Genomic DNA, 461,373 nt, shown 5'->3' with positions numbered 1-461,373 from the left:
CATTGGCTACAGGCCTACTCATCGTTTGTGCGGGGAAAATGACCAAGCAAATTGACTCCTTTATGGGTCAGGAAAAGGAATACACGGGGACTTTTGTCATAGGAGCAACCACAGATTCCTTTGATCTGGAGCAACCTGTTATTCACGTTGCAGATCCTTCTCATATTACTTTGCAACAAGTTCAAGCTGCTGTCGCTGAGCTGACTGGGGATATTCTACAGATCCCTCCTATGCACTCAGCCATCAAAGTAGATGGAAAACGAGTGTATGAATCTGCTAGAAAAGGTAAGGTAGTTAAAATGGATCCGCGTCCTGTGACGGTGGGTGAATTTGAAATTACCAAGTTTGAGAATCCAGTTCTAGAGTTTAGAATTGTGTGCTCCAAAGGAACATATATCCGCAGTCTGGCAAGAGATCTTGGCGAAAAACTACAAGTTGGAGCTTATATGAGTTCGCTTTGCAGAACCAGAATTGGTAACTTCAAACTCTCAGAAGCACATGATCTTTTATCCTTGGTAGAAGAAATCAAAGCAAGAACAAATGAAATCGAGCATAACGAAAAACGTCGTTCATAAAGATGATTATTAAGCATGCGAGATTCCATATGGCCATAAAAAAACAATTATAACCATATGAAAATATATGAAGGCCTAAGTGATTTCCCTAAGCTCTCCAACGCTGTAGTTACCAGTGGAACATTTGACGGAGTGCATCTCGGGCATCAGAAAATCCTTCATCGAATCCGGGAACTGGCTCGCTCCATCAATGGGGAGACGGTTCTGATAACTTTTTGGCCACATCCTCGGCTGGTTCTTTATCCTGAAGAACATAACCTTAGGTTGCTGAGTACTTTTGAGGAAAAGGCTAAACTTCTGCGGCAATTTGGCATTGATCACCTAGTCACAATTCCTTTTACCAAGGAATTTTCCCAGCTTACTTCCAAAGAGTTTATTGAGTCAGTTTTGGTGGATACGATCCAGACAAAAAAACTGGTCATTGGCTACGACCACCGATTTGGCAAAAACCGTGAAGGAAGCTTTGAATACTTAAAGGCTCATCATGAAGAATATGGTTTTGACCTAGAGGAAATTTCCCGTCAGGACGTAGAAGATATTGGCGTATCCAGTACCAAGATTCGTCATGCGCTCGAAACCAGCGATATTTCCACGGCAATTAATTACCTAGGAAGACCTTATGAATTGAATGGATTAGTAATCAAAGGTCAGCAGATAGGCAGATCAATTGGCTTCCCTACTGCAAACATCCACATTCCAAACGATTACAAACTTATCCCCAAGGATGGCGTTTACGCAGTAGAGGCTTTGGTAAACGGTTCACTATACAAGGCCATGCTTAATATTGGAAATCGACCAACGGTCAATGGCACTCAGAAGACAGTAGAAGCTAATTTATTTGATTTTCAGGGGGATTTGTATGATAAGCAGATTACGATTTATTTGAAAGCTTTTCTCCGGGAAGAGCAAAAATTTGATGGATTGGAAGCATTGAAACAACAGCTTTTTCAAGATCAAAAGAATGCCAAGAACTTACTATAAACCCAAATTATATGATCAACAAAACTGTAAAAAATGCCCGTGAAGCAGTAGCGGATATTCCCAGCAATTGCATGCTGATGATGGGAGGATTTGGCTTGACAGGCATTCCAGAAAATTGCATTTCAGCACTTTTAGAAAGAGATATAACAGGCTTGACCATCGTATCCAATAATGCCGGAGTAGATGATTTTGGTATTGGCCTTTTGCTAAAAAAGCGCATGGTCAAGAAAATGATTTCCAGCTACGTAGGCGAAAATGCGGAATTTGAGAGGCAACTCCTAAGCGGCGAACTCGAAGTTGATTTAATTCCTCAGGGTACACTTGCTGAGCGTGTTCGCGCTGGTGGAGCCGGAATCCCAGCATTCTATACTCCAGCTGGAGTTGGAACTGAAGTAGCTGAGGGCAAAGAATCCCGAGAATTTTATGGAAAGATGTATTTGCTGGAAAGCTGGCTGAAGGCTGATTTCTCCATTATTAAGGCTTGGAAAGGTGATACAGCAGGAAACTTGATTTTCAAGGGCACCGCCCGGAATTTTAATCCAATGATGGCTGCCGCTGGTAAGATTTGTATTGCTGAAGTTGAGGAATTGGTGGAAGCTGGAGAACTTAACCCAAATGAAATTCATACGCCTGGTATCTACGTGCAGCGGATTTTCCAAGGGAAAGATTATGAAAAGAGAATTGAGCAGAGAACGGTTTCAAAATAACCTTGAGCGAGCTTTTTTCATATTCATCTACTGACTTAAAACAAACCCAAAATGCTTACAAAAGATCAAATAGCTCAGAGAATCGCCAAAGAGGTGAAGAATGGGCAATACATAAATTTAGGAATAGGAATTCCCACGCTAGTTGCCAACTACATTCCCGATAATCTTGAAGTAGTACTTCAGTCTGAAAATGGATTGCTGGGTATTGGCCCCTTTCCCACTGAGGATCAAATTGACCCAGACCTCATCAATGCAGGCAAGCAAACCGTCACGATGGCAAAAGGCTCAGCGCTTTTCAATTCAGCAGAGTCCTTTGCAATGATCCGCGGTGGTCATGTTCACTTGACCATTCTAGGAGCCATGGAAGTTTCTGAAAATGGAGATATAGCTAATTGGAAAATCCCCGGAAAAATGGTGAAAGGAATGGGTGGCGCCATGGACTTAGTCGCTTCGGCAGATAATATTATTGTTGCTATGCAGCATTGCTCCCGCTCTGGTGAGTCCAAATTGCTCACTGAGTGCTCCCTTCCTATCACTGGAATCCGCTGCGTAAAGAAAATCGTGACAGACCTGGCCGTTTTAGAAATTTCGGATCAAGGAGGTTTTGTTCTGAAGGAAAGAGCGCCTGGAGTTTCTGTAGAAGAAATCCAGTCAAAAACCGCAGGGAAGTTGATCATCGAAGGGGATATTCCAGAAATGATTTTTGAATAAAGTCTGGAAAAAGGAACTCAGGCAATGCTCCTGAAGTTAAGCTGATTAATTTTGCAAAATCAACACATGACTCCTGAGGAGTTAAAATTCAAAAAATGAAAAAGTCAGAGATAAAATTCGAAGTAGATTTAGACGAAAACAGCTTTCCAAAAACAATCAAATGGGATGCTTCAGATAAAGAAGGTGCAGGTCTTGAGGATACGAAAAGCATCAGCTTAAACGTATGGGACAATCAAAATCACAGTACGCTACGAATTGATCTTTGGACAGAAGAAATGTCCGTGGTGGAAATGAAGCGTTTCTACATAGATATTCTTGGTGGAATGGCTCAGACAATTTTGAATAGCACAGCTGACGAATACATGTCTGAAGAGATTAAAGACTTGTGTGATCGATTGGTTAAGCATGTCAACGAAGAGAACAAAGCTCAGAAATAGTTACTCGTTTTTTCTTCATCCATAAGATGGACTTTCAAGTAATAGGACAATAAATAATATGGTTATCCGCAATGATGCCAGTGACCTCTTTTTCTTTGCTTATCAGGTTGGAAGACCGATGACGGGTGACCGAAGTACCAGCAATGCAAGTGTTTACCATACTTTAAGTCGCTTTTTACCTTTTACTGGTGCAATTGCGGATTTACATTATAAATAATTTGAGCAGTCATTTTCAAGCCTGCGCTGTTTCGGTGGCAGGCTTGAAAATTATTACAACTGCCTAAGACAACAAGATTTGACTTTCATTTCGAGTAAAATACCCGACCTAAGTCAGGTTTAGAAGGGATTTTTTACAACTTTTACTAATTCCTTATTTTTATATTCCCGCTTGATACTTCACCTGAAACAGTATAAGGAGATCCATTATCTATTCTAAGGGTTCCCGAAGAGGTACTTTCACCCACTCTTATATTTCCACTGGAAGTTTTCAAATCAAAGTTGAAATCGTTCAAATTGGATTCTGTCTGAATATTAAAATTTCCTGATGAGCCTTCAAGCCTAGTATCTGCACCAAAGTAGGATTCATTGACGTTAAAATTCCCTGAAGAAATCTTCAATTTTCCAATTTCCTGAATTCCGGTCAAAACCCCGTTTCCTGAATTTAACGAACAGTTTACCAATCCCTTGATCATTTTGAAAGTGAATTTACCGCTTGATCCTATTGCATTGATATTCCCTTCGAGATTTGATATGTTGGCATTTCCGGAAGAAATCTCTAAGTCAACATCGCCTACAAGGTTATAGGCATTTATCCTGCCAGAGCTCAATTGCAAATCTAAGATTGGAGCACTTATATCTGTCAATTCAAAATTTCCTGATCCCCCATCTAACTCGAATTCTTCTGCATTCACTTGACTGATTTGTACAGTACCAGATCCGGCATCAAGGTCTATATTCATCAATTCTGGACCAGTCAGGTTAATATAACCACGATGATTTCCTCCTCCATTACCATTTCTTTCTACTTCTATGATCAGCTTATGCTGCACCAACTTGTATTCTATAGAATAGTTGCCTGCGCGGCTGGATTCTAGGGCTCCTATAAGTTGAACAGATTCCATAGTTGGGCTTCCGATGTAGGAAACATCCAGAAAAGATGACTCTATTTCTATTGAATTCACTTCCTCGAATTGTTCATTGATAGACTGGACCAGCTCAAGGTTAGTCTCGCAGGATGTCAAGATGCTAAAAGCAGTCGCTACTAGCGCAAAAATTGCTATTCGGATTTTAATTGGTTTAGTTTTCATAAAAGGGTTGTGTTTCAGAATTAACTGTTGAATAGTTTAATAAATCAGTGTGCTTGATTAGCAATATTTCCACCGATTAGATAAGGGCTGTTTTGCCAGCTACACTATTGTAATCACTGAAAGAGCAATCGATAAGAATTGCATTTCATACCCACTTCGGTATTTTTACTATTGTTTGATGATTGGGATTGTTTGGTACGTCAAGCCCAGACTAATTTCTAACCATGCTTAGCAGATAGAGCTATGACATTCAAGTTTGTATTTACCCTTAGTCTATATTGAAAAAAATGATAGCCAATACACCAAAACCTCCTTACTACGCGGTGATTTTCTCAAATATTCGAACAGAAATCGAAGAAGGATATGCGGAAACTGCCCTAGAAATGGTGCGCTTAGCCGAGAAGCAAGAAGGCTATCTGGGACACGAAAGCGTTCGCGATGGCTTGGGAATCACTATTAGTTACTGGAAAAATTTAGATTCTATTCGCAGTTGGAAACAACAGACAGATCACATTATAGCCCAAAAAATGGGAAGGAAAAAATGGTATTCAGCCTATAAAACCAGGATTTGTTTGGTCGAGCGGGATTATGAGTTTATGATTTGAGGAATAGAATATATAATTATCCGCAATGATGTCAGTTACCATAGTTTCTTCGCTAATCTGGTCGGAAGACCGATGACCGAAGACCAAAGTAACCTCAATTCTTAAGTTTAATATATCCTATGCTGCTTTTGCCCACTTACTGGCAGAAAAGCGATAAACAAAATAGAATAAATCAAAATCTATTTATCCTGAAGATCTGTTTAACTTTCCCAGATTACATCACTTTATATTGTAAAAAGGCTCAGGATTCATTCTCCTGAGCCTTTTTTATAATTCTAAACTGATATAATCACCTCTCTTTAAAAGGCATATCCAAGCCCAATTCCTGCAAATAAAGGCCAGAAACCATTATTATTAAATATAGGGTTCAGGTTTACCTTCCACATAAATCCTCCATCTGTAGGCATTCTTCTATAACCAAAATTCATGACTCCCATGATTGAAGGTGAGCTGTCTATATCAAGAATAAAGCTGGTACCACTGTCTGAATAGGTGTTGCAGACATAATTCCCATTTCCGTCATAATAGCAACTTTGATAGTTGTAATAGCTAGTTTTGAATGCCAAAAAAGTTGCACCAAAGCCCATTTCAAAGAAATGGTTTCCTTTTCCGTATAACTTATTTACCATCACAGGCAAAGAGAAAAAGGAATCACCATCTACCGCATAACCACCGAACCCAACTCTCATTCCCCATGAGTCCATTCTTGTTTTGTCAAACCGGAAATCATAATTAAAACTATAAGGAAGTCCAGGTCCGCCTAGTTCCATGTAGATGGATTGAGTGGCCAGTTTAGCCTCAGTTTCCTGAGCTTGCACAAATTGAATGCTTACCATAAAAAGCAAACCAAAGATCAAACGTTTCATAAATATGAGTTTAAGGTATATTTAATACGAATTAACGCTATTCGGACTAAATAGATGGTTAGATTTGATTAAATTTTACTGTTTAATTAGTTTTTAAATTTTGAAAATTAGTAGAATCCATCTTATGAAGCATGTATTAAGTTCAAAAAGAGTAAAATTGACGATTGCGATTTCCTCGGCCTATTTGTCTATGATGATATTAGTTGCCTGCGTGGATGATTCGGAAATGAATCCTTTTGGAGAATGCGGGGGACCGCAAAAAGTAAATGCTACAGATGTAAGTCTGTTTTATGAGCCTTTCACAAACAATCAATATGCTACTGAGTCAGACACAGTAGATTTGGAGGATTTTATTATTTATCTAAGAATTGGTTCAGAAATCGTCTCTGATAGATCCATTGGCAGAAATAATTTTCCTGGAAGGGCATATGCGCTTTCATGTGCTCCAAATTTAGATTTTCAAAACATAGCAAGTATAACAATGACTCTGCTTGCCCCTTATGGAGGCAAGGATGCAGGGACAACTATTTCAAATCTAGTTACCACTCATGATGATATAAAACTCTCCGATCTGCGTGACTTCAATGGATCTACGGGTCTGTATAGACTTACATTAGACTTAGAACCCGAGGACAACTCCCAACTGAAAACGAAAACTGTTTTAAAATTTAAAAACGGCACTGAAAAGATCTTTGAATCCATTTCACCTGTACTTTTAACCAATTGATTTTATGCTAAGAAAAATTCTATTAGGTATTTTTGCAGCAGCAATGATACTTGCTATTGTTTACATGCTCGGTCCTAAGCTTAAGGACCAGGAAATCACAATAGAATTTCCTCAGGTTCCCACACGTCTTTCTGAATTACAAGACTATGTAAATCTAAGAGAAGACACAGTTGCTGGTCTTAAGCCGGGCAATGAGGCATATATAGTCTGGGCTGATAGCATGAATAAGCATAAGACCCCCTACTCTATTGTGTATATCCACGGGTTTGGCGCTAGTCCAATGGAGGGTGATCCAGTTCACAGATTTTTAGCAGCACATTTTGGGGCCAATCTTTTTGTTACCAGGCTTCCTGATCATGGAGTCAAAAGGGAAAATGGCTTAGAATACCTAAGCCCCCAAGCATTGGCAAATGCTGCAGGCGAGGCATATCAAATCGGAAAAAGTCTGGGCGATGAAGTAATCGTGGTGGGCACATCTATGGGAGGTGCGCTGACTTTGCTTTTGGCAAGCCAGCAACCTGATATCAAAGCTGTCACGGTGTATTCTCCTGCTATTAGGGATTACGGCGAGAAACTCTCGGCATTTTTTAATCCATGGATGCAGAAGCTAATGGAGATGACCATGATGAAAAATAAAATTATTCATCAGGACAGAGAAGGTGAAAAAGCCATGTACTGGTCTGAAGACTATCATATCAATGCCTACACCAGTTTGGCTACCATCTTGTATAGTAATATGAACGAAAATACCTTCAAGAAAATAAAACAACCTCTATTCTTAGCTTATTATTACAAGGACAATGAAGCTCAGGATGATGTAGTTTCAGTTCCAAAAATGCTGGAAATGTATGATCAAATAGCTACGCCAGCAGATTTGAAACGTAAGAAAGCTTTTCCAAATGCCGCAGACCATGTTATAGCAAGCTCCATAACATCAGGAGACTGGGAAGGCGTACTTTTTAGCACGATTGATTTCTTGGAAAATGTGGTGAAAATCCCCGCTAAGCCTGAATATCAGGAAAAAGTGGACGAACTGCTGATGATACAGGACTCTATGGGAAAAATAAAATAATACAAGTAAAAATTGATTGGACTTTTGGATAAAGCTATTCAGTTTCCTTGGTCACCCGACAGATTATGGCCTTTGAAAATCAATAGTAATCATATTGAAGATAATCTTAAAAAAAACACCAAAAAGAATCTATTTCAGACAAAATACGTTATCTTATAGGACATATTACCGATAACGTCATGGCAAAGAAATTATCAAAGGTAAATGAGCCAGTTGTAGCCATTTACCAAAAAGCACATTTGTCCCCTCAGGATATTCTTCGTGTTGATTCAGAATGGCTGGTTGAGCCACTCTCCCGAGTGGATACTTTTCGCAATGGTTTGGACAAAAATGCTTTAGAAAGCTTCAAAGAGCTTTCAGGGCTAGACTATAATACGCTTGCCGATGCATTGGGAGTATCTACCAAAACCCTACAACGCAAAGAAACTTTTGATACTGGTCAGTCCGAAAAGCTCTACGAATTAGCTGAGCTTTACGCAATCGGTGTGAATTATTTCGGTCGTGATGGATTTCGAAAGTGGATGGATCGCCCACTTTTTTCACTAGGCAATCGCAAGCCGCTTGGTTTGATTGATGTATCGGAAGGTATTGACTTATTAAAAGCCGAAATCATGCGCCTTCAACATGGCATTGCTATCTGACAGTCGTGATAGTCTATCGATTAGCCTTATCCCAATACTGTGATACCAGTGGTGAAGGAGCCAAACGCTATGGTGGCCGATGGAATCTACCAGGCAATCCAGCAATCTATGCAGGATCAAGTATTTCCGCTTCCCTGCTTGAAAGATTAACTATCGACCCCGAATTATTTTCCTCAGAACGCTATGTCTTGTATTCTGTAATGGAAATCAGCATTCCCAGTGACCTTATTTTTACACCTGAATTGGCTGATTTGCCTTTCGACTGGGATCAAATCCCAGCAGTCAGAGCCTCTCAGGAATATGGGACGAACTTACTAAGACCAGAAATTCTTTGCTTTGCTGTCCCTTCAGTAGTGGATCCCTCCTCTTTAAATTTTGTAATCAACCCTCTTTCTGAAAAATTCTCCTTGACCGAGACCAAAGTCTTTCCGCTTGAATTGGATAAGCGGATTTTGAGATGATACAATTCAAACCTTGTCACGATTGAAAATGGTTTTGAATTATATGTATATCCGCAATTGTAGCAGTAAAAGGTAAAAGCGACTTAAAGTATGGTGAACACTAGCATTGCTGGTACTTCGGTCACCGGTCATCCCCGCATGCTGTCGGGCAGGGGTCTCCCGAGCTATCGGGACAGCCTGATAAGCAAAGAATAAGAGGTCACTGGCATCAATGCGGATATTCAGATTAAATCCAATCCACCAGTCTTCTTAACTTTTATTGTCACTCAAACTTCGCTCTAAAGGCCTCAGCGGGTAAACCTAAGTTATTAACTAAGTTCACCTCTGGATTATCAGCCCAAGCATAGCGGACTTCCCCAAGCTCAACTCCCTCAGGAAGCGTAATTTTTACGGTAGATTTGTCAGAAATGACTGCGGTAACTTGCTGAAAATCCCCAGTATCCTCAGCTACAATGAATCCTTTCACTTCCTCGCCATCAGCATCAGTTAATTCCAAACCTTCTCCCACAGATTTAAACTTGACATACAATTCAGATCCTTGACTGTAAAGTGAATCAAACTGAGGTCCAGAAGCCAGGATATCCTCGCCGTAAGCCACTTTTCTTGCCTGTAGCCAAAGTCTCTCGCCTACATCTTTTTTATTTCTGGGATGGATATCATTTGCTTCTCCGATATTGATGATAGTAGCCATGCCTGTATTAGGAAGCGCTAGTGTCTGAGTTTGTGCTTCTCTCAAAAATGCCCAATCACTCTCAGGCTGTACTTCTTTTCTCTCCATGAAATTCGCCAGTTGTACAAACAGGAATGGAAAATCACCCAAACCCCAATCTTCTCTCCAGTTCGTAATCATCGTAGAGAAAAGCTCCTTGTATTCTGCATGACGACCTGCATTGCTTTCTCCTTGGTACCAAATCACTCCTTTGATCGAGTAATTGGTAATCGGAACTATCATCGCATTATACATCATTCCAGGCATCCAGTTAAACCATTCAACTTTTGGAAGCTGAGGCTCTACGGCTGAATTTGAATAAGACCAAGTACCTTCTAAGGACACCTTTTTTCCTGATTCCATCAGATACATTTCTCCTTCTTGTCCTATCCTAGGCTGATTATTCCAGGTATTAATCGCTCGAACGGAAAGTACGTTAGTGCCTTTAACTAGCATATCAGAAGGGATTTCGATATCTGGCATCATTACTCCCCAATCTTTATAATAGAGTAATTTCCCATTCAGATATACATATGCCATTTGATCCACATAGGGCAAATGCAGCACCACATCATTTGTAGTTGTGAGATTGAACTTCTTTCGCGCCCAGGCAATATGCTGCAGAGGATTAGCATTGGGCAAGCTTATTTTGCTCCAGCCAGAATCATCGAAGCTACTTGAAGAAGCTTGTGCAGCCGCAATAGAATCCGGTTTGCTAACCAAAGAATCTCTCAATTGACGATTTACCTCATTTTCGTTCAGCTTGGCAATCCAGCTTTCCTGATTCTCCGTCACATCTTTTGCCTGATCTAAAAAAGAGCCTTCCATCCCGGCCAGAATCTCTGCATCTGTCCAGCCTTCTACAGGAGTCCCTCCCCAGTTTGACTCTATGATTCCCACAGGTACGTTTTTCTCTGCATGATTTCGCTTCGCAAAAAACCAGGCAACAGCTGAAAAATCTTTCAAATTCACTGAATCAGCCACTTTCCACTCACCTCCTACCACATCATCCAACTTCTCTGCACTGTAGGAATTTGGAACCTTGAAAAAACGAATCTGGGGATTCCCCCCAGCTTCGAATTCCTTTTCTGCACCGATCACTTGTGATTTGAGTCTCCACTCCATATTGGATTGGCCGCCAGCTACCCACACATCTCCTATATAGACATCATTGATTTTTGATTGGTTTACTTCCAATACAAATGGTCCACCTGCTTTTAATTCCGGTAAATGCAAATCCCAAGTACTGTCAGCTTCCACCGTTCCGCTGGTTATTGCTCCAGCCAAACTTACCCGTACATTTTCTCCTGGAATACCTTTTCCCCAAACAGAAATAGCTTCATCACGCTGCAGGACCATACCATCAGCAAAAAGCTTAGGCAGGATCACTTCTGAGTCAAATTTTGAGGACTCGCAAGAAAATAAAATCAGCAGGACGAATAACTTCCAGGTATGCTTCATGGTAAATCGTATTTGATGTCAGAAGTTAAAGTTTAAAAGTTAAATCTTAAAGTCCTGCATCAAGGATTCATGGAATGCTAATGAAATAAACCGTTTTTGAAGATGATTTTCTGAAAGCCTCTTCTATTCCTGCGAATTTATGGCTTCCAACGCATTGGCTAAATACGCAAATGGCGCATTCCAGTTAATCGCTATCTCATTGGAAGCATAACTACAGCTCTCGTCTGTATAAGACTCATCAGGGAAGGAACTTGAATAGTCACAGCCGTCTTGCTGTCTAGGATTTGGACCACCTACGATAAACCCAGGCAATGGTGCTATGTCTGGTCTGGAAGTAGCTAATCTATGATGTGGGCGCATCGGAGTCTTACTACCAAAGCCAGTAACGTAGGAATATCCAGTAGCATTTTTTCCTAAAATATAATCCAAGTTGTCCAATGCTCTTTCCAAAAATATTGGCTCATTGCTCTGCTTATAGGCATATAAAAAGAGAATACCTTGGTTGGCTGCCACAGCATTAGAGCCCCAGATGAAATTCTTAGCATCGGTCTCGATAGGACTGTGGAAAGCTGTTGCCTCGGTATCTTCGCTATGCTCCCTGGCGGCAGAAAGCAGATTTATTTTCAGCATGGCCATCCATTCCTGCGGCAAAACGGAAATCTTATCCTGATGTCTCAAAAGCGAATAAAATCCCAGCCATGATACCTGGTTCCAAGATGGAAGCTTGAAACTCTGATCAGCATTGGCCAACTCATCCCAATAGGTCATATTATGGGTCGTAACGAACAGTTCTGAAGCTGCCCAGACCCATTCATCGGTAGCACTAAAATCTCCATAAGCGCCTGTCACCACATCAGGATCAAAACCCTCATTCATCTCATTTTGCTTATAAAGCATCTCAGGATTCTTTTTTGCCCAATTCCAAGCTTTCTCAGCAGCCTTCAAATAGATAACAGATTCCTCGGGAAAATAAGCTTTGTAAACACGCGCAGCCTGAGCCATAACCGCAGCAAAATCCAATGTGGCAGTGGTACTTTTAGCGACAAAATAGCGCTGGGAAACTGCCAAATGTGGCTCCACCATACCTTCAAATTGTGCAGTGGTGAGTTTATGGTAAACACCCCCATCAGCTGGATCCTGCATAGTCAGCATCCAATCCAAATTCCACCGAATCTCATCCAGCAGATCAGGAACTTGATTTCCTGATTCTGGAATATCCAATTCTAGCTTTTGAAAATAAGTTGAATAATCTTCAAAAAGAGATAAGAGCGTTCCTACAGTGATTCCTGAGTTGACTATATACTTATTATAATCTCCGGCATCATACCAGCCTTTTGGCGAAGGGAAGACATCACCGGCCTTTCTGGAATCAGAAACAGCCGAAGGATGAATCATGGCCTGATCGTCTGGATGCCCCATTTTTCTGGCCCAGATTCCCGCATGACTTTCGTTCAGTTCGGTACTTGCCCGCTGAAAATAGAAGGCTTTGATACTTGCTATGCCTAAGTCTTGATTGATTGTTGATTGGATTTCAAAAGGATAAGATTTCCCAACTCTATTGAGAATAAAAACATATCGGCCGGGCTCATTAAAACCAGAGAAATCAGCAACTCTAGCATTTGTACCTGAGAATGTTTTGTTAAAAGTAGTGGATAATTTCCCTTCGAATGCAATGTCTTTGGAATCTAAATCCCAAATCAGGAAGTCCTCTACGTCTTCATGATTTAAAATCACCGCTAGCTTCTTTTGATCTGGGTAAAAGCCCAATTGATTCAGTCTTATGGATTCATCCACAGGTAGATTTTCATCTACCATGGGAGCTTTGCAGGCCCACTGAAATAAAAGCAAACTAATAATTAGAACACTTTTCATTTTAAGTAACAAGTTGTATTTCAATTTTTTTAAACCAATTAATTCAATCAATGCCAATACTTATAAACACCTGCATTAGGCACACCTACCCATAGCTTGTTGTGAGTAGTTATCGCACTTGAGACATTCTGCCGGATGTTCAATCCACTGTCAAAAGGTTTCAAAGTCCAGATCCCATTTTCATTTCTTACTACCCAGCCAGGATTTGCATCTATTCTGCCTATTTTTAACCTAGCATTGACTTGATTTCCAAGTAGCAGCAAATCAATACCTCTTGATTTCTTAATCGCTGTAATTGCCTGAACAGGTGACGATTGCACAAGTGCCGGCAATTCCACTTCTTCGAACACATTATTCTTCAGAGAAAACATCTTTGTTTCTAGAGAATGCGCTTCTATTACCTTTGCTTTCTCAAGTTCCTCGGCCGTCAAAATGTCTTGAATCTTTGCTTTGGAAAATGCCTCGTGGCTAGAAAAAAGCGCCTTCTTTTTATACATCTGCGCAGCTAACTCATCTCTGGAAAAGAAGGGATACTCCTCTCCTATTATTGGAAATGTCATCAGGGGATCTACAGATCCATTGTTGTCAAAATCTTCGAAATAAATCCGAACGGGTTGGTTTTCGTCGGTTTGCAATCTGGAATTCAAGCCCCAGTTTCCCACCACCAACTCAGGATTGCCATCCGCATCTAGATCCTGAACCAACACGGCTGACCAAAGACCTGTTTTCCCCCCAGGCAAGAACTCTTCCGAGCGATCTATTACATTTCCATCTTTGAGATTAAGAATCCGGATTCGATCAAACTCAGAAGCAATGATCAATTCATCCAAACCATCTTGGTCAAGATCATAAGTTTCAGCAGCTTTCACACGGGAAATATGATCCAGAGAAATCGGCGAAAAAGTACCGTCACCTCCATTAATCCACACTTGGCTGGAAACCGATTCTGGCCATCTTCCTGGTACGTATCCTGACCCCACAAAAAGATCATCTAACCCATCACCATTGGCATCCCAAGTTGATACAAACTCAGTAGGCAAAGTCCCAAAATCAATCGTGGATTCTGTAAAAACACTATTTCCATCATTGATCAGTAAAACATCTTTCTGTCTTGCATCTCCTTTATCCAGATCAAAATATCCTCCTTTTCCTACATAGAGATCCAAATCAGAATCACCATCAGCATCCAATGCTGCAATAGCGGTAATCGAAGGGAAGTCCGATTTGTATATTTGAAAGTATTGCTCTCCTGTTGAAAAAGCATCTTTTGGCACAGAAGACACGGTCTTTCCATCTGAAATAATAACTTCTGTGCTGTCATCTGAATCAAAGTCACTTTCTATTAAGAATACTTTTCGTTCGGAAAGGCTGTAAAGCAACTGACTCTGACGCTTAAAGTCAGTTGGAAGTGCATCCAAGTTTTTTATAAGCAGATCCTCTTGATGAACAAAATATGGCTCGGTCTTATACTCAATGATATATTCTATCTCTGCATCGCTTTCAGAAACTGCCAAGACTTGGTTGGATTCAGGATTTTTGATTCTGCTGATTTTAGTGTTTTTCCAACGCACTTCAACTGAATCCACTTTCCCTATTCCCAATCCAAAGTGCATCAACGAACTTACATTTCCTTGGTAACCCTTGTAAATCTGCTGTTCCTGATAGTTGATTTGGCCATTTTGATAGACAGTTACATTAGCTCCTATCCCATCTGAGTTTCCTTCCAGTCCTTTCAATTTGATTTGGAGAAAATTGGACTGCGAGCGTTCGGAAGTCATATTCTTAAATAGCTGTGCAGATTCATTCAGATTATTCAGTACCAAATCCAGATCTCCATCCCCATCCAAATCTGCATAAACTGCCCCATTGGAATTGCCAGGAGTCCCTAGGCCCCAGCTTTCGGATTGATTTTCGAATTGAATACCATTGACGTTTTTGAAAGCATAATTCCCAACTTTGGTCGCAGGCATTTTGGCGATCAAATCATTGATCCCAGCTTTTGTCACTTTGGAATTTTGCAGGTATTCATTTCTATAATTGATAAAATCCAGGTTTGTAAAATCTTTCAAAAAGCCGTTGCTAACGAAAAGATCTGTGTAACCATCGTTATCAAAATCGGCAAATAATGGTGCCCAACTCCAATCGGTAGCGCTGATCCCTGCTAACTGGCCAATCTCGGAGAAAGTGCCGTCACCATTATTCAGCTGAAGCATATTACGCATCAATTGATGTCCCAAACCTGCCTTCAGAAACAGATTGTAATGCTCATAATTCTCAGGGGAGAAAAGCAATTTCTGTCTGGAATTATCCTCTGGAAACATGTCCAAACTTATCAAATCTAACTTTCCATCTCTGTTGATATCCGCAGCATCCACGCCCATGGTATAGAGACTCGTATGCCCGATTCTATCATCGATCTGGTTGACAAAAGTGCCATCTCCCTGATTGATATAGAGGTAATCCGGTGCTGAATAATCATTTCCCAGATAGATATCAGGCCATCCATCTCCATTGAAATCTGCGATGGATGCTCCCAAACCATAGCTCAAACCTGTTTCTGTCAGGCCTGATTCCTTGGTAGCATTTCTGAAAACACCATTTTCATTCTTGAAAACCTTCGTGCTGCTCATGGGATCTGCTGTGCTAAGCATGGCTTCGAAGGCATTGATATTCAGGTTATTGAAAAGTACAGGATTGTGATTGAGTAAAAGCATGTCTAAATCCCCATCTTGATCCAAATCGGAGAAATAAACTGCGGTACTAAAACCTGGATCATCCAATCCATACGCTGCTGCTTTTTCCTCGAAAAATGGAATTCCTTGCTTGTCCAATCCCTGATTGATAAACAATTGATTTTTTCGCTGCTCGTCCGGCAAGTCACCAGAATAGCAAACATAAATGTCTTTGAGGCCATCACCGTTGATATCGACAATAGCCGTTCCTGTAGTCCAGGAGTTTTCTCGACCTGCTGTTCCGGTCGCTAGGGTAATGTCCCGGAATTTCAGGTTTCCCTGATTCAGAAAAAGTTTGTTTTGACCTTGATTGGCTGTGAAATAAAGATCTTCCCAACCGTCATTATTCAAATCACCGACCGCTACTCCGCCTCCATTGTAGAAATATTGGTAAGTGAGGATATTGGCAACAGCCGATTCTTTGATTTGATTGGTAAAAGTAAGACCTGTCGAATCAGCATTGACTTCCTCAAAAAGTGTAGGTGTAATTTCCTCCTTTTTACCTTCGCATGCAGAAAACACCAATGCTGCTCCAAATGAGATGACTTGGAGTAATTTTAATATTTTAAAATTTCTAAATGTGAGTTTGGGGGTCAAGTTCAAGGATGAATTAGACTGTAAGGAAAGCTTCACTTAGTGAGAAGCTAAATTGTTAATGCGCTCTCTGCGCTTGCCTTTGTGCACTCTCCGGTAAATTATGAAAACAGGGTTTAGAAAAAATCTCCGAGGAAGAACCCTCTACCCCGGAGACTGAATTAATAAACCTCTTATGCTATACTATTTAATTTACTGCTCTTACCACTCTGATATTATCCACGCCTAAAACAGCTTGAATATCATTCGAAGTAGTGTTGATTACTACCAATCTGAGTTGTTTGGCAAATCCATCACCTTGTAAGAAATCACCATAGGTATTCAATCTGGTAGATCCATTTGTCAATCGCGTCATATTAGCGGACAAAGTGTACCAGCTACCGTCAGTTGTTCTGATAACTTCACTCATTGGGATATTGTAGCTTAACTCATTACCATTTGCATCTGGATACCAAATTTGCATTTCCAGACCTTCGATAGATTCAGTTGTATTGATTGCCACTTCAAAGCGAATATCAAAATTAGTAGCTGGAGTACTTGGCTCATATCCTTCTCCTTCAGGGAAGATTTGTACACCACCCCAGTTCACCAAATTGATTACCTTGTCATTATTCCAGCCATAACTAGCTGGAAATGCCTGATTCATACCTGCAAAACTACCTTCAAGGCTTGATATTCCTGGTTGTGAAGGTTGGATCATATCACCTGATAAACCCCATCCCCACTCCCATGGCCATACTAATGCACCATTGGTATCAAAGTCAGCAACCATACCTCTTTCAGCATAGATCTGAGTATTTCTACCCGTTGCTGATCCACCTGATCTAGTGACAACTCTAACAAACTGACCTTCTGAGAAGTCCACATTGTCAGGAACCTTCACAGTAAGTGAAGATCCAGCGGAATTCGTAGTAATACCTGTAGTCACAAAAGCATCTTCTCCAGGGAAGTAAACTGTGTCCACGAAGTAGAAATATCTACCAAATAGCGTCAAGTCATCACCAGCTTTTACATACTGATTTTTCACTTGGGTGACCTGCGGTGCAGGCGGAAGTGTCTGGAATTCCATGATGGCTTCACCAGCCTTATTTACCAATCTCAGGGTGTTAGGTACATCAGGATTAGTGGCTACAGTAGGCACAGAATCTCCCACTGTCACAATCACAGAGTTATTAGTCACATAAGCGGTATTCACACCAAGTGGATAATCATTTAGATATACTTGTTGAGTTCCTAGTAAGTTATTTCCTAGAATCGCCAATGTACTTCCTAGCGTAGCAGAAGTAAAAGCACTGTCTGCTGTGGTAGGATCTGTGCTTCGAACCCGCTCAATCGTAGGAGGCCCAACATTAATTTCATCCTCCTCTGTACAGGCACCAAGTGCCAGTACCACAAATAGCGCTGAAGCTACTAGCATTGAGTGTGAGGATCTTATATTTTTTATGATGTTCATATGTTTAGCATTTCAATGTAAGTCCACAAATTAATTTTCTGCTGAGAAATCATACGGTACAGCAGGTTTCCTCAAGTTTGGAGCTCTTGACAATTCTGCAGATGGAATAGGAATCTTGAAATTAGATTCATTTACCGTAAAGAACCTCGGTGACGTGTCTGTTTCTGGAATCTCTATTTCCCACAAAGTAGGATCAGGAATTACATCAGCATAGACTCTGAACGTTCCTCTATCTTGACTAGAAAGCATCTCAAAAGCTTTAGCTGGGTCGTAATAGTGCAGTTTGGTAAATTCATACCAGGCTTGGCCTTCCATTGCAAACTCCTTGATTCTCTCCTCGAATATATCTTGCCAAGTCACAGAAGTCAGTGCATTTACACCGGCTCTTTCCCTCACCAAGTTTACATAAGTCAATGCCTCCGCAGGATTTTTGTCCAACACAGCTTCCGCATAAGTCAAGTAAACATCCGCCAAACGAAGAATATATGTATTGATCTCTGTCCCTTGTTGTACGACTCTTCCGTCGTTGTCTTCAGGACGGCCTACCACATATTTCTTCACCCAAGCTCTATCATTGTATGATCTGCTACCGTCAGTACCTCTAGCAGGTACTTCCAATTCTTGAGCAGAACCTCCAGGAGGAACTTGCGTTATGTAATCGTAATGATCACCTGGGAACATGAAGCTTGCTTTTCTTCTTTTGTCGAAAACCAAATCATCGTATAGATCTAGCATCCATTTGGAAGCTCCAATATCTCCGCCCCATCCGTCACCAAAACCAGTGATTTCAGAACCAAAAGCCAAGAAAGCCTGTACAGAGTTTTGTGCTCCCCAAGCTCCTGCCTGACCTGCATTGTAGGTCCATTGTAGTGCGGCAAGAGTTTCTATGTTATTGTTGTTGGCAGTTTTGAAAAGATCCTCATATTCGGGCATCAACTCAGCACCACTGTTATCAATTACTCTTTTCGCAAAATAAGCTGCAGAATCAAGATCTGACTGATTTCTGTTTCCACCTACTCCTGCTTTAGTCAGGTACATTTTTGCAAGCATACCTTCCGCAGACCACTTGGTCAAGCGACCGTTTAAAACAGCACTCTCAGGTAGATTTTCTACTGCATAGCGGAAGTCCTTGATAATGAATTGCCATACGGATTCTTCTGTATTTCTCGCAATTGTCGTATCCTGCAATAGCGTGGTATTATTGGTGATGATAGGAACTGGCCCCCAGTTTTGTACCAAGTATGAATAAGCCAAACCTCTCATAAATCTACCTTCTGCGATCCCGTGATTTTTGATTCGCTCAGTCACATCTTCACCTGCAAAGGAATTGATGTTATTGATTAAGGAGTTGGATTGAGCCACTACATTGTAGAAAGCTCTCCATGAGGCACCATTTTCTGCAGTCTCACCTGTGGTATTGAATCTTACGTTTTCTAGTTGGTAAGATCCTGAGGTCAAAGTTCCACCTCTTGCATCACCTATACCATGGCTAGCTTTATCGTTATAAGCAAACCAAACTATGTTGTATAGTGGCGCTGAAGCCGCTAAGATTTGGTCGTCAGTTTTGTAGAAGTTTGCATCTACAATTGCATCCAATGGAGGTCTATCCAAGAAATCTTCTGAACAGCCCACCATTCCTCCAAGTAGCAAAGCAGCTCCAAGGACTAGTTTATGGAATTTCGTGTTTGTTGTCATGTGTTTATATTTTTGGATTAGAAGTCAACACCTAAGCTGAATGTGTACATTCTCGTTTGAGGATATCTACCGTAATCCACACCGATCAATTGATTTCCGGCTGACACGTTGTTACCTACAGATGCACCCACTTCAGGGTCATACCCTTTGTACTTAGTGAAAGTGAAGGCATTTTGAACACCGAAGCCAACCTTTAAACCTCTAATTACATTCTGCTTACTTAACAATTCGTTAGGCACTACATAAGAAAGGTTGATGTTTTTGATTCTTACATAAGAACCATCTTCAACAAACTTGTCAGAGATTCTAGTACCGTTACCGTTAAGATCAGTACCCGTGATTCTTGGGACATCTGTACCTGCATTGGCGATAAATGGATTACCTGATCCGTCCATTTCGATTCTTGCATAATCGAATGTTTCCAATAGCATGTTTCTACCCAAGTTTACATTGTTTGGATTGATATTCAGGAATCTGTTGTAGTTGTAGATATCTACCCCAAGGGCTCCTGTGAATAATACATCAAGGGATAATCCTTTGTATGTGAACTGCTGAGTCATACCAAAAGTGAATTTTGGCCAAGGATTTCCGATAAATGTCTGGTCACGCTCATCGATTACTCCATCATCATTGATATCCTTGTATTTGATATCACCCACGTAGATTCCGTTATCACGATCCACCTGAATAGGATTTCCAGAGTTATCTACCGGTCTAGGGCTTGATTCTACTTCTTCGATTGTTTGGAAAAGGCCATCAGCTTGATATCCGTAGAACAACCATGGAGCAAAACCAGGCTGTGCTCTAGCCGTAAAGTTATTCAACCACCAAGCCGTACGGTCAATGAAAGCTGTCTCAGAGAAGAATTTAGTAACTTCTGTTTGGAAGCCAGAGAAGTTGTAGTTAGAGCTCCAAGAGAAGCCACTAGCGCGGTTGTCTATATTGATCGTGTTGATCGTGATACCGTAGCCTCTGTTTTCCAATGCACCAATGTTAACTGTTGGTGTACCGATGCTTCCTTCAGCAGATGTACCCATGTACCAAGGTAGCGGGTTTGGCAAAAGCAAGTTATCCGTTTTCTTCAGGTAGAAATCACCTTCGATTTGGATTCTGTTGTTCAAGATATTCAAGTTGAAACCAAGGTTGACGGTAGAGGTCTCTTCCCATTTCAAATTAGGATTACCAAATCTGGAAACCAGGAATCCACCTCCCCAAGGCGTAGGAATACTCGGTGAGCTAAGTGGTGCGAAAATCGCCCCAGCATCGCCTTGGTTACCAGTAAGACCAGTTTCAAATCGGATTTTTAACTCATCCATCCAAGTAGCACCTTGCAAGAAATTTTCTTCTGACACTCTCCATGCCGCTGATACAGAAGGGAAATATCCCCAACGGTTTTCAGGACCAAAGTTTGCAGAACCATCTGCTCTGAAAGCACCCAAAAGGATATATTTCTCATTGAAGGTATAGTTTGCTCTCGCAAAGAAAGACTCCATCGCCCAATTATTTGCTCCACCACCATTGGTAGCACCTTGCGCAGATCCTAGACCTAGTTCCTGCAAATCATTAGAAGGGAAATTAAGTCTAGCACCATTGAGATACTCGTATTGGGATTCCTGTGCTTCATGTGATGCCATCACGTCCAAGGCATGCTTGCCCCAAACCGCATTATAGGTAAACATCTGATTCCAGTTCCAATAAAAGCTGTTGCTGGATTCCTGCGAAAGGGTATTCGTGTCATTGGTAACTACCCCCAGCGTATAAGTAGGTGTAAAGAAGTGACCATTGTTATAATTGATGCTGGTATTCACCATAGAGCGGAATTTCAATCCCTTGACAATGTCAATTTCTACATTAAAACCACCCTGCATACCTCTTCTCTTGTAGCTTCTGTCCAATAGGTTCGCCAAAGCGATCGGGTTAGCAGGAGTAAATTGTAAGCTAGATCCGTTCACAGGATCCGCACCACCCCAAGATCCATCAGGATTGGTCACCGGCACATTTGGAGCCATTTGGATCGCATTGTTGATTACGTCTGAGCTACCTGTTGCCAATTGCTCATCAGTATGGAAAAGCTGAAGATTCAAGCCAAGCTTCAACCATTTTCTTGTCTGGTTGTCAATGTTTGTTCTAACAGAATAGCGATCAAACGAAGATCCTATCGCTACACCTTCCTGATTGAAGTATTCTCCAGAAATGAAAAACTGAGTTTTTTCATCACCACCAGTAAGTGTGATGTTATGCTTGTTTAATGGCGCAGTTTTGAAAAGCGCATCTTGCCAGTTCGTTCCTTCACCCAAAAGTGATGGATCCAAGAAAGCAGCCGGAGGATCACCACCAGTAATTTCACGGATATCATTTGTCATCGTAGCGTATTGACTCAAGGACATTACATCTAGATTTTCAGGCTTATCCTGAAGGGTATAAAGGTAATTGTACGTGATTTTGGTTTCGCCAGATTTACCACGCTTGGTAGTAATCATAATCACACCATTTGTACCTCTAGAACCATAAATCGCTGTCGCAGAAGGCCCCTGTAGCACCTCCATTGATTCGATATCACTTGGATTGATACCTGCCAGAGGATTCGTGGAAGAGGTAGCTCCAAAGGATACTGCCTGTGGCTGAACCTGAACACCATCAATCACATATAAAGGCTGGTTAGTACCAGAGATAGAGTTGATACCTCGGATATTTACCGAGATTCCTCCTCCTGGAGCACCAGTGTTTTGGGTCACATATACACCTGCAGCACGACCCTGAAGAGCTTGCTCCACCGTGGTATTGACTGTACGCTCTATGTCTTCAGAGGTCACAGAGACCTGTGCACTGGACATATCGCGTTTTTTCATAGTACCGTAACCTACTACCACTACTTCATCCAGAGAAGCCATATCTTCTTCCATGGAAATGTCAATAGTGGATTGGTTACCAACCACGACTTCCTGAGCCTTGTAGCCAATAAAGCTATAGACCAGGATAGATTCCGAAGATGGAACCGTAATCGAATACGTACCATCTACTTCTGTTGCTACGCCGGTGGTGGTTCCTTTCACCAGCACTGTTACTCCGGGTAGAGCTAGTCCATCGCCTGCAGAGTTTACGGTACCTTTGACCGTGACCTGAGCCTGAACTACACCTACCAGAAGCATGAGCCAAATCGGTAATAGTTTTTTCATCATGAGGGGTTTAATTGTTAGAAATTGGGATATAGGTTTTGAGCAGGAAAAGGCTTTCCTGGGTAAAATTTAAGTAGTCAATTAGCTGGATGTGTTTCATTCAGTTTTTGTTTTGGTTAAAAATCGCTGAGACAAACACCAAAAACTGAGGAAAACTCCTAACACTGAACTTTCATATTCAGTGAGAATTGAATTTTACGAAATTCAATTGAAGAGAAATTAGATCAGGTTTTTGGGTTTATGCTTTTGATCCGAATAAATGTAGTTTTAGTATTTCCGCCGGAAGGTATCCAAATGTTTTTATTAGGGGTATCAAATGTTAACCCCTACGAAAACGATTGAAATTGAGTGTTTTAGCGTTTTTTTATTCATCTGATTTGATGAAAAAAACTTAAAATAGAGAGAAATATTTTTCAAATTTCCTGTTGGATACTATTCTAAATTTTTTTCCAGGGCTTTTTTCACAGCCGCTCCCCAAGGTTTAATCTGCGACTCGGTCCAGTTCCCATCAGAGGATGCCGCTGGCAAAAGCATAGAACAGGTCTCATCTTTGTCTGCGATCGACCAGGTAGCAAAAGAAATCTTTCGAGACTCCATCCAGCTTAGCCATGCATTCCAGGAAGCTGTGTCGATAGGTCCATCACCGGTAGCTTCCATCCCTGCACATTCGGTAACAAAAATCGGTAAGCCTTCCAATACTGCTTTCTCCGCCCTTTCTCTTAAATAATCTTTGTGAGTGGCTGCGTAGAAATGCAAGACATACATGATGTTCTCCTGATTCAAAATGGGATTTTGCGCTACCAAATGAATATCCTGACTCCAGGTAGGTGAACCCACCAAAATCAAATTGTCTGGATCATACTTCCTGATTTCTGCGATGATCTCCTCGCTGTAGGCTTTCACTTCTTCCCAGGTTTCGTAGTCTGGCTCATTGAACAGCTCATAAATAACATGCGGATTGTCACCGTAAGTTTGAGCCATCTCGATAAAAAAGGCTTTCGCATCCTCAGGATAAAGTTCATGACTGTGCCAATCAATAATCACATACATGTCCTCGGCAATGGCTGCCTCGACTACTGCTTTGATTTTTTGAAGTGCAAACTCGGGATTATCTAAATAGGCTCCTTCGGGACCCACTCCCATAGCTGCGCGAACCAAGTTGGCGTTCCAGTCACTCTTTAAAAATTTCACTGCTGAGGTGTTATAAAATCGAGGCCACCAATTATGCCACCCGAAGCTAACTCCTCGGAGAATTACAGGTTCTCCTTCACTATCAGTCAATTTGCCATCTGCTACTTTGAGCTGCCCAAAGTATTGGACTTCACCAGCTGGTTCTGGGGTAATTATTGGCGGGGCGGGATCAGGAATTGAAGCTTCTGAGCAGGAAGACAAAATCAATCCTACCAGGATTAGTATTTTTTTCATTAGTTGGGTTTGTTAATTGAGTCATCAATTATACACCAACATAATATCAAACTTGGGTATCGATTGTTTCGGATTAGGGTAATGATCGTTAACTGTGCTATGAAAGCAAGCTCATTCTTGATCTAGCTCAACAAAAAATAGATCTAAGTCATCTTTTTCACGAATTAGATCAACAAAAAGTAGCGATGGGTCAACTTTTTCTAGATATAGATCAACAAAAAGTAGCGATAGGTCAACTTTTTCTAGACATAAGTCATCAAAAAGTAGCGATTGGTCAACTTTTTCTAGACATAGGTCATCAAAAAGTAGCGATGGGTCAACTTTTTCTAGACATAGGTCATCAAAAAGTAGCGATAGGTCAACTTTTTTTAGACATAAGTCATCAAAAAGTAGCGATGGGTCAACTTTTTACACTACTCTGTGGCTACTTCTTGTTGCTTAGCAGCATACTCAGAAGGAAGTGTATTGAATTCTGCTTTGAAGTGCTTCGCAAAATATTTGGCGTTATTGTATCCGACCATGTAAGCGATTTCAGAAACATTGAGCTGGCTCTTTGCCAAAAGCTGAGATGCCCGCTTCAGACGGATCAATCTGATAAACTCAATTGGGCTTTTTCCAGTGATTGATTGCAGCTTTTTGTACAAGTGAACCCGACTCATTCCTAATTCTTTGCTCAAGAATTCCACAGACAACTGCGGATCCTCCATGTACTTTTCTACCAAAGCCACAGCCTTCTGGATCAATTGATCATCAAGGGAAGTCACGTTGACCTCTGAAGCATTGATCTGGATTTTGTTCCGGTTTTGCTCCTGCACTAAGTTGCGCTCGCGCAGCAGGTTCTTGATGCTAAGTTGCAAAATCTCCAGATTGAATGGCTTGGTCAGGTATAAATTACAGCCACTGTCCAACCCCTGAACCATGGTTTCCTCAGATTTTTTGGCGGTGAGCAAAATAACCGGGATGTGGGAAGTTTTGATGTCTGTTTTTACTTTTTGGCAAAATTCCGTGCCGTCCATCTGTGGCATCATGACATCAGAAATGATCAGATCAGGAATGTGCTGCTGAGCCAAATCCCATCCTTGTGCGCCATTGGTAGCCGTGAGAACCTGGTACGTTTCGGAGAGACAGTCTTTGAGGTAATTTCTAAACTCCACATGATCTTCAGCGATCAAGATCAACTCTTTTTGATTGGCTCCTTCCAAAACCGTTTCTTCGGCTTCATCCCAATTCTCCTGAATGATCAGGTTGACCGGAATAGTCAGCGTAAAGACAGAACCAAGTCCTGGCTCACTCTCCACAAAGATTTCCCCATTCATGGTCCTTGCAAAATCCTGCACCAAGGAAAGACCGATTCCACTTCCCTGATTAAGCTGTTGCTTGTGCCCTTCTGTGGTATAGAATCTTTCAAATATCTTAGGCTGATCTTCTTTAGGAATACCAATACCAGTGTCTGAGACAGAAAGATTCAAAATTGCCAATTCTTCATTTTCCTGCTGCAGCTCTAGCGTTACGGTAATCGCACCATCCTCAGGAGTGAATTTGAAGGCATTTGAGAGCAAATTAAAAATGATCTTCTCCAGCTTATCCGGATCAAAAATAGCCTGCTGCCCGTTAGTGTTTGTTTCAAAACTCAGATGGATGTGTTTATTTTCAGAGAGTTCATGAAAATCAGCCACACATTCTTTAATGAATTGCACCACATCCCCTTCGGAAGGATGGAATACCAACCCTCCTTTTTCTACATTTTTCACATCCAATAGCTGATTGATCAACTTCAGGAGGCGTCTGGCATTTCGCTGAATGATCTTATACTGACTAAGCAATCCAGCATTTTCTGTTCCTGATATAAGATGCTCTGTCGGTGTGAGAATGAGGGACAGAGGAGTTCTAAACTCATGGCTGAGATTGGTAAAAAATTTGGTTTTCAATCTATCCAACTCCTGAACGCGCTTGGATTCGCGCAAGGCTTGCTCTTTATCGAATTTCTCCTGCTGTCTGGTTAGCAGTTGATTTCTAAAGTAGAAAATGATCGCTACTACCAAGATAAGATACAGAAAATAGGCAATCGGAGTCTTCCAGAATGGAGCTAGAATTTTGATATCCAACTGGTATTCATATAAGCTCCAGCCATCCAAAACAGTACCTGGCTGCACGACCAAAGTGTAATTTCCAGGATCGAGGTTGGTGAAGGTCACTTTAGCTAAGTCATCGTTTAGGTATATCCAGTCGTCATTGAAACCCAGCAACTTGTAGCGGTACTTGTTTTTTTCCGGATAGAGAAAATTCAACGCACTAAATCCTATAGAAAATATATTCTCGTCATGCCTGAGCACCAACTTGTCCATATTCTCAAGGGATTTTGGTAAAAGAACTCGGTTGCTCAGTACCTCTCCTACTTTGACTTCTTCATTGAAGAGTTGGAAATCTGTAAAAACAACAGGAGGATTGTTTCTTTCGAAAGCAAAATTCTCAGATTTGAAAATATTGTAGCCATTTGGTCCCCCAAAAATAAACTCATTCTTACTCGTTTTTAGCGCAGCATTTTTATTGAACAAAGCTGCCTGGAGACCATCTTTCTGGTCAAAGTTCTGAAAGGTAATAGCATAGGGCTTTACGTTTCTATTGATCTCAGCAAAGACCAACCCCATCTGCGTGCTGATCCAGAGGTTATTGTTTTCGTCCTCCAGTAAATCTACAAGATAAGAAGTGGGTAAGCCATCCTCCTCCCCATAATGAACAAATGAGCTATCCACTGTATTAAAATAATAAAGGCCGCTCATGCTGGTAACCCATAAAACGCCTTCATTATCCGTAAATAAATCAGTGGTATTAGAATCAACTAAGCCATTGCCTTGCGTATCTGAGTAAAATGCATTTTTTCCTGTTTCGTAGTTTAGCATGTTAATGCCACTTCCACCAGACACCCAGATATTCCCATCTTTATCTTCTGCAAAACCTGTGATGTATTGATTATTGGTATAGAAGGGTTCACTGCCAGCTGGGTAGTTGTGAAAAACCTTACGCTCTTCATCCAGCATGGAAATCCCAGAGCGAAGCGTTCCTATCCAGATCTTGCCCGTACTGTCTTCAAAAAGTTTCCAAATACTCGGACCAGGGAGACCTTTTTCATTACCAGGTTGATATTCATAGTTTTTGAACTGCTTTCCATCATAGCTTCCTAAGCCATTCAAATAGGTACCTATCCAAAGAATACCTGATTTATCTATCATCAAGTCAACAATGACGTCACCTATCAGGCTATTTTTTGATTCTGGGTTGTGCTTAAAATGCGTATAGGTATTTGACTTCCTGTCATGATAGTAGAGTCCTCCGCCATTTGTTCCTATGTACAAATTGCCCAGGCTATCCTCGGCAAAAGCGTTTACATCATTAAATGGCAGGGAATTCTTATCTGTGAAATTTTTGCGTACATGCGAAAAGCGCAGGAGACCTTGGTGGTAGAAAGCCACGCCTTTTTTATGAGTTCCTACCCAAATGATATCCTCGTTATCCTTGTATAAAGAGTAGATCACATTGTGAGGCATCGCATTGTCTTGGGAATTCTCAGCGGTCAGATAGGTTATGGTTTCTCTGTTTTTATCAATCACATTGATACCTCCATGATCTGTACCTAGCCAAACCTGACCTGTTTTGGCTTCAACCACAGATTTCACCATGTTGTTGTTAAGGCGATACTGACCTCTTTCCTCCTGATTTGCCTTAGCCTCATGGGTAAAGCCATCCACTCTAAAAACGCCCAAATCCCGATCAGGGTCATAAATCCAAGCATCTCCATCTGAGTCTATCATCAGTTCATAATTGGCTTGCTCAGGAATCTCTCCCTTGGGAAGTCTAAGTGTCTTAGTGACGATGAGTCTGTTGGGATCCAGCAAATCTATCTCGCCAGAAGTATGTACTACCCACACAAGGCCATCAGGAGCCTCTCCTATTGCAGCTATTTGGTTTGAGGAAAGACTGCCTATTTCATTTGTGTGTTGTACATAAATAGTATTTCCTAAGTCCTCATTATAAATACTGATTCCTTTGGAAGGATGTGTAAACCAGTATCGGTTTTGGCGATCTTTCATCAGCATGCCTACCGAATCTGATGCTAGATGATAGGTAGATGAAAAAACCTTATCTCCCCGGGAAAACTGCTCAGTTTCTGGATTATAAATGTCAAAAATCCCATTTACATTCTTGATCCACAGCTTATTCTCAGGACCTACAAACATCCTTAAAATATTGTTATGGGAAATGGAGGTAGAATCTTTCGTATTCAAAAAAACCTTCGTGCGGGTACCTTCATATCGGTATAAACCATAAGCGGTTCCATACCACATCATACCATCTGCATCTCTGATGATGCTGAGGATATTGGAATTGGACAAACCCAGACTTTCATCCAGGTTTCGAAACACTAGCTTTTCCACCTCATCCTGAGCAGACGCAGGAGCTACGCAAAGGCTGAGTAAACAAACTATTCCAAAAACCACAAATCCTCTCATACACGATAATCTAGGAAGGGCAAATTATGAGATTTATAGGTAAAAACTTATTTTACAAACTAAAATTCGCAAAACAGGTTTACTTTTTTTCATCAAAAAAGTCCGATTGAAGTAAATCAACCGGACTTTCAAGAATTATTTATAAAAGATACTTAGATAAATCTATTCAATAGATTCTCGAAGTATTCTTGCTTACCACTTGTCTGAATAGGCTCTCCTACTTCAGCAGCGTAGTTTCTCAAGTCTTCAAGGGTGAAATTACCAGTTTCGAAAGACTTACCTTTTCCAGAATCAAAGCTGGCATAACGGTTCTTTCTTCTTTCCAGGTAGTCGGATTTGTCCAAGATATCCTGAGCGATCAACATGCCTCTGGCAAATGCATCCATACTTCCGATGTGAGCCAAGAAAAGGTCATCCATGTCAGTTGAGTTTCTTCTGATTTTAGCATCAAAGTTAACTCCTCCGCCTTGGATACCTGCTGATGTCAATATCACCAACATGGCTTCTGTCATTTCCTGCAAGTTCATTGCAAACTGATCCGTATCCCATCCGTTTTGGTAGTCACCTCTGTTGGCGTCGATGCTTCCTAGCATTCCTGCATCCGCACAAACCTGAAGCTCATGCTGGAAGGTGTGTCCTGCTAGCGTAGCGTGGTTTACTTCGATGTTCAATTTGAAATCCTTGTCCAGGCCATGCTGTCTCAAGAATCCAATTACTGTAGCAGCATCATAATCATACTGGTGCTTCGTAGGCTCCATTGGCTTAGGCTCGATGAAGAATGTTCCTTTGAAACCATTCTTTCTACCATAATCACGGGCCACCGTCAAGAATTGTGCAAGGTGCTCAGTCTCACGCTTCATGTCAGTATTTAACAAAGACATGTAGCCTTCACGACCACCCCAGAACACATAATTCTCACCGTCCAGAGCGATAGTTGCGTCGATTGCATTTTTCACCTGAGCTCCAGCGTAGGAAACTACATTGAAATCCGGGTTGGTAGAAGCACCGTTCATGTAGCGGGGATTGCTAAACACGTTTGCAGTTCCCCAAAGCAATTTCACACCTGTTTCTGCTTGCTTTTGCTTAGCATATTCAGTGATGATTTGCATTCTTTTTTCGTACTCAGCCAATGTTGGTCCCTCGTCGATCAAGTCGATGTCATGGAAGCAATAGTAAGGCGCACCGATTTTAGTGATGAATTCGAAAGCTGCGTCCATTTTGTCCTTTGCTCTCTGGATTGGGTCAGCTGCCGCATCCCAAGGATGAACTATAGTCCCTGGACCAAATGGATCTCCACCAGTTCCGCAGAAGGAATGCCAGTAAGCAATAGCAAATTTGAAGTGCTCCTTCATTGTTTTGCCTGCAATGATGCGATTCTCATCGTAAAATCTAAATGCTAATGGATTATCGCTTTCCTTACCCTCAAAAGGGATTTTATCGATTGAAGAGAAATAAGTTTTTGACATTTTTACTTTGGTTTATTAGGTATTTATAGGTTTGAAATTCAATTTGTTACTCATTTTTGGATTGACTCTAAATGGCCCTTCCAAGTGTTATACACCTCTTCGTATGGTTCGAAGAAATGCTCATTTGGTTCTATAGTTTCCAGCAATTCAAGTCCGGCAAATGCCTCAGCCTCATTTGCATAGACACCAGCGCCTATTCCTGCACCTCTGGCAGCTCCCTGAGCACCATCGGTGTCATAAAGCTCCAAAACTACCTTATTCATGTGAACAAAGGTTTTTCTGAATACAGGACTAAGGAACATATTTGCTTTTCCGGCTTTGACAGTTTTGAGATCAAGCCCCATTTCCTGCATAATTCGGAACCCAAAGGTAAGTGCTGAAACGATACCTTCCTGCGCAGCACGAATCATATGACGCTTGTCATGCTTTAAAAGATCCAAGCCCATCAGGTGTGCTCCTACATGCCTATTTTGCATGATTCGCTCAGCACCATTACCGAAAGGTATGAACGTAAGCCCATCAGAACCGATTGGGGCGGAACCTCCCAGGTTATTCATTTCGTCATACTCTATATGAGCAGCACCCATGACTTTTTTCAGCCAGCTATTCAAAATCCCGGTACCATTCACACAGAGTAATACTCCATAAGAAGGGTTTTCCTTGGAATGATTCACATGTACAAAGGTATTAACTCTAGACAAAGGATCATGAAGCGGCTTATCTGCTACTCCATACACAGTTCCAGAAGTTCCTGCAGTAGTCGCCAGTTCACCTGGTTTTAATACTTGAAGGGAAAAAGCATTATTTGGCTGATCACCAGCACGGTAAGAAATCGGAACTCCTTCTTCTAAACCGGTTATATCCGAAGCGGAAGCAGAAACTCTTCCCTGGATAGAATAAGAAGGGACTACTTCAGGAATCCAGGACTTGGAGATCTGGTAATTGTCAAGAACTTTATCGCTTAGGCCATTTTTCTGAAAATCCCAGAATATACCTTCAGATAAGCCCGTCTCAGAAGTACATATCTCGCCGCTTAACCTCATTGCGATAAAATCGCCAGGAAGCATCATTTTATGGATTTTGGCTGCAATTGCTGGTTCATTTTCTATAACCCATCGAAGCTTCGATGCCGTGAAATTCCCTGGAGAATTCAGAAGGTTTTTCTGACAGTATTCTTCACCTAGCTCTTTGTAGGCTTTTTCGCCGATTCCTACAGCTCTGCTATCACACCAGATGATCGAAGGTCTGAGGACATTTTGATCCTTATCCACCAATACAAGTCCGTGCATCTGGTAGGCAATACCAATACCTTTTAATTCACCCTTTTTTACGGCTGTTTTGTTTAGCAAATAGCGAATGGAATGCTGTACGTACTTCCACCAGGTATCCGGGTCTTGTTCAGCCCAGCCTTTCTCGGGAGATTCAATGATCATCTCCTCCTCAGGAAATGCTTTGGATAAAATCGACTTGCCCGTATCTGCGTCAAGTAGTGAGGTCTTGACAGAGGAGCTCCCAATGTCAATTCCTAATAATAATCTTCTCATTTTAATAGGTTTTACCAGAATACGATATACAAAGCTGCAGTAATTCCTGCAATCAAAACAGCACCAATTTTGAATTTGGTACTTGTCTTAAACAGTTCTTTGTTAATCTCAATACTGTTTGGATGATCTTTTCCTTTTCCTTCTACCAAACTTATGATAATCATAAGTGCCGCTAACACCAAGAAAACTACGCCCATTCTATCCAAGAATGGCAAAGCTGGAAAAATAACTTTCAATACTACCGATAGAGGAATACTTAAAGCAGCACCTGTCAAGGCAGCATTTGAAGTGGTTTTCTTCCAGAATACACCAAAGAAGAAAATGGCAAATACCCCAGGGCTAATGAATCCTGTGTATTCCTGAATAAATTGGAATGCCTGATCCAATGCTCCTAAAGCTGGAGCTACAATGGAGGCTACCCCAAAAGCTACTAGTGCTGTGATACGGCCTACTTTTACCTGGCTTGCTTCAGAAGCATCTTTCTTGATGTATTTATTGTAAATATCCATCGTGAAAATCGTAGAAGTACTGTTGGCCATTGAAGCTAACGATGACACGATAGCTGCTGTCAAAGCTGCGAAAGCAAGACCTTTCAATCCAACGGGTAGTAATTGAAGTAAGGTAGGATACGCTCTATCAGATTTCACCAATCCTGTAACCGGATCTTTCATGGACTCGATAAAACCTACATCGATTCCGTCTTTCACTATCACCCAAGCTGCGATTCCCGGAATCACCACGATCAATGGCATAAGCAACTTTAGGAAACCTGCGAAAATCATTCCTTTCTGGGCTTCATCCAGACTCTTAGCCGCCAGTGCTCGTTGCGTGATGTATTGGTTGAATCCCCAATAACTCAAGTTGGTGATCCACATACCACCTACCAACACTGAAATTCCCGGAAGGTCTAAGTAAGCATCACGCTCTCCTCCAGCACCATCAGGGATCATCATTTCTCCCTTACTCAATATCATAGAAAAATGACCAGGAACTTTTTGGCGAAGCAAACTCAGGCCTTCCCAGGCATCACCGCTTCCTACCATTTGTAGTGCGATGTAAGTAGTCGCAAGACCACCGGCAATCAGGAATACAACTTGGATAACATCTGTCCACGCGACCGCTTTAAGACCACCATAGATAGAATAGATCATAGCGAAAAGCGCCAATCCAAAAATTCCATAGCCCAGAGGCACATCTAGAATTGTATTCAAGCTTAATGCACCTAAATACAAGACTGAAGTAAGGTTGACAAAAACATACAGAAGCAGCCAAAAGATGGCCATGGTAGTCCTTACCCGCGTATCATAACGATCGAGCAAAAAACCCGGCATGGTATAAATCCCCTTTTTGATATAGACAGGCAAGAAGAAAATCGCAACTACCAGAAGGGTAACTGCCGCCATCCATTCATAAGTGGAAATAGCCAAACCCAAGGCAAAACCCGAGCCTGACATACCAATAAACTGTTCAGCTGAAATGTTAGAGGCTATTAAGGAAGCTCCCACTGCCCACCAAGGGAGGGCTTTTGATGCAAGGAAATAATCCGAAGAGTTTTTAACGTGGCCCTTCTTCTCACGTGATACAAAAATACCCATCCCGACGATGAGCAAACAATAGCCGATAAAGACGGCTAAATCTAAAGGTTCTAAGAGCATGTAATATTAGGTTAGGTTTGGGAAGTTAGGTTTTTTGGGTAAAAGACTAATCTTAGTAGAATAGGCCGATAAAGATAATATTTTCAAAATAATGGCAATCATAAAAAGTCTTTAAATCACAATCATTCGAATATATCGTTTAGGAATATCAGGGGTACTGTTGAATATTCTTTCTGGTTGATGCATTGTAAATAACTGATTCCTGTGCAGTTACTGACAAAAACCTGATCTGCATGAGCTAATTCTGAAGGCGCAAATTCCCCCAGAAAGTAAGGGATTTTTTTTTCATCCAAATGAGCTAAAATCACTTGGCGGCTGATACCATTGATACAACTACAACTTAAAGCTGGAGTATAGACTATTCCAGCTTTCACCCAGAAAATATTGGAAGCAGAAGCCTCGGAAATAAATCCTCTGGAATCAAGGAGTAGTATTTCATCTAAACCTCTTGCCTTTCTTTCTTGATTGGCGAGAATATATGGCAATGCATTCAAGGTCTTATAAGCAGACCATGAGGTGGGAAATAATTGAATTTTCTGCGTAAAAGCTGCTTTCTTTTTGATTTGTGAGGCAGGATTGAATTCAGAAAGTTGAAGCGTCTGAATCACTTCATTAGTCTCAGGAGTATATTTACCTTGACCTGATCGGTAAACATTCCATCTTACGCGCATTCTTTGGTTTGGAAAATTACTGGCCAGAAAATGAAGTATCCCATCAGGATGAATGTCTTCTTCCTGTAGGTTTAATAACTGCATCCCTCCTTTTAGTCTATTTAAATGCTTATCAAAAAACCGGATTTCTGCTAGATCCCAAACCATAGTTTCAAACAATCCATCTCCAAAGTTCATTGCCCGATTAGGAATATCTATAGTATCTTTCAAACTCCAGGTTGGACTTGAAGGTGATTTTTGAAAGACTGTTTCGTTTTCGATCATAAAACTGTTCATTATCGGTCAGATGGCGTTTTTGTTTAGGTTATGGTATGTTAAACTATGTCAACATAAGTCCACTTAAAGTACATTCTATACAATAAAAATTAATTTTTGTGTGAAATACTTCCAAGCATTTTACCTTAGCACCAAAATTGGAATAATACATCCAGATGGCAAATAAAAGTAGCGTTTTTGATATGATTGGACCAATAATGATCGGCCCATCCTCTTCACATACTGCGGGAGTAGTACGAATTGCCAGAGCTGCCATACGAGTTTTGGGGGGAATGCCGGATGATGCCATCATTACATTTTATAATTCCTTTGCCAGAACTTATGAAGGACACGGCAGTGACAGGGCTATCATAGGTGGCTTGATGGATTTCAAAACCGATGATGCGAACATCAAAACCTCTCTGGAAATAGCTGAAGAAAAAGGTTTAACTTATAAATTCAAATCAATTGGGAATTCCTCTATCCATCATCCTAATACGATCAAACTGAACCTGAAAAAAGGAGACAAATCAGTAGAAGTTGTTGGCGAAAGCTTAGGTGGTGGATTGATCAACATAGCGGAGGTGGATGGTTTTGTAGCAAATTTCTCAGCCGCAGATCACACGCTAATCATTAAAGCAGAAGATATCGCCGGAGCAATTGCTTTTATATCTTCCGTGATCGCACAGTCAAAGGCAAACATAGCTACCATGTCTGTCTCAAGAAAAGGAAAGAATGACCTAGCTTGCCATGTAATAGAAATGGACTCTGGTTTGAACAAAATAACTTTGGAATATTTGAAATCATTATCCTGGATTACTGAACTAATTTATATACCTGACATTGACCTTTAATTACACTATGAGAAAAATCCTACTGGGCATGGCCCTGGTATCAGGGATTTGTTTTTCCACTTTTGCTCAAGATCCCGTCGTTCCAAGCTATCCTATAGATTTGCAAACGGCAGTTACAGTAGCCTTGGAAAACAATTTGACCTTGAAAAGAAGCGAGCTAAACCAACAATCCAACGAAGCGACTCTCCTACAAAATCAAGGAGCAAGATATCCTAGCCTCACAGCCGGTGGATCTACTAATTTCAATTGGGGTAGATCGATTAACCCAGCTACCAACTTGTTTGAAACCCAACGAATCGGTAACATCAACTTGAATGCCTCTTCCAATGCGACTGTTTTTAATGCGGGAAGAATCAACAATACCGTCAAGCAAACTAAAACAATACTGGAGCAGGGCTATTACAACATAGAGGCGACTAAAAACACCATTACTTTGAATGTCATCAACTTCTATGTGAATGTGGTTTTCAATCAGGAGCAGGTGAAAATAGCTGAGAATCAACTTAAGACTACACAAGATCAGTTGGAGCGAACTACCAAGCTGGTGAATGCAGGGTCACTACCCTATTCCGACCAATTGGATCTACAGTCTCAACTTGCCACCAACAATGTGGATTTGATCAATGCCAAAGCGACTTTGAATGGCTCATTGCTCAATCTAGCCCAAGCCCTTCAGGTACCTTACACAGCGGATTTTGAAATCGAAAAGCCAGAACTCAGTGTTGACGACACCTTTATGGTATCAGAATCATCTGCTTCTATTTTTCAAACTGCATTAGCGACTATGCCTGAAATAAAAGCAGCTGCGCTTGGCGTAGAAAGTGCAGCGTATGGGGTTAACATTGCAAAAGCAGGATACTACCCTTCCATTACACTGTTTGGAAACTTAGGTACTAACTATGTGGATCTTTACGATGCGAAGTTTAGCGAGCAAGTTGATGTGAATTTCTCTCAGGCAGCTGGACTACAATTAAGCATTCCGATCTTTTCTAGAATGAACAATAAGGCCAACGTACAGCGGGCAAATGTTCAAAAAAGACTGGCCGAGGTCACTGAGCTAGAAGCTAAAAACCAACTACGCCAGGACATAGAAACTGCCTATACCAATGCCCTTGCCTCTGAGCAATCTTACCAGGCATCATTGACGAGAATTGAAAGTTTAGAAGAGTCTTTCCGTATAGCACAGCAGCGATTTGACTTGGGAGCTATCAATTCAGTGGATTTTCAGGTTGCCCAAAACAACTTGTTTTCTGCTCAATCCCAACTCGTTTACGACAAGTACACATATATTTTCAGAGTAAAAGTTCTTGATTTTTACCTGGGTAATCCTATTAATTTAAATTAAACCATGGCCAATAAGAAATCAAATAAGCTATTGTATTACCTTCTAGGAGGGATCGTAGTTCTAATAATTTTTGCAGTGATCGCCCGAAATGCCGGATGGGTAGGTGGAGAAAAAGAAACACAAGTGGAAGTAGCTACTGTGAAGAAAGTCCCTATCGTCGAAAAGGTGAGCGCCTCAGGTGAAATTCAACCGGAAGTAGAAGTCAATTTGAGTCCTGATGTAGCAGGTGAGATTATCTCCCTCAATGTAAAAGAAGGTGACTCTGTAGCATCTGGAATGCTCTTGGTCAAAATAAGACCGGATAATTTTATCTCCGCATTGGATAGAACGAAGGCTAATTTCAGCCAGCAGGAAGCGAATCTTTCTCAATCACGCGCTGCACTTCAACGATCTGAAGCTCAGTTTAAGCAGGCGGAATTAAATTTCAACAGACAAAAAACGCTTTATGAGACAAAGGCTATTTCCGATGCGGATTTTGAGCAAGCTCAGGCAGATTATACCACGGCACAAAAGGACTTGGAAGCTGCAAAGCAAAATGTGCGTGCAGCTGAGTTTGTTGTGAAAAGCTCACAGGCATCAGTGGATGAAGCAGCAGAGAATCTTCGATTGACCAATGTTTACTCTCCTGTAAACGGGATAGTTTCCAATCTACTGGTAGAGCAAGGAGAGCGAGTAGTGGGTACCGCACAGATGGCAGGTACCGAAATGCTTACCATCGCCGATCTATCCAAAATGGAAGTTCGTGTAGATGTGAACGAAAATGATATCGTAAGATTGAGCTTAGGCGATACTACTATTATTGATGTGGATTCTTACGCCTATACTGGGAAAACCTTCAAAGGTATCGTAACAAGTATCGCCAACACGGCAAATACTAAAGCATCCGCAGATGCTGTCACTGAGTTCAAAGTGAAAATCAGAATTCTGAACGATTCCTATCAGGAATTAGTAGATGAAGGAAAGAAATATCCTTTCAGACCTGGAATGACAGCTTCTGTAGAGATAATCACCAATTCAAAAAGTGACGCACTATCAGTTCCATTAGCAGCTGTAACGACTAGAGAAAATAAATTGGATACGTTAGGAGCAGGAACTACCAGACTTAAAGAGTTGGTATTTGTAAATGAAGGTGGCGTTGCCAAATTGAAAGAAATCAAAACCGGGATTTCTGACTTTCAGAATATAGAAGTTTTGGAAGGACTTGCTGAAGGTGATCAAATTATATCAGGTCCATATTTTATTGTGAGCAAAGACCTGAAAGAAGGTGAAAAAGTAGCACCTGTGGAAGGAAAAATCACTGCAATTAAGGTAGATTAATATTTGATCGTATTAAACTACAAGCAAAAAGCCCTGTGAATTTAACATTCGCAGGGCTTTTTGCTTTACTACTGATCACCTTACCATTTTTTCAATTGGGCATAAACCAAATGAAGCGGAAAGCCCATCACATTATAGTATGAGCCTTCGATTCTCTCCACTCCCATAAATCCTATCCACTCTTGTATCCCGTATGCACCGGCTTTGTCCATGGGGCTATATGTGTGAATGTAATGCCAGATTTCCTCCTCTTCTAGAAATCTAAACGTCACTAGAGTCTCATCTTCCAGGGTGATCTGCCTTGAACTATCCCGGAAAGTAACCGCGGTCATGACCGTATGGGTGGACCCCGAAAGGCTCTTCAGCATATCAAAAGCTTCTTCTTCAGTATTAGGCTTGCCTAGGACATGTCCATTCTCAATGACCACCGTATCTGAAGTAATTAGAATCTCGTTTGCAGCTAATTGTCCTTCGAAAGACTCTGACTTCAATTTTGAAAGATAAGCAGCAACATAGGCTGACTGCAGATCCTTTGGAATAGTCTCATCCACCGAGTTGACCCGTACTTCAAATTCAACTTCTAACCCTTTCAGCAATTCCTGACGCCTCGGGGAATTGGAGGCGAGTATTATTTTTTTGTCCTTCAGATTACTCAATAAAGGTCCCATAGTCGAATTCAAATTCATCTTGTTTTATACTGGCGAAAAGCAAACCGCCCAATGCTTTTGGATAGAAATAGGTGGATTTCTGTGGCATTACTTCACCACTTCTGCACACTTCTAACACTTGCTCCAACTCTAATTCTCTGGTAATGATGGCAAAACTTGCTTCGCTGGATCGAACTTGCTGTATGCATTTTGAGAAATTCCGCTCATAGACAATCTGATCGGAGTTTCTTTGATCCTTTGGCTGAATTCCTAATATCCTTGCAAAGACTACTTCATGAAGAACAGAAAGATCCAATTGTCTAATGCTTTCAGGTAAATCCAAATTGATTTGGTCGATCTTTCCAGCCTTCAGCTGAAGCGTATAGCTCTCCTCTCCCATTACAAGCCCAAAGGTATGAGGTTTATGAAAAGCATACCCACCTAATTCTTCTGGATCAGCAAATTTTTTCACATCAAACCACTTTTTGATCTCTACCAGAAATTCAGCTTGAGATAGTTCTAAACCATAAAATAGTCGGTGTGTTGGTAGAATTTTCAAATGATTTCCACTGGTATTTGTGAGATACATCAGGTGATAATCAAAGCCTTTCCATTTCTTATCAGGAAGCTCTCCTTGCATAGATTTCCTGTATTCTATGGCGCCTTCAATCCTATGATGTCCATCTGCCAAAATCACCTGTTTGTTTTTCAGAACTTTCAGAAAGATTTTGATAATCTCAGGATCTTGGATGACTGCCATAGCCTCCCGCACGCCTTGATAATCTTCCAACTCATACAAGGGATTGGAAATAGCAGCATCCATATAGTTCTCCAGTTGCTCTTCAGGATCTTCGTACAGGCCATGAGTTGGGCTGGCTTGGATTTGGGTTTTCTTCAACAAATCAATCCTGTCATTTACTGCCGAGACTATGGTGTTCTCATGTCTCAAAATGACTCCTTCACTCCAGTCATATGCTTTTATCTGAGCAATAAAGCCTTTTCTACAGCGCTCATTGGGTTCGCCAGGAAGCCGGAAATATTGGTAATACACATAGATTCCTGGTTTCTTATCCTGTTGAATTATTCCATCAGCTTTCCACTTCCTAAGTGTTTCTAAAGCATTTAGAGCAGGATCGTCTCCTTGAGGAACAGATAGATGGATGCTATTTAATGGGTTTTCGTAGAGTAATTGCCTTTGTTTGGGAGAGACTACATCAAAAAGTGGTGCCGTCAATTCTTCCATTTTCGGAGTTAAATACTCGGCATATCGCCAAGCTTTCAAGGGTAATATTTCTGCCATATTACTGCAGTCGGTTTTTCCAAGCAGAAGAATTTTGGGAAGTCACCTCCGTTTTCAGATTTCCAGCTGAATTATTTTTGGAGAAAAATTCAACTGCCAAAACAGATAACAACTCCATCTCACTTTCTGAAAAATCCTCATCGAGCACATCTGGAGTAAAGTAATTCTCCACAAATTTGGTGTCAAAGTTTCCACTTACAAAAGCTTCATGAGTGATGGCAAACTTGCAAAAATCAAGTGTAGTCTGAATACCAACAATCTTGTAATCCTCAATTGCCCGTACCATTTTTCCTATTGCAGCATCCCTATTTTCTGCATGGGTAATCAGCTTGGCGATCATGGGATCATAGTAAATCGGAATGTTCATTCCCTCTTCGAATCCATCGTCAACACGAATTCCAGCGCCTTGAGGTCGTTGATAAGTTTCTAGTTTTCCAATGTCAGGCAGGAAGTTATTTCTTGGATCTTCCGCGTAAACACGTACCTCCAATGCATGTCCATGAATCTTAAGGTCTTCCTGGGCAAATGAAAGTGGTTTTCCTTCTGCAATTAAGATTTGCTCACGCACCAAATCCTTTCCGGTAATCATTTCTGTCACCGGATGCTCAACTTGTAACCGCGTATTCATTTCCAGAAAGTAGAAATCCAATTTCTCATCCACGATAAACTCCACCGTACCTGCTCCATAGTAATCACAAGCCTTTGCTACTCCCACAGCAGCTTCCCCCATGGCTTTTCTCATATCTGGAGACACCACTGCAGAGGGAGCTTCTTCTATCACTTTCTGATGCCTACGCTGGATAGAGCATTCCCGCTCAAACAGATACACGATTTCACCCTGCTGGTCTCCGAGTACTTGGATTTCTATATGTCTTGGCGAGGTGATGTATTTCTCAATAAAGACCGCACTATCTCCAAACGAAGATTGGGCCTCACTCACTGCACGCTGCATTTGCTCTTCAAATTCTCCTTCATTCTCCACAATTCGCATTCCTTTGCCCCCACCACCTGCACTTGCTTTGATCAAAATCGGATAACCTATTTCTGCTGCCCGAGCTTTAGCTATAGGAATGTCCGATATGGCTTCTTCAGTACCCGGCACCAAAGGAATATTGTATTTGGCTACAGCCTGCTTTGCTGCAAGCTTAGATCCCATCACCTCTATTGCCTCTGGAGATGGTCCTATGAATATCAATCCAGCAGCTTTTACTTTTTTGGCGAACTCAGCATTTTCTGATAAAAATCCATAGCCTGGATGAATTGCATCTACGCCTAACTCTTTACAAACTTCAATTATTTTATCCCCCAGCAAATAGGACTGGGAAGATGCTGGCGGTCCCAAGCAGACTGCTTCGTCTGCAAATAGCACATGGGGAGAAAGTCTATCTGCCTCACTGTAAACAGCTACTGTGGCAATTCCCATTTCTCTGGCAGTACGCATGATTCGCAAGCTGATCTCCCCTCTGTTTGCTACAAGAATTTTTTTGATTTTTGACATTATCTCTGGTATTAAAAGCTAGAATTTTGGGTTTTGGCTAAATAAAGAAAATTATCTGAGCTTTGTTAAGAATCATTTGTTTCGCCACTGTTTTTTGCTTGGGAGGCTTTAAAGTTTTATTTTTGGCGGATTTTAATGAACAGATCATTAAATCCCTTATCACTTAAATTCGATACACTTTGGATCTATTTGCAAAATTAAAAATGAACATGGGCCCTTTGGGCAAACACTCCGAGTTTGCAGACGGCTATTTCTCCTTCCCAAAATTAGAAGGGGAAATTGCTCCAAGAATGAAATTTCAAGGGAAGGATGTTCTTACCTGGAGTTTGAATAATTACCTAGGCCTAGCAAATCATCCTGAAGTACGTAAAGCTGATGCTGATGCCGCTGCTGAATTTGGTGCCGCCTATCCTATGGGAGCACGTATGATGTCCGGCCAAACCAGCCTTCACGAACAATTAGAGGATGAATTGGCAGCTTTTGTCAATAAAAAGAAAGCCTATTTATTGAATTACGGTTACCAAGGAATCATGTCTGTTATTGATTCCCTTCTGGACAGAAAAGATGTGGTAGTTTATGATTCAGAATGTCATGCCTGTATCATCGATGCGTTGAGAATGCACCTGGGTAAGCGCTACGTGTTCCCTCATAATGACATCGAAAACTGCGAGAAGCAGCTAGAGAGAGCTACCAAACTTGCCAACGAAACCGGTGGTGGAATTCTTGTGATTACCGAAGGTGTATTTGGTATGACAGGTGATCAGGGCAAGCTAAAAGAAATCGTTGAGTTGAAGAAAAAGTTTGACTTCAGATTGCTTATAGACGATGCGCATGGCTTTGGTACCTTGGGTAAAACCGGTGCTGGAACAGACGAGGAGCAAGGTGTACAAGATCAGGTAGATCTTTACTTCTCTACTTTTGCTAAGTCTATGGCTAGCATTGGTGCCTTCATTGCGGGTGATCCTGAAGTAATTTTGTTCTTGAGATATAACATGCGTTCTCAGATTTTCGCAAAGTCTCTTCCAATGCTTTTGGTTAAAGGGGCTTTGAAACGTCTTGAGTTATTGAAAACTCAGCCGGAACTGAAAGATAATCTTTGGAGGATCGTCGAAGCACTCAGAAAAGGACTGCATGACAATGGTTTCAGCACAGGAAAATCAAACTCTCCAGTGACTCCAGTGGTACTTAACGGTACTGTAGGCGAGGCTGCTGCCTTGACCAAAGACCTAAGAGAAAATTATGGTATCTTCTGTTCTGTAGTGATTTACCCTGTGGTACCTAAAGGAATGATTATCTTAAGATTAATCCCTACAGCCGTACACACACTAAAAGATGTAGAGGAAACTATAACTGCCTTCGCAGCAATAAAAGAAAAGTTAACCAGCGGTGTTTATAAGAATTCAGAGCTGGCAATTTCCTTTGGTGAGTAAAAAATATTCAAAAAAAATGCCCTCTGGATTGATTTAGCAAGTATTTGGGCTATATTGAATGGTAAATAAACTTATCATCAACTCTAAAACAACACTTTTACTATGAGCAAATTTAGTGAAGTAAGCGAACTGGTTAATTCTCTTAAAGACGATTTTGAAAAGTTCTACGAAAAAGGTAATCAGGCAGCTGGTACTCGCGTTAGAAAAGGAATGCAAGACTTGAAAAACATGGCGCAAGACATCCGAAAAGAAGTTCAAGACATGAAGAACGCAGGTTAATCCAAACAATAAAAAAAGGTGACTAAACAGTCACCTTTTTTTATGCAAAATGAATGTAATGTGGCCCTTAATACTCCACTTTATTATTTTTCTGATCGATATCTGCTAATCGCTTGCTAGGGTCAATCTCGATTGATTTGATCGCATCCATATTTTTATTGATAGTGATCGTTTTTGTAAGGTTGGTCCAAGGCCAGTCCTGAGAAATCACTCGATTTGGGGCACCAGCTTCAGGAGTTTTTTCACCTCTCATGATTTCCAGGGGTAAATATACCATCTCGGAGGTTCCATCTTTATAAGTGATCACCAAGTCTATAGGCATTGGCATAAGTCCAATACGCTCTAAAGTAATCTCAGTAGCATCACCGTCAGCACTGACGTTCTTGATTGCATAATCGATTGTCTTAGTGGTATAAACGAAGTACTCCTTGTACCAATCCAATTCCAAACCACTCTCTTTTTCCATAATACGGATATAGTCATTTACATTCGGATGCTTAAAGCTCCAAGTATTCCAGTAGCTATGTATTCCTCTATCTCTAGCTTCTTCACCAATGATGTATCCCATTTGCGCCATAAATACAGCTCCTTTGGAATATGCTGCAGAGCTATAAGCTCCATTTGTATTGTAATGATCAGAATGTGTGCTCATTGGCTCCTCTTTGCCAGAACTTGCAAGTCTATAATAACCTGCATAAGATCCTCTTAAAGGTGATTCAGAAGGACGGAAAATAGCAGAGCTAGTAAGAGCAGCTGCATAGCTTGTAAAGCCTTCATCCATCCAAGGATACAGCGCTTCATTGGTAGCGATCACGCCTTGATACCAACTGTGTCCTAATTCGTGGATCATCACACCAACAAGTCCATTCAGATTACGACCACCTGTCACCAGAGTTGCCATTGGGTATTCCATACCACCGTCACCACCTTGGATCACAGAGTATTGTTTGTAAGGATACTGGCCGAAATGCTCAGACATAAATTCGATTGCCTTTGGAGTATAATCCATCAACTTCACCCAATTCTCCGTAGTTTCATCCGAAGGAATATATAAATGGTGAACCGTGATACCATTGTCCATTAAGAATTTATCGTGACGATACTTTGGATCTGCAGCCCACATGAAATCGTGCACTTTTGGGGCTTTGAAATGCCAAGTCAGCTTTTCGCCTTTCGCTTCAGGAACTTTCACTCCTTCATCCTCATAGCCATGACCGATCTCGTTTGGATTTTGTAAGTAACCTGTACCACCGAGAACATAAGTTTTATCAATGCTGATTTTCACATCAAAATCTCCCCAAATACCATAGAATTCACGGCCTATGTAAGGGTTTGCATGCCATCCTTGCTCATCGTATTCAGACATTTTTGGATACCACTGTGACATGGAATATCTCACACCTTCTTCGCTATCTCTACCTGATCTTCTTATCTGAATTGGCACTTGGCCATTAAAGCTCATTTCAAATTTCGCATCAGTGTTTGGCAAAATTGGCTCAGCAAGTTCTACTTCCAGAATGGTCCCTACTTCACTGTATTTTACTGGCTTGCCATTCATAGTCAAGCTACTTACTCTCAAGTAACCAATTTCATCTGGCTTCAACTTACTGATTCGGTCTCCTACTCTACGATCAGGATCTGCGATACTTCTTGACCTCTCATCCATCATGCTTCCTGGCTGGAAAGCATTGTAGTATAAGTGATAAAAAACCCGGGTCAAGGTATCAGGGGAATTATTAGTATAGATCAATACTTGGGTTCCGGTGTATTGATTGGTTTCGACGTTCATATCAACGTCCATCTGGTAGTTTGCAGCTTGCTGGAATCTCCCTGTTTGGGCAAAGACACCGCTGCTAAGTACCATTAAAAGAAAAAGCCCAAAAAAAGGCTTGGTCAGGTTTAAATACATAATTAAGATTTTTCCACAAAGAAAATCAAATTGCTATGCCAGCCCAAACCACCCGTAAAAAAACAATGGCGCTGAGTAAATCCTCAGCGCCATAGCTTTGAAGTCTGTAAGTCTTTCTACGCTTCGTAATGCTTGTCGTAATATTCTTGATAGGCTCCTGAGGTCACATGATCAAGCCATTCCTGATTATTCAAATACCAATCAATGGTAATTTCAATTCCTTCCTCAAATTGTAAACTTGGCTCCCATCCTAGCTCTTTCTGGATCTTGGTAGCATCGATCGCATAGCGCAAATCATGTCCTGCACGGTCCTTTACATAGGTGATCAGCTTTTCAGAAGTACCAACTTCTCTACCAAGTTTCTCATCCATTTTAGCACAAAGCAAATTAACGATATCGATATTCTTCCACTCATTGAATCCACCGATGTTGTAGGTTTCTCCGTCTTTTCCTTGGTGAAAAACTGTATCAATTGCTCTTGCATGATCTTTTACAAACAACCAATCACGAACATTCTCACCTTTTCCATAAACCGGCAGAGGCCTGTTATTCTTGATGTTGTGAATACAAAGAGGAATCAACTTCTCTGGAAAATGATTTGGTCCGTAATTGTTTGAACAATTAGATACCACTGTTTTCATTTTGTAAGTATTAGCATATGCTCGTACAAAATGATCTGAAGCGGCTTTGGAAGCCGAGTATGGTGATTGAGGATCATAAGATGTAGTTTCTAAAAAGAAACCACCATCGTGTAGTGAGCCATAAACCTCATCTGTAGAAACATGATAAAAGAGATGGTCAGCAAGATTCTCTTTCCAAAATTCCTTTGCTGCATTTAGTAAATTCACCGTGCCAAAGACATTTGTTTTCACAAAGGCTAAAGGATCAGTAATCGACCTATCAACGTGAGATTCTGCAGCTAAATGGATTACATCGGTAATGTTATGCTTCTCAAAAATAGCTTTAAGAATTTCTTCATCTTGAATGTCAGCTTTCTCAAAAACATAATTTGATGCTCCTTCTACGGCTTTCAAATTCTCCAGATTTCCGGCATAGGTCAGTGCATCTAAATTGACAATCTTATATTCTGGATACTTTACTACGAAAAGCTGCACCACATGGCTACCGATAAATCCGGCTCCGCCAGTAATTAAAATTGATTTGCTCATCTTATTTTTTATAATAATCTAAATACCAATCTGTAAAGGATTTTACTCCTTGATCAATTGGAGTATTTGGTTTATATCCTGTATCACGAACCAAATCAGATACTTCCGCATGAGAGGCAGGCACATCTCCAGGCTGCAGAGGAAGAAGATTCATTTTCGCCTCTTTACCTAACCCCTTTTCTACTGCATGAATATAATCCATCAATAAGACTGGAGCTGAATTTCCAATATTATACACCTTGTAGGGCGAAGTGGAACTGCCTGGATCAGGGTTTTGCCCATCAAAATCAGCATTTGGAATTGCCGGTCTATCTGCTACTTTGATCACTCCCATTACAATATCATCTATATAGGTGAAGTCTCGCTTCATATTACCATAGTTGAACACCTGAATCGGCTCACCTTTCAAGATGGCTTCGGTAAACAGAAAGAGTGCCATATCAGGTCTTCCCCATGGACCGTAAACCGTAAAGAATCTTAAACCAGTTGTCGGAATATTAAAGAGATGGCTATACGTATGAGCCATAAGCTCGTTGGACTTCTTGGAGGCCGCATATAAAGAGATCGGATGATCTACCGAATCTGAAGTAGAAAATGGCATTTTCTCATTCGATCCATACACTGAACTAGAAGAAGCATAAACCAGATGCCTAACCGGATGGAAACGGCAACACTCCAGAACGTTCAGGAAGGCCACGATATTGCTTTCTATATAAACTTCCGGATTGGTCAATGAATAGCGAACGCCTGCCTGAGCTGCCAAATGAATGACTACATCGAATTTTTCCTGCGCAAAAAGCTCGAGAAGAGGCTCTTTAACTGATAAATCCAATTGAATAAATCTGTAGGTCGGAATACTTCCAGATTGGACCACTTCACCTTTTTTTACTAACTCACGCTGAATCCCCATATGCGCTAAGCGGGCATATTTCAGATTAATGTCGTAATAATCGTTTATAATATCTAAACCAACTACCTCGTCTCCCCGCTCCAAAAGTTGCTTGGCAACGTGAAATCCAATAAAACCGGCCGTTCCGGTAACCAGGTACTTCATAAAAGAATTTAATTAGGTGATGAAGGCTTAAATATACGTCATTTGGACGGACTGACCGTCCCGAGCAAGGCTTGATATGTTTCAAAAATTTCCTGATGGATTTGTGGTCTATTATAATTTAAAACTACTTCATCATATAGATTCATAGCCATTTGAGCCATGTTGTCCCGCTTTACAAAGGCAAATTCCATCGCTTCTTTCAAAACAGATACATCCTTCACAGGAAATATTAATCCGGTTTTTTGTTGGGTAATGATATCTTTATTTCCAATGATATCCGAGCAAATAACTGGCAACTGCATCGCCCCTGCTTCCAAAAGCACATTTGGAAAACCTTCTCTATGAGATGGGTGAACGAGTACATCAGCCAAAGCAAGATAATGCGCAACATGATCTGACCAATCAATCTGAACAATCCTAGGATGATCGGTAATGATCTTGATAGTCTCTGGACTAAGTGGATTTAAATCTTGTTCAAAACTACCAAGCAAAACAAGCTTTGACTTATTGACGATCTTTGAACTCAAGAAAGCATCCACTAATTCTTGTATTCCTTTGTCCTTGACAAGTCTGCCAACAGACAAAATAATAAAATCATCTTCACCAGGTAGAATACGCATGGTAGCAGCTACAAGGTGGTTTTCTTTCAAAACACCACGATTAAACTTGCTCAAATCTACGCCATTGGAAGATCCTTTACCGATTACATGGAGCTTTTCCTCCGGACAAAGGTTGTTTTCTATCACAAAGTTTTTGAGACCATTAGAATTAGGCCAGACCTGAGTAGCATAGGAGTAGGTAATCTTCTCCATTTTCTCCAGCAGACTTTTCTTCCCGCCTTCAGCGGACATGTAAGGAATACCCGCTAAGGTGTGGATTCTAACCTGCACTCCAGCCAATTTAGCTGCAATCATCCCCAAAAGTCCAGCCTTAGGAGTATGCGTATGCACAATATCTGGCTGCTCTCTTTTTATAAGTTGATAAAGCTGCCAGAGGCATTTTAAGTCTTGGAAGGGGGTGATTTTTCTGGTAAATGGGATTACCTCATGTCTCACACCTTCTGCTTTAGTCACCTGAGAAATTTCTCTTCCATCAGCACTTACCATTACTACATCCCAGCCTTGCTCCTTCATGAACTTCATTTGCCCGGCAAGCAATAATTTAAGCGAAAGCGGAACTGTGGTGATTCGGATAAGTTTAGGCATCAAAAAGGATTTCTATTTAAAAGGACGAAGGTAAGACTTTTGCGTCTTTTAACCCTGAAAAAATGCAAATGGTGTTCCAAAGGAAGTTTAAAGTATTTCAATTGTGCGGATTTCCACTTTCATTTTCTGATTAGAGCCTGTGTTCCTTATTTCTTTTGAATAAATAGGCCATCCCCATCCATGAATCACAGATATATTTTCCACAGTATTTGAAAGCTCTCCGACTTCTGCCATTAATCTCCCAATTTCTTCCTCAGTAGCATTGGGCATCATAGTTTTCAATACCAACTCAGTTTCAGATACTAATTGCTCAGAATTAGCTTCTGAAAAGGAAATAATCCTGTAATCATTATCTTCTGGAAAAATCTCTTCCAATAAAACATAAACCTGAGTTTCTAGCCTATCTTTCCCCAGTATATTTGCTGATTGTATTACTCCCGACAACTCTTCGCCTAGCTTATACTCAGCACCGTGAAAATTCAAAAATTGCAAAACATCTTTGATGCTTTGGGTTTCAATTGAATTCTTATTCCGATAGTTTTTGAAAGTCTGATCCACCATCTCATTGATCTGAGGAATGTTGCCAAACGTTGTTTTCAGTATGTCAGCAGCTTTTTTATAAAACTCACTTATTTCTTCAACGTTGGTCACTTCCTGAAAAGCACCCAACTCATCTGTCCTGAATTTCACCAGGGAACCCTCCGTGATTGACAGCATTTTATATATAAAGTATTGGTAGGTGGAATCTCTTTCCCCCAAATCAAAACTGAAATCTCTGTAGGTCCACGAAACCTCATAATTTGCGGCAGTACTATCTAATATCTCCATATCAACCAGATAACTTATCTTATTCCAGTTACTGGTATCTTGACTGATCACATCAAAGGTTTCCAGGGAAATTTGATAGGTGTTTACCTCTTTGTAGTCCCAATAGGCAATCGTCCGTACCGTTGAATCTTCCATATTAATCTGTGCAAATCCAAATTGTGACAAAAGCATAAGGCTGGACATCACAAGAATTTTTCTTTTCATATATATTCAAATCAGCCTGCAAGAAAGCTATTTTTTCGAATCAAACTATTCTTTATTTATTCAAAAGTCAGGTGTAACATATTTTGTTAAAATTATACCTCAAATGATTATGTAGATATAGTATTGATAGGGAAAATCCCAGTGGGAAAATTTGCTTTGAAATTAATATCAACTGAAAAGAAATGATTTGAATTGTTAAAAAAAATCAAAATGTAGAATTGGATTTGCATAAAATAAAAACAATTCTACATTTGTAGAAATAGATTGACAACTGTAGAAATGAAATTATCAAAATCTGAAGAAAAGCTTATGGAATTGATTTGGTCCAACCAAACCATTTTCATGAAAGACATTCTCGAAAGTCATCCAGACCCAAAACCTGCAGCGAGTACAGTAGCCACGCTTCTGAAGCGGATGCAGGAGAAAGGATATGTAGCATATAATGTCTATGGCAACTCAAGACAGTACTACCCACTAGTGGAAAAGCCAGATTATTTTATCGGCAAATTCAAAACAATCATTAAAGACTTCTTCTCTGATTCGCCATTGAAGTTTGCCTCATTTTTCACTAAGCAAGCTGATCTATCTACTAAGGAACTAGAGGAAATCAAAGAGTTGGTTGAAAGGGAAATTAAACGACGAAAAGAATGATAGTCTACCTACTGAAATTCATTTTATGCTCTGCGGCTCTTTTCACCCTGTTTAAACTATTCCTGTCCAGGGAAAAAAGCTTTCAGTTTAATCGTATAGCACTATTGCTGATTATTCCGCTTGCTGCTATCGCCCCACTTTTATCTGTACCGATAGAGATTCAGTATCCTATTGAACCGGTAGAAACTTCATTTTTTCAGGAGCAAATGCTTGGACCAATCTCATCAAGTCAAATCTCTGAACCTTTTACTCCTACGAAAGAAACCACTAACATCAATTGGATATTTCTAACCTATCTGCTCATAGCATTATTACTTCTTGTATTTAAATCACATTCAATTGTTACTCTTATGAGATGGAAAAATCAAGGAGAGAAACTAACCATAGATGGCGCAACTATCATCATTTCAGAGAAGGCCAAAACTCCATTTAGTTTCTTGAACACGATTTTTATTAAGAAAATAGATTACGAAAAAGGAAATGAATTGGGAGTTATAGTCAGTCATGAAATGGCTCATATTTCTCAAAGACACTATCTGGACTTATTTATTCTGGAATTTTTAAATATCATCTTCTGGTTCAATCCAATCTGCTATTTGATCAAATATCAGGCACAAGTCAATCATGAGTATTTAGCAGATCAAATAATCCTGGAAAGGAATTATGACGTGAATCAATACAAGAAGACACTGTTTAAATTCTCGACATCAAACTTAATCCCACTGACCAGTCCAATAGTTTCTTCGACACTTAAACTACGCATAACCATGCTAAACAAAAGCCAAAACAAACACAGCAAAAACTGGAGCATACTAGCTTCCTGTATATTAGGAATTCTGACTTGGGGAGCATTTACGCTAGACCTGCAAGCACAAGAAGTGAAAGCCATTCCTGTCAAAACTCTAAACCAAGTAACCCAGTCCTCAGATCAACTATCAAAGGCCGCTCAGGAATTGGACAAGCTCATTGAAGATGCTACTGTTATAAAAACTAATTCAAAAGGTGAAGAAGTACGCCAATTCTGGAATAGAGAAGGTCTTCAACTTCAGATTTATAATCTGTACCAGCAGTTACCGGATGATGAAAAAACTGGCGACAGAAAGAGGCATGGTGAAATGGCTATCCTTTTAACCAAGACACCTGATAAGAAGACAGTAACCTCGGACCAACTTCAACTATGGGTGGATGACACTCAATATGGAGTTTGGATAGATGGAAAACGAATTGAAAACTCCGTTTTACTCAGAATGAAAGCAGAAGATTTTGCAAGTTTTCACAACAGTAGATTAATGAAAAATGCTATAAACTATGGTGATCATTATTTTCAGATTAACCTAATGACCCATGACTATTTTGATAAAACATATCCCTTGTTGAAAATCGACAAGTAGAGAGTCTATTTGCTCCTATGATTAGCAGTGAAAAGATTGTAATTCAAATTTTTTACTGCTAATCCCCTTCTTCCAACTGAAAAATCTCTTCAAGACTTACCGAAAAGACCTTAGAAATCTTAAGTGCTAACACTGTAGAGGGCACATACTTCCCAGCCTCAATGCTGTTGATTGTTTGTCTGGATACGCTGACTTTTTCCGCCAAATCCTGCTGTGTCAAATTATGCCGAGCGCGCTCTACTTTTATTGTATTTCTCATAGCTGGGAAATTGGGAAAGTACCTTTCGCATCTTTTAGAACAATAGCTGAATACTTTTGAAATTGTAAATTCATGTTAATCTTTAGTAGCCATGTATTTCTGATATTGGAACGCCGCATAGACATACGCATTCAATAGAAAAAGCACGAGATAAGCAGTGAAAATCTCTGAAGTAATTCGATCAAATCTCAGGTAGTTGATAAGCATCAAGGCTCCCAAACCCCAGATCAGCCAATAAGAGCCTGTTTGAAAAGCTTGAAGTCTAAATGATTTAATCATTTCATCTTCTTCTTTTTCTCTGGAAAGGTTTAACAATCCAAATCCTATGGCCCAGCATCCATAAATCACCTGAGAAGATTCATCTGGACTTATGTCCATTTGTGTGAGAGCCATACCGATCACCAAGACGACCGGTAACGGAAAGAATAAATATGCAACTTTCTTCCATCCTGGAGAAAGTAAAGGCACATGTAAAATTGATTTCTCTTTCATCTGTTTATTATTTGATTTTTAATGATCAGACCTGCCCCCCAGGCAAGTAGAATCTGGCATGGGAAATAATCATTTCTCCGTATGTCGTTTTAAGAAGACAAGTAATCTGTACTAAATGTAAAACAAACTTTACTTTATGTCAAGTAATTTTATCAAATATTTTTGCGATGGATTTTGTATAAAAAGATTAATTGTGCACAATATTTTATGAATTCACACAAAAACAGCCTATTTGTTTACCTTTAATTAATAAATCCATACAATAATTATATTTTCTATGATTTCGAAAATGAAAATAGCCATCATAGGCTGTGGTAATTTAGGTGCTTCCATTGCAAATGGACTTTTGAAACGAGATGATTTTGATCCAAAAAATCTCACTCTTACCAAAAGGCATGTAGATAACCTCAGTGGTTTTGCTGTGTTAGGCGTAAATGTTCAAAGTGACAATATCTCAGCTGCTGCAAATGCAGACATTATTATCCTTGGAGTGAAACCATATAATGTCGCTCCTATTCTAAGTGAAATAAAGCCATCACTCAATCCTGAAAAGCAAATTATAATATCTCTGGCCACGGGAATCACACTTGCAGAGATGTATCAGGTAATTGATTCAAACAGCATCACTTTTCGGGCTATGCCAAATATTGCGGCGGATATACAGGAGTCAATAACCTGTATCTGTGCCCAAAATGCTAATGAAGATCAAATCAAACTAGTTTCTGAATTATTCGATGGAATCGGATTTACCATCCCGATTGATGAAAACCTAATGGAAGCTGCTACAGTTTTGGGGGCTTGTGGTATTGCATATGTGCTACGATTTATGCGTGCAATGATCCAAGGGGGAATACAAATTGGTTTTGATTCGGTCACGGCAAGTAAGATTGTAAACCAAACTGTAAAAGGTGCCGCTGAATTAATGATTCAAAAAAATATGCACCCAGAAGCTGCGATCGATAAGGTGACCACCCCAAAAGGATGCACTATTGTGGGATTAAATGAAATGGAGCATCAAGGCTTCAGTTCTGCCATGGTAAGAGGTGTGATTGCCAGCTATGAAAAAATAGCCAAATAATTGATTTGGTAAAGAATTAGTAATATTCAAGGAATATTAATTCTAAATCAGGAAAAATTACTATTTATTTGATTAAGAATAACTTTAAGATTGTTTTTCTTTTGAATCTTTTCACTAGATTTGTCTCGGGTGATAAACAACTTTTGCTATTCCTTTTTCAATGACACGATTTTTAAAGGAAGGACTGTTTGGTAATTTTTCTTCCTTCCTTTCATATTTCATTTACCATCAAAAAAGCCTTCTGAAAATTTTCAGAAGGCTTTTTTGATGGTTTAGCATGGCGAATGACGCCTAATGCACATCCCCCATCATTCTTTTAATAAATGGAGAAGCGATCAATATCAATAGCCCAGCTCCTACCGAATACATGGCAATTAATAAAAACCCATCTGTGTAAACTCCCAGCGTATCAAAACCACCGATATTTTTATCTGTACTTTCAATCGCCAGTTGTTTGCCTATAAAACCTACCACCTGAAAGGCAAAAGCAGATGACAAAAACCAGACTCCCATCATAAATGCCACAATGCGCTTGGGAGACAAGTCGGTGATTTTAGAAAGTCCAACCGGAGACATAAATAACTCCCCAATTGAAATCAAAAAGTACATTAACAGCAAATAGGCAAAAGGCACAAGTCCAGCTTCATTTGCGCTATTCTTGCTGATATGCAGAATATAAAAGCTAAGTCCTGCAAACAACAGCCCCATTCCAAACTTAAATGGAGTTCTTGGATTCAGATTCTTTTTAGACAGAGAAGTCCAAAGCAGTGAAATAGGGATAGCCAGAATGATGATCCACATCGAGTTTAAAGAATTGGTTTGCGAAGCAGTCATAATCCCCCCTAAATCAATATTTCTCGCTGCAAATAAGGTGATTACACTCCCCGATAGTTCGTGAAATCCCCAGAAAATCGTCATGAAAACCGTAATAAGAACTGCTACGATCAGCTTGCCTCGCTCTTCTTTTGTTGATTGGAAGATGATGAAAGCCAAGTAGGCCAAAATACTTACTCCAATTATTTTGAAGATAATGTTTACGATATTCTGATCTCCAAAGAAATCACCATCGCTCCCCAGTGGCTTATATGTTGACAATAAATAAGCAACTACAGGTACCATCAAAAACGACAGTAAAGGGATCAAGTATCTGTTTTTAACTCCAAAAACTTTACGATCAATCTCTCCTGTCGCCGGAGGCATTCCTTTATCACCAAAAACGCCATTGCGAATGCCAGTCCAAAAGAAAATAAGGCCAGAAAGCATGCCAAATCCCGCTAAACCAAAACCATAATGCCAGCCATAGGCTACCGCCAGCCAGCCACACAATAAAGGCGCGATCCAGCCACCGATATTGATTCCCATGTAGAAAATAGTAAAACCGGAATCTTTCCGCGCATCTCCATCTGGATATAAGGTTCCTACAAAGGTTGAAATATTAGGCTTAAAGAAACCGTTGCCAACGATTATAAGCGAAAGGGCAAGAAAAAAGGCAATGTTATTTTCGACAGCCAAAACAAAATGTCCGAGAGACATTAATATTCCGCCTAGAAAGATGGAATTTCGCATTCCAAGAATTTTATCAGAAATCCGTCCTCCGATCACCGTAGAAGCATAAACTAATGATCCGTAGGAAGCATAAACAGCTGCAGTGGCATAATCTCGATCGCTTAAGGCTTCAAAAATAACCTCGACCATATATAAGGTGAGTAGTGCCCGCATGCCGTAGAAACTAAATCGTTCCCACATCTCTGCAAAAAATAAGTAAAATAAGCCTTTAGGATGGCCAAATAGTGTTGGCTCAGTCAATTCAGAAGTAAGGTCTTTTTCCAAGGATAGTTTTATTTGGGTGAAATCAATTTTACAATGATAAACCTTTTTAAGGTTTGTTTCCAAAGGTAAAGCTGTTGAATTAAAGCCTAATGCCTAATTTTTGTCCCCTATGAAAATAGCGTATTCATGAAATAATCTCTAACACAAACCCTCGACCAAATAAATATCTGTTTTTTCTACACAATCGATTGTAATTAAAAATAAAGGGTATTTCATTGCTTTTTGTCAAGGGGTTTTTGCTAGTTTTGTGCAGACAATTTTCAGATTGTAAACCCAAATACTTATGCAGGAACTAGATCTGGCTACCCAGACTTCCCCCCTGGCTTTTCTTCAATCAACTACTGATAGAAAAGTTCACCACAACCTTCCACCGGCAGAACTGGTGGAAATTGCTTTAGCACGAGAGGAAGGGAAACTCACTTCCACCGGCGCATTGATGGCCGATACCGGTAAATTCACCGGTCGATCTCCAAAGGACAGATACATTGTCTTGGATGATAAGACCAGAGACTCTGTCTGGTGGAGAGATATCAACATCCCCTTTGATTCACAGAAATTCAAGCTGGTGTTTGAGAAAATGCAAGCATTCCTTTCGGATAAGGAGCTTTTTGTGAGAGATGCATATGCAGGAGCTGATGAAAACCATAGATTGAAACTCAAAATAATCAATACTAAAGCATGGCATAACCTATTTTGCCACAACATGTTTTTGAGGCCTTTAGAAAGTGAATTGGTTGATTTCCAGCATGATTTTACCATCATCTGCGCTCCTGAATTCGAAGCCAATCCAGAAACGGATGGCACAAAAAGCCCAAACTTTGCTATCATCAACCTTACTGATCGGATTATTCTGATCGGTGGCACAGGCTATGCCGGAGAAATGAAAAAGGGAATATTCTCAGTTCTCAATTTCATCCTACCCCATGACAAACAGATACTTTCTATGCATTGCTCCGCAAATGTGGGGATTGAGGGCGATACGGCAATTTTCTTTGGGCTATCTGGTACAGGAAAAACGACTCTATCGGCTGACCCAAACAGAAAACTGATTGGCGATGATGAGCACGGCTGGACCGAAGAAGGTGTATTTAACTTTGAAGGAGGCTGCTACGCCAAAGTCATTGATCTGAGTAGGGAAAAAGAGCCTGAAATCTGGGATGCTATTAGATTCGGATCAATTGTAGAAAACACGAGATTCAAAGCAAATTCTAGAGAGGTAGATTTCGCCAACAAGTCTGTCACTGAAAACACAAGAACGGCTTATCCGATTGATTTCATTCCCAATGCATTGAACCCTTCAAAGGCTGGAATCCCTAAGAATATATTCTTTCTCACAGCAGATGCTTTTGGCGTGATCCCTCCTATCGCTAGATTGAATAAAAGTCAGGCCATGTATCATTTTATTTCTGGCTATACTGCTAAAGTAGCTGGAACAGAAATGGGTGTCACGGAGCCAAAACTTACATTTTCCGCCTGTTTCGGCGCAGCTTTCCTCCCTCTTCATCCAACCAAGTATGCTACACTGTTTGGAGAAAAAATGGAGAAATACGAGACGAAAGTTTGGCTGATCAACACCGGCTGGACTGGAGGACCTTATGGCGTGGGGTCTAGAATGAAATTGGCCTATACTCGTGCGATGATCACAGCTGCATTGGAGGGAAAACTAGACCGAGTGGACTATCGCCAACATCAAGTTTTTGGATTTGAAATCCCGCAAAACTGTCCAAATGTTCCATCACAAATTCTCAATCCAAGGGAAACTTGGTCTGATAAAGAGAGTTACGATAGGCAAGCTAAAACTTTAGCTGAAGCCTTTAGATCAAACTTTGAGAAATTCAAAGTATTTTCTTCTGAGGATATTTTAGCTGGGCAGCCACTTTATTGATAGGTTTAGATGATTTGCTGCCTCAAGCAAATTGATAATGCTAGTTGTTGATTATAAAGTGTTTAAGTCATGGATCTATTATACTAGGAAAACAAAAATGATGAATGTATTGCCAACTGGAATGCTAAAAAATCTGCTTTGAATAATTAATGTTACAAAACTTATAGTAATTATTATATTTTTGCGCAGCTTAAAATGTAAAAGCTCCCAATTGAAAATAACGAAAACCTGAAAATATGAAGACAGCAGAATTGATTACAGAGAAAGGAACTATGAAAGTGGAGTTTTATGAAAATGATGCTCCTATCGCGGTTCAAAATTTCATTGACCTAGCAAATAAGGGATTTTATGATGGTTTGACTTTCCACAGAGTTATTCCAAATTTCGTGATCCAAGGTGGCTGTCCTAAAGGAAATGGAACAGGTGGGCCTGGATACCACATCAAATGTGAGTTAGATGGGGAAAACCAATACCATGACCGAGGTGTGCTTTCCATGGCTCACGCTGGAAGAAACACTGGAGGTTCCCAATTCTTTATCTGCCATAGCAGAGACAATACGGCTCACTTGGACAGAAATCACACTTGCTTCGGCAAAGTTGTGGAAGGATTGGATGTAATCGATGAGATCAAAGCTGGAGACAAAATCGAAAAAATCGTAGTTTCAGAGTCTTAAAAAAAAGAAATCATTCTAACAATGTCCTCTTAGGCTAGATGCTTTTGAGGACATTTTTTTTTAAAAAGTATAGGAGTACCAATCGTAAGTAAACTTAGTTTCTATGCTATCCGGACGTTGCATAGGCCTTTTTTAGCTCTGCTTCAATTTCGCTCAAATAGATTTTATCTGCTATGTGTGTATATCCATCTAACATAATCCTACCTTGTTTGTATAGTTCAATAGCCTTTTCCAAATGAGCAATGTATTCACTTCGATTTTTTAATTCGCGATGAGCCACAGCGATATAGTACTGATTTTCTGCAAAGTCATTCTCTTTTTCTTGTTTAGAAAATAAATCTAAAGCTTTTTCACATTCCTCATTGGCCAAATACAGAACACCCAGATGGAGGTAGTCATATTTTCCCACAAAATGCGTTGTATCTGCTAATTGAGTTTCAATAATCTCTATAGCTTTAGACCTTTCACCTAGAGCTTTGTAAGATAATGCTCTAGCAATATTTAAATGATAATCCCCGTTTGCGGATGTTCCAATATCATAGCTGATCAAGGAGTCTAACAGTTCTATATCTTCAATCGCTCCTTTATAATCCCCGAAAAACTGATACCTGCACCACCCACGATACCCCAGATTCTCAATAGGATTGTATATCACTGCCTTGTCTATCAGTTTTTTCCAAGTTAAAAAATCACCACTTTTTAAGTACCCAACAGATTTTGCCCGATAGGCATAGTCATACGTTGAGTCGATGGAGAGGGCTACGTCTAATACTTCTTGGAACTCTTTGCTAAACTGATAGAGGCCTGCAAGGCGTTCAGAAACTAAGCAAGCCTTATATTTTAAACTATCTCCTTTGTAGAGATAGGAATTGCAGTTTTGCTGTCCATACATTTTTCCAAGGGTTGAGAAAAATAACAGCATAAAAATCAATCTAATCTTCATGGTAAAATCTCTAGAATGTTTCCCTCCTCAATTTTGAAAATAAGGTATTGATAATAATCTAGTGGTTCTTCTATAGTTGGTAAAATTTTCCAACCATCAAGTTGCTTGGTTATTTGTAGAAGCTGATTCGTAATTCGCTTATCGAAAACCATCTCATTGTAGTTATTGTCCATAGCAATCACCCGAAATCTACCCGATTCTCCTTTACAGTTTACGAGGAATCGAATTCTGATTAGACCACTGTCATCTACTCCAACAGGTTTATAGCTGTTTTTGAACTCTTGAACCATTGCTAGTTTTTCTCCCTCATACTGAAATCCCTGGCCAAAATTAAAATACTGTCTGGCATTTGAATCTCCATGACATAGTTTAAAATCAGCCTTATCAAAATCAGGATCATAGGGAATATCTCCTACCCAACGAAGGTAATCTGCTTGGCTTTCAGCTTCCTTTTCTGAACTGCAGGCACTTAAAAATAGAAGGGCTACTAATAAAACAGTCTTGACCATAATTTGAGGACTTACATAGATAAATATGAAATATGCGCAATTCCATACCTTAAAAATTATAGAACGAAAATAATAAAACTAGGCACCATTCCAATTTTCAAAGGTTGGAATAGTTATTGAATAAGGGTCATTCCTTTTGAAAATAACCTATGAAAGAACGTCTTACCCTACTCACCATCTTATTTTTTGTCTCACTATCCATTGCCCAAGCTCAGCGCTATGGTACCGCTGTAGGACTTAGATTTGGCAATAATAACCAATACAGAACAGTTGGATTAACTGCTCAGCAGCGAATTACCAAGCGACTTTCCATCGAGGGAATTATCCAATCCGATTTCAAATTAAACACCACCCTTTCGGTGTTAATGGAAAAACACCATCCGATCATCTCCAAAAGATTCAATTATTACTACGGAGCTGGCCCATCTATCGGAGTAGAAGAAAGTTTTGTCAAAGATCCTGAGTCCATGCAAGTGCTTCATACCTACGGAAATGGTACTGTGGGATTGGATTTGCTTGGAGGTCTGGAACTAACTGTGTTGAACACCGTGATTTCTGTTGATTACAAACCGAATATCAACTTGGTAGGGCGAGAAGAGTTTTATAGAGGTCAAATGGGAATCTCTGCCCGGATGGTACTAGTGAAAAGTAAAGAGCAAAAGAAGAAACAGCGTCAGCGCCAAAGAGCCAAAAACAAATCCCAAAAAGTGCCCTTGAAAGAACAAATCAATTCACTTTTCGAGAAAAAGAATTAAGGATTCTTCGATTTTAAATATGCTTTCTCGTGTAGATCATCTCTTTTGACCACAGATCTAAACCACTTCATTCTGAGAAGTTGCTTCTCTTCTTCAGTTAAATAGAAATCAGGATGGTCATATTTCCCGACTTTTTTCATCAGCTCATATAATGTAATAGAAGCTGCCACCGAAATATTAAAACTCTCTGTAAAGCCAAGCATAGGGATATGGACCAATCCATCCACATTTTCACGGACTTCGTCACTGATGCCCTCATGCTCGTTGCCAAACACAAGAGCAATCTTCTTATCGGGCTCTAAGTCATAAATAGATATTGACCCTGGCAAAGGGCTGGTTCCATAGATTTTGTAGCCTTTTCCTTTAAGATTGGAGAAGCAGTCCTGTACGGCAGACCCTTCTTTCGTATAGTATTTATGGAGATCAATCCACTGGGAAGCACCACGCGTTACAAAAGGGTTGACTTTGTACTGGTTCACTTTCTCAATCACATGAACATCCTGAATGCCAAAGCAATCGCAGGTTCTCAGAACTGCACTGGCATTGTGAGGCTTGAAGATATCCTCCAGTACCACCGTAATAAAGCGGGTTCTTTGCGCCAATACTTTCTCCATCACTGATTTCTTATTTTCAGTAATGTATTGACTCAAATAATCCAGCCAGCCTTGATCTATAGATTCTAATTGATTAGGTGTATTCATCTAAAAAATGAGGGAACTAAAATAGCCCCAATTGATCTTCATCATCTTTATCCTTCTTAACATTCAGATCTATTGTAGAACCTACTTCAAGATCGTCATCTGCATCGGTGTTTTCCTCATCCGATTCTGAATCAGATTCCTTTCCCTTCTCAGCCTTTTTGGATTCGATTAAGCTTAGGTCTTTGATTTCATAGGTACTCAGTTTATTACCTAAAGCTTTCCAACCTTTGACATCAATAAGCATATCCAAGTCATATTCCATCTCCTCTTCTACTTTCCCCTTGATCAACGTCACACGAGCTTGCGGCTGCTTTTCTGTGGAAATAAGCTTTAAATACGAATTTTTATGATCAGAAATGAAATTGAAATTCTTATTCAACGTGGTTGTTTCGATCTGGAACCTCTTTATATAATAGGTTTTACTACCACCATCAAAGTATATGGCTGACAGCACCTTATCTGGATCAAATTTCTCTATCAATAAAATATTTGGAGCATCGTATCTATTTGTCAATTCAAAGCTGGTCAGCTCATAATCGCCGTTTTTATAACAAACCAAAATCCGGTCATCACCAAGGAAATTACCGATCAAAGTTCCACGCTCGTCAGTATTCAATCTACCTACAATCGAATCGTAGTAAATATTCAATCCGCCTAAAGTAGAAACCCCTTCCATCTTTAGTTGAATCTTTCTGATTGGATATCTAGTCAGAATATTACCTCCAGCTCCTCTTCCTTTAATATCAATCGTAGCAAAGTCAAAGTCAAAAACCTTCACTCGGGCTTTTGCTCCTTGGGTCAAATAAACGGTAATGATTTCTGCTTCACCGTTTGGATTTGCAGTCAGGTAAAGGTGCTTCGTTCCTTTTGTCCCTTTGGTCAGCAAGTACTCCTTGTCACGAGTTACAGCTAAAACCTGGAACCGTTTAACCATTGCACGGCCAGTTGCACCGTCCAGATAGATGTAATTATAGACCATGCGCTCATCACCTTTTCGGAATACAGCGACATGCAGAATATCCTTGCCCATGAAGTTCTTCTCCTGAATCTTGGAAACCATACAGACACCATCTTTCCGAATCACAATGATATCATCAAGATCAGAGCAGTCACATACAAATTCATCCTTTTTGAGCCCATAGCCTACAAAACCATCGGCTCGGTTCACATACAACTTGGCATTGGTCGCTGCCACTGCATTAGCCTGGATCGCATCAAAAGTCCTGATTTCAGTCTTACGCTCACGTCCTTTGCCATATTTAGCTAAAAGGTTTTCGTAATAAGCAATCGCATAATCGGTCAAATGTCTTAGATGATGATTTACTTCCTTCAGTTCATCCTGAAGCCTTTTCATTAATTCATCTGCCTTGAACGTATCAAATTTGGAAATACGCTTGATCTTAATCTCCGTTAGGCGAACCAAATCTTCTGTCGTAATTTCTCTGTAGAAATCTGGCTTGTAAGGATCCAAACCTTCATCGATCGCCTTCAACACATCATCCCAAGTCGTACACTCTTCGATGTCACGGTAAATTCTATTTTCGATGAATATTTTTTCCAAAGAGGAGAAAAGTAACTTCTCCATCAATTCAGCTTTACGGATCTCTAACTCCCGCTTAAGAAGCGCTTTTGTCTGCTTGGTATTGTATTCTAGAATTTGATTTACGGTCAAGAAAACTGGAGTATCCTTGATAATCACACAGGCATTTGGAGAGATTGACACTTCACAATCAGTGAAAGCGTACAACGCATCTATCGTAACATCCGGTGAAACTCCTGGCGCCAACTGAATCGCGATCTCTACATCTTTGGCAGTGTTATCGACAACTTTCTTGATCTTAATCTTTCCTTTGTCATTTGCTTTCAGGATAGAATCTATCAAAGAATCTGTAGTAACTCCAAAGGGTATATCTTTTATTAATAAGGTTTTACTGTCTTCTTCTTCAATTCTTGCTCTAACCTTTACTTTACCTCCTCTGAGACCTTCATTGTATTCAGAAAAATCTGCAAATCCTCCTGTTATAAAATCGGGAAGAACGTTAGTCTTGTTTCCTTTTAAGATTTCAATAGAGGCGAGAATCAACTCACAAAAGTTGTGTGGAAGAATTTTGGTAGAGAGACCTACTGCGATACCTTCTACACCTTGAGCCAGAAGAAGCGGGAATTTGACAGGAAGTGTGACAGGTTCACGTTTTCTACCATCGTATGAAAGTTGCCACTCGGTAGTCTGGGCATTAAACAATACTTCCAGCGCAAATTTGGAAAGTCTCGCCTCAATATATCGGGCGGCTGCGGCACGGTCACCCGTCCTCACATCTCCCCAGTTACCCTGAGTTTCTATCAGAAGTTCCTTTTGCCCAATGTTTACAATTGCATCCCCAATAGAAGCATCTCCGTGAGGGTGAAATTGCATGGATTGACCGATGATATTGGCAACTTTGTTGAATCGACCATCGTCCATTTCCTTCATTGCGTGCAAAATCCTTCTTTGCACTGGTTTCAATCCATCCTCGATAGCCGGAACAGCCCGTTCTAGAATCACATAAGAAGCATAATCCAGGAACCATTCCTTGTACATTCCTGTCACTGGGACAGAAGTATGCAAGGACTCATCTCCGTTCGTAGGTAAATTGTTTTCTTCACTCATAGTATTGTCCAGTATTTATATAGCTGGAAGGTTAGCAAAACCAATCCAACAGAAATCATATTCCCAATCAGGAAATAGTCATTTGAAATTTTGTTTTCATCCGCTTTGATTCTTGTACCGATTTTCAAAGCTCCAAATAGGGTTAATCCGTGATAAACACCACTTATCAGGCAGAGATAGATAAATATTCGCTCTATAATTCCATTCCACATGGGACGTTTGGAACCATTGTTTTTTAGGTATTTCATCCGAACCAGCTCAAAAATGATATAAGCGATTACTTCTGAAGCCAGATAAAAACACACGAATCTAATCCCTATCTCCATATATCAGATTGACAAGTTTCCTTCTTTTTTGGTAGGAGGTGAAATCCAATGACTTGAATCTTCTCCACATCAACGAGACATCTTTGTCTAAGTCCTTAGCTACCTTTTTGTAGTCTTTAAATTCAAAATAACCTTTTATGATTTCTCTGTCTTTCCATTTCCACTGCTCCTGCAGCTCCAATAGAAGATTGAGTGATAAAGCCATCTGAAGTTTTTTGGGGAAATCTCCATTAAGCACCAGCCTGTCTTCTTCTGACTTCATCTCAATCAAAGCCTCTCTTGCCTCAGATAATCCCGATCCCAACATACCGTAAGCGATCACAGGGTTTATTTCTGTAGCTATTTCTCCCAAAGTCACACTATACCGAATCAAAATAGGTATCTCCAGCTGCCATCTATATTCTTCCAAAGCAAAGACAATCGTAGCAATTGCTTCTTTTGATTTCACAATACCCTGAAATTCATCTCCAAGCGTAATTGTAAGCGGAGAGGCTAATTCAGCTTTAAATGATTCGTTAACCATTTTTATTAGCTGCGTAAAATTTCTCTGCAAGGTTACTTGGTCTGCATCGCTGCTTTTGACCACATCCCCCATTATGATCCATTCACTCATAGCTTTATATCTACATTTTGTGCATTGTAAATATAAGTTAATTTCTAGTATTATTGTACTTTTTGTGCAATTTTAGCAATTATTGTATTTTTAATGCAAAAACTAAGCGGCTTCATTATCTTCTTCTGTCTCTCCCTCTTTCTTTGGATCCTCCAGTGCCAAATCCTTCTCTATCTTCAAGTTTTTGATTATAAAGTTCTGTCTATTAGGCGTGTTTTTACCCATATAGAAAGTCAGCAAATCAACTATCTTAGTTTCCTTGTTCAGAATAATTGGTTCCAAGCGAATATCCTCTCCGATAAACCCACCAAATTCCTCTGGAGAGATCTCTCCCAAACCTTTAAATCGAGTGATTTCAGGCTTGTTTCCAAGTTTATGAATTGCCCGCTGACGCTCCTCATCTGTGTAGCAGTAGATCGTTTCCTTCTTGTTTCTTACTCTGAAAAGAGGCGTTTCCAAAATGAATAAATGTCCATTTTTAACCAAATCAGGAAAAAACTGTAAGAAGTAGGTCATGATCAACAAGCGTATGTGCATGCCATCGACATCCGCATCGGTTGCAATTACAATCTTTCTATAGCGAAGGTTTTCTATTCCATCTTCAATGTTTAGCGCATGTTGAAGCAGGTTGAACTCTTCATTCTCATAGACCACTTTCTTAGTCATACCAAAGCAGTTCAGAGGCTTTCCTCGTAGCGAGAAAACCGCCTGAGTCTGTACATCACGTGATTTAGTAATAGATCCGGAGGCAGAGTCACCCTCTGTAAGGAAAAGCATGGTATTCGCTTTCACATCATCATTAGCTTTTGGATCATCGTAGTGTACACGACAATCTCTCAGCTTTTTATTATGAAGATTGGCTTTTTTGGCTCGCTCATTTGCCAGTTTCTTAATTCCGGAAATCTCCTTGCGCTCACGTTCAGATTGAAGAATTCTCTTCAGCAGCGCATCTGCAACCGCAGGGTTTTTATGCAAATAATTATCGAGTTCAGTTTTTAAGAAATCGTTGATAAACGTACGGACAGTAGGCCCATCTGGTCCTACAGATTGGGAACCTAGTTTTGTTTTCGTCTGAGATTCGAAAACTGGTTCTTGAACACGAATGGAAATAGCAGCAACAACACTTTGACGAATGTCTGAAGCATCGTAATCCTTTTTGAAGAATTCCCTAACTGTCTTTACTACAGCCTCACGGAAAGCCGCCAGATGCGTTCCTCCCTGCGTTGTGTACTGCCCGTTGACAAAAGAATAATACTCTTCCCCATATTGATTGGAGTGAGTAAGTGCCATTTCTATATCATTTCCCTTTAGGTGAATGATCGGGTATCGCTGGCTTTCTTCGTCTATTTTATTGGAAAGAAGGTCGAATAGACCTCTGTCAGAAAAGTACTTCTTACCATTATAATTGATCGTGAGACCAGCATTCAGGTAAGCGTAATTCCAGATTTGATTTTCTAAGTACTCGGGAATGAAATGATAGTTTTTGAAAATGCTTGCGTCTGGTGAAAAAACCACCTTAGTTCCATTGCGGTCTGAGGATTTATTTACTGGTGGATCATTTACCAAAATCCCCTTTTCAAACTCAGCAACTTTGGTTTCACCATCACGATAAGCCTGAACTTTGAAAAAATCAGAAAGTGCGTTAACTGCTTTGGTACCGACTCCATTTAGACCTACTGACTTTTGAAAAGCTCCTGAATCGTATTTACCCCCAGTATTTATTTTGGACACACAATCAATCACTTTTCCCAGTGGAATCCCACGACCATAATCCCGGACTTCCACTTTGTGTTCAGAGATTTTGACGTCTATCGTTCTTCCATATCCCATCATGTGTTCATCGATGGAATTATCCAATACTTCTTTTACCAATACATAGATCCCATCATCCTGGGCACTTCCGTCTCCTAATTTACCGATATACATACCCGGTCTTAGTCGGATATGCTCCCTCCAATCCAGGGATTTTATACTGTCTTCTGTATATTTTACTTCTCCAGCCATAGTTTAATTAAAGCTTATTCTGCTCAAGAATAGTTTTTTACCTGATTGAATTTCCCCACTAGTATTCCAAATAAACCTAGCACCCAAACCACGAAAAGCCCGGGTATGAGGTAGAAAAAGAAATTGAACTGACTTGCTGCAATTACTTCCTGGTTATTTATAGCATGCGTGTAAAACACCAGCATTCCTAAACTCATGTTTAGAATTCCACCGAAGGAATAAAACCAAGCCAAATAATAATCCCGGAATTTATCACCAATTGGGAAAATGCGGATCAATCCTTTGTGATTTTTGGTTTCAAGTAATTTTGGGGGCAATAGAACAATCACATTCATTATAATAAATATGGCTATCATTCCATAGAAAAATGTACTCTTACTGAGCCTTTCAGGCGATAATCCATTTTCATCATAATTGTAACTGATGTTCTCAGGCAACGCTGAATAGAAATAAAGCAGGAAGAAAATGAAGAGGGCAACAGTAAGGAAATAAAAGGCTTTTCCGAATCGGTAATACATAATTGAGGGGAATTGAATGTGCTAATATAAAGGATTTGAACAAACAGAATCCGACTTCTCAATGTTCCTTTTATCATTATCTTTGACAAGTAGCTTCAGAAAAACACCCAAAATAATGAACCTCAGTCCAGTAGTGATCGCAATCCCGATGTATTTCATCTTGATGGCAATAGAAATGATTGCGCTCAGATTTCAAAAACATCCCGGATATAGACTCAATGATGCCATCACCAACATCAATTGTGGGGTGATCTCCCAAGTCACTGGAGTATTTATCAAAATCCTTTCTATCGGGATTTACACGTTAATCTACCAGCACCTAGCCTTCTTTCAAATCCCTAATAACGTTTGGACATTTTTCCTGCTTTTCTTCCTTTACGACTTTTGTTACTATTGGGCACACAGAATGAGTCACGAGATCAATTTATTCTGGGGAGGACACGTAGTGCATCATTCCAGCGAGGAATACAATCTCTCCGTCGCGCTTCGTCAAAGTAGCACTCAGACTATTTGGACATTCTTTTTCTATTTTCCACTCGCGCTTCTGGGGTTTGATCCAGTAATGTTGGTTTTGGCTTCAGGAATCAATCTTCTCTATCAGTTCTGGATTCATACTGAGGCAATAGATAGAATGGGATTTTTGGAGAAATTCATGAATACCCCATCGCATCATCGCGTTCATCATGGTAGAAATCCCAAATACATCGATAAAAATCATGCAGGGACCTTCATCATTTTCGATAAATGGTTTGGCACTTTTCAGGAAGAGGAGGAAAAACCTACTTACGGCATCACTACTCCTGTAAGAAGCTGGAACCCTGTTTGGGTGAATCTGGCTCACTATTCCAGTATGAAAGAAGAACTCAAAATGATCCCTAACTGGTCCGACCGATTGAAGTACCTTTTCAATAAACCAGGATGGTTGCCAGACTACCTGGGTGGATACCGAGCTCCAAAGGAAGTCGAATCTGATTACCAAAAGTTCGACACAGTAGTTCCAGCTTCCTTAAACTGGTATGTTTTTACCCAATACATCTTCGTATTGCTCCTGACGGGATTCTTTTTGTTCAAGGTTGAATCATTCACCTGGATTCCAAAAGTGCTTGTCAGTATCCTAATCATTTGGACTACGGTAAGCTTTTCTGGTGTCTTTGAAAAAAGAAAATGGTATCTGCCTCAGGAGTTACTAAGAATTTTAGCATTTGCAGGAGTTGTCTTTTTCCTAATCCAATCTCTCCTACCTTTGCCGATTCTAATAGGAGTTTTAAGCGCGTTTACTATTGCCTCTTTCTTTTGGCTTTGGAAAAATCAGCAGTTAAACTCTCAAATACCTTCTATTTCCCTATAAATCATGAATAAATCTCTTTTGCTTTTTCTTACCGTAGCTCTATCCATTGCTTTTTCCTGCAGTTCAAAAAGAGATACCGGAAGTATGAATATGGAAAACTGGAAAGCTGACCATTATGGATGCAAAGGGTTAAGAATACATGATTTGGAAGAACTGGAGCGTCTAAAGAACACTTTTCTAGGCGTTGATAATCAGGCATTGATTAAAACGTTTGGTCGTCCTGACCGAGTGGAATTGGTGGACAAAAGCCAAACTTTTTTCTTTTACTTCCTTGAGCCAAGTAATGCTTGCGAAGGCGTAGAAATAGAAAAAGAACCCCTAAGAGTTCTTTTTCGCTTAAATGCTATTAGTAAAGTATCTGAAGTAACGATTACAACCCTGAACCCATAAAACAAAGGGCTGCAGCGCCTAGCGTGCCAGCGTTGTTTTCAAGGGTAGCTTTTTTCAAAACCAAATCCTTACCATAATATTGGGTTAAATACTGTTTGATCGTACGGTCAAGTGTAGGCATCATAAATTCCAATCCAGCTGAAATTCCACCTCCAAAGTAAACATCAGTCACATCTAGAATTCTGATCGCTGATACGATCGCTTCTCCAAGGATTCTGGCTACTTCTTCAAAAACCATCAAAGACACCGGATTACCTGCTTTGGCAGTATCCACTAGCAAGTGTGTTCCTAGCTCCGCTCCTACCAATACTCCAGCTTTTTCTGGGTATGCATCGATAAGTCTGCCCATGATATTCAATATTCCTTGTCTTCCGACGAGTGTTTCAAGTCTTGCTGCTCCCTTAGAAAGCATATGTCCCATCTCCATGGCATTGCCTCTGGATCCTTTAAATACCTGTCCATCCAAAACTAATGCACTACCAATGCCAGTCCCCATAGTAATGAAGAGGAAGTTCTGAGCCGGATCTTCCTTTCCAAAATAGAATTCACCGATGGCAGCTGCAGCCGCATCATTTTCTAGAAAAAAATCATATTTCGGATATTTCTCTTCCAGGCTACCTTTCAAATTGAACCCGTTCAAACTCGGGATTGCGGGAATCTCCAAAGGCGTGGTTCTATCTTTGGATATCATTCCGGGTAGGCCAATTCCCACCTCTTTCACCTGTGGATATTTGCTTAGATATTTCTCCAAACCAGCAATAAATGCAGGTCCAAAACCTTCAGGATGGTCACGATAAGAAGTGGTGTCTTCCTTTACAAAGTCTAAAATATTGCCTTCTCGGTCAACAAGGCCAATTTTCAAATGAGTTCCCCCCACGTCCACTCCAAGGAAATGCGCTTCCTGATTTTGCATAGTATTATTAATAGGTTTACGGTTTCAAAAAAGCAAAAGAAAAGTATTACTTCCTATAATCCTTCCCAATCTGCTGGAAAATTTTGAAAACTGCCGGACAAACGAGTGTATTTTTAAGTGAAAGCTCCAAAATACCATGCATTTTTTTACGATCGGTATGAGGATACTCTCGGCATGCTTTCGGTCGATCTTCATAGACTAGACATTTATTATCTGTTCCGAGAAAAGTACAGGGTGAAGAATTCAACACATAATCTCCTTCATCATCACGATGTAAATATTCGTCAATGAAAGCGCTGCTTTTCATTCTAAATACTTTCGCCAAGCGATCAATATCCGTATTCAAAAAAATTGGACTTGTCGTTTTGCAACAATTTGCACATTCTAAGCAATCAATTTCTTTGAACGCCTCATTATGCAATTCCTCAAATTTTTCATCCAATACTTTAGGCTTTACTTTTCGAAGTCTAGCCTTCAATTTTTGATTAGAAGAATATTCTGATTTACTCTCTTTATTGAAATTTTTAAGATCGATTTTCAAGTTTAATAAAAGTTAAATGATGAAAAATCAATATTTGTAAAATTAATTCTTTTATAAACTATAGATATTCAGTAACTTAAGGTAAACATAAACCCGAGTAATTATGAAAATGCACCCTTCAGAACTCTACTTCTACCATTCTCCAGCTCAACCTGTAGATAAGCAAACACTGGCTTACGCAAAGTCAATTTCCAATTTTGTCAACTCAATTGACCTGACCAAAGAAAGGCTTACTGCCACGCAGTGGAACAGTCTTTTGATCAAATTAAACTTAAGAGCCAAGGACCTCCTAAACCGAGCACATCCTGACTATCAACGGTTCATCGCAGGAAAAAACTGGGACGAGGAAAGCTGGTTGAACATCCTGATCAAATCTCCTAACCTGATCAAAGCCCCAATTGCAAGTCTTCGCAACAGCGCAATTCTCTGCATCACTCCAACTGATATCTTAAAGCTTAATTCGATGCATTTAGTCTGATCCCATCTGGTTCTATTTGGATCATTCTAGCCTTATACAATTGGCCGATGCATTGTTTGAAATGCTTCTTGCTCATTGCCAGTTGCTCCTGAATCTCCTCAGGAGCAGACTTATCGTGCAAAGGCAAAAAACCTTTAGCTTCTAAGATTGCCAGTATTTTTTCAGAACCTTCGTCATATTTTACCCGGCCTGGAGGAAGTAATTGCAAATCCAACTTCCCATCCTCCCGGTTCTTCTTGACATAAACCTTCCTCTTTTCACCAAGCTCTAAAGGCTGGAATACTTCATTTTTAAAAAGTAAGCCTTCGTATTCATTGTCTATCAAAACTTTGAATCCAAGATCGGTTTCCTCAAAAATCACCCCGTCAAGCTCTTTCCCTTCTTCCCAATCAAATGGAGCCAAACGCAGGAAATCTCTGTATTTATTAACTCCGATTAATCGGTTAGTCTTAAAATCCACACATATTTTAACCAGATATTTCTGCCCAACCTCCATATTCTTACCCATCTCTGACTTAGGAACAAAAAGATCCTTTGGCAATCCCCAATCTACAAAGGCTCCAAAAGAAGTAACTTCTTTGGCTTCCAAAACGGCAAACTCATCGAGTAAAGCCAGAGGTTTTTGAGTGACTGCTACCGGGCGATCTTCACTGTCTGTGTAAACAAACACTTCAAGTTCGTCTCCTTCTTTTTCCTCACCAGTGAGGTATCCTTTAGGTAGTAAGAGTTCTTCTCCAGAGCTTAGTGCTAAGTAAGCTCCGAAATCTGTAAATCTATTGATGGGTAATTTTGAAATTAGACCAAGTTCTTTCATGTGGCAAAGGTAGGTATTAATCGCAGTTTGAAACTGAACTTTTGTGACAAACAAAGTCGGAGATCCAAAGTTAAAAAATTGGATTTGCTAGTAGTCGGAAGTAGCTTTGAACTCTTCAATAGATAAAATCCGTTGAATTAAAACCCAAAATCTAACTTTAATTTTTAATCACCCTTTTATGAAAAACATCTCAGTTATTGGCTCAGGCACAATGGGAAATGGCATTGCTCATGTATTTGCGCAGCATGGCTATGAAGTAAGTCTGATCGATATCAAACAGGAATTCTTAGATAAAGCATTGGCTACCATTACCAAAAACCTAGATAGACAAGTAGGGAAAGAATTGATTTCTGAAGATGATAAAATTGCAGCTTTAGGTAAAATCAAAACATTCACAGATCTCGAAACTGGTGTGAAATCTGCCGATTTGGTAGTTGAAGCAGCTACTGAAAACATGGAAATTAAATTGGACTTGTTTAGACAAATAGACCAATACAGTCCTGATAGCGCAATATTGGCGAGCAATACCTCGTCTATTTCCATCACAAAGATCGCGGCCGCTACAAAAAGACCAAAGCAAGTTATCGGCATGCATTTCATGAATCCTGTTCCTGTGATGAAACTGGTAGAAGTCATTCGTGGATACGCAACTTCAGATGAAGTCACCGCGAAGATTATGATGTTGTCCAGCAATCTTTCAAAAGATCCTGTGGAAGTGAACGATTACCCAGGTTTTGTAGCCAATAGAATTTTGATGCCGATGATCAACGAGGCGATTTATTCATTGTTTGAAGGCGTAGCAGGTGTAACTGAAATTGATACGGTAATGAAACTGGGAATGGCACACCCAATGGGTCCTCTTCAGCTGGCAGATTTCATAGGGTTGGATGTGTGCCTTTCTATCCTGAGAGTGCTTCATGACGGTTTTGGCAATCCAAAATATGCTCCATGTCCTTTATTGGTTAATATGGTTCAAGCAGGTTACAAAGGCGTAAAATCAGGTGAAGGTTTTTACAAATACACAGCTGGAAGCAAGGATTCTATTGTGTCTCCACGCTTTACGAAATAAGAACTCATGCATATCGCAGTATCTGGAAATATAGGTAGTGGAAAGACTACACTAACCGAAAAACTAGCCAAACACTATGGCTGGAATGCTGAATTTGAAGCTGTAGATAACAACCCATATCTTCCTGATTTTTATGAGGATATGCAACGGTGGGCTTTTCATCTTCAGGTTTATTTTCTCAATTCCCGGTTTAACCAAATCCGACAGATTCAGGAAAGTAAAATCCCAACTATTCAAGACAGAACCATCTACGAAGATGCGTACATTTTTGCAGCCAATCTTCACAAAAGTAAGCTGATGACTGAGCGGGATTATGCTAACTACCTTAGTTTGTTTGACAGCATGATCTCCCATGTGAAAGCTCCCGACCTCTTGATCTATCTAAAAGCAGACATTCCAAAGCTAGTGGGGCAAATCGAGAAAAGAGGAAGAAGCTATGAGACAACAATGCGGATCGATTACCTGAAGAACCTAAATACACATTACGAAGAGTGGATTGCTGCCTATACCGAAGGGAAACTGTTGATAATTGATGTCAACAACCTTGATTTTGTGGAAAATCCGGCTGACTTCTCATATGTGGTGGAAAAAGTGGAACGAGAGATTTTCGGACTGTTCTCTTAATCTTTAATGGAGTTTTTCCCCACAAAAAAAAGCATAAAGCTTTGGAAGCTAGGCTTTCTATGTTTCTAAGCAGTAAAAAGGGTTAACCACATAGAAACATAGATTTTCATAGCTCTGAAATAGTAAGATTCCAGTTGAATAAGATTTTCCTTATTGCCTTTATGACTTTTGTGGTAAAAACTTTTTCGCCTAAACATTAACAAAGAACATAAAGACCTCTATGTCGCTGTTCTGGAGTACTTTCACCCTTGGTATTTCCGGTTAAACCAATTCAGCAACATGGCTCTTTGCTCCTCTTTGGGATTGATAAGTAATTGATCCAATCGCTTCAGAGAACCTCCTGTCATCAACGTCTCATATGGGGTAATGCGAAAAAGTTTATAGCCGTGAATTCTCGTTTGTAAGTCAAATTGAGCATCGTTGTAAGCGGTGAGTTTCCAACCAACCGCTCCGTTACCCGAAAAGTCTCCTGGCTCAGATGCTTCACCAAAACAATGCTTAGCTATTGGGGCGCCGTTCCAGATTCTTTGCTGCAACCCTACCTTCAAGCATTCCTTCTCGTAAGTTCGGCAAAGCCTTTTTTGAGTTTCTAGAAAAGGGAAATTCAATTCTGAATAAAGATCTGATCTAAAGGAGATTAGTCGATATCTATTAAAATGAAATTCTTCATCATACATGAATAAATTACGTCCTATTTTGAAATCAAACTTCAACTTTTCAAGTAAGGGGATTTTTCCAAGTCCACCCAAATCTTCATAGATTTCTGCTAGCCAACTTTTGCCTTTTTGATCCAAATATTTTGGTTCTATTTCCAGTTCAAAATCCCGCACAAAATCAACCTCTCCCTCACGTAATATAAGGTCAAGCTGTCGGGTCATTAAGTTATCCATTGAGTTGGTTTTTGCTCAGCAGGTTTGCTGAGTAAGTGTGTTCTTTTGCAAATAGAGATTGGTGGAAAGCCTACTTTGAGTCCTTTTCCAGATCATCTCCGATTCGTTGTTCCAAATTACCTTTTGATCCTGGGAATGTAGTTCTCTGGGAAATATCATATCCGATCCAACACATGATTAACATGAAAATCACAAATAGGATCAAAAAGATTTTCTTATTCCTCTGCATTTGCATTTAATTTTCAAATAATTGAAGCCCAAAATTAACCAATCATAGGAATTCTATGACCATTGTTCATGAAATATTGAATCAGAAGGCTATAAAATTATACTTTTTCAAAATTGTGTTTAATTTTATGAAGACGGTACCAAACGCACTTTTTACATTCTACACCTTTTTTCTGCCCAACATGTATCAATACATAAGTGAACAATCCATTTACCAGTACTTTGGCGATGACGAGCCAGAGATGATTCGAGAGATGGTTCAAATAATATTGGACACAAACATTCATGACTTAAAAGAATTGGATATCTATTACAATCAAAATGAGTTCCCTACAGTCAAAAAACGCTGTCACAAGGCAAAACCTAGCATGAGCTACATTGGAGCTCAGAAGACTCGTAAATTATTGGAAGAAATCGAGAACAATCCAGATAAGTATCGTGAGCTAAACGATAATCTTCAGACCCAACTAATCGCAATAGAAGCGGAACTCAATCAGTTTCTTGAGGAACTAAATTAATTTCAGAATAAACAAACCCTTACGAATATGCAGCGAAAACTACTGTTTCTGCCTTTGCTTTGCATTGCCTTTTTGCAAGCTCAGGCACAATCAAATTTAAGTGTAGAATACATCATGCGTGACCCCATGTGGATGGGGACTTTTCCCTCTTCGGCTTCTTGGAGCGATGATTCTCAAACAATTTACTTTCGTTATAATCTTGCTAATGATCCCGCTGATTCATTGTATAAAATAGGTTTGGCTAATAAAGCTTCTATTTCAAAAGTGACCTGGGATGAAATGAAGGCAAATGAACGTGATGGTGAAGACTTTAATACAGATAAATCGCTTCGTATTTTTCAGGACGGAAAAAAACTAATGTTGGAGGATATGTCATCCAAAAGCACAAGTCTTTTGCTTGAATTCCCTGAAAACTTTACTAACCCGACCTTTATGGCTAATGAAATGGAAATCTCCCTTTCATCCAAAAGCAATATTTTCATTTTCAATAGATCCACCAAAACTTTAAGAAAAGTCACTAATATATCCACTGAATCTAAGCCAAAGGACAGGTCTAAGAGCGAAGATGAAAAAGTGGAATGGTTGGAATCAGAAAATTTAGAACTACTTGGAGTTGTAAACGAGCGCAAAGAAAAAGCTAAGATGCGTAGCGATTATAGAGATGCTTACAGGGATTCTGAGGAAGAGGAATTTACCTATTACACTGATGGTAAAAGCCCTGCAAATCTTCAACTATCACCTGATGGCAACTTTGCGACTTTTACGCTATACACTTCTTCAAGTAATAAAAACACCAAAGTTCCGGACTATGTGGATGCCTCCGGATACACAGTTGATCTCAATGCACGCGCAAAAGTAGGAACTACTCCTACCAAAACTGAAGTCGGAATCTATGACCTAACGCGAGATACAGTTTATTTCATCAGCGCATCCGAACTTCCAGGCATTAAGGATTTACCGGATTATGTATCTGATTACCCTGATAAAACATGGGATGAAAAAGAAAGAGATGTGGCTTTTTCCAGCCCATATTTTTCTCCTGATGGCAAAAAAGCAATTATCAATATTAGATCAAATGACAATAAAGATCGATGGATTGCTTCTATTGACTTAGAAACTGGAGCATTAAGCACCTTAGATAGGCAAAGAGATGAAGCATGGATCGCTGGGCCAGGTGTCGGATATTCTTTCTCCGGAGGCACTATGGGATGGTTGCCTGATAATAAGCACATCTATTTTCAATCTGAAGAAACTGGATATTCTCATCTATATCTGCTGGATGTGACTAATGGAGAGAAGAAAGCATTGACATCAGGAACCTATGAGGTTTTTGACCCTTTCTTATCAAAGGACAAAAAATCCTGGTACCTCACCACATCTGAAGTGGATCCAGGCGAGCGCCATTTCTACAAGATGCCTGTAATGGGTGGTAAAATGGATAAGCTAACTTCTTTGACAGGGAATAACGATGTGGCACTTTCACCGGACGAGAAGAAACTTGCCATCATCTATTCGTACAGTAACAAACCGGCTGAACTATATATCCAAGACAATAAAGCTGGCTCAAAAGCAGAGCAATTGACCTCGGGTCAAAGCGAGGAATTCCAAGCTTATAATTGGAGAGAGCCGCAAATCGTACGATTTACTGCAGAAGACGGAGCTCAGGTTCCAGCTAGACTTTACACTCCAGATCCATCCAAAAAGAACGGAGCTGCAGTAGTATTTGTCCATGGTGCAGGCTACTTACAAAATGTCCACAAATGGTGGAGTAGCTACTTTAGAGAATACATGTTCCATAATTTATTGACTGATTTGGGTTATACTGTTTTGGATATTGATTACCGTGGATCTGCAGGCTATGGTCGTGATTGGAGAACTGGTATTTATCGCCACATGGGAGGAAAAGACCTTTCAGATCAAGTGGATGGCGTGAAATACCTAATTGCAAACCATGGTGTAGATCCTGAAAGAGTTGGTTTATATGGAGGTAGCTACGGTGGTTTCATTACTTTAATGGCACTTTTCAATGCTTCAGAAACCTTCAAGTCAGGAGCAGCTCTACGTTCAGTTACTGATTGGGCACATTACAATCACGGCTACACAGCAAATATCCTGAATACTCCAGAAGAAGATCCTATTGCCTACCGTCGTTCCTCTCCTATCTACTTTGCTGAAGGTTTAGAAGGAAACTTACTGATGGCTCACGGAATGGTAGATGCCAATGTGCACTTCCAAGATGTGGTCAGACTTTCACAGCGTTTTATTGAGCTTGGAAAAGACAACTGGGAAATGGCAATCTATCCTGTAGAAGATCACGGATTCGTGGAACCTAGTTCTTGGACAGATGAATACAAGCGTATTCTGAAGTTGTTTAATACTACGCTGCTCGAAGAGTAGAATTTCACTTTATAGCATAAAAATCAAAATGGCTGTTCGTTCGTACAGCCATTTTTTTTGTGAAAATGTAGCCAATGTTATTGGCTAAGATTTTCCACCAAAACAGCATTGAAAAAAAAGAGTATAAGTAAGATACTACCTTGTTTCTAGGACAGCAAAAGCTAAATCCAACTTGCTATCTCTCGGAAACCTTAGGGTTCTCTGCGGTCAAAAAATCAGACTATTAGGTTTTCGATCAAGGATTACAAAAGATGTTTTTCTCGGAAATTGAACCTTTGATTAAATGACTTTTTAAATAATTGTAAAAATCTATTTCAATTCGACAAATCATTAGTTTAAGAAAGCATAATGATTTAGTTTTGGTGAAAAATCAGTTAATGAAAAGAACAATACTCTTCGTAATCATCATGTGGTCAATTGCTGCCTGTCAAGAAATTTCAGAGCCACCCACTCCACCAACTCCTGACAAACCAATAACAAAGCCTATTGAAGGACCGCTTCTCTTAGAAGTTGAAATTGACCCTGACTATCTTATAACAACAGGCTTTGTATTTCTACATAATTCAGATGGCAAATGGTTAGGTTACTCTGAAATAAAAAATGGAGAAGAATATTCATGGGAAATAGAATTAAATGAATCCTACCAACTCACACTATATTTGAAGGAGGGAGATGAAGATTCAAATTTTCATAGTTTCGCAACTTATCGAGACATTCCAGTTGATCAAAAATTATATCTATCCAGAGGATGGACAGCGAATACAAACGCAATGACTTATAATAATAATCAAACAACTTTAAAAATAGATCATGGTTCTAACTTGCGTCAAATTCATATAACAAGTGAATACACACCGTTCGTAATACGCTCTCAGATATTGCCTATAAATAATCAAATTAGCTTTCAATCGATTAAAGAAAATAATGAATATATGATTGTGGCTAGGGATGAAAATGGGTTACCTAAATACCAAATAATCCCTGATATTAGAACTACTAATATGCACATATTTAATTTTGGGGAACTTAAAGAATTTGACCGATTAAATATAGTACCCACTGAAAACTTGAATAATTTTTCCGCTTTTGTTATAGGTCTGAATAAAAAGGAGGAAGGATATAGAGGTGGATATTATACTTCTAATATAACATCAACGTACCCAACACTCCCAACTATAACTCTTGGCTATCTTGACAGATACCCTTATAATTATACAAGTATTTCTGTACTTGACAATAAAAGCAATGAGCTTCTTGGATATAGATCAATAAGTAAAATCCCAAAGCAAGTAGATCTACCAAACCCAGAAACTTTTGAAATAATTGATTCTACTAGAGAAAATTTTGAATATACTCCATTACCTCAAGCTCGCTTTAAAATGGTTAATTGGTTATATAATTCAAGCAATACGCAGATCTTTTGGAATTTGTTATCAGAAAACGATTTGAAATTCAATTTAGAATTTCCTGATGAGATTGTAAACGAACTAACTATCTTGAAAAACATAGATGCACTAAAATTATTTAATCTGAATCAAACAAAATCATCCTTAACATATCAGGAATACCTTAAATCATTTTTGCTAAACAATGAATATTTAGTGGAATACGAAAATTATACTTATGTTAATAACTATTATTAACTATACAATAGTTGCTTCTCAGTAGTTAAAACCCAACTTTAAATTAAGAAGTAGACTTTCCAAATCTAACAAGTCATATGCTATATTAAAAAAAGAGTCCCACACTCGCCGGACTCTTTTTCGAAAGTACGGGCGAAAGATGTTTCACCCCTACAAAATCAACTCATCAACAATTCAATAATCTGGGCGGGTGCTTGCACACCATCAACTTTGTCATCCTCGATCTGTTTTCTCAATTCGTATTCCAGTTCGAAGATCAAACCAGATACAAATACCTTGTCCATTCTCAAATCGCTTTCGAATGAAGCGTATTTTCTCTTTCCTGTCAGATCTATTCCATATTGATGGAAGACCTTTGATATTTTGCGCAAATCAGTATAATTCTTCATTGGGTATGTAGTTTAAACCCTTGCTGATCTTGCCGAGCAGCAAAGGTTATTTATTCAATTTTTAGACGTAAGCAGCAGCTTCGGATTCAAACTCTTCCACATTGGTGTCCTCGAGTTCGATTTGCTTCTTCTCTCCTTTTCCGATTTTCACCATAAATCTGTCAAACAGGTAATAGATCACCGGAACGACAACCAAAGTCAGGAACATGGATGAAAGCAAACCGCCGATGATTACCCATGCCAAACTGTTTTTCCATTCAGCACCAGCCCCGGTCGCCAACGCAATCGGCATCATACCAATCACCATCGCGATCGTAGTCATCAGAATCGGACGGAAACGAATCTTCACAGCTTTCTCCAAAGCAACTTTCACTTCTACTCCTTCTGCTTTTAGCTGATTAGTGAAATCGACCAGTAGAATTGCGTTCTTCGCCACAAGTCCCATTAGCATGATCAGACCCATGATAGAGAAGATACTAAGCGTTCCTTTCGTCAGTGCCAAAGCAAGTAAGGATCCGATCAAAGCCATTGGAAGTGAGAACATCACCACCAAAGGATAGACATAAGAATCATACAAAGCCACCATAATCAAGTAGATCAAAATAATGGAGGCCAAAAGCGCAATTCCCAATGAACCAAAGCCTTCAGACTGGTTTTTCATATCACCGTCATAGTTGATCTGCACTTGTTGAGGAAGCTCCATCGCATCGATAGCGGCAGTCAATTCTGCCCCAACTGTACCAGAAGGAACACCCGCTACCTGAGAAGTGATTTTGGCAGAAGAAACACGGTCTCTTCTTTCCAATTTGGTTGGACCTTCAGACTGATTAACTGTCGCAAACTGCTCTAGTTTGATCAGTTTACCACTTCTATTTAAGAAAGTAAGGTTTTGAACATCTGAGATCGATTTTCTATCAAACTCATTCAACTTAACTAGAATGTCATATTCATAGTCTCCATCAGTGTATTTAGAATCGTCGTTACCGTTGAAGGCAACTTGAAGCGCTCCACCAACCATATCCATGGAAAGGCCCAGCTCATTCATTTTATAGCGATCCACTTCTACACGGATTTCTGGGTTACCGTCTTCGAGAGAACTTTCGATCTTACGTGTTCCTTTCAATCCTGCTAAAATTCCTTCGATTTTATCGGAAACAATACGGATTGAATCTTTGTCAGGCCCAGAAACGATCACCTGGATCGGTGCATCATTCGCAGTTCCCATTATAGAAATCGGTACACCTGTATATTCAGCACCTGTAATATTCTCCTCTAGGTAATTCTCAAGAGTTCTCGCGTAATCAGGCCCCGTCATAGTTCTATGTTCAGGGTCAACTAGCTTAACTAGGATTTCTGAAGTAAATGGAGAGGATTGAGAACCTGTAAATTGACCAGAAGCCACGCCCACAGTGGTAAATACTTCTGTAACTTCAGGCAACGTCCTCAGGTAATCTTCTACTTCTCGAGTCTTGAAGTTGGTTTGCTCCAAGGTTGCATCTTTTGGAAGCTCTAGTCTAAGTAGGAATTCTCCTCTATCACCTTCGGAAACGAATTCGGAGCCGATAAAGCCTTGAATCACTAGGAAGAAAGAAGATATAAACAGCACAAAAGTAATTCCGAGCAAGGCGATTTTATGTGCAAATCCCCATCTCAAAATTCCAACTAACCAGTCGACAAATGAATCCAATCCAGACTCAAATCCATAGACGATTTTTCCGAAGAAGGAATTCTTATCCAAATGCTCCAGCTTCGAGAACCTAGAGGTGAGCAGCGGAATCAGCGTAAATGCTACCAGCAAGGAAATCAAAGTGGCTGTCGCTACAGTAATACTGAACTGAGCCAAAATACCTCCAATCAAACCACCAGTCATCGCCAATGGCACGAATACCACGATAATCACCAAGGTGATAGAAACTACTGTTGCACCAATTTCGCGGATACCATCATAAGATGCCTGAGCGATAGTTTTACCCATTTCCAAGTGACGGTAGATATTTTCTATAACTACAATAGCATCATCCACAAGAATACCTACCACTAGGGAAAGTGCAAGCAATGACATCAAGTTCAGTGTAAAACCAGCCAAGAACATTACTGTGAAAGTTGCTACGATGGATGCTGGAACTGCTACCATGACGATGATTGCATTTCGGATACTATGTAAGAACAATAGCATAATCAAAGCCACTAGCACAATCGCAATCACCAAATCCGTAATCACGTGATTTGCCGCTTCCAAGGTAAACTCGGATGTGTTTTGAGAAATCTGGAAGGAAACACCTTCCGCATTATACGTCTGCTCTAGTGTATGAAGCTCATGCTCCAACACTTCAGAAACTTCCACTGCATTGGCATCGGATTGCTTTTGTACAGTAAGACCAATTGCTGATTTACCGTTAAGTCTAGTAAGAATGTCCTCATCTTTGTAAGAATCTTCCACTTCAGCTACTTCTTTCAACTGAATCGGAGATTCATCTAAGCGATAGGCAATTACTAGATTTTCTATGTCCTGAATGTTCTGGAATTTACCCGCAAGACGAATCAAAACCTGTCCTTCCTTATCTTTCAATCGACCCGTAGGAAAATCAAGATTACTGGCATTGATAGTCTGAGCTACAGAAATCGGAGAAATACCGTATCCATCCAGCTTATTCCTATCCAAGTTTACTTTGATCTCACGTTCAGTACCTCCAAGCATATTCACTTGTGCAACACCTTTGATCTGGGCCAATGAAGGCTGAATCTTGTTTTTGATCAAATCATAAAACTCGGAAGGCTTCAAATCTGAATAAACTGCCAATTGCATGATAGGCAAATCATCCAAATCAAACTTCCCCAAACTAGGAGGGTCAGCATCATCAGGAAGATCACCCAAAATCGCATTGATCTTACGCTGCGCATCCTGCATAGAATAATCTACATCCTCTCCTGCTTCAAGTTCAATCGTGATGATCGATATGCTTTCCTGAGAAATGGAATTCATGGACTTGATACCTTCCAGAGACGCTACCGCATCCTCGATCTTCTTAGTTACGGAAGTTTCCACTTCCGATGGAGCTGCACCAGGATAGACCGTAGAAATGGTTACCACATTGGTTTCCATTTTAGGTAAAAGCTCGTAGGACAACTGAGAGTAGGAAAAAAGTCCCAGCAATGTCAGTACGGTAAACAGCACGACCACCATGGTCGACCGTTGTATGGATATTTTAGTGATTTGCATAGTTTACTGAACTTTGACTTTTGTTCCTTCTTTCACATTGATCAGACCAGAAGCGATCACTTCGTCACCGGATTTCAATCCGTCAAGGATCTCTACTGTTCCGTCATCCAAAGGATGGATTTTCACTGGCTGATAAGCAGCCACGCCATCTTTGATAAGGTAAACTCCCGGATCTTTCAAGCTTCCTGCGATAGACTTTCTGTCAATTTTCAGCACCTTCTCTTCCTGAGAAAATTTGAACTGAGCAGTTCCGAACATACCTGGCTTGATTTGATCTTGATTTTTACTGTTCATGATCAATTCCACTTCGTATTTGAAAGAAGCATCCGCTTTATCAGAGATGAAATTCACTTTCCCGGTAAAGTCCTGATTTGACATCGCATTTACTCGCACTGCGATTTCATCGCCTTTAGTTACTTTGGAGATCTCGCTTTCAGTTACATTCACGGAAAGTTTCAAAGGATTTTTATTGATGATATCTGCCAAAGGCATTCCTGGGCTCACCAATGTTCCCATTTCGTAGTAGTCTTCGTTGATAAATCCAGCTATCGGAGCAGTGACCTGCGTGTCATCCAGTCTCTTTTTCAACGCTGATAATTGAGCATCCGCGATTTTGAAAGCCTTCTCATTTTCTTCCAATTGCTTCTTCGTGATTGCATCGGTGGAAGCAAGATTTTCAAAACGCTTCAGATCCTTTTCAGCCTGATCTCTATTCAGTTTTGCAATCGTATATTCAGCGCTGATCAGACGATCATCGATCTGCACGATCAAATCGCCTTTGCGCACGTAATCGCCTTTTCTTCTGTGGATTTTTACAATCGCTCCAGAAGTCTCAGACATCAATTTCAATTCCTGAGACGGTTCAAAAATCCCATTTGCTTCGAAATTTCTGTTTACGCTTTTCTCTTCCACTTTCTCCACCGTCACAGAGATATACTCGCTGGACTTCATGGCAAGCGTGGCCGCTTCGTTCATTTCTTGCTTATTGTTGTAAAGCGTGAAAGCAACTGCTCCTACACCGACTAGAAGAAGCGCTATGATTATTAATTTTTTCATCGTTTTGTCGTTGGTATGAGTTTTCTATTACAGTAAAAGATTTTTGATTTTTCCAGAAGAATTCAGAATCTCCAATTGAGCGATCCGAACCTGAATGATTTGATTATTATAGTTGGCTTGTGCCTCTCGCTGAGTAGTCTCCGAATCGAGCAAGTCTGTCAATGGACTTAGCCCTTCTTTATAAAGCAAAGTGGTTTCCTGAAAGACATCGTTTGCCAAATCCAGATTGCTGTCTAATGAAGCAAGGGTATTTAAAGAATTGTAGTATTTATTGAGAGCATTCTTGTATTCCAATTCCGCAGCATCTTCAGCTTGAAGTCGATCCAGATTCAATTGCTGGGCACTTACTTTGGACTGCGCAGCCTTGTATTTGGTCTGCATGCCGTCGAAAATCGGAATCTGAAGTTTCAAACCAATTAGAAATCCTTGGTACCAGACCTTACCCTGACTCATGAAGTCAAATTCCTGAGAGAATGCATTCTTATTCCAGTCTGCGAAACCAACTAATTGAGGCTGGTGCGCAGCCTTGATATTCTTGTATTCATATTCATAAAGTTTCTCCTGCACACCTAAAACCTGGATGTCTTTTCTGTCGAAAATATTGAAATCCTGAACTTGGAAATCCTTCACTTTCTGATCCATGTCAGCTACGCTCTGATCCAAATTGATTTCCGTATCGACTGGAATTCCCATTAATAATTTCAAATAACCTTCCCGCTGATAAATACCGATCTCCAGGTTTTCCAATTCACTTTGGATGGAGGTCAGGTTAACTTTCACCCGATTGAGATCGACTTTCCTAGCCAGATCATTATCATATTGAGACTGTAGGATTTTCTCCAAACTCTCCAGCTGATCTATATTCGCCAGCAAATTCTCTTTCTGAAGTTCCAATTGAATCACTCCCAAGAAATTCATGGATATCTCGTGAATCACATCTTCTTCTGATTGTTCTGCCAAAATCCTGTAAAACTCTTCTCCGGTTTTTGCGGCTTTCAGACCAATCAAATATGAATTGCTGAAAATCAACTGGTTCAATTCAAAACCAGCTTTCAATGACTGTGGCACACCTAGAGAGATTACCTGAATCTCATTTGGGTCTCCCCCAAAAATCCCACCTGGTACTGCCTGAGGAAATACATCCAGAAAATTGTTGTATTGCCCATAAGCTGAGAACTGGGGCAGCCCTGCTCCTCTGATCTCGTTGCGCTGATATTTCGCCTTTTCCTCATCCAGGATGGCCTTTTTCAGCGTTCGGTTGTTTTCCAAACCGATCTGAATACTCTCTTTCAAGGTGAGTGTATCCGGAATTTCGAACTCCTGCACAGTTTCTTGCCCCGCAGCCAGCGCTGGAGCTATAAAGAAAAATGCATACGTTAAATACTTCTTTAACATGTCGTTGATTAATAGTTTGTTATAAAATATATAGTTGGTTCTGTTTTTAATGAACTTACTGTTGAAATTTTTTTAGGCTTGTTGCCTTTTAAACCTTTCGAAAAGCGCAGGAATTTCCTTTTTGAAGAAACCCAAGAAATCAGAGAAGTCTTTCATTTTACAATTGAACTCCTGATTCTTCTCGGTTCTCACTTCCAATACTTCGTCAATAAACTTTTGGATCTCAGCGATATTTTCCAATTCCTTGGCAAAGTCGGCTCTCCAATCACTCAATTTCAGCGCAAAATATCTTTTTCTGTCACCTGGACGCGTGGAATACACACATCTATCTTTTGCCTGTAGGAATGTCAGTGCGTTACTAACGGCACTCTTGCTGACTCCAAGTTGTTCCACGATCTCATCAAAAGAAACTTCCCCATCTTCATGGACAAGAAGCAAACCTATGATTCTTCCCACCAAAGGCTGCATGCCTTTGTGCTCATGGAAAACTCCGATTCGCTCAATCAGTTCCTTGTGTTTTTCAGTCAATACCATAATTGTTGTATTTGGGTTATGTGCTAGTAACGGGACAAAGGTAAACAAAGTTCAGTTAGTTCTGCAAATAGAGAACCAAATATTTTCAAGAATTAAATTAGGCAGAAAAAATCTTCTGAATAAAAAAGACCATTTACTGTTTACCCAAGGTTACTCTTATCTACTGGTTCATTAACTAGATCTGCGCCAAAGATTTTTTGCCGATGTTTTTCTCCCCATATATGAAGCGCAGAGATTACGTCTTTAAGCGTCTCACCGTAGGGAGTCATGGTGTATTCTACAGTCACTGGAAATGTATCATAGACTTTCCGCTTCACCAATTGATTTAATTCCAAATCCCGTAGCTCCTTCGAAAGCATGCGGTCTGTAATCCCAGGAACTTGTCTGGAAATTTCCGAAAACCGCTTATATCCATGGAGCAAAGCCACAATTATAGGCAGCTTCCACTTTCCATTTAAAACATCCAGTGCATCCTGAACAGGACGAATTATCCCGGTGCATTGGCTGTGGTTTGATTTATCTGGCTTTTCCATATGGCAAATATAACAAGAGATACATTGAACTATACCAAAGTATAGTACTATACGCGAGTATAGTACTTACAAATGTATAGCTAATTACGATAAGTTTGTGACAAATAATAACACTATGACTAATAAAATTATCTATTGGACTGCTACAGGCCTAATCTCACTCATGATGCTTTTCAGTGCTTATGCTTATTTCGCAGACCCGAATGTTTCCGCAGGTTTTACTGCTATGGGATTCAAGGATTTCTTCCGGATTGAACTTGGAATCGCGAAAATACTTGGAGTTATCGTACTCCTAATTCCAGCCTTCCCTAAGCTGGTAAAGGAATGGGCTTACGCAGGTTTTGGTATCACATTTATCTCAGCATTCATTGCTCACGCTGCAAATGGGGATCCCGTTTCGGCTATGATCATGCCTTTGGTGGCGTTGGCCTTACTGGTCGTTTCCAGGGTTTTTCTAGCAAAAATCAGTTGATTATTCTCTAATCCAAAAAGCATCCTCTGAGATTTCCTAGGATGCTTTTTGCATTTTTTACTGGGTAAGGCCGAGAACTAAAGCAGGATCAAATACATTTGATAGAATATTAATCCTTTGAATTATGCCCCTGATTTACGTCAAAAACATGGTTTGCCCAAGATGCATTGCCTCAGTTACTGAGACCTTAGATCAGCTCCAACTCTCCTATTCCTCAGTTGATTTGGGTAAAATAACGCTTGATTCTCCGCTAAACACCATTCAAACTAAAGAATTATCGGCTGCCTTGAAAGCTCGTGGTTTTGAATTGTTAGAAGATGGAAAATCGTCCTTGATATCTCAGATCAAAAGTATTTTAATCGAACGCATCCAGCATTCTGATGGCAATAGATCTGAGAATTATTCAAGCTTTATCTCCGATAAACTTAACCATGAATACACTTATCTGAGTAAGCTTTTTTCACAGGTAGAAGGAATCACCATTGAGAAATTCATCACCAAAGTAAAAATAGAACGAGTGAAGGAATTGATGATTTACAACGAAATGAGTCTATCAGAAATAGCTGATCAACTCGGCTACAGCAGCGTGGCTTACCTCTCATCCCAGTTCAAAAAAGAAACAGGTATGACTCCTTCATCATTCAAAAAATCTGGTGAAGAATCGAGAGTGGGATTGGATAAAATTTAGGAATAAGCTTAGTAAACTTTTATATAAAAATTTACCCTGATTAAAGAACATCATTTTAAAAACAAAATAACTCTCAGACTTTATATACTACATTTTTTTAAGAATGTATCTGTCGATGGCCGATTTTTACTGAAATGAAAATGGGTTTCTTCAAAACAATTTTACCTTCGCTTAATCATAATTAATTTTTATAGCGCTAAAAAATTTCTTTACTTAGCCAAAATAAAAATAACCCAAGATTATCTTGACTTTTTTTAAGACATACGCCCTAGAAAGTCCATCTCTGGATACGTTATGGTCTGATTTGCGATCAGGGGACAAGTCAGCTTTGGAGGCGATATATAGAAATTTCATACAGGACTTGTTCAATTTTGGCATGAGCCTTCATGCAGATGAAACCTTGGTCAAGGATTCAATTCAAGACATTTTTATAGACTTGTGGAACTATCGATCCAAGCTCTGCACTGAGGCTAATATCAAGCAGTATTTATTCAAATCCCTTTCTAATAGAATCCATAAGGAGTTGGGGAAAAATGCACGGAGAACTTCTATCCATTGGATGGTCGATCAAGAAGAGCTGGTAGATTCGACAGAAGATGTTTTGATTCAAGGTCAACTAGCCTCTGAGCTTTCTTCTAAAATGAAGCTTGCACTAGAAAAATTACCTATACGCCAGAAGGAGGTCTTGCAGTATCTATATTTTCAAAAACTTAGCTATGAAGACACTTCCAAACTGCTTGATATCAACATTCGCTCTACTTATACCCTAGCGTGGAAAGCTATAAATGCGCTGAAAAAATCAATTATTTCATTGAGCCTTCTTATTTTATCCTTCCTTGCGCTGTAGTAAATTTCTATTAAAGGCGTATTTTCTTTGATGATTTCGCAATCGATTGAGTAGTTTTTTGAAGGATTTGAAAAAGTTAAAAAAAATTAAAATTCTGAAGGATAACTTTTGACTCCTGCCTCCTTAATGTAGTGAATAGACTCATTATGGATAAATTAAATTTCTCAGTAGAAGATTTCGTCCTTGACACTGCTTTCAGGGAATGGATTCTGTCTCCGACCGCAAAGAGAAATCTTCAATGGGAAGAATATATTGTCAGAAACCCCCAAAGCATAGAGCATATCAGAATTGCCAGGCAGATAGTTCTGAACATGCCTTCGAAAGAATTTATGTTAAACGAGCGACAGGTAGATTCGCTTTGGGAAAAAATAGATAAAAACCTTGATTTCAAAGATTTACCAAGAGAAGCTAAAAGTTTTCCTATTAATTCCTCGGCTACAATTTCAAGATATACAACTGAAAAAAGTAAGTATAGAATCAATTTCCAAGTACTTAAGGTAGCTGCGCTAATCCTGCTGGCATTTGCACTTGGCATTTTGTATTTTACCATGCCCGAAATAGAAAAAAAACCTGAAATAAAGTGGTTGACTTATTCTACTAAGCCGGGCGTGAAATCTTCCGTCACACTCAGTGACGGATCAGTGGTCAAACTGAACGCAGGAAGTAGTATTCGCTATGTACAGAATTTTGTGGGCAATACTCGGGAAGTATTCTTAGATGGAGAAGCGTTCTTTGAAGTAGCCCATGATACCATCAAGCCATTTATAGTCCACACCAAGGATATTTCTACGAGAGCGATGGGCACGGCTTTCAATATTCAAGCAGGACAAAATGGGAAAATCATCATCTCACTTTTGACTGGCAAAGTAGAAGTCAAATCCCAGCAGGTTCCTGAGTTCTTGGATTACTTGACTCCTGGAGAGCAGATTCAGACTGTGACTATGGGCAAATACTGGGAAAAAGGCAGTTTCGAAGAAGACGTAGTAATGGCCTGGCTGGACCAAACGATCATTTTTGATAGCACGCCCCTACCTGAAGCTGTCGAAATGCTTGAAAACTGGTTCGGTGTGAAAATCACCCTACTGAATTTCAATGATCAAAACCTGACTCTTTCAGGAAAATACAAAGGAGAGACTTTAAAAAACATCCTTGACGGATTGAGTTATACCGCCCGATTTAAGTACGAAATCGATGGCAAACAAATTAAAATAAATTTCAAACAATAACCCCCTCTTATTTCTATGCAAAAAAAACAAAAGAATTCACAAGTGAAAACGACTGAAGATGCGTCAACATCTCCAGTCTTAGGTTTCAGAATGTTTCGTCAAAAGCATTCTGGATTTTAGATCAAACCAATCACAATAGTTTAAACCAAAATTAAAATTATGAAAAATGACATACGGTTACGCATTTTAACTGTACCAAAGAGAATATTTCAACTATTCCTGGTACTGTGCTTAAGTATGAATGTTCTTTTTGCCAAAGCGGCAGAAGTTCAGACAAAAAGAATGGATGAAGTTCCTGTAAGTATGCATCTACGTGATGTGACTATAGAGGAAGCTTTCAAGCAGATCGAAGAAGCTACAGGATTTAATTTTGTCTATACGAATAAGGAAGTTAAGGGTGTGCCTAATGTAGCAATGCAGGTTAACACCAATGTATTTGATGCATTAGTTTACCTTTCTAGACAAACCAAATTAGAATTCAAGCAGATCAATGAGAATATCGTAGTACGAAAAAAAGCAGTTTACGTTCCAGAAACGGCGGTAGTCATTGAAGAAGCTGCTGCTATTACCGTAACAGGTACTATCGTGGATGAATCAAACCTTCCGCTCCCAGGAGTGACGGTGATTGAAAAAGGCACTACCAATGGTACCGTAACAGACGGAGATGGTAATTTTAGCTTAGATGTAGCGTCAGCTGAGTCCGTATTATCTTTCTCTTTTATAGGAATGGAGCCTGTTGAAATGGCTGTTGGTGAAAGAAGAACGTTCAACATTACCATGATGGATGATATCAAATCACTTAATGAAGTTGTTGTAATCGGTTACGGGACTCAAACTAAAAGAGAGATCACATCGGCTGTGGCAAATGTGACTAGCGAGGATTTCGTACAGACAGGAGTACGCTCTCCTATGGAACTGATCCAAGGTAAAGTAGCAGGATTGAACATCGTAAGAACTCAAGGTAGCAACCCAAATGCAGGTACAGATATCCAACTGAGAGGTCTTACATCTGTGTCTGGTACTACCCAACCTTTGATAGTAATCGATGGTATTCCAGGCGGTAATCTAGACCTTTTGCAGCAAGATGATATTGCTACTTTTGACGTACTGAAAGATGGTTCAGCTGCAGCAATCTACGGAACTAGAGGAAATGCAGGTGTAATTTTGATCACTACCAAGAAAGGTAAATCAGGCCAAGCGAGATTCGACTATTCCACTTACTTCCAAAGAGAATTTGTGGACAGAAGACCAGATAATCTAACTGCTGATGAATACCGTGAGCTAATCGATCAAGGATTAGTAGATGAGCAAAATGACTTCGGTTCGTCAACTGATCTTTATGATGAACTCTTGAACAAGGAAAACCTAAGCCAATATCACAACTTCGCAGCATCTGGTGGAAGTAATACTAGCAACTATAGAGTGTCTTTCTTCTTCAATGACGCTGAAGGCATTGCAAAAGAAAACAGCAGAAAACAATATGGAGGTAGAATGAGCTTCAGCCAGACGGGCCTTCAGGATCGTCTGACCTTAGCTACTAATATGGCTGTTAACCTATTTGATGCAAATAGACTAGGCGGAGGAGGCGGTGACTTCGAGCAGGCCATCCAAAGAAACCCTACAGCTCCAATCTTCAACGAAGATGGATCCTTTGTAGAGACTGAAGCTTACAATAACTACAACCCACTATCAAGATTTGCAAATAGAATCAGTGAGCGTAAGCAGATGAATTTGTCTGGTGACGTGAGGTTGACATTGGAAATCATGGAAGGTTTGACAGCTTCAGTATTCGGAGCACATCAGAGAACTTCTTACAATGATAGATACTATCAGTCTATGAATGACTTTGCCAACCGTCCTGCTTCTCAGTATCAAGGTACTGGCTATGCCTCCAAATCCAATTATACCAACTGGAATAACACCTTGGAAGCTACAGTGAATTATAAGAAGAACTTTAATTTGGAGCATACTCTTGATCTGATCGGTGGATATAGCTACCAGTACTTTACTACAGAGACATTCAATGTAAACAATAGTGGTTTCACCACTGATGGCTTCTTGGATTGGAATTTAGGAGCTGGTTCAGCTATCAACAACACCTTGCTTCCACGACCAGGTATGGGTTCATTTAAGGATGACAATACCTTAATCGCATTCTTTGGTAGAGCTAGTTACTCTTTCAAAGACAAGTATTTTGCACAAGCTACCTTGAGAAGAGAAGGTTCTTCTAAGTTTGGGGCTAACCACAAGTGGGGTAATTTCCCAGCGGTATCCGTAGGCTGGTCTTTAACAGAGGAAGATTTCTTAAGTAGTAGTTCTACTGTCAATAACTTGAAAATGAGATTAGGTTATGGAGTAACAGGTAACCAAGGGATAGGAAATTACCTTTCTTTAGTAACGCTAGGTACAGGTGGTGTTTATCCTCAAGAGGGTGTTTATTATCAAACTTATGGTGCAGCCAGAAACCCTAACCCAGACTTAAGATGGGAGAAAAAGAAAGAATGGAATCTAGGATTTGACTTCTTGCTTTTCAACAATAAGTTGAATGGTTCATTGGATTTCTATACCAGAAACACAGAAGATCTACTTTACAACTATACTGCTCAGCAGCCCGCTTTCGTGAAAGGCTCCTTGTTCACCAACGTAGGAACTATTAACAACAAAGGTATAGAGTTATACTTGAGCTCTATGATTATGGAAAAAGGGGACTTCTCATGGCAAATGGATTTAACTGCTAATACGCAGATCAATGAAATCACCTCTCTATCAAATGAAGTGTTCACAGTATCATGGATCGAGACAGGTGGACTTCCTAGCCCTGGAAACTTGGGAAATGCAATCCGAGTGGAAGAAGGTGGTGCTGTAGGTAATTTCTATGGTAAGCGTTTCGCCGGTTTCAATGAAGATGGCAAGTGGTTATTCTACAAAGCAGACGGTACTACCGGAACTGCCGGTGAGATGAGTCAGGAAGATCTTACAATCATCGGTAATGGTGTCCCTAAGTATATGGCATCTTTGAATAATGTCTTGAGATACAAAGGATGGGATTTCACTATCTTCTTCAGAGGCAAATTCGACTTTGATATCTTGAACACAAAGGAAATGTACTTTGGAAACAAGAGATGGTTACCAAACAACTTGCTTTCAAGTGCTATCGACAGACATGTGGAGCTAGACGATGATCCTCAGTACTCTGATTACTATTTAGAAGAAGGTTCATTTGTGAAACTAGACAACATCACATTAGGCTACACATTTAAAGTGGGTGGTAAATATGTGAAAAACCTTCGGGTATATGCTTCTGGACGTAACATCGCTACTTTCAGTGGCTACTCCGGCTTAGATCCAGAACTTCAGGATGCTGGCTTTACTACAGGTATTGATGGCAGAGGATTCTACCCTCGTACCAAAAGCTTCACACTAGGTCTAAATGTTGGATTTTAATTAAGAAGAAATCATGAAAAAATATTTCAATAAACTATCCGTTGCGCTCACCCCAATTGCCCTTATGGCTACGGTATCTTGTACCGACTTGGATGAGACAATCTATAGCGAATTATCAAAGGATAATTTCTACAACAGCAAAGTAGAAATCATGCAGGGTGTACTCAGACCATTTACACACATGCAGGCCTGGCTTGCACCTACGGGTCAAAATGGGTACTACTATCATGGTGAATCTGCTGCAGATCAGATTGCATGGCCACAAAAAGGTCGTCACGGTTACGATGGTGGTGATCACGTTCGTCTTCACCGTCATGAATGGACCCCCCAAGAGAATCGATTGAGAGGTTCATGGAGTCTAATGTGGGAAGGTCTTGGTTATGTAAACGCTCTTTTGGAGGATTTCGAAACACTGGACTTTGAAGCCGCTGGACTTACTCAGGCAGAAATGGAGTCTATCATTGCTGAAGTAAAAGTGATGCGTGCTTTCCATTACCTGAAAATCATGGATATGTGGGGAAATGTACCTATCGTTACTACTGTAGGTCAGCCTACTAATCCAGAAACCAGACCAAGTGCTGAAGTATTCCAGTTTGTGGAAGAAGAGCTATTGGCAAATGTTGAGTTGCTTCAACCTCTCTCACAAGATTTAGTAGGTAGAGTATCTAAAGCTGCTGGCTATGCGATGCTTTCCGAGCTTTACCTAAATGCTGAAGTTTGGTCTGGAACTCCTAGATACGATGACTGCATTACTTATTCAAACAAAGTAATCAATGGTGAAGGTGGAAGCCTAATGGGCGAAATGAGACTAGATCCATCTATTTTAGGTCCATTCTCTAACCAAAACCAGTTCTCTCCGGAGAATATCTTCCAGTTTGCATTTAGCCGTGACGGTGGATTTACCTTCAACTGGGCTGGCTTCTTCTTTGGCTATGGCAATATGTCCCGAGCATTGAATGTTACTTACAGTGGCTGGAATGCGTTTGTGGTTACACCAAATGCTTTCAGTGCATTTGAAGAAAATGACAACAGAAAGAGCGAGTGGTTCCTTTTTGGTCCTCAGACTGACTATGAAACAGGTGAACCGATTCTCGGAACTGAAGAATGGGCAGATCAGCCATTAGTCTATGTGAACAATATCCGCAGAAACTCTGAAGGAGCAACGGGTGAAGGCTCAATGACAGAAGGTGAAGAAAACTCTGGCGCTAGATTTCACAAATACAGATCTGGTACATCAGACCAGGAAGGAGTTTACTGGGAAAATGATTATGTAATCTATAGATTGACAGAAGTTTATTTCAACAAAGCAGAAGCATTGATGAGACAAAATGGCGGAGCTGCAACTCCTGAAGCTGTAGAGCTGATCAATGAATCCAGAAAGAGAGCTTTTGACGAAGAAGAATGGGCTACCGAAGCTTATACTACGAGTACTTTAACTATGGAAGAACTCCTTGCAGAAAGAGGCAGAGAGTTTATCTTTGAGGGCAAAAGAAGAACTGACTTGATCAGATTCGGTGATTTCACTTCTGGCTCTTGGTGGGACAAAGATCCTTCTGAGCCAACCAGAGCGTTATTTCCGATTCCTCACATCCATCTTTCTTTGAACCCTAACTTAGTTCAAAACCCTGGCTATTAAGTTGTAAATAGTCCGGTGATTTGAAGAAGTTTTGTGGGAAAGCAGTTTTGCTTTTCTGCAAGACTTCTTCTTTTATACCCCAATCATAACCTACTAGTAATTTATTAATCCTATAATTCACATGATTTTGAAAAAACATGTTTGCTTGCTTACCGCTGCTCTGGCAATCCAGATCGGTTCTCTGCAAGCACAGCAAAATCCTGTAAAGCTTGACCTTAATTCCTTTGAAGGGAATAAAGGCAGCTGGACAGAAGTAGGAAAAGTCTGGGCTGACCCGACCGTTCCTAATGAACTCCAATCCGCAGATGGATCTGGAGTTATGGCAAATCTACCCGGTAAGAAAAATCCAGGGGCAGACATCATTTCCAAAGAAAAATATGGAGACGTAGATCTTTCATTGGAATACATGGTCGCTCCCGAATCCAATTCCGGAGTTTATCTTCAGGGCAACTACGAAATTCAAATCCTAGACAGCTGGGCAAATACGACCACCAAACCTGGTGATAACGGTGGCATCTATCAACGCTGGGATGACAGCAAGCCAGAGGGCCAAAAAGGCTACCAAGGTTATGCACCCCGCCAAAATGTAAGCAAAGCGCCTGGCATTTGGCAAAAGCTGGAAGTGTCTTTCCAAGCCGCAAAATTTGACGCTGCGGGTAAAAAAATTGAAAATGCCCGCTTTTTATCCGTAAGATTAAACGGCGTGACTATCCACGAAAACCTGGAAGTCTTTGGTCCTACCCGCGGTTCTCTGACTGGTGAAGATGTCGCACTAGGTCCACTTAGAATCCAAGGAGATCATGGAGCGGTAGCTTTTAGAAATATTGAAATCACCCCCTTCAACGCTAAGACTCCTACCGTTTCTGGTGTTTCTTATGAAACTTTTCAAGGTTCATTCAATAACCTGGAAGAACTAGCTGGAAAGACTGCTACTGCAAAAGGTTCTGCAGCTTCTCTAAGTGAGGTTCCTGCTTCTGTCTCTGATGTCAATTTGACGAAGTACAACGCAAATCTGAATGTAGCCGAAGCTGGTGAGTATCAGATTACACTTCAGGTTCCCGGCGGATTAGCTGGTTTTGTAGTTGGAAATGAAACCCTCTCTGAGTTATCCAATAGAGGAGTTAGAGTTAGAAAGCAATTGAATGCAGGAAATAATCCAATTCAAATCATCGCTTCCAAAAACAGAAATTGGTCTGTAGATGGATTCAATATGGCTATTTCTGGTCCCGGTCTAAGAAACACAGAGCTTTTGGTGTCTGAAGCTGGAGCCTATCAGGAGACAGATCCTATTTTAGTGGATGCGGACGAAACACCGGTGTTGCGCAGCTTCCGAGATATACCAAATACTCCACGACTAAGTCATGTGGTTTCCGTAGCTAGCAAAGCTCAGGTAAACTATGCCTATGACATGGAAACAGGTACACTTATCCAAGTTTGGAGAGGTGAATTCCTAGATGCTACTCCTATGTGGAATAGCCGTGGAAATGGTGTTTCAGTGCCTCTGGGGTCTGTGATTAATTTGACTTCTCCAGCTATCAATGCTGTGAATAGCGATTACTCAGCTTCTGAGGAATTCCGAACTAAAGGTTATCAGTTAATGAATGGTTCCGAAGATGTAGTATTCTCATACCTTCTTTCTGGACAAACTGTGAAAGATGAAATCAAAGTATTGGAATCTGGAAAAGGAATCAAAAGATCTGTTTCCGGTGCTGGCAATGGCTTTTACAAAGTAGCAGCAGGTACTGAGATAGAAAAAGTAGGTAAAGGCTATTATTTACTACCTGAAACTGGTGTTTATCTCGAATATGATGAGGCAGCTTTCGGCGCTCCAGTGACTCACTCTACCGATGGCAAAGCCGGTATTTTCTTGCCTGCAAAGGGAAACATCGTTTACAATCTTCTCTTTTAATCTAAGGACAGCGCAATGACAACAATACTAAAGAATAAATTCACAAAAATTGCCTTTGGACTAGCAGCTGTAATTCAGCTGATGCCAGGGCAAGTTGATGCTCAGGAATCCCCGAAAGAAGAGGATTTCTTTAAAATAATGCGGGTGACAGCTCCAGAAGGCACTCTTTTGGAAGTTGGTGGCTTGACCGTTTTGCCGAATGGCGATCTTGGCGTAGCTACCCGTAGAGGTGATGTATTTATCGTAGAGAACCCTACGAGCCCGAAACCTTTCTTCAGAAAATTTGCATCAGGACTTCATGAGATCCTAGGTCTTCATTACGAAGACGGAGCATTCTATATGGCTCAAAGAGGGGAGTTGACCAAATTAGTAGATACTGATCAGGACGGCACAGCCGACTTATACGAAACGGTATATGCTTGGCCACTTTCTGCCCATTATCACGAGTACAGCTTCGGCCCGAAAGTAGGTCCTGATGGCTCTTTCTTCGTTTCTGCAAACGTTGCTTTTGGCGATCAGGAATGGTGGAGAGGCGAAAGCCGTGTGCCTATGAGAGGCTGGATCATGAAGATCAACCGTGATGGAAGCATGGAACCTTACGCAACTGGTATGAGATCTCCGGCTGGTTTGGGGATGCTTGGAGACAAATTGGTTTACACTGAAAACCAAGGTGACTACATGGGTTCTGGTGGACTTTGGTTCATCGAAAAAGGTGATTTCTCTGGTCACCCAGCAGGGTTAACCTGGACTGGACGGGCAGATTCTCCTTTGAAACTGACCACCGAGCAATTCAACAAAGTAGTTGATCCACAAAAAATCCCTAACGGTAACGGTGGTTTCCAAAAGCCAGAAAATGTAATGGACGCTCCATACATCACCATGGCACAAGCTAAGGAACAACTTCCTGATTTAAAGCTTCCGGCAGTTTGGTTGCCTCATGGTATCCAAGGGATTTCCAATGCTGAGCCGGTTTTGATTCCTAAAGGTCATTTTGGGCCATTCGAAGGGCAGGTTTTGATTGGTGACCAAGGCCAAAGTAAAATCATGCGAGTGATTCTTGAAGAAGTCAATGGTGTGATGCAAGGTGCTTCTATTGACTTTAGATCTGGCTTCCAGTCTGGTATTTTGAGAATGGCTTGGGCGCCTGATAAGTCTTTGTTTATCGGAGAGACCAACCGTGGTTGGGGTTCCGCGGGAGAGGCGAATGAAGGGCTTCAGCGACTGGTTTGGAACCACAACGTTCCATTCGAAATGAGAACTGTGAAAGCGCAGCCTGATGGTTTTCTGATCGAATTCACTAAACCTGTTGACAAAGCTTCTGCTGAAGATTTAACTTCTTATTCTGTGGAAAGCTTCACTTACAAATACTATCCTGTGTATGGCAGCCCACCAGTTGACAACAAAAACCTGAAAATTCTTGGTGTAGAAGTAGCTTCCGATGGAATGTCTGCAAGAATCGCAGTGGAAGGTTTGAGAAAAGATTACGTACATAAGTTGAGCCTAAATGGTGTAAGAGCTGTGGAAGGGAGCTTCTCTCTTGTACATCCAGACGCTTACTATACGCTTCATAATATTCCTGCTGGCTCAAAAATGGTAATCAAAACTCCAGCACCTGAACCTGTGAAAGAAGTAGCAGAAAAAACTGCTCCAGCTAAAACAGCTCCGGCAAAATCGGTTGCTTCTGCTATTCCAACAGATGCAGAGATCAAATCCATCTTGGCGAAAAATACCTGCTCGGCATGTCACATGAAAGACAAGAAAGTGATAGGCCCAGCGTATCAAGATGTAGCTAAAAGAAGATATTCTGACGAAAGAATTGTGGAATTGATCTATAACCCAGAACCACAAAACTGGCCAGACTATGCTACTCCTATGCCTCCAATGGCTCAGGTATCCAAAGAAGATGCGATGAAAATAGCGAAATGGATTAATTCATTGAGGTGATTTTGGTCCACCGACAACGGTCAACAGTAGTTTGAATTTCAAATTGAATTATTGAATCCAAAGTTGACCGAGAGTTTAGAATAATATTAAAAGGCTTAGCGATCTATTCGCTGAGCCTTTTTTTTAGTTAGTGTCAAAGCTCCTCAGGAATTTATAACCCTGTTTTCTAAATCTTATCAAACATTAAAAATCGTTCCGTAGGAACGTCTCGTATGTAGCTACCGATTTATCGTAGTACTATCGTTCCGTAGGAACGACTCGTGAAATAATCTCACCATGCGTTCCGACGGAACGCTACTCTAGCGACTACACTAATTGCTACCGACCAAATGTTCCTCTGGAACATACGAAACACATCCAACTTCTGCAGAAGATATCCACATCGATATTTTTCTCTCTTTGATCTCTGCGTATCGCTCTGCTTCCACTGCGGTTAAAAAAAGATAAACACAAAAACAGGGTATGTGTGCAGCTTCTGGAGAAACAGGACAACCACTAATTTGCGGCCTCCGCGTAAACCTCTGTGCCCTCTGCGGTTAATACACAAAATCTCATAACTTTTCCTCAAAATTCCATAACAACTCCCTCCCACCATCTCCCTAAGTTTGTAAAGTCAATCAAAGACAACCAATCCTATGACTGAACCAACTCAAACTTTACATAAAGAAACATTCCCTGTTACAGGCATGACCTGCGCTGCTTGTGCTTCCAGTGTGGAAACAATTTTAACTTACACCGATGGAGTTAAATCTGCACAGGTAAACTTTGCTTCAAGTACCGTGTTGGTCGAATACACAGACAAAATCAGCGCTAAAGGTTTAAATGAAGCACTCGAAGCCGTCGGATACGGACTGATCACAGAGAAAGAAAATGTCGAAGAAACAGTCTCAAAGAGCCAAAAAGAACATTATAAGGTACTCAAGAAACATACAATTGGTGCAGCTATTTTAACCCTGCCAATATTTATAATCGGAATGTTTTTCATGCATTGGAAGCCAGGAACTTGGATTTCTCTCGCATTAGCTATTCCAGTTCTATTCGTATTTGGAAGAAGATTCTTCATAAGCGCATGGAAGCAGTCCAAACATAAAAGTGTCAATATGGATACCCTTGTTGCATTAAGTACAGCCATTGCTTTTCTCTTCAGCTTATTCAACACACTTTTTCCTGAATTTTGGATCAGCCGTGGTTTTGAGCCTCATGTTTATTACGAGGCCGCAACGGTAATCATCACCTTTATCCTTTTTGGCAAAATGCTGGAGGAAAAAGCGAAGTCAAGAACTTCCACAGCGCTCAAAAATCTAATGGGACTTCAGCCCAAGACTTTGAAAGCAATTATCGAAGATGAAGAGAAAGAAATTCAGATTTCTGATGTTCAAAAAGGCTATGAGATAATCGTCCGACCCGGTGAGAAAATCCCAGTGGACGGAAAGGTGATTTCTGGAAGCTCCTTTGTGGATGAAAGCATGATAAGCGGTGAACCTATCGCAGTGGAGAAATCCACAGATGACAAGGTATTTGCTGGCACTATCAATCAAAAAGGGAGCTTTCATTTTAAAGCTGAGAAAGTTGGGAGTGAAACATTACTCTCTCAAATTATAAAGCGAGTGCAGGAAGCTCAAGGCTCCAAAGCGCCAGTGCAGAAACTGGTCGATAAAATAGCCTCCATATTCGTTCCTACGGTCATTGCGATAGCAATTTTGACTTTCGCAGTTTGGATGATTGTAGGCAGTGAAGATGCACTTTCTCATGCAATTCTTAACTCAGTAGCCGTTTTGGTCATTGCCTGTCCATGCGCATTGGGGTTAGCTACGCCTACTGCAATTATGGTGGGAATCGGGAAAGGAGCTGAAAACAACATTTTGATTAAAGATGCTGAAAGCTTGGAAATAGCACATAAAGTCAATGCTGTTATTCTTGATAAAACAGGAACTATCACTGCTGGAAAACCTGCCGTCACTGATATACAATGGGAAAGCCAAGAGTTAAGAAAGGCATTTTCCCCATATTTATTGGCTATTGAATCCAAGTCAGAACACCCTCTTGCAGATGCAGTCAGCAAGAAATTAACCGAGGAAGGATTTAAATCTGAGACAATCCAAGGTTTCCAAAGCGTAACAGGAAAAGGTGTGGAAGCTAAGAATAGTGCAGGCGAATATTTCTACGTTGGCAATTCAAGTCTTATTCAATCACATGGAATCAAAGTAAATCCAGAATTGGAAATTCAAGCGAAAACATGGGGCAATGAAGCCAAAACGGTAGTTTTCTTTGCTAATGAAAAGAAGGTTTTAGCTGTAATCGCAATTGCTGATCAGATTAAAGCCAGTTCCAAATTTGCCATCAAAAAGCTGAAAGAGATGGACATTGAAGTTTACATGTTAACTGGCGATAATCAACAAACCGCTGCAGCTGTGGCTCAGGAAGTTGGCTTGACAGACTTCAAAGCTGAGGTAATGCCTTCAGACAAATCTGACTTCGTCAAGGAGCTTCAGTCAAAAGGGAAAGTTGTGGCAATGGTGGGCGATGGAATCAATGACTCTGAGGCTTTGGCACAGGCAGATATTAGCATCGCAATGGGACATGGTTCCGATATCGCGATGGATGTAGCGAAAATGACCATCATTTCTTCAGACTTAGAAGTCATTCCAAAAGCATTCAATTTATCTGCTATGACAGTTCGAGGAATAAAAGAAAACCTCTTTTGGGCATTTATTTACAACCTAATCGGAATTCCAATCGCTGCAGGCCTGTTGTATCCCATCAACGGATTTCTACTCGATCCCATGATAGCCGGAGCAGCAATGGCGTTTAGTTCAGTATCGGTAGTGTTGAATAGCCTGAGGTTAAAGCGAAAAAGTATTTAGTATCAAGTATCAAGACCCTAGTATTAAGTAGTATGTGACAAGTAGGTAGATATAAGATTCAAGATTTTAGAGCCAAGAGTCAAGATTATATGTTTCGTATTAAGTACAATGTCCAAAGTAGCGACAATGGAAAATGGAGGAACCAAAACTTTACAACCTTTGTACTTTACGACTGTTCTAAACCTAAATTTTCCAATATTTCAATTTTATAATATTTCAATCCTTACCAAATGAAAACTCAAAAATTCAAAACCAATATCAACTGTGGAAATTGCCTGGCAAAGGTCACTCCCATTCTCAACGCTGAACCAAAAATCAACTCTTGGGATGTAGACCTGAAAAGTGAAGACAGAATCCTGACCGTAGAATCAACTGACATGACTGAGGAAGAGGTGTTCAAAACCGTGTTGAAAGCTGGATTTATCGCAAAACCTGAGTAATTTTCATAGAAAGGCAAACAACATTGGATTCTAAATCTCCAATATCTATTCGCCAATCTCTGTTTTCTAAGTCTTACATCTTAAGTCTCAAGTCTTAAAAAAATGTATTACCTGCGCCAAATCCATCTTCCTATAGGCTCTGACCGTCAGTTTCCATTTTCGTTAAAGTCCTTAAAAGATCTGGGGTCCATGAGTTTTGATCAGCCTGTAACGGTCTTTGTAGGAGAAAATGGCTCAGGAAAGTCCACGCTTCTGAAAGCTCTGGCGATCAAACTGAATTTGCCGGCAATAGGAAGTACAGACTTGGAAAGCGATGAAACGCTTGACGGGGTTAAAAACTACGGAGAACAAATTATTACCCAATGGAAAGACCGGGCATTTCGTGGTTTCTTTTTCAGAGCGGAAGATTATTTTGGCTTTGTTAAGCGTCTCCAAAACATGGATTCTGAAATGCAGGGCGATATAGTAGATTTTGAAAAGCGTTTGAGCGGAACTGGACTCAAACTCGCTGTAGGATCGATTTTGGGACAAAAGGAAGCTCTACTGAAGAAATATGGTAATCTAACCGAAGTCTCACATGGAGAAGGATTTCTAAAAGTTTTGGAAGGCAGGTTACAAAATGAAGGCATTTACCTGATCGATGAACCAGAGGCGGCACTTTCTCCACAGCGGCAACTGGCACTTTTTTCCTTGATCAAAAACCTGGCTGAGAACCACGGTTGCCAGTTTATCATCGCCACTCACTCTCCTATCCTAATGACGCTTCCAAACGCGACAATTTTTCAGTTTGGTGATAAAATTGAAAAGGTAAACTACGAGGACACCGAGCATTTCACCGTTTTGAAAAACTTCCTGAATAATCCTGATGCATTTTTACGGCATTTGTAACTAAAGAGTGTAGAGCTTTAAGAACAAGGCTTATATATCTTCATTTTTTCGTTCTACCTCACTCAAAATTGCAGTAAGATACTTCGAGGAAACGACCTTGGAAAGTTGCTGAAACACCAATTTGAATTCATTTCTTAGCATTCTGTCCTCCTTTCCATAATCCCAAATCGGATAGATCGCCCTTTCAAAAAGTGTATCAAAACTTAATTCATTTCGATGGATTTTATAAGGAAAATCCTCACATAAAAGCAAAGACGGTGGATAATTAAAGGCTCTAAACGCAAGCAAATCCACTAAAGCACGAAGGCTTAGAATAGCAGTTCCAGGATCATTAATCCCGGGACTCAGTGCCTTAAGTGCTATTTCCGAAAGTTGCCTATATCCATATTCATAATTGAGTGCAACAGATTCCTGACTGCTGATAATAATACCCAAAAGTGCCTGCTGCTCTTGTTCATCATCCAGATTTCGGCTGCATTTTAAAATCGCCTGACCCCGAAGCACATAGGTTCCCATGGGATAAATAGCCATCATGCTACACTTACTTTTCGTCAAAAAATCCTTCATTTCTTTATCGTTAAATCCTTCAAAAATTCCAGATCTATGAGCTCTAACTATAGATTTTGTAGCAAATTCAGGCCTGTCTTTCACTTCTTCATTTTCCTTACAAAAAGCTTTCATTCCATCAAAAGTGGAAGATTTGATTCGATCAATGATGACATTGTATTTGACAGATTGGGTAATGTAATGGAGAAAATAAATGAAAAGGAAAATATCAAAAACGGTAATCACGGTCAACAAAAATATACTCAGTGATGGAATCTGGAAAGAATCCCCAGTTTCACGGATGGTACTGAACAGGAAAAATGTGTAAATGATGGTACCTATATAAATCCCCAAAACTGTTTGTTGAAACCGATTGCCAATAAGTTTATCCAGCACGCGATTACTCATCTGGGAAGCAGCCTGACTCAGCACAATCATCACCATGGAAAAACTGAAAACTGTCAGAGAAATAATGCCTCCAGCAATAGCACCGAGAATACTTCGTGCAGTCGAGGGATCTTTGATGTTGAGCCAAGAAATATCAGATTTGATCTGCTGCCCGGCATCTGATAGATCAAATGAAAAAACTAGGGCAGCTACTATCAAAAATACAATACTGATGCAACCAGGTATAAATGCAATGCTGGAAATAATGTTTTGATATCTGGCAATCAGCCAAATCCTAATTTTATCCATTTTTTTGAGGGGGTTGATCAAATCGAAATAATGCCTATAAATCGAAATTGATGTAAAAAAATGGAATTACAATCCAACCAGCACTATTTATTCAGTTTATTCAAAATTGAATCATTGATTCTTGTGACAAAGTAAACCATCGAAATTTCAATGATTTTCTTGAGTTCAGCACCTATCTTAGCGTACAATTTGAATCACAAGTTACCTGATGCAACGCCTTAAAAACATACAGAAAACCTTTCTCATTTTCTTCCTCTTCTTATTCACAACACAGGCTTTTTCCCAGCAAGAACCAATTCTCCCAATCGTGAAATCTAGTATTAAAGGAATAAACATCTACGGAAAAACGGTTGATAACCAGACCCGATGTCAGCATTGGCATTCGGATCTAGATGTGATTGCCATCAAATTCAAATGCTGCGAAAAGTACTACCCATGCTTTTCCTGCCATGAAGAGGAAGCTGATCACAAACCTCAAGTTTGGCCAAAGTCGGAGTTTGATAGCAAAGCAATTCTATGCGGAGTTTGTGGTTCGGAACTGACGATCTCGGAATACCAAGCCAGTGGAAACACCTGCCCAAATTGCACCGCAGCCTTCAATCCAGGTTGCAGCAAGCATTACCATTTGTATTTTGAGACAGAGAATTAAAAATCAATTTTCAATGATCAAATTCAATGATCAAACATAGCCTGTAAACCAAACTAGTGCTCTCCGCGTAATCCTCTGTGCCCTCTGCGGTTAAAAAAACTATTCAGAAACGGTAAACCTGACACCCAAAAATCCTCTTATCCCCTGATTTGGTGCAAAAACATAAGTAGGGTCAAAGGTTAACCCATTGGGATTGTTTGGTGTCGGAACGACAGTCCCATTTGGTGCAAACACTACATCTTTATCAAATGGATCAAAAGCCCGGGCAATACTATTCGCCGGAGGAGTGAAGTTCAATAGGTTTTTGACTCCTCCGTAAATCTCCCATCTTTTTCCTAGATTCTTTGTCAACTGGATATTCTGTAAGCTGTACCAAGGAGAATACGCTGGCCTATCATCCAATGGTCCAAGTAATGGTAATCGCATAGGACTATACACATTTCCTGTATAATCCACCGTCAGGCCCAAACGGAAAAACTCGTATCCAACAGACCAAACTCCGGAAAAGCGCTCGGTAAGTAACTGACGTCTTTTGACTCCTTCCTCCTCAATACTTACGTCCATTAGCGTCCCTCCCGTTGTGATCGTCAGTCCATTTGCCCAGGCAATATCTAGGTTTAGTGAAACCCCTTTCGATACTGCCGAACCATCTAGATTGGAATAAATGATTTGATTTGAGTTTGTTTCATAGTCAGGAACAATCCGATTAGTGAAATAGGTGTAAAAAGCAGAACCGTCGAGTCCAATAAATGTCCCCTGATCAGAATATATTTTCTTCACCAGATTTACATTTATATTCCAACTTTGCTCTGGCTTCAACTCTTCGGCAAAAATCACATCCCTCGCTCCCGTAAGTGCAGCATGATCCTCGGTGAACACATTAGCTACACGAAAACCATTTCCTGCGGAAAGTCTGAAAGTGGTATTCTTATCCTGTGAAGAAAGTTTATAGTTTATCCTTGGCGAAAAGATGTTTCCATGAATGGAGTTGTAATCATATCGAATTCCCAAAAGCAAACTTTGATTTGGAGTCAATTTGATTTCATCCTGAAGAAAGGCTCCTGGCAAATGAATTTTGGAAGGTTGATTGTTGTCTGAAACCAGATCAGATGTTGCAGTGGTATTGTCATCATAAAACGTATATCGATAGGCCAACCCAAGCAATAGTCCGTGCTTTTCAGCTGTTTTGGCCCATGTCAATTGTCCAAAACCTATGTATTGATCGGCCTTAAATAGTGTCGTACCGTAAACCGAGTTTTGATTGTGTCCATTTACCGAGAACTGGAAATTCATAGCCTCTGAAGTTGGCAATTGCCACGTACCGAAACTTTCCCAGCGACTGGTATAAATACTCTCTCCGTAAACCTCATCTCCTCCCCGATCTTCACTGTTCCAGTTCATCTCTCCGCCCCAGCGATCCTCATACACATATCTTCCTGCCATAGTAAAAAGTCTATTTTCCGGCCGCTTCACGTTGATTTTCTGGAAAAATGATAGTCGCTTTGACAAAGTCACATCGGTAAATCCATCGCTATTATTATCAATAGGATTATCATAATAAAAGGCATTTATCCCTGTCAATGACTGGATATTTTTGCCCCAATTTGATCTCATTCCTAAGTCAAGATTCATTTCGCCCCAGCTAGTGCCAAAGACATCGGCGGACACAAGTGGTGCAGAATCTGGCTTTTTTGTGATCACATTTATCAATCCTCCTACCGCTTCAGAACCATAAAGCGTAGATGCCGGCCCTTTCACCACTTCCACTCGATCGATCAAAGCCTGAGGAATTCCAGTCAAACCGTAAACCGTAGCTAAACCACTCACGATCGGCATGCCATCAATCAAAACCATAGTATAGGGACCTTCCAAACCATTGATATGAATGTCACCTGTGTTACAAACATTACAATTGATCTGAGGTCGAACGCCATTCACATTCTGCAGAGATTCAAAAACCGAAGGCGTAGGGTTTGCCCTGAAAAAATTAGCAGAATACACTTCAACAGGCACCGGACTATCCAATTTGGATACTTCTTGCATCGTTCCACTGACAACCACCTCATCCAATCCCCCATCCATTTCTTTCAAAGTAAAAACCAGTGAAGACGTGTTTTCACTAGGGATTTTAACCAGCTGTTGAGAAGTTTGAAAACCCACCATGGAAGCCTGAACTGTGAAAGTTCCAGTTTCAGAAATAGGAATAGAAAAGCCCCCATGGGAATCTGTGACAGCTCCTTTTGACAATACTTTCACATATACATTCGCAAATTCCACTGGCTCACCCTCAAATAAAACTCTGCCTTTGAGTAAATAATTTTGTGCAATTGAATCTAAAGAAAGTAGAAAAGTGAATCCTAATAAGATGTATTTAAGCCTCATAAACTGGGAGTTAATCTGGAATTAGATACGACAAATTTATAATGTTAGATTTATCTAACAAAATTGTTTTAAAAAATAATTCAGCATATTTGAATACTAAAGCAATAGAACATGGCATCACAAACCGAAGAGAACTATTTGAAATCACTTTTTAATCTGGCAAATGATAACAATGAGGTAAATATCTCGGAGCTTGCTACGCAAATGCAAGTCAGCATGCCAACAGTGAATAGTATGGTGAAGACGCTTCAGAAAAATGGCTGGTTGATCTATGAAAAGTATAAGCCGGTTACACTTACGCCAAAAGGTAAAAAGGAGGCTGCTTTAATTATACGAAAGCACCGTTTGACTGAAATGTTTCTGGTGAATAAAATGGGCTTCGGCTGGGAAGAAGTACATGAAATCGCTGAGCAGGTGGAGCATATTCATGCACCAAAGTTCTTTGAGCGTATGGATGAAATGATGGGTTTTCCCACGATTGATCCTCATGGCTCTCCCATTCCTGATAAGCAAGGAAGGATTCAGGAAATAAATTACCTAAGCCTATCTGATTGCAAAGCTGGCCAAACAGTAATTCTAGCAGCATTGACCAACTCTTCCACTGAATTTTTGGAGTTTCTCAACAGTCGAAATCTCAGCCTTGGTACTGAACTGAAGATACTTTCGAAAGAGGCTTATGATCAGAGCATTGTTGTTTCTTACCTAGACCATTCAAGTGAAACCTTATCTGAAAAAGTATGCGATAAATTACTGGTTAAACTGTTAGAGTAAACATTCTCCAAACCCGACATTCTCCCAAAACTACTACTTACTTTTCCCCCTTGGTCAAATTATTGTTACCTTCTAAGGCACAGCAATTGTTTTAACATGATCATAGACGTTCACACCCACATCAATAATTACCATGAAGATCGCGTAGTTTCTCTGGAGGATTGCCTCAATAAGTTGACTGACACAATGGAGGAGAATTCTGTTGACTACTCTCTCGTCCTCACTTCCTACAAAGTCAACGAGCACAGGCCAAGTACCAAAAAGGTGGTAGAAGCCATTGCTGACAGGAAAAACTTAGGAGTCGTGGCAGGGATCAGCTACTTGAACTACAATCATCATGATCTTCGAGAAATAGCAGAATATCTGGAGTCAGGACTGATCAAAGGATTAAAACTATATCCTGGCTACGAACCTTTTTACCCAAATGATACGCGCATGAAGGTGGTTTATGATATGGCAATCGAATACGATGTGCCTGTCATGTTTCACTCAGGTGATACCTATGCTCCCACAGGGCGGGTAAAATATTCCCACCCTATTCACCACGATGATCTAGCAGTTGATTATCCAGAATTAAAAATTGTGATCTGCCATGTGGGTAATCCTTGGATCAAGGACTGCATGGAAGTGACCTATAAAAACAAGAATGTTCATGCCGATTTTTCAGGCTTGGTCTTAGGAGACTTCACTGAGAAATTTGAGCGATGGATGAAAAACGAACTGGAGCAAATGATCACGTATGCAGGTAACCCAAAATACCTTCTTTATGGAACAGATTGGCCTATTTCCTCGATGAAATCCTATTTGAATTTCATGAAGCATTTGGATTTACCTGAAGAAAAGAAAGAATTAATCCTCTGGAAAAATGCTGCAGAATTATTCAAACTTGATGTGAGTAGTTTTAAGTAGAATTCATTAATCTAGTCTTTATAAAACATATTCAGTTTTCACTACCTGAAGACATATTCTAGTCAACTTTTACCAGACGTTCCTACGGAACGATAATCATTTAAATCTGAGAATGACTACATACCAAACGTTCCTACGGAACGCTATATTTGAGTCTCTGAGTAAGAATTCGTAAGATACTTAAACAACATTTAAGGCATGAGTGAATAACTTGACTCTCCAGAAACCTGAAATTTACCTTGCGAAATCTTAAGTAATTGTCCCATAGGGACAGTTGGTATGTAGAAAATAGGTAAGTCAAACTCCGCGTTCCGTTGGAACGCATGTTGCTTTTATTACCATTCAATAGCGACCTCTGCGCGCCCCTTTGTGCACACTGCGGTTAAACCACAAAAAACCACCTGCCAATCGCTCAGCAGGTGGTTTTTGTATGTAAATGAAATTCGAATTAACGAACTACTTTTTTGTAATCAGTAACCAAATGCTTTATGAAAAACTCCATCATTCTATCTCTGTTCAAAGCCGTGTGACCTCCATCAGGAGCAATCTGAACTTCAATACTTTTTCCTGCATCTTGGAATGCTTTGATCAGCATCAATGAATTAGAAGGGTGAACATTGTTATCTGCTGTACCGAAGAAAACCAACAATTCACCTTGAAGTTGATCTGCTTTGTTCATCAAGCTGAATCTGTTGTATCCTTCTTCGTTGTTATCAAGCGTACTCATGAAGCGCTCAGTGTAGATATTGTCATACAATCTCCAGTCAGTCACCGAAGAATTGGCAACAGCGGCGTGAACTAGCTCAGGGAATCTAAGCAACATCGAAGCCGCAGTAGTTCCTCCATAAGATGTTCCGTAAACTCCTACTCTATCCTTGTCAAAATATGGACGGTCATGAAGTGATTTAATGCCTTCGGCAAAATCATCCATCTCTACCAAACCTAAGTTCCCGTACAATTGATCCAGCAATTCCTTGCCACGACCTTTTACATTTCGACCATCTATATTTAATACCAAGAAACCATATTCCGTCAATGGATCCGGAAGCGTGAAGGTTTCTCTAAAAGCATTAGTTGCTGGTCCTCCGTAGTTACTTAGAATAACAGGGTACTTTTTAGTAGAGTCAAAATCAGATGGGAAATGTATCATTCCATGCAATTCAGTCACTCCGTCTTTTGAGGTAAACGTGAAAACCTCAACTTTTTTCAGCCCCAATTCTTCGAACTTACTCATATCGCTTTTCGCCAATTCTGCTACAACTTTTCCTTTGGCGTCAACCAAATTAGTGAATGGAGGGATGTCATGAGTCTGAGCGATATCCACAAAGTACTTTCCGTCAGGAGAGATTGTTACGGAGTGATTAAGGGCTGGATCTGTCAATCTTGTATCCTTTTTACCATCAAGTTGCACGCGATGAAGCTGCATCAGCATGTGATTGTCACCGCTACGAGCCATGTAGTAGAGTGTCTTATCTTCCTCATCTACCTTGACGATATTAGATACTTCGAAAGGATGAGTGGTAATTGCGTTAACAAGTGTTCCATCAAAATTATATAGGTAATAATTGTTGAATCCTGATCTTTCTGAAGCCCAGATAAAGTGCTCGCCATCGGCCAAAACTTCCATTTCTGGAGAATTCTCCACAAAACTTGGAAGCCATTCTTCACGGATTACCGTTCTACTTTTACCAGTTTCAGGATTAGCAGCCCGAAGCTCCAAAATATTCTGGCGCCTATTGGTGCTGTGATAAAGCAACTCTTTACCATCAGGAGTCCAAGACAAATCGTAAATGTAGGTACCCAGATCTCCATCGCTGTAAGGCTTGCCATCTCTGATATCTAGCTCAGTCATCTTTTTGGTAGCCACATCATAGACCATCAGATCTACAGGAAGGTTTGGCTCGCCTACTTTAGGATATGCCTCCACTTCAAGTGAATCATACAACTCAAGTTGATTCAAAAGCACGTAGTATTTCTTTACATCTTTCTCTACAAATCTGTAGAAGGCAATTTTACTTCCATCAGGTGACCACCACATGGCAGTATTTTGTCCCAGTTCTTCACCGTAAACCCAAGTCGCGATACCGTATTTTACCTGATTTTCTTCATTACCATCTGTAGTGATTGCAATTACGTTGCTTCCGTCAGCATTGCTGAGGTACATATTGCGATCTTTGGTGAATGCTTTCAATTTGCCATCTGGAGACTCAGCTGAGTCGAATTGGCGACCTCGGGCAGGTCGGTTCCAAGCTCTTCGTTCAGGTCTTGGTACTTCCCCTACTTCTGATACCTCCTTGGTCTTTACAGAAAAAGACTGAAGCTTGCCATTTTCAGCATAAGTGAACGATTTACCATCTTCTGCCCAGCTCACATTGAGCGTCCCAGGTTTTACAGCTGATCTGAGTTGTGGCGCTATTTTTTGATATTGCTCATAGCCAGGCATGCTTTTGAGCTTGTCCTGAGCTTGGGAAATTGAAATAGTGGTAGCTAATGCTGCCGCCATTGAAAGGAAGAACTTATTCTTCATATACTATTCGGGTTAAGTTTATTCTAGTTGCGATGATACTATTTTTAGCTGTAAAAAGCAGGTAGAAATACATGATAGGTTGTTAAAACTCATGATATGTATTAATTACTAACAATATTTTCAGGTCTGTTCAGCTCCGAAAATCATCAATTTTGTAACCATTTTTTAAACACATGCATCCAAGAGAAGATAAACAACCATCCCGATATGAAGTTCATTAAACCTCTTGGCAAACTGCTACTGGCTACTTTTTTATTCTTTTCCCTTTGCTTACAACAAGTCTATCCCCAATCTCTGGAAAGCAGGATTGATTCGCTATTACAAGCCACTTTTACTCCCAAAGGTCCGGGTGCTGTATTTCTGGTAGCAAAAGATGGAAAGGTTATTTATCAAAAAGCTTTTGGGATGGCTAACCTAGAGCTGGAAGTCCCAATGACCCCTAACAACGTTTTTGAAATTGGGTCCATGACCAAACAGTTCACTGCTGTTGCTATTCTCATGCTAGTGGAACAAAGCAAACTTCAGCTTGATGATGAAATCACGAAATTCATCCCTGACTACCCTACTCAAGGAAAAAATATCACTCTCCATCATCTATTAACTCATACATCCGGAATTAAAAGTTTCACAAGTATGAAATCAATTAGAGATATTGAAAGGCAGGATCTTACCCCGATTGAACTGATAGATTTTTTCAAAAATGAGCCTATGGATTTTGAGCCCGGGCAAGAATTCAAGTATAACAATTCTGGCTATGTGATTTTAGGCTATATCATTGAGATCCTGTCCGGTGAGAGTTATGCAGATTTTATAGAAAAAAACATTTTTCAAAAACTCGAAATGAACTCCTCTCAATATGCTAGCTATTCCGAAGTCATAAAAAATCGAGCTTATGGTTATCACCAAAAAGATGAATTTATGAACAAGAATTTTGTGAGTTTAAGTTTGCCCTATTCTTCCGGATCACTTATGTCCACAGCCACAGATATGCTGGAATGGAATGAAGCAATCAAAAACAATACGCTTTTGAAACCAGAATCTACAGCTAAAGCTTTTGAAAACTGCACGCTAAACAACGGAGAAAATATCAATTATGGCTACGGCTGGCATATTAGCAACTTGAATGAATCACCGAGCTACGAGCACGGTGGAAGCATTTTTGGATTCAAATCCATGGGAGTTTATTTGCCTGAAGAGGACATTTACGTGATCGGTTTGAGCAATTGCGATTGCAATTCGCCCACGGTTTTGACAAGAGATATTGCTAAACTAACCTTGCAGAATTATTAATCCTGCGTAACAGTTTTTTCACTTAAAGTAATCCTTCGACTCAAGTTTATCATAGGTACTCGTCCATCCTTCCTATTTGAATTTCCCTCCTCATAAAATCTCCATATATTGGTTTGACAAAGTCAATAACCCACAATAATCCGATATATGGAATACAGAAAGTTAGGAAACACTGGATTGGACCTGTCCATTCTGGGATTTGGAGCCTCTCCGATGGGAGATGTTTTCAATGTTTCTGACGAAAAAGACGGTTACCGAGCTGTTCATTATGCAATAGATCATGGTGTGAATTTTTTCGATGTATCCCCTTTTTATGGTATTACCCTGGCGGAAAAGCGATTGGGAAACGCCTTAGAAGGAAAGCGCGATCAAGTTATTTTGGCTACCAAATGTGGACGATATGATCTACAGGAATTCGATTTTTCTGAAAAGCGGATTCTAAAAAGCGTTGAAGAATCACTTTCCAGACTAAAAACAGACTATGTAGATTTACTTCAACTCCATGACATAGAATTTGTGGACAAAGAGCAAATCCTTAATGAAGCCTGGCCAACCTTAGTCAAACTCAAGGAATCCGGAAAAGCCCGATTCATTGGAATCACTGGGTTGCCAGTAAACTACCTGGCTGAAATCACAAGAAATATTGAGGTAGATACAGTCCTGTCTTGGGCACATTATAATTTACTTGAAGATGAAATCAACCGTGAATTAGTTCCACTTTCGAAGAAAAAGGGCTTTGGACTAATGAATGCAGCTCCATTGATGCAACGCATACTTTCAGATGCGCCCTTACCGGAATGGCATAGATCTCCTCAAGCCATGAAAGACATGCAATCGAAGCTTCTTGAACTTTGCGCAAGCTATAAAGTGAAACTGAGCGATGTAGCAATAAGATACGCTTTGGATCATCGGGACATCACAACGACAATTGTTGGGATGTGCGATCTAGCGACTATCACACAGAATGTAAGTGTCCTTGATTTTCGCATTCCTGATGGACTTTTGTCAGAAATCGAAACGCTCGTCGCTCCAGTTAAAAACCAAATGTGGTATGAAGGAAAGCCGGAGAACAACATTTAAGTAAAGAGACAAGAGACAGAAGACGGGAGACAGAAGTAGCGAAACCGCTAGTGTTTACCATTTCCTTTATCTACTCTTTACAAAGAAGTAGAAATCAAAATGAACAAAAAAACTCAAACCTCATGAAATCGAGCATGACTAAAGCGTCACACACTGGTATGATTATCTGATATGCGAGATTCCATATGGCCATTAAAAAAATATTATAAACATATGAAAGCACTAGTACTAACTGATATCGGAAAAACAGAACTCTGGGAAGTTGAAAAACCAACGCCAAAATCTGGAGAAGTCCTCCTTAAAGTTGGAATGGTTGGCTTTTGCGGAGGAGATCTCAATAGCTATCGTGGGCTTTTTCCACTTCAGGAATATCCTAATATCCTAGGTCATGAAGTTGGGGGAACCATAGAAGAACTGGGAACTGACGTTCCTGAGGATATCAAAGTCGGTATGAAAGTGACGGTTTACCCTTACTTGAATTGTGGAAAGTGTATCGCTTGCCGCAAAGGAGCACGCAATGCATGTAAGGAAAATAAGACCATGGGCGTGCGTCGTCCTGGCGCGATGTGTAGATACATTACTTTGCCATGGCAGGATGTGTTTCCATCGGAGAAATTATCCCTGAGGGAATTAGCATTGGCGGAGCCGCTAACCGTTGGTTTTCACTCTGTGAATCGTGCAAAAGTCACTGCCAAAGATCGTGTTGCTGTGATCGGTTGCGGAATTGTCGGTTTAGGGGCTGTGGCATCCGCTGTGAACAAAGACGCTGAAGTAATCGCAATTGATCTGGATGATACCAAGCTTGAGATTGCGAAGAAAATTGGAGTGAAGCACACTATAAATCCTAAAAAGGTTGACTTGCACCAAACGCTACAAGAGATAACTACCAATGATGGTCCTGATGTGATCATCGAAGCGGTAGGAAGTCCAATTACCTATCGTCAGGCTGTTGAAGAAGTGGCATTCACTGGCAGAGTTGTCTGTATTGGTTATGCCAAAGCACCTGTGGAATTCAATACTTCGCTCTTCGTTCAGAAGGAAATTGAAATCTTGGGTTCAAGAAATTGCACCACTGAATTCCCTGAAGTAATCAGCTATTTGGAGCAAGGTATATTCCCTGTAGATGAAGTAATCAGCAAAGTAGTGACCATCGACGAATCTGAAAAAGCACTTGCAGACTGGGCTTTGGATCAGCAAGGAATAATTAAAATAATGATTGATTTTGACAAATAAGAAAATGATAAAATCCTGCGTAACGGTTGCTCTAGTACCACAAATCAAAACTGGGCCTTGGATATTCTGGGAAGATCTGGAAGCTGGAATGGCAAAAGCTTCTGAGCTTGGCTTCGATGCAATTGAACTTTTCACGGCTTCTGCTGATGCGATTGAAGTTCCAAAATTGAAAGAACTTTTAGCTAAATATAACCTTGAACTTGCTGCCGTTGGCACGGGAGCTGGCAAAGTAATTCATGGTTTAACACTTACTGACCCTGATTCAGAAATCAGAAAAAAGGCTGTTTCATTCATATCAGACATGATTGACTTTGGCGCTGCTTTCGGTGCTCCGGCCATTATTGGATCCATGCAGGGCAATATACTTCCCGGAAATGACAGGAAGGAAACCATGTCTTGGTTGGCAGAAGGTTTGAATCAATTAGGAAAGCATGCAGATTCAGAAGGTGTTATGCTGATTTACGAACCGTTGAATCGATATGAAACCAATTTGCTTAATACCATTGAAGCTGGGTCAAAATTCGTAGAAACGCTGGAAACCAAGTCCGTAAAGCTTTTAGCTGACCTATTTCACATGAATATCGAAGAAGGAAATTTGGAAGAAAGCATATTGAATTGGGGTAAATACATAGGCCATGTGCACTTTGCAGACAGTAATAGAAGACCAATGGGTTTTGGACACACTTCAATGAAACAAATAGCAGAAGCACTGAAAACAGTTGGGTATGCTGGCTATGCTTCCGCAGAGGCTTTTCCTTATCCGAATTCTGATGAAGCTGCGGAGCAGACGATTAGGGAGTTTAGCAGGTGGTTTAAATGATTTGAGATTTGAGATTTGAGATTTGAGATTTGAGATTTGAGATTTGAGATTTGAGATTTGAGATTTGAGATTTGAGATTTTGGAACCTCCATCTACAACTAGTTAAGTTGTATCACTTAATTCAAAGAACATTTGATCTAAATCCCCCTTGTCCCCTTTCGATAAGTCTGTGGTTTCTAAACAAAACAAAAAATTAAGGGGGAGTTTTCCAATTCTTGATTCTCGGCTCTTGACTCTAATATCTTTTGTCTTATGTCTAATGTCTTAAATCTAAATCATAAAAATGAAACGTTTCGCACTTACACTTGACCTCATCGATGATGAGGAATCCATCAAAGAATATGAACAACATCATGCTCCTGGAGCAGCATGGCCGGAAGTGACACAGCATGATATAGATGCAGGAATTCTGAATCTTGAGATTTTCCGGATTGGCAACCGCATGTTTATGCTTTTGGAAACTGTGGATGAATTTGATTTTGAAACAAAAGCCAAATTCGATGCTTCAAACCCTAAAATCGCCGAATGGGAAGCTTTTATGTGGAAATATCAGCAGCCTATCCCATGGGCTAAACCTGGAGAAAAATGGGTTCTTATGGATAGAATCTTCAAGTCAGGAGAGTAATTAACAACTATTGACTAGTTGGTTTCTCTTTAAATAGCGATTTTCAGGCTCACAAACTTTTACAAAAATGAAAAACCAACTTAAACTCTCACTCATTTTTAGTCTGCTTATAGTAAGCACTACATTTACTTTTGGTCAGGCTACCATTTCCCCAGCCAAAGGATTCGACCATGACATTGGAAATATGGTTTCTATGCTTGAGAACCTTCGGGCCAGAATTATCAGAAGCGTAGAAGGGCTAAATCAGGAGCAAACAGATTTTTTGCTTGATGAAAAAGCAAATAGAATTGGCGCAATGATCATGCACTTGGCGGCAACTGAAGTTTATTATCAAGCTTACACTTTCGAAGATCGCGAAATGAATGAGGAGGAAAAAGCTAAATGGGGTGTAGCATTAAGCTTAGGGGACGAAGCTCGGGAAGAATTTACAGGAAAACCTATCTCTAATTACCTCGATGAATGGACTAAGGTGCGAGTGAAAACGCAAGAATTACTGAAAGAAAAGGATGATAAGTGGTTTTCAAAGAAAACCAAAGGTGGACAAATGAACAACCAATTTGCATGGTTTCATGTGATGGAGCATCAAGCCAACCATATGGGACAAATCAATATGCTTAGAAGTAGATTGCCAAAGTAGTACAAATATCAATCCTTGAAACAAAAGCGGCTCCTTCAGATTGAGAGAGCCGTTTTTGTGTTTTAGTATCCAAGAGTCTTTAACATGCTCTCTTCAGATTGGTCTTCTGCAAAGAGCCGATGAGTGACATTTCCATCTTCGTCTCTGTCTATCAGCACATGCTTGGGTGCAGGTATCAAACAATGCTGAATTCCGCCGTAGCCACCGAGTGATTCCTGATAAGCCCCGGTGTGGAAGAAGCCTAAATACTGCACTTTCTTCTCAGGTTTAGGAAGGTAAATATTGTACTGGTGAGCCTCCGAATTGTAATAATCCATACTGTCACAAGTCAAACCTCCAAGGTTGATGTTATGATATTCAGCATCCCAATTGTTCACTGCGAGCATGATATATTTTTGGTTAAGACCCCAGCTATCAGGTAGTTGAGTGATAAATGATCCATCGATCATATACCAAAGCTCCTTGTCGTTTTGAAGCTTTTCTTCCAAAACAGAATAAAGCACCGCTCCACTTTCTCCTACGGTGTAGCTACCAAATTCAGTAAAAATATTAGGCTCCTCTGTGTTGTTTTTGCCACACATCCACTTGATATTCTTCACGATTTGCTCCGCCATGTATTGGTAATCGTAATCGAAAAAGACGTTTGTCTTGATCGGCCATCCCCCGCCAATATCCATAGAGTCCAAGGTTGGTGAGATCTTTTTCAAATCCACATATTTCTGGATAAATCGAGTCAATTCAGACCAATAGTATGCCGTATCTCTGATACCGGAATTGATAAAGAAATGCAGCATTTTCAAGCTTACATTCGGATTATCCTTGATTTTATCTTCGTAAAGCTTGATGATATCATTATATCTCACTCCCAATCTAGAGGTGTAAAAACCAAACTTTGGCTCCTCATCCGCAGCAATTCTAATTCCCACTTGGAAAGGCACCTTGACATGCTCCAGGTAATAATCAATCTCCGTCAGATTATCCAAAACCGGCACACAGTTCACAAAACCGTCATTCAATAACTCTGTGATATACTGCTTATAAAGTTCGCGTTTGAAACCGTTACATACGATAAAGGTATTCTTAGTGATCTTGCCCTGAGCATACAGACTTCGCACCAGTGGAATGTCAAAAGTCGAGGAAGTCTCGATATGAATGTCATTTTTCAGCGCTTCATTCAGCACAAAACTGAAATGGGACGACTTGGTACAGTAGCAGTACGTATATTTTCCCTTATAGTCATGCTGCTCCATCGCATTCTTAAAATACGTCTTTGCATTCTGAATACTCTCGGAGATTTTGGGCAAATAAGAAAGTTTGAGCGGAGTGCCATAGGTTTCTATGATCTCCATCATATTCACTCCATTGAAATGCAGTTCATTGTTTTCCACTTTGAATTCCTTCGTGGGAAAATCAAATGTCTGTTCAATAAGATCTTTGTACGTGTTCATCAGCAAAAATAATTGGTGTTAAAAGCCCTGCAAAAATTGCTTTTTCTTAGGGGAATTCAAATGAAAAAGGGACAAATCCCTTCGGACTGTCCCAATATTAGTTAATAGTAATGATTTGTTAATTTCTCTCTCAATCCATCATTGCATTCTGAAGCAAAAATTGCTCAGACCTGAACTGGTTTCTATTGATTATTACCTCTTTGAGTACTTTCTTGAATTTCACTTCTTTTTGAAGCAGCAAAATCAGTTCGGAAAAAAATTTTGAAACCTCAGCTTGGCTGGATTCAGGATAATAAAAGTAAGCCGCTCTTTCTGCTGACGTAAACCTCAAATTCAAACTTTTCGGTTTCCCAGCTTCACTCAGCCCTTTGAAAAGTGGATAAAGCACTTCACTATTCTCCTCAAATTTGCACATACCCTGCATCACCATACCGGATTTCTGATTGAAAATCTTAATGATTTCCTGCTGATTAACTAAAATCTTAGAAAAGCCAGTTGCTAAGCCAACACCCTGCTCGAAGAATGATAACTGTCTCTTTGGTAATGCGCTCATAGTTGTGCGTTTTAAATTGATAATAGTTCAAATGTAGGATGGAAAATGCTATATTCCTATATTCCCTATAATATTTATAGGGTTGTAAAACACACTATATTTTAACTCATTATTTATCAATCACTTAAAATTTAAAATAAATTAATTTATCGAGTGCAGAGGCTAGATCTAGGTCATTTTTTGCGAAGCAAAATCGTAGAATCTTGTGATCTTTCTTGTCAGAGAAAAACACCGAAATAGGAATGCTTGCCACTCCTATTTCCTTGGTCAACCGCACAGCCAAGTCATAATCAGATTCATCGGAAAGATGCCCATAAGAAACCATTTGGAAAAAACTACCCTGAGCAGGAGTGAATTCAAAAGGTGTTTCCTTCAATCCCTCACAGAACAAATCCCTTTTCTTTTGATAAAAGTCTGGAAGTTCAAAATATAGTGAAGGTTCGGAAAGATACTCAGCCAAAGCATACTGCATAGGTGTGGCTGTACTAAAAGTCAAAAACTGATGAACTTTCCTGAATTCTGCTGTGAGTTGTGGTGGTGCCAAACAATACCCAATCTTCCAGCCTGTAACATGAAAAGTCTTGCCAAAGGAACAGCAAACAAAGGTTCTAGACCTCAAAAGCGAATGTGTCAAAAGCGACAAATGCTTCCTTCCATCAAAGGTGATATGCTCATACACCTCATCAGAGATTACCAAAATATCTTTATCCTGGATCAAATCAGCCAGAGAGGCCAAATCTTCCTTTGTCCAAACATACCCACTCGGATTGTGTGGCGTATTCACCATGATTAAGCGAGTCTTAGCTGTGATAGCAGATTTCACCCGCTCCCAATTCACTGAGAAGTCCGGCATTTCTAGTGGTACATACACCGGAATTCCTCCATTCAATTCCACCGCTGGCGCGTAACTATCATAAGCCGGATCAAAGAGAATCACTTCATCACCAAGCTTCACAACTGCCGTCACAGCAGCATATAGAGCCTCAGTCGCTCCAGAAACCACCGTTACTTCATTTTCTGAATCTAAGTCAATACCGTGAATAAACTTTGTTTTTCCGACAATCCGCTCACGCAAAATAGGCACACCACTCATGGGAGCATATTGATTATGTCCAGCATTCATGTATTGAGTAACCAAGTCTAATAATGCTGGATCACAATCAAATCCCGGAAAACCTTGAGACAGATTTATAGCTCCACAATCACTTGCCAACTTGGACATTACTGTAAAAATCGTAGTCCCAACGTTGGGTAGTTTAGATGAAATAGGCATAGTTCAAAACTATTGAATTTGAGGGAAAATCTCTTAAGCAGTCTGCAATTCCCGCAGATCAACGAAGAAAAACACCGCAGATCGACGCGGATTTTGTATAAGTGAATTTCAATAAACTATATAGTCTGACTCTTTGGTTCTCATGACTTGCCCTATTATAATGCAGTCTTCAGACTGCTGGGTTATGATTATTTTTTTAGAGCAGTCTGAAGACTGCAATTTCTACAGCACAAGTCAGGTAGACTTGCGCCAAACTGGTTTTGGATCCCCAATTTACTTAAAACTGCGCCTCTGCGCCTTTGCGGGATAACCTTAAACCTGAGTATTCACCGAATCTGGAAGATACCTATTTGCCAGCTTGATCATCTCATCACCTTTCACCAAGTCACTGGCGCTCAATTGCGAGGTATGGGTATGTCCAGAAGCACCAAGCAGTTCTTGTACAGCATGAATGGTGTTTTTATGAAAATTATAGACGCGTTCAGATTTATCAGTTATCACCAGGCCTTTTACTAAACTTGCCCTTTGCGTAGCCACTCCGGTGGGACAGTCGTTGGTATTGCATCTAAGTGCCTGAATACAGCCCACACTAAACATAAAGCCACGGGCGGAATTGCATAAATCTGCTCCAAAGGCGATGTTTTTCAATATCGCAAAAGCAGAAATAGCTTTACCCGAGGCAATAATTTTAATATGGTTCCTGATCTGAAATTTCTCCAAAGTCATTCTCACAAAAATAAGTGCAGGCTCCAGTGGTAATCCTACACTATCGGAGAATTCCAAGGGAGCAGCACCCGTGCCACCCTCTGCCCCATCTACGGTGATGAAATCCGGATAGGTATGCTTGGCGACCATTTCCTTGCAGATGGCGGTGAATTCCTCCGTTCTACCAATGCAAAGCTTGAAGCCCACAGGTTTTCCACCCGATAATTCCCGAAGTTTAGCAACAAACTCAATCAGCTCAATAGGATTTGAAAATGCGCTATGGGCTGGTGGAGAAAGTATGGTTGTTCCCGCTTTCACGCCACGTATTTCAGCTATTTCTTCAGTGTTTTTTACTCCCGGCAATACGCCACCATGGCCAGGTTTGGCTCCCTGAGAGATCTTGATTTCTATCATTTTGACCTCCGGCCAATTCGCTTTCTCAGCAAATTTCTCCTCACTAAAATTCCCATGCTCGTCACGACAACCGAAGTATCCAGTTCCGATTTGCCAAACTAAATCTGCTCCCTGACGGTGATAAGAAGAAATACCACCTTCGCCCGTATTATGATAAAATCCGCCTTTTTTTGCGCCTAAGTTTAAAGCGGTAATCGCATTGGAACTCAAAGAGCCAAAGCTCATCGCTGAGATATTAAATATGGAAGCGGAATAAGGCTGTTTACAACTTTCATTTCCGATCATCACGCGTGCATCTTCATCATTGGTATGCACGGCGTAAATCGAGTGCCTTAGCGCCATGTAATCTTCTCCGTTGATATCTCTCTGTGTACCAAAGGGATGGGTGTCATTTACATTTTTGGCTCTACGATAAACCAAGGAGCGCAAATTTCTACTAAAAGGTCTTCCGTCTGTGTTTGTCTCAATAAAATACTGCTGGATTTCAGGACTTATTTTCTCTAACAAATACCTGAAATGTCCTACCACAGGGAAGTTTCGCAAGATCGCATGTGTCTTCTGTGTGATATCATATATCCCTATAAACAGGAGTACAACTAAAATACCCAGAATAAAATACCCGAATTTGAACTGGACAAATTGGAAATACCACATTAGAAAAAATGTAAGTAAGGCTAGCAGTACCAAGCTGCCGAAAAAGAGTTTTCTCATTTCGAATTCTTTTGATGGTTCAGGAGACAATATAGCAAAAGACCGAAGTCTAAGCCTGATCTAAAAGGAATTCTTGAACTCTATGTTCTGCCCAAGTAAACTCCTGGCCACCTACCACAAAACCAGTGTGTCCCCCTCTTTTTGGCATCTCTAGCGTCAGTAGTTCCGTCTTTTCTGCCAAGGCAATCGGATAGCATTCGGGGCCTAAAAGCGGATCATTCAAGGCATTTAACACAAGTGTTGGGATTTGTATAAAAGGCATCCAGTTATCTGCGCTGACGGATTTATAAAAATCCTGTGCATCTTTAAAACCATGGAGTTTGGCAGTGAAAAGTGTATCGAAAGAATCAAAATCTGTGACTTTTTCCAATAACTCCAAATCTATCAAATCAGGAAACTGCACTGCCTTTGCCCTAATTTTTAACTTTAGTTTTCCCAAAAATCTATTTTTATAGAAAGCATTTCCACGCACCTTTAGTGTATTGGCACTGGAAAGTAAATTACAGGGCGTAGAATAGACTGCTGCTTTCTTAATTTCAACAGGTAAATCACTCCCCTTTTCTCCCAAGTACTTTAGGGTCTGGGCTCCTCCCATGCTAATTCCCGTAAGAAAAATCTCATCATAACTATGGGATTTCAGCACATGGGAAATTGTACAATCCAAATCATAACTGGCTCCATGATGATACAAGATTGGTTTTAAATTGATCTCGCCACCACATGAACGATTATTCCAAACAAGGACATCTATCTCTCTGTAGTTAAACAACTTAACCATACCTCTAACATAATGGCGCTCCGAGTCTCCTTCCAACCCATGAGAGATAATCAGCAGTCTGGAACTACCCACCTTTGCCCAGTCTAAGTTCAAAAAATCCCCATCTGGCGTATCAATTTTTTCCCTGACGTAGTGAACATCCGATACTTTTCTGAAAAGACTGGGAATGATGGTTTCCAGGTGTCCATTGAAAAGATAGGCCGGCGGACCACTGTAAGTTGATTTGATAATACTCATTAGACTTCAAAAATAGGAAGCTTTACAGGAAGTTCACGTTCGCTTAAAATAGAAAAAGAATTAACGAGGTATTTTTACAGCGTTAATTCTTCATAGGGTAAATTAAATTCAAAAGCGGAGCGACAGGTGTCAGCTCCTTTTTTATTGGATCAACTCAAAAACTCGCTTGATTGCCTCTTCGACTTTACACAATAGACTTTCATAATGTGTAGAGAATGCAACTCCATCAAACCCCTCATTTTCAATTATATCCTTGCCTTTTTGTAGCTCATCAGTGATTTGAAATAACTCAAACATAATCAAAGTTGGCTTCAATTTGTGGCGAATTTGTTGGAGTTTAACTTCATTTTTTTCCAAAGAACCTTGAGCATAAACTTCTTTTAGCTCTACCAGTCCTTTATGGATGGCAAATGTTAATTCTTTTTCGAACTCTTTGTCACCATCAGCCATATCAAAGATAAGCTGATTGAGTTCCGGGTAAATTTGTTCCATATGGATTAGTTGGATAAGGCTGTGCCAGCAAGAAATCCTGTGGACCAGGCAGCTTGAAAATTAAAGCCACCGGTAATTCCATCAATATTCAGGACTTCCCCGGCAAAGTAAAGGTTAGGGTGATATTTACTTTCCAAGGTTTCCGGGTTCACTTCATTTAGGGCAATTCCCCCGGCAGTTACAAATTCTTCTTTGAAGGTGGTTTTTCCTTCGACTTTCAAAGTATAGCAAAATAAATTCTGTACCAACTTATTGATTTGCTTTTTCGATAGTGTACCATATAATTGTGCATTTTCTATACCTGCCAGTCGTGTGAGGTGTTCCCAAAGTCTGGCTGGAATCTGAAAAAGCGAATTGCTTTCTACCTTGCGGTTGGGATGCGCAAGTGCGTAGCTTTTGATATGGGAATTAAACTGATCCTCGCCATACGCTCCATTCCAATTGATCAAGGCAGTGGCTACATAGTTCTGATCTTTAAGCCATTGCGCACCAAATGCAGATAATTTCAAAACTGCTGGACCACTTACTCCCCAATGTGTCACTAGAATCGGTCCACGGTAAGTCAATTTAGTACCTTCTATTTTGACGATTCCATCAGTCACCGAAAGCCCCATCAACTCACGGATAGATTCCTTTGGCGTATTGAAAGTAAAAAGTGAAGGAATAGGATCTAAAACACTGTGGTTTAGATTTTTGAGAAAGGAATAACTATCCAGTTTTGGATGACCACCAGTGGCTATTATTAGCTTGTCAATCACAAATAAGCCTGCCTCTGTCTCAAGTTTGTATTGAGTACCCTGAGGATGGATTGACTTTACACCGCAAGATTTTCTAATGGTAATATTGAGCTTTTGCGCTTCTTTTAGAAGAACATCAATAATAGTTTGTGAGGAATCCGAGACAGGAAACATCCTTCCGTCGGCTTCTAACTTTAGTTTCACTCCTCTACTTTCAAACCAGTGGATGGTGTCCTCAGATTTGAACTTGGAAAAGACTTTTTTAAGAAATTTCTCACCGCGTGGATAATTCTTGACCAATTTGGAAATTTCCATCGGTCGATGTGTGACATTACATCTTCCACCTCCTGAGATTTTTACTTTGGATAAAAGCTTGGGCGATTTTTCGAAAATAGTCACCTTTCTCCCCGGTCCACTAGCATAGATTGCAGCAAAAAAACCGGCTGCTCCACCTCCTATTATTCCAATTTCCAAAATCTATAGTTTGTTGAAAAACAATATTTTATAATTCTTACCTTTTTCTAGTAAATGAACCCAAAATTCCTCGGGTCAACTCCCTGAAGATCGTTCTACCCAGTTGGCGAACCATAGTGTTCTTACTCAGTTCTTCAAAGAGAGATTCGTCCTGAGTAGTCCTGCGGCTTGTAGTTGCTTTAGGCCCGGGTATCTCAGCTTTTTTCTGAATTTCCTCCAGTTCATTCATTTTCTTTTCCAGGATTTCAAACGCGCTCTTGCTATCCAACTCCTGATTGTATTTATAAACCAAAGCAGAATTCTCTACCACACGATCTATTTCCGCTTCATCCAGAATATCCATTCGGGTGATTGGCGCTCTTACGAGCGTATGAGCCAGCGGAGTGGGGATTCCCTTTTCATTCAGCGCTGTGATCAATGCTTCTCCTATCCCCATGGAGGTCAATACTTCTGAGGTATTGTAATAAGGTGACTCAGGGTAATTTTCTGCCGTTTTGGTAATTGCCTTTCGATCTTTTGCGGTGAAGGCTCTCAGCGCATGCTGCACCTTCAATCCCAATTGTCCCAAAATACTATCAGGCACATCTGTGGGAGTTTGTGTACAAAAATACACTCCAACACCTTTGGATCTGATCAATTTCACAATGGCTTCAATTTTCTCCAATAGATCGTTGGAAGCATTAGAAAACACCAAATGTGCTTCATCTATAAACAAACAAAGCTTAGGTTGATCAGCATCACCCTGCTCTGGAAAAGTCTCATAAATCTCTGATAAAAGACTTAGCATAAACGTAGAAAAAAGTTTTGGCCTGCTTTGAATATCAGTCAATCTGATCACTGAGATTACTCCTTTGCCATCTTTGGTCCTTAGAAAATCTTCCACTTCAAAGGATTTTTCGCCAAAAAATCGTTCTGCGCCTTGCTGTTCCATCTCAATGATTTTACGCATGATCGTATTCACAGAAGCTGAAGAAACCTGGCCATATTCCTTTTGAATAGCTTCTTTACCTTCATTGGTAATGAATTGAAGCACACGCTTGAGGTCTTTCAGATCCACTAGAGGAAGATGATTTACATCACAATAGCGGAAAATAAGAGAAATCACTCCTTGCTGCGTATCGTTTAATTCAAGTATCTGAGCGATTAGAACAGGGCCAAATTCTGATACCGTAGCCTTTAACCTGACTCCTTTTTCGTCAGAAATAGACATGAGTTCGATCGGCAAGCCCATCGGTTCATAGTCAACTCCAATTACCTCAGATCTATTTTTAATAAAATCATTGGCAGTACCGGGCTGTGCAAGACCAGAGAGATCCCCTTTCAAATCCATCAATACAGAAGGAACCCCTTTCAGGGCAAGTTGCTCCGCGATCACCTGGAGGGTTTTGGTCTTACCTGTACCCGTTGCACCAGCAATCAAACCGTGTCTGTTCATGGTTTTCAGGGCAATTTTTACCTGCGCCCCAGTCACGGGTACTCCATCTAAAATACCTGTACCGAGGATAATTGAATCTTTTTTATAGTTCTGACCATCGGTCAAGTGAGTGATAAACTCTGCTGTTTTACTCATGTTCAAAGGAATTAAAAAACCAAACTACAAAAAAAACCTTGATGCCTAGGGCAAAAAGGTTTTTTCAATACTAAGCGTAATATAGGACGATTAATAAGTCACCACAGGCTCGAGATCTTTCGCCTGCTCAATAAAGTCAGCGACTTTAGAAGCAGCAGGAACTACTCTCGTCAAGCCTTTCTCTTCTTGAGTTTTCACCAATGCGGCGTGCAGATTTTCTGCATTTCTAGTTCTCAATTCTTTAACTGTATCCACTCCTGCAGCTTTTAGTAACTCTGCAAACTGACTTGCAATGCCATTAACCCTAAAAAGGTCAGCCATATTTACCCAAACCAAGATTTTACTCTCTTCTAAACCAGAAGCATCAGCGATAGCTTTTCTTCCCGCTTTCGTAGCTCCTTTTTCCAAAAGCCCTTCTACGGTCGTTACTCCAGCAGCGCTAAGTTTCTCTTTCATGACAGGACCGATACTCTCGATCATTGTGATTGGTTTTCCCATTTTTCTAAAATTTAAGGTTAAAGTTTTTGACTAAAAATCCATTGAAACTCTAAGAATAGTTTGTGGAGCTTCTAGTTGAATTCTCACTAAAATAAAGACAATTTTTAACTTCCAAAATCCATTTGGCAGATTATAGAGAGATTTGCCCTTTTGGAAACATTAACTTTACCTTTTAGAAACTTCTATCTTTATTGCTTCTTTAGAAAAATAATATGTATATCCGCTTTTCTGCCAGTAAGGAGACAAAAGCAGCATAGTATAAGTTAAACTTAAGAATTGAGGTTACTTCGGTCTTCGGTCATCGGTCTTCTGGCCGGTTGAGCAGAGAAATATTGGTTACTGGCATCATTCCGTATAATCATAAAAATAATATTCCTGTGAGCTTTAAATTACACCGTCCGCTATTCCTGCTTAGTTTTATTTTAGCCTTTAGCCATATTTCGCTTGCGCAAATTGGTATCAACCTTGGACAGACCGACCAATGGATGAAAGGCGCCAAAGCGGCAATTGAAAGAAGTGATTATGAAACAGCAAATTCAATTTTTAGAAATCTAATAGACTCCGGCCAGCAACTTCCTGAGGAGATGCCCTATCTATTCGCTGAGACATTATTTCAGCTCAAGCAATACGATAATTCATCCAACTTCCTTAATAAGTATCTAGAGCTGACAGGATTCAAGGGAGACCACTACGAAGGAGCTCAGGAATTGCAACAGAAGTTACAAGCACCCTTAAAGGAAATTCAAGAATGTCAGCTTTGTGATCGCAGGGGGTATAGATTCAAGACTTGTTTCACCTGCGAAGGAAAGCGCCAAATCGAACAGGATTGTAACTATTGCAAGGCTAAAGGTGTAGTAGGATGTAGTAAATGCAGCGGCTCAGGCATGATTACAAAAATGAATATCTTTAAAATTGTGGAGTACTTCGAGTGTGAACGATGCGCTGGAAAAGGGAGACTTACCTGTCCGGTGTGTGAAGGAAGCCTGAAGGAGGTTAGCTCCTGTAAGACCTGTAATGGAAGTGGAAAATTGAGCTCTGAAGATCTCTGTGATCATGAAGAGCACGAGCATATAGAAGTGAAAACTGAAGCTACACGTTAGAATCTAGTCGAGGGGTTCAGAGTAACCAGTCGCAGTATTTATTCACAGTTTTCAGAATTATCACTCGCAGCTTTCAACATAAGAAATCATCTTAACACAAAATGTTCCTTTGGTATGTCACCAAGTTTTTCCAATTAAAAATGAGTCAAAAAAAACCGGCCTAAGCCGGTTTTAAGTTTATTTGCAATATTTCTCGAAAGCTTCTTCTGCTCCTGGATACTCCAAGGCTTTTGCGAGTTGAAAGTCTTCGCATGAAGCCCCAACATTTTTCATCGCTACTTTTAAGAGGCCCCGGTTGAAATAAGCCTGCCCAAATTCCTTATCTACTGCAATTGCATTTCCATAAGCTTTCAACGCTTCCTCAGGCTTGCCAAGTTGATGCAAAGCACGAGCCTTCATAAAGGAGGCCATAGCCGGTGCACCAGAGATTTCTGCTGCCTGATCAGAATAAAGAAGAGCATTAGTATAGTTTTTCTCGTTGTAATGAACATTGGCAAGGCTTAGTAATACCTGAAAATTATTTGGTTCTACTTCGAGTGCCTTTTCAAAGTCAGCTTTTGCTTCTTCAAAATTGCCCTGCTCCTCATTTGCTCTGCCTCTATTATAAAGCATGCGAACATCGTTTGGATTGTATTTTAAATCTTCAGAATATTCGTTCGCCGCTTTTTCGTATTCTCCTTTATTGAAATATACATCCCCGGAACTTGTCTGTTTCTCTGAACAAGACCAAATGGATACCGAAATAAAAAGGGCTAATATAGCTCGAGTACTAGTTTTCATTTTTGTTGGTTTAGACTGCTACACTGTTATCTCTGAGCGCATCGTTAAGAGATGTTTTGAGATCTGTGGAGGCTTTTCTTTGACCTATGATCAAAGCGCAAGGAACTTGGAATGTACCTGCAGGAAAGGTTTTTGCAATGGAGCCTGGAATCACTACAGAACGCTCGGGCACATATCCCTTGTATTCTTTGGGCTCTGATCCAGTCACATCTATGATTTTGGAACTAGCTGTTAACGTAACTCCCGCACCGATTACGGCTTCCTTACCGATTCGCACACCTTCTACAATGATAGCTCTGGAACCTATAAATGCTCCATCTTCAATGATCACGGGTGCTGCCTGAATTGGTTCCAATACGCCTCCTATCCCTACTCCACCACTTAAATGAACGTTTTTACCGATCTGCGCACAAGATCCTACAGTAGCCCAAGTGTCAACCATCGTGCCACCCTCCACATACGCGCCGATATTAACATAACTTGGCATCATCACCACTCCTGAAGCCAAATACGCTCCGTAGCGAGCCACAGCGTGAGGAACTACACGTACACCTTTCTCAGCGTAGTTAGTTTTTAGCGCCATTTTATCATGGAATTCAAAAGGCCCAACCTCGATGGTTTCCATCTTTTGGATAGGAAAATATAGAATAACTGCTTTTTTCACCCAATCATTAACCTTCCAGTTGCCGTCTTCAGTAGGCTCAGCTACACGCAAAGTCCCTGCATCCAAGTCAGCAATTACGGCTCTAATGGCTTGTTGTGTAGTTTCTTCTTTTAATAATTCCCGGTTGTCCCAGGCCTTCTCTATGATAGTTTTCAGTTCCATTATTTTGGTTAGTTTCGTTTAATGAGTGATAAATCAGCTTCCCTAATACCTGTCTTAATTGCGTCAAGCCTTAAGCCCGCCAAAGATACAAGAGCATGGGGAAAACTTGGTCTTTCCTTGCGAGAAACAGGCCTGTACCGCCTGAATTTTATGGGATTTTCACAATTACCCCTAGAAAATTGCAAAGATGAAAAGTATTATACCTCAGTTTCCAGCACTCACTCAACCTGGGGAAGATTATTCTCACAGGTAAATTTTGTAAAAGCCCTACTGAAAGTCCGTCCAAAAATCCTGATTTGCTGCACCTATGAATTCTTACCTGCCGCCTCATTTTTCAAAAGAATAGTAGGCTATAAATTAGTCTATGATGTGCAGGAAAATTATATCAAAAACCTGGAGCTAAACCCTAACTTAAATTCCGGGAAAAGAACGAAAGCTGCCCAAATAATCAGCCGAATGGAAAGTGTAAATGGAGTTGACTTATATCTTCTTGCTGAGAAATGCTATGCAGATGAGATGCCTGAAAAGTCTCCATTTTTGATCTTGGAAAATAAATACGCTGGAGAAATCAAGACTAATTCTTCATTCAAAATCCAGCCAAAAGAGAGTTACTGTTTTTTAATTTCAGGTACGCTTACTCCTGCTTTTGGCACGCTCGAAGCTATCTATTGGTTCAAGGAAATCTTGAAAGAATTTCCGAATTCTACGCTCAAAATCATCGGTCATTGTACCCTCCCAAGTTTCAAAATTGAACTGGAAAAAGCCTGCAAAAACACTCCGCAGATAACACTCAAATCCTCTGATTTTCCTGTTCCTCATGAGGAGATTATTGCGGAATATTCATCGGTAGATTTTGCCCTTTTACCTTATCAAAATAGAGAAGCCATCAAGGATAAAATGCCAACAAAACTTTTTGAATCTGCTGCTCTGGGAGTGCCTGTTTTGATAGGAGGAAATCCAAAATGGCTTGAGTTTCTAACTCCATTTTCAGGAGGATTTCCAATAGATTTTTTCGACTTAGAGAACGCAACTATCCAATTTCAAGCAGCCCTAAAACAGGAGTTCTTCAGCCAAATTCCTGATGATACAATCCTATGGAAATCTCACCATGAAGATTTCATTAGCGCAATAGCTTCCCTTTAAGTTCTAAACAGCATGTGGATTACTATCCACACTTATCCACCTACACCCTATTTTCTACACTCATTTCCGCGAAATGGAAACTGGGATAATTTTGTATTTTCAGAGAAAAAGTCAACAAGCAGAATCTTACAATTAACTTAATATCAAATATTTATTACATTATTCAATATTGACTAATCTTATTTTTAGACAAGACTAAAACCCTAAACACATTTGAAAATGGGTTATCCACAGACAATTTAGCCGCTATTGAATATATTTTTAGCTATATCTAAATTAATTTTTATATTTGTCTCAGTACAAATTGGAATACCATGACCTTAACTACTGCTGAGGAGAATTACCTGAAAGCGATCTATCACCTATCGGACGGAGGAACTAAAAGTGTATCCACTAATGATGTGGCTGCAGAGATGAAGACGAAGCCTGCTTCTGTCTCCGACATGCTGAGAAAGTTGGGTGACAAGGAGGTGATCGAATACCGAAAATATTACGGAGTAAACATCACAGAAGAAGGTAAAAAAAGGGCACTCACTACTATCCGAAAACACCGACTCTGGGAAGTGTTTTTGGTAGACAAATTACAGTTCGCCTGGGACGAAGTTCATGAGGTAGCAGAGGAGCTGGAGCACATCCAATCTCCCCTCCTAATTCAGCGCTTGGACTCCTACCTGAACTTCCCAAAATTCGACCCCCACGGTGATCCAATTCCCGATGAATATGGTGATGTGAGAGCTAGACCAAGATTGGCTTTGAACGAAATGGACATTGACCAGTCAGGTCAAATCGTAGCAGTAAAAGACAGCTCGGCAGCCTTCCTAAAATACCTCGACAAAGTTGGCGCATACATAGGAGCACGAATCAAAATATTGGACAAAGTGGAGTTTGACGGATCAATGGAAATTCTCGTCGATCAGAAAAAAACACTCTTTATGTCCAAGGATGTCGCAGCTAATATTCTGGCAATTCAATCATGAGAAAGCTCCTTTACCTAGTACCGTTTCTCCTACTTTCTTTTGCCTGCAAATTTGAAAACAAGGAAGAAAGATTGAAGCCAAAAATCGTGGCGACCACCAGTATTCTCGCTGACGGAATCAGAAACATCGTAGGCGATAAAGCAGAAGTAGTCGCACTGATGCCGGCGGGTGTAGATCCTCATCTATACAAGGCTTCCGTCCGCGATCTTGATCTTCTTCAGGAAGCTGATCTTGTCATCTATCACGGACTTTTTCTTGAAGGTAAAATGACTGAGATTTTTGAGAAGTTGGCGTTTAGTCAAAACCTGATCAATGTATCCGAAGAAATTCCGCAAGATCTTTTATTGAGATCCGGACCTGAGGCGCACTCCGTTGATCCGCACATCTGGTTTGATGTATCACTTTGGTCCAAAGCTTTGGCGCACGCCTCAGAAGAACTGATCATATGGAAGCCAGACTGGAAAACTTCAATCACCACAAATACCGAGTCCTATCTCAGTGAACTGGCAGCTTTGCATCAAGATAATCTCGCTAAGGTCGCTGAGCTTCGCAAAGCCAATCAGTCCCTGATCACTGCGCATGATGCCTTCTCCTATTTTGGTAAAGCTTATAATTTGGAAGTTCTGGGATTACAAGGACTATCTACACTGAGCGAGCCTGGACTTAGAGATTTGACTGGTTTGGTGAGCTTCATCGTAGAGCGAAATATCCATGCAGTTTTTGCGGAGCAAACCATTTCCCCAAAAGCAATAGAAGCTGTGGTCGCAGGATGTGCGAACCAAAACCATGAGATAAAATTAGCAGGACCACTTTATACCGATAGCCTCGGTGCTGCTGACTCCTCTGCCGGAACTTATATAGGAATGGTAAAAACGAATGTTCAAGTAATTTTTGAAAGCCTAACGAAATGATCATAAACGTAGATTCTCCCATTTTAGAAATACATGACCTCACCGTCAGCTACGATCAAAGTCCCGTTTTATGGAATGTGGATTTAAGTTTACCGTCTGGAAAGCTGATTGGAATACTGGGCCCAAACGGTGCTGGAAAGTCAACTTTAATCAAGGCCATCATGGGTTTGATTCCAACGTCAGGAGGTTATGTCAAGCTTTTTGACCGGGAGTTAAATGACGTCCGAAGCCGTATAAGCTATGTTCCTCAGAGAGAATCTGTGGATTGGAATTTCCCAGCTTCTGTTTTGGATGTGGTGATGATGGGTACGTATGGCAAGCTTGGCCTTTTCAAGAGACCTGGGAAAAAGGAAAAGAAAATCGCCATGGATTGTCTGGAGAAGGTCGGGATGCAATCTTTTGTAGATCGTCAAATCTCAGAGCTTTCCGGCGGTCAGCAACAGCGGGTATTTATCGCCAGAGCTTTGGCTCAGGAAGCTGACCTGTATTTGATGGACGAACCTTTTGCCGGAGTGGATATGGCTACAGAAACTGCAATCTTCCAACTTTTGAAAGAAATGACCGCTGCAGGAAAGACGGTCATCGTAGTACATCACGACATACATTCGGCCATGAATTACTTTGACTGGATCATCATGCTAAATCTTCACCTGGTCGCATCGGGACCAAAAAAGGATGTGGTAACCGAAGAACTTTTGAGAAAAACTTATGGTGGAAAACTCAATCTTCTCACCAAGGTCACTGACATCATCAGACAAAAAGACTTTAATCCTTTGAAAAATTGATATGAGTGACTTTGTCTATTTCTTCACATTTCAGGATGCTTCCATTGCCTTTGTGGTAATCGGAATTACGCTTTTGGGCATAGGCTCAGCGTATGTGGGAACATATAGTTTTCTAGACAAAAAGGCCTTGCTTGGCGATGCTATTTCCCATGCAGTACTTCCTGGGATTTGTTTGGGATTTATGCTGGCTGGAGAAAAGAATCCCCTTTACATCGTGACTGGCGCATTTCTTTCCGGTGCCCTGGCTACTTTTCTTACCTCTTGGCTAAAAAGCAAAACCCAGCTGAGTGACGACGCAATCATCGCTTCCATCCTATCCATCTTCTTTGGATTCGGTGTGGTGCTACTCACGGTCATCCAAAAATCCGGAAATCCGGAAATGGCAGGACTAAACCAGTTTATCTTCGGAAATGCCATCGCGATTCTGGAAGAAGACCTTTATATCTATGGCGGGTTGGCGGTGCTGATCATTATTACCCTCACCGTATTCCGGAAGGAATTCAGCATGCTCGTTTTCAATGCTGACTTTGGCAAATCAATCGGCTACCCGATGGGAACAATACGTCTCATCTTTAATGTACTGATGATTTTGGCAGTAGTAATAGGAATTCAAGCCATCGGAGTAGTGTTGATGGCAGCATTACTGATTACTCCGGGAGCTGCAGCCAGATTTTGGACGGATAGACTCGGCAAACTTCTTCTGATCGCCGGAGCATTTTCGGCAGTGTCCGGCGTAATTGGCACCTACATTTCCTTTGTAATTCCCCAGATGCCTACAGGCCCATGGGTTGTGGTTTGCCTTTCCATGTTTGCATTGATTTCCTTTCTATTTGCCCCAAAGAAAGGTGTGCTTGCCCGATACATTGCCAGAAGACATTACCTCAAAAAAACACACCAAGATCACTTATTGAAGTTGATTTACCATGGTATTGAAAGCGGGAAGCAGAACTTCCCTATAGAAGAAATCTATCAGTCTTTTCCCTACAGAAAGAGAGAAACGAAGCATACTATTGATGAATTAATCAAAACCGATCTACTTACTATAAATCAGGGCTTTATAGACTTCACATCTAAAGGAAAATCTGAAGCTAAACGAATAGTAAGACTTCATAGACTTTGGGAACTTTACCTCAATGAGTACATGAATATTGCCCCAGATCACGTGCATGATTCAGCAGAAAAGCTGGAACACATTCTTACCCCTGAACTCGAGGCACTACTTGAGAACAGACTAAATTATCCTAAACTCGATCCTCACCAGGAGACTATCCCCCGCGACAACGATGAGCTTTGACCAAAACGCATTTCTGATCATTTTCACCGCCAGCTTGATCTCGATTTCCTGTGGATTGCTTGGGGTGTTTATGATGCTTCGCAAAATGTCCATGACTGGAGATGCCATCTCACATGCAGTTCTTCCGGGAATTGTCATTGGTTTCTTTGTATCAGGCAGCCAACGAGGACTGGAAGTAGTTATAGGAGCTGGTATTCTTGGGATCCTGGCTACTCTATTGATAGACTGGCTGAAGAATAAGGCTAAAGTTCAACTGGACGCGTCTATCGGGATTACCTTTACCCTACTTTTCGCCATCGGAATTATCTTGATAAATATGCTGGCATACAAGGTCGATTTGGATCAGGAATGTGTGCTTTATGGAGAGATTGCTTACTTACCAATTGACCTTTGGATTACAGATGCTGGTTTCAGCATGGGCCCTAGAATCACCTATCTTGCAGTTTTGAATTTGGTTTTGGTAAGTGCTTTTATATTCTTGCTATACAAAGAGTTAAAGCTTACTAGTTTTGATGAAAACTTTGGTTTGGTGATAGGTCTTCCAGCGGGTGCAATCAACTTAGCTTTGATGAGTATGGTGTCCTATACCACAGTAAGTAGCTTCGAAGCTGTTGGAGCAATTTTGGTCGTAGCTTTATTAGTGGTCCCTCCTGCCACAGCATTCCTTTGGACCAAAAAATTAACCTCTCTAATTAAACTTACCTGCGGGTTAGGTATTTTTATTGCTTTGGCAGGATATTACGCTGCATATTTGGTGGATAGTTCGATTGCTGGCATGATGGTGGCAGTAGGTGGAATCATCTTTCTGGGAAGTGCAGCAATAAAAGGAATCCGGCCTAATTGGGCATTCGGAACTTCCACACCCGGCAAACCGTTGGAGATTTGAATTCAAGAAGTATGAAGAAGATATTTATAATAGGTTTATTCTTGGTTGTTGCCAACTTTGCGCAAGCACAGGAGAAAATCGAATGGCTGAAATTTGAGGAAGCAGTGGCTGCTACGGAAGCAAACCCAAAGATGCTTTTCGTGGACGTCTATACCGATTGGTGTGGCTGGTGCAAGAAGATGGACAAGGAAACCTTCACTGATCCTGCTGTGATCAAATACATCAATGAAAACTTTTATGCTGTGAAAATGAACGCTGAGGATGATAAGCGCACCTTTGATTTCAAAGGCAAGAAATACTCCGAAGCGAAAATGGCGGCGACTATGCGGGTGCAATCTTATCCTAACTTTGTGATCATAGACCCTACTCTACAGAATATCACCCAATTACCGGGCTACAGAGAACCCATTCCATTTTTAGACGGGCTGGGTCAGATAGTTCACAATGGATTTGGAACAAAATGAGTTTTTCACTTTCTGAGCAAAATGATACCATCATAGCATTGGCAACGCCGCAGGGTGTTGGTGCTATTGCGGTAATCCGTCTTTCCGGTAAAGATGCTATTACGCTTACCAACGATGTCTTTTTTGGGAAAAATCTGGAGAAGCAAGATTCTCATACCATCCATTTCGGCACTATACGGGATGGTGAAAAGATCATAGACGAGGTGCTGGTTTCTCTTTTCATTGCTCCCAAATCATTTACCAAGGAAAACGTGGTGGAAATATCCACTCACGGATCTTCCTATATCATCAATCAAGTTCTCAAACTATTTATCCGCAAAGGAGCGCGTCCAGCCAAGCCAGGTGAATTCACTCAGCGTGCATTCCTGAACGGGCAGTTCGATTTGGCGCAAGCTGAGGCCGTGGCAGATCTGATTCATGCAGATTCTGAAACTTCACATCAGGCCGCACTCAGCCAAATGCGTGGTGGATTCAGCTCTGAAATCCAAGAACTTAGGTCTCGCCTGATTCATTTTGCTTCAATGATAGAACTGGAATTGGATTTCGGCGAGGAAGATGTGGAATTTGCCAGTAGAGGTGAATTGCGCACTTTAGTAGAGCGTTTACTTCGGGTGGTGGAAGAATTGATATTAAGTTTTGATCTGGGAAATGTGATCAAAAATGGAGTACCTACGGTGATAGCAGGAAAACCCAACGCAGGCAAGTCCACCCTACTCAATGCCCTACTTAATGAGGAAAAAGCTATAGTCTCTGAGATTGCCGGAACGACTAGAGATTTTATTGAGGATGAAATCAACATCGGAGGCGTGATTTTCCGCTTTATAGATACCGCAGGTTTACGGGAAACAACTGATACAATCGAAGCTATTGGAGTCAGCAGAACTCAGGAGAAAATGAAATCTGCTTCCTTGATTTTGTACCTCTTTGATTTGGGTGATACGGACTTGGTGGAAATCAATCGGGATGTGAATAAACTGGAAAACCAAGGTGTTCCATTCCTAAAAGTGGCAAATAAAGTAGATAAGGGTAATACGGAGTTAATCAGTGAGTTAAAAGAAAAACATCCTGATACTATTTTTATCTCTGCAGGGAAAAAAGAAAATCTGGAAGACCTGAAAGCAAGAATTCTTGTGCTGGTAAATCTGGATAAATTCCGTACCGGAAATACGGTTGTAACAAACGTCCGCCATTACGATTCCCTAGTCAAAACCCGTGAGTCCTTATTGGATATTCTCGGTGGTTTAGACAACCAAGTAACCAATGACTTTGTAGCAATGGATATCCGCCGGTCTCTTCACTTCCTTGGTGAGATCACGGGGGAAATCACCACAGATGACCTTTTGGAGAATATATTTAGGAATTTTTGTATCGGGAAATAAATCCATTTTTCTTTAGTATCCTTTAGTTTACTTTCTGCTCAATTTCAACATATTAGCACTTATTTGCTTGACTTTATCTTCTTTCATCTATACTTTAGTTCCAACCTTAGTACAACTTCAATTCCAAAGGTTGTACAACTGTACAACCAAGGTGGTAAACTAAAGCATCATGAAAATTTCTTTGAAACAGAAGAAACTGAAAAACGGTAACTTGAGTCTATACCTCGAGTATTACAAAGGATCTACCACCAATGAACATGGTAAGCGTATCCACTTGAGGGATTTTGAGTTTCTGAATATTTACTTGGAAAATGAACCCAAGTCTGCTGTTGAGAAAAAAGAGAATAAAGAAAAGCTTCAGCTGGCTGAAAACATCCTGGCCATTCGGCAAACTGAACATATTCAGGGAAAGTTTGACATCAAAAATCTCAGCAAGTCCAAAAGACCTTTTTTGGATTTCTATAAAGAGAAGATGGAAGAGAAATCCCATTCAGAAAAAAACTATGGAGTTTGGACTTCAGCCTATGTTCATTTAAAGGATTGCATAAGTCCAAATTTTCTTTTTGATGAAGTTGACGACCATTTTTTGAAAAGGATTAGAAAGCATTTCGACGAAGTGGCTAGAACGAAAAGCAACCTCCCACTCTCTTTGAATTCTAAATATTCTTATTTCAATAAATTCAAGGCATGCTTGAGAAGTGCATTTAACGAAGGCTATTTGAATATCAATTATGCCGAAAGGGCTAAATCGTTTGAACAAGCAGAAAGCCAACGAGAATATCTGACCTTTTCGGAACTTCAAAATTTAATTGACACCCCCTGCAAATACGAGGTCTTGAAAAAAGCCTTTATTTTTTCATGCTTGACTGGCCTAAGATGGTCTGACATTAACTCATTAATCTGGTCAGAAGTCAGAGATGAAGATGATGATATTTTCCGGGTCAACTTCCGGCAGCAAAAAACGGATGGAGTCGAATATTTGTACATTTCAAAGCAGGCAAGAGATTTACTAGGGGAAAGGCACTCTCCTCGTGACAGAGTTTTTATTGGTCTGAAATATAGTGCAGTGTACAATAATGAAATTGTCCGATGGTGCAACCGAGCCGGGGTATTCAAGCATATTACTTTTCACAGTGCCAGGCATACCAATGCTGTCTTACTTCTTGAGAATGGTGCAGATCTATATACCGTCCAAAAAAGACTCGGACATAAGGAAATTCGAACCACATCTATTTATGCAAAGGTGGTTGACAAAAAAATGAAAGAATCTGCCAATCTAATCCCTAAGCTTCATTTGGATTTGAAACTTTAAACATGGAAAAATCAAACACCAAAATTTTTACTTCTACTTTATTAATATTGTTGCCAGTCATTTTTTACACCAGCATCACCCTATATCTCAATTTCACTCTTTTTGTTTGGGTAACAGGAATCAGTATGGTTCTAATCCACTTGTTTTATATCTGGAAGCTAATTAAAAGATATTCAATATGGTATACCGATTACATGTTTGATGAAAAGATGGTCGGATTTCGGAAAAAGGTAGAAAAGCCCAGAATATTTTTCTACTCCATTTTCTGGCCATTGATGTGCCTAAGTACTTACGTTGTTTGCGTTTTAAGTCCAACAGGAACACTTTGGAAAGATGTTTTGCTTTTTGCACCATTCGTTTTCCTTTTCATTGTAGGGCTTTTGATTTTAGATTTAACCTGGAAGAAAAGATTTGAAAATCGGTACATACCGTTAGTAAAGAATACTTTAAATAAAAGCCAAAAGAAATTTAGAACACATTACACATCAGAGCAGTTAGAAAAAATTTTTGATGGATTGTTGGAATATGGGTTCATTGAGTATATGGACCTCGAAAAACAAAAATCCCATAAAGAGCAATTTGTTGTTTTTTTTGGGAAGGGTACAACTCCATCTTCCCCACTATTTGATTTAAATTTTCCAGTGATTGATGCGGTTTACTTTTTTGATGAACTAAACAATAAGATTGATGGGCTTTCCTATCCTAAATTGGCAAAAATTTTTCTAATAAATGGGAAAGCCATAAAACCAGGATCTCTTCGAAGCTCAAAAAGCATTTCAAAAAACTCCAGAAGCAAATCTGAAATTGAATATCAAATAGACGGTATTTTTTCAAAAATTCATTAACGAAAACCGCTAAAACATTGACAATAGTTAATTTTCATTGTCCTTTGAGCCCTCCTTTATTCTCCTTTGCTGGACAACATCAAATAAAATACAGCAATGGAAAACGAACAAATCCTACTCAAACTCAATCGTATTGAGAAATTCATGTTTGGACTTAAGGACATTTTAAATCCTGAGGAACTTAGTGAGTACACAGGTTTCAAAGTATCATACATCTACAAACTAGTTAGCCAATCCAAAATCCCCTACTCCAAGCCAAATAATGGTGCACTTTTCTTCGATCGCAAAAAGATTGATGATTGGCTACTTCAAAATCCCAGTAAGTCAGAAGCTGAATTAAGAAAACAAGCTTTAGAATACACTAGAAAAAAATAAAGCGAACTCTTTCGAATTCGCCTTTAATAATGTGGAAATGGTATCTCCGTCTGACAGCGTAAAGATACTGGTTCTGCATTCATTTTCAAACTCTTAGTGCAGCATCATGAAAAACAAAAATCCTTTCAAACGATTGGATGAAGATTCCAATTCCCCAATGGTAAAGATGATCCGATACTTGGTCAGCAAATATGATTTTATCAACAACGTAGTAGTCTATGAAGTTTTTGCGAGCGAAAAAGGAAAAGAAAACTACCTACGTGTCAATCCTCATACCTTGTTGATCGAGGCAAAATCTGCAGGTCATAACACCTCCCTAGCTGATATCAATTCTTTCCTATGCAGTGATTTTATCCCAAAGGTTAATCCATTGGAGATCTATTTTGAAAAATACAAACACCTTTGGAACCAGAAAGAGGATGGTGATTATATCGACCAATTTGCCGGCTATATCAACGTTCTGGATCCTTTAAGATTCAAAATCCAATTCAAAAAGTGGCTCGTCAGGTGTGTCGCCTGTAGTCTTGATGATCAATTCTTCAATAAGCAAGCATTGATTTTTGTCCAGGACAAACAAAATAGTGGAAAATCAACCCTTACTAGATTCCTTACCCCTCCTGATCTTTCTGAATACCAGATTGAAAATATCTCAGTTGATAAGGATAGTCTGATTGCAATCATTCAAAACTTTCTAATCATCCAAGATGAATTGTCAACGCTAAACAAGCAGGAAATCAATTCCCAGAAAAGCCTAATGAGTAGATCCTATATCAAAGCCCGACACCCCTATGATAGAAAACCAACCATGGAACCACGGAGAGCATCAATCATCGGTTCTACCAACAAAGCTGAATTCCTAACTGATGATACAGGAAGTGTCCGTTGGCTATGCTTCAACCTCATAGGGATCAATTGGGACTACAAAAAAGAAATAGACATTAATCGGGTTTGGTCACAAGCATACCATCTCTTTAATAGTGATTTTGAATACAATATGACTGCCGAAGAAATCTTGGAAAACGAACAGGCAAATGCCCAATTCAGCACCATCACCATGGAGTTTGAGCTGATCCAAAAACACTTTGAGCCTGGAATTAAGGAGGATGAATTTTTGACCTCGTCAGATATCATCCATTATCTAAACAAAGCAGAGGGATCTCTTTTCAAAATCAGCCGGGAGGAAATCGGTAAAGCCCTAAAAAGACTCGGATTTGAGCGGATTGCCAAAAGAGGCTATGGCGACAAATCTTATCCTGTCAAAGGCTATTATATAAAAACCGCTAATCCACTTACTACCTTACTACAATGAATATATAGTATTGATAAACTGATAGTTACCTGTAGTAAGGTTATATCAAACAAGGTTACTACACCTTACTACAAAACAGCAAATGTAGTAACCGTAGTAAGCTTAAAATGCCAATAAAAGCAGAACCTAACTACGGGTAACACATTGATTTTCTTAGGATTAAACCTTGTGTAGTAACGTAGTAACCTACTTTGACAATTTTAACTAACAAACCATTAAAATCATGAACTGTAAGCAAGCCAATCAAATCAGCATTCTCGATTATCTCTCAGCAATTGGCACACAACCAGCAAAAAACCTTGGAAGCTATTCCATTTACTTCTCTCCTTTCCGGGAAGAAAAAACACCTTCTTTCAAAGTGGATCACAAAAGTAATCTTTGGATCGATTTCGGGAACGACAATGAAGGAGGAACACTGGTTGATCTAGTTTTGAAATTAAACCTATCATTTTCGGTTGAAGATGCTCTGAATCATCTTACTCAAATGAACCTGGACTCTTTTTCTTTTCAACAGCAAGATAATCACAAAGAATTGAAAGCCGATTCTAAAATCCAAGTCTATGCAGTCAAACCAATTGGTACCAACAATGCTATTTCAGAATACATTGAATGTCGAGGATTAACCTTGTTCATGGCCCGACAATTCTGCAAAGAAGTTTACTTCGAGGTGGACGGAAAGAAATATTTTGGAGTAGGAAACCAGAATTCCAACGGGTGGTCTATCCGCAACAAATACTGGAAAGGGTGCACAGCCCAGGGCATCAGTATTTTCGGAGATCCAAAAGGAAATGGGAATTCAACCTTGGCAATATTCGAAGGGATCTTTGACCTGATGAGTTACTTTCAAAGAAACAATTTTCAGGAGATTCTCTCCTGTCTAATGTCCCTTAACTCATTGGCAAATACCAGTGAAGCCTCATCCTATTTCGAGCATTTTAAAACAGTTGAGCTATACCTAGATCGGGATGATCAAGGAAAGAAAAAGTCCAAAGATTTGCAAAAAGAACACTCCCATTGCATGGATAGAAGTGCAGACTATATCGGGTACAAAGACTATAATGAAATGCTAATGCATGAAGGTCGACTAGGTTTTCTGCGATGAGGGTCGCTTTGCGAAGCAAGCTATGTTTCGGCCAGACCGAAACGCTTGCTTCACTCCGCTCAGAAATCAAAAACTCACTTCGTTCATTTACCGATATGGCCAGACCTAAGCTACCACAAAAAGAAAAAAAGAGAATCAAGTTTTCCTTCAAAATGGACGAAGGAGAATTTGAACAATTGGCAAAACTTTGTGAATACTCCGACCTCAGTGCATCCGAAGTAATCAGATCTTGTGTCTTCAAAAACAGACTACTGAAAGCACGTACTCCAATTCTGGAAAAGCAAACCTATCTAGAGCTAAAAAAAATTGGAACAAACATCAACCAAATTGCAAAACACTACAATTCAAATATCCCGGTACCATCTGATAAGCTTGCCGCTTTCCTGGCTTTGCACGAAAAACTGAATCTACTAATCAAACATCTAGTCGATGATCACTAAAGTATCCATAGGAACCTCTTTTATGGGAGCATTGAACTACAATTTGAAAAAACTCTACTCAAAGGACGAGTCCCAAAAAGCTGATTTACTGGCTACTAATTTTGCTAGCCTTAAGCAACAGTCTATCAAGAATGAGCTTCGCATATTGCAAAGTTTAAATCCCAGATTGAAGCGAAACACCTTTCATACCAGCCTCAATTTTGGAAAGGATGAAGTGATTTCCAATGAGAAAATGCTCACCATCGCCGAGGAGTACATGAAAAAAATGGGCTTTAATAATAATGGCTATTTCATTTTTAGACACCATGATACCGGTCATCCGCATTGTCACATATTGGCATTGCGCAATCGCTTTGATGGCACGGTGGTATCAGACAGCAAAAATTACCAACGGAGTGATAAAATCGCCAGAGAGTTAGAGACTAAATATGGACTGGAACAGGTGAAGTCAAGTCTTGAATCAAAAGTTAAAGCACCAAACAAGGATGAAATAGAAATGGCTTTGCGGACTGGCAAGGCATCCCAACGAATGGTACTCCAGGAGATGGTGGGAGCAGCTCTGAAAAAAAGTAACGATCTCCGCGCTTTTATCGGCAATCTCGAAAAGAGCGGGGTCAACGTACTTTTTAACCAAGCCAGCACAGGCAGAGTATCAGGAGTTTCTTATTGCTATGGTGGATTTGTAGCAAAAGGCCAGGCACTAGGAAATCAATTCAAATGGGGGCAGATATCCAAAACTTTACACTATGAGCAAACTAAAGACTTTCAACCAATTGACGAAGCAAACCGTCGAACAAGAGCAGCATATCCGCAGGGAGGAAATGAGCATAAAGCTGGAAAATCAACAGCTGATCGAATGCTTGATAGAACTCCGAGACAACCAGAATCATATCAGGAAGAACCAAAAAATCCTTCAAGAACAAATACGTTCCAACCATCAAACACTTATCTCGAAGCAAGTTCCAAGGATCGAGAAGCTAATTACGGGAATGATCGAGAACCGCAAAACTTACCGTCAAGTGATCAAAGTAGTTCAAATAGCCTTTTTCACGCTAATAGTGCCATTGCTGACCTTGGTGACCTGCTTGCTGCTGTTTCGGCTACTGGGAGTGTAAGTGATGACTGCAAAAAGAAAAAAAAGAAAAGAGGGAAAGAAGAGGGGTTGGGGATGGGACGCTAGAATGATGATTAAATCGACAGATATCTAGATACATCTATATGTATATATGTTTATATCTGGATATACTCATCAAGATATATTCGAGATAGTGAACTAATCCACAATCAAGGTCCTAACTTCCAGATATTAAGAATTTTAAACCAATTTCTGAATTCAACTAATTATTTTAAAAATAGTTTCCTACCTTTTTGTATATACCTTTTAAACCTATCATATGAAAAAGTCAAAAAAAATTCTTTGGATTCTTTTGCTGGCGCTTTTACCCTCTTTGACGCATGCTCAATTAGAAAGTGGGTTTCACTACAAAATCAAAAACAACTATCAGATCCTCCCTTGGACTTCCGATCATCCCTTACACTTGAAGTACAAGAAAAGTATTGGTTTTCAAGACATTACTTTGGAAATCCCTTTACTTGAAGCAGACTATCATTTACCAAAACTGTTAGAAGGCGGAGAATTGGTTTCAATTCAAAAAGTAATGAGCACCAGCTCGTCTGACACGGTGATTCTATTAAAATACCGGAAAGAAAAGTATGTAACTGAGCAAGTGGCAATTAAGGAATATTCAAGAAAACAATATTCGAAATGGCTATGGCCTTCTAAACTTAAAGCCAACATCACCCCTTCAGAGGAAAAAGGAGAAGAAAATATCCTAATCGTAGATTTTTGGGGATTTGAGCAAAAGAAAAAGACTGAAGGAGCTTTTCAATCAACAGATACCACCAGTTTGGATTCAACTCAGGGGGTTGTTTACATAGATCCCTCTTTTCCGATAAATAAGAACTCTTACTTTTTTCTTGAAATTAATCGGAGGAAAACACTAGGCGATGTTAAAAAATACCGTTCCTTTCCTTATGCCACATGGGAATGGGGAGTAACGACAATCCCACTGAAATTCCGAAACGGCGGAGAATTTACGGCCGTTCAGGAAAGACCTGTAGATGCTCCCAATGATTGGCAACCAGAAACGGTAGAGCGTATAGTTGAAAATGAAACGAGTGTCGGAATCAATGCCGGCCTGTATTTCGGGAGAAAATGGGGAAGAAATCGTTTTTATGATGACAAATCTAGAAACCACAAAAGTTTCAGTTTCGAGGTAGCCGGTTTTTTTGGTCCTACCGCTGTCGGAATTACGAAAAACAATAGTACTGAATACCAAATCATAGAATCGACCCAACTCGCCGCCTCCTATGGCTAAGGATTGATGGCGTCTTATCGAGAGATTAATCTTGGATTTTTTATGGGTAGGGATGCCATCATTGGCCCAGCATCGGAAAATTGGTACTTCAACAATAAGACCTGGATTGGCCTAGGTCTCGGTTTCGGAATCAAAATCTTTGGTGGAAAATCTTAATCTCAGAAACACTTTTGATGTTATCCCCTCTTTCAGGATATTGATTGAATAATGAGTACATGAAGTCTAAATCATTGAGCTGGAATGTTTCGTCAAATCATTTAAAAAAATATATTAAAATCTCTTAATAATTCTCAATACCTCCTGCTGGATTTGTCCGGCAATTTTTTATTTTAGTCAAAATTTGTCAAGTCAATAAGCAAATAGACTATAAAATGATAGGAGATAGAATCAGGGAGCTTCGGGAAGGGGAAAATATCCTGCTTCGGCAACTGGCTGCCCAACTGGATATGGATACCGCATTACTGAGCAAAATGGAGCGTGGAGACAGGCAGTTCCGTAAGGAAGAAATCCTGGAACTGGCCAAAATCTTCCATCAAAGCGAAAAGGAACTCCTCACGCTCTGGCTTGCAGACAGAATCCTGAAATCAACAGAAGGAGAAGCCTACATCTCTGAAGCCTTGAATCTGGCTCTAACAACCTATCAACAATCCCTATAAACTCTAAATCGCGATGACAATCGATAAACTGGACATGAAGTCCACAGATATAGTCAACTCAAATTTTGATAAGCTGGCCGACCTTTTTCCAAACTGTGTGACGGAATCTGCCGAAGGCAAGGCGATAGACTTCGATCTACTTAAGCAGGAACTTAGTCATGCCGTGGTGGAAGGCAACAAAGAACGATACCGTTTAGAGTGGCCAGGTAAAAAAGAAGCCATCGTCACGGCCAACTTGCCAACTACCAAGACTCTGCGTCCAGTACGCGAGGACTCCGTAGACTTCGAAACCACAGAGAATATCTATATCGAAGGTGACAATTTGGAAGTTCTCAAGCTGCTTCAGGAAAGCTATCTCGGAAAGATCAAAATGATCTATATCGATCCTCCGTACAATACTGGAAATGATTTTGTCTATGTAGACAACTTTAAAAAAGAATCAAAAGTATCAAACTTGGACAGCGGAATAATAGATGACAAAGGCAATATTCTTTCTGGATTGAAGGACAATCCTGCAACAGCTGGACGATATCATTCTGACTGGCTAAGTATGATGTATCCAAGGCTGAAATTGGCTAGAAATCTATTAATTGAAGGAGGTGTTATTTTCATTTCTATAGATAATAATGAAGTCCATAATCTTAGAAAATTATGTGATGAAATATTTGGAGAAGATAATTTTGTTACTGAACTAATTTGGAAGTCGAGACAAATTGTTGATAGTCGAAATAAAAATAATGCGTCAATAGATCATGAGGCAATTTTATCTTATTCTAAACGCATGGAAAATTTTTCTTTACTTGGAAAGGAAATAAGCCTAAATAAATACTCAAACCCCGACAATGATCCAAGAGGTCCATGGATGAGTAATAGTATTTTAGGACTAGCAAATGCCTCACAAAGACCAAATCTTCACTATTCAATTTTTGACCCTAAAACAGGGAATGAATTTTCTTGTCCACCAGATACAGGTTGGAGATACTCCGTTGAAACAATGTCCAAAAAAATTGATGAAGAACGGATTGTTTTTCCTAAGAAAAAAGATGGACGGCCAAGAGAAAAAAAATTCTTAACTGAATTATCTAGTCGGTTTACTGGACTTTCTTCAATTCTTCCTGAATCTGCAGGTTTCACATTAAATGGTAGTCGTGAAGTTCGTGACTTATTTGGTAAAAAATATTTTGATTTTCCAAAACCAGTAAGTTTGATTGAAATTCTTATAAAACAAGGAACATTGGGAGCTGATGATATAATATTGGACTTTTATTCCGGTTCTGCCACCACTGCCCACGCTACGATGCAACTGAATGCAGAAGACGGTGGAAAAAGGAAATTCATTCAAGTTCAATTACCAGAACCGATTGATGAAAAATCAGAAGCTTGTAAAGCTGGCTACAAAAATATCTGTGAAATAGGTAAAGATCGTATCCGTCGAGCTGCCAAAAAAATCAAAGAAGAGAAATTAGAAAAGGTTAAAAAAGACGGTTTGTTTGCTGACTTTACTGATAAACAGGATTATGGCTTCCGAGTTTATCGTCTGGACAGCAGCAATATGCAGGATGTGTACTACCGTCCACAAGACTATCAGCAGAGCCAGTTGGATGCCTTTGCTGACAATATCAAGCCAGACCGTAGCCCGGATGATTTATTGACACAGATTCTATTGGATTGGGGACTTCCTCTTAGCCTGAAGATCAGCACTATAGAAATTTCAGGAAAGAAAGTCTATCAAGTGGCTGAAAACTCCCTTTATGCTTGCTTTGATTCAGGGATCGATGAGGACTTTGCCAAGGAGATCGCCAAGGACTCCCCTCTTCGAGTGGTATTCCGGGATAGCGGATTCAAAAACGATACTGCCAAGGTGAATGTCCGCCAACTTCTAAAGCAGCTTAGTCCAGAAACAGAAATGAAAGTGATCTGATATGACTGCAAAAGAACTAATTAAACAATTGAATCTCACTGATGAATGCACTTGGATAGAGGCAAAAAAAGGCTCTGCCATTGACAGATCGGTGATGGAGACTATTTGTGCTTTTTGCAATGAACCCGGTCTGGAAAACGGATATATACTTTTGGGTGTGGAGCAGGAAGAAATGTCCCTCTTCCCCTCCTACATCGCGACAGGCGTCGAGCAGACTGACAAATTGCAGTTGGATCTCAGCACCCAATGTGCTTCGATATTCAATCAGCCAATCAGGCCTGATATTACAGTAGAGCGAATTGGTGACAAGAATGTTATTGTAATTCATGTACAGGAGTTGGCTGATGGACAAAAACCTGTTTATTTCAAAAATGACGGCCTTCCACGGGGAGCCTACAGAAGGATCGGTAGCAGTGATCAGCGTTGCACCGAAGATGATCTTTTTGTTTTCTATAATAAAGAAGACTCTCTTGATAGCACCATTGTAAAGGATTCTTCATGGGATGATGTGAGTGAGTCGGCAGTAGAGCTCTATAAAAATTTACGTTCTAAGATTAATCCTTTTGCGGAAGAATTGCAATACAGCGATACAGACTTACTGCATTCTCTCGGCTGTATTAAAAAAGAGAACGGTCAGACCTACTTGACATACGCTGGACTTTTGCTTTTTGGCAAAAGACCTTCACACCGGAGATTGTTACCCATGGTTCGGGTGGATTATATCCGGATTCCTGGAAATGAATGGGTGGAAGATCCTGAAAACCGTTTCACCACCATTGATATGCGCGGTTCCTTGTTGGAGATGGTGCAGCGTGTCTTTAGCCAGATAACCGATGATTTGCCTAAAGGCTTTCTTCTCGCTGAGGGAGAACTACAAGCTGCAAGCATAGGATTGCCAACTAGAGTTCTTCGTGAGGCCATTGTAAATGCCTTAATTCATAGAACATATCGGGAAAACCAGCCCATACAGATTTTACGGTACGGAAACAGGTTGGAAATCAAAAATCCTGGATTTTCTCTGAAGCCGGAAGACCACTTGGGAGAACCAGGTTCTAAAAATCGGAATCCGTACATCGCAGCGGTTTTTCATGAAACCAACTTGGCAGAAACTAAGGGCTCTGGAATTCGGACCATGAGGGCATTGATGGAAAAATCGAACTTGCTCCCTCCTACTTTTGAAAGTGATCATGGAAGAAATCTATTTACTACCCGACTGCTATTGCATCATTTCTTGGGGACTGAGGATGTGAAGTGGCTTTCCACTTTCGAATCATTTGAATTGAACGAAGATCAAAAAAGGGCTTTGATATTCATCAAAGAAACCGGAGCAATTGACAATTCTGCATTTAGGCAAGTCAATAGTGTGGACACTTTAAAAGCGAGCGCAGATCTGAGAGACTTACGGAAAAAAGAAATCCTAAATCAAAAAGGGAAAGGCAAAGCCACATACTATGTTCCCGGAACTTATTTCTCATTTGGTGCAAATACCCAAGCTTCTGAAATAAGTGCACAACCTCATGAGTTAAGTACACCAGCTCCTGATGTAAGTACACAAGCTCATGATTTAAGTGCACCAGTTCCTTCCCTTAACACACCAGCTAATTCTCTTAACACACCAGCTTCCACAAATTCAGCTGATGAGTTAGGGCTAACACAGGAGCTAATGAAAGAAATTAATTCATTGGGGAAACGGGTAAATAATAGTAGCAGAATAGAGAAACTGATCCAAAAGATCTGTTCTCATAAACCGCATAAGGCAAACGATATTGCCAAGTATTTTGACAAAGAGGAAAGTTACTTCAAGAGAAAATATTTGTCTCCAATGATCAGAAAAGGAGAACTTGAATACACCATCCCTGAAATGCCAAACCACCCACAACAAGCTTATAAAACCATTAAAAGCAGAAAATGAAACTCCAATTCAAAGAACAAGAATTTCAGATTCAAGCGGTAAGAGCCGTTGTGGACTGCTTTAAGGGGCAAGAGCCAAAGACAAATCGGTTTACTTTAGAGCGAAGCAAAAACCTGATCAAAAAAGCGAAACAGGCGGCCAGCGGTGCCGTTCAGGCTTCGGTTTTTGAAGCCGAAGTTTTGGAAGATATTGGATACCGAAATAGTCCCATCAAAGTTTCGGAAGCTAGTGTGCTGAAAAACATACAGGAAGTCCAAAAATTGAACAACTTAAACGAGAGTCAACAGATTGAAAGACCTAAAGGAGTTAAACTGGGCTATAATCTGACCATAGAAATGGAGACAGGTACAGGCAAGACCTATACCTATATCCGCACGATGTATGAATTGCATAAAAGCTACGGGTGGAGCAAATTTATCGTGGTTGTTCCCAGCATAGCCATCCGAGAAGGAGTTTTCAAATCTTTTGAAGTGACCCAAGATCACTTTCAGGAATTGTATGGGCACAAGATCAAGCCTTTTATTTACAATTCAGGCCGGGCTGAGGATATTGATAATTTTGCCTCCGATAGCAGGATCTCTGTGATGATCATCAATACACAGGCATTCTCCTCCCCTCAATACGATAAAAAAACAGGTGAACTCAAGGAAAATGCCGGGAATAGAATTTATCGGGAATTGGATCAATTTGGTACTAGACGTCCTATTGATATTATTGCCCAGACCAATCCAATACTGATTATCGATGAACCACAATCCGTTGGAAAACAAGGATCTAAAACCTTGGACAGTATGCAGGGCTTTAATCCTTTGTTTACACTAAGATATTCAGCTACTCACGCTCAAGGAGAAGAATATAATAAGGTTTACCGATTGGATGCATTGGATGCATATAACCAGCATTTGGTAAAGAAGATCCAGGTCAAAGGTATCAATCTCAAAGGCTCCACTGGTACCACCGGCTACTTGTACCTGGAACATATATCCTTAAGTACGAGTAAGCCTCCCTTTGCAGTATTAGAATTTGAAAAGCGAGTTGGAGAAGGAATCAAGAAGGTAAGACAAAAATTGCCCGAAGGAGCAAATCTGTATGAATTGTCAGGAGACCTCCCTGTATATAAAAACCATACAATTACCGAAATCAATGGCTATCTGAACAAGGTGGTGATTAATGGTCAAGATATTTTACCTGGGGACATTCTAAACGACAAAGACGAAAACGCATTTCGGAGAGTCCAAATTCGGGAAACGATTCAGTCTCACCTTCAAAAAGAAAAGCAACTCTTTGGACAAGGAATTAAAGTTCTCAGTCTCTTTTTTATAGACTCTGTAGAAAAGTACCGCCTCTATGACGAGGAAGGAGAAAAGTTATTGGGAGAATATGCCAAAATCTTCGAAGAGGAATATAATAAGCTAAGAAGTGAATTTTTGGATCTTTTCAGGGCAGACTACAATGGTTATCTGGAAGAAACAGACCCCAGCAAAGTACATCGAGGATACCTGCCTACAGGACAGGCAGGTCTTCCAAAAGCTTATCCTGAATATCTAACAAGGGATGAAGCCCATCGGGTACATGAGGGTTACTTCTCAATTGATAAAAAGGGGAAATCCATTGACCCTACAGTAAAAAGAGGAAGTGAGGATTCAGATGATACCTCAGCTTACGATTTAATCATGAAGGACAAGGAGAAGCTGATGAGCTTCGAAGAGCCTGTTCGCTTTATTTTTTCCCACTCCGCCCTGAAAGAAGGTTGGGACAATCCCAATGTATTCCAGATCTGTGCGCTTAAAAATGCCGATAGCGGAAGCCAAACTCGGAGACGGCAGGAAGTAGGCCGTGGAATGCGCCTTTGTGTGGATAAGCGAGGAGTACGCCAGGATTATGAGTTGGTTGGTGATCAGATTCACGAGATCAATAAGTTGACCGTCATCGCTTCTGAAAGCTATGAGGCCTTTGCCAAAGGGCTTCAAAATGAAATCGCAGCTACTCTTAAAGACCGACCGCAACGGGCAGAGGTAGAGTATTTTGTTGGGAAACTCGTGACAAATAAGCAAGAAGAAACTCACCGTCTCACAGAAGAGGATGCGAAAAAACTGAATAAGCTTCTTTACAAGCATGACATCATTAACGAAGAGGACAAAATAACACCAGAAGGCAGGGAGCTGATTGAACAAAACAAAATGCCTCTACCACTCACTCTTGAGCCCTATCGGGATTCCATTAGCAAATTGCTCAAATCTGTTTACACAGGAGAAGCCTTCAAACCAGAAGACGAGAGGCAAACCATTATACTGGATACCAATGCCAATTTTGCCAAAAAGGAATTTCAGGAGCTTTGGGACAAAATCAATCTCAAGACGGTCTATGAAGTCAACTTTGATACGGAAAAGCTGATCCAAGACAGTAAAAACCGCATCAATGCCCAGCTTCATATCAGCGACCGAATCTATGAAGTAAAAACGGGAGAGCTACAGGAAGGTACGAAGGCAGAAATGGAACATGGCAACTTGGTAAAAGAATCCAAGCGAGAATCCTTAAAACTCAAAAATGATTTGTATGCCAATTCAGTCTATGATGTCATAGGTGAAATAGAAGCCTTGACCCATCTCACTAGAAGAACCATAGTGGCAATTCTCAAAGCTATTCATGAAGAGAAATTCCTACTGATCCGCAAAAATCCGGAAGAGTTTATCGCCAGATCCAGCAAACTGATCAATGAAGTCAAGGCCAGCCTGATCATCAACAATATTGTCTATCACAAAGTGGAAGGCTGTCATGATGCAAAAACTGTATTCACAAATGATAAGCATGCGCTACGCCAATCAGAACTGCTTAAAAAGCATGTCTATGACTACTTGACTTCGGATTCTAAGATTGAGGCTGATTTTGCCAAAGCATTGGAAAACAGTACAGAGGTGGTAGTCTATGCAAAGCTTCCGAAGAGCTTTTATGTTTCCACACCAGTAGCCAAATACAGCCCTGATTGGGCTATAGTCCTGGACAAGGACAAAGTTCGTCACATCTACTTTGTGGCCGAAACCAAGGGTTCCGATTCCGATATGGATTTAAGGGAGATAGAAAAGCTTAAAATCCACTGTGCCGAAAAGCACTTTGACACAATCAGTGGTGGAGTAGTAAAATTCTCAAAAGTAAGCAGCTATGAAAAGCTGATGGATATTGTACAGATGAAGTAATAATCATGAAATTTAATTTAGATCGATTAATAGAGGATTTTGAAAATCATTTAAAACCAGAAGATAATAATAGAATTATATTCTCTGGAGCATTTGGCACGGGTAAAACATTTTTCTTAGACAATTTTTTTCTCAATAATTCTGAATATGAGGCTATTCATTTATATCCAGTTAATTATTCTGTTTCTCCTACAGAGGATATATTTGAGTTAATCAAATATGATATACTTTTCTCCTTATTAGGAAGAGATGTTGAATTAGAAAATATCAATATTCCAATAGATGTATTTTTGCCCTATTTTTTTCAAAGTAATCAATTCAATATTGCTGCTCACTTACTAGGTTATGTTCCTAAAGTTGGTGGATTATTGAAGGAAAGTGCTGAAAAAATCATTGAGTTAAAAAAGCAATTTGATAAGGATTACAAAAATACAAAGGAAAGTGAATTCGATAATATTGTTAAATACCTTGAGAAATTCAAGACTATCAAAGGTAATTTATATGAGGAAGATTATTTCACACAGCTAATCTGCAAGCTTGTAGAACAGATTAAAGAAAATAAAAAGAAAAAAAATGTTCTCATTATAGATGATCTTGATAGGATCGACCCAGACCATATTTTTAGGATTTTCAACATTTTGGCGGCTCACCTTGACATAAGTAAGGTCACAAATCAAAATAAATTCAATTTTGATAAGATCATATTGGTATGTGATATTGAGAATATCCGGAAAATCTTTGCAAACAGATATGGTATGAACGTGGATTTCTCTGGTTATATAGATAAGTTTTATTCAAAATCAATTTACCCGTACAATCTCTCATTCGAAATTGAAGAGAGATTCAGAGATATATTAGAACATACCCCTGACTTAAGAACCAATTCAAATTTTTCATCAAATACTATTTACATTCTATTAGCCTTCTTACAATACAACCTTTTACCAGTAAGAGTTTTGCTACGAAACTTAGATTCAGAAATAAAAACCAAGCGATTAAAAGTCTACACTGACAATGAGTTTAGAAAAGATATTACGAACAACGAGATTGAACTAATAAGTACAATATATTTTCTAAAAGAATTTTTCCAGAGCTATGAAGCTCTAATTAGTAATTGTAAATTTTTAATAGGAAAGGAAATTAAAAATCCTTTAAATATATCTATTCAACTCCTTGTATCAGAGCTCATATCTGCTATTTCATTCAAAAAATACCATAAAAATACAATTAATATTCGAGATGAAAGTGAAAACTTATCTTTAAGTACGCCAAAGTATATTTTCTATTATTCTATAAAACGATTATGGAATTCAGAGAACATTTCAAACGATAATTATAAAATTGAGCTGAAGGATATAAAAAGCAATAGTACAAAAATCAAACTATCAGATATAGATTATTTTGAACTATTAACATGGGTACTAGAAGAATCAAAATTTTCAAAAGTAGTGAGGGATCAATTTTAAATAATCAATGAATATTATTGACAATATTACCCACCGCCTAGCTGATGACCTGAAGGAAAATTTGAGCAAGAATACAAAGCTGAGTATTGCTGCATCTTCATTTTCAATTTATGCATTTGAAGCGTTAAAAAAGGAATTGAAAAACATAGACGAGCTTCGTTTTGTCTTCACCTCTCCTACTTTTATCGAAGAGAACTTGAAAAAAGAGGTACCCAAGTTTTTCATTCCACACCTTTACAAAGAGGCCGATCTATGCGGCGGAAATTTTGAACTCCGTTTAAAAAACCAACTCAATCAGCGTGCTATTGCCAAGGAATGCTCCAAATGGGTGAAGGAAAAGGTGACTTTTAAGTCAAACAAACACCTGGATCAAGAGCTCAACAAACTGATTCACATAGAGAATGAAGATCAAACTGCCTATGCTTATGCCCACGTCAATAGCTTCACTACTTCCGATCTTGGACTAAGTCCTAAGAAAGGCTTCCCTACCCTAATCCAAAGATCTGACTATCCAAACAGTAACGCATACCTTGAATGGTTTGACGAAATCTGGGAGAATGAAGAAGACTTGAAAGATGTAACCCAGAGAGTCCAGGACTATTTCGCTTCTGCTTATAAGGAAAACAGTCCTGAGTTTATCTATTTCATCACCCTTTATAAAATTTTCAATGATTTCCTGGATGATTTGTCAATCGACAATCTTCCAAATGACCAGATCGGCTTTAAAAATACCCTTATTTGGAGTAAGCTTTTTAATTTCCAGAAAGATGCCGTAATCGGAGCCATTAATAAGTTGGAGAAGTACAATGGTTGCATTTTAGCTGACAGCGTTGGATTGGGAAAAACATTCTCAGCACTTGGTGTGATCAAATACTACGAGATGAGAAATAAGGACGTGCTTGTACTCTGCCCCAAGAAACTTGAAGCTAACTGGAATACTTATCGAAACAACGATAAAAACAATATCCTGCAAACAGATCGACTCCGGTATGATGTGTTATTCCATACAGATCTATCCAGGGAAAAGGGCGAAAGTAATGGCAGACGCTTAGAAAATGTAAACTGGGGTAATTATGGCCTAGTTGTAATCGATGAGTCACACAACTTTCGAAACAACAACCCCTATGCAGATCGGGAAAATAGATACCAAACACTGCTTAGAAAAATTGTCCGGGAAGGAATCGAAACAAAAGTGTTGATGCTTTCCGCTACCCCAGTCAACAATCGCTTCAATGATCTAAAAAATCAACTTGCCTTGGCTTATGAAGGAAAAGCGCATATCATAGACGAAAAATTAAATACAACTGCAGGAATCGACCAGATCTTCCGCAGGGCACAGCAAGCTTTTAAAATTTGGAGTACTTTCGAAAACCCCAAACGCACTACAGAGAAACTCCTCGAAATGTTGGACTTTGACTTTTTTGAAATCCTGGATTCTTTGACTATTGCCCGTTCCCGAAAGCATATTACCACCTACTACGACACCTCAGATATTGGCAAGTTTCCACACAGAAACAAGCCCGTCTCTATCCAAAGTCCATTGACCGAAAATGGCGAGGTGACTTACACAGAAATTGCAGAAATTTTGACCTTTCTAAACCTATCTGTGTATACACCGCTGAATTACATTCTCCCAAGTAAAATCCAGTTTTACAGAGATTTTCTAGAAAAAGATGTTCGCTCTGGAGCTGGTAAACTGTCCCAAATAGACCGGGATAATAGTTTAAGAATCTTAATGAGGATTAATCTTCTTAAAAGGTTGGAGAGTTCGGTAGATTCATTCAGAATTACTTTGGAAGGAATTATTTCCCAAATTGAAAATGCCATAGCCTCAATAGAAAAAGGAGCAAATGGACAATATGAAGGAATCCAAGCAAAGATTAACGACGAGAATTTTGACTGGGAATCCGAATGGGGAGATGAAGAGGGAATGATTGGCAAAAAGATTAAAGTCCACATATCCGATATGGACACTCGAAAGTGGAAAGAAGACCTTTGCGAGGACTTGGCAATTCTTCATCAAACTTGGAGCAAAATAGTCGATATCACGGGAGAAGACGACTTTAAATTGCAGCAACTCATCGCATTGCTAGAAAAGAAAATTAATGATCCATTTAATCCAGGAAATAGAAAGGCAATCATTTTTACTGCCTTTGCTGATACGGCAAATTATCTCTATTCCAATATTCAGGGATACCTCAAAAGCAAATACAAAATCAATACTGCTTTAATTACAGGATCTCGTAAAACAAGTAATGCCAAAAATATTCCACCAGAACTCAACCACTTATTAACCTGCTTCTCCCCCATTTCAAAAGGAAAAGCAAATATATATGGAGATATTTCGGAGTCTATAGATTTGTTAATCGCTACAGATTGTATTTCTGAAGGCCAAAACCTTCAAGATTGTGACTACTTAATCAATTATGATATTCATTGGAACCCTGTTCGAATTATTCAGCGATTTGGTAGAGTAGACAGAATCGGATCCAAAAATGAAAGCATTACGCTGGTTAACTTCTGGCCAGATATCACACTGGACACCTACATCAACCTAAAGCAGCGGGTGGAAAGTCGAATGCAGATCACAAATATGACCGGAACTGGGGATGACAATATTCTCAATACAGATGAAAAAGACTTAGAATACAGGAAAATTCAACTCCAACGAATGCAAGATGAAGTAATTGACCTTGAGGATATTCGGGAAGGCATAAGCATTACAGATCTGGGTTTAAACGATTTTAGAATAGATCTATCCAACTACATAAAAACCTATGGAGAATTGACCCATATTCCTGAAGGCCTTCATGCAGTAGTAGAATCTAAGGAATTTCTTCCTAGAGGAGTTATCTATGTATTGAAAAACATCAATTCAAGTGTAAACATAAACAAACTGAATCGGCTTCACCCCTACTATCTGGTTTACATCAAAGAAACAGGTGAGCTTAATTTGGCCCATGTCGAACCTAAAAAGATACTCGATGCTTTCCGCATGCTTTGCAAAGGCAAAAGCGAACCGCTGGAAGATGTCTGTAAAATCTTGAATGAGGAGACAGATGAATATCACCAAATGGATTTCTATTCCAACTTACTCAAAAAAAGTATAAGCTCTATTCTCAACGCCGAAGAGGAAAAGGAAGTGATGAGTCTTTTTAAGGCAGGGGGAACAACTGCTTTAAAGGAGAAATTCAAGGGTATAGAGGACTTCAAATTAATTTCATTCTTAATTGTGAGATAATGGATTTGTTTTCTCTTCCCATACAAACCAAGGTTAACAAAACCATTCCCAAAAACGCTTTTGAAGGTTTTACAAATGCAAAGCAAAAAGCACTGTTTACCAGTCTAATATCTAAAATTACTTGGAGTAATAAATTATCTGAAGAGACTCTGAACTTACCAGGTAAAGAAATCAAGGAAATTCAACTATTTAAGGTTGAACTCAAAGTAAGCGGGGATCCTAAACCATTGCTCGAGATCATTGATAAGGCTATCCCCTACCATATCATTTTCATAATATCCTTCGAAAAAGAGATATACATATCGACTGCCAAGAAACATCCACAACCAACAAATGAGAATATTTCAGTGGTAGACTGGACTTTTAAATCCGATTGGTTTGAACCAGAACGAATACCCTTCAACCTTTACCTGAAGAAAAGCATTGATTCAATTTACTTGGACTTTTGCAATCAACTTTCTGGAAAACCAAAAATAAATCAAAAGTCCTTCAACGAGTTGATCGAGCTCAACAGCAAAACAGAACAGCTAAAGAAAGAAATTACAAAACTAAAAACGGCCATATCTAATTGCAAGCAGTTTAACCAGAAAGTTGTGTTGAACTTACGGCTGAAAGAGGCAGAGAAGGAATTGAAATTAAATTGACAATCCAACAAGATTGATTGATAATCAGATAATATAAAAGAGACTTTATTTAAAATAACAGATAAAATGAGTGACAATAAAACTAGAATATCTGAAGAAAACATTTTAGAAATCCAAGAGTGTATTAAGAGATTATGTAAAAAAGTAAGCTACTATACCGAGGATTTATTTGAAATAGAGCTTGGAGACGCAGAAATATATATCCAAATGCCTGGAGAAGAAGAAGGTTTTTCGTTGACAATCGAAGAGTTTATAGAATTTGATTGGCAGATGGACAAGTTTAATATTATTAATCAAGGAAGAATCCAAACTACAACTTTAACTTATCAAATCATAAAGGCAGAGACTGAAGATTTAGAATTCTATTTAAAAAGTACTTCTGATTTTTATCAAGAAATTGAAGGTGCAGAACTTAGTATTGTTGGATCTCCCATCTATTTAGCCATAGCTTGCATACTTTTGGATTCATATCACGATGATTTTGGAACCGGGTATCAAAGTTATACAGTTATTCAAATCGAATATGACGACAAACGCAACAAGCTATCAAACGAACATGAATCTGACTTAATTTATTCATATCTTTTTGAAATAGCGGATACAACTGGTTTTGTTTTTTACTTATCTAAAATCAGGGATAATGACCCAGAATTAGCAGAAAAGATTGAAATTCTTTTTGCTAAAGAAGAAGGTGACAACTCAGATCCTGAAGAAGAAATAGTACTTAAACCGCTTCTCAATTACTCGGATGCTATGCGTTTGTATGTTTCAGGGTTACAAACTCATGATAAAGAACTTCGTCTTCTTAACTTTTATAAAATATTTGAATACTTTGCCCCAATTGTTATAAGCATTGATTCTTACAACTTGCTTTCAAAAAAACTGGACTCTCCCATTGTTTTGAATCCAAATAGAGATTATCTAAAATCTATCTTTGAGCTAGTAAATTCCACAAACCAAAGGTTAAAAGACAATGAACTTATTAAATCAGTCATTAACGAGTGTTTTGATATGGTTGAATTGTTTGATTACCTGCCCGAAAGTATTAAAAAGAAAGTGCTTGGGATAGTTAAAGAAAAAAAATTAACTTATAAAACAGGAAAAGAAAAATTGACTCAAGCATGTAATATAATCGCTTCAACAATTTATAGTACAAGAAACCAGGTAGTACATGCTAAGTCAAATTTTGAAGCTACCGGAGATGAATGTCCTGCCCGTGATTTAGAACAACTCAATATATTTATGAGAGAAGCTTCTGCACGAACTATTCGATGGTATAGTAAATTACCAGATTATCAAAAATAATTCAAGTAATATTAACTAATGAATAGCAAACACTATTTTCTCCAAATGAATTATGAATGTTAATAAAATTGATTTTTACAACTTATTTTTAGAAGAAGGGCATCCATTTTATCAAGAAATTTTCCCTCTCGATAAAGATTTATTTAATCATTGGGTTATAAAAAACCTAAAAAAAATAGCTCAAATTGAATCATTTACTGACGTTACTCCTAGCGAAAAAATTGTTGAGGGACTAAGTAAACTTGGCTACGAACATGTGCATTATCAATGTCATTATTCTGCTAAAGCAGCCTCGATTTTAAATAAAGAGATTAACTATTTTACAGGTTTCGTAGAAAGAAAATCGTATTCATACTCAATCATTACACATAGCTTCAATTATTTCAATAATCGTATTATTGATTTTTCAAGAATAATTAATCTTGAAGATCCAATAGACGAGAAAAATAGTGGCTTACCTCACACATATTTTGGGATTAAGATCCCGAATAAGTTTATATTTAACTACAAACAAGAGACTTTAAACGATAAATCTATGAAACCACTATTATATGAATGGTATCTAGAAAGTATCAAATAAACACTTCTTTAAAGGAGGTTTAATTAGATTATTCTTTATCAAATTTTAAAAATATCGATTTTATATTAATAGTTACCAATAGGAGCTCATATATTTATAAGAAAGACTTTGCAGCAAGCCAACTTAATTATACACCTTAAACCAAGCTAATAAATGGATATTATCGAATTAATAGAAAGAAGAAATCTAGATGAGTTAGGAAGAAGATTCCTAGAAGAGTCAATTGATTATGCATTAATTAAAGATTTTGGGAAATCATATCTTTGCGCGAAAAAGGGTTTAGAAATTATAACTTGTGACTGTGTGTCACATGGTTGGAAAAAAAATTATGATAATTCTGACAAGCATTTATTCGACGAGTTAATAATAAATTACCAAAACCCAGAAGAGTATTATTTTGTAAAAGCATTTATCCTGAGTTATGAGGAGGAATTGACGTCCCTATACTTAGCGCTTGATTCAATAAATAAGTATTCATCATTAAAGAAAAATAGTACTGGAGAATATGTTAGATCAAGGATTCTTTCAAAACTGCAAAAGCATAAAGAGGCATTTGAAATCCTATGGTCTCTTTCAATTTCTGATGAAACTTCTAAAACATTTTACCGAATGGGAAGACTTGAGGAAGAACACCTTAACCAAAACGGCCTAGAGAATCTATTTCATGCATTTCAACGTAACCCAACAAGTTCATGTTGTTTAAGGAATATAAAAAAATACACTCTAGCCAGAGATGTTAAATTTCATGATAATAATGGAAGTGTTTTAATGAAATACTTCATGAAGAGCGAAGATGAATGGAAGTTTCAAGAAGTATATGAATCATATCTTTTTGATCAAAGAAACAGCAAAAAACACCCATATAATAATGAAAACACATTAAAAGAAATTGAGATGTTTACTGAAGAAATGTTTAAAATATCTTCAAACTACTTAGACGAAATAAACGGTACACAATCCAATGACAATAACATCAATGTTAACTACGATGATCTTGATCTAAGATACCCTAAATCGTCCCACAATGATTACTACAATGATTCTCTTGACTTAGATCAACAAGACCCTGAATTTTATGACAATCTTTAAACCAGCCCCATCTAAGGTGGGTGTAGTAAGGTGTGCTTGCCCAAGCATAGTATGTATTATTCAGTAGGTAGAGAATTGTTATAAGTGAACCAAAAGAAATAGACACGGTGAAAAATTGGTGATTAGTGTACTGAACAGGAATCGTAATTAATCGGGAAAGTAAAGTAGAAAAGATTTATAAAAACCCAGGACTATGGCACACAAGAAAAAAGGAAATATGACTATTTCTGGTGAATGGGCTAAACATTTAAGAAATAAGAAGAAAAAGCTTTTTTGGAAAGGTGAAAGGAATGCAGGTAAAGAATTTGTTCGAAGTGAGGTAAATTTCAAAGGCACAGGCGATTGAAGCTAACAATAATTCCATTATCAGGAATTCACAAGTCAAGGTGAGAAAACAGGAGAGAATAAGGGAGATTACCTTAGGAGAAATAATCATTGATCTAAATACTTAACTTCCAAGAATCGTAATCCAGTTAAAAAGAAAATAATTCTACTTCCTCATGATAAATGAACTCATAGAAATTGAATCATTCAATCCATTTGAATGTCAATATCCTAACAGAAAATTGATCACAAGAGAAACTTTAATCCTGATTAAAAATCTTCGTGTTGCGGGTCAAAAGGTAAGAATACTTCCAGATGATGATCAGCCTTTAGAAATCTTGTATAAAAAGGGCATTTCTGAAATGTTTTCGGATGTTCTAATTCTGTATTTATTTGGTAAGGCGGCCGACGTTGCAGTAAATGTAGTTTCAAGTCAGATTGATAAGTTGCTTGAAAGTGGTAAAAATGTTAAAAAAGAAAATATCATTATTAACATTGACAGATCAACTAATAATTTCAATTATTATGGAGAAAAAGTACTTAAAAACACTGAAAAGAAATTACTTGAAGAACGATTACAATTCAAAAAGGAATTTGAGAAATGCTTCAAAGTCATTTCTCCATTTAAGAAATATCCCACCCCTATTTTTTTAAACCATAATCCAAAAATTGTGGGATGGTGTCTCATTTACGAAGATGAAAAAGGACTTGGAACAGAAGGGATTGTTACAGATAAAAAAGTTAAACGTCGCATCAGACAAGGAAGGCTAAAAGGGTTTAGTATCACTGGTATTGCAAAGATAACTCAATGCTCTATTTGTAATTCCAAATTTACCGAATGCAATCATATCCCTGGTAAAGTGTATGATAACAAAAAATGCGTCAATAAGATCATAGACGCTGATTTTGTGGAAGCCAGTATTGTGAAAGAGCCTGTAAATCCACAATGTTTGATAAACTTGGAAGTGTAGGCAAAACTAACTGAATTTCAGTCTAAATATGAGGCAGTATAGATATTTGCATCTGATTTGTACAACCTACGTACAACCTGACGCCTATATATGCACTGAATAACAAATAGTTAACACTTTCTGTATCGGGAAGTGACACTATTCTTTCCACTAGGTTCAAGAGCGAAATAGCACCCGGAGTGATCTTATTGAAACTCGTTTCCACCCTCCCGTAGGACATGTGGTTTCCCACTGCCTTATTTACGCGAGAAGTTAATGTGTAGATGGTCGTTTGTTTTACCGAGATTTAGCTGTTCTGGAGCTAATCAAGTTTTTTATACCTCTGCTTCCGTTCGCTTAACGAATGGCATTTAAATTAGAGCAATCGTTTAGTTACTCTTAAACCATGGGTGCACCATGGCTATAAAACTGTCGATCCTACGGAGCTTTTTCCGATAACAATCTCCTCTGCGAAATGCTTTGTGACCTTCGCGGCTCTACGGTTAAAAAAACTCACCACTACCTCCTACCTAAATACTGAGAATCAGAAATAAGTATCTTCTTTTTGTTTAATGGTCTATGAAGCACCAGGTAAATTTCCCATTCAAGCTCTTGATCTTTTGCCGAAAGTGGAATTAGAACACTTAAGTCTTTTCTTTCCCCAACCTCCTTCACCCATATATGCCTCTTTACTTCTGGATGGTTCAGCAATACACTCACTCGATCCAAAGGATTGGCATTGGCTTCAATACTATTATCTATCCAAGAAATCCTTACTCCCTCAACTTCTCTTATTACTTTAGCTTCCACTGCTCCCACCAGACTACCTCTACTTATTTGTAGGTAAGCCGGATTGATTCTAGGAGTCGCTATGTGGTTATAGCCTTTTGTGGACAAATCGGTATGTGCCCAGTTTACCCCTGTCTTTTGACCCAGAAAGTTCTGGTATCCGAAATTGAGTACCAGTTTAAGAGGTTTTAAATAGGCATTGATCTCTGCCAACCTATTCTGATACACCTTTTGAAGCGCCGTAGGATTGGTTTTGTTTTTATGAGGGCCTCGGGGCAAACTCCTCATAATTATTTTGCCATTGAGCTTATAGAAGGTAAACCCTCCTACTTTTCCTTCTGGCTGGATCATGCTGGAATCCGAAATAGTAGCCATAGTTTTTAAGGTTAAAAGTTGAACTACAAGAAAAGTAGTAAAAAGTAAGTAATATTCAAATTCAAAACCACCTGAAAATCAGATTACATAGAAGTATTATAGTGAGTTGATTCAATTTTTAAACAATATAAACCATGATTAAATCTTGAATTAACCCTGTATAAACCTTCCATTTTGATGCACATCCCTAGTAATTTTAATAACTGAAACTATACTACGTTTGAACCAGGTTTTGTCTGGAACTGCTTGAGGTTCTTGCTGACCTGTGTTGCTAGAAGCTGGAAAAAATATTGTCTATTACTAACCTCAAGATGGGTTTTATCGAGCTGGGAAAGCTCCAGCAACCAACACTGATACATCTCCCAGAGATAATAGGAAATATCCTCTTCGCTATAGTATTCGAAAAGTTCTTCTGCGGTATGATCGAAGTTAAGATTCATGATAAGTAGATTTTTGAATGTTGTTTAATCACTACCGCTCTCCTTCTTAGGGATTAGTAGCTACCATCCGAATGAGCTAAGTATTACTCTTAGATTATGATTCAAGCTATTGATATTCATTGGGATACAATATCCTAGAGTAGGATGTTTTAGTCTAGCATAAGGAATAAATTATTCGGACAAAAAGCGTCTATTTTTGTGCTTTTTCTTGTGCAATTGGGATAAATGGAATAATTTAGTTCAAGGACTTTGGGCAGATTTTCCTAATTTCCCTAATTACAAATCAGACTATGAACGAGAAAATCCACCACGGCAGAAATATCAAGCGATTCCGGGAAATGATGGGCATCAAGCAGGATGCCTTGGCCCACGAACTTGGGGATGATTGGTCCCAAAAGAAGATCAGCCTACTCGAGCAAAAGGAAGAAGTCGAAGAAGAACTGCTGCGTCAGGTCGGTGAGATTCTCCGGATCCCTGTGGAAGCATTTCAGAATTTTGATGAAGAGCAGGTAGTAAATATTATTTCAAACACTGTTCATAATAATGACCAAGCAACTGGAAACTCTCTTTACAACTATTACCCAAACTTCAACCCAATTGATAAAGTAGTTCAACTCTATGATGAAAAAATCGCTCTTTACGAGCGAATGCTGAAGGAGAAAGATGAAATGATGGCGAGGTTGGAGAAGTTGTTGGGTAAGTAGATTTATAAAATTAAAACTTAAAGCCTTTCTGTGACGCAGAAGGGCTTTTTGGTTTCTAGGATGAATGCGATTGGATCAAAACATCGTCTGATCAGGTGAGACTGTAGAGATTATGCTTTTGCATACAATTCTGAAAAAAACAAGAATATCATAGCGACGACTCTGGCATGAGTCCTCGATATTATCAAGTTAAAGCTGTTAATAAAACCGTTGAAGCAATTGCCATAGGCAAAACCGGTATCAGCCCTGAATACAGCGCAGCGAAATTCGGGGTACATTCAATGCCATCTTTTTCAAGAGTGCCAAAGGCACGATCGATATTTACCCTCAATTAGCAGATTCTTCAAAACAAATTCACCTCATCCGACCTATCACAGATCCCCAATCTCCATTCTCTTTTCTCCTGTCTCCTGTCTCCTGTCTTAAGTCTTACTATCAAAAACCAATTGCAGCTAATCACTTAAAGAACTATCTTGACTCGACATCAAATCCCAGCTCATGAAATCCATCAAACCCTCCCTACTTTTTCTCCTTTTACTAGTATTCGGAACACACAATATACTCGCTCAAGTCAAACCAATTTTTGAAAATGGGGAAGCCCAAATCGTCCCGGAACTGAAAGATTCCGCCAACTGGATCCGAACTGATCTCTGGGTGGAAACGGATTTTGACACAGATGGTGACGGCAAAATGGACCGGATGCATGTGGATGTGACCCGACCTCTGCAAACCGAGACGGAGGGACTTAAGCTTCCTGTAATCTATGCCAGCAGTCCTTACTATGCAGGCACTGCAGGAAACGCGCCTATTTTTTGGGAGGTAAAGCATGAACTAGGCGAGGCGGCTCCTCCTAGAAATAAAACCGAAATCGTACGCACAGGTAAGCGGCCGATCATCTCCAATTCCGAAATTATGCAATGGGTGCCTCGTGGATACATCGTGGTGCACTCCTCCTCTCCAGGCACCGGGCTTTCTCAGGGTTCGCCCACCGTCGGTGGAGATAATGAGTCTTTGGCATCAAAGGCCGTGATCGAATGGCTGACTGGCAAAGACAATGGCTACACCACGCCGGATGGAAATGAAAAAGTGATGGCATTTTGGTCCACGGGGAAAGTGGGCATGACCGGAACTTCGTACAACGGCACGCTTCCACTTGCAGCGGCAACTACAGGAGTGGATGGCCTGGAGGCAATCATCCCTATCGCTCCCAACACTTCTTATTACCACTACTACCGATCCAACGGACTTGTCCGATCACCGGGCGGATATCTGGGAGAAGACATCGATGTATTGTATGATTTCATCCATAGCGGCGATGAGTCCAAAAGACCCTATAACAACAAAACTGTCCGTGACACCGAAATGGCGCAAGGCATGGACAGAATCAGCGGAGACTACAATGACTTCTGGGCTGGCCGTGACTACCTCAATGACATGGAACCTATGAAAGCAGCACTCTTGATGTCGCATGGCTTCAACGACTGGAACGTGATGCCGGAGCACAGCTATAGAATCTATGATGCGGCTCGCGCCAAAGGGATTCCTGCCAAAATCTATTATCACCAAAACGGTCATGGTGGCCCTCCCCCATTTTCTATGATGAACCGTTGGTTTACCCGCTACCTGCATGGGGTGGAAAATGGCGTGGAAGAAGGACCTAAAGCCTATATCGTCCGGGAAAGGGACGAGCAAAGCAATCCAACTCCTTATGCAGACTTCCCAAATCCTGAGGCTTCAGATGTGAACTTTTACCTCAAAGCTGGAGCACCAGCTGCAGGTTCCATGGGACTTGAGAAAGAGACTCCAGGCAAACAGGAAACGCTGGTGGATAACTATTCCTTCCCAGGCGCAGCATTGGCGCAGGCGGATTATACCGAGCATAGATTGCTCTACCTTAGCCCGGTACTCACCGAGCCTCTTCATATCTCTGGAATTCCGAAGATTACCGTGAAGCTGGCATCCAATAAACCTGCGGCCAACCTTTCGGTATGGTTGGTTTCCCTGCCTTGGACAGAAGGAAGAAATGCAAAAATCACTGACAATATCATCACCCGCGGCTGGGCAGATCCACAAAACCATGCCTCCATTCGCAAAGGAGAGCCTTTGGTGCCAGGGAAATTCTACGAGGTCACTTTCGACTTGCAGCCAGACGATCAGATCATCCCAGCAGGCCAGCAGATCGGACTGATGATTTTTTCCTCAGATGCCGAGTTCACTCTCCTACCCAAGCCAGGCACAGAACTAACGGTCGATCTGGATGGAACTGTACTGACCCTTCCGGTGGTGGGAGGAAAAGGGATGGTAGAGAAGGCTGTGAAGTAAAAAAAAGCGAGAATTAAGCGAAATATACCCTGTACAGGGTATTGTAATGGAAGGTAAAAGTGGGGTTATTGTGGTTTGGGAGTAGCAGGAAAAGAGGTGCATATACTTGATTAATACGGCTTGCTAGAGATCAAAAAGGTAAAGCAATAATAGAATTGCGCTTTAAAAAAATGCGCCAATTAAATACATGAAACTGAATGACACATTTTGACCAAGCAAAAAACAAAGTTCTCTTTGGAAGTACAGATAAGTTAGCTGATTGGATGGATGAAGATTTAGACCAAAGAAAAATCATTGATAAGATCAAGTTAATGCTCAAAAATTATCTTGAATTAGACAATGTTAGCTTTCTGTTTGGTTCAGGAACTTCGATTCATTTAGGGGCAGTGGCAATCCGAAATTTCCCCTTAGAAGTAGAAGCCTACATAAAAGATAAACATAAGTTATTTGATGATACATATACCTGTTTCATTTCAGTAGTCAAAGAACTACAGGCAGATTTTTTAAAATATGGAAAAGCGCATTTGATTCCTGGAACTCAAACTTTTGAAGATAAAAGAAAATGGAAATTTTGCATAGAGAATGAGATTGTACGTGATATCGAATCTAACGAGATCCATATTGAATATGAAAAGCTCTTGAATTACCTAATAGCCAAAGATTTCGTTCTCAATTTGGATAAAAGTAAAACTAGAACTGACAAAATCCCAGAACTTATTGAGTCTATCAAAGAAGGTCTTTTCTTGGTATGTGATGTGGATAAACGAAAAATACCTACTTCTCAGTTAAAAAAGATAATTAGAAGAAACAAAAAACAATCGTTCAGAAATGCTCTAAAGAACAAATATTACTATCACGAAATGTTTCTAAAAGCCCTTCTTCAAAGGCCTTTGAATTTGAGGCGAGCTAATATTTTCACGGCTAATTATGACTTAGCGTTTGAATATGCTTTTGATAAGTTAGGGGTTCATTACATTGATGGTTTTTCAGGGTTTCACAAAAGATTTTTTAAGCCAGAAACATTTGAATACGATATTTTTTATCCAGGCTCTACTACTTCTGGTAAAGTCCAAAGAATAGAGAAAGTAGTCAGATATTATAAGTTACATGGCTCATTATCTTGGGTCAATTCTGAAACAAGGGATGCAAACAATCTATATGGGATTGAAGAGAAATCGCTAGAACTCATAGAATCTCTAGAGAAAAAGGGGGAGATCATTATCTATCCTTCGGCAGTAAAAAAGTCTTACACTCTGGACCTGCCATACTCGGAGCTTTTTAGACAATTTGCTTCAACCATAACTCAATCTCAATCAGTGCTTCTTACAGTTGGATATGCATTTGCGGACGACCATTTTAATGATATCATTTATCAAGCTCTGTCAAATCCTACTTTCACTCTTATTGTAATCGATTTTCAAGGAACTCAGAATGAATACATAAAAAATCTAAGAGAACTTAACGACCCTAGAATCATAATACTTGAAGGCGAATTTTTTGGTGACTTCCTGACCTTTGCAGACACGCTAATGCCCAATTTCAATAATGTTGACAATAACGAAAAGGTTGCAAATACTTTGAACGAGCTTTTAAGTACCAAACCTTCTAAACCTGAACCTACTAAAGAAGCATGAGCGAAAGAAGCATCGGCAAAGTAATTTCTGTTGACAGTTTTAGGGCCTACATAAGACTTGATGAAGATTTAAAAAGTCTTTATAAAAGCGGATATGAAGATATCTTTGAAGTTGCCAGAATCAACTCTTACGTAATTATTCCAATAGGGTCAGATAAAATTGTAGCTATGGTTACAAGTGTCAGAGCCATTGATGAAACAGAAATTGGAAAAAATAAGGAAGCCATATTTTTAACTAAATCCGCAAGGTATTTGGTCGCAACTATGATTGGAACTATTGAGAATAGCGGTAAATACATACAAGGAGTATACAATTATCCAATCCTCGACAACCCTGTTTGGTATGTAACAAGCCAAGATTTGGATAATATTTTTGACCAAAAGAAAAAAGAAGGTTCAGAGGAAATAAACTTTGAAGAGGATTATTATTTACCCATCGGAACATCACCATCATTTTCTGATTATAAAATCAAGATAAACCCAGATAAATTTTTCGGTAAACATGCGGCAATATTAGGTAATACCGGTTCTGGGAAATCCTGCACGTTTGCATCTATTATCCAAAGTATTTTCGATTTTAATTACAATGGGAAGAAGTTAAAAAATGCTCATGTCATAATATTTGACACTAATGGAGAATACAAACAAGCATTTCAAGGGACGAAAGAAGCCCAATATAAAAATCTTGAACTTGTCAATCCATTTAATATTGACAAAGACGGCATGAAAGTTCCTTTTTGGTTTATGAATTTTGCTGATTTTGATTATTTATTTGAACCAACATCAGGCACACAAGCCCCTGTATTTAAAAGAGCATTAGGTCTAGCTAAAAATCAAACGGTGGCATCTGTAAAACGTCTTATTCCCCAGTCCTATATTTCTAGGCTAGAATCAATTATCAATGAATGTGATGAAAACAATAATAAAATAAAGATCACAATCTTAACCGAACTTGATCTCTTTGTTGCTGAATTTACTGCACTAAACACTGACTTTGACAAATCAAACATGTTAGGAGCTCTTGTTACTTTGCAAAAGGAAAAAAGCAAATTAACTCCAAATGATCCTTATCCACCTCGAGGTACTGTAAGTACACAAACATTGACTTCATTTAACTCTGTATTACGGAATGAAATATCCTTATATAATGTCTCTGTGAGAACTGAGGAAGTTTCTCAAGAACGGAATATTGATCTGCCAATTTATTTCAATTTCAATGACTTAATTGAAAGGTTTTTTGACGAAGCAATTAGCGAGCAGGAAAATACAGGAAATAGATTGAGAGAGTTCGTTTCAACTCTAAGATTAAGATTGCAATCGTATTTAGGTGATGAAAGGATTTCTCAACCTCTCCTATTAAATCAACCTGAAGTAATTTTAAATGCTTTAGCGAAATTCATTTCTTTTATTCTAGGAGATTTTTGTAAAGTATTCAAAACTGGAGAGACAGATTTATTTACAGAGTTTTATAAAAAACAGTTAGGTAAAGAAGAAATTGAAAAACTCGTTGAAGACAAGCCAAGTCAAGTAACAATTATTGACATGTCCTTATTGCCTTATGAAGTTTTAGAAACGATAACTGGATTAATTGGTAGGCTTATTTTAGACTTTGTATCTCGTTTTCCCGAAAGTGATAGAGGCACAATTCCAATGGTAATAGCCTTAGAAGAAGCACAAAATTACATTCCCGAAAAAAACAGAGGTGATAGAGAGTCGATAGCTAAAAAGGTGTTTGAGCGAATTGCTAGAGAAGGTCGTAAATACGGTATTTCTTTACTTGTATCTAGCCAGCGTCCTTCTGAATTATCAAAGACAGTATTATCACAATGCAACTCTTTCATTATTCACAGGCTTCAAAATCCAGAAGACCAAAAATATGTCAGACAATTGGTTTCAGCTGCCAATGAAGACATATTACAACAATTACCCATTTTACCACAACAACATGTGGTAATTATGGGCGATGCAGTAAGAACGCCTGTTCAAGCGAGAATGAACAATGCAAGTCCAAGACCTAATAGTAATAATCCGAAATTCGTAGAAAATTGGACAAGGGACTTACCCGAAAATTTCCCGAATTATGAGGCAATAGCTGAAGCATGGGAAAAAGGAGAGAAATATAAACCTGCTTCTGCAGCACCGGAGGTTGAACAACAACAACAAAACTCGGAAGAAAAATAATACCCATAAGCATTAATAACTTTTGTATTGCTAACTGGTCACAGATAAAAGACTTAATAAAAAAAATATGAAATTTGAAATACTAAAAGAAGAAATAATTTTCGATGATCACTTTAAAATAAATAAGGCCAAAATTAAACATGAACTATTTGATTCAAGCTTTATTGAAGTTGATAGACTTTGCTTTGAACGAGGGGATTCAGTGGCAATTATCATATATGAAAAGGATACAGACATGCTTCTATTCACAAATCAATTTAGATATCCCACAATCAAAGAGAAAGGTTGGATTTTGGAATTAGTGGCTGGCTCAATTGAATTAGGAGACATTGCGGAAGATAGAGTTAGAAAGGAAGTTGAAGAAGAAATTGGTTATATGGTGAATGAAATTCAATTTATCAATTCTTTTTTTGTTTCACCCGGAGGAACATCAGAGAGAATTTCTCTTTATTATTCAGAAGTGGATTCCAAAAACAAAGTTTTTAAAGGAGGTGGAATGAAATTCGAAAAAGAAGATATTCAGCTAATTAAAATCAAGTCTTCTGATGTAAAAGAACAAATGAAAACAAATCAATTTAGAGACGCAAAGACAATTATCGGACTTCAATGGTTTTATTTAAACAGGTATAAATGAGACCAATTCTAGGAAAACTCACAAGTGAACTATATAAGCATACGAACCCAAAAGATGTTGGAAAAGATGACGGCTTCTTTATTAATACATACAGGGATTTAGTTGAACAAGTTGCTAAACTCGCATACTTGAATAAAGATCATCTTCTTTTCTTTCGAGGACAAAAAAGTGATTATAAAAATAAAGCAGATAAATCAACCTTCTATCCAACAATATATCGAGGCGATCATGTAACCCAAGAGGAACTAGATTATAGATTTGACAAGTTAAACAGCGCAAGTAAAATTCTAGTTGAATTATTTAGCAAACATAAAATTGAAGGGGTAACTGAATTAAAAAGAAAAAAGCTAATCCAATGGAGTATTCTTCAGCACTATGAAGTAACAGAAACACCTTTGATAGATATTACTCAGTCTTTAAGGGTTGCTTGTTCATTTGCTCAGTTATTCAACGATCATACAACAGCATACATTTATGTATTTGGCCTTCCATATTACTCTAACCGAATTTCAACTAATTCAGAGCAAGATTTGGTAAATATCAGACTTTTGAGTATTACACCTCCAAAAGCTTTAAGACCTTATTTTCAAGAAGGATTTTTAATAGGAACAGATGATATTACGAACGAATATGAAAACAAATCAGAGTTAGATTTAAATAACCGTCTAATAGCTAAATTTAAAATACCCAATAGTGATGATTTTTGGGGTGAGCACTTCGACCGAATTCCAAAGGATGCCCTCTATCCTCAAAATGATATAATCGAAGAAATATGCAAAGAAATTGAAAATCAAATTCAAATTGAGCTAGCACCTTTGAACATTGGCAATTTCTTGAAATTATGGGCTACCTTAGAAAATACATTAATAAAGCGGTCTCGCAATTATATTAGAGAAACACACCGCTTAAGAGATGCTTTATATGTACTAATGAAATATGAGGATCACTTGGCATATTTATACAGGGAAATAGACACTATTAGAATGTTCAGAAATAAAGTTGTTCATCGGCCTATGTCAGTAGAAAACGAAGAACTCAAGAATCAAATAAATTCTCTGAACCAGATTAATATTGAAATGCAAAAATTTCCTTCATAAACATTTTAATGTTTATGCCGTTTTCTGCAAAAATCTAAGGTAGGCGTATAGTGCTAGCCAATCCCTGATAGGAGCAGAACACTTCACTAAGCTTAGTCCCGAAAGCTGTACGGCGGTAATCGACTCAACCTTTGACAATTTCTACTTCCAAGCCTAAGAATTCTCCCAAGGTATCCGAAAAACGCTGTGCTTCCCAAATCTCCAGATCCAGGCTCTCTTCCCCGAATAGCTTGATGCACAGCTTATCCTCCGAAGGGATGCAATAGACGTTTTCCACCCATTGATTTTTGGTTTTGTCCAATCCTACCGCGACCCTCAAAATCCCTGAAAGTCCTTTGACCAGTCTTCGCAAATTCTTATCCAGCTTTTTAAACTTTTTGTGACGTTTTTTTGGTCCGGATTTTCTGTGGTATCTGGACAGATGGGCTAGTATGGTTAGTTCATCATTATTGAAGCCTCTCAGCCTTCCCTTCAAAATCAAATACCTGGAATGCTTATGGAAATCCTTAAAATTCACAAATTGACCTATATCATAGATCAGACTTGCATGGTGTAACAACTCCCGGCTTGAATCCTCCAGTCCGTGCAGGTCTTTCAGTTGGTCAAAAAGCTGAAGTGCTAACTTCGAGATATGCTTTTTCTCCTCGATGTCCGTATCATAGCGCAAGGCCATCATCAGCGAACTGCTTTCACGGACATCTTTACCTTGCTCTAAGCGGTCTAATTTCTGGCCGTTTTTCTCCAAATAGTCTATGATCAATCCGTCTCTCAAGGAAGCATCCGAAAGGGTGATTTCATCCACCTTGGACATTTTCAATAACTCCAAAAGCAACAGTCCACCCAGATGGATGGCATCCACGCGGTTGGCACTGATGCCTGGAATAGCTGCTCTTTTCCCGGGCTCAAGTTCCAAAAGCTGAGCTATGATTTTTTCCAGATCTTTTATTCTGATAACCTCAGCATTGACGGAACTGATGATGGATTTATCGTTTAGTGCCAAAGCTGCCTCTCCCAAGGTCCTGATGGTACCTGAAGTGCCTACTACCTTGGAAAAACCTACCTGTGAAGCTTGTGGAATGATTTTACCGGCAATTGAACGGATATGTTCTTTTAGGTCTTTTTGCTGTTTTTTGTCCAGGGGGTCCTGATTTCCTACCAGATCCAATAGTCTCAGGACACCCAATTTCATACTGCTCATGAAAAGTACTTCTTCCCGATTTCCTACCACTGCCTCAGTACTTCCACCGCCGATATCAAGGACTAGGACATTTTCTTTTCCTAGATCTATGGTTTTATTCACTGCCAAAAAAATCAGTCTGGACTCCTCTTTTCCGGAGATCATCTGGGGTGATAATCCCACATCCTGGATCAATCTGTCTAAAAATTCCCTGCCGTTTTTGGCTTCACGGGTGGCGGAGGTAGCAGCAGTGATGATATGTTCCACCCCATATTGGTCGGCAAGCTGCACATACCTGGAAATGGTTTCCAAGCCATTGTCAAATGCTTCCTGACTGATTACCTTATTTGCAAAAACCCCCGCACCCAGTTTGACCATTTCCTTCTCCTGAACCAGCACCTCATAACTTTGTCTTGAGGTGACTTTGACGATTATCATGTGAATGGAATTGGTACCGATATCGATGGCAGCTAGGTTCATTGATCTTTTTGGATTTGATGAATACTAAAAATACAAGATAAAAAAGAAATAAGATTGAAGTTTTAATGTTTGAGTTTCGCTTGGCCTTGGTAAAATTTATACTCTTGCTGTCAATGCTGTTCGAGATTTATAATCTAGAAATTTTATCCTGGGATTTTTAATCCCCCGCTAGGTGTAGAACGCTGGCCCCTATAGGTGTATAAGTTGATTAGGAATGGAGATATTCCGTTGAGTCAATTTCACTCAAGGCTGGGAAAACGTCGGTAGAATATTGATACTGACTTCATTTTGAGCAAGATTCGGATTACCCATGTTAGGTGTGAAATTGTCTTGGAAAAGAACTATGCAAATTTTGCATAATGCTTATGATTCAATTGTACATCTTGTGTCAGAATCTATATACACTCAGATATTTCAAGTGGTGCTGGCTAGGATCAAACCGAAAGGAAGAAAGAATTTAGAGCTATATCTAAAAGCATATAATAGAGACTTTTTGCCTAATTTTATACTCAAAAGCATATAACTATAAATATTTTCATATATTTATATGCAAATACATACAACATGAATCACATAGCTGAATTTGTAAAAGCCAGAAGGAAGCAACTAGGTTTAACTCAAGAAGAATTTGCTGACAAAGCCGGGGTTGCACTTACTGTAATCCGGAAAATCGAACAGGGCAAGGAAAATCTAAGCTTACTAAAGGTAAACCAGGTTTTAAGCATGTTTGGCCATGTATTGACACCAATCACTGAAAAAGATGCGAAAAGGGATAGTGAAGTATAATAATGAATTAGCAGGAACCTTGACCGAGGAGGACAATGGTGAATACATATTTCTTTACGATGAACTGTATATTCAAAAATACCCAAAGCAATTTGTCACCTTCAATATGCCTGTGACAACTCAACCTTACCGTAGTAAGCGTTTGTTTCCTTTTTTTGATGGTTTGATTCCCGAAGGTTGGCTATTGAATATCGCATCTGAAAGCTGGAAGATCAATAAAAATGATCGAATGGGATTACTCTTGGCATGTTGTCAGAATGCCATTGGGGCAGTAAGTATCCATCCTTTTATCCATAAAGAACATGAATAGATGCTTGCACTGCTATGAACCACTTAATGCAAATCTTAAAGGAGATTATCACCTTAGGTGTATAAAAGAATTCTTTGGAACTACCCATGCTCCTCTCCTGCCGTATCGATTATCTGAAATGGAAGTTTTGGCAAAAGAGGCTGCAGAAAGTTCGATTACTGTCCCTGGAGTTCAGCCAAAATTATCATTGGGTTGGATAAAGACTGAATTGGAAGATGGTCATCAGGGGCGCTTGACAATACTTGATGCCTTGGAGGGAATGTATATTATGAAACCTCAAAATGCCCAATACCCCCAAATGCCAGAAAACGAGCATCTTTCGATGAAATTGGCAGAATTATTCAAGATTGAAGTAGTGCCTTGTACTATGATTAGATTGGCTTCAGGGGAATTGTCCTATCTCACTAAGCGTATAGACCGCAAGAAGGATAAATCCAAAGTACACATGATTGACTTCATGCAGATTTTGGAACTGGAAGATAAATACAAAGGCACGATGGAAACTTTGGGGAAAACGATTGGTGAAATGTCTGCCAATACGCTACTGGATAAAATGCGTTTTTTTGAACTGAGTGTTTTCAATTATATCATTGGCAATAATGACATGCATTTAAAAAACTTTTCGATGTGGCTAACAGATCACGGCTGGACTTTATCTCCAGCTTATGACTTGCTTAATGTAAAAATCATTCTTCCCAAGGATAAGGAAGATACTGCTTTGTTACTCGGTGGAAAGAAAATGAATTTCGACAAAGGGTATTTTGATAGGCTTGGAATATTTTTGAAACTCAATGAAAAGCAAATCAATAGCGTTTATAAAAGGCTTCAAAAATGGATTCCCAAAGCTTTAACCTTAATCGAGCAATCATTTCTAAATGAGGATCTTAAGAAAGAATATACAGAGATGGTAATTCTGAACGCGAAGAGATTCACCACGGATAGTGCAGATTAAAATAGGTGGAATTAGCATATTTGGATAGGTGAGTCGGGAATTCCGAGTAATTCTCGGATGTTCAACCGATCGAGATTTCTATAGCTCAATAATCCCAGTTATATGAGTTATAGAATGATTTTCTATTCCTCAATTGGTTAAATAAAGAAATGATGGTATGTCGGAAATTCCGACACACCATTATCTAATAAATACGTGGAACTCTAAAACCGAAGTATTTATGAGGTGTGGATATTATTGAGCCAACATCTTAGCATAAACTATCGTAAATTCAACTTGATATCTCAACTGATTTGTAACTATGACAATCAAAGTAACAAACCCTCCTTCTAATGCTGAGCTTTTAAGTTTTCTTAAAAGTGAATTGCCTACTGATTATACATCAAAATTATTTGGACTGGGTCATAAAAGTATCATTGTACAAAAATCTACTTTTCTAGGGGTTCAAATTAGCAATAGAGAAAATGAGATTTCAATAATTGCGTCTCCCCCCTCTTATGGAGGAGGTTTACTGTCGGGTTTAGCAATGACGGAATTAGCAATTGTGATTCTACCTATTTTTTGGTTTACTGGCGCCTCCCCTTCTCGTTTTAGAAAACTTGAAAAAGAGGTAGCTGGTTTAATAAAGGATAAATACAACTAATTTTTTTGGATGAATTGAAAGGGCAAGTGTTTCAAAAAATGCAACAGTTCATAAACAGAAGAATCCTAGTCTAAACCAACCTGTTCCAATTTGGAACAAGTAGATATTCAAAGTATACCAAAGACCCTTCATAATCTTTGACCCAAATTCAACTAATATCAAACTACCTGGTGATTCTCGGTAGTTCAACCGTTCGAGATTTCTATAGCTCAATAATGCCAATTATATGAGTTATAGAACAACTTTCTATTCCTCATATATAATCCATGGAGACTGGAGTGAATCAAGTGTTACGGATTCAACCATCCTGAATTTCCGGATAGTTAAATTTCAGGAAAAAGAATACTGAAAGAAATATTAATCATTACAATCTGGATATGATCATATCCATTAGTGCACCTGATTTCGATTTAGACTTAAAAGATTATCTTTAAAATGAAATGGAAAGACACGTAGAAACATACATTCACCCAGGAAGAATTTTCTTTGAGGAGGTAGTAAAACCTAATAATCTTAAACTTGGAGAGGTTGCTGATCTCTTGCAAGTTTCGAGGTTAAATGTTTCAAAAATTGTAAATGAAAAGAGTGGGATTTCATCAAATATTGCGCTTCGAATTCAGACCGTTTTTGGCGGGAGTGCCGATATATGGACTAGAATGCAATATAAATATGACATGGCTCTTGCCGTCAAAGAATTCAACCGCAACAGTCCGAGATAATATTAAAACCCAAAACAATGGCACATAAGAAAAAAGGGCATTTGACTGTTTCCGGAGAATGGGCTAAACATTTGAGAAAATATATGAGAAACCAGTTTTGGAAAGGAGAAAGGAATGCTGGCAAAGAATTGGTCCGAAACGAATTAAAAGACGATTGCCCAGGTGATTGATTAAGTAATGGGTTATCGCAAAATTTGCGACAACCACTTAAAACTGTGTTATTAAAGGGGAAACACAAACTAAACATGGAGGGTACATGAAAAAAACAGCGTTAGTCCTTACTTCTATAATTTTTCTTTTAGCATTCAATTATGTCTTTGCTATTAATCCAGATCGCGAATACTTTATGACACCGGACTCTGTGTCGTGGAACTACGAACAGTTAAAAATCACGACTAAGGATAATTACAAATTGAACACTTGGATCTATGAGGCGAACACTGAAAACAAAAAAGACACGGTCATTATTTTAGCGTATCCTGATGCAGGAAATATGTCATACTTTGTTTACTACGCTGCAATTCTCGCCAATGAAGGTTACACAGTAGTTACATTTGATTACAGGGGATTTGGCAAAAGTGACGATTTTGAAATTCAGCGTGAATATCTCTACTACACTGAGTTTGCGTTAGACCTTGAAGCTGTGGTTGGTGACATTTCAAAGAAATTCAAGGATAAACAAATTGGCATTTGGGGAATGTCGATGGGGACTACAATAGCTTCCCGTGCCTACCCAGCTATAAAAAGAAAAATTGATTTTATCATCGGAGAAGGTTTCGTGACAGACACTTCAACCATAATAGATCGGTATAAAGAGCTTGACAAAGTGTTGCTGCTTCCCGAAAAATCCAGTGTTTACGAAAAAGCAATTCAATGCATTAAACTTCCAGTTTTAATTTTGAAAGCTTCCAACGATAAAATCACTACTCACCAAGATGCCTTGAAACTCCAAGAAACACTTGGCCAAACTTGTAAGGTCGTAGAATATGAGGGTGATCACCTTACAGGCTTTCAACTTGATGCCGAAAATATAGGGTTTGGTGCCTGGTATGTGGAGCAAATCAATTCATTCATAGAAAATATCTGAGTCATGATAACTACTGAAAAAGAATATGACGCAACTCTTGCGAGAATAGAAGAATTGCTTGCAAATCCTGAGAACATAGAGAATTCAGAATCAGAGGGATTTGTAGAACTGAATAGGCTTTCGGATTTGGCTGTAGTTTATGAAGAAAGGAATTACACCATCAATCCACCTAATGAACCTTGAATTTTTACGCTGCAGATAAAATCCCATTTCATAAACCTTTAAATCAATCATCTAATTTGTTTTCAGATTGAAAACTTTTTAACATCTTTAAACGTTGATTAAAACAACTTGCTTTGAAAAACATTATTTCAATCAAAAATCTCGTTCAGTTTTACCAAAAGCATCCAGATTCCAAATCTAGTATAGAAACCTGGATAGCAGTTACCAAACATGCCGACTGGAAAAAGTCATTAGATATTCTTGGTGATTTTCCTGATGCTGATCCTGTAAAAAACAATCGAGTTGTGTTTAACATTGCAAGGAATAAATACCGACTGATCGTTCAGATATGTTACCTGAGACAATGGGTGTTTATCAAATTTATCGGTACGCATTCAGAATATGACAAAGTGGATGTATCTACTGTAGATTTATTTTAAAAATTGTAAATAAAATCGTAATCATGAAGTGGGAGAAAACAATTACTACTGAAAAGGAATATGAAAAGTCTATAGCAAGACTTTCAAACATATTTGGGGCAGATCCGGATAGTCCTGAAGGCATGGAAGCCGAGTTGTTGGTTACGTTGATTGAAAAATACGAAAAAGAGCACTACCCTATTGCTTTACCAGATCCCATTGAGGCCATTAAAGAAACTATGGACAGAAAAGGCTTTAAGGACAAAGACCTTATACCAGCTATTGGAAGCAAAACAACTGTTAGCCTTGTATTGAATCGAAAAAGAGCTCTGACAATCGATATGATCAGAAACCTTGCTGATTTGTTAGGTTTGCCTCTGGAAGTTCTGATTCAACCTTATCTATTAGATGGAAAGCAAGAAAGAGTAAATCAAAAAGGCAGATATGCCTGATTTGGATCAAATATAAGAACTAACCTTCCTTGAAAGGTTCTATTTTTTGTTGAAATAAGCCTATAAAATGAAATCAAATGGAATTTTTGTACCGTATTTGTACCGAAATCATGTTAACATACTGACAAACAAATAGCTGCACTTTCTGCATCGGAAAGTAATCCCGTAATTATCCACCCTCCTCCTAACATCTCCTAACTCAAAGGAAACCAGCTCTCCTACGATCAAAGTATAACTAGGGTAAACAGTCAAGTACTAACCATAGAACTGTCAATTCGCAGAGATAACCCATTTCCCTGCCAATTGGCTGATATCTTCTTCAGGAAATCTCCATTGCCTCTCTGTAAATTTCAATCATTGCCAATGCGGTTGTACAACTTCTAAGTTTGACCTATTTTTACCAAAGACCTAAACCCATTAACCTATGCAAAAAACTTTTCTTATTACCCTACTCCTATGCCTTGGCCTGACTGTCGCACAGGCTCAACAAGGATCCAAAGAACGAATCAAAATTCGCAGCAAAGCATTGGAGGGCAATCTAGTTGGAGACCCTGCAGACCGTGACGTGACGGTCTATCTCCCACCTTCTTATCAAACTGATCCTGACAAAAACTTCCCTGTACTCTATATGCTTCATGGTTTTACCGACACGGATTCCCAGTGGTTTGGATGGGAAGATCATTGGATCAACCTGCAAAACGTGATCGAGAAGTCCCTTTCAGCGGGAAGTTCAAAAGAGATGATCGTGGTCATGCCCAATGCTTTTAACAAGTTTAAAGGAAGCATGTATGCAAGTTCCGCAACGATAGGCGACTGGGAAACTTTTGTCACCAAAGAGCTAGTGAGCTATATAGACGCTAACTACAGAACACTGCCTAACAAAGCCAGCAGAGGACTTGCCGGGCATTCAATGGGCGGCTATGGCACACTTCGTCTAGGGATGAAATATCCTGATGTTTACTCAGTCATCTACGCGCTAAGCCCCTGTTGTATGGACGGAGGGGCATCGACAAACCCTGAGATGATTTCCAAACTGGAGAAAATCACTCCAGATCAACTGCAGGATGCATCATTTGGCGAGATTGCGGCATTAGCTACTTCGGCTGCTTTTGCTCCCAATCCCCAAAACCCTCCCTTCTATCTAGATCTTCCTGCAAAAGACGGCTCGCCCAGACAGGATGTTATCAATAAGATCATCGCAAGCCGAACGCTCACTACTATCGATCAATACATTCCCAACCTAAAAAGGTTAAAAGCCATAGGAATGGATGCAGGCACAGAGGATCGAGGCATTAGTGCTGCAACCAAAAAATTGCACGAGGTTTTGGACTCCTATCAAATCGAACACCTCTATGAAAGCTATGAAGGTGACCATCTCAACCGTATAGCAGAACGCATAGAAACCAAAGCTTTGCCTTTCTTTTCGGAACATCTTGTTTTTCAGAGCAGTACAGTAAGTGAAATTATTGAAAATGGTGGTACGGGCCAGTATCCTGCCGTCATGACTTCCGAGCGTAGTTTACCGACACACACGATCTTTAGACCACAAAACATCGAAGATTTTGGAGGAGCTCAAAAGCTACCTCTGATCGCCTGGGGCAATGGTGCTTGCTTCGATTCTCCCTTTGAGCATGTCAACTTCCTGAATGAAATAGCTTCCCATGGTTTTCTAGTTGTGGCGATCGGTACCATGCCCAAACAAACCGATGTTCGCTCTAAGTCACATAAACTTTTGGATGCCATAGACTGGGCCATTGCACAAAATAATGATCCCAGCAGCCCTTATTACCAAAAGATCGATACCGCCAATATTGCTGTGAGTGGAATGTCCTGCGGGGGCCTGCAGACTATTGAAGTTGCTGATGATCCGAGAATCACCACAGTTGGCGTATTCAATAGTGGTGTTTTAGGCAATCCAGGTGCCGGCATGTCTGGAATGCCGCAAGTCAACAAGGAGCAACTACAAAGAATCAAAGTACCTACCCTCTATTTGCTAGGTGGAGAATCAGACATTGCCTATGGAAATGGTATGGATGATTTCAATCGCATTAATCATATTCCTGTATTTGTCGCCAATCTAGATGTGGGACATGGAGGCACCTATGGACAGCCACATGGCGGAGAATTCGCACGCGTTGCCCTTAACTGGTATCAGTGGCAATTGAAAGGAGATCAGGAAGCAGGAAAGCTTTTTACAGGAAATTCTCAAGGATTGGCTAAATCAGAAGGTTGGGTTGTGGACAAGAAAAACATGGATTAAACCGAAGAGGTTTTTCATCAAGAACTTCGACAAAGTAGCCTCCAAAACATGCGTAATGTAAGTTTTGGAGGCTTTTCTTTTATTCGAGATTTGTATTGTAGAATCATGAACTTGAGGAATTTTCAAAACCTTGAACTTACCAGCCCTTCGGAATCTACTTGCCTTCTGCCTGATAAAAAACATGTTGCAAAGCTTCCCGAATACCCAAACTATACAACTTTTGTTGCGCTCTAGATGGATATACCCTATTGGATAAAAATACATATGTGAGCTTATTTTCAGGATCTGCCCAAACAAATGTCCCCGTAAAACCGGAGTGTCCAAAACTTTCAGGACTTACCAAAGGAGAAGGATAAGAATCCGCCAAAGAAAGCTCTGAATTGTTCAAGAGTGGTTTGTCAAAACCCAGACCACGGCGATTGTCGTTTTCCCGAAATTGTACCTCCGTAAATTCCCTTACGGTTTCTGAAGAAATAAGCTGCTGACCACCCACCTTGCCATAATTTTGATAAAAGAGCATCAATTTGGCCAGGTCATCTGCCGTTGCAAACAAGCCTGCATTCCCAGAAACACCTCCTTTTAGTGCCGCATTTTCGTCGTGTACCCATCCGCTTACGAGAGCTTTTCGAAATAGAGAATCTACTTCCGTGGGAACAATGTTGTTAGCATAATTTTTCCCTTTAGGCAGATATCCCATCGTATTACTACCTATTGGCTGGTAGAAATTCATTTCCAAATAGCTTTGATAGTCTGTGCCTGTCAATTGTTCGATTAAACTAGGGAAAATCAGAAAAGTGAGTCCCGAATACAGGTATTTCTTTTCTTCCGAAACATCGGATCGGTTAATAATTCGGTTCATTTTCCGCTCAAAACGATTGTTGATATAAATCCCATCATATACCTGCCCTTGAAATCGTTTATCTGGTAAAGGATGTACAAATCTCTTTTTGACCTTGCCATTTTTCTTAACCACTTTTTCCAAAAATACGATGTAAGGAACCAAACCGGCCTGATGTGCCAAAATCTCCCGAAGCGTAAGGTCTTTTTTATCTTTTCTGTTTCTCCAAGGCTTCCAATAAGTACTAAATGGTTCATCCAGATCAATCTTCCCCTTATCCACCAACTTCATCAAAGCTGGTAAAGGTCCGGCAATTTTGGTCACTGAAGCTAGATCATACAAGTCATTCAATGCTACCGCTTGCATCTTATCATACGTATGAAAACCATAGGCTTTGTGAAAAATTACCGTATCGTTCTTTGCTACCAAAACTTGTGCCCCTGAAAAGGCCATGCTGTCTATGCCCATTTCCATAATAGAATCCACTTTATGGTTGATAAATTCTTCATCAAATCCTAGTGCAGCTGGAGAGGCTTGAATCAGTTTTTGTTGAGCAAATCCAAGTTGGATCACTGCAGAAATTAAGAAAAACGAAAACGCTATTTTTTTCATTCTGATGGGGATTTTTCCAAAACTAGGCAAAAAAACTTCGAAAAATAGCTGCTCTTTTTACCAGCGGTCTCCCGACTTAAAACTGGTGAGAGAAGAGTAGCCAAATCAATTCAGACAATCCCTTAAATTGATCCAGAGCGTAAATATCCTTTAGGAAAACTCTTTACAGTATATCCGGCATAGAGCTTATGCTATTTTATCTATTTTTGCCACAGATGATAGTTTGTATTGCCGAAAAACCAAGTGTCGCCCGGGAAATTGCCTCTGTTCTTGGAGCCAATTCCAGGCATGATGGTTACTATGAAGGAAATGGATATTGTGTAACCTATACTTTTGGACACTTTTGTACCTTATTGGAGCCAAACGATTACGAACCCCACTGGAAGAGTTGGAGCCTTAGCCACCTTCCTATGCTTCCCGAAAAGTTCAAGACCAAAGTCGTAAATAATCCTGGGATCAAGAAGCAATTCGAGATCGTAAAAAAGCTATTTGAAACAGCCACGCTGGTCATTAATTGTGGTGATGCAGGCCAAGAGGGAGAACTGATCCAACGATGGGTAATAGAGCAGGCAGCTTATAAAGGGGAAGTCAAACGCTTATGGATATCCTCGCTGACTACAGAGGCGATCAAAGAAGGTTTTGAGAAACTGCAACCTTCCGCTAAATACGATAATCTGTATTATGCGGGATATTCCAGGGCTATAGGTGACTGGTTGCTAGGAATAAACGCCACGCGCTTATATACCGTGAAGCATGGGGGTTACAAACAAGTCCTGTCCATCGGTAGAGTCCAAACACCTACTTTGGCGATGATTGTCAATCGCTTTAAAGAAATTCAAAATTTTCAGCCACAACCGTATTGGGAATTACAGACGGTCTATCGAGAGACCACATTTAATTGTGAAGAAGGGAAGTTTTTAAAGAAAGAAGATGGGGAAGTTTTCGCCAAAACTGTAAAAGAACATGACTTTGAAGTGGTATCCATTGAGAAGAAAAAAGGAAGGGAATATGCTCCCAAGCTTTTTGACCTTACCGGGCTACAGGTGTATTGCAATACTAAACTGGGACTTTCTGCTGATGAAACACTAAAAATAGCACAGCAACTATACGAACAAAAAGTAATCACTTACCCTAGAGTGGATACAACTTTTTTACCGAATGACATTTACCCCAAAGCACCTGGAATATTGGAGAAATTGACGAATTACAAAGTGTTGACTCAATCCATTTTGGGTAAAAAACTAAAAAAATCTCCAAAGGTATTCAATGATAAAAAAGTAACCGATCACCATGCCATCATTCCTACTGGAGTGCAAGCTAGTTTGCATGGAAACCACCTAAAAGTATATGACATTATTGCAAGGCGGTTCATTGCAGTATTTTATGAGGATTGTGTGGTGGACAATACGACCGTTTTAGGAAAAGTAGATACCGTCCCGTTTAAAACAACCGGAAAAGTCATTTTGGAAAAAGGCTGGCGGATTGTTTTTGAAACTGCTGACGGAAAAAACAAAAAAGAGAAAGATGAGCTCCCGATCTTTAAAAAAGGAGAAAAAGGCCCTCATGAACCTTCTTTTCTGGAGAAAGAAACCAAAGCACCTAAACATTACACCGAAGCTACTTTGCTGAGAGGCATGGAGACTGCGGGTAAACAAGTGGACGATGAAGAGTTGCGGGAGCTAATGAAAGAGAATGGCATTGGCCGACCTTCTACCCGTGCGAATATTATTGAAACACTTTTCAGGCGGCAATACATCGAACGGAATAAAAAGCAGATTTTGCCAACCGAGACAGGAGTACAATTAATCGATATCATCAAGAATGACCTGCTGACCTCTGCAGAGCTGACAGGTCAGTGGGAAAAACAATTGAAAGAGATAGAAAAAGGGAATTTTCACGCCGGTTCTTTTGTGAACAACATGAAGAATATGGTGAGGCATTTGGTTCACGAAGTAATAACGGAGCAAAATCATGCTAGAATCTCTCAGAGCATTGAAGCCAAAGTACCTGAAAAAGAACAACCTACCACCGAAGCAAAGTTAGTTGGTTTTGCTTGCCCAAAATGCAAGAAAGGAGCTCTGCTAAAAGGTAAAGCTAGCTACGGTTGCAGCGCTTACAAAAGTGGATGCGACTTCTTACTTCCTTTTTCCTTCGAAGGAAAAAATATCTCAGAGAATCAGTACCTGCGCTTGCTCCAGAAAGGATCTACAGTCAACTTAAAAGGATTTAAAACGGAAGCAGGAATTAAACAGGGTTCAATACGTTTCGATGATAGTTTTCAGCTCGTTTTGGAAGAAAAGAAAACAGCCAATTCATCTACTTCTACAAAGGCACCACCGGTCATTCCCTGTCCCATATGCAAAGAAGGAACAATAATACGCGGTAAAACTGCCTATGGATGCAGCGCCTACAAGGAAGGGTGCGATTTTAGGTACTCTTTTGAAACCCTCCGGGCAAAAGCCAACAAGAAACCTTTAACCGTAGAACTGGTGACGGCTTTGCTAAAGGGATAGCAAATAGAAGTCGTCTAAGCGATTACACTCAAAAGGCCTCCTATTTCTTTTCAGGAACCTGAGTTCGGGAAACCAGGACCTTCCAGACTTTATTAGAGGCTCCAGACTTACCACTGCCGTAGGTTGATGGAGATGTTTCGTAAGATTCGATTCCTCCATAGATATAGCCAATATGAACCGGATCTGAGCTTTCAAAGGTACTTTCTGCATCGATTACATCTGTTTTGACATTAGTAATGGACAGATAGTTGGCATTGCTGGTTGGGATAAAAACCGCTTCAGCTCCATAAAAATAGGTCGATGGAAAAAAGTTAGTAAGGGTATCAAAGGAACTTACTTTGGTAGTGAGATTAAACTTGGAATAGCCTAAAGTATTCGTAAATCCAGATAAGTCATTGTCTGCTTTCCCATTTCCTATACCTCCCGGTAAAAAGGTATGAAGCTCCATGGATTGAGAATCATAGATAGAAAAATCAGGACATGAGTAAATATTACAATTCATTTGGTCATGCCCAGCGTCGATAAAATATTTATCCGCCCCATCAGGAGTAATGTAAATGGCATCATTCCAGGCAGCCAATGTCTCACCGTATTTGAAGACTCCACCGAAAAGCGCAAAGTTAGGTGCAAGTTTGTTTTGCGTATCCAGATAAAGAGAAGGCACAATGGGCAAATCTCTTCTTCTGAAAACAGAAGTGCTGTCTGCTTTCTTCGGATTGTTCAGCAATTCAGCAGGAGTGATATCACTAATAGTATCTGTCACGGTAGCACTAAGTACCAGTGAATTAACATCTTCTGAAAATTTGAATTGATAAACGCTGTTCAAATAAACCTGCTCGTCATTATTAAAATTATGTCCAGCTGCCAAATAGAAGAAGTCATCTATCTTTTTCAATTCTCCACCCGTAGCCCTTAGTGTTGGATTGTTACCAAAGCGAAACAGGTCTCCCCACTCCTGAACTGTAAGATTCCATTCTCCATTGACAATTCTCATCAAAAGCGGAACGTTAATTTTGGCGATTTCATCAAAGGTGCTGTAGTTTTTCGCTGTTGGAGTTTGTCCAGCAGGCGGTCCATACCCTCCTACTAGATAGAGATAATCCCCCGATTGCACCACTTGAGGATTTGTACACATGAAAATAGCACTGTGGGTAGTCAGAAGATCTCCCACTTTTTCACAAATCTTCCGAATTTCTTCCGACTCACCATTACCTCCAGCTGCCATTGAGCGAATAGTGCTCAACATATCCCCATAATTAAGGAAAGACTGGTTCCCCGTTGTTGGACTGAACGTATAAATAAAAGGATTAAATGATTTAGGAGGGAAAGACTCCAATGAATAATCCGCGTTCAAGTTGTGTAGTCCCCCCAAGGTATCACTCCCGTTTGTTCTTCCAGCAAATAACAACCACTCATCGTTGTGGGTGGCATGTGCAAAAGACTGTAATGCTGGAGCCAGATAATTATCATTTACTGCTTCGATGGACAACGAATAGGTAAATGCTGGACTTTCAGCTGAAACAGTTGAATCATTGGTTTTTTCCTGGCAGGAAGTAAAAAGACAAACCAATGCTAAAACAGTAAGAAGGCAGGAGGAAATAAATTTCATGACAAAAGGATTTATGATGTGCGTATTAAAACAATTAATTGGTAAAAAATCCACTTCGAGGCCACTCAACCTCAGCTAAGATCCGCTTGCCTGATTCACTTTCAATCAGGACTTTAGCTGTAAAAAAGCTAAATAATTAATGTAAGTAAGGAAATAAATCAATAGGAAAACATACCCAGCACTGCATTAGTAACAATTTCTTATACTGGATCACCTCAATCGCTAAATCTGGAATCCGCAGTGAAGCAGTACTTTCAACTTCATTTCAAAGCTAATAGATGCTGCCACTTTTTGCCGGTAAGTTGAAATTACCTCTCAAGAAACTCTTCGCAGGCTTTGGCAAAGGCTTCCTTTCTTCGCACAGAGATTTCCAGCTTCAAATCATTGGCTAAAGTCAGATATCCACTTTTGGAGTAACCTTTCACATATTGCATGTTTATCAAGTGGGAATTGTGGATTCTGAAAAAACCAAAGTCCACCAGCAATCCTTCAAAGTATTTCAACGTACGCGATACGGTATGCTTTTGCCCATCTATCGTAAATAAATGGGTGTAATTCACATCTGCCTCACATCTTAGAATATCCTGAATCTCCAGAAAGACAAACCCGTCTTTGGATGGCAAACTGATTTTTCGGGCACTAGGCACTTTGGATAGATGGCTCATCAACACTTCTATTCTTTCTTTCATCTGCTTCTGATCCAATTTTTCAAAAGCTTTGTGAATAGCCTTAGTAAAGTCCTCTCTGTCTATAGGTTTAAGCAAAAAATCTATCGCGGAAAAACGGAATGCATCCAGCGCATATTGCTCGAAGGAAGTAGTGAAAATCAAACAAAAATCAGAGAAGGTGACTTTTGACAAGAGATCAAAACCAGTCTGTTCTCCGATCATCACATCCAAAAACAGAATATCAGGGCGCTCTACTTCCACCCCAGCAAGTGCACCTGCCACTGAGTTATAAGTAACGGTTTTTACTCTATCACCAAATGGCTCCAGAAAGGCAAGAATCCTATCTGTGCAGTGCTGCTCATCCTCTACGATCGCTACTTTGGTTTCCATAGTCAAAAGGCTAGCTGTAATGGAAGTGTGATTTCTACTCTGGTCCCTGAATTCATCGGTTTATCAATTATCTGTAGTTTTCCGTGGTAACCTACGCGTTCATTGAGAATTTTTATCCTGTTTTCGGTGATGGTTACACCCATTGATTTTTTACCCAAGGAAGGGCGCTCACTTTTTCTTCCTACACCATTATCCTCCACTGTGCAAAGTAGCGTTTCTTCGCTCACTTTGAAGCTAATAACTAGCTCTCCTTTTTTGCCTTGATCTGTAAATGCATGCCAGATGCTGTTCTCTATAAATGGCTGAAGAAGCATAGGAGGAACCAAAACAGCATCGGTATCCACATGGTCAGGAACTTGGATGGTATAAGAAAACATGCCCGGCTTTCTTTTACTTTCTATCTGAAGATACATCTCCAAAAATGCTAAATCTTCCGCTAGTGAAATCTCATTTTGACCTGAATTCTCAAGTACCATCCGCATTAATTTGCCGAATTTTGAAAGATAATCCTGAGCTGCTTCTGAATCGTTTTTCAAAATAAAATCCCCGATTGAATTTAAAGAATTAAAGATAAAATGAGGGTTCATTTGAGAGCGTAGTGCCTTTAATTCAGTCTCAGAGACCAGCGCTCTAAACTCGGCATCCTTTTTCTCCGACAGTTCATCCCTTCGCCTTTTGTAAAAGTAAATACCGGTCAACAATAACACCACTGATAAAACCCCAAGAATCAATAGGTATTGATTAACTAACTGTTGCCTTAGGATTTCAGCATTCGCCTGAGTCCGCTCCTTCTCAAAATCAAAAGCCATCTGTTTCCTGCTGATTTCAACCCTACGGTTTTGGTTGTTGAGACTGTCTTTGAAAAGAGAAAACTGAAGGTATGCATCCAAACTCTCTTTATATTTCCCTTGTGCGGTATAGATATCAGACAAAGTACCCCAGGCCGATTTTTGGACAAAAAGGTTCCCCTGTTCTTCGCTGTACTTTAGGGATTCCAGTGCCATCATTTCTGCTTTTTCCAGCTTTTCTTTGCCAAGAAAAGCCATCGCAGCGTTGGCGTAAGCAGTTGGTCTGACAAAATCGATTTCTAGAGAATCTACCAGAGCTAAGCTTTTTTCCGCGGCTGCCATAGCCTCATCCACCTGACCGGCCTGAACATAAATGAATGAGAGGTTGCTGTAAAGGTTTGCCAGCTGAACGGGATTATTCTGGATCTGACTATAGTTCAAAGCTTTTTTGAAATAGAAGATAGCCGAATCATTTTTCTGAATAGACCCAAAAATATTCCCCATATTCAGAATGGCAGTCAATGCCGAGGATTCACTATTGAGCGCCACCTCTCTAAACAAATCCAAGGCCTTTTCATACTCCTCTTGCTCATAATAAATAGTCGCAATATTTCCCTGTATCCCCCATTTATAGTCATTTAAAGTTGGATTTTGCTCTGCCAAAGAGAGCGCCTGAAAGTAATAATCCAACGCCCTGAAGGGATTAGAAAAACTGTATTGATAGATCAAACCCAAGCACTCATTGGCCATTAAAGCCCCTTTTTGATAGCTTATAAATTGAGAAAAGTCTAGTGTCTCCTGTGCCATTGCCATCAAGCTAGAATCAGAAGGGCTAGAAAAGAGACTTCGTTTGACCAGATTATTTCTTTGATCGATCCTTGAAGAATCCAGGATAGAAAGCTGGGATCTCTCCAAAGCTAAGGAATCACCAAAATTGAAAACATCCTGATGATTATATCCAAAGAAAAAAAGCAGAAAAGAAAAGCTCAGGTAAACGTGCATATTCGATCAAAAAGACAATCTAAATTATCATTTAAGCTCAATAAATAAGTAGCATTCTACGATAAATAATTCAGGTACTTCATTGAATCACTGGCTATTTCATACAGCATCACATCGCTGTATTTTTATTAAAAAGCCAAGAAAATGGATGCTCAGAAGATTCAAACTTACATTTCCAAACCTGATAGAATACTCTTAGGAGTAAGTGCCGCGCTTTCGCAAAGGCTGTCTATCTCTACAGTTGCCATTAGGTTAGCCCTTCTAATCATCACGCTGTTTTTTATTCCATTCGGCCTGCTGATCTACCTGATCTTATACCTTGCCTTAGTTTCAAAAAAAGGAAAAATCCTCACCTATTCCCTGATAGGAGCATTATTTGGAATTCCTATGAGCTACTACTTTCAGTCAGAACTAGTTCAGAACTGGGGAGGAGGTGCTGGCATTTTTGGCTACCTCACAGCTTTGCCTGAGATCATGGAAGAATACCATGACTTTGTAGGAAATGCTTGGTCATTGGCAGGAAATATCGTTTTATCCATCTTAGTTTTTGCCCTTCTAGGAGGAGCAATAGGTTATTTTCTGGAAAAAAACAGGAGTTCAAATCAATCCTAACCTCAATACTACCCAGATCCTATGGGAACAAGTCACAACTTTTAAAAACAAGTATAAACAGATGAAATAGAGCCTGCCTGGGGCAGACAGGCATGACTAAAAAGTCACACACTGGCATGATTATACTCACTGCGAGATTCGATCCCGTATCCTTTGTCACGGGACAGGTTATGGCCTTAAAAAATCAAATTATAAACACATGAAAAAATCACTAGTAGTACTAATCGCGCTGATAAGCAGTATCTATATCTGGTCAGGATGTTCTTCCGGGGATGAAAATCCAACAGACAATGAAAAATCCATCTATTACTTCCGGTTCAAAATTGAAGGTCAATTAGTCGAGTATCCCTATCAACCTGAAACTCAAATTAACCTGACCGGAGGAAAGTATTATGATGGGGTAAACCAACTGCACATAATCCAGCTCTCTGGAACCCAAAACATCTATCAATCCCTCAAAAACCAGGTAGTTTTTCACTTGGGTCACACAGAAGATTTTACCACAGGAATTACTTATTCCAATTTGGCATCCGAAGATGTGGTCACTCTCCATACCTTTCTTTTTGGATATCATGACGAAAATGGCAAAAACTACATTGCTACTAAAAACAGCGCTGTAGTCTCCATTTGGGATGAAGTAACTATAGAATTCAGCCAAATAGATGCCAGCGGATTGAAAGGCACATTTTCTGGAACAGGCAAATCTTATGACAGCAGTTCAGGACAGAATATACTGAATGGAAGTGTCCAGATCACAGATGGGGAATTCTATGTTCCAAGAAATAATGAATTATAACTGGCAGAAAATCAAATAAAAACAAGTAACAAACACTGAGTACAAGACAGAGACCAATAAACCCAATCCATAAGCTCAGGAGTCATTTTTTCATCAAACTTTTCCGCCAAAGAAATTTTAAGTCCTATATTAGCCACATCAAATAAGGGGTGCCCTAAAAGTTACGGGCTGAGATCATACCCATCAGTGAGTGATTGCTGAACACCTGATCCGGGTAATGCCGGCGTAGGGACTAGATTACTGTTCTCCCTTTTTTGAATAATCATAAAACGTTATTCAAATGTTATTAGCTATTGACCTGAATCTGCTCGCCGAGCAGATCAAAGCCACCAGTTTTCTGGAATGGATCGCTGTGAGTTTTGGAGTCACCGAAGTACTTCTTGCCCGCAAAAACAATGTGCTGCTCTACCCTGCCGGTATTATAGGAATTCTATGTTCCGGTTTTCTGCTCGTTGATGCCAAACTGTACGCAGAAACATTACTTCATGCCTACTACTTGGTCATGAGTATTTACGGCTGGGCAATGTGGAAAAACAGGTCTGCATCAGGAGCATCACGGATTTCCAGAAGTACAATTTCTGAACAAAAAATCACCTGGGCTATCGCTGTGGGTGGTTGGGCATTTCTGTATTTTATGCTCACTAACTTTACTGATTCAGATGTGCCTGTTGTAGATGCATTTGTGTCGTCAACAGCTTGGGCGGGAATGTGGCTATTAGCCAAAAGAAAGCTTGAAAACTGGATTTGGCTCAATGTATCGAATCTCATTGCAATCCCTTTGCTTTTCCATAAGCAATTGATTTTAATCTCATTACTTACCATTTTCCTTTTTATCGTTGCCATTTTCGGCTATTTCGATTGGAAAAAAGAACTAGACCAACCCAATGCAAAACTCAAAACTCTTTAATTCCGAGCTGGCAGCTAAGGCTGAGAAACTTGGTCAGCTTCCCGAAGAGTGGCTTTCTCAGATCTATGCAGAAAAATACTTTAAGCTTTTCGTTCCAACAAAACTGGGTGGTTTGGGATGCACTTTACCGGAAGCCCTCAAAATTGAGGAAAAGCTAGCCAAACTCGATGGAAGCTTGGGTTGGACTGTTACGCTTTGTGCCGGAGCGGCTTGGTTTGTGGGTTTTATGGATAAATCGGTTAGACAAGATATTTTTCCTAACAAAAAGCTCTGCTTTGCTGGAAGTGGATTTGTAGGTGGAAAGGCGGATAAAATTGGAGAGAATTACCTGATCTCAGGAAGCTGGACTTATGCCTCTGGGGCATTGCATGCATCGCATTTGACTGCAAACTGTGAGATTTTTGAAGATGGGAAAGCGCTTTTAGATAAAAAGGGGAATCCGGTGATCAAAGCCTTTGTACTCGATAGGAAAGATGTGGAGATTCTGGATGGTTGGAATTACATGGGCATGATCGCTACTGGCAGCCATGCTTTTCGGTGTGAAAACTTGAGCGTTTCGCAAAATCGCTGCTTTGAAATACTTCCTGAAAAAGCTCAGCTGACTGCTCCAGTTTACCAATATCCATTTCTTCAATTTGCCGAAACTACACTCGCAGCAAATATTCTTGGTATTTCCCTGCATTTGAAAGAGCTGATAGAACAGTCTTTCTGGAAAAGGCATGAGTATAGAAAATACGATAAGAAGCACCTTTCCTACTTCCAAGACCTGCTCAGTAAACAAGATAAAAAACTTCAAAAACTACAGGGTGAATTTTATGGTCAAGTGAACTCATCTTGGCTAGAACTGGAGCAAAAAGGCAAAATCACTGTTTCGCGTTTGAAAAAAGTCAGTAAGGTAAGCCGCAAACTAACTCAAAAATGCAGAGAAATAAACGGAAAGCTTTACCCGTTCTCGGGCTTGGAAGCTGCCAAAACGCATACAGAGCTCAATCGGGTTTGGCGGGATTTCAACACTGTAGGACAACATGCCTTGCTGATATTTCCATTTTAGATTGTTTTTTCCCGCAGACCTGCCAGTCGTAGACTGGTATTCGGAGGTCTATTTCGCAGATTTACGCAGAATAGAAAATGACGACAATAAAATCTGCGACTATCTGCGTGATTTTTCAGCGTATATCTGCGGGCAGTTTTTCATATCGTCTATTTACAGGCAAAATTTTCTCTGAGTCAATCTGCGGGAAAGCCTTTAGTAGAATGAGATTTTTCTTAGGTCACTACAGGTTACCCTCCTTCTATTCTTTTGTTAAATTGGGTTCCTTAAAATTTGTAGTTCTTTTCGCTCAGTCTATTAATCGATGAATCTCAGCAAACCCACTTGTTCCATAGTAATACTTGTTTTAGCTCTCTTATTCACTGCTTTTCATCATCCTTTTGATGAAAAGAAAACCGTTTACCTCATCGGAGATTCCACGGTTAGAAATGGAGGCGAAGGAAACTTGCAGCGAGGTTGGGGAAATTTTTTGCAGGAATTTTTTGACAGCACCAAACTAGAAGTCAGCAATCAAGCCATGGCAGGCAGAAGTACCCGCACCTTTATCAAGGAAGGAAGGTGGGAAAAAGTACTGGAAACACTAAAACCTGGTGATTATGTGATCATGCAATTTGGGCATAATGAAGGATCTGTCCCCGATACTACCAAAGCTGGTTACAGAGGTGTTTTGAGAGGAATTGGTGATGAAACGAAGGAGCTCACTTGGCCGGATGGCACCAAAGAAACTGTCCATACCTATGGCTGGTATTTAGAGAAATTCATCTCAGAGACAAAAGCTAAGGGCGCTATTCCAATAGTGGCTTCCATGATTCCTCGCAACAAATTCCAAGATGGAGATGTGGAGAGAGCTAATCAGGATTTTGGCAAATGGGCAAAAGAAGCGGCTAGAAGACAAGGAGCTTTTTTTATTGACCTGAATTCAATTGTAGCAGATCAATATGATCAATGGGGCCAGGATGTAGTAAAAGGGCTTTTTGAGCGTGATCATACCCATACCAACGAAGCCGGAGCTAGGATCAATGCTTGGTCAGTCACTCAAGGTTTAAGGGAATTGAAGGACTGTGACCTTAAAAATTATTTGAAAAAGGATAAACCTACCCTATTTCTGATTGGCGATTCAACTGTGAAAAATGGTCAGGGAGATGGTGCTGGCGGACTTTGGGGTTGGGGTGATTTTATTGCTCCGTATTTCGATCTTGACAAAATCAAAGTGCAAAACCATGCGCTGGGAGGTACCAGTAGCCGGACTTTCCAGACTTATGGGATGTGGCAAACTGTATTGGATAAATTAGAACCTGGTGATTATCTCATTATGCAATTTGGACACAATGACTCTAGCCCATTGGATGATGAAGCCAGAGCACGTGGCACGATCAAAAGTGCCGGTTTAGAAGCGGAAAACATTTACAATCCTATCACCAAAAGCCAGGAAACAGTGTATTCTTACGGCCAGTATTTGAGACAGATGATTTTGGCAGCCAAAGCAAAGGGAGTCACTCCTATTGTGTGCTCTCTGATTCCAAGAAATAGCTGGGAAGACGGAAAAGTCGTCACAGCTGAAATTGATTACGGCCTTTGGGCTAAGCAAGTCGCTGAAGATACCGAAACAGCCTTTATAGATTTGAATCAATTGGTGGCAGATCAGTATGATGAATTAGGTGAGGAATATGTAAAAGCTCATTACTTCAATGACACAGACCACACCCATACCATTGAAGAAGGTGCAGAACTTAATGCGAAGCTTGTCGCAAAAGCAATTGAAGACCATAAGGAAACTGGCTTAAACCAATTCTTAAAAGACAAATAGATTGAAGTAAAAAGTGCTTTAAGCCATCGTTTTTTGTAACCTAAAAACTCAACCCAAAATGCCACAGAAACTTGCCTTCCGGATGAAACTTATTCCAGGTTTTGAAGAAGAATACGAACGAAGACATCGTGAGATCTGGCCTGAATTAGTTACTTTACTCAAGAACACAGGAATAATTGATTATCAGATCTTTTTGGATAGAGAAACGTCCTTCCTTTTTGCTTATCAACTAATAGAAGGAGAAACCAATTCCCAAGATTTGGGAAGTACGGAAATCGTACAACGCTGGTGGAAATACATGGCCGATATCATGGAAACAAACCCTGATAACTCTCCAGTTTCTGTAGAACTTCCGAATGTATTTGACCTCCAATAACCCGATACAAAATGCTTTCAAAATCCAAATACCTAATTTTCTTAATCCCAATATTTTTAATCTTAGCTTTTCAATCACAGGAGAAGAAAAACCCTCCTTCTAGCGAATGGCCAGAGATCACTCAGACCGCCAAACCTTGGACCCGCTGGTGGTGGATGGGAAATGCGGTGGACGAGAAAAATCTTTCAAACCTATTGGAAACTTATCATGATGCTGGACTGGGCGGAGTGGAAATCGCACCTATATATGGAGCAAAAGGCTATGAAGATCGATACATAGATTTCCTTTCCGAAGACTGGCTTAGCATGCTGGATTTCACTGTAAACAAAGCTCAGTCCCTTGGAATGGGAGTCGATATGACTCAAGGAACCGGCTGGCCATATGGTGGGCCTCAGGTCAGTATTGAGCATGCAGCCACGCGCATGATAATTCAGGATTATGAGAAAGTGGATGGCGAAGCTTTATCAACTCCTATTATTTTCCAAAAGAAAAGAGAAAATCAATTCGATGCTGAGCTTGTCTCTGTGATGGCTTATGACAAAGACTTAAATGCAAAGGATATCACAGCTTTTGTAAAAGAGGATGGAATGCTGGATTGGAATGAAACTGGAGACTGGCAGATCAAAGCTATATTCCTCGATAAAACAGGTCAACTAGTGAAAAGAGCTGCTCCTGGAGGCGTTGGATTTACCTTGGATCACTTCAGCAAATCAGCGGTTGGTGCATATAATTCCTATTTTGAAAATGCTTTTGCAGGAAAGGATTATGGCATTCGGTCATTTTACAATGACAGTTTTGAAGTCTATGGAGCAGACTTTACAGCCAGCTTTTTTGATGAATTTGAAAAACTAAGAGGCTACGATTTAAAAGAGTTTCTTCCCTATTTAGAAAGTGAGGAAAATACGGAACAAGTTCGAAAAGTAAAGTCTGATTATAGAGAAACGATCAATGATCTCTTGCTTACTAATTTCACTAAGAACTGGACTAATTGGGCGCACAAACAATCAAAACTTACCAAAAACCAGGCTCACGGTTCGCCCGGAAATCTACTCGATCTCTATGCTGCGGTAGATATCCCGGAGTGCGAGACTTTCGGCTCCAGCTACTTCCCTATTCCAGGTTTGCGAAGAGATAGCGCAGATATAAGAAATGTAGATCCAGACCCTATCATGTTGAAGTTTGCCTCTTCTGCGGCGCATTTGACAGGAAAGAATCTAGTTTCCACGGAAACTTTCACTTGGCTTGGCGAGCATTTCAAATCCTCATTTTCCCAGATGAAACCTGAGGTAGAACAGGCATTCTTGGCTGGTGTAAATCATATATTTTATCACGGAGTTACCTACAGTCCTGAGGATGTTCCTTATCCCGGTTGGTTGTTTTATGCATCCTTGAATTTGACGCAGCAGAATAGCCTTTGGCCACATTTCAACAGCTTCAATGATTTTATAACCAGATCACAGTCAATTTTGCAGGCTGGCAAAGCAGATAATGAACTGCTGGTTTACTGGCCGGTGTATGATGTATGGGCAAAGCCAAAAGGCAAAATGGAAATGATCACCGTGCATGCCGTTGACGAATGGTTGCATCCTACACAGTTCTACAAGCAATCCAAAATGCTTATGGAATCTGGATATTCGCTAGATTTCATCTCTGATGATATGATCTCCAAATCCAAGGTGAAAGAAGGTCAGATTCAAACCTCAGCCCAAAATTCTGCAAAAGTTCTGATCATCCCTGAAACCGGGTTTATGCCAATTGAGACTTTGAGAGACATCTTGAAATTGGCGGAAGAAGGTGCCAAAGTGATTTTCCAATCCAAGCCAAAATCCATTCCCGGCCATCATTCTGACCAAAAGTCAAAAGAAAGTACTTTCAATCAATTATGGGCTTCAATAGCATTTAAAGGAGGAAAAGCAAAGGTTGGTAAAGGCCAGATCTACCTTTCCGATGATTTGAGCAAGACTTTGGAACAGTTAGAAATTTATAGGGAAAAGCTAGTGGATTCTGGATTGGATTTTATCCGAAGAAAAGTTGCTGATGGCACTTTTTATTTCTTGGTAAATCACAGCGCAGAGGCGATTTCCCAAACCATTTCCCTAAACACAAAAGCAGGAACCGTGATGGCAATGGATCCTCTTACCGGTAAAAGAGGAACGGTTTCTTCAGAAAGCAATGCTGATGGAACAATCGTAAACCTTTTTCTGAAATCTGGAGAATCCATTTTCCTCAAGACTTTTGATGAGAAAGCAACTTTAGATATTCCAGCTTGGCCAGATTACAGCAAAGCATCTTCTACTACGGATATTTCTAAAAACTGGGAACTGACTTTTACCCACGGCCAGCCAAAACTTCCAGCTCCACAACGAATGGAAACAATCAAACCTTGGACTGATAACAATTCCCCGGAAGCGGATGACTTCTCGGGCCAGGCAAATTATACCAGTGAATTTGAATTGAAGAAAACTGAAGGCAAGCAGTATTTATTGACGATCTATAAGGTATATGAATCTGCCAAAATCTGGATCAATGGAAAGGAAGCAGGTAATATTTGGAGTATTCCATATCAACTGGATATAACTGAAGAATTACAAAACGGCAAAAACACCATTAAAATAGAAGTAGCAAATCTGATGGCTAATAGCATCAGGTACTTGGATAGAAATGGAATTGAATGGAGAAATTACCATGAAATCAACTTTGTCAACATCGATTACAAGCCTTTTGATGCAAGTAACTGGAAAACTATGCCATCTGGATTAGGAGGGAAAGTTCAGATATCGGAATTTGATTAATATAATATCTGATTATCCGCAATGATGCCAGTAACCTCTTTTTCTTTGATTTACAGGCTGGAAGACCGAAGACGGGTGACCGAAGTACCTCAATGCTTGAGTCATCCAATTCCTTAGATCCTAATCTTTCCTAACTGGTAAAAAAGATGATTTACTCAAAACTAGATTTTAAAATGATCTTTAAATGAGAACCAAAACCATATAGAACAGGATACCTATGAATGTGTCCTGCCCTAATTTGAAAATCAGCCCAAAAGAAAACCTATGTCGGAAAAACAAAACCTTAAGCAGCGGCTCGAAGCTGTCAACGAATACGAGCGCACTCCTATACCCAAAAACAAACTAAAAGGCTGGAAAAGCTTTATTGGAACTTACGCAGGAGAGCATACCGCAGGGACGGAATTTGTGCTAGGCCCTCTATTCGTAGCTCACGGAGCTTCAGCAGGAGATTTGGTCAGCGGGCTGATCGTCGGAAACATCCTAGCAATTCTTAGCTGGGCTTTTTTCACCGGAAAAGTAGCTGTTAAGACTAGAACGACCCTTTATTACCAGCTGGAAAAAATAGCTGGAAACAGATTTACACTTGTTTATAATGTAGTCAACGCAGCACTCTTCTGCTTTTTGGCTGGTTCTATGATTGCTGTTTCAGCCACTGCTGTTGGAATTCCTTTCAACCTTCAAATGCCGTCTCTAACGGATGTGTATCCAAATAGCATAGGCTGGATTATTACCGTTTTTGGAATTGGAGCCATTACCACGGTAGTAGCCATGTTTGGATTCAATGTGATTTCAAAATTCGCAAATATCGCAGCTCCATGGATGATTATGATCTTTATCGCAGCAGCGGTAGGTGTATTGCCTAGATTAGGAATCACTTCCTTTTCGGAGTTTTGGCCTGTAGCCGACAGTACGATTTGGAATGGAGTTCCATTGGAAGGGCAAAGCAAATTCACGTTTTGGCACATCATGTTTTTTGCCTGGTTTTGTAATATGGGTATGCATATCGGAATGGCCGATATGTCTCTCCTACGCTATGCAAAGAAATGGACGTATGGATTTTCATCCGCTACCGGTGTTTTTTTAGGCCACTTTATCGCTTGGATGGCATCAGGTATTTTGTATTCTCTTTTCCTTTTGGAGTCCAAAGGCAGTTTAGTATTCGCACCAGGACCTATAGCTTATGAAGCTGCTGGAATCGCCGGAGCAGTTTGCGTAGTGATCGCAGGCTGGACTACCGCAAACCCAACTCTATATCGTGCTGGACTTGCTATCCAATCTATCAATCCGAAATGGAAGACTTGGAAAGTGACGCTCTTTGTAGGTTTGGTAACAACCATAGCAGCTTGCTTCCCTGCCTTGGTGATGCAGCTGTTAGAATTCGTAGCACTTTATGGATTGATCTTGATGCCACTTGGAGCCGTGATTTTCTTGGATGTATTTGTATTGCCAAAAATGGGACTTGCCAGCAACTATGCTGAACTGACCAAATCCCACTTCAATCCTGCTGTGGGAATCACTTGGGCGATATCTCTTATATTTTGCTTAGGCTTGAATATTTGGGGAGGAGTAGAAATTTTCTTCCTTGGACTTCCTGGCTGGTTTGTAGCAGTAGTTGTTTATCTACTTGCTTCTAAAGCGCTACAGAAAAAAACTACAAACGCCTCTCCTACTATCCCTTTAACTTACTGATTGTGAAAAACATACTAAAAATAATATCATTCGTTGCTTTAGTGGTAACACTTGCTCCATCCTTTCTGGTTTTCAAAGGAATAATCACTCCCGAACTTTCCAAAACACTGATGTTAATTGGAACGATAGTTTGGTTTGTATCTGCTTCCTTTTGGATGAATAAGTCTGAAGAAGGAGAAGAAGAAGCTGAAGGTTAATTAACTGTCCAGCTTCCTGAGAACCAAGAAAACAACTATAATTGACATTTGATCAAAAAAATTGATGTATCCACTCGCTATTCCCCCTTTACAAAGGGGGGCAATGGGGATTTAAAATTCAAAACAAACTTGAAACGTCCTGCTTCTGGAGAAGCATGACAACAACTAAAACCAGTACAATAAAACCTGCGTCCTCCGCGTGACCTTTGCGCTCTCTGCGGTTAAAAAAACATCCCAATGAAACTTACGCTCGACCAAATCCAATCACAAAACAACTCCCAAAGTGCAGAACATACCAGAAGCTTTGAATTCCTAGCGGAAAGTCTGGACAAAAAAGGAGTTGATGTAGAAGTTCTAATTTCCAAGGTTCAAGACTTGCAAATTGCAATTCCAAGTTGGGCACTGGGAACAGGCGGAACACGGTTCGGGAGATTTTCCGGTGGTGGTGAACCGGCCACTTTGATCCAAAAAATCCAGGATGTAGGAATCCTTCATGCACTCAATCAGTCCAGCAACGCTGTTTCCCTTCATATTCCTTGGGATATCCCGAGTGATTATCAAGCCATCAAAGACAGTGCTGCCGAAGTTGGAATCAGGTTCGATGCGGTAAACTCCAATACTTTTCAAGATCAGGCAAATCAAGCTCATAGCTACAAATTCGGTTCGCTGGCAAACTCGGAAGCAGCTGTGCGAGATCTGGCAGTAGAACATAACAAGCAGGTAATTGAGATTGGGGAAAAATTAGGTTCCAAAGCATTGACCGTTTGGCTGGCTGATGGAAGCAGTTTCCCCGGACAGCATAGCTTGAGAAAAGCGCTGGAAAACACACATTTATCTCTTCAAGAGATCTATAAGGATATTCCGGAAGACTGGAAGCTTCTGATTGAGTATAAACCTTACGAGCCAAATTTCTACAGTACCGTTATCCAAGATTGGGGAACCTCCTTCCTTTTGGCTAATAAGCTAGGTAAGAAAGCCTACACACTGGTAGATCTAGGGCATCATCTGCCAAATACAAATATTGAACAGATTGTAACCACATTAATGTCTGAAGGAAAATTGGGTGGATTTCACTTCAACGACTCCAAATACGGGGATGATGATCTTACTGTGGGCAGTGTCAAACCGTACCAATTATTCCTGATTTTCCAGGAACTGGTGAAAGGTTTTGAGGAGACCAACAATCCCCCGCTTTCCTGGATGATCGACGCAAGCCACAATTTGAAAGATCCAATGGAAGACTTATTGCAATCCGTGCAAGCCATCAAATTGGCCTATGCTCAAGCACTTTTAGTGGACAGCAAGTCTCTGGAAGCAGCTCAGGAAGTCCATGATGTAGCAGGAGCTCAGGAGATTTTGCAGGATGCTTATAGAACAGATTTGCGACCTTTACTTGCAGAAGCCATCAGAAGATCTGGAGGGGCAATTGACCCTATCCAAGCATTCCGATCACTTAAAGTAAGAGAAACACTGATTGAAGAAAGAGGCTTAAAATCAATAGCTTCTGGGTTGTAATTAGGATATTTTTAGTAAATATTTCTGATTATCCGCAATGATACCAGTAACCTCATTTTCTTTGCTTATCAGGCTGGAAGACCCCTGCCCGATAGCAGGCGGGGATGACGGGTGACCGAAGTACCAGCAATGTTTGTGTTTACCATAATTTAAGTCGCTTTTTACCTTTTACTGGTGCAATTGCGGATATACATATAAATATTTCGTCAATTCCTTAGTCGAAAATTTATAGGATTAAAATCTCCCTCCCCCCTTAAGAAGAAGGTTTGATTAAATTGACTTCGATCTTTCTTGTAAATGGAATCCATTTGAGAAATTTAACTCTGAGGTTCAAGTCGATGTAACTCACCCTTTACAAAGGGGCAGGGGGATTTTTTTTATAAAGCCCAGAAGTTTTTTCAAATAACATTTTGGTTTTAACACAGTGCGCTCTCTGGGTAACACTTTGCGATCACTGCGGTTAAATTTTTATCGTTTTTTTCTTTCCCACTAAGGGTAATCCCCAACCCAGCTGTCATAAAAGCAACATCACAAAAATGACAACATGGGAAAGTATAGCCAACTCCGAAAAATCACTCAAGTCTTCAGTGGATACGGAATCGTATTAACTGGACAGAGAAAACACGACCACTTCCTCTTCGATCTTCAAATGGATAAGATCTTCCTGAATGGATTGATCTATGAACTGGAATATGCGCTGGACAAGGAACTCGAAGATCACAAAATCATCGGCGTTGACGCTCCTTCTCAATTGATCGCTATACTTCTGGACTGATCACCACACAATTTCTCAAATCAAATTCTAAATGGATCCCAGTGTGAACCTCGATAAACTTTAACGAGCCTAAATACTGAAGATCTCTGACTTATACTTTCCATGAAAACTCTCCAATCAAAAACATCTCTATTCACCTTTCTCTTTTTCTCCTTTATTTCTATATCAAATGCCCAGGAGAAAAGCCCTGCCCATTTAGGCTTCTTCTACCCTATTTCTACCCATGGAACACAAGCTGCGAATTATACCAACAATTTCAGTTTACATGTGCTAACTGGCTTGTCTGGCGGTGAAAATGGCGCTGCTATTTATGGTTTGGCAGGAATGGTCAAAGGTGATGTAAACGGTGCCCAGATCTCAGGAATTTGGAATCATGTCTCTGGAAATGTCACTGGATTTCAGGCTGCTGGAATCCTCAATCAAAGTGCAGATGCTACTCAGGGTGCTCAGTTTGCAGGTATCGCCAACCTTAACCAAGGAAATTCAGCTTTTCAGGCAGCAGGGATTTTCAACCTTGCGAAAGATGTGGACGGAGCTCAATTTGCTGGTATTGCCAACATTGCTGACACGCTAAGCGGAATTCAGGCGGCCGGAATATCCAGTTTGTCAAAATCTGTAAATGGACTTCAGATCGGTGGAATCACAACCATTTCTCAAAACATTGACGGAGGACAAATAGCAGGAATAGCCACAGTCGCGAAAACAGTAAAGGGAATCCAGATCGCAGGGATTTCTAATGTAGCTGAGCAAGTAGATGGTCTTCAAATAGCCGGATTGGTAAACCAAGCCAAGAAAGTAAATGGCATGCAATTCGGCTTAATCAATATCGCTGATAGCAGTGATGTCACTATCGGCCTGGTCAACATTGTGAAAAATGGAGATCACAGACTTGGTGTTTCCATCGATGAGAATTTCAATTCCTTTTTGACCTTTCGCTCTGGAGGGAAGCGTGTATATGGAATTGTCGGCTTAGGTACGAATGTGGAAGTAAAGGATTTACCGTTCGGATTTGAAGTTGGTTTAGGGCTAAATCTAACAGAATCAAATCACTTTCGCTTGGATGCCGAAGTGGTCAGCAAATACCTGACTGATTTTGAAGGCAATGATTTCAACAAATCAAGCTTTCAACTACTTCCTGCTTTAAAGATCTCTCGGGGCATTCATCTGTTTGCTGGACCAAGCATTTCCTACATACACTCCAATGAACTCGATACTGTTGACCATACTGGATTGACGATTTGGGATGATAATTGGAATGGAAATTACCACACAGTCCTATTGGGATTTACTGCGGGGATTAATGTTAGGTTTTAAAAAAGACAGGAGACGGAAGACAGGAGACAGAAGAATTGTAGCATCTTACGACATTCGCTCTCAGTTATGGTAATCGATAAGTCAAAATTTCTCTATCTGATTCTATTAAAAATAACCGTTTAAGGCCACTTCGGTCTCCCGTCTTCTGTCTTCCAGCCTACACTAATTCTTACTATTTTTACTAAATGCACTAAGGGTAAAGCCAGTTCAGCTTGTCATAGCTAGGAAAGCATCAAAAAATCGAAGGTGACCGAGAAACTATTACATCCGTCAAATACACCCACACTCGTCGATGAAGAGTCGTTCGAAGCAGTTTTTAAGACTTATTTCAAGGCTTTGCACGCCTACGCAATGGCCATCTTGAAAGAGTCGGAATCTGCAGAGGAAATAGTCCAGAGCGTATTTCTCAAGCTTTGGGAAAAGCGGGAATCCTTAGAAATCAACACTTCGCTAAAGGCTTACCTCTACCGAGCTGTGTACCACGACAGTCTGAACTATATCAACCATCAGAAAGTGAAAAGAAAGCATTGGGATCATGCGCACTACGAAATGACTCAAGGAAAACCTGAGCAAGTCGGTGAGCAGATCAAAGGGCAAGAAAATGAATTATATGAGCGCTTTCAATTGGCGCTGGAAAAACTACCTGAGAAATGCCGAATGGTATTCAATCTCAGCAGGTTTGAGGAACTGAAGTATCAGGAAATAGCCGATAGGCTAGACATCTCCATCAAAACAGTGGAAGCGCATATGGGTAAAGCACTGAAAACACTGCGAATAGAATTGGCAGAGTTTCTTCCCCTGCTTTTGATGTTTTTGATAAATCTATAAGCTATGGAAACCATGAACGAAGAAAAATTAATCAAATATTTGCTTCAGGAAAGCGATTTGGAGGAGACCAAGGCTGTTCAAGAGTGGATTTCAGAAGATGAATCAAATAAAAAGCAATTTGAAGAAATCCAATGGGTTTGGAATTCCAGCAAGGTTTTACTTGAAAAAAGCGAGTTGGATGAAAATCAAGCTTGGCAAAACTTCACCAAAATAAGAGATAAAAAATCAGCAACTGCTCCAAAACAAAACCAGCGCATTTTACAAAGTAATTGGTTTAGAGCAGCCGCGGCAATCACCTTACTATTTTTATCAGCTTGGGTCTATTCGGTTTTTCTACCACAATCAGGAAGAGCCTATTACAGCTCAGTTGAACTTCAGTCAGAAGACACCCCTATTGAAGTTCCACTACTTGATGGCACTTCCATTACGATGAATAAAAATACCAGTTTGAGTTACTCCCAGAAAGTATTTGGTAAGGAGAGAAAAGTGAGTATGGTAAGCGGAGAAGCCTTTTTTGATGTGAAACGAAATGAAAATAAGCCTTTTGTAATTGAAAATGAAAAGGTTCAGATCACTGTCCTAGGTACGAGTTTTCATGTCAAAACTTCCCAAACTGCTACAGAAGTAATCGTGGTCACTGGGTCAGTTCAAGTAGAAATCAATGGCAAAAAAGAAGTACTAAAGCCTGATGAAAAACTTAAGGTAAATCAGGAAACTGGGGAAATGGAAAAGACTTTACCTTCTAACAAACTGTACAATTACTACGTCAGTAAGAAGTTTCACGCAGATGGGATTCCATTAGCGGAATTGGTTGCAACCTTGAGTGAGGCCTATGGAGAAACCATAGAGATCAGCAGTGAAGAACTGAAGAATTTGCCTATTACTACCACCTTGGAATATGGCTCACTTAGTTCAAATCTAGAGGTTTTACGAGAAACCTTAAACCTGAACATTTCCCAACAAAATGGTAAGTACATTATCAGGTAATATGATTATCCGCAATGATGCCAGTCACCTTAGATTCTTCACCAATCTGGTCGGAAGACCGATGACCGAAGACTCCCGCATTGGCGGGACAGGCTGAAGCGGCCTCAATTCTTAAGTTTAACATATCCTATATTACTTTAGCATCCTTACTGGCAGAAAATCGGATATACACATCAGGTAATAATTGACTTTCATAAAAAATAAGGACTATGGTTGAAAAAATCATAGTCCTTACTTTGTTAAATTCACACATCATTTTTAATACGAATACATAAATGTTACGCCTTAAAGCACTTTTTCAAGGTTCTCTCCTACTTCTTATTTTTCTGATGTTTTCAGTTAATGGCTTTGCTCAGATGATGCTGGAAAAGAAAATAAAGATTCAGCGAAGCGATGAGCTCAATCTTCGCCAACTATTGGATACGCTTTCTGAGCAAAACAATTTCTACTTTTCCTATGAAAGCACCTTACTTCAATTAGATCAACCGCTGGAAAATGAGCAATTCTCAGGTACAATTGGAGAGTTTCTTTTAGATGAATTGGGTGACTCCTATGAATACAAGGAACTTCCGGGGTATATCATCATCAGATATGCACCTGAAAAACTGGATCTGGATGCTGATATGGAGACAAGATTTAGAACTGTTACCGTCAAAGGTTACATCAAAAATGCCCGAACAGATCAGCCAGTCAGCCAAGCCAGTATTTATGATAAAAACAGCCTAGCCTCTACACTAACGGATGAAAATGGCTATTTCAAACTCAAATACAAGAAGCAGAATTCCTCAATTTGGCTCACACTTAGCAAGGAGAATTATCGGGACACCACCTTTTTGCTTTTGCCCACAGTGAGCATTGTGGCGGACAAAGAGAACAAACGATTTCGCTATATTCCTGGGGACAGTGCCACACAAGCATTGGAAGAGAGTTTTCTCGGACGAGCATTCATAGGATTCAAACAAAGGCTACAGGGAATCAACATGGGAAGTTTCTTCGCTGAAAGCCCAGTTCAAATGTCATTGATACCCGGATTAAGTACCAAAGGAATGTTCAGTAGCCAAACCATCAGCAAATTTTCCTTGAACTTGATCGGTGGCTATACGGCTGGTATTGAGGGAATGGAAGTGGCAGGGATCTTTAACATCAATAAAAGAGATGTCAAATCACTTCAGGTTGCTGGTATCTTTAATATGGTGGGCGGGAGTTCCAAAGGACTTCAAGTTGGAGGAATTTATAATTCTGTTTACCGGGACGTGGACGGATTACAGGTCGGCGGAATCTATAATCATGTTCGTGGCAATGTAAAAGGACTCCAAATTGGCGGAATTATAAATACTGTTGGCGAAACTTCAGATGTTCAGATCGGAGGAATCGTCAATCACAGCAAAAAGTCAAACTATTTTCAACTGGCAGGAATAGCCAATAATTCCTCCAGTTCAGCTGGATTCCAAATAGCAGGAATTACAAACTTTGTCGGCGATACCGTCAATTATCAAATCACTTCAATTGTAAACAGAGCTAAAAAAGTCAATGGTTTCCAGTTCGGTTTGGTAAACATAGCAGATGAAAGTGATTACTCTTTAGGTCTATTGAACTTCATCAAAAATGGAGAAATGGCCCTTTCCATCTCTATGGATGAATCGAGTTTCACTCATTTCAATTTTCGGTCTGGTGGCAGAAAAATGTACGGAATTTTTGGTGCCTCCTATCAACTACGTGAGGTAGATACGCCGATAGGTTTGGAAATTGGTCTTGGGATTCATTTAATTACTGATCATAGGTTTTCGCTTGATACAGAATTTGTAAGTATGAGCGCAAGTGACTTTGTTTCCATCTCCAATCATCTCCAAACCTTTAGACTATTACCTGGATTGAATATTGGAAATCACTTAAGACTTTTTGCAGGCCCAAGCCTAAATTTCGCCTTTCTCGATCCAGGACAAGATCACTTCACCAATGGCTGGAATATTCTGGACAAAACAACTTCAAATGGGATTTACAGAAGCTATGGCGGAGTGACTGGGGGTTTGCAGGTAATTTTTTAGTAAAAAGACTTTCAATTCTCTTTTCCGGGTTTACTAGAATCTCTAGCTTATTTTAAACCCTGAACGTTCACGATTTCCAGCTGAAGATCAATTGAACGCTAGAGCTTTAATAGTATGAGTTCGACTTTTATCAGAAGTACCAAATTTAGTTTTCTGCGCATTTTTATTGACTCTCCATCATCAAGATCAAAAAATTATTCATTTATGAATTAACAATAAAACAGGTGACTTGATTAAGGATTAACAATAAAGACAAGGATTAATTTTAATATTTTAATTGAAAGGCTCAGTTTCCAATTTTAGCCTTTTTTCACAGATTTTGATTCAAATCAAATTCTTGCTTTTAAGTATCAATTATTCATTTATTAGGGTAATTTTCGCAATATACTGACTGAATTCCCACCCTGAATTCATAAACCCACAATAAAAACTAAAATAGCCTATGAGCAATTTTACACTCAAAACCAAGACAGCAGTGTTCTTGTTGACACTCTTGGTTTCCCTCACCTCAGGAACCGTTTTTGCGCAAACAACGGTCTCTGGAACCGTAAGCGACGCGGACACCAAAGAAACCTTAGTCGGTGTTAACATCTTAGTCAAAGGAAAGGTTATTGGTACCATATCGGACCTAGATGGAGCGTATTCGCTAAATGTAAATCAGGATCCGCCATTGACGCTTGTCTTTTCAATGGTAGGATACAATACCCAGGAAATTGAAGTAACTACAGCACAATCCACTGTAAATGTGCAACTTGTAGAATCTGCCATCCTTGGACAGGAAGTGGTAGTTTCGGCCTCTCGAGTGGAAGAAAGTGTGCTTCAATCTCCAGTTTCTGTAGAAAAGATGGATATAATCGCCATCCGGGATGCGCCTCAGGCAAGTTTCTACGACGCGATCAACAACATGAAAGGCGTGGAAATGAGCACGCAATCCCTCCTATTTAAGTCTTTCAACACACGTGGGTTCAATGCCAACGGTAACGTAAGAACTGTGCAGTTGATTGACGGAATGGATAATCAGGCGCCAGGTCTGAATTTCTCTGTTGGTAACATAGTAGGAATATCCGAGTTGGATCTAGAAAGCGTAGAGCTACTTCCTGGTGCTTCTTCAGCGCTCTACGGGCCAAATGCCATCAATGGTATTTTGCTGATGACATCAAAAAGTCCTTTTTTATATCAAGGCTTATCAGCCAGCGTGAAAACCGGTATCATGGATGAAAGTGGTAGATCCAAAGCTTCAACTGGCTTCTATAATTTCAGTGCCCGGTATGCGAAAGCAATCAATGATAAGTTTGCTTTTAAAGTGAACTTCGAATACTTAAAAGCTGATGACTGGCAGGCAAACGACTTCAGAGATCAATCCTTATTAAACGGATCCACCATTGAAACTGGAAATACATCAAACAATCCAGCTTATAATGGTGTGAATATTTATGGTGATGAGACCAATGTCAACATGCTTTCTGTGGCGCAATCTATGGTGGCTGCTGGTTTCCTTCCGCAAGCAGCTTTAGGAATTATTCCTAGTACAGCTGTTTCTAGAACAGGTTATATGGAAAGAGATCTAGCGGATTACGGCACTAAGTCATTGAAATTCAATGCTGCTCTTCATTATAGAATTAACGACAACATCGAGGCGGTTCTACAGGGAAATCTTGGTTTTGGTACCACAGTTTATACCGGTGCAGACAGGTACTCTTTGAAGGATTTCATGATGGGGCAATACAAAGCTGAATTAAAAGCTTCTAATTGGTATGTGAGAGCATATACTACCCAAGAAAGGTCTGGAGATGCTTTTGCAGTAGGCACAGCAGCACAGGGAATAAACGAAGCATGGAAAGCTAGTACGCAATGGTTCCCCGAGTATGTTGGAGCGTATGCTCAGGCAGTGAGTGCTGGTTTACCTTCAGATCAGGCGCATCTAGCAGCGAGAGCTTTTGCAGATCAAGGCAGATTTATGCCTGGAACAGCTGAATTTAACAATGCATTGACCGCAGTAACATCCCGACCAATTCCGGGCGACCAAAATGGCGTAGGAGCAAAATTCGTTGATAGCAGTAACTTGTACCACTTTGAAGGATCGTATAACCTTTCAGAACAAATCAAATTTGCAGAGTTTGTAGTAGGTGCTAATTATAGAATTTATGACCTGAACTCCAACGGGACAATTTTTGCGCTCACTGAAAATGGTGAAGAATTCAACATCCAGGAATATGGAGGATACATTCAAGGATCAAAGAAGTTGTTCAATGACAAATTCAAATTGACAGCCTCAGCGAGATATGATAAAAATGAGAATTTCGAAGGTCAATGGTCCCCAAGAGTTTCTGGAGTTTTCACTCAGGGAAATCACAACTTCAGAGCTTCCTACCAGACTGGTTTCCGTATTCCTACCAATCAGGACCAGTACATTGACCTGAATACCCCGCAAGCACGTCTGATAGGTGGATTGCCTTTCTTTGCAGATCGTTATAACCTGAATGCAAACTCTGGTTATACGCTGGCAAATGTGACTAATTATGGTGGAGCTGTTCAGCAATCTGCCCAAGATCCTGCAATTCAACAGCAGGCAATTGCTATCGTTACCCAGCAAATTCAGGCTGGGCAGATCCCAGCTTCGGAGGCAGAATCTGCTATCGCACAAACGGTCGGCTTTCTAGCAGCACAAGCAAATGTAGGTTTATTACAGCCTTATGAAATTCAAAAGTTCCAGCCTGAGCGTGTGAAGTCTTTTGAAGTTGGCTATAAAGGAATTTGGGGACAAAAGCTATTGGTAGATGCTTATGCGTATTTCAATAGATTTGAGAACTTCAATGGTAGCCAGGTTTTGGTTCAAGATGCATCAGACGCTGGTCTTGCAGGTCCTAATCCAATGACGGGCTTAAACCTGATCGGTTTGGGTGCAGGAGGTAGAAATATTTATTCCATGCCTGTTAATAGAGCAGAAATTATCAAATCATGGGGATGGGCAGCAAGTTTGGATTACAAACTACCAAAGGGATATACTGTAGGTGGTAATGTGTCATTCAATACGCTTTCTAACTTGGACGAACTGGCAGAAACAGGTTTCCAACCTAGCTTCAATACGCCTGAATACCGATACGTATTGAACTTTGCCAATAGAGAGGTAATTGACAACCTTGGATTTGCTTTAGCCTACAGATGGCAAGGAGAATTTGCGTGGCAATCTTCTTTCGTGAACCCTGCTGTTTCTACTCAGCAACTATCGGTAATTCCTGCTTATGGTACATTTGATGCTCAGTTGAGCTACAAAATCAAAAGCATGAAGTCAATCTTAAAAGTGGGAGGCTCAAATCTTTTCAGCAAAGGATATACTCAAGCTTGGGGCAACCCAACCGTTGGAACCATGTATTTTGTAAGCTTGACGTTTGACGAGTTCCTGAATTAAAGATTACCAACAAATTATCAATTTATAGCCATCTCGATCATTTCGGGATGGCTTTTTCTATTCATAAAGAGAAAAATATCAGGTGAAAAACTTTATAGTAAAATCGTCTTCGCAGAAAAGTATCGAGGAAAAATATCCTGATCGTCTTTAGACCTTAAGATTAAAACAGCAAATCCTCGTAGGGCATATCTGAATCATTAAACCCGGACTTTCCTACTTTGACCAAAATAAAAAGGATCACCACAATTGTGATGATCCCCTTTGATATCAACTGATAAGCAGTCTTTTTATTCCCATTCTTTCGTCATGGTGCTTAAGAAGCTTAATAGATCTCTGATTTCTCTTTTGCTTAGCAATGCCTTCATATCCGGCATACTTGAAGGAGAATTCTTGCGCTCAGCAATGCTGCTGTTCATAATCAAGGTATCGGGCTTTGCTCCAACTTTTACGAGCAAACCATTTTCTTGCTCTTCCATCAAGGTTCCACTAACAGAAGTCCCATCTTTTAGCTCAAGCTGCACTATCCCATATCCCGGAGCAAGTCGCTTACTTGGATCGATCAAAGCTTCCAGTAATTCTGTTTTAGTGACCCGATTAGCGATTCCATTCAAGTGCGGACCAGCTACACCGCCCATATCATCGTATCCATGACAACGGATACATTGAGCAGTTTGGTTTTGGAAGAAAATATTCCTTCCTACCCTTACACTGCCGCCTTCTAATGCTCCACTATAGAGAGCAACTAAGTCTCCACCAGTTCTTTCCTCCTGGATCGTTGCATACTTAGTCTTCAAGTCTGCTGAACCTGTGGAGTCTATTGCTTCTTCCAACTCGATCATCACTTCATTAGGCAGTTTGTCCTTAGACAAATCATCCAAAAGCGTATTCCAAAGAGGAAGCTCAGCTGAATTTTCCAGATTTCCCAGACTCAATAACGCCGCTTGCTTTTCAGCAGTGGTTCTGTTTTGAATAACATCCTGAAGCAGGCTTACCATAAGATCTTGAGAAATATCAGTTTTGGTCAGAAGATCCAAACCTACGACACGTACTGCTCTGGACTTATCTTTCATCGCTATCTCAATAGGCTCAGAAATTGAGCCTGGATTCGTAACGGAAAGTGCTAAAATAGCGGCTACACGTACATTTTCTGATTGGTCATTTCTAAGTAGGGACACAAGTTTAGATTCAGCATCAGCGATTTTCAATTTACCGATTGCTTTTACCCCTGCTACTCTTACTTCCTCATTTCTGTCATTCAGTGAACCTATCAAGGTTTCTTTTACAGAAGATTGTATTGGCGCAAGATCCCGTTCTATAGCACCTCTATTTCTTCCATCTACCCGATCAAGAACCGAAGGCTTTGCCCAAGTGCCCAAAGTAGCAATTGCTTCAGCTTTCAATACTGAATTCACACCAGGTTTTGCTATGTACGCCTTCAAATTATCCATTGCCTTCTGAGTTCCCACTCTCAGGTTTGCATTGATCGCTCTTCTGATCAAAGGCTCATTTTCAAAACTGGTACTTACCAATAAGTCACCCAAAGCTGGAAGTGCTCCTTCGATGGAGAAATCGTCATTAATCGCTCTTGCTGCCTCTGTTACGATATATTCATCTTCATCTGCTAAGAAGGCAGCAATTCCCGGATCAACCATTCTGCGAAGTGCCAAAACTGCTCCAAGACGAACAGCATTAGAAGGATGAGAGGAAAGCGCAAGAATAGGATCCTTCTTATTGATTCGTGCCAAAGCTAAACTGGCAGCATGGCGTAAGAATGCATCTTCATCGTTATTAGCTTCCAATACTCCTATCAAGCCATTAATGGCAGGCTCATAAGCAATTCTACCTAAGGCTTCCGAAGCAAAGAATCGCACTCGGATTTCACTATCTGAAAGCAAAGGAAGTAAAGCATCTCCCGCTTTAGCATATTTAATATCTCCAAGCCATTTAGCAGCTTGGGCTCGAATCTCAAAGTCCTGATCTTTTAATAGAGGAATTAGCTCATCAGCATAATCCATTTTCTCCATTCTTGCCAATTGACTGATTCCAACTATGCCATGGATTCTTGCATATTGATTTGACTTTTGCGCTATGGCTGCTTTGAAAATAGCCATTCCTTTCTCTCCTCTTTTCGCTAATTCAAACTGCGCTTTTCTTCTGATCCGCATGTCTTCATCACTTAGGTAGCCTGCAAGTGCATCATCTTTAAGCGTTTTGAAATCAGTTTTCATCACTTGGGCAGTGATTTTTCTAGCTTCCCAGTTTGCTCCACCTTCGTCCTCAATTTTCCAAACCCGTCCGTAATTTTTGGTATTCCAGCCATCTATCCAATCCGCAAAGTAAAGTGAACCATCTGGTCCGAAATCAAGACCTGTTGCCAAGACACCAGACATGATATTTTCGGTTTGGGTCATTTTGAAAGATGCTCCATCAGGTTCCAGCTTGAAGGCATGAATACCTGAGCGGGTAGGATTCCCTACAAATGAAGCTACGAAAAAAGTGTTTTTCCATTTCTCTGCCAAAGCAGTTCCTGGATTGTAAACCATCCCTGTCGGGCCATTGATGTAATTCTGAATCGGTGGAGTGATGTATGCAGCCTGTCCCTCATGACGTGGAATGTATAGTTTTTCGTCCATCCATACTTTATAAGTATTGTTATCTGGATCACGGTACTTTCCAAATTGCCAATTAGTCCTCCAGCCAGTATCTGAACCGTTTACCAGGTAAACCAATCGCTCGCTTTCTCCCCCGTGATCACCATCATTATCCACGGAGATCAGGTTGTTATACGCATCAAAAGTAAACTCATGGGTATTTCTAACCCCCATGGCAAAAACCTCAAAGTCACTTCCATCAGGATTTGCTCTTACGACCACTCCTCTATTTGGATACTTCCATTCGGTGCCATCAGGGCCAACTCCATTGAATCCGATGTCTCCGATTCCCCAATAGATTCTACCATCTGGCCCTTGTTTAAGGCCTGACATTCCGTGACCTCCAAAACCAATGTGAACACCATATCCATGAGAAATTGACTCCTTCTCATCCATGACGCCATCACCGTTTTTATCGCTTAATCTCCACAAATCTGGACCTACCCCCACAAATAAATTATCCTCCAACTTCAGCAAGGCACCGGCCACATCATTTGTAACATCGCTAAAGTCCTGAACCATGATCTGGGAATATTCAGCAAGTCCATCGCCGTCCCTGTCTTCCAATCTAAATACCTCTTCTCTTTCCACTGTCATATCCCGCCAGTCATGTGATCCGTCTCCGTTCACATCTGCCAGCCAAGTATTTTTATCAGACATTTCCGGAGAAAGGGTCTTTTGAAGAAATGCTCTTTTTTCTTCAATAGTTTGAAGGCTAATAGATGGTATTTCCCATTCCTGATGACCTCTGATATCAAACTCAGAGTTTTTTTGGCGGTTGGTTCGTGTATAATACAGGCTTCCATCATCAGTCACCTGAATAGAAATCGGATCGTAAACAAGTGAATCCACTGCCCAAAGGGACAGTTTGAGCCCTGGGCTTAGCGTTGCGTTGATTCCACCTTCAGCTGCTTGCACCATAGGAGCGATTTCCTCCTTGGTCAAGGTACGTTCGCGGAGATCAACTTTTTCAGTTTTTCCACAGGAAATCAATAAGGGAATTGCTGCTGCCAAAATAACTTTGGCGTAGTGTGGTTTTATTTTGGGTTGAGGCATAGGTAAATTTTATTTTTCCAATCTTGAAAGTAACAAAATTAGAAATGCCTTGTTTGCCATTAGTCAAAAAGGGTATAAAAAACAAAATCCCGACCAAGGATCGGGATTTTGTTCACTTTAACCACTAACAACCATAAAACAAAAATAAGATAAGACAAAGCGGGGATTGAGCTTTAACGTCTTGGTAGTCGGTACGGGAATCGAACCCGTGTTTCATCCGTGAAAGGGACGTGTCCTAACCCCTAGACGAACCGACCATACTTCAATAAAAATTCACAACTTCCTGAAATTCAGGCGACAATGTAGTCGGTACGGGAATCGAACCCGTGTTTCATCCGTGAAAGGGACGTGTCCTAACCCCTAGACGAACCGACCATTAATACCCTTCGAAAACGTGCTTTTCTGAATGGTTGTGCAAATATAGAAGGTTAAGTTTTTAAAAACAATTTGCCTTCAAAAATTTCTTCTGATTTGTGCTAAAAACCTGAGTCCAAAGGAATAAAATTTTCTTTGAAGGGTTTGCTGTTGATTTTCCTATTTTTGAGCCCCAATCACACTACACGCAATGAAACCTACCAAGGACATCAGAATAGCCATCAACGGTTTTGGAAGAATAGGCCGATATACAGCCAAACTAATTTTAGAAAAAAGCGGGTTAAAACTAGTTGCAATTAATGACTTAGCGGATCAGGAAGCAATTGCCCATTTGCTCAAATACGATTCCATTCATCGTAAATCTTCTAGTAAAATTGAGCTGAAGGACTCTATTCTAAAAGTTAATGAGCAGGAAATTCAACTTTTTGGAATAGCTAATCCAGAAAAACTTCCTTGGGAATCCTTAGACATTGACCTTGTGATCGAATGTACAGGAAGATTTACGGATAGATCCGGAGCGGAAAAACATTTGACAGCTGGAGCGAAAAAAGTGATTATTTCTGCCCCTTCCCTCGATCCAACCATCAAAATGGTGGTGCTGGGAGTGAACGATTCCATTTTAACTGGAGAAGAACGAATAGTTTCCAATGCATCCTGCACTACCAATTGCCTCGCTCCTATGGTAAAAGTGTTGGATGATAATTTCGGAGTGGTCAAAGGCTTCGCATCAACTGTACATTCCTACACCAACGACCAGAACCTTCACGATGCACCGCACCGCGATCTACGAAGAGCCAGAGCTGCTGCCTATTCTATTATTCCTACGACAACTAACGCTGGCAAGGCGTTGGATGAGATTTTGCCCGAACTAGCTGGAAAAATTGAAGCTTCAGCGATGCGGGTTCCTGTACCGGACGGTTCCCTGACTGATATGATTGTGGAACTAAAGGAAGATGTAACAGAAGATCAAATAAACAATGCCTTCAGGGAAGCCAGCAAAGGCTATTTGAAGGGATTTCTAGAAGTAGAGGACTCTCCTATCGTTTCGATTGATATCATAGGAAACTCCCACTCCTGTATCATTGATTCTGCTTTGACATCAGCCAAAGGGAAGATGATCAAGCTGGTGGGTTGGTATGATAACGAAGCGGGCTACGCCAACCGTTTGGTTGACCTAGCCCGCCTGATATCTGGGAATTAATTTGATGTTAAGCTTTTACACGATTGAGTGAAAGAAGCTTTACAATAAAGTTTGGAAGGTTTTTGGTATTATCACGCTTATGCAAGTGCAAATACCATCCTAATTTCTCCATGATTGGGACTTTGAATGTTTCTACCATTTCAATCCAAGTGCCATCAGGGTCTTCTAAATAGGAGAATCTTCCAGCAGCTTTCCCCATATCAAATTCATTTCCGCTATCTACGGTTAGTTCTATGCCATCTTTCGCAAGTTTTTCCTTGATAGCGCCCATTCCGTTTACATCAAAGCACAAATGGATAAAGCCTAGATCTCCCCAGTTTCTGTTTTCAAACACTTTATTCCTAGGCTGACCCTCGGTTTCTATTAATTCAATTTGAGTTTGGCAGAATAGTTTTCCAAAAGCACCAGTCATCGTGGAGGAGCCTTGCAGAATTGCGCGTCGGTAGGTTGAAGTTCCCTCTCCTACCTGAGCGAAATCTTCCCAAACGCCAGTTTGATCACAAAGAATCTCGGATTGCATCAAGTGCTTTTGATAGGTTGGCAATGCTGCATCTATGGAAGACACACCGATTACCACTCCTAAGACTCCACCAGTTAGATCTTTGTTTTTGCTAAACCAGGAGCCATTTTCTATTAATTCAAAGGTATTTCCGTAAGGATCTTTCACATAAAAATGCCAAACACCAAGTGGATTTTTGACAGGCTCGCCCAGCATTTCGGCACCAACGCTTTTGAGATGAGCGTGAGTTTTGTGAATATCATGACAGCGCATTTTCACTGCCAAAATCCCTAAATCCTTCCAAGTAAGTTCATGCTCAGAAGCCAGCGGCTCTTTGGAAGTGTATTGCCAAATCTCAAAGCCTCCCCCGCCTTGCATATTCAGCGCGAGAATTGCATGTCTGCTTTCTACCTTTCCCGAGGTGTAACGAGTCATTAATGCTGCCTCCGCACTGTCCTGAAAAATTGGCACGTCCATTTTAAATGCTTTCCTATACCAAGCCCAGGCCTGATTTGCATCTTTTACCCCTATCCCTACTTGCTGGATTCCATTAATTGTCGCTTGATTCATTCAACTACGGTTATGCTTATTTAATTCTTTTGGCTTAAAAAATTTAAATATAAACTTTTGATTGTAGCTGGCTTAACTTTTAACAAAAAAAGAGAAAAAGCTGTAAAATTGGCTAGCTGCACTTTTAACCAATTATTTTCATTGTATTTACGAGCAGAAACAGTCATTTCAAATGGAAGAACATGAAAATCAGTTTTTTGACGAATTCTTCTCACCAAATCAAAGTCTTCCATCACCACAAAGGATTCATTATATCCACCCATAGAGAGGAATTGATTTTTGTCAATAAATAAACTTTGGTCTCCTCCTCCTGCAAAAATCCCATTGAATTGGGTAAACCAAGAATTGAACTGTAATAGACGGCTGTTCGAATCAAACTTATATTTAAAGCATCCAGGTGACTTTATAGCTTTATGATTTTCTACTATTTGCTTGGCGAAGTTAGGCACAGGCCGAGTGTCAGCATGAACAAAATAGAGCAGGTTTCCTTTTGCTGATTTTGCTCCAAGATTTAATTGAGTGGCTCTGTTGGCAACAGGTGAATGTATCAGCAAAACACCAAAAAAATTTACAATAGCTGTTGAATTATCTTCAGATCCTCCGTCAACTACAATGATTTCTGAAAGTGATTCTCCACCATTTCTTTGTAGGTAAGGAATCAGTTCTTTCAGATTCTCGGCCTCATTGAGACAGGGAATGATCACAGAAATTTTCAATCCATCAGTCAACTCTTCGTTTTATCGAGTAATTCTTGATATTGTTTTCCAACACTACTTTTTCTAAAACTCCTCCTTCGTAATAAAAACGATTCATATTTCCATTTACATCAATTTCGTAAACGCCCTTTTCGATCTCCCGCACCTCTGTTATCATACCGAAGTTTTCGGAAATTAGAATGTCACCGTCTTTGGGTTCATGAAAATAAAGTTTTGCAGGAGTGCCATAAACAGCCTGATTGATGGGAGATTCATTGTGAAATTTGTACGAATTGGCATCTATATCGTAGTGGTCTTTATTCCAATTTATAGTGGTCACAAAATTGCCTCGATTCGAATCTGACTTGGTAGTCGCTTTCATCAATTGTCCATTTTGGAAATTGACATTCTGTAGAAATTCCACATGGATTTTTCCAAAAAACCAGAACTCCACTTTACTATGGATCTGATAATCCTCAACTTTTCCTGAAGTCGTTTTATCAGCCTGCATGGTACCAATTGTGAAACCAGCCAAAACGATATCGTAGGTGTTCGTTTTAGTTTGGCCGAAACCATTAACACTTATCCCAATCAGTAGGGAAATGAGTACAATAAGAAAACTTGTTGGTTTATAGCGTTTTAGGGACATATGCCTAGAAGTAGAAATTGCGGGTTTGATTTTGCGTTACTTTCAACAAATAAATTCTAAGGTAAGATGGCGCGTTTCCTTTAAATTACCCAAATTTTACAGTAATAGGTTTGTTAAAGTTTGTCTTTAAACCGGTCCCAATCTTCCTTGGTATCCACATCAGAAAGAACGGGCAACAAGTCATAGGTAATGGACTCTCTCTCCAAAAAAGAAACGGTCAGGGCTGTCACTTGGTCTGTACTCCATGGAATTCCTTCGAATATACCCGAGAATAAACTTCGCATTCCAAGTAAGTAATATCCACCGTCTTGAGCTGGACCTATCACGACCTCATGATTTCTTAATTTTTCAAAAGCCTCAGAAATTAGCTCAGGGGTAATCTCAGCGCAATCGGTCCCTATTATTACCAAACGATCATATTTCTCTTCGAAAAGCTGATCAAAGGCATTCTTCATTTTATCTCCCAATCCCTCGCCTGACTGTAGTTCAAACCTATAATCTCTAGGATAAGTTGAAAGGTCTTCTTCTAAGGAATTGGTAAAAAAGAGAACCTTATCTGCTACACTTTGGGAAGTTACTTTATGGGTGTATTTAACCAAGCTTTGATAGGCTTCAAAAGCTGCTTGGTCTCCTATTGTAGCTGCAAGCCTGGTTTTCACCTTACCCAATTCGGCATTTTTCTGAAAAATGATTAATCCATCCTTCATATCAAGTTGTAGTTCCTCCGCAACTTGACCCAGCTCCTGCCGTGCATCCAAAGCAATGGTTTTTAACGATTATTTCACGGTCTGTAAGTGACTGGTGATTCCAATCTCTGATGTGCTGAGAATCTTCAGCAGAGACTTTAAGCTCCAGCATTTGATTGAAATCACAATCGTATAAATAACCATCCCATCCCACAGAAATGGTATTTCGGCACATCACTCCAGCTGCAGCTACAGGATTGTAACTTTCTATCAACTTCTCCATATAACCTTCATAATTATCACTTCTCAGCAGGTATTCTAGGAAACGACTGATTGGAAGATTGGTAATCGTAAAAAGTGAATTGAAAGTGATTCCAAATTTATCAGCAAGCCGCTTTTTAAATTCAGCTTCCAATCCAGCTTGAGCTGCAGGCATAAATGCACCTGAAGGATTATACACCAAATTCAAAATCAATCCCGAGCCTTCTACCCCATAGCCTTGCTCGTTTAGAAGTTTGAGGGCTTTTATGGATTTGTCAAAAACTCCATCTCCACGCTGGGAATCTGTCTTCATTGCAGTAAAGTAAGGCAATGAGGAAGCAACCTCTAGCTTATGTTTTTTGAAAAACTCAGGTAAATCATGGTACTTCGGATTTGCCAGGATGATCGTAAGGTTACAACGAACGATAATGTTTATTTCAGAATCTATAGCTCTGATAGATTCCACAAACCATCTGAAATCAGGATTCATTTCAGGAGCACCTCCTGTCAGATCCACTGTAGTAACTTCATGGTTTTTTATAACCTGCAGACATTCCTGCATGGTATCACGGGTCATGATTTCTTTGCGGTCAGGTCCAGCATCCACGTGACAGTGTTTGCAAACCTGATTGCACATTTTACCCAGATTTATTTGCAGGATTTCAATCTGGGTAGGTTTTAAAGGATATAGATTGGAACTCTCTAGTTCAACGGCGAAGCGATTTCCTGAAAAGGATGGCATATCCATTTCTAAGACTTCAATTTCCTCTTCTGAACTAGAGAGCCGGTGATTTTGTGCTTTGAGTGACTTCATTAATTACATGGAAATTTCCTTCACTTTATTCATCATTTGCGTGGCGTGAACCAGCGATGCGCCTCCTCTGATAGCTGCAGCTACGTGAACAGCTTCCATCATTTGTTCTTCATCACAGCCTTTTTCCATTGTATCTGTAGTATAGGCATCGATGCAATATGGACATTGAATGGTATGCGCGACAGCAAGAGCAATTAGGGATTTTTCTCTCGCGGTAAGTGCACCTTCAGCAAATACTTCTCCATAGTAGTCAAAAAACTTGTCAGCAAGAGGCTTTTGGAACTCAGCTATTTTACCAAATTTCTTAAGATCTTCAGGGTTGTAGTAAGTTTTCATGGTGGGTGTTTTGGTTTTAATTTATGTACGAGGTAAAAGTAATAGTTGGACTTACAACTGTCATTTTTTCAATTGGGTTTACAATGAACGATAATTTCACAAAGATTTTGAAAAACACGAACTGAAAGGATGACTGAACGTTATATTGGTGAATTGAACTAGAACTTTTAAACAATTAACAACATGGCATTACGATTAGGCGATACGGCCCCAAACTTTACGGCCGACACCACAGAAGGAAAAATTGACTTTTACGAATATTTAGGAGATGGATGGGGCGTCCTATTTTCCCATCCTGCAGATTACACTCCCGTATGTACCACAGAATTAGGAGCTGTTTCTAAGCTCAAAGATGAGTTTGCAAAGCGAAACACCAAAGTATTAGCTCTTAGTGTAGATGGCGTAGAAAATCACAAAGGCTGGATTTCTGATATCAATGAGACACAACACACTGTTGTCAACTTCCCAATTATTGGGGATGAGGATAGAAAAGTATCAGAATTGTATGATATGATTCACCCAAATTCCAGTGAAAATTTTACGGTTCGTTCAGTATTCATTATTGGAAATGACAAGAAGGTGAAACTGATTATTTCTTATCCAGCAAGTACAGGCAGAAATTTTGATGAGCTGCTAAGAGTGATAGATTCTCTTCAGTTGACTGCAAATTACTCTGTAGCTACTCCAGCTAACTGGAAGCAAGGTGAAGATGTAGTGGTATCCCCCGGCATCAAGACCGAAGATATTCCAGCCAAATTCCCTAAAGGTCATAAAGTGATCAAACCTTATTTGAGAATGACTCCTCAGCCAGATTTATAAACAACTGGTATTCAATTAAAAAAGGCTTCCAATCGGAAGCCTTTTTAAATCTTATTTTTATCTAAATCTTAAGATTCTACTAATAGAAATTTTGCTTTGGCAGCACCTTCTCTTACTGATTTAGCGTGTTGATATCCTTCTGAATTATACCAAGCTTCGGCTTTTTCTTTTGTAGGAAACTGAAGCATCACCAAGCGTTCATGATTCCACTCTCCCTCCAATACTGTCACTGGATTCCCACGGAGGACAAACTTTCCTCCAAAAGCAGATACTGTGGCTGGCGTTAGTTGCTTATAGGCATTGTATTTTTCGGGATCTGTGATATCAACTTCCACAATAACAAAGGCAGGCATGATTATAATTTTTTAATGATTGACGAATTTACTTTAAATCTGGGGCTCATTCAAATCCAACTCCGGCAGCGAACCTGGATTTAGCATATACGATCTTTCTTTTGGAAAACAATTCATTCAGGGTTACTCTGGCATTGAATAAGCTAACCTCTCTAGAGTTAACCAAAAACAAGCTACTTTCTCCAATCTCAAATCTCCTGACTTCACCCTGCAACAACATTTCCAAAGCAATTACATTTCTAGCATAGGTGTTAATCTGAGCGTTTATTGCCTCCCATCCATTCAATTCATTTTCTAATTTGGTTCGGAGCTGGATTTCTTTGAGCTCCCGGGAATTTTGTTTAAAATCAATCTTCGCTTCTGCCATGCGAGTTTGCCCTCTTGCTTTTCGCCACATCAGCGGTGTATAGACCGAGAGTCCCCATTTATAGTTGTTTTCATAAAAGCCTGCTTGGTCAAACTGATTGAACTCTTCTGAAAGAAAATTATACTTCAGTTTTACTACCGGAATGATCTGCTGAGCTTTTAGTCTCCTATCCACATCCAAACTTGCCAGTTCGAAGTCAGCTATCATTAACTCAGGATGACTAGCTACCAGGGTGCGCAACTCAGCTTGATTTAAAACAAGTGGCTCATCTGGTTGCAAACTTTCTGGGATTGTTCCTGGGTTTAGTGCTATAGGATTTCCTGTTTCATCCCAAAGAAAATTATTGAGGTCCTGCATACGAATAAAAAGCTCATTTTCGGCTTTTTGAAGGTTGTATTGTCTATTTAAAAGTTGAGTAGCAGCCTCTACCGTATCGATAGCGGGAAAATCTCCCTGCTCGTAACTAATCTTTACACCTCGAAATCTTACTTCCGCCAGTTCTACGCCTTCTGCCTGTAATTGCCTATTAGCAAATGCCAGAGACCAGTTCCAATAGGCATCGGTTGCCTGTAAATAAAGCTCATTTAATAGGCCGATCCGCTCAGATTCCGTGGATTGCTGGTAAATCTGAGCCTTTCGCAATCCAGCTCTTCTATCATCTAAAATCAAACCTTGTCCGAGGTTGATCGATGCTCCAGCAGAAAGTAGCCCTCCAGAGGGAACCGAATTTTCAGGGTTGAGGTATTGTCCGGTGTTTTGCTCAAAAGCTCCATTAAGTTCTATGCCTGCCCAAGTAGGAATGGAAATACCTGCCTCTCTCTTGTCATAATAGCTCTTTTCATCATAGCTCTTTTCATCCAAATTACCATAAAGTAAGGGATCAAAGCCACCTCTTGCAGTTCGGACTTCCATGTCTCCCATTGTCAGCAAAATATCTGCTTGGGCAGAAATAGGATGGTAGGATTGAACCCAGTCCAAATACGTCTCAAACTTCAGCGTATCAGCATTTTGCCCGTAGGCAGTTAACCCGAAAATTAAAAGTAAGAAAGTAAAATACAGTCTTCTCATTTCTCTCCTTTTGCTATTTGTTCTTTCTCTTTCCTGGTATAGAAGTCCGCAGGGAAACCGTTCAACTGACGCCAGATCTCGTACCATACCGGCACGTCATTCAATAAGGCTATCCCATCTGCCCCAGATCCTACCCGCAACACTGAAGGCCAAGGCTCTTCTTCAGGATCTTCTGCTACTAGTACTCTGAATTGATTGGATTTGCCAGCAAACTGATCGACAGCTACAATCACCCCACCAAAAGTTCCGTTGGAGATTCTAGGCCAACCGGTAAATACGATTGCAGGCCAGCCATCAAAGATGAATCGCACTTTTTTCCCTACTTCCATCAGAGGCAAATCCACTGGAGAAACATACATCTCCACGGCTAATTCCCCATTTGAAGGCACAATATTTACTATCTGGTCCCCTTCTTTAATTGTCTCTCCCAAACCGACTTGTATAGCTTCAGCAATGAAACCATCCTGAGGAGCCAAAATATGTCTGAAACCAGTTCGGGCTTCATAGTTCGAATATTGATTTTCCAGTTTTGTCGCGGAGCCTTCCGCATCATATTGACTGGATTGGGCAGTGAACATATCGGATTCTGCTTTTGATAACTTGTCTCTGAAGTCGTTATCGATCGCATCAAGCTCCAGCACCGCAGAGATGTATGAATTCCTACTACTTAAGAGGTCATTTTCTGCACTAATTACGCTGGCCTGTACCTCCTGAAACTTCAATCTGCGAGTCTCTAGGTCAGTCAGAGAGCGTAAGCCTTCTTCATAGAGTTTTTCTGCCCTGCCTAATTGTTTTACACCTATCTCAAAGTTGACTTTAGCCTGCTCAAATCGAATACTATCAGACTCCACTTTCAATTCGGCCATTTCCAGTTTATTTCTAGCCTGCTCTTTTCGTAGGATATTGTTTCGCTTCAGCGCTTCTATTTGACTTTCCAAGGCCTTGACTTTTTCTTTGTATGAGAGTGCAGATAGATTTTTGGCTTGTACCTGCAACTGCGTTCTAGGCAGGAGCAAGGAATCGAAATACTCATCTTTGATCTCTGAGATACTTACAATAGTATCCCCTTTGGACACGAAAGCTCCTTCATTTATATACCATTTTTCGATCCTACCAGCGATCACTGAGTGAATAGTCTGAGCACGGTGCTCCGGCTGCAGCATGGTCACATATCCTTTGGAGCGAATGTATTGAGTCCAAGGAAGGAATAGGATAAGAAATACCACGCAGCAGGACACAAAAAGAATTCTAACTCTTCTTTTTTTCTGCTTAGTAGCAACGGTCATTGTCAGGCTTTCAGCATGATCAAAATGACTCCTATCTAAGATCTTATTTTCAGAGATATTTAACATTTTCTTTAGGTGTTAGGGTTTAAAAAATTTTGATATCCAGCTTGGTTGCCCTGAAATATCAGCTGACCATTGTCCATCACGATTACCTGACTCGCAGAGCGGACCACCTCTGGGTCTTGAGTCACCATCAACAGGGTCCAATCACCCTGAAATAAATAAGCCTGAACCCGCTCCTTCACATCTAGATCTAGATGCTGCAGTGCATTTTCCAAAATCATAGCTTTGGGATGACCTACAAATGCTCTAGCCAGCATAATTGCCTGTGCCATTTTTCTGGAAAGCCCCCTGCCCTCTGGTAGCAAAACCGTATTCAGATCATCCGGTAGTTGGTATATAAACTCCTTCAAACCGACTAATTCAATAAGAAATTCCAACTGCTTAGGATCAATATCTCTTCCTACTAGAATGTTCTCGGATATCGTTCCGTGAAATATCTGCTGTAGTTCCATGCAGTCCCCTACTACGGTTCGGTATTTATCCAAATGAATCAGATCCAGAGACAGATCATTGATTTTGATAATTCCCTGGTAGGTTTGATAAAGTCCAGAGAAAAGTGCCAACATGGCGCTTTTACCACTGCCGCTTTTTCCTGTGATCACAGCCTTCGTGCCGGGCTCTATAGTAAGCGAGACTCCATTCACTATGGGGCTACTCACATCTCTAGGCTGGAAAATCACATTTTCCATTGCTAACTTGATCCCGTTGGATACTTGAGTGATGTCTTTCTCTGACTCCTTGTGATCTTCCAACTCAATATCCATGACCTGACCAAGTTTCTCTGAAGCCACCAGCGTGTCATACACTGTTTCGAGGGAAAGTATTAGCTTTTCCACAGCATTCACTACCATCAGAATGATCACCTCCGCTGCCACAAATTGTCCGATACTGATCTGCTCATTGATAAGCAACAAACTTCCTGCTATCAGCAAGCTGGTAACAATCAGCACTTTGAATCCAATCAGAACTTTGTACTGCAGAATCAGAACAGAAAAGTGATTCGATCTGAAATCTATGTATCGTTTGAGTAATTTATCTACCCGGAGAATCGGAAGCTTGGAATTCCCTCCCACGAGTTTAAAGGTGTTTAAAGTTCTTCCAATCTCCTCCAACCAATAGGCAGTTTCGTATTTATAGGTGGATTCCTTCAGCGCAGTAGCCATACCTTTTGGGCTGGTGAAATAGAAAATAGTTATTAATATCAATACCAGTACGATTCCAAAAAGGATAAACGTCGCATGGTAAAAGGAAAGTAAAATCAGTCCAAAAATAACCTGGATCAAGGCTGTAGAATATTCTACCAGAATCTTAGAGACACCTTTTTGAAGATTCACGGTATCGAAAAAACGATTTACTATTTCTGGAGCATATGATCCGTGGAGAAGCTCTGACTTGATTTTTGGTAATCTGTAAGCCAGAGAAAGTCCTGATTTTGCAAAAATTCTCTGCTGCAGTTTCTCCGTGATCTGCAACTGCGAAATCTGCAAGAATCCTCCAAATGCGATACCAGCTCCCACTACTATTACCAGTATCACCCAAGAAGTAGTGATCCTACCACCCAGCACGAAATTCAATATAGCCTGAATTCCCAGTGGAAGTGTAAGAGCCACCAGACCATTCAAAATCGCATAAAAATAGATAGAATAAACTTGGTCTTTTTCCTCTTTCAGCAGATTGAAGAATCGCTTCATCGGAGTGGTTGTCTTTGTATTAATCATTGGAAATTGCCTTTAAAATCAAATCTTCAAAAAAGACCAGACGGTTTTCTGAATCTAGGGATTTCTCCGTCATGCCCGGTAAGTGTTTGGCATTGAACGCATGAAGTAAACTAGACTCTATCACCGTATAAGCCAGGGTTTTTGGAAAAGGATAAGTTGGGTTAATTTCATAAATCAATTCAGAAATCCGCTCTCCGAAATTGTAAACTTGGGCGAATATTCCACTTTCATGCTCCACATCTACTGTCTTGGTAAGATATCCTTTTAAGGATTCATTGACTACGATACTACGTAGGTTTTCTGGGTCAATGTGTGCATTTTTCATGAAAACAGGTCCATTCACCATGAGTTTCATCGCGATAGAAAGCCGGGCTTTACTGCTCTCCAAATTTGCAGTGGCATACACATAGTTAACTTCCATCCATGCCCAATACCATGCCGTAAGATAAAGCAACAACATGTGCTTATTCTCAAAATACCGATAAACCGCTGCTTCTGTCACTCCGATGTGTACGGCCAGTTTTTTGAAGGTGAAATTTTCCATCCCCAAGTTACAAATTAGAATGGCCCCTTCTTGCACGATAGAACTACCCAACTCAGAGCTAAATGGTTCCTTCAGGTAGAGATTATCGTGAACCTCCATCTTGATGTTATTCAACAAATTCTCCATAAAAGACTTTTGACTATCCTGATAACGCATAGCTGTTAAAAAAGTTAATAAATCTTTCAAATTGTTAGTAATACTAACAGACTATCGGGAAATTCATGAATCAACTCTAGGTCCTCCTTTCTTTGAAGTATATAGATATGCCCATCCAATCAACAAGGGATGAATAATGATCAATCTAACCCATCCTATCCAGGGAGCTACGCAAAGCCCATTTTCAATACAGGAATTAAGCTGGATAAAATAGACATGAGATGGAACAAAAGCGATCAGCATCAGAATTATTCCCCATGCCGATAACCAGCGGGTTTTACCAAATAAAAGCCCTAAACCCAAACCTATTTCAGCTATTCCCGCTAAGATGTTAACCAGGGAATGATTTGGCAGATAGTCAGGTATGAGTTGAATATATCCTTCAGGATTTAAAAAATGATTGATCCCCGCGAGTAGGTATATAATCGCCATCACATATAAAGATATAGTCTTGAATTTATTCATCTTGCTTTAAGGTAATCTAGTTAGAATCACATTTTTGTAGGAAACCTAAATCGGGTATCTTTCTGCCTCGATGACAAGAAACACTACCTTTTTCAGTTTAACTATACGTCCCTGGGTTTTTTGGCCGCCGTTTATCCTGTTAATTATAGCTGTAGCCAGCAGCATTCTTTTTCCTGACTCATTTATTTCCGTTTTCAGGAATATTCAGCAACTCATATTAAGTAACTTTTCTCTAGGTTTCAGTTGGGTATCTTTTCTGATGACAATATTGACTGTTGTTGTATTGTTTTCACGCTTGGGCAACTATAAAATCGGTGGAAAAAACGCTAAACCAAGATTGACTAGAATTAGCTGGTTTGCAATTGTCCTCTGCACAACCATTGCGGTTGGAATCTTGTTTTGGGGAAGTGCGGAGCCACTCTCCCATTTCCTTTTCCCGCCTGATTTTAAGGGTTTTGAACCTGGGTCAGAAGAGGCTAAGTCTTTCGCCATAGGCGCTTTATATTTTCACTGGGGGTTTACACCATATGCGATTTATGCAGTTCCTGCCTTAGTTTTTGCTTTAATGTATTATTCAGGTAAAAGCCGCTTTAGCCTTGGCATCATGCTCAGGCCGATTTTGGGAAGTAAACCGCATCGACACTGGGAAACTGGCTTGGATATGTTTAGCCTCTTTGCTTTAGTATCAGGAATGGCTGCGGCTCTTGGAGCAGGAATCCTGAGTCTATCTGGCGGATTTCTAGCTTTTTTACCCGAGTTAAACCCCTCATTACTTACAGGGTTGATCACCCTTGGGATTATAGTAACGTTCATTATCTCAGCTTCCACAGGGATTGAAAAGGGAATAAAGAATCTCTCTTTATTCAATTTGGGCTTCTTTTTTCTGATCGCTAGCCTATTTGTGCTATTGGGGGAACAGGGGAAAATAATGAATGCCATACTTACTGGCTTCAGAGAGTACGCGTCAAATTTCACAGACTTAAGTTTGCAACTGAGTGGGGCAGGAAATAGCTGGACCTACGATTGGTCCACTTTCAATTTTGCAATGTGGATGGCCTGGGCTCCTATGACAGCTTTATTTCTGGGCAAAATAGCGGTAGGTAGAACGGTAAGGGAATTCCTTTTAGTCAACTGGTTTTTACCAGCTCTTTTTTGTTTGGCTTGGATGGGAATATTTGGAGGAACAACGGTGGATTTTGCCTCCATAAACCCTGTCCTATACCAAGACCTTTTCCAGACTTCGGGCCCAGAATCCATCATCTATCAGGTATTTAAGGATATGGGCTATTTCAAAGTTTTTGCGCAGCTTTTCATCCTTGGCATTTTCATATCCTATGTGACAGCGGCAGATTCGAGCACCGATGCCTTAGCCAGTATTAGCATGAGCAAGCAAGGTGGAGATCCATTTCGCTCAGATACTAATCTGAAGGTGATTTGGGGAGTTTTAATAGGATTCCTGTCCTGGGTGATGATCAACTATTCAGGAATCGATGGGGTTCGAATTCTTTCAGTTATCGGAGGTTTACCAGCACTTTTTTTCCTGCTTCTGGTATCAATTTGCTTGATTTTGATTCTGATTTCGCCCAAAAAATATTTAGAAAATCAATAACCCCGGTATTTCAATTTACCCACATTATAGAGATATAGCACTTTGGAGTAGCGAAGCATTAATGGCAACAAAATCACATTCGAAACAGCAACCATAGTCAGATACATCCAAACTTCTGGACGCTCCATCAATACATTCAGCACCACCATAGTGGTGATTACCAGCGCTACGGAGAATGCATAACTCACGTACATTGCTCCGTAGAAAAAATCCGGTTCTGCATGAAAATTGGCTCCGCAAACCGAGCAGGATTTATTGACATCAGACAATTTGCGATAGCTATAAACAGGTACAGAAAACAAATCTCCTTCGTGGCACTGTGGACATTTTGCCTTAGCAACTGCCTTAATGGTACTTTTATTACTCATATCTGATTTGTAATGGAAATAGGAAACGCTAAAAACGAAAAGACTTAGCTACAAGTTTGATCAGCGATAGATCTCATCGATATCGTAATCCTTGCCTATCCCCCATTGAAGAAGTTCTTCAATCGTGTAAAATTCCAGGGTGTCGAGATCCTTTACTTTGAAGTTTGCACCTCTCAAGCGAGCAATAATCTCAACTTGCCGTACCTCTCCCATGTTCACTAATTGGTACTTTCTACCCACACGCAGGTTATCTAGCGCTATTGGCATATATCTTATGCTTTTTCTTTGATCATAACGCCAACAGCTTCAAAGGTAATTTCACGCTTAGGCTCAGTAATCGCGGCAACTTCTTCCTTGCTCATTCCGCCATCTTCAGCATAATGTCTCAAAGTCTCCACATCTGTTTCTGTCAAAACAGCTACGCCTTCCAAAATGATAGGATATCCTTGAGAAGTAGTAGGGACAAAAAATCCATAGTCCTTGAAAGTCACTCGCATGCTTTCTCCATTGGGAAGATCCATTGTCAGCCAACATCCTTTTTTGGTACAAACCTCTTTGATCTCTCCAGCGATTTTTCCTTCAAAATTCCCTTCCTTTTCTACCACAGATATCATCTCTGAAGGAGATACTACACCTGTATCTTCAAGATCTGCTCCGTATTTACCAGGAATTTCTTTAGTGGAGCTTTCTTCGGTAACTACTTCTTCTACAGCTGAGTCAGCCTTTTGGTTTTGGCAAGAAGTGCTCAAAGCAATTACTAACCCGAGTATAACTAAATATGATTTCTTCATGGCATTATCGATTTATGCTCAAAAATACGCCGAAGTTTTGGAGAGAAAAAGAAAAGCTCGAATGTTTGGCAAACTTATGAGAATTCGAAATTCCAGCCTATTTCGCTTATTTTTTACAAAAAAATCGATTGCGAAAAAGATTTGAAACAATTTTTTCAATAAAACTTCAATTTTTTTAACAATCCTGTAATTTTACGCCAGAATTAACCTATTGACCCTGCACATGCCTCACCCAACGAAGTTCATCATTGATTTTGACAGTACTTTTACCCAAGTGGAAGCCCTGGATATTCTGGGGGAAATCAGCCTTCTCAATGATCCAAAAAGAGAGGAAAAACTACAAGCGATTAAGGATATCACGGACAAAGGTATGGAAGGCAATGTGACTTTCCGTGACAGTTTGATCCAACGAATTGATATTCTCAAAGCAAACAAATCTCAAATCACAGATTTGATCGCTGCCTTGAAAAAGAAAGTCTCCAAATCCTTTGAACGCAACAAGGAATTCCTTCAGGAAAATGCGGATAATATCTACATAGTCTCCAATGGATTCAAGGATTTTATTATTCCTATCGTAGGAGCTTATGGCATTCATAAAGACAATGTATTTGCAAATGAATTTGTCTATGATGATGCGGATAATATTATAGATTTCAACCGTGACAATCCCCTTTCCCAGAATAATGGAAAGGCAGAAACCATCAAAAAAATCAACCTTGAAGGTGAAATCTATGTGATAGGTGATGGATATACGGATTATGAGATCAAGAAATCCGGTCTAGCCAATAAGTTTTATGCATTTACTGAAAATGTAAACCGTCCTAAAGTAACCAAAGAGGCAGATCATATCGCGCCTAGTTTGGATGAAATCCTATACGTCAATAATTTGAACACGAAATTCTCTTACCCAAAAAGCAGAATCAAGGTATTGCTCCTTGAAAATGTCCACCAAATCGGTGTCGATTTACTCAAAGAAGAAGGCTACGAAGTAGAGGTTGTAAGCTCGGCTATGTCTGAGGAAGAGCTGTGCGAGAAAATCAAAACAGTCTCCATCATCGGTATTCGATCCAAGACTAACATCACGCGTAAAGTTTTGGAAAATGCCAATCGACTGATCGCTGTGGGTGCATTCTGCATCGGAACCAATCAAATCGATCTGGAAGCCTGTCAGGAGAAAGGTATTGCAGTTTTCAACGCACCTTTCAGCAATACGCGTTCTGTCGTGGAAATGGCAATTGCAGAAATCATCTTCCTGATGAGAAATTTTGCAGATAAGACAGTTTCCATGCACGAAAGTAAATGGGATAAATCTGCTTCTGGAAGCTTCGAGATCAGAGGTAAAAAACTAGGAATTATTGGGTACGGAAATATTGGCGCTCAGCTTTCAGTTCTTGCTGAAAACATGGGATTGAATGTTTTCTATTACGATGTAATCGAGAAACTGGCTCTTGGAAATGCTACTAAGGTTGATTCTTTGGATGAATTATTAGAAACCTGTGACATCATTTCTCTTCATGTCGATGGAAGAAAGGAAAATCATAATATCCTGAGTAAAGAGAAAATAGAAAAAATGAAGCCTGGCTCCTACTTGGTAAACCTAAGCCGCGGCCATGTGGTGGAAATTCCTGCTGTTCGGGACGCCATCCTTTCTGGAAGATTAGCAGGATGTGCATTCGATGTGTTTCCTGAAGAACCTAAGAACAATAAAGAGCCATTCGTTTCTGAATTGATAGGTCTTCCAAATACAATCTTGACTCCTCATATCGGAGGAAGTACGCTGGAAGCACAAGAGAATATTGCCCGATTCGTTCCTGGTAAGATCATGGAATACATCAACACAGGCAACACCTACAACTCTGTAAACTTTCCGAATATACAGTTGCCTTTCTTACAAAATGCGCATAGACTGATTCACATTCACATGAACGAACCTGGTGTTTTGGCTAAAATCAATCAAATCCTGGCAAACTTCGAAATCAACATCGTGGGTCAATATTTGAAGACAAATGAGAAGATAGGATATGTCATCACGGACATCGACAAAGCTTACTCAAACGAAGCCATAGATGCTCTGAAGCATATTCCGGGCACTATCCGATTTAGAGTACTTTACTAGGATTTAAGCAATTTCTAAAATCAAAAAAGTCCCATTGATTCGGGACTTTTTTGGTTTCTATAGTTTTATAATTTCTACTTATCCAACATCCGTCTGTGATAATTGATCTGACCTAAGTGATAGCTAAAATGGCCAAAGAGGTGAATCAGGAAAAAATTGTGGGACATCTTACTGCCGAATACTTCCAACGGATAATCCTTTACCAACATTGACTCATCCAATCCTTCCAAACTAGCGGTTACTACATTTTGAAGTTTTTCCACCATTGCTATCAATTCCGCTTTCGGGACATTTTTACCAGCGAACTCAAATTCCCTATCTCGGGTGTAATCAAATCCACCTATTTCTTTTCCTACAAAATGAGACATATTCCCCACTAAATGAAGGCAAAGGTTACCTGCCGAATTGGTAATGTCATGTTCCACTTTCCATAGATTTTCTTCCTTGGAATAGTCGTTGATTTCTACTTTCAGCCGCTCTATATCCCGCTCAAAAAGTCTTATTAATTCTTCAAGTATCATAGTATTGTATCTTTCTCAAACTTCAAATAGGCCTTAGCCATTTTTTCATCATACTTATTTGTAGCATAGGCTGGGCCATTGTAGCAAGCGGCAAATTTCGCCCAATTCTTAGCCTGTAAATAGTCCAAACAACCGTTCTTTAAAATATAACGCCCAAATACCTCTAGGTGATTTCTCTCATGGATGTACATATCATCAACAAATTGTTGAACGGAAGGATATCCAAGCGGAACCGCGTGAAATCCCATCACCTGATAACTTCCCCAAGATGCAGAAGCTAAAGCCGCCTCTCTAAATCGAGGGTCAGGAGAAATACTCGCTGCTTGTTCCAGGCGTTCGTATTCTCTAGATCCACCTAGGTAATGCTTTTTAGTGTAGCTTTTATACAGAACGTGTTCATTCGTACTGTTGGCAAAATCCTCCGGATTTATTCCTCTAGCTTTCAATTGTCTCCAAAAAATATGGCCCTCAAATAAAATCTTTGGCCTTCCATCTATAAAAAAACCTTTTCCTGAGCTCTCAACCTCATTCACAGCTTTGACTGCAGCGAGATCCACCTGATATCTTTTTGCAAAATCAATCAAATCTTGCTCACTTAGAAATATGCTGCCAAACACATCTGCAGGCTTAGTCTTATCAAAAAGCAACGTCCAGGTTTTGATCCCAACTTCCCCATCCACTACGAGTTGGTTCTTACTTTGAAAATCCTTGACGGCGACTTCTGTCTCTATTCCGAAATACCCCGAAGATGGAGTTTCATAACCAATCTTTCGTAAGAGCTCTTGTAAAAATGATACAGATGAGCCTCTTGATCTGAGCTTTATGTATTGCATTGCTAGTAGGTTTAAAAATAAAAAGTACTCCAATGTAATTGAAGTACTTCGAAATAGCAACTGCTTAGTGGATCGCCTACTCTGGATCTATGACATTTTTACGTCGTCCAAATCTACCTGGTTTTGCCGGTTTCGGCTCAGAGGTAGCATTAGGCTCGGTTGGCTTTTTAGCTTCTACAGGTTTGGGCTTAGCTTCTTTTGGAGATTCAGGATTAGAATTTTCTCTTCGAGGAAAAGGCTTTCTATTGCCACCAGAACCTGATTTTTTATTCTTATTAAATCCGGATTTTTTCTTTGAACCAAAGTCAGACTTGCCTTTGGAAGCAGTTCCCGTATAAGTAGGTCCAGCTTCAAAGCCCTCAGGTAGAGACATCTGGGTGATTTTCATCTCGATCAGCTTTTCTATATTATCAAACTTGTATTGATCTTTAGGATTTACAAAAGTGATCGCTTCGCCTTCCATATCAGCTCTGGCTGTACGACCTACTCTATGCACGTAATCTTCAGGATCAGATGGCGTATCGTAATTGATTACCAATTCGATTCCTACCACATCTATCCCTCGTGAAATAATATCTGTACCAATCAGGATTTTAACTGACTTGTTTTTGAAAGCAGACATAATCTTTTCGCGCTCAACTTGCTCAAGATCAGAGTGAAAAGCCTCGATTTCAAATTGCTTTCTTAGAACTTTATAAAGTGACTTTACCTTATCCTTAGTTGAAGCAAAAATTATCACAGCTTCGTAAGCTTTTTGAGAAAGTATATTTCTAACCAATTCCTCCTTCTGAGTATCATACACAGAATACATGGATTGTGTCACTCCCTTTGCTGTTTTCCCAATTGCAATAGATATCTCAGCAGGGTTATTCAAAAACTTCATACTAAACTGCCTGATCTTAGGTGGCATAGTAGCAGAGAAAAGTACTGTTTGACGATCTTTAGGAAGGTAATTGACGATTTTCAGAATGTCATCTGAGAATCCCATATCCATCATTCTATCCGCTTCATCAAGAATCAAATGCTCTAGCGTAGAAAGATTGATTTTTCCGCCGGCTAGTAAAGCTATCAGACGTCCCGGCGTAGCAACGATAATTTCAGCGCCGGTTTCCAAGGCTTTCTTTTGTTGTTCCCAGACGATGCCATCACCACCTCCATAAATCGGAATCGAACTGATTCCTAGGAAGTAAGCAAACCCTTGGATTTGCTGATCGATCTGAATAGCAAGTTCGCGCGTCGGAGCTAGAATAAGCGTATTCAAGGTGCTCGTTCCGTTCTTGCTAATCTTGTTTAGAATGGGAAGTATAAATGCTGCGGTCTTACCGGTACCCGTCTGGGCACAAGCGATAAGATCCTTATTTTCCATGATGACCGGAATGGCCTTTTCCTGGATTGGAGTTGGTTTTTCAAAACCCATTGCGTCCAGTCCTTCCTGAAGCGAGGTTTCGAAATTAAATGATGAGAAGTCCAAATTGAGGTGTGTGAAGTATTGTAAAAAGAAGACGCTAACTTTTACGTCTTGCCAAATATAGCCCCTAATTGTACAGAAAGACAAATAGTTGGGCTCGTCAAGATACAAAGACTCCTCAGCATTACAAATAAAAGGTAACTGCTAACCCCTATAAAAGTCTATGAGCTGTCTCAGTAATTCAATTGTGAAAGAATAATAAGGCTAATTATCTTCAAGAATGAATAAAAACATCAAAATGACTCCAACTATAAAAACACTCCCTGAAACCTTACTAATCGGCAAAAAAGTTAGAATGAACTTCCTGAATGATAAGACTCAAGAACTTTGGAGATCATTTATGCCACGAAAAAGGGAGATTCTAAAAGGCATTGGAACTGACTTGTATTCTGTAGAAGTGTATGACTCACTTTCTTATTTTGAAGCTTTTTCCCCTGCCAATGAATTTGATAAATGGGCTGCAGTAAAAGTTGCTGACTTTGAATTTGTCCCAAATGATTTGGATACACTCACCATACTATCAGGACTTTATGCTATTTTTAGTTTCAAAGGTCTGGACAGCGAAGCTCCAGCCATGTATCAATATATTCTGGGGACATGGCTTCCAAACTCAGAATATCAACTTGACCATAGGCCTCATTTTGCGGTGATGGGAGAAAAGTACAAGAATAATGACCCGGATTCTGAAGAAGAGTTTTGGATTCCAATAAAACCCAAGATTTAATAGTATCAGAAAATCTCATTTAGACCGACCTAGCAAAAGGGTGTACTAATTTGATTCTGAAAACCCAAGTTCTATCATTTTATCCTTTTGATTTGTCGGAATTATTATATTTATCCGGTTTCCATTCGTGCAAAAACATGCTTCGCAACCTTGTTCAACTCCATCTCCAGTGATTGATATTACTCTTGCTCCCTTCACTCCTTGATCCAGCAAGTAATCCGCAACAGCTTGCATGGTTTCCTCATCAGCGTCGTTAGAATTTGTATTCCATGGATCAGAACATCCAGTTTGATCCCAATAGAATTCTAACTGATTTGTTGGTGCATCCTCATCTTGACAGCTTTGAAGAAAAAAAAGAAGAAGTAATGGAAGAGCTAAATAGTATTTCATTTTGAGCTTTTGTATAAAAACGAAAAAAAAGGCCAGACGCTACAGTCCAGCCTGATATTTTTACCCAAAAAGCTTCTCCAAGATCTTATAGGTGATCAAGTAAGTAGGCCTTACTCCTTCCATTCCTAAAGCTCCTGAAGCCAAAGTACTTCCTGTTTCAAGCGGGTTATCCGATGCATAATAAGCATAAAGAACTTTCACATTGGATCGGATTGATCTTCGGATTTTGGAAGCGGATTGAATCGCTTTCTGGTAATGCGCTCCTTCCATTTCCAGTCCTACAGCCTTCCAGGATGACTGCATAAAGTAGGTCAGAATGTCCTTATTCTGAAGCGAAGTTCCCAACACCGAAATCATAGGTCCTGAATAAACTCCCAAGCCATAACCTTCGAAGTCTGCTTTTTTGAACTCATTCTTAAAAGGATAGTTATCCGCAGTTCCTTCGAATACATGGGCATTTGGAATCATCAGATCACCTTTGCCTCCGTATAGAATCCCGGCTTTTCCCATGATCGAAGTGGAAACTACATCCAGAGGAATCTGCTTTCCATCTTTATTATAAGGCTTTAACAATTCATCAAAACATTCATACGCCTGCTCTCCAAAAGCATAATCCATCACCACAAACACTGGACGCTTAGCTTTTTCCTTCGGTAACTTCACCCCTGGAATTAATTCATCCTTTTCCAAAAGTGCCGTATCAATGATCTGAGCCCCTATATTAGTTCCTGATTCGTCTGGCAAATTGATAAAACCATGCTTCACCGCATATTTATCTATAGCCTCTCCTTTATTGTTTTTGGCTTTGACAGAAATGTCCATCACTACATTTTCCAATGCTTCGTAATCTTTCAGATTCAGCAACTGCGTACCATAGATGGTGTTGACAACCGAGTGAAGATTGGCAGAGATGATGTGGATCGGACGCTTCAGCAAATCGTGATCATCCAGAGCGATCTTGATTCTCCTCGCCCACATTTCTCCATAAACGTGATGACCGATGCGCTCTCTTAGCGTCGTAGAAAAAGATATTTCCCGGTCTAGGTTTTTCGTGGCTTCTTCTTGGGCTAGTTTGCCCATATGGTAAACAATCGAGAAAAGACTGTTGGAATTGCTGCTTTTCTCAAACTTATCCACGGCCTGGATAGTCTCCTCATAGGTTCTCCCGATCAGATGACTTAAGTAAGCGCTGGCGGATTCTTTTTCAAACTCCTCTCCCGCTGCTTCTTTCTGCACAAACTCCTCCAGCATCAACCAGTTGGTAGAAATCTTACCCTTTGGATCCGTGCTGTTATTATAAATCTTGTTTGACTCTATGTATAAAAACGTCAAGTGAGTCAAAATATCGTAAATATCTGAGCGACCTCGGGTCATCTCCACATACATGATATGCTCGTCCAACCGGTAGCAATTCCGCTTACGTTTGGCTGGGACTATCGCATCAAGCTTTGAAGTCTCGTAGCCTTCCCGACTGATCAGACGAACAAATCTACATTCCTCTATTCCTCGGGGCAATCGCTCCATCACATAAAGCAATCCATCCAATTCGATCTTTTCATTATCCGTCACCAACCCATAAATCTCTGGGCTCAAGACGCGTAAAGCATCTACCAGACTTTCACCGGATACCCCCATGGGTTTGTAACTTCCCCGGGTAAAAAGGTGTCTCATCGTAATGTACAATCGCTCGATAGCGGCTCTGGACTCGTGTGCTCTAGTTCTTTTCATAAGTGCAAATGGGTTTTGCAAGACAAAAATAGCGAATACTATTTTAAGCGTTCCGCAAAAAATCCTTTCAGCTTGTTTACTTTAGGTTGAATCACAAACTGGCAATAAGGCTGCGCTTGGTTTTGGTTGTAATAATCTTGATGAAAATTCTCTGCGGGATAGAAATTGGAGAACTCTGTAATTTCTGTCACGATCGGTCTGTCAAACAACTTAGAATCATCTAATTGAGACCTAAGATCTTTGGCAATATCCCCTTGAATTGCGCTGTGGTAAAATACTACTGATCGGTACTGAGGCCCTAAATCAGATCCTTGTTTGTTCAGTGTAGTTGGGTTATGTATAGCCCAAAAGATTTCAAAAAGCTCAGCTAAGGAAATTATAGCAGGATCAAAATAAACCTGAATCACCTCTGCATGTCCGGTGGTTCCGGTACAAACTGCCTCGTAAGTAGGGTTCTTCACCATTCCTCCTGCAAAGCCTGATACTACTTTAACGACTCCTATGAGTCTCTGAAAAACAGCTTCTACACACCAAAAACACCCAGCTCCTAATGTTATTAATTCTAATCCCTCTGGAATATTCAACTCTGTTTTCGGAAGTTGTATCTCCTTTTCCATCTTGGGTTTTAAGCGTGTTATGAGATGCGCTGATTTTAAATCTGTGGTTTTTTGGGAGCTATTTTCTTCCCTACGATAGGATGATTTCCATTGCTACTAGGCTGCTCAAGTATGTCAAGTAGGCCCTCTTTTTCCATCAGCTTAAACTCAACCTGTAGTTCATCCAAAAATCTCTCCCAATCTTCGGGATACATTTGCTGTAGGGGTTCTTCAGCGAAAAAAGTCTTGTTCTTTTTCTGTCTTATTACTTGTAGGATAGCCGTTCGGAGTACTTCCATAAGCAAACCTATTTACAAACCATCACAAAAGCAGGTGGAAGGTTTTTCAGTGTAAAACTGGTACTTACATTAGCAAAGTGCTTTTTAAACAGGTTTTTCAACAGATAGGAATAGCATATCTGAATAAAATACCCACTTTGATTTAGCGCAATTTTGGAATTGGAGAGGATAGCGTCTTTTACCTCAGGTGGTATAAAACTAAATGGCAATGAAGATAAAATATAATCTACTTTTCTATTTTCCAGGTAGTTGGCAATGTTCTCGGCAGAGTCATTGATGATACGGACATTTTGCTGCGGAAACATCTTTTCCATGGATTCACAAAATGACTTACTGATCTCAAAAACCAAAAGCTCGGCATCTGGGTCCATACGATCCACTATTCCCTGAGTGATACTTCCGTCTCCACCGCCAAGCTCTACAATAAGTTTGGCACCTTGCAGTTTGGTATGTGATAACATTTTATTCACCAATGCCTTGGAACTGAAAGTCACCGCTCCAGTAGTGCTTAAGTTGCTGTATAGTTCCAACAACAAATCTGATTTACCCATATATAATTTAATTCTCTCCTTGAAGATACCTGATTTTGCCCTATCTTTTCGGACTTCACCCAAAAAGTTAACGCACAAATATGGCCCAAAAGGCTGAAATTCGATCTAAACTTCCAGCAAAAATTCAAACTACGCTTAGTAGTTTCTGGAGTATGTCCCTGATTTTCTCGATTTTAATGCTACTGTTGAGGATAGCTGAATTGACTCTAATTTTCCGCACACATCCTATCAACCTGAGTTTTGGTGAGGTAATTGGCTACAGTTTGTATGAAGATGTTACCTGGATTCTCTACTTTCTTGGGCTACTATTTATTTTTCATGTAATCAATAGCTTATTCTCACTCAGCTTTGCGAAGTGGTTTACTAAATCTTGGTTGGTAGTAGCTTTTCTCGTTCACTCAGCACTTTTATTCTATTTCAATAAGACTTTCGTTCCTCTTGGAAATGACCTATTTGCTTACAGTTTTGATGATATTGTCCTTACGGTTAGCTCTTCGGGCCAACTCAATGTTTTGAGCATAGGCGGTGGAATTCTCGCCTGTGTAGTCCTTTTTTATCTACTATACTTTGCAAATAAAGCACTGAATTTCAGCTTAAAAAAATCACTAGCCTTTACCATTGCCACTTATTGGTTTGTGTTGTTATTCTACTTCATTCCCATCAGTGACCCTGAAAAATTTAATGAAACGAAAAACAATATTCAACTAAATAAATCAAAGTATCTTTCTGAGCAAGCATTTGAATACTTTGTTTATAGTAATGAATACTATTTTGATTTCTATCTGAGATCTAAAAACGAAGGACTCATTGTCAAAAAGGAATATACTGATCCTAACTATCCTTTTTTGCACAGCGCGGATTACCCTGATGTATTGAGCCCATATTTCGATAGCCTTTCTACTCCTCCCGATATCGTGTTTGTGTTAATTGAAAGTCTAGGAAAAGCCTATTCTGGGAAGGATGCATACTTAGGCAGCTTCACTCCCTTCTTGGATTCTCTTGAGTCCCATAGTCTGGTCTGGACCAATGCTATTTCCACTACAGGAAGGACATTTGGAATTCTACCGGGTATTTTAGCTGGTCTTCCCTATGGTGAAAGTGGTTTTATGGAATTAAATGATAACTACCCAAATCATCAAACACTTATAAGTGTATTAAAATCAAATAATTACGAACCGTCATTTTATATAGGCGGAGACGAAGATTTTGACAAAGAGTCCGACTTTTTAAAAGCCCAAAAACTAACTAGACTTTTTGATCAGGATGATTTTGGAGATGAATATGATAAAATACCATCTAATAATGGGTTTAGTTGGGGGTATTCAGACAAGGCCCTTTACCGGTTTGGTATGACTACTTTTGAGATGGAGCAGGATAAACCTCAGCTTAAAATTTTTCAAACTTTGACCTCCCACGATCCATATTTAGTGCCTGAGCGGGAGTTTTATTCTAAAAAGTTCGAAGAACATCTTGAAAATTATCTGAACCTTTCCGAGGCTAAAAAAGCTGAATACAGAAATTATCAGGATATCTACATGACACTTCTTTATGCAGACGATGCCGTGAAGGATTTTATCAATTCGTATAGTAGGAAACCCGAATTTGCCAACACCATCTTTGTGTTTACAGGCGATCATCGTCTTCCTGAGATCCCCATGGCTTCCAGACTGGACCGCTTTCACGTTCCGCTAATTATATATTCTCCGCTGATCAAGAGGCCGTCTTATTTCAAAGGCTTGGTAAGTCATTTTGAGGTGACACCTTCTTTGCTGGCTTTTTTAAATAGCCAAGTGGGAATAGAAATTCCTCAGCAAGAAATTTGGATGGGACAGGTTTTGGATACTTCCAGAGTATTCCAATCCCAAATAGCCATGCCGTTAATGCGAAATAAAAACCAGCTAATGGAGTATTTGGATGGTGAATACTTCCTATCGGATGATCAGCTATTCGTTATCTCCGATGGCCTAAACATAGATCCGATTGAAGATCAAAATATTAAAAATAAATTGAGGGGAGAGTTTGAGGATTTCAAAAACAAGAATAATTACATCATTCAAACGAGAAAGCTTTTACCTACTGATAACTAGCTGGTTTTCTTTCTTTTTCTCATAAGTTTTTTCTAAAACCTGTGAAAGTAGAGGATAATAGTAGTTCCAATAAAAACTCTCCCGGTCATTGAAATTGCTAATAAGATGAAACCCTCTCCAAAGGCTAGGTAAACCCAAAAAATGAGGTGAACCCATGGAGTCCTTCAAATCTGAAAAATCCCCCGCAAAATAGTAATATTGTGCACCTCCTATATCCTTAATGACTGCCGCGGGAAAAAACCTCGGCAAGCCCATCTCCCGTAACTTTTCCTTTCCAAGTTCGGAAGGATCAATATCATAATAAGAAATCACCTGATAATCACGCTCGATGAGCACCACATCAAACCAATCTGGATAAGGTACAATTTCAGGTAACTTAAAGCCATGTTGATTCATGCGTTGGGTACGGATCTTCGGAGTTTCTCCAACATAATCTACCCCATTGGTAAAAACTTCCACCGTACTATTTTCATGCACAAACACAATTCCAGGACCAGGTGAAACCCAGGTATTTTCATGCTGTTCTAGGTACTGACTAATAAGCCACTTGGGGATATTTTTATTGACAGTAGTATCCAATTGATCAAAATATCTTCCAATCCATCCTGTCCATTTGATCCCCATCAAATTTTCAAATTCGGTTCGAATCCCTACCGAGGTTGGGGAAGCCATAGTGTTGAATTCTGCTACTATAGTTTTATTCTGAGCGACTACTTCTCTTAGCAGATTTATATCACCTCGGTTTAATCCTCCATAAATCTTCTTGGAAAACTCTTCTGAATTCCCCTCTTTAAAATCATTTTCAAATACACCGTAAGTATCTGTCAAGAAGAGTACATCGAGTTCATTTGCTTTCTCTACTATCTCGTTTTCAGATAGTTGATTGAAGTCTCTGAAAGTCCCAAATGAAGCAGAAGTATCCGGATAAAAGCCCATGTAGTCTCTCTCTTTCTGATAAAACTCCCCATCCGAATTCTTGAATTTCAAATGCTCCAACGTCCAGAAAATTGATTGATGCTCTTGGTAACTATCCGAAGGAACAGTTTTGTCTATGATCAAAACTTCCAGCTCTTTGGATGGATAGATCAGCCATAATAAATAGCTAAACAGGGGAACAAAAATCAAAACAAACAGAAAAGGAAATATCCTTCTAAGCGAGATGATCGATTCTTGTGTGAGTAGCTTTTTCATCAAAATCTATATTCAACTCCCAATGAAAAATTGAAGTTGTTTCTAAATCTATCCGGTCCTAATTCATCGCGGCTATAGCCCGTAAAAGCATACACCATAAAACGGTCTGTGAGCAATTGCTGGTATCCTGCCCTAGCCCGGTAGGAATTCAAAAGTTGGGTAGGATCACGGGTTTCCTCGTCAGGAGAAACTCCAGTGCTCAATTGCATGGAGAAAAAATCCTCTCCTGTTTTGAAATAATACCGAGCCTGCAAGTTTCCCGAAGTTCCTAGGCTATTTCCCGTTCCTGGAATCAAATTCCCACGGAGATTAAACCACCAATTGCCTACATATTTTCCTACTGAGGCGGTGTAGATGTAGGTAGCTTCAGCAAACTGTAAGTATCGAAATCCACCTTCTACTTCCCATGCTTTGGGAAGGTTATAATAGACTGATGCACCCAATCGGAAATCGGGAAAGAAACTTGCTGAAGATCCTCCTACATTGACATATGCATAGGCTTTTTTGCCCAATGAAGGATAAGCATCTAATTCAAAAAGCATCCCATTGTCATCAAATCTGGACGATTGAGTCACCCTGGCTATTAATGTTCCAGTAAGATTTGTGCGGGTTCTCGCATAAAAGGAAAACGTGTTCCACGGGGTCAAATCACCTTCAAAGGAATCATAATCGTAGGTCATTCCCACAGCATTATTCCGTCTGAGGCGCTGCAAGGTTTGCATGTAATCAAGCAAATCTTCATTCTTGTATTTCTTCTCAAAAAGATCCTCGGCGATATCATAAGCTGCGTTGTAATCCTCTTTATAGTACAAAAGCCTAGATTCCTTATATCTCAATCCCTCTGGGAGTGGCGTTCCAAAGTTTTGTCTAGCCTTGGCTAAAACTGTGTCGGCTTTATCGTATTGCTCAGCCCAGGACAAATTATCCAAATAGGCTGAATACCCATCCTCATAATCAGGAGAAGCAATAATGGCACGCTCAAGGTAGATAGATGCTGAATCGTTTTTGCCTTCCCAAGCATAGCTTCTGCCCACCAAAATCAAAATATCCGCATAATCAGGATACTGTGAGAGCGCCCTGAAAGCTATTTTTCTACCTTCTAAATAGTTACCATCCAAAATCAGCGTTCTGGCATCCACAAGCAATACATCCGGATCAAATGAATCCTGAGCCTTTACGCTTAAAGTTAGAGCCATAGATAAAAATAGAAGTATAAGGGCTTTTTGCATGCTGTTAAGAATTTAAAGTAATTGGCTCAATATTCTTTTTATCCTCTGATTTTTTAAAGCCAGTTCGGATCATTTGGCCCCAGCCTCCTTTTCCTTTGATAAAATCCCAATGTCCGCCTAATCCCCAAAAAACAATCTTTGGGTGGATAAACATAGGCTCAAGGAAAACGGTCATTATCAACTTATTGAGATCTTTTTTATCCTTGTAATTATTATATGAAAGCTGCTCATACAGTATGCTAAAAGAGGAAACTAGTATGGATAGCAGATACAGAACAATAAACAACGCGATGAAATAGAATGCAGAGAAATCGCCGATAACAATCAGAATAAAGGTATAGATGACACCAAGTAATTCCAGAACGGGGGCCATTTTCTCATATACATTCCAATAAGGATAAGAGACCATTCCTAACGTCTTGTAATTTGGATTCATTCGGATCACTCTGTGAAGTTGTAAGGTTTCGATTGTACCACGAATCCAGCGGTTACGCTGTCTGGAGAGCACTGCCTCATCTTCAGGTACTTCTGTCCAACAAAGCGGATCAGGTACAAATCCTACCTTATAGGGCATATTACGCTCCTCCATGTAGCGGCGCATCCGTACCACCAGCTCCATATCTTCGCCAACAGTCTTTGGGAAATACCCTCCTACTTCTACCACCAATTCTCTATTGAAAAATCCAAAAGCTCCAGATATCAGCATCAGGCCATTCACTCTGGTCCAGGCCATTCTCCCCATCAAAAATGCTCTACAGTATTCAATCACCTGAAATCTTCCCAAAAGCGTGGTCGGAACTCGATAAGAAGTCACTGTACCATCCTGTACATCACAGTTATTGGCAATTCCTATGGCTCCACCCACAGCTATGACTTTTCGGTTCGTCTCCTCCATAAAGGGACGTATCATTCTGGTGAGGGACTCATGGGAAAGAATGCAGTCCACATCGATGCAAGCCAATATTTCCTTTGAAGACACATTGATACCGGCATTTAAAGCATCTGCTTTTCCACCATTCTCTTTATCAATAACTACAAGTCTGCTGTAAGAGCGATTATTGGACTTGTAAATACCACGAACCGGAGCCGCATCAATTTCCTCATTGTAAGCAAAATCAGTGATTTCCAATTCAAATGCAGTGATGAGTTTAGCTAGGGTATCGTCTTTGGAACCATCATTGATGATGATTACTTCGAATTTCCCATAGTGTAGAGAAAGCAGACTTTTGACATTTTGGACAATCGACTCTCCTTCATTGTATGCAGGAGCTAAAATTGAAACACCCGGAGCGATCGGAGATGTGATAATGTCCTGATAGTCCGCAAATCTATTTTTCCTTCTATGATCCCGCATTTCAAGTGCACTCAGAATCATAATCAACACATAAATGAGGATTACAGAGAAGCTAAGGAAAAAGAATATAGCTCCCAACACTTCCATGATCAGATAAAACAGGAAACTATACATCTGCTAAAAGTGGGTCTGAAAGGTGACTGTTGATTGTTTGGGTGTCTGCAGTAGAATCAGCTTTTACAAACCCTATATAGCTTGCTTGATCTAAACTTTGAAGGCTTTTCAGCAATGTCATCTTGAGTCTAAATTTCGGATTCTCAGCTAGTAAATCCAAAATAATCCTGGCAGACAGCTCGTCTCCAATACTACCAGCTGCCTTTGCTGCCATGGTTACTAATTGCGTATTTTCTGATTTCAGGCTTGCATTTATCAACTCTGTATGACTTGGTACTCCCAAATATTCGAACGCCTTTATAATCTCGATCTTCTCTTCGTCAGCGACGTTCGCAAACTTTTCTTCCAAATGAGCCAACAAATCTACCCTTCCGATCAATCGAACTAATTTGTAGCCAAACAATCTAATGCTTTGATTTTTTGAATCGAACAAATTCTCAATGTTCAATTCCCTGTTTGCGTGTAAATATTTAATGATCCGTAAATAATTCATTTGTTGCCATCTGGAAAGCGGAAAAGCCTGATCCCGGAGAAATGAAAGATCAATATGTTCGGATAGATTTAGCACCGTAGCCACAGCTTGTGAGCGAATATAGAAATTAGGAGAATTCACATGCTTCTTGACTTCTTTCAGCGCCTCACTCAAATCCATCTCATTCACTTCCACCAAACCTGTCACCACCTTATCCCATTTGGAGCTTTTCAGCTTATTTATGGTCACTTTGTCCAAGCCCAATCTTTTGTAGAGCGCTTTTAGCTTTAGCTTAAAATCCCCCTTCATCTTCTTATTTAGCGCTAATATTCGGTCCACGAGAACCTGATTGTACAGCGGTTTTTTAAGCTGTTTGGCAGGGAAACTTTGATGAAGTTCCTCATCACTCAGTGATTCTAATTCTTCCAGACTTTTCTCAAATAAGATCTCTGAAAGTGGGCCTATCACCTGCTCATCGTACTGGGTTTGCAATACTTCCTTCCTGTTTCTTCTTGCTTTGAAAATCAGCATAAAAAGGATCATTGCAAGTGCAAAAATAAAAAAGAGGGTGATTATGATGGTAACAGCAAATATTTTGTAGTCACCAAAATAGGCGTATGTTCCAGTCAAGGAGGGTGAATACCGTTCTCTATTAGCCAAAGAAATCAGATCCTTGTCGGTTAAATTACTGGGCGTTTTTGCTAAAATATCATTGTTGCGAAGGAGGTTTGAAACAAACTCTAAAGCAGCAGAGTAGGTATTCTGATCCTTATAAATCAAAAATTGAATAGCTGCAGCAACAGAATCCGACTGCAAAAGGCTGTCTTTAGCAGCAAGGGCGGCAGCATATTCAGAGAATAGCCCAATTTTGGAATTCGAAATCAAAACACTGTCAACTGCAATCCCAGTCGATTCATCAATCAAGTAAAACTCCAAGCCAAGAATTTCGCCCTGATTGACTAAAAAATCCACAAATGAAGCCGAATCAGGCAATACTTGCTCTTCCTGACCTAAAACCTCTTCGGTTTTGATCATCAAAAAAAATAAGAACACAAGTAGTAAGGCCCTTTTACCTTTCATGTATTAGGATCTGAGAATTCGTTTAACACGAATAGCAAGCTCATTCGGGTTAAACGGCTTAGGAATAAAATCTGCCACACCTAGGTTGAATGCTTCCAGGACAATTTTTTCTTCTTCACCTAGGGAGCTCAGCACGATTATAGGCGTCTGTGGCTTCGTTTTTATCGCATGATGGATTATTTCAATTCCATTTTTGAAAGGAATCATGACATCGGTAATGATTAGATCGAGGGTTTCCCTATCAATCGCAGCAATGCCAGCATTACCATCTTTTACTAAGACCGTATCGTATCCATCCTTTTTCAAGCGAAACTGAACTAAACTAGATATAAGCAAATCATCCTCAATGATCAGGATTTTTTTCATTTTTTTAGGGGTGATACTAGTGTCAAATATAAGATCTTAAGTGTAAAACAACAGCGAATTAACCAGTCAAATAAAATCTCGGAATGAAGGATGTTTCTTGAAGAGTTAAAATCGCATTTCAAATCCAATATCTTGCCATTGATCAAATAATAAGGGTTGAAAAATAATTCCAAAAGGATTCCGAAATCCCTTTTATTAGCTTGCTTTTCTATTATCAACCATCAATCTAGAAGTGATTGGCTCTGTCAAACCTTGCAAGAAGAAAACAGTTCTCAGCTTCAATCATTCTAATTTATTCAAAACCAAATCAATCATATGAAAAAACCACTACTGTATGCGGGTGTTTTTTGCATCATGGTTTCCGGATTATTTTCTTACACTTCAGCTCAAGCTCAAAGTGATCCTACGGGTAAGAAACCGATCACAGACACCTATGCAATAACCAACGCAACTGTCTTCACTTCCCCAGGACAAGCTGGGGTAAAAGCCACTGTTCTCATTAAAGATGGACTGATCCAAGGAGTTGGAAGTAACCTTACGCTACCAAAGGAAACAAAAACCATCGCAGGTGATTCTCTGTTTATCTACCCTGGATTTATTGCTGGGGCAAGCGATGTAGGGATCACCAGACCAAAGGATCCAGATAGACCGGATGACTTTGTATCCTCAAATCCACCAGATGAAATCGCAGGAATCACCCCATGGAGATCTGCAGTTGATCAATTTTCCATTAAAGACAGTAAAGTTGACGACCTTAGAAAAGTAGGATTTACAGTAGCTCAAATCACCCCTGATGGAGGAATGATAGCCGGCAAAACTGCAATAATCCTTCTGGGATCTGAAAACTCTACCAACCTTTTAAAAGAAAACACTGCCCTTGCGGCAAATTTTAGAGGTTCCAGAGGCATGTATCCAGGAACAGCAGTTGGTGTAATGGCCAAATTCCGTGAAGTGTATGACAACACAAAGCTAACTTCAGAAAGATCCCAGAAATACAGCACAGTAGCTGGACTAAAGCGTCCTGAGATCACCCCTACCTACAGTGCTATGCAGGAAGTTACCTCTGGTCAAATACCTGTGATGTTTACGACTTCTTCAGAATTAGAGATCAGAAGAGCGATCAACCTTCAAAAAGAAAAGGGATTTAAACTGGTTTTGACTGGCTTGGAAGAATATGAAGGTGTGCTGGACGTGATCAAAGCATCTGGAGCTGCTGTATTGGTCAAATTGGAAATTCCTGACGATAAGGCAATCAAAGCAATGAAAGACGATGCCTCCGAGGAAGTGAAGGCTTTGAATGCTAGAGTGAAAAAAGCATACGATGACGCCATTGCTCAAGCGTCTAAATTGGAAGAAGCTGGAATTCCTTTTGCATTCTCTACAGTAGGTGTGAAATCTGGGGATATCATGAAAGCACTTCAGAAAATGATCGAAAATAGCCTTTCTGAGGAAGCTGCACTTGCTGCATTGACTACAAACCCAGCTTCAATCTTGGGATTGTCTAAAGTGGCTGGATCTATTGAAAAAGGAAAAATGGCAAACTTGATTTTGAGTACTGATTCATTATTTGCAGAAGATTCTCAAATCAAGCATGTGGTAGTAGATGGTATCATTTTCGACTATGAGACAAAGCCTAAAAAGAAAGCCTCAACAGGAGGTAATAGTGATGGATCTGTAAAAATTGATGGCAACTGGGAATATACTTCAGAAAGCCCTGCTGGATCAGGCACTGGGGTATTAGCTATTCAAAAGGATGGTACTAGCTATACAGGAACTATCACCTACGACGACCCATCTGGATCCGGTAAGGCAACTGCTCCTATCAGCAATGTAGTTTTGGATGGTAGTAGTCTATCATTTTCTTTTACTGTCACTGCAAATGGAATGGAAATACTGGTAAATGTAACCGGTGAAGTAAGTGAAGGTAGCTACGACGCCACTATGTCAGTCGGAGAATTTGGATCATTTCCTTTCAATGGCACACTCACTCCAACTCTAATCGCAAACAAGTAAAGACATGAAAAAAGTAAATTATTTTCTTGCCGCTCTGTTGGGTCTGAGTATTCAGTTTGCTTCAGCTCAAGTGAAAAAAGGCAGTGTATTGATAAAAAACGCAACCGTGCTTACGGTTACTGAGGGAACTCTGGAAAATTCAGATGTTCTCGTTCAAGATGGCATTATAAAGAAAGTAGGTCATAATCTCAATGCTCCGAATGGAGTGACGACTATTGATGCTACAGGAAAATACCTTATGCCAGGTATTATAGATGCGCATTCTCACCTAGGTTTGGATGTGGTAAATGAAGCCACTTCGCCGATTGTAGCTGAGGTAAGAATGAAAGACGTGGTCAATCCCTATGAAGTAGGCATTTATCGTGCATTAGCAGGTGGAGTTACTATCTCACACGCTATGCATGGTTCAGCAAATGTGATTGGTGGCCAGAATGCTACTTTAAAACATAGATGGGGATCTACAGATCCTGCAGACATTATCATGCAGGAAGCTCCTCGCACCATCAAGTTCGCTTTGGGTGAAAACCCTACTAGAGTACATGGCAGAGGTAATGGTATCCAGCCACGCACCAGAATGGGTGTAGAAGCGATTCTTCGTAATGGATTCAATGAAGCAATACAGTACAAGAAAGCTTGGACTGAATATAATGCAGCATCTTCTCAAAAGGGAAGCACCGCAATGGCTCCAGTCCATAACGAGAGACTTCAAATCCTTTCGGATATTCTAGATGGTAAGATCATCATTCATTGTCACTCTTACCGTGCTGATGAGATCTACATGCTCATTAACGTAGCTAGAGACTTTGGCATCACTAAATTGGTTTTCCAACATACGAATGAAGGCTTCAAAGTGGCTCCGGAAATTGCGGAATATACCATGGGTGCATCAGTCTTTGCTGATTGGTGGGCTTACAAATTCGAAGTGTATTACTCTACTGCATACAATGCAGCGATTCTAACTGAAAACGGTGCTATTACTTCAATCAACTCTGATGATGCGGAACTGATCCGTCACCTTTACCACGAAGCTGCGAAAACCCAGCGTTATGGCGGAATGACTGACGAGCAAGCACTTTCGATGATCACCATCAACCCAGCAAAGCAATTGGGAATTGCTGATAAAGTAGGATCTATAGAAGAAGGTAAACAAGGTGATTTGGTGATATTTGAAGGACATCCCCTTTCTTCTTACGCTGTACCTCAAATGACTTTTGTAGATGGGGTGAAATATTTCGACATCAAAGAAGATGCTGATGATCAACGTATGAAAGTTAGCCCAACCGAAATGGTGGAGCCTGTCATGGTCTATGGAGGTCACGACAGCAGATGTATGCAGGATACAGAGCATTTATTTGAGACTACAGAATCACTTTTCCTTTTAAATCAATAATCACCCGCAATTAAAGAAGACATGAAAAGACTAAATAAAATCTTTATCGCCTTCCTCTTTGCCTTGTTGCCCATGATGGCAATGGCTCAGATCGACGGGGAAGTTATTAAACCAAGACCAGGTAAGTTCTTACTTCAAAATGCGACGGTGGTTACCATCACTAAAGGAGTTTTAAATAATACCTCAGTGTTGGTTGAAGATGGAAAAATCAAAGAAGTCGGTACTAATATTTCCGCCGATGGCGCTGAAGTTATAGACTGCAGTGGGAAATTTATTTACCCTGGAATGATTGATGGAGGCACCAAACTTGGTTTGGTTGAAGTAAGCTCTGTACAGGAAACTGTGGATTATGCAGAAATAGGAAACTTCTCTCCGAATATGCAGGCATTGACTGCTGTGAATCCTAACTCAGTTGCTATTCCAGTGACAAGAGTTTCAGGTGTTACCACCGTACTTACCTATCCTTCCGGAGGACTATTTCCAGGAACAGCTGCTTTGATCAATCTTAACGGCTACACGCCAGATCAGATGTATGCAGGTTTTAAAGGAATCGTGATGAACTTTCCTAGCTCAGGACGAAGAGGAAGATACGATCGTAGATCTGATGAGGATATCAAAAAGGCGAATGAAAAAGCCTTGAAGGAAGCCAATGAACTTTGGGATAAAGCAAAAAGCTACGGAGCACTCACTGAAGATGGTGCAGAGCTGGATTATTACCCTGAAATGGCTCAGCTGGCTAAAGCAACTACTGGCGAGCTTCCTCTTTTGATAGAAGTAAATACTGCTGCTGATATTCAGGCAGCTATCAAATGGGTGGAAGGAAAAGGAGCTAAAGTAATCTTTACCGGTGTTTCCGAAGGCTGGAGAGTAGCTGATGAAATCGCAAAAGCAGGCATTCCAGTTGTAACTGGCCCTATTCAAGCTTTGCCTACACGTGAATCTGACAGATATGATACACCTTATGCAAATGCTGGTAAAATGGCAAAAGCTGGTGTAAAAGTGGCGATCAGAACAGATGGTCAGGAAAACGTAAGAAACCTGCCTTTCTTTGCAGCTTTTGCGGCGGCATATGGAATGGGCAAAGAAGAAGCTTGGAAAGCCGTTACCATCAATCCTGCTGAGATCTTTGGCTTAGGTGATCAATATGGATCTGTGGAAGCTGGTAAGATTGCTAACCTAATTGTTGCAGATGGTGATCCATTCGAGACCAAAACCAACATTATGCATGTATTTATTGAGGGCTACAGAATGCCACTTTCTAATCGTCAAATCCGCTTATACCAAGAGTTCCTAGAGCGTTCTCCTGGATTGAAGGTCAATTAATTTTTAAAAACAAATCAATTAAAACCACAAGAAGAGTCTGGAGATTGGGCTTTCCTTGTGGTTTTCTTTTATTTTGCCTCTGTTATGCAAAGAATATATATCCCAGTTGTACTATCCCTGATTACAGTTTTATTTTCCTGCCAAGGCAAGGAAAATAATGAAGAAGTAAGTAAGCTAATTGAAGCAAAAAGAGCTGAAGTCGCACCCGATAAACGCGTTGCTCTTTGGGACTTAACTTTTGAAAATGATTCCCTGAAAGGAGAAACTGATCAGCCAGAGGCGCTGGAGTCCTTGATTGAAGAATTCCAGTCCCAGCAAATCAAGTTTACAGATGCCGTTTTACGCTTGCCGGATGCGGATTTAGGAGAAAAAACCAAAGCTTTGGTAACGATCTCAGTTGCCAATATCCGAAGCAACCCAAAGCATTCGGCAGAACTTGCAACGCAAGCGCTTATGGGGACACCTCTTAATGTTCTAAAACAAGACGATGGTTGGTTTCTAGTTCAAACTCCAGACGGTTACCTTTCCTGGGTGGACAGAGCGGGCATTCATTTGATGACTGAAGCTGAATTAGAACACTGGTACCGTGAGCCAAAAGTAGTTTTCACGTCCTTGGTAGGCTACGTTTGGAAAAGTGAAGATCAGACTGAAATGGTCTCTGATTTAGTTGCCGGCGATATTTTGACCATTGCAGAAGAAACCAAAGATCAATTGAAAGTCAATCTACCAGATGGACGTCAAGGTTGGATTTCTTCTTCAGAAGCTCAGGATTGGGAAAGCTGGATTGCATCCAGAAATACTTCCCCTGAAGCATTAATTTCAACTGCAAAACAAATGATGGGAACTCCCTACCTCTGGGGTGGCACATCCATCAAAGGGGTAGATTGTAGTGGATTTACTAAAACGATTTATTACCTCAATGGTCAAATTATTCCCCGCGATGCTTCTCAGCAAATCAACGAAGGTGAGCTAGTCGATACGGATAAAAACTGGGAAAAACTTCAAGTTGGGGATTTACTCTTTTTTGGAGTAAAAGGCACTCCCGAGAAAAAAGAACGGGTAGTACACGTGGGTATGTGGATAGGAAATGGTGAATTTATCCACTCCCGTGGATTGGTGAGAATCTCAAGTTTTGACCCGGAAAACCCTAATTATGACGAATACGAATTGGGAAGATATTTGAGAACAAAGAGAATTGTTAATGTACCTTCCGAAAACGTCTTATCCGTTACTGAGCTTTTAACCACCAAGTAATTATGTCTATAACCAAATCATTTTTCGCAATTGCCGCAACACTTTGTCTAGGTTTTGCTGCAAATGCACAACAAGTCACTGGGTTTTTTCCACAGGATAAACCCAAAGAAGCTAACCTGGAGCAGGAATATTTGAAAGCTGTGAATTATGAAAGCTTCAAAGTTCATTTGAAAGAACTGACTAAAGCCCCTCACATCGCAGGAACACCGGAAAATGAAGCTGTAGCAGCATACATGACTAAAGTGATGAGTGATGCCGGAATGGATGTAACCTCCTACCCTTACGACGTCTATTTGCCAAATCATCCTGGAGAGTCACTGTTGGAGATAATTTCACCAGAAAAAATGACACTATCTCAGCAGGAAGGTCCAATAGAAGGAGATCCATTTTCTACAGACTCAAGACTTTACAAGGGATTTAATGCCTATTCAGGATCTGGAGATGTGACCGCCGAAGTCGTTTATGCCAATTATGGCGTAAAAGCTGACTTCGAGAAACTTGCCGAAATGGGAGTTGACCTAAAAGGAAAAGTGGTAATCGCACGATATGGAGGGAATTTCCGGGGCTTTAAGGCAAAGTTTGCAGAGCAATATGGTGCAGCGGCTCTTATTATTTACACTGACCCAAAGGATTCCGGATTTGGAAGAGGAGATGTGTATCCAGATGGTCCGTTCTATAATGAAACCACCATTCAGCGGGGTTCATTACTGACTTTGGATTACACTGGCGATCCTCTGACTCCTTTTGAACCAGCACTTCCTTTGGATGGAGATAAAAAAGTGAAAAGGTTGGACCCTAAAGATGTGGCATTCCACACCATTCCTGTTTCCCCGATTGGATATGGAGCGGCTAAAGAGATTTTGAGCAGAATGAAAGGCTCCTCTGTTCCTGAAGGATGGCAGGGCGGCTTGCCTTTTGACTACAGACTAACTGGCGGATCAGACTTGAAAGTACGGGTGAAAGTAGAGCAGCCAGTAGATTATATCCGGGCAAATAACATAGTTGGCAAATTCGAAGGAAGTGAATATCCTGACGAATGGATCATCCTAGGTAGCCATTACGATGCCTGGAGTTTTGGAGCTACAGACCCTAACTCAGGAACTGCAATGATGCTGACTTTGGCCGAAGCTTTGGGAGAATTGATCAAAAATGGCGAACGTCTAAAACGATCCATACTAATCGGGCACTGGGATGCAGAAGAGCAAGGAGTGATCGGTTCTACCGAATGGGTGGAGCAATTTAAGGACGAATTGGGAGCCAAAGCAGTGGTATATATGAACTTTGACGCAGCAGTATCAGGAAGAAACTTTGGAGTTTCAGCTGCACCAACTCTGAAAAATCTCATTATAGAAGCAGCCAAGGAAGTGGATTATCCAGATTCTGCAAAGACTGTGTATGAAGTTTGGGCCGGAAAAAATGAGGAGCCTAGAATCGGAAATCTTGGTGGAGGTTCAGATCATATCGCTTTCTATATGTATGCCGGAGTACCTAGTCTAAGCGGCGGTACTGGTGGTACTTCAGCATATCATTCCAACTACGACAACTTTCATTATTACAGCAAATTTGTAGATCCTACTTTTAAAATGGGTGGCACTCTGGCTTCTGTGATTGGCATTCTTACTTTACGCATGGCAAATGCTACTATCATTCCTTATGATGTTCCTAGATATGCACAAGATCTGAGAGTGCATTTTGACAACGCGGAAAAGTCTGTTAAAGAAATGGATTCTTCATTTGAATCATTTGACAAAGTGGATTTAGCTATTAAAAAGCTAAAATCCAGTTCAGAGGCTTATGAAAAAGCGATCAATCAAGCATTGTCTTCCGGGACTCTTTCGGATAAGCAAATCGGCAAACTCAATAAGGAACTAATCAGCCTTGAAAAGAGCTGGATCGATCCTAAAGGGATGTACTTCGGCAGTTGGTACAGATCGCTATATGTTAGTACAGATCCATTCTCAGGATACGCTTCCTGGATTTTGCCCGGCATCAAATACGAGGTGGAAACCAATTCAACGGAACGCCTGGAAGAATGGGATACCCGTTATTCTAAAGCAATTCTAGACTTAAGTAAGAAAGTTGAGGATATGAGTAAAAGTTTGAAATGAGATTTTAGTCATTAGAGATTAGACTTAAGAAAAGGGCTTAGATTGATTTCTGAGTCCTTTTTTCGCTGTAGAAGGTTGGTTTTATCTTGTTATATGCTTATTTTAGACTAAGGTTTTTTCCTATCTAGCTTTTTAATTTAGTGAGCAAAATTTTTATGACAAGCAACGATCTGATCAACACAAATTTTGAAAATTGGGTATTCACAATCCGAGGCGTGTCAGTGATGATTGATCGTGATCTAGCTGAAGCGTATCATGTAGAAACAAAAGCACTGAACCAGGCTGTAAAAAGAAATATAGAGCGTTTCCCCAAAGAGTTTCGATTTCAGCTTAATAACAATGAGAAATCAGAACTAGTCACAAATTGTGACCGGTTGAATAATCTTAAGCATTCAACCTCGCTACCATTTGCTTTCACAGAACAAGGTGTTGCAATGATTTCGGCTGTACTCAAAAGCCATACAGCCGTTCAAGTCAGTATTCAACTAATGAACGCTTTTGCAGAAATGCGAAAGGTCATTACAAATAACATTAGGATTGTGCAGAGAATGGATTTACTAGAACTAATACAAATCGAAGCTGATCAAAAATTTGAGAAGATTTTTAAAGCTCTGGAGAATGAACCTCCAATGCCTTCTCACGGTATATTTTATGATGGTCAAATCTTTGAAGCTTATGCCTTTGTCTCCACGTTGATCAAAAAGGCTCAGTCACATATTTTACTGATAGACAATTACATAGACGAGTCTGTACTTGTACTTCTTTCTAAAAGAAATCCACGCGTTAAGGTGGATTGCTATACGCATACGATAAGCCCACAGCTAGAACTGGATTTGAAAAAGTACAATTCCCAATTTGAGCCCCTCAATCTCCATGAACTCAAAAAATCCCACGACAGGTTCCTTATTCTAGACGGTAAAGAAATGTACCACTTCGGAGCTTCAATAAAGGATTTAGGGAACAAGTGGTTCGCCTTTTCTAAAATGAGTAGTGAAACAACTCAGTTTTTGATAAAGTTAGGTCTAGTACAATTATAATCTGTTTTCAAAAATGTGACCATCAACTTTTTAAAATTAAGTTAAAATCAAACTAAACTCTTTGTAAAACACATAAAAATAAAGTATATTCCTTCATTGAATTTTAAATCTAATCATCATGGAAGGTATTTATGTAGGCTTGTTTTTTATTGCAATTGCCATCGCGGTCAAGTTCTATCCCGGCTTATTGGCGGGTTACAATAGATTATCTAGCAGAGATAAAGAAAATGCTGTCGCAAATGGACTACCTACCTTTGCTTCCATTGTTTTTGGAGCTATGGGAGTGATTAGTATAGCAGGTTATTTTGCTTCAGTTTGGTTTAATAATCCATCTTTAAGTAAAATATTCATATTACCGACAATAGTTGGAATGATAGTCCTGATCGTTTTTGGAAATATACTTGTGAATAATCGAGTGCGTTAATTATAGCCAAATCGATGTGTGAATTGATTTTATAAAAAAACGGCCTTGGAACTTAATCCAAGACCCTTTTAACTTTTTTAGCAAATCTAGTTTACAGCCGAGGCAGCATTTAGATTACCATAGCCATATTCTGAGCTTTTGGATGGATACAAATCAGCAGTAGATTTCATTTTGTTAAGCACCTGGTCCTTAGTCCAGCTTGGATTTTTTGCCCAAACTAATGCTGCAATACCTGACGCTGTCGCGGTGGCTACTGACGAACCACCAACTGTGGAAGGATCGTTACTATAGAGTGCAGTCGTCAAAGGCTTAGTGTTTGACCCGGCACGTTCCATGATCACCGTAAACTCAACCTGAGAACCTGAGTGACAGGTATCGCATCGCTGATATCCACTGCCTTCCTTCACTCCTGTGACAGCCACAGTTTCAGACATGGTAGCAGGAAAAATCACTCCTACCCAATTCGTAAACGTAGTAGAAGTTCCAGCTGCCGCAAATATCAATTTCCCACGATTGTTCGCATATCGAATCGCATCAGCGACTTTAGAATTGGAAAACAAATCCCCAATAGACATACTGATAATTTTCACATCAGATCTTTTGCCTAGAAGTACCAAAGCCTCAGTTACGCCATCTTTCTCATTACCTGAATTGAAGATTACATCACTGGTTCCACGTACGCTGATAAGATTTGAATTGTAGGCTACACCTACGGCATTTCCAACTGTATTTCGTGGAGATGCAACCACACCTGCCATGGCTGTTCCGTGGCCACATAGATCGTTTGGTCCATCATATTTTTTCCACCACAGGTAGCCGGTTTTATAGGTGCCAAATTTTTGAACAGTGCGTCCACTTGATTGACCACTGTTGAATAAGCCATTCAGTGAAGGTTGATCAGGTGATAAACCCGTGTCAATCACACCTACTGTAATGCCAGCACCAGTACTTTGGGTCCAAGCCTGAGAAATACCCATCTGATCATAGTTCCAAGAGGCTTTTGCCCCTGGTGCTACAATAGAAAAGTCTGACCCAGATATGGTTTGAGGCTCATTTTCACATCCCGAATCACTAGTGATTCTTGCATATTGGTTATCATTCAGAAGGCTATAATCAAACTCATAGCCACGTGGCTCGAAATACCTAACCTCTGACATATTCCTCAAATTTCGAAGCGCTTCAAGGCTAGAAACCCTTATTTCCAAATACGGCAAATCAGTATGGATTTCGGACTCTATTTTCGCTCTCAAATTTGGCGAAGTGGTTTTGCTGGAAACTTCAGTGATCATCCCGATGATTTTCCCAGCTGCTTCCTGCATTTCGGGACTTTCTACGGATTCCAATCCTATTCTTGCATTCGAGAGCTCCTTTTCAGAGGCCTGATAACCTATGGTAAGTACCGAATCACTTTGAATCAATGCACTCCAAACTAATTCATCAGACTGATTTCCCCAGATAAAATCACCTGATTCTCTCAAGGATTTGAGGATAATCTGATCAATTTCTGAAGAAGGAATTACTTCGGTTTTTGACTCTAACAACTCCGATTGGGAGACCGTTGGCTGCTCTTCTGTACTACAAGAGACTACAAATAGGGCGATAAAAATCAGCCCTAAAATCTGATAATTTTTTAAATGCTTCATAAAAATATTGGTTTTAAAAATTGATAATCAATAAGTTAAGAAAAAAGTAAATATCCGCAATGATTCCAGAAATCTTAATTTATCAGTTTGTCTGGCTGGAAAACCAAAGACCGAAGTCACCTCAATTCTAAAGTTTTACGTATTCAATATCGCTCTAGCATCCCTACTGGCAGAAAAGCGGATCTACAAATATTATAACAAAGTTTTAGACACTTGTTCGCTTAAATACTCCTTAAGTTCCTCACCTTCTTCCACTTTGACCTCGCCTGGCAAACCTAAAATAAACCTCGCTAAGCCAGGAAGCTGAGGGATTTCCCCCTGGAAGTAAAATTGGTTTCTATTCTTAATAGACATAAATGGACGAGCATTGGGATGCTCTTCCATCATTAATTGGTACGCTTTTTTACTGAGCTTTAATTTGACTTGAAACTTGTTTTTCCCTGTAAAACCAAACAACTGGGTTCCAGGTAATTGATGCTTGGGTTCAGATTTCCACTTCTCTTGGCTTAAAACAACCTCTCCTATTCTTTCAATTTTAAAGACCTTCATACTTTTGCTCGCAGGCTCAAAGGCATGAATAGTTTCGTAGTTTGAAGAAAAAGCAACAGGCTCTACCAAGCGGTCGCTCGTAGTATCAGAGCTGAGCGAATAGTAATCCTTCAGCCAAACTTGCTTTTTCTGCTGAATTCCAAGACCTATCTCATCTACCAACCTGCTGAGGTTTGCTTTGAACAATTGCTCGGTTCCCTGCTTCACCTCTGATCGGACATCCAGCTTTTTGATGATGGAGTCATGAAGCAAATTCCCTTTGCCCTGACTCTCTATCATAGATCGTAGCCATTGACTTTCCTCCTGGGAAAAAGTACCGTAATTAAGCGTCTGATCCATTCCAGGTTTTTGCTGGATTTTATATTTGCTGAATTCCTTTACTACCTCAAAACCAAGCGCCTCTAATAGCTTGAAATAGCGATAAATCGTACGCTCATCCGTTTCCAGCAATTCGGCAAGTCTGTGCACCGGCTTACCAATATTACTTTGCAAAAGATTTATCAATTTGAAAACACGAAGTATTTTTTGCTGCTCGATCTTTCCTGCCTGACTCATAGTAGATTGTGAATTTGGAAAGCTAAAAGTAAGCAAAAGCGCAAAGGGATTTTATAAATTGACGCTTATTGTCAATAAATCTGTCAGAAAAATTTACAGAGTTAGAAGAAATTACCTCTATTTTAGACCAATGAGTTGGCAGCAATCGAATCATACTTTATCCAGAGTCCAGCTATTCGCTTTTACGGCTGGTTTACTTTTCCTTCTCGCCTACTGGCTTTTCGGGTTTGATGGGATTACGTTTAGCGATGATGTCTATTATCTACTGGCAGGGCAAAAATTCTGGGAAGGAACAATGCAAGTCAATGACTATCATTTTTCGAGTCGGTGGGGAGCTTATGTGCCTTCAGGCTTTATTGGGTATTTACTCGGCTTCGATGCGCATAAAATTTCACTAATTTCGCTCTTAAGCTATGGATTAACCCTTTTACTAATTCTAAAGATCCTTCCAAAAAAAGCCCCTTCTTGGGTGCTGGTTCTTTGGTTTTGCACACAAGTTTATTTCTTACATTTTCTGACCAAAGTGTATCCGGACAGCTCACTGGTCCTTTGGACATGCCTCGTTCCTATATCAGCTGTTTACCGCAAAAGCAATCCAGTAGTAGCAGGTTGTGTTCTTGTAGCAGCGCTTTTTTTGGGTTTCCTCACCAAGGAAACCATCGTTCTTTTAGGACCATTTCCTATCATTTTATTTTACTTAGATTGGAAAAAACAAAATTTGAATAAATCATTTTATGCAGCTATTCTAGCTACGGGAATTTTGCTTTCAGTCGCTTATCTAAGCTATTTTTGGATCAAATTTGGAGATCCACTTCACCGGGTTACTACCATCAATGCCGGGCATTACATCTCTGAATTCACCTATGCGGACAAAGGTTTTTGGTCGATTTTAAAAAGACTTACAATTCTTCCCATCATAACCTTTGTAGAGAGATCCTATTGGGCTTGGATGGTCTTTGCTATTCCGGGAATTGCTTTGGGTTTGAAGTCAAAGACAACTCCAACGTTTGAGTTTTCGCTGGCTTTGCTATGCTTGCTGATCGGGTTTTGGTTTATGACTTCCACCCTGGATTTTTACAATCCAATTTATCTGAATCCAAGACATCTTATTATCCTAGTCCCCATATTAAGTGTGCTGATAGCTTTGGGGTGGAATAAATGGAAATATAGTACCAAATGGAGATTTGGTATTATAGGACTTCTTGGTTTTGGAGTCGCAATTAGTCTGCTTCAGATGGATTGGAAAATGGCTGGATTTCAACTCGCTTTATTTGCAGCAGCGTATATGTATAATTACAAATTCCAGCATCTCCTTATCTCAGTTATCCTCCTTGCCCCAGCCATTATTGCCATTCCATATCAAAGAAAACTAAAGCAATATAACAATATGACTGAAACTTTAAGTAGCGAATTACAAATCACTACTAATCAAAGCTTTATTGTAACAAACAATTTCTTGGTATTCAGTGAAGAGGTCCTATTTCCAGGGGATAAAATCAATCAAAAAAAGCTCAATGGATTGGATAGTTTATTGACTTGGAGAAATGCTAAAACAGATACAGTTACGCTCCTACTTTACACCTACTATCACCATGCATATCCGCAGGAGCAGGAGGAAATAGATACAACAGAGCTTAAACTAAAATCCTTAGGTTATTTCCTTTATAAGGAGGAAAATGAAGGACTACTATGGAAAAGAGTGTATGTCGGAATGGAGAAATAATTTCCAATCTGAAATTAATTCCTAAAAATGCTTTCTATCCAAGATCTCTTTAAGCACCACTGCATCTCTGATGGATTGAGGATTTTTCAGCATACGCGCATACCTGCTTCTACTATTATAAGAAGATTCTTCAGCCGCTTCTTTTAGAGAAGGTATTTCTGGAATACCCTTAGAAGTTTTAGTTAAATCAGATTTAGCATCTTCAAATGCTCCCTTATAACGCTGAATTTCCTCATCGTCTTCCTCCAATTTTCTGGTTGGAAATCTCTTCACTGCCGGAGCAGGATCAGCTCTCCATTCTGGTCGTGTTGAGGTATCTCCTGCTCTCTCATAAACTACCTCTCTAGGCTGATTTACAGGTGCTGGCTGCATTTTAGGTTGTGCCGGTGCTATTGGTTTTGGCTTTTGGGCATCACGGATTTCCCGCATCAGATCTTCAAAAGAGACTGGTCTCTGTTCTGGAGCATCTGCCATTTCTCCAGGATCTTCACCCTGATTTTTCTTTTTGCCTTTAGTAGCCTGATATATAAAATAAGCCAGAACGGCGACGACATAAAGTATATTTCCTATTCCATCCACAGCCGTAAGTTAATCCATTTCATTAAGGAATGCATAATTTTTTAACCGCAGAGTTAGCGGAGGGTAACGCGGAGATCTCAAATGCTTGTTAGTTAACTTGCAAATTGAATTTGATCATTGATAATTTCTTGGAGTCTGATGAGCTTTTCCTATCGGGTGACACGAAGAGGCTAGGTATAGTTGGAATCAACACTGTCCCGTTAGGGACCAAACTATGGGTAGAATGGCTGAATTATTCAGAAATAGATGTGCCTTTAGGTACAGCCCTATTTTTTAGGTTTACCTTTAAGACTAAAGCGCATTGAAAATTGAACGTTGAGTTTGATCATTGAACATTTCTTAGCGTTTTATGAGCTTTTCCGTTCGTGTGACACGAACGGTGGCGAGGGATAGTTGCAACCAAAGCTGTCCCGTTAGGGACCAAACTATGGGTAGAATGGCTGAATTATTCAAAGATAGCTGTGCCTTTAGGTACAGCCCTTTTTTTTAGGTTTTGTTTTCACACAAGAGCACATTGAAAATTGAACATTGAGTTTGATCATTGACAATTTTCAATCTGATCACTGAGACTGAAAACTGAACACTGAAATCCTTGTACAATCTGGCAAATGATCTTATTTTGTTCTTTTAATTAAGACAAATTCAAACGAATGCTGCTCAGTAAGCTGGAGATCAAAGGGTTTAAAAGTTTTGGGGATAAAATGGTGATTAACTTCGACAAGGGAATCACTGGTGTGGTTGGGCCTAATGGCTGCGGCAAATCCAATGTAGTCGATGCAATCCGCTGGGTACTTGGCGAGCAAAAAACCCGTATGCTCCGCTCCGATAAGATGGAGAATGTGATTTTCAACGGAACCAAAAACCGTAAAGCCTCCAATCTCGCAGAAGTTTCCCTGACTTTTGAAAACACCAAAAACCTTCTTCCTACTGAATATACTTACGTCACGATTACACGACGCTATTATCGATCCGGTGATAGCGAGTATCAGATCAATGGAGTCACCTGCCGACTGAAGGACATCACCAATCTCTTTATGGACACAGGAATCAACTCGAATTCCTATGCCATCATCGAACTCAAAATGATCGATGAGCTCCTTAATGACAAGAATAACTCACGTAGGGATTTGTTTGAAGAAGCTGCGGGTATCTCCAAATTCAAAAATCGAAAGAAAGAAACGCTCCGAAAGCTTCAGGATACAGACGATGATTTGGACCGGGTAGAAGATGTGCTTTTTGAAATAGAAAAGAACCTGAAAAGTCTGGAAAAGCAGGCAAAGCAAGCTTCCAAATACTTTGAGATCAAAAAGGATTATAGGGTTGCTAGTATCAACCTAGCTAAAAAGAGCATAGAAAAATACAGCAAGTCTCTGATAGAATCAAGTCAAAGAATTCAGGAAGAAGGTGATAAAAAACTCCAGCTTCAAACGCAGGTTGCTGATCAGGAAGCACTTTTAAGTCAGTTAAAGTCCGAGTTAATCCTTAAAGAAAAACTACTTGGCAGTCGCCAAAAGGCTTTAAATGAACATGTAAATAAGATTCGATCTTTTGAATCAGAGAAAAAAATCAAGAATGAGCGCCTAAGGTTCTTGGAAGACCGCTCCCAAAAATTGCGCGAGCAGATTGACTCTGACCGCAAGTCAAATGACCGTGCAGGATTCAGTATTCGTTCCCTGCAGCAGGAAAAGGAATCTGCTGAGAAGATGCTTGCCGAAAAGGAAATGATCGTTTCCGAACTTCGGGAAGCCTACGAAAGTCAGAAGCTGATTCAAGCTGAAAAGCAGCAAGCACAGAAGACCATCAATCATAACTTTGAAACGCTCAAGGAAAAAGTCTATCAGCTCAGCAAAGACATTGAGATCAAGCAGATTCAACTTTCTACCCTGAAGCAGGAATTGGAGCGAACATCTTCAGATGACTCCTCTCAGGAGGCAAGTTTGGTGGATTTTGAAGAGAAAATAATTACCCTAAAAGCCGAGCTGGACGAGTCCACTAAGGGCTATGAAGAGCTAAAAGCTAAGCAGGAAGATCTGGACCAAAAGATCGAGGAAACCAATCGGGTGATTGAGATGATCCGCGAGGAACTCACTCAATCTTCCCGAAAGCTGGACTCAAAAACCAACGAGTATAACCTCACCAAATCTCTTGTCGAGAACTTGGAAGGTTTCCCCGAAGCCATCAAGTTCCTAAAGAAAAATCCAAGTTGGGGTAAGGATGTGCCACTCCTTTCCGATCTGCTTACCACTTCGGAGAAGTATAGGGTAACTATAGAAAATTACCTGGACAGCTACATGAACTATTATGTGGTGGACACCGAATCACAGGCAATATCTGCCATTCAACTACTTTCTGATTCCGCCAGAGGCAAAGCCAATTTCTTTGTTTTGGAGCATTTTGAGCGCTTTAAGCCTAGCCAAAACAAGCTTTTCGCAAATGCTATCGCAGCAACAGAAATTATAGAATTTGATGTAAAGTACTCCCGTCTGATCAACTTCATACTAGACAATGCCTATATAGTACAGGGTGAGCACCGGGATTTTCCGCAGGACACAGACGCTGTTTTCATCTCAGAAAATGGCAAATACACCAAGCGGAAATTCAGTATTTCAGGTGGATCTGTAGGGCTTTTCGAAGGAAAAAGAATCGGTAGAGCAAAGAACTTGGAGAAGCTGGACAAGGAAATCAAAGAACTGAATAAGAAAGTCAGCAGCACCAGAAATAACCTGGACAACAAGCTGTCTGAACTGATGAAGCTGAAAGAAATCAGCTATAAAAAGACGCTCGAAGAGTGGCAAAATAAGATCAATGCCATCAATCAGGATTTTGTGTCTGTACGCACCAAGAAGGAGCAATTGGCGGAATTACTCAGCTCCAATGCCAATAAGCGGGAGGATATTCTGGACAGAATAGCTTCCATAGAAGAGAGTTTGACTGAGATTCAGCCGCAGCTTTTTGATGAGCGTGCTGAGTTTGAAGCCATGCACGATGAGCTGGAGGAATTGAATGAAACCTATGAAAAGGAATCTGCACTTCTCTCCGAAAAATCTCAGGCTTTCAATGCGGAAAACATCCTTTATCACCAGCATCTGAACCGTGTCACGAGTTTGGATCAGGAAATAGAGTTCAAGCAGTCTGCATACGAGGGGTCGAAAGAACGAATTGGTAAGTCGCAAACCGAACTTTCCTCACTTGACACTGAAGTGAAATCTTTGCTGGACAATAATGAGGTCAAAGACGACGAACTGATCGAGTTGTATTCTGAAAAAGAAGGCATAGAAAAAGGAGTGCAGGAAGCTGAGAAGGATTATTATGCTTCCCGAGGGAATATAGACGAGACAGATCAAAAGATCCGGAGCATACAGAAATCCAAGGAAAGCTATGATCAGCTGATACATGAACTGGAAAATACAGTAAATGAAATCAAGCTGAAGATGGCTGGAATGAAAGAAAGACTCAGCGTAGAGTTTGAACTGGATTTGGACGAATTGATGGAGGAAAATCCTGATATAGATGAGGAATTCAGGGAATTTGCTGAGGAAAAGCTTCGTGAGCTAGTTAGCAGGCAAAAAGAAAAGCTGGAGAAAATTGGCCCTATCAATCCTATGGCCATGGAGGCTTACGATGAAATCAAGGTTCGCTACGATTTTATCACTGCCCAAAAAGAGGATTTGATCAAAGCCAAGCAATCCTTGCTTACTACCATTCAGGAAATTGATCAGGTAGCCAAGGAAACGTTCCTGGATGCATTTGCAAAAATCAAGGAAAACTTCGTCAAGGTATTCCGTTCCCTCTTTACCGAACAGGATGACTGTGACCTGACGTTGGTGGATCCTAGCAATCCACTGGAATCTGCGATAGAGATTTTGGCGAAGCCTAAAGGCAAACGTCCTCTGAGTATTAATCAACTTTCCGGAGGAGAGAAAACCCTAACAGCCACCTCCCTACTCTTTTCTATTTACCTCTTGAAGCCTGCTCCTTTCTGTATTTTTGATGAGGTAGATGCTCCGCTTGATGATGCGAATATTGACAAGTTCAATACCATCATCCAGAAATTCAGTGCCGAATCCCAGTTTATCATCGTGACGCATAATAAGCGCACCATGGCCAGCACGGATATTATCTATGGCATTACTATGATTGAGGCTGGAGTGAGTAGAGTTGTTCCTGTGGATTTAAGGGAACTTGTTTAATTTGAAATTAGGAATTTAAAATTTGAAATTTCCCGACATCCATTCTTAAGGTGGAATGCAATTAGGAGAATATTATCAAAGTAGATTTCCGAATTTAAACTTACTTTTTATGGCAAAAGGAAAAAAAATAATCGTACAAGGAACGGAGATTACAATTTTCAAAGGAAATGAAGAAGAATATATTTCCTTAACTGACATTGCTAGGTATAAAGATGGGTCGAATACTGATGATATTATTAAAAACTGGTTGCGAAATCGGAATACGATAGAATTACTAGGGTTTTGGGAACAAATGAATAATCCGAATTTTAAACCCGTCGAATTCGACGGGTTTAGAAAGCAAGCTGGACTGAATAGTTTTGTGCTTACCCCAAAAAAATGGATTGAATCTACCAACGCAGTAGGTATCATATCAAAATCTGGTAGATACGGGGGAACTTTCGCACATAAAGACATTGCATTCGAATTTGCTTCTTGGATATCCATTGAATTCAAACTCTACATCATAAAAGAATTCCAGCGCCTCAAAGAGGAGGAAAATAATCGTTTAAAACTCAATTGGGATTTTCAAAGAACCCTTTCCAAAGTCAATTACCATATCCATACTGATGCAATCAAGGAAAACCTAATTCCTGAAAAAGTAAGTATCAAACAAAGCTCAATAATCTATGCCAACGAAGCGGATGTACTAAACATGGCTCTTTTCGGAATGACTGCTAAACAATGGCGTGAGGCAAATCCCGAACTCAAAGGAAATATTAGAGACTATGCTACAATAGAGCAACTGGTCGTTTTGTCCAATATGGAAAGTACTAATGCTTTACTTATCCATCAAGAAATGACTCAATATGAGCGATTAATCCAACTTAACCAATTAGCGATAACTCAGATGAAATCACTGATAAACCACAGAAAAAGTGTAGATAAGCTGAGTAAGTAAGAAATTCTATACCGTTAAGTTGATCAACGATAACAAGCGTACCATGGCCATAACGGATATTATCTATGGCATTACCATGGTCGAAGCTGGAGTGAGTAGAGTTGTTCCTGTGGATTTAAGGGAACTTGACTGATGAGTTTTTATTTGGACTTTTTTGAATAATAAATATATAAATTCCCGTTTGTGCCACTCCCCCTTCTACCAAACATCTTTTTCTGGAAAATGGCTTCATCAAAGGGGGCTAGAGGGATTTGAGTTGCAAACTTTTTCATTCTGATCTTTGCATACTAATCAACTTCATAATCTCCTAGTTTAGGGTAGTCTGAAGACTGCAATATTTCAAGCACAAGTCATGAGACCTTGCGCTAGGACTCGCGTAATAGTGTTCCAAGCTTATGAATTATTCGTATTTTAGGAACCACACTCAATTAACTTTTCCCAAAAAACCTCCTAACCTATCTATGAAATCAGTGCATAGAATCTCATTCCAAAAACTCACTTTAGCACCGCTATTCCTTCTTTTTGCCATCGTTAGTCATGCACAGCAAGGCCCAACCGTCCGGAAAGACGTTCCTTTAGATTCTATCCGCCTGAGTGATCCATTTATTCTGGCAGATCAGGAAACCCAACAATACTACATGACAGGAACAGGTGGCATGCTTTGGAAAAGCAAAGACCTGAAAAGCTGGGAAGGGCCATATCGGGTGACCGAAACTGATCCTGACTCCTGGATGGGACCCAGACCTATGATCTGGGCAGCCGAGCTTTTTAATTATCAGGACAAGTACTACTACTTTGCCACCTTCACCAATAGGGATGTGAAAATTGATACGGTAGCTGGGAATGTCATTGAACGGCGGGCAAGTCATGTATTGGTAAGCGATGAACCGGCTGGACCTTACATTCCTATGGAGGATCCTACCTATCTGCCAGCTGACAAACCTACACTTGATGGGACGTTTTGGATAGATACTGATGGAAAGCCATACATGGTTTATTGCTACGAATGGTTGCAAAACCTCAATGGAACGATGGAAAAAATTGAGTTGAAACCTGATTTAAGCGGATCTGTGGGCGTAGGGAAATTACTTTTCAAAGCCAGCGATTCTCCTTGGAGTAGGGAAAAAGATGCAAATGGCAATGACGTTCCTAATAAAGTAACGGATGGACCTTTTCTATTTGAAACAGGAAGTGGCAGACTTGGAATGATCTGGACAAGCTGGATTTATGATACCTACGTGCAAGGAGTAGTCTATTCTGAAAGTGGTACTTTGGACGGTCCTTGGATCCACGAAGAAGAGCCAATAACCCCTCCTAATTTTGGACATGGGATGCTTTTCACGTCTTTTGACAACAAAACCCTGATGAGCGTACATAGCCATAAATCCGTGAATGGGCGGACCATCAGAATCCCACATTTGTTTGAAGTGGATTTGACGGGGGATAAGTTGGTAGTTGTGGGGCCTTATGTGCCATAGATCGATGTCGGATTTCTGATTTCGGGTTGCGGTGTCGTGTAATCGAAATCCGAAATCCCCATTCCGAAATAACACCATAAATTATTTTGGAAACTTACGTTCAATTTATTCCAAAAAGTCGTTTTAATAAAAGACAATTAATCCATGCTCGATATAGTAATTGATACCCGCCAAGCAGTCATCACTCCTGGATTTTCGGTAAAGCGTATTCTTCCTTTTCAGCTAAGAAGAATGGTAGGTCCCTTTATTTTTATGGATCATGCAGGTCCGGTAAGTGTTCCGGCCACTACCAATCTGGATGTAATGCCTCACCCGCATATAGGACTTTCTACGGTGAGTTACCTCTTAGATGGGAATGTGACGCATAGAGATAGTCTGGGTGTGGAGCAACTGATCAAACCCGGGGAAGTAAATTGGATGACTGCTGGAAAAGGAATCTCCCATAGTGAGCGCTTTGAAGACCCCAATATCCTGTCCGCCGGAGGTTTGGAAATGATACAAACCTGGGTGGCACTGCCTGAAAAAGACGAGGAATCAGATCCTGACTTTAAAAATTATGCAGCAGATGAATTGCCGATTTTCACGGACAAAGGCGTTTGGATGCGACTGATAGCAGGTGACGCTTACGGCTTGAAATCCGAGGTAAAGACCAGCTCTCCCCTCTTCTATTTACATGTGGAACTGGAGACGGAAGCCAGATTTGGTATTCCAACGGGACATAGTGAAAGAGGAGTCTATATCGTAAAAGGAAGTTTGGAAGTGAATGGTGTGAGCTATCCTGCCGGGAAACTACTCGTATTTTCCAAAGGTGTGGATCCTCTGATCATCGCAAAGGAAAAAACAACCCTTATGATGCTGGGTGGTGAGCATCTTGGAGACCGATACATCTGGTGGAACTTCGTTTCGAGCCGCAAGGAACGCATCGAACAGGCCAAGGAAGACTGGAAGCAAGGCCGAATTCTTTTACCTCCTTCGGATAATCAGGAATTTGTTCCCCTACCTGAAGATAAATCAAAGCCGGCTGGCGGACCTGAGCCGGGGGCGCTTTCATGATGCAATATCCTTTCAAATTGACTTTTGACCGAAATCGTCACAAAACTGAAATATGTGTAGTTTAAAATTTATAAGCTCAGACAGAGACAGATACTTGGGTTAGAATTAACTTCCTTATTTATGTGATAAAACATAAGGATTACTTCACTTTCAATTAACCTCCTTCTGCTTCCAAGAAGGTAATTTTAAGACAGAAATTCTTCAGAAAAATGTCCATCCCAGTTCGCCCTATTAATGAGTCTTATTTAGACTTTGACTTTTTTCAGTTTATTTCCACTTCTCAGGCCTCAAAGTCATTAGGCATGATGCGGGAAATCACTGTAAAAAAGAACGATTACCTCTACAACCCATCTACGGAGCATTTATACATGTATGAAATTCTGGAAGGTGCAGTCAAGCTGGGGAGTTATACAGAGGATGGGGAAGAATTCACTTTTGATGTGCTCTTTAAAAAAGACTTTTTCGGGGATTTGAAGTATTTGAACAACCAATTTTTCGAATTCTCCAAAGCCCTAATAGACACCCAGGTACGGATTTATAACCGGGATTTTTTCAAGAAAATGGTAGTTCAGACACCGGAAGTATCCGAATGGTTTATTTCCTATTTGGTCAAACGCTGGTGTAGCACTGAGAAAAAACTAAAGAAACTCCACGAGAAAAAAGCCAAAGAAAAACTCATTTTTTTGAGTACATACTTCGATTTGACAATCCAAGATGCCTATGGAAAGTCATTTGTTTTAAATGACTTATTGACCCAAAAAGATATAGGCGATTTAATAGGCGTGACCAGACAGACAGTCGCAAATTCCTCCAAAGTAAAGGTTAAATAATACTTTCTGAAGTTAGATCGGGCGAATTGCCACCATACTTTTAGAAACTAACCTCAATTAGCAAATGAAGTTTTTATTAGAATTTACCCCCCATCTGTTAACATTCTGTTACCTCTCTATCGCATGTTAATTTTTAACATTTAAGCCTAAAGCTGAAATCTAGTTTTGGATAAAATTAAACCATTATCCATTGACTATGAGATCAAAAAATTCTACCCACTTAATTCCAGGAATAGTACTGCTGCTATTCCTATTCCTTGGAATAAGCACTCAGACCTATTCCCAGGCTACCAACGCTTCCATTTCAGGAACTGTTACTGACTCATCCGGAGAGCCGCTTATCGGCGCAGCCCTGATGATCAAAAATGAGATGACCGGATTCACCGCATCTGCCATCACCAATCTCACAGGATCCTACACCGTCAATCAGCTTCCGCTGGGAACTGATTATTCTGTTACCTGCACTTACCTTGGCTATGGCACAAAGGTGTTTACAGGGTATTCTTTCAATCAGGGCGAACGTATCAAATTGGATATTACTTTGAGTGAGGAAACCCAAAACCTAAGCGAAGTCAGCGTGACTGCCAACTCCCTGAGCAATAGCATAGACAGATTCGGGAGTTCCACCGCCGTGACTGCCAGAGATATGTCCACACTTCCTGTAAACGGGAGAAACTTCAATTCCCTGGTGGACTTATCCCCAGTTTCCAACGGCAGTAATTTGCTTGGTCAATTGTATTCCTCCACGAACTACACCATTGACGGAATGACCAATAGAAGTCCACTATCCAGTGGTTCTACCAACAGAGGTCCTTTCTCTATATCCATGGAAGCTATCCGGGAGTTTGAGGTGGTGACCAATGACTATGATGTGACCAATGGTCGAAGTGGTGGCGGAATCATCAGCGCCGTGACCAAAACAGGTACAAATGAGCTACACGGTTCAGCATTTTTATTCAACAGAGCAGACTGGCTGGCTAGTAAATACGATACTAGAGGAAATGAAAGAGAAGATGAATTCTCCATCCAACAATATGGGATGACACTTGGAGGTGCTATTATCAAAGATAAACTCCATTATTTCATTGCTTATGATGGACAACGAGATGCACGACCGCTATACATCGCTGACATCAGAACCCCAGAAGACGAAAACCGATACAATCTTTCACAAGAATCTTTGGATAGATACCTTCAAATAGGAAGAAGCAAATACGGTCTCTCAGACTCGCCCCAGACAGGAAGCTTTGGTAAAAAAAGGTATTCCCACACTGCATTTGCCCGGATAGATTATCAGATCAATAAATCCAATCTATTGACGATCAGAAACAATTTTTCCCGTGACTTAAACAGTCAGGGTGTTTCGGACAACAGCTCCATCAACCTTTACGAAGTATATGGAGATCACCTGTCCACAGCTAATAGCTTAATGGCTTCCCTACGGACAGAAATCAACAATAAGTTGACCAATGAATTAAAACTTCAGTACTTATACACCCTTGACGATGGCAGGCCAAATGCCCAATTGCCAAGTTCCAACATCCCTAGAGCTATCGTTCAGCGTGTGGAATCTGTGGTCGATGGCGATGATGTAAATACAACGATCCAGCTGGGTGGTCAGCGCTACCTTCCAGAAAGGTTTGAGTCAAATGTTTATCAGATGGTGAACAACCTTTATTATAACAAAGGAAAAACCAATTACACCTTTGGTATGGACTTACTTCTAAATGACCTTACTTCACTTGCCACTAGTGAGTTTAACGGCAGGTTCTATTTCACCGGACTTGATAATTTTGACAACCTGAAGCCTTATAGATACGCCAGAGAAGTGGCTACAGAGGACCCTACAGTAGAGCAAAGTATTTTTGGTGGTGGGATTTATGCACAGGCAGACACTGATCTGGGAAGAGGAATAAACTTGATCGTAGGTCTGCGTGGAGACTATACCACTTACAAAAACAGCCCTACATTCAATCAGACTGTCTTTGATGAGCTAGGCTTGAGAACAGATGTGAAAACGGGTGGGTTTCAGATCCAGCCAAGATTCCAGTTCACCTGGGACATCAACGAAAAACAGCAGGATATCCTGAGGATTGGCGCTGGTATTTTCGGTTCTGCGCTGAACAACTACTCGGATGTCAACAACCTGCAGTTTGACGGAACAAAGATTTTCGCAGTAGATATCACGGGAGAAAACGTGCCTATCCCGAATTTTGAATCCTACAGAAACGATCCGAACACTGCACCAGGCGTGGACTTACTGAATCAACCGGGCATCACTCCTGTGACTACCATCAATATGAACAGTGAGGATCTGAAAGTACCGACGGTATATAAAGGCAACGTGATGTACAACAGGGTTATTAATAACAGATTAAGGCTGGGCGTGAACTTTATCGCATCCATCGCCAGAAACAACTACATGTATGTGGATAGAAATATGGTGGATCAACCTTATTTCAGACTTTCGGAAGAGGATAACAGAGGTGTATATGTGCCAGCAGAAACTATTAGTACTTCCAATGGAAATGCAGATTGGACTCAGGGTAGAAAAACCGATCAAATCGGTAGAGTACTGGAACTGAACAGTGAGGGAAGAAATAATACCTATACCCTGGTCATCGATGGAACCTACCGCTATTTCAGAGATGGACAGATCACCGCTAGCTATACCTGGAATGACAGTAAGGACAACACTTCTTACAACGGTAACGTGGCCAACAGTGCAACCTTGAGCCAGATGGTAGTGGATGATCCTAGAGACCTTTCCATGATGAATTATTCCAACGGACAATACAGAACCAAAGTGGTCATCTATGGTACCCTGCCTACTTTCAAAGGATTTACCGTTGGGGTTCGATATTCAGGAATCGGTGGAACACGCTATTCCCTACGGGTGAACGGGAACGTAAATGGTGACTTTGTTAACTCAAACGATCTGGCATTTGTATTCGATCCGTCTGCCCCAGGGACTTCGGAGACAATGGCTGAAGCCATGAATAATGTCTTGGCAAACCCGGATAACCTTGCAAAAGACTATATCCAAGAAAGCCTTGGAAATGTAGCAGTTAGAAACGGTGGGGTAAATGGATACTTCGGAAACTGGGATCTGAGAGCAACCAAGAAAATATTCTTTTCAGCAGAGAAGAAATCAGGTTTCGAACTTGGCCTTGACATCTTCAACGTAGCCAACCTGCTAAACAAAGAATGGGGAACGTCAAAAACTCTAGGCAATCAAAACTTATTGACCATCAGAAATTTTGACCCTGAAAAGCAAGCTTACGAATACCAGGTTAATTCAAATGTAGGTGTAACCACTCCAGGCGGCACACCTTACCAAATGCAACTCTCAGGAAGAATATTCTTCTAAAAATTATCAGCAGTCCATGGTACAAAATCGAAACCGTGGACTGCTAAACCCTTTAATTAACATTATGCAATCTTATCTTATCAAGTCCATAAAGTCCAGCATTTTCTTCCTGGCATTTTTGGCTAGCTTTTCTTTGGCAAAAGCACAGAGCAAACCTTCAGACCATGTAATTCTTATTTCCATAGATGGCTTCCGCCCTGACTTTTACTTGGAAGAAAAATGGCCTGCGCCAAACCTGCAGACCATGGCCAGAGAAGGTGCAAGATCATTGGGAGTTACAGGGGTGTTTCCCTCTGTGACCTACCCTTCCCATACCACAGTAATTACCGGTTTTCCCCCTGCCAAGCATGGGATTTATTACAATGCGCCTTTCGAGCCAGAAGGACAAACCGGTAAATGGTATTGGGAAACCGAACTGATCCAGGTTCCTACCCTTTGGCATGCCGTAAGAGAAGCCGGGATGACCAGTGCCAGCTTCCTTTGGCCTGTTTCTGTCAATGCACCTATTGATTACAATATTCCGGAATACTGGAGCTTGGGAAATGGAGGACGAATAGAGCCTATGCGGGACATGGAAACTCCAAAGGGCCTATTGGCAGAGATGGAGCTTCAGGTTTTGGGGAAAATGAATGAAAAAACCTTCAATGGAGATTATCTAAACAGAGAGGACAGAACAGGCGAAATGGCAGGTTATGTATTGGAAACCTACAAACCGAATTTGACTACCATTCACCTCATTGCTGCGGATCACTTTCAGCATAGCGAAGGAAGAGAAGGTCCAATGGTGTACAAATCCATCGCTGCCATAGACCGTGCGATTGGAAAAATCATGGAAGCGGCAGAACGTGCCGGAATCGCAGACAAGACCACCTTTATCATCACCGGTGATCATGGGTTTGTCAATACGCACACCTCCATCTCCCCAAATATCTGGCTAGTGGAAGCTGGACTAATGGAGGATGCAAAAGACAGAGGAGACTGGAAAGCTGCCTTTCATACCAGTGGGGCTTCGGCTTTCTTACACCTCAAGGATAAAAACGATCAGGAATCTGCCAAGCAGGTAGAGCAAATCCTAGCTGAATTACCCGCTAGCATCAAGAAGTTGTTCCGGGTAGTTGATCGGGAGGAACTTGACCGTATTGGAGCCGATCCCAATGCAGTTTTAGCCTTGGCACCGATCCAGGGGATTTCCTTTTCGAGTTCTACTAGCGGAACTATTTTAAAGCCAGCTAAAGGTGGTACACATGGATACTTCCCGGATTTTGATGAGATTGAAACTGGCTTTATTGCCTGGGGAGCAGGCATCAGAGAAAATGTAGAGATTCAGGAAATGGGGCTTGTAGATGTTGCACCTGTGGTGAAGTATTTGTTGAATTTATCCATTGACCTCCCTGAGAGCAATCTGTATCCAGGGATTAAGAAATAGCATAGCAATAGAACAATGCATAGGGAGAAGTGGGGAAACCTGCTTCTCTTTTTTTGTTAGGGAATGGCAAATTTTAGAAGCACTAAATCTACCCGAGTAATCTTCTCCTTTCTTGGAGTTAGCTTACTCACAATTTTATTTACAAAATCTTTATATCTGAATAAGTATCTTTAAATCAAAAATTTTTGGACTTACTCAGAACAAGAAAATACAGCAAGAAAAGCCAATACCTAATAAGCTTACTTCTGATAGTTTGCACTGCCGCACTATGCTTTTTTACAGTGGGATATATTGGATACAGAGCCGTAGCCCTTATCCTACTGGTTCTGGTTTCTATCAATGCAATCCTTTTTGATATCCTACCTGTATTGCTGTCTGCCTTACTAAGTGCGCTGCTATGGAACTTCTTCTTCATTCCGCCTACTTTGACTTTACATATAGGCACTCCCGAGGATGGGCTCATGTTTCTGATGTATTTTGTAATCGCTTCCATCAATGCCGTGCTGACCTTTAAAATCCGTGAAGTGGAGCGAAAGGAAAGAGAGGAGGAAGAAAAAGCAAAATCAATACAACTTTACAATACCTTACTCAATTCCCTTTCCCATGAATTGAGAACGCCCATCTCCACCATAATCGGAGCAATTGACACTATTAAAGACAACCCAAGCAAGCTCTCCGAAGAGAACAAAATTGAACTGTATTCAGAAATTGAAATTGCCGGGAATAGGCTGAACCGTCAAGTTGAAAATCTCCTGAGCATGAGCAGATTGGAAGCAGGTTTCATTCAGGCCAAAAAAGATTGGTGCGATCTAAATGAGTTGGTATTTACAGCAATCCAGGAAAATGAGCCTGGAGTGGGCCTACATTTCATAGAATTTTCTCCGAATGAAGAGCTGCCTTTGGTAAAACTGGATCCAGGCCTGATGGAACATATTCTTCATAATTTGATCCACAATGCCATACAGCATACACCTGTAGATTCGACTATAAAAATTGAAGTCAGCCATAATGAAACGAATTGCTTCATACAGATCTCTGATAACGGAAAAGGATTTCCCGAACTGGAAATTGATTTGGTGTTCGACAAATTTTATCGCTTAAATAATTCCGCCACTGGGGGAACAGGTTTAGGGCTATCTATTGTAAAAGGTTTTGCAGAAGCAATGGGAGGAAGAGTTTTCCTGGAAAATCTAGCCCATGGCGGAGCAAAATTCACCCTAGAAATTCCCTGTGAATATTCAATTAAAGCGATGATGGAAAATGAATAAAGCTGAGATACTCATCATAGATGATGAACCCCAGATAAGAAAATTGCTACAGATCAACCTGGAGAGCAACGACTATAAGGTGATTCAGGCCAGCAAGGGAAAAGAAGGGTTGATTCTGGCAGCGAACCATCCACCTGATTTGATTTTACTCGACATTGGCTTACCTGATCAAAGCGGACACGAGCTCTTGAAAGAGTTAAGAGAATGGTACAATAACCCCATCATTATCCTCTCGGTACAAGATAATGAAACAGACATCGTATCTGCTCTGGACAACGGTGCAACCGACTACCTGACCAAACCCTTCCGTACTGGCGAGCTTTTGGCACGAATCCGATCGGCAATCCGTAGAAGCCAAAACACAGAAAACAATTCCAAGCTGATTTCCGGGGAAATTGAAATTGATTTCGTCGCACGTACGGTAAAAAGAAATGGGGAAACCGTAAAACTGACTTCCACAGAGTATAATTTACTGGCCTTGTTTGCCAAAAACGAGGGAAAAGTTTTGACACATCAATTTTTGCTGAAAGAGGTTTGGGGATATAGTTACCAAAGCGAAACCCAATACTTACGGGTATTTGTAGGCACGCTTCGCAAGAAACTGGAAAACAATCCAAACAATCCCAAGCACATTCTTACAGAAAGTGGCGTTGGCTACCGCTTCGAATAGTCTTTACAAAATCTTTATACAAGGCCAATAAACCTTGATTTTTTACATATCCCTTTTCACTGACCTTTGACCCATCAAAATGTCACATAAAAGAGTGCCCGTCTAATGGCCTCTCTGGCATTTAGTATCCAACATTTTCAGTGGAATAGGGACTTTCTAAGCTCTATTTCTAGATCTACAAATCACTCAGAAAAATGGAGTTAGAATTAGATTTGCCAACAGGCGAACGTAAAAAAACAAAACCAAGTAAATGGTATCAGCTAAGAAAATGGTACCGTAAATTCCAACTGTCACTATCAGCCCAACAGAACTTGCTATATGGTTTTCTGACTTATACCGTCATCGGTTGGCTTTTACTCTGCCTACCCTATTTTCATAAGCAGGCAGTTTCCGGATTGGACAGTTTGTTTATTGCTACTTCTGCTATATCCACCACAGGATTGGTCACAGTCAGCGTATTTGACAGCTACAACTGGTTTGGTCAGTTTGTGGTCATGTTACTTTTTCAGATTGGAGGCATTGGCTATATGACTTTCACCTCTTTTGTGCTGCTCTCCAGAAAAAGTCCCTTAACACATTGGCATCAGCGGGTTCTGAATGCAGAATTTTCCATGCCTAAAGGATTCGAAATCAAAGATTTTCTAAAGTCCGTCATCATTTTCACCGTCATCATAGAGACACTTGGTGCCCTTTGCTTTTACATAGCCTTTACCCAAGCAGGAGTTGAGCATAATTTTGCGATCTGGAGCAGTATTTTCCATAGTGTTTCTGCATTTTGTACCGCTGGATTTGGGCTATACAATGATAGTTTTGAGCAGTTTGTGGACAATACCTTCATTAATACCATTATTTCAGTATTGGCCATTTGTGGTTCCTTGGGCTTTATAGTGGTGACAGACTTTTGGAACAGGTTCACCGGAAAAACAAAAGCAATCACCTTTACCACAAAGACTATTTTCGGAGTAATTATCCTACTGCTATCCCTAGGCACGGGTATGATTTACTTTTTTGAGCCGTCTGTAAGCAGTCTGGGTGATAGCAGACTGATGGCTTCATTCTTTCAATCCATGACAGCACTTACCACTGTTGGCTTCAACACGGTTCCTCTGGGCAGTTTTTCCCTAGGAGTCATGCTAATTGTGATATTTCTGATGTATGTGGGTGCCTCTCCCTCGGGCACAGGAGGAGGAATGAAATCCACTACCTTGACAGCCCTGCTGGCCATCATGTGGAACAGGATTAGAAACAATAAACAAATCACTTTCTTTGGCAAAACCATTCCGTTGGAAAGACTCTATGTAGCCACTTCTGTCTTTATGCTTTATGCAGCTGTATTATTCCTATCCACATTTCTGCTGGCAATGACAGAAGATTTCCCATTGGATCAAATCCTTTTTGAGACAACTTCTGCCATAGGGACAGTGGGGCTAAGCGCCGGAATCACTGGCAGTTTGACAGCCTGGGGAAAGGTAAACCTTATCTTTGTCATGTTTGTGGGCAGATTGGGCGTACTTACTTTTGGTCTGGCAATCCTAGCAAGAAGAAAGGAAATTACCACAAGTTGTGATGAAGCAGATTTGGCAGTTTAGTACCGTCTTCCTCTTTAGCCTATTGAGTTTCAGAGTTACTGCCCAGCAGGACAGCCTCTGGCATGAGGAACCGGAAATTATGCTCTCTGGCTTTGTAGATGTATTCTACGTATATGATTTCAATCAGCCCCAAGGTCAAAAAAGGCAGGAGTTTTTATATAACCACAATAGGCATAATGAGTTTAACCTGAATTTAGGTTTGGTGAAATTAGAAATGCAGCATCCAAAATACAGGGGGAATCTGGCTATGCAAGTCGGTACTTATGCCAATGATAACTATGCCTCGGAACCTGGTCTTTTAAAAAATATCAATGAGGCCACTGCTGGAGTTTCTCTTACTAAGAAAAAAACCTTTGGATCGATGTAGGGATAGTGCCGTCCCATATAGGATTTGAAAGTGCACTATCGAACTATAATCCCACACTCACAAGATCCCTCCTAGCCGAAAACTCACCCTATTTTCTGACTGGAGCAAAAATGACCTATAGCCCATCCGGGAAATGGGAACTGGCAGGATTGGTAGTAAATGGCTGGCAGCGCATACAGCGTCTGGAAGGAAATTCACTTCTATCTTTGGGGACTCAACTTATTTTCAGGCCAAAAGAAAGTATCCTGTTGAATTGGAGCACATTTATAGGCACCGACGATCCTGATATCAGCCGGAGAATGCGGTATTTCAATAATTTCTATGGGCAATTTCAAGTGACAGAAAAGTTTGCTTTTACCACAGGTTTTGACATCGGCGTACAGCAAAGAACAAAAAACAGTTCGGTTTACGACTTTTGGCTAAGTCCAGTGTACATTGGTCAATACATGATCGATAAACGTTGGAAGACAGCAATCAGGGCTGAGTATTACCAGGATGAAACCGGGATTATCATTCCTACGAGCACAACCCATGGATTCAGAACCATTGGAATTTCCCTCAACCTTGACTATGCTCCTGCAAGGAATATCGTTTGCAGGCTGGAGGGTCGCTGGCTGAAAAGTAAAGACAAAATCTTTGAAACCAGAACCAGCACCACAGACAGGAATTTCATTATAGGAAGTTCTATTGCTATTCGGTTTTCTGAGATGTTGTAGGATTTTGGAAGTTTGAAAGCGGAGAAATTAAAAAATGCACAAAGACCGTAGTACTTGCATTAATTTTACTTTTTAATTGAGACGCGCTTCTGTTTGATTGACACTCAGAGAAACTTTAGTAATTGGTTTAAAAGTAGAAACTTAAAAGCAAGCAGAGCAAATATTTGTATGCCTATACAACCTATGGATAAAAAACCCGAACAGAATTTCTGTCCGGGTTTTGAATTATATACCCCAGAAGAAATCGGACGGACGTATTATCGAATCGTGGTAGAAGGCACTCCCACTCCTTTTCCAGAAGTACCGAACTCTATGGGCATTGGTAAAAATATGGTGGGATTGTCTAATCCTATTTATTTCAATTTTGATCCAGAATTTTGATTCTATAGTTTTTGGCTACAGCCAGATTAGAGTATTTTCCTCCATAGGAATGGGCTAATGCCACATTCCTAGTGATACAGAATTTCAATCCTCGTAAAATCTCGATATCCAATTCCCACCATCTTTAGATGATGGTTAATAATATTCCTCAAATATTTTCCGGCTTTAGCCGAATCATGGTTTTGCGTATGGCGTTTGTATCTATTTTAAAAAAGATGATATGAACCTTTCAAAAAACAAATTCACTATTCTTTCAGCACTCCTCTCTCTTGGAGTGGCGGCACTGGCAAAAGCAGCCGTTGATAATCGATATGAGGCATATACAGGTGAATCTGCTCCGAAAAACCCCGAAAGCGATGAAGCATCTATTGGCAAAGTGATTCTTTATACCACCCTTACAGCAGCAATTGGTATTACGGTAAAACTTGTAGTGAGGAAATATTTCACCAAACAGTGGAAAGAATTGGATGGGGATGTTCCAAAGCATTTGAAATAGAAAAGATCCTGCTTTAGGAATGAGCTAAAGGCACATTCCTATTGATACAGAATTTCAATCCTCGTGAAATTTCTATACCCAACAATTCTCTCCAGCTTTAGATGGAGTTAAAAAAAACTGCGATCGCTTTCCGGCTTTAGCCGAATTATTAATCTCTATTCCTTCTCCCAGTCCAAATACCTCTGCCATGGATGCTGCTCTTTGAAACCTAGGACTTCACGGATTTTACGGTTGGAATATAGGGCCTCATGTTCCCCAAGTTCCCGGGTAATCGGAACACCTGGAAAGAAGCGCTCAGCCAGTTCCTTGCTGGGGATAATGGCTCCGTTTTGGTCGTTTGCAGCATTGAATACCTGATAGCCCAAGCCGTCTTTTTGAAGGCATAAATCTACAATCTGACCCAGATCCCGGACATCTATGTAGTTGAAGGCATTTCTACGACGAACTTCAGGATGTTTGAAGTAGTGCGGAAAGAGCTCTGTATATTCATGCGGCTCAATTTCATTCCCTATGCGAAGTGCGTAAATATCAATTCCAGACCTGCGCTGAAAACTTCTGGCGGTCTTCTCATTGACGACTTTGGACATGCCATAGCTATCCATGGGATTCACATCATAATCCTCCTCAAGGGGTAAAAAGTCCGGATCGGTCTTGCCATCAGAAAAGCAAAAGCCATAGGTGGTCTCAGAAGATGCTATAATCACCTTTTTGATTCCCATTTTCACCGCTGCCTCAATTATATTATAGGTGCCAATGGTATTCACACGGAAGGTTTCATTGTCTGGATTGATCAGAATCCTCGGCACTGCAGCAAAGTGCACCACGGCATCAAACTTTGGAACTCCATTACCCGGCTCCAGTTCGCCAAGATTAGCATAAGAACTCATGGCGTTGAACATCTGTCCGGAATCCGTGATATCTGCGATCAGATTATCTACCCCAGGATGATCCAAGGGTTTGAGATCCACATTCATCACTTGATGCCCTTGCTCCAAAAGATAAGGGATTACTTGTTTACCTGCTTTTCCTGATCCTCCGGTGAAAAATACTCTTTGCTTATTCATTTATATATTAACTTATAAATTTTTATTAAGTTTTGGCACAAATAAACATCCTAATTCAAATGCAACGCACCACTTGAAAATATTACCGCATTACTGAATATGCTTACTGAATTTGCTTTGATCTCCACCTCCATACTTCCTGTACGTGAAGAGCATTGAAAGGCTTTCAACGTACTTTTGCCTAATTTCTCTGACCAGTATTTTGCTAAAAAGCTCTGAACTCCCCCAGTAACTGGGTCCTCATCTGCGCCAGACCAAGGGAAGAAATAGCGGTATTCGTAATCAAAGTCTGCCCGTGATGATTCTGCTGTCACCAACACTCCGCTGAGCACGGTGTCAATAGTTTTGAGTTTGCTAAAGTCAGGCTGCAGCCTTTCCAAATCCTCGCTACTTTCCATTTGCAGTAGCAGCATATTGTGAAAAGCATTGTACCTGGAATCCTTCACTTCGGTAATTCCCAAGGTCTTACTTATCTCAGTATCATACTCGCAAGCTTCTGTGGGATGTAGAGGAAAACTCATTTCTATCTTCCCATTCCGCTGAACCACGGTCAGATCACCTGCCAGTTTGGTGTGGAAAGTAATAGTGTGAAGTTCCGGAAACTCATTGAAAAGTGCCTTGGATGAAGCCATGGTAGCATGACCGCAAAGTGGTATTTCTTGTACCGGGGAAAAATAGCGGATACCAAACTCACCGGTATCCTTACTGATCACAAAGGCAGTCTCCGAAAAGCCAAATTCCTTGGCTATAGACTGCATAAGTGACTCAGAAAGTTCAATGGGGATTAGGCAAACAGCTGCTTGATTTCCTTTGAAAAGCTCGGTGGTGAAAGCGTCAATGATATAGGTTTTTATCTGCATGAGGTTAATTTTTGGCGTATTGCCAAAGTAAAAGTGGTCGGGTTAAAATCTCATGCAATTTAATAAAAGTAGGCAGTCCTAAAGTTACATCAACATAATAGTTGATTTCAAAGAAATGTAGCGATAGTACCTTTTGAAAGCTCACAAGCTTAATAAACCACAGTACAAATTGCTTATGTTCTGCATCAAAATTTACTTATCCACTTTCATACCTTCATTCTTATCCTTCTTTATCTTTTTGATTCTCTTCCTAAAAATTAAATATAGGATCAGGATAAGTAAGGGTAAGGCTATAAAGATAACCTGATTACTGGTTTCCGATAGGTCAACAGGTCCACTGGGTTTGGGAATATTCTCTTGATATTGGGCGTACGATATTCCTGGAATCAGTAGAATGATAGCCAAAAGAAAATTCGAAAGTCTTGTGTTTTTATATAGAAACTTGTTCATCATCATTCAGATGGTTTAGGTCAAACTAGCGAAGTTGGGGTGTAAATAAATAAAAGTTGCCTGTCCAAATAATAATGGCTATTCAGACGGGCTCAACTCTATTAAAAGCGCTCTTATTTCTTTAAGAACGCCAGCAATAATTTATTTACTTCATCCCTATGGGTAAGGTTTAACCCATGTGGAGCATCAGGGATCAGGTGGTATTCGTTATCAGCAATACCTTTTGAAGCCTGAGCAGCTGAAGTCTGGAAAGGAACTATGTTATCTGCATCTCCATGCACGATCAGAGTCGGCACATCTACATTTTTCAACTCAGACCTGAAATCCGTGGTCGCCCAAGCTTTGGCTGTTTTGGTGGTAGCAATCGGTGAGGCATGACTGGCTATAGAAAAATCATAGTCCAGATTTGCCTGTGATACCCGGTCTTTCAATTCTTGAAAATTGTAGAAATTCTCATGAAAGCCCTTCAAAAATCCTATACGATCGGTTTTCAGATTTTCCATGATGCCATCCAGATTCTCCTGCGGAACACCATCAGGATTATCCGGTTTTTGGGCTACCAAAGGGATAATAGAAGCAATCAACGCAGCTTTCACCACTCGATCTCCTTGGTAATCCGTGAAATAGCGAACTACCTCTCCCCCTCCCATACTGAAGCCTACCAGCGTCACATTCGTCAACTCGAGTTCTAGGATCAGTTCCCGGAGATCTACTGTCAATGCATCATAGTCGTAATCACCTAGCGGCTGGGATGATTTCCCAAATCCCCTTCTATCATATGCAATAACCCGATAGCCGGCATCTACCAAAGTTGCAACTTGTCCTTCCCAGGCCTGATGACTTAGGGGCCAACCATGAATTAATATCACAGGATCTCCTTTTCCATAATCCTGGTAGAAGATTCTTACTTTTTCGTTTCCGATTTCGTGTTTTAAAAATGGCATAGCAAGTACGTTTTAAGGTTATACTCTTAATAGCTCCAAATGCGGTGCCACCCAAAATAAGTTGGTTTACAGGACAGGAGAAGGTAATTAGCAAATAATTCAAGCAGAACCTCTACCCTTTTCGGGCAGATAATTCCCTATTTACCAAGGGCTTTCCTGACGACCGGAGCAACTACATCACCATAGAGTTCTATAGCCTTCATCAACTTGTCTCGTGGCATGGTCCCTACGCTGAGGTGAAGCAGGTAACGGGTCAAGCCCATCATTTCTTGTTGCATGAGAATTTTGTCGATCACCTCTTGCGGATCTCCCAAAACCAGAGAACCTTCTTTGGATCGCATGGCTTCGAATTGACCGCAGTTCATATCTTTTCTTCAATTCAGGAAATTCCTGCTGGAGCTTACGTGAACTCCTTCCTTTCAGTCTTTTCACTAGACTACTCAGACTATGTCACGGTCGATATTCCAGATGCATATATATATATATATATATATATATATATATATATATGGTCTTTTGACACACCCTCTTTTAGGATTCTAACGTCTTCCGATTCACAAATCTAGATCAATAGGGTGCGACATCGCATTTTAACATCCCACTTGAGAACTGAAGATCTATACTTTGCGCACCAAACTATATGAACCGTAAGTCTATGCAACCTATAGCTTAATCAAAAGTATTTTTACGTCAGGATGAAATCAGTGTCCTTAAATCTCATAATGCACTAGAGAGAATAGGTTAGAATTAGCCCTCTCCTAGGTAAAGCTCAGCAAACCTAACCCCAATAAAGAATAGGCCATATGCCGTATTCATCTGCAATGCCGTAACTAGTTACTTTACTCCATAATTAAAACTAAATCAAACAATTATGAACAAGCGCTACCAAACTGGCATTTTTCAGCTCATTTTCTTTATATCAATTTCCTTTTCTTGTACTGAAAGTGGGGATATAGATCCAGATGATCCATCCGATCCCGATACAGAATTGGATTTTGATTACACGTATTCGGATGTAAAACAGGGCTATACCATGGATATTGATGGCGTGACGGTGAGTGATGTGGCAGAAACTTTGAACTCACTGGAAAGCAATCGCGCCCTAATTGTCAATTTCTCCCGGGGAAATGACTTTTTATTTGGAGGAATTAGTTGGATTCCACTGGAAGCAGGAAACTATGAGACAGGCCACAACCTAGGTCAGGGTCAGGGAACCTTGGGAAATGATCTCTTTATGGTCGCTTTTGTCAAAAAAGACGGGGAGAAATACTATGCTTATTCTTCTCACGAATATGGCTTCAACGAGGACAGAAAAATCCCGGGTTCATTCTGTAAAGTGAAGATCAGGACTCTGGAAGGAAAGCAAACATCTTATCGACTCTTCGGTCAAACTGTCTCTCAATTTATCGGCGTTGTGGAAGGGCAGTTTGCCGGCACATTCAAGACTCCCGAAGGAAAGGAAGTGAAAGTCACCAATGGTCAGTTCCGCATTGAAAATACAATTCCTGATGGAGCTGAGGTTCTAAATTGATTTCAAGGATACCGATGGATTCAAGAAACCATATTTTAAGGTTTACTTGATGAATACTTCGATTGTCCTGAGTGAATGTGAGGGTAGAGACTGCTTTGTAGTTTCGGGAGTCCTGTCTTGGTTGAAACGTTCTACAATTAATAGTTTACTACATTAATTGCAGAACTACTCCAAGACAGGACTCCTATTTACCAAGGGCTTTCCTGACGGCCGGAGCAACTACATCCCCATAGAGTTCTATAGCCTTCATCAACTTGTCATGTGGCATGGTCCCTACACTGAGGTGAAGCAGGTAGCGAGTCAAACCCATCATTTCTTGTTGCATGAGAATCTTGTCGATCACCTCTTGCGGATCTCCCAAAACCAGAGAACCTTCTTTGGATCGCATGGCTCCGAATTGACCTCTGTTCATCGGTGGCCACCCTCTTTCTTTTCCTAATTGTGTCATCACAAAGGAATAGGGACCGTAAAAGTCATCCGCAGCTTGCTGGGAATCTGTCCCAATAAAACCATGTGAGTGAACCGCTATCTGTATGTCTTCATGGTTTCTTCCAGCTTTAGCCCAAGTCTGCCTGTACAAATCGGTGAAATAAGTAAACCGATCCGGGCTACCACCGATTATAGCCAGTGCCAACGGCAAACCTTTTTCTGCTGCACGAATCACAGACTGCGGAGTACCACCTACTGCCAGCCAAACTGGAATCTCTGATTGGAAAGGTCTTGGGTAAACTCCCCTATTTGCGATGGAAGGGCGGTATTTCCCTCTCCAAGATATCTGTTCAGATTTGTTGAGTTGCAAAAGCAAATCAAGTTTCTCAGCAAAGATGACATCGTAATCATTCAGGTCCTGACCAAAAAGAGGAAATGATTCTATAAATGATCCTCGCCCTGCCATGATCTCGGCACGTCCTTCGGACAGCAAATCCACATGGGCGAATTGCTGGAAAACACGAACGGGATCTTCGGAACCTAAGACCGTTACGGCAGAGGAAAGTTTGATGTTTTTGGTAGTGACAGCCGCTGCTGCCAAAACGGTAGCTGGTGAGGAAACCACAAAATCCGGTCGGTGATGCTCCCCTATTGCATAGACATCTAATCCAATCTGATCGGAAAGCTGGATTTCCTCCATCAGGTTTTTCATGCGTTGTGCGGGAGAAAGTGTCTTTCCTGTCTTTGGATCTGGTGTGAGCTCGGCAAAAGTACTGATTCCTAATTCCATGTTATTTCGGCTAAAATTTAAAGGGACAACAGGAGATTGGGGGTAAAAAGTTTGGGGAGGGGAAGATTTGTTGAAGGTTGGAGGATGGGAAGCTGGAGGTTGGGAAGTTGGGAAGTTGGAGGTTGTCGGTTGCAGTGATCAGTCACAGTGATCAGTCGCAGCTGGTTTGAGGTAGGGATTGTGTTTTGGGGTTTATAAAATTGAAAAACCCAGAGGGATTAAAGCATTTTAGGCTTCAATTCTGGGTTCAAAGCCCTGAAAGAGCGGCAATATTCCAGCCCAGGGTAAGGAGGCACGACGCAACCCTGGGCTTAGAATGAATTAATTCAACAGTGTTGGCCCAAGATCATTTTTTGGAAGCAAAACGCCGGTGCCAGCAAGATGGAGACGAGAGCTATGAAGCCCCTACATTTTATATATCATCAATTGGTCCATTTTAATTGATCATTGACCATTTACTATTCCGTTTTTAGACTTATCACTGGATTTAAATAGGCAACCTTAAACACCTGATATCCAACTGTCAATGCAGTAATTATTATTGAACTCCCTATTGCCATGGCAAAGGTCCATGCATCCAAGGTAATTTTGAATTCGAAATCCTGGAGCCACTGATTCATAAACCACCAACCTATCGGAGCGGCGATCAGAAATGCTATGATAATCAAGCGAACAAACTCCTGACCGAATAGCCAGATGATATGTGTTACGCCTCCTCCCATTACTTTGCGAATCCCTACTTCCTTGGTCTTTTGGGAAATCATAAAGGAAATCAGACCATAAAGCCCTAAGCAACCGATGAAAATGGCAATAAAGGAAAAGAACTGAATCCCTTTCAACAAGGTGTCTTCTGCTTCATAAAACTGAGCAATGCTTTCATCTACAAATTCATATTCAAACATCTTGTCTGGGTATTGCTCTTCCCAAAGTGTTTCTATCTCTGCTAAAGTTGCCTTTACTGAATTCCCATTGATCTTTATTGCATAATTAAAGTACATATTACTCGCCGTGGTAATCAATGCTGCTGAAATGCCTTCATGAAATGACCTGTCATGAAAATTCTCAACCACACCTACAATAGGGCCTGTCATTTCTCCTCCATTGGCATAGATCATTTCCCCCAAAGCATCTTCGTAGGAAGTGAATCCAAGATTCTGTAGCAAAGCTTCATTGACTACCACTTCCCTCACTGTATCTGAAGGCGTTAGATTCCTTCCTGCTACCAGTTCCAGGTCAAATGTGGAAAGATAATCTGCATCTGCCAACTTCATATTGGTTCGAAAGCTTACCTCTTCAGTATCAGTGCCAAAGCGGATGGAGTTGTTCCAAGAACCAGCCGATGCCGGAGCAGCAAAGCAAAGCGATACTTTCTCAATTCCGGGCACACGTAAAAACTCATTTTTAAGTGTTTGCATGGTGTTTAATGAATCACTTCCCATTCTTACCATCACTATGGATTCCTTGTCAAAGCCAAGTTCTGCCTCCCTCGCAAAGCGCATTTGGTTCATGATCACAATCACTCCTATGATCAACACCTGGGAAATGGCAAACTGCATGACGATCAGGGAACGTCGGGTATTGAACCCACCCAACTGTTGCATGGAAAGCTTCCCTTTGAGGGCAGCGACAGGTTTGAAGCCAGTCAAAATAAAAGCCGGATAGCATCCTGCCAAAAGTGTGATGAGGATATCCAAACCAATGATAAATAAGACCAAAGTACCATCAGTCAAGAAATTTACAGGTATCTGGGTGCTGAAGAAGTCATTTACATAAGGCACCAGTGCAAAGGCTGCAACCAATGCGATCAGAATACTGACGATCGCGATAATGGCTGTTTCGAAAATAAACTGCCAGAAAAGTTGGCTGCGGAAACTTCCCAATACTTTCCGTACGCCCACCTCTTTGGATCTTTTCAATGCCTGGGCAGTAGCCAGATTTACAAAATTCACACAAGCGGTAAGCAGTAAAAAGATTCCAATTGCGATAAGAATTCCGATATCAGACTTATCCATAGCTCCCCCATATCTACCATCGAAATGTACATCTGAAAGCGCCTGAAGTTTGTAGTGATGTACATTCTTACTTTCGGGTCTGTGTAGCTTCACATAAGGCTGTAAAGCTTCCTCCACTTCTGCTGGACTCACACCAGAACGGAGTTTTGTAAAACAATACATTCCTCCTGTAATTCCTCCCCAGGCATCATCACTTGCCAGCCAAGGGTTAAAATCTTTCATACTGCTATAGGAAACAAAAATCTCTGGACTGATATCTGTATTGGGAGGCAAATCTTCCAAAACTCCTGTAATGGTGAAGGGTAGAAAATTATCATAAGTAATGACCTGACCGATGGGGTTTTGCTCACCAAAATACTTCTTTGCCAATCTCTCGGTAATAATGGCTGTATTCGGCTCTTTCAGAGCCGTTTTCATATTCCCTTTTGAAAGTGGGAAATTGAAAATATCAAAAAATTCAGGCTCGGTAAATGCAAAACCTTGGGGTTCCTTGATCAACTGCTTTTCTCCGTTTCGCTCAAAAGAAATCACTGTATTGGCTTCATGAAACATCCGGGCGACTTTTTCACCATAGGTATGATTCTCTCTGAGTACCATCCCCAGAGGAGAAGGCACACTATTGACATAGGAAACAGATTCCCGATGTTGCTCCGTAACGACCCTGTAAATGCGATCCTTATCTTGATGGAAATCATCAAAACCTGTATGGTGCTTCACCAGCACAAAAATCAAAATGCAACAGGTGATGCTGAGTGCCAACCCGGCAATATTGATCAGGGTATATTCCTTATTTCTCAGAAGGGTTCTCCAGCCGATTTTAAAGTAACTTTTATACATGCCATAGGGGGTTAAGTTCTGATAAGGTTTTCTTGGGCGGATGATGCCCGGACGGAAAAGCAAGAGTACATCTTTGATGAATCTCCAGTCCGCCTTTCGCTTCCCAAAAGTTTTAAAGTTTCTCTCATAAACTTCTATGAGGTCGCCTTCTATGTAATCCAGCATCCCAGGATGGCAAAACCATCGGAAGAAGCGGAGAAAAAGCTTGGGCGGTGTGGGATGACGCTGATTCATAGCTTAAATTCCAGCTAGATTCGACTGCCATATAGTTTCTGGTATGGCAGCCCAGAGTTCATCGCGGGTGTCTTTAGCATATTGAATCGCTTTCTTCCCTAACGCTGTGATCTCGAAGTAGCGCCTAGGCCGGCCAGCTCGTTCTTCTGTTGCTTCACCAGAAAATGATTTCAGGTAGCCCTTGTCCTCCATCCTATTCAATGCCGTGTGCAAGGCTCCCATACTGACAGTTCGCTTTAATCGAGACTCGATCTCATCCTTGATAGCAACGCTATAGGCTAAATTATTCAGAATGCCTACGGTGAGAATTACTATTTCTTCAAACTCACCTAATTGAAAGTTCTTCATTAGAAAACATTAATCTTGAAAATCCGCTTGACGGACTATTTAAAAGCGTTAAATACGCGGATAAGTATATTATCTAAATGTAGGATTAATATTCATGCCAGAATTTTAAGGCCCCTTCATGACCATTGAAGCATGGTCAAAGAATGATTACAGTCCGAAAAAGGACAGTTTTGGTCGGAGGTGGACTTTTCTATTTAAAACGTAAGAATTGATACCAATGAAATTTGACTGAGGATTAAACCATCCTAAATTTATGAAGATGAAAAATATCCCCGAAGTCTGGCTGAGAGGTCCCCTACCCGATTACCCTTCAGAACTACAGCCAATCGCACATGCTATCCTGCAAGCTCAGGAAGAAATCCATCTGCTCATGAAAGATTTCCCTTCCCAGATGCTCTGGGAAAAGCCGGCAGGCATGGCCTCTCCTGCTTTTCATTTACAGCATATTGCAGGAGTGTTGGATCGAATGGCAAGCTATGCGAATGCAAAGAAATTGAGTACTGAGCAGTTTGCTTACCTGAAGGCTGAAGGAGTAAAAAGTGAAGAATTGACAACTGAGCAATTGGTAAAAGTGCTGGATAACCAGATTCAAATGTTTCTCCAACTGCTTTCACAGACTGACCCTGCGACTATAACAGACTATAGAAGTGTGGGCAGAGCTGAGCTACCATCCACAGTCGGCGGACTTCTATTTCATGCCGCAGAACACATGCAGAGGCATTTCGGGCAGTTGCTAGTAACAGTGAAAGTATTACAAAAATAGCGCTAGTTGAAACTATATAAATGAGTCGTTTGCAGCAAATAAACCACTCAAGTACATCTACTTAAATACAAAAAATCCCTGCTGAGAGCAGGGATTTTTTGTTGATACATATCTTAAACCGTTCAGAGGTTATTCAGCCGTATCTTGCAAAGCCTTAATATTATTATCATCATAAAATTTATCTCTGTAGGCCTGAAACTCCTCTTCCAATGCTGTCACCAATTCAAGATTGGCATCTACATTCTGCCACATATCCGGAAGCTTCTTTTCGAGCAGTCCCACGCCCAAATTAATATTGTCGGCTTCTATCTTGGATATTTTCTTCAAAACAGAAGTTTGACTGTTCTTCAAATCGTCAAATTCCCTCAGGATTTTATCCATCAATTCTACTTTTTCTAATTTATCCATGGTTCGTTATTTTAAGTTCATTTACACTTAATATACTAATTATCTAGCACTTGAAAATCCAATCCTGTGTCGGTTAATAGGCATCACGCCAATTTTAGCTAAGCTTGGATCCTTGACTATGGCCAATTGATTATACTTCTGAATCTACGACGACAACATTTTCATCAAATGAAAAAGAACCTGCATGAAGCTTGCCACCACTTCTTAAAATCAAGTAAGCACCAGCTATACCAAGTGCGACCTTTAGCGCTGGGTTTCGTTTGGATAGCGCCAGAGATAAGACATAAGTACCTGCCACGAGAGATGTCAACCCCTCTGAATATGCTGTGATTTTCTTTAAGCTATACATTGTTTTATGGTTTGCATTTTTCATGATAGTATCACTCATTTTATTTATAGTTTCAAATTACATGCTAGATGCTCTCCACTACCTCAGGGCGTATTTTGGCTTTCTTTTCTGATCAAAAAGGAAAAATAAAGGAAGGATACACCCCAAATTGGGGACTTGTGAAAAATGGAAAGGAATGCTTGAAAATGAATAATTCTTATTGATCTATCAGGTAATCTTGATTTTCACTCAAGTCTAATGATACATTTTTTTCTTCGGTACTCCCTATTCCCCGAGAATCTCATATTTTGCAATCTCTTCATCCACAGAAGTATTTTAACAATAAACCTATTCATATTCCTCTAATGAGAATTCCCAATAACCTCATTCTAACCTGCGCAGTTTCGCTGGCAATTTTCGCAAGCTGTACTCCAGAGAAATCACCTTTTGATGTATCACCTGCGGATTCCATGGATCCAAAGCGATTAGAACAACCCTACCCTGCTATCAGCATTCCTGAAGATGCAGACATGGAATCACCTGTTTGGAAAGGCACTGATCTATCACCTCAGCCCCCAGTAATCCCAGTTTCCGCAAATGAACAATTGAAGAGTTTCGTGCTTCAGCCTGGATATAAATTAGAACCAATTCTCTCCGAACCTCAAATCAGGGAGCCTGCGGCGATTCAGTTTGATGGAAATGGACGAATGTATGTGCTAGAACTGAGAACCTACATGCAGGACATAGACGCTACCGGGGAGCTGATGCCTACTTCTCGTATCTCCAGATGGGAAGACACAGACAATGATGGTGTTTATGATAATAGCGTCATCTTTTTAGACAGCCTGGTATTTCCTAGATATGTGGTTCCGTTTGGTAAAAACACCATTTTATCCATGGAGTCCAACGAGGATAACGTTTACAAATACACAGATACGGATGGGGATGGAAAGGCTGATAAAAAAGAGCTTTTTGCCTCTGGGTTGGGTAGATCCGGTAACGTAGAGCATCAGACCAGTTTCCTGACTTGGACTTTGGACAACTGGATGTATAGCACCTACAATTCCCGGAGAATCCGCTGGACTCCAGATGGAGTCATCCAGGAACCGGCAGGAAACCCCTGGGGACAATGGGGAGTAACTCAGGATAATTATGGACAGACTTGGTTCCAAGATGGTGCTGGTGGAGTTCCTCAAAGCTTCCAGTTTCCGCTTGTCTATGGCAATTTCGGAGTAAAAGGTCAGTATAAAGACGGTTTCAGAGAGCCTTTCAGCTTGGTGAAATTAGCAGATTTTCAACCTGGAATGAGAGAAACAAAACCTGATGGCTCTCTTAACAATGTTACAGGATCAGCTGGAAATGATGTGTTCCGTGGAGATAGACTTCCACAGGAACTTCAAAACAAATACTTCTATGGTGAGCCTGTAGGCCGAATAGTCCGTCAGGTAAATACTGAAAAAATAGAAGGACTATCCTACATCCAAAATCCATACAGAGAAGCTCAATCAGAGTTTATCCAATCTACAGATCCACTCTTCCGCCCTGTAGATATCGCAACTGCTCCTGATGGCACCATGTATATCGTGGATATGTATAGAGGGATAATACAGCAGGGAAACTGGACTCAGGATGGAAGCTACTTGCGTACTAAAATCCAACAATACCAAATGGATGATATTGCCGGGAACGGTCGAATCTGGCGCCTGACCTACGAGGGTATGGAAAGAAATAAGGAAAAGCCAAGAATGCTGGAAGAAACCTCAGCAGAGTTAGTCCGGCATCTGAGTAATCCAAATGGCTGGTGGAGAGACAAGGCTCAGCAGCTGATAGTTTTGAATCAGGATAAATCAGTTGCTGGTGATTTGGAAAAATTGGTAACCACTTCTGAAAATGAATTGGCGAGAATTCATGCACTTTGGACACTGGAAGGTCTTAATGCTCTTAAACTAGACTTGGTAAAAACCCTGATGAAGGATAAGAGTCCTCAGATGAGAATTCAGGCGCTTCGTGCCAGCGAAAGTCTTTACAAATATGGAGAGAAGAGCTTGGCGGCTGACTACCGAGAGATGATCAAGGATTCCTCCAAGGACGTTGCTTTACAAGCCTTACTAAGCGCAAATGTTCTTAAAATCGATCAATATGAGGAATTGATTAAATCAACTTTAGCAGAGAATCAATCTGAAGGAATTCAGGTAGTCGGGACGCAACTGTTGGAACGTATAGCAAAAGAAAAGGAAATGGCCGCTACGAAGTTCGAGCCTGAGCAACTGGCACTTTTCAATAAAGGAAGAACAATCTTCGATAGCTACTGTGCTACCTGTCATGGTCCCAAAGGACTGGGCACTCCTACCGGTGGTGGTGAGTTGATTGCCCCAGCTTTCTCCGGTTCCCAAAGACTAATGGGACATCCGGAATATGCTGTTAAAACCTTGCTTCATGGCTTGAATGGTGCTCTGGATGGAAAAGAATACGAGGGTGTAATGATTGCTATGGATAGCAATGACGATGAGTACATCGCCTCAGTAGTTTCTTACATCCGAAATGATTTTGGGAATTCAGGGAGCTTTGTGAGTCCTGAATATGTGGCGCAAATAAGAAAAGAAACGGAAGGAAAACAGGGAACTTACGAGTTTGATGAACTGGTGGGAGAAATACCTAAATCACTTACCCTTCAGGATAACTGGAAAATCACAGCGAGTAGCACTGCTTTGCAGGGTGTAGGTTCTACCAAGGATCCATCTTATGCTTTTAGCTATAAAGGTTGGAAAACAGATGGTGCTCAAGAGCCTGGAATGTGGTTCCAGGTTGAACTTCCAACTGCTCAACATATCACTGAAGTTCAGTTTGATGCAGGAGGTAAAGAGTTTCCAATAGCCTATTCGGTATCTACTTCGTCTGATGGTAAATCCTGGACCAAAGTGGCTGAAGCATCTGGCAATCCCGGTGCCAATACAATTCAGTGGAAAGCAGAAGGAAATGCAAGATTCCTGAAAATTGAAAGTTCAGAGCAAGGTGAGCAACCTTGGGCGATGAAGTCACTTACGCTTTATGCGAGATGATTTGATAAATAGGCATGAAATCGACACGATTAAAATCATCATTAAAACTCACAGGGCAATGATTATTTTAATCGTCAAAGATTCCATATGACCATAGAAAAACAGTTTAAGCGATGGGGTTTTTCCATCGCTTTTTTATTGGGTAAAATGAAATGAATTATTCCATACCTAAATTTAATTTTCATTTTTAACCGCTCGTTAAAATCCGGTTAATGATATCCTTTCTAATCAATTCACGTACTTTTAACCCAGCCCTTTAGATAATTCTTATGAACAGATTTGTAATCGGATTTTTCGCGGCACTGCTACTTCTTGGTGGTATCTGGCTTTTTATCAACAATAAAAACGAAGAAGCCGAACTTCAAGCCAACTCATCCATGATACAGCAGCAGATTCAGCAGGTGGGAAAGCTCATCGTGACTGAAGCCTATTATTCTCAGGTTTTCACCTATAAAAATTCCCAGAAGCTTTTTCTCAACCTAGTCTCTGCAGATAAAAAAGCATTAATCGTAGCGAAGGCAAAAGCTACGGTAGAATATGATTTGCGGCAAATGGAGACTGAAATTGACCCGGAAAACAGGACCGTCAGGATAGTGAAAATTCCAGATCCTGTAGTCAATGTATATCCTGAGTTTGACTATTACGATGTATCCCAGGATTTTCTAAACCAGTTTGAAGGCAAAGATTACAATAAAATCAAAAGTAGCATCACAGATCAGTTTCGCAAGAAAATCGATGAATCTGGGCTGAAAGATGACGCTCAGGATAGATTAATGAGCGAATTGCTAAATATTTTTATCCTCACCAAATCCCTGGAATGGACACTGGTCTATAATGAGAAAGTAATAGAAAACGAGGAGCAATTAATCGGTTCCACAAGGTGATTTTACTGACTAGAGCTGTGGAGAACTCCATGTTTCATAGACATTCTTGATAGAGTCTCCGATTCCTTTGGTATCTCTATTGGTGATTGCCACTCCCAAAATCAATAATGCCGCGGCAATATTCAACCCCTTTTGAATATTCCGCAGTGTCTTAATAGTCCCCTGAATATCAGCTGAAATGGAATTGATTTTCTGAAGGGATTCAGTCACTTCATCCATGATCAGCGTAGTGGAAAATGCCAGGATATCCTCCCCTGTCTGAAGCAGCATATTCTGGGTTTCGCTCAACTCTTTATTTTCATCAAGTGAAAGCCTTTCCCAGTTTTCATACCTAAAATCACCAATAGCCATCCCCAAGTAATAGAAGTTGTCTGAAAGTTGCTTCGCTTGATCAGAAGTCAGATTTGCCATAGGTTTTAGTTATTAAGTTTATTGAATTCAGATACCAGTTCCTTCACATGGCTGGAATATTCCTGAAGTAATTCTTGAAGGTTTTTCACGGAAAGCTTATTTCTGTTGTCATAGAGCACTTGATGTCCCTTAGCTATTTCCGCCAAGCTTTCACCGAATACCTCCAATTCCAGCTCCTTTCGCTGAATAGCCTCCAACGCCTGATAATAGTCAGTAGCAGCTTGCCCTTTTTCATATTCAGAAAGTACCGTTTGATTCATTTTCATATCCATGTAATAGGCGTACAATCTTTCCCGCTTAAATCTCAATTCTCCCTTCAAGTTGGTACTGATGATCACTTCGAATTTCTCCAAAAGCACCTGCATAGATTCATTCGCCTCTTCTATGTACTGAGCTGTTTTCTTTCGCCTATAGGAATCTGTGGTAGCTCGCAGTAAGGTATTGGAAAGACTGGAAAAAGCAGTTGCAAATCGACTATCGATCTGTACCGGACCAAATTCCTCAGCAGTCAAAGCATTTACTACCGCATCGCTGCTGTAAGTGGTCAACTCATTTTGAGACAAATGACCCAATCCCTCAAAATAGCCTTCAATGGTATTGTAAATAACCTGCGTCACGCTGTCGGCTTCCTGATAAAGTTCGCAGGAGCATTCCTGAGCCCGCTTTATCTCATATTTTCTGATTGCCTCATCCGTACATCTGTCCAGGCAGTGCTGCAAAAATGAATAGTCAATCTTTTCGAAATTTTTGAGGCTTTCCGTTGAAGTAACAGAAAATTCACCAACGGATTTGAGATTGACACAGCTAAAAAGAAATAAGGTAAAAGTTACTAACACCAAAGGCGGCATTTTTCCCAATAGAGCAGTTCTCATTCCTTATTATTTAAAAATGGATGATGGAATTGACTATGGCGTGCAATCAAAAACACACATAGCATTTAACATCAATAAGATAGTAAGAAGAATCAGTAAATCCATCACTGTAATTCTCATTACTTGGTACAAAAAAAAGATCTGGCTATTTCTCTCATAGAGAATAGCCAGATCTGGGAAAAATCAATTTTACTTACTTTCTATAATTCGCCTGTCTCTCAACCATCCAACCTGGGTATTGCATGGGCAATGGGCTTACCTTATCTATTTTTCTTAAGTCATCCTCCGTCAAAAGCAGTTTGGTGGAGTCCACATTGGCTTTCAATTGATCCAAAGTTTTAGCTCCGATGATTGTACTGGTAATTCCTTTCTGTTGCCTAACCCAAGCTAAAGCTACTTGAGCTATACTCGCATCATGAATTTTGGCCAAGTCCGCCATGACATCTACTAAATCATACGCCTTTTCCTTATCAATTGGAGGGAAATCAAAGCTAGCTCTTCTGGAGTCAGCATCTGCACCTTCTCTGGTAAACTTACCTGTTAAGAATCCTCCTGCGAGCGGGCTCCAAGGGAAAATAGCGATATCATGATCGACTGCCATTGGCACCAACTCATGCTCTATATCCCGGCTGACTGCGGAATAATAGTACTGCAAGCCCATAAATTTATGCCAACCCCGATAATGTGCAATCGCCTGTGCTTTGGCGACCATCCAAGCTGGCCAGTTACAGATGGCGATGTATCTAACTTTGCCGGATTCCACGATATCATTGAGAGAACGGACTACTTCTTCAAGCGAAGTCAAAGGATCAACTCCATGCACATAAAGAATGTCCACGTAATCCATCTGGAGCCTTTTCAAACTTGCTTCTACCGAGTTAAAGATGTTGTACCGGGAAAGACCAGCTGCGTTTGGCTTGTCTTTCATCTTAGCCAAAAGCTTGGTCGCAATAACGATTTCATCTCTAGGTACAGCCAGATCCAATAAGCCTTGTCCCAAAAGTTCCTCGGATTGTCCAAAGGAATAAACATTGGCAGTATCGATAAAATTGATTCCTGATTCGACCACAGCAGCTAGCATTTCATTCACTTCCTTTTGCTGAAGCTTGCCGATTTTGGCCCACATATCTTCTTGCTGTCCTCCAAAAGTCATGGTTCCGAAGCATAGTTCGGATACCAATAAGCCGGTATTCCCGACAGTATTGTACTTCATAGTGTTGTTGTTTTGTGCTTAAAAAAAGGGTTACTGTAAATCAACAGGAGTCAGGTAAAAACAGTTTCTTTGAAACCTAAGGAACAAGAAAATCGCACAACTTTTGGTATCAAATAGCTCTATAAACAATTAGACTAAATACTCTTTTCCCAATACTTCAATCTCCCTTTATTCTCAGATTTCACTAATCTGAAGCTTGATGGAATCTCTTCACATTCACCGCAATAGGTAACGATTCTGACACGAACTGGTGTCGATTCAAACTTTTGCCTTATTAATTGAATGTATTTTTGATGTGCTACTTCATCCAATTCCTGCTGCCTATCCAGCTTATCTTTTGGATTTACCAACTCTTCAAAAGCATTGAAAAAAAAGAAGGAATCATACACACTAAAATCCAAATCAATTAAATCTGCATGGATGAATTGTAGGTTTTCAATAGCTAAGCTCTTGGATATTTTCCGAGAAAGCTGAACCAAATTTTCCCGCTGCTCCACTCCTACTATGTTAGCTCTTGAAGTTAATGCTGCTACTAGACAAAATTTTCCGGAACCTGAACCCAAGTCCAGAACCGATTTTCTCCCATCCTCAGACAAAAACTTAATAGCCTTTTTCGAAATATCAACAGGAGTCCAGTGTGTGTCGGACAGCTTCTGCATCTTTATGGGATACAGCACATTGATAGCTTCATCCGTTAATTTTAAGGCATCAAGAGAGACGACAAAACTCATTTTAGTATGGCTAATTATAGATTAGAATGGAATCCTGAGAACTTCGCCCTAAAGTTATCCCTAATTACCCTATTTCACTTTGGAAATATATCTTTATAAAAATTTCAAACCATCAATGAAATACCCCCTACTGCTAAGCCTTTGTTTTGCCTTACATCTATCTTTTGGTTTATCCTTATTCGCCCAGGAGAATAATTACACTAATTCTACCTCCATCCCGATAGGCGGAAACACTTACCAAACAGCGGGAAATATCAAGGAGAAAATTGGAGAATCTGGAATTTTGACTTGGTCGAATGAAGCCAGTGAATTCAGCATTTATCTCAAGTCTTCCATCGAAAAAGAGGTAATAGTTTCCTTGGAAATAGTAACACAGGAGTCTGATTCTGAAATAGCTGTGGTATTAAAAGAATCTCATGCTATAGCCCTCAGTGAAGGAAAATCTGGCATTATTGAGGTGGGCAAAATGAAACTTGCCCCCGGTTACAATGAAATAAAACTGAAAGGAATCAAAAAATCAGGAGTCGATTTCGCCAAAATAAGTAAGCTTATTATTGGTTATGATGGAGAACTTGAACTAGCCTATGTCAAGGACAATGAATCCAATCGATTTTACTGGGGACGTCGAGGCCCTTCTGTTCACCTAAGTTACACGCTGCCAGCAGACAAAGACTTCAAATGGTTTTACAATGAGGTCACCGTCCCAGAGGGAATGGACCCAATAGGTTCATATTTCATGGCAAATGGTTTTGCTGAAGGGTATTTTGGCATACAGGTAAACTCTGAGACTGAACGCAGAATCCTATTTTCCGTGTGGAGTCCATTTAAAACAGACAATCCCGGTGAAATTCCAGATGAGGAGAAAATAATTCTCCTGAAGAAAGGTGAAGGTGTTTACACAGGGGAGTTTGGAAATGAAGGATCTGGCGGTCAAAGCTTTCTTAGGTACAATTGGAAGGCGGGTAAAACGTATAGCTTTCTTAATTCTGTAGAACCGGATGGAAAGGGAAATACGGTTTACACCGCTTACTTTAAAGATCCCGAAGTAGGTGAATGGATGCTGATCGCAAGCTTTCTAAGACCTAAAACTGATACTTGGTACAAGAGACCTCACTCCTTTCTGGAGAATTTTGTCCCGGAGTCTGGAAATATCGAACGCACGGCCAACTATGGGAACCAATGGGCTGCAGATAAAAATGGAAACTGGACTGAGCTCGCAGAAGCAAAATTCACAGGAGACGATATCGCTAAGCGAGGATACCGATTGGATTACGAAGGCGGAGAAAAGTCAGGTCAATTTTACCTAAGAAATGGAGGTTTCTTCAATGGGTCTGTAGAATTGAACAGTATGCATATTCGCAAAGCGAACGGAATTGCTCCCGAAATAGCATTTGATCAATTGCCTTAACCTCCATCTTACCAATCTTATATTAATTGCCATCAATTTTAACTATGAAGTATTCTATCCAATCAGCTGATCTCACAGTTGAGATCAACGCCATCGGAATGGAGCTCTGCTCCATCAAGTCAAACCTAACCCAAACTGAATACATTTGGCAAGCTGACCCAAGTATCTGGAAGGGCTCAGCTCCTGTCCTTTTCCCAATTATTGGAGCCTTGAAAGATGGATTAACACTGATCAAAGGCAAGGTATATAGCATGCCTAAACATGGCTTGGTACGAAATTCCACCAAACCAACACTTATTGAGAGAACAGAGACATCTTTAAAGTTTCGCCTCACTTGGGATGAGGAGTCGTTACAGAATTATCCATTCAAATTTGAACTGGATATGGTTTTCCGACTGGAAGGCAAAACCCTTTCAATTGAGCATATTGTTACTAATCTTGGCAATGAAATTATGCCCTATTCTATTGGAGGGCATCCAGCTTTCAATTGCCCGCTTGTTGGCGGTGAAGAATACGAAGACTATTTTTTGGAATTCGAGCATAAAGAAACTGATTCTACATGGATGGTGGAGCCAAGTGGTTTGATAGGATTGAATCAAAAATTGGTTCTTGACAACACAAAAACTTTACGGCTTAATAAACACCTCTTCGATGATGACGCATTGATTTTCAAAGGTCTTAAATCAAGAGAGGTAAAACTTTGCCACAAGAGTAAAGGCACTATCCTATCCATGAAGTTTGATGATTTTGATTACTTGGGAATTTGGGCAAAGCCCGCAGCTCCTTTCGTTTGTATCGAGCCTTGGCTGGGGATAGGTGATAGCTCTGGTTCCAACCAGAAGTTCACAGAGAAAGAAGGATTGTTATTTGTAGAACCTAACCAAAGCGAAACCAAAAGCTACTCTATAACTGTTGCATAAAAAAAATGCAATGACTGAGCAAAAAATCGGATTTGGTGGAGGCTGTCACTGGTGCACAGAAGCAGTTTTTCAATCGATAATTGGAGTGAGCAAAGTAGCTCAAGGTTGGATAGCTTCTGAGGATAAAAATATGAGTTTTTCCCAAGCTGGGATTGTAAGTTTTAACCCTGAGAATATTAGTCTTAAAGCACTAATAGAAATTCATTTGCTCACACATGCTAGTGCTGCAAACCATAGCTTTCGAAAAAAATACAGGTCTGCGATTTACTATGTAGATCAAGAGCAAAAATCAGCAGTGGAAGTAGCGTTCTCAGAAGCAAAATTTGTCTTGGACGAAAATTCTATTACCAAGATCTTACCCTTGTGTGAGTTTCGGCTAAACGAAGAGGAGTTTTTGAATTACTATCAGAAAAGACCAAATGCCCCTTTTTGCCAAACCTACATTTCTCCCAAACTTGAAATGCTGAGACAGCGTTACACCAAACAACTCAATTAGAATTTAAACGAATCGAACGATATGCTAAACTGGAATGACATCATCAAATTCACTAACAATGGAAATCCTACACCGCCTAAGCGAGTAGAAAAAACAGATGCCGAATGGAAGGAGATTTTAAGTGCTGAAGAATACTATGTCACCCGCCAAAAAGGCACAGAGCGGGCACATAGCTCTGAGCTTTGTAGCTTATTCGAACCAGGGCTGTATGCTTGTAAATGCTGTGACACACCATTATTTGATTCAAACGAGAAATTTGAAAGTGGAACAGGCTGGCCTTCTTTTACTCAGCCAGTAGCGGTAGAAAATGTGGCCTATCACAAAGACGTCAGCTTTGGTATGGTAAGAGTAGAGGCACTTTGCAATGTATGTGATGCACATCTTGGCCATGTATTCCCAGATGGCCCTGCTCCTAGCGGATTAAGGTATTGCATGAATGCTGTATCTCTGGAAAAAGTGAAGGAAAAGTAAGAGCTATACACCTATTCGCAAATCCGCAATTATGCTTGGCTCCATATTTCCTTTGTTCAACCAGCTGGAAGACCGAAGACCGGTGACCGAAGTTACTGCAAAGCTAGTTTTTACCATATACTAAATCGCTTTTAGTCTTTTACTGAAGCAATAGGGATATATATTATCTCTTAAATCAGCGAAGCAGGCCTTTTGAGCCTGCTTCGCTTTTTTCTATTCCACATTTGCTATAAATGGAGCTTCTTTTATATAGGCTCCATTATTAAATGATTCAATGAGCAACCTAGCCAAGCTAGTTGCTGAAATATGCTGTCCTGGACAATCAGTCAGTGAAAAAGAAATCTCTGGAGCTTCATCAGTTTGGGAAATCAAAGGTAAGCGTACCAGTGTCCAATCCAACTTACTAGCGCTGAGAAGCTTATATTCCAGCTGCCTATCTTTAGTAGAAACAGGATAGTTGGCATACATCCATTCCGTAGCGGCCTTGGTTGATGCTTGTTTTTGATCAAACTCTGTATCCACATTCAACCCTGTAACCACGAGGTATCTCCTGATATTATGTGCTACTAACACTTCTAAAATAAGCTTTGTGGCTTGAGAGAAAAGTGTTGGCTCACTGTATGGAATTCCCGCTCCCAGTGTACTTATTAGTCCTCCACAGTCGGAAATAAGTTCTTGCAGCGCATTCTTGTCCAGCACATCACCTAGTATCACTTCCATGTTGGGATGGGCAGTCGGGATTTTCTCTGGATTTCGAATGAGAAGTTTGATTTTGAAATTTTGACGTAGGAGCTCTTTTACAAGATATACGCCTGACTTACCTGTACCGCCGATTACGGCTATTTTATTGAAATTTTTCATGTGATTCTTTATAAAATTTGAGTAAAAATTAACCACAGCATTCCTTAGCAGGAAAAGCTTAATCACTTGCTCAAAAGCAAGCTGTCGGTTCTATCAGATATTTTATAAAGAGATTTTAATAGGCCAAACATACTTTAAAAAAGTATATCTAAAAAATAAAAGGGAGCTAGTTTTTAGTTAGCTCCCATAGCAGATATTTCTATGATCTACTTAGCCCACTCGATATAATCCTTATTTACTTGGCCATCGATTACACTTTCATTGGAATAAATAATAATTCTATATTTGAAGGTAGCAGACTCACCTTGCGCCAATTTGAAGTTCAGTTCATCTTTGCCATCACTCAATGCTTTTTGACCTAATGGATTGGCTGCAAACAGGCCATATCCTCTTGCATGCCAATAGGTTGGATACCCTGGGTTAGATGGAAAATCTAAGATGGCTACAGAGATATTTTCATCATTTATCTTACCTTTCAAGCTCACCCAATCTCCTCTTGTACCCCATACATCATCGCCTTTGATTCCTTCACTGCTCAGGTACATTCCCGTGATACCTTCATTATTCATCGTCGGTACATCTGTTGCCACTCCGGATGCATCTGTGAAAATCTCGGGTTTATTGGAAGGATGTTCCAATTGTCTTGCAGTACGAAGACCTAACATACCTTCCTTGTTGTCAGTCAACTTCACCTCTCCATTTGGAGCAGTCAAAGTAGCGATACGGTCAATTGTTCTCTGATTGTCTTTTCCTTTGAATATAAACGTGGTATTCTCAGTCAAAAGCACCTCGCCTTTGTCGTTCATCCAATCCAAGCTTACTTCCAAAACACCTTCTTCATTTCCACTTTTTACAGAATTGATGGATTTGTGCACGATATGACCATATTTCGTTTTGTCTTTTATTGCAGCAGAATTATTCCAAAAGTCAAGTCCATTCACATCTCCATAGTTAAACCAAAGTCCCAAATGGTGTGGATGATCCACTCGCTCTCCCGGTCTAGGTGTTATTGGCCATCCTCGAGTGATAGCGTTACCATTTGCAGTATTGATAGGGTACAAAACTGGCTTCTCCAGAGAATCCGGATAGATGTAAGAAGTGAAAAACTCCCCGTCAATGATGACATCTACCTTCTTAGCAACATCGTCTCGGACTAGTTCAATTCTATCTTTCATTACCTCAGGCTCTTGTTCAGTTTCTGTTTTTTTATCTGCAGCTCCACAGCCAAATGTCATTGCAGATAAGGCAATTACTGCGGTGCAGTTAAACAATAGTTTCTTATGTAAAATCATGATTTTTATTCTGGATTTAAGGTTAGATGTTTATTAGTCATTCAAATCAATTAGATCATTTCGACTTCTTCAATTTATTGAATAAGGCCAATTGTTCTTTCAATGCAGCAACTCTATCGGCTGGTTCAGTCCGGGCTTCCAGCAGGATCCAACCATCATAATTGATGTCATTGAACAATTTGAAAAGCTCGGGATAAGGATAATCTCCTTCGTTGAATTCCCGAACATGCACGGTATCCCCAAACCACTTTTTTACAGAATTAAAATTAGCCTCAAGACCTGGAGGAAGTAAATCTTCCGCATTACAATTCCAGCAAATCTTGACTGCAGGCTCTGTGACCTGATCAAAAATCGCTTTCATATTAGGAAGCTCCTGAGTTAAGTGTCCATGAACTTCTACCCGAACCAATTGTCCATATTCGGCGGCAAACTTGCCAACTTCATTGAAAGATTCTGCGATTTGCTTAATGGTCTTCTCTTTGGGAACTCCTTCTGGTAAATTATTTGGCTTTACCTTGATACCAGTGGCACCTATGTCTTTGCAAAGCTTGATATACTCCTTGGTTCCTTCGATATTTTTTCGAACTACAGCAGGATCAGGACTATGGTATTCGAAATTGCTTCCGTATCCCAAACAAGTGACTTTGCTATCTTCAAAACGCTTTTTCACCTCAGCACGTTCTGCAGCACTAAGGCTTGTTTCTACGCCATGCGCATGTTCTGTACGAAGCTCCACTCCTAGCACTCCCGCTTTTTCACAATTTGCGATCAGCGTAGGAAGGTCCCAGTCTCTGCCCCATTGATATGTTACCAAGCCAAATTTCATCCCTGATTTTGCCATAGAAAAGGCATCAAAAGGATATTGCATAGCCGCGATACCCAAACTGGCAGCAGCACTTTTTTGTAAAAAATCTCTTCTAGAATTGCTCATTGACTATACTTTATTTGGTACGGTATAAGGATCACGATAGTCTCTTGTCAGCATCTTGTTAGCTTCTTTGTCTTTGACAAATTTTTCTTCGCTACCATCAAATCGAAGTTCGCGACCAGTCAGATAAGATACATTGGCAATCAAGGGAAGGACAGACGATTTAAAGCCTTCTTCTATATCGCAATGAAGGGTATCATTATTTCCTGCACGGATTGCATCCAGGAAATTAGCATAGTGCTCTGCCCCACCTGGAGCAGCCAAGACTTGATTACTTGGTGCCGGAGCGGCTTCTTTTTTGGATCGGGCAAAAGGCTCTGTTTCTTTCTCACGAAATGCTTTCCAAGTCCCTCCATCTAGTTCCAAATACCCTTTGGTACCATAAAAAACATTTCCAATATGAATACCCAAGCTCGATTCTCCATTGGTGTATCTGCCTCTGGTTTCAAACTCCAGCATGGTACCATCAGCATACTTGAATACGGAGCTTTGTGTGTTTGGAGTTTCCTGAAAGCATTCGCTTGGGTCAATTCCGTAGATTCCTCCTGCAGAATAAACTGAAATTGGATGTTCATTCTTATTCATTCCCCAGCGCGCCACATCAAACTGGTGCGGCCCCTGATTTCCAGTATCGCCATTTCCAGTTGCCCAGTGCCAATGCCAGTTGTAATGCACTTTCTTTTCGTTATAAGGAATCATCTCTGCCGGGCCTCTCCAATAATCATAATGCAAGGATTCCGGTGGTGTACTGTCTGCCACTTTCCCAAATGAATCACGTGGCTTGAAGCAGGTTCCGCGTGCCATATATACATCCCCAATCCCTCCTCCATGAAGGAATTCCATTGCGTCCATCACATTTGCAATGGATCTGTTTTGGAAACCTACCTGCACTCTACGGTCGTATTTTCTGGCAGCCTCAACCATCTTCCTTCCTTCCCAGACATTATGACTGGCAGGCTTTTCTATATATACATGCTTTCCTGCCTGGCATGCCCAGATTGTAGCCAGCGCGTGCCAGTGATTTGGAATAGCCATAGAAAGTGCGTCCAGTTCTTTATCTTCCAGCACCTTTCGCACATCCCATTCTGTCGTCGGCGTGACACCAGTCTTGTCTATTACTACTTTTGATTTCTCCGAGAAATATTGCTCGTCAGCGTCGCAAAGGGTCTTTAACCGCACATTTCGGTTGTCTTTCAGCGCGCACCATTGATTGATGTGATTACTGCCTTGACCTCTGATTCCTACCACAGCGATATTGATTCGCTCATTTGCTCCTATAATGGAAGCATATGATTTTGCACTCATGCTCATGCCAGCCATGGCTATTCCTGCGGTGCCTAAGAGACTTTTCTTAATGAATTCTCTTCTCTTTTCCATTTGAGTTAAGGTTATAGGGTTTGTTGTTATTACTTCTTGAGGTAATTTTTTATTCGCTCAATTCATTCTTTCACAGTAGTTCAGCTATGAATTTTTAATCTAAACAATCTCTTCCTAGCAATCAATAGTAATTATCTGTACACATCAATTACTTGTGCAAACGATTGCTTTTGCGATATCACCGTAAATGGTGATATCCTGCTTTATCACCGTAAATGGTGATATTTTGGATTATCACCGTAAATGGTGATATTTGAAATTATGATAGCAATCATTACAGGAGATATAATCAATTCCAGAGAGCTCAAAAGTCAGGACATCTGGATTAAGCCAATCAAAGAACTGTTGGGAAAATGGGGACAAGCTCCAAAGCAATGGGAAATTTTTAGAGGCGATAGTTTTCAATTGGAAATCGCAGATCCCGCAGAAAGTTTACTCGCTGCATTACAGATCAAAGCACTTATAAAAAGTCTTCCCTATCCTGAGGAAAATAAAAGAAGTTCGCCTGTGGACGTACGCATGGCCATAGGAATAGGTGAAAAAACGCACAATGCAGACAGAATCTCCGAAAGCAACGGAGAGGCATTTGTAAGATCCGGAGAAAAATTTGAGCAACTGAAAAGCGAGATGGTCACTCTGGCAATCAACTCTCCTTGGCATGAATGGAACGGTGAAATGAACCTTTACCTAAAATTGGCCGGAATTCAAATGGACAGCTGGTCAATCTCTTCGGGAGAACTGATGTCAGAAATGCTATCGAATGCAGACCGAACACAGGCGCAGATAGGAGAAATCCTCCACATCAACCAAAACTCAGTAAGCAAGCGATACAAAGCAGCTCATGGCGAAGATATCTTGGCTATGGAGAAATTATTCAGAAAGAAAATCAGCCAGCTTATCTAATGCTTATTCTTATCAAACTTATTCTCGCACATCTCATCGGAGATTTCCTGCTGCAGCCTACTTCATGGGTGAAAGAAAAAGAGAAGCGAAAAGCTGCCTCACCCAAGCTGTATTTGCACGTGTTGATTCATGGAGTTCTGGTATTGCTACTGCTTTGGGACTTTACACATTGGCCAATGGCACTTGCCATTACTCTGGCACATTTAGGAATAGACCTGATCAAGCTCTATGCTCAAAAGCCGAAAACCAAAACAACCTGGTTCATTGCTGATCAAGCTTTGCATCTGGCGAGTATTCTGATCATTTGGGCAGTATTTACTGAAGTTTATGTGGATTTCAGGCAAGTCCTGCAGAATCCAAAAATCCTTTCACTTATCACTTTGGTGCTTTTTCTTACACAGCCTACGGCAATTATATTAGCCAATCTGCTCAAAAAATGGTCAGACGCTATACCTTCTCAACCTGACCAATCGCTTCAAAATGCAGGCAAATATATAGGGATGTTAGAAAGGCTTTTTGTCTTCGGTTTCATCGTAACCGGGCACTGGGAAGCCGTGGGATTCCTGATTGCTGCCAAATCAGTATTCAGATTTGGTGATCTTCGTAAATCAAAAGAGCGGAAACTTACAGAATACATTCTGATCGGAACCCTACTTAGTTTTGGCACTGCCATGATATCCGGTCTTATCTTTTTATCCATTCCCAATTAAATGAACCCAAGCACCGAACTGGATTCTATCCAACTCAATTTCTCTCCCAGCGATTTACTGCTTCTCAATCTAGCTTTGGCGCTGATCATGTATGGAGTGGCGCTGGATCTGAGATTTGAGGATTTTAAATACTTAGCAAAAAACCCGAAAGGCTTCTTTTTGGGTGTCTTTTCACAGTTTATCCTATTGCCATTTCTTACCTGGTGTCTGGTGCTGATCATGAAGCCACCTCCATCGGTAGCCTTGGGGATGTTCCTCGTAGCTGCTTGTCCGGGTGGAAATGTCTCCAATTTTCTAAGCAGCCTAGCCAAAGGAAACACAGCACTTTCGGTCAGTCTAACAGGATTCTCCAGTATTATCTCCATCGTCAGTACTCCTCTGAATTTTGCACTGTGGGCAGGATTCTATGCTCCGACCTCAAACCTGCTGCGGGAAATCAGCCTGGATTACACAGATGCCTTTACCACAGTAGCTTTGATCTTGGGGATTCCACTGATATTGGGGATTATCACACATAACTATGCTCCTGCCTTGGCGGAAAAAGCGTCAAGAATCCTCAAACCATTGAGTATTTTGATTTTTGCAGCTTTTGTGGTCATCGCATTTGCAGGCAATTTCGACCTATTCACCAAGTACATTTCATTAATCTTCTTATGGGTACTAGCTCATAATTTTGTGGCATTGGGTTCAGGCTTTCTCACAGGAAAACTCTTCAAACTTCCCCTCGCTGATGTAAAAACTATGACCATAGAAACAGGAATTCAAAATTCAGGTTTGGGGCTGGTATTGATTTTCACTTATTTTGATGGCCTTGGCGGAATGGCTATTATTACGGCTTGGTGGGGTATCTGGCACTTGATATCAGGCATGACTATCGCAAGTCTCTGGAAATCAAAAGTCTGATCAAGAAAATAGTCTTTGTAAAGCAAAACAATCAATGCAGTATCTAGTTAATGAATTCCTTCGTATCCTCGTCAAGATTTCTCTGAAGGGATATTTCAAAAAAATAATCATCGAGGGAAAGGAAAATATTCCAAAAAACACCCCAATTCTTCTGGTAGCGAATCACCAAAATGCATTGATTGACCCCCTTCTTTTGGCCACTCACACTGGTCTAAAACCCTATTTTTTAACACGGGCATCGGTATTCAAAAAATCATTTGTTGCCAAGCTGTTGAATTTCATCTATATGCTCCCAGTATATAGAGTTCGGGATGGATTTTCTACAATTCAGCAAAACCAAGGGACTTTTGACCAGACTTACGAAGTACTTCAAAAAAACGGAGCTGTGATCATCTTTGCCGAAGGCAGCCATAGTCTAATCCGAAATTTACGTCCACTGAGTAAGGGTTTTACGCGAATTGCTTTTGGCCTTAAAGAGAAATATCCAGAGACAACCCCTGTGGTATTGCCGGTAGCTTTGGATTATAGCGCACATAAGCGCTCTGGAAGTATAGCCAGGGTGACTATTGGAAAGGTGATTCCCGTGGATATGCCGGCTGCAAAATCCGGTTTGCTTACAAAGTCCGTTCAGGTAGCTTTGAAAAATATGGTGGTAGAAATTCCTGATGATAACTATGACCAGCATCTTGACAACCTGATAGAACATCAAGTTGATGTGAGCTGCAGAGAGGATGTAGAAATGTTTTTGAAAACAGGTCAGGTTAAAAATCCTGTAAAAGAAGCTTCAGGATTCACCAATAAATTGATGAAGATATTCAACTTCCCCTTGTATTGGCTGTGGCTTTTAAAACGCCCAGGAGTAAAAGATCTAGTGTTTTCATCAACTTGGAAATTTCTAATAGGATTTGCCTTGGCTCCGCTATATTATATATCCTTACTGTTGCTTGCCCTATACACTCCGCTTGGAAGTTGGGCTCTGGCATTTCTGATCATGGCGTTAGTTACCGTGATAGCTAACAAAAATCCACAGGAATAAAGAGCGCCTTGACCAAATATTCTTTGGGATATTTTATAACTTTGAAAGAAGAGTTAAACCCAAAAAAATAACTAACCATGAGTCAAGACTTTCTTCCCTTGAATGGGACTGATTATGTAGAATTGTACGTTGGCAATGCCAAACAATCCGCACTTTACTATCAATATGCCTTTGGCTACGAACTCATTGCCTATGCAGGCCCTGAAACTGGCGTGAAAGACCGGGCATCCTATGTCCTAAAGCAAGATAAAATCAGACTGGTACTTACTTCTCCCCTTCATCCAGAAGGTCCTATCGCAGATCATATCCGAAAGCATGGTGATGGTGTAAAGGTGCTGGCGCTCTGGGTGGATGATGCTGAGCTTTCCTGGAAAGAAACCACCAGCAGAGGTGCTGAATCAGCCTCAGAACCCAAAAAGATAAGTGATGATCACGGTCATGTAGTAGTCTCTTCTATCAAAACCTACGGGGAAACCATCCACACATTTGTAGAACGAAAAGACTATAAAGGCATATTCCTGCCTGGCTACCAGCCACGATCAAGCACTTATACCGCGCAACCCATCGGACTAAAGTACATCGATCATTGCGTAGGCAACGTGGAACTAGGCGAAATGAATCGCTGGGTAGAATTCTATGAAAATGTCATGGGATTCAAACTCCTGATCACATTTGATGACGAGGATATCTCCACCGAATACTCAGCGCTGATGTCCAAGGTAGTTTCCAATGGTAATGGCTACGTGAAATTTCCTATCAACGAACCTGCCGCCGGCAAAAAGAAATCGCAAATCGAAGAATACTTGGATTTCTACAAAGGACCCGGAGTACAGCACATGGCGATTGCAACCGATGACATCATCCAAACCGTGACCGAGTTGAGAAAAAGAGGCGTGGAATTCTTGGTAGTGCCTTCCTCCTATTACGATGATTTGCTGGATCGTGTGGGGAAAATTGATGAGGATCTCCAGCCGCTAAAAGATCTGAATATACTCGTAGATCGTGACGATGAAGGTTATTTGCTGCAGATTTTCACTAAACCAGTACAAGATAGACCTACCCTTTTCTTTGAAATCATCCAGCGGAAAGGCGCGAAGTCGTTTGGAAAAGGAAATTTCAAAGCACTTTTCGAAGCAATAGAAAGAGAGCAAGGTCTCAGAGGTAATTTATAAACCGCATCCAAATAGCCGACTCCAGATTTTAGTCGGCTATTTTTTTTAATTTTTACTGGAAAAGAACTAATTTCTCTAAACTTTTAATCCTAGAAACATATGCTATCTGTCATCAGCAACACCATCAAAGGCGGGATTTTTTTCCTTTTCCCAATCGTTATCATCTTACTGTTTTTTGAAAAAATCATCCACATTTTACAACCTTTAGCCACAAAGATCAGTGCTGGAATTGGATTGGAGAATTCCGCATGGGATTTCCCATACATTATTGCGATTATCATCATTTTGTTGTTTTGCTTTTTAGCAGGAACAGTAGCCAAGCTAGGCGCTGGCAAATGGATGGTCGGCTGGATCGAAGATCATATTTTGACACTCTTCCCAGGCTATCAACTGATGAAAAACACTTTACAGGCAAATGCAGGACTAGAAAGTGACAAAGAATTTCCAGTGGTTTTTGTGCCTATCGATGGATGGATGATCGCCTTTCACGTAGATACGCTGGCTAATGGTAACATAGTAGTTTTTGTACCGTCTGCGCCCAGCACTTGGGAAGGAAATGTGGTAGTTTTTGAAAAAGACAAAGTAAAGGCCTCAAACCTTAGCCAAAAAGACGCAACCCAACTCATGCGCAGGCTGGGCGTAGGTGCAGCGGAGATTTTTGCAAAGCATAAGGAACTTTAGCTCAAAAATTCTTTGCACAAGACTTGTAATGGATTCACCAAAGGTCAAATCCTTAAATCCATATGGTCACAGCAGCCGAACTTCCAAAAGGTCTAGTTTACATCAGAGATTCCCAGCCCGGTATCTTAAGAAAGAAAAAAGGACGTGGATTTACTTTTCTGGGCAAAGACAACCAAAAGCTTTCAAACGAATCACATTTAGAGCGAATTGAAAATCTAGTGATCCCTCCTGCCTGGAAAAATGTATGGATCAGTCCAAAAAAGAACAGTTATCTGCAAGCTACAGGGATAGACGAAAAGGGTAGAAAGCAATACCTCTACCATGAAAAATGGTCGGAGTATTCCCAAAAAATCAAATATGATGATCTGCTCAAATTTGGGTTTTATTTACCCAAACTGCGAGCACGCTATCAAAAAGACCTGCGGCAAAAGACTTGGAATAAAAATAAAGTTTTGGCGCTAGCCACCGCACTTCTGGATGAACTCTATCTCCGTGTTGGGAACAAGCATTACACCGAGAGCAATAAAACGCACGGGCTGACAACCCTAAGACGTAAGCACCTGAAAGAGGATGGTAATAAGCTATTGATCAATTACACAGCAAAAAGCGGTAAGGAACGATCAGTTTCATTGACTAATAAACGGTTGGTTCGCCTACTGAAGGATTGTTCTCAGTTGCCTGGATATGAACTATTCAGATATCAGGAAGACAAAGAATGGTACACTGCTGATTCTTCGGAATTAAATGAATACATCAGCGCTGAAGCCCCTGAGGGTGACTACTACACCGCAAAATACTTTCGAACCTGGGGTGCAAACTGCGTTTGTATCAAGCAGAGAGAGCAATTAGATAAGATCTGTGAAGATACTCGCAAGAAGCCAGAGACCACGCTAATCCGATTGGTAGCAGAAGAAATGGGACATACTGTGGCTGTATGCAAGAGTTCCTATCTGCATCCAGAAATCCTTTCCCAATGTTTAAAGCCACAGGAATTGAAAGATTGTTTACCAAAAGATTTCTCCGATGAAGGCTATAAACCCGAAGAACTTCAGCTGATGAAAATCCTCTGTACCAAATTAAGCTAAGAGTTCCCGACAAGGTCTTGGCATGCTTTTTTGACTTAGGTGAACAAAAAGACCTATTTATTGTATGAATACAGCACAAGTGTTGGGGTATGATACCCAAAAAATATTTGATAAAATCACAGACAAATTAAGTGCATGGCTAGACATCATGGTGGAGAACCTACCTAATCTTGTTCTAGCCATTATTCTTTTGGTATGTACTATTTTCATCGCAAAAACCATCAAGCGACTATCGGGGAGATACATCAGTAAGTTGGGTACCAATGAGACAATATCACGATTCCTCAGTCAATTGATTTTTCTGGCAATTTTGGTTTTTGGGATTATGCTTGCCCTTTCGGTGATGGATCTTTCCAAGACCGTTTCATCTATTCTAGCAGGTTTGGGGATCATAGGTTTGGCTTTGGGCTTTGCCTTTCAAGATACAGCCGCCAACTTTATATCGGGTGTTTACATCACTTTTAATCAACCGTATAAAATCGGAGATATCATTCAGACACATGATGGCCACGAAGGCTCTGTGATTGACATTAATCTTCGTGTCACTAAAATCAAGACTTATAATGGCCCAATTGTCTATGTGCCAAACAGGTATTTGTTTCAAGAATGCTTTACGAATTTCACAGAATTTACACAGCGAAGAGTCCAAATTGAATGTGGGGTGAGCTATGGAGAAGATCTAGAGCAGGTCGAAAAAGTAGCACTGGAATCTGCGAGAAATGTCAAAAGCAGATTAGAATCCGAAGAACCTACCCTATTTTGGACAGGCTTTGGTGACAGCTCAATCAATTTCACCTTGAATATCTGGTGCAAATTCAGCGGACCAAATCTGGATTTCATACCTGTTAGAAATGAAGCTATTATTTCTTTAAAGAAGGCTTTTGATAAGAATGACATTATGATTCCTTTCCCTATCCGAACCTTGGACTTTGGAATCAAAGGTGGCCAACAGCTAAATAAGGAATTGGCAGGTCTTAACCTAAATCGTCAAAGCGGGAAAGAAAACACAACTAATAATTAATGAAATCTGATCAGAATATGTCAAATATTACCCCGGCACGCTTTAAAATCACCCACATTCCCAGCCTGGTGATTGAGAGTTTCAAACAATGGAACGCCGCGGATCCTTGGAGACTCAGTGCAGTGGTAGCCTATTATGCGGTGCTTTCTCTACCTGCATTGATGGTGATCGTGATCAATACTGTAGGAGCTATCTGGGGAGTGGATATGGTGACTGGAAAACTCAACAATGAGCTTACTTCTGCCATGGAGCCAGAGACAGCCCAATTTCTTATCGATATGGTAAAGGAAACCCAGAGCAGTGGAAAGTCACTAGTCGCATCGATCATCGGGATAGGGGTATTGATTTTCGGCGCTTCGGGAGTATTCTTTCACCTGAAAATCTCCATCAACGACATCTGGGGGCTCAAGCAATCCGATGAGGTAAAGTGGTATTATGTACTCTGGGAACGCGCTGTCAGTTTTGGATTTGTGCTTGTACTCGGGTTTTTGCTATTGATCAGCTTTGTACTTACGGCTTTGCTGTCCTTCTTCAGTGATTTTATCAAAAGTATTTTGCCCGAATTCGTTGTAGTCTTTGCCTTTGTCGTGGACTTCGCGATTTCCTATGGTGTTATCGCTGTACTTTTTGCTTTAATATTTAAGTATTTACCAGATGCAATTATCAAATGGAAATCCGTCTGGGTGGGTGCGCTACTTACTTCCTTTCTCTTTTCAATTTCCAAATTTCTATTGGGAATTTATTTTGGCGCAGCCGAACCTGGATCGACCTATGGAGCCGCTGGATCGGTTATCTTGGTCTTACTTTGGGTTTCATATTCATGCCTTATTTTCTTCTATGGAGCAGAGTTCACCAAGGTATTTTCTATCCGCTATGGCTATGGCATTGTGCCCAAGAAAAACTATGGCCGCGTAAAAAAAAAGGAAATAATGCTTGAAGGCGATTTTGTACCACCGCCAAAAGACCCTATTCCTGCAGGCGAAAAAGATGATCTGAAGGAGGAAGATTAGTTTTTATAGAAGGTATGTGAAAAGGTGTATTTAAAAGAAAGTTGGAATTTGGTAGCTTGACTTTGAAAGCCATCACTGAAATTCCTACGCCGAATGTAAATGGTTTCGGCAGCGACGAGCACATTGGCAAAAGGATGATACATCACATTGGCAGAGATGTAATCCCCACGCTGGTAGGCTGAAGGATGAACCTGATCCGCCAGATCAGCGCTGGAAAGCGACCAACCCACCGCACTGGTAAACAACTCACTCCAGCGGTGATCGTAATACAGCACCACACCAATCTGAGGCATAGCAACACCTTCTATCGGGCGATCGATAGGCCCGTCCGGATTAAGTACTACACCTATATCAGAAGAAGCATCATCCAAGTAACTTTGGTATGCCTTACCGCCCACTACCTGACCTCTGATCACCCCTGACTCACCAAGTTTTAGATTCGTACTGAAATTGATTCCCCAACCCCAGTTTTTCCCGCTTAAGTCAAAAGCATCTTCTTGGTAATCATCCCAGACGATCCTTCGCAAAATCCCTGCAATTTCCACATACCCCCATTTTCTGCTCATTCGAAATTCTCCCGAGACATCCGGCATAGGAAACCGGAAATTCACCCCTTCCAATTCCTGTCTGCCGGCATAAACTCCCTCATCTGCACTGGCACCTGGCCGCTCTATCGCAAACGTAAGCCGATTAGCACCCTGTAAAGGCATGAACCGGAACTGCACATTTCTGAACGCCACAGCACCTGAAGGTCCCCAATACTCCACCGTATTTGGAAAAATATCACCGTCCTGAAAAGGGGAATCATACTGTCCTATGCCAAACTTTCCCAACTGCAAATAGGCATAGCGCAGATGAAAAGAAACCTCTCCTGCCATTCGGCCTACACCGAAAAAATCAAAATCCACGAAGGTCATCAATTCCCCAAATTTGGTTGGTGTCTTTACCTTAAAGCCTAGTTTCGTCTGGCGGATAGAAAAATACACACTGCCATCCCCACCAAATTCATTAGGATAAGAAGGCAATTTGGAAGGACGCATCACATCAAACCATAAGGGATCCAGCTGACCGAAATTATAACCTAAATCAGTCATCAACTGCCCGTAAATCTCCAAGGAAGCCTTTTCCTCTGTTTGCGAAAAAGCAACTGCCTGCAAGCCAAAAAGTAGAATGACTAAAAATCTCTTTATCATGCCAAGTATCACTGAAAAGTAATTTTACACTCTAAATTATACTTTTAATCCTTAGTGTGAGCTAATTAGGAATCAAAAAATCAGTTCAGTTGAATCTAAACCACAATACCATCTGCGGAGAAATTTCCTTTTTATCAGATTTCATAGTTACCGCCATCGTTCCCTCAGATGTATAAGGATACTGGCTCAAATTACCTTGGTAGCAAAAATGAAAGTTAAGCTCTGGATCAGATTTAGGCGAATTGGCATCTACTATGGAAGTTTCAGACTGCTCCGGCCGTTCAATACTGAAAAAAACATTTGGCGAATCACTCCGCACCTCGATAGATCCTTCTTGCGTATTAAGCAAAAAAGCATGAAAGTCTTGGGTGCTAATTACCTTTGTGTCAGGGAATGATTCTGGTAAAACATCATTTGGGTTCTTCTGCCAAAGTCCAAAGGCTCGATTGTCATATAACTCCTTCCATCCCTCACCAATCCAGAGCGTATTCTCTACTTTTTCTTCAGGAAAAGAAAATTCTATTCCTTGTAAATCAGCCATATAGCCATTTGAAGAGATTTCCATTTTCAATTCTCCACTTGGAAATACTATCCAGGTAAGGGCATTTGAATTAGCTTCAAAAGTTGATTTAATCTGAATAGCTCCGTCTTTCAATCGCTTCCAAGTGAGTTTTTGAACAGCTGAGGAAAATTGCTTTGTATCCATGTTTTGACTGAAATTGATAAATCTACTTCCTATTTTCACCAATTCCAGATTACCCTTTTTCTTCCCAAAAATATATAAGGTTTCACCTGCAGCCACCTGAAAATCCGTGGTAGATTCTCTCACCCGAATGGGTTGATTCTCTAAAGGTAATCGCTGTTTGAAGTAGCTAGTGTTACCATCTTTTGGTTTTCTTATCGGCTCAGAAAGAGAGTATAAGACCAATCCATCTTTATCGACCAGAGTCAAATTGAGCAAATCTCCATCTCTCCAATTAACCGGCAGAGCAAGATCTATAACGGTGGAATGCGCCGAGACTATAGAATCCAGTGTTATACGATTTGAAAAAAGTCTCCGAGCACCATCCCATGCCTCTATTTTTTCTATAGACCAATCCAACTCCACATCATTCAATAGGGAATTCTCCTTCGGTGGTAGAAGGAGGATTTTACCGTCAAAAGACTCCGTAAGATCGAAAGGTTGAATGAAGACAGAACTACCAAATGTTGTAGTTCCACCCGCCTGCTGGGAATTCAGTTCAGATTGAGCTTCTGTGTGGACTAAGGCAATAAAATATAGACTCAACAAGCCGATTATCCGACTAACACTATGCTTCATTTTCCAGGCAATTGAATTTCTAAACGGCCTAAAAGTAAAGGAATCTAGCTGCTAAAAAAAATAAGTCAAGTAGGCTCCCAATAAGCAAAAAAATGATTGATGGAAAAATTAAAACACACATCTTCAACACCTAATGAATTAACAGATGGCATATTTTATGATTTTATATATCTTAGAACTCAAACAATTTTTATAACATGACAACCATAGACCCTAGCATTCAAGCTAAAGCTGACGCTTGGCTAAGCGGCAATATCGATGAAGAATCGAAAGCCCAAATCCGTACATTAATTGACCAAAACCCCTCAGAATTAACAGATTCCTTCTACCAAGACTTGGAATTTGGTACGGGGGGACTAAGAGGACTGATGGGCGTGGGCACCAATAGAATGAATGTATATACCGTAGGTATGGCTACCCAAGGACTGGCCAACTACCTACTTAAATGCTTCCCAGGTGAGACTATCCGTGTAGCAATTACCCACGATTGTAGAATTAACAACACACTTTTCGCCACCACCACTGCAAACGTGCTGACTGCAAATGGCATCCATGTGCTGTATTTCAAAGAAATGCGCCCTACTCCTATGCTATCTTTTGCAGTGAGACATTTTGACTGCAAGAGCGGCGTGATGATCACAGCTTCCCACAATCCCAAGGAATACAATGGCTATAAAGCATATTGGGATGATGGCGCGCAGGTGGTAGCTCCACATGACAAAAACATTATCGACGAAGTCAAAAAAATCACATCATTTGACGATGTGAACTGGGACAAAAACGATGCTCTTTTTCAGTACATAGAAGAGGATTTTGATGAGACCTATATGAAACTTGTCAAAGGGTTGAGTTTGGCTCCAGATGCTATTGCAGCGCAGAAGAATATGCCGATTGTCTTCTCTCCTATTCATGGTGCCTCCGGCAAAATGGTTCCTGCGGCAATCAAGGCTTTTGGTTTCGAAAATGTACATATCGTCAAAGAGCAAGCAGAGCCAGATGGAAATTTCCCAACTGTCATCTATCCAAATCCTGAGGAGGCTGAGGCGTTGACGCTTTCGTTAAAGCTTGGAAAAGAAGTAGGTGCTGAACTGGTTTTGGCCTGTGATCCAGATGGAGATCGCTATGCCGCCGCTGTTCCAAATGCATCCGGAGAATTTGAGTTATTGAATGGCAATCAAACGGGTGCTTTACTCACCTATTATTTGTTGAGCCAATGGAAAAAAGCTGGTAAACTCGACGGCAAGCAATTCATGGTGAACACTATAGTAACCACCGAATTGATTGACAGAATCTGTGAAGGATTTGGAGTGAAATGTTTCTCCGTATTGACTGGCTTCAAAAATATTGCTGCAATAATCAAAGACCTGGAAGGCAAAGAAACTTTCATCGGAGGCGGTGAAGAATCTTACGGCTATTTGGTTGGGGATTTTGTCCGTGATAAAGACGGTGTGAGCGCTTGTGCTATGGTTGCTGAGGCAATAGCCTATTATAAAACTCAAGGAAAATCAGTTTTTGATGTTCTCGCGGAGATTTATAATCAATTTGGCTTCTACAAGGAGTCACTCATCTCAGTAACCAAAAAAGGAAAAGACGGAGCTGAACAAATTCAAGCATTGATGACTGATTTCCGTCACCATCCACCTGCTGAGATGAATGGAATTGCTGTTGCTAAAATCGTCGATGTGAAAGAAAGCACAGTAAAAGATGTAAAATCCGGTAAGACTGAGAAACTGGATATGGACAAATCAAATGTGATGCAGTTTTATCTCGCAGACGGAAGTAAGATTTCTGCCAGACCATCTGGAACTGAGCCTAAAATCAAGTATTACTTCTCTGTTAATGCTCCTTTATCGGATGTTTCTGACTATAGAAAAGTGGAAGCAGAATTAGTCGAAAGACTGGAAGGATTGAAGCGATACTTCAGTTAAAATCCAAAATTTATAATACCGAAAAAGCACTGAGAAATCGGTGCTTTTTTTTTGTGGATACTCAAACATGATCAAGAAATAGGTGTTTTTTCATAAAAACTACGAAAATTTAATTTTTTAACTATATATTATAGTAATATTAAATTAACCCAATTGACCATGAATTTTTCTAAAGTTATTTTCCTATCACTTTGCATTTTACTCTTTCAATTTTGTACTAATAAAAATGAGGTCGAAGTAGAGCAGAATATCCATAAAATTGAAATCAGCAAAGAGTTTTTGCTCGATGATGAAAATGGATTTCAAATTGAAGCACTTGATACCATCGATCTGGAAAGGCCAGGAAATCCTCCGCTTACTTTCATCCAGGATATAGCATTCTCTAAGGATTATATTTTCCTTGTGGATAATAAGAAAGGTTTACTAAAGTTTGACTACGAAGGGAATTTTATTCAAACTATAGGCAAAAAAGGTGAAGGTCCGGATGAATATAATGTAGTCACTACAATCTATGTAGATGAAAAAAGAAATAGAATTCTGCTTGCAGTTTGGGACAAAATGGTTGTGAATTCCTATGATATGGAAGGAAATTTTATTGCATCAAGTAAAAAATTAGCAGGGCAGCCAATCTCATTCTATAAGGAAGACAGCACAATTTTGGTGATACAAGAGAGCCTAGATTCTAAGGAAAAAGATGGTAAATCAATTTCGATAAGTTCTATGGAGCCAACTACCCTCGAATTCAAAACACAAGAAAATCCTTTATATAGCTTCACTTCTAAATTCAACCGTTTTTACAATTTCCTAAATGTATTTGGCAAGGTAAATCAAGAGCATCTCTTTTATATGCCCCGGGTTCTGTTCGCTGGGTTGGTTGATCAGAAGGATACTATTTACCGAATGAAAGAGGATCACTTAGTTCCTGGATATCAACTTGATTTTACTGATTTTGGAAAGTCAGATACCTTAAGGATTGAGTTTACAGAAATAAATGACGGTCATGCAAGCATACTTTTATTGTACAAAAAAGATTCATATCATCTCATGCTTGATTTAGCACACAACACACCAAAATTTAGCTATAAACTTCCTTTCAAAGGTGTCTCACTAGAAGGATTCCCAAAACATTTAAATGCGGACACCTACTACAGAATCATCAGAAATGAAGACGCACAGGAAGAGGAAAATCCAAAAATAGTAATGTCTAGTTTAACCAAAGGAACTAATTAATCTAGATGAACAACATAGACTTCAGTGATCCTAATCACTTTTTTTCCCACAATACGTCTGCAAAGTAAACTTCTGGATCTAAAAAGTTAGCCTTCACGCTAAACCCTCCTAAATATGCCAGATGTTCAATTTCAGACAAGCTGTACTTTTTGGATATTTCAGTGAAAATCGACTCATAAGCCTCAAATTCGAAGCTTTGATTTAATGCACCTATAGTTACTACTTGTGGCTTTTGAGAAACCAAATAGCTTCTACACTCTCCGCTTACTGGATCATAGGTAGGCCAATGCGTAAATGAATCTCGGTCAAAGTCTGCATCCAGTTCTCTATTGATTCGATCAAGAAGATTCATATTAAATTCACGGGTGACACCTTCTGAATCGTGATAAGCGTCTAGAATTGTCTGTGGATTTTTCTTCAAGTCAAAGCCTAACAAAACTTGGTCGCCTTTTTTGGTTCCTACTCTCAGGTGATCAATTATATTTTTAGCTTCTTTCACTCCAAAATTCCCAAGGTTTGCTCCTAAAAATAAAATCAGGTTAGGCTTACCATCTTCCCAAACTTGCCTTTTCAATGAGTCTCGATAGGTATCTTGAATAGGGTTGACTTTCAACGCTGGAAATTCAGAAGCCAGACTTTCCTCCAACTCTTCCAAAACTGAGCCTGAGAAATCCACAGGATAATAAGTAAAATCCGCCTTCTTGTCGGTTAGATACCGTAGCAAGATTTTGGTTTTCATCCCATCTCCCGCGCCGAGTTCAACTAGGTTGAAGGGCGTATTTAAGGCAAGCACTTCTGCTAGAATTTGCTCGTGTTGCCCTTCCAGTACTTCATATTCTTTCCTAGTGAGGTAATACTCCGGTAAAGCCATGATCTGCTGAAACAGTTTATCACCTTTGGCATCGTAGAAATATTTGGAAGGTAAAGTTTTCGGAGTTGAATTCAGACCAAGCATCACGTCTTGGGCAAAAGTGCCGAAATCCGTATTTTTTGCATTCATAAATTAAAGTGATTTGGCTAGGCGAATGCCCATGAATTGCCATCTGTATTTAGGGTGAAAAAAGTTTCTATAAGTAGGTCTGGAATGTCCCTCTGAAGTGGCAACCGAAGCGCCACGCAGCACCATTTGATTAATCATAAATTTCCCATTGTACTCCCCTATTGCTCCAGGAGCCACAGTAAAACCAGGATAAGGCAGGTAAGCTGAGTTAGTCCACTCCCATCTTTTCCCCCAGTCAAATTGATTTTGGGAGACTTCCCACTCAAATTCCGTTGGTAACCTCAGCCCTTTCCAAGCTGCAAATGCTGAAGCTTCATAGAAATTCACATGAGCGACAGCAGAATCTAAGTCAATTGGTTTCAATCCATTTAAAGTGTAATAAAACCATGTATCCTCTTGATTCTCCCAATAAAGAGGAGCCTTGACTTCCAATTCTTTCACCCAAGCCCAGCCCTCATCATGCCAATAAGTTGGGTTTTCGTAACCTCCTGAATTCATAAATTCAATGTATTCCTCATTGGTGACCAAAGCAGAAGAAATCGCAAAGTCATTGATATAAACCTTGTGTGGATTCAACTCATTGTCATAGCAGAATTGATCACCACTATAGCCAATTTCATAAACTCCAGGTTCTACTGCAATCCATTTTGACTTGGATTCAGAAACATACTCTTCTATATCCATTACGCTTGGATTCAGAGGATTAAACCACAAACTATATTTCAAATCTGTGATTAGTAATTCCTGATGCTGTTGCTCATGGTTCAGCCCCAGCGTTACTAATTCGTCAATTTCCGGATTGTTTCTCCCTATCAACTTTAACATAGCCCCATCGACATAGGCACGATAGATTTTGACCTCTTCTACTGAAGGACGGGACATCAAGCCACGCTGATTTCTGGCGGTTCTAGCTCCGAGGGAATTGTAATAGGAATTGAAAAGGAAATTAAACTGGGGATGTTTTACCTCGTAACTGGGGTCATTTGGCACCAAAATAAACTGCTCAAAAAACCAGGTGGTATGTGCCAAATGCCATTTTGGAGGGCTTACTTCTTCGGAAGCCTGCAGACTAAAATCCTCTATAATTAAATTTTCGCATAAGTAAAGCGAGTGATTTCTTACCCATTCAAAAGTTTCTGTTAAATCCATATATAATTGATAACTAAGCTTCAAGATAAAGGTTTACGATCTCTACTCCTTGCCTATGTGCACTAAAGCATCTCCAGTATTAATCACAGGCATATTATTCATGCCTATTATAAAGCCGTTCGTCGGAGATTTTACAGGGATTTTGATCTGTCCGTAGGGATCCGAAATCCGTGCCAGAACTTGTCCCTTTTTCACAGATTCTCCCACTTGTACGCTTGAGTTGAAAATCCCCGAAGCTTTTGCTCTCACCCAATTACTTTCTTTTAGAAAAATAGTTTCTTGTGGCGGTGGAGCATCTGCGAGCATACCTAGACTAGCCAGCAAGCGCTTTGACCCATTTACCCCTTCTTCTATCCCATACTCATCCAGTCGCATAGATTCCCCTCCTTCATACACCAAAATATGCTTCCGAGCCTTATAGGCTTCTTTTCTGAAGGATTTTTCTATGTATTTTGAGTTGACTACATAGTGAGTTCCAAAAGCTTTAGCAAGTTCTACGGCCACCTTATCCTTATAATCCACTCTTATTTGAGGAAAATTGGTAAGCATTCGACCGCCGGTATGGAAGTCAATCCCAAAATCAATCTGAGGAATGATCTCACTACTCAAAATATAGGCAATACTTCCAGCTAGGGAACCTTTTTTGCTTCCGGGAAAACTTCTATTCAGGTCTCTCCCGTCCGGAAAAGTTCGGCTATTCGAAAGAAAACCATATATATTCACTAAGGGGATAAAAATCAAAGTGCCTTTCAGCAATTCCAATCCCTCATCGACTTCTTCAAGTAATCGTTTAGCTGTCACTACTCCGTTGATTTCATCTCCATGAACTCCACCACTAATAAGTACCACAGGGCCTTCTTCTTTGGACGAGCGTATAAAAATCGGAAGATCAATCAGGGTATGTGTGGGAAGTTTGGCGATGGCAATTTCCAAATTCATCGATTGGCCTGGTCTGATCCGTACGCCATTTATGACCAACTCTTTCATTTATTCAAGTTCAATAGGTTGATTTCATTTCTTATTGGAACAAAAACTTACTTATTTCGCAAGTAGCTCTCCACATATGAATATACTAGAAAACATCTCCCTTAAGGCATTCAACACATTTGGAATTGATAAAACAGCCCGCTTTTTTATGGTTGCCAAATCTGTTGACGAGCTCAAAAAAGCCTTACATTGGGCTAAATCACAGAAAATCAAACCCTTGATTCTCGGAGGAGGTAGTAATATTCTGCTGACCCAAGATCAAGATGCCTTAGTGATCAAAATCGAACTTGAAGGTATAGAGGTTATCAAAGAAGACGAAGAAACCTATCATGTAGCTGTAGGTGCTGGAGTAAACTGGCATCAGTTTGTGATGACTAGCATTGCAAATAACTGGGCTGGGGTAGAGAATTTATCGCTGATCCCAGGGACTGTCGGTGCATCTCCTATGCAAAATATCGGTGCCTATGGTGTGGAAATCAAAGATGTCTTTCACAGCCTGAAGGCCTTGAATAAGGAGACATTGGATCTCGAAGAATTTGATGCGGCACAGTGTCAATTTGGATACCGAGAAAGTGTTTTCAAACATGACTTGAAGGGCAAATACGTGATTTGCTCAGTTGTTTTCTGTTTGAGAAAAAAGCCAGATTTCCATACTGAATATGGTGCAATCCAAGAAACCCTGGAAGCATCTGGAGTAAATGAGCTTAGTTTAAAAGCCATCTCTGAGGCAGTCATTCAAATCCGGCAATCCAAGCTTCCTGATCCCAAAGAAATAGGAAATGCGGGATCATTCTTTAAAAACCCAACGATCACAACAGAACAATTTGAAGTTCTAAAAAATCACTATCCTGCGATCCCAGGCTTCCCAAATGAGGAGGGAATCAAAGTTCCGGCTGCTTGGCTGATCGAGCAATGTGGCTGGAAAGGTCAGCGATTCGGAGAAATAGGTGTGCACAGCAAACAGCCCCTTGTCTTAGTTAATTACGGAGATGGGGATGGAAATGAAATCAAAAAACTCGCGGAGAAAATACAGCAATCAGTTGCAGAGAAGTTTGACATTTCCATTCACCCAGAAGTCAACTTTCTTTAGATCAACCTGTCGTTGACTTCAAATGTCTTCTCGTACTTGTCAACCTGCACTCCAAATTTCCTTAAGAAATCCACTCCTTCATCAGAGCCAATTCCTTTGTATTCCGCATAAGAGAAGAGGTAAATAACTCTTGAAATCCCCATTGAGAATATGATCCTAGAACAGGCAAGACATGGAGATAGCGTAACAAATAAGGTGGAGCCTTCCACAGAAGTGTTGTTTTTTACAGCATATAGAATTGCATTTTGCTCAGCATGAAGCGCTAAGGAGCAACTACCTTTGCTATCTCTTGCACATCCACTTTCAGAGAATTCAACATCGCAATTATGCGTACCTGCAGGAGGTCCATTATAACCTATGGAAATTATTCGAGTGTCCTTGGTGAGAACAGCGCCCACATGCTTCTTGATACAATGGGAACGCTTAGCCAAATTGACTGCCAGTTCCATAAATATATCATCAAAATCAGGTCTGCTCATAACTTAGTATTTGGACAAAATTAGCATTTGAGACTCAAGCCACGCAAAAAAACTTGATTAATAACCATAAGATTTTCGTTAACTAGTAAAAGCTAACTTTCTATTTTCCTCTTCGTTTTAAAATTTAAAAGTTGAATACAATGAACCAGATTCACTCTAAGAACCTATTTGCCTTCCTACTTATACTGGTTGGTTTCAGCTCTTGTAGCGCTATTGATATCTTCAAAGAAAATGTAGAAGTCCCTATCAGCCCACCTTATAAATCCTTTGTGATCATCAATCAGGAAATTGGGATGAGGGGGTTTTCTTCTCAGTTTATAGACCAGCAAGTACAAATCCACCTACAGCAAGCGCTGGAAGCCAGAGGTCTAGTATATGAAAAAACGGAGCCTGAGCTAGTCATTCGGTACACTTCAAACGAAGACCCCAGAAAAAGGGAAACTTATCAAAACAACAACGTTTATCCTTACTGGGGTTACAGAGTTTGGGATCCATGGATGTATAATCCCTATTTCAACAATAGAAACAACCCTACGACTAGTAGCTATGAGTTGGTACAGGTTATCGTGGATTTCATCGATCAAAAAGAAGATAAATTATTGATGACCTTGACTGGAGTGACTGAAGTAAGTAACCAGAAAACTAAAAGTAAGAAGGTTCTGAAAACAACTGATAAAATCATAGCGTATTTTATCAACGAACTAAAGGAAGCTGAGTAAAAAAGGATAAATCATTCTTAATCAGTGCGATTCATTTGTTAGCGAGTTTAAGAGATAAAACCAAAATTGACTAATTACGCTAGTTCAAATTGTACTTAATTAAGAATATCATTTTTTTTTAAGTCTTATTTGGCAAAATATTTGTAAAAGTTCAATTACCTATTACTTTTGTAGTAGCTATAATGTATTTCAGCCGCTAATTTTTGCACTTAATGTTAACAATTGTCCTTATAGATGACGATCCCATCAGTACCTTTGTTACTGAAAAACTCATTTCACGAAATGTGAAAGAGCCTTGTCAATTTTATAAGTATCAGAGTGCCAGAGCCGCACTTCAGGAAATTTATTCGATTAAGGCTAATTATCTTTTCTTGGATCTGAATATGCCGGAAATGACAGGTTGGGATTTCTTAGATTCGTTCAATTCCGATAACTACGAAGCACAAATTTATATTTTGAGCAGTTCCGTAGATGAACGCGATATAAATAAAGCTAGTAGATATAGCGTAGTCAAAGACTACCTCTCCAAACCTCTGATCAAAAAATACATCAAATCAATATTCAACTGACCCAGTATTTGGGTCTTTTTTTTTGAGTCACACTTTAGGCTTGATGGCTTTTTATTTTTTCTAAAGACACCTCGAATTATCATTTTCATATTCCGCGAAAAGCTTATGTGACACTTATTAGGTGTCTGGCTGTACCTAGAAAACTACCTTAGTAAGAATTGTAGAAAAAAGTTTTAAAAAAAAATACCAACAGTATGGTGCGAAATGTTTTTTTACTTTAATTCGTAACGTTCAACTATTAAAAACCCCTATCTAAACTACTATGGAGGATTTTGACGACGATTTCGAAGAAGATGACAACTTCAATGAAGACGATGATTTCGATAATGATTTCGAAGACGAATATGATCTAGATGAAGAAAGTGAATTTGTCGATGACAATATCATGGACTTCGACGAAGATGAGGAAGAAGACGAAGATTTCGATGATGATCCATTCGATTAACCTCAATCCTTTGGTTATTTCGAGTTAAGAATTTATCTTCGGGCAATCTTTAGAAATTCAAAAAATTGATCATGATACTATTAGACGTATTCACTTCGCCACTTGCAGGAGGAGCTCAAACTTTCCTGGTGATTGTATGTGTGTTGATCGGACTTGGTGCCGGTGTAACTGCAATTGACACGAGAAGCACTTTCACCAAGAAGAAAAAGGCTGATCATTAAAATTTATATTTTGCTTTAAAAGGAGGTTAACGCCTCCTTTTTTTATGCCTTTTCAGATGTCAAAAACACAGAGTTTCCAGAATCACGCTAAATATTACCCTCTCCATCACTTTGTGATTATGCCTTTGGTTTTGGTATTCCTTGGTTGGAGTATAACAAGGACAAACTTTGACAATCCACAAGAAACATCCAATAGTATCTATTTCCTTTTACTCGGTTTTTCTTTGCTCTTGGTCTCCTATCTTCCCAGAATCTACGCGCTGAAAAATCAGGATAGAATTATCCGATTGGAGATGAGACAGCGGTATTTCTACCTTACCGGAACACCTTTTTTTGATAAGGAAAACCAGCTTACTTCTGCTCAGATTATTGCCTTAAGATTTGCCGGAGATAATGAGATTTTGGCTTTAATCGAAAAGAGCATCCTGGAGAAAACCGCTCCCAAAGAAATCAAAAAAAGTATTAAAAACTGGAAAGCAGATCATCACAGAGTATAAGCCTATCCCATCTAGACATCCAGAGAAAACTCCTTATCTAATAGTTCGCCTAGGTTTTTTCTAGCTTTGATTTTGAAATCGGATGCTGAGAAATCCAACTCAGGCAAGGTAAGTACCTGATCAAACAGTTGCGTTCCGGGGTCTGCTCCTGAAGTTATCAGTAAAACCTTTTTGGAATGATCGTGCGCGAGCTTCCTTAATTCATAACAAGCTTTGCCTTCCGCAGACTGATCATCATACCTTCCTTCTCCGGTAAGTGTAATATCTGCCCATTTCACTTGATTTCCAAGGTTTACTTTTTCAAAAAAATAGGCTGAGCCAAAGTTAATCTCTGTTTCAAAAAAAGCCGATAGTCCTAATGCAATCCCGCCTGCAGCACCAAAGCCTGGCTTATCGATGAAAACTTTTTTCTGTTTTTGAAACAGCTGATCAACTACTTTTCCACAAATTTCTTCGTAGGGTTTAATCCGATCTGCTTGAATTCCCTTCTGCGGACCAAAAACAGGAACCGCTCCTCGATCTCCAAAAAATGTATTCTGTACATCACAGAGACATCTAAATTTAACTTTGGGAATACCTGGGGACTTCTGGATATGGAATATCTTAGAAAGATAATCAGGTGAAAACTGAGTGAGCTCCCTTCCATTTTTATCCAAAAAAACAACTCCTAACGCAGATAATATCCCAACTCCCAGATCTACAGTAGCACTTCCCCCAAGTCCTAGTACTACTTCCTCAGCTCCTAAATCAATAGCTTGCTTGATAAGCATACCTGTACCAAAGCTAGAAGCTACAGATGGATCCAACTTCCACTCTTCGATCGATGCTATTCCAGAAGCTGCAGAAACGTCTATATAGGCCTTTTTCAATTGATCTTCCCAACCATAAAAACAAGGAATTGGCCTACCGATAGCGTCAAGTGACCAGGATGATTTCTTCTCTAAATTTAATAGTTCTGTTAAAAGCTCACAGGTACCGTCTCCCCCATCTGCGATTGGTATCAATGCTGTATTGACAGTAGGGAACTTCCCTTCTACAAAGTCTTTGATAATTTCTCCAGCTTCACGAGCACTCATGGTGCCCTTAAAGGCATTAGGAGAAATAAGGACATTCATAGCTTAGGCTGCTTTTTTCATTCTTTCGAAATAGTCTTTCATCGCAACCCGCACTTTAGGAGCGAGATAAATGGTAGAAATCATCGTAGGCACGGCCATAATCGCATACATACCATCTACCAAACTGATCACCACATCTAAGGAAGCTACAGCACCTGCAACAATAGTGATCAAGTAGAAATAATTGTAATAATCCGCCCTTTTGGCTCCAAAAAGATAGCCAAAACACTTATGACCATAATAGGAATAAGTGAACATGGTGGAAAGAGCAAAGACCAACACGGCAACCATCAGCAGATACCTGCCATAATAAGGAAGCGCCAAGTCAAATGCAGCCAAAGTCAACCTTACGCCGTCTTTCTCAGTAGATTCCCAAACGCCCGTAAGCATGATCACTAGAGCTGTCAGCGTACACACTACTATCGTGTCAATAAAAGGACCGAGCATGGCTATCAAACCTTCTCGAATCGGCTCGTTATTTTTAGAAGCACCGTGAACCATGGGAGCCGTACCTATTCCAGCTTCGTTAGAAAAAGCAGCTCTTCTCGCCCCAATAACAATAACTGCTCCAACGGCTCCTCCTGCCATAGCCTCTCCCGTAAATGCGTCAGTTACTATTTTCAAAAGCATTTCAGGTACATCTCCTATGTATTTGAAGACTATAATTATTACTGTCACAAAATAGAGACCTACCATAAAAGGAACCAGTTTGGAGGCTACGCCAGCAATTCTTTTGATACCTCCAAGTATTACAATCGCCACCAGAACCATCATCGTGATTCCTATGATCCAACGTGTCTTATCGCCTTCATCCAGTCCAGCCGGTTCAAGAATTACTGTTCTAAGGACAGCTGTCAGCTGGTTGGCTTGGAATATAGCGAGCAAGCCCAAAACCCCTGCAGTACAGAATATGATGGAAAGGAATTTCCACTTTTTACCCATTCCTTCTTCAATCACATACATGGGGCCACCTTGGATTTGCCCTTCGGAATCTTTTCCTCTAAACATGATGGCCAAGCTACAGGTGTAAAACTTCGTAGCCATCCCTACGAATGCAGAAACCCACATCCAAAAAATAGCCCCAGGGCCGCCCATATTAATTGCAATGGCAACACCACTGATATTTCCTAGCCCAACTGTCGCTGCGATAGCTGAGGACAAAGCCTGAAATGAAGTGATCTGTCCGGGCAATAAACTATCGTCATATTTCCCTCTCAGCAAGCCTATCGCATGTCCGATCTTACGAAAAGGCACAAATCCAGAATGCACTAAAAGCAACAATCCGCCACCCATCAAAATGACCAGCATAGGAGTACCCCAAATCCAGTTTGCAAAAGAAATAATGTATTCGCCCATTAAAATATTCGAGTTAAAGCAATCAACTATCTTGATTGAATGATTTTGAAATAAACATCCATATTAGGTTCATTTTAATGAAAATCAAAGAATATGGTCTGTCATGCAATGAAAAACCCGACAGAAGCCGGGTTTTATAATTCTCTGGAAATTCTTACCAAAGTACTTTTGGCGATCGATAAAATTCTATCCCATTGATATCCCAGCGTTTACCTTGGATGGCAATTCGCTTTGAGAAATCATCCCAACTTCTCCTCTCTTTACTAGACCAAGCTACTTCGGCCAAAGCCGCCAATCTAGGAAAGGCCATGTATTCAATATCAGAACGATTCGCGATCGTTTCTGTCCAAAGCGGGGCTTCTACTCCTAGGATATCTGTTTTGTTGATACCATCTGCATAGGTTGAAGGATCCCAATTGTAGGAATCATCAAGCTCTATATAAGCTGCCCAATGGAGACCCAATCTGGAGGTAGAATCATATTGCATGTCGAGATAGGCTCTCTTTGCCGGTGACATCAAAATTTGATTTCCCTGCTCCTTAGCTAGAATCGCATTTTCTTCCAAAGCCCAAAACTGAGCAACAGACCCCGGAGCTAGTTTAGCTGTAGCTATCTCATCCCATCCTATGCTTTTCTTTCCATATTTGGTCACGATTTCCTGAACACGCTCAACAAAGTAAATGTAATCATCCTTTTCAGTGACATGTGATTCATCTCCACCGATATGTATATAGGGTCCAGGAGTAAGCTCCACAAGTTCCTTGATCACATCTTCTACAAAAGTGTAGGTGATTTCCTTGTTAGTTGCAAACGTACTAAAGCCAACTTCAATTCCAGTGTAGAGCTCAGCAGGTTCTGGATTCTTATCAAGAATATCAAAATCGATTTTACCCTCAGACATGGTAGAAAAATCTCCATCAGGAAGATTTACTCCCGGATTCAATTCTGCATAAGAGGCCAAAGCAGCATTGGTATGGCCAGGCATATCGATTTCGGGAACTACTGTGATGAATCTGTCCGATGCATACTTTACGATTTCCACATAATCTTCTTGGGAGAAAAAACCACCTTCAGTTCCACCAACTTCCGTTTTACCTCCAATTTCAGTCAGTTTTGGCCAAGATTTGATTTCAATTCTCCAACCCTGATCATCTGATAAATGAAGGTGAAGGAAATTAAATTTCAAACTTCCCATCTGATCGATGTAATGCTTCACATCTTCAACACTTATAAAATGCCTAGCCACATCTAGCATAGATCCTCTGTAAGCAAACTCAGGTTGATCTTCAATGATGCCAGTGCCAATAACCCAATCCGTATCGACCTTAGACGTATTTTCAATCGCTACAGGCATAGCCTTCACAAGTGTTTGAATCCCATAATAAAGACCAGCTGCAGAAGTTGAGCTGATTTTCACCTGATCGCTGCTGATATCGACGGTATATTTCTCAGAAGCAGCACCACTAGTTAATTCTAAAACCAAGTCGCCACTTTCCGTCGAAACTGGAATTTCAAAACCGGTTGCCGGACGTAATCTATCTGCCAAAAATGCTCCAACCCGCGAAAGATCTTCCCCACTACCAATCAGTTGGATGGAAGCACTTGGCTCTAACTCAAAAGTTCCTGAAGTTGGAGCTATTGAGGAGGGAATTGGAATGATACCTGCCTCATCCAGTGGCACTGCACTAGGTGTTTGGCAAGAACTGATAGATAATGCTGCAACTACAGCAAATGTCCAAAGAGAATATTTCATTTGTTTATAATTGATTTTTAGCGGTCACAACCTGTCCCGTGACGAAGGATACGGGATGGAATGCTCTGAATAATTATGCACCTGTGTCATAAGCCATTCTCATGGACATTTCATATGATAAAGGTTTGAGTAAACTTAATCTATTTTTTTCAATAAGCTCTTTATATCTAATTGATTTTATAGTAAAACAAAAAATCATTCTATGACCGGGGAAAATTCATGATTTACTCAAAGGATTTATATAAATGGGTTCAGAAATATGAGTAGTAATTGATAATTTCAATTTTCACTTAGTCAATCAAACATTTCCTCGTAGATGTTGCTCACTGGAAAATTTCAATAACCCTGTTTAACAAAACTCTTAAACGAATGAAAAACAATAGCTTAGGATCTGGGAGTTCCCGGAGAAAATTCCTTAAAGGCACTGCTTTGGCGGCTGCCGGATTTTATATAGTTCCAAGAAATGTGTTAGGCGGGCCAGGATTTATTGCTCCAAGTGACAAACTTCGTGTTGCCGGTATAGGTGTAGGAGGAATGGGAGGCGGTGACGTACGAGGAATTACCCGAACTGAAAAAGCAGATTTCATCGCTCTTTGTGATGTAGATGATAGCAGGGCAAAAGCAAGTCGGGAACTTCACCCAAAAGCAAAGTACTACAAGGATTTTAGAGAAATGCTGGAGAAGGAAGAAAAGAACATTGACGCAGTCACTGTATCAACTCCTGATCACACCCACGCTGTAGCTGCTATGGCAGCCATGAAAATGGGCAAGCACGTCTATGTACAAAAACCGCTTGCACACGACATCTACGAAGCTAGAATGCTCACTGAAGCTGCTGAAAAATATAAGGTAGTGACTCAAATGGGGAATCAGGGTTCTTCAGGCGATGGGGTGCGTAAAATGGTAGAATGGTATGAGGCTGGATTAATAGGTGAAGCCACGAAGGTTTACTCCTGGACAAATAGACCTGTTTGGCCTCAAGGAATTCAATGGCCAACAGAGCCCGTGACACCGCCTTCCGATTTGGACTGGAACCTTTGGCTAGGGACTGCACCCTACAAAGATTATATTGGAAATCTAGTTCCATTTAACTGGAGAGGCTGGTGGGACTATGGCACGGGAGCACTAGGTGACATGGCTTGCCATATTATGGAGCCCCCATTCCGTGTTCTCGGCTTAGGCTACCCTAAATCAGCCGAATGCTCCGTTGGATCTGTGTATGTAGGAGAATTCCAAAGAGGCTATTTCCCAGATAGCTGCCCGCCTTCTTCTCACATTACATTGAGATTTGATAGACCAGGCAAAGAAGACCTTGAATTCCACTGGATGGATGGAGGCATTCAGCCAAATAGACCTGAGGAATTGGCACCAAACGAACAGATGGGTGATGGTGGAAATGGAGTAATCATCGAGGGAACCAAAGGAAAAATGATGTGCTCTACCTATGGGATAAACCCACAGTTACTTCCTACCTCCAAAACGAAAGATATCAATGTACCTGAAACACTCTACAGAGTACCTGGCGGGGATACTGGTCACTATAAAAACTGGGTGGAAGCCTGTATCGCTGGGCACGGCTCAGAGGAATATAAAAACTTAAGCTCTCCATTCTCTATAGCAGGGCCACTTACCGAATCTGTTTTGATGGGAAATCTAGCCATTAGAAGCTATGACTACAGAACTCCAAAACCAGATAACGCAGATCAATTTGATTACCCTGGGCGAGGAATTAAACTGGTTTGGGATGGGCCAAATATGAAGGTGACTAACTTCGAACCAGCCAATCAATTTGTACGAAGAGCGTATCGGGGAGATTTCTCACTTTAAAAAAAACGGCTTTGAAATCACTTTCAAAGCCGTTTTTTTAAATTTTTAGAACGAAGCTATTTTTTAGCTAAAGCTCAGGGACGTGAACCGATAACTTAGCTTCTGTTTTGCAGCTACACTTATTTCACCACTTTTAAGATTCCCTGCATGGTATAGAAATGCCCCGGGACAGTACATACATAGGTATATTCTCCAGGTTCAGTCGGCGCTATGAAGTAAATCGTATTTGATTCACTTGGCTGAAGCAGTTTGGTATGAACAAGGACTTTACTCGTGTTCGGAATATAATCTTTCTGTTGACCTTCCAGTCCTAGTTTCATCGCTGCTTCCCCTACTTCTATGGCCGTCCCCGGCATCACGATCACAAAGTTATGTAGCATGTCATCCACATTTTGGAACACCAGCTTCACCTTACTTCCAGCTTTCACCTGAACTTGCGCAGGATCAAATTTCAAGCCTGGCTTCGTACCCATATTAATCGTAATGTCTGCTGCTCCATCCCAGCTCGCAGGCATAGCAGGAGTATATTTTGCCAACTTCGGAGCAGCTGGCTTACTGGCTGCCGCTTGTTGTTTGGCTGCCTTAGCTTTTGCTTCAGCATCTGCCTGAGCCTTTGCTGTACTATCCGCCGCAGCTTTCATCATCATTTCATGTTCATGACGCGCAGCTAAGAAAGGAGCAGTATCAATCTTTTCACCTGCACCGAAATTATTTAATGTATAGTAACCAACATTATGCAACAAAGCTTTTCCTTGAGTGGATTTCACTCCTTCAGCTTTGACCTCATGGATGTAACCCAACCGTAGATTATCCACTACCAAACGAGCTTTCATCCCATCTTCAGAAACTACTACACCTATGATATCACAGTTTTCATTGTTGATCACAGGACTTCCATATTGAGCTTGATATTTATAGGTAAAGCCAGTTACTTGATAGTTTGCCGGATCGGCAGCTAATTCCTTATCCACCGGCTCAGTAAATTCTATTTCAAATCCATCAGGCTTTGACTTGATAGTTTTCATTTCAAAAGGCATCCTTCCAGTCCAAACCAATCGCTGCAAACTGAACAATTCCTTTCCTGTGGAAGACCAACCTCTACTAGTCATTCCCACAAACATGGATGCGTCATTTCCCCAGACCATTCTCAAGATTCCTGAAGAAAAGCCTTCTCGGAATGGAAATACCACTCCTTGATATACGCCATCTATTTTCTCAAAATCAACACGGGCAATATTACTTTGTCCCTGATCACCCACAAAAACCTGATTAGCAAATGGCCCAAAACCACCGGCGGTATTGTCATTTAAGAAACCCGAAGTTGAAATCCCCAAGATTCCATGTGGCAACCAAATTGCGGGAGCTTTTAGTCCGGGTACGCGCTGAGCTACATCGTACATGGGTTCGCCAGTATTCGGAATATCCTCTTTTCTCAGCGTCACTGGAGAACCTGGAAGTCCAGACCATTCCAGACTTTCTGCATTGCCTAGGAAATCCCCTTTTTCCACATGAGAAATCCTTCCTGAACCTACCCAGTCTCCTTGGTTTTCTGTGTAGAAAAAATCACCGGCGGCATTCATACCGTAACCGGCTGGCGAGCGCATCCCTGCAGCATAAGGCATCATTTCTCCCCCCGGAGTTATTTCCATCGCCCAACCTCTCCAAGGCACCAAACTCACGCCATGCCCAAGACTATTGCTCCAGCCCACATTTAGCGTTACAAGCATATTTCCATTGGGAAGGAAAGTAGGACCGTAGGAATACTCATGGTAGTTTCCTGAAAGTGGCCAGGAGACAATTTTCTTGTATTCATCTGCCTGACCATCTCCGTCCGTATCGCTGAGTTTAGTCAATTCACTTCTTTGGGTGACGTAGATATCACCATCATGATATGCCAGGCCCAAAGGCTCATGCAAACCTGAGGCAAACTTTTTATAAACTGGCTTTTCATTCCCAGAAATACCCGGACTGGAAACTATCCAAACTTCACCCCTACGTGTACAGATCGCTAAGCTGCCATCTGGCATTGTGGCCATACCCCCCACCTCCAAAATCACATCCTCAGGAACAGGCAAAGAGATCAATTTATAAAAATCATCCTCTGTCTCCGGCCGCATCATGGGCGCTTTATCCTGTGCTTTTAATTCTACTTGTCCGATAAATAGGCAAGCAAAGGCAAAAGCAAATCCTTTCTTTGTATTGAATTTCATTAGATTTTTCATGCTGCTTCCTAGTTATTACCAAATGATTGAATAAGTCATCACTCCAGAGTTACCGATCATTTTGATTGGCACAATCAGTTCCGATGATCCGTCTGGAGCATTTCTGATGGTTGGGGATTCTCTCCCTTCAAAAGAGATATAATAGGAATGGTCATCTATTGCGTACAAATCATTTGGCAGTTTCTCGATGCTAGCACCTTGAGCTACCAGTACATAGGCTTGTTGGGATTCATTTTCGTTGACCACCTTAACTGTTCTAGCGAGCTTCTTTCCTGAATCTTTACTATCAAAAGTCTCAGAAAGCCTCACACCAGGCATGGTATAAGTGATTATTGGAGATCCGTTACTTTTCAATTCATAGCCTTCATAGCTAAAGCCGTCTATTTCCTCTGGCCAAACAGCGTCTTTGGAGGCAAGTGGTGCAACACTAGGCTTTCCTGCGAATTCGATTACATTTCCCAAAGGTAACATCAGCTGAGTTTCACCTCTGCCATACCACATTGGGGTAGTTTCCACAAAATCACCTCTCCACACATTCAACAATTCCCCCCGACTCAAATCAATCGCATAATTTACACCTCCTAGTTCGCCAACTGCCATGGTATGTGTGCGCTTTTCTACTTGATGCATTAGGAAACCACGTTGCATTGCAGCTCTATCGCTTACTTTCACGGCAATTTGCCCAACTGGATCAGCCGCCCTTAAAGGGACATTCAATGCTGTTTTAGCAACGCCCTTCCCTTCTACTGTCAGTGTGATATCATTACTCGGAGCGTACCAATGCCCAAAAGTCTTGAAGTAATTCAGTTTTACTTGATGCTCTCCTGCTGGTAATTGAATGGAACCATTTGCTTTGCCTGTGACGCCATCTACATAAACCACTTCCTCGTCATTTATAAACAGTTTTCCAGCCCCGTTTATTACTCCAGGAGGCGTATCGTCAGGAACCCAAGCGAGGTTAAGGTAAAAGAAATATTCTCCTGCACTAGGCACGGTCAAGGTTCCTTCTACTGTTCCAGAGAATTCATTTCGGGTAGCAGGAGCCAAATGGGCCAGCACATCGATAGGCATTTTCCCTTTTGGGGTAGCCGTTTCAAATTCATTGATCGTTTTGATGCCATCAAAATACGTGAGTTCCATATCCTCCAGCGTCACTTCTTCAGCCCCGTAGGCCTTATAGCTGATGTTTCGGATCGCTACGCCACCATGGTCACCTTGGATAATCAATGGCCCCAAAGCTTGCTCATCTGCGAAAAAAGCACCTTGCGTTGGGCCAGTAACCTCAATGTTCTTTTGTACCAATACGCCATTTTGATAAACAGAAGCAAATTTGGCGTTGGATAGCTTTTTCCCTTGAGAATCAAAGCGGGGAGCTTTAAAGACTATTCGTAGTGATTGCCAAAGCCCAGGTGCTCTACTGACATTTACCAAAGGAGGATGACCTTCAAAGCCTTCTCTTCCACTGCCTCTATTTTCATCCCAGCGCTGATAGATCGCACCGGCATCAGTGAATGTTGGATTTTGTACTGCCCAGGAATCAAACAGCTGAACCTCGTATCTCCCTTGAAGGTAAAGTCCTGAATTACTGCCTTTTGGCATCATAAAATCGAGGGAAAGCTCGATGTCTCCGTGCTCAAAAGAAGTTCTAATCTCCTGATTATCTTCTTTTTGCGGTGTATTTAGCAAAACACCAGTTCCGTTCTTGTCTTTGGATTTACCGCCTTCCAGATCATAATAAACTGACTCTACTATTCTCCAGTTGCTACCGGTAGGTTGAAATTCACTAAGATTTTGGAGTGGTAGCACTTCAAATGGAATTGGGCTCTCCTGTGCTATAGATGCTATCGCCTTGAAAAACAAGCAATAACAAATCAGAAATATTTTCTTATTCATTAGTAGGTTAAATAGGTAATTGACCTCAAAGTTAACCTTCTATCCAACTTAAAAAAATAGGATTATTACAAGATTAAATTTACCAGGTTTGGATCTATACAATAAAAAAGCAGGAGAAGATCTCCTGCCCTTTATTTGAAAACTAAACCAACTATTATTTAACTACCACAATGAATTCAAAAATAATACATTTATAATTAAATCAAAATTCCAAATAAAAATTTGTTAAGATTATTTCTTCTCCGGGAAGTTACCTCGTTTAAATGCAATTCCTAACGCCAAACCTTGGGAAAATTGAATTTTACTGTCTTGATCCAAATCGTAGATCATCAAACTTGTCAAACTAACATTAACTAGGTTGGACACTTTTGCTGTCAGACCGAAATCTAACCGGTGATCAATCGCATCAAAAGCGAAGGTCTCGTAGTTTGCATACATCTGATATCTAACCATTAAAGCAAGGTTTTCAGAAAGTTTTTTATTGTAGTCAGCAAGTAAGCTAAAGGCTAACCATTCGGTACGAACCGTCTCTCCTATATCGACGCCATAATTTTCGGGTACATTCAGGTACAAATCTGTATCTGTCACAAAAGTCCATCTTGGAGAAAATGGAGAAATTCGTAAGCTGAACTCATCATTTGGCTTATATTCTACACCCAGAGAAGTGGTGAGGTAAGCTGGGTTTAAAAATTTAGAAATCAGAATTTTATCTGCTCCTTCAGGAAATTCATAGCCTGGGGCAAACTGAGAAAGGAAGTTTATAGCAAAGAAATAATTCCACTTGTCGCTGATCTCATATCCCACTTTGGAATCAAGGAAAATACGGTCATTGGACTTTCGCCCTTCTTCGTCTTTGTTTTTCACCACTCCATAGATAAAGTCCATGGTATTATCCCAGGTCCATTTTTCTTTGGCATAATTAGCACGACCGTTGAGATAGACTCCCAAGGCGACTGAGTTCACACCACCGCCTTGCCAGTTACCACTAAATGCTGCCTGGTTTAGATTTAAACCACCGCCTATTTCCTTAAGCCAATAGCTTGTATCTTTAGCTACTAAAGTGGAGTCTTCTTGGGCAAAAAGTTGCCCACAAAATAAAATAAAGAGGAAAAGTGTAGAAATTCTTTTCATAATTAATGGATGTTGAATTATTTCAATATAAATAAATACTATGCAAATATGGAAAATGACTTGGAAAGAGAATTAATAATTCGTGATTATTTGGCTAGGCAGCGTACAACACTTGCAAATAACAGGACTTTACTCTCTTTTATTCGCACGTCCCTGTACTTTTTGGTTTCAGGCACCGCTTTGTTTGAGGTCAAAGAACTCGACCATGTGCGGGACTTGGGCTACTTGGCATTTGGATTGAGTTTCGTTTTTATTATCGTCGGGTTCATGAGTTACTTTCGTATCCGCCAAAAACTCAAAAAAGGAAACTATCTAAACATGTAATTCATGACATTCGAAATCGGTCTGGTTTTTTCTATCATTGGCCTCGCCATTATTCTATTTTTTACAGAAAAGTTCACCATTGACACGGTCTCCATCGGTGTAATGGTTGCGTTTATGCTCACAGGGATTTTAGATGTGGAAGAAGGATTGGCTGGCTTTTCCAACCCTGCTACCATTACAGTCGCAGCTATGTTTATTGTTTCAGCTGCTATTTTCAACACCGGATTACTAGATAGCTTCACCCACAAACTCAGCACCCAGGCTGGCAAAGGCCAAACGCACTTGTTATTTACATTAATGCTTTCTGCGGGATTTCTTTCCGCATTCATCAGCGATACAGCGGTAGTTGCTCTGCTGATGCCCGCCGTCATACGACTTCATAAAACGGATAACATTTCCCCTTCCAAACTACTTATGCCTCTTTCATTTGGCGCACTGATGGGCGGGATTTGTACACTTTTAGGCACGAGTACCAATATTCTCGTCAGCGGTATTGCAGAAAAAGCCGGTCTTCCTTCCTTCGGGGTTTTTGAAATGAGTCTGATGGGCCTGGTGTTTTTTGCAACTGGAATTATCTACATGCTCACTATTGGAAGATGGCTAACGCCTGATAGAAAACCAAAATCGGGTTTGGGTGAAAGTATAGAATTCGGTAATTACCTGGCGGAAGTAGTCATTCTAAAAGATTATGGTCAAATAGATGAACCGCTGTTCAAGCAAAGCCTTTTTGAAAAGCTTGGAATTAAGCCCTTGCAGATTATTCGTTTTGATGGTAGGAAAGTGCGGGTTTATCCCAACACATCTATTCAAGAAGGAGATATCATCCGGATAAACGGAGATAAAGAAACCTTGGAAAAAATAAAAGAAACTCAAGGAATTGAGCTCAAGGCAGATCTGAAATGGAATGAAGAAAATATCACAAATGAAGAAGAGAGGCTTTATGAGGCTTTAGTAACACCTAATTCCTTCCTTGTAAACAAAAGTATTAAAGGACTGAATTTCAAAAAAATATACAATCAGGTTTTGGTAATCGGAATCCGACACAGATCAGACATGCTCAACACCCTGCTATCCAAAACAGCCCTGCGTGCAGGTGATATTTTACTACTCAGAGGGACAGAGGAATCTATCCAAAGCATAGAAAACAGTGATGATCTTTTACTTCTTTCAGAGACTAAAAGCCATCCACTGAATAAGACCAAAAGTATTTTGACACTTGTAATCCTTGGCTTGATTATCGGATTGGCATCCTTCGAAGTCTTCCCCATAGTGGTCACAGCAATTGCTGGCGCGATTACCTTAATCATATTGGGCTCTCTCAGCACTGAGCAAGCTTATAAGGCGATCGATTGGAAAGTCATACTCATGCTGGCAGGAGTGTTATCCATGGGCGCAGCATTGGAAAAAACAGGTGGATCCGAATTAATTGGAGCTTCTATTGTAGAAAGCGTGGGAGAATTTGGGCCACGAGCTGTAATGAGTGCGCTGTTTGCGCTTACTTTTATGATGACCAATGTGATGTCAAACAATGCCACTGCTGCACTCCTTGCCCCGATCGCCATCAGCATAGCTGCGGCGTTGGACGTGGATTCAAGACCTATGCTGATGGCCGTGACCTTTGCTGCCAGTTTGAGTTTTATGACACCAATGGGTTACCAAACCAACACGATGATTTACACACCTGGAAATTATAAATTCAGAGATTACCTAAAAGTTGGAACTCCGCTAAATCTGCTTCTTTGGATCGTAGCAACTTTCGGAATCCCATTCTTTTTTCCTTTCTAACTGTTTATAGGTAATTATTTATCAAGTACTTACGATAAAAGTAAAAACTTTAACTTCATTCAAAAAACAACCATGAAAATCTTCGGTATTATACTCATCCTTGCAGGCATATTTATGCTATTCAGCAGTAGTTTCTCATTTACTACCAAAGAAAAAGTGATCGATGCCGGCCCTATTCAGATAAGTGCAGACAAAAAACGAGAAGTTCAATGGCCCACTTACGCAGGCGGGATTGTAACGGCTGTTGGAGTGATTATGCTGGTAGCAGCACAGAAAAAAAAGTAACTTTATACACTGTTTTTTCATTTACTAACTCTATCAAAATTTGAAATTAGCTGCTGTAGATATTGGCTCAAATGCCATCAGAATGCAAATCACCAGCGTATCACAATACGAAGGAAAAATCAATTTTAAGAAAGTAGAATACCTCCGTTTTCCCCTGCGCCTAGGTTTGGATGTGTTCAACAACCAAAAGATCTCTGATATCAACAGAAGGAAGTTCATCAAACTGATGAAGGCCTTTAAGATTTTGATAGATCTCTATGAGGTGGATGATTACATGGCATGTGCTACTTCTGCCATGCGGGAGAGTATCAACGGAAAGGAAATAGCACTTGAAGTAAAGGAGGAGATAGGACTGAAAATCAATATTATAGATGGAAACCGTGAGGCTGAATTGATCAATATTTCGCTCAACAAATTTTTTGACGAGAAAACTTACATCCATATTGACGTGGGTGGTGGAAGCACAGAACTTAACCTGTACAAGGAACGGGAAAAAGTAGCGTCGAAATCATTTCAGATAGGCTCGGTACGTTCTCTCGAAGACAAAGTTGCTACTCCAGTGTGGGCTTCCATGGATAAATTCATTGAAAAGCATTTGCAGAATGAGCCCAACGTCACCTCTATAGGAACGGGTGGAAATATCAATAAGATCTTTGAACTCACTCAGCCGCGTAAAAACAAACGATACCTGGACCTCAGTAAAATCGATGAGGTATTAGCTCATTTGGGAATCCTTACTTTTGAAGAACGGGTGAATAAACTCAACCTGAACCATGATCGTGCGGATGTGATTATTCCTGCTGGGAAAATATACCAGCATGTGATGAAAGCTGCAAAGTCCAAAAAAATGATCGTTCCCGATTTGGGTTTGAAAGATGGGATAATCCAACTTCTCTATGAGAAAAACAAAGCAAAAAAGCCCCTTTAATCTGGGGCTTTTTGCATTTTAGTCAACAAGTTGAACCTGCATTACATGATCTGCATCAAGATTGAAAAACTCCCGATGCACATTGAACTCAGGTTCATCTCCTACCGGGTGCTTGGCGATATAGGTACCATCCTCCTGCATCACATACGCATTCGTATTGTCTTTGAGGTTATAGGCAAGAATATTCATCAATTGCTTTTCAAGCAGTGGTGATTCCACTTTGAAGAGCGCTTCTAGCCTCTTGTCAAAGCTTCTAACCATCATATCAGCACTACCGGCATAGGTTCGTGTATCTCCGTTATTATGGAAATAATAGATTCTGGAATGCTCCAAGAAATCTCCTACTATCGATAGAACTTCAATATTTTCACTCAAACCTACCCTTCCAGGTCTGAGACAGCAAATTCCCCTTACAATCAGCTTTATGGTAACTCCAGACTGAGAAGCTCTATATAAGGCATAAATAATCTCTGAATCTTCCAGGGAATTGACTTTGATAAAAACACCACTTGGAAGGCCATTTCGGGCATTTTCTGCTTCTTTTTCGATATACTCGATGAGCTGATTTCTCATTTCCCGAGGTGCCGTGATCAGGTTTTGGTACTGGGATGGCATGGAGTGACCAGTGATTACATTGAAAAACTCGGACACATCATTTGCCAGGGTCTCATTTGTGGTCATCAATCCAATATCAGTATAAAGACGCGCGGTATCTTCGTTATAATTCCCAGATCCTAGGTGCACATATCGGGTGATTTCTCCACCGTCACGTTTTACGATCAGGAGAAGTTTGGTGTGGGTTTTCAGATGGGAAATCCCATAAATCACAAAGCATCCTGCTTTTTGAAGTTTCTTTGCTTCTCTAATATTATTCTCCTCATCAAATCTCGCCTTCACCTCGAATAGCACAGAAACGTGCTTCCCATTTTCAGCAGCTTTCAAAAGTGCTTTCGTGATCCTACTATCCTTAGCCAATCTGTAGATAGTCATTTTGATAGCCATCACATCCGGATCTTCGGCAGCTTTCTCTACCAAATCCAGAATAGAATCTATATTATTGTAAGGGTGGTGCAGAAGAATATCCTTCTCTTTCAGCACGTCAAAAATATCGGCTATGCCCTCATCCTGATAGGAAAGTGGCTTCACAGGATCAGGAATCTGAGGCAGTCGCTCGCGGAACTTCTTATTCCCTACAATTTGCCAAAGTCCGGTAAAATCTATCAAACTGGATCGCTTGACAAGAAAAACAGAATCCATTTTCAGATTCCATCGTTCCAAAAGGGAATTCATCATCCATTTGCTATAGCCCTCCTCTATTTCTATCCGTACTACACGACCACTTTTTCTTTCCATCAATTTCCGCTTCACTTCTTCGAGAAAGTTTGCATCCATGTCCTCACTTTCTTCCAAGGTAAAATCACCGTTTCTGGTGATACGGAAAAGGCTGATACCTTCGATTTCTACATTTCTGAAAAGAGAAACTATATTCTCGCGGATTACTTCTTCTATGGGAATGAGCAATAGAGAGTCTTCACGCTCGATTTCGAAAAAGCGGGGAATATTGGCTGGAATCTGCACAAAACTCATCTTCCGCATATCCTGCCTGTCGCCTGGACTGGTAGTCACCACTCCAAAAACCAGTAATTTATTCATCAAAATCGGAAAAGTCCTGTACCCATCATAGACCATAGGAGTCAGCATGGGGTAAATGGCTTTGACAAAGTAATCGTGAACTTTTTCCTGCTCTTTTTCGGTCAGTTTGGAAGTATTGCAAAGAATCACTCCCTGCTCCTGTAGCTGCGGCATAATCCTTTCGGAGAATTGCTCATGCTGCTCAGAATGGAAGATGTGACTCTCACTCATGAGCTTTGCCTTGAAAGGCTCTTCCCTCAAGCCTGAATAATCCACCCGTTCTTTATCGTAATCCAGGTAATTATACAAAGAGCCTACCCGAATCATAAAAAATTCATCCAGGTTGGAAGCGGTGATCGCAAGGAATTTAAGCTTTTCAAAAACAGAACGATGTGACTTCCTGGACTGATCCAGCACACGCTCATTGAATTTCAACCAACTTAAATCTCTGCTGACAAGATCACTCTGCTGTATAATCGAATCGTATTTTTCAACAACTGCCAATTTCATTGTGCTCAAAGTTAATAGTTAGAAGCAAGTTAAGTTATGCTTGCTTAATTTGGGTTTATCGCAATGTTAATAATTAAAAAAGGGGCCGAAAAGCCCCTTTTAAATTAAGTATCGATTTTGGCGTATTTCGCATTTTTCTCGATAAAATCTCTTCTCGGGGCGACTTCATCTCCCATTAGCACGCTAAAGAGGTGATCCGCTTCGGCAGCCGACTCTATGTTGACCTGCTTGATCGTACGGACATTTGGATCCATGGTAGTAGTCCAAAGCTGCTCAGGGTTCATTTCTCCAAGACCCTTGTATCGCTGTATGCCGACACTGTCTTCTTTGCCGTCTTTTGCCATTTCCGCAGTTAGAACTTTACGTTCCTCTTCAGTCCAGCAATATCTTTCGTCCTTTCCTCTTTTCAATAAGTATAAAGGAGGTAAGGCAATATAAACGAATCCTTTTTCAATCAATGTACGCATGTATCTGAAAAACAAAGTAAGGATAAGCGTACGAATATGAGATCCGTCAATATCAGCATCCGTCATGATGATGATTTTATGATATCGAAGTCCAGTTAGATCGAGTTCCTTATCATCATTTACCGTTCCGAATTTAACACCCAGAGCAGTTAGAATGTTTTTGATCTCTTCGTTATCGTAGATTTTGTGCTCATGCGCTTTTTCTACGTTTAGAATTTTACCCTTCAAAGGCAAAATCGCCTGGAAATCACGATCTCTACCTTGCTTGGCAGACCCACCTGCTGAGTCCCCTTCGACAAGGTACAATTCACAGACTGTAGGATCACTATTGGCACAATCGGCTAGCTTACCTGGAAGACCACCGCCTCCAAGTACGTTTTTACGTTGCACCATTTCACGCGCTTTTCTGGCAGCGTGTCTGGCTTGAGCAGCCAAAATCACCTTCCCTACTATGATTTTTGCTTCCTTAGGATGCTCTTCCAACCAAATCTGCAAAGCTTCCGAAACAGCAGAATCCACAGCACCTACCACATCGGAGTTACCGAGTTTGGTCTTTGTCTGTCCTTCAAATTGCGGTTCAGCAACTTTTACAGAAATTACTGCGGTAAGTCCCTCACGGAAATCATCACCTGAAACTTCCATCTTCAACTTGTCCAGCATTCCAGACTTGTCAGCATATGATTTCAGTGTTCTCGTCAATGCTCTTCTGAATCCCGAAACGTGGCTACCGCCTTCGTACGTATTGATGGTATTCACATAGGAAACCACATTTTCAGAATAAGAGCTATTGTAGTTCATGGCTACCTGCACAGGCACACCATTCTTTTCTGTATCAATAGAAATTGGCGTATCAATGATCTTCTCACGGCTAACGTCCAAATACTGAACGAATTCTACCAAACCGCCTTCTGAGAAGAACTCATCTGATTTCACCGATCCATCATCCTCAGTTTCTCTAAGATCTGTGAGGTGAATTCTAATTCCTGCATTCAAAAAGGACATTTCACGAAGCCTGTTAGCAATCGTTTCGTATTTGAATTCAGTGATTGCAAAAATACTTGCATCCGGTTTGAAATGGATGGTAGTACCTCTTTTATCCGTAGTACCAACTTGCTTAGCAGGATACTGAGGAACACCAATTTTAAACTCTTGCTCGGTAATTACTCCATTACGATAAACTGTCGCTTTTAAGTCAGTAGAAAGTGCATTCACACAGGATACACCTACACCGTGCAAACCACCGGAAACCTTATAAGTATCCTTATCGAATTTACCACCAGCGTGAAGCACGGTCAACACTACTTCCAGCGCAGACTTTTTCTCCTTGTCGTGCATTTCAGTAGGAATACCACGACCGTTATCTTCCACGGTAATTGAATTATCTTCATTCACGGTGACCTTTATCGTGTCACAGTGCCCTGCAAGTGCCTCATCAATAGAGTTATCGACAACTTCCCAAATGAGGTGATGGAGGCCTTTGACCCCTACATCACCGATATACATAGCAGGCCTCTTACGAACTGCTTCAAGACCTTCTAATACCTGAATATTACTGGCACCGTAATCGCCTAGATTCTTCGCTTTTTCTTCACTCATATGTTTTGGAGAAAACCCTCAAATTGGGTCTAAAAAGGTGATTTTATGTTCTTTTTAAGATTCGGCAAGATAGGAAAAAAATGTGACTCTACACAGCTTTGACTGAAACCCAGTTGCACAAAAATCCATTTGAAATCCAGCTGCCCAACCTACTGGATTACAGTACTTTTAATAGAGGTTTGAGGCTATCATCACTAAAGTACAAGCTTGAAGCACCTCAATACCATTCGCTTTTGCTTTCTGAAAAAAATCAGGATTTTCCGTTCCGGGATTAAAGATAATTCTTTTCGGCTTTAGCCCAACCAAATAATCAATCCACTCGGCTTGATGAGCAGGACCAATGTAGAGCGTAATGGTATGGATTTGTTCCAAAGCGGGTTTGGTACGAAGATCGAGGATCTCCTCCCCAAAGACCTCCCCGGACTTAATTCCTATAGGAATAAAAGGAAAGCCTGCATCTGCTAACCTACTCGCTGCGAAATAAGCATAACGTGTGCGATTAGTAGTGGCTCCTACGATCAATGTGAGCTTCTCAGACATCTTTTCTGCTTCCATAGACCCGGTCTCGCTCAAAGGTATCCATATGCCTGTGTTTTTTGGTTTCATAGATATCTGCCAGCGTAATCAGAATCCCTGTCTCTTCCACCTCTCCAAATTCATCATTCAGAGCTGTTCCAAAAGTCATCATGGTTGGGGAAAGGTTCATGTAGGTATTGATTAGCGGAGGAATATTCTCTCCGTAAGTTCTGATTCTACCGTTCAGCAATTTGTATCCTTCCTTATAGACCAAGCCTTCAAAGGGATTTCCCGCATTAGGTAGCTCAGTTTCATACCCAAGTTTCAGTTCTTCTTTAGGCTTAACCAATCCATCTTTATCAGGGAAATAATAATTCATGAACATCAGCAATAAATCCCTAGCCTCTCGGCTGAAATGTGGGTACATGGTCACTTTTCCAAAAAGGTATTTGACTTCTGGACTCAATAATACAACAGCGCCTAGTCCATCCCAAAGGTTGTCCAAACTAAAAATGCCTTTTCTGTTGTCCAACGCTGGTTGGTATTTAGGCTGCACAAACGACCTACCTAATTCAATAGTATAAGGAATGTAATCTTTGATAAAGCGCTCCGAAAAATCAAACAAATGGGTTGTTGACAGGTTGAGACTTCCATCCTCTTTGATTGAATTCTTGCAGTCAATCAATCTATAGCCTGCCACGATTTCCTCATCTTCTGGATTCCAAGTCACCAGTTGCTCGTAGCAATTAACGCAGATATCGTTTTCATCAAGATCCAATTCAAGCCCGGTTCCTCCTCCGGCAGCTCTAAAGGTCAACTCGCGCAATCTCCCAATCTCTCGAACTACATTCGGTGAATTATGGAAATTGACCAAGTAAACCAGATTATCTCCATTGTTGCTATATCTTAAAAATCGATCCGGAGTCAACTCAGCCTTTAATAGTTCTTTGCCAATTGCCGGAATTATTTCTGCTTCTTTATTCATTCTTTTTACCAAGTTCGTAAACTAAATCCTTCACATGTTCAGCCCACTGTGCATCCGTTTTGGAGGAGTCAAAGCTTTGATAGGAAAGCTGTTCCCCTACCGTGATTACCACTTTTTTTCCTTGCTGCTTATACAGTTCATCAGCTAGGTAAAACATTTCAATATTTGCTTTAATACCAATTCTCTTTCTCCAATAAGCCAAATTGTAGAAAAATTTAGAATTTTTGCCTCCTATAAAACAAGGTAGTACATCTTTTTTGTATTTCTTCGCTTTGGAAATAAAGCTCTTCTTCCATTGTAAATCCCGGATTCCCGTTTCATCTTTCCGTGACACAAGTCCTGCGGGGAAGATTAGGACAGCATATCCCCCAGAATACGCTTCCTCAATAGCGGCCAAGGTATCTGCGGAATTCTTTCCGTGTTTGTTGATCGGAATGAATAAGGGATCAAAATTCTTCAATGCCATTAAGAGGTCATTTACCAGAAATCTCATGTCTGGCCTTACTTTTCCAATAGCCTTCATTAACGTGATCCCATCAGCTCCCCCTAGAGGATGGTTTGCAGCAATAATAACCCCTCCTGTCTTCGGGATATTCTCCGCTCCTACTAGCTCCACATCTATATTAAGCTCTTTTATTATTCCGTTGCCAAAGTCCAACCCATGTAGATGATCTACTTTGTCAAGCACATCATTCATCCATTCTTCATGAGTTACACGCTTAATGTACTTGAGCAAAAAACCCGGCATCCATTTTAAGAGACTTGGATTCTTAGAATTAATGGACCTTTCTATATCAATGAATTTCTTAGGCATAGTTAGGCTCAGGCTGCTATTTGGGCGACAGGATACAGAATTTTTAGTTTTTTATTTGAAAATAATTCTAAAAGTACAAAAAAACAGGCTTACCGATCAGATTAGAGAATAGTTAACAATAAGTAGCCTGAGTACCAATCAACTTAATTTGAATCTACTTGATCTAACTGGGTCAGGTTTCTTCATTTTCCAGAAAAAAGTTAACCCTTCTTTTCAATTGCAAAACCATCCTCAAGTAAGGATTCAAAAGTGGAAGCACTGCATGCCTCCGATTAATTCCTTATTTTTGCAACCTGAAAAAAACACAGCTATGAGCGAATCCATCTTATCACTTTGTCCTGGGCCTTGGAAAGATTATGAACTTATTGACACCGGAGGTTTTGAGAAATTGGAGCGATTTGGTGAATTCATTCTCAGCAGACCAGAGCCTCAGGCGATTTGGGATAAAACGCTCCCAGAAAGTGAATGGAGAAATCTGGCCCATGCGCACTTTGCCAAAGAAAAGAGCAATCCTGAAAAGGGAAACTGGGAGCAACTGAAAAAAATGCCCCACAACTGGGCAATAGAATATGCCAACGAAGAGGGATTGAATCTTAAGCTAAACCTAGCTCAGACTTCCTTTAAGCACATTGGTCTCTTTCCTGAGCAGGCGGTAAACTGGGATTACCTTTACAAAACCATTCGGCGCTCGCCTATTTCAAAACCAAAAGTACTCAATCTTTTCGCCTATACCGGTGCTGCAAGTGTAGCCGCCAAAGCTGCAGGTGCCGATGTCACCCACTTGGATTCTGTGAAACAGGTAGTGACCTGGTCTAGACATAATATGGAGTCTTCAGGTCAATCCGATATCCGCTGGATGGTGGATGATGCGATGAAATTCATCAAAAGAGAAGCGCGCCGAGGAAACAAGTACAATGGAATTATCCTTGATCCCCCTGCTTATGGCCGTGGACCAGATGGAGAAAAATGGGTGCTGGAAGAGCAGATCAATGAAATGTTGAAAGTCTGTGCGGAGATCTTGGATCCAAAAGATCATTTCCTCCTGCTCAACATGTACTCCCTTAGCTTTTCTTCGCTCATCGCAGCGAATTTGATCAACACAACGTTCAAAAACGTACAAAATGCGGAGCATGGGGAGCTCTTCCTACAGGACAATCAAAACAAAAAACTTCCGCTGGGAATCTTCTTTAGGTTCTCCAGCTTTTGATCTAAATACCAGTAATGAATAACCGTCAGCTTTTCCTACAACATCTTGCCCAAACTACAGATTTCCCTTTGATGATCGAAGTGGAGAAAGCAGAAGGTATCTATCTTTTTGGACCCAATGGAGAGAAATACATAGACCTTATTTCAGGAATTGGGGTGAGCAACGTGGGACACAGACACCCAAAGGTGTTGACTGCGATTCAAGACCAGCTGGATAAATACCTGCATTTGATGGTCTATGGAGAATATGTACAAAGTCCCCAGTCACTTTTGGCTAAAGCATTGACCGATACCTTACCCGAAAAGCTGGACAATGTCTATCTGGTAAATAGTGGAAGCGAAGCGATTGAAGGTGCCTTAAAACTGGCAAAACGGTTTACCGGAAAGCCCAAATTGATATCCTGCGTCAATGCTTATCATGGAAGTTCGCATGGCTCATTGAGTGTGGGTGGAAATGAGATTTTCAAGCAAGCCTACAGACCTTTATTGCCAGGGATTAGCCATATTAATTATGGACAGATTTCAGACCTGGAAACCATAGATCAGGAAACAGCGGCGGTATTGATAGAAACCGTGCAGGGAGAAGCAGGAATTCGGGTGGCTTCACCGGAATATTTCAAGGCTTTGCGCAAGCGATGTGATGAAACAGGGACGTTATTGATTTTGGACGAGGTTCAATGCGGCTTTGGTAGAACGGGTAAATTCTGGGCTTTCGAGCATATGGAGATAGTTCCAGATATTCTAGTCTGCGCCAAAGGAATGGGCGGAGGAATGCCAATTGGCGCATTTGTAGCCAATAAGGAGGTCATGGGTGTTTTCAAAAACAATCCAATACTTGGACATATCACTACGTTTGGGGGACATCCGGTGAGTGCTGCGGCTTCTTTGGCTACGATTCAAATTCTTCTGGAGGAAAAACTGATTGAGGAAGTTGAAAAGAAAGCAGCTTTGATCAAGACTCTTTTGGTTCATCCAAAAATCAAAAGCATTAGGAATAAGGGATTATTAATGGCTGTTGAATTTGAGTCATTTGATGTGCTCAAGCCTATAATCGATCGTGCTATTGAATTGGGAGTGATTACCGATTGGTTTTTGTTCTGCGATGATGCAATGCGCATAGCGCCTCCTTTGACTATTACTGCTTCTGAAATCCATGAAGCTTGTGTTGTGATTTTGAAAGCTATAGAAGAGGTGAACTAATTTCTAATTTGAGATTTCTAATTTGAAATCTATCTCCTCCTCCCTTTAAGAACCTCAAATCCGGTGGCCGAGCGAATTCGTGGCCATTGTGATCCACTGGCAAAGAAGTGTACAATCAAAAAAAATATTGATATTTTAGCTAAGTAAAACCTATTCATTATGTCAAAACAGGAATTAATTGACAAAACGGTCGATATTTTAGAACAACTTCCAGAGGAAAAAATAAAGGAGATAAATGAGTTTGCTGATTTTATCCTAAAACGACTTGATGACAAAACACTTCAGGAAGGTATATACCATATGTTAAAGGAGGGTAAACCTTATCAATTTTTAGAGAAGGAGGAGGATATTTATCGAGTAGAAGATCTTAAAGAAAGGTACAAATGAAATCGAGATGGTCGATAACGACACACGCTAGCATGGTTACAAACGCTGCGAGATTCCATCCCGTATCCTTCGTGACGGGACAGGTCGTGGCAATTAAAAATCAATTGATAAACATATGAAAAAGGGAGATATTATTCTTGTCCCCTTCCCCTTTACAGATTTATCAGGATTAAAAAATAGGCCAGCCTTAGTTTTATTAGCCTCTGAATTTGATGTTACCGTGGCCTTTATCTCCACTCAGATAAAAGGATCATCACAATTTGATTTGCTAGTTCATCCAACGACAGACAATGGGCTGAAAAAAGACTCTATAGTCCGAGTTTCCAAAATTGCCACCTTGGATAAAGAGATCATTTTGGGCAGATTAGGTAGAGTATCTACCGATGATTTAACATCAATTGATTTGAAATTGATTCAGGCCTTTGCCATTAAAACCTAACTTTTTCCTTCACATAACTGTAAAGAGTGCTTTAAATCACTAGAGATCCTCAATCTTCATAATCACAAAGGCCATTTCGTCATCAATATTTTCAAATATCCAGATGTTACCACCTTTGGCAAAGTGCACGTTTGGAGATTGAGTAAGTTCAGGGATCTGTGCTTCAGAAATCAAGTTAAACTCTTGATCAAAAATACTTAGATATACATCGGCGCCAGTGCTGACATAGCTATCATATTCGTTGAGTTCTTCGCTAAAACGCTTCTTGTCTGAAAACCTGAAGTATCTCTGGTTTTTTTCATCCCAGAACAAGCTTCCATAGGATATTTCCTCTCCTATTTTCCGTTCAATATCTTTAATACCACCTGAAGTATATTCCACAGTCTTGGGCGGTACATATTCTTTCTCATAACCCAATAAGGGGGTGTCCCATTGTTGCACATGGACACTGTCACTTTGGAAATCAAATACATGCACTTCATTGAATGCATTCGAACTCACCAAAAAGTTTCCATTCGCCAACAAGGGATAAGCCCCCGTTCCATAGCCACCTGCATCATTCCCATCATAAAGAATCTTGATATATCGTTCAGAATTCTTTGCCCAATCAGGCATGTCAATCTTTTTATACGTTTGATTTTGCAGATCAATGTCAAGGATGAATTCCGTGTTACTTTGCCAGTGAGTGACTAAGGCTATAAATCGTTCAGGATTACGCTCATCCTGTTGCAGGGATCGGGCATAATATTCATTCACGCCGAGGTATTCTTCAACTATTTCCTCCAATTCCAGGTCTCTGACTAACTCGCCATTTTGGTCAAAAATCTTATAGAATTGATAATTCCAAAAAAGTATATGCTGATTTGGTAAAATTGTAAACTGTGGGTAGTCGCCTATTCCATTGGGGCCTTCCTTTTCGTACTGGATCTTTCTTTCCAATTTTAGCTCATTCAGGTCAACTCTCTCTGCCGAATTGTCCTTTCTATTGAAGTTAATCAGATAGCTCTTGTCAGCTGACAAACTGGAAGAGTATAGTTGATCCTGCAAATACAAAAACTCCTCCCCCGCATCGATCATCACAGTATCCAGAGATATCTTAATCTGATCGGATACACCCTGCTTTTTTTCTTCCTTAGAAGCGCAAGAACCAATGAATAAGAAGAAGCCCATGATCAACAAAAATAAAATACCGGTAAACAATCTCATAAAATCAGAATTTAGAAAACAGTTAAAAACTTACTGCACCAAAAGTTAAATGATACATGTCTAAATACCTGAATTGTAGATGTTACAAAAAGTTAAATGATGAAAAATCTACTAAATCCGGTTCTCAGCATGCTTATCGTTCTTAGAGATTCTCAATCTTTACAATCACAAAAGCCAGTTCGTCATCAATATTTTCAAAGATCCAAATGTTCCCATCTTTGGCAAAGTGGAAATTGGGAGATTGGGTGAGTTCAGGGATTTGAGCTTCGGAAATCAAGTTGAAATTTTTATCAAACACACTCAAGAACACATCAGCCCCAATGGTAGCATACTCTCCAAATTCATTGAGATCCTCTCCGAAATATTTTTTATCAGAAAACCTGAAATATCGTCCGTTTTCTTCATCCCAAACAAAGCTTCTATATGAAATTTCCTCGTCCATTTTTCGCACAATATCTTTCATTGAGCCTGAGTTATACTCAACTGTTTCAGGTGGAAGGTAAGTTTTCTTATATCCCAACAGCGGACTATCCCATTTTTTAACAGACAAGCTGTCCGTTTCTAAATCATAAATCAGTACCTCGTTGAATGCGCTAGAGCTGAGTAGTAATTTCCCATGAGCATGGAGTGGATATATTCCAGGACCATACACCGAAGCAAGAGATCCATCAAATAAAATCTCAAAATTATATTCGATATTTTTTTGATAGTCTGGAAGATCAACTTTTTTAGAAGTTCCCTTCTCCAAATCAAAGTCCACTATAAAATAAGTGTGTGTTTTCCATTGGGTAATTAAGCCTACCAGGTGGTTAGGGTCACTTTCATCCTGAATAAAAGATACTGGGAAAAAATCATTGCTACCGAGGTAATCTGCAGGAATTTTCTCCAATTCCAAATCCTTAACTAGCTGTCCCTCTTGATCAAAAATCTTATAAAAATTATAGGTCCAAAACAACAGGTTTTGATTGGGCAACAAAGTAAAAGAGGGGTAATCACCTATCCCATTGGGGCCTTCCCTTTCATATTGAATTTTTTTATCCAATTTCAGTTGATCCAAATCGATCTTCTCTGCAAGGTTATCCCTTCTGCTAAAATTGATCAAGTATTTGTTATCCTTAGATAGGCTGGATGCATACAACTGATCCTGCAAATACAAAAACTCCTCCCCCGCATCGATCATCACAGTATCCAGAGATATCTTAATCTGATCGGATACGCCCTGCTTTTTTTCTTCCTTAGAAGCGCAAGAACCAATGAATAAGAAGGAGCCCATGATCAACAAAAATAAAATACCGGTAAACAATCTCATAAAATCAGGATTTAGAAAATAGTTAAAAACTTACTGCACCAAAAGTTAAATGACACATGTCTAAATACCTGAATTGTAGATGTTACAAAAAGTTAAATGATGGAAAATCTACTACATCCTGTTCTCAGCATGCTTGTCGTTCTTAGAGGTTCTCAATCTTTACAATCACAAAAGCCAGTTCATCATTGATGTTTTCAAACATCCAGATATCACCATCTTTAGTGAAATATTTTAGTGGAAGCTTATCCAGTTCTGGTAGCTCAGCTTCAGCAATTAGATGGAAGCTCTTATCAAATACGCTTAAAAAAATTTCCGATCCAGTTGGTATAAATTCCCCGTACCCATTGAGCTCTTCTCCAAAATGAATTCTTTCTGAAAACCTTAAAAACCGTTCATTCTTCTCATCCCAAAATAAAAATTTGTAATTGAGATCTTCCTCATTTTTCCTGACAATTTCCTTTAATTGACCAGAGGTTCGTTCAATATCTTTCGGAGGCACATAACTTTTCTTTTCGCCCAATAAAGGGGTATTCCAGCTTTTCGTATAGAGGCTGTCTTTTTCCACATCAAAAATCAACACTTCGTTAAAGGCAGTCGTACTAAAAACGAGTTGCCCATTGACACTGATAGCTGCAGCACTGGGTCCATAGCTACCTGCAGGACTTCCTTCATACAAGAGGTTGACAGTGAATTCATTTAGCTTGTCTAATTCTGTCAACGCTATTTTTTTAAAGGTTTGTTTCTCCAAATCAAAGTCAAGTAGCAGGCGAGCCCCACTTTCCCAGTGCAAAACAGATGCAACAAGCCGGTCTGAATTGTTTTCAACTTGAAAAATTGCTCCTACAGCGTATTCATCAACCCCGAGGAATTCAGGGGCAATTTTGTCCAAGTCCAAATCCTTGACCAAGTGACCCGATTGATCAAAAACTTTATACATAAAATAATCCCAGATAAGTATATTCTCATCCGACCAATTCGAGAAGTTTGAAACGTAGGGAACCGCGTTAGTTACGCCATTAGGCCCCTCTTTTTCGAATTGAACCTGCTCTAAAAGCCTAAGTTCATCTAGGCTTATCTTCTGGGTAGTAAAATCTTGCCTGTTAAAATTGATCAGGTAGCTTTTATCATCAGATAGCGTAGAATAGTAAAGTTGATCCTGTAAATAAAGCAATTCATCGCCTGAATCCACGAAAACGGTATCTAAGGAAATGCTGATTTGATCCGAAACAATTTGCTTTTTCTCTTCCTTAGAAGCGCATGCACTAGTGGCTAAAAATAACCCAGCTACAATCAAACATCTCATAAAACCCTATTTTATAACTCAATTAAAACCCTTTAAAACTAAAAGGTAATTGATACACTTCTAAAAACCTGAATTGTAGATGTTACAAAAAGTTAATTCGAAGGCAGGAAATCCCATCGGTGCTATTTGCTGATGGAAATCTGCAATCTCAAATTTCAAATTTAAAATACTACAGAATCCCCTTCTCAGGATGCTTTCCAGTCACCGTTCTTCCAAAGACTTTAAGCTCTTCGATCTGCCCATCCATATTTCCATCAGGATAAATTACTGGTCCTATCCCCGCCTCTTTTTTCTTGTAATCCAAGTAACCAACCACTACCGGCACATTTGCTCCAAGTGCAATATGATAAAAACCTGATTTCCATTTTTTTACCTGACTTCTCGTTCCTTCTGGAGTCACCATGATGACCAGTTCATCCCGTTCATTCAGCATGGATACCATGGACTCGGTATAGGTCTGCTTTCTTCCTCCCGGTACACGTTTTCTATCAATGGCTATGGCACCAAGTCCTTTGAGAAGCCAGCCCAAAGGTCCTACCATCACTTCCTTTTTGATGGTAAAACGGACAGGAATATCCATCAGGAAAAATGCAGCACGCGCATAGAGAATATCCCAGTTGGAAGTATGGGGAATGGCGATAAGCACCGCTTTCTTCAATCCCTTAGGCCACTGGTCATTCAGGGACCAGCCCGAAATCCAAAACACCATACGTGACAAAAATTTCATCATGCTTTTACAGATTTTTTGCTTTTCACAGCTAATTCCAAAATAGAAGGATTATTCTCAATAAATTTCATCGTGTGATCGTATCCCACACCAAATAGTTCTGAAGCCTTTTTAATATCAAACACCCCATATTTCCCTAATGCTGGCGGCTCAATGAAATAATCACACTTAGACTTGCGGCTATATACATTGTAATTCATTGACATGATCACGGAGCGCTCTATCAGCTTTTTCATGGTGCTGATATTGGCTTCTTCAGGAAGCTGATTACAGTTCACCCCTATCACAAAATCACAAATGCCATCCAAGGGCTCAACGGGGAGATTATTTAGGACGCCACCATCAACCAGGTATCTTTTTCCAATGACTATAGGATCAAACATACCGGGAATGCAGGAAGACGCCATGATAGGCCGGATCAACTCGCCTTCAGAGTAATAGCGCACTTTCCCTTTTTTAATATCTGTAGCTGCTACGGTCAAAGGAATCTGCAATTGAGAAAAATCATCGTGATCCAGGTAAAGCTTGAAAAGACTACCTACTGAATCCATTTTAAGAAAACCAGTCAGAGAAATGGCCGGCCTCATAAACTTGAAATAATTTGTCTCAACTATGATTTTGAGAATTTCTTCCGGTGTGTAGCCTTGACAAAACATTGCACCCACAATAGCTCCGGCGGATGTTCCAGACACATTGGTAGGAAAAATCCCGGATTCGGTCAGAGCCTTTAAAACTCCCAAATGAGAAATCCCTCTAACTCCTCCCCCGGAGAAAGCTATTCCAATTTTTGCTTTAGATTTCATCGAGTCTGAATGTTTGATCCAATCGAACGCCCTTCTCAGTCATCTTGACCGTACAGCATTCATTCACAGGATCGTGCTCTAGAAAAAGAATGTATTCTTCCCTAGCTGCTTCATCTAAAAACGCAGCCTTTTCGTCCATCGTCAGGAGCGGTCGGGTATCATAGCCCATCACATAAGGCAAGGGTATGTGGCCAACAGAAGGCAGTAAATCCGCTACAAAAACTACAGTCCTGCCTTTATATTGTATTTTCGGCAGCATCTGCTTATCGGTATGCCCATCGACGGTAATAAAGTCGAAACCTGGCAGAAATGACTTTTTCTCTAAATCCAAATATCCCAGCTGTCCTAATTCTTGCATGGGAAGTATATTCTCTTCCAGAAATGAGGCTTTTTCTCGAGGATTAGGAACTGTCGCCCATTGCCAATGATCCTTGTTAGACCAGTAGGTTGCCCTCGGGAAAGTCATCTCGTATTGCCCATGTGAGCCATATTTCAATCCGCCTCCACAGTGGTCAAAATGCAGGTGCGTCAGAAAGTTATCCGTGATTTGATGAGGTGCAATGCCCAGTTTTTTTAAGCTTTTCTCCAAGGAATCCTCTCCATGTAGGTAGTAGTGAGAGAAAAACTTAGCATCCTGTTTATCCCCAATACCGTTGTCAATTAGCACGACTTTATTTCCTTCTACTACCAAGAGTGATCTCATGGCCCAGGTACAAAGGTTGTTTTCGTCTGCCTGATTGGTTCGAGTCCAAAGTGTTTTTGGCACCACACCAAACATGGCTCCGCCATCCAATTTGAAAAATCCAGTGTTGACTACGTATAAATCCATGGTATGAAAGAAAAAAAGGCTGCCTCAAAAGTACCTGTCATTGAGCGTAGCGTGATGTAATCCTTTACTAATGCAACGTTAAGGCACATTGTGATTACTTTCGTCTCACTCGAAATGACAGTCAAATTTACTTTTGAGACAGCCAAAACTAGTTTATTCAACTACCACACCCATCGAACAAAACTTGTCGATGCGTTGGTCAATTCTTTTTTCAGGTTTAATCTTGTCAAGCTCTTTTAGTGCTGCCAAAATTGCTTCTTTCAGCGTAACGGCCATTTTTTTCATGTCCTTATGTGCACCACCCAGAGGCTCAGGAATGATTCCATCGACTAAGCCATTTCCTTGCATGTCTATCGCTGTCAGTTTCAAAGCCTCTGCTGCCTGCTCCTTGTAATCCCAGCTTCTCCAGAGAATAGTAGAGCAGTTTTCAGGGGAAATAACAGAATACCAGGCGTTTTCCAGCATGAGTACGCGGTCTCCGATGGCTATACCCAATGCTCCTCCAGAAGCACCTTCACCGATGATGATGCAGATGACGGGTACTTTCAGCATAAACATCTCTTTGATGTTGCGGGCAATCGCCTCTCCTTGACCTCTTTCTTCGGCTTCTAGACCCGGGAATGCACCTGGAGTATCGATCAACGTGACAATAGGCTTACCAAACTTCTCCGCCATTTTCATCAGGCGTAGCGCTTTTCTATAGCCTTCAGGATTTGCCATCCCGAAGTTTCTCAGTTGACGCTGTTTGGTATTCCTGCCTTTCTGCTGACCTATAAACATCACTGATCTGCCGTCTAAATCGCCTAGACCGCCTACCATCGCTTTGTCATCGGCTACATTCCTATCTCCATGGAGTTCTACAAAATCATTAGTCATCTCGTAGATGTAATCCAGAGCGTAAGGTCTTTCCGCATGTCTAGAAAGCTGAACGCGCTGCCAGCGGGTCAGATTTTGAAACGTTTCTTTTTTCAAAGCAAGAATTTTATCTTCTAGGGATTCAATATCTGAGCTTAAATCGATATTTCTGCCGGTAGCCAACTCCTTCATTTCCTGAAGTTTTTGTTCTAAATCAGCTATAGGTTTTTCGAATTCTAATACCATTTTGGTGATTTTTGGGAAAAACAAAGATAAGCATATACGCTTGGGAATTAAAAATTTTTAAAAGATGCTATCTGATTATCCTACATCCTATCACTAGCTTTTTATTCCTTGTTACAATAACTGACAGAGTCCTAAGCAAGCTACCTTCTTAATACTCGATAAAAGCGCAGCTCGGGCAGTGATGATTTCGAATTTAGAAGGATTTATGTAAAATTATCTCCCTGAGAAATAAGTCCATACAAATTCTATCATCAAATTTCTCTTTGAGCTTTTGCATTAACAAATCAAAAACATACCTTTGCATCACTCAAAAACGAGGTAGTTAAAGAGAAATCAATAACTATTTTGGGATTGCAGTAAACGGAGTGGTAGTTCAGCTGGTTAGAATGCCTGCCTGTCACGCAGGAGGTCGCGGGTTCGAGTCCCGTCCATTCCGCTTAAATTTGATGAAAAAGTTCATCTTCTAGTGACAAATAAAATATTGGAGTGGTAGTTCAGCTGGTTAGACGCTTGTCCCGATACTTCGGGAAGGTCGCTAGTTTGAGATCACTCACAGGAGATGAATAAAGGTTATCTCTAATTTAAAACCATTGGAGTGGTAATTCAGCTTGTGAGACGCTTGTCCCGATACTTCGGGAAGGCCGCTAGTTCGAGATCACTCACAGGAGATGAATAAAGGTTATCTCTAATTTAAAACCATTGGAGTGGTAGTTCAGCTGGTTAGAATGCCTGCCTGTCACGCAGGAGGTCGCGGGTTCGAGTCCCGTCCATTCCGCTTAAAGTCCCGAAGAAATTCGGGACTTTTTTTGTTTTATTTGTGTATGGAATTTTTCACCTATATCCTCCAGTCTGAAAAAGACAGATCGTATTATATAGGTTCTAGTCAGGACCCAAATGATAGACTAAAAAAACTTAATCGAAAGCACGATGGCTATACAGCCCGAAAGCGTCCTTGGAAGATTGTGTGGGTTAAGCCTTTTGCCACAAAAAAGGAAGCTATTCAAATGGAGAGCCATATTAAAATGAAAAAATCCAGATCATATATTGAGACATTAATTACTAATAGTTCAGCTGGTTAGAATGCTTGTCCCGATACATCGGGAAGGTCGCCCCTCTTTCCAGTGCAATTCCATTCCGCTTAAAGTCCCGAAGAAATTCGGGACTTTTTTGTTTTACAGAGAAACCTCGTTTGACAGCTACTTGAGTACACCTTCTCACTGGATTTCTATCTAAAGAAAAAGGACTTTCTTCATACATATTTTACATGAAGAAAGTCCTTTTACTACCTTAAAATCTTTACTAGGTATTGAGCAATCAGATCTAAAGGTTTTTTTGCCAATTCCAGCTATCTCTCATCGAGTCTTCCAAGGAATAGCTGGGATGCCAATCTAGCACTGAATTGATTTTGGAGGTATTTGCCCAAATCTTCACAATATCACCGGGTCTTCTTTCGCCGATTTGAAAGTTAACCTTTACGCCATTGACTTTTTCGAAGGTATTGATCACCTCCAACACCGTATTGCCATTTCCAGTCCCTACATTGAATACATCGTAAAAATCATCTTTTTGCTCACCCAAATAGGCCAAGGCTTTCACATGGGCATCTGCCAAATCCATGACGTGTATATAATCCCGCACACAAGAGCCATCCACTGTATCGTAGTCATCCCCAAATACCGTAAGCTTTTCACGGATTCCTGCTGCAGTCTGAGTCACAAAAGGAACCAGATTGGCAGGAGTTCCGATCGGCAACTCTCCGATTTTACCACTTGGATGTGCTCCTACCGGATTGAAATACCTCAGGGAAATCACACGTATTCCAGCCTTACTTTTCACCAGATCCACCATAATATCCTCACAGATCTTCTTGGTATTTCCATAGGGGCTTTCTGCTTCTTGCCTTGGGGTCTGCTCAGTAACTGGCAATACATCCGGTTGACCGTACACCGTACATGAGGAAGAAAAAACCAGGTCTTTGATCTGTCTGGCTTTCATAAATTCCAAGATGGTCAATAAGGAACCTATGTTGTTCTGATAGTACTTTAAAGGCTGAATGGTACTTTCTCCCACTGCTTTGAAAGCCGCAAAATGTATAACTCCGGCTATTTCATGCTCAGAAGCAATTTGATCCAATAGGGCACGGTCACTGCAGTCTCCCTTATAGAAAGTCAGTCTTTTGCCTAAAATCTCCTCTAGCCTATCCAGTACTTTCTCCTCAGAATTAGAAAGGTCGTCTATGATAATCGGCTCAAAACCTGATTGCACCAATTGAACTGCGGTGTGAGAACCTATGTATCCGGCTCCCCCGGTGATTAAAATCTTCTTCATTTCTGTTTAAAAATTTGATAGGACAAAACTATCCAAAAGTCTGGGCTTTGAAATCTTTTTTCAACTTGTCTTACTTGATTAAGGTAAACCCTCCTCGAAGTTCTTCCATCTCTACATCTCCGCCTTCAATGAAAGTGTAAACTAGGCTGTAGGTGTAATTGCCAGTAACTATTTCTCCTGATGACAGCCCATCCCAGCCGGTTGAGTCGTTGAATATCAACTCACCCCAATGGGTAAAAATCATCAGTTGGTAGGAAATCGGGCAAGAGGAAATAGGTTGATATACGCCCTGAGAAGGATCAAATCCTGTGGGCATTCTTACTTCAGGTATTCCTGCTATCACGTTACCGGAAAAGGTAACTGAACAGAAATTGGAGTCGGTCACTGTGACACTGTGATAGCCCACAGGTATATTAGTCAATGATGTGCCTTCTGTACCATCTTCCCAAAGATAAGTATAGGGAGGAATCCCTCCACTGGCTTGAGCGATGATCGTCCCGCTATAATCATCCACACAAGTTGGACTGACCTGTTCAAAATCAATTTCCAATGGCTCAGAATTTGGCAACTCCAAACTAATCGTTTTTGAGCAACCCTTGTCATCACTAATCAAAAAATTATAAGTACCTGCACCCAACTCGGTAACGATTAATTCACCATTTTCCCAATGACTTGTAAATCCCACAGCTTTAAAAGGTGGTGTTCCTCCACTGATGTCCAGCGTAACTTGCCCTGATGAAGCCACATTACATCCCGGGTAAATAACGGCTGAGAGATCCAGCTCCATTTCCTGAGGTGAATGAAGCGTAACTTCCAAGATTTTTTGTACCCCACTCACTTCGTCTGTCACTTCTACCACATAGGTATCTGCGGTAAGGTCTAAAGCATACCCCTGATCCAAATTCACATCATGACTCCAACTGTATTGGTATTGTCCTGATCCTCCATTTACCGCAAGAATTATCACACCATCAGAACTCCCTGGACAGGAAGGATTAATTTGATTGGTCGCCTCTACAATTAATTCAGAATGACTACTATCTTCGTAATTGGTAGTAGAATGAGATGCAGCAGCAATAGTTTCCAAAATGTCACCTGGGTAGATCTCAAGAAGCATTATTCTGCTTATCAGCAAATAAAAAATAGTTAGTGTAAACAATGAGGAAAATAGGTTTAGGTTCTTTCCTCCAAAAATAGAAATTATCGAGGATAACTTCCTCCATATCGCCGGAGTAGTTGCGTCAATCCCTGCAAAAAGAATGACCTGGCCAGGAACAGGAGTTCCTGAAGGTATCTCTTCAATGATATTTGACGCAACTCCCTCCCATTATATTCTCAGCGTCTATGATGAGAATTTTGAGCTGAAGTATGAATTTGAACTCCCCGAATATGAATATATCCCGCACCAGTATTTTGTCTCAGAAAAAGGCCTCCATCTATTTGGCAATCATCCCGACCATCCGGATTCCAAAGAGGATCAACTGGTTATCCATACCTTTGATTTTTCTGATTAGTCTATTGCAAGAATTTTCTACTATGAAATCAGCATTTCTAAATCTTATCCTAGCAACACTCTTTTCTCTTATTTATGCCTGTTCGCCATCCAAAGAAAGTGCTGAAAAGTCACTTATGGATTTTCAGGTAGAAGAGCTAACTATCCCCATAGGACCTGAAGTTGACCCTTATACCATGGCACTTCAATATGTGGATGGGGATTTATTTTGGCATAATAAAAACCGAAGCACCATATCCAAAATCAATCTAGCCAGCCGGAAGGTGTCAGAATACATTCGCTATGAAAGTGAAGGGCCACAGGGTGTGGGAAATATTGTTGGATTTTATGTATTCGATCAAAATAAAATAGCATTTCCAGGTCGGGGCAGATTGGTATCTATTTATGATATGGAGACTAATGAAGTGGTTAAAATTAAGTTAAGTGACTTTAGCCCAGACTATACAGATACTAAGTCTCTGACTCGCTTCACTTCAATTTTTCATTTTTGGAATAATAAATTAATCCTTCCCCAAATTATATATTTCCGAAATTCCTATGAAATGCAAGAGGGGTTAAAAAAATTCAGTCCATTCCTTAAGCTAAATTTGAGTGATTTTACGGTTGAAACCACGTCCTATAGACTTTCCAAATCAAACTTTGGGAACATTTATAATGATCCTTCCATTTTACTCGGGTATAATTTAAATGAAACCTACATACTACCATTCTATTCCCATCGATTGGATGTTTTCAACATAAATTCTAATAAAACCAAATCTTACCAATTACAAAGCAATTTAATTCCAGAGTTCACCAATATTTTTTTTTTAAACGAGGCTAGAGTAAATCAGTCTATTGAGCAAAATATAAGGGAGGTCTTATCTGAGCCCCAAAATTTAGGAATGCTCGTTGATCCTAATAAAAACCTACTTTACCGAATGACCTGGCCAGGAACAGGAGTTCCAGAAGGTATCTCTTCAATTAAATTTGACGCAACTCCCTCCCATTTTATTCTCAGTGTGTATGATGAGAATTTTGAGCTAAAATATGAATTTGAACTCCCAGAATATGAATATATCCCGCACCAGTATTTTGTCTCAGAAAAAGGCCTCCATCTATTTGGCAATCATCCCGACCATCCGGATTCCAAAGAGGATCAACTGGTTATCCATACCTTTGATTTTTCTGATTAGTCTGTTGCAAGAATTTTCTACTATGAAATCAACATTTCTAAATCTTACTCTAGCCATACTCTTTTCTCTTATTTATGCATGCTCCCCATCTAAAGAAAGTGCTGAAAAGTCACTTGTGGATTTTCATGTAGAAGAGCTTACTATACCCATAGGACCTGAAGTTGACCCTTATACCATGGCGCTTCAATATGTAGATGGGGAATTATTTTGGCACAATAAAAACCGAAGCACCATATCCAAAATCAACCTAAATACTAAAAGGACCTCGGAGTATTTTCGATATCAGGAAGAAGGGCCATTGGGCGTTGGAAATATTGATGGCTTTTATATCTTCAATCAAACTAGAATTGCCTTTCCAGCTTCTGGAAGACGGGTCTCAATTTATAGTCTAGAGACCGATAAAGTGAACCGGATTAAACTGAGTGACTTTAGCCCTGATTATACAGACACCAGATCTATGACACGCTATACCTCTACATTTCATTTTTGGAACAATAAGTTAATCTTGCCACAAACTGTCTATTTCAGATATGCCAATGAAATTAATGAGATTTTTTTCAACAATAAAAACCCTTTCCTAATACTGAATTTGGATAATTCTAAGGTGGAAGATAGTCCTTATAGACTTTCGAAATCCAATTTCGGAGAAAATTTTAACACGCCTAAAATTTTATTAGCCCACAAAGAGGAGGATACTTTTATTTTACCATATTACTCTAATCAGTTAGATATTTTTAATTTAGAAAGCCTTGAAACCCAATCATATCAATTAAAGACAAATTTAATTCCAGAATTCACGAATAATTTTTTCTTAAATGAGGCAAGGATCAATCAGTCTTTGGAGCAAAACATGTCAGAATACCTATCCGAGCCTCAAAATTTTGGAATTTTGACCGATCCCCACAAAGACCTGCTTTACCGAATGACTTGGCCGGGTACTGGAGTTCCCGAAGGAGTATCTTCCATGAAGTTTGTAGGAACCCCTTCCCATTTTATTCTCAGTGTGTATGATGAGAATTTTGAGCTGAAATATGAATTTGAACTCCCAGAATATGAGTATATCCCTCACCAGTATTTCGTATCGGAAGCAGGCCTCCATCTATTTGGCAATCATCCCGACCATCCGGATTCCAAAGAGGATCAGCTGGTTATCCATACCTTTGATTTTTCTGATTAGTCTAATCCCAGAATTTTCTACTATGAAATCAGCGTTTCTAAATCTTACCCTAGCAATACTCTTTTCTCTTATTTATGCATGCTCACCATCTAAAGAAAGTGCTGAAAAGTCACTTGTGGATTTTCAGGTAGAAGCGCTAACTATCCCCATAGGACCTGAAGTTGACCCTTATACCAAAACCATGCAGTATTTTGCAGGAGGATTATATTGGCACAATGAAAACCGAAGTTCTATTTCAAAAATTGATTTAGCCAATAAAACAATAGAAGAGGTAATTAAGTATGACTATGAAGGGCCCAGAGGCGTTGGTAGCACCAGCGGCTTTCATTTTATTCATAAAGACACGATAATCATTCCATCTGCAGGTCCGGTATTGTATATTCTTCCAATTGCTTCAGAAGAGATTCAAAGGTTGGATTTAAGTAAATTTAATGAGAATTACACCCATACAATTTCTTTGACTAGGAACTCTAAGCCGATGTATTCCTTAGGATCAAATTTAATTTTAAATCAGCAATTTAATTACAGAACCCCATCTGAGGTTACCGAGGAAAGTTTGAGTAATTTTTTCCCTTTTATCACTATCGACTACTACGGCAATAAATCCCATAAAATCCCATTCAATTTCACTATAGAAAGCTTTGACAATAAGCTGAATGACCCCACATATAAGGTAGCGTATAATGAAAATTTTCTTTATACAATGACATCCTATTCTAATCGACTCTACAAAATTAATCTTGAGGATTATTCCACTCAGGAGTTCGATTTACACACCAATCTAATTCCGAAATTTACAAACAACTATTTTACAAAAGAGGATAAGTTAAGTCGTTCATTAGACATCAATATGGAGTTATACTTATCTGAACCTCAAAATTTCGGACTTTTAAAGGATCCGTATAAAAAACTGCTTTACCGAATGACCTGGCCGGGATCAGGAGTTCCTGAAGGTATATCCCCTATGAAATTCGTCATTACCCCCTCCCATTTTATTCTCAGTGTCTATGATGAGAATTTTGAGCTGAAATATGAATTTGAACTCCCAGAATATGAGTATATCCCACACCAGTATTTCGTATCGGAAGCAGGTCTCCACCTATTTGGCAATCATCCCGACCATCCTGACTCCAAAGAGGATCAGCTGGTTATCCATACCTTTGATTTTTCTGATTAGTCTGTTGGTCGCCTGCACCAGTACCCAGCGGGAAGAGTCTATCCTGAAGTTTGAGGAGTTTTATGACTTGCCGGTGGAAGAATAGAAGCAATTAGTCTTCGTGCCAAATGACGGCTTCTAAATCCTACCTCACCAGCAAAAAACTACCCCGCTTTTCTACATGCTGCATTTCCCCCTCCAAAGGAAAACTATACTGCATCAAGTAAGTATAAGTGCCTAAGCTGGCATTTTCTCCATTCACCAGGCCGTTCCATCCTTCCTTGCCCTGGTAGATCAATTGTCCCCATCTGTTAAAAATCCAGATATCAAAATTGAGATCACAATTGGAAACTCCTTCGAAAAGACCAGCATCTCGGTCTGGATTATATCCTGAGGGCATTCGTACCTCAGGGGCTTTTTCTATTACAAGGCCAGTTCCCAGACTTACACAGCCAGAAGCATCTGTGACGGAAATAGGGTAACTACCTTTGGATAAGCCAGTAAGTGCATTGCCAGCCACATTTTCCTCCTCCCAGAAATAGATGTAGGGAGCTTTTCCGCCAGCTGGAAAGGCAAATAACTCCCCATTATTCCCTCCGGGACAAGCTGGCTTAGTCAGTCTCACATCCACTTCTAAAGCCGCCGGGGAGGTAATTTCAAAAGAAAGAGGAACAGAACATCCATTCTGATCTACCACAGTAAGCTCATAAGTGCCCTGGGAGACGTCTGCCAAATTCAAATTACCTGTGAATTCAAAACCATCCTCCAAATCTACTTGATAAGGGCCTGTGCCACCTCTGACGTTCAAATTCAATACGCCATCCTTTTTTCCAAAACAACTTACCGCCTGCACATCAACTGAAACAATCTCAAGCGCAGAGGGCTCATTTATTTGTAGGTTTTCCAACAAGCGCTCACAACCCAATTGATCTATAATGATAACTGAATAGCTTCCGGTAGGTAAATCCTCCGCTGTGGAAGTATTCAAAGTGGGATCGTGAGACCATGTGAAATTAAAGGGTGCAACTCCTCCCTGAATATCGAGGATTATTTCCCCGTTTGATTCACCGAAGCATTTAACATCTTCAATGCTTGCTACACTGACTACAAACTCTTCCTCCACGGTTACTTCCAAAAGATTAGAAGTACCTTCACAGGATTGATCAACCAGACTATAGGTCAAATAGCTAAGGGTGCCAATTACACCAGGTTCGTTCCAGCTGATTTCCACCGTGTTTTCATTAGCCCCAGAAACTATTTCTCCCCCAGTTACCGTCCATTCATATCCCCTACCTGCGGAGGAATTTGGCGCTGAATAAAAATGAGTAGTCAGTGGATCAAAACACACATCCTCGTTGCCTATAGGATCTTCAGCATCCAGCTCCAGATTAATCACCACATCCAGGGAAATAGGCTCCAATACACATCCATTGGGACCAATTGGGCTAGCGGTGATTTTTGCAGCTGGATTAGATGGTCCCCAATTGACCAAGACAGAATCACCGTAATCCTGAACAATGGTACCTCCCTCTACTTCAAAGCTTACCGAGCCTATATTTTCCTGAGAACTAAGCTTATACACCAGTTCCTCCACCTCAGGACAAACAGATACAGCACCCAGTAGTTCTGCATCTACTTCCAACACTTCCACCTCAAAAGTCTCTTCCTCCTGCTGATCACAGGTATTGGGACTGATAGAAGCGGTAACTGTAACCTCGTAGATCCCTGGCTCGGTAAAGATATGTGTTACATCCTTGCCTTCCTGAAGCGTAGTCCCATCCCCAAAATCCCAGGTGAAATAGGTAAAGGCTTCATTTTCCGGCTCAATACTCCAAGTTCCTTCCTGTTCCAGGCAGGCAATTCGTTCGCCTGTTACTTCGAATTCATAATCAGCTTGTATCTCAAAACTCAAGTTATCCAAGGCCGCCCCCACCGCGTAACCGTAGGATTCCAAAAAGCCAAATCCATACACATAGGCTATGAATCCATCTGGATTTGTCAATTGATGAACACCAGGAGAAATCCTGATTCTTGCATAATAAAAGCCGGTATTGCCCGGAACCATAGAAAAAGAAGCGCCGATATTGTTTCCATCCAGAATCGTTTGGTTTTGCGCACCTGCAGGCACCACGATATTTACATAATGATCCTGAATAGACTGCAGGGAAAGCGCTGAGAACTTGACACTCCTAAGCAATTGTTCATTTGGGCTATATGAAATCATAAAGGGATCACCCTGATCGTATAGGGGCTGGCTGATTTGATTACATTCCTGACTCTTGGCCAGCACAGTCACAGAAGCCGGCTTGCTCGTCGTAATGGAAACCGACTCATCCGGAGCAAATTCCAAAGTCAAAAACTCCGTTGCCGAAAGCGTACCCCGGCTATTTCCATTCACAAATACTTCTGTATCATCCTCAGCGGCTAAGACTTTCACCAATTCACCTGAAGTTCTACCTTCCAAGGCTACGTGGATGTAAGATTGTCCCCAGGTAGTCACTGGATAAGCTTGCTGAAACAGGTTATCATTTGCCGCACCACAGTTACCAACGGAAGTCCATTTATTCCCTCCGAAAACAGCTATTTTCTTACAGGAATTGGCATCATCGCCGATGACCCGCACGCGGGTTCCTGTGAGGTCAAAACGCTCTTTTAACTGGATACTTTGGCCACGATTCAGTACTTGGGTAAATGGCGCTGAATTATTGCTTCTGGTAATTTCTACTTCCGTATCGTCCTCTGTGGCTATCACCAGCATCAGGCTTTCATTGTCAATGTTGCCATCGTATTCCACAGGAGCAGTGAGACGCTCAAAATGTGAGGTGATCAGGTAATCCTTTCCCAGTGCATCCACAGGCAGCACTACTGTGCCATCAGCACTTCTTACCCGCTCATTGAAGGCATAGACAGTAAGGTCTCCCGTGGAAGTGATAAAGATGCCTTTGTTCTCCACATTTCCAGATCCTCTATGGAAAACATCGATATCCTGAGAGTCAACAATCAACGTAAAACGCTGGCCTTCAGTCAGGGATTGGGAGCGGGTATTCCCCAGGTATTCTATGGTGATATCCGCATCTTCCACAGCAGTAATCTCCAGCATTGCCCGATCTGGAGCGCCGGGCAAAATCCTGTTGTTTTCCATGTAACCTACCCAAAATTCCTTGCCTACCGTAGAGATCTGCGCATGCGAAAAAAAAGCAAAAGCTTGCAGGCAAAACACAAAACAAACTACTCGGTAAAGTTTCTCCACAGGATTTAATCGGGCATATTGAAAATCCAATATAGGCAACTGAATAGTATTAAACACCTCCGTTGATACAAAGCTTACTAGCTATCTTTCAAAAGCTTGGAATTCACTTAGCGGTCACATTTATAATCCCTATCTTTGCGCCTCCAAAAAAGAAGAAAAACCCTATTATGATATCAGTAGATAACTTGTCATTAAAATTTGGCAAACGAACACTTTTCGACGAAGTCTCCCTCAAATTCAACCCAGGTAACTGCTATGGTGTGATCGGGGCTAACGGAGCCGGAAAATCAACTTTTTTGAAAATTCTCTCCGGAGAAATGGAAAGTACCAGCGGTGGAATTAGCATCACTCCAGGTCAAAGAATGGCAGTACTTAGCCAAAACCACTTTGGTTTTGATGAGGTGGAAGTGTTGAAAACGGTTCTCATGGGTCATAAGACACTTTATGCCATCATGGAAGAAAAGGATGCGATCTACATGAAGGAGGATTTTTCTGAGGAAGATGGTTTGCGCGCTTCGCAGCTGGAAGCTGACTTTGCGGAGATGGACGGGTGGAATGCTGAATCCGATGCAGCAGCCTTACTTTCAGGACTGGGAATCACCGAAGATCTGCATTACATGCAAATGAAGGATTTGGCGGGTAATCAAAAGGTACGGGTGTTACTCGCTCAGGCACTTTTCGGAAATCCTGATATCCTAATTCTCGATGAACCTACCAACGATTTGGATGCGGCTACTATTGAGTGGTTGGAAAACTTTCTACTTGATTTCAAGAACTTGGTGATTGTTGTTTCCCACGATAGACACTTCCTGGATTCAGTTTCCACCCATATCGTGGATATTGATTTTGGGAAAATCAAAATCTACTCTGGTAACTATACCTTTTGGTACGAATCTTCTCAGTTGGCGCTGAAGCAGCGTTCTGATTCCAACAAGAAGGCTGAGGATAAGAAAAAGGAATTGCAGGCATTTATCGATAGATTCTCTGCAAACGTGGCCAAGTCTAAGCAGGCTACAGCACGTAAGAAGATGATAGAAAAACTGAACATAGATGAGATTGAGCCATCGATGCGAAAATACCCAGGCATTATTTTCAAACCAGAAAGAGAAGCCGGTGATCAGATTTTCATGACTGAAAACCTGGAATTGAAAGCTGACGGAGTCACTTACTTCACCGACGTAAACCTGATGGTGGACAAGGGCGATAAAATTGCTTTTATCTCTAAGACTAAGCAGGCTGTAAATAAATTCTTCCAAACCATTATGGAAGAAATTCCAGCTTCCAAAGGAAGTTTCAAATGGGGTGTTACGATCAATAAAGCATACTTGCCGAACGATAATTCTGAGTTTTTCAAATCAGACTTGTCTTTGATTGATTGGCTAAGACAGTTTTCAGGAAATCAAGAGGAAGCTTACGTAAGAACATTCTTGGGAAGAATGCTTTTCACAGGAGAGGAATCCTTGAAGAAATGTTCTGTACTCTCCGGAGGTGAAAAAGTCCGTTGTATGATCTCCAAGATGATGCTTCAGAATCCAAACTTGCTGGTAATGGATGAGCCTACCAACCACTTGGATCTGGAATCCATCACCGCATTTAACAACGCGATCATTGATTTCTCCGGAACGGTATTGATGTCCTCCTATGACCACGCGTTTGTGCAATCTTCGGCAAATAGAATCGTGGAATTCACTCCAAATGGCACCATCGATAGAAGAATGCCTTACGATGATTACTTGGATAGTGAGGAGATCAAGGCATTGAGAGAGAAAATGTATTCCACTAAGTAAAGGAACTTAGTTGCTACTCACTGCAATCATAGTCTATCTGGCGATCACCATCGCCGTCGGAGCCTGGGCTTCAAAATTCGTAAAGGGATCGAATGACTTTGTTTTGGCAGGTCGTTCGCTCCCTTTATTTCTTTCGGCTTCTGCCCTCTTTGCCACCTGGTTTGGTTCAGAGACTATTTTTGGAGCCTCTTCAGTCTATCTGGAAGAAGGTCTGCAGGGTGTGATTGAAGATCCCTTTGGAGGAGCACTTTGTCTGGTACTTTTTGGGATGTTTTACCTCAGGCCGATGTATAGAATGGGCGTGCTGACCATAGGAGATGTTTTCAAAAGAATCTATGGAAAGAAAGTAGAATTCCTCTCTACGGTATTTATGGTGCCGGTTTTCTTTGGATATGTAGCTGCGCAATTAGTTGCGCTGAGCCTTATTCTCGGAACAGTCACAGGACTAAGCCTCACTGAAGGGATTTTGCTTGCTGCTGGAGTCGTGGTCATCTACACTTTTTTGGGCGGCATGTGGGCGATTTCTATCACAGATTTCATCCAAACCATCATGATAGTCCTAGGACTGATTGTTGTTGCGGTACTGGTGAGCAAAGAAGCTGGAGGAGTTGGAGTAATTTTAGATTCAGCGCCTGAAGGAAGCTTTCAGTTCTTTCCGGATCCAGGTTTCAATTCCTGGATTAATTACTTCGGTGCTTGGATGATTATTGGTTTGGGCAGTATCCCCAGTCAGGATATTTACCAGCGGGTGATGTCGTCCAAATCTGAGAAAGTTGCCGTGCAATCCACGTATTTGGCAGGGGGCTTTTATGTTACCTTCGGACTGTTGCCTTTATTTATTGCGCTTGGCGCAAAAGTGTTATACCCCGAACTCTACTTAGAAAACAATCAGTTGCTCCTGCCATCCATGGTATTGGCTCATGGAGGACTGCCAGTGCAAATCATCTTTTTCGGTGCCTTAATCTCTGCAATAATGAGCACAGCAAGTTCGGGAGTCCTTGCTCCGGCGGCATTGATTTCAGAAAACCTGATCAAACCGCTTTTCAAAGGAAAGCTTACCGACAAGCAGTTGCTGTGGATTCTTAGAAGTAGTGTGCTCGCGGTGGCGCTTGTCTCAGTGGCAATGGCACTGCAAGATTCTACTATCTATGAACTCGTAGCCGGCGCATCTATCCTCTTATTGGTTTCCCTATTTATTCCATTGACTACCGGATTGTATTGGAAAAAATCATCCAAAGCCGGGGCAATTTTATCCATGACCATCGGGATGCTTACCTACCTGATTATTGATAATTTTGAATCAGAAATCTCATCTCATATTTACGGATTGCTTGCCAGTGCCCTTGCTATGCTAGTTGGCAGCTTGCTTTTCCCAAACAAAGAACACCTAACTCATGAACTATTCTAAAATTATACTCAAACACGGCAAAGAGATTTCTCTCAAAAGAAAACATCACTGGGTATTTTCTGGAGCTATTTTCCAAAAAGAGCCAACTTTAGAAAATGGGCAGTTGGTGGCCGTGTATTCTGCCAAAGATGAATTTCTGGGAATAGGACATTTTGCTGAAGGCTCAATTATGGTGCGGATCATTTCCTTTGAAGAGCGGGAAATAGACCAGTCATTTTGGAATGAAAAAATCACTTCAGCTCTTTCTCTAAGAAAAAGCTTAGGACTAACTGAAAATCAAGAAACTAATGTGTATCGTTTGGTACATGGGGAAGGTGATTTACTGCCTGGATTGATTGTTGATTTCTATAATGGAACGGCAGTAATCCAAGCGCATCAAATCGGCATGCATGCCCATTTGAAGGAAATCGCCCAAGCCATCAAGAATGCTTATGGGGATCAGCTCTCAGGTGTTTATGATAAAAGCGCGGAGACTTTGCCCAAGAATCTAGGCATCACTTCGAATGAGTGGGTGCTTGGAGAGCCAAAAACGGATTTGGTACAAGAGTATGGAGCGACCTATAAAATAGATTGGGAAAAAGGTCAGAAGACAGGCTTTTTCATCGATCAGAGGGAAAACAGAAAACTTCTTGCCTCCTACTCCAAGGGAAAAAAGGTATTGAATACTTTTTGTTACTCAGGTGGATTTTCGGTGTTGGCCCTGCAAGAAGGAGCGGCAGAAGTACATTCTGTGGATATTTCTCCAAAAGCCATAGAACTTACCGAAGAAAATGTGAGCCTTAATCCTGAGATTAAAGGTAAACACGAGTCAAAAGTGGCTGATGTAGTGAAATACATCCGGGAAATCGGAGATGATTACGATGTGATTGTACTGGATCCGCCTGCTTTTGCCAAAAACCTGAAAGCCCGACACAATGCTGTTCAGGCTTATAAGCGACTAAATGCAGAAGCTTTGAAAAAAATTAAATCCGGAGGGATACTCTTCACCTTCTCTTGCAGCCAGGTGGTGGACAAGGCACTATTCCGAAATACGGTGACTGCAGCGGCCTTGGAATGTGGGAGAAAAGTAAAAGTCCTGCATCAGGTCACCCAGCCTGCGGATCATCCGATCAACATTTTCCATCCTGAAACAGAATACTTGAAAGGCTTGGTGCTTTTTGTGGAGTAAAAACAAGCGTTCTACTCAGGAGTTAAAGTCTTTTGCCCTATTTTCGTTTACTAATCAAAACACATCATGTACACAGGAATACAACATTTACATTCAGGAGTGGCCTATCTGGCATTGCTCGCTTTGGTGGTAGTCATTATTTATATGCTAATTGGCTCGCTTTCAGGGAGGGAATTCACCGAGAAAGACCGTAAAATCGGATTGATCGCATTTATACTTTCCCATATCCAATTGCTGGTGGGTTTGATTCTATATTTCTTAAGTCCATTGGGTTTGGAAATGCTCAGCTCAGGATCGGCGATGTCGGATCCAGCCGCAAGACTTTTGGCACTGGAGCATCCTTTGATTAATATCATTGCGATTGTAATCATCAGCATTGGTTATATCAAAGCTAAGAAGCCAGGAGCATCACGTGGTAGATTCAGAAGTATCTATATGATGTATGCGATTGGCTTGGTGTTGATATTGAGCAGGATTCCCTGGACTACTTGGTTGGGGTGATTGAGATTGATGATTTGGGATTTGGGATTTGGGACTGAAAAACTTCAAAATTCGATATTCATCATTCGACATTCAGTATTAAACTAAAAGAGGTAGCATGTGGCATGCTACCTCTTTTAGTTTAATAAAATCTATCCTTATGCTATGCCGTCGTTCGTGTCATCACGAACGGCATGTTGAATGATTTATCCTTTTTGAGCTTGAAATGTTTTCCTTATCCACATGAAATTGATTTATTTACTGAGTTCGACCCATTCAGGGTCGGGTGGTTGATCTGGTCATTTTATCCATGGGTTTCACCCATGGTTATTGAGAGGTTAGACCACTTCGCGGTAGGATTTTTCGATAACAGGTTTTCCGTTGCGGGCGAATGATTATTCGCCACTACACCGTGATCTGTGTCCTCACAGACCTGACTCAGAATCCTTATTAGGGTTTAATTACTTATGCTCGGCAATTGCAGGTTTGCCGTGATGGGCGAATGATTATTCGCCCCTACCTTGATATATGTATATAACTCTCTATCAATCGCTCTGCGCATCTTTCTCCATCCATAGCAGCTGACACTATACCACCTGCATAGCCTGCTCCTTCGCCACAAGGATACAGTCGCTTGATTTGAATATGCTCAAAAGATTCTCGATCCCGAGGAATACGAATGGGTGAAGATGTTCTGCTTTCCAAACCGATCAACTGAGACTCATTGGTGTAATAGCCTTTCATTTTATTTCCGAAAGCTTTAAATGCCATAGCCAAACGCTGGGAAATAAAGTCCGGCAATACCTCTCTCATTTCCACTGAATGCAAGCCAGGTTGGTAAGAAGTATCCAGCAAGCTAGCGCTGACTTTTTTCTCCACAAAATCAACCATGCGCTGCGCAGGAGCCACTTGAGTTTCACCTCCTGCCTGCCATGCTCTTTTCTCCACATCTGCCTGAAATTCCATTGCAGCCAAGGGACCAAATTTTTGATACTCCGGCAAATCTTCCAACTCAACGGATACAACAATCCCGGAATTGGCAAACTTGCTATCCCGGCGACTTGGACTCATGCCATTCACTACCAACTCTCCCGGAGAAGTAGCTGCCGGTACGATAAATCCGCCAGGACACATGCAAAAGCTAAAAACTCCCCGTTGTTTATTTTTGAATTCTGTTTGATGGACTAGAGAGTAAGCCGAAGCTGGCAAATAAGGACCACGATCCAAACCGCAATGATATTGTATGCTATCGATTAACTTTTGACTGTGCTCTACTCTTACTCCCAAAGCGAAGGGTTTTGCTTCAATCGCAATCCTGCTTTTATGAAGCAAATGAAAAATATCACGAGCAGAATGGCCTGTAGCAAGGATTACTCCTTTACCCGTAATTTTATCTCCATGCTGAGTGACTACTCCTTTCATCTCATCTCCTTCCAGAATAAAATCTTCCACCCGAGTGTCAAATAATACTTCTCCTCCAAATTGCCTGATGCTTTCCCGTAAATCTTCCACCAACTTAGGGAGTTTATTGGTACCAATATGTGGGTGCGCATCAACCAGAATTTCCTCCGTAGCACCATGAGCTACCAGAATTTCCATGATCCTCCTGATATCTCCCCGCTTCTTCGAACGGGTATATAATTTCCCATCAGAATAAGTTCCTGCACCACCTTCGCCAAAGCAATAATTTGAATCAGGATTAACAATCTGATCCTTATTGATTGCAGCCAGATCACGTCTTCTGGACCTGACGTCTTTACCCCGCTCGATGAGGATGGGCTTTACACCGAGTTCTATGGCACGCAAAGCTGCAAAAATCCCTGCTGGACCTGCTCCTACAATAACTATAGCATCTTCCTTGCTTACATTTTTGTATCCTGGCTGATGGTCTAAAAGCGCTGGAGGAGTTTCTTTGATAAAAAGTTCAGCCTGAATATTGACTTTGACATTTCTGCCTCGGGCATCTATGGAGCGCTTTACTTGCCGTGCAATTGCTTCGCTAGAGTTTGCAGGGAGTCCAGCTTTTTTTCGTACTACTTCCTGAAAAATGACCGGATCATAAGCCTCCTCTGGGCTTAACTGCAAGGTGAATTCTTTCTTCATATGGTAAGGTATTTATCCTTAAATGGGAATTGCAAAGGTAGTGTTTTCTGTAATGAATAGGTAGTGTACAATGGCAGTCGTAGCTTGTTAAAAAATAATCTGAATATCCGCAATTATGCTAGTGACCTCTTTTTCTTTGCTTATCAGGCAGTCCCGATAGCTATCGAGAGACCGATGACGGGTGATAGAAGTACCAGCAATGCTAGTGTTTACCATACCTTAAGTCGCTTTTTACCTTTTACTGGTGCATTTGCGGATTTACATAAAAGTTAATAATCATAAGGACAGGAACAATGGCTGTAGAAGGTATCAAGTCGCAGGTTTTAGGTTGATGCGTTTTGAAAAGTGATTTGTGAAAGTGTTCGAGTGACACGAGAACTTGCTTTTTAGAAAATGTTCGTGATGACACGAACATTGGCTGAAGCGGGGAAAGAGCAAGTATGCAGGAAGTATCCAGCAGTTTAATAGAGTTAATTCAAGCGATCCAGAACCCCAAATCTTGAGGAATTGGAAATGTATTCAGGAACAATGACCTTGAGATGTGAAACCAATTCGTTCTCGGAGTTCTTAGTCACCAAATTCATAAAAAGCTCTATCTGCCCATCGATTTTATGATAGGAGGAAGGAAGTACCTGGGCAATTTTTATCTTCGGATGATGGGTGATTTTAACTGTTTCAAAATCGTTAAGCAATTCCTCATACAGCTTCTCCCCTTCTCTAAGTCCTGAGAAAACCACCTTAATATCAGAATCGACCTTTTTACCGGATAATTGGATCATCTTCTTTGCCAGATCCAATATTTTAATTGGTTCTCCCATGTCAAACACAAAAATCTCTCCTCCTTCTCCCATGATGCCAGCCTCCAAAACTAATTGGCAAGCTTCTGGAATGGTCATAAAATACCGCGTGATTTCCGGGTGAGTCACGGTAATTGGCCCACCATGCATAATCTGCTTTTTGAACAAAGGAATAACCGATCCATTTGATCCCAACACATTTCCAAATCGGGTGGTAATGAACTTGGTATGATAGCTCTTATGATTTCTTTCCAGGTATTCATTTAGCGCCTGAACATACATTTCTGCGGCTCTTTTACTGGCTCCCATGACATTTGTAGGGTTCACAGCCTTATCGGTGGATACAAAAACGAACTTGTCAACTTTTGCTAAGACAGCAATGTCAGCAAGGATTTTCGTCCCCAATACATTGGATTGAATCGCTTCCTCAGGGTAATTTTCCATCATCGGAACATGCTTGTATGCAGCAGCATGAAAAACAACCTGAGGTTTGAAAGCTTTGAAAACCTCTTTTACTTTCTTCTTGTTTCTAACATCACCTAAGACCACCTTTATTTGGCAGTGCGCATGATTTTCTTTAAACTCCTGCTCTACATCATACAGCGCTGATTCTGCTATATCAAACAAAATCAGCAACTTTGGCTCATAGTGGCTGATTTGTCTGCAAAGCTCTGAGCCAATGGAGCCTGCCGCTCCAGTCACTAGAATTACCTTGCCCTGAAGATCTTCATGAATTCTTGGATTATCCAGTATGATTTGCTCGCGGCTTAGCAAGTCCTCAATTTTCACCTCTCTGATAGCTCCAGCGGTCAACCCTCCATTGATCCATTGATCTACAGGGGGCACTATGGAAACAGAAATGTTCAAACGAAGACACTCATCGATGATTTCATTTTTTCTCTTTACGGAAAGGTCACGTACGGCAATGATCAGCTCAGTAATTCCAAACTGTTGGGCCAGTTTTTCAAGATCACCTATTCCTTTATAAATTCTCTTTCCGTCAATATTCTTCCCTTCTTTTTTGGGATCATCGTCCAAAAATGCCACGGTATTAAAAAGTATCTTACTATCTCGCTTGATTGCCTCCTGTGCTATAATTCCTGCCTCTCCTGCTCCGAAAATAATTCCATTTTTCAGCTCTTTGACCAGTATGCCATTCTTCAAATAAACAAATAGCTCCTTTACCAGCAAACGGTAAAAGATAAGCATGAACAGCGAGGAAAGACTTGCGATAATCAGTACCGAAGTAGGCAATAAAAACCTATCATTCAGGAAATTGCCGTGAAAGAAATTCAGGAAAAGAAAAAGAATGAAATTTATGACAACGGTTTTAAAGATGTTTGAGCCATCTCTGAAACCCGTGTGCCGCACAATACCTTCGTAGCTTCGGGTATTTTGCATCACAAGCAAACCGCCGATCATAAAGGTGAAGCTGCCTGCTATGGCATCATACTGCTCAATCAAGGCTAGCTCGAAATTGAACCTTACAAGGTAGCCGAATAAGGCACAGTGAAATAGAATTAAAGAATCAAGGGTGGCAATAATCCATCTAGGAAGGATTTTCAACCGCGTTAAAAAATTCATAGTATAAATTTATTCAAATTGCTCAGCTTTTAAATTTCCTACACTAAAAACAAATTAAAGGACAAAATAAGCACTTTTTTGACCTTAAGCCTAGTAATAATTTAAAATATATTTATAAAATTTTGCATTTTAAAGTCTTACCACCTGGGATTTATGCTTATAAACGATGTATCTCAATTTTTGGATTAGGAGGTGAAAAATTATCTTCATGCTGATTTAATTCCTCCATTTTCTTTATCCCTCCTTCAAATCTTTTCATGGAAACTTGACCTTGCTGAGTAACTCCTTTCCCGAGCAGTACATTACCTAATGTTTGGAAGAGAATCTTTAAATCCAACAGGAAGGATAAGTTGTCCACGTACCACACATCAAACCTGAATTTGCTTTCCCAGGAAATCGCATTTCTACCATTTACTTGAGCCCAACCTGTCACTCCTGGCCTTACCTCATGCCTCCTGGCCTGCTTGCTTGAGTACAAGGGGAGGTAATCCTGCAGCAAAGGCCTGGGACCTACCAGACTCATATCTCCTTTCAAAACATTTATCAACTGTGGAATTTCGTCCAAGGAGGTTTTTCTAATCAGGCTTCCAAACCTTGTAATCCGCTCTGCATCGGGCAATAAATCACCTTTTTTATTAACTAAGTCAGACATGGTTTTGAATTTCAAAATCTGAAATGTAATGTTGTCTTTGCCTGGTCGTGGTTGTGAAAAGAAAGGAGAACCGCTGTGGTGAATGCTGAGACTAATCAGCAGAATCAAAAATATCGGCGAAAGAATTAAAAACATCAAAAAAGCCAACAGAATATCTATCGCTCTTTTTAGCCAATTTCTGTAAATCACTTATTTAAAAGTTTTGCTGAGTTCTGAATGAATAACTTCTACGATCATTTCCTGATTTTTAAAAGTCAAATCTACCGAACTTGGAAGACAAAGCCCATTTTCAAACAGCTTTTCGGACAAACTACCTCCATAATAAGGGGTGGTATTAAAGACTGGTTGAGTATGCAAAGGCTTCCAAAGAAAACGGCTCTCCACTCCATTTTTCATCAAAGATCTTTTCAGGTCCTCGTTTGAAAAGCCTGTAACCTCTTTGTCAATTAAGATTGCGGTTAGCCAATAATTGGATTGAGAGTCGTTGGATTCTGTCTGAAACTCAATCCCCGGAAATCCCTTAAGTAAATTCCTATATCGCTGATTTACAAGCCTTCTACTTTTGATGTAGGCGTCCAATTGCTCCAACTGCGCCAAACCCACTGCAGCAGAAAGATTGTTCATCTTATAATTATATCCAATTTCCAAATGATGGTAAAAAGGCAGGTCTTCTCTTGCCTGCGTAGATAATAACCGGGCTCTTTGGATTAGGTTCGTATCATTTGAAATCAGACATCCACCTCCTCCAGAGGAGATTATTTTGTTTCCATTAAAGGAAAAAACACCTATCTGTCCGAATGTACCACAGGCTTTCCCCTCATACTTGCTGCCTATAGCTTCTGCAGCATCCTCTAAAACTGGTATATTATATTTTTCAGAAATCTCTAAAATTTCCTTCATTTTAGCAGGCATTCCGAAGAGGTGGACGATGACTATAGCCTTTGGCTTTTTCCCCTTAGAAATCCTACTTAGTATGGTATCCTCAAGGATTTCCGGACAAATATTCCAGGTATCCTTCTCACTATCTACAAATATCGGTGTAGCCCCTAAATAGACAACAGGATTCGCGGAAGCACAAAAAGTAAAAGATTGACAGATCACTTCATCTCCTGGCCCAATTCCCAATAAAACCATCCCCAGATGCAATGCAGAGGTACCAGAGTTCAGCACCACAGCTTCATGAGTCTTCAACCTTTTGGACAGCTTGCTCTCAAATCTATTGATGAACTGACCAAAAGTGGCAATATGGCCAGAACTTATTGCCTGTTGAGAATATAGATTTTCATTACCATTGAGCACTGGAAACGAAAGAGGGATATTAAAAGCCATGCAGGTTTGAAGCTAAAACTGTCAAAATATACTATAGAATTATGAAACTACCATATTTCCAATCCGAAGGCGGGCACTTCAAATCAAGAAAACTACTTAATTATTTAATCTATAAAATTAAGTTTACACGGTAGCCCTTGAAAGTTGGGTAGTCTATCAAGGGTGTATTTTTATTAAGCCTTGAAATGTAAATCTTTAATTACTAAAATCTTACATTTTGCAACCGGAAAATTCCAGAATACTAGGCTAAAGGAGTTTTAATAATAGAATTTATGAAGCTGTGGTGTTTGACCTGGAAATTAAATTCTCAAATTATTTCTAAAAAAACGAAAAAAAATAAACACAAATAACATTTTTAAGTATCTGAAATGACTTTTCAATAGTTAATTATCTAACTAAAAGAGCATTCTGGAATGTGAGATTGTAGGTAGAAAATATTTTGTACTTGGGATGAGTCTAGTGCGATTGGTGGTGGTTGGGTCTGTTAGCGGTTGGCGGTTGGCAGTCGCAGTGTGTCAATGCCTATTTCCAGTTAAACTGAGTAAAGACAAGAAGGTGAAGATTTCGTTTTAAAAGTTTGCATCCTATTGAATAGCATACAGGGCTCAAAGCCCGGATTATCAGAGCCTAGCCCAGTGGGCTGGGAATAAATATTGAGAAGTTTATAACTATCTCTGAAATAGCGAATTAATCCAAATAAAAGACGTTTTATAATTGATTATATATTTAGGTAAATCATATGACAAAGGACTATTACAGGTACGCCCTGTCTTCAACTTTGACGACAATGATAGAATCAAAGAGGCAAATAATTTAAGTTAGTTTCACAACTTCAGGAAAAAAGAAGGATCTTTGGTATGCCATAATTAATAGACATACATTTTTTTGAAGGCAATATAAATTGAAACAAATGACCGATAATCGCCGAAATGAGATTGGAAATTTCGACATCTATATTAATTCTAAGGAAAAGCCTCCAGAAGGAAATGAAGAGTTACTTTCCAAGAAGTTAAACTGGATGAATTTATCTATTAAGCGATTTATTGATCTACTTTTCGCCTTTCTTTTTATGCTTACTATAGGTTGGTGGTTATTTCCAATTGTTGCGTTATTGATAAAGCTTGAATCTTCTGGTCCAGTTTTTTTTAAGCAAGAAAGAGAAGGTATTTACAATTCAAGTTTTCACTGCTACAAGTTTCGGTCTATGGTTATCAATAAGGATGCAAACCTTAAAATGGCTACCAAAAATGATCCTAGAATAACTAGAGTTGGTAAGTTCTTACGAAAAACCAGTATAGATGAACTCCCGCAGGTACTCAATATAATCTACGGAAACATGTCTTGGGTGGGACCCCGACCTCATATTTTCATACAGAATGATGCGCATTCCTTAGAAATAGAATGCTATAGGAATAGACACCTAGTCAAACCTGGCATCACTGGCTTAGCTCAGGCAAGAGGATACAGAGGAGAAATAGATATGGCCGATTCCATATACTTCAGATATAGACTGGATATGTACTATATCAAAAACTGGACGGTTTTATTTGACCTTAAGATTATCTGGATGACTGCCAAAAGCTTTATTCTGGGTGATGAAAATGCGTATTGAGGATTTATTTTTTGATGTCAGCTAGAAGGGCGCGAATTTTCTGTTTTCAGTTGGCGGCTGTCAGGTAGGGTAATACGGATTAATAATCCTACGGTTTGTTGCCGAAATTGCAAATGTCGAACAGCTGAGTCAATTAGCTGTTGGCAGTCTGAAGACTGCATTATGATAGGTCTAAGCCTGCCTGTCGTCGGACAGGTCGTGAGACTTAGACCAGCTGGGGCATGAGAAATCGGGATTACAAATCCCGCTCAGCACAAATCAGCACAATAAATAAAACCTTCGGGGTTTTGAAAACCCCAAAGGTTAAAAAAAACCGGAGAGGAATCCCCTCCGGCTTAATTGAAACACTAAATCAAATTCAATTCATCAATGCCTGCTCAAAGGCTCCGTCATCGACGGTCAATTGGGAGATGGTGACCAGGACGGTGCCTGCCGTTACTGCATAACCTGCATAGGCCAGCAATACAGCCGGGACCATTCCCGGTGCCGTCAAAACGGCCGTACCGATGGCGGCGATGATCAATCCTGCCTTTTTTACCTTTTGGAAAAAGGGCGGTGTGGGCGCGGTGGCGCGTTGTTTTACTTCTGTGAGTATGTTCATGGTTGGAATGTTAAGTGTTAAGTGTTAAATGTTAAAATGTTAAGTCGGGTGTCCGGTGTTGGAAGACCGATACTTCGACTTCGCTCAGTACAAGTGCCGGATGTGGATGTGAAGACAGGAGACCGAAGACGGGAGTGTGCACCGTCGAGGTACGGCGAAGCAGTCGCAGTCATCAGTCTCAGTGTGAGAAGTGCAAGCCTTTTGAGATTGCTTCCTCGGGCTTTGCCCTTTTCACAATAACCTGCCTTCAAACGCTTTCATCCTTTCGGGAAGCAGATCTCCTGGGCGGACTTCTTGTTTGCTGCATCACGGTCTTTAGCAATGCCTGCTCGGCTTCCAATCGGATAAAGAGCTCTTTCAGCTTGGCCAGCTCATCCCTCAGCTGCCGGGTATCCTCGATCAGCAGCTTTAGAAAGTAAGCGATCACAGATAGCAGCATCATCGTCACCACCCCGGCAAGACTTAAGAGTAGCTCTGCTCCAGACATGATTCCAATAAATAAGGAATTCCTTCCGAGACGATCTGCAACTCTACCACTTCCCCCCGCTCCCATTCAAGCTCTAGCCTTTCCATCAATTGCAGGAAGGCCAGTTTGGTGAACAGCGGAGTACCATCAGCTCTATAGCTGGTGACTGGATAGATGGAGTAGGATTCCAGCTTTTCATCTCCTGGGTAACTGGAGATCTTTCCTTTTTCTCCAACTCCTACCTCCCATCCTTTTGCCTCGGAATGAATAGCTTCGAGCTCATAGACTCCTTCTTCCATACAACTTATCGGTTCCTGGAGACACGAACCGAGGCGGTTGGGTCCTTCGATTATTGCACTTTTCGGTCTGTGAAGACACAGACCTAGGCTGTGTTCCAACTCATAAACACCTTCTTCCAGACAGGTTTTCCCAGTATCAAAGCAGGCCTTGGGAGGCTCCCGGGTGAAGCAGAGCTGCTTCTGCCCGAGAAATAATCTCCCAAGGGTAACTGTTGCTTTGTACTTTCTGTGAAGTACCAGTCTCATTTTAGACCTGTTCTACACCGACCAGCTTGGCAGCGTTGTGCGCCCCATTGTTAATGGAGTACTCACTGCCGTTCACCATCTGCACAAACTCCACACTCAGCACAAACCCTCTATGGGTTCCAGGTAGAGTTGCTTTATCCACAGAAAGGCTGATAGCCGCTGCCGGATCAATCACCGGAAGCAGATCCGATATGCTGGTCTGCACAGCTCTTCCTCCGGTGGCGAAGTCCAACCCCACTCCTGTTGCCGTGATTCTCAGATGTGTTGCGCCTTTTGGCAGCGCCACAAAGTCCTGTGGCACAAATGCCGGGATAGCTACCGCCCATGCAGTTGGAGAATCAGTATAGCTAATCTCCAGAAAGAGGGTACTGCCCAGTGAACTTGCCGCATTCAGTTCCATGTCCTTCAGCAGATTCCAGTCGCCTGCTCTCACCATGCGTTCCCCACGGTTATTGACCAGATCTGACTGTAGGACTTTCATCATTACCTGGGTAATTCTCAGGTTCAGTCTTCGGTCTCCGATCTTGGCGATCACCGGTCTGAGTGCATCCCGGAAGAGCTTGGCCGAAGATGCATTGTCGGCGAACTCCTTGAGATTCTCCCGGGTACGTGCAAAGCGTGCATCGTTCATGATGCGGCTCTTGCTCACTCCTCCTTTTTCACGGGCTAGATACCCGTCTTTGGTCTTGTAGAAAGACAGTCTTCCTACCTTGCCATTCAGTGTAATTACTCCTGCTTGTTTTGCCATATGTATATGGGTTTTAGGTTAAACATGCAGGAAAATTCAGGATTATCACATTGGCTATCAATTGAATGTGCGGTCTGTTCGGAAGCATCATAAACAAATTCAATTCTGCGTCATTCAGTAGATGCATACCTATATAGTAGCATACTAAATGGGGGCAGACTGTAGAAGCTAATCAATGCCGTAGGCATGGCACATATGTAGCCTAGGGTTTCATCTTTTTATAATTTGATTTTCAAAGGCCATCCCGATTAGTTGGGACAGGCTATGGAATCTCGCATGCATTACAATCATCCCTGTGTGTTACGCTTGAATCATGCTCGATTTCAACCCTAGGTTTTAAGGATGTATTCGTTCACCAGCGCTGGCCCTAGATCATTATTTGGAGATGGAGGCCTAATTCCAGCAAGGTGGAAACGGAAGCTTCGGTGGCGGTTAGCAGTTGTCTGTTGGCAGTCTGAAGACTGCATTATCCTAGGTCTAAAATATCAGTAGATCAAGAACAGTCGGACAGCTGGGTATCAAATCCAATGCTTGCAAAAAGATCAATGCCGTAGGTATGGCAGATTAATAGCCTAGGGTTTCAACCCTAGGTTTATAGGATATATTCGTACACCAGCGCTGGCCCTAGATCATTATTCGGAGACGCAGGAGTATTACCAGCAAGGTGGAAACGGGAAGATATGTGGAGTTCGGTTGGCGGTTGGCGGTTATCGGTTGTCTGTTGTCTGTTGGCAGTCTAGGCCTCGATCAGTTTCTCTCAACGCTGTCGAGAGTTCATCTTAGGTGGTTTGCCACTTCATTAGCCGTAGGGTGACCTAAGGGTTATACTGCCAATTTGATCCAACTCTTTGAAAGTCTAAATTTCAACGCAGTAGAATAAATCCTCCTCTTAATTCACCTGTTTTCAAAATTCCCTTTTCTAAATAACTGAAGTATAGCAGGTAAGAATAAGTCCCCAAAAGAGATTTTTCTCCATCAAAATCACCATCCCAACCTTCAGAACCTGAATAAACAAGTTGGCCCCACCTATTCCACACCATTAATTTATAGCTAATACTACAAGTAAATACTGGGAATAAGGGCCCGTCCTGAGGGTTGAAGCCTGTAGGCATTCTGACTTGAGGCGTCGCTGGCTCTACTGCTCCGGTTGATGCTAAGGTACAGCCGTTGGAATCAGTGACCATCAACTCATAATCCCCCGCAGGCAATTCTGAAATCAATGAGCCTGTGCTTCCATCTTTCCAGAGGTACATATATGGCGGAGTACCACCACTAACTTCAGCGGTAAGTAGCCCGTCAGAATCATCCGGGCAGCTTGGACTTGTAGAAAGGAAATTTACCTGCAGGGGATCAGGACTACTCATTTCTCCTTCATATACAACCTCACAACCCTTCTCATCCTGAATCACTAGAGAAAAACTGCCCTCAGAGATCCCGCTTACCAAAAGCATTTCCCCATCCCAAGCAGTGAAATAGCCCTCCACTTTGAATTCACCGCTCCCTCCTTTCAGTCTGAGTGAAACTTCACCGTCATTTCCATTGGGACAGGAAGTTGGCATAAGCAAAGGTTCCCCTAAGATTTCTAACAGCTCCGGATCTAGTAACTCAAACTCTACAAGTTCATATGCGCAGGTGGATAAATCACTAATCTCCACTGAATAATTGCCAGCGGCAAGCTCTAAAGCCATATTTTCAGTTAACGTTGAATCATGTGCCCAGGAATAATTAAAGTTACCAGAGCCTCCCTCAACCATTATTGCAAAACTCCCATCTGCATAGCCGGAACAGCTAGGGTTCACCAGCTCTGAAGTCAGCACCATGGGGTTATGGTCCGCTATAGTTAGAGAAATGCTACTGATGTTATTATCATAGGACAGTTCAGAATATCCAGAGGCAGGAAAAACAGTGAATTCACTGAGCTGATTGAGATCCCCCGGAGGGAAGCGAATAGGTAAATCAGTGGTACCGGTATCATTAAAGACCATAAATACTTCCGAGACATCCCGAATATCCCCTTCCACCATTGCGGTAAAATCCTCCTGATCAAATCCATAAACCTCTATGGGCAATCCCCATACCCCTAGAAGCTGAGCACCAGAAGAGCTAACAGGATCAGCATCATAAAATGCAACCGGTGTATTTACATTTACAGTATCATAACCATCGTTATAAAGCGTAAAAGCAACCTGAAAAAAGTCTTCATTGATGCAGGTTATTTGTGAGATCTCTGGCCTTCCATCCATTGTGGGATCGTCTACATTAAGATAAAAAGTATTGCTCAGGTCTTCACAATTCCCATTTTTTGCCACTAAAGAAATCTGGTACTCTCCGGGTTCTTTAAAATAATAGGACAAGTTTTGATCCTCCGAGTGAAAAACGGGCAGACTCTGGTAATCTGGGTTGAAATTACTATGGGTAATTCCCCATTCGTATGCATTGGCGCCATAGCTACGATTGGTAAACGTAACTGAGTCTGTAAACAAGGGATGAGGCTGCTTTGAAGCTATCAAGCGCTTGTCAGGAAAAAACCTGGAATCTACCCCGCAACTCACATTTACATTCAGAGAGAAAGAAACCATACAATCAGGATTACTGCCATCCTGAACCTGAAGGGTCACCCTATATAACCCATCACTGGCAAAGGCATAATTCAAATCAGAAGAAGAAGACACCTGGCTGGAAGCCTTTTCTGTACCAGTCCACTCATTGGAAAATGGGGTAACAAACCAACTGTAGGTGGGATTAGTAAAACTCCCGGAAAGCTGGCTGGAAAAAAACACATTCTCCCCGGGCAGCGGAAATTCATTATCTAAATAAACCTGAACTGCCACATCATCCGGACAGGGGACTTCACAAAGGGGGTGGGACAATCCCCTAGCAAATAGTGTAGTGAGTTTAGTCTCCAATGTGAATCGCATACGCTCTGCTTGCCCCCATGTAAAGTCTATTTTACAGGTGGAATAGTCCATAAAATTAGTACTCATATCAGCCACGTCTGTGAAAAAATTCATGTTACTAAAATTGGACAATACATCTGTATCGCATGAATTGTCACCACAAGGTGCCGCAGCGCTTTTGTCAGGAGGTGTATCACAAACCATATCCCCATCCACCAGGCAGTCATCATTTTTACAATCTCTTCCTTCCCAGGTATGAAGTAGCCCAAAGTAGTGACCAATTTCATGTGCCAAAGTGCCTATATTCAAGGATTCAACTACCACCCCATCCCCGGTAGAGTAGCCACCCACTCCCAATCTGGTCCACCATTCTTTTCCCTCGTAATAGGCCAAAGCTTCGCCGGAAATTTCATCCACCAACCATACATTAAGATATCGGGAAAGATCCCATTTAATGGAATGATCGATGAGGTCCGGGTGGTCAAGATCCTTATCTGTATTTTTATACACACTTGGTATGTGATTCACTCCGCTGGTCGCTCCACCATCCGGTGCCGTGGAAACCAAGCAGAACTGAATGCGGGTATCAGCTCCCTCAGAAGAATTAAAATCCCCTCTATTGGCAAAGGCATCATTCAGCTCATCCACTGCAGCCTCGAAAATAGACAAGGAAGGTAAATTGGAGCCCAGCACATGAAATACTATTGGAACAGTCCAGATTTCCACCTCATCAGCTATTCTGGCATTCTTGGTAGCAGCCCAGGTTTTAAACTCCTGAGCTAGCTCCAGCTTTTCTTTCTCAGTAGCACCATTAGGATAAATGCAAGAATGAACCTGAGAGGAAACTTGACCCGTAGCACTTTGGCTACTGAAAAAAAGCAGGGATACTATGATAAAAAGCCTCTTCACCTGCTTTCAACTTTAAACCCTATAGGTAAAACAAAGCGCTTGGAAAATGGAATACCATTTCTTTTGGCTGGAATCCATTTAGGCATCCGTTCAATCAGTCTCACTGCTTCCTGATCAAAGGCAGGCCCCAATGATTGGCTTACTTTAATGACACTGACAGTACTATCTTTACCCAGGAGAAAAGATACTTTCACGTATCCTTCTATTTTTTCTTTTTTATGCTGTTCCGGATAGGTAATATTTTCTTCAAACCAAGCATATAAATGGTCAAACCCATCTATAGGATGAGCTTCTTCAATTTTAATGGTAGCTGTTTTTACAGGCTTTTCAGGTACTGGCAAATCTGGCAGAGCCGGTAATTCTACAGGAGGTAAATCCAGTTCCGGCAATGGACTTATGCCTTCCTTCGAAAGCTGCCTTTCATCCTGTATTTTGGGTTTTCCCAAAGCCTTCTTGGTGCCAGGATCCTGCTTTTCAGAATGCTGGGAATCTACTTCTGCAAAAATGAGGACGTGATTTACCACCGAATCTGTGGAAACCGAATCTGTAATAGGCAAAGAAAATTCATTAAGTTCTAGCTCTGCCTGTAGGGTATCATTCGGGGTTTGCACTTGATCAACTTCGCCTTTAAGATGATTTTTATAAACCACCCAGGTGCTCATACCGATCAATGCTATGGCAAGAGTAAACCACAAACCCGAACGCCTCCAGAATGAGGATTTGGACTTTGCCTTATAATAGTCCTCAAGCAGGGAATCGAAATCTTTCTGATTTTCTATATCTATCGGTGTGAGATAGACATTTTCAATAAATTCAAGTTTATTTTTCATGACTATTCTCTATTACCGATTTGAGTTTCTTAAGCAGTCTATAGGTCCTCACCTTAGCTAAATTTTCTGTAACGTTGAGTATGAACCCTATTTCCTTAAATCCCCTTTTTTCAAAAAATCTCAGTTCTATCAACAACAGCTCCTGGTCAGAAACGCCATCCAGGGCTTTTTTCAGTAGAGTTAAATCTGATTCCCTAGAATTGCTTTCCTGTTCCAATTCGCTGAATAAAGATGCCTGAATCTCCACATCCATGGTGACGAACCGCACTTTGGTACTGTCTCTGAAATATTGATGGCATTCATTTGCTGCAATCCTATATAAATAAGAAGAAAAGGGTATGTCCTTATAGACATAGGTTTTCAATCCAAGGAGTGCTTTTAGAAACACCTGTTGGGAGAGATCCTTAGCTTGCTCTACTTCCCCTACCCTCCGGACGATAAAACGTAAAATCTCTTCAAAATATAGATCATACAATACACGAAAGTGAGCTGGATCTGATTTAGCCTGCTGAATCAGAAGTCTTTCATCTACCGAAATTTCACTCCCCATAAAAGTTAACACACTATTAAATTCACCTACTATAATGTGGCAATCTCAAAAAGATACAGGCAAATGGATATTAATTTTAAAAAACTTTTCCAAGGTGAAGAAAAGTTGCAGTCCCAAAACAGATAAGTTTTCTGAAATTACAGCCCGAGGTCTAAGTCATGAGACCTCGGGCTGGGTATCATTTCCAATGCCTGCAAAAAGAATCAGTGCCGTAGGCATGGCACATGTGTAGTTTATAGGAGATATTCGTTCACCAGCGCTGGCCCAGGATCATCAATTGGAGACGGAGGAGTATTACCAGCAAGATGGAAACGGAAGTTTCGGGTGGCAGTTGTCGGTTGGCGGTAATGCGGATTAAAAATCCTACGGTTTGTTGTCCGACATTGCAAATGTCGAACAGCTGAATTAGAAATCCTACGACAACAGATCGGGATTACAAATTCCGATCAGCACTAGCTGACAGACAGGTCAGGAGACTTAGACCATATGAGTCGGGTAATATCCATGCCATCGTACAAACGAAGCAATGCCGGAGGCATGAACGATTTTATTGCCCAGCGTTTCAACGCTGGGTTTATGGGATATATTCGTTCTCCAGCGCTGGCCCGTAGTTGTCTTTCGGAGACGGAGGTTCAGTGCCAGCAAGATGGAAACACAAGTAGCGGTTTCTGTTGTCGGTTGTATATTGGCAGTCTGAAGACTGCATTATACTAAGTCTAAGCCTGCCTGGCTGCAGACAGGTCTGAAGACTTAGACCAGAAGGGTCAGCACTAGCTCATTCCCGATCAGTACAAACCAGCATAAGACTGCATAGGTTAAAAAAAAAACCGGAGAGGAATCCCCTCCGGTTTAATTAACTGTTAGATCAGATTCAATTCATCAACACCTGCTCAAAGGATCCGTCATCGACGGTCAATTGGGAGATGGTGACCAGGACGGTGCCTGCCGTTACTGCATAACCTGCATAGGCCAGCAATACAGCCGGAACCATACCGGGTGCCGTCAAAACAGCCGTGCCGATGGCGGCGATGATCAACCCAGCCTTCTTCAGCTTTTGGAAAAAGGGAGGTGTGGGCGCGGTGGCGCGGGTGGATATTTCTGTTAGTATGTTCATGGTTGGAACGTTAAGTGTTAAAATGTTAAATGTTTTGGAGACGGAAGACCGGAGACGGGAGTGTGTCTGATGCCCGATGCCGGGTTCGCGGTGTCGGACAGTCCACGGACCACTGTCGTCAGACCCCACGGTCGTTTATAGGGAAGTCATTTCGAAGGAGCAGCAGTGGCACAAAATGAATATGTACTAGCGTTGCGACTGAGAAATCTCTCCTTAAATCGCAAGAGATTTCTTCCACCGCGGCCAAGCTCTCCTGTTGGTCGTCGAAATGACAAAACCACAACGGTCGGCGAAACGACTACCCTGGCGGGCTGCGCCCACGCTGCATCATCGTCTTGATCAGTGTCTGCTCGGCTTCCAAGCGGATAAAGAGCTCCTTCAGCCTGGCCAATTCATCCCGCAACTGGCGGGTGTCCTCGATCAGCAGTTTTAGAAAGTAAGCGATCACCGACAGCAGCATCATCGTCACCACCCCGGCCAGACTTAAGAGTAGCTCTGCTCCAGACATGATTCCAATAGATAAGGTATCCCTTCTGACACGATCTGCAACTCTACAATTTTCCCCCGCTCCCATTCATTCTCCAGCCTTTCCATCAATTGAAGGAAGGCCAGTTTGGTGAACATGGGGGTGCCGTCCGCCCTGTAGCAGGTGACTGGATAAATGGAACAGGATTCCAGCCTTTCATCTCCTGTATAAGAGGAGATTTTGCCTTTTTCGCCGATCCCTATCTCCCAGCCTTTTTCCTCTGAATGGATGGGTTCCAGTTCATAGACCCCATCCTCCAGACAGTCCTTTCCAGTACCAAAGCAAGCCTTGGGAGGCTCACGGGTGAAGCAGAGTTGCTTCTGCCCGAGAAGTAATCTCCCAAGGGTACTCGTTGCTTTGTACTTTCTATGAAGTACCAGTCTCATCTTAGACCTGCTCCAGCCCTACGATCTTGGCAGCATTGTGCGCTCCATTGTTAATGGAGTACTCACTGCCATTGACCATCTGGACAAACTCCACACTCAGAACAAATGCTCTGTGTGTACCTGGAAGTAAGGCTTTGTCAACTGACAGCGGAATCGCCACGGCCGGATCAATCACCGGAAGCAAACTGGAAACAGCTGTCTGCACTGCTCTGCCACCGGTAGCAAAATCCAACCCCACTCCCGTAGCCGTAATTCTCAGATGGGTTGCTCCCTTCGGAATCGCCACAAAGTCCTGAGGCACAAATGCCGGGATGGCCACCGACCAGTCCGTCGGTGAATCTGTGTAGGCAATCTCCAGAAAGAGGGTACTACCCAGTGAACTTGCCGCATTCAGTTCCAGATCCTTCAACAGATTCCAGTCGCCTGTTCTCACCATGCGTTCCCCACGGTTATTGACCAGATCTGACTGAAGCACCTTCATCATCACCTGGGTGATTCTCAGGTTCAGCCTTCTGTCTCCGATCTTGGCGATCACCGGGCGCAGCGCATCCCGGAAGAGCTTGGCCGAAGATGCATTGTCGGCAAACTCCTTGAGGTTTTCCCGAGTACGTGCAAAGCGGGCATCGTTCATGATGCGGCTCTTGCTCACCCCTCCTTTTTCACGGGCCAGATACCCGTCTTTGGTCTTGTAGAAAGAGAGTCTTCCTATCTTGCCATTCAGTGTAATTACTCCTGCTTGTTTTGCCATATGTATATGGGTTTTAAGTGTAACATGCAGGAAAATTCAGGTTTATCTCATTGGCTATCAATTGAATGTGCGGTCTGTTCGGAAGCATCATAAACAAATGAAATCCTGCGCTTTTCAGTAGATATGCACCTATATAGCAGCATACCAATGGGGTGACTGTAGAAGCTAATCAAGGCCGTAGGCATGGAGAAGTTGTAACTTGTCTATAGCGAAGCACCAGATTTTAAAAGGTAAATCCGAGGACTGGAAATGACTTATTAATCAATCACCTATCTCCCATATGGCCTAAATGGAAAAGGTAAAGTGGTAATCTAGATTCCTTTGAGGCCAAATGTATCCCCTCCAAAAGCAGACAGGCAAAGGCCCTCCTCCGAGTCTATGCCGGTTGGATGTTATCAGTTGGCTGTTGGCAGTCTGAAGACTGCATTAGGGTGGGTCTAAGCCCGCCTGTCGTCGGACAGGTCTGATGACTTAGACCAAATCGGAATAAGTGCAGGAGGTGAAAAAAGGTGCATTGTATGTATTTTACCCATCCTCAGTTTACCCATTTACCCATATCGATAGAGTTAAGTTTATTTTCTTCGATACTTTTGAAGAGCAAAAGTATCCAAAACTCTTTGCCCGAAATCAGCCTTGAATTGCCTTCGGACAATTCATTTATTGGTTCATAGTCAGGCTAAAAACAAACGGATCTCTCTCGCCCACTCGAGAGCTAGTTCGTTTTTTTAACGCCTTCCTATTTCTCCAATAAACCAGCTGCTTCCAAGGGCTTCCCTACACACTAAACCAAGGTGCAGAATCTGAATTGTTTTGTGTAGGTAGTAGAGATGGAAGTTCAGGTAAGGTCGGTGCATCGTAGAAACAAAGCAATGCCGGAGGCATGAATGATTTTATTGCCCAGCGTTTCAACGCTGGGTTTAGGGATATATTCGTTCACCAGCGCTGGCCCCAGATCATCAATCGGAGACGAAGGCGCGGTGCCAGCAAGACGGAGACGGGAAGATGTGGCGGGGTCGGCTATTGGTTGGCGGTTGGCAATGATACGGATTAAAAAACCTACGGTTTGTTGTCCGACATTGCAAATGTCAAACACCTGGGGGTACGGTTGGCAATTATCGTTTTGCTATTGGCAGTCTGAAGACTGCATTATCCTAGGCCTAAGTCTGCCTGGCTGCCAGGTCATGAGACTCAGACCAGATGGTCAGTTCGACGACCAAAGGGAGAGCTTCTCCACCGCGGCGGATCGAAATGACTCGGAAATACGATGTTAATAATCACTCTACTCATATCCTTCCCAGACATATAGAATCCGAGAACTCTCTTACACAGCCATCCTGCGCATAAAAAGCCGCATATATAAATACCTCCCCAAGCTCTGGTTCACTCCATGGTAGCTCTATCAATTGTTCACCTGACTTTCTGTAATTCCCTTCATATACTGTATATACTCTCTTGGATTCAGGAGCATAGGCTATGACAAAGAGTTTATCCTCCTCTCTGGCAGAACCCTGCCAAGCATTAGCCTGCCACGTAATTTTGATTGAAGCCCCTTCCCTCGCGACTATTGGACTATCCATACCCACCAACCATCCTTTGGAGATCTTCACTCTCTCTGGATAAAGTACTGGAACTTTATCCTCCGGAACGATAGCGTTTTTAATAAGCCAGCTGAGTGTCCGGCTGGTACCTGATCCAAAACTTGCCCTCTTCTTTGTCATCGTAAAGTTCAATGCCTCTCTGAGTGGAGTAACAAATTTCTGCCCTATACTGAAAGCTTTCTGCTGGTAAAGCTGCCTTTCACTGGCAGGCTTCTTTCTTGGGCCAGGCTTTTGTCTCACCACAGTTTTACCGTTCAACTGATAAAAGACCAAGTTCCCCATAGAACCGGTTATTCTTCCTAACATGCTGCTTTGTATTATTCCCATGATTTTGATTTTTAAATTGAATACTTAATTAATTGATAACTATTTTGGAAGCTTCTTGGCAGTAAAAATTGCTTTGACTTTACACTCATGCCCCTTTCTGTTCACACCCTGTCTGCTCCCACTCCAGCAACAGCTAGGTGGAAGCAAAGAGGAAAAAGACTGGGAGGAACCCCGAAGAAGTATATGCAGGGGATTTACTACCGAATAGGATAATCCTGAGGATTTTCAGCTTTTTCTAATACAAATAGTCGCCGACATTCTCAGGAGGAATTCCTGAGAAATCCGAAAATTCCTGCACAGTGACATATTGGTGAGGTTTTTTGTTGTGGAACTTCCTGATTTTCTGGAGTAGCAACTGTGCGTAGCGCTCACTCCTTCCTGTGATGATCTGTACATCTTTTGAATAAACAATGCATCTCTTCTGTGCCATGGTATGATTTTGTTAATGGTGGCGGGGAAGAGCTAACTTATACAGTTTGTATTTTCTCCCTTTACACCGGTGGACAAATGATTTAAGTCACCTAATTTTATCTGGAGATTTTTCTGATCCAAATGGCGTGTGGAATCTGTGGATTTTGTGGATTCTATGTGAAATATTGAATTATAAGAACTAAAAAAGTATCTAAAATCTATGCAAATCAAGAGATGAACAACCTAGTTCAACTGGTTGGTTGAAACCTATGAACCTGAAATCAATCTTACAAAAAGCTATGATTTGGTCATTGCTCCCTACTGGTACGCGTATGTCCCAGAAATCGGAATTTGCCTCTGGTTATTAGGAATTAGGAAGGCAAAAAAGCCATGGATTTTTTATACAGAATGCACTTAGTGGATTTCGACCCAATGGATAAGGATGAAATTCAAAAAAACTGGCATTGGATTAAACAAGCTATACAACTTTCCTCCCGTTCCCTATTTCAGGAATTGGAAAAACAGGAGTTCGACTCTTTAAGCCAATCCACTCAGGCAAAAATACATAAATACCTACTGAGAGGAAGATACCGAGCCACTCCATTTGGCCTATGGGCAGGGGTGGGTTTAGGACGGTGGGGTGATTGCAATCAAGTGGATCTTCCTTTGGTTTATAGTCAAATTGAAAAGGAGGAATATTTGAAATATAAGCAACTACCAAAGCTTACAACTAAATATAGACTAGCTCCAGGACTAAAAGTATATAGTTCCCAAGTTCAATTCTGGAGTTACTGTAGTAAGGAGGAAGGATGGAGAATCAGCTATCTCGATAAAAACCCACTAATCCTGATTCTTATATCCTACTTTAAAAAATCAGACAACCTCGGCTTTTCCAATTTTCAGAATTTCTTCAATACAAGCAACAGACAAGAGCTAAGGACCTTATGGGAAATGCTGTTGGAATCTGGATTACTTATCAGAGAAGGATTTCCAGCAGTGGAATCAACTCCAGCCAATATAGGCTGGGATGTGAGAATAAAATCCAAAATCACATTATCCCACGGAATCCATGAAAAATTAGAAACGTTGATTTCTGAACTAGGGAATCTGTTTGTTCCTGTGGAAAGTGAGTATTTAAGGAATTTCAAATCATGGTTTGTCCAAGCATACGATGATCGTTTTGTACCTCTTTCTTTGCTAGCCCACCAACAGGATTTTTTCACGCATGGAGCAGTAACTGAGAGCGAGGAACATCTTTACAACAAGGACCTACAAGCAATCCTTTGGGATGAAAAAGAAGAGTTAGACCTAAGTAATTGTTTTGCCAAGAAACATACAGATCTCCATCACCTTCAAATTGCTTTTAAACTAATTGGAGGAAGGGATATTTACATAGAAAACATCGTGTGCAACCGCCCTTTCGCCTATTCAGGGAGATTTAGCCTAGATCCTGAAATAAAGAACTGGGCAGAGGATAATTTGGAAGCCATTTCAGCATCTTCAATGAAAGCGGATATTATCCTTTTCGAAACTTCCAAATCCAACCATATCTGCAGACACGACAATGCCTTCCAATACAGCATCTATCCATTTGGTGCCGGGATCAAAAATGATCACCTGGGGGTTGATGATTTGCTGTTGGGGATCAGAAATAAGCGCTTGGTATTATATAGCCAAAAACTGGACAAGGAAATTTTACCTGTAGTACAACACCCTCTCAACCCTGATCAAATATCGCATACGCTGTCAAGGCTAATCTGGGAAATTGGAAATCAGGATCAGCATAGATTTCTTCCCTACCACCACCCCTCTTTTCAGAAAGCCAGTTACACTCCCAGACTAACCTGGCAAGGAATTATTCTTCAGGGAAGAAAATGGATTATAAATTCTAATGATTTCTCAGGCAAAAACGCCCTTCTTGTCTATTTAAATGAATCAGAAATTCCATGTCCACTAATAGCTGGTCATCTGGACCGGGAACTTCTTCTTAATTGGCGCCGTGCCCTCGAATTGGATTTCCTTTGGGAAGAGCTAACCCGAATGCATGAAGTCACAATTTTTGAATGTCCATGGAAGGATAACTCCCCCTTTAAAACCAAGACTGATCAGCACCTATATCCCCAATTCATTTATTCTAGGAAAGGCAAAGCCAGCGACCATCCTAAAATCGATTTTCTTAATAGAATAAGCTCCCCCGATGAGCGATGGATTTATTTGCGAATAGCAGTAAAGGAAGCCGGGATACTACCCTTGTTGCTCAAACCACTTCCAAGCATACTCAAACATATGAAAAACCAAAGCAACCTACAGAAATGGTATTTCCTGATTTATAGCTCGGCACGACCAGAAATAAGGCTTCGTGTGCTTACAGATGAAAAAACAGAAAAGCGGAAACTGGAATCAGAATTAGCAAGAGCCCTGATGGAAAGCGGATGGGTAGAGAAGGTGAACTCTAGCCTCTACTATCCAGAATATGATAAATACGCCCTATTGGATGGGGATATGAAAGTGTCAGAATCCATTTTTCACCTGGAATCTGAGGTGGTTCTTCTAGGAAATTACGAGTACCAAACAAAACCCATAATCACCTGGGATGTCGAGACGCGTCAAACCTGGATAATAGAGACCTACTTTAATGTCATTCAAATGTGTAGAAAAACTGAAGAGTTTTTAGCTTTTTATAAAGGACTGATCAAAGGTATCCCGATAAGAGAACGCAAGGAGTTAAACAAATCGGTGAATCCATCTACACAATCATACAACAGTATCCCTATAGAATTTTTCGAATCTGAATTTTCCAAAATTGCAGACTCTTCAGAAGAAATCTTGATGCGCATCATCCCAAATCACTTACACATGTGCTGTAACCGTTCATTTCCTTTTGATACAGCCATGCATGAACGGCAGGTGATCTATGGGTTGTATAAGAGATTGGGGAGATCTATTTATGGTCGGTTGAATAGTTTATAGGCATTTAACAGGCGGGGTTTGTAGGACTCTCCCAATGGGACAACCATTCCATTGTCAAGAATTACCTCTTTGTTCAATATTTTCTGGAGTTTGGTGATATTAATCAGAAAGGATTTTTGGACTCTCACAAAAGTCAATTCAGGGAGCACTACTTCTACAGATTGTAATGTAGAGCGTTGCTTGTAGATCTGTGGTGGTGCATGAAAATGCGAGTAATTTTGCTTTTGCTCGACGAAATAAAGGTCATTAAAAGCCACCCTGGTGTAACCAAAGCTTGCATAGTCCTCCACCAGAAAGTAATCTTTTGACTTTTCCAGTGATGTTTCCTTAAGCATATGTAGTTTTTTGGACACTTTTTCCAGTAGCTTTTTCAATCCCCAGGCATTGACAGGCTTTACCAGATAGCCCGCTACCGAGAGATTGATACTTGGGAGTGCAAACTCCTCATGGGCAGAGCAGATAATCACGGGAACACCAAGCTCTTCCATTTGCTCGGAGATAAGTAAGCCATTTAGATTTTCCATCTGAACATCTGTGATCAAAATATCGCATGTTTTCTGGCTAGCCAGACGCAGTCCATCCAAGGGATTAGTCTCCGCAAATTCCACTTGGTATCCAGGTATTCCTGAAATAAAATACCTAAGTCTGTCCAACGCCAAGGATTCATCATCGATCAGGCCAAGTTTGATAGGATTCTTCATAGGGTATGGTTAATGTAAGAGAATAGGTGTCTTCGGATACGGTGGGGGTGAGCGTAGCATATTCAAAAAAATAATCCAGCAGGTTTCTGACCGTTTCCAACCCGAATTTACCTTTAGCAAGCCTTAGATTCTTGTTGATTTTGTTTTGGGTTGAGAAATGAAGAATTGGAATACCACTTTTCCCATAGATTATCTTTGCCTCGATTAGTACCGGGTATGAAGGATCCTGAAAAATGCCATGTTTAAATACATTTTCGATCAGGGTAATCAAAAGTAGTTTGGGCATGTACAACTCTTCAAAATGTAGCAGTTGTCTATCAATTTCATCCTGGATATAGATAGCATTCTCAAACCTTAATTTCTGACCATGTAAATAGGCAAGTATTGCCTGGACCTCCGCAGAGAGGGAATTGAATTTTTCAGTATCGATGTATGCGTAGCGTAAGATGGTGATGAAGTGATTTATGTCTTCAAAAAGTTCGGGTGAATAATGAAGTGATTTGGCAGAGATATCCCCAATCAGGTTGAGTGTGAAATGTGGGCTTAACTGTCCTTTATTATGGACTATTCTAAGTCTGTCAAAACTGGCTTCTGTTCTCTGCTTTGCCTGTAGGGCTTTGATCAGTGCATAGAAACCCCATACAGTAAATGTTATTATTAAAAACACCCATTGTCTCATTAGTTCATACACCATGTAACTCCATGGTGACTGGGTTTCCACTTCAGCGATTAATAGCATAAAATATCGTAGCAAAGACAAGAGGATAATTCCTGTCAATGAAAAGAGTATACCAATCAGCGGTTTTTTTGAATAGAATATGGAGGGAAAGAGCCAAAAGAAATAAAGACAGGAACTGAAAAAGCCAATTATTGTAGTGATGATTGCAAAGGCAAGCCCAGGTGTGGGTAGTTTAAAATAATAGGTCGTACTGCCGTCAATTAATACATAAATGCCCCATAAGCATACTAAAATTAATATCGGATGCCTTAAAAAAGGCCTCATTTTATCATTGATCCACTTTATCCTAGTGTTAGTCCCAGAAAACTGAATCTCAGGTGGTGTTAGTATACTTTTCATGTGTATTTAATATTTCATTGACACCTATGAAATCCAGCATGATTGATAACTATCTCACAGTCTAAAATTATTAGTCTTGCCAGTTTCATAAAAATCCAACTTATGATCAAAGAAAAAGAAATGAGTAAGCTTGACTTGCGGGCAGGCCACACTCAGGTCAACCGACCTTCATCCATGGGGAAACAGAAAATTCGTATCACGGGAAGTATTTTCCGTGAATGTCTGACCACCCTGACGAGGCCTTAATTATCAATTTGAAATTGTAACAGCAATCGGTACAGGCTTATTGCGAGTAGCCTGGTTTAAAAACATGTCTATTTTACCTTCGCATTCTATGCATTTACCGGATCGTCATTCCGGCGGGAAAACCCCAAATCAAGCGGATTTCATCAAAGATGGAATCCGTTTTTAATTTGTCTTGGTTTTATGGATCCGAGAAAATCCCAGATCGTCGACGGGGATATCATGAAAGCCTGCAAATTCCTGAAAAGTTATCAGTTGATGCTTTGATTTTCCGTAATGCTCCCTCACTCGCTTCATACAATAATAAGCGTACGACCTACTCCTTCCGGTCAAAATCATGATATCCTGAGCATAGATGATTCTTCTTTCAGTAAGTATCATTAAAATGTTCAGAAAATTAACTCTATTGGCAAGGCAAAAATATTCATGCCATCGCCCACCTGTGCGCTCCCGGGACAACTAAAAAAGGCCTTGTTGAAACTAAATTAGAAATAACTTTTTAAAAAACAAATTTTAGTCAGATTTTTATTTCTATTTAATGAAATAAACAGCTCATAACCCCTAAAAAAGCTTAATAATCAAAACTTACTTTGGGTATTTTGTAATAGAGAAATAAGCCAGCCAGATTTATCTCTAATTGGGATTTAACGAAACCAAGTTTATTTTTTTGGATTTACTCAATTCTGCCAGTAGCCCATTTTATTGAGTTTCACCTAGACTTCGCTCGGCGCACGTTAATTTTGTTTTTTTTAGGGAGGAGGAGTCATGCGCCGGATTTCCCCCTCCTCCAATTAATAACCCCAAATCCGGCGGCAGAGCGAAGTCGAGGCCATTTTGATCGATCAGCAAGATTGCGGATAATCAGACTTATCTCATACGGTTAGTAAATGGATACAAGTTCTCATTTCTACAAGACCCATAAAAGGTAGACGCGGGTTAAATCCATGATAATGATCATTTCCCACCTATTAAAAGTGCCATTTTTCGTCACTACTCCTACCAATTTTAGCTTTTCGTCACAGAATCCCGAAAAATCCGAAAAAGGATGAGAATATGGGAACAAATTATCGGCCATGAAAAAACCTGTGATCTATGCTCCACGATTGGTGCTCATAATGATTTGGACCTATACGGGTCTGGATAAACTGCTCCGATGGGATGCAAGCAGAAAGGCATTTCTCAACCAAACATTTCCAGCGGAGCTGGCGGAGGTGCTGGCCTATGCAGTGCCTATAGTTGAGTTGCTGATCGCCCTGCTCCTGCTCTTTTCGGTAACACGATGGTGGGGATACTTAGGAAGTATTCTACTTCTCACAGTATTTGCCACTTATGTGGGATTGATCTGGGTAGGAGCCTTTCCAAGGGTGCCGTGTAACTGTGCGGGGATATTGGAGAATTTGGGTTGGGCGGAGCATTTCGTGTTGAATATGATTTGTATTGGGATAGCGGTGGTGGGACTTCGATTGAAAGATTTGAAGGACTTGTCCGCCGTGGCGGATTGAAAAATTGGAAGATTAGTGGAGTTGTTGGATGTGGGGTGACAGAAGACGGGAGACGGAAGACGGAAGAAAAGTCTGGTGTCCGATGATTGATGACGGGTGTCGGGTGTCCGGTGTATGGGATTGGTTAAATGTTAAAAGTTCAAGGTTAAGCTGGACATTGAGGTAAGAATTTAGATTAAACAATCGCCAAAATCCTGCAAAAATGAAGCAATGCCGTAGGCATGGCAGATGTTGTAGCACCGGGTTTCAACCCGGTGTAAAAAAAAATCAAAGGCCATTTCCCTCGGACACGAGGTGCCATGAAAAAACGAAAGTTTTTCCCGAGGAGGTAACCAGAGTTAGTGAAAAATCGGATTGAAAATCCTACGAGAGGAGATCGGGATTACAAATCCCGATCAGCCGAAGTCTGAAGGCAGTCAGGAGACTGCATTATCCACCGCACAAGTCAGGAAGACTTGCGCGAAATCAGCGTAATAGTGGTCTGTGAGACACAGACCACGGACACAGACCACGGAGCGAGATCAGCATAAATAAAAAAAGGGCGGCTGCTGAGACCGCCCCACAGTCCAAGGTTCGCAATAGGACTGCAAAAAATACTTCGATAAGCTTAGTAGCCGTTCGTGAGACACGAACGGCGGCTGAGATTAAGAATAAACCTTCGAGGAGATCCCTCTCTTGTCTATAACAAATCGGGATGACAGCTCGAAGATTGACCATAAATTAAGAGACTCATTTCTCTTGATAGCCTGGGGTAAGAGACTGGCTAACCCAATGAGCCTCCCAAGGGAGATGCCGAAAACCCTTTTTTAGAGTAGGCAAACAACCACAAACGGTTTCACCTGTTTTTGATCTGTTAAAAAACAGGACATATTATGAATAAAGTAAAGGGCTATTTGCCCCTAATCGCTTTTGTATTTGCTGCCTTTGCAGCTTTTGCATTTACACCGTTAGATGATGTTCCTGAATATGCCCAAGATCCGGTAGAATCAGACATATGGTATGATCTGACAGAAGAGGACCCAGGTCCGGGCACTTATAATTGTGACCAAACTTCTGCTATCTGTACCAGGGAGCTTCCATCCCCGACTGCCGATATGGTGAGTTCAGGGGTATTCACTAAAAACGGTGAATTGACAATAGTTCCATAGTTTTAATCCGGGAAACCCTTCAGATTCTGAAGGGTCTCCCTTTTCCATTTCATGATCAGAATCCTATTATCTTGGATTTTGAGTTAGAGGATTAAAGGACATCTCCTTTGGAGGTATAGGCAAAACATACCGTGGATCGTTGGGAGATAAAGTACTGTTCTCCTCATTGAGATTACGTCTTAAGGTAACCGCCATTTCCGGATCCTTATTGTATCTTTTTAAATCTAACCAACGAAGACCCCGAAAGACCAATTCTTTTCGCCTTTCTTCGGCAATTCTTTTAAGTAGCGAAATGCCTTCAAGGCCAGCAACTGGCTTATAAAAAGCGGAGTCCAACCGATGGAAAATCAGCCGGTTTAATGCCATTAAGGCATCTTCGGTATCCCCTGTCCTAGCTGCTGATTCAGCGTAGTTTAGTACTACCTCATCCACAGCCAGCCCACCAAAAAAGAAATAATCGCCTGAGTAGTTTCCCCTGAAGTTCACCAAACTATCCACCTGGCTTGGCTTAAAGAAATAGTGTAGTCTGAAATCCGAACTATCATATAGATTGACTAATTCAGGATTCACAAACGTAGAGGCATCATAAGAAAATCTCTCCCCAGGCATACTGTTGTAAAAAATGATTTCTTCATTGAATACCTCAAATGAATAGGTCAGGGTAGAATTTAGCAATTGGTAATCCATCAATGAATCATCAATAGCCAAAGCTTCTAAGGCATGCATTTTGCTTTTTTCATAATCCTGGATATAGAGGTATATCCTACTCAGCATTGCATGTATTGCCCATTTGGAAGGACGGGTCAGCACGTTTGCCTTTTCAGGTAAAACACTTAACCCAAACTCAAAATCAGAAAGAATCGATGCGTAACCCTCTTGTTGGGAGGAGCGCTTGATTTTTTGGTTCACATCAGAAGTGAGCCGTATAGGAATTCCCAAATTGCCTGGATTGGCAGGATCATATGTTTCGGCAAAATGGGCCATAACTTCAAAATGCCCCATGCCCCTGTAAAACCTTGCGGATGCGGTAAGGTAATTTTTTCTCTCTGCCTCGGCATTACTTTCGGGATCATAATCATTTAAACCGTCCAAAACCACATTCGCCTGAAACACCTTATTGTAGGCTGTGTACCAATTGAATTCATCCTCATCAGGAAGATAAAAATCCTCTCTCCATAAGTAAATTGATGCCTGACTGTAATACAGTTGACCCAGTATGGAAGGGCCGAAAACAATATCATCAGAAGCCAACAAACCTGCCGTTGGAGCTGTGTTCATATTTCTGGGTAAGGCATCCAAAATCGCCTGATAATCATTCAGGGATTGAGGAACCACCAAACTTTTTGCTGGCTTTTCATCAAAAAAACCATCGCAGGCGGGCAAAAAAGCCAAGCCTATCAGGAGTAAAATTATCGTATGTTTTTTCATTTTCGGTGAGTTTAAAACTAAAGGGTGGTAGATATGATCTTCCGGAAAAGTCTCCTAAACCCGAGAGGATTCTATCTTCTGAATAATGAAGGAGGAGAAGTAACCTTTTACCCTTTGTAGATTGGTTAAAATGCTATTCTTAATCCTAAAGCGAGCGTCTTAAGTGCTTGATTAAAACGGTAATCCGGATCCAGATCCCTTTTAGTGGATTTCCAGATGATCCCCAGATTATTTGCGTAGGCGTACAGCTCCATAGTACTGATCCTTTTGATGCTGCCATCAAAGGTGTAAGAGAGGCGCACATCCTGCAACCGGATATTATCACCCTTTTCTACCAAGGCAGAACTTCTCAGGTAAAACAGATTACGTGGAGCATCTATCTTTTGGGGATCTGATGGGATTTGGGTCTGATCCCCGGGATTCTGCCAGCGCATTTCATAATCTGCATGATCCTGCTGTCCAAAATTCACATTGTTATAATTAACCGAGAGATCTCTGAAATAATAGCCAAGCCTATAGGATATATTGAACGAAAGACTCCATCCATTATAATCAAAGGTGTTTCTCAAAGCTCCGAAACTGGTAGGTCTGGAACTTCCATGATAAATCAATTGGTCCTCCGGAATCTGCAACAGACTTTGGTAATCTTCGCTTGGGGTTCCTTCCAGAAAGCCCATGGGGGCACCGGTGTCCTGATTCAATCCTGCCCAGGGGTAAGAATAGACATAATACAGGGGTCTGTCCTTTACCGGTACCTCGGCTCCAGGCTGTGAACTCATAATCTGGGATGAAGTAGGTTCATTCTGAAAGTCTGTCACCCGCTCATCCACATAGCTGTAATAAAATGAGCCGGTCCAGGCAAAGTCTCCAAATGTATGTCGGGAATTCAAACTAAGATCTACCCCTTTTGTAGCAGTGGAAGCATAATTCAGCGTCGCTGAGTAAAAGCCAGTGGAAGGAAACAGCGCCTGTTCTCCGAGTAAATCCAGCCCTTGCTTGCTGTAATATTCCAGGGTGCCAAACCACTTCCCCTTAACAAATTCATAGTCTAACCCAAGATTTACAATTTTGATCCTTTCCCACCTGAGTTCAGGATTGGGAGCAGTCAAATTACCCAGAAAAGGTTCTCCCACCAGCCTGTTGGAGCCTGCACTGAAATACCTGCCTGTGGTAAATGCTGTGGCTCTGCTGTTGGTATTCCCATTGTATCCATAAGTGGCTCTGAATTTCAGAAAAGATATCCAGGAGGCCCCTATGAAATCCTCTTCTGATATAATCCATCCTATCCCGGCAGACCAAAGCGGTACCGTTTTTTGGTTTGTATTCACCCCAAAAAGGTTGGACTTGTCCACTCTGGCACTTCCGGTGAACAGGTATTTTTCCCTGTAGCTGTAGCCTAAATTCATAAAACCTGAAGCGAAATGATTCACTGTACCTGAATAACTTTCCCTAAAGGGTATGCTGGACTGGAAGCCTGTAGCAAACTGCCTGTAACGTATGCCGTAGCTAACCGGCTGACTTAGCCCGATCAGGTCATCGTACCCATATGATCTGTACGTGCTGCCCTTACCCTGTTGGTCTTTGACCTCCATTCCAGCCAGCATATTCAGCTGATGGTATTCACCAAACCTGCCATCATAGGTAAGCTGTCCCCTGAATGTATGACTATGCGCAGCACTTTGACCCTGATCCAAAATACCCCCTGCCGGAATGTTCTGAATCAGTACTCCTGAATCATCATATGCTGAGAAATTGTTTATCAACTCGCGGGTAGTATAGGATTCTACAGGCTGAAGGAAGGAGTTTCCAGCTATATTAGACCAGTATTGGTAGAAGCCATTCAGGTTTAGACCCGGCATCAACTGATAGTCCAATCTGGCATTTAAACGTAAGTCAGTGCCTTTTGCCCGCTCAGGGCTAAGGCCGATTTCATCCAAAGGCACATAGTCCCAATTCAGAAGGCCTGTATTTCTGACAGACTCTTTAAAGCGCTCACTGTAGGTTCTGGATACTACCAGCGGGCTTCCCGATTCATCGGCCAGCCTGTCATAGGCATAGAAATTATTGATGTCGGGCAGTGCTGATTCAGACTGGCTAATCGTATAATATGTGGCAGCACCTAGTTTTAGTTTCTTGTCAAGCAGACTCCAGGTTTGATTGGAAGAAAGGGTAAAACGGGAGTTGTAATCAGTAACCCTGCTGCCCTTGTTGGAATCCCATCCTGTGGAGAATGCATAGGTATAGTTTTCCGAGCCTCCTCTGATGCCCAAAGAATACTGCTGATTCAGTGAAGGGCGGTAAAAGTATTGTTCCAAGTCCGATCTGACATCCTGCATACTATACTCATCCAGAAGGTTTTGTAATTCTCCGGATGAGATCAATCCTGCCCTGTATTGGTTAAGTGACTCCACTGCCGGACTGAGTCTAGGCTTCTGGCTTGAGTTGATCTGCCCGTCGTAATAACCAGTCCCGAACAGACGCTGTTCTTTATCAATTAAAGAGGCAACTGACATTTTGGGGAGATAAAAGGCATCCTGTTTTTCGCCCCAGTTCGCATTGACATTCAAGGAAACCTGAAGCGCCGATCCCTCCTTCCCCTTTTTGGTGGTGATGACAATTACCCCGTTCCCGGCTCTGGCTCCCCATATAGAGGCAGCAGCGGCATCTTTGAGCACGGTCATGCTTTCCACATCATTTGGGTTGATACTTGACAGAGGGCCATCATAGGCCAGGTTATCAATCACGATCAGTGGCTGACTGTCAGATCTGATTGTGCTGGTTCCCCTGATGTTAATACTGGGTTCAGCATCCGCACCTGATATATCCCGGGTCACGAGAAGTCCTGGCGTCACATCTTCCAGACGGTCCAAAATATCGGTACTGACACGGCGTTTGACCAATTTCTCATTCAACTTTGAAAATGAACCTGTCGTCCGCTCGGGGGAAAGCTCCTGAAAACCTGTGGACACGACTTCAAACGCCTGTAGGCTGAGCATATCTTCTTCCAGGATAACTTCCAGCGTGCCATCTGACTCCTCATCAAGCAAAACTTCCTTACTGAGGTAACCTATATAGGAAAAACTCAGGATGCCAGCTTCTGCAGGCAATTCCAGAGTGAATTCACCGTCCAGATTACTTATCGTACCGAGGGAGCTTCCCTTCAAAATTACATTTACTCCAGGCAGGGGAATTCCCTGCTTCTCATCTTTGACAATGCCGCTGATTGTGCGGGTTTGCTGGGCTATGGCTGCACCAGCCAATAAAATCCCAAGCCAGATTAATAGTAGTTTTTTCATCTGTTTATAATTTTTTCTGATTATCCGCAATGATGCCAGTAACCATATTTTCCATGGTTTATTGGCTTGAAGACCGATGACGGATGACCGAAGTAGCCTCAATGCTAGGGTTGACCAAATCCTATAATGCTTTAGTCTCTTTACTGGCAGAAAAGCGGATATACATATAATTTTTTTTAAAAGGTCAGATGGAATCTCGCATGGTTTATAATCATCCCAGTGTGTGACGTATTCGTCATGCTCGATTTCATTTGCTGATTGATTTAGGTAAAGTGTCTGGGGTGTTTCTATGCTGGATCTCCGAGTAGAGTTCAGTAAATTCCTGCTCAAATGCCTGGTAACTCTCCCGTGTAAGGCCGAAAGAGCGGATGGTTCCATCTGCATCCAAAAAGAATGTGCGGGGAAAACTTGCTATCTCGTAGTAGGCTCTCCACTTTTCTTTCTCTTCAGCGGAAAGCCTGAGGTTGGTAATCTCCGGATGGGAATACGCTTCCAGCTGATTGTGCCAGAGCGTTGTGTCCTCATCCACAGAAACGGCAACAAGCTCTACTCCCAGTGACTTAGCCTTACTTTCATAGAGTGGATAAAGCAAGTCCTGAAAATAATGTGCGCTGTGTATGCAGGTAGAAAAGTAGAAGTAAAGCAGTACTGGCTGGCCGCTGAGTTCATCTGTACTGACCGTATCCCCGTTCAGCTTTTCAAAGGTCAGGGAAATGAGTTTTTCCCCCGGTACTGTGGCTGATTTCAGGCTTGCTATTTTATCGGTCCAGACATTCCTGGAAACTTCCGGCAGGTAATCCCTGATCAGCTTGGCAGGATCGGGGTAACGGCTGAGATTCTGCGTCAGAAAAGCCGCGCCCACCCTATCCAGCAATTCTGAGTCGTGTTGCTCCTGTGCTATCTGTAGAAAGGGTTTGTGTTCGGTAAGTGAGATCAGAGTCAGTCTATCCATTTCCTGATTGAGCCAGTTGGCTGAGACCAGCTTTGCAGATACTGAGAAGTCCTTAAGCGCGATATCCTTCATCAGCTGATTGATCCTCCCATAGATCACAGGCAATTCTTCTGTATCATACAGGCTGGGCAATCTGGAATAATAAGAAAGGTAAAGTCTGTGAAGCAGGTCATGGTAATATCCTGCATATAGCTCCAGTGTCAGAAGTTCTGACTGGGATGGGGTAAGACTCCTCTCCATCCCCAGCAGCAATTCCAGCTCTTCGTCGATGGCATCTCCCCTAAATTCAATTTCTTCAAGCAAGTCATTAAATGAAGAGACATCCAACTTCTCAAATTCCAGTCTTGATCCGAATAGCTTGTTGTTTGCTTCCCATTGGGCTCTATAATCCTTCTGAGACAGCAGCTTCTCAGCAGAACCTAATACAACCTTACTTGGAGAGTTGAATTGCTTTGTTTTTTGGAGTCTATGAAGCTGGTATTGCACTTCAAAGAAGGCCTGACTGGGGCCTCCGAATACCAGCTGCATATCCATCAAATCGATGTCAATTTTCAGGCTGTCATGAGGAAAAACAAGGTAGTTATCCAGCAGTTCTTTTTCCCCTACCTTGAGGCTGATATAGGCAGGCCGCAAGAGATCGGGTATTTCGAGGGCAAACTTTTGCACCCTGGGATCCAGCACACCATCCCAGAAAGTTCCCCGATTCAGATCAGGCGTAAAATGGGATTTTTTGAATCTGGAGCTCCTGCTGAGATAGTAAGGTGTAACTGAAATCTTCAGGGGACTCAGTGAATCCGGATTAATAATCTCCCCATAGATCACTACAGGAGCTTGCTCCCCCACTGAGGCAGAAGAGCTTTCGCTCTCCTGCCCTGGATTTCCGAGGCTATAAACCAAATTCTGCCCCGGAGGTGAATCAGCAACTTGTGCAGTGAGAGTGCTTGTGGGAAGACATAGCAGTCCCACTAAGCAGATGAGTATGTTTTTTTTCATGTGCTTTTTGTTTTAAGCTGGAAGACCGGAGACCGAAGACGGAAGTGCGGTGAAGAGGGACCGAAGACAGGAGACGGAAGACCGAAGTGTGCACCTTCACTGCGCCTGTCCGCCGAAGGAGGAAGGCGAGGTACGAGCCGCGGCAGTCTCAGTCGAAGTGATCAGTCGTCAATGTTACCGTCATTGCTATCCCGAGAATCGGGAGAAGCAATCTCAGTCGCATTTCCGAGTCATTTCGACGAGGGACGAGGAGAAATCTCTTCTTCAAGCAAATCCATCATTTTAATAGTAAATGTCGAATGATGAATTCTGAATACTGAAGTGAGCACTCCCCTACTTGCTACTTGATACCTGCTACTTGATACTTCCCACAAGACATAGTAATTCCACCTCGGTCTATCCGACCAACCACTTGTGGTGAGCCCGTCGAACCAGCATTAATTAATAATAAGATGTAATGTGTCAGCGCTACCGGCTATTCTAAGCTTGCTGACGTGAGTGTGTAGTAACCGATCTGCTCAGGGATGTGCATCTCCCCTTTCACGGTCTTAATAATGAATCCTTAGATCGGATTCTTGGGCTTTCTTCTGAATAGCAATTCAAAAGAGCTTACTGAAGTAATTAAATCTATTACTTGAAGATGCTCCAAGCATTCGCCATAGCACCCGAAACGGATACCTCTAGAACTTGACATATCGAGGGCGGGACTCCAGCCTGTACTGAGGCCTGAGATGCCGGTTGAGACTAAAGGAGTCCCAACCCTCAATTTCATCAAATGATCAAATACTTGAAAACCTTTCATTGTCTCTAACGCTGTTGTTCTCAGGCATCAGTAAAGAGACGTATTCACTTATTCCAAACATAATAATAGTTTTTATTAATGTCAAATTTGACATTAATTTTATTTCACTTCAAGGCAACATTGCCATAGTGAAGGATAATTATAAAGAATACAGAATAGCATTCGGGGAAAATCTAAGGAAACTTAGAAAGGCAAGAAACCTAGATCCTATAGATTTAGCGGCACTAATAGGAGGTGTTGATCCCAAACAAATTTACCGAATTGAAAATGCTGAGAATATACCCTCTCATGAAATGATAATTGCAATAGCAGTGAAGCTAGGTTATACTCCTGCCCAATTACATGACTTCAAATTTCCTTTAAAGTTAAACACCGAATTTCGAAAAGTTGACCACGTATCTAGTAAGAGTAATTTAACATATTTACGTCGCCTAATGGATGAATCCGACTTTTTAAAAGATAATCGTACTGTTTCAGAAATCGTATCAAAATGTAGTGAACTATTCAAGATTGACTTAAAAAGCACCTCAGTGTCTATAGCTTTGAAATCTTTAGTTATTAAAAACGAACTTGTCCGCACACCTTCTTCAAAGAGAAAAAACCGATACCTATACAGAATCAAAAATTAATCCTTTCAATTACTTAAACTCTTTATTCGATCCTGACAAAGGATAGAAACTATATTCCTCATTGTTTGTATCCTAGTCGAAAGTTGAATTATTTCCTCTGGACTAATCTCAAATGTAGCATGGTATCTTGCCTCTACGTACCCACGCTTTAAAAGGGAGAATAACTTAGTTTCTTCAGGATTTTTTTCATGTGGCCGAAATAAAAAATAGAGCTGTTCAGAATATTCTTTTGCTCTTTCTCTAAGTAACTTAAGGTTATGAACCTTAGGCTTATAACCAGAAAACACAAGTAATATTGCTGAGTAGTAATTTTCTGCCGCTTGATGAAGCATAAATGTTGCAATACTGATGTTAGAGTTTTTTATTGCATTTTTTGCTGCAGATTCAAACTCCTTAGCATTTTTCATACTCTTTTCGAAATACTTACTAGCAACACTCTGTTCTCCATTTAAAGATGCTTTATACGGTTTAAAAGAGGTGTTTTTATCGTCAAAAAGCACCACCCCTTCTCTGAGTACCTCTTCAAAAAAATAGTTGCCATTCTCCAGTTCATAGTTAATGTAATCTATACTTCGAACGTCAGGAGCCAAAAACGTTGGTAATTTCCACCCATTAACAATCTTATCTTCAAGAATGTATTCCTTTTCCTCCAAGGATGGTACTACCACTAAGACATCATAGTCACTGACATACTCATACTCAAGCCCATCAAAACTTTTCTTATCCTGAACCCAAGTCCCTTTTGCATAACTTCCATACAAAATAATCTTACTAACATTGTCGATCTTTTTTAGAATCAGCTCTTTAGCCATATCTAACTGAACTAGCTTTTCTTTGGGTAGGAATGACAGTTTATTCACATAATCCATATCCTAAAAGTAATAAAAATGGTAGCTAGACCAATATTGATTCGAGTTTTCTTATTAAATTGATAGTGCAACCTGTTTTACTGCCATGAGGAAATTTCTTCTAGCCCTAATCATCTTATTCTCTGCATCCACACTACTCTTCGCCCAAGAACGATATGGACCATATAAGATTCACAAATTTGTAGATGGAGATACTTTTTGGGTGAAGTGATTAATCAAATAAAACTAGACTGATTTGAATCTAAAGGCCCAACTTCTGGAATTGATTAAGGCTGAAGAGCTTGATTTGTTATCTAGCCACAAAACACTAAGTCTTCCTGTCATTGAGCGAATTTATAAAAAAATGAGGCTTAATCTAAGATTTGGTAGTATCCAAGTAGATAAGGATATAATCCTCAATGGACACCATAGATATCTTGCTTCCAGGCTGGCTAATTTCCCAGTAGATCAAGTACCCGGGATTAAGACAGCCGCGAAGGAACTTATTGAATGGCAAAACGTTGAATTAGTTGAAGATGATTGGGATACCGAAGCTAAAATCAGGTATTTGAATAAAGAAGACGCAAGGTATAATGACATGAGTTTGGAAGAACTACTTGCTAAGCTCGATACTATAAATTAGATTTACAAAATGTTGATTTTCTTAGACATAGATGGCGTAATGGTTTCAGGTGCGATCTGGAAAGTTCCGGAAACTCTGGAAGACGGATTTCCTATGTTCTTAGAAAATGCAGTAAAGAGCTTAAATTCATTACTTACTGAGGATACTAAGATCATCTTGAGCACAAGTCACAGGGATCGATTTACCTTAACCGAGTGGAAACAATTATTCCGACGAAGAGGGATAGAGATTAATAAGCTTGACAAATTCCCCTCCTCTCATGGGCTTAAAAAACGAAAGGATGAAATTCTGGAATGGTTTGCAACCCATTCGAGGCCTGAAAACTTTGTAATCATCGATGATGATAAGACCCTATATGGCCTGCCGAAGGATTTAAAAAAACATCTTGTCGTTACAAGTCCTCTAGTAGGCTTAACTAGAGAAAATCTCCAGGAAGTTGAGGGCTTGGAATTGGAAATGGCTTAAGGTTATTGTCCTGTTCCAAAAAGATCTGACTTTGACAAATTCCAAATAGTTGATTTTGAAAATCATTGCATAGTCAAGTGCGAATAAGCCCTTCCAGGAGAAAAATCTGGAAGGTTTTTTTTACACCTTCCCCAGCGGTTGATTTCGGAGTTTACACTTATGGGATCAATACTCCACAAAAGTTGATGCGAGGAGGAATGTTCAGTTAACCATGTCACCCGCCTTTAAACATATGTCTGTTAGCGGTTCGGCTTTTAACATAATTTTATCGTTTCTGTCGCTTTGGTGTTTTTACAGAAGGTGGTCCAGCATTTGAAGGGGCAGGACTTTTTGAAAAAAGTCATATACAGGTATGTGTTCGAAACCAGAATTGTATCAAAGGATTTTTTATTCCGAGGGCGGAAGTTGACTTCCCTAAGATCGAAAAGGACGAATATTGATTCACCACTATAGAGTTTATGGAAATTTTCTTGGGCTAAAAGCTAAAAAAGGAGTAACGTTGGCGGTTGGCAGTCTGAAGACTGCATTATCCTAGGCCTAAGTCAGGGGACTTAGACCAGATGGTGACTTGGACCAGATATCCAAATGGTCTATGACACTTACCACGATGGAGTCTGAAGACTCAGACCAGACCAGATCTCTGGTTCCAATATTTGCCAAAGCGCTGTAGGCGCGGAATTATTGTAGCCTAGGGTGGAGACCTGAGGAACGAAGTAGGTCAAAAAAGACAAAAAGCCATTGCCTTCCCGATATCGCTAATCTCACCGGGACATGCCTGACCTTGAGTATCGTCTGGAAATGAAGATGTGTACAGGAGGATGGAAACGGGAAATTTTTAATAGTGAGTTTGCCGTTGGCGGTTGGGTGACACGGATTAAAAATCCTACGGTTTGTTAATCGACATTGCAAATGTCGCGTAGCTGAAATAAGGGTTGGCAGAATGACAAATCCCCCTAGCCCCCTTTGATCAGGGCAATGTTTTTCAAAAGAAATGTAAAGGTAAAGGGGGATTTTGGGAAGTGAAGCATCTAAAGCTAGGGTCAATTTGAAATTAGTTGGGAATGGAGATTGGAGAATATGGGTTAGGTGTTAGCGGGTGTTGGGTGTAAAATTGAAAAATTTCGGAGTTGTAAATGAGCAGTCTGAAGACTGCATTACCCTAGATCTAAGCCTGCCTGGCTGCAGACAGGTCAGGAGACTTAGACCAGATTGTGCAAATTGTGACCAGATGGTTCTTAAACCAAAAAAACGAAAGGCTAGCCTAAGATTTAGACTAGCCTTTCGTTTTCTACTATTTTATAAGTTTACTTTTAGCTGATTAGTATAAAGCAAACTATTAAGAAATAAATCTCTTACCACTAACCTGCAGGAATTAGCTCCTAATTCAGATTGATCTCGGAGCTTTGGAAGGACTTGTTTTTCAGCTTCACTTTCTTACTCTGTGTTTTCTTTAATTCCCTTATTTCTAATACTCTAGGCTGAACAGCCACTTTCTTTTTTACATATTTTACGGTAATTGCATCCAGTCTCATACCCAGGATAATGGCCACTCCTACTATCAGCGGCAGCACGATATTATCCGAGAAGTCCTTGAATACAAATACCAAGACAATAATTGAAATCTGTAGGGATGCTAGAATTAACGTCACCTTATCGTGGGTGAATCCCATTCTCATCAGAAAGTGATGCACATGGGACTTGTCCGGAGTCATCGGGCCTTTCCCTTGGGAAATACGTCTAGTGAATACCCGGCCCATATCGTAAAGAGGAAACATCAATAGGGCAACTCCTGCCGAAAAGGAAGGCTCAAATTTCCAGACATTTCCAATGGGCAAAGCTTGATTCACTTCCATAAACGCCATCACCAAAGCCCCCATGGTAAAGCCCAAAGTAAGGGAACCCGTGTCTCCCATAAAGATCTTGGCGGGATGCCAGTTGTACACCAAAAAAGCAAGGATAGCACCCAAGAAGGTAAAGCTGATCAAAGCATAGCTCTCAAGTCCCTGATATAGAAACCATACCCCAAGACAAGAAAACACAATAGCCGCCATAGTACTGGCAAGACCATCTAAGCCATCTATAAGGTTAAAAGCATTGGTGAGGGCCAATAAGGTGAAGGCAGAGAATGCATAGCTAACATACAGATTGAGCTCTCCTAGCCCCAGAAAACCATGAAAATCCTTGATCCGAATATCAGATGCTCCAATCACCAATACCACGGCAATCAGCTGCCCCAGAATTTTGTGTGTGGCCTTCATCTCCACCAGATCATCCCGCAATCCGACAAAAAACATCAAGCAGATCGCTCCTAGCAGGTAGCGTATATCAGGAAGGGGATACTGCCAGCCCCAGATAGCGAGTGCTACCGTGACAGCAGCTACGAAACTTATTCCTCCCATAGAAGGGATAAAGGATTTGTGGATTTTCCTACCTCCAGGGGTATCTCCCAATTTCATCTTCCGAAGAAACTTGATCAAGATAGGAGTCACTAAAAAGCCTACCGTAAAGGCAGTAAGTGCAGCGAGTATGAAAAACATAAGTTGGTAGTTTAAATTATTTCAAATTTATAAAAAATTTAAAGCAAATGACTTGCCGTTCATGAATTTATAAAATTATGATGTATTTATTGCATTAAAAACAAGTAGGCTTTCAATTTAAAATCAAAATTCTTGTATATAAATGGGAAAAATAGGTTGATAAAATTAACTAATATGATTATTCTCAATTATGCCAGTAGCCTTAAAATCTTTGCTAATCTGGTCGGAAGACCGATGACCGAAGACCGAAGCGGCCTCATTTGTTAAATTTAATCTATCTTACATAGCGTTTGCCTCTTTAATGCTAGAAAAGCGGATATACATATTAACTAATTTAAAAAAGCATCAAATAAGCCCATGTGGGATTTCTCCTCATTTCAGGGAGTTTTACACCAATATTCAACTTGCAGAGGCACAAATAAACCAAGGGTTCAGCAGGTTTTCCTTATTATACTCAAGAGCCGATTTCTCTGGCCACTTCTTTACTTCTCCCCCAGATGCCAAAACAACACCATGAGCAGCTGCAGTATCCCATTCCATCGTTGGTGCAAATCTTGGGTAAACTTGCGCTCTACCTTCTGCGACTAGCATGAGTTTTAAAGATGAGCCCATTGAAATGACCTCCGTATTGGGATACTGATCTATAAAGTCCTGGGTTTCTTTACTTAGGTGAGATCGACTTGCTACTATGATTTTTACTTCAGAAACTCTTGATTGTTCAAGCTTAAAAGCAGCTTTATCAGATTCTTGTTTCCAAGCCCCATCTTCATCATTTCCCCAATACAACCATTTTAATACTGGAGCATAGACTACTCCAAGGATTGGTTTCCCTTGGTGAATCAAAGCGATGTTAACTGTAAATTCACCGTTCTTCTTGATAAATTCTTTGGTTCCATCCAAAGGATCCACCATCCAGAAATAATCCCAATTTTTACGCTCTTCATAAGAAATATCTTTTCCTTCCTCAGAAAGAATAGGCAAACCGGTTTTCTCTAGACAATCTACAATAACATGGTGTGCGGCTTGATCAGCTTTGGTCAAAGGTGAATTATCTCCTTTCATTTCTACTCCAAAATCAGCTGAATTGTAAATTTCAAGGATAGCTTTTCCAGCTATTAAAGAGGCTTCTTTAGCTATAGAGGTAAGTTCTTTTATATTAATTTTATTCAAAATCTTGCTATTAAATCCCCCTATCCCCCTTTTAAAGGGGGAATTGTTGAGAGGTAAATTCGTGTTTTATTAATTGAATTAAAAGTCTTGATTTTAGAATCTAAAATCTTGATTCTCATATAATCATCCCAGCACCAACTGTCTCATTGGTATTTGGATCAATCAAAATAACTGAACCAGTCATTCTATTCTTTCTGTAAGGATCGATAAACACAGGTTGAGCCGTTCTGATAGAAACTCTGGCAATATCATTCATCCCTATTTCAGAGATATCCTCTATTCTATGGAGTGTATTCACATCTACTTTGTATTGAATATCTTTGATCATAGCCTGGCATTCCTTAGTTGTATGCTTCAGAATCAATTTGGTGCGGGTTTGAAGGGACTTCTGATTCATCCAGCAAACCATTACTTCAAGATCCTGCTCTACAGCCGGTTGATTATTTGGTCTAACAATCATATCTCCTCTGGAAATATCAATCTCATCCTCCAAAGTCATGGTCACTGACATAGGTGCATAGGCTTCCGAAATTGGCTCACCATTCAACTCTATAGACTTGATTTTACTTGAAAATCCTGATGGCAAAACCTTAACCTCATCCCCTGGCTTAAAAATCCCGCCATCGATTCTACCGGCATAACCTCTAAAATCCTGAAATCCTAAGGTATGGGGACGGATTACCATCTGAACCGGGAATCTACAGTCTATGTGATTAAAATCAGATGCGATATGCACATGCTCCAAATGATATAACAGAGTCGATCCCTCATACCATGCCATGTTAGTAGATCTATCAACCACATTATCACCTTTCAAAGCTGAAATAGGCACAAACTGAACGTCTTTGATATCCAGTTTTGAGGAAAAAGCTTCGTAATCTGCTACGATTTTATTGTAAACTTCCTCAGAATAATCCACCAAATCCATTTTATTAACACATACCACCACATGAGGTATTTTTAAAAGGGATGCTATAAAGGAATGTCTATACGTCTGTTCCAGCAACCCCTTTCTTGCATCTACCAATATAATGGCCAGGTTTGCTGTAGAAGCCCCTGTAACCATGTTTCTGGTGTACTGCGTATGACCAGGAGTATCCGCGATAATAAACTTTCTTTTAGGAGTGGCAAAGTATCTGTAGGCCACATCAATAGTGATTCCCTGCTCCCGTTCTGACTTCAATCCATCGGTTAATAGAGATAAATCCACATAGTCAAAACCTTTCTTTTCCGAGGAAGTTTTTACTGCCTCAATTTGATCTTCAAATATGGATTTTGAGTCGTATAGTAGTCTGCCTATCAGTGTACTTTTTCCGTCATCTACGGAACCGGCAGTAGTGAATCTTAGTAATTGATTATTTTCTTGTATGGACATTTTATGTAAAATCTTTTGTTTGAACGTCACTGCGAGGCGAGGTACGAGCCGCGGCAGTCTTTTATTAATTGCTGAAATTTATTAGGGAGTCATTTCGACGAGGAACGAGGAGAAATCTATCTCTTATAAATACTCCTAGAGATTTCTCCCTTTGGTCGAAATGACTACAAATGCATTTCCAAAATTGCTTCTCCCGATACTCAGGATCAAATCGATGGTATATTTTTTATTGAGATTGCTTCGGAGCTTTTAAAGTTTCCTTTTATGAAAAATCATTGTGGATAGCTCCTCGCAATGACGGTATGAATTCAGTTGGATTTACTTGGTACTTTGTACATTGTACTTGGTACAATTGGTTAAAAATACCCCGCCTTTTTTCTATCCTCCATCGCAGTTTCTCCCCGCTTATCATCAGCTCGGGTGCCACGCTCGGTAGTTCTGGTGGTAGCTACTTCCTCAATAATCAACTCCAAGGTATCCGCATCTGAAAGAACTGCTCCTGTTATAGGCATATCGCCACAGGTTCTATAGCGAACGATCAACTTTTGGATCTCTTCACCCTCTTTTAATGGAAGGTATTCTGATTTAGCTAATATCACCTCATCTCTCACTATGCACTCTCTTTCATGAGAAAAGTACAAAGATGGCAACGCAATATTCTCTTCTTTGATATATTGCCAAACATCCATTTCAGTCCAATTGGAAATAGGAAATACTCTGAAATGTTCTCCATGATGCTTTCTTCCATTAAAGAGGTTCCATAGTTCCGGTCTTTGGTTTTTAGGATCCCATTGCCCAAACTCATCTCTATGGGAGAAAAAGCGTTCCTTGGCTCTGGCTTTCTCCTCATCTCTCCTGGCACCACCCATGGCGGCATCAATCTTCAGGTCTTCTAGTGTATCCAATAAGGTAACCGTTTGAAGTGCATTTCTACTGGCATTTACTCCGGTTTCCTCTCTTACTCTACCTTTATCTATGCTTTCTTGAACGGATCCTACTACCAATTGCACTCCCAATTCTTTCACTAGCGCATCACGAAACTCCAGCGTTTCCGGAAAATTATGACCGGTATCAATGTGGATTAATGGAAATGGAATTTTCGCAGGATAAAATGCCTTTTTAGCTAAATGCGCTAACAAAATACTGTCTTTTCCTCCTGAAAATAGAAGTGCTGGTTTTTCAAACTGTGATACAACTTCACGTATGATGAAAATTGCCTCTGCTTCCAGCTCTTTAAGATGTGATAAATAATATTGTCCCATTGTGATATTTTCTGGGTTGAGTTTAATGGCAAATGTTTGCCGAAATTGTTTTAATTATTTTTTGAACAGAATCTCTTAATTCCTCCTGATCAGAATGAACATGCACTGCCGGATCTAATGGCTTTTCATAAGGAGAGTCTATCCCTGTAAAGTTCTTGATGATTCCTTTTCTGGCCTTAGCATAAAGCCCTTTCACATCTCTTTGCTCACAAACCTCAATAGGGCAGTCCACAAAAATTTCCAGAAAATTATCCTCACCTACTAGATTGGCGATCATCTCACGTTCTTCTCTAAATGGAGAGATAAAGGCAGAAACCACCAAAAGTCCTGCATCCATCATCAACTTAGCTACTTCGGCAATCCTTCTAATGTTTTCAATTCTATCAGAATCTGAAAAACCCAAATCCTTATTTAACCCCGTCCGGATATTGTCCCCATCTAGTAGATAGGTCATATATCCATCCTCAAATAGTTGTGCTTCCACTGCATTGGCCAAGGTCGATTTTCCCGAACCGGATAAACCCGTAAACCAAATCAGCTTAGGTTTTTGCTTTAAACGCTCTTTTCTCTGCTGTCCTGAAATCTTGAATACAGTAGGATGTATGTGGTTTTCCATTTTAGAAATAATATAAATATATAAAGCTAATCACTACACTGGAGTAGATTAAAGTTAAGGGTAACCCAATTTTGGTATAATCTGAAAATTTATAATTCCCCGGACCTAATACCATCAGATTGGTTTGATAACCTATAGGGGTCATAAAATCTGCTGAAGCTGCAAAGGCTATGGCAATAAAGAAAGGGGTCAGACTTTCTCCAAAACCCAAACCCATTTCGTAGGCTACCGGAAACATGATAGATACTGCTGCTGCATTGGTAATCAATGCTGTCAGACCTAAAGTCAGAATAAATAAAATAACTATAGCACCTATGGGGTTTAAGTCTTCAAACATACTAGAGATCTGCTGAACCAAAAATGAAGCCGATCCAGATTTTTGAATCGCCACTCCCACTGCCAAAGCGGAAACTAAAATGATTAATAGATCCACATCAATAGCCGATTTGATCTGGTTCAAGTTAATCACCTTAGCTAGAGTCATGACCAAAATGCCTATAAAGGCAGCCAGAAATAAATCTATCAACCCAAAAATACCAATGAGTAAAACTCCGATTGAAATTATACTAGGTAGCGTCTTTTTAAAAGACAATTCTTTTTGAACTTCCCCTGATTTGGTGAGAACAATCAAATCCCGGCTGGAGATCACCTTGGAAAAATCTTTGGAGCATAAAAGCAATAATAAATCACCCTCCTTTAGTTTTATCTCTCCTAAGTTCTCCTTTACTTTATCTCCTTTTCTATAGACCGAAATCACAGAAGCCTTATACCTATCCCTAAAACCCAATTCCTTTAATGAGATGCCAACCAAAGCACTTCCAGATGGAATAACTGCTTCAGTCATTGCGGAGAAGCCATTACTAACTAATTGTGAAGTATCTGGAAGTTCCAATCCATTGTTGTCATTGATCAACTCCAAAATAGATTGGGTATTTCCTGCAAAAAACAGTACATCTTCCGAGTGTATAATTCTATCTGAAGACACTGCCGTAATACTTCTTTCTCCTCTTTTAATCTCTACTAGGAATAAATCCTTGAGATGTCTTAAGCCAGCTTCTTCTATGGTTTTGCCGATCAAAGTTGAGCTTGGATTCACCTTGGTTTCTACCAGGTATTCATTCAGGTGCTCCAATAAGCTATCCTTTCTGGTGGTGGTGTTAGGGAGCAACTTTTCAGAGAAAAAAGCTAAATAGATTAATCCCAAAACAGTCACTAAGCCACCCAAAAACAAGAAGTCCGAATAGCCTAGAGAAGGAAGTCCTGATTGTACTATCAAGCCATTTAAAACAAGATTAGTGGAAGTCCCCACTATAGTAATCATTCCCCCCAGGATGGTAGCAAATGAGAGTGGAATCAAAAATTTGGAAGCTGAATACCCGTTGCTTTCAGACCAGTTCTTGACGTAAGGGATCATAAAAGCCACCACAGGTGTATTATTAAGCATACTGGACAAGCCTGAAACTGTTAGCATCATTCTTAATCTAAACTGAAAAGGGGAAAGACTTTTCTTAAACAGGGCATAGAAAAATCCCTTTCCTAGATTCTGCTGAATGCCAGAGGTCAAAATGATCAATAAAAAAATTAGGATGATCTGCTTATTCGCCAAACCTTGAAGAAAATCCTCAATTGAGATAACTTTCAAAATCACAAAAGCAAAAACTACTAGTACAAATGCCAGAGAAGGCTTTGGCCAGTTTTTGTAAAGGCTAAGGACTAATCCTGTTACAAGGACACTTGTAATTAAAATATCAATAGTCAAATTCGAATGATTTACCTACTTGTCTAAATTCTTATTCCAAAGATAAATCAGACTAACCTGAGCCATCATTGAAGTTAGGTTTTTCCCTTTGGGAAAATCAGGGGTACTAGATGGGTCCAACTGCCATTGGTAATTTCTGGCGTGTATCACTTGAAGTTTGGAGCTTATTAATAGATTATTGACTTGTTTGTCATAAAGGAATCCTAAAGAAAGATCGACCCAAGGTTTTCTTTCTGTATCTTGAAATTGAACTTTATAATAATAATCTACGGTGTTATCAAGTCTTTCAAAGAAAACACCTGTCTTATTAAATCCATCAATTTTACTGAATTCCAAAGTTTGGATATTTGACCCTGTACCAATTCCAACTCCTGTCGGTTGGCCAAAGTGTGTAATTCCCCCGATAGAACCATTGGTATGCCAAGAGGTACCACCTCCCAAGCCTATATATCTGATATATCTATTTACGGACTCTTGCTGATGTGTAATCTCCCCACGAATTAAGAGTTTAGATTCAAGCCCCTTTAAATTAAACATTTGGTTAAACCCAATAATATATCCTCTTGCGTGCTCCGGACTTAATATAAACTCCCTCCAATTCAGAGCATGATCTCTTCTTCCAAATTCAAAATAAATTTCCGAACCAGAAGAAGAATTCAAATATCGACCAAAGATCGTAATTTGCTGGCTTTTGCCTTTATCTGATTCACCTATTAAATCTGAACCAAAGGCACTTTTAGTTACGGGCAAAAAAACTGGTAATACATCCTGAAAACTAGAAGAAACAGAATCAGTAAATGTTTGAACTGTTCTTGTGCCACCAATATATAAACCTTTAACCCATTTTGGATTATAAGACACTACCAAACCATTAACATATCGATCTTTCTCTCTTCTGGGTTTATAGTAAAGCATATTTAAAGAATCAGACTGAGTAGGGGAAAGTCTAGTAGTATTTAAAATTCCAGACATAATTTGTACTTCAAAATTACCTAAAAAAGTCTTGGCTGGTTTTCTTGTACCAATGGTAAGCATTGGAAAACCTGGAGTATTATTTGAAAATGTCAAAGAATTAAATTGACCGGGTCCCCACCAAATATTTTGATTAGCAATTGCTAATTCGAAAGATTTGAAACCATAAGAAATTCTAGATTGACCCAAACTTACTCGATAATAATTTCCAGAACCAAATCGCTCAGGGTTATCACCTAAATTCCAATAGCGAAACCTAGAAAAATCTAATAAAGATTCATCAAAGCCTAAAAAACCGTCAAATTTAGAATTTTGAGATAACACAAAATCAGGATATAAGGTAATTCCAAGCTCTTTAAACTGATAGTGAATACCTCCTGAAAGATAAAACTGTGCTCCTGGTGTAGGTATCATTCCATAATCTCCAAAGCCATATGGCCTTTTGGTATTTACTCGAAATGTACTTAAAGCAGGAAGTATTGTGAGATAGTTAGATTTTTTTGCAATTGATGGGGAATCAAAGCCTAAAAATTCAGATCCTTGGTGATTTAATATGGGACGAATCAAAAAGGATGTGGAATCAGAATCGGTAATCAATTGATTAAGTCTGGCCCGCTCCTCCAAAACAGGAAATCCTGCTGGAATAACCTGTGCGGGAGCGATTTGGTATAAGCAAAAAAGAAATACTATAAGGAATCCTCTCAAAATAAACCAGGTATTAATTCTAATAATTTTCTGAAATATCGGGAATACAGCCAAAAATAATTCGTTTTTAAGCCATTTTCTTTGCAAGCCCGCAAATCCTCTTGATTGATAATCACATTGCTTTTCCAAGACTTAGTACTTAGACCTCCTGTCCGCATTTTCAAAAGATCAATAGGAAGATAGTAATAGCTGAGCTTATGTTTGTAAAGAAATCTCACCAACAGCTCAAAGTCTGCTGCAATTTTGTAGTCAATTTTATAATATCCAAATTTTTCAAAATTGCGTCGATAGGTGAAAAATGTTGGGTGTGCAGGAATTACCCCTACTTTAAAAGAGCTCAATTCAAACTTCTTTGAGGAATAATAGCGAACAGTTCTTTTTAAGTTATCTGGCCTTACAAATCGAATATCTGCATAAATACACTGTGATCCAAAGATCTGAAATGCATTCACCACCTGGGAAATAGCATCTGTACGGTGGTAAAAATCATCTGAATTTATAATACCTACTATATCACCAGTAGCCATTTGAATACCTTTATTCATTGCATCATATAGACCATTGTCTGGTTCAGAAATCCAGCGTGAAACTACCCCATTAAATGAGCGAATGATATCCTGAGTACCATCTTTAGAATTACCGTCAATAACTATATATTCTAAATCAGAGTAATCTTGAGCAGCAACACTTTCCATAGTACTCTTAATAGTATTAACAGAATTAAAACAAACAGTAACTAAAGATACTTTCAAGGCAGAATAAATTTAAATTAAACTTAAAAAAAATGAGCATTCATAGATATCCTAATTTTTCAAGAGTAGGATCTAAAATGTAGGATACTTTATCAATAAACTTATTATTTAACCACTTATTAGAATTATTTGATTTTATTATATTCTCAGCATATAATATAGTTTCATTAGAATTAGATAATTTACAAACTTTAAATATTTCATTCAAATGTTTACAAGGATCAGACAATAGATCTTCATATCTGATATTTATAACTCTATTTTGATCAATTTTAGATAGATCATTAATAGAAGTCTCTGTAGATTCTCTCCATTGGTATGCACAAGCCTCTTCAATAGACTTATTTAAATATGTTATTATAGAAGGACTCATTGGACCCCACATCCTGAGTTCATTAGGATAAAATTGTTGAATAACAAATTGTTTTACAAAGTGAAATAAATAATATGGAAAATCTATTAATGGGAATTCATTAAAAGAAAGCCTTCTTTCATACGCAGATGTATCATGTTTAAATGTCCACTTTTTATATGCAGATATTGTAACATCTCTACCATCTCTAATAATATTTATATAAATAGCATTAGGAAAAATTGAATCAATAAAAGGAATTCTAAAACAATTACTAGGAGTTTTTTCTATAAATCGAGATTTTTTGCACTTTTTCAAAAAAAGATTAAATCTGTTATATATAAATTTCCTTATATCATCATCAACATCATCTTTAAATCTATAATCATTCAAAATATTTGGAGATTTGTATTTCCATATATATTTAGGTTCTATCCAATAAGCTAAATCGTGATGTTTACTTAAAATATCACCTAACAGAGTAGTACCACTTCTTGCGGCTCCAATTAAAAATATAGGTCTATCAAGCATAAAGTAATTGTATAAATTTGGATTCAAATTCCTTTTCGGAAAAACGTTTATTAAAGGAATCTCTAGCATTAAGTGATAAATATTCGATGATTTCATAATTTACAAGGCCCCTCATAATATTTAATAATTGATTATGATCTCTCTTCTCAAATAAATAACCATTGTATCCATCTTCAATCATTTCAGGAATAGTAGCATGATAAGTGGAAACTACAGGTATACCTAAACTGAAAGATTCTAGTATACTTAAAGGTTGCGATTCAACGGGATAGTATGTTGGGAAAATAAATACATCCATTTCAACTAATAATTTTTTCACATCCAAACGATCACTTAATCCTTCATGAACAAAGATACAATTACTTCTAGAAGATTTAGTTACCTTATTTAGAAATTCACTTTTACTTCGATCATCAAACCAAAACCCAATAAAATGAAGTTCAAATTTATCAAAAACATCAATATCCAACAGTTCATATGAATCAAATAAATCCAAATAACCTTTAGAAATTATAAAATTACTTAAAAAGAATAACTTGATTTTTCCTGAATTTTCAAAATTCTTCTTCCTCAAACAACTAACCTCTTTAAATTCATTATCTGAAATTGAAAATTCCGAAGAAATGGTATTCATCAGATACTTAATTTTATAATCATATTTAGATCCTAGGAAATTAACTTGCTTGCCTTGAAAAATAATAGTAGTAACTCTTTCCAGGTTATACTTTAACATAAGATTAAATGGAAAATTTAAAAATTCCAATCCAAAATTTCCAGAGTGAACATGACTAATCAATTTAACATTTGAGAACAAACTAATAATAAATATCGAGAAAAAATCTCTTACGCACCCTAACTTAGAAGAAGAAAATACCATATACACAAATCGTGGCTTAACTAATATTAAAAATTTAACCAATAAAAAATAATTGGATATAAATGTAAAAAATTTCTTAACTATAGTACTTGAGGAAGTGTTAATTTTAAAACAAACAAAACGTGGATCATTATAAAGTAAATCCCAAACTTTTTGTGTAACAATAGTTTGTCCAGTAATAGGTTTTGGAAAAGAAGTATAAAATAAAATCTTATCTTTCATAAGGTAAATTATAAATTGATAAAACTTTATTCATATAAGTGATATCAGAGTCAGAAAACAATTCTTTAAAATTAAATTCTTTATTTGATGAAACAAAAGAGAACTCTTTAGAAAATTTTCCTTTATCTGTCATACCTAACTTTGACTCTACATTTTTAACATTTGATGCCTTAGAATTATTATAAGATTGGATTATAATATCATTTGGTACTTCAATTTTTAAAAAATCTAATAATCTATTGAATTGACATATAGGATCTTCCTTTAAATCTTCATATTTAATTAACAACTTTATATAAGGTTTCCAAGAAATAAAATGTTTAGCCAACGCTTCAACGCCGAATTTTGGGTCCCTCAGAAACTCAGAAAAAGTCCCTTTAAATCTAGGATTAGTTTTACCCAACTCATATCTGTAATATGAGATCATTACATCAAATGGATCTCTTAGAATATAAACTATGTCATTTTTAGAAAAAAACCAAAAATATTTTGAATGTGTTTTTACTAATCGAGATATTTCAGGAAACTTCCACTTGTAATAATCTAAATTAGAATAGCCCAATTCAGGCATATTGGAATCCAAAGTATAAAAAGAAATGATATCATCTTGTTCAAGTCTACCAGGGTAAATACGATTAGCCAAATGAAGATAGAAAAATCTAATCCAAGTATTTCCTGATTTCGGGAAAGAAACTAACCAAACGTCTGTCTTGCGCCTTATCTGCAACAAGCCTGTAAAATAATTTATCACTTTAAGTACCATCTTATTTTAACCAATTTTTCTTAATCAATTCCTTCTGAGAAATCGAAATTATATCATTGGGTAACGATAATATATCTTGAATGTGACTAGAATAAAAATCTGTTAAATAAAAACTATCTTTTATTAAATCATTTTTTGTTCTCATGTTAACTTTAATTGATTGATTAATTAAATCCACTAGTTTAGAAATAACCTTTGAATTTGGGAATTTATTTTCTAAGTATATTGATAATTGATTAAATGAATTTCGTTTTGGAGCAGTATCAATACTATGAGAGACGAAATTAGTATCAACACCCAAAAAGGAGTAAATATTAGACATAACTGTTTGTGGACTATTTTCAATTTCATCAAATAAAACAATTTTCAATTGATGGGATGAAAAAAATTCCAAGTACCGACAAATTTGATCATAATAAATCCCCCTACTAAGAATATCAGTAGAACTTCTTCCAATACTATACATTTCAATCTCACGGTTAAAAAAAGTAGAAATATTATCACTAATATCTATTTTCCCTTTTCTAAGATACCAAAAAAAAGCTGAAATTGCCCGTTCTTGAGGATTTCTAAGACTTAATATCAATTTTACATTTGGGAATTTTTCTTTTAATATTTCAGCAGAGGTAGAATCAAAAATGTATTCTACTGAAACATCTCCAGAAACTTTACCCTCAATATTTGGTATTAAAGATAAATACCAATCATCACCTCTTGCCTTCCACAATTCACCCCCTAAATATTCAATTTCTTTCTTTTTAATAGGAACTGAAATTTCAGGATGATCCGAAAGACATTGATACAACCAAGAAGTAGCTCCTTTTTGAACTCCAATAACTAGAAAATCGACAGATTTATTCATTCTCAAAATGATTAATAAATTTTTGAATTACAAATTCATGATTAGGTAAATTTTTAGCAAATATTCTGGCCTTCCGGCTAACTTCATTTCTAAAATAACTTGAATCAACTAACTCACCAAAACTAGTTAAATAATCCTTAGGTTCATCAGCAACCAACAATTCTTCCCCAAATTTTATTGATGGAAAAGTTGCTGCTGCTCGGGAAGTTGTAATAACTGGTACCCCAGCACAAAATGAATCTAGAATTCTATTAATTAAACCAGTACCATGAAATGTAGGAACTACAGCAATATCAATGGATTTATATAAATCAGAAAGGTTATCTACAAAGCCTAAAATTTCAAGATTATGAACATTTTTTAAAAAATCAGGTAAAGAACCATCAGATTTGCCAACTATAATTAAACGTAAATTTGGAAAGGCTTTTATTATTAATGGCCAGACTTTCGAAACAAACCACTTAGTCTCATTAATCCGGCCACCGTTGATTTGAGACATTAACAAAACAGTATTTACATTAATTCTATCATAATTTAATTCAAATAGTTCATTCTTAACTGAATTAGCCCCTACTATAACAGAAAATCTTCTTGAAATGTAATGCAAGTTAAAAAGTTTTTCTATCTTATTTTCTTCATGTAAAGTTTGGACATGAACAAAATCATATTTATTCAAAATTTTTGGTTCTTGAAAACCCATTAGAAAACTTCGTAAGAATTGAAAAAATTTGGTAGAATCCCAAATCTTAGTTCTCCAAATCTCAATCCAACCTTCTCGATACATAAAAGTCTTAACATCATTTAGCCCCAAAATGCTTTTATTATAATGAATAATATTTTTCAACAAAATTGAAGACAAATATATAGGACTAACCCATACAAAATCGAACCTACTACCTTTGTAGTAATTACGGATAGAGTTCGAATCAAACTTCCAAAAAGTAAATCCAGGATACTTAAAGAAATCGATCTCTTTAATGGATTGGAATACTGAAACATCATAAAACCCAACAGACAACAAGTAATTAATATCTTCAACTAAAGGTTTGTCATTTTTATAAATAATACAAATATGAATTCTATAGATTTTGATAAAACTACTAAACAAGAGAAAAATTGGTAATTGCTTTCCATTTTTTGGAGGAAATGGAATAGAATCAGTTACAAGTAAAATATTTTTCAATTCAATTTGACTTTAGTGAGAATAAATGAGATATAAATATATACTATTGTTAAAACAATTTTAATTATTAATAAACCAATTAACCTATCAAAATTTCCAGACATAAAAGAATGAATTAAAAAATAACTGAATATATAAAAAAATATAATTTTCAAATCGTCATCGAAAATTCTAGATAACAATAAATAAATAAAAGAAATGAAAATACCATATCCAAAGACAGCAAATTCAACAAATGTACTATTACCGATTAAAAGAGATCCAAAAACACCTAAAGCTCCACCAAATAAGTGATCCATATCAAAACCAAAAACATAAACAGAAACAGCTTTACCAGTCCCGATTGAATCAGTAAATTTCCCAAAAGGAATAATATAATCCACGACTCTAACTAAAGTTTGCTGAAGACCATAGACATCAGACATCACCTCATCTACACCATTAGTCACAAAGTTTTTTGATAAAATGTATCCATCCAAACCTATAAATCTTGACGAAATAGAATCTAGTATAATAATGAAATTATTAGAATCAATATAATCAGAAACATAAACTACAAAATCAAATAAATTAGAAGGATTTTGAAATTTAATTACTGCCGAAACTGCAAAACTAATAACAAGGATAATAAAAATTGAAATTGAAAGTTTGAGGAATTTAAAAACGTTAAACTTATAATTAAATAAAATTGACACTATAATAAAACAAAATAATAATAAAAGTATAAATAGCTTACTACCGGTCAATAATATACTTAAAGACATAAGTCCGACAAGGGATATTATTCTTATCCAGTTCTTTTTGGCAAAATCAGGATACTTAACATATAATAAGACAGCATAAATAAAAATTAAATCTTCAGGAATGAATCTTAGTAGGAATACTAACGGTGTTGAAACTTCTTCACCTTTTACTCCAGCATTAAAAATTATATATAAAATTAATTTTATAAAAATAAGTGTAAAAAAAATATATGTTAAAGAATTAAAATATAGCAAAGGCCAAGACCTTTTAGCAAATGAGAATTTAAACTCAACTATATTTATGATTTTTTTAAGGGAATAATAAGATAACATAAAACCTATTGAAAAAATAGTAAAGAAAATGAAAACATCAAATAATGAAGTAATAATATCCAATCTATTCGGATAGTAATCTGTAAAAAAGGCAAACATAAAAAATTCTGGAAATATCGACAGAATTATTCCTCTTACAAAATATGAAATCAAAAAAGCAAACAATACAACTACGTAACCTCTCTTAACAATAGGATTATTTATTGGAATATTATCAAAAAAAATATAAGCAAGGAATACAAAGAAATATATTAAAGAAACCTTTACATTATAGAAAAGAAAAACAAAAGATGAAATTAGAAAGAAAAACAGCGAATATGATCTTATATTAAGCTTCATATTTAATTTTAAATAGTAATAAAATAGAGAGCCTCAAACCAATCAATTCCATAAATCAATAGGAAAACTCTTTAATAGATTATTTTGAAGAGTGGAAAGATTTGGAATTGGGGGCATAATCTTAGTCATATTTATTGCTTCATCAATAGAATTGGCAATAAGTATATCAAAACGATCAGTACTGTAGTAATAATCTCTATATTTAAACATATCCTTATCTATTGAGGAAAGTAATATAGCCGGAACTCCATATGCCTCAGCAATAATAATACCATGTAATGAACCGGAAATGACAAGTCTAGAATTTGCAACTCTATTAATAAAAGTCTTCCAATCAGAAGTTAATGTGCTAATCATGTTTCCTTTATACCTAAAATCAATCTCATCTTCTTTACTATAATGAGGAATAATTAAAAAATCTTGGATTTCGTATTTTTCAGGAATATAAAAAAGAGGTAATAATAGTGCAGGATCTCCAAATATATTTGGACATTTATAGCCATACCTCTCGACCATTTTCATGGTCAGTGGACCTCTAACTGCCCTAATATCTAACTTAACACCTGGGCCCACTTCTCTATCTTCATCATGTACGCCACTACCCCATACAACCATATCTGACTTTGCAGCATGTATGATTGAGCCGATACCGAAAAGTCGAATTGTTCTTTTTACACGACTATCATCTAGTGAATATTGATTTTTGATAAAGTTGAACACAACAAAGGAAAGTAAGTCCCCTACATTATCTACTCTTTTAAATTTGTAATAATATAGATTAACAGTATTTCTTTTGATAGGTCGTGAAACATCACCCCAAATGAAATTTCTCCACAAAAAACATGAAATTATTCTTTTTAAGTTCCTTAACATATATTTTTAAATATTCTTTGGTCTCCTATTTCTACCATTTAAATCTAAAAGATAGAATTTATTTGCTGCTATTTGTAATTGAATTGATTCTTTAGTTCTGATGGTTTTTAGAATTTTAGCTGGGTTTCCTCCAACTAAAACACCCGGAGGAACATCTTTGGTAACTACAGAACCCATAGCCACTATAGATCCTTCTCCGATAGTCACACCAGGAACAATCATAGCTCCCCAACCAATCCAACATCCTGAGCCAATAATGACTCTTCTTTTAATATCATCAAATCCATAAGGAAGTAATTCTGAATTAGAATAATCATGACTACTTGAAAGAATCACAACTTTTGGTCCTAATATGCTACCTTTCTTTATATCAATCCCTCCCTCTCCATCAAGATGGCAAAAAGGGCCTATCCGAACAAAATCCTGTAAGGATATATTTTTATGAAAATTGAATCTTGCCGTTGGATCTATAAAATTGGGTCTAGTCAACTTAAGCAGATGCACTTTTTGCCGCCTTCTTAGAATATATAAATATATCTTCTTAAACATTTTGATTCTCTTTTCTTAATGAAAGTAGCACAACTATAAATTGGCAAAATATCGATAGGAAATGTGAAATAAGTAGGGAAATAGCAGCTCCAATTGCTTCTAGTTCTCTTATTAAAAAAAAAGAGAAAACCAGAGAAAACAACCCAAATAATAGAGTGATTTTAAAAAAAACTTTTTCTTTTCTCATAGAAAGCAAAAACTGATTATTAATTAATGCAACACCATAAATAGATATCCATACATAGAGAACATTAAGTATTGGAATTGCGTCAATATATTCATCACCTAAAAAATTATAAATAATATATGGTGTTAAAAAATACAATGGTATTACAATTAAAACACTTAAAGTAAAAGAAAATGCTGTAAACTTAACTAAAGACCTAAATATATCATTTCCATTTCTTTCCTTGGTTATTGAGGCAATATTGGGAGTGACTAGCCTTAGAACTTGACTTTGCATAAGCCTAACTAGTGTTATTATCTGAAATGCAATCCCATAGTATGCCAGTTGTTTTGGACCTGAAATTTTTTGCAAAATTATTTGATTAAATTGTGTCATGCATAAATTACCTATAGATGCGTACCATACCCAACAATTATCTCTCAAAATTCTATTTACCTCATTTAATAATAGCTTAATGTTAAATTGAATATTATAAATTACATATTTGAACTCAATACAAAAAACAATTAGTCTTGATACAACTAAAGCGATAACTACAAATAAAATAGACCTGTTTTCATCATGTACATTCCAAATAGTAAGTAGTATAAAAAAAAGAAATAATAATCTGCCAATCACTGCATAAAAAGCATGAAGACTCATTTTTCCTTTAAAATCAAACCAACCTGCAAAGGATAGCCCTTGGATACAACCTGAAAACGCGCAAAGTAATATAATAATTGAAGCTTCTGTCGTAAAGATTGAAAAAAGAAATAAGTAAATTGCTATTGCTAATAAACCTAAACTAGCTATGACAAGCCAAATGATAAATGCAGATGATAATGTCTCAGAGGGCCTTCCTATTTGAATTAAATCTCGAACAATAGTTTTCTCAGTTCCATATTGCATCACAACTAAAAGTGTGTTTGCAAAGACTAATCCAAGAGTATAATGTCCATAGCTTTCAGGCCCTAAAGATCTAGCTAGTAAAAAAGAAACTACAAAAGAAATAATTGCTTGAAAATAGCTAAGCGAACTAAACTTAAGAATGTTCTTTAGTCCATATACCTTATACGATTCTTCCACTAAAATATAATTTGTGTTAGTACCTATTCAAAGAATTATAAGTTATTTCTGATTTCACTCTTCATCATATCTTCTACCAGACCTTCCAGGTCGTATTCCGGAATCCAGCCTAGTTGAGTTTTGGATTTGGTAGGGTCGCCTAGGAGAAGATCGACTTCGGTTGGACGGAAGTAAGTGGGGTCGACGCGAATAATCTCTTTGTTTAAAAGTTTAAGGGTTAAAGGTTTAATGGCCTCACCCGTTGCTTCTAGGTATTTTTGCTCATCTACTGACACCAAAATCCCCACTTCGTTGACTCCTTCTCCCTCCCAGCGGATGGTGAATCCTACGTGCGCAAAGGACATTTGGACGAAGTCCCGTACTTTGGTGGTTTTGCCCGTTGCTATCACAAAATCATCTGGTTTGTTTTGCTGAAGTATTAACCACATGGCTTCTACATAATCCTTGGCGTGGCCCCAATCTCGGAGGGCATTCATATTACCCAGGTAGAGGCAATCTTGCTTACCCAATGCTATGGCAGCAGTGGCCATAGTGATCTTCCTCGTCACAAAGGTTTCCCCTCTTCTAGGAGACTCATGGTTGAATAATATCCCGTTGCAGGCAAACATATTATAGGCTTCCCGGTAATTTTTAGTGATCCAGAAACCATAGATTTTTGCAGCTCCATAGGGAGATCTAGGATAGAAGGGAGAACTCTCGTCGTAGAAGCCTGCGGCATTTTTGTTTTCCGGCATTCCCCCATATAACTCCGAGGTAGAGGCCTGGTAAATTCTGGTTTTCTTTTCCAGCCCCAATATTCTAACCGCTTCCAAAATTCTTAGCGTACCGATTCCATCCACATTGGCCACATATTCAGGCGAATCAAAAGAAACCTTGACATGAGACATTGCCCCTAAGTTGTAGATCTCATCCGGCTGCACCTCTTGGATGATACGAATAATATTCGTAGAATCAGTTAGGTCACCGTAATGCAATTTAAAATTCACATGGTTCTCATGTTGATCCTGATACAAGTGATCTATACGCTGGGTATTAAAAGAAGAGGCTCTTCTCTTAATTCCATGCACCATATATCCCTTCTCCAAAAGTAGTTCGGCTAAGTATGAGCCGTCTTGGCCGGTAATGCCGGTGATGAGTGCGGTTTTCATATGTTTATCTGTTGGTCACAGAGAGCCACGGAGAAGACACCGAGGCCACTGTTTTTTTTTTAATTATAAAGATACTCGTTGGATGCCATCAATCATTTTAAGGACTTTGAAGTTGAGAATAAGGCCTCTTTTAAATCCTCCAAATTTCAAATAGGTCAAGATTTGGGCTAGGTGGATATCATTCAAATCTTCCACTGTTTTTGTTTCAATCACCAGCTCCTCATTCACTAAAAGATCTATTCGATACCCGTTTTCTACTAACAAATCTTTGTATTGAACAGCTACAGGTACTTCTCGTCTAGCTGAAAGTCCTCTTTTTTCTATTTCATATTGGAGACACTTTTGATAAGAAGATTCCAAAAGCCCTGGGCCCAAGTAACGATGTACTTCAATCGCAGCCCCTATAACTTGCTTTGTTAAAAGATCTTCTATCATTTTTTTGTCCCTGAGTTAAACCTAGAATATATTTAGTTTAATCTCTTCTTACACTCCGTGGTTCTCTGTGCATACCTCTGTGAAACTCTGTGTAATAAATTTGCGAGCCTGCGAGCTGTTATATTTTCACTTGCTTGAAGGTCTCCTGATTCTCTAGGAACCACTGATAGGTTCTCTTGATTCCTTCTTCTAAGCCCACTTTGGCTTTCCAGCCTGCATCAGTCATTTTGGAGACATCCATGAGTTTTCTTGGTGTACCATCGGGTTTGCTGGAGTCCCAGATGATTTCACCCGTATGGCCCACTGTTTTTTGAATTAATTCAGCCAAGTCTTTGATCGTCAAATCAACCCCGGTTCCTACGTTGTAGAGATTATCTTGGAATTGATTTTCCAGCGCAAATACTACTGCGTCTGCTAGGTCTTCCACGAAAAGGAATTCGCGCATTGGAGTTCCTGATCCCCACAGTTCGACAGGCTCACTGCAAGTAGACCCCTTCATTTCACCAGCAACTTTCGCCTCATGAAACTTACGGATCATGGCAGGCAATACATGGGAGGTGTTTAAATCAAAATTATCGTAAGTGCCATATAGGTTCGTAGGCATCAAGGAAATATAGTCCTTTCCAAACTGCTTTCTAATGGCTTCACAAGCTTTTACACCAGTGATTTTGGCGATGGCATACCACTCATTGGTGGTTTCCAAAGGACCCGTTAGCAGATATTCTTCCTTTAAGGGCTGAGGAGCTAGTTTAGGATAGATGCAGGAGGAGCCCAGAAAGATAAATTTCTGTACATCTGCTTTCAGAGAATAATCTATCAGGTTATTCTGAATCTGCATATTCTCCATTAAGAACTGATAGGGATAGTCATTGTTGGCCAAGATCCCTCCCACTCTGGCGGCCGCATCGATCACCACTTCCGGTTTTTCAGTTTCAAAAAAGTCAGATACCGCCACTTGATTTTTAAGATCCAGTTCAGCCGATGTCTTTCCTATTAAATTAGTATATCCTTTGGCTTCCAAGGCTCTCCAGATGGCTGAGCCTACCATACCGCGGTGGCCAGCTATATATATTTTAGTGTTTTTTTCCACAGAGATTCACAGAGTTAAATGGGAGATTCACAGAGACTATTTAGTTGACTTTAAAGAGAAACTCGCCGTATTCCGTTGACTAGGAGTTTTTCTCTGAAATTTATCAGAAGTCCTCGTTTATAGTTTCCAAATTTTAAATAGGTGAGTATTTGAGCCATATGAATATCATTGAGTTTTTCTACCGTTTTGGTTTCAATAACCAGTTCATTTTCAATTAACAAATCAATTCTATAGGCTTGGGTAATAGATAGTTCTTTATATTTAATTGGGAGTATGAGTTCTCTATCAACAAATAGCCCCAAGTTTGAAAGTTCATATGCTAAGCACTTTTGATAAGCTGATTCCAAAAGTCCTGGCCCAAGATGTCGATGAACTTCAATTGCTGCCCCAATTACTTTTTGAGTTAAAGGATCATTCATTTTTCGTCACAGAGATTCATTGAGTTTATGGGAATGACACAGAGATACACTGAGTTAATGGGAGATTCACAGAGACTTTTTATTTGATTATAACTTTAGAGAGACACTAAGTTAAAACAAAGCCGTACAGAGAATAACTATTTATTCCTTTACCTTATTATTTAAAGAGATAGATAATGAAATTATGGGAATCAAGTTTTTTATTTTTAACACTTAAATTTCCTCTGTGTCTCTCCGTGTCTGCTCTGTGTAGCTCTGTGGCTAACCAACCAACTCCGGTTTTTCCCTCTCCAGCCTCTCATACACCTTCTTTACATCTTGGGCATTATCTTTTTTGAGTACGAGAATGGCGTCGGGGGTTTGGATAAGTAAGGTGTTTTTTAGGCCTAGAAATTCGGTGTGAAGGGTTGTACCTATCACCATATTTCCTTTGGCATCTACCGGATGACCTTGCTTTTTGAAATGATCGTAAATGGATTCAAAGGAGCCCATGTCGGACCAAGCAAACTCTGAGGGAACCATCTTAATTTTATCCGTCTTCTCCATCACTGCATAATCCACCGAAATGGAAGGAATTTTCATGGAAAGGTCGAAATCCAGTTTGCCCTCCTTTGCATTTTCAAAAGCTATTTTAGAGGCATTATATACCTCAGGTTCGAAGGTCATTAATTCTTCCAGATACACTCCCGCTTTAAAACAGAACATTCCTGAATTCCAGAAGAAATTACCACTTTTGAGAAATGCCTCAGCAGTTTCCAGATTGGGCTTTTCGCGGAAGCCTTTCACCTTTTCTCCTTCCGCTTCTATATATCCAAAACCAGTTTCAGGTCTAGTAGGTTTTAATCCAAAAGTAACTATAGCACCTTCTTTTGCTAACTCAATAGCTCTAGCTACTGCTTGTTGGTATTTTTGACCTGACTTGATCAAATGATCTGAAGGAGTGACAAAGAGTATGTCCTCAGGCTGAGCAGCAATGGCAGCAAAGGCTATTGCAGCGGCCGTATTCCGGGGACAGGCTTCAATCACTTCCATATAGCCTGAAATATTCGAGTTAGCCAGATCCTTACGGGAAAGCTTATAATTATCGCAATTCCCAACTACCATTACCTGCTCACAAAAGGCTTTGTTTCTACTGATGGTATGCTGAAATAAGGTTTCTCCCTCAAAAATCGGGAGGTATTGCTTTGGCTGGGATTTTCTGGAAAGTGGCCAGAGCCTGGAGCCTACTCCGCCGGAAAGGATGACGTTGATGGTTTTCAAGAGAGTGGTTGGAAGGTTAAAGGTTAAAGGTTAAAGGTTAAAATGTTAAAAGTTAAAATGTTAAAAGTTAAAAGTTAAAAGGATATTCGTTAACTCTTAACTTTTTACAAAAGATCAGTATTCATGTGCCATTTGAGATCTCTCCCCTTGGTCGAGATGACAATTCCGTTACCCAAATGAGATCTCTTATACGCCACGGCGGATCGAGATGACCGTATTTGAGAACATCTTGAAATTAACTACCGATTGCATAGGTTTCAAAACCTAAGGTCTTCAGGTATTTTTTATCGTAGATATTCCTACCGTCGAAGATCACCTTGTTTTTCAATAGCTTACCCACTACATCCCAACTAGGAATTCGGAATTCTGACCATTCGGTCACCAATAATAACGCATCCGAATCCACCAAAGCATCATAGGCATCGCTGCAGTAAGTCACTTTGTCGAAGATGTAATGCTCTCTGGCTTCCTCCATAGCTATTGGATCATAAGCTCTCACCGTAGCTCCGGCTGCTCTTAATTCGTCAATGATCACTCCGGCAGGAGCTTCACGCATATCGTCGGTGTTAGGCTTGAAGCTCAAGCCCCACATCGCAAAAGTCATTCCTGTCAAATCCTCACCGAAGTGCGCCTTCACTTTCTTGGAAAGCACATATTTCTGATCATCATTCACATCCTCCACGGCCTGTAGCACCCGAAGGTCATAGCCGTATTGTTTCGCAGTTTTGATGATTGCTTTCACGTCCTTTGGAAAGCATGATCCTCCATAACCAACCCCTGGATAAATAAACTTATTCCCGATTCTTGGATCGGAACCTATACCTTTTCTCACCATATTGGCATCAGCGCCTACGAGTTCGCATAAGTTAGCCACGTCATTCATAAAGGAAATTTTGGTAGCCAGCATGGCATTAGCAGCATACTTGGTCATCTCTGCGGAAGGGATATCCATGTAGATAATCCGCTCTCCACTGAGTTGGAATGGCTTATAAAGGCGTTTCATGATCTCCTCTGCACGCTCATCATCCACTCCGATTACGATTCTATCTGGCTTCAGGAAATCCTCCACTGCTGCTCCTTCTTTCAGGAATTCAGGGTTGGATGCTACCGCAAAAGGGAGATCCGAGCCTCTTTTATCCAATGCTCCTTTGATCGCTGCCCGCACCTTTTCTCCCGTGGTAACCGGTACCGTACTTTTGGTGGCCACTACGATGTAATCGGTCATTTTTGCACCGATTTCATCAGCTACAGCCAGAACGTATTTCAGGTCTGCAGAGCCATCCTCACCTGGAGGTGTTCCCACGGCAATAAAGGCTACCGAGGCACCCTGTATGGCTTCACCCAGATCTGTACTGAATTTAAGTCTGCCGCTTTTGAAATTTCTCACAACAACCTCTTCCAGGCCTGGCTCATAGATTGGCATAATGCCTTCCTTGAGGTTATCTATTTTCTTCTGATCGATGTCCACACAGGTGACTTCGATCCCTACATTGGCGAAACAAGCGCCTGAAACCAGACCTACATAGCCAGTGCCTACAACTGCGATTTTCATGAAATAATGATGGAGGAACTCCTTTTAAATGTTGGAATAGTCTTATACAGCTTCGCCCTTTCAGTCCCATTATAGCCTAATAAAAAGAGTTCAAACAACCCCAGTTATCAGCCAAATGGTCTTAGCTGGTTATTATGGTCTGCATGGTTATTTATACACCAGATTGCAGAATATTCAAAAAAAACGGTTAAAAATTTCACTAGTGAAAATTATTAGCCCGTTCGCATCGCTTTCAGTGAACAAAGATAGGGAACTGAGTAGTTTTTGTACTCATTTTTTATCCTATTTCTCAGGGGAATTTTCATATACAGGATTCTGTATTTGATCCAAACCTGACTTCTTTGAGCTTCGACACTTTTACAAAAAACTGACCAGAGTATAAGTAGGTGGGTATTTGGGGGTTTTCAGTTAAGAACTTGCAGAAATTATCCACAAACTGTAGGGAGTAGGTGGGTAATTGGCAGTTGTCGGTTGGCAGTTGTCTGTTGACGGTTGTCTGTTGGGAGATCAAGTCAGTTTGGTGAAAAATCCCCCTAGCCCCATTTGATGATTTCTTTTTTCCAAAAGTAAACTAAAGGTGAAGGGGGAGTTTGATGAGTGGATGCTGTTTGGCATAGGTCAAATTGAGAATTGATGGCTGGTGGCGGTTAACGGTTTGGCGGTTGTCAGTTGGGAGATCAAGTCAGTTTGGTGAAAAATCCCCCTAGCCCCATTTGATGATTTCTCTTTTCCAAAAGTAAACTGATGATGAAGGGGGAGTTTGGTAAGTGGATGCCGTTTGGCTGTGGTCAAATTGAGAACGGTTGGCTGGTGGCGGTTTGCAGTTGGCGGTTAACGGTTTGGTGGTTGTCAGTTGGGAGATCAAGTCAGTTTGGTAAAAAATCCCCCTAGCCCCCTTTGATGATTTCTCTTTTCCAAAAGTAAACTGATGATGAAGGGGGAGTTTGGTGAGCGGATGCTCTTTGGCAGAGGTCAACTAGAGACCGGTTGGTTGGTGGCGGTTTGCAGTTGCCTGTAAAATCGGGAAATTTTGGGGTTGAAAGCGAGCAGTCTGAATACTGCAATTTTATAAGCACAAGACTGAAGTCTTTGCGCTAGATGGGTCTAGAACAGCTGGGTAGAACCCCAAAGGGGTTATTTGTAATAGCCTGGGGTGGAGACCTGAGGAACGAAGGGCGGAACCCTAGGTCAATGAAGACAAAAAGGCCATTTCCTCGGACATGAGAAATAGTGATAAGATGTAGGCTTGTCCCGAGGAGGTCAACAGCGTTTGTCAATTGTGGGATTAAAAATCCTACGATGGTGAATTCGGAATTACAAATTCCGAATAGCTGGGAACCCTAGGTTAAGAATAGATAAATTACCATTGCTCCTGCCTAGGAGTATTGCCTGGAAATTATTCTCGTTCTTTTGCCTTGACGCAAAAGAACTCCGCCTCGACGGACAGGCAAAAGGTCAAGACGCCAGCAAAGCTTCTTCCCGCAGATCCTCTGCCCGGCTCGCTGCTGCGTCTCTCCAGCGCGCCCTAACAATTAACCAGGTGCTAAATCTAAACGCTCAAGTGAAATGTGACAAATCCCCCTAGCCCCCTTTGATAATTTCTCTTTTCCAAAAGTAAACTGATGATGAAGGGGGAGTTTGGTAAGTGGATGCCGTTTGGCTGTGGTCAAATTGAGAACGGTTGGAAGTTGACGGGTGGAAGTTGGCTGTAAAACCGGAAATTTCGGGATTGAAAGTGAGCAGTCTGAAGACTGCATTTTTATAAGCACAAGACTGAAGTCTTGCGCTAGATGGGGTCTGAAGACTTGCGCTAGATGGGTCTTGCACTAGATGGGGTAAATTCGGAATTACAAATTCCGAATAGCCAAAAAAACCAAAAGCCGTTCGTGAGACACGAACGGCGGCTATAGTGTGACACGAAAGGCGGCTATAGAATGTCGAATGTTCAATGATGAATTATGAAGTCAATTCAACCAAATGCTGGGACTGCTCGCTGCGACTGAAGACTTACTTTCTTCTCAAAGCTCTTTTCCACCATGGCAACTGCACCTCTTCATGGTACCCATAGGAGTTATTTCCGTAGCCATAACCATAGCCATAACCGTAACCATAGCCATAGCCTTTGTCGATATGCACGTCGTTAAGGATACCGTAGATTTTAGACACTCCACCTTTTTCAACCAGGTTGTTCAAAATCTGAGAGTTGCCTTTCATAGAATAGCCCTGACGGAAAACAAAGAAACTGATATCTGCAAAGCCAAATAGCTCCTTGGTTTCAGATACCAATCCTACCGGAGGACAATCAAAAATCACCACATCATATTCTGCTTTGATTTCCTTGATGATTTCCCCAAACTTATCCTGAAGCAACAATTCAGCTGGGTTAGGAGGAATAGGACCGGAAAGGATCACATCCATATCCTTATGACCAGTAGGTTTAACCACGTCCCGCCAGGAAATATCTGAGCTAAGACAGGTACTCATTCCTTTGTCATTTACCAATCCAAAATCCTCAGCAATCTTAGGTTTACGAAGATCCAGGCCAATAAGTAAAGTCTTTTTACCCATCAAAGCATAGACTGAAGCCACATTGATAGAAACAAAGGTTTTTCCCTCTCCGGAGATAGAGGATGTAAAAAGTATGGTCAAATTATCTCTATGAGGACTCAAATAAGACATATCTGCCCTAAGAGATCTAAATGATTCTGTCACACTAGATCTAGGGTTATTCATTACAGGAATATTATCCTCAGAATTATTTCTACCTATCATTCCTATAAGTGGCACCTTGATCTGATTTTCCAGTTCCTTAGGGTCTTCAATTTTGGTATTTAGGAAATCCTTAATTGTGATAAAGCCTATTGGTAAAATAAGTCCCAGTATTAAGCCAATAAGCAAATTTAGACTTCTCTTTGGTGCTACCGGGAGTTGCCCGGACTTTGCAAAATCAAGGATACTATTCTTAGGCATATTTGCTGCCTTCGTGATTTCAGCCTCTGCTTTTTTCTGTAGCAAGTAAACGTAAATATTCTCGTTAATCGTAAACTGCCTCTGAATACCTATCAGGTTCCTTTCTGTCTCCGGAAGGGAATTAATATCTACCTCCAGCATACGGATCTGACCGTTTAAATCAGTTATTAAATTCTCTGTATTGCCCAAGGCTGAACTCACATTCTCCTGCAATTGCTTCTTGATGTTCTGAACACGCGTAGCATTCTCTCGTACCGAAGGATTTATATCAGTAAAATTAGCAGACAATCTCACCTGATCGGCTTGCAATTCACTGTAAGCTTGTACAAGAGAATTCAACAAAGGATCTGTAACCCCCATAACAGATGGAGCCATCATTTCCCCAGATTGATCGGAGGCAAGATAATCCTTCAATACCTTGTAGTACTTTAGTTTGATTTCAGCCTCTCCTTTTTCCTTTTCCAGTTCTTGTAACCTTTCGAACACAACAGAACCTTCTTCAGAAAGATTAAAAACCTTATTTTCTGTTCTATACTGCTGAAGCTTATTTTCAGAGAATCTCAGGGAGTCCGAAATTCCGGAAAGTTGCTCATTGATAAAGCGGACCGTATTTTCAGAAGCTCTGTTTTTCTCATCCAGCTCTCTAGCTAGGTACATCTCCATCAACTTATTGATGTAATCTTCACCCAATCGTCTCACTGGGGTTTCCAAACTCAAGGACAGAATTGAAGCCTGCTTATTGATAGGGGCAACTGCCAATTCCTCTCTATATTTCAGTGCAAGAGATGGAGTATCAACCAAATTGAAAAGAACAATATCTCCTGGTAATGCAGCTATTTGGTTGATGGTAAAAGTAAAATTCTCTCCTTGAATTTCTTCACCAAAACTATAAACAGACTTACTTAAGGTAGTTTCGTCTTCAGGTAAGATCTTATAATAAGGATCCTTAGGATTAAAAATTCTGAATTCATCATTTTCAATGCTTAATTCAAAGGAATCCTCATTCAAAACCTCCAATCTAAATTTCCCTCCTACCAACTGAGACTGGTTCCAATCTACAGTCACATGAATAGGAAGTTTTTCATAGATCTGAGACGTAGAAACAAAACCCTCCTTATAATATTGAACATTAAGGTTTAATTCAGTAACGGCTTCTTCCGCGAGAGAGAAAGACTTAATAATACCTATTTCATTTTCAATGTTACTTTTTCCTTGCAGCATTCCCAATCCTGAGGATTCAAAGAGATCTGTACCCAGGCTAGGTTTATCGTCCACTACCAAGATACTGGACTCGACTTTAAAAATATTAGTAGCGTAGCGGTTGAACAAAAAAGCTCCCAGTACACCTATAAACATACATGCTAGAATAAGCACCCAGTACTGCAGGTAATTAAATAAAAGCACTTTAAGATCGATTTCATCTTCCTTTTGTATCATAAAAGGATTCTGCCCTGAATTTGAAGGATTTGGGGTATTCGGGTACATAAATGCTTATTTGAGTAAGTTTAATATTAGGGCAACAGAAGAAATTCCTGCAAAAACAAGGGCCAAGGTCTGTGCTGTATTTTCACCTGTACCTGTTTCCCTAACTTTCATAGGTTCAATATAAAGTTGGTCATTGGGCTGGATAAAATAATAAGGAGAAGCTACGATCTGCCTATCCAATAAATTTATTCTATGTAATCTTGTCCCTTCAGGATACTGTCTGATTAATAATACCTCATCTCTTTTAGCTACAGTGGTCAAATCCCCAGCATTGGCAATTGCTTCAAAAATCGTCATTCTGTCCTGCAAAACCACATATTTACCAGGTCTCCTGAATTCGCCCAAAGCCGAATACCGCACTCCCCCCAGTTTAACTTTTACGTATAATTCGGACTTCACATACTCACGAAGTTTTTGTTCTACATCAATCCTTGCTTCATCCAAAGTTTTATCCCTAACATACACCTCTCCCACTATAGGAAGGCGGATATTTCCGTTCTCGTCAACTGAATATCCCGTCATATAATAAATATCACCACCACTTTGGGCCGAGACATTACCCATCTGAGAATTAGTCTGAGGAGGTTTATTGTTAAAGCCAAATTGCGTCATATCATCAACAGTCTGAATGTTTACGTCAATAATATCGTTGTATTGCAACTTGTATTCTGGAATTTTATAGGTGATCAACTCATCATCTTCTATTGGGGTATTTTCCTCCAAATTCTGCAGATAGATGATTTTCTCATTTGAGATGCAGCCAAAGGCCATGAAAAAAACCAGGGCAAACGACAGCCCCTTCAAGATGTTCCTCATATAGTAATTTTTTATTTTTTCTCTCAAAAACTGGGCAAACTTAAGCATTTAACCTTAAATCCAGAGATTTTTTAACACATTGGTAAAAAACGCCTGTGTTTTCTTAGGAAAAGTACTGCAGACCAATCTCACCAATTTCAGATTCAGCTGCAATTTTCTGGTTTTTAAAGGTTCTTTTGATAATATAAAGCTTTAGTTTTAATTTATTTGTTGATCCCTTAAAATATCAACAACTAGCCCCTACCCTGCTTCCTTAAGTTTAAATAAACGATGCAAAGTCCATGTCTGGACTAGGTGAAGATTTTATTAGGCATATACGCAATTCTACCAGTAGCCAAATTCCATTATATGATTATACGGAATGATGCCAGTAACCAATATTTCTCTGCTCAACCGGCCAGAAGACCCCTGCCCGACAGCAGGCGGGGATGACCGAAGACTCCCGCAGGAGCGGGACAGGCTAAAGTAACCTAAATTCTTAAGTTTAACTTATACTATGCTGCTTTTGTCTCCTTACTGGCAGAAAAGCGGATATACATATTCCATTAAGTTTCACCTGGACTTCGCTCGGTGTGACAGATTTATTTGAGGACACGGAAAAGGGGTCAGTCCGAGCGGAGTCGAGGACCTTTCGATTTCGAGACTCTCGTCTCTCAAGTGCTCAAGGTGACTACGTTTATGGTTCCAGAATAAACTTCTGTCATCCCCCTTTTTGTATGTTCGCAGAATATTTAAGACTCGGTGTGACAAAATCCACAATTCCCTCCGCCGCGTTGAAGGATATTATGAATCCTGAACCTTAAGCATTAATTAAAATTACATAGGTGAAGTTGAGCTGATATTCATAATTTCGAATGATGAATAGTGAATTTAGAATACTGAAGTACTAAAATGAGAGGAAAAGGGATCATACAATTGGCAGCAGTTTTAGGCGCGATTGCAGTGGGAATCGGAGCTTTCGGAGCTCACGGATTGAAGGATATATTAGCCGAAACAGGAAGAGTTGAGACTTTTGAAACTGGGGTGAAATACCATTTTTACCATTCCATTGCCATTTTTCTGATTGGAATTTTGGCTATAGTCAAACCCGAATGGAAAAAACTAAGCTTAGCAGCTTTGCTAATGGCAATAGGAATTCTGATTTTCTCCGGCTCCTTATATGTACTCTCTCTGACTGGAATCACCTGGCTTGGGGCAGTTACTCCTCTAGGGGGAGTAGCTTTTATTGCAGGCTGGATTTTGGTGGTTTTAGCAGTTTCAAAAAACTAAGCATGCGTAAACTGTTCACCGGACTACTCCTTATACTAAGCTTTAATTTAAGTCTTTTTGCGCAGCTCACCCGAGACCAATACTTAAAGCTGGAAAGCGCACTGGGAGAAGACAGCTTTTTCAATGGGCATTTGACAGGTTTTATGCTGTATGATTTGGATTCGCAGATGGTGCTCTACGAGAAAAACAGCCACCAGCGATTTATTCCTGCTTCCACTACCAAGCTTTTTACACTTTTTTCCTCTCTTGTCGTCCTAAACGATAGCACACAAACTTTGCGCTACGTCACAGATGGAAACACCATTAAAATCTGGGGATCCGGAGATCCAAGTTGGAAGTACAAAACTTTATATCAACCGGATTTTCAAGAATTTTTGGCTCCCTATGAAACTATTGTTTTTTCGGATGCCAATATGATGTCTCCGGCATTTGGTTACGGCTGGCAGTGGGATGATTATTATTACAACTATTCGGCGGAGCGCAGTTCCCTCCCAATTTATGGTAATTTGGTTAAGGTGAAAAAAGTGGGTAATGCTCCTACCGTCTTCCCTCCCAGTTTCCAAGCTGATGTATTCCCTACCAACCGTACGATTCGGGAATTGGAGCGGGATTTTCATTCAAACAAATTCTATTACAATCCAAATAACTTTCGAGCCCGGGAGGAATTCATCCCATTTATTACTTCCCCCGAACTCTTGATGCAACTTGCCTCAGATGTCACAGGCAAAAATTGGATTTACGAGCCAGACAGTTTACCCACACTCCATCAGGAATGGAGAGGGGCTCCGCTTTTCCCAATTCTCAAAGAAATGATGCTGGAGAGTGACAATTTCCTCGCAGAGCAACTGATGCTGATGGTTTCGGATCGGCTCTTCCAGCGCTTGGATACAGAGCGTGCCATCGAATACATGCTTAAAACATACCTGTATGACCTCCCCGACGAACCCCAATGGGTGGATGGATCCGGCTTGAGCAGGCATGATCTTTTCACCCCACGAACTATGGTGGCACTTTTCGAAAAGATCTATAGAATGCTACCAGATCAACAATTGTTTGAACTATTGCCCGCTGGCGGCAGAGCCGGAACATTGGAAAACAGCTATAAAGCTGAGCAACCCTACATTTTTGCAAAGACAGGCACCATGAGCAATAATCACAGTCTCGTTGGATTAGTGCGGGGGAAAAGTGGTCGCTACTACTGCTTTGCTTTTATGAATTCGAACTATCCATGGAAAGCTTCGGAAGTGAGAAGGGAGATGGAAAAGGTGATGGTGATGGTGAGAGAGATGGTTTGATGTCGGATTTGGGATTTGGGATTTGGGTTTTGGGATTTGAGGGAACCTCCAACTTTAATGGAAAGTATTTAAGCACTAATAAAACCTTCGAGGTTCTGAAAACCTCAAAGGTTAATCAAAGCCAGTATTCCTTTATTTAAATTTTTCTTTGCTTCTTGGCACCTTTGCGGGAGATATTTACAGCATAAACTTTGCGAAAAACTCAGTGCACTTTGCGGTAAAAAAACAACATGTGTTGCTAAAAAATAAAACCTTCGAGGTTCGAGAAACCTCAAAGGTTAATCAAACGCTCGCCGCTGCGCCGCCGCGAGAAAAATCAATTACTACCGCGCTCTCTACAAAAATCTCTGCGCCCACCGTGGTAAAAAAACAGCATCTGTTGCCTAAAAATAAAACCTTCGAGGTTCTGAAAACCTCAAAGGTTATCTAACGTTGCGCCGCCGCGTCGCCGCGAGAAAAATTAACTTAAAAATAAAAAAGCCTTATTTTCACGTCTTAGAATTAATACCCTTCACCCATGCAAAAACGAGCTTTCTTAAAATCACTCGGACTACTTTCAGCCTCACTCCCACTCGTAGCCTGGGATTCTGTCCATCCAGCATACGATCCCAAAACTCTTTTGCCGAAGGCGATCCAAAAAGGAGATACCGTAGGTTTGATTTCCCCTTCTGCTGCTACGGCGGACAGGATGCAGTTCACCTATGCCAAAGAAGCCTTGGAAGCACTGGGGTTTGAAGTAAAACTGGGAAAGAGCCTGATGAACCGGTATGGACACCTGGCAGGAACGGATGCTGAGCGAGCGGGAGACTTGAATGACATGTTTGCCGACAAAGATGTAAAAGCAATTGTGAGCATACGTGGGGGTTCGGGTGCTGCCAGAATCCTACCCTTAATAGATTACAAAGCCATATCTAAAAACCCCAAACCATTATTGGGCTATTCGGATATCACAGCTCTTCATTGCGCGATTCATGCCCAAACTGGCTTGATTACTTTTCATGGACCTATGGGATCTGGAAGTTGGAACAGCTTCAATGTGGCCCAATTTGAGAAGATATTCTTCAATCGGGAGAAAGTAACTTTTGAGAATATACATGCTGAAAGTGATGATTTAGTGGTTAAATCAAATCGTATTCAGACATTAAAAGGCGGAAAAGCAGAAGGGAAAATTCTGGGTGGAAACCTCACTGTTTTGACAGCGATCTCAGGTTCTCCCTATTATCCTGATTTCAAGGACGCTATACTTTTCATTGAAGATGTGGGAGAAGATCCATACAGAATGGACCGAATGATGAGCACGCTGAAACTTAATGGCACGCTAGACCAAATCAAGGGCTTTGTTTTTGGGCAATGTTCTGACTGTGAACCAGGTGGTGGATATGGTTCACTTACTTTGGATCAGGTGCTCGATGATTATATTTTACCATTGAATATTCCTGCATACTCTGGCGCGATGATTGGACATATTTCCAAGCAATTTATTATTCCAGTAGGAGGAAAAGTTGGGATTGATGCAGACCGGGGAACCATAAGCCTGCTTGAGTCCGTATTTCAGTAGGAACTAATCTACTTACTATGAAATCCGTAATATTCACCTTCGCCATTTTAGGCATACTTTCCTGTAACAGCACCAAAAATATGCAGCCAGACGATTCTGATAATCCTCAGACAGAAAACCCGACCGACAACAGTAACCAACTGAGCTATTTGGCACTTGGCGATAGTTATACTATTGGCGAGGGAGTCAACGATGCAGGACGATATCCAAGTCAATTGATCACTAAATTAAACACTGAAACTGATAAGAATTGGGCCACGCCCGAAGTGATTGCTCAAACAGGCTGGACAGTCGATGAGCTTGAAAGAGGGATCAATGCGGCTCAGATTGCAGGAAACACCTACGATTTGGTCACTTTATCAATTGGTGTGAATAATCAATACCGAGGCTATCCTATAGAAAAGTTCGAAGAGGAGTTTGAAACTATGCTTTTGAGGGCAATCAGCTTTGCTGCGATCAAATCCAATCATGTAGTTGTATTGTCAATCCCAGACTGGGGAGTTACTCCTTTTGCTGCGCAAAGTGGAAGAGATCAACTTAAGATTAAGGAAGAAATAGACGCTTACAATAGTATAAAGGCAGAAATCTGCGAAAAGCATGAGGTTACTTATATTGATATTACAGCTCAGTACAGGTCTCTAGGCGCTCAGCCAGACATGCTTGCCGCCGATGGCTTACATCCAAGTGCAAAAATGTATAGTCTGTGGACTGAAAAGCTGTTTGAAGAAGTGATGACGGTTTACTAGAGGATTATTTAGTAGCAACACGTAAGTAGTAAGACTTAAGTAGTAAGATATCAGAGGCTAGAACCAAGAGTCAAGAAGAAAAACTTAAGAAACCGAATATGTCCGAGGCTACACCAAAAAGGATGTCCTTAAGAAAAATATTGGGATCACATTGTGAGATTCGCCCGAATTAAAATCGGGACAGACAATGTGAGAATTAAAAGATAAATTGTAATCAAATGAAAACTATACTATTTCTACTCATCAGCACCATACTTGCTGTAGTCTCTTGCGAGCGTGACAATGAAGAGAACACAGAAATCTGGTGGATCAATTCTGCCAAAATGGACTGTGTGGGAACTGGTCCCATGTCCTGCTTGCAAATACAAAAGGGAACAGAGATTGATCCCGGAGCATGGGAGTTTTTTTACAGCTCCATTAAAGGCTTCGAATTTGAGCCTGGTAATATTTACCAAATCAAGGTAAAGGTAACAGACAAGCAGCAACCCATTCCCGCGGATGCTTCTTCTAAAACCTATGAACTAGTGGAAATCATGAGCAAAGAACCCGATCCGGCACTGCGACTTACAAACATTTGGAAGCTCATCAAAGTAGGTGAAATCGAAAACCCAACAGGATTCAAATCCAAAGAAGCCCTGACTTTCGAATTTAACGCATCCAAAAAAACCTATGTAGGTGACATGGGATGCAATTCAGTGCGTGGAGAGATCAAGGAAAACGATGGGAAAAACTTACTTCTCGGCCCTGGGGCAGCCACGATGATGGCTTGTCCTGATATGAGCGCTGAAAAAGCAATCTCTGAAGCGCTTATCAATACACGTGGATATACCATAGAAAACAACCAACTTTACCTGCTGAATGAGGATGGGGAAAGTCTGATGACTTTCCAAGCTGTAGATTAAAAAAATCATGATTGTCTTCAATTTTAGCTGCCATCGGAAACTTATTTTGCTGGCTGGCTGGACGACAGAAGACGGGAGACGGAAGTGACCCAAATTTTAGTGTTATTCTGAATATATATTTCTTTTGCCTTAATCAGGGCCTGAAAAGCAGGGAGATATTAAATTTATATCAGCATGAGTTTACCTATTTGAATTAATTTTGGTTTCAGCCTTGAAAAATCCCCATCCTTAAGGATTGATTCCATGCCTATTGGTTCATTTAAACGGACACTCAACTAATTAAAAACGATGAAAATCATTTGCATTGGCCGGAATTATGCGGCTCATATAGAGGAATTGAAAAATGAAACGCCCGGAAGCCCGGTTGTTTTTCTAAAACCTGATACGGCGCTTCTGAAAGACGGAGCTCCATTTTTCTACCCGGATTTTTCCAAAAACATTCATCACGAAGCTGAACTGGTACTGAAGATATCAAAGCAAGGAAAATACATTCAGAAGAAATTTGCTCATCGATACTATGATCAGATTGGTTTGGGCATCGACTTCACCGCACGTGATTTACAGGATCAATGCAAAGCCAAGGGTTTACCGTGGGAAATAGCTAAGGGTTTTAACGGAGCTGCTCCGATTGGAGGATTCAAATCCGTAGAAGATTTTGAAGATCAGAAGAACATAGACTTTCACCTGAGCATCAATGGGGAAACCCGTCAGAGAGGCAATACATCATTAATGCTTTTTGACTTTGGCACCATCATAGCATATGTATCGCAATTTTTTATGCTAAAAACCGGAGATTTAATCTATACAGGCACACCGGCAGGAGTTGGTCCCGTGCAGATCGGAGATCGATTGGAAGGATATATTGGAACTGAAAAGATGTTGGATTTTGAAGTTAAGTAAGCTAGCCTACGCAGTCCTATTTCTTGGATTATTGACTGGTTTTGAGCTTGATGCTCAAGAAGTTGATAAAACCTACTTCAGAAACCCAATCAACCCAGGAAGCAGAAATTACCTATCCGGAAACTTTGCCGAATTACGTCCCAACCATTTCCACACGGGTTTGGACTTCAAAACCGGAGGTCAGGAAGGTATTCCCATTTTGGCGGCAGCGGATGGCTGGGTACATCGCATCAAAATCTCATCCTTTGGTTACGGCAACGTCATCTACCTCAAGCACCCGAATGGCATGATTACGCTCTACGGTCACCTGCGCAATTTCAACCAGGAACTGAGCGAATACATGCGGAAGAAAATGTATGAGGCAAAAGCAAATGAGCTGGAAATCTATCCTGAACCGGGAGAATTACCAGTGAAGCAGGGGCAGCGCATCGCAGATAGCGGAAATACCGGTGGCTCAGGTGGTCCACATTTGCACTTTGAGATTAGAGACAGCTTGGATCGAGCCATGGATCCACTCCTATTTGGATTTCCCGAAATCATCGATAACAAAGCGCCTGTACCCCAAAGTATAGCCATTGTTCCACTAGCTATTGATTCCCGGGTGAACGGGAAATTTGCCAGACTAGAAGTCACTCCTGTAGCAAACGGTTCAAATTACCGTTTACCAAGCGAGATCAAAATCACAGGTAAGGTTGGAATAGAAATCCGGAGCTATGATCAATTGGATGGCGCAAGTAATAGAAATGGCTTTCCTACTTTTGAGTTGGCCGATGATAAAGGCAGAGTTTTTAATTTGACAGTTGATAAGGTTGATTTCAACTACAGCAGACAGTTTCTTCTGCATACCCATCAGAATCGCTATACCAAGCTTTATTTTCAGAAAAACCTGAAATTTGAATTTTTCACACCTGATACTACTACAACAGGACATCTGGAGCTAGAGCCTGGGGTAAAAAAAGCGTACAATTTGACCCTTCATGATGCCTATGGAAACGAGCGTCAGATTAGTTTTACACTTCAAGGTCAAGACAGAGAACCGAACATTAATGATGGTGCAGCACCTTCCAAGGCATCGTTGGATTACATCAACAATATTCTGAAAATAAAAGCCCCGATCTCAGCAAAAGGCGGTTTGGCAAAATTTCGAGTGGGTGCAAATTCCTTTGAAATGCTGCCTGCTTATCAGGATGCAAACAGCAGAACTTACCTCTGGGATTTGGATTTTGGCATTCCTGAGGAGATCGACATTTGCAGCGAAGTGGTAATACCCGGCATTGACGCGCTAATCCCTGCGGGGAAGGAAACTTCCTACTCGGAAGATAATGTACAGATGAATTTCAATCATGAAACCGTTCTGGATGATTTATTCTTGAGAGTTTCTAAAGCTGGATCTGCATCTTCACCTCGATTGATAGTGAACAGTAGCCGCGAATACCTTTGGAATGCAGCAAATATTCTGTGGAATGTACCCGAATATACTGGCAACAAGGAAAAATCGCACGCCTACTATACTTCCGGAGGTTCTAAGTCTTTTTTGGGAGGAACATGGAATGGAGACACCTTGAATTTCGGTTCTAGATATTTGGGAGAAATTTCCATTTTGCAGGACAATACCAAGCCAAGTATCCAAGTAATTAAAGCCAATTCATCCGACTTGCGTTTTGTGATCCGGGATGATTTATCCGGGATTGACAGCTACGAAGCTTATGTAAATGGAAAATGGGTATTGATGAGATACGAATACAAACAGGCCGTGATTTGGTCCGAAAAACTCGAAAATCTACCCTTCAAAGGAGAAGTTTTGCTAAAAGTTACCGATAAAGCTGGCAATACTGCTGAATGGAAAGGAACGATTGGTTAAATTAGGCGCCCTAAACAACTAGCTTATGCAATTAGAAAAAGGCCAAATGGCCCCAGATTTTGAAGCGAAAATTGAAACAGGAGAAACGATCAAGCTTTCTGACTATAGAGGGAAAAAGGTAGTTCTCTATTTTTATCCAAAAGATGCCACTCCAGGCTGCACTGCCCAAGCTTGTAACCTCAGAGACAACTACGAGGCTTTGCAAAAAGCAGGATATGTGGTTTTCGGTGTTAGCTCAGATCCTGAAAAATCGCACATTAAGTTCAAAGAGAAACAGGAACTTCCATTTTCCCTGATTGCCGACACGGATCTAAAAGTTCACGAAGCTTTTGGGACCTGGCAGGAAAAGTCTATGTACGGAAGAAAATACATGGGTACTGTCCGAACCACCTTTGTAATCGATGAGGAAGGCAAAATATCCGAAATAATCGAAAAAGTAAAAACTAAAGATCATACAGCTCAAATCCTAAATTAAACCTATCCCTAATGGAAAAACAAACAATCGAACAACTCGAAAGTACCGCATCACAGGTACGTAGAGACATTCTCCGCATGGTACATGCGGTACAGTCAGGACACCCTGGCGCTTCACTTGGTTGTACTGAGTTCTTTGTAGCTCTGTACTTCAACCAGTTGAACCACGATCCGAATTTTAAAATGGAAGGAAAAGGAGAAGACCTGTTTTTCCTATCCAATGGTCATATCTCACCAGTTTGGTACTCTGTATTGTCCAGATCAGGATATTTTGCTCCTGAGGAAATGGATACATTCAGAAAATTGAATTCTAGACTTCAAGGACACCCAGCGACTGAAGAAGGGCTTCCGGGAATCAGAATTGCCTCTGGATCTCTTGGGCAAGGCATGTCCGTAGCAATCGGAGCAGCTCAGGCTAAGAAAATTGATGGCGATGACAGCACAGTTTATGTACTGATGGGTGATGGAGAACAGGAAGAAGGTCAGGTGTGGGAAGCGGCAATGTATGCGGCTCACTGGAAAGTGGACAACCTGATCGCAACAATTGACCTGAACAGACAGCAGATCGATGGCCCAACAAAAGAGATCATGGATCTGATCGATCTGAGAGCCAAATATGAATCCTTCGGATGGGAAGTCATAGATACCCTTCAGGGCAATGACATGAAGTCTGTAGTAGAAGGACTGGAAAAAGCAAAAAGCCTAAGCAGAAAAGGAAAGCCAGTGGTGAATTTGCTTCACACTGAAATGGGCTTTGGAGTCGATTTCATGGTGGGTACACACAAGTGGCATGGCATTGCTCCTAGTGATGAGCAACTTGCAAACGCTTTGGGACAACTTCCAGAAACAATTGGGGATTTTTAATCCACATTTTTAGACCATTTACTCAAAAGAAATCATGGAAAAGACATTGGATTTAAAATTCAACTATACAGAAAAAAAAGATACACGTTCCGGATTCGGTGACGGCTTCCTGGAAGCTGGTCATAGAAACCCAAATGTGGTAGGACTTTGTGCTGATTTGATCGGTTCATTGAAAATGGGAGCTTTCCAGAAGGAATTCCCTGAGCGATTCTTTCAGGTAGGAATTGCAGAAGCAAACATGATGGGTATCGCTGCCGGTATGACTATCAATGGCAAAATCCCTTTCACAGGTACTTTCGCCAACTTCTCTACCGGACGTGTGTACGATCAGATTCGTCAGTCTATTGCCTACTCTGGCAAGAATGTAAAAATCTGTGCTTCTCACGCAGGTTTGACGCTGGGTGAAGACGGTGCTACGCACCAGATTCTAGAGGATGTAGGCATGATGAAAATGCTTCCTCACATGACTGTAATCAACCCTTGCGATTACAATCAGACCAAAGCTGCTACCATTGCAATTGCTGATTACGAAGGTCCTGTTTACCTGAGATTCGGTCGTCCATCCTGGCCTATTTTCACTGATCCAGCCCAGAAGTTTGAGATCGGTAAAGCCTGGAAAATGATCGAAGGAACTGATGTGACTATTTTTGCTACCGGACACTTGGTTTGGGAAGCGGTAGTAGCTGAAGCAATCTTAAGATCTGAAGGTATTTCTGCAGAAGTAATCAACATCCATACCATCAAGCCACTGGACGAAGAAGCGATTCTGGATTCAGTAGCTAAAACTGGGTGTGCAGTAACTGCCGAAGAGCACCAATACAATGGTGGTTTGGGTGATAGCGTAGCACAAACCCTAGCTAGAAACAATCCAGCTCCTGTAGAATATGTAGGTGTAAATGACAGCTTTGGCGAGTCAGGCACTCCTACTCAATTATTGGACAAATACGGACTGGATGCAGCGAATATTGTAGCTGCAGCCAAGAAAGTTTTGGCGAGAAAGTAATCTTCACTTGTGGCCGAAAAAAATACCAGCGATAAAAATTGCTTTGATCGCCCGTTCGGATGACCGAAGACGGGTGGCCGAAGTAGCTTTTAACGTAGTGTTGATCTAACCCTATATTGCTTTAATCTTTATTTAAAGCAGAAAAGTAGATTAACAAATAACTATTTCAAATGCAGCTTCTGGAGAAGCAGCTTAACGAATAAAACCACAGCTTCGAAAGGGGCTGTGGTTTTATTTTATTCTTTTAAAAAGCATAAGAAATCCCTTCATTTTTATTTTGGCAAGACAATTGAAATACATTTCTTTGAATAAGAATTAACAGCGTACAATCACCCAAAATTGCCGTTCGTCCTTTAATCGCCACCGCTCGCCTATTTCAATGATTAAACTTACTGAAGATATCAGCATCCAAAAACTTACAATTGCCGACCAACCGGAGCTTTTAGAATTGATGCGGGAAATTTACATTCCCTCTTATAAGCACATATGGTCAGATACAGGGGAATGGTATCTAGATCAAATGTATAATCCTGAAGCTTTTCAGAAAGATTTGGAAGATCCCCGTAGCCATTATTATTTCGTCCTTTATGAGGGTTGGAAAATCGGCATTCTGAAATATAGCTATCCAGAATCCCCAGAGTTAATCGACTTCCCGGATTCCTTAAAACTCCATAGAATCTACATCAGCAAAGAGTATCAGGGCAAGGGAATCGCTGCGCAAATCATGAAGCGGGTGGAGTCCATCGCCAGAGAAAGAGGCTTAAAATACATGTGGCTTGAAGTCATGGACACGCAACTGCAAGCACAGCGTTTTTATAGAAAAATGGGCTTTGAATGGCTTTTCACCTATCACTTGGACTATGAAAAAATGCTACCAAAGTACCGGGGAATACAGATATTGAGGAAAACCTTAATTTAATATGGATATAGGGAATGATGCCAGTAACCAATATTTCTCTGCTCAACCGGCCGGAAGACCGATGACCGAAGACCGAAGACTCCCGCAGGAGCGGGACAGGCTAAAGTGACCTCAATTCTTAGGTTTAACATATCCTATGCTGCTTTTGCCTTCTTACTGGTAGAAAAGTGGATATACATATAATTTAATTAATGATTTGCCAGTAGATCACACATGGCTTAATGGATTTTGGCTATTTGTATAATTGCGTATATCTATATTATTTCATATCTATTTGGAATCCCGTATTTTTAGAAAAAAGCTACTATGTTTCGGTCTGCACTCTATTCACTTTTAGCAATTTTACTGGCTTCCTCAATTATCTTCTACCTCATAGATAATACAGAAGAATCACAAACCTCAACTACTTATCAAGCCTCAAGCTTGGCTAATTTTGATTCCTCTTCATCCGTTCAAGACAAGGATGTGGACGAGGAATTAGTCGGGGTCTTTTACATGCCGTCCTGGAATACCTCTCCAGACCCAGCTATAGATAGGGATAGTTTTTGGTCTTGCCTGACTGGAAGAGAAGATTGCTCCAGCATTCAAAACCCGGGGATCTGGGGACCAAAAGGAAGGATTTATAATGCAAAATATCCCTACGAGGGACCTTATTTAGACCGAAAGCCAATCAAAGAACTGAAAGGTTTCTACAAGCGGGATGATCCAGAAGTCATCAAGAAGCAGCTAGAATACATGAAGAGCTACGGAATTGACTTTTTTGCCTATGACTGGTTTTTTGGAAGAAATTATTATTACCACTTAGACTTTGCCCCCCAATCAAAAATCTACTACCCTAAAGGCTGGAAAAAAGACCCTGCTATTTCAGGTAGGGTTGCAGTGCCCGGAATGGTAGAATGGGGTGATCCGCTGGAAGTATTGCTGAACGTAAATGCAAGCTTGCCCAAAGAAAAGCAGATGAAATGGGCAATCAACTGGTGTGATGACAGCAATGAGCGCTGGATGGCTTGGCTCAAAATAGGTTCACCGGAAGAGATGGCCAGAAAAGCGAATTATGAAGGGGAAAAGCCCGACAAGGCTCTTTACCTCAAAGTTCATGAGAAAATCACCCAACTCTGGATAGATGAATATTTCAGTCGGGGAGATTACCTGACAGGAAAAGACGGCCGGCCTATCGTCTATTTTTATTTCCCTCAGGATGCAGAATCCCGTGCTGCTTACTATGGCTTGAAGATGAAGGATCTGCTGGATCTATCGCAGAAAACAGCTCAAAAAGCAGGTTTAAAAGGCATAAAATTCATCGCTGTTGCTTCCGGGCCCATGCTAGAACATGAGCGTATCTATGGCCTCCCTACCCTTTGGAAAGCAAATAACCCAGCAAAACCCTGGGAAGGTGGTGAATATCAAAAGCGCCAATTACTCCAGGAATATGTTCCACGGCTTAAAAGCATGGGCTTTGAAGGAATGACAGCTTATGTCTATCACAACTTTATGAATAAGGACAACAAGTCATTTGCTGATATGCGGGAGACCTACAGTGGCCATTGGACTATGTGGAGTGAGAAATTTAAAAATGACCCAGATTTTGAATATCAGGTTCCAACCGCTATGGGCTGGGATATGAGACCTGCTGGAGGTACATGGCCACAGCCTTCAGGGTTCCCAAGTGAACCTCAGAAAGATCGTGTACATAGTGACAAAAACTCATTTACTGCTATGCTGAAGGAAGCTCAGCAGATATCCAAAAAATATCGTTCCAGCAACGGAAACACCGTAATGGTCTGCTGCTGGAACGAATATCTAGAAGGCAACTACATCGAGCCTACCGAAGGGCATGGATTCGATTATCTGGAAGCTATTCAATCGGTTTTTGGGAATTAACTCTTTCTAATTTCTTCAATTGAGCTGATCTAGTAAATTTTTTAGTAGTTCGGCTGCCAAAAGAGATGTTTCATTCTCACTGTTTTGAGGTTGCTTTTGCGGAGGAAGTTTGGCCAAGATAGCGCTGACCAGTTTCAAATGTTCCAGTTCTGCGGCTTTGTGCCCCTTATGCCCTGCTTTTGCCCAGAGTAATAAATAGGCTTCACTTACCTTATCTGCATTTACTTTTTGGTCAAGAAAATAGGCTGTCAGAGACATACTCGCATAATGTGAAATCGCCCAATAGTCATTATGTGGCTTTATGTTTTTTGTGGCATTTTCCAGTAATTTATTAAGTGCGGTGACTGCTTCCTGCTGAGTTTTAGAGAAATTTAGTTTCTTCTCCAACCAAAATTTCAATTGTAGCAATATCAACCAATTGCACAGTGGATAAGGGTCCGAATTCTTGCATTTATTGCTGGCACGTTCATAAGCATCAATGGCAGAATCTAATGCTGCCAAATCTACCTTCAGCTCCTGTGCTAAGGAAAGTTGCAATTTACGCTTGTAAGTGCTGCCGAGTAAGGATATTCTTTCGCCAGTCTCTCCGAGCAAGCTGGTCAAATCCTGCAATTTTTTGATCACAGTATCCAATTCAATGGCCGCTTGTGACGCATCCAGTTTACCTTTTTCTACATTAGCCAAAGCAAATTTTGCACGGATGTTACAATACTGCTCAAAGGCTTTGACTGAATAGCCCGCATTCTCGGTAGAGAAGAGTTTCTTATACCCAGCGCATGCTTTTTCATAATTCATCAACCCTGCATAAACTCCAGCCATCAATTCTAGAATTTCTGCATTGTTGTCGGCTATTCTTTCAGCCTGAGTCCTTACTTTTTCCATTCTGCCACTGATACTATCGTAGTCAAATTCATTGGCTGATAGCATTTCCAACATATTCTCCAGTTCAATTTCAATTTCCTCCACACTCAAATCATCTTTCCTATCACTTCTATGCCCACCTTCATTCAGCTTGTAAAAAGGATCTCCATAGCATTGAAATGCACCCCAGGTGTTGGTTCGTTTACCTTCTGATTTATAAATGGTATTTCTAGCCCGTTTTACTGACTCACCGAATCCATATCCACTAAACATATTTCCATAGAACACTTTGGAGAAGGTCAGTGCAGCCGCATCGTCCACCGCCCATCCAGCCACTATCACAGCACGTGCACCATTATTGATCAATTGGGTTCCGATGTTTGCTGCAAACTTATTGCTTTGCTGACTCATCAATTCCGCAGTATTATCAACTTGCCCGAGGTAGCAACAATTCACAAATATCAATTCAGCTGAAGAACTCATGCCTGCTATTTGTCCCGGGGTGAGAAAAGTATTATTTCCTATTACCATTCCTGTGGATTTTTTCGGACCATGCCTGAACACCCCATGCCCTGCCAAATGAATAATTTTATGATTTCTGGAAAACATAGCAAGTATAATATCCTTGGCCTGGGTATTAATCAGACTTGTAATCTGGTAATCCTCAGACCGCAGCAAATTGCCAATGGCGATAGCTTCTTGTTTCGCGCCTGGCAGTTGCGGCATAAAATCGCCCAACATAGGATCACCGACGACTAACGCGGTTGTTTCTGTGACCTTTGCGATTTTCCCCCTAGAGTCGCTGGTCGTCAATTGCCTCACCATGCCGATGTTGACACACAATGGATCGCCGTCCACATGGTCCAATAGCATCTCCCAAGGATAAGCTGCGCTGGAAGGGTCGAGTACCCAATTAATATTATTCAGTCGCTTGATTTCTTCCTTAAACTGATACGGAACCAGCAGTTCAAACATAGCCGTTGCGATTTCCGGGGAGAAGCGATTGTCCACCGTCATCTGTTGAAGCAACATGTCCAAAGTCTGATCGCTGGACGGAATAGCTTCCATTTTTTCGCTTGCCCCGGTGGTCGTGATCGACATGCGTAATTTATCAATGGAGTTCTCGTCTAAATCATTGGCTGGCTGGTGGACGACTGTAATTCTACTCCACCAATCCGAGGAATAATCAAACGGAACACGCTTGCGTTTTCCTAGACAATATCTGAGACCATTTTCCTTGAAACTGATATTGAAATCTTTCTGATCATCATCATTGAGTCTTTGAATAGTCTTCAGAATAGATAAAGCACGATCGTTATACAACTCAATAATCTCAATCTCCTCGATCCCACGGATGGTACCCTGGTAGGTTTGTTGCACATTCCTATTTGCCCGCTGCACCCCTGCGATAATGGCACGTATGGAATTGTCTGTAGATAGCCCCCCATAATTATTCGCAATGGCAATGACTGAAATTCCGTTGAGCTGAAAGCCCGCTGCATTTCCAGCACCATACTCCTGATGTTTTTTGATTGTGAGGTAGCGTGCGACACCTTTCTCTACAGAATTGATCAAGTAAAAACTAGATAATTCACCTTGCACACCCAAGCCGACAATAATCCCTCCTTTAAAGCCTGAGTGAGCGGCAGATTCATTGAGCACTATTTGATTGGAACCTATTTTTCCCGGATATAAGCCCAAGGAAAAAAGCCTTCCCAATTCTCCTCCCAAATGCTTATCAATTGCGGCTTCGGCATTCAAAATCACATCGTTTTCAAAGTGACCAGCCAATACGGGATATCGCGCATATTTCAGATCGCCATTGGTCACTAGTACAGAGATTGGCTTTTCATTTTGCCAAATTTCCTCCGGCTCAGCAATACCTAAAACGGTGGAAACAAGATTTTCCTCACTGATATCGAAAATCTCTGTCTCGGTAGGTGTAAATTCCTTCTCATCACCTCTTGTGGTGGGAAGACTATTTTGAAGCCTTTTTGTACTGCCAAAAATCAGCAGTTCTTCGATGGCCCTGAAAAGATTCTTTTCCTTGGCCAGACTTCCATGGGTGACATTGGCGTAGTAAACCTGATTATTAACCATCATAGAGCCTGGAATTCCCGACGCCCAAGTTACACTCTCATCCCCCTGGTGAGTGGCAAAAAATTCCAGCTTCCCTTTATCTATCTCCATATTGGAAACTGTAAAACTCTT

General features: G+C 40.3%; 393 protein-coding genes, 4 tRNA genes and 3 pseudogenes (2 of these 400 only partly in view). 205 read left to right on the top strand and 195 right to left on the bottom strand.

Features of this window, described 5'->3' with window-relative positions:
- From truB to gldC, 5 genes are all read left to right on the top strand, one after another.
- Positions 1-575, top strand: partial view of a tRNA pseudouridine(55) synthase TruB gene (gene truB, locus BM386_RS04035; RefSeq protein WP_091691749.1) — the 3' portion only. 130 nt of this gene lie to the left of the window's left edge; only the last 575 of its 705 coding nucleotides appear in the window; its start codon lies beyond the left edge, outside the window; its stop codon occupies positions 573-575.
- A gap of 57 nt (positions 576-632) precedes the next feature.
- A complete protein-coding gene (locus BM386_RS04030) occupies positions 633-1,556 on the top strand; it encodes a bifunctional riboflavin kinase/FAD synthetase (protein ID WP_091691748.1) in 924 nt (307 codons plus the stop codon).
- A gap of 11 nt (positions 1,557-1,567) precedes the next feature.
- Positions 1,568-2,263, top strand: coding sequence for a CoA transferase subunit A (locus BM386_RS04025; protein ID WP_091691747.1), 696 nt, complete (start codon positions 1,568-1,570; stop codon positions 2,261-2,263).
- A 51-nt stretch (positions 2,264-2,314) separates the two neighbouring features.
- Positions 2,315-2,974 carry a 3-oxoacid CoA-transferase subunit B gene (locus BM386_RS04020; RefSeq protein ID WP_091691746.1) on the top strand — a complete coding sequence of 220 codons (660 nt, stop codon included), beginning with the start codon at positions 2,315-2,317 and terminating at the stop codon, positions 2,972-2,974.
- Between the two features lie 95 nt (positions 2,975-3,069).
- The gene (gldC, locus tag BM386_RS04015) at positions 3,070-3,411 is read left to right on the top strand and encodes a gliding motility protein GldC (protein WP_091691745.1); all 342 of its coding nucleotides are present in this window, start codon (positions 3,070-3,072) and stop codon (positions 3,409-3,411) included.
- 362 nt (positions 3,412-3,773) lie between these two features.
- Here the strand turns inward: gldC and BM386_RS04010 are convergent, their stop codons facing one another.
- Positions 3,774-4,718 carry a DUF4097 family beta strand repeat-containing protein gene (locus tag BM386_RS04010; protein ID WP_091691744.1) on the bottom strand — a complete coding sequence of 315 codons (945 nt, stop codon included), beginning with the start codon at positions 4,716-4,718 and terminating at the stop codon, positions 3,774-3,776.
- A gap of 287 nt (positions 4,719-5,005) precedes the next feature.
- On the opposite strand from BM386_RS04010, the gene BM386_RS04005 reads away from it, so the two are divergent.
- Positions 5,006-5,323: an antibiotic biosynthesis monooxygenase family protein gene (locus tag BM386_RS04005; protein ID WP_091691743.1), complete on the top strand. Its 318-nt coding sequence runs from the start codon at positions 5,006-5,008 to the stop codon at positions 5,321-5,323.
- A gap of 299 nt (positions 5,324-5,622) precedes the next feature.
- Here BM386_RS04005 and BM386_RS04000 read toward each other — a convergent pair whose 3' ends face one another.
- Positions 5,623-6,189, bottom strand: coding sequence for a hypothetical protein (locus tag BM386_RS04000; protein ID WP_091691742.1), 567 nt, complete (start codon positions 6,187-6,189; stop codon positions 5,623-5,625).
- Between the two features lie 124 nt (positions 6,190-6,313).
- Here BM386_RS04000 and BM386_RS03995 point away from each other — a divergent pair, with 124 nt between their 5' ends.
- From BM386_RS03995 to BM386_RS03980, 4 genes are all read left to right on the top strand, one after another.
- Positions 6,314-6,916, top strand: coding sequence for a hypothetical protein (locus BM386_RS03995; protein ID WP_091691741.1), 603 nt, complete (start codon positions 6,314-6,316; stop codon positions 6,914-6,916).
- Between the two features lie 4 nt (positions 6,917-6,920).
- Positions 6,921-7,988 carry an alpha/beta hydrolase gene (locus tag BM386_RS03990; protein WP_091691740.1) on the top strand — a complete coding sequence of 356 codons (1,068 nt, stop codon included), beginning with the start codon at positions 6,921-6,923 and terminating at the stop codon, positions 7,986-7,988.
- Positions 7,989-8,167: 179 nt separating this feature from the next.
- Positions 8,168-8,629 (top strand): antitoxin Xre-like helix-turn-helix domain-containing protein, encoded by a 462-nt coding sequence (locus BM386_RS03985; protein WP_091691739.1) that lies wholly within the window; start codon positions 8,168-8,170, stop codon positions 8,627-8,629.
- 5 nt (positions 8,630-8,634) lie between these two features.
- Positions 8,635-9,090 (top strand): RES family NAD+ phosphorylase, encoded by a 456-nt coding sequence (locus tag BM386_RS03980; protein ID WP_091691738.1) that lies wholly within the window; start codon positions 8,635-8,637, stop codon positions 9,088-9,090.
- Between the two features lie 262 nt (positions 9,091-9,352).
- Here BM386_RS03980 and BM386_RS03975 read toward each other — a convergent pair whose 3' ends face one another.
- The 12 genes from BM386_RS03975 to BM386_RS03920 form a co-directional block, all read right to left on the bottom strand.
- Entirely contained in the window at positions 9,353-11,260 is a 1,908-nt protein-coding gene (locus tag BM386_RS03975; RefSeq protein WP_091691737.1) for a sialate O-acetylesterase, read from the bottom strand.
- A 123-nt stretch (positions 11,261-11,383) separates the two neighbouring features.
- Positions 11,384-13,132, bottom strand: a complete 1,749-nt coding sequence (locus tag BM386_RS03970; protein WP_091691956.1) for a glycoside hydrolase family 9 protein — start codon at positions 13,130-13,132, stop codon at positions 11,384-11,386.
- A gap of 47 nt (positions 13,133-13,179) precedes the next feature.
- Positions 13,180-16,497 (bottom strand): VCBS repeat-containing protein, encoded by a 3,318-nt coding sequence (locus tag BM386_RS03965; RefSeq protein WP_091691736.1) that lies wholly within the window; start codon positions 16,495-16,497, stop codon positions 13,180-13,182.
- Positions 16,498-16,645: 148 nt separating this feature from the next.
- Complete coding sequence (locus BM386_RS03960) at positions 16,646-17,875, bottom strand: glycan-binding surface protein (RefSeq protein WP_244545454.1); 1,230 nt, start codon at positions 17,873-17,875, stop codon at positions 16,646-16,648.
- Between the two features lie 66 nt (positions 17,876-17,941).
- Entirely contained in the window at positions 17,942-19,606 is a 1,665-nt protein-coding gene (locus BM386_RS03955) for a RagB/SusD family nutrient uptake outer membrane protein (protein WP_091691735.1), read from the bottom strand.
- A gap of 17 nt (positions 19,607-19,623) precedes the next feature.
- Entirely contained in the window at positions 19,624-22,782 is a 3,159-nt protein-coding gene (locus BM386_RS03950) for a SusC/RagA family TonB-linked outer membrane protein (protein ID WP_244545453.1), read from the bottom strand.
- A 432-nt stretch (positions 22,783-23,214) separates the two neighbouring features.
- Entirely contained in the window at positions 23,215-24,207 is a 993-nt protein-coding gene (locus tag BM386_RS03945; RefSeq protein ID WP_091691733.1) for a glycoside hydrolase family 5 protein, read from the bottom strand.
- Positions 24,208-24,620: 413 nt separating this feature from the next.
- Complete coding sequence (locus tag BM386_RS03940; RefSeq protein WP_091691732.1) at positions 24,621-28,715, bottom strand: hybrid sensor histidine kinase/response regulator transcription factor; 4,095 nt, start codon at positions 28,713-28,715, stop codon at positions 24,621-24,623.
- A 152-nt stretch (positions 28,716-28,867) separates the two neighbouring features.
- A complete protein-coding gene (gene xylA / locus BM386_RS03935; RefSeq protein ID WP_091691731.1) occupies positions 28,868-30,181 on the bottom strand; it encodes a xylose isomerase in 1,314 nt (437 codons plus the stop codon).
- Positions 30,182-30,231: 50 nt separating this feature from the next.
- Positions 30,232-31,725 carry a xylulokinase gene (locus BM386_RS03930; RefSeq protein WP_091691730.1) on the bottom strand — a complete coding sequence of 498 codons (1,494 nt, stop codon included), beginning with the start codon at positions 31,723-31,725 and terminating at the stop codon, positions 30,232-30,234.
- An 11-nt stretch (positions 31,726-31,736) separates the two neighbouring features.
- Positions 31,737-33,380 (bottom strand): sodium/sugar symporter, encoded by a 1,644-nt coding sequence (locus tag BM386_RS03925; RefSeq protein WP_091691729.1) that lies wholly within the window; start codon positions 33,378-33,380, stop codon positions 31,737-31,739.
- A gap of 122 nt (positions 33,381-33,502) precedes the next feature.
- Positions 33,503-34,327: an aminotransferase class IV gene (locus tag BM386_RS03920; RefSeq protein ID WP_244545452.1), complete on the bottom strand. Its 825-nt coding sequence runs from the start codon at positions 34,325-34,327 to the stop codon at positions 33,503-33,505.
- Between the two features lie 155 nt (positions 34,328-34,482).
- On the opposite strand from BM386_RS03920, the gene sdaAB reads away from it, so the two are divergent.
- Genes sdaAB through BM386_RS03905 form a run of 3 tightly spaced genes read left to right on the top strand, consistent with a single transcriptional unit; the run spans position 34,483 to position 37,822 of the window.
- Positions 34,483-35,160, top strand: a complete 678-nt coding sequence (gene sdaAB / locus BM386_RS03915; protein ID WP_091691728.1) for an L-serine ammonia-lyase, iron-sulfur-dependent subunit beta — start codon at positions 34,483-34,485, stop codon at positions 35,158-35,160.
- A 7-nt stretch (positions 35,161-35,167) separates the two neighbouring features.
- Positions 35,168-36,505, top strand: a complete 1,338-nt coding sequence (locus BM386_RS03910; RefSeq protein WP_091691727.1) for a TolC family protein — start codon at positions 35,168-35,170, stop codon at positions 36,503-36,505.
- A gap of 3 nt (positions 36,506-36,508) precedes the next feature.
- Complete coding sequence (locus tag BM386_RS03905) at positions 36,509-37,822, top strand: efflux RND transporter periplasmic adaptor subunit (RefSeq protein WP_091691726.1); 1,314 nt, start codon at positions 36,509-36,511, stop codon at positions 37,820-37,822.
- A gap of 80 nt (positions 37,823-37,902) precedes the next feature.
- Here the strand turns inward: BM386_RS03905 and BM386_RS03900 are convergent, their stop codons facing one another.
- The 3 genes from BM386_RS03900 to BM386_RS03890 are packed head-to-tail and all read right to left on the bottom strand — an operon-like array spanning position 37,903 to position 41,267.
- Entirely contained in the window at positions 37,903-38,490 is a 588-nt protein-coding gene (locus tag BM386_RS03900) for a Maf family nucleotide pyrophosphatase (protein ID WP_091691725.1), read from the bottom strand.
- Positions 38,471-39,769 carry a DUF1015 domain-containing protein gene (locus BM386_RS03895; protein WP_091691724.1) on the bottom strand — a complete coding sequence of 433 codons (1,299 nt, stop codon included), beginning with the start codon at positions 39,767-39,769 and terminating at the stop codon, positions 38,471-38,473. Before BM386_RS03895 ends, BM386_RS03900 begins: the two co-directional genes overlap by 20 nt.
- 1 nt (position 39,770) lies before the next feature.
- Positions 39,771-41,267, bottom strand: coding sequence for an acetyl-CoA carboxylase biotin carboxylase subunit (locus BM386_RS03890; protein ID WP_091691723.1), 1,497 nt, complete (start codon positions 41,265-41,267; stop codon positions 39,771-39,773).
- A 179-nt stretch (positions 41,268-41,446) separates the two neighbouring features.
- Between BM386_RS03890 and BM386_RS03885 the strand changes: the two genes are divergently transcribed.
- On the top strand, positions 41,447-42,697 hold the full coding sequence (locus tag BM386_RS03885; RefSeq protein ID WP_170857029.1) for an aminotransferase class I/II-fold pyridoxal phosphate-dependent enzyme: 1,251 nt from the start codon (positions 41,447-41,449) through the stop codon (positions 42,695-42,697).
- 102 nt (positions 42,698-42,799) lie between these two features.
- Positions 42,800-42,976 carry a histone H1 gene (locus BM386_RS03880; protein WP_057938062.1) on the top strand — a complete coding sequence of 59 codons (177 nt, stop codon included), beginning with the start codon at positions 42,800-42,802 and terminating at the stop codon, positions 42,974-42,976.
- Positions 42,977-43,043: 67 nt separating this feature from the next.
- Here the strand turns inward: BM386_RS03880 and BM386_RS03875 are convergent, their stop codons facing one another.
- The 5 genes from BM386_RS03875 to BM386_RS03855 all read right to left on the bottom strand — a co-directional run bounded on the left by BM386_RS03875 (position 43,044) and on the right by BM386_RS03855 (position 49,345).
- Positions 43,044-44,885: a M1 family metallopeptidase gene (locus tag BM386_RS03875; RefSeq protein ID WP_091691721.1), complete on the bottom strand. Its 1,842-nt coding sequence runs from the start codon at positions 44,883-44,885 to the stop codon at positions 43,044-43,046.
- Between the two features lie 116 nt (positions 44,886-45,001).
- Positions 45,002-46,054, bottom strand: a complete 1,053-nt coding sequence (gene rfbB, locus BM386_RS03870; RefSeq protein ID WP_091691720.1) for a dTDP-glucose 4,6-dehydratase — start codon at positions 46,052-46,054, stop codon at positions 45,002-45,004.
- Between the two features lies 1 nt (position 46,055).
- Entirely contained in the window at positions 46,056-47,108 is a 1,053-nt protein-coding gene (locus BM386_RS03865; RefSeq protein ID WP_091691719.1) for an NAD-dependent epimerase, read from the bottom strand.
- Positions 47,109-47,146: 38 nt separating this feature from the next.
- On the bottom strand, positions 47,147-48,313 hold the full coding sequence (locus BM386_RS03860; RefSeq protein ID WP_091691718.1) for a glycosyltransferase family 4 protein: 1,167 nt from the start codon (positions 48,311-48,313) through the stop codon (positions 47,147-47,149).
- A gap of 87 nt (positions 48,314-48,400) precedes the next feature.
- Positions 48,401-49,345, bottom strand: coding sequence for a hypothetical protein (locus BM386_RS03855; protein ID WP_091691717.1), 945 nt, complete (start codon positions 49,343-49,345; stop codon positions 48,401-48,403).
- 279 nt (positions 49,346-49,624) lie between these two features.
- Here BM386_RS03855 and BM386_RS03850 point away from each other — a divergent pair, with 279 nt between their 5' ends.
- Positions 49,625-49,996: a BlaI/MecI/CopY family transcriptional regulator gene (locus BM386_RS03850; RefSeq protein ID WP_091691716.1), complete on the top strand. Its 372-nt coding sequence runs from the start codon at positions 49,625-49,627 to the stop codon at positions 49,994-49,996.
- A complete protein-coding gene (locus tag BM386_RS03845) occupies positions 49,993-51,387 on the top strand; it encodes a M56 family metallopeptidase (RefSeq protein ID WP_091691715.1) in 1,395 nt (464 codons plus the stop codon). Before BM386_RS03850 ends, BM386_RS03845 begins: the two co-directional genes overlap by 4 nt.
- A 58-nt stretch (positions 51,388-51,445) precedes the next feature.
- On the opposite strand, the gene BM386_RS03840 is transcribed toward BM386_RS03845, so the two are convergent.
- Complete coding sequence (locus BM386_RS03840; protein WP_091691714.1) at positions 51,446-51,646, bottom strand: helix-turn-helix transcriptional regulator; 201 nt, start codon at positions 51,644-51,646, stop codon at positions 51,446-51,448.
- 75 nt (positions 51,647-51,721) lie between these two features.
- Positions 51,722-52,138 carry a hypothetical protein gene (locus BM386_RS03835; protein ID WP_091691713.1) on the bottom strand — a complete coding sequence of 139 codons (417 nt, stop codon included), beginning with the start codon at positions 52,136-52,138 and terminating at the stop codon, positions 51,722-51,724.
- 277 nt (positions 52,139-52,415) lie between these two features.
- On the opposite strand from BM386_RS03835, the gene proC reads away from it, so the two are divergent.
- Entirely contained in the window at positions 52,416-53,216 is an 801-nt protein-coding gene (proC, locus tag BM386_RS03830; protein ID WP_091691712.1) for a pyrroline-5-carboxylate reductase, read from the top strand.
- Between the two features lie 291 nt (positions 53,217-53,507).
- On the opposite strand, the gene BM386_RS03825 is transcribed toward proC, so the two are convergent.
- Positions 53,508-55,046, bottom strand: coding sequence for a peptide MFS transporter (locus BM386_RS03825; protein ID WP_170857028.1), 1,539 nt, complete (start codon positions 55,044-55,046; stop codon positions 53,508-53,510).
- Positions 55,047-55,329: 283 nt separating this feature from the next.
- Here BM386_RS03825 and pckA point away from each other — a divergent pair, with 283 nt between their 5' ends.
- Together pckA and BM386_RS03815 are read left to right on the top strand one after the other, a co-directional pair.
- On the top strand, positions 55,330-56,931 hold the full coding sequence (pckA, locus tag BM386_RS03820) for a phosphoenolpyruvate carboxykinase (ATP) (protein ID WP_091691711.1): 1,602 nt from the start codon (positions 55,330-55,332) through the stop codon (positions 56,929-56,931).
- 236 nt (positions 56,932-57,167) lie between these two features.
- Positions 57,168-57,605: a peptidylprolyl isomerase gene (locus BM386_RS03815; protein WP_091691710.1), complete on the top strand. Its 438-nt coding sequence runs from the start codon at positions 57,168-57,170 to the stop codon at positions 57,603-57,605.
- 106 nt (positions 57,606-57,711) lie between these two features.
- On the opposite strand, the gene BM386_RS03810 is transcribed toward BM386_RS03815, so the two are convergent.
- Positions 57,712-58,548, bottom strand: a complete 837-nt coding sequence (locus BM386_RS03810) for a tetratricopeptide repeat protein (protein WP_091691709.1) — start codon at positions 58,546-58,548, stop codon at positions 57,712-57,714.
- Positions 58,545-59,057 carry a hypothetical protein gene (locus tag BM386_RS03805; protein WP_091691708.1) on the bottom strand — a complete coding sequence of 171 codons (513 nt, stop codon included), beginning with the start codon at positions 59,055-59,057 and terminating at the stop codon, positions 58,545-58,547. Before BM386_RS03805 ends, BM386_RS03810 begins: the two co-directional genes overlap by 4 nt.
- Positions 59,058-59,206: 149 nt before the next feature.
- Between BM386_RS03805 and BM386_RS03800 the strand changes: the two genes are divergently transcribed.
- The gene (locus BM386_RS03800; protein ID WP_091691707.1) at positions 59,207-59,812 is read left to right on the top strand and encodes a hypothetical protein; all 606 of its coding nucleotides are present in this window, start codon (positions 59,207-59,209) and stop codon (positions 59,810-59,812) included.
- Here BM386_RS03800 and BM386_RS03795 read toward each other — a convergent pair.
- The 6 genes from BM386_RS03795 to BM386_RS03770 all read right to left on the bottom strand — a co-directional run bounded on the left by BM386_RS03795 (position 59,809) and on the right by BM386_RS03770 (position 66,621).
- Complete coding sequence (locus tag BM386_RS03795) at positions 59,809-60,513, bottom strand: TrmH family RNA methyltransferase (protein WP_091691706.1); 705 nt, start codon at positions 60,511-60,513, stop codon at positions 59,809-59,811. The genes BM386_RS03800 and BM386_RS03795 overlap by 4 nt on opposite strands.
- Before the next feature lie 16 nt (positions 60,514-60,529).
- Positions 60,530-63,160, bottom strand: coding sequence for a DNA gyrase/topoisomerase IV subunit A (locus BM386_RS03790; protein WP_091691705.1), 2,631 nt, complete (start codon positions 63,158-63,160; stop codon positions 60,530-60,532).
- Positions 63,157-63,486, bottom strand: a complete 330-nt coding sequence (locus tag BM386_RS03785; RefSeq protein WP_091691704.1) for a hypothetical protein — start codon at positions 63,484-63,486, stop codon at positions 63,157-63,159. Before BM386_RS03785 ends, BM386_RS03790 begins: the two co-directional genes overlap by 4 nt.
- Entirely contained in the window at positions 63,470-64,099 is a 630-nt protein-coding gene (locus BM386_RS03780) for a SatD family protein (protein WP_091691703.1), read from the bottom strand. The genes BM386_RS03785 and BM386_RS03780 overlap by 17 nt, the downstream gene beginning before the upstream one ends.
- A gap of 102 nt (positions 64,100-64,201) precedes the next feature.
- The gene (locus BM386_RS03775) at positions 64,202-66,103 is read right to left on the bottom strand and encodes a DNA topoisomerase IV subunit B (RefSeq protein ID WP_091691702.1); all 1,902 of its coding nucleotides are present in this window, start codon (positions 66,101-66,103) and stop codon (positions 64,202-64,204) included.
- Positions 66,104-66,126: 23 nt separating this feature from the next.
- A complete protein-coding gene (locus BM386_RS03770) occupies positions 66,127-66,621 on the bottom strand; it encodes a DNA topoisomerase IV (protein ID WP_091691701.1) in 495 nt (164 codons plus the stop codon).
- A 115-nt stretch (positions 66,622-66,736) separates the two neighbouring features.
- Between BM386_RS03770 and BM386_RS03765 the strand changes: the two genes are divergently transcribed.
- Positions 66,737-67,969 carry a sterol desaturase family protein gene (locus BM386_RS03765; RefSeq protein WP_091691700.1) on the top strand — a complete coding sequence of 411 codons (1,233 nt, stop codon included), beginning with the start codon at positions 66,737-66,739 and terminating at the stop codon, positions 67,967-67,969.
- Positions 67,970-67,972: 3 nt separating this feature from the next.
- Positions 67,973-68,359: a hypothetical protein gene (locus tag BM386_RS03760; RefSeq protein WP_091691699.1), complete on the top strand. Its 387-nt coding sequence runs from the start codon at positions 67,973-67,975 to the stop codon at positions 68,357-68,359.
- On the opposite strand, the gene BM386_RS03755 is transcribed toward BM386_RS03760, so the two are convergent.
- Complete coding sequence (locus tag BM386_RS03755) at positions 68,340-69,272, bottom strand: ROK family protein (protein ID WP_091691698.1); 933 nt, start codon at positions 69,270-69,272, stop codon at positions 68,340-68,342. The genes BM386_RS03760 and BM386_RS03755 overlap by 20 nt on opposite strands.
- 46 nt (positions 69,273-69,318) lie before the next feature.
- Positions 69,319-69,807, bottom strand: a complete 489-nt coding sequence (locus tag BM386_RS03750) for a YkgJ family cysteine cluster protein (protein ID WP_170857043.1) — start codon at positions 69,805-69,807, stop codon at positions 69,319-69,321.
- A 109-nt stretch (positions 69,808-69,916) separates the two neighbouring features.
- Between BM386_RS03750 and BM386_RS03745 the strand changes: the two genes are divergently transcribed.
- Positions 69,917-70,291, top strand: coding sequence for an arsenate reductase family protein (locus BM386_RS03745; RefSeq protein ID WP_091691696.1), 375 nt, complete (start codon positions 69,917-69,919; stop codon positions 70,289-70,291).
- Here the strand turns inward: BM386_RS03745 and BM386_RS03740 are convergent.
- Complete coding sequence (locus tag BM386_RS03740) at positions 70,269-71,105, bottom strand: CvfB family protein (RefSeq protein WP_091691695.1); 837 nt, start codon at positions 71,103-71,105, stop codon at positions 70,269-70,271. The two genes, BM386_RS03745 and BM386_RS03740, sit on opposite strands and share 23 nt — an antisense overlap.
- Positions 71,106-71,283: 178 nt before the next feature.
- Here BM386_RS03740 and BM386_RS03735 point away from each other — a divergent pair, with 178 nt between their 5' ends.
- Together BM386_RS03735 and BM386_RS03730 are read left to right on the top strand one after the other, a co-directional pair.
- Positions 71,284-72,174 (top strand): 3-hydroxyacyl-CoA dehydrogenase family protein, encoded by an 891-nt coding sequence (locus tag BM386_RS03735; protein WP_091691694.1) that lies wholly within the window; start codon positions 71,284-71,286, stop codon positions 72,172-72,174.
- Positions 72,175-72,180: 6 nt separating this feature from the next.
- Positions 72,181-72,798, top strand: a complete 618-nt coding sequence (locus BM386_RS03730; protein ID WP_091691693.1) for a deoxynucleoside kinase — start codon at positions 72,181-72,183, stop codon at positions 72,796-72,798.
- A gap of 242 nt (positions 72,799-73,040) precedes the next feature.
- On the opposite strand, the gene BM386_RS03725 is transcribed toward BM386_RS03730, so the two are convergent.
- Positions 73,041-73,688, bottom strand: coding sequence for a DUF7255 family protein (locus BM386_RS03725; protein ID WP_091691692.1), 648 nt, complete (start codon positions 73,686-73,688; stop codon positions 73,041-73,043).
- 356 nt (positions 73,689-74,044) lie between these two features.
- Here BM386_RS03725 and BM386_RS03720 point away from each other — a divergent pair, with 356 nt between their 5' ends.
- The 3 genes from BM386_RS03720 to BM386_RS03710 all read left to right on the top strand — a co-directional run bounded on the left by BM386_RS03720 (position 74,045) and on the right by BM386_RS03710 (position 78,474).
- A complete protein-coding gene (locus BM386_RS03720) occupies positions 74,045-74,434 on the top strand; it encodes an Hpt domain-containing protein (RefSeq protein ID WP_244545451.1) in 390 nt (129 codons plus the stop codon).
- Positions 74,435-74,461: 27 nt separating this feature from the next.
- On the top strand, positions 74,462-76,831 hold the full coding sequence (locus BM386_RS03715) for a S9 family peptidase (protein ID WP_091691691.1): 2,370 nt from the start codon (positions 74,462-74,464) through the stop codon (positions 76,829-76,831).
- A 377-nt stretch (positions 76,832-77,208) separates the two neighbouring features.
- On the top strand, positions 77,209-78,474 hold the full coding sequence (locus BM386_RS03710) for a hypothetical protein (protein WP_091691690.1): 1,266 nt from the start codon (positions 77,209-77,211) through the stop codon (positions 78,472-78,474).
- Between the two features lie 158 nt (positions 78,475-78,632).
- Here BM386_RS03710 and BM386_RS03705 read toward each other — a convergent pair whose 3' ends face one another.
- The 6 genes from BM386_RS03705 to BM386_RS03680 all read right to left on the bottom strand — a co-directional run bounded on the left by BM386_RS03705 (position 78,633) and on the right by BM386_RS03680 (position 85,601).
- Positions 78,633-78,863, bottom strand: a complete 231-nt coding sequence (locus BM386_RS03705) for an acyl carrier protein (RefSeq protein WP_091691689.1) — start codon at positions 78,861-78,863, stop codon at positions 78,633-78,635.
- Positions 78,864-78,924: 61 nt separating this feature from the next.
- A complete protein-coding gene (locus BM386_RS03700) occupies positions 78,925-82,083 on the bottom strand; it encodes an efflux RND transporter permease subunit (RefSeq protein WP_091691688.1) in 3,159 nt (1,052 codons plus the stop codon).
- Between the two features lie 3 nt (positions 82,084-82,086).
- Complete coding sequence (locus BM386_RS03695) at positions 82,087-83,139, bottom strand: efflux RND transporter periplasmic adaptor subunit (protein ID WP_091691687.1); 1,053 nt, start codon at positions 83,137-83,139, stop codon at positions 82,087-82,089.
- A gap of 27 nt (positions 83,140-83,166) precedes the next feature.
- Positions 83,167-84,534, bottom strand: coding sequence for a TolC family protein (locus BM386_RS03690; RefSeq protein ID WP_091691686.1), 1,368 nt, complete (start codon positions 84,532-84,534; stop codon positions 83,167-83,169).
- A 72-nt stretch (positions 84,535-84,606) separates the two neighbouring features.
- Complete coding sequence (locus tag BM386_RS03685; RefSeq protein ID WP_091691685.1) at positions 84,607-85,068, bottom strand: GbsR/MarR family transcriptional regulator; 462 nt, start codon at positions 85,066-85,068, stop codon at positions 84,607-84,609.
- A gap of 140 nt (positions 85,069-85,208) precedes the next feature.
- Positions 85,209-85,601, bottom strand: coding sequence for a winged helix-turn-helix transcriptional regulator (locus BM386_RS03680; protein WP_091691684.1), 393 nt, complete (start codon positions 85,599-85,601; stop codon positions 85,209-85,211).
- Positions 85,602-85,716: 115 nt separating this feature from the next.
- Here BM386_RS03680 and BM386_RS03675 point away from each other — a divergent pair, with 115 nt between their 5' ends.
- The 11 genes from BM386_RS03675 (at position 85,717) to BM386_RS03625 (ending at position 101,959) form a co-directional block, all read left to right on the top strand.
- On the top strand, positions 85,717-86,073 hold the full coding sequence (locus BM386_RS03675) for a DoxX family protein (RefSeq protein ID WP_091691683.1): 357 nt from the start codon (positions 85,717-85,719) through the stop codon (positions 86,071-86,073).
- A gap of 124 nt (positions 86,074-86,197) precedes the next feature.
- Positions 86,198-86,761 carry a helix-turn-helix transcriptional regulator gene (locus tag BM386_RS03670; RefSeq protein ID WP_170857027.1) on the top strand — a complete coding sequence of 188 codons (564 nt, stop codon included), beginning with the start codon at positions 86,198-86,200 and terminating at the stop codon, positions 86,759-86,761.
- A 244-nt stretch (positions 86,762-87,005) separates the two neighbouring features.
- Complete coding sequence (locus BM386_RS03665) at positions 87,006-87,608, top strand: RNA polymerase sigma factor (RefSeq protein ID WP_170857026.1); 603 nt, start codon at positions 87,006-87,008, stop codon at positions 87,606-87,608.
- A gap of 146 nt (positions 87,609-87,754) precedes the next feature.
- A complete protein-coding gene (locus tag BM386_RS03660; protein ID WP_091691680.1) occupies positions 87,755-88,834 on the top strand; it encodes a FecR family protein in 1,080 nt (359 codons plus the stop codon).
- Positions 88,835-89,071: 237 nt separating this feature from the next.
- Positions 89,072-92,278, top strand: a complete 3,207-nt coding sequence (locus tag BM386_RS03655) for a TonB-dependent receptor (RefSeq protein ID WP_091691679.1) — start codon at positions 89,072-89,074, stop codon at positions 92,276-92,278.
- Positions 92,279-92,291: 13 nt separating this feature from the next.
- Positions 92,292-93,914, top strand: coding sequence for a RagB/SusD family nutrient uptake outer membrane protein (locus BM386_RS03650; RefSeq protein ID WP_091691678.1), 1,623 nt, complete (start codon positions 92,292-92,294; stop codon positions 93,912-93,914).
- Positions 93,915-94,035: 121 nt separating this feature from the next.
- Complete coding sequence (locus BM386_RS03645) at positions 94,036-95,823, top strand: 3-keto-disaccharide hydrolase (RefSeq protein ID WP_091691677.1); 1,788 nt, start codon at positions 94,036-94,038, stop codon at positions 95,821-95,823.
- Between the two features lie 15 nt (positions 95,824-95,838).
- On the top strand, positions 95,839-97,767 hold the full coding sequence (locus tag BM386_RS03640; RefSeq protein WP_091691676.1) for a c-type cytochrome: 1,929 nt from the start codon (positions 95,839-95,841) through the stop codon (positions 97,765-97,767).
- A gap of 635 nt (positions 97,768-98,402) precedes the next feature.
- Positions 98,403-100,631, top strand: a complete 2,229-nt coding sequence (locus BM386_RS03635; RefSeq protein ID WP_091691675.1) for a heavy metal translocating P-type ATPase — start codon at positions 98,403-98,405, stop codon at positions 100,629-100,631.
- A 230-nt stretch (positions 100,632-100,861) separates the two neighbouring features.
- Entirely contained in the window at positions 100,862-101,071 is a 210-nt protein-coding gene (locus tag BM386_RS03630; protein WP_091691674.1) for a heavy-metal-associated domain-containing protein, read from the top strand.
- 102 nt (positions 101,072-101,173) lie between these two features.
- Positions 101,174-101,959, top strand: coding sequence for an AAA family ATPase (locus BM386_RS03625; RefSeq protein WP_091691673.1), 786 nt, complete (start codon positions 101,174-101,176; stop codon positions 101,957-101,959).
- 30 nt (positions 101,960-101,989) lie between these two features.
- Here the strand turns inward: BM386_RS03625 and BM386_RS03620 are convergent, their stop codons facing one another.
- Complete coding sequence (locus BM386_RS03620; RefSeq protein WP_091691672.1) at positions 101,990-103,201, bottom strand: DUF2254 domain-containing protein; 1,212 nt, start codon at positions 103,199-103,201, stop codon at positions 101,990-101,992.
- A 307-nt stretch (positions 103,202-103,508) separates the two neighbouring features.
- Here BM386_RS03620 and BM386_RS03615 point away from each other — a divergent pair, with 307 nt between their 5' ends.
- Positions 103,509-103,850, top strand: a complete 342-nt coding sequence (locus BM386_RS03615) for a CHY zinc finger protein (RefSeq protein WP_244545450.1) — start codon at positions 103,509-103,511, stop codon at positions 103,848-103,850.
- Positions 103,851-103,949: 99 nt separating this feature from the next.
- On the opposite strand, the gene BM386_RS03610 is transcribed toward BM386_RS03615, so the two are convergent.
- Positions 103,950-106,232, bottom strand: coding sequence for a TonB-dependent receptor (locus tag BM386_RS03610; protein WP_091691670.1), 2,283 nt, complete (start codon positions 106,230-106,232; stop codon positions 103,950-103,952).
- Positions 106,233-106,343: 111 nt separating this feature from the next.
- Here BM386_RS03610 and BM386_RS03605 point away from each other — a divergent pair, with 111 nt between their 5' ends.
- A complete protein-coding gene (locus BM386_RS03605; RefSeq protein ID WP_091691669.1) occupies positions 106,344-107,003 on the top strand; it encodes a metal-dependent transcriptional regulator in 660 nt (219 codons plus the stop codon).
- A gap of 96 nt (positions 107,004-107,099) precedes the next feature.
- Positions 107,100-107,912, top strand: a complete 813-nt coding sequence (locus tag BM386_RS03600) for an amidohydrolase family protein (RefSeq protein ID WP_091691668.1) — start codon at positions 107,100-107,102, stop codon at positions 107,910-107,912.
- A gap of 448 nt (positions 107,913-108,360) precedes the next feature.
- Here BM386_RS03600 and BM386_RS03595 read toward each other — a convergent pair whose 3' ends face one another.
- Positions 108,361-110,439 carry a S9 family peptidase gene (locus BM386_RS03595; RefSeq protein ID WP_091691667.1) on the bottom strand — a complete coding sequence of 693 codons (2,079 nt, stop codon included), beginning with the start codon at positions 110,437-110,439 and terminating at the stop codon, positions 108,361-108,363.
- A 207-nt stretch (positions 110,440-110,646) separates the two neighbouring features.
- Between BM386_RS03595 and BM386_RS03590 the strand changes: the two genes are divergently transcribed.
- From BM386_RS03590 to BM386_RS03565, 6 genes are all read left to right on the top strand, one after another.
- Positions 110,647-111,729 carry a serine hydrolase domain-containing protein gene (locus tag BM386_RS03590; RefSeq protein WP_091691666.1) on the top strand — a complete coding sequence of 361 codons (1,083 nt, stop codon included), beginning with the start codon at positions 110,647-110,649 and terminating at the stop codon, positions 111,727-111,729.
- Between the two features lie 147 nt (positions 111,730-111,876).
- A complete protein-coding gene (locus BM386_RS03585; protein ID WP_091691665.1) occupies positions 111,877-112,809 on the top strand; it encodes an aldo/keto reductase in 933 nt (310 codons plus the stop codon).
- A gap of 213 nt (positions 112,810-113,022) precedes the next feature.
- On the top strand, positions 113,023-114,042 hold the full coding sequence (locus tag BM386_RS03580) for a zinc-binding alcohol dehydrogenase family protein (RefSeq protein ID WP_091691664.1): 1,020 nt from the start codon (positions 113,023-113,025) through the stop codon (positions 114,040-114,042).
- Between the two features lie 4 nt (positions 114,043-114,046).
- Positions 114,047-114,862: a sugar phosphate isomerase/epimerase family protein gene (locus BM386_RS03575; RefSeq protein ID WP_091691951.1), complete on the top strand. Its 816-nt coding sequence runs from the start codon at positions 114,047-114,049 to the stop codon at positions 114,860-114,862.
- Between the two features lie 283 nt (positions 114,863-115,145).
- Positions 115,146-115,487 (top strand): L-rhamnose mutarotase, encoded by a 342-nt coding sequence (locus BM386_RS03570; RefSeq protein ID WP_091691663.1) that lies wholly within the window; start codon positions 115,146-115,148, stop codon positions 115,485-115,487.
- A 67-nt stretch (positions 115,488-115,554) separates the two neighbouring features.
- On the top strand, positions 115,555-116,124 hold the full coding sequence (locus BM386_RS03565; protein ID WP_091691662.1) for a DinB family protein: 570 nt from the start codon (positions 115,555-115,557) through the stop codon (positions 116,122-116,124).
- A 62-nt stretch (positions 116,125-116,186) separates the two neighbouring features.
- On the opposite strand, the gene BM386_RS03560 is transcribed toward BM386_RS03565, so the two are convergent.
- The 9 genes from BM386_RS03560 to BM386_RS03520 all read right to left on the bottom strand — a co-directional run bounded on the left by BM386_RS03560 (position 116,187) and on the right by BM386_RS03520 (position 126,014).
- Positions 116,187-117,572 carry an arginine decarboxylase gene (locus BM386_RS03560; RefSeq protein ID WP_091691661.1) on the bottom strand — a complete coding sequence of 462 codons (1,386 nt, stop codon included), beginning with the start codon at positions 117,570-117,572 and terminating at the stop codon, positions 116,187-116,189.
- 130 nt (positions 117,573-117,702) lie between these two features.
- Entirely contained in the window at positions 117,703-118,125 is a 423-nt protein-coding gene (locus BM386_RS03555) for a hypothetical protein (protein WP_091691660.1), read from the bottom strand.
- 124 nt (positions 118,126-118,249) lie between these two features.
- Entirely contained in the window at positions 118,250-119,398 is a 1,149-nt protein-coding gene (locus BM386_RS03550; RefSeq protein WP_091691659.1) for a methionine aminotransferase, read from the bottom strand.
- A gap of 312 nt (positions 119,399-119,710) precedes the next feature.
- The gene (locus tag BM386_RS03545; protein ID WP_091691658.1) at positions 119,711-121,228 is read right to left on the bottom strand and encodes an FMN-binding glutamate synthase family protein; all 1,518 of its coding nucleotides are present in this window, start codon (positions 121,226-121,228) and stop codon (positions 119,711-119,713) included.
- A gap of 49 nt (positions 121,229-121,277) precedes the next feature.
- Positions 121,278-122,243 (bottom strand): YheT family hydrolase, encoded by a 966-nt coding sequence (locus BM386_RS03540; RefSeq protein ID WP_091691657.1) that lies wholly within the window; start codon positions 122,241-122,243, stop codon positions 121,278-121,280.
- Positions 122,244-122,384: 141 nt separating this feature from the next.
- Positions 122,385-122,735 (bottom strand): hypothetical protein, encoded by a 351-nt coding sequence (locus BM386_RS03535; RefSeq protein WP_091691656.1) that lies wholly within the window; start codon positions 122,733-122,735, stop codon positions 122,385-122,387.
- A 5-nt stretch (positions 122,736-122,740) separates the two neighbouring features.
- Entirely contained in the window at positions 122,741-123,946 is a 1,206-nt protein-coding gene (locus BM386_RS03530; RefSeq protein ID WP_091691655.1) for a BaiN/RdsA family NAD(P)/FAD-dependent oxidoreductase, read from the bottom strand.
- A gap of 37 nt (positions 123,947-123,983) precedes the next feature.
- The gene (locus BM386_RS03525; RefSeq protein ID WP_091691654.1) at positions 123,984-125,516 is read right to left on the bottom strand and encodes a helicase HerA-like domain-containing protein; all 1,533 of its coding nucleotides are present in this window, start codon (positions 125,514-125,516) and stop codon (positions 123,984-123,986) included.
- A gap of 90 nt (positions 125,517-125,606) precedes the next feature.
- Positions 125,607-126,014, bottom strand: a complete 408-nt coding sequence (locus tag BM386_RS03520; RefSeq protein WP_091691653.1) for a DUF4332 domain-containing protein — start codon at positions 126,012-126,014, stop codon at positions 125,607-125,609.
- 377 nt (positions 126,015-126,391) lie between these two features.
- Between BM386_RS03520 and BM386_RS03515 the strand changes: the two genes are divergently transcribed.
- A complete protein-coding gene (locus BM386_RS03515) occupies positions 126,392-127,114 on the top strand; it encodes a molecular chaperone DnaJ (RefSeq protein WP_091691950.1) in 723 nt (240 codons plus the stop codon).
- A 177-nt stretch (positions 127,115-127,291) separates the two neighbouring features.
- Here the strand turns inward: BM386_RS03515 and BM386_RS03510 are convergent, their stop codons facing one another.
- Complete coding sequence (locus tag BM386_RS03510) at positions 127,292-127,894, bottom strand: tetratricopeptide repeat protein (protein WP_091691652.1); 603 nt, start codon at positions 127,892-127,894, stop codon at positions 127,292-127,294.
- A 10-nt stretch (positions 127,895-127,904) separates the two neighbouring features.
- Complete coding sequence (locus tag BM386_RS03505) at positions 127,905-128,720, bottom strand: 2,3,4,5-tetrahydropyridine-2,6-dicarboxylate N-succinyltransferase (protein ID WP_091691651.1); 816 nt, start codon at positions 128,718-128,720, stop codon at positions 127,905-127,907.
- Between the two features lie 21 nt (positions 128,721-128,741).
- On the opposite strand from BM386_RS03505, the gene BM386_RS03500 reads away from it, so the two are divergent.
- From BM386_RS03500 to BM386_RS03370, 28 genes are all read left to right on the top strand, one after another.
- A complete protein-coding gene (locus tag BM386_RS03500) occupies positions 128,742-129,863 on the top strand; it encodes a glycosyltransferase family protein (RefSeq protein ID WP_091691650.1) in 1,122 nt (373 codons plus the stop codon).
- 314 nt (positions 129,864-130,177) lie between these two features.
- A complete protein-coding gene (locus BM386_RS03495) occupies positions 130,178-130,840 on the top strand; it encodes a metal-dependent transcriptional regulator (protein WP_091691649.1) in 663 nt (220 codons plus the stop codon).
- The gene (locus BM386_RS03490; protein WP_091691648.1) at positions 130,837-131,751 is read left to right on the top strand and encodes a metal ABC transporter solute-binding protein, Zn/Mn family; all 915 of its coding nucleotides are present in this window, start codon (positions 130,837-130,839) and stop codon (positions 131,749-131,751) included. The genes BM386_RS03495 and BM386_RS03490 overlap by 4 nt, the downstream gene beginning before the upstream one ends.
- Complete coding sequence (locus BM386_RS03485) at positions 131,748-132,536, top strand: metal ABC transporter ATP-binding protein (protein ID WP_091691647.1); 789 nt, start codon at positions 131,748-131,750, stop codon at positions 132,534-132,536. The genes BM386_RS03490 and BM386_RS03485 overlap by 4 nt, the downstream gene beginning before the upstream one ends.
- Before the next feature lies 1 nt (position 132,537).
- Positions 132,538-133,830 carry a metal ABC transporter permease gene (locus BM386_RS03480; RefSeq protein ID WP_091691646.1) on the top strand — a complete coding sequence of 431 codons (1,293 nt, stop codon included), beginning with the start codon at positions 132,538-132,540 and terminating at the stop codon, positions 133,828-133,830.
- The gene (locus BM386_RS03475) at positions 133,820-134,716 is read left to right on the top strand and encodes a metal ABC transporter permease (RefSeq protein ID WP_091691645.1); all 897 of its coding nucleotides are present in this window, start codon (positions 133,820-133,822) and stop codon (positions 134,714-134,716) included. The genes BM386_RS03480 and BM386_RS03475 overlap by 11 nt, the downstream gene beginning before the upstream one ends.
- Positions 134,717-134,727: 11 nt before the next feature.
- The gene (locus BM386_RS03470; RefSeq protein WP_091691644.1) at positions 134,728-135,180 is read left to right on the top strand and encodes a thioredoxin family protein; all 453 of its coding nucleotides are present in this window, start codon (positions 134,728-134,730) and stop codon (positions 135,178-135,180) included.
- A complete protein-coding gene (gene mnmE, locus BM386_RS03465; RefSeq protein ID WP_091691643.1) occupies positions 135,177-136,559 on the top strand; it encodes a tRNA uridine-5-carboxymethylaminomethyl(34) synthesis GTPase MnmE in 1,383 nt (460 codons plus the stop codon). The genes BM386_RS03470 and mnmE overlap by 4 nt, the downstream gene beginning before the upstream one ends.
- 169 nt (positions 136,560-136,728) lie before the next feature.
- Positions 136,729-137,871 (top strand): site-specific integrase, encoded by a 1,143-nt coding sequence (locus BM386_RS03460; RefSeq protein WP_091691642.1) that lies wholly within the window; start codon positions 136,729-136,731, stop codon positions 137,869-137,871.
- A gap of 2 nt (positions 137,872-137,873) precedes the next feature.
- Positions 137,874-138,716, top strand: coding sequence for a hypothetical protein (locus BM386_RS03455; protein WP_091691641.1), 843 nt, complete (start codon positions 137,874-137,876; stop codon positions 138,714-138,716).
- A gap of 96 nt (positions 138,717-138,812) precedes the next feature.
- The gene (locus BM386_RS03450) at positions 138,813-139,091 is read left to right on the top strand and encodes a helix-turn-helix transcriptional regulator (RefSeq protein WP_091691640.1); all 279 of its coding nucleotides are present in this window, start codon (positions 138,813-138,815) and stop codon (positions 139,089-139,091) included.
- A gap of 106 nt (positions 139,092-139,197) precedes the next feature.
- Entirely contained in the window at positions 139,198-140,400 is a 1,203-nt protein-coding gene (locus BM386_RS03445) for a VapE domain-containing protein (RefSeq protein ID WP_091691639.1), read from the top strand.
- A 223-nt stretch (positions 140,401-140,623) separates the two neighbouring features.
- Positions 140,624-141,502, top strand: coding sequence for a toprim domain-containing protein (locus BM386_RS03440; protein ID WP_091691638.1), 879 nt, complete (start codon positions 140,624-140,626; stop codon positions 141,500-141,502).
- Positions 141,499-141,942 (top strand): plasmid mobilization protein, encoded by a 444-nt coding sequence (locus BM386_RS03435; RefSeq protein ID WP_244545449.1) that lies wholly within the window; start codon positions 141,499-141,501, stop codon positions 141,940-141,942. Before BM386_RS03440 ends, BM386_RS03435 begins: the two co-directional genes overlap by 4 nt.
- Positions 141,932-143,122, top strand: coding sequence for a relaxase/mobilization nuclease domain-containing protein (locus BM386_RS03430; protein WP_091691637.1), 1,191 nt, complete (start codon positions 141,932-141,934; stop codon positions 143,120-143,122). The genes BM386_RS03435 and BM386_RS03430 overlap by 11 nt, the downstream gene beginning before the upstream one ends.
- Before the next feature lie 214 nt (positions 143,123-143,336).
- Positions 143,337-144,320 (top strand): hypothetical protein, encoded by a 984-nt coding sequence (locus tag BM386_RS03425; RefSeq protein WP_091691636.1) that lies wholly within the window; start codon positions 143,337-143,339, stop codon positions 144,318-144,320.
- A gap of 371 nt (positions 144,321-144,691) precedes the next feature.
- Entirely contained in the window at positions 144,692-144,976 is a 285-nt protein-coding gene (locus tag BM386_RS03420) for a helix-turn-helix domain-containing protein (protein ID WP_091691635.1), read from the top strand.
- Positions 144,977-145,142: 166 nt separating this feature from the next.
- Positions 145,143-146,897 carry a site-specific DNA-methyltransferase gene (locus BM386_RS03415; protein WP_244545448.1) on the top strand — a complete coding sequence of 585 codons (1,755 nt, stop codon included), beginning with the start codon at positions 145,143-145,145 and terminating at the stop codon, positions 146,895-146,897.
- A 1-nt stretch (position 146,898) separates the two neighbouring features.
- Positions 146,899-148,809: an ATP-binding protein gene (locus BM386_RS03410; protein ID WP_091691633.1), complete on the top strand. Its 1,911-nt coding sequence runs from the start codon at positions 146,899-146,901 to the stop codon at positions 148,807-148,809.
- Positions 148,806-152,003: a type III restriction-modification system endonuclease gene (locus BM386_RS03405; RefSeq protein ID WP_091691632.1), complete on the top strand. Its 3,198-nt coding sequence runs from the start codon at positions 148,806-148,808 to the stop codon at positions 152,001-152,003. Before BM386_RS03410 ends, BM386_RS03405 begins: the two co-directional genes overlap by 4 nt.
- A 5-nt stretch (positions 152,004-152,008) precedes the next feature.
- A complete protein-coding gene (locus tag BM386_RS03400; RefSeq protein WP_091691631.1) occupies positions 152,009-153,469 on the top strand; it encodes a P-loop NTPase fold protein in 1,461 nt (486 codons plus the stop codon).
- A 7-nt stretch (positions 153,470-153,476) separates the two neighbouring features.
- The gene (locus BM386_RS03395) at positions 153,477-156,710 is read left to right on the top strand and encodes a helicase-related protein (RefSeq protein ID WP_091691630.1); all 3,234 of its coding nucleotides are present in this window, start codon (positions 153,477-153,479) and stop codon (positions 156,708-156,710) included.
- Positions 156,710-157,354 carry a DUF4391 domain-containing protein gene (locus BM386_RS03390; RefSeq protein WP_091691629.1) on the top strand — a complete coding sequence of 215 codons (645 nt, stop codon included), beginning with the start codon at positions 156,710-156,712 and terminating at the stop codon, positions 157,352-157,354. Before BM386_RS03395 ends, BM386_RS03390 begins: the two co-directional genes overlap by 1 nt.
- A 66-nt stretch (positions 157,355-157,420) precedes the next feature.
- Positions 157,421-158,659, top strand: coding sequence for a hypothetical protein (locus tag BM386_RS03385; protein WP_091691628.1), 1,239 nt, complete (start codon positions 157,421-157,423; stop codon positions 158,657-158,659).
- Positions 158,660-158,711: 52 nt separating this feature from the next.
- The gene (locus BM386_RS03380; RefSeq protein ID WP_091691627.1) at positions 158,712-159,239 is read left to right on the top strand and encodes a hypothetical protein; all 528 of its coding nucleotides are present in this window, start codon (positions 158,712-158,714) and stop codon (positions 159,237-159,239) included.
- 153 nt (positions 159,240-159,392) lie between these two features.
- Complete coding sequence (locus BM386_RS03375) at positions 159,393-160,328, top strand: hypothetical protein (protein WP_091691626.1); 936 nt, start codon at positions 159,393-159,395, stop codon at positions 160,326-160,328.
- Positions 160,329-160,521: 193 nt separating this feature from the next.
- On the top strand, positions 160,522-160,674 hold the full coding sequence (locus BM386_RS23585; RefSeq protein WP_170857025.1) for a hypothetical protein: 153 nt from the start codon (positions 160,522-160,524) through the stop codon (positions 160,672-160,674).
- 154 nt (positions 160,675-160,828) lie between these two features.
- Positions 160,829-161,623 (top strand): hypothetical protein, encoded by a 795-nt coding sequence (locus tag BM386_RS03370; RefSeq protein WP_091691625.1) that lies wholly within the window; start codon positions 160,829-160,831, stop codon positions 161,621-161,623.
- Between the two features lie 498 nt (positions 161,624-162,121).
- Here the strand turns inward: BM386_RS03370 and BM386_RS03365 are convergent, their stop codons facing one another.
- Together BM386_RS03365 and BM386_RS03360 are read right to left on the bottom strand one after the other, a co-directional pair.
- Positions 162,122-162,766 carry a DUF6266 family protein gene (locus tag BM386_RS03365; RefSeq protein WP_091691624.1) on the bottom strand — a complete coding sequence of 215 codons (645 nt, stop codon included), beginning with the start codon at positions 162,764-162,766 and terminating at the stop codon, positions 162,122-162,124.
- Between the two features lie 209 nt (positions 162,767-162,975).
- Entirely contained in the window at positions 162,976-163,206 is a 231-nt protein-coding gene (locus tag BM386_RS03360) for a hypothetical protein (RefSeq protein ID WP_091691623.1), read from the bottom strand.
- A gap of 290 nt (positions 163,207-163,496) precedes the next feature.
- On the opposite strand from BM386_RS03360, the gene BM386_RS03355 reads away from it, so the two are divergent.
- From BM386_RS03355 to BM386_RS03330, 7 genes and pseudogenes are all read left to right on the top strand, one after another.
- Positions 163,497-163,910, top strand: coding sequence for a helix-turn-helix domain-containing protein (locus BM386_RS03355; protein WP_091691622.1), 414 nt, complete (start codon positions 163,497-163,499; stop codon positions 163,908-163,910).
- A 137-nt stretch (positions 163,911-164,047) separates the two neighbouring features.
- Positions 164,048-164,152 (top strand): annotated as a pseudogene (locus BM386_RS24090) (EcoEI R domain-containing protein); the annotation flags it as partial.
- 256 nt (positions 164,153-164,408) lie between these two features.
- The gene (locus tag BM386_RS03350) at positions 164,409-166,232 is read left to right on the top strand and encodes a Xaa-Pro dipeptidyl-peptidase (RefSeq protein WP_091691621.1); all 1,824 of its coding nucleotides are present in this window, start codon (positions 164,409-164,411) and stop codon (positions 166,230-166,232) included.
- A gap of 197 nt (positions 166,233-166,429) precedes the next feature.
- A complete protein-coding gene (locus tag BM386_RS23790) occupies positions 166,430-167,866 on the top strand; it encodes an SIR2 family protein (protein ID WP_211482881.1) in 1,437 nt (478 codons plus the stop codon).
- Positions 167,863-170,046, top strand: a complete 2,184-nt coding sequence (locus BM386_RS03340) for an ATP-binding protein (RefSeq protein ID WP_091691620.1) — start codon at positions 167,863-167,865, stop codon at positions 170,044-170,046. Before BM386_RS23790 ends, BM386_RS03340 begins: the two co-directional genes overlap by 4 nt.
- Positions 170,047-170,113: 67 nt before the next feature.
- Positions 170,114-170,680 carry an NUDIX domain-containing protein gene (locus BM386_RS03335; protein WP_091691619.1) on the top strand — a complete coding sequence of 189 codons (567 nt, stop codon included), beginning with the start codon at positions 170,114-170,116 and terminating at the stop codon, positions 170,678-170,680.
- Positions 170,677-171,777 carry an FRG domain-containing protein gene (locus BM386_RS03330; RefSeq protein ID WP_091691618.1) on the top strand — a complete coding sequence of 367 codons (1,101 nt, stop codon included), beginning with the start codon at positions 170,677-170,679 and terminating at the stop codon, positions 171,775-171,777. The genes BM386_RS03335 and BM386_RS03330 overlap by 4 nt, the downstream gene beginning before the upstream one ends.
- A gap of 124 nt (positions 171,778-171,901) precedes the next feature.
- Here the strand turns inward: BM386_RS03330 and BM386_RS03325 are convergent, their stop codons facing one another.
- Positions 171,902-173,434, bottom strand: a complete 1,533-nt coding sequence (locus BM386_RS03325; protein ID WP_091691617.1) for a Ppx/GppA phosphatase family protein — start codon at positions 173,432-173,434, stop codon at positions 171,902-171,904.
- Between the two features lie 564 nt (positions 173,435-173,998).
- Here BM386_RS03325 and BM386_RS03315 point away from each other — a divergent pair.
- From BM386_RS03315 to BM386_RS03270, 11 genes are all read left to right on the top strand, one after another.
- A complete protein-coding gene (locus tag BM386_RS03315) occupies positions 173,999-174,220 on the top strand; it encodes a helix-turn-helix transcriptional regulator (RefSeq protein WP_091691615.1) in 222 nt (73 codons plus the stop codon).
- Positions 174,195-174,530: a HipA N-terminal domain-containing protein gene (locus BM386_RS03310; protein WP_091691614.1), complete on the top strand. Its 336-nt coding sequence runs from the start codon at positions 174,195-174,197 to the stop codon at positions 174,528-174,530. The genes BM386_RS03315 and BM386_RS03310 overlap by 26 nt, the downstream gene beginning before the upstream one ends.
- Positions 174,523-175,482 carry a HipA domain-containing protein gene (locus tag BM386_RS03305; RefSeq protein WP_170857024.1) on the top strand — a complete coding sequence of 320 codons (960 nt, stop codon included), beginning with the start codon at positions 174,523-174,525 and terminating at the stop codon, positions 175,480-175,482. The genes BM386_RS03310 and BM386_RS03305 overlap by 8 nt, the downstream gene beginning before the upstream one ends.
- A 301-nt stretch (positions 175,483-175,783) precedes the next feature.
- Complete coding sequence (locus BM386_RS03300) at positions 175,784-176,125, top strand: hypothetical protein (protein WP_091691613.1); 342 nt, start codon at positions 175,784-175,786, stop codon at positions 176,123-176,125.
- Between the two features lie 440 nt (positions 176,126-176,565).
- Positions 176,566-176,844, top strand: coding sequence for a HigA family addiction module antitoxin (locus BM386_RS03295; RefSeq protein ID WP_091691612.1), 279 nt, complete (start codon positions 176,566-176,568; stop codon positions 176,842-176,844).
- A 17-nt stretch (positions 176,845-176,861) separates the two neighbouring features.
- On the top strand, positions 176,862-177,014 hold the full coding sequence (locus tag BM386_RS23580) for a hypothetical protein (protein WP_170857023.1): 153 nt from the start codon (positions 176,862-176,864) through the stop codon (positions 177,012-177,014).
- A gap of 86 nt (positions 177,015-177,100) precedes the next feature.
- Positions 177,101-177,931 carry an alpha/beta hydrolase gene (locus BM386_RS03290; protein ID WP_091691611.1) on the top strand — a complete coding sequence of 277 codons (831 nt, stop codon included), beginning with the start codon at positions 177,101-177,103 and terminating at the stop codon, positions 177,929-177,931.
- A gap of 3 nt (positions 177,932-177,934) precedes the next feature.
- Entirely contained in the window at positions 177,935-178,114 is a 180-nt protein-coding gene (locus BM386_RS03285) for a hypothetical protein (RefSeq protein WP_091691610.1), read from the top strand.
- A gap of 113 nt (positions 178,115-178,227) precedes the next feature.
- A complete protein-coding gene (locus BM386_RS03280; protein ID WP_091691609.1) occupies positions 178,228-178,533 on the top strand; it encodes a type II toxin-antitoxin system HigB family toxin in 306 nt (101 codons plus the stop codon).
- Between the two features lie 23 nt (positions 178,534-178,556).
- The gene (locus BM386_RS03275; protein ID WP_091691608.1) at positions 178,557-178,964 is read left to right on the top strand and encodes a helix-turn-helix domain-containing protein; all 408 of its coding nucleotides are present in this window, start codon (positions 178,557-178,559) and stop codon (positions 178,962-178,964) included.
- A 424-nt stretch (positions 178,965-179,388) separates the two neighbouring features.
- Complete coding sequence (locus tag BM386_RS03270; protein WP_091691607.1) at positions 179,389-181,224, top strand: alpha/beta hydrolase-fold protein; 1,836 nt, start codon at positions 179,389-179,391, stop codon at positions 181,222-181,224.
- Between the two features lie 154 nt (positions 181,225-181,378).
- Here BM386_RS03270 and BM386_RS03265 read toward each other — a convergent pair whose 3' ends face one another.
- Entirely contained in the window at positions 181,379-182,674 is a 1,296-nt protein-coding gene (locus tag BM386_RS03265; protein WP_091691606.1) for a serine hydrolase domain-containing protein, read from the bottom strand.
- Positions 182,675-182,862: 188 nt separating this feature from the next.
- On the opposite strand from BM386_RS03265, the gene BM386_RS03260 reads away from it, so the two are divergent.
- Positions 182,863-185,187 (top strand): DNA topoisomerase 3, encoded by a 2,325-nt coding sequence (locus BM386_RS03260; RefSeq protein ID WP_244545447.1) that lies wholly within the window; start codon positions 182,863-182,865, stop codon positions 185,185-185,187.
- A gap of 40 nt (positions 185,188-185,227) precedes the next feature.
- Here the strand turns inward: BM386_RS03260 and BM386_RS03255 are convergent, their stop codons facing one another.
- The 3 genes from BM386_RS03255 to BM386_RS03245 form a co-directional block, all read right to left on the bottom strand.
- Positions 185,228-186,796, bottom strand: a complete 1,569-nt coding sequence (locus BM386_RS03255; RefSeq protein ID WP_091691605.1) for a hypothetical protein — start codon at positions 186,794-186,796, stop codon at positions 185,228-185,230.
- A gap of 308 nt (positions 186,797-187,104) precedes the next feature.
- A complete protein-coding gene (locus tag BM386_RS03250) occupies positions 187,105-187,854 on the bottom strand; it encodes a LytR/AlgR family response regulator transcription factor (protein ID WP_091691604.1) in 750 nt (249 codons plus the stop codon).
- A gap of 2 nt (positions 187,855-187,856) precedes the next feature.
- The gene (locus BM386_RS03245) at positions 187,857-189,644 is read right to left on the bottom strand and encodes a tetratricopeptide repeat-containing sensor histidine kinase (RefSeq protein ID WP_091691603.1); all 1,788 of its coding nucleotides are present in this window, start codon (positions 189,642-189,644) and stop codon (positions 187,857-187,859) included.
- 144 nt (positions 189,645-189,788) lie between these two features.
- Between BM386_RS03245 and BM386_RS03240 the strand changes: the two genes are divergently transcribed.
- From BM386_RS03240 to BM386_RS03175, 14 genes are all read left to right on the top strand, one after another.
- Entirely contained in the window at positions 189,789-190,256 is a 468-nt protein-coding gene (locus tag BM386_RS03240) for a PspC domain-containing protein (RefSeq protein WP_091691602.1), read from the top strand.
- A 199-nt stretch (positions 190,257-190,455) separates the two neighbouring features.
- A complete protein-coding gene (locus BM386_RS03235; RefSeq protein WP_091691601.1) occupies positions 190,456-191,052 on the top strand; it encodes a hypothetical protein in 597 nt (198 codons plus the stop codon).
- A gap of 280 nt (positions 191,053-191,332) precedes the next feature.
- Positions 191,333-191,959, top strand: coding sequence for a nicotinamide riboside transporter PnuC (pnuC, locus tag BM386_RS03230; protein ID WP_091691600.1), 627 nt, complete (start codon positions 191,333-191,335; stop codon positions 191,957-191,959).
- Positions 191,937-193,010, top strand: coding sequence for an acyl-CoA dehydrogenase family protein (locus BM386_RS03225; protein ID WP_091691599.1), 1,074 nt, complete (start codon positions 191,937-191,939; stop codon positions 193,008-193,010). Before pnuC ends, BM386_RS03225 begins: the two co-directional genes overlap by 23 nt.
- 304 nt (positions 193,011-193,314) lie before the next feature.
- Positions 193,315-194,817 (top strand): rhamnogalacturonan acetylesterase, encoded by a 1,503-nt coding sequence (locus BM386_RS03220; protein WP_091691598.1) that lies wholly within the window; start codon positions 193,315-193,317, stop codon positions 194,815-194,817.
- A 58-nt stretch (positions 194,818-194,875) separates the two neighbouring features.
- Positions 194,876-195,193, top strand: a complete 318-nt coding sequence (gene rhaM, locus BM386_RS03215) for an L-rhamnose mutarotase (RefSeq protein WP_091691597.1) — start codon at positions 194,876-194,878, stop codon at positions 195,191-195,193.
- Between the two features lie 11 nt (positions 195,194-195,204).
- The gene (locus BM386_RS03210; RefSeq protein ID WP_091691596.1) at positions 195,205-197,985 is read left to right on the top strand and encodes a glycosyl hydrolase; all 2,781 of its coding nucleotides are present in this window, start codon (positions 195,205-195,207) and stop codon (positions 197,983-197,985) included.
- A gap of 264 nt (positions 197,986-198,249) precedes the next feature.
- Positions 198,250-199,674, top strand: a complete 1,425-nt coding sequence (locus BM386_RS03205) for a purine-cytosine permease family protein (RefSeq protein ID WP_091691595.1) — start codon at positions 198,250-198,252, stop codon at positions 199,672-199,674.
- A 2-nt stretch (positions 199,675-199,676) separates the two neighbouring features.
- Positions 199,677-199,871: a hypothetical protein gene (locus tag BM386_RS03200; RefSeq protein WP_170857022.1), complete on the top strand. Its 195-nt coding sequence runs from the start codon at positions 199,677-199,679 to the stop codon at positions 199,869-199,871.
- A gap of 237 nt (positions 199,872-200,108) precedes the next feature.
- Positions 200,109-201,386 carry a sugar isomerase gene (locus BM386_RS03195; RefSeq protein ID WP_091691593.1) on the top strand — a complete coding sequence of 426 codons (1,278 nt, stop codon included), beginning with the start codon at positions 200,109-200,111 and terminating at the stop codon, positions 201,384-201,386.
- Positions 201,387-201,930: 544 nt separating this feature from the next.
- Positions 201,931-202,161, top strand: coding sequence for an acyl carrier protein (locus BM386_RS03190; RefSeq protein WP_091691592.1), 231 nt, complete (start codon positions 201,931-201,933; stop codon positions 202,159-202,161).
- A gap of 102 nt (positions 202,162-202,263) precedes the next feature.
- Entirely contained in the window at positions 202,264-203,475 is a 1,212-nt protein-coding gene (locus BM386_RS03185; protein WP_091691591.1) for a hypothetical protein, read from the top strand.
- 246 nt (positions 203,476-203,721) lie between these two features.
- On the top strand, positions 203,722-204,303 hold the full coding sequence (locus tag BM386_RS03180) for an RNA polymerase sigma-70 factor (RefSeq protein ID WP_091691590.1): 582 nt from the start codon (positions 203,722-203,724) through the stop codon (positions 204,301-204,303).
- 12 nt (positions 204,304-204,315) lie between these two features.
- Positions 204,316-205,290, top strand: coding sequence for a FecR family protein (locus BM386_RS03175; RefSeq protein ID WP_170857021.1), 975 nt, complete (start codon positions 204,316-204,318; stop codon positions 205,288-205,290).
- Here BM386_RS03175 and BM386_RS24005 read toward each other — a convergent pair.
- Positions 205,283-205,414, bottom strand: coding sequence for a hypothetical protein (locus BM386_RS24005; protein WP_280140992.1), 132 nt, complete (start codon positions 205,412-205,414; stop codon positions 205,283-205,285). The genes BM386_RS03175 and BM386_RS24005 overlap by 8 nt on opposite strands.
- Positions 205,415-205,565: 151 nt before the next feature.
- Here BM386_RS24005 and BM386_RS03170 point away from each other — a divergent pair, with 151 nt between their 5' ends.
- Both BM386_RS03170 and BM386_RS03165 read left to right on the top strand, forming a co-directional pair.
- Positions 205,566-207,335, top strand: a complete 1,770-nt coding sequence (locus BM386_RS03170; protein ID WP_091691588.1) for a peptidase associated/transthyretin-like domain-containing protein — start codon at positions 205,566-205,568, stop codon at positions 207,333-207,335.
- Between the two features lie 442 nt (positions 207,336-207,777).
- Positions 207,778-210,744, top strand: coding sequence for a TonB-dependent receptor domain-containing protein (locus BM386_RS03165; protein WP_091691587.1), 2,967 nt, complete (start codon positions 207,778-207,780; stop codon positions 210,742-210,744).
- 287 nt (positions 210,745-211,031) lie between these two features.
- Here BM386_RS03165 and BM386_RS03160 read toward each other — a convergent pair whose 3' ends face one another.
- From BM386_RS03160 to BM386_RS03150, 3 genes are all read right to left on the bottom strand, one after another.
- A complete protein-coding gene (locus BM386_RS03160; RefSeq protein ID WP_170857020.1) occupies positions 211,032-214,451 on the bottom strand; it encodes a HEAT repeat domain-containing protein in 3,420 nt (1,139 codons plus the stop codon).
- 182 nt (positions 214,452-214,633) lie between these two features.
- A tRNA-Glu gene (locus tag BM386_RS03155) sits at positions 214,634-214,708 on the bottom strand.
- 46 nt (positions 214,709-214,754) lie between these two features.
- Positions 214,755-214,826, bottom strand: a tRNA-Glu gene (locus BM386_RS03150).
- Between the two features lie 190 nt (positions 214,827-215,016).
- Between BM386_RS03150 and gap the strand changes: the two genes are divergently transcribed.
- Positions 215,017-216,027 (top strand): type I glyceraldehyde-3-phosphate dehydrogenase, encoded by a 1,011-nt coding sequence (gap, locus tag BM386_RS03145; protein WP_091691586.1) that lies wholly within the window; start codon positions 215,017-215,019, stop codon positions 216,025-216,027.
- A 7-nt stretch (positions 216,028-216,034) separates the two neighbouring features.
- On the opposite strand, the gene BM386_RS03140 is transcribed toward gap, so the two are convergent.
- The 6 genes from BM386_RS03140 to BM386_RS03115 form a co-directional block, all read right to left on the bottom strand.
- Positions 216,035-217,096, bottom strand: a complete 1,062-nt coding sequence (locus BM386_RS03140) for a VOC family protein (protein WP_091691585.1) — start codon at positions 217,094-217,096, stop codon at positions 216,035-216,037.
- Positions 217,097-217,116: 20 nt separating this feature from the next.
- A complete protein-coding gene (locus BM386_RS03135; RefSeq protein WP_244545446.1) occupies positions 217,117-217,824 on the bottom strand; it encodes a TIGR04283 family arsenosugar biosynthesis glycosyltransferase in 708 nt (235 codons plus the stop codon).
- A complete protein-coding gene (locus BM386_RS03130) occupies positions 217,817-218,440 on the bottom strand; it encodes a DUF6134 family protein (RefSeq protein WP_091691584.1) in 624 nt (207 codons plus the stop codon). The genes BM386_RS03135 and BM386_RS03130 overlap by 8 nt, the downstream gene beginning before the upstream one ends.
- A 113-nt stretch (positions 218,441-218,553) precedes the next feature.
- Positions 218,554-219,147 (bottom strand): TIGR04282 family arsenosugar biosynthesis glycosyltransferase, encoded by a 594-nt coding sequence (locus BM386_RS03125; RefSeq protein ID WP_091691583.1) that lies wholly within the window; start codon positions 219,145-219,147, stop codon positions 218,554-218,556.
- Position 219,148: 1 nt separating this feature from the next.
- Entirely contained in the window at positions 219,149-220,201 is a 1,053-nt protein-coding gene (gene arsS, locus BM386_RS03120; protein WP_091691582.1) for an arsenosugar biosynthesis radical SAM (seleno)protein ArsS, read from the bottom strand.
- A gap of 3 nt (positions 220,202-220,204) precedes the next feature.
- Positions 220,205-220,537 carry an arsenosugar biosynthesis-associated peroxidase-like protein gene (locus BM386_RS03115; protein ID WP_091691581.1) on the bottom strand — a complete coding sequence of 111 codons (333 nt, stop codon included), beginning with the start codon at positions 220,535-220,537 and terminating at the stop codon, positions 220,205-220,207.
- Positions 220,538-220,720: 183 nt separating this feature from the next.
- Here BM386_RS03115 and BM386_RS03110 point away from each other — a divergent pair, with 183 nt between their 5' ends.
- On the top strand, positions 220,721-221,356 hold the full coding sequence (locus BM386_RS03110; RefSeq protein WP_091691580.1) for a peroxiredoxin: 636 nt from the start codon (positions 220,721-220,723) through the stop codon (positions 221,354-221,356).
- Between the two features lie 68 nt (positions 221,357-221,424).
- On the opposite strand, the gene BM386_RS03105 is transcribed toward BM386_RS03110, so the two are convergent.
- The 6 genes from BM386_RS03105 to BM386_RS03080 form a co-directional block, all read right to left on the bottom strand.
- A complete protein-coding gene (locus BM386_RS03105) occupies positions 221,425-221,709 on the bottom strand; it encodes a DUF1330 domain-containing protein (RefSeq protein ID WP_091691579.1) in 285 nt (94 codons plus the stop codon).
- 46 nt (positions 221,710-221,755) lie between these two features.
- Positions 221,756-223,144 (bottom strand): TolC family protein, encoded by a 1,389-nt coding sequence (locus BM386_RS03100; RefSeq protein ID WP_091691578.1) that lies wholly within the window; start codon positions 223,142-223,144, stop codon positions 221,756-221,758.
- Positions 223,141-224,496 (bottom strand): HlyD family secretion protein, encoded by a 1,356-nt coding sequence (locus BM386_RS03095; RefSeq protein ID WP_091691577.1) that lies wholly within the window; start codon positions 224,494-224,496, stop codon positions 223,141-223,143. Before BM386_RS03095 ends, BM386_RS03100 begins: the two co-directional genes overlap by 4 nt.
- Before the next feature lie 5 nt (positions 224,497-224,501).
- The gene (locus tag BM386_RS03090) at positions 224,502-226,211 is read right to left on the bottom strand and encodes a peptidase domain-containing ABC transporter (protein ID WP_244545445.1); all 1,710 of its coding nucleotides are present in this window, start codon (positions 226,209-226,211) and stop codon (positions 224,502-224,504) included.
- A complete protein-coding gene (locus BM386_RS03085; RefSeq protein ID WP_244545444.1) occupies positions 226,204-226,911 on the bottom strand; it encodes a TetR/AcrR family transcriptional regulator in 708 nt (235 codons plus the stop codon). Before BM386_RS03085 ends, BM386_RS03090 begins: the two co-directional genes overlap by 8 nt.
- A 63-nt stretch (positions 226,912-226,974) precedes the next feature.
- Complete coding sequence (locus tag BM386_RS03080; protein WP_091691576.1) at positions 226,975-227,376, bottom strand: DoxX family protein; 402 nt, start codon at positions 227,374-227,376, stop codon at positions 226,975-226,977.
- A 70-nt stretch (positions 227,377-227,446) separates the two neighbouring features.
- Between BM386_RS03080 and BM386_RS03075 the strand changes: the two genes are divergently transcribed.
- Positions 227,447-228,985 (top strand): BCCT family transporter, encoded by a 1,539-nt coding sequence (locus tag BM386_RS03075; protein WP_091691575.1) that lies wholly within the window; start codon positions 227,447-227,449, stop codon positions 228,983-228,985.
- On the opposite strand, the gene BM386_RS03070 is transcribed toward BM386_RS03075, so the two are convergent.
- Genes BM386_RS03070 through BM386_RS03060 form a run of 3 tightly spaced genes read right to left on the bottom strand, consistent with a single transcriptional unit; the run spans position 228,979 to position 230,144 of the window.
- A complete protein-coding gene (locus BM386_RS03070; RefSeq protein ID WP_091691574.1) occupies positions 228,979-229,353 on the bottom strand; it encodes a DUF983 domain-containing protein in 375 nt (124 codons plus the stop codon). The two genes, BM386_RS03075 and BM386_RS03070, sit on opposite strands and share 7 nt — an antisense overlap.
- Positions 229,354-229,413: 60 nt before the next feature.
- Positions 229,414-229,620, bottom strand: a complete 207-nt coding sequence (locus tag BM386_RS03065) for a hypothetical protein (protein WP_091691573.1) — start codon at positions 229,618-229,620, stop codon at positions 229,414-229,416.
- A gap of 5 nt (positions 229,621-229,625) precedes the next feature.
- Positions 229,626-230,144 (bottom strand): DUF4920 domain-containing protein, encoded by a 519-nt coding sequence (locus BM386_RS03060; RefSeq protein ID WP_091691572.1) that lies wholly within the window; start codon positions 230,142-230,144, stop codon positions 229,626-229,628.
- Between the two features lie 223 nt (positions 230,145-230,367).
- Here BM386_RS03060 and serA point away from each other — a divergent pair, with 223 nt between their 5' ends.
- On the top strand, positions 230,368-232,260 hold the full coding sequence (gene serA / locus BM386_RS03055; protein ID WP_091691571.1) for a phosphoglycerate dehydrogenase: 1,893 nt from the start codon (positions 230,368-230,370) through the stop codon (positions 232,258-232,260).
- A 74-nt stretch (positions 232,261-232,334) separates the two neighbouring features.
- Here the strand turns inward: serA and BM386_RS03050 are convergent, their stop codons facing one another.
- The 3 genes from BM386_RS03050 to BM386_RS03040 form a co-directional block, all read right to left on the bottom strand.
- The gene (locus tag BM386_RS03050) at positions 232,335-232,781 is read right to left on the bottom strand and encodes a DinB family protein (protein ID WP_170857019.1); all 447 of its coding nucleotides are present in this window, start codon (positions 232,779-232,781) and stop codon (positions 232,335-232,337) included.
- Entirely contained in the window at positions 232,778-233,614 is an 837-nt protein-coding gene (locus tag BM386_RS03045; protein ID WP_091691570.1) for an N-acetylmuramidase domain-containing protein, read from the bottom strand. Before BM386_RS03045 ends, BM386_RS03050 begins: the two co-directional genes overlap by 4 nt.
- 76 nt (positions 233,615-233,690) lie before the next feature.
- Entirely contained in the window at positions 233,691-235,085 is a 1,395-nt protein-coding gene (locus BM386_RS03040; RefSeq protein WP_091691569.1) for a DEAD/DEAH box helicase, read from the bottom strand.
- 217 nt (positions 235,086-235,302) lie between these two features.
- On the opposite strand from BM386_RS03040, the gene BM386_RS03035 reads away from it, so the two are divergent.
- A complete protein-coding gene (locus BM386_RS03035) occupies positions 235,303-235,806 on the top strand; it encodes a GyrI-like domain-containing protein (protein ID WP_244545443.1) in 504 nt (167 codons plus the stop codon).
- A 45-nt stretch (positions 235,807-235,851) separates the two neighbouring features.
- Here the strand turns inward: BM386_RS03035 and BM386_RS03030 are convergent, their stop codons facing one another.
- From BM386_RS03030 to BM386_RS03010, 5 genes are read right to left on the bottom strand one after another with little or no spacing between them, the layout of a single operon-like run.
- Positions 235,852-236,196 carry a hypothetical protein gene (locus BM386_RS03030; protein WP_091691568.1) on the bottom strand — a complete coding sequence of 115 codons (345 nt, stop codon included), beginning with the start codon at positions 236,194-236,196 and terminating at the stop codon, positions 235,852-235,854.
- 60 nt (positions 236,197-236,256) lie between these two features.
- Entirely contained in the window at positions 236,257-237,924 is a 1,668-nt protein-coding gene (locus BM386_RS03025; RefSeq protein WP_091691567.1) for a DUF6909 family protein, read from the bottom strand.
- A 38-nt stretch (positions 237,925-237,962) separates the two neighbouring features.
- Positions 237,963-238,541: a peptide-methionine (S)-S-oxide reductase MsrA gene (msrA, locus tag BM386_RS03020; RefSeq protein WP_091691566.1), complete on the bottom strand. Its 579-nt coding sequence runs from the start codon at positions 238,539-238,541 to the stop codon at positions 237,963-237,965.
- 35 nt (positions 238,542-238,576) lie between these two features.
- Entirely contained in the window at positions 238,577-238,819 is a 243-nt protein-coding gene (locus BM386_RS03015) for a hypothetical protein (protein ID WP_091691565.1), read from the bottom strand.
- A gap of 8 nt (positions 238,820-238,827) precedes the next feature.
- Positions 238,828-239,370, bottom strand: coding sequence for a class I SAM-dependent methyltransferase (locus BM386_RS03010; protein ID WP_091691939.1), 543 nt, complete (start codon positions 239,368-239,370; stop codon positions 238,828-238,830).
- Between the two features lie 80 nt (positions 239,371-239,450).
- Here BM386_RS03010 and BM386_RS03005 point away from each other — a divergent pair, with 80 nt between their 5' ends.
- Complete coding sequence (locus BM386_RS03005; RefSeq protein WP_091691564.1) at positions 239,451-241,457, top strand: LTA synthase family protein; 2,007 nt, start codon at positions 239,451-239,453, stop codon at positions 241,455-241,457.
- Here the strand turns inward: BM386_RS03005 and BM386_RS03000 are convergent.
- Genes BM386_RS03000 through BM386_RS02980 form a run of 5 tightly spaced genes read right to left on the bottom strand, consistent with a single transcriptional unit; the run spans position 241,440 to position 247,263 of the window.
- Positions 241,440-242,648: a hypothetical protein gene (locus BM386_RS03000; RefSeq protein WP_091691563.1), complete on the bottom strand. Its 1,209-nt coding sequence runs from the start codon at positions 242,646-242,648 to the stop codon at positions 241,440-241,442. The genes BM386_RS03005 and BM386_RS03000 overlap by 18 nt on opposite strands.
- The gene (locus BM386_RS02995; RefSeq protein ID WP_091691562.1) at positions 242,648-243,877 is read right to left on the bottom strand and encodes a YaiO family outer membrane beta-barrel protein; all 1,230 of its coding nucleotides are present in this window, start codon (positions 243,875-243,877) and stop codon (positions 242,648-242,650) included. The genes BM386_RS03000 and BM386_RS02995 overlap by 1 nt, the downstream gene beginning before the upstream one ends.
- 4 nt (positions 243,878-243,881) lie before the next feature.
- The gene (locus BM386_RS02990) at positions 243,882-245,345 is read right to left on the bottom strand and encodes a glycosyltransferase family 2 protein (protein WP_091691561.1); all 1,464 of its coding nucleotides are present in this window, start codon (positions 245,343-245,345) and stop codon (positions 243,882-243,884) included.
- The gene (locus BM386_RS02985; protein WP_091691560.1) at positions 245,338-246,897 is read right to left on the bottom strand and encodes a HEAT repeat domain-containing protein; all 1,560 of its coding nucleotides are present in this window, start codon (positions 246,895-246,897) and stop codon (positions 245,338-245,340) included. The genes BM386_RS02990 and BM386_RS02985 overlap by 8 nt, the downstream gene beginning before the upstream one ends.
- Before the next feature lie 3 nt (positions 246,898-246,900).
- Positions 246,901-247,263 (bottom strand): response regulator transcription factor, encoded by a 363-nt coding sequence (locus BM386_RS02980; RefSeq protein WP_091691559.1) that lies wholly within the window; start codon positions 247,261-247,263, stop codon positions 246,901-246,903.
- Positions 247,264-247,578: 315 nt separating this feature from the next.
- On the opposite strand from BM386_RS02980, the gene BM386_RS02975 reads away from it, so the two are divergent.
- The 7 genes from BM386_RS02975 to BM386_RS02945 all read left to right on the top strand — a co-directional run bounded on the left by BM386_RS02975 (position 247,579) and on the right by BM386_RS02945 (position 256,812).
- A complete protein-coding gene (locus BM386_RS02975) occupies positions 247,579-249,276 on the top strand; it encodes an amidohydrolase family protein (RefSeq protein WP_244545442.1) in 1,698 nt (565 codons plus the stop codon).
- A gap of 4 nt (positions 249,277-249,280) precedes the next feature.
- On the top strand, positions 249,281-250,666 hold the full coding sequence (locus BM386_RS02970) for an amidohydrolase family protein (protein WP_091691557.1): 1,386 nt from the start codon (positions 249,281-249,283) through the stop codon (positions 250,664-250,666).
- Between the two features lie 21 nt (positions 250,667-250,687).
- Positions 250,688-251,989 (top strand): amidohydrolase family protein, encoded by a 1,302-nt coding sequence (locus tag BM386_RS02965; RefSeq protein ID WP_091691556.1) that lies wholly within the window; start codon positions 250,688-250,690, stop codon positions 251,987-251,989.
- 84 nt (positions 251,990-252,073) lie between these two features.
- The gene (locus BM386_RS02960) at positions 252,074-253,243 is read left to right on the top strand and encodes a C40 family peptidase (RefSeq protein ID WP_091691555.1); all 1,170 of its coding nucleotides are present in this window, start codon (positions 252,074-252,076) and stop codon (positions 253,241-253,243) included.
- A 2-nt stretch (positions 253,244-253,245) separates the two neighbouring features.
- Positions 253,246-255,351 (top strand): M28 family peptidase, encoded by a 2,106-nt coding sequence (locus tag BM386_RS02955; RefSeq protein ID WP_091691554.1) that lies wholly within the window; start codon positions 253,246-253,248, stop codon positions 255,349-255,351.
- Positions 255,352-255,506: 155 nt separating this feature from the next.
- Positions 255,507-256,388: an ORF6N domain-containing protein gene (locus BM386_RS02950; RefSeq protein WP_091691553.1), complete on the top strand. Its 882-nt coding sequence runs from the start codon at positions 255,507-255,509 to the stop codon at positions 256,386-256,388.
- A 118-nt stretch (positions 256,389-256,506) separates the two neighbouring features.
- Positions 256,507-256,812 carry a DUF3784 domain-containing protein gene (locus tag BM386_RS02945; RefSeq protein ID WP_091691552.1) on the top strand — a complete coding sequence of 102 codons (306 nt, stop codon included), beginning with the start codon at positions 256,507-256,509 and terminating at the stop codon, positions 256,810-256,812.
- A gap of 86 nt (positions 256,813-256,898) precedes the next feature.
- Here the strand turns inward: BM386_RS02945 and BM386_RS02940 are convergent, their stop codons facing one another.
- Together BM386_RS02940 and BM386_RS02935 are read right to left on the bottom strand one after the other, a co-directional pair.
- On the bottom strand, positions 256,899-258,455 hold the full coding sequence (locus BM386_RS02940) for a S8 family peptidase (RefSeq protein ID WP_091691551.1): 1,557 nt from the start codon (positions 258,453-258,455) through the stop codon (positions 256,899-256,901).
- A 192-nt stretch (positions 258,456-258,647) separates the two neighbouring features.
- Positions 258,648-259,559, bottom strand: a complete 912-nt coding sequence (locus tag BM386_RS02935) for a helix-turn-helix transcriptional regulator (RefSeq protein ID WP_091691550.1) — start codon at positions 259,557-259,559, stop codon at positions 258,648-258,650.
- Between the two features lie 130 nt (positions 259,560-259,689).
- Here BM386_RS02935 and BM386_RS02930 point away from each other — a divergent pair, with 130 nt between their 5' ends.
- Positions 259,690-261,282, top strand: coding sequence for a hypothetical protein (locus BM386_RS02930; protein ID WP_091691549.1), 1,593 nt, complete (start codon positions 259,690-259,692; stop codon positions 261,280-261,282).
- A gap of 21 nt (positions 261,283-261,303) precedes the next feature.
- Here the strand turns inward: BM386_RS02930 and BM386_RS02925 are convergent, their stop codons facing one another.
- Positions 261,304-261,861, bottom strand: a complete 558-nt coding sequence (locus BM386_RS02925) for a hypothetical protein (protein ID WP_091691548.1) — start codon at positions 261,859-261,861, stop codon at positions 261,304-261,306.
- Between the two features lie 650 nt (positions 261,862-262,511).
- Here BM386_RS02925 and smc point away from each other — a divergent pair.
- From smc to BM386_RS02860, 13 genes and pseudogenes are all read left to right on the top strand, one after another.
- On the top strand, positions 262,512-266,051 hold the full coding sequence (smc, locus tag BM386_RS02920; RefSeq protein WP_091691547.1) for a chromosome segregation protein SMC: 3,540 nt from the start codon (positions 262,512-262,514) through the stop codon (positions 266,049-266,051).
- Between the two features lie 109 nt (positions 266,052-266,160).
- Positions 266,161-266,991 carry a KilA-N domain-containing protein gene (locus BM386_RS02915; protein ID WP_091691938.1) on the top strand — a complete coding sequence of 277 codons (831 nt, stop codon included), beginning with the start codon at positions 266,161-266,163 and terminating at the stop codon, positions 266,989-266,991.
- Between the two features lie 461 nt (positions 266,992-267,452).
- Complete coding sequence (locus tag BM386_RS02910; RefSeq protein WP_091691546.1) at positions 267,453-268,469, top strand: glycoside hydrolase family 43 protein; 1,017 nt, start codon at positions 267,453-267,455, stop codon at positions 268,467-268,469.
- A 144-nt stretch (positions 268,470-268,613) separates the two neighbouring features.
- The gene (locus BM386_RS02905) at positions 268,614-269,522 is read left to right on the top strand and encodes a pirin family protein (RefSeq protein WP_091691545.1); all 909 of its coding nucleotides are present in this window, start codon (positions 268,614-268,616) and stop codon (positions 269,520-269,522) included.
- A 209-nt stretch (positions 269,523-269,731) separates the two neighbouring features.
- Positions 269,732-270,352: a Crp/Fnr family transcriptional regulator gene (locus BM386_RS02900; protein WP_091691544.1), complete on the top strand. Its 621-nt coding sequence runs from the start codon at positions 269,732-269,734 to the stop codon at positions 270,350-270,352.
- Between the two features lie 196 nt (positions 270,353-270,548).
- Positions 270,549-273,722 carry a TonB-dependent receptor gene (locus BM386_RS02895; protein ID WP_091691543.1) on the top strand — a complete coding sequence of 1,058 codons (3,174 nt, stop codon included), beginning with the start codon at positions 270,549-270,551 and terminating at the stop codon, positions 273,720-273,722.
- Positions 273,723-273,786: 64 nt separating this feature from the next.
- Entirely contained in the window at positions 273,787-275,148 is a 1,362-nt protein-coding gene (locus tag BM386_RS02890) for an alkaline phosphatase family protein (protein ID WP_091691542.1), read from the top strand.
- 185 nt (positions 275,149-275,333) lie between these two features.
- The gene (locus tag BM386_RS02885) at positions 275,334-276,416 is read left to right on the top strand and encodes a sensor histidine kinase (RefSeq protein WP_244545441.1); all 1,083 of its coding nucleotides are present in this window, start codon (positions 275,334-275,336) and stop codon (positions 276,414-276,416) included.
- Complete coding sequence (locus BM386_RS02880) at positions 276,409-277,086, top strand: response regulator (RefSeq protein WP_091691541.1); 678 nt, start codon at positions 276,409-276,411, stop codon at positions 277,084-277,086. The genes BM386_RS02885 and BM386_RS02880 overlap by 8 nt, the downstream gene beginning before the upstream one ends.
- A 194-nt stretch (positions 277,087-277,280) precedes the next feature.
- Positions 277,281-278,675: a TrkH family potassium uptake protein gene (locus BM386_RS02875; RefSeq protein ID WP_091691540.1), complete on the top strand. Its 1,395-nt coding sequence runs from the start codon at positions 277,281-277,283 to the stop codon at positions 278,673-278,675.
- Positions 278,653-279,758: pseudogene (locus BM386_RS24085) on the top strand (porin). The gene BM386_RS02875 and the pseudogene BM386_RS24085 overlap by 23 nt, the downstream one beginning before the upstream one ends.
- Positions 279,759-279,941: 183 nt before the next feature.
- Entirely contained in the window at positions 279,942-280,139 is a 198-nt protein-coding gene (locus BM386_RS02865) for a hypothetical protein (RefSeq protein WP_091691539.1), read from the top strand.
- A 220-nt stretch (positions 280,140-280,359) separates the two neighbouring features.
- The gene (locus tag BM386_RS02860) at positions 280,360-280,635 is read left to right on the top strand and encodes a DUF4235 domain-containing protein (RefSeq protein ID WP_091691538.1); all 276 of its coding nucleotides are present in this window, start codon (positions 280,360-280,362) and stop codon (positions 280,633-280,635) included.
- Between the two features lie 155 nt (positions 280,636-280,790).
- Here BM386_RS02860 and BM386_RS02855 read toward each other — a convergent pair whose 3' ends face one another.
- The 6 genes and pseudogenes from BM386_RS02855 to tnpA form a co-directional block, all read right to left on the bottom strand.
- Positions 280,791-281,699, bottom strand: coding sequence for an NAD-dependent epimerase/dehydratase family protein (locus tag BM386_RS02855; protein ID WP_091691537.1), 909 nt, complete (start codon positions 281,697-281,699; stop codon positions 280,791-280,793).
- A gap of 50 nt (positions 281,700-281,749) precedes the next feature.
- Complete coding sequence (locus BM386_RS02850; RefSeq protein WP_091691536.1) at positions 281,750-282,559, bottom strand: PhzF family phenazine biosynthesis protein; 810 nt, start codon at positions 282,557-282,559, stop codon at positions 281,750-281,752.
- A gap of 192 nt (positions 282,560-282,751) precedes the next feature.
- Positions 282,752-283,009, bottom strand: coding sequence for a hypothetical protein (locus BM386_RS02845; protein ID WP_211482880.1), 258 nt, complete (start codon positions 283,007-283,009; stop codon positions 282,752-282,754).
- A gap of 113 nt (positions 283,010-283,122) precedes the next feature.
- Complete coding sequence (locus tag BM386_RS02840; protein ID WP_091691534.1) at positions 283,123-283,953, bottom strand: alpha/beta fold hydrolase; 831 nt, start codon at positions 283,951-283,953, stop codon at positions 283,123-283,125.
- Between the two features lie 137 nt (positions 283,954-284,090).
- Entirely contained in the window at positions 284,091-284,294 is a 204-nt protein-coding gene (locus BM386_RS23885) for a hypothetical protein (protein ID WP_244545463.1), read from the bottom strand.
- A gap of 22 nt (positions 284,295-284,316) precedes the next feature.
- Positions 284,317-284,614 (bottom strand): annotated as a pseudogene (gene tnpA / locus BM386_RS23880) (IS200/IS605 family transposase); the annotation flags it as partial.
- Positions 284,615-284,824: 210 nt separating this feature from the next.
- Here tnpA and BM386_RS02825 point away from each other — a divergent pair.
- Positions 284,825-285,484, top strand: a complete 660-nt coding sequence (locus tag BM386_RS02825) for a hypothetical protein (RefSeq protein WP_091691533.1) — start codon at positions 284,825-284,827, stop codon at positions 285,482-285,484.
- 184 nt (positions 285,485-285,668) lie between these two features.
- On the opposite strand, the gene BM386_RS02820 is transcribed toward BM386_RS02825, so the two are convergent.
- From BM386_RS02820 to BM386_RS02810, 3 genes are all read right to left on the bottom strand, one after another.
- The gene (locus BM386_RS02820; protein ID WP_091691532.1) at positions 285,669-286,703 is read right to left on the bottom strand and encodes an LLM class flavin-dependent oxidoreductase; all 1,035 of its coding nucleotides are present in this window, start codon (positions 286,701-286,703) and stop codon (positions 285,669-285,671) included.
- Between the two features lie 458 nt (positions 286,704-287,161).
- Positions 287,162-289,786, bottom strand: a complete 2,625-nt coding sequence (locus BM386_RS02815; RefSeq protein WP_091691531.1) for an ABC transporter permease — start codon at positions 289,784-289,786, stop codon at positions 287,162-287,164.
- Between the two features lie 3 nt (positions 289,787-289,789).
- Complete coding sequence (locus BM386_RS02810) at positions 289,790-290,134, bottom strand: PadR family transcriptional regulator (protein WP_091691530.1); 345 nt, start codon at positions 290,132-290,134, stop codon at positions 289,790-289,792.
- Positions 290,135-290,387: 253 nt separating this feature from the next.
- Here BM386_RS02810 and BM386_RS02805 point away from each other — a divergent pair, with 253 nt between their 5' ends.
- Positions 290,388-290,897 carry a DinB family protein gene (locus BM386_RS02805; protein WP_425285301.1) on the top strand — a complete coding sequence of 170 codons (510 nt, stop codon included), beginning with the start codon at positions 290,388-290,390 and terminating at the stop codon, positions 290,895-290,897.
- Positions 290,898-291,026: 129 nt separating this feature from the next.
- On the opposite strand, the gene BM386_RS02800 is transcribed toward BM386_RS02805, so the two are convergent.
- Both BM386_RS02800 and BM386_RS02795 read right to left on the bottom strand, forming a co-directional pair.
- Positions 291,027-291,305 (bottom strand): hypothetical protein, encoded by a 279-nt coding sequence (locus BM386_RS02800; protein WP_091691529.1) that lies wholly within the window; start codon positions 291,303-291,305, stop codon positions 291,027-291,029.
- Between the two features lie 130 nt (positions 291,306-291,435).
- Complete coding sequence (locus tag BM386_RS02795) at positions 291,436-291,654, bottom strand: hypothetical protein (RefSeq protein WP_139235835.1); 219 nt, start codon at positions 291,652-291,654, stop codon at positions 291,436-291,438.
- 344 nt (positions 291,655-291,998) lie between these two features.
- Here BM386_RS02795 and BM386_RS02790 point away from each other — a divergent pair, with 344 nt between their 5' ends.
- Positions 291,999-294,692, top strand: a complete 2,694-nt coding sequence (locus BM386_RS02790; RefSeq protein WP_091691527.1) for a DUF7133 domain-containing protein — start codon at positions 291,999-292,001, stop codon at positions 294,690-294,692.
- Positions 294,693-294,961: 269 nt separating this feature from the next.
- Complete coding sequence (locus BM386_RS02785) at positions 294,962-295,576, top strand: DUF4230 domain-containing protein (protein WP_091691526.1); 615 nt, start codon at positions 294,962-294,964, stop codon at positions 295,574-295,576.
- A 9-nt stretch (positions 295,577-295,585) separates the two neighbouring features.
- On the opposite strand, the gene BM386_RS02780 is transcribed toward BM386_RS02785, so the two are convergent.
- From BM386_RS02780 to BM386_RS02765, 4 genes are all read right to left on the bottom strand, one after another.
- Positions 295,586-295,987, bottom strand: a complete 402-nt coding sequence (locus BM386_RS02780) for a hypothetical protein (RefSeq protein ID WP_091691525.1) — start codon at positions 295,985-295,987, stop codon at positions 295,586-295,588.
- Between the two features lie 5 nt (positions 295,988-295,992).
- Entirely contained in the window at positions 295,993-296,859 is an 867-nt protein-coding gene (locus tag BM386_RS02775; RefSeq protein ID WP_091691524.1) for a hypothetical protein, read from the bottom strand.
- Positions 296,860-297,052: 193 nt separating this feature from the next.
- On the bottom strand, positions 297,053-298,072 hold the full coding sequence (locus tag BM386_RS02770) for an aldo/keto reductase (RefSeq protein WP_091691523.1): 1,020 nt from the start codon (positions 298,070-298,072) through the stop codon (positions 297,053-297,055).
- 134 nt (positions 298,073-298,206) lie between these two features.
- Positions 298,207-298,803 (bottom strand): methyltransferase domain-containing protein, encoded by a 597-nt coding sequence (locus BM386_RS02765; RefSeq protein WP_091691522.1) that lies wholly within the window; start codon positions 298,801-298,803, stop codon positions 298,207-298,209.
- A gap of 115 nt (positions 298,804-298,918) precedes the next feature.
- Between BM386_RS02765 and BM386_RS02760 the strand changes: the two genes are divergently transcribed.
- From BM386_RS02760 to msrB, 4 genes are read left to right on the top strand one after another with little or no spacing between them, the layout of a single operon-like run.
- Positions 298,919-300,211, top strand: coding sequence for a DUF3472 domain-containing protein (locus BM386_RS02760; RefSeq protein WP_091691521.1), 1,293 nt, complete (start codon positions 298,919-298,921; stop codon positions 300,209-300,211).
- A 44-nt stretch (positions 300,212-300,255) separates the two neighbouring features.
- Entirely contained in the window at positions 300,256-301,131 is an 876-nt protein-coding gene (locus BM386_RS02755) for an aldose 1-epimerase family protein (protein WP_091691520.1), read from the top strand.
- A 10-nt stretch (positions 301,132-301,141) separates the two neighbouring features.
- Positions 301,142-301,627, top strand: a complete 486-nt coding sequence (locus BM386_RS02750) for a peptide-methionine (S)-S-oxide reductase (RefSeq protein WP_091691519.1) — start codon at positions 301,142-301,144, stop codon at positions 301,625-301,627.
- A 21-nt stretch (positions 301,628-301,648) separates the two neighbouring features.
- Entirely contained in the window at positions 301,649-302,098 is a 450-nt protein-coding gene (gene msrB / locus BM386_RS02745) for a peptide-methionine (R)-S-oxide reductase MsrB (RefSeq protein ID WP_091691518.1), read from the top strand.
- Positions 302,099-302,311: 213 nt separating this feature from the next.
- Here the strand turns inward: msrB and BM386_RS02740 are convergent, their stop codons facing one another.
- From BM386_RS02740 to BM386_RS02725, 4 genes are all read right to left on the bottom strand, one after another.
- Positions 302,312-302,959 (bottom strand): NAD(P)-dependent oxidoreductase, encoded by a 648-nt coding sequence (locus BM386_RS02740; RefSeq protein WP_091691517.1) that lies wholly within the window; start codon positions 302,957-302,959, stop codon positions 302,312-302,314.
- 206 nt (positions 302,960-303,165) lie between these two features.
- Positions 303,166-304,251, bottom strand: coding sequence for a DUF6807 domain-containing protein (locus BM386_RS02735; RefSeq protein ID WP_244545438.1), 1,086 nt, complete (start codon positions 304,249-304,251; stop codon positions 303,166-303,168).
- Positions 304,252-304,306: 55 nt separating this feature from the next.
- Complete coding sequence (locus BM386_RS02730; protein WP_091691516.1) at positions 304,307-305,182, bottom strand: sugar phosphate isomerase/epimerase family protein; 876 nt, start codon at positions 305,180-305,182, stop codon at positions 304,307-304,309.
- Between the two features lie 3 nt (positions 305,183-305,185).
- A complete protein-coding gene (locus tag BM386_RS02725; RefSeq protein WP_091691515.1) occupies positions 305,186-306,556 on the bottom strand; it encodes a Gfo/Idh/MocA family protein in 1,371 nt (456 codons plus the stop codon).
- A 261-nt stretch (positions 306,557-306,817) separates the two neighbouring features.
- On the opposite strand from BM386_RS02725, the gene BM386_RS02720 reads away from it, so the two are divergent.
- The 9 genes from BM386_RS02720 (at position 306,818) to BM386_RS02680 (ending at position 315,077) form a co-directional block, all read left to right on the top strand.
- On the top strand, positions 306,818-307,459 hold the full coding sequence (locus BM386_RS02720; RefSeq protein WP_091691934.1) for a hypothetical protein: 642 nt from the start codon (positions 306,818-306,820) through the stop codon (positions 307,457-307,459).
- On the top strand, positions 307,459-308,169 hold the full coding sequence (locus BM386_RS02715; RefSeq protein ID WP_091691514.1) for a DUF3307 domain-containing protein: 711 nt from the start codon (positions 307,459-307,461) through the stop codon (positions 308,167-308,169). The genes BM386_RS02720 and BM386_RS02715 overlap by 1 nt, the downstream gene beginning before the upstream one ends.
- Complete coding sequence (locus BM386_RS02710) at positions 308,170-309,072, top strand: bile acid:sodium symporter family protein (protein ID WP_091691513.1); 903 nt, start codon at positions 308,170-308,172, stop codon at positions 309,070-309,072. It begins immediately after the preceding gene.
- Between the two features lie 34 nt (positions 309,073-309,106).
- Positions 309,107-310,108, top strand: a complete 1,002-nt coding sequence (locus tag BM386_RS02705) for a 1-acyl-sn-glycerol-3-phosphate acyltransferase (protein WP_091691512.1) — start codon at positions 309,107-309,109, stop codon at positions 310,106-310,108.
- Positions 310,109-310,185: 77 nt separating this feature from the next.
- The gene (gene hppD / locus BM386_RS02700; protein ID WP_091691511.1) at positions 310,186-311,280 is read left to right on the top strand and encodes a 4-hydroxyphenylpyruvate dioxygenase; all 1,095 of its coding nucleotides are present in this window, start codon (positions 310,186-310,188) and stop codon (positions 311,278-311,280) included.
- Between the two features lie 99 nt (positions 311,281-311,379).
- On the top strand, positions 311,380-311,961 hold the full coding sequence (locus tag BM386_RS02695; protein WP_091691510.1) for a DUF502 domain-containing protein: 582 nt from the start codon (positions 311,380-311,382) through the stop codon (positions 311,959-311,961).
- Positions 311,962-312,023: 62 nt separating this feature from the next.
- Positions 312,024-313,046, top strand: a complete 1,023-nt coding sequence (locus BM386_RS02690; RefSeq protein ID WP_091691509.1) for a DNA topoisomerase IB — start codon at positions 312,024-312,026, stop codon at positions 313,044-313,046.
- 64 nt (positions 313,047-313,110) lie between these two features.
- Positions 313,111-314,067 (top strand): mechanosensitive ion channel family protein, encoded by a 957-nt coding sequence (locus BM386_RS02685; protein WP_091691508.1) that lies wholly within the window; start codon positions 313,111-313,113, stop codon positions 314,065-314,067.
- A gap of 17 nt (positions 314,068-314,084) precedes the next feature.
- Positions 314,085-315,077: a YihY/virulence factor BrkB family protein gene (locus tag BM386_RS02680; protein ID WP_091691933.1), complete on the top strand. Its 993-nt coding sequence runs from the start codon at positions 314,085-314,087 to the stop codon at positions 315,075-315,077.
- Here BM386_RS02680 and BM386_RS02675 read toward each other — a convergent pair.
- Both BM386_RS02675 and BM386_RS02670 read right to left on the bottom strand, forming a co-directional pair.
- Complete coding sequence (locus BM386_RS02675; RefSeq protein ID WP_211482876.1) at positions 315,074-316,270, bottom strand: DcaP family trimeric outer membrane transporter; 1,197 nt, start codon at positions 316,268-316,270, stop codon at positions 315,074-315,076. The genes BM386_RS02680 and BM386_RS02675 overlap by 4 nt on opposite strands.
- A gap of 85 nt (positions 316,271-316,355) precedes the next feature.
- Positions 316,356-317,591 carry a hypothetical protein gene (locus tag BM386_RS02670; RefSeq protein ID WP_091691507.1) on the bottom strand — a complete coding sequence of 412 codons (1,236 nt, stop codon included), beginning with the start codon at positions 317,589-317,591 and terminating at the stop codon, positions 316,356-316,358.
- A 197-nt stretch (positions 317,592-317,788) separates the two neighbouring features.
- On the opposite strand from BM386_RS02670, the gene BM386_RS02665 reads away from it, so the two are divergent.
- Both BM386_RS02665 and BM386_RS02660 read left to right on the top strand, forming a co-directional pair.
- Positions 317,789-319,519 (top strand): phospho-sugar mutase, encoded by a 1,731-nt coding sequence (locus BM386_RS02665; protein WP_091691506.1) that lies wholly within the window; start codon positions 317,789-317,791, stop codon positions 319,517-319,519.
- A 159-nt stretch (positions 319,520-319,678) separates the two neighbouring features.
- On the top strand, positions 319,679-320,749 hold the full coding sequence (locus BM386_RS02660; protein ID WP_091691505.1) for a 6-bladed beta-propeller: 1,071 nt from the start codon (positions 319,679-319,681) through the stop codon (positions 320,747-320,749).
- 34 nt (positions 320,750-320,783) lie between these two features.
- Here BM386_RS02660 and BM386_RS02655 read toward each other — a convergent pair whose 3' ends face one another.
- Genes BM386_RS02655 through BM386_RS02645 form a run of 3 tightly spaced genes read right to left on the bottom strand, consistent with a single transcriptional unit; the run spans position 320,784 to position 323,885 of the window.
- On the bottom strand, positions 320,784-321,749 hold the full coding sequence (locus tag BM386_RS02655; RefSeq protein ID WP_091691504.1) for an L-histidine N(alpha)-methyltransferase: 966 nt from the start codon (positions 321,747-321,749) through the stop codon (positions 320,784-320,786).
- 3 nt (positions 321,750-321,752) lie between these two features.
- Positions 321,753-322,898, bottom strand: coding sequence for an ergothioneine biosynthesis protein EgtB (gene egtB, locus BM386_RS02650; protein ID WP_091691503.1), 1,146 nt, complete (start codon positions 322,896-322,898; stop codon positions 321,753-321,755).
- A 42-nt stretch (positions 322,899-322,940) separates the two neighbouring features.
- Positions 322,941-323,885: a succinylglutamate desuccinylase/aspartoacylase family protein gene (locus tag BM386_RS02645; protein WP_091691502.1), complete on the bottom strand. Its 945-nt coding sequence runs from the start codon at positions 323,883-323,885 to the stop codon at positions 322,941-322,943.
- Between the two features lie 76 nt (positions 323,886-323,961).
- Here BM386_RS02645 and murB point away from each other — a divergent pair, with 76 nt between their 5' ends.
- Positions 323,962-324,975, top strand: a complete 1,014-nt coding sequence (gene murB, locus BM386_RS02640; RefSeq protein ID WP_091691501.1) for a UDP-N-acetylmuramate dehydrogenase — start codon at positions 323,962-323,964, stop codon at positions 324,973-324,975.
- Here the strand turns inward: murB and BM386_RS02635 are convergent.
- On the bottom strand, positions 324,972-325,454 hold the full coding sequence (locus tag BM386_RS02635) for a deoxycytidylate deaminase (RefSeq protein WP_091691500.1): 483 nt from the start codon (positions 325,452-325,454) through the stop codon (positions 324,972-324,974). The genes murB and BM386_RS02635 overlap by 4 nt on opposite strands.
- Positions 325,455-325,594: 140 nt before the next feature.
- Between BM386_RS02635 and BM386_RS02630 the strand changes: the two genes are divergently transcribed.
- The 5 genes from BM386_RS02630 (at position 325,595) to BM386_RS02615 (ending at position 327,905) form a co-directional block, all read left to right on the top strand.
- Positions 325,595-326,173, top strand: coding sequence for a DUF4136 domain-containing protein (locus BM386_RS02630; RefSeq protein ID WP_091691499.1), 579 nt, complete (start codon positions 325,595-325,597; stop codon positions 326,171-326,173).
- A gap of 212 nt (positions 326,174-326,385) precedes the next feature.
- Positions 326,386-326,742 carry a response regulator gene (locus tag BM386_RS02625; protein WP_091691498.1) on the top strand — a complete coding sequence of 119 codons (357 nt, stop codon included), beginning with the start codon at positions 326,386-326,388 and terminating at the stop codon, positions 326,740-326,742.
- Between the two features lie 262 nt (positions 326,743-327,004).
- Positions 327,005-327,187: a hypothetical protein gene (locus tag BM386_RS02620; protein ID WP_091691497.1), complete on the top strand. Its 183-nt coding sequence runs from the start codon at positions 327,005-327,007 to the stop codon at positions 327,185-327,187.
- A gap of 71 nt (positions 327,188-327,258) precedes the next feature.
- Positions 327,259-327,408 (top strand): hypothetical protein, encoded by a 150-nt coding sequence (locus BM386_RS23570; protein ID WP_170856991.1) that lies wholly within the window; start codon positions 327,259-327,261, stop codon positions 327,406-327,408.
- A 56-nt stretch (positions 327,409-327,464) separates the two neighbouring features.
- Positions 327,465-327,905: a DUF6526 family protein gene (locus BM386_RS02615; protein ID WP_091691931.1), complete on the top strand. Its 441-nt coding sequence runs from the start codon at positions 327,465-327,467 to the stop codon at positions 327,903-327,905.
- A gap of 11 nt (positions 327,906-327,916) precedes the next feature.
- On the opposite strand, the gene BM386_RS02610 is transcribed toward BM386_RS02615, so the two are convergent.
- The 3 genes from BM386_RS02610 to BM386_RS02600 form a co-directional block, all read right to left on the bottom strand.
- Positions 327,917-329,020: a glycerate kinase family protein gene (locus BM386_RS02610; protein WP_091691496.1), complete on the bottom strand. Its 1,104-nt coding sequence runs from the start codon at positions 329,018-329,020 to the stop codon at positions 327,917-327,919.
- Between the two features lie 3 nt (positions 329,021-329,023).
- Positions 329,024-330,376, bottom strand: a complete 1,353-nt coding sequence (locus BM386_RS02605; RefSeq protein WP_091691495.1) for an alanine/glycine:cation symporter family protein — start codon at positions 330,374-330,376, stop codon at positions 329,024-329,026.
- Positions 330,377-330,530: 154 nt separating this feature from the next.
- Complete coding sequence (locus BM386_RS02600) at positions 330,531-332,129, bottom strand: beta-N-acetylhexosaminidase (RefSeq protein WP_091691494.1); 1,599 nt, start codon at positions 332,127-332,129, stop codon at positions 330,531-330,533.
- 369 nt (positions 332,130-332,498) lie between these two features.
- On the opposite strand from BM386_RS02600, the gene BM386_RS02595 reads away from it, so the two are divergent.
- Positions 332,499-333,956 carry a Gfo/Idh/MocA family protein gene (locus BM386_RS02595; protein ID WP_091691493.1) on the top strand — a complete coding sequence of 486 codons (1,458 nt, stop codon included), beginning with the start codon at positions 332,499-332,501 and terminating at the stop codon, positions 333,954-333,956.
- Positions 333,957-334,075: 119 nt separating this feature from the next.
- On the opposite strand, the gene BM386_RS02590 is transcribed toward BM386_RS02595, so the two are convergent.
- The 3 genes from BM386_RS02590 to BM386_RS02580 form a co-directional block, all read right to left on the bottom strand.
- Entirely contained in the window at positions 334,076-336,178 is a 2,103-nt protein-coding gene (locus tag BM386_RS02590) for a plastocyanin/azurin family copper-binding protein (protein WP_091691492.1), read from the bottom strand.
- A 15-nt stretch (positions 336,179-336,193) separates the two neighbouring features.
- Complete coding sequence (locus BM386_RS02585) at positions 336,194-338,071, bottom strand: 3-keto-disaccharide hydrolase (protein ID WP_091691491.1); 1,878 nt, start codon at positions 338,069-338,071, stop codon at positions 336,194-336,196.
- A 231-nt stretch (positions 338,072-338,302) separates the two neighbouring features.
- Entirely contained in the window at positions 338,303-339,202 is a 900-nt protein-coding gene (locus BM386_RS02580; RefSeq protein WP_091691490.1) for a DUF3078 domain-containing protein, read from the bottom strand.
- 48 nt (positions 339,203-339,250) lie between these two features.
- Here BM386_RS02580 and BM386_RS02575 point away from each other — a divergent pair, with 48 nt between their 5' ends.
- From BM386_RS02575 to BM386_RS02560, 4 genes are all read left to right on the top strand, one after another.
- Positions 339,251-339,526 (top strand): DUF202 domain-containing protein, encoded by a 276-nt coding sequence (locus BM386_RS02575; protein WP_091691930.1) that lies wholly within the window; start codon positions 339,251-339,253, stop codon positions 339,524-339,526.
- A 3-nt stretch (positions 339,527-339,529) separates the two neighbouring features.
- The gene (locus tag BM386_RS02570; RefSeq protein ID WP_091691489.1) at positions 339,530-341,311 is read left to right on the top strand and encodes an SLC13 family permease; all 1,782 of its coding nucleotides are present in this window, start codon (positions 339,530-339,532) and stop codon (positions 341,309-341,311) included.
- Positions 341,312-341,383: 72 nt separating this feature from the next.
- A complete protein-coding gene (locus BM386_RS02565) occupies positions 341,384-341,596 on the top strand; it encodes a hypothetical protein (RefSeq protein ID WP_091691488.1) in 213 nt (70 codons plus the stop codon).
- A 40-nt stretch (positions 341,597-341,636) separates the two neighbouring features.
- Entirely contained in the window at positions 341,637-342,524 is an 888-nt protein-coding gene (locus tag BM386_RS02560) for a Ppx/GppA phosphatase family protein (protein ID WP_091691487.1), read from the top strand.
- Between the two features lie 18 nt (positions 342,525-342,542).
- On the opposite strand, the gene ppk1 is transcribed toward BM386_RS02560, so the two are convergent.
- The 5 genes from ppk1 to glsA form a co-directional block, all read right to left on the bottom strand.
- Complete coding sequence (gene ppk1 / locus BM386_RS02555) at positions 342,543-344,666, bottom strand: polyphosphate kinase 1 (RefSeq protein WP_091691486.1); 2,124 nt, start codon at positions 344,664-344,666, stop codon at positions 342,543-342,545.
- Between the two features lie 104 nt (positions 344,667-344,770).
- The gene (gyrB, locus tag BM386_RS02550) at positions 344,771-346,729 is read right to left on the bottom strand and encodes a DNA topoisomerase (ATP-hydrolyzing) subunit B (protein WP_091691485.1); all 1,959 of its coding nucleotides are present in this window, start codon (positions 346,727-346,729) and stop codon (positions 344,771-344,773) included.
- A 168-nt stretch (positions 346,730-346,897) separates the two neighbouring features.
- The gene (locus tag BM386_RS02545; RefSeq protein WP_244545437.1) at positions 346,898-347,284 is read right to left on the bottom strand and encodes a CoA-binding protein; all 387 of its coding nucleotides are present in this window, start codon (positions 347,282-347,284) and stop codon (positions 346,898-346,900) included.
- A complete protein-coding gene (gene glsB / locus BM386_RS02540) occupies positions 347,262-348,230 on the bottom strand; it encodes a glycine N(alpha)-acyltransferase GlsB (RefSeq protein ID WP_091691484.1) in 969 nt (322 codons plus the stop codon). Before glsB ends, BM386_RS02545 begins: the two co-directional genes overlap by 23 nt.
- Positions 348,223-349,044 carry a lyso-glycine lipid O-acyltransferase GlsA gene (gene glsA / locus BM386_RS02535; protein ID WP_091691483.1) on the bottom strand — a complete coding sequence of 274 codons (822 nt, stop codon included), beginning with the start codon at positions 349,042-349,044 and terminating at the stop codon, positions 348,223-348,225. Before glsA ends, glsB begins: the two co-directional genes overlap by 8 nt.
- A 310-nt stretch (positions 349,045-349,354) precedes the next feature.
- Between glsA and BM386_RS02530 the strand changes: the two genes are divergently transcribed.
- From BM386_RS02530 to BM386_RS02515, 4 genes are all read left to right on the top strand, one after another.
- Positions 349,355-350,251: a class I SAM-dependent methyltransferase gene (locus tag BM386_RS02530; protein ID WP_091691482.1), complete on the top strand. Its 897-nt coding sequence runs from the start codon at positions 349,355-349,357 to the stop codon at positions 350,249-350,251.
- Positions 350,252-350,265: 14 nt separating this feature from the next.
- A complete protein-coding gene (locus tag BM386_RS02525) occupies positions 350,266-351,450 on the top strand; it encodes an aspartate aminotransferase family protein (protein WP_091691481.1) in 1,185 nt (394 codons plus the stop codon).
- A 159-nt stretch (positions 351,451-351,609) separates the two neighbouring features.
- Positions 351,610-351,837 (top strand): hypothetical protein, encoded by a 228-nt coding sequence (locus BM386_RS02520; protein WP_091691480.1) that lies wholly within the window; start codon positions 351,610-351,612, stop codon positions 351,835-351,837.
- Between the two features lie 115 nt (positions 351,838-351,952).
- Positions 351,953-352,276, top strand: coding sequence for a type II toxin-antitoxin system PemK/MazF family toxin (locus BM386_RS02515; protein ID WP_091691479.1), 324 nt, complete (start codon positions 351,953-351,955; stop codon positions 352,274-352,276).
- A 39-nt stretch (positions 352,277-352,315) separates the two neighbouring features.
- On the opposite strand, the gene BM386_RS02510 is transcribed toward BM386_RS02515, so the two are convergent.
- From BM386_RS02510 to BM386_RS02480, 7 genes are all read right to left on the bottom strand, one after another.
- Positions 352,316-353,482 carry a DUF4221 family protein gene (locus BM386_RS02510; protein ID WP_091691478.1) on the bottom strand — a complete coding sequence of 389 codons (1,167 nt, stop codon included), beginning with the start codon at positions 353,480-353,482 and terminating at the stop codon, positions 352,316-352,318.
- A gap of 142 nt (positions 353,483-353,624) precedes the next feature.
- The gene (locus tag BM386_RS02505; protein ID WP_091691477.1) at positions 353,625-354,791 is read right to left on the bottom strand and encodes a DUF4221 family protein; all 1,167 of its coding nucleotides are present in this window, start codon (positions 354,789-354,791) and stop codon (positions 353,625-353,627) included.
- 142 nt (positions 354,792-354,933) lie between these two features.
- Positions 354,934-356,094, bottom strand: a complete 1,161-nt coding sequence (locus BM386_RS02500) for a DUF4221 family protein (protein ID WP_091691476.1) — start codon at positions 356,092-356,094, stop codon at positions 354,934-354,936.
- A 169-nt stretch (positions 356,095-356,263) separates the two neighbouring features.
- Entirely contained in the window at positions 356,264-356,824 is a 561-nt protein-coding gene (locus tag BM386_RS02495) for a 1-acyl-sn-glycerol-3-phosphate acyltransferase (RefSeq protein WP_091691475.1), read from the bottom strand.
- Positions 356,821-357,624, bottom strand: coding sequence for a patatin-like phospholipase family protein (locus BM386_RS02490; protein WP_091691474.1), 804 nt, complete (start codon positions 357,622-357,624; stop codon positions 356,821-356,823). Before BM386_RS02490 ends, BM386_RS02495 begins: the two co-directional genes overlap by 4 nt.
- Positions 357,614-358,453, bottom strand: a complete 840-nt coding sequence (locus BM386_RS02485; protein WP_091691473.1) for an MBL fold metallo-hydrolase — start codon at positions 358,451-358,453, stop codon at positions 357,614-357,616. The genes BM386_RS02490 and BM386_RS02485 overlap by 11 nt, the downstream gene beginning before the upstream one ends.
- A 153-nt stretch (positions 358,454-358,606) precedes the next feature.
- Positions 358,607-359,554 carry an acetyl-CoA carboxylase carboxyltransferase subunit alpha gene (locus tag BM386_RS02480; protein ID WP_091691928.1) on the bottom strand — a complete coding sequence of 316 codons (948 nt, stop codon included), beginning with the start codon at positions 359,552-359,554 and terminating at the stop codon, positions 358,607-358,609.
- Positions 359,555-359,916: 362 nt separating this feature from the next.
- Between BM386_RS02480 and BM386_RS02475 the strand changes: the two genes are divergently transcribed.
- The 3 genes from BM386_RS02475 (at position 359,917) to BM386_RS24080 (ending at position 360,633) form a co-directional block, all read left to right on the top strand.
- A tRNA-Asp gene (locus BM386_RS02475) sits at positions 359,917-359,990 on the top strand.
- 265 nt (positions 359,991-360,255) lie between these two features.
- Positions 360,256-360,329: transfer RNA gene (locus BM386_RS02470), tRNA-Asp, on the top strand.
- Between the two features lie 46 nt (positions 360,330-360,375).
- Positions 360,376-360,633 carry a GIY-YIG nuclease family protein gene (locus BM386_RS24080; protein WP_139235833.1) on the top strand — a complete coding sequence of 86 codons (258 nt, stop codon included), beginning with the start codon at positions 360,376-360,378 and terminating at the stop codon, positions 360,631-360,633.
- Here BM386_RS24080 and BM386_RS23565 read toward each other — a convergent pair.
- The 3 genes from BM386_RS23565 to BM386_RS02455 form a co-directional block, all read right to left on the bottom strand.
- The gene (locus BM386_RS23565; protein ID WP_091691472.1) at positions 360,614-360,811 is read right to left on the bottom strand and encodes a hypothetical protein; all 198 of its coding nucleotides are present in this window, start codon (positions 360,809-360,811) and stop codon (positions 360,614-360,616) included. The two genes, BM386_RS24080 and BM386_RS23565, sit on opposite strands and share 20 nt — an antisense overlap.
- Before the next feature lie 63 nt (positions 360,812-360,874).
- Positions 360,875-361,882 (bottom strand): UDP-glucose 4-epimerase GalE, encoded by a 1,008-nt coding sequence (galE, locus tag BM386_RS02460; RefSeq protein WP_091691471.1) that lies wholly within the window; start codon positions 361,880-361,882, stop codon positions 360,875-360,877.
- Between the two features lie 70 nt (positions 361,883-361,952).
- Entirely contained in the window at positions 361,953-362,999 is a 1,047-nt protein-coding gene (locus BM386_RS02455; protein WP_091691470.1) for a SprB repeat-containing protein, read from the bottom strand.
- Between the two features lie 142 nt (positions 363,000-363,141).
- Here BM386_RS02455 and BM386_RS23560 point away from each other — a divergent pair, with 142 nt between their 5' ends.
- From BM386_RS23560 to BM386_RS02440, 4 genes are read left to right on the top strand one after another with little or no spacing between them, the layout of a single operon-like run.
- Positions 363,142-363,396, top strand: a complete 255-nt coding sequence (locus tag BM386_RS23560) for a hypothetical protein (protein WP_170857017.1) — start codon at positions 363,142-363,144, stop codon at positions 363,394-363,396.
- Positions 363,397-363,418: 22 nt separating this feature from the next.
- Positions 363,419-364,570 carry a DUF4221 family protein gene (locus BM386_RS02450; RefSeq protein ID WP_170857016.1) on the top strand — a complete coding sequence of 384 codons (1,152 nt, stop codon included), beginning with the start codon at positions 363,419-363,421 and terminating at the stop codon, positions 364,568-364,570.
- A 22-nt stretch (positions 364,571-364,592) separates the two neighbouring features.
- Positions 364,593-365,747, top strand: coding sequence for a DUF4221 family protein (locus BM386_RS02445; protein ID WP_170857015.1), 1,155 nt, complete (start codon positions 364,593-364,595; stop codon positions 365,745-365,747).
- Positions 365,748-365,769: 22 nt separating this feature from the next.
- On the top strand, positions 365,770-366,924 hold the full coding sequence (locus tag BM386_RS02440) for a DUF4221 family protein (protein ID WP_170857014.1): 1,155 nt from the start codon (positions 365,770-365,772) through the stop codon (positions 366,922-366,924).
- 124 nt (positions 366,925-367,048) lie between these two features.
- On the opposite strand, the gene BM386_RS02435 is transcribed toward BM386_RS02440, so the two are convergent.
- Positions 367,049-370,153 (bottom strand): PKD domain-containing protein, encoded by a 3,105-nt coding sequence (locus tag BM386_RS02435; protein ID WP_091691927.1) that lies wholly within the window; start codon positions 370,151-370,153, stop codon positions 367,049-367,051.
- A 167-nt stretch (positions 370,154-370,320) separates the two neighbouring features.
- Between BM386_RS02435 and BM386_RS02430 the strand changes: the two genes are divergently transcribed.
- The 4 genes from BM386_RS02430 to BM386_RS02415 all read left to right on the top strand — a co-directional run bounded on the left by BM386_RS02430 (position 370,321) and on the right by BM386_RS02415 (position 375,017).
- Positions 370,321-371,940, top strand: coding sequence for an ABC-F family ATP-binding cassette domain-containing protein (locus BM386_RS02430; RefSeq protein WP_091691466.1), 1,620 nt, complete (start codon positions 370,321-370,323; stop codon positions 371,938-371,940).
- A gap of 10 nt (positions 371,941-371,950) precedes the next feature.
- Positions 371,951-373,348 carry a high affinity choline transporter 1 gene (locus tag BM386_RS02425; RefSeq protein WP_091691465.1) on the top strand — a complete coding sequence of 466 codons (1,398 nt, stop codon included), beginning with the start codon at positions 371,951-371,953 and terminating at the stop codon, positions 373,346-373,348.
- Entirely contained in the window at positions 373,335-374,516 is a 1,182-nt protein-coding gene (locus BM386_RS02420) for a class I SAM-dependent rRNA methyltransferase (protein ID WP_091691464.1), read from the top strand. Before BM386_RS02425 ends, BM386_RS02420 begins: the two co-directional genes overlap by 14 nt.
- A gap of 66 nt (positions 374,517-374,582) precedes the next feature.
- Entirely contained in the window at positions 374,583-375,017 is a 435-nt protein-coding gene (locus BM386_RS02415; RefSeq protein ID WP_091691463.1) for a hypothetical protein, read from the top strand.
- Positions 375,018-375,512: 495 nt separating this feature from the next.
- Here BM386_RS02415 and BM386_RS02410 read toward each other — a convergent pair whose 3' ends face one another.
- The 4 genes from BM386_RS02410 to BM386_RS02395 form a co-directional block, all read right to left on the bottom strand.
- Positions 375,513-377,099, bottom strand: coding sequence for an NAD(P)/FAD-dependent oxidoreductase (locus BM386_RS02410; protein ID WP_091691462.1), 1,587 nt, complete (start codon positions 377,097-377,099; stop codon positions 375,513-375,515).
- Between the two features lie 470 nt (positions 377,100-377,569).
- Positions 377,570-379,480 (bottom strand): polysaccharide biosynthesis protein, encoded by a 1,911-nt coding sequence (locus BM386_RS02405; RefSeq protein WP_091691461.1) that lies wholly within the window; start codon positions 379,478-379,480, stop codon positions 377,570-377,572.
- A 157-nt stretch (positions 379,481-379,637) separates the two neighbouring features.
- Positions 379,638-380,321 carry a sugar transferase gene (locus tag BM386_RS02400; RefSeq protein ID WP_280140990.1) on the bottom strand — a complete coding sequence of 228 codons (684 nt, stop codon included), beginning with the start codon at positions 380,319-380,321 and terminating at the stop codon, positions 379,638-379,640.
- Positions 380,322-381,461, bottom strand: a complete 1,140-nt coding sequence (locus BM386_RS02395; RefSeq protein WP_091691460.1) for an aminotransferase class I/II-fold pyridoxal phosphate-dependent enzyme — start codon at positions 381,459-381,461, stop codon at positions 380,322-380,324.
- 910 nt (positions 381,462-382,371) lie between these two features.
- Here BM386_RS02395 and BM386_RS02390 point away from each other — a divergent pair.
- Positions 382,372-383,073 (top strand): sugar transferase, encoded by a 702-nt coding sequence (locus BM386_RS02390; protein ID WP_091691459.1) that lies wholly within the window; start codon positions 382,372-382,374, stop codon positions 383,071-383,073.
- A gap of 358 nt (positions 383,074-383,431) precedes the next feature.
- On the opposite strand, the gene BM386_RS02385 is transcribed toward BM386_RS02390, so the two are convergent.
- From BM386_RS02385 to BM386_RS02320, 13 genes are all read right to left on the bottom strand, one after another.
- Entirely contained in the window at positions 383,432-383,674 is a 243-nt protein-coding gene (locus BM386_RS02385) for a hypothetical protein (protein ID WP_091691458.1), read from the bottom strand.
- Positions 383,675-383,921: 247 nt separating this feature from the next.
- Entirely contained in the window at positions 383,922-384,161 is a 240-nt protein-coding gene (locus BM386_RS02380) for a hypothetical protein (RefSeq protein WP_091691457.1), read from the bottom strand.
- Positions 384,137-384,685 (bottom strand): hypothetical protein, encoded by a 549-nt coding sequence (locus tag BM386_RS02375; protein WP_091691456.1) that lies wholly within the window; start codon positions 384,683-384,685, stop codon positions 384,137-384,139. Before BM386_RS02375 ends, BM386_RS02380 begins: the two co-directional genes overlap by 25 nt.
- Before the next feature lies 1 nt (position 384,686).
- Entirely contained in the window at positions 384,687-385,433 is a 747-nt protein-coding gene (locus BM386_RS02370) for a hypothetical protein (RefSeq protein ID WP_091691455.1), read from the bottom strand.
- 863 nt (positions 385,434-386,296) lie between these two features.
- A complete protein-coding gene (locus BM386_RS02365; RefSeq protein WP_091691454.1) occupies positions 386,297-389,239 on the bottom strand; it encodes a M43 family zinc metalloprotease in 2,943 nt (980 codons plus the stop codon).
- Positions 389,236-390,069, bottom strand: a complete 834-nt coding sequence (locus tag BM386_RS02360; RefSeq protein WP_091691453.1) for an energy transducer TonB — start codon at positions 390,067-390,069, stop codon at positions 389,236-389,238. Before BM386_RS02360 ends, BM386_RS02365 begins: the two co-directional genes overlap by 4 nt.
- Positions 390,059-390,619 carry an RNA polymerase sigma factor gene (locus BM386_RS02355; protein WP_091691452.1) on the bottom strand — a complete coding sequence of 187 codons (561 nt, stop codon included), beginning with the start codon at positions 390,617-390,619 and terminating at the stop codon, positions 390,059-390,061. Before BM386_RS02355 ends, BM386_RS02360 begins: the two co-directional genes overlap by 11 nt.
- An 871-nt stretch (positions 390,620-391,490) precedes the next feature.
- Positions 391,491-391,733, bottom strand: coding sequence for a hypothetical protein (locus tag BM386_RS02345; RefSeq protein WP_091691450.1), 243 nt, complete (start codon positions 391,731-391,733; stop codon positions 391,491-391,493).
- A 298-nt stretch (positions 391,734-392,031) separates the two neighbouring features.
- Positions 392,032-392,241, bottom strand: a complete 210-nt coding sequence (locus BM386_RS02340; RefSeq protein ID WP_091691449.1) for a hypothetical protein — start codon at positions 392,239-392,241, stop codon at positions 392,032-392,034.
- The gene (locus BM386_RS02335; RefSeq protein ID WP_091691448.1) at positions 392,217-392,645 is read right to left on the bottom strand and encodes a DUF5675 family protein; all 429 of its coding nucleotides are present in this window, start codon (positions 392,643-392,645) and stop codon (positions 392,217-392,219) included. Before BM386_RS02335 ends, BM386_RS02340 begins: the two co-directional genes overlap by 25 nt.
- 1 nt (position 392,646) lies before the next feature.
- Entirely contained in the window at positions 392,647-393,393 is a 747-nt protein-coding gene (locus BM386_RS02330) for a hypothetical protein (protein WP_091691447.1), read from the bottom strand.
- A gap of 1,283 nt (positions 393,394-394,676) precedes the next feature.
- Entirely contained in the window at positions 394,677-395,318 is a 642-nt protein-coding gene (locus BM386_RS02325) for a DUF6266 family protein (protein ID WP_139235832.1), read from the bottom strand.
- A gap of 235 nt (positions 395,319-395,553) precedes the next feature.
- Entirely contained in the window at positions 395,554-395,748 is a 195-nt protein-coding gene (locus BM386_RS02320) for a hypothetical protein (RefSeq protein ID WP_091691445.1), read from the bottom strand.
- A gap of 371 nt (positions 395,749-396,119) precedes the next feature.
- On the opposite strand from BM386_RS02320, the gene BM386_RS02315 reads away from it, so the two are divergent.
- Complete coding sequence (locus BM386_RS02315) at positions 396,120-398,699, top strand: thiopeptide-type bacteriocin biosynthesis protein (RefSeq protein WP_091691444.1); 2,580 nt, start codon at positions 396,120-396,122, stop codon at positions 398,697-398,699.
- Here the strand turns inward: BM386_RS02315 and BM386_RS02310 are convergent.
- Together BM386_RS02310 and BM386_RS02305 are read right to left on the bottom strand one after the other, a co-directional pair.
- The gene (locus tag BM386_RS02310; RefSeq protein ID WP_091691443.1) at positions 398,675-399,400 is read right to left on the bottom strand and encodes a LytR/AlgR family response regulator transcription factor; all 726 of its coding nucleotides are present in this window, start codon (positions 399,398-399,400) and stop codon (positions 398,675-398,677) included. The two genes, BM386_RS02315 and BM386_RS02310, sit on opposite strands and share 25 nt — an antisense overlap.
- Complete coding sequence (locus tag BM386_RS02305) at positions 399,366-400,154, bottom strand: histidine kinase (protein WP_170857013.1); 789 nt, start codon at positions 400,152-400,154, stop codon at positions 399,366-399,368. The genes BM386_RS02310 and BM386_RS02305 overlap by 35 nt, the downstream gene beginning before the upstream one ends.
- Before the next feature lie 1,640 nt (positions 400,155-401,794).
- Here BM386_RS02305 and BM386_RS02295 point away from each other — a divergent pair.
- Both BM386_RS02295 and BM386_RS02290 read left to right on the top strand, forming a co-directional pair.
- Positions 401,795-402,223: a MauE/DoxX family redox-associated membrane protein gene (locus BM386_RS02295; RefSeq protein WP_091691440.1), complete on the top strand. Its 429-nt coding sequence runs from the start codon at positions 401,795-401,797 to the stop codon at positions 402,221-402,223.
- Positions 402,224-403,095: 872 nt separating this feature from the next.
- Positions 403,096-403,371, top strand: a complete 276-nt coding sequence (locus tag BM386_RS02290; RefSeq protein WP_091691439.1) for a DUF6520 family protein — start codon at positions 403,096-403,098, stop codon at positions 403,369-403,371.
- Positions 403,372-403,437: 66 nt separating this feature from the next.
- Here BM386_RS02290 and BM386_RS02285 read toward each other — a convergent pair whose 3' ends face one another.
- The 3 genes from BM386_RS02285 to BM386_RS02275 form a co-directional block, all read right to left on the bottom strand.
- Positions 403,438-404,799, bottom strand: a complete 1,362-nt coding sequence (locus BM386_RS02285) for a RagB/SusD family nutrient uptake outer membrane protein (protein WP_091691438.1) — start codon at positions 404,797-404,799, stop codon at positions 403,438-403,440.
- A 125-nt stretch (positions 404,800-404,924) separates the two neighbouring features.
- Entirely contained in the window at positions 404,925-408,095 is a 3,171-nt protein-coding gene (locus tag BM386_RS02280) for a SusC/RagA family TonB-linked outer membrane protein (RefSeq protein ID WP_170857012.1), read from the bottom strand.
- Between the two features lie 247 nt (positions 408,096-408,342).
- A complete protein-coding gene (locus BM386_RS02275) occupies positions 408,343-410,040 on the bottom strand; it encodes a TlpA family protein disulfide reductase (protein ID WP_091691925.1) in 1,698 nt (565 codons plus the stop codon).
- Between the two features lie 801 nt (positions 410,041-410,841).
- Between BM386_RS02275 and BM386_RS02270 the strand changes: the two genes are divergently transcribed.
- Positions 410,842-411,471, top strand: a complete 630-nt coding sequence (locus BM386_RS02270; protein ID WP_170857011.1) for a helix-turn-helix domain-containing protein — start codon at positions 410,842-410,844, stop codon at positions 411,469-411,471.
- A gap of 5 nt (positions 411,472-411,476) precedes the next feature.
- Here the strand turns inward: BM386_RS02270 and BM386_RS02265 are convergent, their stop codons facing one another.
- Complete coding sequence (locus BM386_RS02265) at positions 411,477-412,283, bottom strand: HEPN domain-containing protein (protein WP_170857010.1); 807 nt, start codon at positions 412,281-412,283, stop codon at positions 411,477-411,479.
- Positions 412,284-412,683: 400 nt separating this feature from the next.
- On the opposite strand from BM386_RS02265, the gene BM386_RS02260 reads away from it, so the two are divergent.
- On the top strand, positions 412,684-412,962 hold the full coding sequence (locus BM386_RS02260) for a hypothetical protein (RefSeq protein ID WP_211482875.1): 279 nt from the start codon (positions 412,684-412,686) through the stop codon (positions 412,960-412,962).
- Between the two features lie 9 nt (positions 412,963-412,971).
- The gene (locus BM386_RS02255; RefSeq protein ID WP_091691433.1) at positions 412,972-413,427 is read left to right on the top strand and encodes an HAD domain-containing protein; all 456 of its coding nucleotides are present in this window, start codon (positions 412,972-412,974) and stop codon (positions 413,425-413,427) included.
- A 1,379-nt stretch (positions 413,428-414,806) separates the two neighbouring features.
- Here BM386_RS02255 and BM386_RS02250 read toward each other — a convergent pair.
- From BM386_RS02250 to BM386_RS02130, 25 genes are all read right to left on the bottom strand, one after another.
- Positions 414,807-415,964 carry a glycosyltransferase family 4 protein gene (locus BM386_RS02250; protein ID WP_091691432.1) on the bottom strand — a complete coding sequence of 386 codons (1,158 nt, stop codon included), beginning with the start codon at positions 415,962-415,964 and terminating at the stop codon, positions 414,807-414,809.
- A 399-nt stretch (positions 415,965-416,363) separates the two neighbouring features.
- Positions 416,364-417,125 carry a 3'(2'),5'-bisphosphate nucleotidase CysQ gene (cysQ, locus tag BM386_RS02245; RefSeq protein ID WP_091691924.1) on the bottom strand — a complete coding sequence of 254 codons (762 nt, stop codon included), beginning with the start codon at positions 417,123-417,125 and terminating at the stop codon, positions 416,364-416,366.
- Between the two features lie 124 nt (positions 417,126-417,249).
- Entirely contained in the window at positions 417,250-418,521 is a 1,272-nt protein-coding gene (cysN, locus tag BM386_RS02240) for a sulfate adenylyltransferase subunit CysN (RefSeq protein WP_280140996.1), read from the bottom strand.
- Positions 418,522-418,865: 344 nt separating this feature from the next.
- Complete coding sequence (gene cysD, locus BM386_RS02235; protein ID WP_091691430.1) at positions 418,866-419,771, bottom strand: sulfate adenylyltransferase subunit CysD; 906 nt, start codon at positions 419,769-419,771, stop codon at positions 418,866-418,868.
- Between the two features lie 22 nt (positions 419,772-419,793).
- Entirely contained in the window at positions 419,794-420,387 is a 594-nt protein-coding gene (gene cysC, locus BM386_RS02230) for an adenylyl-sulfate kinase (RefSeq protein ID WP_091691429.1), read from the bottom strand.
- Between the two features lies 1 nt (position 420,388).
- Positions 420,389-422,146 carry an SLC13 family permease gene (locus tag BM386_RS02225; RefSeq protein ID WP_170857009.1) on the bottom strand — a complete coding sequence of 586 codons (1,758 nt, stop codon included), beginning with the start codon at positions 422,144-422,146 and terminating at the stop codon, positions 420,389-420,391.
- Between the two features lie 15 nt (positions 422,147-422,161).
- Positions 422,162-423,823 carry a capsule assembly Wzi family protein gene (locus tag BM386_RS02220; RefSeq protein ID WP_244545461.1) on the bottom strand — a complete coding sequence of 554 codons (1,662 nt, stop codon included), beginning with the start codon at positions 423,821-423,823 and terminating at the stop codon, positions 422,162-422,164.
- Entirely contained in the window at positions 423,820-424,575 is a 756-nt protein-coding gene (locus BM386_RS02215; protein ID WP_091691428.1) for a glycosyltransferase family 2 protein, read from the bottom strand. The genes BM386_RS02220 and BM386_RS02215 overlap by 4 nt, the downstream gene beginning before the upstream one ends.
- Before the next feature lie 40 nt (positions 424,576-424,615).
- On the bottom strand, positions 424,616-425,458 hold the full coding sequence (locus BM386_RS02210; RefSeq protein ID WP_170857008.1) for a sulfotransferase family protein: 843 nt from the start codon (positions 425,456-425,458) through the stop codon (positions 424,616-424,618).
- The gene (locus BM386_RS02205; protein WP_091691426.1) at positions 425,451-426,557 is read right to left on the bottom strand and encodes a glycosyltransferase; all 1,107 of its coding nucleotides are present in this window, start codon (positions 426,555-426,557) and stop codon (positions 425,451-425,453) included. The genes BM386_RS02210 and BM386_RS02205 overlap by 8 nt, the downstream gene beginning before the upstream one ends.
- Positions 426,547-427,320, bottom strand: a complete 774-nt coding sequence (locus tag BM386_RS02200) for a sulfotransferase domain-containing protein (RefSeq protein WP_091691425.1) — start codon at positions 427,318-427,320, stop codon at positions 426,547-426,549. Before BM386_RS02200 ends, BM386_RS02205 begins: the two co-directional genes overlap by 11 nt.
- Position 427,321: 1 nt before the next feature.
- Positions 427,322-428,182, bottom strand: coding sequence for a sulfotransferase family protein (locus BM386_RS02195; RefSeq protein WP_091691424.1), 861 nt, complete (start codon positions 428,180-428,182; stop codon positions 427,322-427,324).
- A complete protein-coding gene (locus BM386_RS02190; protein WP_091691423.1) occupies positions 428,175-429,365 on the bottom strand; it encodes a glycosyltransferase in 1,191 nt (396 codons plus the stop codon). Before BM386_RS02190 ends, BM386_RS02195 begins: the two co-directional genes overlap by 8 nt.
- Positions 429,362-430,780 (bottom strand): hypothetical protein, encoded by a 1,419-nt coding sequence (locus BM386_RS02185; RefSeq protein ID WP_091691422.1) that lies wholly within the window; start codon positions 430,778-430,780, stop codon positions 429,362-429,364. The genes BM386_RS02190 and BM386_RS02185 overlap by 4 nt, the downstream gene beginning before the upstream one ends.
- Before the next feature lie 42 nt (positions 430,781-430,822).
- Positions 430,823-431,617, bottom strand: coding sequence for a polysaccharide pyruvyl transferase family protein (locus tag BM386_RS02180; RefSeq protein WP_170857007.1), 795 nt, complete (start codon positions 431,615-431,617; stop codon positions 430,823-430,825).
- Between the two features lie 42 nt (positions 431,618-431,659).
- Entirely contained in the window at positions 431,660-432,202 is a 543-nt protein-coding gene (locus BM386_RS02175) for an acyltransferase (RefSeq protein ID WP_091691420.1), read from the bottom strand.
- Positions 432,195-433,454 (bottom strand): oligosaccharide flippase family protein, encoded by a 1,260-nt coding sequence (locus tag BM386_RS02170; protein ID WP_139235831.1) that lies wholly within the window; start codon positions 433,452-433,454, stop codon positions 432,195-432,197. Before BM386_RS02170 ends, BM386_RS02175 begins: the two co-directional genes overlap by 8 nt.
- A 35-nt stretch (positions 433,455-433,489) precedes the next feature.
- Positions 433,490-434,602: a GDP-mannose 4,6-dehydratase gene (gmd, locus tag BM386_RS02165; RefSeq protein WP_091691418.1), complete on the bottom strand. Its 1,113-nt coding sequence runs from the start codon at positions 434,600-434,602 to the stop codon at positions 433,490-433,492.
- Between the two features lie 63 nt (positions 434,603-434,665).
- The gene (locus BM386_RS02160; protein ID WP_091691417.1) at positions 434,666-435,037 is read right to left on the bottom strand and encodes a GxxExxY protein; all 372 of its coding nucleotides are present in this window, start codon (positions 435,035-435,037) and stop codon (positions 434,666-434,668) included.
- A gap of 118 nt (positions 435,038-435,155) precedes the next feature.
- The gene (locus BM386_RS02155) at positions 435,156-436,127 is read right to left on the bottom strand and encodes a GDP-L-fucose synthase family protein (RefSeq protein ID WP_091691416.1); all 972 of its coding nucleotides are present in this window, start codon (positions 436,125-436,127) and stop codon (positions 435,156-435,158) included.
- A 50-nt stretch (positions 436,128-436,177) separates the two neighbouring features.
- Positions 436,178-436,546 carry a GxxExxY protein gene (locus BM386_RS02150; RefSeq protein ID WP_091691415.1) on the bottom strand — a complete coding sequence of 123 codons (369 nt, stop codon included), beginning with the start codon at positions 436,544-436,546 and terminating at the stop codon, positions 436,178-436,180.
- 261 nt (positions 436,547-436,807) lie between these two features.
- Entirely contained in the window at positions 436,808-437,806 is a 999-nt protein-coding gene (locus BM386_RS02145; protein ID WP_091691414.1) for a mannose-1-phosphate guanylyltransferase, read from the bottom strand.
- Between the two features lie 235 nt (positions 437,807-438,041).
- Positions 438,042-439,358 (bottom strand): UDP-glucose dehydrogenase family protein, encoded by a 1,317-nt coding sequence (locus tag BM386_RS02140; protein ID WP_091691413.1) that lies wholly within the window; start codon positions 439,356-439,358, stop codon positions 438,042-438,044.
- Positions 439,359-441,365: 2,007 nt separating this feature from the next.
- Positions 441,366-443,813: a GumC family protein gene (locus BM386_RS02135; protein ID WP_091691412.1), complete on the bottom strand. Its 2,448-nt coding sequence runs from the start codon at positions 443,811-443,813 to the stop codon at positions 441,366-441,368.
- A gap of 6 nt (positions 443,814-443,819) precedes the next feature.
- Positions 443,820-444,629, bottom strand: a complete 810-nt coding sequence (locus tag BM386_RS02130) for a polysaccharide biosynthesis/export family protein (protein WP_091691921.1) — start codon at positions 444,627-444,629, stop codon at positions 443,820-443,822.
- 891 nt (positions 444,630-445,520) lie between these two features.
- On the opposite strand from BM386_RS02130, the gene BM386_RS02125 reads away from it, so the two are divergent.
- From BM386_RS02125 to BM386_RS02060, 13 genes are all read left to right on the top strand, one after another.
- Entirely contained in the window at positions 445,521-445,898 is a 378-nt protein-coding gene (locus BM386_RS02125; RefSeq protein WP_091691411.1) for a DUF423 domain-containing protein, read from the top strand.
- A 2-nt stretch (positions 445,899-445,900) separates the two neighbouring features.
- Positions 445,901-447,193, top strand: a complete 1,293-nt coding sequence (locus BM386_RS02120; protein WP_091691410.1) for a D-alanyl-D-alanine carboxypeptidase — start codon at positions 445,901-445,903, stop codon at positions 447,191-447,193.
- Positions 447,194-447,341: 148 nt separating this feature from the next.
- Positions 447,342-447,623, top strand: coding sequence for a hypothetical protein (locus BM386_RS02110; RefSeq protein WP_091691408.1), 282 nt, complete (start codon positions 447,342-447,344; stop codon positions 447,621-447,623).
- Between the two features lie 87 nt (positions 447,624-447,710).
- Entirely contained in the window at positions 447,711-448,751 is a 1,041-nt protein-coding gene (locus BM386_RS02105; RefSeq protein ID WP_091691407.1) for a S66 peptidase family protein, read from the top strand.
- Between the two features lie 17 nt (positions 448,752-448,768).
- Entirely contained in the window at positions 448,769-449,497 is a 729-nt protein-coding gene (locus BM386_RS02100; protein ID WP_211482874.1) for an SGNH/GDSL hydrolase family protein, read from the top strand.
- Between the two features lie 218 nt (positions 449,498-449,715).
- A complete protein-coding gene (locus BM386_RS02095) occupies positions 449,716-450,399 on the top strand; it encodes a DUF4377 domain-containing protein (protein WP_091691406.1) in 684 nt (227 codons plus the stop codon).
- Between the two features lie 288 nt (positions 450,400-450,687).
- Positions 450,688-451,299, top strand: coding sequence for a fumarylacetoacetate hydrolase family protein (locus tag BM386_RS02090; RefSeq protein ID WP_091691405.1), 612 nt, complete (start codon positions 450,688-450,690; stop codon positions 451,297-451,299).
- The gene (locus BM386_RS02085) at positions 451,286-453,160 is read left to right on the top strand and encodes a M23 family metallopeptidase (protein WP_091691404.1); all 1,875 of its coding nucleotides are present in this window, start codon (positions 451,286-451,288) and stop codon (positions 453,158-453,160) included. The genes BM386_RS02090 and BM386_RS02085 overlap by 14 nt, the downstream gene beginning before the upstream one ends.
- Positions 453,161-453,185: 25 nt before the next feature.
- Positions 453,186-453,635, top strand: coding sequence for a thioredoxin-dependent thiol peroxidase (gene bcp / locus BM386_RS02080; protein WP_091691403.1), 450 nt, complete (start codon positions 453,186-453,188; stop codon positions 453,633-453,635).
- A gap of 11 nt (positions 453,636-453,646) precedes the next feature.
- Positions 453,647-454,498, top strand: coding sequence for a transketolase (locus BM386_RS02075; RefSeq protein WP_091691402.1), 852 nt, complete (start codon positions 453,647-453,649; stop codon positions 454,496-454,498).
- Positions 454,499-454,532: 34 nt separating this feature from the next.
- Positions 454,533-455,501, top strand: coding sequence for a transketolase family protein (locus BM386_RS02070; RefSeq protein WP_091691401.1), 969 nt, complete (start codon positions 454,533-454,535; stop codon positions 455,499-455,501).
- 379 nt (positions 455,502-455,880) lie between these two features.
- Positions 455,881-456,420: a GNAT family N-acetyltransferase gene (locus BM386_RS02065; RefSeq protein ID WP_091691400.1), complete on the top strand. Its 540-nt coding sequence runs from the start codon at positions 455,881-455,883 to the stop codon at positions 456,418-456,420.
- Between the two features lie 306 nt (positions 456,421-456,726).
- Positions 456,727-458,301: a glycoside hydrolase family 99-like domain-containing protein gene (locus BM386_RS02060; protein WP_091691399.1), complete on the top strand. Its 1,575-nt coding sequence runs from the start codon at positions 456,727-456,729 to the stop codon at positions 458,299-458,301.
- A gap of 15 nt (positions 458,302-458,316) precedes the next feature.
- Here the strand turns inward: BM386_RS02060 and BM386_RS02055 are convergent, their stop codons facing one another.
- Positions 458,317-461,373 carry the 3' portion of a CHAT domain-containing protein gene (locus BM386_RS02055; RefSeq protein ID WP_091691398.1) on the bottom strand. The gene runs 2,355 nt beyond the window's last position, so the window shows 3,057 of its 5,412 coding nt (coding positions 2,356-5,412); the start codon falls outside the window, past its right edge; its stop codon occupies positions 458,317-458,319.

It is taken from the genome of Algoriphagus locisalis, from assembly GCF_900116615.1.
Classification (GTDB): Bacteria; Bacteroidota; Bacteroidia; order Cytophagales; family Cyclobacteriaceae; genus Algoriphagus; species Algoriphagus locisalis.
This window is presented reverse-complemented; position numbering and strand designations above follow the sequence as displayed.

Coding starts and splice junctions, on each gene's coding strand:
- BM386_RS03265 (WP_091691606.1), bottom strand. CDS start 182,674: ATGAAAAAAATAGCGTTTTCGTTTTTCTTAATTTCTGCAGTGATCCAA.
- BM386_RS02320 (WP_091691445.1), bottom strand. CDS start 395,748: ATGGCACAGAAGAGATGCATTGTTTATTCAAAAGATGTACAGATCATC.
- BM386_RS03800 (WP_091691707.1), top strand. CDS start 59,207: ATGAAAGAACGTCTTACCCTACTCACCATCTTATTTTTTGTCTCACTA.
- BM386_RS23585 (WP_170857025.1), top strand. CDS start 160,522: ATGGCACACAAGAAAAAAGGAAATATGACTATTTCTGGTGAATGGGCT.
- BM386_RS02710 (WP_091691513.1), top strand. CDS start 308,170: ATGAACCCAAGCACCGAACTGGATTCTATCCAACTCAATTTCTCTCCC.
- BM386_RS02730 (WP_091691516.1), bottom strand. CDS start 305,182: ATGAGCAATTCTAGAAGAGATTTTTTACAAAAAAGTGCTGCTGCCAGT.
- BM386_RS03720 (WP_244545451.1), top strand. CDS start 74,045: ATGAAGACGGTACCAAACGCACTTTTTACATTCTACACCTTTTTTCTG.
- BM386_RS03400 (WP_091691631.1), top strand. CDS start 152,009: ATGAAATTTAATTTAGATCGATTAATAGAGGATTTTGAAAATCATTTA.
- BM386_RS03575 (WP_091691951.1), top strand. CDS start 114,047: ATGATAAAATCCTGCGTAACGGTTGCTCTAGTACCACAAATCAAAACT.
- BM386_RS03625 (WP_091691673.1), top strand. CDS start 101,174: ATGTATTACCTGCGCCAAATCCATCTTCCTATAGGCTCTGACCGTCAG.
- BM386_RS03640 (WP_091691676.1), top strand. CDS start 95,839: ATGACAACAATACTAAAGAATAAATTCACAAAAATTGCCTTTGGACTA.
- BM386_RS02355 (WP_091691452.1), bottom strand. CDS start 390,619: ATGGGGAGTGAAATTTCGGTAGATGAAAGACTTCTGATTCAGCAGGCT.
- BM386_RS03340 (WP_091691620.1), top strand. CDS start 167,863: ATGAGCGAAAGAAGCATCGGCAAAGTAATTTCTGTTGACAGTTTTAGG.
- BM386_RS03875 (WP_091691721.1), bottom strand. CDS start 44,885: ATGTATTTAAACCTGACCAAGCCTTTTTTTGGGCTTTTTCTTTTAATG.
- BM386_RS02665 (WP_091691506.1), top strand. CDS start 317,789: ATGACAACCATAGACCCTAGCATTCAAGCTAAAGCTGACGCTTGGCTA.
- BM386_RS02610 (WP_091691496.1), bottom strand. CDS start 329,020: ATGAATGTCCTTATTTCTCCTAATGCCTTTAAGGGCACCATGAGTGCT.
- BM386_RS02685 (WP_091691508.1), top strand. CDS start 313,111: ATGAATACAGCACAAGTGTTGGGGTATGATACCCAAAAAATATTTGAT.
- BM386_RS02295 (WP_091691440.1), top strand. CDS start 401,795: ATGAAAAAACCTGTGATCTATGCTCCACGATTGGTGCTCATAATGATT.
- BM386_RS03505 (WP_091691651.1), bottom strand. CDS start 128,720: ATGGAACTGAAAACTATCATAGAGAAGGCCTGGGACAACCGGGAATTA.
- BM386_RS03090 (WP_244545445.1), bottom strand. CDS start 226,211: ATGATTAATACAAAGACAACCACTCCGATGAAGCGATTCTTCAATCTG.
- BM386_RS23570 (WP_170856991.1), top strand. CDS start 327,259: ATGATACTATTAGACGTATTCACTTCGCCACTTGCAGGAGGAGCTCAA.
- BM386_RS03065 (WP_091691573.1), bottom strand. CDS start 229,620: ATGCCAATAGCGCTAGATAACCTGCGTGTGGGTAGAAAGTACCAATTA.
- BM386_RS03045 (WP_091691570.1), bottom strand. CDS start 233,614: ATGCAATACATAAAGCTCAGATCAAGAGGCTCATCTGTATCATTTTTA.
- BM386_RS03115 (WP_091691581.1), bottom strand. CDS start 220,537: ATGAAAACTTACTACAACCCTGAAGATCTTAAGAAATTTGGTAAAATA.
- BM386_RS02795 (WP_139235835.1), bottom strand. CDS start 291,654: ATGTATAGCTTAAAGAAAATCACAGCATATTCAGAGGGGTTGACATCT.
- serA (WP_091691571.1), top strand. CDS start 230,368: ATGCCTCACCCAACGAAGTTCATCATTGATTTTGACAGTACTTTTACC.
- BM386_RS02255 (WP_091691433.1), top strand. CDS start 412,972: ATGTTGATTTTCTTAGACATAGATGGCGTAATGGTTTCAGGTGCGATC.
- BM386_RS04020 (WP_091691746.1), top strand. CDS start 2,315: ATGCTTACAAAAGATCAAATAGCTCAGAGAATCGCCAAAGAGGTGAAG.
- BM386_RS03410 (WP_091691633.1), top strand. CDS start 146,899: ATGACTGCAAAAGAACTAATTAAACAATTGAATCTCACTGATGAATGC.
- BM386_RS02135 (WP_091691412.1), bottom strand. CDS start 443,813: ATGTACCCGAATACCCCAAATCCTTCAAATTCAGGGCAGAATCCTTTT.
- BM386_RS03245 (WP_091691603.1), bottom strand. CDS start 189,644: ATGCACGTTTACCTGAGCTTTTCTTTTCTGCTTTTTTTCTTTGGATAT.
- BM386_RS03070 (WP_091691574.1), bottom strand. CDS start 229,353: ATGAGTAATAAAAGTACCATTAAGGCAGTTGCTAAGGCAAAATGTCCA.
- BM386_RS02790 (WP_091691527.1), top strand. CDS start 291,999: ATGAGAATTCCCAATAACCTCATTCTAACCTGCGCAGTTTCGCTGGCA.
- BM386_RS03970 (WP_091691956.1), bottom strand. CDS start 13,132: ATGAAAAGTGTTCTAATTATTAGTTTGCTTTTATTTCAGTGGGCCTGC.
- BM386_RS03425 (WP_091691636.1), top strand. CDS start 143,337: ATGAAAAAGTCAAAAAAAATTCTTTGGATTCTTTTGCTGGCGCTTTTA.
- BM386_RS03790 (WP_091691705.1), bottom strand. CDS start 63,160: ATGAGTGAAGAAAACAATTTACCTACGAACGGAGATGAGTCCTTGCAT.
- BM386_RS02420 (WP_091691464.1), top strand. CDS start 373,335: ATGAACTATTCTAAAATTATACTCAAACACGGCAAAGAGATTTCTCTC.
- BM386_RS02890 (WP_091691542.1), top strand. CDS start 273,787: ATGCAATCTTATCTTATCAAGTCCATAAAGTCCAGCATTTTCTTCCTG.
- cysD (WP_091691430.1), bottom strand. CDS start 419,771: ATGGGACAATATTATTTATCACATCTTAAAGAGCTGGAAGCAGAGGCA.
- BM386_RS03900 (WP_091691725.1), bottom strand. CDS start 38,490: ATGGGACCTTTATTGAGTAATCTGAAGGACAAAAAAATAATACTCGCC.
- BM386_RS03510 (WP_091691652.1), bottom strand. CDS start 127,894: ATGAAAACTAGTACTCGAGCTATATTAGCCCTTTTTATTTCGGTATCC.
- BM386_RS03015 (WP_091691565.1), bottom strand. CDS start 238,819: ATGGAAGTACTCCGAACGGCTATCCTACAAGTAATAAGACAGAAAAAG.
- pckA (WP_091691711.1), top strand. CDS start 55,330: ATGCAGGAACTAGATCTGGCTACCCAGACTTCCCCCCTGGCTTTTCTT.
- BM386_RS03260 (WP_244545447.1), top strand. CDS start 182,863: ATGCTATTTTATCTATTTTTGCCACAGATGATAGTTTGTATTGCCGAA.
- BM386_RS02525 (WP_091691481.1), top strand. CDS start 350,266: ATGAATAACCGTCAGCTTTTCCTACAACATCTTGCCCAAACTACAGAT.
- BM386_RS03255 (WP_091691605.1), bottom strand. CDS start 186,796: ATGAAATTTATTTCCTCCTGCCTTCTTACTGTTTTAGCATTGGTTTGT.
- BM386_RS03580 (WP_091691664.1), top strand. CDS start 113,023: ATGAAAGCACTAGTACTAACTGATATCGGAAAAACAGAACTCTGGGAA.
- BM386_RS02865 (WP_091691539.1), top strand. CDS start 279,942: ATGGATAAAAAACCCGAACAGAATTTCTGTCCGGGTTTTGAATTATAT.
- BM386_RS03270 (WP_091691607.1), top strand. CDS start 179,389: ATGCAAAAAACTTTTCTTATTACCCTACTCCTATGCCTTGGCCTGACT.
- BM386_RS02880 (WP_091691541.1), top strand. CDS start 276,409: ATGAATAAAGCTGAGATACTCATCATAGATGATGAACCCCAGATAAGA.
- BM386_RS03865 (WP_091691719.1), bottom strand. CDS start 47,108: ATGAAGTACCTGGTTACCGGAACGGCCGGTTTTATTGGATTTCACGTT.
- BM386_RS02315 (WP_091691444.1), top strand. CDS start 396,120: ATGGATTTTTTATACAGAATGCACTTAGTGGATTTCGACCCAATGGAT.
- BM386_RS04010 (WP_091691744.1), bottom strand. CDS start 4,718: ATGAAAACTAAACCAATTAAAATCCGAATAGCAATTTTTGCGCTAGTA.
- BM386_RS03725 (WP_091691692.1), bottom strand. CDS start 73,688: ATGGATAACTTAATGACCCGACAGCTTGACCTTATATTACGTGAGGGA.
- BM386_RS03250 (WP_091691604.1), bottom strand. CDS start 187,854: ATGGAAACCAAAGTAGCGATCGTAGAGGATGAGCAGCACTGCACAGAT.
- BM386_RS02820 (WP_091691532.1), bottom strand. CDS start 286,703: ATGGAATTAGGAATCAGTACTTTTGCCGAGCTCACACCAGATCCAAAG.
- BM386_RS02660 (WP_091691505.1), top strand. CDS start 319,679: ATGAATTTTTCTAAAGTTATTTTCCTATCACTTTGCATTTTACTCTTT.
- BM386_RS03300 (WP_091691613.1), top strand. CDS start 175,784: ATGACAATCAAAGTAACAAACCCTCCTTCTAATGCTGAGCTTTTAAGT.
- BM386_RS03910 (WP_091691727.1), top strand. CDS start 35,168: ATGAGAAAAATCCTACTGGGCATGGCCCTGGTATCAGGGATTTGTTTT.
- BM386_RS02090 (WP_091691405.1), top strand. CDS start 450,688: ATGAAAATCATTTGCATTGGCCGGAATTATGCGGCTCATATAGAGGAA.
- BM386_RS03670 (WP_170857027.1), top strand. CDS start 86,198: ATGCCCCTGATTTACGTCAAAAACATGGTTTGCCCAAGATGCATTGCC.
- BM386_RS02735 (WP_244545438.1), bottom strand. CDS start 304,251: ATGATTTTACATAAGAAACTATTGTTTAACTGCACCGCAGTAATTGCC.
- BM386_RS03310 (WP_091691614.1), top strand. CDS start 174,195: ATGCGAAAAGGGATAGTGAAGTATAATAATGAATTAGCAGGAACCTTG.
- BM386_RS02850 (WP_091691536.1), bottom strand. CDS start 282,559: ATGCAGATAAAAACCTATATCATTGACGCTTTCACCACCGAGCTTTTC.
- BM386_RS03660 (WP_091691680.1), top strand. CDS start 87,755: ATGGATAAATTAAATTTCTCAGTAGAAGATTTCGTCCTTGACACTGCT.
- BM386_RS02505 (WP_091691477.1), bottom strand. CDS start 354,791: ATGAGATTGTTTACCGGTATTTTATTTTTGTTGATCATGGGCTCCTTC.
- BM386_RS02510 (WP_091691478.1), bottom strand. CDS start 353,482: ATGAGATTGTTTACCGGTATTTTATTTTTGTTGATCATGGGCTTCTTC.
- BM386_RS02970 (WP_091691557.1), top strand. CDS start 249,281: ATGAAAAAAGTAAATTATTTTCTTGCCGCTCTGTTGGGTCTGAGTATT.
- BM386_RS02675 (WP_211482876.1), bottom strand. CDS start 316,270: ATGATAAAGAGATTTTTAGTCATTCTACTTTTTGGCTTGCAGGCAGTT.
- BM386_RS03170 (WP_091691588.1), top strand. CDS start 205,566: ATGTTACGCCTTAAAGCACTTTTTCAAGGTTCTCTCCTACTTCTTATT.
- BM386_RS02915 (WP_091691938.1), top strand. CDS start 266,161: ATGGCAAAAGGAAAAAAAATAATCGTACAAGGAACGGAGATTACAATT.
- BM386_RS02275 (WP_091691925.1), bottom strand. CDS start 410,040: ATGAAAAAAAACATACTCATCTGCTTAGTGGGACTGCTATGTCTTCCC.
- BM386_RS02545 (WP_244545437.1), bottom strand. CDS start 347,284: ATGGAAGCAGAAAAGATGTCTGAGAAGCTCACATTGATCGTAGGAGCC.
- BM386_RS02200 (WP_091691425.1), bottom strand. CDS start 427,320: ATGGTACTTAAAGTGATAAATTATTTTACAGGCTTGTTGCAGATAAGG.
- BM386_RS02645 (WP_091691502.1), bottom strand. CDS start 323,885: ATGAAAGAGTTGGTCATAAATGGCGTACGGATCAGACCAGGCCAATCG.
- BM386_RS02990 (WP_091691561.1), bottom strand. CDS start 245,345: ATGTATAGTTTCCTGTTTTATCTGATCATGGAAGTGTTGGGAGCTATA.
- BM386_RS03560 (WP_091691661.1), bottom strand. CDS start 117,572: ATGAACACGTACAAAGATCTTATTGAACAGACATTTGATTTTCCCACG.
- BM386_RS02620 (WP_091691497.1), top strand. CDS start 327,005: ATGGAGGATTTTGACGACGATTTCGAAGAAGATGACAACTTCAATGAA.
- BM386_RS03755 (WP_091691698.1), bottom strand. CDS start 69,272: ATGCAAAATCAGGAAGCGCATTTCCTTGGAGTGGACGTGGGGGGAACT.
- BM386_RS03840 (WP_091691714.1), bottom strand. CDS start 51,646: ATGAGAAATACAATAAAAGTAGAGCGCGCTCGGCATAATTTGACACAG.
- BM386_RS03365 (WP_091691624.1), bottom strand. CDS start 162,766: ATGGCTACTATTTCGGATTCCAGCATGATCCAGCCAGAAGGAAAAGTA.
- BM386_RS02905 (WP_091691545.1), top strand. CDS start 268,614: ATGCTCGATATAGTAATTGATACCCGCCAAGCAGTCATCACTCCTGGA.
- BM386_RS02500 (WP_091691476.1), bottom strand. CDS start 356,094: ATGAGATGTTTGATTGTAGCTGGGTTATTTTTAGCCACTAGTGCATGC.
- BM386_RS03845 (WP_091691715.1), top strand. CDS start 49,993: ATGATAGTCTACCTACTGAAATTCATTTTATGCTCTGCGGCTCTTTTC.
- BM386_RS23580 (WP_170857023.1), top strand. CDS start 176,862: ATGGCACATAAGAAAAAAGGGCATTTGACTGTTTCCGGAGAATGGGCT.
- BM386_RS02945 (WP_091691552.1), top strand. CDS start 256,507: ATGGAAGGTATTTATGTAGGCTTGTTTTTTATTGCAATTGCCATCGCG.
- BM386_RS03555 (WP_091691660.1), bottom strand. CDS start 118,125: ATGAGCGCATTACCAAAGAGACAGTTATCATTCTTCGAGCAGGGTGTT.
- rfbB (WP_091691720.1), bottom strand. CDS start 46,054: ATGAGCAAATCAATTTTAATTACTGGCGGAGCCGGATTTATCGGTAGC.
- BM386_RS02120 (WP_091691410.1), top strand. CDS start 445,901: ATGCGTAAACTGTTCACCGGACTACTCCTTATACTAAGCTTTAATTTA.
- BM386_RS03370 (WP_091691625.1), top strand. CDS start 160,829: ATGATAAATGAACTCATAGAAATTGAATCATTCAATCCATTTGAATGT.
- smc (WP_091691547.1), top strand. CDS start 262,512: ATGCTGCTCAGTAAGCTGGAGATCAAAGGGTTTAAAAGTTTTGGGGAT.
- BM386_RS02150 (WP_091691415.1), bottom strand. CDS start 436,546: ATGAATGATCCTTTAACTCAAAAAGTAATTGGGGCAGCAATTGAAGTT.
- BM386_RS02285 (WP_091691438.1), bottom strand. CDS start 404,799: ATGAAAAAACATACGATAATTTTACTCCTGATAGGCTTGGCTTTTTTG.
- BM386_RS03645 (WP_091691677.1), top strand. CDS start 94,036: ATGATTTTGAAAAAACATGTTTGCTTGCTTACCGCTGCTCTGGCAATC.
- BM386_RS03385 (WP_091691628.1), top strand. CDS start 157,421: ATGAGTGACAATAAAACTAGAATATCTGAAGAAAACATTTTAGAAATC.
- BM386_RS03470 (WP_091691644.1), top strand. CDS start 134,728: ATGAAGAAGATATTTATAATAGGTTTATTCTTGGTTGTTGCCAACTTT.
- BM386_RS03485 (WP_091691647.1), top strand. CDS start 131,748: ATGATCATAAACGTAGATTCTCCCATTTTAGAAATACATGACCTCACC.
- BM386_RS02780 (WP_091691525.1), bottom strand. CDS start 295,987: ATGGCAAATCTGACTTCTGATCAAGCGAAGCAACTTTCAGACAACTTC.
- BM386_RS02680 (WP_091691933.1), top strand. CDS start 314,085: ATGTCAAATATTACCCCGGCACGCTTTAAAATCACCCACATTCCCAGC.
- BM386_RS03395 (WP_091691630.1), top strand. CDS start 153,477: ATGAATATTATTGACAATATTACCCACCGCCTAGCTGATGACCTGAAG.
- BM386_RS23565 (WP_091691472.1), bottom strand. CDS start 360,811: ATGTATGAAGAAAGTCCTTTTTCTTTAGATAGAAATCCAGTGAGAAGG.
- BM386_RS02600 (WP_091691494.1), bottom strand. CDS start 332,129: ATGAAATATTCTCTTTGGACATTTGCTGTAGTTGCAGCATTATCTATC.
- BM386_RS03390 (WP_091691629.1), top strand. CDS start 156,710: ATGGATTTGTTTTCTCTTCCCATACAAACCAAGGTTAACAAAACCATT.
- BM386_RS03360 (WP_091691623.1), bottom strand. CDS start 163,206: ATGAATCTTAACTTCGATCATACCGCAGAAGAACTTTTCGAATACTAT.
- BM386_RS02770 (WP_091691523.1), bottom strand. CDS start 298,072: ATGAAGTACAATACTGTCGGGAATACCGGCTTATTGGTATCCGAACTA.
- BM386_RS03175 (WP_170857021.1), top strand. CDS start 204,316: ATGAACGAAGAAAAATTAATCAAATATTTGCTTCAGGAAAGCGATTTG.
- BM386_RS03125 (WP_091691583.1), bottom strand. CDS start 219,147: ATGAAGGATGGATTAATCATTTTTCAGAAAAATGCCGAATTGGGTAAG.
- BM386_RS02625 (WP_091691498.1), top strand. CDS start 326,386: ATGTTAACAATTGTCCTTATAGATGACGATCCCATCAGTACCTTTGTT.
- BM386_RS03210 (WP_091691596.1), top strand. CDS start 195,205: ATGCTTTCAAAATCCAAATACCTAATTTTCTTAATCCCAATATTTTTA.
- BM386_RS02800 (WP_091691529.1), bottom strand. CDS start 291,305: ATGGATAAATTAGAAAAAGTAGAATTGATGGATAAAATCCTGAGGGAA.
- BM386_RS03995 (WP_091691741.1), top strand. CDS start 6,314: ATGAAGCATGTATTAAGTTCAAAAAGAGTAAAATTGACGATTGCGATT.
- BM386_RS03010 (WP_091691939.1), bottom strand. CDS start 239,370: ATGGGTAAATCAGATTTGTTGTTGGAACTATACAGCAACTTAAGCACT.
- BM386_RS02260 (WP_211482875.1), top strand. CDS start 412,684: ATGAGGCTTAATCTAAGATTTGGTAGTATCCAAGTAGATAAGGATATA.
- BM386_RS02430 (WP_091691466.1), top strand. CDS start 370,321: ATGATATCAGTAGATAACTTGTCATTAAAATTTGGCAAACGAACACTT.
- BM386_RS03810 (WP_091691709.1), bottom strand. CDS start 58,548: ATGAAGATTAGATTGATTTTTATGCTGTTATTTTTCTCAACCCTTGGA.
- BM386_RS02910 (WP_091691546.1), top strand. CDS start 267,453: ATGAAATCAGTGCATAGAATCTCATTCCAAAAACTCACTTTAGCACCG.
- BM386_RS03765 (WP_091691700.1), top strand. CDS start 66,737: ATGAACCTCAGTCCAGTAGTGATCGCAATCCCGATGTATTTCATCTTG.
- BM386_RS03710 (WP_091691690.1), top strand. CDS start 77,209: ATGAAAAGAACAATACTCTTCGTAATCATCATGTGGTCAATTGCTGCC.
- BM386_RS03350 (WP_091691621.1), top strand. CDS start 164,409: ATGAAATCCATCAAACCCTCCCTACTTTTTCTCCTTTTACTAGTATTC.
- BM386_RS03695 (WP_091691687.1), bottom strand. CDS start 83,139: ATGAAAAAATTAATAATCATAGCGCTTCTTCTAGTCGGTGTAGGAGCA.
- BM386_RS03220 (WP_091691598.1), top strand. CDS start 193,315: ATGAATCTCAGCAAACCCACTTGTTCCATAGTAATACTTGTTTTAGCT.
- BM386_RS03030 (WP_091691568.1), bottom strand. CDS start 236,196: ATGAAATACTATTTAGCTCTTCCATTACTTCTTCTTTTTTTTCTTCAA.
- BM386_RS02965 (WP_091691556.1), top strand. CDS start 250,688: ATGAAAAGACTAAATAAAATCTTTATCGCCTTCCTCTTTGCCTTGTTG.
- BM386_RS02590 (WP_091691492.1), bottom strand. CDS start 336,178: ATGAAAAATCTAATGAAATTCAATACAAAGAAAGGATTTGCTTTTGCC.
- BM386_RS03520 (WP_091691653.1), bottom strand. CDS start 126,014: ATGGGAAAACCAATCACAATGATCGAGAGTATCGGTCCTGTCATGAAA.
- BM386_RS03540 (WP_091691657.1), bottom strand. CDS start 122,243: ATGAGTATTATCAAATCAACTTACAGTGGTCCGCCGGCCTATCTTTTC.
- BM386_RS03650 (WP_091691678.1), top strand. CDS start 92,292: ATGAAAAAATATTTCAATAAACTATCCGTTGCGCTCACCCCAATTGCC.
- BM386_RS02440 (WP_170857014.1), top strand. CDS start 365,770: ATGAAATCAGCGTTTCTAAATCTTACCCTAGCAATACTCTTTTCTCTT.
- BM386_RS03565 (WP_091691662.1), top strand. CDS start 115,555: ATGAAAAACCAACTTAAACTCTCACTCATTTTTAGTCTGCTTATAGTA.
- BM386_RS03630 (WP_091691674.1), top strand. CDS start 100,862: ATGAAAACTCAAAAATTCAAAACCAATATCAACTGTGGAAATTGCCTG.
- BM386_RS02785 (WP_091691526.1), top strand. CDS start 294,962: ATGAACAGATTTGTAATCGGATTTTTCGCGGCACTGCTACTTCTTGGT.
- BM386_RS03140 (WP_091691585.1), bottom strand. CDS start 217,096: ATGAATCAAGCGACAATTAATGGAATCCAGCAAGTAGGGATAGGGGTA.
- BM386_RS02995 (WP_091691562.1), bottom strand. CDS start 243,877: ATGCAAAAAGCCCTTATACTTCTATTTTTATCTATGGCTCTAACTTTA.
- BM386_RS03735 (WP_091691694.1), top strand. CDS start 71,284: ATGAAAAACATCTCAGTTATTGGCTCAGGCACAATGGGAAATGGCATT.
- BM386_RS02375 (WP_091691456.1), bottom strand. CDS start 384,685: ATGAGACTGGTACTTCACAGAAAGTACAAAGCAACAGTTACCCTTGGG.
- BM386_RS02325 (WP_139235832.1), bottom strand. CDS start 395,318: ATGGGAATAATACAAAGCAGCATGTTAGGAAGAATAACCGGTTCTATG.
- BM386_RS03815 (WP_091691710.1), top strand. CDS start 57,168: ATGAAGACAGCAGAATTGATTACAGAGAAAGGAACTATGAAAGTGGAG.
- BM386_RS02975 (WP_244545442.1), top strand. CDS start 247,579: ATGAAAAAACCACTACTGTATGCGGGTGTTTTTTGCATCATGGTTTCC.
- BM386_RS03705 (WP_091691689.1), bottom strand. CDS start 78,863: ATGAAGAATTATACTGATTTGCGCAAAATATCAAAGGTCTTCCATCAA.
- BM386_RS03130 (WP_091691584.1), bottom strand. CDS start 218,440: ATGTCCCTAAAACGCTATAAACCAACAAGTTTTCTTATTGTACTCATT.
- BM386_RS03700 (WP_091691688.1), bottom strand. CDS start 82,083: ATGCAAATCACTAAAATATCCATACAACGGTCGACCATGGTGGTCGTG.
- BM386_RS03740 (WP_091691695.1), bottom strand. CDS start 71,105: ATGAAAGAACTTGGTCTAATTTCAAAATTACCCATCAATAGATTTACA.
- BM386_RS03585 (WP_091691665.1), top strand. CDS start 111,877: ATGGAATACAGAAAGTTAGGAAACACTGGATTGGACCTGTCCATTCTG.
- BM386_RS03805 (WP_091691708.1), bottom strand. CDS start 59,057: ATGGTCAAGACTGTTTTATTAGTAGCCCTTCTATTTTTAAGTGCCTGC.
- BM386_RS03535 (WP_091691656.1), bottom strand. CDS start 122,735: ATGGAACAAATTTACCCGGAACTCAATCAGCTTATCTTTGATATGGCT.
- gmd (WP_091691418.1), bottom strand. CDS start 434,602: ATGAAAACCGCACTCATCACCGGCATTACCGGCCAAGACGGCTCATAC.
- arsS (WP_091691582.1), bottom strand. CDS start 220,201: ATGAAGTCACTCAAAGCACAAAATCACCGGCTCTCTAGTTCAGAAGAG.
- msrB (WP_091691518.1), top strand. CDS start 301,649: ATGCTAAACTGGAATGACATCATCAAATTCACTAACAATGGAAATCCT.
- BM386_RS03920 (WP_244545452.1), bottom strand. CDS start 34,327: ATGAACAGTTTTATGATCGAAAACGAAACAGTCTTTCAAAAATCACCT.
- BM386_RS03060 (WP_091691572.1), bottom strand. CDS start 230,144: ATGAAGAAATCATATTTAGTTATACTCGGGTTAGTAATTGCTTTGAGC.
- BM386_RS02175 (WP_091691420.1), bottom strand. CDS start 432,202: ATGTTTAAGAAGATATATTTATATATTCTAAGAAGGCGGCAAAAAGTG.
- BM386_RS03435 (WP_244545449.1), top strand. CDS start 141,499: ATGAGGGTCGCTTTGCGAAGCAAGCTATGTTTCGGCCAGACCGAAACG.
- BM386_RS03405 (WP_091691632.1), top strand. CDS start 148,806: ATGAAACTCCAATTCAAAGAACAAGAATTTCAGATTCAAGCGGTAAGA.
- BM386_RS02140 (WP_091691413.1), bottom strand. CDS start 439,358: ATGAAAATCGCAGTTGTAGGCACTGGCTATGTAGGTCTGGTTTCAGGC.
- BM386_RS03185 (WP_091691591.1), top strand. CDS start 202,264: ATGAAAACTCTCCAATCAAAAACATCTCTATTCACCTTTCTCTTTTTC.
- BM386_RS02815 (WP_091691531.1), bottom strand. CDS start 289,786: ATGAATCAGCGTCATCCCACACCGCCCAAGCTTTTTCTCCGCTTCTTC.
- BM386_RS03335 (WP_091691619.1), top strand. CDS start 170,114: ATGAAATTTGAAATACTAAAAGAAGAAATAATTTTCGATGATCACTTT.
- BM386_RS02105 (WP_091691407.1), top strand. CDS start 447,711: ATGCAAAAACGAGCTTTCTTAAAATCACTCGGACTACTTTCAGCCTCA.
- BM386_RS03685 (WP_091691685.1), bottom strand. CDS start 85,068: ATGGTATTGACTGAAAAACACAAGGAACTGATTGAGCGAATCGGAGTT.
- BM386_RS02385 (WP_091691458.1), bottom strand. CDS start 383,674: ATGAACATACTCACAGAAGTAAAACAACGCGCCACCGCGCCCACACCG.
- BM386_RS03035 (WP_244545443.1), top strand. CDS start 235,303: ATGAATAAAAACATCAAAATGACTCCAACTATAAAAACACTCCCTGAA.
- mnmE (WP_091691643.1), top strand. CDS start 135,177: ATGAGTTTTTCACTTTCTGAGCAAAATGATACCATCATAGCATTGGCA.
- BM386_RS03930 (WP_091691730.1), bottom strand. CDS start 31,725: ATGAGAAGATTATTATTAGGAATTGACATTGGGAGCTCCTCTGTCAAG.
- BM386_RS02195 (WP_091691424.1), bottom strand. CDS start 428,182: ATGAATAAATCTGTCGATTTTCTAGTTATTGGAGTTCAAAAAGGAGCT.
- BM386_RS03325 (WP_091691617.1), bottom strand. CDS start 173,434: ATGAACCTAGCTGCCATCGATATCGGTACCAATTCCATTCACATGATA.
- BM386_RS23885 (WP_244545463.1), bottom strand. CDS start 284,294: ATGCGATCCAAAGAAGGTTCTCTGGTTTTGGGAGATCCGCAAGAGGTG.
- BM386_RS03715 (WP_091691691.1), top strand. CDS start 74,462: ATGCAGCGAAAACTACTGTTTCTGCCTTTGCTTTGCATTGCCTTTTTG.
- BM386_RS02060 (WP_091691399.1), top strand. CDS start 456,727: ATGTTTCGGTCTGCACTCTATTCACTTTTAGCAATTTTACTGGCTTCC.
- BM386_RS02070 (WP_091691401.1), top strand. CDS start 454,533: ATGGAAAAGACATTGGATTTAAAATTCAACTATACAGAAAAAAAAGAT.
- BM386_RS02290 (WP_091691439.1), top strand. CDS start 403,096: ATGAATAAAGTAAAGGGCTATTTGCCCCTAATCGCTTTTGTATTTGCT.
- BM386_RS03595 (WP_091691667.1), bottom strand. CDS start 110,439: ATGAAGAATAAGTTCTTCCTTTCAATGGCGGCAGCATTAGCTACCACT.
- BM386_RS02755 (WP_091691520.1), top strand. CDS start 300,256: ATGAAGTATTCTATCCAATCAGCTGATCTCACAGTTGAGATCAACGCC.
- BM386_RS02900 (WP_091691544.1), top strand. CDS start 269,732: ATGTCCATCCCAGTTCGCCCTATTAATGAGTCTTATTTAGACTTTGAC.
- BM386_RS03655 (WP_091691679.1), top strand. CDS start 89,072: ATGAATGTTCTTTTTGCCAAAGCGGCAGAAGTTCAGACAAAAAGAATG.
- BM386_RS03985 (WP_091691739.1), top strand. CDS start 8,168: ATGGCAAAGAAATTATCAAAGGTAAATGAGCCAGTTGTAGCCATTTAC.
- BM386_RS03305 (WP_170857024.1), top strand. CDS start 174,523: ATGAATAGATGCTTGCACTGCTATGAACCACTTAATGCAAATCTTAAA.
- BM386_RS04000 (WP_091691742.1), bottom strand. CDS start 6,189: ATGAAACGTTTGATCTTTGGTTTGCTTTTTATGGTAAGCATTCAATTT.
- BM386_RS02845 (WP_211482880.1), bottom strand. CDS start 283,009: ATGAACAAGTTTCTATATAAAAACACAAGACTTTCGAATTTTCTTTTG.
- BM386_RS03500 (WP_091691650.1), top strand. CDS start 128,742: ATGAGTGATAAATCAGCTTCCCTAATACCTGTCTTAATTGCGTCAAGC.
- BM386_RS03895 (WP_091691724.1), bottom strand. CDS start 39,769: ATGGCAGAAATATTACCCTTGAAAGCTTGGCGATATGCCGAGTATTTA.
- BM386_RS03975 (WP_091691737.1), bottom strand. CDS start 11,260: ATGAAGCATACCTGGAAGTTATTCGTCCTGCTGATTTTATTTTCTTGC.
- BM386_RS03795 (WP_091691706.1), bottom strand. CDS start 60,513: ATGAATACACCTAATCAATTAGAATCTATAGATCAAGGCTGGCTGGAT.
- BM386_RS02585 (WP_091691491.1), bottom strand. CDS start 338,071: ATGAATAAGAAAATATTTCTGATTTGTTATTGCTTGTTTTTCAAGGCG.
- murB (WP_091691501.1), top strand. CDS start 323,962: ATGAATATACTAGAAAACATCTCCCTTAAGGCATTCAACACATTTGGA.
- BM386_RS23560 (WP_170857017.1), top strand. CDS start 363,142: ATGACCTGGCCAGGAACAGGAGTTCCTGAAGGTATCTCTTCAATGATA.
- BM386_RS02345 (WP_091691450.1), bottom strand. CDS start 391,733: ATGAACATACTAACAGAAATATCCACCCGCGCCACCGCGCCCACACCT.
- BM386_RS03940 (WP_091691732.1), bottom strand. CDS start 28,715: ATGAGAGGATTTGTGGTTTTTGGAATAGTTTGTTTACTCAGCCTTTGC.
- ppk1 (WP_091691486.1), bottom strand. CDS start 344,666: ATGAAATTGGCAGTTGTTGAAAAATACGATTCGATTATACAGCAGAGT.
- BM386_RS02690 (WP_091691509.1), top strand. CDS start 312,024: ATGGTCACAGCAGCCGAACTTCCAAAAGGTCTAGTTTACATCAGAGAT.
- BM386_RS03430 (WP_091691637.1), top strand. CDS start 141,932: ATGATCACTAAAGTATCCATAGGAACCTCTTTTATGGGAGCATTGAAC.
- BM386_RS03330 (WP_091691618.1), top strand. CDS start 170,677: ATGAGACCAATTCTAGGAAAACTCACAAGTGAACTATATAAGCATACG.
- BM386_RS03095 (WP_091691577.1), bottom strand. CDS start 224,496: ATGTTAAATATCTCTGAAAATAAGATCTTAGATAGGAGTCATTTTGAT.
- BM386_RS02760 (WP_091691521.1), top strand. CDS start 298,919: ATGAAATACCCCCTACTGCTAAGCCTTTGTTTTGCCTTACATCTATCT.
- BM386_RS03025 (WP_091691567.1), bottom strand. CDS start 237,924: ATGAAAAGAACTAGAGCACACGAGTCCAGAGCCGCTATCGAGCGATTG.
- BM386_RS02570 (WP_091691489.1), top strand. CDS start 339,530: ATGACATTCGAAATCGGTCTGGTTTTTTCTATCATTGGCCTCGCCATT.
- BM386_RS03105 (WP_091691579.1), bottom strand. CDS start 221,709: ATGCCTGCCTTTGTTATTGTGGAAGTTGATATCACAGATCCCGAAAAA.
- BM386_RS03780 (WP_091691703.1), bottom strand. CDS start 64,099: ATGAGTGAATGGATCATAATGGGGGATGTGGTCAAAAGCAGCGATGCA.
- BM386_RS04025 (WP_091691747.1), top strand. CDS start 1,568: ATGATCAACAAAACTGTAAAAAATGCCCGTGAAGCAGTAGCGGATATT.
- BM386_RS02930 (WP_091691549.1), top strand. CDS start 259,690: ATGAGTTGGCAGCAATCGAATCATACTTTATCCAGAGTCCAGCTATTC.
- BM386_RS03195 (WP_091691593.1), top strand. CDS start 200,109: ATGAAACTTACGCTCGACCAAATCCAATCACAAAACAACTCCCAAAGT.
- BM386_RS02520 (WP_091691480.1), top strand. CDS start 351,610: ATGTCAAAACAGGAATTAATTGACAAAACGGTCGATATTTTAGAACAA.
- BM386_RS02765 (WP_091691522.1), bottom strand. CDS start 298,803: ATGAGTTTTGTCGTCTCTCTTGATGCCTTAAAATTAACGGATGAAGCT.
- xylA (WP_091691731.1), bottom strand. CDS start 30,181: ATGTCAAAAACTTATTTCTCTTCAATCGATAAAATCCCTTTTGAGGGT.
- BM386_RS03420 (WP_091691635.1), top strand. CDS start 144,692: ATGATAGGAGATAGAATCAGGGAGCTTCGGGAAGGGGAAAATATCCTG.
- BM386_RS03275 (WP_091691608.1), top strand. CDS start 178,557: ATGAAGTGGGAGAAAACAATTACTACTGAAAAGGAATATGAAAAGTCT.
- BM386_RS03635 (WP_091691675.1), top strand. CDS start 98,403: ATGACTGAACCAACTCAAACTTTACATAAAGAAACATTCCCTGTTACA.
- BM386_RS03225 (WP_091691599.1), top strand. CDS start 191,937: ATGCAAAACTCAAAACTCTTTAATTCCGAGCTGGCAGCTAAGGCTGAG.
- BM386_RS02185 (WP_091691422.1), bottom strand. CDS start 430,780: ATGAAGCTTAATATAAGATCATATTCGCTGTTTTTCTTTCTAATTTCA.
- BM386_RS03050 (WP_170857019.1), bottom strand. CDS start 232,781: ATGATACTTGAAGAATTAATAAGACTTTTTGAGCGGGATATAGAGCGG.
- BM386_RS02980 (WP_091691559.1), bottom strand. CDS start 247,263: ATGAAAAAAATCCTGATCATTGAGGATGATTTGCTTATATCTAGTTTA.
- BM386_RS02130 (WP_091691921.1), bottom strand. CDS start 444,629: ATGAGGAACATCTTGAAGGGGCTGTCGTTTGCCCTGGTTTTTTTCATG.
- BM386_RS02940 (WP_091691551.1), bottom strand. CDS start 258,455: ATGAAGCATTTAAAAAATTATCAGATTTTAGGGCTGATTTTTATCGCC.
- BM386_RS03855 (WP_091691717.1), bottom strand. CDS start 49,345: ATGAAAAGAAAAATTCTTGTGATGTCCAGCCTTATGCTTTTGTCACAA.
- BM386_RS03880 (WP_057938062.1), top strand. CDS start 42,800: ATGAGCAAATTTAGTGAAGTAAGCGAACTGGTTAATTCTCTTAAAGAC.
- BM386_RS02725 (WP_091691515.1), bottom strand. CDS start 306,556: ATGGAAAAGAGAAGAGAATTCATTAAGAAAAGTCTCTTAGGCACCGCA.
- BM386_RS03745 (WP_091691696.1), top strand. CDS start 69,917: ATGAAAATGCACCCTTCAGAACTCTACTTCTACCATTCTCCAGCTCAA.
- BM386_RS02740 (WP_091691517.1), bottom strand. CDS start 302,959: ATGAAAAATTTCAATAAAATAGCCGTAATCGGCGGTACAGGTAAGTCA.
- BM386_RS02415 (WP_091691463.1), top strand. CDS start 374,583: ATGTACACAGGAATACAACATTTACATTCAGGAGTGGCCTATCTGGCA.
- gyrB (WP_091691485.1), bottom strand. CDS start 346,729: ATGAGTGAAGAAAAAGCGAAGAATCTAGGCGATTACGGTGCCAGTAAT.
- BM386_RS03295 (WP_091691612.1), top strand. CDS start 176,566: ATGGAAAGACACGTAGAAACATACATTCACCCAGGAAGAATTTTCTTT.
- BM386_RS02515 (WP_091691479.1), top strand. CDS start 351,953: ATGAAAAAGGGAGATATTATTCTTGTCCCCTTCCCCTTTACAGATTTA.
- BM386_RS02655 (WP_091691504.1), bottom strand. CDS start 321,749: ATGAATGCAAAAAATACGGATTTCGGCACTTTTGCCCAAGACGTGATG.
- gap (WP_091691586.1), top strand. CDS start 215,017: ATGAAACCTACCAAGGACATCAGAATAGCCATCAACGGTTTTGGAAGA.
- BM386_RS03290 (WP_091691611.1), top strand. CDS start 177,101: ATGAAAAAAACAGCGTTAGTCCTTACTTCTATAATTTTTCTTTTAGCA.
- bcp (WP_091691403.1), top strand. CDS start 453,186: ATGCAATTAGAAAAAGGCCAAATGGCCCCAGATTTTGAAGCGAAAATT.
- BM386_RS02075 (WP_091691402.1), top strand. CDS start 453,647: ATGGAAAAACAAACAATCGAACAACTCGAAAGTACCGCATCACAGGTA.
- BM386_RS03440 (WP_091691638.1), top strand. CDS start 140,624: ATGAACTGTAAGCAAGCCAATCAAATCAGCATTCTCGATTATCTCTCA.
- BM386_RS03850 (WP_091691716.1), top strand. CDS start 49,625: ATGAAATTATCAAAATCTGAAGAAAAGCTTATGGAATTGATTTGGTCC.
- BM386_RS02575 (WP_091691930.1), top strand. CDS start 339,251: ATGGAAAATGACTTGGAAAGAGAATTAATAATTCGTGATTATTTGGCT.
- BM386_RS02985 (WP_091691560.1), bottom strand. CDS start 246,897: ATGAAAGGTAAAAGGGCCTTACTACTTGTGTTCTTATTTTTTTTGATG.
- BM386_RS02095 (WP_091691406.1), top strand. CDS start 449,716: ATGAAAACTATACTATTTCTACTCATCAGCACCATACTTGCTGTAGTC.
- BM386_RS02210 (WP_170857008.1), bottom strand. CDS start 425,458: ATGCTTGATAGACCTATATTTTTAATTGGAGCCGCAAGAAGTGGTACT.
- BM386_RS03160 (WP_170857020.1), bottom strand. CDS start 214,451: ATGCCTCAACCCAAAATAAAACCACACTACGCCAAAGTTATTTTGGCA.
- BM386_RS03460 (WP_091691642.1), top strand. CDS start 136,729: ATGAAAATTTCTTTGAAACAGAAGAAACTGAAAAACGGTAACTTGAGT.
- BM386_RS02670 (WP_091691507.1), bottom strand. CDS start 317,591: ATGAAGCATAGTGTTAGTCGGATAATCGGCTTGTTGAGTCTATATTTT.
- BM386_RS04030 (WP_091691748.1), top strand. CDS start 633: ATGAAAATATATGAAGGCCTAAGTGATTTCCCTAAGCTCTCCAACGCT.
- BM386_RS03550 (WP_091691659.1), bottom strand. CDS start 119,398: ATGCCTATTTCATCTAAACTACCCAACGTTGGGACTACGATTTTTACA.
- pnuC (WP_091691600.1), top strand. CDS start 191,333: ATGTTATTAGCTATTGACCTGAATCTGCTCGCCGAGCAGATCAAAGCC.
- BM386_RS03380 (WP_091691627.1), top strand. CDS start 158,712: ATGAATGTTAATAAAATTGATTTTTACAACTTATTTTTAGAAGAAGGG.
- BM386_RS02705 (WP_091691512.1), top strand. CDS start 309,107: ATGCAGTATCTAGTTAATGAATTCCTTCGTATCCTCGTCAAGATTTCT.
- BM386_RS02695 (WP_091691510.1), top strand. CDS start 311,380: ATGCTATCTGTCATCAGCAACACCATCAAAGGCGGGATTTTTTTCCTT.
- BM386_RS03375 (WP_091691626.1), top strand. CDS start 159,393: ATGGATATTATCGAATTAATAGAAAGAAGAAATCTAGATGAGTTAGGA.
- rhaM (WP_091691597.1), top strand. CDS start 194,876: ATGCCACAGAAACTTGCCTTCCGGATGAAACTTATTCCAGGTTTTGAA.
- BM386_RS03545 (WP_091691658.1), bottom strand. CDS start 121,228: ATGAGAAAACTCTTTTTCGGCAGCTTGGTACTGCTAGCCTTACTTACA.
- BM386_RS02595 (WP_091691493.1), top strand. CDS start 332,499: ATGAAAAACAATAGCTTAGGATCTGGGAGTTCCCGGAGAAAATTCCTT.
- BM386_RS03860 (WP_091691718.1), bottom strand. CDS start 48,313: ATGCCTAAACTTATCCGAATCACCACAGTTCCGCTTTCGCTTAAATTA.
- BM386_RS03945 (WP_091691733.1), bottom strand. CDS start 24,207: ATGAAAAAAATACTAATCCTGGTAGGATTGATTTTGTCTTCCTGCTCA.
- BM386_RS03925 (WP_091691729.1), bottom strand. CDS start 33,380: ATGCTCTTAGAACCTTTAGATTTAGCCGTCTTTATCGGCTATTGTTTG.
- BM386_RS03080 (WP_091691576.1), bottom strand. CDS start 227,376: ATGAATAAATTCAAGACTATATCTTTATATGTGATGGCGATTATATAC.
- BM386_RS04005 (WP_091691743.1), top strand. CDS start 5,006: ATGATAGCCAATACACCAAAACCTCCTTACTACGCGGTGATTTTCTCA.
- BM386_RS02390 (WP_091691459.1), top strand. CDS start 382,372: ATGACCGATAATCGCCGAAATGAGATTGGAAATTTCGACATCTATATT.
- BM386_RS02395 (WP_091691460.1), bottom strand. CDS start 381,461: ATGGCTTTTAATATCCCTCTTTCGTTTCCAGTGCTCAATGGTAATGAA.
- BM386_RS03355 (WP_091691622.1), top strand. CDS start 163,497: ATGAACGAGAAAATCCACCACGGCAGAAATATCAAGCGATTCCGGGAA.
- BM386_RS03610 (WP_091691670.1), bottom strand. CDS start 106,232: ATGAGGCTTAAATACATCTTATTAGGATTCACTTTTCTACTTTCTTTA.
- BM386_RS02895 (WP_091691543.1), top strand. CDS start 270,549: ATGAGATCAAAAAATTCTACCCACTTAATTCCAGGAATAGTACTGCTG.
- BM386_RS02630 (WP_091691499.1), top strand. CDS start 325,595: ATGAACCAGATTCACTCTAAGAACCTATTTGCCTTCCTACTTATACTG.
- BM386_RS24005 (WP_280140992.1), bottom strand. CDS start 205,414: ATGTTAAACTTAAGAATTGAGGCCGCTTCAGCCTGTCCCGCCAATGCG.
- BM386_RS03890 (WP_091691723.1), bottom strand. CDS start 41,267: ATGTCAAAAATCAAAAAAATTCTTGTAGCAAACAGAGGGGAGATCAGC.
- BM386_RS02485 (WP_091691473.1), bottom strand. CDS start 358,453: ATGGATTTATACGTAGTCAACACTGGATTTTTCAAATTGGATGGCGGA.
- gldC (WP_091691745.1), top strand. CDS start 3,070: ATGAAAAAGTCAGAGATAAAATTCGAAGTAGATTTAGACGAAAACAGC.
- BM386_RS03240 (WP_091691602.1), top strand. CDS start 189,789: ATGGATGCTCAGAAGATTCAAACTTACATTTCCAAACCTGATAGAATA.
- BM386_RS02565 (WP_091691488.1), top strand. CDS start 341,384: ATGAAAATCTTCGGTATTATACTCATCCTTGCAGGCATATTTATGCTA.
- BM386_RS02855 (WP_091691537.1), bottom strand. CDS start 281,699: ATGAATAAGCAAAGAGTATTTTTCACCGGAGGATCAGGAAAAGCAGGT.
- BM386_RS02360 (WP_091691453.1), bottom strand. CDS start 390,069: ATGAAAAATAAACTTGAATTTATTGAAAATGTCTATCTCACACCGATA.
- sdaAB (WP_091691728.1), top strand. CDS start 34,483: ATGGCAAATAAAAGTAGCGTTTTTGATATGATTGGACCAATAATGATC.
- BM386_RS23790 (WP_211482881.1), top strand. CDS start 166,430: ATGACACATTTTGACCAAGCAAAAAACAAAGTTCTCTTTGGAAGTACA.
- BM386_RS03085 (WP_244545444.1), bottom strand. CDS start 226,911: ATGCGTTATCAGGATAGTCAAAAGTCTTTTATGGAGAATTTGTTGAAT.
- BM386_RS24080 (WP_139235833.1), top strand. CDS start 360,376: ATGGAATTTTTCACCTATATCCTCCAGTCTGAAAAAGACAGATCGTAT.
- BM386_RS03680 (WP_091691684.1), bottom strand. CDS start 85,601: ATGGAAAAGCCAGATAAATCAAACCACAGCCAATGCACCGGGATAATT.
- BM386_RS02605 (WP_091691495.1), bottom strand. CDS start 330,376: ATGGGCGAATACATTATTTCTTTTGCAAACTGGATTTGGGGTACTCCT.
- BM386_RS02450 (WP_170857016.1), top strand. CDS start 363,419: ATGAAATCAGCATTTCTAAATCTTATCCTAGCAACACTCTTTTCTCTT.
- proC (WP_091691712.1), top strand. CDS start 52,416: ATGATTTCGAAAATGAAAATAGCCATCATAGGCTGTGGTAATTTAGGT.
- BM386_RS02530 (WP_091691482.1), top strand. CDS start 349,355: ATGAGCGAATCCATCTTATCACTTTGTCCTGGGCCTTGGAAAGATTAT.
- BM386_RS03605 (WP_091691669.1), top strand. CDS start 106,344: ATGGCATCACAAACCGAAGAGAACTATTTGAAATCACTTTTTAATCTG.
- BM386_RS02065 (WP_091691400.1), top strand. CDS start 455,881: ATGATTAAACTTACTGAAGATATCAGCATCCAAAAACTTACAATTGCC.
- BM386_RS03285 (WP_091691610.1), top strand. CDS start 177,935: ATGATAACTACTGAAAAAGAATATGACGCAACTCTTGCGAGAATAGAA.
- BM386_RS02335 (WP_091691448.1), bottom strand. CDS start 392,645: ATGAGACTGGTACTTCATAGAAAGTACAAAGCAACGAGTACCCTTGGG.
- BM386_RS03950 (WP_244545453.1), bottom strand. CDS start 22,782: ATGAAAAAACTATTACCGATTTGGCTCATGCTTCTGGTAGGTGTAGTT.
- BM386_RS02950 (WP_091691553.1), top strand. CDS start 255,507: ATGACAAGCAACGATCTGATCAACACAAATTTTGAAAATTGGGTATTC.
- BM386_RS02810 (WP_091691530.1), bottom strand. CDS start 290,134: ATGAAGAACTTTCAATTAGGTGAGTTTGAAGAAATAGTAATTCTCACC.
- BM386_RS03005 (WP_091691564.1), top strand. CDS start 239,451: ATGGCCCAAAAGGCTGAAATTCGATCTAAACTTCCAGCAAAAATTCAA.
- BM386_RS03100 (WP_091691578.1), bottom strand. CDS start 223,144: ATGAGAAGACTGTATTTTACTTTCTTACTTTTAATTTTCGGGTTAACT.
- BM386_RS02805 (WP_425285301.1), top strand. CDS start 290,388: ATGAAGATGAAAAATATCCCCGAAGTCTGGCTGAGAGGTCCCCTACCC.
- BM386_RS03960 (WP_244545454.1), bottom strand. CDS start 17,875: ATGCTAGTAGCTTCAGCGCTATTTGTGGTACTGGCACTTGGTGCCTGT.
- BM386_RS03785 (WP_091691704.1), bottom strand. CDS start 63,486: ATGGAGATAGGGATTAGATTCGTGTGTTTTTATCTGGCTTCAGAAGTA.
- BM386_RS02960 (WP_091691555.1), top strand. CDS start 252,074: ATGCAAAGAATATATATCCCAGTTGTACTATCCCTGATTACAGTTTTA.
- BM386_RS02860 (WP_091691538.1), top strand. CDS start 280,360: ATGAACCTTTCAAAAAACAAATTCACTATTCTTTCAGCACTCCTCTCT.
- msrA (WP_091691566.1), bottom strand. CDS start 238,541: ATGGAAAAGGAGATACAACTTCCGAAAACAGAGTTGAATATTCCAGAG.
- BM386_RS03990 (WP_091691740.1), top strand. CDS start 6,921: ATGCTAAGAAAAATTCTATTAGGTATTTTTGCAGCAGCAATGATACTT.
- BM386_RS02125 (WP_091691411.1), top strand. CDS start 445,521: ATGAGAGGAAAAGGGATCATACAATTGGCAGCAGTTTTAGGCGCGATT.
- BM386_RS03075 (WP_091691575.1), top strand. CDS start 227,447: ATGACAAGAAACACTACCTTTTTCAGTTTAACTATACGTCCCTGGGTT.
- BM386_RS03480 (WP_091691646.1), top strand. CDS start 132,538: ATGAGTGACTTTGTCTATTTCTTCACATTTCAGGATGCTTCCATTGCC.
- BM386_RS03690 (WP_091691686.1), bottom strand. CDS start 84,534: ATGTTAAAGAAGTATTTAACGTATGCATTTTTCTTTATAGCTCCAGCG.
- BM386_RS02635 (WP_091691500.1), bottom strand. CDS start 325,454: ATGAGCAGACCTGATTTTGATGATATATTTATGGAACTGGCAGTCAAT.
- BM386_RS02775 (WP_091691524.1), bottom strand. CDS start 296,859: ATGAGAACTGCTCTATTGGGAAAAATGCCGCCTTTGGTGTTAGTAACT.
- BM386_RS02445 (WP_170857015.1), top strand. CDS start 364,593: ATGAAATCAACATTTCTAAATCTTACTCTAGCCATACTCTTTTCTCTT.
- BM386_RS03600 (WP_091691668.1), top strand. CDS start 107,100: ATGATCATAGACGTTCACACCCACATCAATAATTACCATGAAGATCGC.
- BM386_RS02310 (WP_091691443.1), bottom strand. CDS start 399,400: ATGAAGAATCCTATCAAACTTGGCCTGATCGATGATGAATCCTTGGCG.
- BM386_RS03730 (WP_091691693.1), top strand. CDS start 72,181: ATGCATATCGCAGTATCTGGAAATATAGGTAGTGGAAAGACTACACTA.
- egtB (WP_091691503.1), bottom strand. CDS start 322,898: ATGGATTTAACAGAAACTTTTGAATGGGTAAGAAATCACTCGCTTTAC.
- BM386_RS03190 (WP_091691592.1), top strand. CDS start 201,931: ATGGGAAAGTATAGCCAACTCCGAAAAATCACTCAAGTCTTCAGTGGA.
- BM386_RS02840 (WP_091691534.1), bottom strand. CDS start 283,953: ATGCCATTTTTAAAACACGAAATCGGAAACGAAAAAGTAAGAATCTTC.
- BM386_RS03525 (WP_091691654.1), bottom strand. CDS start 125,516: ATGAGTAAAACAGCAGAGTTTATCACTCACTTGACCGATGGTCAGAAC.
- BM386_RS02955 (WP_091691554.1), top strand. CDS start 253,246: ATGTCTATAACCAAATCATTTTTCGCAATTGCCGCAACACTTTGTCTA.
- BM386_RS02490 (WP_091691474.1), bottom strand. CDS start 357,624: ATGAAATCTAAAGCAAAAATTGGAATAGCTTTCTCCGGGGGAGGAGTT.
- BM386_RS02205 (WP_091691426.1), bottom strand. CDS start 426,557: ATGAAAGATAAGATTTTATTTTATACTTCTTTTCCAAAACCTATTACT.
- BM386_RS03770 (WP_091691701.1), bottom strand. CDS start 66,621: ATGTATTACCGATTCGGAAAAGCCTTTTATTTCCTTACTGTTGCCCTC.
- BM386_RS02825 (WP_091691533.1), top strand. CDS start 284,825: ATGAACAAGCGCTACCAAACTGGCATTTTTCAGCTCATTTTCTTTATA.
- BM386_RS02750 (WP_091691519.1), top strand. CDS start 301,142: ATGACTGAGCAAAAAATCGGATTTGGTGGAGGCTGTCACTGGTGCACA.
- BM386_RS03455 (WP_091691641.1), top strand. CDS start 137,874: ATGGAAAAATCAAACACCAAAATTTTTACTTCTACTTTATTAATATTG.
- BM386_RS02455 (WP_091691470.1), bottom strand. CDS start 362,999: ATGCTTCTTGAGATCTACCCAGGTGACATTTTGGAAACTATTGCTGCT.
- BM386_RS02615 (WP_091691931.1), top strand. CDS start 327,465: ATGTCAAAAACACAGAGTTTCCAGAATCACGCTAAATATTACCCTCTC.
- BM386_RS03675 (WP_091691683.1), top strand. CDS start 85,717: ATGACTAATAAAATTATCTATTGGACTGCTACAGGCCTAATCTCACTC.
- BM386_RS03445 (WP_091691639.1), top strand. CDS start 139,198: ATGAAAAACAAAAATCCTTTCAAACGATTGGATGAAGATTCCAATTCC.
- BM386_RS03110 (WP_091691580.1), top strand. CDS start 220,721: ATGGCATTACGATTAGGCGATACGGCCCCAAACTTTACGGCCGACACC.
- BM386_RS02330 (WP_091691447.1), bottom strand. CDS start 393,393: ATGGCAAAACAAGCAGGAGTAATTACACTGAATGGCAAGATAGGAAGA.
- BM386_RS03760 (WP_091691699.1), top strand. CDS start 67,973: ATGAATAAATCTCTTTTGCTTTTTCTTACCGTAGCTCTATCCATTGCT.
- BM386_RS03165 (WP_091691587.1), top strand. CDS start 207,778: ATGAGCAATTTTACACTCAAAACCAAGACAGCAGTGTTCTTGTTGACA.
- BM386_RS03205 (WP_091691595.1), top strand. CDS start 198,250: ATGTCGGAAAAACAAAACCTTAAGCAGCGGCTCGAAGCTGTCAACGAA.
- BM386_RS02480 (WP_091691928.1), bottom strand. CDS start 359,554: ATGGTATTAGAATTCGAAAAACCTATAGCTGATTTAGAACAAAAACTT.
- BM386_RS02250 (WP_091691432.1), bottom strand. CDS start 415,964: ATGTTTTTCATACTCGCTGCACTTACTGCCTTTACGGTAGGCTTTTTA.
- BM386_RS02410 (WP_091691462.1), bottom strand. CDS start 377,099: ATGAAGAAAGAATTCACCTTGCAGTTAAGCCCAGAGGAGGCTTATGAT.
- BM386_RS03620 (WP_091691672.1), bottom strand. CDS start 103,201: ATGGATAAAATTAGGATTTGGCTGATTGCCAGATATCAAAACATTATT.
- BM386_RS02495 (WP_091691475.1), bottom strand. CDS start 356,824: ATGATGAAATTTTTGTCACGTATGGTGTTTTGGATTTCGGGCTGGTCC.
- BM386_RS03835 (WP_091691713.1), bottom strand. CDS start 52,138: ATGAAAGAGAAATCAATTTTACATGTGCCTTTACTTTCTCCAGGATGG.
- BM386_RS03000 (WP_091691563.1), bottom strand. CDS start 242,648: ATGAAAAAGCTACTCACACAAGAATCGATCATCTCGCTTAGAAGGATA.
- BM386_RS02100 (WP_211482874.1), top strand. CDS start 448,769: ATGAAATCCGTAATATTCACCTTCGCCATTTTAGGCATACTTTCCTGT.
- BM386_RS03590 (WP_091691666.1), top strand. CDS start 110,647: ATGAAGTTCATTAAACCTCTTGGCAAACTGCTACTGGCTACTTTTTTA.
- BM386_RS03490 (WP_091691648.1), top strand. CDS start 130,837: ATGAGAAAGCTCCTTTACCTAGTACCGTTTCTCCTACTTTCTTTTGCC.
- glsA (WP_091691483.1), bottom strand. CDS start 349,044: ATGCCTAAGAAATTCATTGATATAGAAAGGTCCATTAATTCTAAGAAT.
- BM386_RS02380 (WP_091691457.1), bottom strand. CDS start 384,161: ATGTCTGGAGCAGAGCTACTCTTAAGTCTTGCCGGGGTGGTGACGATG.
- BM386_RS02280 (WP_170857012.1), bottom strand. CDS start 408,095: ATGAAAAAACTACTATTAATCTGGCTTGGGATTTTATTGGCTGGTGCA.
- BM386_RS02580 (WP_091691490.1), bottom strand. CDS start 339,202: ATGAAAAGAATTTCTACACTTTTCCTCTTTATTTTATTTTGTGGGCAA.
- BM386_RS03450 (WP_091691640.1), top strand. CDS start 138,813: ATGGAAAACGAACAAATCCTACTCAAACTCAATCGTATTGAGAAATTC.
- BM386_RS03775 (WP_091691702.1), bottom strand. CDS start 66,103: ATGGCTGGAGAAGTAAAATATACAGAAGACAGTATAAAATCCCTGGAT.
- BM386_RS03235 (WP_091691601.1), top strand. CDS start 190,456: ATGAAAAAATCACTAGTAGTACTAATCGCGCTGATAAGCAGTATCTAT.
- BM386_RS03475 (WP_091691645.1), top strand. CDS start 133,820: ATGAGCTTTGACCAAAACGCATTTCTGATCATTTTCACCGCCAGCTTG.
- BM386_RS03905 (WP_091691726.1), top strand. CDS start 36,509: ATGGCCAATAAGAAATCAAATAAGCTATTGTATTACCTTCTAGGAGGG.
- cysC (WP_091691429.1), bottom strand. CDS start 420,387: ATGGAAAACCACATACATCCTACTGTATTCAAGATTTCAGGACAGCAG.
- galE (WP_091691471.1), bottom strand. CDS start 361,882: ATGAAGAAGATTTTAATCACCGGGGGAGCCGGATACATAGGTTCTCAC.
- hppD (WP_091691511.1), top strand. CDS start 310,186: ATGAGTCAAGACTTTCTTCCCTTGAATGGGACTGATTATGTAGAATTG.
- BM386_RS02160 (WP_091691417.1), bottom strand. CDS start 435,037: ATGATAGAAGATCTTTTAACAAAGCAAGTTATAGGGGCTGCGATTGAA.
- BM386_RS03570 (WP_091691663.1), top strand. CDS start 115,146: ATGAAACGTTTCGCACTTACACTTGACCTCATCGATGATGAGGAATCC.
- BM386_RS03955 (WP_091691735.1), bottom strand. CDS start 19,606: ATGACAACAAACACGAAATTCCATAAACTAGTCCTTGGAGCTGCTTTG.
- BM386_RS03315 (WP_091691615.1), top strand. CDS start 173,999: ATGAATCACATAGCTGAATTTGTAAAAGCCAGAAGGAAGCAACTAGGT.
- BM386_RS02935 (WP_091691550.1), bottom strand. CDS start 259,559: ATGAGTCAGGCAGGAAAGATCGAGCAGCAAAAAATACTTCGTGTTTTC.
- BM386_RS02370 (WP_091691455.1), bottom strand. CDS start 385,433: ATGGCAAAACAAGCAGGAGTAATTACACTGAATGGCAAGGTAGGAAGA.
- BM386_RS02875 (WP_091691540.1), top strand. CDS start 277,281: ATGGAGTTAGAATTAGATTTGCCAACAGGCGAACGTAAAAAAACAAAA.
- BM386_RS02720 (WP_091691934.1), top strand. CDS start 306,818: ATGATAGCAATCATTACAGGAGATATAATCAATTCCAGAGAGCTCAAA.
- BM386_RS02340 (WP_091691449.1), bottom strand. CDS start 392,241: ATGTCTGGAGCAGAGCTACTCTTAAGTCTGGCCGGGGTGGTGACGATG.
- BM386_RS02405 (WP_091691461.1), bottom strand. CDS start 379,480: ATGAATTTTTTAACGCGGTTGAAAATCCTTCCTAGATGGATTATTGCC.
- BM386_RS02715 (WP_091691514.1), top strand. CDS start 307,459: ATGCTTATTCTTATCAAACTTATTCTCGCACATCTCATCGGAGATTTC.
- glsB (WP_091691484.1), bottom strand. CDS start 348,230: ATGAATAAAGAAGCAGAAATAATTCCGGCAATTGGCAAAGAACTATTA.
- BM386_RS02265 (WP_170857010.1), bottom strand. CDS start 412,283: ATGGCTAAAGAGCTGATTCTAAAAAAGATCGACAATGTTAGTAAGATT.
- BM386_RS03495 (WP_091691649.1), top strand. CDS start 130,178: ATGACCTTAACTACTGCTGAGGAGAATTACCTGAAAGCGATCTATCAC.